Consider the following 461,373-nt stretch of genomic DNA (forward strand, 5'->3'; position numbering starts at 1 on the left):
GAACCGCAGCTGGGGTACGACCCTCAGCTTCATCGCGCGACCTACCTGGCCCCGCAAAAAGCCCGAGGCCTTGTTCAGCACCGCAATCGATTCCTTGACCTCCGGAGACTCCTCCGTCAGTTCCTCGGTGGAAAGCAGGGACACATAAATATCGGCGTAGCCAAGGTCACGACTGACCTTGACCGCGTTTACCGTGACCATGCCCACCCGCGGGTCTTTGACCTCCCGCTGGATGAGCTGGGCCAGTTCCCGTTGCATCTGATCGCCGATGCGATCAATACGACTGAACTCTCTTGGCATCAGGTTTCCTTCAAAATCGGGCGCATCAGGCGCCGGTGGACTCAAGCTTGCGCTCGACCCGGACGCGATCGAAGACCTCGATCTGGTCGCCGACTTTTACGTCGTAACCCTTAACGCCAATACCGCATTCCATGCCGTTACGGACTTCAGGCACGTCGTCCTTGAAGCGACGCAGGGATTCCAGCTCGCCTTCAAAGATAACCACGTTGTCCCGAAGAACCCGGATCGGCTTGTTACGGTAAACGGTACCTTCAGTAACCATACAACCGGCCACCTGACCGAACTTCGGCGAACGGAACACGTCACGGACATCGGCAATACCAACGATGTCTTCGCGGAATTCCGGAGCCAGCATACCGGTCAGAGCTGCTTTCACATCATCAATCAGGTTGTAGATGATGCTGTAGTAGCGCAGATCCAGACCTTCCTGCTCGACCAGGCGCTTGGAAGCACTGTCGGCACGCACGTTGAAGCCGAAGATAACCGCGTTGGTTGCCATGGCCAGGCTGACGTCGGTCTCGGCAATACCACCCACACCGGACGATACGATCTTCACCTGAACCTCGTCGTTACCGAGATCCTGCAGGGCTTTGGTGATGGCTTCCAGAGAACCACGAACGTCGGTCTTGAGCACCACATTGAGGGTTTTGACCTCGTCTTTGCCCATGTTCTCGAACAGGTTCTCAAGTTTGGCCGCCTGCTGACGCTGCAACCGCTGCTCCCGCTCGCGGCTCTGACGGAATTCAGCCAGCTCTTTGGCCTTCTTCTCGTCGGCAACGGCGAAGAACTCGTCACCGGCATCCGGTGTACCGTTCAAACCAAGGATCTCGACCGGAATCGACGGGCCTGCTTCCTTGACCTGCTTGCCAGCTTCATCGGTCATCGCCCGGACCTTACCGAAGTAGGAGCCGGCCACAACCATGTCGCCCTGACGCAGGGTACCGTTCTGAACCAGTACGGTTGCCACGGAACCACGTCCACGCTCGAGACTGGATTCAACAACCACACCCTTGGCAGGCGCATCAGTGGCTGCCTCAAGTTCCAGTACTTCCGCCTGGAGCAACAGTGCTTCAAGCAGGTCTTCGATACCCTCACCGGTGTGCGCGGAAACTGGCACGAACTGGACATCACCGCCCCAGTCTTCCGGAATCACTTCCATACCGGCCAGTTCGGTCTTGACGCGATCGGGATCGGCTTCTTCCTTGTCCATCTTGTTGATGGCGACGACGATCGGAACGCCGGCAGATCGCGCGTGATCAACCGCTTCTTTGGTCTGGGGCATGACACCATCATCGGCGGCAACCACCAGAACCACGATGTCAGTACACTGCGCGCCGCGGGCACGCATGGCAGTAAAGGCCGCGTGGCCCGGGGTATCCAGGAAGGACACCATGCCGTGATCGGTCTCTACGTGGTAGGCACCAATATGCTGGGTAATGCCACCAGACTCCCCGGAGGCCACCTTGGTACGGCGGATGTAATCCAGCAGGGAGGTCTTACCGTGGTCAACGTGACCCATCACGCTCACAACCGGAGCACGCTTGGTTTTTTCGCCACCTTCGAAGGAGAACTCGCTCAGAACCTCTTCCTCGAACGCGTCTTCACTGACGGTCTTGGCTTTATGGCCCAGCTCCTCGGTCACCAGAACCGCAGTTTCCTGGTCCAATGCCTGGTTGATGGTGGCCATGACGCCCATGCCCATCAGGGTCTTGATGACATCCGCCGACTTGACCGCCATACGCTGGGCAAGGTCACCGACAGAAATCGTTTCTGGAATCTCTACTTCTCTGACCATTGGTTTGGTCGGCCTCTCGAAGCCATGACGCTTCTCTTTGGGTTTCTTTTTCGCACGCAGCGGCTTACGCAGCGTGGTCTCTTCCTCGTCCTCGGAGATAACCAGCGGCTCTTCCACCGGGCGGCTGCGAGGACCACGATGGCCAGCCTGCTTCTTCTTCGGCTTGCCCTCTTCAATCTCGTCGCCGCGCTCGCGAACTTTCTCTTTCTTTTTCTTCGGTTTGCGATCCTTGCCTTCGCCCTCAGGCGGCGGCATCGGCATGTCTTCCGGAGCGGGAACCGGCTCGGGCTCAGGCTCGGGCTCTTTCTTCGGCTCTGGTTTTTCTGCCTGTTCCGGCTGCTCGGATGTTGCTGCCTCGGCCGGCTTCTCTGCCTCAGGCTGCGGCGCCTGCTCGGCTGCTACCTTTGGCGCTTCTTCAACCGGTGGTTGCTCCGGCTGCTGCTCTGCTACCGGCTCTTCCGGTTTCGGTGCTTCAGCCTCAGGCTGCAATTCAGCCCGTTTGATGTAGGTACGGCGCTTGCGAACCTCAACATTGACGGTCTTTGCCTTGCCGGCCTTGAGCGTGGTGGTGGTCTTACGCTTAAGGGTGATCTTGCGCGGTTCGGCGTCTGCCTCACCGTGAGTTTTTCTCAAATAGGCCAGCAACTGCTGCTTCTCATCGCTGGAGACAGAATCATTCTCGGAGCGGGCTTTCAGGCCAGCCTCCACAATCTGCTTCAGCAAACGATCCACGGGAGCGCCTACATCTTCGGCCAGTTGTTTTACCGTTACTTCAGCCATACTGGTCCTCCTCCCGAATTAGGCCTGGTCTTCAAACCAGGGGGCACGTGCGGTCATGATAAGCTGACCAGCACGCTCTTCATCCATACCTTCAATCTCGAGCAAGTCGTCTACCGACTGCTCTGCCAGATCCTCCATGGTGCGCACACCCATACCGGCCAGCTTAAAGGCCAGGCTACGGTCCATGCCGTCCATTCCCAGAAGATCTTCGGCCGGCTCGGCACCCTCGAGCGCTTCCTCGCTTGCCAGGGCCTGGTTCAGCAGAACGTCCTTGGCACGACGGCGCAGCTCGGTGACGGTCTCTTCGTCAAAGCCTTCGATCGCCAGCATCTCTTCCATTGGCACATAGGCCACCTCTTCAATGGAGGTAAACCCTTCCTCGATCAGCACTCCGGCAAATTCTTCATCAACGTCCAGATTGCCAGTGAAATGCTCGACAAGCCGGCTGTATTCCTGCTCCTGACGCTCACCGGCTTCTTCCTCGGTCATCACGTTCAGGGTCCAGCCTGTCAGGTCCGTGGCCAGGCGAACGTTCTGGCCGTTCCGGCCGATTGCCTGTGCCAGGTTGTCCTCCGCCACAGCCACTTCCATGGTGTGCCGGTCTTCATCCATAACGATGGACGCAACTTCTGCCGGCGCCATGGCATTGATTACCAGTTGGGCCGGGTTGTCGTCCCACAGCACGATATCAACACGCTCACCGCCCAGCTCATTGGACACTGCCTGAACCCGGGAGCCTCGCATACCAACGCAGGCGCCAACGGGATCGATACGCCGATCGTTGGTCTTCACCGCAATCTTGGCCCGGGAACCGGGGTCACGGGCGGCACCACGGATCTCGATCAGCTCTTCAGCAATCTCCGGCACTTCAATGCGGAACAGTTCGATCAGCATCTGCGGAGAGGTGCGGCTCAGAATCAGCTGAGGGCCGCGATGATCGGTGCGAATTTCCAGCAGCAGGGAGCGCACACGGTCGCCCATGCGGAACGTCTCGCGCGGGATCAGGTATTCACGGGGCAACAGCGCCTCTGCGTTGGCACCCAGATCAACAATGACATTGTCCCGGGTCACCTTCTTTACAGTACCCGAAACCAGCTCACCAACGCGGTCGCGGTAGCTGTCCACGATTTTGGTGCGCTCTGCCTCACGAACCTTCTGGAAGATAATCTGCTTGGCGGCCTGGGCTCCGATGCGGCCAAAGGCTTCAGACTCGATCTTCTCCTCGTGGATATCACCGGGCTTCAGGGCCGGGTCGATCTCTTCGGCTTCCTGCAGGGTAAGCTCAGTGCCAAGCGCAGGAACGGCATCGTTATCGACCACGAGCCAGCGGCGGAAGGTTTCGTATTCGCCGGTTTTCCGGTCGATTGCTACGCGGATATCCGCCTCTTCGTCTTCAAAGCGCTTTTTGGCAGCGGTGGCCAGTGCCAGCTCGATCGCCTCGAAAATCACATCCTTCTCGACACCTTTCTCGTTCGAGACGGATTCAACCACCAGCAAGATCTCTTTACTCATTGGATTGCCCTGCCCTTTAAATCAACTGTGCGTCCACGGACTTCGTTCAGTTTGTTCATTCAAATACCGGCACGATGTGGGCTTTTTCAATGCTGTCGAATGGCAGCAGGTATTCGTGATCATCAACGACCACAACCACATCATCACCTTCCACGCCTTTGATCAGCCCCTGAAACTTCCGGCGACCTTCAAACGCCATCCGGAGACGAATCTGAACCTGGTGACCAACAAAGGCCTCGTATTGCTCAAGACGAAACAGCGGGCGATCCATCCCCGGGGATGAGACCTCAAGCGTGTATTCGGTCTGGATGGGATCTTCCACATCCATCACACCGCTGATCTGACGACTGACTTTTTCGCAGTCGTCGATGCCGATGCCGTTCTCGGCATCGTCAATAAACACCCGTAACAGGGAATGATGGCCCTGCGAGCGGAATTCAATGCCCCAGAACTCATACCCCAGACCTTCCACGACGGGCTGAAGAATGTCTTCCAGTTGCTTAAGCTTGGCTGACAAGTTGTGCCTTCTCCGTTATCAATTTACCGGCCCCAAAAACAAAAAAAGGGCTGTTTTATCAGCCCTTTTTATGCACCAGGGCCCGTTGCGCCAGGCCCCTTAATCAAAAAGCCCCGAACAATGGGGCCTTTTGTTGCAAGAACTCGCAGGAAACAAACCGGTGTACCGTTTCCTGCTGACAGACACCTGGCCTGCCAGAAACCCGCCAGCACCACGCGGCAGGTCCCAATATCCGCCGGAGTATAGAGACGCCGGACAGACTGGTCAAGGACTGACCAAAAAAAACGGCCTGGAAACTCCAAGCCGTTTTTCTTCTAATATGGTGCCCGGGGCCGGACTCGAACCGGCACGGCTTTCGCCACTACCCCCTCAAGATAGCGTGTCTACCAGTTTCACCACCCGGGCAACATTCTTACTCGAGCTCAGGGAGATCAGACTCCCCACCCTCGGCTTCGCTGGCTGCGGCTTCGCCGTTATCGGCAGCGGTGTCAGCCGGGGCGGCACTGCTGGACTCCTGAACAACAGGAATACCCGCTTCCCCTGCCACTTCGGCACGCTGCTTGGCAAAAATCGCCAGCGAGAAACTTGTTACAAAAAATACCACTGCGAGCAGGGTCGTAAAGCGGGTCAAAAAGCTGCCGCTGCCCTGGCTACCAAAAACCGTCTGGGAAGCACCACCACCAAAAGCAGCACCAGCGTCGGCGCCTTTGCCCTGCTGGATCAGCACCAGACCCACCAGCGCCACCGCGATAACCACGTGCACAACGACTACCAGTGTTTCTACCCAATCCATAACGACTCTCGCGAACCTTTAAATTCAGGTACCCGCCGGAACACTCCGGCAAATACTCACAAAATCTTCTGCTACAAGCGACGCTCCGCCGATCAAACCGCCGTCAATATCCGGCTCGGCAAAAAGAGCGGCTGCATTATCCGCTTTTACGCTGCCCCCGTAAAGCAGGGATATCTCATTTGCCGGCGCGCCCATCTCTGAAAGCACCTGCCGGAGCGACGCATGCATTGCCTGGGCATCTTGCGCCGTCGCGGTTTTGCCTGTGCCAATTGCCCAGACCGGCTCGTAAGCAACAATCACGCGCTGCCACTGACCCTTTGCTACGCCTGCCAGCCCGGCCTTCACCTGGGAAGCGACCACAGACTCGGCTTTTCCCGCCTCGCGCTCTTCCAGAGTCTCACCGACACAGAGCACTGCATGAAGCCCAGCGCCGATGACGCGGCCAACCTTTTCCGCGACCACATCGTCTGACTCACCAAAGAGCTGACGACGCTCGGAGTGTCCGACCAGCGCATACTGACAACCCTGATCCACCGCCATTTCCGCAGAAATCTCGCCGGTGTAGGCACCGGAACTCCACTGCCCCACGTTCTGAACGCCAACTGACAGACTACCACCTGCGTTCGCGACTACGTCTCCGACATAAATTGCGGGAGGAATAATAACAACCTCGACGCCATTATCAAGAGAGGCCGCCTGGGATTGCACATCGCTTACCAGCGTCTGCGCCAGGCCTTTCGACCCGTTCATTTTCCAGTTTCCGGCTACGATCTTTCGACGCATAACAGTTCCCGAACGTGAGGGAGGGCGAACTATACAGCACTCCCTCCCGGCAGACAACCGCCTGAAAACACAAAATTAAGCGGTGGATTTCTCCACGACTTTTGCCAACTCCTCGACCACTCGCAAAATTTCGTTGGCATCCTGGCCTTCCGCCATCACCCTGATCAGCGGCTCGGTTCCGGAGGCCCTGAGCAGAATTCGGCCGGAGCCGCCCAACTCTGTTTCGAATTTACGAACCGCAGCTACGATATCGTCACGACTGAACGGATCGAAACGCTGTTCTACCCGGACATTGATCATTTTCTGGGGCAGCTTGCTCATACCCTGGCGCAGCTCGGAAAGCGTTTTCCCGGACTTCCAGACAGAGAGCAGAACCTGCAGCGCCGAAACAATACCGTCGCCGGTGCTGGTGCAGTCGCGGATAACCATGTGGCCAGAGCCCTCGCCACCCAAAACCCAGTTGTTCGCCAGCAGCCGCTCCATCACGTAACGATCGCCAACTTTCGCGCGCTCGAATTCGATTCCGATTTCATTCAGCGCAAGCTCAACGCCCAGGTTGGTCATCAGCGTACCCACGACGCCGCCTTTAAGGCGATCTTCCGCAAACCGCTGGGAGGCGATCACGTAGAGCAGCTCATCGCCGTCCACTTCAGAGCCGTCACGGTCCACCATCAAAACCCGGTCGCCATCACCATCGAACGCAATGCCCAGGTCAGCGCCTTTTTCGACCACTGCGGCCTTGAGTGCGTCCAGATGCGTGGAGCCGACGTTCAGATTGATGTTAAGGCCATCCGGATCAGCGCCAATCACCGACACTTTGGCGCCAAGCTCACGAAACACCTTGGGCGCCACGTGGTAAGTCGCCCCATGGGCACAATCCAGCACGATGTTCATCCCGTCGAGGGTAAATTCGTTGGGCACGGTGCTCTTGCAGAATTCCACATAACGGCCGGGGGCATCATCCACCCGGGAGGCCTTGCCCAGCTCGGTTGGCCCGCAGACTTCAATGGGCCTATCCAGCCAGCGCTCAATCTCTGCCTCCAGGGCGTCATCAAGCTTGGTACCGGCCGCCGAGAAGAACTTGATACCGTTATCATGATGAGGGTTGTGGGAGGCACTGATCACAATACCCGCCGAGGCACGGAAAGTGCGGGTCAGATAGGCAATTGCGGGCGTCGGCATCGGGCCGAGAAGCTTTACATCGACGCCTGCAGCCGCAAGGCCGGCTTCAAGGGCGGACTCGAACATGTAACCGGAAAGCCGGGTATCCTTGCCGATCAGCACGCTGTTGCGCTGACCATCCCGCTTGAAGGCCTGGCCCGCGGCCCAACCCAGTTTGAGCATGAATTCCGGCGTTATCGGAAACTCACCCACGCGTCCGCGAATACCGTCCGTACCAAAGTACTTTCTCTCGGACATTAACCTGCCTCCTTCACTGCCGCCACCACACGGACGGCGTCTACTGTTTCCCTTACATCGTGCACGCGAATAATGCTCGCACCCTTCATGGCCGCTATTGTCGCGGCCGCAACGCTTGCAGGCAACCTTTCGTTCACGTCCCGGCCGGTGATATGCCCCAGCATGGACTTCCTGGAAACGCCAACCAGTAACGGATGCCCAAGGATATGCATCTGCTCAAGACAGGCAAGCAGCTGCAGATTGTGCTCAAGGCTCTTGCCGAAACCGAAGCCGGGATCGAGAAGGATATTTTCGGGGCGAATACCGGCAAGCTCTGCAACACGCATACGCTCCGTGAGAAAGGCACTCACCTCGCGCCGCACGTTACGGTATTCGGGGCGATCCTGCATGGTATCCGGCTCCCCCTGGATATGCATGATGCAAACGGGGATACTCGCCTGTGCAGCAACTTCCGGAGCACCGTCACGCTGAAGCGCGCGAACATCATTAATAAGCCCGGCGCCGAGTTTTGCTGTCTCGGCCATGACTTCCGGTGCACTGGTGTCTACCGAAATCACCGCATCCAGCTCCCGGGCAGCGGCTTCCACCACCGGGCATACCCGATCCAGCTCCTCCTGGACGGAGACCGGCGTCGCTCCCGGCCTCGTGGATTCGCCGCCGATATCGATGAAAGTGGCGCCATCGGCAACCATCTGCCTTGCTCTGGCGAGGGCCGCATCAGGCCGGTTGAATTGCCCGCCATCGGAAAACGAATCCGGTGTTACATTCAAGATGCCCATCACATGGCAGCGGGACATATCCAGTTCCCGGCCGGCAAAATTCATTTTCATGGCAAACCTTTTTTCAATGACAAAAACAAACGCCGCCCGGAATCCGGGCGGCGCAGGGAACTACACTATTTCTAACCGGAAGCCACTGACTGTCAGTGCTCTCCAGCCGGTCGACCAACACCGGGATGACGGCCGTCATCCGAGGACTTCGGCTCCGGCGCCGCTTCAGGCTCATCGGCCTTCACGCCTCCAGTGGGGCCACTACCATCCCAACCTTTGGGCGGACGCGGTTCGCGACCTTCCATGATGTCGTCGATCTGGTAACGGTCGATAGTCTCGTATTTCATCAAGGCTTCGGCCATCAGATCGAGCTTTTCCCGGTTGTCGATCAGGATCTGCTTGGCTTTCTCGTAGCAGCTGTCGATGATATTCCGGACTTCTTCATCAATGCGCTGGGCCGTCTCCGGCGAATACACCGTCTGGGACTGGCCCGCAGAGCGGCCGAGGAACGGCTCTTCACTGTCGGTATCGTACTGCAAAGGCCCAAGCTTCTCAGACAGCCCCCAGCGAGTCACCATGTTCCGCGCCAGGCTGGTCGCCCGCTCAATGTCGTTGGACGCACCGGTGGTAACGCCATCAAAGCCGAGTGTCAGCTCTTCGGCGATACGACCACCAAACAAACTGCAGATGGAGCTGATCAGGAAGCGCTTGCTGTGGCTGTACTTGTCCTCTTCAGGAAGGAACATGGTGACACCCAGAGCACGACCGCGAGGAATAATACTCACCTTATAGACCGGATCGTGTTCCGGCATCAGCCGGCCGACAATCGCGTGCCCGGACTCGTGGTACGCCGTGTTGCGCTTTTCTTTCTCGCTCATCACCATGGACTTGCGCTCGGCGCCCATCATGATTTTATCTTTGGCGAGTTCGAATTCTTCCATGGACACCAGACGCTGGTTGCGACGGGCCGCAAACAGAGCTGCCTCATTGACCAGGTTAGCGAGGTCCGCACCGGAGAACCCGGGCGTGCCGCGAGCAATCAGAACCGGCTCCACGCCGTCAGCCAGGGGTACTTTCTTCATGTGCACCTTGAGGATCTGCTCACGACCAATGATGTCTGGCAGGCCAACAACAACCTGACGGTCAAAACGGCCCGGACGCAACAGTGCCGGGTCAAGAACGTCCGGACGGTTGGTTGCAGCAATGACGATAACGCCTTCGTTACCCTCAAAACCGTCCATCTCAACCAGCAACTGGTTCAGGGTCTGCTCACGCTCGTCGTGACCACCGCCCATGCCGGCACCACGATGGCGGCCGACGGCATCGATCTCGTCGATAAAGATAATGCAGGGGCTCTGCTTCTTGGCCTGCTCGAACATGTCGCGAACCCGGGACGCGCCCACACCCACGAACATCTCGACAAAGTCAGAACCGGAGATGGAGAAGAACGGCACCTTCGCTTCGCCGGCAATGGCCTTGGCAAGCAGGGTCTTACCCGTACCAGGCTGGCCGACCATCAGAACGCCCTTCGGAATACTGCCACCGAGTCGCTGGAACTTGCTCGGATCCCGCAGGAAATCCACCAGCTCTTTCACGTCTTCCTTGGCCTCATCAACACCGGCCACATCCGCAAAGGTGGTCTTGATCTGATCTTCGCTCATCAGGCGCGCCTTGCTCTTGCCGAACGACATGGGGCCTTTGCCGCCACCGCCGCCCTGCATCTGGCGCATGAAGAACACAAACAGTGCGATGATGATCAGTATCGGGAACGCAGCGACCAGCAGCTGAGTCCACAGGCTCTGGCGCTCAGGCTCCTTACCAATGACCTCGACGTTGTTTGCGAGCAGATCGTCCATCAGCTTGTTGTCAGACACCTGGGGACGGATTGTCTGGAACTGGGAGCCGTCACCACGGGTACCCTGAACCTGCAACCCATCAATTGTGACCTGACGGACCTGTCCTTGCTGGACCATCTCCACAAACTGGGAATAGTTGACTTGTTGGCCGGTGGTGGTGGGAGAGAAATTCTGAAACACCATCAGCAGCACAGCGGCTATGATTAGCCAGAGAACCAGATTTTTTGCCATATCGTTCAAGGATCATCACCTGTGAATTGAAGGGAATGCCTTTCGCAAAGCACCCTTTTCCGACACCTTACACCAATTGTACGCCCGTCCACCAGAAACGGCCCATCCGTATCGGCCACAAACCACGCACAACTACCTTCGATGAAAAGTACCCTTTAACCCTCATATTGGGTGCCATATCTGAAATTACAACAGCAACCCAGGATATGGCTCAGTTCGTTCAAGCATTTTGACCCGTCGCCCCTGGGTTGGTTCCTTCAGCCTGCAGCAACCACGTTGGTACGTGTTAACGGCCATTTTTACAGCAGGGCGATCTGGTACAATTCTCCGATTATACGTTTGAGTCAGCACTTTCGCCGCTGACCTTTTGTTAATTGCACCGATAAAGAGATTACATCATGAGTCTTTCACCGGAACAGCGCCGGGAATACCGGGCCATTGCCCACAACCTCAAGCCCGTCATTATCGTAGGCGACAAAGGCCTGTCCGAAGGACTCCAGGAAGAACTGGAGCGCGCACTGAACGACCACGAACTGATCAAGATCAAGGTGGCCAGCCAAGACCGTGAAGCGAGGCAGGAAGCTATTACGGCCCTGTGCGAGTCCTCCGGCGCCGAGTTGGTCCAGACCATCGGAAAGATCGCGGTTATTTTGCGTCGGGCCAAGCAGCCCAACCCCAAGCTTTCCAACCTGTTGCGCCACAAACACTGACCTGACGCCAGGGGAAGCAGGAACAAAAAAAGCCGGCTGGGGAAACCCGAGCCGGCTTTTTTGTTACCTGCAGATCGGATCAGACGTATTCGACCTGTTCGATCTCGTATTCCACGGTACCGGAAGGCACGCGAATCGCAACCACATCGCCTTCGCTCTTGCCCACCAGTGCCCGGGCAATGGGAGAGGAGATCGACAGCTTACCCGCCTTGATATCCGCCTCATCCTCACCAACGATCTTGTAGGTTACCTGCTCGTCGGTGTCCATGTTCAGCAGATGTACCGTGGTACCGAAGATCACCTTGCCGGTGTTCTCCATGGTGGTCACGTCGATAACCTGAGCAGCTGAGAGCTTGCCTTCGATTTCCTGAATCCGGCCTTCAATAAAGCTCTGTTGCTCTCGGGCAGCGTGGTATTCGGCGTTCTCTTTCAGGTCGCCGTGTTCACGGGCATCGGCAATCGCCGCAATAACCCGCGGACGGTCCTCGGACTTCAGCTTCTGAAGCTCCTCGCGGAGGCGGGTTTCGCCCGCCTTTGTCATCGGTACTCTGTCAGCCATAGTCTCACTTTCCTGCGTGAAGATCCTGGAGGCGGCGTACAGTGCGCTCCGGGCCAAACTTGATGGCCCGGCAGAAGGCTTCGCCGCCCGCCAGTGTTGTTGTGTAGGTCACCTTGGTCTGCAAGGCCGACTGGCGGATCTGCGCTGAGTCGGAAATCGCCTTGCGACCTTCAGTGGTATTGATGATCAGTTGAACCTGACCGTTCTTGATGGCATCCACAATATGCGGACGCCCCTCACGGACCTTGTTCACCCGATCCACCTCGATTCCGGCCTCTTTCAGGGCCTTGGCGGTGCCGGTGGTGGCAATCAGCTTGAATCCGGCTTCCACCAGGTCCCGCGCCACCTTGGCGGCGCCCGGCTTGTCCACATCCCGTACGGACATGAAGGCGGTGCCTTTGGCAGGCAGACGCTCGCCCACCGCCAGGGCTGCCTTGGCAAAGGCCTCATCAAAGCTGTCACCCAGGCCCATGACCTCACCGGTAGACTTCATTTCCGGCCCCAGGATCGGATCCACTGCCGGGAACTTGTTGAACGGGAATACCGATTCTTTCACCGCGTAGTAACGCGGAATGATTTCCTGGGTGAAGCCCAGTTCGGCCAGGGTCTTGCCGGCCATTACCCGGGCGGCGACTTTGGCCAGGGACACACCGATGGCCTTGGAGACGAACGGCACGGTCCGGGAGGCTCGCGGGTTTACCTCGATCACGTAGATCTCACCGTCCTGCCAGGCCAGCTGCACGTTCATCAGGCCGATCACGTCCAGCTCGATGGCCATCTTCTTGACCGCATCGCGCATCTCGTCCTGAACCTGCTGGGACAGGGTGTACGGCGGCAGTGAACAGGCGGAATCGCCGGAGTGCACGCCAGCCTGCTCGATGTGCTGCATGATGCCACCAATCACCACATCTTTACCGTCGGAGATGGCGTCGATGTCTACCTCGATGGCGGCGTTCAGGAAGTGGTCCAGCAGTACGGGGCTGTCGTTGGAGACCAGCACCGCGTTGCGCATGTAGCGCACCAGCTCTTCCTCGTCATAGACGATTTCCATGGCCCGGCCGCCCAGCACGTAGGACGGGCGAACCACCAGTGGGTAACCGATTTCCCGGGCCGCCAAGATGCCTTCCTCGTGGCTGCGCACGGTGGCGTTCTCCGGCTGCTTCAGCCCCAGGCGCTGGATCATCTGCTGGAACCGTTCCCGGTCCTCGGCACGGTCAATGGCGTCCGGGCTGGTGCCGATGATGGGCACACCGGCCGCTTCCAGGCCACGGGCCAGTTTCAGCGGAGTCTGGCCGCCGTACTGGACGATCACACCCTTGGGCTTCTCGACGTGGATGATTTCCAGCACGTCTTCCAGGGTGATCGGCTCGAAGTACAACCGGTCGGAGGTGTCGTAGTCAGTGGACACGGTCTCCGGGTTGCAGTTGATCATGATGGTTTCGTAGCCGTCCTCACGCATGGCCAGGGCTGCGTGGACACAGCAGTAGTCAAATTCGATGCCCTGCCCGATCCGGTTGGGGCCGCCACCGATGACCACGATCTTCTCGCGGTCGCTGGCGTCGGCCTCGCACTCTTCCTCATAGGTGGAGTACATGTAGGCGGTGTCGGAGGCGAACTCGGCGGCGCAGGTATCCACGCGCTTGTACACCGGGCGGATGCCCAGGTCGTGTCGCAGTTTGCGCAGGCTTACCTCGGAGATGCCCAGCAGTTTGGCCAGGCGGGCATCGGAGAAGCCCTTGCGCTTGAGGCGGAACAGGGTGGCCTGATCGATGTCGGCCTTGCCGGCGCTCTTCAGGGCCTGCTCTTCTTTGATCAAGTCTTCAATCTGCACCAGATACCAGGGGTCCACCTTGGTGTGGGCGAATACGTCCTCGACACTCATGCCTGCGCGGAAGGCGTCACCGATGTTCCAGACACGATCGGCTCCCGGCACGTTGAGTTCCCGGGTCAGGGTTTCCCGGGCGTTTTCCGAGGTCAGTTCTTCCAGCTTTTCATCAAAGCCTTCGGAGCCTACTTCCAGGCCGCGCAGGGCTTTCTGCAGGGACTCCTGGAAGGTGCGGCCGATGGCCATGACCTCACCCACGGATTTCATCTGGGTGGTCAGGCGGGCGTCGGCCTGGGGGAACTTCTCGAAGGTGAACCGCGGGATCTTGGTGACCACGTAGTCGATGGACGGCTCGAACGAGGCCGGGGTGACGCCGCCGGTGATTTCGTTGCGCAGCTCATCCAGGGTGTAGCCCACGGCCAGTTTGGCGGCGACCTTGGCGATCGGGAAGCCGGTGGCCTTGGAGGCCAGCGCCGAGGAACGGGACACCCGCGGGTTCATCTCGATGACCACCATACGGCCGGTGTCCGGGTTGATGCCGAACTGAACATTGGAGCCGCCGGTTTCCACACCGATCTCACGCAGGACCGCCAGGGAGGCGTTCCGCATGATCTGGTATTCCTTGTCGGTGAGGGTCTGGGCCGGGGCCACGGTGATGGAATCCCCGGTGTGCACGCCCATGGCGTCGAAGTTCTCGATGGCGCAGACGATGATGCAGTTGTCGTTCTTGTCGCGAACAACTTCCATCTCGTACTCTTTCCAGCCGATCAGGGACTCGTCGATCAGCAGTTCGTTGGTCGGTGACAGGTCCAGGCCACGGGTACAGATTTCCTCGAACTCGTCGCGGTTGTAGGCGATGCCACCGCCGGAGCCACCCATGGTGAAGGAGGGGCGGATGATGCACGGGAAGCCGATGTCGTCGGCCACTTTCCAGGCTTCTTCCATGGAATGGGCGATGGTGGCCCGGGGGCATTCCAGGCCGATCTTCTTCATGGCCTTGTCGAAGCGGTCGCGGTCTTCGGCCTTGTCGATGGTGTCGGCGTTGGCGCCGATCATTTCCACGCCGTGCTTTTCCAAGATGCCGTGGCGCTCAAGATCCAGGGCGCAGTTCAGTGCGGTCTGGCCGCCCATGGTCGGCAGCAGAGCATCCGGCTGTTCTTTCTCGATGATCTTCTCGACGGTCTTCCAGGTGATCGGCTCGATGTAGGTGGCATCGGCCATGACCGGGTCGGTCATGATGGTGGCCGGGTTGGAGTTCACCAGGATAACCCGGTAGCCCTCTTCGCGCAGTGCCTTACAGGCCTGGGCTCCGGAGTAATCAAACTCGCACGCCTGCCCGATCACGATGGGGCCGGCGCCCAGGATCAGGATGCTTTGGATGTCGGTACGTTTTGGCATGTCTTGGTAAACCTGTCAGCAACTTTTGAATTCTTGCAGCGCTACATATGGCGCCCGTGAGCTTTCCGTGGCGATCGACCTCAGGCCGATCGCGCTTCCATCAGGCGGATAAACTCGTCAAACAGCGGGGCCACATCATGGGGACCGGGGCTGGCTTCCGGGTGCCCCTGGAAGCTGTAGGCCGGCTTGTCGGTCCGGCGGATGCCCTGCAGGGTACCGTCAAACAGGGACTTGTGAGTCGCCTCGACGTTGGCCGGAAGTGTTGCCTCATCCACGGCAAACCCGTGGTTCTGGCTGGTGATCATCACGGTACCCTTGGCGATATCCTGCACCGGATGGTTGGCGCCGTGGTGGCCATGGCCCATCTTCATGGTTTTCGCACCGCTGGCCAGGGCCAGCAGCTGGTGCCCAAGGCAGATACCAAACACCGGGATCTCGGTTTCCAGTACTTCCTTGATGGCGGTGATGGCGTAATCGCAGGGCTCGGGGTCACCGGGGCCGTTGGAGAGGAAGATCCCGTCCGGATTCATCGCCAGCACCTCGGAGGCCGGGGTCTGGGCCGGCACCACGGTAATGTCACAGCCGCGGGAGGCGAGCATGCGCAGGATGTTGAGCTTTACACCATAATCCCAGGCAACCACTTTGAACCGGGATTCCTTACGTTCACCGTAGCCCTCGCCCAGGGACCACTCGGTCTCGCTCCAGGACCAGATCTTGTCGGAGGTAACTTCTTTCGCCAGATCCATGCCTTTCAGGCCGGGGAAGGCTTTGGCCAGCTCCAGCGCGCGCTCGGCGGTGGCGTTTTCTCCGGCCACGATGGCACCGTTCTGGGAACCTTTGTCCCGGAGGATGCGAGTAAGGCGACGGGTATCAATGTCAGCGATACCAACAATGTTGTTGCTTCGCAGGTAGTCGTCCAGGCTTCCCTTGCTGCGCCAGTTGCTGGCCAGCAGCGGCAGATCGCGAATAATCAGGCCGGCGGCCTGGATGCGGTCTGACTCGATGTCTTCTTCGTTCACACCGGTGTTACCAATGTGCGGGTAAGTCAGGGTTACGATCTGGCGGGAGTAGGACGGGTCGGTCAGGATTTCCTGGTAGCCGGTCATGGCGGTGTTGAACACCACTTCACCGCTGGTTTCTCCGTCGGCGCCAATGGCGCTGCCGTAGAACAGGCTTCCGTCTGCGAGTGCAAGGATTGCGGGTGTGCTCAAGGCTTGTATCCTCATCGAGTGGCGTATCGGTTCGTCACGAACAGGAACGCAAGCGCAAATTCAGGTTGCAAAAAAGCGAGACGGAGTCTTAACTCGGTCCCGCTTTTTCAGAAACTTTGTGCAAAGGTACGCTTGGTGCAGTCAAACCGCCTTATTGTAAAAAATATGGCGGTTTGTGTCCATGAGAAATGGACTCACTTCAGATCAAGCACATCCTGCATATCATAAAGCCCCGCCGACTTGTCCTTTAGCCACAATGCCGCCCGCATGGCGCCCTTGGCAAAAGTCATCCGGCTGCTGGCCTTGTGGGTCACTTCGATTCGCTCACCCTCGGTGGCGAACAGAACGGTGTGGTCGCCCACCACGTCACCGGCACGAATGGTCTCGAAACCGATTTCCTTGCGGGTGCGCTCACCGGTAAAGCCTTCACGGCCATAGACGGCGCATTCTTTCAGGTCGCGACCCAGTGCGTCGGCGACAACTTCACCCATGCGCAGGGCCGTTCCGGAGGGCGCGTCTTTCTTGTGGCGGTGATGGGCTTCGATGATTTCCACGTCGTAGTCGTCACCCAGGGTTGCAGCGGCGGTGCGCAGCAGGTTGAGGACTACGTTGACACCCACGCTCATGTTCGGGGCGAACACCACTGGCGTTGCTTCGGCGGCCAGAGCCAGCTGCTGTTTTTCGGCGTCAGACATGCCGGTGGTGCCGATGACGAGCATCTTGCCGTTGGCCTTGCAGAATTCAGCATTCTCCAGGGTCAGGTCCGGGAAGGTGAAGTCGATGAGGACATCGAAATCGTCCTTCACATCGGCCAGGCTTCCGGCCATTTTTATGCCGGTTTTGCCGATACCGGTCATCTCGCCCGCATCGGCGCCGATCAGGCTACTGCCCGGCTCGACGACCGCAGCGCCTAGCTCAAGGCCTTCGGTTCCGTCAACGGCTTCGATCAGGACTTTTCCCATGCGCCCGGCGGCGCCGATGATTGCTACCCTCATGCTCGCGTTCCTTTTTGTCGGGCCGATCAGAATTTCATTTCGTCGAAGAAGCTTTTAACGCCTTCAAACCAGGAGCTCTTCTTCGGGCCATGCTCGGTGCCGTTGCTGCCATCCAGGGTTTTCTGGAACTCTTCCAGCAGTTCTTTCTGGCGCTTGGTGAGGTTCACCGGCGTTTCCACGATCACGCGACACAGCAAATCACCGGCCGGACCACCCCGAACCGGGCTGACGCCCTTGTTACGCAGACGGAACAGTTTGCCGGTCTGGGTTTCCGCCGGAATCTTCAGCTTCACCCGGCCATCCAGTGTCGGCACTTCGAGCTCTCCACCCAGGGAAGCATCAACGATGCTGATGGGCACTTCGCAGTACAGGTTCCGGCCATCGCGCGTAAAGATGGAGTGTTCGCGCACTGCGATCTGTACATACAGGTCGCCCGGCGGCCCACCATCGACGCCCATCTCGCCTTCGCCAGAAAGGCGAATGCGGTCGCCGGTGTCCACGCCGGGGGGCACTTTAACCGACAGTGTTTTCTCTTCCTGAACCCGACCCTGGCCATGACAGGCTTTGCACGGGTTCTTGATGATCTGGCCCGAGCCTCGACAGGTCGGACATGCCTGCTGCACCGTGAAGAAACCCTGTTGCATGCGCACCTGACCCATACCCTTACAGGTACTGCAGGTTTCCGGCTGGGAGCCTTTCTCGGCACCGCTACCGTCGCACACTTCGCATTCACGATGCCCCGGAATCTTGATCTGGACCGTCTTGCCTTTTACAGCTTCCTCCAGATCCAACTCCAGGGTGTAGCGCAGGTCGGCGCCACGGGTGTTGCGGCCACGACCACCGCCACCACCGAAGATATCACCGAACACATCGCCGAAAATATCCGAGAAGCTGGCACCGCCGCCTCCGAATCCGCCACCGCCGGCCTGGCCGTCCACGCCGGCATGGCCGAACTGGTCATAGGCAGCCCGCTTGGACGGCTCTGCCAGTACTTCGTAGGCTTCGCTGGCCTCTTTGAACTTGTTCTCGGCTTCGGTGTCGTCCGGGTTACGGTCGGGGTGGTACTTCATGGCGAGCTTTCGGTAGGCTCGCTTGATTTCCTTCTCGTCCGCGTCCCGGGAAATCCCGAGAATCTCGTAATAATCGCGTTTGGCCATGCTTTTAAAACCCTGTTTTTAAACGCGGAAAACGCGGGGAGCTCCCCGCGTTTTCCAACTGCCTGATGTACGTCAGATTTACCGCTTGTCGTCGTCTTTGACTTCTTCGAACTCAGCGTCGACGGCGTCGTCAGACTGCTGGCCCTGGGCCTGCTCCTGCCCACCGGCCTGCTGCGCCTGATCAGCCTGATCTGCATACATCTTCTGGGCCAGCTCGGAAGAGACTTCAGTCAGCTTCTGAGTCTTGGCTTCGATGTCTTCCTTGTCGGAACCTTCCAGAGCTTCCTCCAGCTCTTTGATGGAAGCCTCGATAGACTCTTTCTCGCTGTCGCTGACCTTGTCTCCGGCTTCGCTCAGGGTCTTGCGAACGGCGTGAACCATGGCATCACCCTGATTGCGCACCTGAACAAGCTCTTCGAACTTGCGGTCTTCTTCAGCATTCGCTTCGGCATCGCGAACCATCTTCTCGATTTCGTCATCGTTCAAGCCGGAAGAGGCCTTGATCACGATGGACTGCTCCTTGCCGGTAGCCTTGTCCTTGGCGGACACGTTCAGAATACCGTTGGCGTCGATGTCGAAGGTAACTTCGATCTGCGGTACGCCACGCGGTGCCGGCGGAATGTCTGCCAGGTCGAAGCGGCCCAGAGACTTGTTCTGGTTCGCCTGCTTGCGCTCACCCTGAACCACGTGAATGGTAACGGCGGTCTGGTTGTCGTCCGCTGTGGAGAAGGTCTGCGACTTCTTGGTCGGAATCGTGGTGTTCTTCTCGATCAGCGGAGTGGCCACGCCACCCATGGTTTCGATGCCCAGGGTCAGCGGGGTTACGTCCAGCAGCAGCACGTCTTTCACGTCGCCAGACAGAACGGCTGCCTGGATCGCAGCACCCATGGCCACGGCTTCGTCCGGGTTAACGTCCTTGCGGGCTTCTTTGCCGAAGAATTCTTTAACCTTCTCCTGAACCAGCGGCATACGGGTCTGACCGCCGACCAGGATAACCTCGTCGATTTCACCGGCCTTCATGCCTGCGTCTTCCAGAGCCACCTTACAGGGCTCAAGACTGCGCTGGACCAGGTCTTCCACCAGGGATTCCAGCTTGGCACGGGTCAGCTTCACGTTCATGTGCTTGGGACCGGACGCATCGGCCGTAATGTACGGCAGGTTCACGTCGGTCTGCTGGCTGCTGGAAAGCTCGATTTTCGCTTTCTCGCCAGCTTCTTTCAGACGCTGCATCGCCAGGGAGTCGCCACGCAGGTCGATGCCGCTGTCTTTCTTGAACTGGTCTGCCAGGTACTCGATGATTTTCAGGTCGAAGTCTTCACCACCGAGGAAAGTATCACCGTTGGTGGCCAGAACCTCGAACTGGTGCTCGCCGTCAACATCGGCAATTTCGATGATGGACAGGTCGAAAGTACCACCACCCAGGTCGTACACGGCCACGGTGCGGTCGCCGCTCTTCTTGTCCAGGCCATAGGCCAGGGCGGCCGCGGTCGGCTCGTTGATGATCCGCTTTACTTCCAGACCGGCGATCTTGCCTGCATCCTTGGTAGCCTGACGCTGGCTATCGTTGAAGTAGGCCGGCACGGTGATAACCGCTTCGGTCACTTTCTCACCCAGGTAGTCTTCTGCAGTCTTCTTCATTTTCTTGAGAACTTCTGCAGACACCTGCGGCGGCGCCATCTTTTCGCCTTTCACTTCTACCCAGGCGTCACCGTTGTCCGCCTTGGTAATTTTGTAAGGCACCATCTTGATGTCTTTCTGAACAACATCGTCTTCGAAACGACGACCGATCAGACGCTTGATGGCGTACAGGGTATTGTTCGGGTTGGTTACCGCCTGACGCTTGGCTGACTGGCCAACCAGAGTTTCACCATCATCGGTATAGGCAATGATGGACGGGGTGGTGCGATCACCCTCGGCGTTTTCAATTACCTTCACCTTATCGCCATCCATGATGGCAACACAGGAGTTGGTCGTTCCCAGATCGATACCGATAATTTTGCTCATTGAGTCACTCCAATTCTTCTGAATGCTTTCCCGGAGGGGATTAGCCTCCGCTTTCGCTATTTACTGGCTATATTGGCGCTTTAATCGGCTTTTCAAGCCTGCTCATCAATTTTTGGTGCGTCTTCCGACTTGGCGACCATCACCATCGCCGGCCGCACAACCCGACCATTCAGCAGATAGCCTTTCTGAACCACGGCAACCACACTGTTTGGTTCTGCATCAGGCGCGGGCACCATGGACATGGCTTCGTGCTGTTGGGGATCGAACGGTTCGCCCACAGGGTTAAGCTGCTCAACGTTGAACTTCTTCAGGCTGGACATGAACAGGTTCAGTGTCATTTCCACACCTTCACGGATGGACGCCACCAACTCGCCCGATTCCTCGTGCCCTTCGGTGCTCTCGACCGCCTTCTCAAGACTGTCCGCAACCGGCAGCAACTCCTTGACGAACTTTTCAAGGGCAAACTTGTGAGCTTTTTCCACATCAATTTCGGCGCGACGCCGAACGTTCTGCATCTCCGCCTGGGAGCGCAGCATCTGCTCCTGAAACTCCTGAACCTGAGCCTTGAGCGCTTCCACTTCGGAGACTTCGCCGTTTTCTCCAGCCTCGCCTTCGGCAGATTGGGCTTCCTCTTTGGCAGCCTCGAGGGCTTCATTCAGTTCCTCGTGCTCGTTCCGGTTCTCGTCAGTGCTCATGGCTACTCCTGCTTGTTCGAATGCGGCCCGCTGTCAGTGGCCGGTTAAACATGGGCTCCGGCCGCAGCGAGCCGGAAAATGTCGTTGCGAACGGATATGGGGCCCGCTCTTCAGGTTTCAACCACCAATGCCTGCATTCCTGAAGAAAATCCCATCCGCCGATTTGCAAACAACAAAAACCCTGTATATATTCACAGCAACTGTATACATCCACAGTGTTTTGCCGGTCTCAGGAAAAACGCGGAGGTTATCTGCATGCTGACTCAACTTACGGTTTCCAATTACGCCATCGCCGAACGGGTGGAACTCCAGTTCAACAAGGGCATGACGGCGCTCACCGGCGAGACCGGCGCTGGCAAATCTATCGTACTGGACGCCCTGGGCCTGGCCATGGGCGGGCGCGCAGATGCCGGAGCTGTCCGCCATGGCGCCAAGCGCGCTGATATTACCGCCACCTTCGATGTGTCCAATATTCCCGAAGCGGGCGAATGGCTGGCCCAGCACGAACTGGATGACGACAACGACTGCATCCTGCGCCGGGTGATCAGCAAGGATGGCCGCTCCCGGGCCTACATCAATGGCCAGCCCTGCCCACTGAACCATTTGAAGGAACTTGGCGGGCTGTTGATGGACATTCACAGCCAGCATCAACATCAGTCGCTGTTACGCAAGGACACCCACCGCAAACTGGTGGACGAGTTTGCCGGCGTTGAAGCCCTGGCCGCCGACACCCACGAGGCCTGGAAAACCTGGAACCAGATCCGCCAACGGCTGACCGAGCGCCGGCAGAACGCCGACGAAGCGGAGGCCAAGCTGCAACTGCTGCGTTACCAGGTGGAAGAACTGGACCGCCTGGCTCTGGAAGACGGCGAACAGGAACAACTGGAACAAGAGCAGGCGCAACTGAGCCAGGCCGACGCGGTTCTGCACAGCAGCCACCAGGCTGCGCTGCTTTGCACCGAAGATGAGACCAGCGCAGCCGACCTGGTTCGCCAGGCACTGCAACAACTGGAACAGCTTCCCGTGGACGTGCCCGCGCTGGCCGACACCATCCAGATGTTGAACGAAGCCCAGATCCAGATCAGCGAAGCCGGCGACAACCTGCGTCATTTTGTCGAAGATTATGAGGCCGATCCGGCTCGCCTGGCGGAAGTGGAAGAGCGGCTTAGCGCTATTTACCAGATGGCTCGCAAACACCGGATCACACCGGAGGAATTACCGGAATTGCATCAGCGCCTGAGCGCGGAGCTGGCGGAATTGGACGGGGGCGAAGGCAGCCTGGAACAACTGGAAGCAGAGCTGGAAAGCCAACGAGGACGTTTCGACGATCTGGCCGGCAAGCTGTCAGAGGCCCGCGCCAAAGCAGCAGCCGAACTCGATCAGCGGGTCGCAGCCGAACTTGCCCAGCTGAGCATGCCCAACATGCAGTTCATTACCCACCTGAATCGTAACAACGGTGAGGAGCCGGCACCTCATGGGCTGGAAGAAGTAGAATTCCTGGTCAGTGCCAATCCGGGCCAGCCGGCGCGGCCACTGGCCAAAGTGGCCTCCGGCGGCGAGCTTTCACGGATCAGTCTTGCCATCCAGGTGGTGGTCGCCCAGACCTCAACCACACCTACCCTGGTCTTCGATGAGGTGGACGTAGGCATTGGCGGTGGCACGGCCGAAGTGGTTGGCCGACTGCTCCGGACGCTTGGCAGCAATGGCCAGGTATTGTGCGTTACCCACCTGCCGCAGGTAGCAGCCCAGTGCCATCAGCACCTGTTTGTCAGCAAGTTTACCGAGCAGGATGCAACCTTTTCGAAAATCGAGACGCTGGACGATCAGGGCAGAATCAGTGAAGTGGCGAGAATGCTGGGAGGCGTTGACATGACCGAACACACGATCGCTCATGCCCGGGAAATGTTTTCGAAGGGGCAGGCAACTCATCACTGAGCCGCACGCAACGATCCACTACCCCTCTCGATCCTGAGAGCTGTTGGGGCGGGCAAAACCCGCCCCTTTTTTTGTCAGGCTGACTGGATCAGGTTCAGGACTTGATGGGCTTTACGTACAAAATCAGGCTGTGATCGACGATTTCGTAGCCGTGCTCTTCGGCGATCTTCTTCTGGCGCTCTTCAATGATCTCGTCGACGAACTCGACAACTTCACCAGTCTGGGTGCAAACCATGTGGTCGTGGTGATCGTCGCCAGCCATCTCGAAAACGGCGTGGCCGCCTTCGAAGTTGTGGCGGAGAACCAGGCCCGCCGCCTCAAACTGGGTCAGCACCCGGTAGACTGTTGCCAGCCCCACGTCATCGCCTTGATCCAGAAGCTTCTTGTACACATCTTCGGCGCTAAGATGATGCTCCTCCGCAGTCTCCAGGATGTTGAAGATCTTTACGCGTGGCAGCGTCACTTTCAGACCGACTTTTCGTAATTCGGCGTTTTCAGATGACATGTTACTATTCACTCTTTGGTGTGCCTCACGGCTTCCGGTATGATGAAGCCGCCATTGAACGGTCAACCCGTGTCACACCTGCCTCTGGCAGGCGATTTCAAGATAGAGGATTTCCCCCGGCGATGCAAAAGCTCACAGCTCTCATTCTCACTCTCGTTCTATCCGGTTGCGTTTTCCCGGGCGTTTACAAGATCAACGTCCAGCAGGGGAACATCGTTACCGATGAGGAGCTGACGCAGCTGACCGAAGGCCTGCCCCGCAGCCAGGTGCACGCCGTGATGGGAACGCCCCTTATGCTTAACCCGGTGGATCCCTCCCGCGAGTACTACGTGTATACGTTCCAGAGAGAGGGTGGAGACATCCAGGAACAAAGAATTATCGTGTACTACGAAGGCGATCAGTACGCCTATTACGAGGCCCAATTGCTGGAAGAAACGCCGGCTTACTGAGCCCGGTCTTTCTTTTTGGCCCGGTTCAATCGCGCCTGCTTGGGATCGATCTTCAGCGGGCGATACAGTTCCACCCGGTCGCCTTCACGCAACTCGTGGGCGGCCGCGTCTTTGATCACCTTTCCAAAAACACCCATATCGATGCTGTCAGGATCAATTTCCGGAAAAATATCGGTGATTCCTGACAGCTTGGCAGCCTCAAGAGCAGTCGTTCCCTCTGGCACATTCACCGGAATAATTTCCTGCCGGTCAGGCCTCGCATAGGCCACTTCCACCTGAATCATGCGCCCTCCTTCCGGTACAACTCATCGGCACGACGACAGAATGCATCCACCATGGTATTCGCCGCCTGACTAAATACCGGCCCGAAGGTCATCCTTGAAAGCGATCCGGAAAACTCGAATTCCAGCGTAAGGATCACCTTGCAGGCGTTCTCATCCAGGGATTTGAAGTGCCAACGGCCCGTCAGGTTTCGAAAAGGGCCGTCCACCAGATTCATCTCGATTGCCTCGGGCATCAGCAACTGATTTCGGGTCGTCAATTTGTGGCGAACTCCACCCTTGGCGATCTCCAGGGACGCAGTTATCTGCTCTGGCTCCTGCTCGTGAATCTCCGCTCCCGCACACCAGGGCAGAAACTCCGGGTAACGGGCAATATCGTTGACCAGGTGAAACATGCGCTCGGCGGAGTGCATAACCAAAGCTGTTTTATCAATCTGATGGGGCATTGGAACCGGTTGTCCTGCTTGCAAACACGCTGTGAAAAGGTTGCAGACTTCTGGAAATGAAGACAGCCTCAATCACACGCTATGATAAAGGATATCGTCCTGTTTTGGGGCTTTTTCGCCTGGCTTACCACCGCTCTCGTCCTTTTCGGGCGACTTCTGGTCGGCCGCAGGCGTCGCCCTGTCTCCTTCCGCCTGCTCATCGGATTGTGCTGGTGTCCCGGCAGGCGACCGATCGTTCGATGGCGCCTCATCAACCTCTGAGAGCAGGCTTGCAGGCCGCTCGCACCAGGCCGCCGCATTGCCATTGCTGCACAGATTCGCCAGTGAAAAGGCCGTGTACTGCACCCCTATCCAGGCGACGACCAGAGGTAGAACAAGGCGCATCACCCAGAACCAGATGCCAGCGAAGAGCCTTGGCGCTGCGCCCAGCATGGTACCGGAAAGATGCCTGGTCAGGCACCAGCCCGTAAACAGCGCTACCAGGATGGCCACGAGGGGAATCAGCAAACCACCGGTAACCAGTTCGAGCCAGCGGAACAGGGTAGCGCCGCCAACCCGCTGTTCTGCCCAGACATTGAAAGAGAGCAGAGAGGCAAGCCCCGCCAGCCACACGGCCAGGCCAATGAGCAACACCGACAGTTTTCTCGGCGCGCCCGTCCACTCCCGGAACCAGCCAACAATCGGCTCAAGCAAATTCAGGGATGTGGTCCAGACAATCAGCACCACCAGCAAAAATACGGCCGCAATCACAAACTGGCTTGCCGGCAACTGGGCCAGTGTGACCGGCATGGAGACGAACAGCAGGCTGAAGCCTCGCTCACCGTCAAAGCTGTTGCCGTCGGTCGCAATCGCGAAAATCATCAGGCCTGCCAGGATGGCCACCAGGGTATCCATCAGCACCACCGCCAGAATCGAGCGCTTCAGACGGGTGTGGGAGGTGGTGTAGGAACCCAGTATGGCCCAGACGCCCATGCCGAGACCAAGCGTGAAGAAGGCATGAAACAGCGCCGCCTTGAGGCTCTCCCAGGACAGATCCTCAGGATGCATTGCCAGGATGTGATCGATGGCGCCGTCGACCCGCCCGTGCCAGGCTGCCAGGGCAAAGAGCACAAGCATCAGCACCAGGGCGCCCGGCACCACCACTCGCAGGGCCCGCTCCAACCCTTTCACCACCCCCTGGGCCGAGACCCACAACACCAGCAACAGAAAAAAGACATGCCAACCCATGAAAACCCGGTATGCCTTGGGGTCGGATACCAGGCCGGCCAGAATGCCGGTTGCCTCCGGCTCGCCGGCACCGGAAAACCGGCCGAGCGCCCCGAAAAACACGTAAGCCAGGGCAATGGCGCCGAACACAGCGGTGAACGAAAGCACCAGGAACGCCGCCAGTATGCTGAGCCGGCCCACCGCCATCCAGGCACGGGACTGCTTGGCACTGCGGATCAGCCCGTCCATAGCGAGGACAATGCCGTGACGGGCATAGCGGCCAATGGCCGCTTCGGTCACCATCAGCGGCAGGGTAACCAGCAGCAGACAGGCAAGGTAAAGCAGGATGAAGAGGCCGCCACCATGCAGGCTGGCCAGGTAGGGGAACTGCCACAGATTGGCAAGCCCCACGGTAGCGCCCACCGCGGCCCAGAAGAAGGTTGATTTTCGGGTAAAAGACCCGATATGTGTCTGATACGGCTTAGGCATTCGCTTCCCTGAGGCCACTGAACAGGTCGGGGAGAAGGTCTGGGCCAGTATTGTAGCTGAAGGATCCCATCGCACACGAGCCAGAAACCGCCACAACGCTGAATTCGTGACCGGTCTGGCAGTGTTGGGCTACAATGCGCCTTTTTCCGGCTGCAGCAAGGCCGGCCCGTTCATTCGTCCGAACCCGGATTCATTGATTCATGAGCAAGAAAAAACCCGGAACGCCGAGCAACACGATTGCGCTGAACAAGAAGGCGAAGCACGAGTATCACATCGAGGAACGCTTTGAAGCGGGCCTCGCCCTCCTGGGCTGGGAAGTGAAATCCCTCCGCGCGGGCAAGGCCCAACTGGTGGACGCCTATGTGCTGCTCAAGGACGGCGAAGCCTGGCTGCTTGGCTCCCACATTACCCCGCTGATCGCAGCATCCACCCACGTAATCGCGGACCCGACGCGTACCCGCAAACTCCTGCTGCACGCCAAGGAAATTGCCAAGATCGTCGGCAAGGTGAACCAGGCCGGTTATACCTGCATTCCGCTGGCGTTGTACTGGAAAAACAACAAGGTGAAGTGCGAAATTGCCCTGGTTAAAGGCAAGAAGCTGTTCGATAAGCGCGCCACCGAGAAAGAGCGCGACTGGAACCGCCAGAAGCAGCGTATCCTGCGCGAAGCCAACGTTTGATTCCATCCCCCACGAATTAGCAAATACCTGACGCCGGTCATGTCCGGCGTTGGCGGGTATGTCGCATACTCATTCTCTTTGTTCAGAATTCCTACAGGCCTATACTCGGGAACTCTGGTGCAGGGCAAAGGGAGCCGCTTATGTCACCCAAACAGATACCAATGTCTGCCGTGGACCGCGCGTGGCTGCGCATGGACTCACCCCAGAACCCCATGATGATCTGTGGGGTGTGGACTCTGGAGCGTCCGCTTTCAATGAGCCGCTTCCGGCATACGCTGGAGGAGCGATTTCTCTGCTTCGACCGGTTCAGGCAGCGGGTGATAGATACGGGCGACCGGGCCTACTGGCAGGACGACCCGCTGTTCGATCTGGACAACCACCTGCACCGCATCGCCCTGCCGGGCAAGGCCGACAAAGCCGAACTCCAGAAGCTGGTCAGTGACATGAACAGCACCTCGCTGGATTTCCGGCAACCGCTCTGGCAAATGCACTACATCGACAACTACGGCGACGGTGGCGCCCTGCTGATCCGTATTCACCATTGCATTGCCGATGGCATTTCGCTGGTGCGGGTGATGCTGTCACTCACCGACAAAACGCCGGAACCCAGGCTGGAGAAAGTGGCTCGCAAGCGTCGCTCGAAACGCCGCCAGCGATCGACCGTCAAGAACTTCCTGCACCGTGCCGTAGACAGCGCGGAAGCCGCCACCAATCAGGCAAAACTGTTTATCCAGTCTGTTCGGGAAGAGCCCAACTACCCCCTGAAACTGGCGACGACCGCCAGTGGCGTGGCTCTGGACCTTCTCAAACTCGGCCTGGCTCCGGTAGAGCCCAAAACTGGTTTGAAGGAACCACTATCCGGACGCAAGCAGGTAGCCTGGGCGGATCCCCTGGACCTGAACGAAGTGAAAGCGTGTGCCAAGGCCCTGGGCGGCACCATCAACGATGCCCTGCTCTGCACCGTCACCTTGGCTCTGCAGCGACATTTCAAGGCCCACAGAGAAACCATCCCCGAATGCGGAATCCGCGTGGCCGTGCCCTTCAACCTGAGGCCTCTGGATCAACCCATAGAAACCCTCGGCAACAGGTTTGGCCTGGTACTGGTCACGCTGCCGGTGGAGATACAAGACCCGCTCATGTGCTTCCGCCAGGTACAGGAGAACATGAACCGGCTCAAGCGCTCCTATCAGGCACAGGTTACCTATAGCCTGCTTGATATTTTCGGGCGAGGCCCCGATGTTATTGAGCGGCGGGCACTGGATCTGCTGAGCAACAAGGCGTCCGCCGTGCTGACCAACGTGCCCGGCCCCAAAGAGCCTCTGTACCTGGCAGGCAGCAAGGTGACCCAGCCCATGTTCTGGGTGCCCCAGAGCGGCAGTATCGGTATCGGCATGAGTATTCTCAGTTATGCAGGCACCGTGCAATTCGGCATTACCGTGGACAAAGCCATCCATGCCGACCCCGATGCCGTGATGAGCTACTTCCGGGGAAGCTTCGAGGCCCTGAGCCACGCGGCTCTTGCCGGCCGACAGGATGCCATTGAACGCAAGGCAAGCTAGGACTGTAGGTACATCTACAGCCCTGAAAGCACAAAACTGCAACAAACAAACCTTGAAGTCCGGCAAACCGGACACATATACTGATCAGAAGGGGACGACATGGCTTCGACGCCGGTGGCGAACCCTTGAGTGCATGTCGAGATGGCAGCCAATCTCGTTAATCCAAAGCTGCAACGCAATAGTCGCAAACGACGAAAACTACGCACTAGCAGCGTAAGCTGCTAGTCGTCCTGACCGGGTCGCCCGTAGCCCGGAAGCAACATCTCAGGACGTCATCGCTTACGGGATGCTCCGTTACCCAGAGTTCACTGGTTAACGGCTAAGATTTAAAGAACTCGGTTCTTGCACCCTGGCTCTCGGGTCGCTTGAACTTAAATCAATAGAGAGACGCTAAACATGTAGACCTCAAGGCTGAGTACTGGCGGACGCGGGTTCAATTCCCGCCGTCTCCACCAAACAACCAAGAGAAAGCCCCTGATTTCAGGGGCTTTTCTCGTTATGCGTTCTGGAAAACCTGGCCGAACATCAACGAATCGCCAACGGGCATGTGCCCATGTCCGCCTGCGCCTCAGCCAGCCAAGAATCGCCGGTACCGCAAACATACCGATTCACAATGGCCGCATAGGTCCCGTCGTCCAGCATTGCCTGCAGCACACGATCAAAATCCGCCACAAACTCGGAACTGACCGATGCTTTGGAGGAAACGAAGAACGCCGGTTTATTGGACACGACCATCGAGCTGGACGTAATCATGCCTGACAGTCCCAACGCCTGAATTTCGTACAGACCCGTGAGCCTGCTGGCGACCACACCGTCTACCCGGTTGCGGGCCAGCATTTTCCAGAGCGACTCCCGGCGGGAAACATACTGTATGTTTTTTTCGTAGTCCGGATTCTGGATAAGGGCATTGTATTCGTCGCTGTAGGACACGTTGATCTGGGCGCCGAGCCGGAAGCCCGATTTCAGCAATTCTCTCAATCCGACCGGGTCGAACCTGGCCTCATCCGACCGCCGGATAAACAGGATATTGGGGGATACCAGGCCCACCACGTTGGAGTAATAGGCATATTGCTCTCTTTCGGGCGTCCGGTAGGCACCGGAGAGCATATCCACGCGCCCGTCACGCAGCTCCAGAAGCGCTCTCGCCCATGGCAGTTTTTTCAGTGAAAGACCGCACCCAAGCCGCTCCATGGCTTCACGAACCAGATCGGCATCAATGCCAACCACGTCGCCCTCCTGGACCATGAAATAGGGAGGATCATCATCCCAGCGCAAGGAAATATCGCAGTCGGCATAGCTTGAGGCTGAAAAACCCAGAAAAGAAACCAGGACCAAAGCAAATTGACGCATGAACGGTCCGAACGAGGGCGAGGGCAAAAACCGTGAGAACGGAACTCCGTTACTCTTGCCTTGATACATCTTTGGTGCCGCCAACAAAGAGAGTTAGGTTCACTATAGACCACTGAGGCCTGCTCTCAAAACCGTCGACAAGACCGATCCAGGACTAACGCTTCCGTCATCCTGTCGTCATGCAATCAGCATCAAATCAGGGTAGTGTCTGGAGCACACGGTAACGGAGCCCTCACCAACCCCATGAACCAGCCAGACGACCCGGCCAGCCTCACAGAGCTTCTGGAACGCCTCCGCTCGAATACCGCCGGACAGGTACAGGTGTCTGTGGGCGATATACTGGAAGCCGTCGGTGAGCGCTCATTCGGCCCGCTGGTTCTGATTGCTGGCGTGATCACCCTGGCGCCGCTGATCGGTGACATCCCCGGGGTACCCACCCTGCTAGGGCTGATGGTGCTGCTCACGCTGGGACAACTGGTGTTCCAGCGACATTCAATCTGGATTCCGTCGAAGCTGGCCCGCCGGAACATTGAAAGAGAAAAGCTTGCCAGGGGCCTGGACTGGATGGCCAGGCCAGCCCGCTTTATGGATCGCTGGACGAAACAGCGGCTGCTCTGGCTGGTTCGCGGGCCGGGGCAATATCTTATCGCCATCATTTGCATGGCCGTTGCCGCTGCCATGCCACTGATGGAGGTAATCCCATTCAGCGCCAACGGTGCCGGCATTGCCCTGATGGCCTTTGGCCTGGCTATTGTGGCGCGGGATGGCCTGCTCGCCCTGGTGGCGATCCTGGCGACCGGTGGCACTGCCTGGTTCGTTTTAAACAATCTTCCCTGGTGACACCCTGGCAAAGAGGGGGGCTGTCACCATTTGAAACAATCCTTCTGAATCCCGATTTACGGTAAAGCTGCTACTATTGCTACATACCCTTGGCTTGCGGGCTTCAAAGTGCCCGTTATTCAGCCTGCTGAACCCATTTCTTGAAAAGCTCCTGCCTCAGGGGCTTTTGCAGTTGAAAGGATCCGGTTTTATGTCCAGCAAAGCGAAGCAGACCCAGAAACTTCTGCTGTTCCGGCTTTCCGGCGAACGTCTGTTCGGGATCGGTACCCTGAAGATCCGGGAAATCCTGCCTTTCATGCGTCTGACAAAACTGCCTCACAGCCATCATGCGGTCATCGGCACGGCCACCTTCCGGGGATCCGCCGTACCGGTGATTGATATGGCCGCGGCCGTGGGCTACCCACCGCTAAGCAGGGAAGAACAGGAAAAGGCCTCGATTATTATCACGGACATCCAGCGCCAGGAAATTGGCTTTCTGGTGCGCAGCGTTCAGCAGATTATCGAAACCGACTGGAAGCAAGTGATGCCGCCGCCCAAGGCCCTGGGCAACAAGGCCTTTATCACCGGCCTGCTGGACGTGGATGGTGATATCATCCAGTTGCTGGACGTGGAATTGCTGCTGGCCAAGGTGTACCCGGAATCCCTGGACACCCAGGAGGTGGTTCTCACAGATGTGCAGAGTGAGACCCTCAAGGCCCTGAACATACTCATGGTGGACGATTCCCAGGTGGCCCGGAAGCAGCTCTCGGATGTGCTGGACAGCAAGGACATCCCCTACCAGGTAACGTCCAATGGCGATGACGCCCTGCAGATCCTGCTGCGCGATCACGAACTGGGCCGGCCCACGGATATTCTGGTCAGCGATATCGAGATGCCGGGGCTGGACGGGTACGAGCTGGCGTTCAATGTGCGGGACAACTCCGCACTGAAGCAGCCCTACATCATTCTGCATACATCATTGAACAGCGAAATGAGCCTGAGCTACGCCAATCAGGTTGGTGCCAACGAAGCCCTGACGAAGTTCGATGCCGAGGAACTGCTTCAGGCCATGCTCAGAGGCGCCGAACAGGCCCGTTAGGGCCTGAGCTGCTGGATGAATTCCTCGGCATCGGCGCGCATCTCAGCCAACTTTCGCTGCCACTCATCCTGATAACGTTCCTGGGTATCCTCACTCAGGCGGGTGAAGCGTTCGCCGGTTTCCGCCACCGTGCGGCTGGCGTTGGCGAGGGATTCCATGGTCGGGTCGCCCAATTCATCGGCCCTGCGATCCAGGTCCCGGGCAGCCTGCTCCAGAATCACCCGGTCCTCCTCCGGTGTCGGCTCGCTGTCTTTCAGGGCTTCCTCCACCGCCCGCTCAAGTTCCCGCATGGCTTCCTGCAGTTTCTGACCGAATTCATTCATGGCGCTTTCTGCCTGCCGGCCCATTTCATCAGAATAGGCTTCCAGGTCGCGAGCCAACTGCTCCATTTGCTGCTCAAACTCATCAGAAGATGAGGAGAAACGGGCACTGAGCTCCTCGCCAAGCCGGCTGAGCTCACCCATGATGCTGTTGAACGGTGAGGGATTGAGGATGGCCTCTCCGGTGCGATCGTAATCCACCAGCCATTGCTCCTGGAGGCGCACGAGGTAGGTCACCAACTCCAGCCGTTCGCCTTCGGTACCCGCCTCGGCGGGCAGGCGGGTCACGATGGTGGCTTCCCGATCTTCGATGATGACCCGCCCGAACGAGGGCACGGCATCGGTCCAGCTCCGCTTATAACCGTCGAACGCAGCGGTGTCCGACAGGGTGGAGTATTCCATAACGTCGCCAGCGTCATTCTCGGCCATGGCCTGCCAGAACGCCGCCGCCACTTCCTGGGGCGTCTCGGGTTTACTGCAACCGGCGAGAATAGTAAGTGCAAAAGCGGCAATCAGGCCACGAATAAGGAGACGGATCATTGCTGCGCTACCTCGGGTTCAATATCCGCAGAGCATGATACACCCCTTACAACCTGCAGGTCAGTTCCGCCAGTTCCTCATCAAACACCCGGCGGTTTTCACTGTAATCCACAGGCACCTCCACCAGATGGACACCGCCTTCCGCCAGGGCCTTTTCCAGGGTTGGCTGCAAATCCTGCGTGCGGGTTATGCGATGGCCTTTGGCACCATAGGACTCGGCATAGGTGACGAAATCCGGGTTGCGGTAGTCCAGCCCGAAATCGGTATACCCCTCCTGCCCCTGCTTCCACTTGATCATGCCGTAGGCGCTGTCGTTGATAATCAACACAACCAGGTTGAGGTTCAGGCGTACCGCCGTTTCCAGCTCCTGGCTGTTCATCATGAACCCGCCGTCGCCACACACCGCCATCACTTTCAGATTCGGATACAGCATGGAGGCCATCATGCCGCTTGGCAGGCCAGCCCCCATGGAAGCCAGAGCGTTGTCGAGCAGCACGGTGTTGTTGTCGTAGGCCGGGTAATTGCGGGCAAACCAGAGTTTGTACATACCGTTGTCCAGCGTGATGATCCCGTCCTCGGGCATCACCTGCCGGACATCGTGGACAATGCGCTGGGGAATCACCGGGAAGCGGTCGTCCTCGGCCCGTTCCTGCAGGTGGGCGTCCACCGCCTCCTTCACTTCCATCAGGCGAGTGAAGTCGTGGTTGGCGCATTGGCCACAGTTTTCGGCCATGTATTCCACGCTGTTGGCGATATCTCCCACCACTTCGTGCTGGGGGAAATAAACCGGGTCGACATCGGCAGCACTGAAGTTCACATGGATGACTTTCTTGCCACCAGGCGTCATGAAAAAGGGCGGTTTCTCCACGACATCGTGGCCGACATTGATCACCAGATCGGCGCGGTCGATTGCGCAGTGGACGAAGTCGCCGGCCGAGAGGGCCGCGTTACCGAGGTAACGGGGGTGCCGTTCATCTACCACGCCCTTGCCCATCTGGGTGGTGAAGAACGGGATGCCGGTCACATTCACCAGGTGCAGCAGCGCCTGTGAGACCCGCTTCCGGTTGGCGCCGGCGCCAATCATGATCAGCGGGTGCCGGGCTTCGCGCAGCATCTCGCAGGCCATCTCCAGGCTTTTCGGGCTGGCTGAGGGGCGGCGGGCATCGCTGGGCTTGAAGATATGGGTGTCGGACTCAGGCACTTCGTCGGCGATGTCCTCCGGCAATTCCAGATGCACCGCACCCGGACGCTCCTCGGAGGCCAGGCGGAACGCTTCCCGCACCTTGGCGGGAATGGTGTTGGCATTGGTAATCTGTCGGGTGTACTTGGTGAGCGGACGCATCAGGTCCACCACATCCAGAATCTGGAACAGCCCCTGCTTGGAGGATTTGATGGGCTTCTGGCCCGAGATCATCATCATGGGCATACCGCCAAGCTGGGCATAGGCTGCTGCGGTGACGAAGTTGGTGGCACCCGGCCCTAACGTAGACAGGCACACACCCACGCGCCCGGTCAGGCGTCCATAGGTGGCGGCCATGAAGCCGGCGGCCTGTTCATGACGATTGAGCACCAGCTTGATGCTGGAGGTTCTCAGGGCCTCAAGGAAGGCGAGATTTTCCTCGCCGGGCACCGCGAAAATGTATTCAACGCCTTCGTTTTCCAGCGCCCGGATAAACAACTCGGCCCCGTTACGGGCCGGCGAGTGTTCGTTGGCCATGGCCTTCCTCTTGATCTGTGGATTCCGGGTGATCGGCAGGTACCGGGATCAATCGGTTCTGGGCGGCTCCGCCTGAAGCGCTTCTGCCGGTACGCGATCCTTACCCCAGCTGCGATACACACCCTCTGTTACGCGCCGGAGGGCGTCTTCGTTCACTTCCGCAGGCTCGCCCCGCTCCAGGGGATCGTAATGGAAGATGTACAGCCGCGATGTGAACTGCTCGAAAGGCAGCGACGACTCGCCGAAACGCTCGCCGTAACCGGAGGTGCTTACCTTGACGCCGTCGCCCCAGTTCTGGCCGCTGTCGTTGTTGGGGTTGAAGAAGTAAATCCGCATCTCTCCATCCGGGTCGAGCGCGGCCCGGAGAATGGTGATAGCGTGCCAGCCGATAAACCGGGCGGCACTGTCGGTAACGGCGATACCCGCCGGCTGCGGATGAATCAGTGGCTGATTGCCATTGTAGTAGGGGTGATAACTGGCGTAGAAGTGGCGGATAAAGCCTTCCAGATCGTGCAGTTTGCCAGTCGCCACATCGACGTTGATGGCAAAGCCGCGGCCAGCCGACCAGCCGTGGAATTCCGGGTTTACCCATTTATGGGGATCACCCTCGCGCCCGACACACAATCGGCCCATTTCCACATAAATGCGGTCCAGGTGTGGCACCACCACCAGCGAAACCGGATCCAGATCGAGTGTTACCTCGGAAGCCACGCCACCGACACTCCGGGCCGATGACACTGGCTGGCCCTCGAAGTGCATGACGATCTCGTTATCACGGGCGGCCCAGGCCACCATCTGCAACAGATAGTCCGGATCGTTGTAGGCCCACATAGACAAGGCGCGGGCCGACTGGCAAGTGGGGTTATTGCCCTGCCCTACACCCAGGGGCTGCCCGAGCATGTTCAGCACGCCCTGGATCAGCCAGGCACCGGGTTGTGGCTGGTAGCCATAGGCCAGCTCAAGGCGTTCCCGGGCGTGGGGGCAGAGGGACAGACGGGCCTGGCGCCAGAGCGCCGGCGCGACCGGAGGTTGATAGAGAATGCCCCGCTCCAGCAGCAGCGCCAAGCCATAGATGCCCTGGGCCGTTTCCGGATAAATACCTTCCTCGATCAAGGTGTGCACCAGCTCCCGGTAACACAACAGGCAGTCCCGGCCGGTACTGGACAGACCAAGCGCTTCACTTAGGAGGGTGTCCTGGTCGGCCAGAATGAACCGTATGAACGCGGCGTGGTAGGGCGACACCAGCCCGGTGTCGTGCATGGAACGCGCGAATCCGGTGGCCTCGTTCTGCAGGGCCTGGGCATCCATGGTTTCCAGTCTTTGCTGGTACACCACGGTTCCCGGGTCTTCACTGCAGGCGCGGGTGGGCCCGTAGAGGCTTGAGATCAGTCGGTCGGCACCTCGACCTGCGCTACCCAGGTCGGCGTGCGGGTCGGCCCGGCACAGAGCAATCTGCGTGATCATCCTGCGCACGTCCGACACCTGGATTGGTCGCTGTTCGAGGATCCGCCAGATTTCCTCGATCAGACTGTCAATCACATGTTCGTAGCCGATATGGTGGGCCACATACTGAACAACAGCCTGGCTGATCAGTGCCAGCTTGCCCTGCTCCCGCTCGGCCTCACCGGTCATACCGAACAACAGACCCAGGTTGATGGCCAGCACCTGGGTCAGGTAGTGATGGGCCTGTTCGGATGAAACGGAGGGATGGAGGTAACTGCCCCGGGCCACGGCCAGCAGCCTCAGCTCGCTGAAGGCCTCGATGACCACGGTATCGGCATTCTGGCTTTGTAGCGAGTGGGTTGTCAGCGTGGGGAGCAGTATCCCGGGTTCGGCCCAGTCAGTGCCGGCGAACACGCCCGCCAGCTCGAGGCGCTCGGCCCGTTCCTCGATGATCCGGCAACCTTCAGGTTGCAGCAGAACCCTGCGGGCAGTATCCAGTACGCGCGGAAGCTTGCCGGCCCTGGCGAAGGGCCGGCTCTCTTCCATGGCCTGGATCGCGTCATCCAGCCGTTGCACCAGCTTGTCGAAATTCACAGCTGGCGTTGCGCTGCCCGGTTGGTGATCGTTCAAACGATAATCCTCAGGGCCTGGCACCAAACCCGTTTGTTGTTAATGCTTCTCCTGATTATACATAGAAATCGAGGTCTTCCTGATGTTTCAGGAGGTCCCGCATGACGTAAGGATCCTCACCGAAGAAATACACCAGACCCCAGTGGGTACCGAACGCAGTACGCTTGGTAACGGTTTCTTCCAGCGGCGGCGTCAGCTCGTGAGACTCGAAATATTCGTGATTTTCGGTCTCTTCCGGGATCTCCAGTCTGCTGACCACCCGGCGACGCGGATAGACCCCGAAGCAGCCGGCATAACCCTTGGCATCCACCACTTCCTTCGGGAAAAAGGCTTTGATTTCTTCTTCGGTGGTTTTCGGATCGAAGGCCAGAATCAGACCCTGATAGGCGTTGAAGCCATAGGCCTTCTCCAGCAACTCGAACACCTTGAAGCCCGGCGGACGATAGGCAACCTCGCCAAAGTACATGGTCCGGTCGCTGGTTACGAAATACTCGGGATGGATAAATCCGAACTCGATATCAAAGGTCTTGATCAGCTTCTCGATTTCGCCCCGGATCTGGTCCCGGTATTTCTCAAGGTCGGGTGTTGCCGGGACGAACACGGAGTAGCCCAGGGTTACATACTCGGAGATATTCAGGAAGGCGATCTTGCCGTTGTGGATCCAGGCCTCGACCGCAAATTCCCAGCCATCCAGGTGCGACTCCATCAGAACCGGAAATTCTTCTTCCGGGATGGTGTCCACTTCGTCCGGCGTGCGGATCACCCGGTGGCCCAGACAGCCGGCCTTGTCGAACGCCTTGAGGTGGATCGGGTCGTTGGGGTCGCCATCCAGTTTCAGCAGAGTCTGATTTACCCGCTTGAGGAACCGGATAACGTCGCCCTTATCGTGGGCCTCCTCGAAGATACCCACCCGGATGCCACCGAGCTGGGCCCGGCGCTTCATCAGCGCTTTGTCACGCAACAACATGGCCTGACCGAACAGACGCGGCTTGTCCATCAACACCGAGTTGATGGCACCGGCCCACTCCACGGTTTCCTCAAACAACGGGATGGCAACGTCAACGCCCATCTCCTTGAGGGTCTGTGCAATCTCCACAGAGCGGTCGTTCAGACGCTCAAAATTCCAGGGCACGTAGGGGATGTCGTGCTCTTCGCAGTAGGCTTCCGCCCAATCCGGTGCCACGACAACATACCGACGGTCAAACTTGTCGGCCGCTTCTACCGCATTCAGGCTCCAGCCCAACAGCGCAATATACCCTTTCTCAGGATTGTACTTTTGCTCACTCACAGGCTCTCTCCTTTCCTAAGGGTTGCCTTATAACCCTACGCGGTAGCTGTGAAATCGCAAATTTCGCCCCCTTCTAAAACGCGAAAAGCACCGCGATCAGCGGGATAAAACCCAGTGTTCGCAGTGCCTTTCGGTTTCTTAGACCGTTTGGGAATATCAGCCCAGTTTCAGGGTCGACAGGGTCCTCGCGCGGACTTCAGTCAGCAGTGCTTCGTCTTCAACCAGGGAGTGGCCGTAGGACGGCACCAGCTCTTTCATGCGCTCCTGCCACTCCGGCGTCTTGATCTTTTCCGGGAAGCAGCGCTCGATCACATTGATCATGGCATTGGCTGCGGTAGAGGCCCCGGGGGAAGCGCCAAGCAGTGCTGCCAGGGTCCCGTCCTTGGCCGCCACGATTTCGGTGCCGAACTCGAGCTTGCCACCGCCGCCATCAACCTGCTTGATGATCTGCACCCGCTGGCCGGCCATACGCAGCTGCCAGTCTTCTTCCATGGCGTCCGGGAAGAAGTTGCGCAGCGAGGCCACCCGGTCACTGTGGGACTGGAACACTTCCCCGATCAGGTAGCGGGTCAGGTCCATGTTGCTCTTGCTCACCGAGAGCATCGGCTTGAGGTTGGTGGATTTCACCGAGCCGATCAGGTCAAAGATGGAGCCCTGCTTGAGGAAGCGGGTGGTGAAACCGGCAAAGGGGCCAAACAACAGGGCCGGCTCGCCGTTGATGATACGCGTGTCCAGGTGCGGCACCGACATGGGTGGCGCGCCGATCGGCGCCTTGCCGTATACCTTGGAATCGTGCTGCTGGACGATGTCGGGCTTGCCACACACCAGCCACTGACCACTGACCGGGAAGCCGCCATAGCCCCGGGCTTCCTCGATACCGGACTTCTGCAGCAGCGGCAACGCACCACCACCGGCCCCGAGGAACACGAAGCCGGTCTCCAGCTTGGTCAGCTCGCCGGTCTTCTGGTTCTTGACGCGAAGCTTCCAGCGGCCGTTGTCCCGCTGGTCAATGTAGTGCACCGGCGAGCTGAGCATCAGCTCGAAGTTCGGCTGGGTCTCCAGCCAGCTCACCATGCTGCGGGTGAGAGAACCGAAATCCACATCCGAGCCGTGCTTGATCCGGGTCGCGGCAACACGCTGCATCGGGTCCCGGTTATTGACGATCAGGGGCATCCATTCTTCGAGATCCTTCGGGGACTCGGTGTATTCCATATCACGGAACAGATGATGGGCGCTCAGGCGCTCGTAGCGGCGCTTGAGGAAGGCCACGTCCTTTTCACCCCAGACAAAGCTCTGGTGTGGCGTGCGGTTAATAAAGGTGGATGGCTCGGGCAGGATGCCCTGCTCCACCAGATAGGACCAGAGCTGCAGCGACACCTCGAACTGGGCGTTGATCTGCAGGGCACGATCGATGGTCACGTCGCCATCGTCGGTTTCAGGGGTGTAGTTAAGCTCACAGTATCCGGCGTGTCCGGTACCTGCGTTATTCCATCCGTCTGTGCTCTCATGGGCAACGTGGTCGAGACGCTCCACCATGACGATGTCCAGGGACGGATCAAGCTGCCTGAGCATCATGCCGAGAGTGGCGCTCATGACGCCACCACCGACCAGCACTACGTCTGCCTGTCTAACGGCCATTGGTTTTCACCCTAGCTAGTGTTGAGCCTTTTTACCTCCTCACGATCAGCAAGGAGGCCTGTCGAAAGCCGGTCGGGCGCGAGGTAAACGGCGCCGCCGTCTGCTTCCGGTCTGAATGTGCGCGCAATTATCCCGATTTTCGCCGGGATAATAAATTGCGATTGTCAATCGTTGCGGCCTTATCAGGCTTTTACTGGTTCCACCTGCCGATACGTGCACTTGCGAACAGTGGTTTGCTTCGGGCCAAAGGTCTAAAATCCGCCCGCATGATCTGTCTGGCCGGCTTCGGCCTTTACTCTGACAAACCAGGACGGGATTTCCCCAATGTCTGCCCTTGATGCGTTTCTGATTGTTCTCGCGGTTCTGGCGCTGTTGGGCGTCATATTTGAAGAAGTCATCCACATCAACAAAGCCAAGGTAACGCTGTTCTTTGGCACCATGAGCTGGATGCTGCTCTTCCTGTTCAGTGATAGCCCGGATGAAACGTCTGCCATTTCCGCCGGCCTGTCCGAGAGCATTGCCGAAATCGCCGGATTGTGGCTGTTTCTCGTCGCAGCCATGACATTCGTCGCCTACCTGAATAAGAAGGGTATGATCGAAAACGTGATTTACCTGATCATGCCGAAACAGGTAAGCGAGAGGCGGTTACTTTTCCTGACCGGTCTTTTTTGTTTCATTTTCTCCTCTTTGGCAGACAATATCACCGCCACTTTAGTCTCATGCTCCCTGATTCTCTCGCTGGATCTGGAGCTGAAAAAGCGCATCCAGTTTGTCACGCTGGTTGTTTTTGCGGTCAACTCAGGCGGCGTTTCCCTGATCACCGGCGACGTTACCACTCTGATGATTTTCCTCGCGGAAAAGGTGGAAATACTGACTCTGCTGACCCTCGCGATCCCGGCCTCGATTACGGTTTTCATCCTTGCTGTCTTCCTCTCACGGGGCCTGACAGGTACCGTGACACTTCGTTCCAACACCACCCCGGTGCGACGGGTTGATGCGGTCATCAGCGGACTGTTTTTGTTAACAATCCTTAGCACGATCGCTGGCAACGCCCTGTTCGGAATCCCACCGGTTCTGACCTTTCTGTTCGGCCTGTCCATCATGTTCCTGGTATCGCGATTCATGAGTGACGACTCGGACCTGGACCCGATTCTCGAATACATCCGTATCATCGAGTTTGAAACCCTGCTGTTCTTCCTCGGCATCCTTCTGCTGGTGGGCATGCTCAAGGAGATTCATGCGCTGGACTCGCTGGTGGCCATCTACGATGTCCTGCCACCGCTTTACGCAAACTACCTGATGGGTATCTTCTCGGCGGTGATCGATAACGTGCCGTTGACGGCAGCACTGCTGAAGGCCGGCATCGACATGAGTCCCGGCGAATGGATGGGACTGACTTACGCCGTGGGCGTGGGCGGCTCGCTGCTGGTGATCGGTTCGGCCGCCGGCATCGTGGCAATGAGCAAGGTCCCGGGGCTGACCTTTGCGGCTTATATGCGGTATCTTGCACACCTCCTGGCAGCCTACACCCTTGGCTATGCCGGGGTTTTCATGCTCGGACGTTTCATCAACTGAGGTCTATCTATGCTAATGGCATTTGGCGCAATCATCGCCGGCCTGGTACTGCTGGTCTGGAGTGCCGACAAATTTGTCGAGGGCGCTGCGGCGACCGCCAAACATCTGGGCATGCCCACCCTTCTGATCGGCATGGTGATTATCGGTTTCGGCACCTCGGCACCGGAACTGGCGGTCTCCGCCATGGCCGCGTCCGACGGCAACCCTGGCCTGGCCCTGGGTAACGGCTATGGCTCCAACATCACCAACATTGCCCTGATTGTCGGCCTCACGGCGGTTATCGCCCCGATCGCGGTGCACTCCCAGGTCATCCGAAAAGAGTTGCCGCTACTCATCGGACTCACTCTGATTGCCGGGGTCCAACTGTTGGACGGCCAACTCTCGCGCCTGGATGGCTGGGTGCTTCTGGCGGTCTTCGCGGCAGTCATGGGCTGGTCCATCTACCAGGGCCTGAGAGGTAAAGCCGACCCCCTGGCCGGTGATGCCGATGCCGAAATCATCGCCCATCCCATGCCCCTCAAAACCGCTGTTATCTGGCTGGTGATCGGCCTGGTACTACTGATTGTCAGTTCCCGCCTGCTGGTGTGGGGTGCAGTCACGATTGCACAGAGCCTGGGTGTCAGCGACCTGGTGATCGGCCTGACCATTGTTGCCATCGGCACCTCCCTTCCCGAGCTTGCCTCGGCCCTGGCGGCGGTCAAGAAGAACGAGCACGACCTCATCCTGGGCAACATTCTGGGATCCGGCATCTTCAACACCCTGGCCGTGGTGGGGCTTGCCGCCGCTATCGAACCCCTGGCGGTGGATCCGGAAGTGCTTTACCGGGACTGGACCCTGATGCTGGCACTTACGGTGGGCCTGTTCCTGATGGGCTACGGCCTGACTGGCTGGCGCAAGCTGGTAAGCCGTGTGGATGGCGGCATCCTGGTACTGGTCTACGTTGCCTATACCGGTTATCTGTTGTCCACGGTGGTGGCCGCCGGCACCGCCTGATATGACATAACTGTGTGAGGCCTGTGCTAACCGGCTTCACCATCCCCCAGCAACTCAGTCAACCTTGCGCGCACCTCGGTCATAACCTCATCCAGGTCGGCCTTGGTCTTGCCGGCCGTCTCCAGAGGCTCACCCACCCGGACGTCCACCGGTTGGCCAAGGTTGATTTGCCAGGTGCGGGCCGGCAACACCCGATGAATCCCGCGCACGGCCACCGGCACAATCACCGCCTCGGTATCCAGCGCCAGATGAAAGCAGCCTTTCTTGAAGGGCAGAAGCTTGCCATCCGGTGAACGGGTTCCTTCAGGTGCGGCCCAGAGCACGATTCCGCTCTCCATCATGGCACGGGCCTTTTCCAGGTCTCGCACGGCACGTTGTCGGTTGGAACGGTCCACCGAGGGGAATTCAGCTGCACGCATGGCCTGCCCCAGCAGTGGAATACTGAACAGTTCCTTTTTCGCCAGCATTCGAATGGAGCCCGGCAACGACACGAAGGTGACCGGGATGTCGTAGTGGCTGGCATGGGTGCACATGATGATGTAGCGCCGGCCATCACCGAAATCCGGCACCTGCCCTCGCACCGTGAGACTGGCACGAACCAGCCGTAACAGCGACGCCGACCACTCCCGACAGTATTGATCAACGATGGGCCGGTTCAGCCTTCCGAACAGTGCCCGGAGCAACACCAACAGGGAGAAGAGTGCGGTGAGCCCGACACTGCCAAGAACCACACCTGCCCGCCGAAGAAGCGTTGCCGACTCCGTTAGCGGATTCATCTTCAATCGAATCATCACAGCGCCCCTTCTCTGTTTCCCGGTTTCGTTCCCGGCCTTGCCGGGAATTTCAATAGCGGCGAATTATAGCGACTGAAAAACCCGTTGGATAACGCACAAAAGCATTGATTAATTTTTGATCATTATCTATAAGATATAAGGATATAACCCCAAAGAATCGAAAGAGCAGTCCCACCGTCCGACGACAACCCTAAAAAGGAGACGGATCATGAAGCAGGAAACAGCTCTGATGCGCGGCCCGAATGACCCGGGCCTCCAGAACCCTACCCGGCGCACCCTGCTGCTTGGCAGCGCCGGCGCCATGGCGGCGGTTTCCGTGCTGGGGTTTACGCCCCTGGCCAAGGCCGATGAGCCAAAATCACTGCCGGATTACGCGGCCTGGAAAGAACGCAACGCCCTGATCGTTCATAGCACCAACACCATGGAAACCCAACGGGGGGCCATCGGCAACGGCGTCATCACCGCCAGTGACCGTTTGTTCGTACGCAACAACCTGCCGGCACCACCGGCCTCGGTGACCGACAACCCGGATGTCTGGGAGGTGCGGATCGAGGGCGTCAAAAACCCCAGAACCCTGACAGTCGGTGACCTGAAGCAGATGGGCGTAACCACCGTTGCGTCTGTACTGCAGTGTTCCGGTAACGGCCGGGCGTTTTTCCCTCACGGGGCAGGTGGCACCCAGTGGTCTGTTGGCGCCGCTGGCTGCATCATGTGGACCGGAGTGCCATTGAAGGACGTTGTAGAGGCTCTGGGCGGTCCTGTCGAGGGGGCACGCTACATCACCAGTACCGGCGGCGAGACACTGCCTGACGGTCTGGACCCGAAAACCGTGATCGTTGAGCGCTCCGTTCCCACCCGAGCCATGGAAAGCGCCCTGCTGGCCTGGGAAATGAACGACGAGCCTCTGACCCATACCCACGGTGGCCCGCTGCGCATGGTGGTGCCGGGTTACTACGGCGTGAACAACGTGAAGTACGTCAAGAACGTCGCCTTCACCGAAAACCAGACTGACGCCAAGATCCAGGCCTCCGGTTACCGGATCCGTGATGTTGGTGTAAAAGGCGCCCCGGATCAGCCCTCCATGTGGGAAATGAACGTGAAATCCTGGGTGACCGCCCCTCTGGAAAGCGGTCGGACCGGCCGAAACATGATTTACGGTGTGGCCTTTGGTGGCACCGTTGCCCTGGAAAAAGTCGACGTTTCCGTGGATGGCGGCAAAACCTGGAAACAGGCCCGCTTCCTGGGCCCGGATCTGGGTCCCTATGCCTGGCGGCCGTTTGTACTGGCAGCCGATCTAACCGCTGGAGAGCATCGGATTATCAGCCGTGCCACAGACGTGGAGGGCAATACCCAGCCTGAGGGCCGGGTCGAGAATGAACGTGGTTACGGCCACAATGGCTGGAGCGACCACGGAGTTACGGTTGCCATCAGTTGATGACTGGTCGGGTCGGCCGGGAGTAGGTCGACCCCGATCTTTGCGGAAAGCAACAACATGAGAAAAACTGCATTATTTTTCGCGGTAGCCCTGATCGGGCTACCTTCACTGGTTGTCGCCAGTGAGCTGGAGAAAGGAAAGCAGGTCTTCACCCAGGAGGCACAACCCTCTTGCACGATATGCCACACACTCGCCGACGCAGGTTCAGCCGGTGCCGTCGGCCCGAACCTGGACGAACTCAAGCCAACCCTGGAACAGGTGGCCAATGCCGTCACCGGCGGGGTTGGTATTATGCCCGCGTTTAACGAGTCGCTGTCTGAGGAACAGATCCACGCGGTGGCACACTATGTAGCCACTGTGACAGGCGGCAGTAAATAGAATGGGGGCCTGACGGCCCCCATCAGTTCTCAGGCGTTTTCCTCAAACACCATGGCAACCGAGTTCAGGCAGTAACGCTGCCCGGTTGGCGGCGGGCCATCGGGAAAAACATGGCCAAGATGGCTGTCACATCTGGGACAGCGGATTTCGGTGCGGGTCATGCCTAGACTGGTGTCCTCGATGTACCGGATGTGTTCCGGATCAAAGGGCTGGAAGAAGCTCGGCCAGCCGGTTCCCGAGTCAAATTTCGAGTCCGAACTGAACAGAGGCAGATCGCAGAGCCGGCAGTGGTAAACTCCGGCTTTCTTGTTATCCAGCAAGGTCCCGCAGAACGGATGCTCGGTACCATGGTCCAGCAATACACGTCGCTCTTCCGATGTCAGATCTGCGGCCTTTTCCTCAACCTGCGCTTCGGTCAATGGCGTCAGGTCATAGCCTGCCTTGGACACTCCCATGGTCTGTCTCCTCAGGCGGTACTGCCTGTGTCGTTGTCTGTAAATTCCGGCTTCAGGCGGTCAGGATAGCTGTCTACGAGCTTTTCCATTTTCGGCGCGGCCACGGCCATTATGTAGGGCTGATAGGGGTTCCGGGCCGCAAAATTCTGGTGATATTCCTCGGCTGGATAAAACGCTTCGAGCGGTTCCAGGGTGGTCACTATCGGATCCGGATATACCCCGGCCTGATTGAGCTGTTGGATGTAGGCCTCGGCCACTCGCCGCTGTTCCGCCGTTTCATAAAACACCGCCGAGCGGTACTGGGTGCCTCGGTCGTTGCCCTGGCGATTCAGCTGGGTGGGATCATGGGCAACCGAGAAGAATACCTTGAGCAGCTCGCCAAAACTGACCTTGGCAGGATCATAGTGGACATCCACCACTTCGGCGTGGCCGGTAGTACCCGAGCACACGGCCTCGTAATTGGCGGAACTGGCATGACCGCCGGCGTAACCGGATTCGACGCTGGTGACGCCATCCATTGCCAGGAAAACCGCCTCCACACACCAGAAGCAGCCGCCCGCCAGCACAACCCGCTGCTCACCTTCTGCCGCTGGCAGATCCTGCTCGGGGTCGGGAAAACGGCTGCGCGGAACGTTGAGACCCGGAATACTGCACGATGTCGTCATGATGACCTCTGCGTTCAAGTTTTCTGCCTGTAACGGCCCGATTGTGGCTGGAAACCTGCGGATTTGCCAACCCTTGTACCCGCCGGCGTTAGCCGGCTTATATGTACGCTGTTCAAGGCAGCAGGATCACCCCGCCCAGCGCACTAAGCGGCGCCAGCAGCCAGACCGGCACCCGCCATACGGCCAGGCACAACCAGAGAACCAGCACCAATCCCAGGTCCAGGGCGCTATGGACTGCCGAGGTCCATACCGGATCATAAAGCGCCGCCAGCAACAGGCCGACCACGCCAGCGTTGACGCCGGCCAGTGCAGACCTTGCCCGACGGTGCTCGCGAAGCCAGCTCCACAATGGAAGACCGGCGAAGACCAACAGGGTTCCGGGCAGAAAAACTGCGATAACGGCGACAACACCACCGATAGCACCCGCCTGTGAACCACCCAGAAATCCAGAGAAAGAGAACAGCGGCCCCGGCATAGCCTGAGCAACGCCATACCCCGCCAGAAAGGTGTCCGCGGCCATGGCACCGGAAGCCACGAAGCCTTCCTGCAACCAGGGCAGCACAACGTGCCCGCCACCAAACACCAACGCGCCGGCCCGGTACATTTCCGCAGCGATCCAGCCGAGGCTACCTGTCGCCTGTGGCAGGAAAGAAACCAGCAACAGGACCGCAAAAGCCACGGCAAGAAGCGCAGGCTTCCGGGATTGCAAAGGCACCTGCAGCGGTTCGGATGCCGCACTGCTCCCCAACTGCATAACAGAACCGACAGCTCCGGCGATGGCCAGGGCCAATATCTGCATCCAGGTTTCGCCGATTATCAGGAGACTCACGGCAACCAGCAAAGCCATGGCGATTCGGGGACGGTCCGGACACAGGGTTCGCCCCATCTGCCAGACGGCCTGGGCCACCACCGCCACAACAAACAGTTTGAGGCCGTGTATCCAACCGCCACTGCCGGCCTCGGGCCAGGCGCTCAACCCCAGCGCGAAGCTGATCATGATCAGCGCCGATGGCAGGGTAAATCCCAGCCATGCTGCGAAGGCACCGCGGTAATGGCCGCGCAGGAATCCGATGGTCAGACCCACCTGGCTGGACGCCGGACCAGGCAACAGCTGGCACAGGGCCACGACTTCTCCGTAGGCACTGTCCGAGAGCCATCGCCGACGTTTCACGAACTCATCATGGAAGAACCCAAGGTGCGCTGCCGGCCCGCCAAACGAGGTCAGCCCGAGCCGGAGGAACAACAGAAAAATCTGCCACGAGGACAGCTCTTCTTCGCCTGGTGATGCAGTCATAAATACTCTGACTCTGATCGTTGGCCGGTTCGGCCTGCCAATATGTCATCAAACATGAACATTATGTCGTTTTGGTTGCATACCTTCGAGGGCCATCCATAATGAGAGTCAGGGTTTGCCACATTGCATATCGGCCATGCCCCGCTCGGCATACAAAGGAAGAAAAATGACGGCAAGGGCTCGCACACCGGAAAACCAGGATGAACTCCTGGAGTACCGCCTGAGCCTGCGGCTCGGCCCTGTTCACGCCCGCCAGAGGCTCGGCATTGAACGGGAGGCTGAAGCGAAGGTATTCGGGCAGGATCACAGCTCCTTCCATCTGGAAAACTGGGCCACGGCGCCCGGGTTTATACGCACCTGTCTGCGCATGGTTGGTCTCTGGGGCCGCGGCCAGAGCAATAGCCGACGTCTGAATACCGTGCATAATCGCTTCCACCTCCCCGGCCTGCCCGAGGCCTTTGAAGACTTTCGCATTCTGCACCTGACCGATCTTCACGTGGACATGGACGAAGCCAACCTGCAGGCGGTGCTGCGCCAGATTGAGCCACTGGACTATGACCTGTGCGTGTTGACCGGCGATTACCGGAAACTGACCTGGGGGCCCATCGAGGGCGCTCTGGATGGCATGGCAAGGCTGCGGGATGGCATAAAGGGCAAACCCTACGCCGTGCTGGGTAACCACGACAGCGTTCGCATGGTACCGGCGCTGGAAGATATGGGCTACCAGCTGTTAATGAACGAAATGGCACCCATTGAGCGCGACGGCCAGACCCTGTACCTGGCGGGCGTCGACGATGCCCACTTCTTCAAAGTCCACAACCTGCACCAGGCCGGAGACAAGATCCCGGCAGGGGGCACCAGCATTCTGCTCAGCCACACGCCGGAGATCTGGCGCGAGGCCGCCCACGCGGGCTATGACGTCTTTCTTTGTGGTCACACCCACGGCGGGCAGATCTGCCTGCCCGGTGGCATACCGGTGACCCTGGATTCTGACTGCCCGCGAACACTTGGACGAGGCTACTGGCGAATGAACGGTATGCAGGGTTATACCTCCCCCGGTTCGGGCACGTCTGTTGTCAATGTTCGGCTCAACTGCCCACCGGAAGTCACCCTTCACACCCTGACCCGTGGGCCGGATTAATGAGGTTGCCGACGGATCCCGAGGCGGTACAGCAGCGGTGAACCGAAAATGTTGGAAAGGGTAAAAAGCACCACCACAATCAGCACCACCCAGAAACTCACCGGCAGCCACGCCATGGCCAGCAACATGGGCAGGAGTGCTTCAGGAATCTGATCCAGACCGATGGCCCGGGCACTGGAGGCCAGCCCCAGCCGACGCTTGATAAAACTGCTCAGCATATCTCCAGCCAGCCCGAGCAGGCCGAACAGAAGCCCGAAAAGGAACCCCAGACCGGTAAACAGCGCAAACACCGCACAGGCGAGTGCGCCGGAAACCACCCCCCGCCAGGTTTTGCTTTCACCGAAGACAGGCCGGCCATCGGACCAGAGTCTTCCGCCATCAACCGGCGCTGACCAGCGGTTTTTCAACAACCCGGCTGCGACCACCGGTGTACCGTTGGCCAGCACCAGCATCAAAAACAGCTCCAGAACGATCAGCAAGCGTTTGCGCCTCTCTGAAACGGCCGATCAGGCAATCCCGCCCCGGGTCAGCTTGAGCGGGTCCATCAACTCCTCAAGCCGTTCCCGGCTGAGGCCGCTGCGCTCCTCCGCCACATCAATGACCGGACGCCCCGTCTTGTAGGCCTCCTTGGCGATGTCTGCCGCCAGGCTGTATCCGATTTCCGGATTCAGCGCGGTTACCAGCACCGGGTTCTTGCCCACACCTGCATTGAGGTTGTCGGCATTGACCGTAAAGTCCTTGATCGCTTTGTCTGCCAGCATGATGGCTGCATTGGAGAGCAAATCGGTCATATCCAGCAGGTTCCCACCCACCAGGGGCAGCATCACGTTGAGCTGGAAATTACCGGACTGGCCGGCGATGGCCACAGCGCTATCCAGCCCCATCACCTGGGCGCCCACCATGGCAACGGATTCCGGGATCACCGGATTGACCTTGCCCGGCATGATGCTGCTCCCCGGCTGCAATGCCGGAAGACTGATTTCAGCCAGACCGTGAATCGGACCACTGTTCATCCAGCGCAGATCATTGGCGATCTTGGTGAGCACAATGGCTGCACCGCGCAGCTGCGCCGACAGCGCCACCGGGGCGTCCACCGCGCTCTGGCCGGTAAACTTGTGATCGAGCGACGTAAACGGATAACCGGTATTGGCCCGCAGGAACTTGACGAACTGACCGGAAAATTCCGGCAGCGCATTGATTCCGGTACCCACTGCCGTACCGCCCTGGGGTACCGCCAACAGTTCATCAGCGGCGGCCTCTACCCGCTTTTCAACGGCCAGAAGCTGTTCGCGCCAGGTTTTCAGCTCCTGACCCAGCGTCACCGGCATGGCATCCATCAGGTGGGTTCGACCAGTCTTAACCTGACTGGAGAATGCCGCCTCCTGTTCGTAGATTACACCGCACAGATGCGACAGCGCCGGCAGCAGCTTTTCCTTGGCCGCAATCACCGCGCTCACGTGGATGGCCGTCGGAATCACATCGTTCGAGCTCTGGCTCATGTTCACATGATCGTTCGGGTGCACCTCGAAACCTGCATTGCGGGCAATACTGGCGATCACCTCATTCACATTCATGTTGGTGCTGGTGCCGGAGCCGGTCTGGTAGCGGTCCACGGGAAACTGATCGGCGTACTCGCCTTTCACAATATCCTCACAGGCCTGGGCAATGGCATCCCTGAGATCGTTATCGAGCAGACCCAGGCTGGTGTTGGCTTCTGCGGCTGCCCGCTTGATCTGCGCAACTGCGGCAATGAACGCCTGGGGCATTGGCTGACCACTGACCGGGAAATTCTCCACGGCACGCTGGGTTTGTGCGCCCCAGAGCGCATCCGCAGGTACCTGGACGTCTCCGAGGCTGTCCGTTTCCGTTCTGAATTCGCTCATATTCCCTCCTGTCCGTCCATTTGCTCGTGGCTTTGGGCGTGTACGCTCCAGGGCCGGCCCTGGCTCAACCGCCGCCCTGGGACCTGAGCCGAACATGGTCGCAGATGCCCGTAACCTGTTCAAAATTCAGGATCAGGGTATGAACCGTGTTGGTGTAGGTATCATGCAGATGGAATTTGTAGCGGTGCTGCTTTTCACCCTGCAGGAAGGCGTCGTATTCGCGGACCAGTTCACGCACATCGCCCCCGGAATCCTTGCTCCAGGTGGCATTGAACGGCCCCAGAACGGCACCGCCAGCCAAGCAGACTGTCACTTCGTGGTTCGTCAGACCATTTTCCGGAACTGTCATGGTTATCTCCCTTTCGATGAACCTGTGATAAGTGTAGTCGCTCCTGACTTTGAAACAGGCCATAGTGCCAAGGCCGTCACAGAACAACGCTTCCAACATTAGACAGGCCCCATTTGTAGGAATTTCCTACACCACTAATTCTCTGCCGTTGCTAGTCTCTTCCAAAACCCATCAGCAGGCCCCCCGCACAACAATGGCTACCAGCGCAGTGGCGGAGATCCTTCTCCGATATGACGATAACCAGGAACGGCAGCAGTTCGAAAACCTGTTTGGCGAGGATTTCACGATTCAGGCATTCGCCTCTGATCAGACTGCCCTCGATCACCTCGCCTCGGCTTCCACACTACCGGTCGCCATCGTTCTGGTGCCTGACCAGCCTGATAGTCACCTTGAATCGTCGCTGCTATCAGAGGTCCGGGACCGCTACCCCGGGATCCTGAAGATACTGATCGGGGATGCCATTGCCCTGAACCTCCTGGTGACGCTGCTTGATGATCAGTTGATCGATCGCTGCTTTGAACAACCGGTCGATCGGGATGTCATCCGGTCTCACGTGCTGGCCGCCGCCCTTACCCGGGAAGCGCAATCATCCGCTCCGGATACCAGAGAGGCCCCGGAGGGCCCCAGCCCGGCGATTCTGATTGTCGATGACGAACCGACTGCCACCCGTTACCTGTCGAGGCAGCTGGGGCACATGCAGACCGAGTTCCGGGTACTGAGCGCCATCAGTGCCGAAGAAGCCCTGTTGACCCTTCGGGATGACGGCAATGTTGCCGTGGTGATGACCGACCAGAGAATGCCCGGGATGCACGGCAAAGAGCTGCTGGACGAACTCCGACAGTCGCATCCGACCATTGTCCGTATTCTCACGTCGGCCTGGGGCGAAGTGGATGTGGCGATGGATGCGGTGAACGAAGGCCGGATTTTCAGGTACCAGAGAAAACCCTGGCGCGCCGATGAACTATTGAACCTTTTCCGCAAGGCACTGGCCCATCATCGTGCCCTGGTTGCAACACGGGACAGCTCCCGCTCAATGGCCGAGCAACAGTTTGCGGAACTTCGCCAACAACGACATGCCCGGCTGCTCGAACACCTGTCTGACAGAGTGGACAGTGTTACCGGCGAACCGACAACCGCCGATTTTCTGGACGCCCTGACAAGCATCCGCACGCTTCCGGCCCAGCCGCCTCACCTGAGGGCGAGCCGGGAAACCGCCCTGGAACATGATCTGATGCGAGACTTTGTCGGGTTGGTGGGCCGGCAGTTGGACAACCTGGAACCAGACGCACCACCCAACCCCCTGACCAGACGAGCCTTTGAAAAGGCCCTGACCGACGCATTGGACAACCCCGCCGCCGCAAGCGAAACACAAACACCGCTGATGATGCTCTGCCATTCACTGGCAACGCTTCTGAATGCGTCGGGACTGAAGGGCACTGCTTTGGAGATCACTCAGGCCGGGGACCACCTCACTGTAACCAACGCCAATGCGTTTCATATGTACAGCCACCTGCTGGCGCCCATCACCCGGCTTTCACGCCCATTACTGGAGCAGCAAACCGCCCTGCTGATGCTATTCGTAAGTAGCCGGCTGCTGGCAGGCGACATTGATACCGACGGGGGCGACCAGAGTCTCTGGGTCAGCCTGCGACTTCCGGCCAGGGCCGACTGATGGTGGCGGGCCAGCGCAGACTCAGGCTGTACATCACCATCGGGCAACGCCTGCTCCGTGACAGCCTGCTGTTCCAGATCCTGCTGGACAGCGAGGTCGAACTGGTCGGCGAATCCGAGACCGGCGTTGCAACCCTCAATCACCTGCAGGCGGCCAGGCCGACGGTGCTGTTGATTGAAGAAAACCTCCAGGACAACGACGGGCTCACCATCGCCGAGCATGCACTGACGATGAACCCTTCTCTCTCGGTATTGCTGATTTCGGACACACCGGTCAGCAACGGGCGAATGGCAATCTATCTGGAAGCGGGCATCAAGGCCGTAGTGTCCAAGGACCAGCCAATTCAGGAGTTGATCAAGACCCTGTTCTACATTCGAAACGGGCAGGTTTATATCGGCAATTGGAGGCAGCAGCCCGAACCGGCGGCCATGCTCGCATACCAGGCCCTGTCCGGACGGGAACGGGAAGTGGCACAGCTAATGGCCAGCCGGCTTCCGGTACGGGACATTGCCGGTCGGCTTGGCGTGTCCTGCAAAACAGTGCACTCCTACAAGGATCGGATATTCGTGAAGCTCGGCTTCGAACGCCTGCCCGAGCTGATACTGTTCATGCAAAGACACCAACACGGAGCCGCCGAGTGAAACTGCTTTCCGGCATCGATCAGATCCGCCAACTGCCCGCCTGGCGCCAGCGGCGCTTCGAGCGCTTCTACCACACCCAGTATCGCTACCGGGTGCTGCCGCTGTTCGCGGACGTTTACCTGGTCATTGCCTTCATCGGCACCCTGCTGTTCCTGGGCGGGCTGGCGCTGAACCCGGACGCACCGGATATTTTCGGCACCTACCTGATCTACACAGCGATCCTGACCGGCCTGATTGCCGCTCACCGGTTCACGCGCCTGCGCCGGTCCGCGCCGATGATCGTCTACCTGGTATTTTTCAACATGGCCGTGTTCAGCTACCTGGGGTACATCACCACAGGTGCGACTCTCGCTCCCATCGTGGGGCTGTTCTTTTTTATCAGCTCCGTGGGCATCATTACCCTGTCTCTGCTGCACACCAGCCTGATTATCCTGATTAACCTGTCACTGCTGGTACTTTGCACGTTTTTGGCGGTAGACAGCCACGAGGTGGCCGAAACCCTGATCGGCATTCTGACCAACTGGCTGATTCTGATGTGCCTTGTCGTCGCGCCCCTGTCGGCCTGGTTCCTGTCGCAGTTTCTGCGCAATCTGCTGGCTCTCCAGTTCCTGCTGCGCGACCGGAACCGCCAGCTGTCCCGCACCCTGGAGACCCTGAAAATCACGGAAGAGAGACTGGCCCAGGAGCAGAAACAACAGGCTCTGAGCCATATGGCCAAAGGACTTCTGCACGAAATCATGAACCCGCTGAACTGCGCCAGCCAGGCGGTGGATTTTGCAAGTTCGGTAAACCGGGATTCCGAAGTGGCAGATGCCCTGACGGACGCCAGTACGCACCAGAAACGCATCGCCGATATTGTCTCTGACCTGATCGAATTTTCTCGTCCCGTGCCGGAACACAATCTGGAAACAGCCGATCTGCGCAAACTGGTGACCACCGCAACCGGGTTTTGCCGGCATCAACTGAGAGGCGTGGAGCTTCACATAAACATTCCGGACGGGACCCTGCTTCCCTGCTATCCATCGGCGCTGACCCAGGTGTTCGTGAACCTGCTGCTCAACGGTGCCTCAGCCGTCAGCAACAGCCTTGGGCACGGCAAAATCGAGATAACCGCCGAAAGCACCGACACCGCGCATCGCATCCGGATCCGGGACAACGGTCAGGGCATCGCGCCGGAGGATATCAAGCGCCTCGCTGATCCGTTCTATTCCACCAGCGATACACCGGACAACCTGGGGCTGGGCCTGAGCATCTGCCAGACCATCATGCGACATCACAAGGGCAGCATGCGGATTACCAGCGAGCCCGGGCAATGGACAGAGGTAACCCTCACGCTCCCTAAAACCGCAGCACGGCGCGGAGGGTAACGGCGTCTCCGTCCGGCGCGGCCATCAAGGTGTTGCCGCTAACATCCGGTATCAGATAGTTGAGGCGCAGCTGGAAAACCTCGCCCAGATACCAGGCAAAACCCAGTAGCGTTACGCTCGCCTCGGCCCCCAGGTTCCTGTCTCGCAGGTCTACCGCACCGTGCCGGGCGACCAGTTCCAGGGCGCCCGCCCGATGCCGGGGCTCAATCCGGTCAAACTCACCACGGCTGTAATAGCGTTGATCGTCAGTCAGGAACACACCGGCCTGGAGGTAAGCGCCAGCGAACTGCCAGCGTGACCCGTCGGTTCGCCGCACGTTCTGGGCCATGGCTTCCGCCACGAGGGTCAGGCGATGATAAAGCCAGGCGGCTTCAAGGCCCGCCAGCCAGGCATCACGAGCCTCGAATCTCGGGCTGCGGATAACGTTGTCAGCGCTGAACACCTCCCCCTCATCCTTGATCTGGAAACGGCTGTCGCCGAGGTCACGGTAGGAGACCGCCGCGCCAAGATGCACCGTCTGGGTCTCAGAACGAACAGGGGAACGGGTCAGTCTCGCGGTTACGGCGTGAGTGGCGCCGCCATCGGGTTCATCGGTAAACAGACCCAGTGACCAGGTGCCTCGATTGCGATACTGCCCCGCCATAATGCCAGTGGATCGCCCGGGTGCGAACGCCGAACTCACCAGCGAACGCTCGCTGGTGTTCAGGTTGGTGTAGCTTGCGAGGCGCTCCAGGCCGAAAGGTTCTTTGAAGCGCCCCACCTGGGCTTCGAACCGGCTCGGGCCATCGTAAACAAGGTAGGCATCACCAAGATCCAGCTCTTTCTTGTCGCCTTCGATCTTGTAGCTGCCGTCCAGCTCTGCCTCCCAGCGCTTTCCCCAACTCAGTTCCAGTTCAAGCTTCGCATTGCGCAGTACGCCCCGGGTGGTGCTGCGCTCGCCATCCTCGTCATAAAACGCACCGTAATGGTCGACACCGGCGGCAACATAACCACCCAGTTCGGCTTCCAGCGGTGACGCCATAACAAGCAGGGGCTGCAGGCTAAACACCAGGGTCAGACCGATAACCAGAAATGCCCATTTCAGCTCAGCGAACATGATCGGGCTCCTGGCGAAAGTGCATTCGCAACATTGCGGTATCCCGCAGATAGCTGACGGACACCACATCCACCCGGAACACATCCAGACCTGTGCGGTCACGAAGATCCGCAATGAGCAGTTCCCGCCGGTCCCGATGGACGTTCTCGATCTTTTCGTACTCCACCTCCCTCTCGCTATGCCTCGGCAGCAGCACCCGGGTTTCGAGTACCAACGCAAGCACAATAACCAGCAGATTGAGACACACCAGCTCCAGGTGGTGCATGGTGCCAACCGCCGCCAGCAGGGCCATGGCAATCACCAGAAACAGATAGGTCATTTCCTTGATGCCCAGCGCCTCGGTTCGGTACCGAAGCATAGAAAAGACAGCGAAGAGTCCGAAGGCAAAACCCATGGTGACGGTGACCGAATGCAGCAGGGCAGTCACCAGGAAAACGCCGACCCCGAACAGAATGAACGAGGCGGCGTTCTCCCTATGGCGGGAAAAGGCGTAGTAACAACGGATCAGCACGAACACCGAGGCCGTATTGATCAAAAGCCGGATCACAAAATGGAAATCAACTGCCGATTCCATGGAGTCTCCTCAACAGCGGTTTGAAGCGATTGGTTTTGCATTCGTGGCCGAACAACAGGCTGGTGCCAACGCAGTACTTGCTGAACTGCACGGGTCGGCAGCCAAGCTGACCAAGGCGGTCAAGCAGGGGGGAACAGGGGATTTTCCGATCATACTTGACCTCGAAAACCGCAACGTCGGGCAAGCGAATACCGCTCTGGCGGTCGGCCGAATGAAACGCCAGTCCGGTATCCAGGGTGATGCGCTCAGTCCCCCTTGGGCTCATCAGGGTCATCCGACGATAGCTGACAAAAAGAGCCGGCAGCATCCCTGCCACCGGAAGGCCCAATTGCTCTTCCAGAAAATGGCTCACCTGACCGCTCGCAACGGTTTGCGAGGTGAGCGGTAAACGGTTCTTGATGGTTCTCTCCCGATTGCTCTTTTTCTTCACCTCCAGGAAGCTGTCCCCGGTTTCGCGGTAGTGGCGGACGCGGAGCTTGAACCGGTTCAGTTTGCCGTTGTGGTGATCCAGGTACAGCTGACGTCCGGGAGTGTCGAAATACAGGGTGTCGTAGGTGAATCGCCGGTTGCCGTCGATCTCCAACATGGAGTAGTGGTGCTCCAATCCACGCAGGCAAGCATCCAGCCGGTGGGCCGGCACCAGGAACTTGGTGTCGACCCGGTTCATCAAACGGGCCTGCATCTGATCAGCCAGGCTGTGCCCGCGGAATCCTTCCCGCGGGCCGGTGACGGCCATGTTCATTGGATGCCCGAATCGTATTCCAGGGTGGCATCCAGGGTCAGTTCCACGTCGCCCTCACTGGCGCCGGTGCCTGCGCGGGTGATGGTCATCGTGCCCTCGGCGCCCAGGGCCAGGGTACGCACATCGCCGGGCTGGCTCTCATCCACCTCGAACAGCAGAGCGTTGGTGGCAAAGCCGTGGAACTGGTGGTTACCGGGCACGTAATCGGATGCCTCGATAAACAGTTGCAGGACATAGGGCGTGAAGTTGTCGTTAACATCCGCGCCAATCAGCAGCAGGCTGATGACGGCCGGCTTCGACTCACGATCCACCGAGTACACCAGGCTGTCCACCTCAAAGGCAGCAAAAGTCAGGCTCGCATTCACCGACTGACCACCCGGCAGCGTAAAGCGGAAAGATCCTGTGTCGGCACCGCCCTCGGACTTGATGCTGCCGGTCAGGCTGGTTGTCGCCGGGGCACCGCAGTCAGGCTCTGTATCCGCAAGCCGGTATACTTCCCCGGTGGGCGTTTCCTCGGCGATGGCCTGTTCAATGACGGCCCTGCGCGCTGGCCGGTATTCGGCATCGCCGGGCTCACCGCGGCCGTTGATAAAGGTTTTCAGGCTGGCTGCCGCGTCCGCGGTGGTTCCCGTAAGTTCGCGAATCCGCTCCACTTCCGCCAGTAATGCGGTTTCGTCCCACTGGGTGGCCAGCAGGTCTTCGAGCTCGGCCTCATAGCGCGCCCGGTACTCGGGGATATTGAACAACCGGTCGGCCAGCGAGAAATTGCGATAGAGCACCCCCGTCAGGGGCTTGAGGGGATGCGCGCCACGGAATGCCGTGTCGGCACCCCAGGGAATAAAATGGAACAGGCCGTCTCCGGGGTCCCGGTAGATGTGGAAGTTGTTGGCGTTGCCACTGGCAGAATCCCAGGCGCCCAATAGCGTTTCCACCGCCCAGAACCGGATAAATTCATCCACATCCACCAGCTGCGGCAGTACATTCACCATCTGCTCATCGGGCAAAGCCAGAGCATCGGTAACCGCCTGCAGGTCAGTACGGTCGTTCTCTTTTTCGTTGGTTTTCTTCTCGAAACGCTGGCTCAGCCAGGTGCCGAAATCCGCCGTCTGGGCCTCGTACTGGTTGCCATCGTCGTCGCCGAATGCCCGTGCCAGAAACGGCTTCTTGATGGGTTCGACATTGGTAAACACACCCAGATCCTGCCCATTCACCGACACCCTGGCGTAGTTGCATTTCGGCGCCGCGATCCCGGCCTGGCGGAACTGGTCATAGGCCAGGCACTGGCGGGCATTGGATGGGTCCTGACGGTTATTGTTCAGGGTCATCCGGGTCATGTTCTGATAGGTGCGACCTGGCCAGAGATCGTCAAAATCCAGCTTCAGAGAGGGAATACTGGGGCTCAGGGAGCCCATGTAGCCTTTCTTGCGCACAATCACCCGGTCCATGCGGTCACCGTCGATGGTGACACTGGCGGCAAATTCTGTGTAGTCGAACTCGGGGACACATTCCCGGTCGGTGCTGGCCAGGGTGCGGGCTTCCGATTTCAGTTGGCTGAAATCGGCAGGGCTCATGGTGACCGACACGTTTATCAGCCGATCAGGATCGTAAAGTTCGGCATCGCCGCCGATATTCACGGGCTCCGCAGGTGGTTCGAAATCGGAAGGGCTCGAAACCTCGGTGTCTCCACCTCCGCCACCGCAGCCGGCCAGCAGCGCCATGCCGACAAACGCCAGTGACCAAAGCCCGTGTCCATAGCCGGTTTTCCGGCCAAACGTTGTTATTTTCATCTGTTACTCCCTCAGATGTTCTGAAACCTGCCGGTGTCGAAAACCGGTTGAGGGAGTATTTCGCGAAGGGGTTTGTGCTGTATGTAAGAACGTCTTACAGGAGCTGTCAGGCCGGGGCAGACGTCAGCAGGCTGGTCATCAGGGCCCTAAGCCGGTTCGGCTTCACCGGCTTGTTCAGGATCGGCAGGTACTGGGCGCGCAGTATCTTGCGGGTGTCGTCGCTGCGATCTGCGGTGATGATGGCGGCAGGAATATCCTTGCCAAGGAAGCGACGAACACCGTGCACGGCATCGTAGCCGGTTCGCTCATTGTTCAGGTGGTAATCCGCGAGAATGATCGCGGGAATCCGCCCGGTTTGCTCGAGAGTCTGTACAGCTTCAGCCTTGCTGGCGGCCGTCAGTACCTCACAGTCCCACTTCTCAAGCAGCAACTGCATGCTCTCAAGTACCGCCGGCTCGTTGTCGATGACCAGCACCGGCACGCCGTCAAATCCATCGGCGAAATTGTTCAGCGAATCGGCGCGAGCCAGATCCGGTCTGGCCCGGGCGGGTTCCAGTGGCAGGGTCAGTACGAACCGGGAACCGCGGCCGGGCCTTGAGGCTACATCGATATCGTATCCCAGCACCCGGACCATCCGTTCCACAATGGCCAGTCCCAGGCCCACGCCCTGCCGGCCACCGGTGCCCTGGGGCAACAGCTGGTGAAACTCGGTGAAAATGTCCCTCAACTTGTCTTCCTCGATTCCGACACCGGTGTCCCAGACTTCAATTCTCAGACGGTCGCCCTGAGATCTCAAAGCCATCACAACCCCACCCTTGCGGGTGTAGCGGAAGGCATTGCTGAGCAGATTACGGAGGATACGGGTCAGCATGCGCTGATCCGTTCGTACCGTCGCAGGGATCGTGCGCACCCGGAAGCCGAGGCCGGAATTGGCGGCAACAGCCTCGAACTCCTCCCCGAGGGATCTGGCCAGGGCGGCGACATCGGTGTACACCAGGTCCGGCTTCATCGCCTGTTGGTCAAGCTTGGAAATATCAAGCAGGTCTGCAAGCAGGTCTTCGGCGCCCTCCAGAGCCCGATGCACCTGATGAACCATACGGGTTTCCTGGTCCGGAAGCGCACTCTCCTGCAGCGCGGAGATCATCAGCCGGGCGGCGTTCAGGGGCTGGAGCAGGTCATGGCTGGCCGCAGCAAGGTACTTGTCCTTGCTGCGGTTGGCCTCTTTTGCCGCCTCCATGGCAACAAAGAGCTCGCGCTCAACCTTCTCGCGCTCCTCAATCTGGTAGCGAAGACCCACGTTGGCATTCTGCAGCTCTTCAGTCCGCTCTTCGACGCGCCGCTCCAGGGTGGCGTTCAATTGCTCCAGCTTTTGCCGGGCCAACACTCGTTCCGTGATGTCCGCGACGAAAGCTTCCACCACTTCCGGACCAAGGTCCGGGCGTCTCAACAGCGTGACCGCAACGTGGACCGGTGTGCGATCAGCACGCTGGAAGCGGGTTTCCCGGGCACTCAGGCTGCCCTCATCGAGGAGCTCCTGACGTATGGCATCGAACTCACTGGAACTGCAGAACAACTGCTCACGAAGCCGGATGACTTTCTCAGTTAACGCCTCGGGGCTGTCATAACCGCAGATTCTGGCCATGGCGGGATTACAGGCCAGAAATCCGCCCCGCAGGTTGGCCTGGAAGATTCCGTGCAGGGCATTCTCGAACAGCCACTTGTAGCGGTTGCGCTCCTGTTCCAGCTCATCAATGCGCTCCTGCAGAGCGGGGTAATAGTTCTTGCGGACAGACTGGCTGCCCAGCCCGAGAAGATCGCCAATTCCGTAGCCGCCGTCGTTTTCGCCGTCCTGCTTGTCAGAGGGCTTCTTCATAGACAACCTGGACATCCCGCAGCGATGACTTACGGGGGTTGGTGAGAATACAGGGGTCCTGCAGGGCGAATCCGGACAAATGCGGTATGTCGGATACCGAAACACCCAGCTGGGCCAGCCGTGCTTCAAGTCCTACCCGACGTTTGAGTTCCACAATGCGGTTCATAAGTCGCTTCTTGATTTCCGGTTTGGCCATGCCACGGGTATCAATATCCATAGCCTCGGCGACCCGCCGGAAACGGTCCTCGGCAGACTGGAAGTTGTAAGCCACCACGTGCTCCAGGAGTAGCGCGTTACACAGGCCATGGGGCAAATCCAGGAACCCGCCCAGGCTGTGGGACATGGCGTGTACCGCCCCTAGAATGGCATTGGAAAACGCCAGCCCCGCCTGCATCGAAGCCAGCATGATTTGTTCCCGGAGGTAAGGATCGGCGGTGTTCTCCACCAGCAGTTCCAGATTCCGATTGATCAGGCGAATGGCCTCCAGAGCATGGGTATCGGTCAGCGGGCCACTGCCTGTGGACACATAGGCCTCAATGGCATGCACCAGGGCATCAACGCCAGTGCAGGCGGTGAGGTAGGCATCCATGGTCTCGGTGACTTCCGGATCGATCAGGGACACATCCGGCACCACGGCCTTGCTGATGATCGAGAATTTGAACCGGCGGTTGGGGTCCGAAATGATCGCGAACTGGGACACATCCGCGGAGGTGCCCGCGGTGGTGGGAATCAGGATCAGGGGCGGCGACGGATTGGTGATGGTGTCCACGCCCTCGAATTCCAGGATACTGCGGCCATGGGTGGCCACGATACCGATCCCCTTGGCGCAGTCCATGGGGCTGCCGCCACCGATGGCGACAATGACATCACATTCACTGGATTTGTAGAGCTCGGCCCCGGCCATCACCTCCTCCACCTTGGGATTGGGTGAAACACCGGTGTAAACGGTCGAGCGGATATTTGCATCCGTCAGCAGAGTGACTATCTCGTCAACCCAGCCGGCGGAGGCGACACCAGGATCTGACACCAGGAATACGTGCCTGGCACCGAAATTACTGGCGAAATTTGCCACGGACTTCCGGGAGCCGGCACCAAACACAATTTCCGGTGACACAAACTTTCGCAAGGAAGAGATATCGTGACTCATCAGACTGCACCCGACCGCTTATTTTTATAGGAATAGCCGAGAGTTTAACTCAAGTTTTCCGCCTGATCATTGGCCTTTTGGCTATGCTTTCGGTAGAAGCTGAACATCCATTCGAGCATACCGGCCTGGTTGCCCTGGCGCCGGAAACCGTGCCCTTCATCTTCGAACCAGTGCAACTCCGGCGCCCGGCCTGCAGCTTTCATGGCTTCTATCATGGCCCGGGTCTGTTCCGGCACCACCACCTTGTCCTGCCCGCCCTGGAAAAAGATCATGGGCGCGGTGATACGTTCGGCGTGAAACAGGGGCGTTCTATCCCGCCACCGTTCAGGGTATTCGTCTGGCGAGCCCAGAAGCCAATCCAGGTAACCGGACTCGAAGCGATGGGTCATGGCCCGTAAACGCATGGGATCCGTGACACCGAACATGCTGGCCCCTGCGGTGAATCGCCGGCTCCGTATCATTGCCATCAGGGCCGTGTAACCGCCGGAGCTGCGCCCCTGGATAAATACCCTCTGGCCGTCCGCCAGGCCAAAAGAGGCCAGGTGATCCGCTGCGCGCTCCATGTCCTCGACGTCCACTTCGCCCCATCGGCCTTCCAGAGCCATGCGGAAAGCCCGACCGAACCCGCTGCTGCCACGGTAGTTGATTTCGGCCACTGCAAAACCCCGCTGGCACCAATACTGGACCTGGGGATTGAACACCGGGTAGGCCGCCGACGTCGGGCCGCCATGGGCGATCAGAATAAGTGGCGGGAGGTCGGCGGAAGCGAGTTTCGGGGTGTAGAAAAACCCGTGGATGGAGCTTTCACCCGGCTTCAGTGCCGGAACCTCGATATCCAAAGGCAGAGCAGCACGGGCACCTGCCATGGCCTCTTCGCCTCCGGCAATGGTTCGAACCTGCCCGGTCTTTGCATCAATCATCAGAACCGCATCCAGACGGCTTGCGGCTCGCCCGATGCAATAGAGTTGTCCGCCAGCCGACTGCAGGCAGCGAAAGTCACCGAAGTCCCTGGCAACCCGGATTTCTTCTCCGGTATCGCCGGAACTCAACCAGAGCTCGCCCGTGCCATTGCAGTAGCGGACTCTCGCCCAACCACCCTCGCCTATCGGGCAATGATGGGATTCGCCCAGTTGCCAGGGTGCGTTGGCGTGATCCCGCGCCGGCGCAGCGATCGTCTTCCAACCGCCCACGCCCGAGGTCTCGATACGCCAGGGTTGCCACCAGCCTTCATGATCAGACAGGGCCCACAGCTCATCACCATCAAATACCGGCTGCTGAACAGACCCTTCGGTGGGCGTTGGCCAGTCCCGGCATTGGCCCAGAAGACCGTCACTGCCAATATTTGCTGTCCAGAGCAGGGTGCGCACCCAGGGCATATCCGGGAGCTGCCAGCTCGTCCAGGCTATCTCACGGCCGTTGGCAGAAACCGCCGGCGCGCTGTAAAAGTCCTGCCCCGAATGAAGCACCGTTCGTTCACCGGCCATGGAAACAGCCACCAGTTGCTGCTGGCCACCGGCCTCCCGCACGGCGAGAACCCGTTCCCGGGATTCGTCGGCCACCAGACCGCCGTAGGCCGCCTCCGGGTCATCGGTCAAGCTGATGCATTCGTCTCCGGTGTGGTTGATGAACCGTATCTGCTGGTCCTCACCCACCACGAAAACACCCTTGTTTGACGCTGCGACAGCGCCGCCACCGTAGCCATTCACCCGGCTGCGAATTGCAAGATGATCGGGGCCAAGACGGACCGGGCCATGATCAGAGAGATGCCAGAGCGTGTTGCAGCCCCTCGCCGGGTCGGTCTGCAGCCAGAACAGACCGGCCGAAGACACGGCCAATTCCCCACGCTGGATATGCATTGCGCAGGCCTCGTAAGCACTCATCACAGATTTGTTATGAGCAAGGCCTGCAAAAGTAGAAGCTGAAATAGAGCTTTCCAGCCCGGCCAGGGAATCTTCAGCCCCGGAAGAATAACCGTGAATTGTCCGCATTTCGGTAAACCAGTCCAGTCAGGCCGGCCGTGGCGTGCTCCGCAGCTTTCCTGGCTGCCAGTATTCGATCATGATACGACGATTTGTTGCATACTGGATCTGCATTATCCGCATTACCGGTCAAAAGATAGGCCTGGCAGCGACAGCCGCCGAAGTCCCTTTCCTTCTCATCGCAGGAACGACAGGGCTCCGGCATCCAGCTGTCGCCGCGGTAATGGTTGAATCCCGGGCTGTCGTACCAGATGCCCTGAAGATCCATGTCCCGGACATTGGGGAAATCGATGGGCAGAAGCCGTGCGCTGTGGCATGGCAATGCTGTGCCATCCGGCGCCACGGTCAGGAACAGATTGCCCCAGCCGTTCATGCAGGCTTTCGGCCGCTCCTCGTAATAGTCGGGAGTCACAAAGATCAGCTTCATGGCGGAGCCAGATTCCTGAAGCCGCTGCCGGTACTGGTTCACTTCCAGTTCCGCCTGCACCAGCTGGGCTTTCGAGGGCATCAACCCTTCCCGGTTTTCAAACGCCCAGCCGTAATACTGGCAGGTGGCCAGCTCCACGTAGTCCGCACCCAGACGCTCGCAGAGGGACATGATGTCGTTCATCTGGTGGATGTTGTGCCGGTGGATCACAAAGTTGAGCACCATCGGATAGCCCGCTTCCTTCACTGCCCGGGCCATGGCCAGCTTCTGGTCAAAGGCCTTACGGGAGCCAGCCACGGCATTGTTCAGCTCCGGATCCGAAGCCTGGAAACTGACCTGGATATGGTCCAATCCGGCCTCGGCAAAAGCATCCACCTTGGCCTCCGTCAGGCCCAGCCCTGAGGTAATGAGGTTGGTGTAATACCCCAGGTGCCGCGCTTCGGCGATCAGCTCCACCAGATCCTGCCTTACCAGGGGTTCGCCCCCGGAGAAGCCCAGCTGCGCCGCTCCCATTTTCCGCCCCTGTCGAAGCACACTTACCCACTCCTCGGTGGTCAGTTCCCGTTCGGTCTGGGCAAAGTCCAGCGGGTTGGAGCAATAGGGGCATTGCAGCGGGCAGCGGTAGGTCAGTTCTGCCAGCAGCCACAGGGGCGGCCCGGCATCATGCGGGTTATTGGGTTGATTGTGCGCGTGGGAGCAGCTCATGACAGTTCAATCCAGTGTTGTTGCCGGGCGTCCTTCAAGAACTCACTCACGTCCTTGCCGAGCGGGCCCGCGTCCGGGAACTGCTGTTCCAGGCTGGCAACGATGTCGGCCACAGTACGCTGGCCGTCCACCTCGTTGAGAATCGCCCCGGCACTGCCGTTGAGCTTCACCATGCCCTCCGGATAAAGCAGCACATAGCTTTCCTGAGCCGGTTCCCACTGGAACCGGAATCCCCGGCGAAATCTTGGTATCTCCTGCATACCCACCTCCATCACAGACCCCGGTGCCAGACCTGGTCGTCGGTCACGGTGTGGTAAGGCGGGGTACGGTGGCCGTAGGCCATGGTCATGGCATCCAGCATGGTCCAGAGGATGTCCAGCTTGAACTGAAGGATCTCCAGAGCCCGGGCCTGCTGGGCCTCGGTGGTGAAGTGGTCCAGCGTGATGGTCAGACCATGCTCCACGTCTCGTCTGGCTTCCGACAGGCGCTTGCGGAAGTAGCTGTAGCCGCTCTCTTCAATCCAGGGATAGTGGGCAGGCCAGCTGTCCAGTCGGGACTGGTGGATTTCCGGGGCGAACAGTTCGGTCAGGGACGAGCAGGCCGCCTCCTGCCAGGTCGCCCGGCGGGCGAAGTTCAGGTAGGCGTCCACCGCAAAGCGGACACCGGGCAACACGTGGCGCTGGTCAATCACTTCCTCCCGGCTCAGGCCCACCGCTTCGGCCAGGGATAGCCATGCCTCAATGCCGCCGACGTCGCCGTCGTGGCCATCGTGGTCCAGAATCCGCTGCAGCCAGAGCCGGCGCACACCAGCGTCCGGGCAGTTGGCCATGATGGCGGAGTCTTTCTGGGGAATCTTGATCTGGTAGTAGTACCGATTGGCCACCCAGCCGCGGATCTGTTCGGGCGTGCACTGCCCGCCGTACATGGCTTTATGGTACGGGTGGTGGATGTGGTAGTACTGGCCCTTGGCGCGCAGGGCCTGCTCGAAATCCGTCCGGTTCATGGCGGTGTTGGCTTTGGCGTTCATGGCTGCCCCGACAGGTCGATGTGCATTCCGTCCCAGGACACCTCGATACCATGGCGGGTCAGCTCCGCCCGTTCCGGGGAATCCTCATCCAGGATCGGGTTGGTGTTGTTGATGTGTATCAGGATCTTGCGGCTGGCCGGCATGGCATCGAGCACCTCGATCATGCCGCCCGGGCCGCTCTGGGCCAGATGGCCCATGGCCTGTCCGGTCTTGGTGCCCACTTCCTGGCGGATCATCTCGTCGTCGTGCCAGACGGTGCCGTCTACCAGCAGCACGTCGGCCTGGCGCATCCAGCCGAGAATACGGTCGTCCGGCTCGCCGAGGCCCGGGGCATAGAGCACGGTCTGACCGGTGCGGGTGTCTTTCAGGAAAAGGCCAATGTTATCGCCCGGGTGCGGGTTGTCCCGGCGCGGTGAATACGGGGGTGCGTTGCTCAGCAGCGGGATGGCGGTCAGCTCGATGGATGGTGCGCAGGGAATGGTAAAGGGGGTCTGCTCGGACGCCTCGATGCGCTGCCAGTTCAGGCCACCGTTCCAGTGCCTGAGCATGGTGAACAGCGGAAAACCGCCGCTGAGGTCTTCATGCACCTGTTCGGTACACCAGACGTCCATCGGCAGTCCCTCGCGCAGAGACAGCAGGCCGGTGGTGTGGTCCACCTGGCTGTCCATCAGCACAATGGCATCAATACCGGTATCCCGCAGAGCACGGGCCGGCTGCATCGCTTCGAAGGATGCCAACTGAGCGCGAATGTCGGGGGACGCGTTAAACAGAATCCAGTGCTCGCCGTCTTCACTGACGGCAATGGAGGACTGGGTACGGGCCCGGGCGTTCAGGGTGCCCTTGCGGAAACCGTCGCAGTTGGCGCAGTTACAGTTCCACTGGGGAAAGCCACCGCCTGCGGCGGAGCCCAGAACGTGAATAAACATGGTGGGTCACTCCACAAGCAAAACGGCCAGCGCAAGGCTGGCCGCTTCAGCACTCAGCGGTTGGCGAAGTACATGGTGATTTCGAAACCGATGCGGAGATCTTCGTAGGCTGGTTTGGTCCACATAATGCTCACCTCTATTGTCATGATTGTTAGCGCATTGCGGGTGAATCAACGACATTGCCGATAACCCAGTTCCCATCCTATCGGCCGGGGCAAGGGGCCAATATGGTACTTTGGAACTGTTTTGGTGCCTCCCTAGGTCGCAAAATCCGGGCGACGAAAGTGACTCCGGCCTGAAACGAAAAAAGGCCCTGGGAAGGGCCAAAAGAGAGTGACAGAAAAACCCGAACTCTCGTCAGAGAGCCGCCCCGGCCAAGCGCCGGGGAATGAAGGTGCACGTCCAATGTGCTGACTCACAGGCGGGCCCGTGTGGGAGGCCCGCTTACCGCTCACAGATTCAGAAGAAACCCAGCGGGTTGGTGTCGTAGCTGACCAGCATGTTCTTGGTCTGCTGGTAGTGCTCGAGTGCCATCTTGTGGGTTTCACGGCCAACACCGGACTTCTTGTAACCACCGAAGGCGGCGTGGGCCGGGTAGGCGTGGTAGCAGTTCATCCATACACGACCGGCCTGGATGTTGCGGCCCATCCGATACGCCAGGTTGGTGTCGCGGGTCCAGACGCCGGCACCCAGACCAAACTCGGTGTCGTTGGCGATGGCCAGGGCTTCTTCCTCGGTCTTGAAGGTGGTCACACCCACCACCGGTCCGAAGATCTCTTCCTGGAACACACGCATCTTGTTGTCGCCCTTGAACAGTGTGGGCTGGATGTAGAAGCCATTGTTGAACTCTTCATCCAGATGCTCGCGGTCGCCACCGGTCAGTACTACAGCGCCCTCTTCCTTACCAATGGCCAGGTAGGACATGATCTTGTCAAACTGTTCCTTGGACGCCTGGGCGCCAACCTGAACATCGGTGTCCAGCGGGTTGCCGCGCTTGATCGACTTGGTGCGCTGTACCACCTTCTGCATGAACTCTTCGAACATGTCTTCCTGAACCAGCGCACGTGACGGACAGGTGCACACTTCGCCCTGGTTGAAGAACGCCAACACCAGACCTTCCACGCACTTGTCGATGAATTCCGGCTCGGCCTTCATCACATCAGAGAAGTAGATGTTCGGGGATTTGCCACCCAGCTCAACCGTGGACGGGATGATGTTCTCCGCCGCGCATTTGAGGATGTGGGAGCCAACCGGCGTGGAGCCAGTGAAGGCAATTTTGGCAATACGCTTGCTGGTGGCCAGGGCCTGACCGGCCTCGATGCCGTAACCGTTGACGATGTTCAGCACGCCCGGCGGCAGCAGGTCGCCAATAATTTCCATCAGTACCAGGATGCTGGCCGGGGTCTGCTCGGCCGGCTTCAGCACGGTGCAATTACCAGCCGCCAGGCAAGGGCCCAGTTTCCAGGCAGCCATCAGCAGCGGGAAGTTCCAGGGAATGATCTGACCAACAACGCCCAGGGGCTCGTGGAAATGGTACGCCACGGTGTTGTGGTCGATCTCGCCCATATGGCCTTCCTGGGCACGGATACAACCGGCGAAGTACCGGAAGTGGTCGGCGGCCAGGGGAATGTCGGCGTTCAGGGTTTCACGAACCGCTTTGCCGTTATCCCAGGTTTCGGCAACCGCGAGCTTCTCGAGGTTGGCCTCGATGCGATCGGCAATCTTCAGCAGGATGTTGGAACGCTCGGTTGGTGAGGTCTTGCCCCATGCCGGCGCTGCCTTGTGCGCGGCATCGAGTGCGAGTTCGATGTCCTCAGCGCCGGAACGCGGAATTTCGCAAATCACTTCGCCAGTCACCGGGGTGATGTTCTCGAAATACTGGCCTTTTACCGGGGCAACCCACTCGCCACCGATGTAGTTCTCGTAACGGGATTTGAAAGAAACGACGGAGCCATCCTTTCCTGGTTGTGCGTAGATCATGATCTCGACCTCTTGTTGTGTTTGTCGCAGGGCAACGCGGCCTTTCGCGTTTACTCATTCAATGTAGACCTCAATCTTCGAGGTTTGAATGATGCGATGGAGGCGAAAAACTCCTCCCTTGGTAGTAGATGGCTCGAAGGCCACGCCACCAGTGACCCGGCTCCGAAATCAAGCTCCGAAAATAAACGCACGAAAAGCGCACTGATTGATGCACCAAAAAAGTGCACCCGCCCAGGCAGGAAGCACCTATACTCCACGCTCGGACCACGACCTCAATGAAATCAAACAGTTGGCGATTGGCATGGACTCTGCAGTGAACAGCGTACGCAGCGAGACGTCGGTTACTGAAACCACAATCAAAGCGCCACAATCTGACCAATGGTCAACTAGGGTTCCGGTCTGCAACCACCAAACGCAGACGACTGGTCCGAGAGTTGACGACCTTTTCCAAGGTTACACGGCGGGACAAAAGCCCGGGAGGATCGCTCAGTTACTGACGCCTCTCGCTTTTTTAAATGCCCTAACCAGGAGGAAAAGGCCATGTTGCAAACCGCAGCCTCCCCGTATGCAACACCCCTCTACGACGATCTGATTCCCGGCGGATCCCACTGGTCCTTTATCATGCGCCGCGGCCATGTGCTGCGCCTGATTGACGAAACCGGCGGGGCCAACGTCGGCATGTTGATGTACAACCCCGAGAATCCCCTCGAGCGTTACAACATGCCGGATACCCTGAAGAACCAGCACACCTTTCTGCTTACCAAAGGCCATGTCTTGTTATCCGACATGGGCCGGGTCTTTGCCTCCATCATCCGCGATGACCTCGGCTGGCATGACACCGTCGCCGGCACCTGCAATGCCGACCTGGTGGAAAAGCGCTGGGGCCAAAAGACCTACCAGGAAGCCCACAACCACTACCATCGTAATGGCTTCAACAGCTTCCTGAACGAGCTGGCGAAGTACGGCCTGGGCAAGAAAGACCTGACCGCCAACCTGAACTGGTTCAGCAAGGTGAAAACCGATGACGACGGAAACATGACCTTCGCCGAGGGGCACTCCCACGCCGGCGCCACCGTCGACCTGCGCTTCGAGATGGACACCATCGTGGTACTGCACACCTGCCCGCACCCGATGAACACGGCCAGCGAATACCCCCGCCATCCTCTGCGCTACCAGTTGTTCAAGGCAGCCCCAGTGACCGACGCCGATCCGTGCAAGATCTCGTCACCGGAGGCCGCCCGGGCCTTCGCCAACACCGCGCTCTATCACCTGATGCAGTAATGGGAGGCCCGATATGATCAAGCAAAGCAATTTGAAGCCTGAGAACGCTGCCTTCCGCGAAACCGTCCCGGCGGGCGAGTATTTCCTGAAAGTGGTAAAAGCCGGCGAAACCGTCCGCATTCTGGACCTGGAAGGCAACCAGGCCGCCGACACCCTGTTCTACAACGCCCACAACCCGACCGAACGCTATAGCGCCGTCGACACCATCCGCGAGCAGGGCAACGTGTACCTGACCGCCGGTTCGAAGCTGATGTCCTCGGAAAACAACGTGATGCTGGAAATCACCGCCGACACCTGTGGCCGGCACGACACCCTGGGTGGCGCCTGTGCCGCCGAGAGCAACACCACGCGCTACGCCCTCGAGAAAAAGTGCATGCACGCCTGCCGCGACAGCTGGCTGGTGGCCGTCACCGAACACGAAGAACTGGGCATGACCAAGCGGGACATCACCCACAACATCAACTTCTTCATGAACGTGCCAGTGACCGCCGACGGTGGTTTGACCTTCGCAGATGGCATTTCCGATGCCGGTAAATACGTGGAGATGGAAGCGAAGATGGACGTGCTGGTGATGATCTCCAACTGTCCGCAGCTCAACAATCCCTGCAACGGCTGGAACCCGACACCGATTGAGGTGCTGGTATGGAACTGACCGGCGCCCTCAATAACCCCGACAAAGTCCTGATCGCCAACCGCGGCGCCATCGCCTGCCGGGTGATCCGTACCCTGCGTGAGATGGGCCTGACCTCTGTTGCAGTCTACGCGGAAGCGGATTCCGATTCGCTGCATGTGCGTCAGGCGGACGAGGCCTATTCCCTGGGCGAGGGGCCAGCAGCGACCACCTACCTGGATCAGGACAAGCTGTTTGAAGTCATCCGTAAAAGTGGTGCCGGCGCCATTCACCCTGGCTACGGCTTCCTCAGCGAGAATGCCGATTTTGCCCGGCGCTGCGACGCCGAGGGCGTGGTTTTCCTGGGCCCGACACCCGAGCAGATGGAGCAGTTCGGTCTCAAGCATACGGCCCGGTCGCTGGCCCAAAGCGCCGGCGTACCGCTGTTACCAGGCACCGACTTGCTGACCAATCTGGAGGAAGCGCTTAAAGCCGCTGACACCATCGGCTACCCGGTGATGCTGAAAAGCACCGCCGGCGGCGGCGGTATCGGCATGTCCCGCTGCTACGGACCGGACGATCTGAGCAAGAGCTTTGAGTCGGTCCAGCGCCTGAGCCAGAACAACTTCAGCAACAGCGGCGTGTTCCTGGAAAAGTTCGTGGAACATGCCCGCCATGTGGAAGTGCAGCTCTTCGGCAATGGCGAAGGTCAGGTCCTGGCCCTGGGCGAGCGGGATTGCTCCGCCCAACGTCGCAATCAGAAGGTGATTGAAGAAGCTCCGGCACCCGGACTCACCGAGGACGTCCGCTCCCGCATGCACGCAACTGCCCGTCAGCTGGGCGAGAGCATTGCCTACCGCAGCGCTGGCACCGTTGAATTCATCTATGACCCGGACACCACCGAATTCTATTTCCTGGAAGTAAACACCCGCTTACAGGTAGAGCATGGTGTGACCGAGCAGGTGTATGGCGTGGACCTGGTTCGCTGGATGGTGGAACTGGGCGCCGGCACTCTGCCCGACCTTTCCGAACTGGGCAGCAAGCTTGTGCCTTCCGGCCACGCTATCCAGGCCCGGATCTATGCGGAAGACCCCAACAAGGATTTCCAGCCCGGGGCCGGTTTGCTCACCAATGTGGCCTGGCCCAACGAGGGTGGCCTGCGAATCGACACCTGGATCCAACCGGGTACGGACGTATCGCCGCTCTACGATCCCATGCTCGCCAAGGTGATCGTGCATGAGGCCGATCGCGAGTCGGCCCGCCAGCGGCTGATGCAGGCCCTGGACGACAGCCAGCTCTATGGCATCGAGACCAATCTCAAGTATGTGCGCCAGGTGCTGGACGACCCACGCTTCGCCGAAGGGCGACTGTTCACCCGTACTCTAAACGAATTCCATTACCAGCCAGCCACGGTGGATGTGATCAGCGGCGGCACTCTGACCACCATTCAGGACTACCCCGGTCGCATCGGCTACTGGGAAGTCGGCGTGCCGCCGTCCGGCCCTTTCGACAGTTATTCATTCCGGCTTGGGAATCGACTGCTGGGCAATCCCGAAGGGGCTCCGGGCCTGGAAATCACCCTGAAGGGGCCCGTGCTCACGTTCAACCGCGCCACCCAGATTGCGCTGACGGGCGCCCAACTGGACGCCACCCTGGATGATAAGGCCATCGACTTCTGGCAGGTGATCGACGTGCCCGCCGGCGCCACCCTCAAGCTGGGCGCCACCACGGCGGAAGGCGCCCGGGCCTACGTGTTGTTCCGCGGTGGACTGGACTGCCCCGAATACCTGACCTCCTGCAGCACCTTTACGCTCGGGCAGTTTGGTGGCCACTGTGGCCGCGCCCTGCGTGCCGGTGATGTGCTCGCCCTGGCGGATTGCGAGCCAACCGGCCCGACCGCCCTGCCTGCCGAACTGAAACCAACCATCGGCAAGACCTGGAAGCTGCACGTCACCTATGGGCCCCATGGCGCGCCGGATTATTTTACCGACGAAGACATCAACACCTTCTTCGCCAGCGACTGGGAGATCCACTACAACTCCAGCCGCACCGGCGTCCGGCTGATTGGCCCGAAACCGCAGTGGGCGCGCAGCGACGGTGGCGAGGCCGGCATGCACCCGTCCAACATTCACGACAACGCTTACGCCGTGGGCACCGTGGACTTCACCGGCGATATGCCCGTGATTCTCGGTCCCGACGGCCCCAGCCTGGGCGGTTTTGTTTGCCCGGTAACAGTGATCAGTGCCGACCTCTGGAAGCTTGGCCAGCTGAAAGCCGGTGACAAGGTGAAGTTCGTGCCTGTTAGTCAGGATCAGGCCGTGGCCCTGCGGGAAGCGCTGGACGATTCCATCGCCACCCTGACCGCAGCGACCGCCCATATTAAACCGATCACGCCAACCTCGCCGATTCTGGCATCACTCAGTGCCGATGACCACGAGACCGGCGTGGTCTATCGGGCCGCCGGCGACAACTACGTGCTGGTCGAATACGGCCCCATGGAGCTGGATATCCGCCTGCGTTTCCGTGCCCACGCGCTGATGCTCTGGCTTCGGGAGCAGAACCACGACGCCATTCTGGAGCTGACCCCCGGTATCCGATCCCTGCAAGTACATTACGACAGCCAGAAGCTGAATCAGCGCACGCTACTGGATCTTCTGATTGGCGCCGAAAAGGAACTGGAAAAACAGCCCGAGTGGGATGTGCCCGCGCGAATCGTGCATTTGCCCCTGTCCTGGGACGATGAGGCCTGCCAGACCGCCATCGCGAAATACATGCAGTCGGTCCGCAAGGATGCCCCATGGTGCCCGAGCAACCTGGAATTCATTCGCCGCATCAACGGGCTGGACAGCATCGAAGACGTGAAGAAGACGCTTTTCGAGGCGAGCTACCTGGTGATGGGGCTGGGGGACGTTTACCTGGGCGCACCGGTCGCCACCCCGCTGGACCCGCGCCACCGGCTGGTGACCACCAAATACAATCCGGCCCGGACCTGGACCGCAGAAAACTCCGTGGGCATTGGCGGCGCCTATCTGTGCATCTACGGCATGGAAGGCCCGGGCGGCTATCAATTTGTTGGTCGCACCCTGCAGATGTGGAACCGGTACCGCACCACCGAGCTGTTCGAAGCTGGCAAGCCCTGGCTGCTCCGGTTCTTCGATCAGGTGCGCTTCTACGAAGTCAGTGCCGAAGAACTGCAGCAGATCCGCCGGGACTTTCCCAACGGCGATTACCCGATAAAGGTCGAGGAAACCCGCTTCAACCTGAAGGACTACGAGCAGTTTCTGGCGAACAACGACGACGAAATCCAATCCTTCACAGCCAAGCGCAAACAGGCTTTCGATGAGGAACTGCAGCGCTGGATCGAGTCGGGCCAGATCAATTTCAGTTCCGAAGCACCGATCGAGGATACCGGCGAAGACGACATTGCCAACCTGCCAGCAGGCCAGCACGCGGTGGAAAGCCACGTAGCCGGCAACCTCTGGGAGTGCCTGGTGCAACCCGGCGACACCATCGATGCCCAGCGGCCGGTAGCGGTTATTGAATCCATGAAGATGGAAATCGAGTTACTGAGCCCCGTAACCGGACGCGTAGTGGACGTGCGTCGGGAAGCGGGACAGGCGGTCTCGCCCGGAACACCAGTCGTGATCGTCGAAGAGATTACCGAGTAATGCCAGCAACCCAAAAAAACTGAAGAAAGACCAAACCTGCAAACACGGGCAAAGCCCGAGGAGAGACACCATGACTACACGCGACATCACCAAACGCCTGGCGGCCGGTCTGTTCACGGCCTCCCTGGGTCTGGGATCCATGGGCGCAATAGCCCAGGAAAGGGATTCCTTCAGCATCGCCTGGACCATCTACGCCGGGTGGGTGCCCTGGCAGTATGCCGAGGACTACGGAATCATGAAGAAGTGGGCGGACAAGTACGATATCGAGGTGGATATCGTACAGGTGAACGACTACATCGAATCCATCAACCAGTACACCGCCGGCCAGTTTGACGGCGTAGTCGCCACCAGCATGGACGGCCTGTCAATACCGGCTGCCTCCGGCGTGGACACCACCGCGCTGATCGTCGGTGATTACTCCAACGGCAACGACGGTCTCGTATCCAAGGATGCCAAGACCATCGAAGAGCTGGAGGGTGAAACCGTTCACCTGGTTGAGCTCTCCGTATCCCACTACCTGCTGGCACGGGCACTGGCAAGCGTCGGTCTCGAAGAGCGTGATCTGAGCGTGGTGAACATCTCCGATGCCGATCTCGTTTCCGCGTTCCAGACCGACGATGTCCGCCATGTGGCTACCTGGAACCCGCTGCTGGCCGAAGTGGAAGCCTACCCGGGTGCGACCAAACTGTTCGATTCCAGCCAGATTCCTGGCCACATCAAGGATCTGACCCTGGTGAACACCGAAACCCTGGAAGATAACCCCAAACTTGGCAAGGCACTTGTAGGTGCCTGGTTTGAAACCATGAGTATTCTGGCTTCAGATTCAGAAGAAGGCGAGGAAGCCCGGGCGTTTCTGGGTGAGCTGTCCGGTACCGATCAGCTAGGCTATGAGGCACAGCTGGATGGCATGAAAATGTTCTGGAAACCGGGGAATTCTGTAGAGTTTATCCGCAGCGATGAGGCCCGTGAGGCGATGGACAGCGTTCGCCAGTTCTCCTTCGACAAGGGCCTGCTGGGCCAGGGCGCCATGAGCCCGGACTTCGTAGGCATTGAGTTCCCGGATGGCTCCATCATGGGTGACACCGGAAATGTGAAGTTTCGATTTAACGACAGCTACATGCAGATGGCGGCTGACGGAGAGATTTGAGCAAACCCCACCCCAAGGGTGAAGTCCACGGGCACGAACATTCGTGCCCGTTTTTGTTTAAACTTCGCGGGAGGGTTGGTGTGGGGGAGCCTTTCCAAAACTGTGCGGAGCCATGGATGGCGGAGCCCAAGCGTCACATGGATGTGCCGCAAGGAGCGTGTTTTGGAAAGGCTCCCCCACACCAACCCGAAACTCCCAAGCCAGATTGAATAGACGACTCTCATGCGCCGTACCAAGGAAGATGCCGAGAAAACACGCCAGACGGTATTGGAAGCTGCTTTAAAACTCTTCAGCCGAGATGGTTACTCATTGACGACTTTGAGCCGTATCGCCAAAGAGGCCGGCTGCAGTCGGGGGCCGATCTACTGGCATTTCGAGAACAAGGACGACCTTTACGAGGCCGTACTGGCCTACTCCCAGGAACCACTGGAGGCCCTGGTCGCGGAGTGTTCGGGCATGCGGGAAACGCCCATCGAAGCCATGGATCATTTCATAGAGCGCTGGCTGGGCTTGCTGGCCAATGATCGCAAGTACCGTCAGTCGTTTGAAATTCTGCTGAACAAAACCGAACTCACCGATGCCATGAGTCGGACACTGAAACGGGAACGGGCGCTGACCCGGTCGATTATCGCCATGTTTCGGGATCTGGTGAGCCGGGCCATCGAGCGGGGCCTGATTAGCACACGGGAAGAGCCGGAGGACCTGGGACTGCTGAGCTACACCTATCTGATGGGCATTACCCAGACCTGGCTGTTTGCGCCGAAGCTGTTTTCACTGAAACAGGAAACGGCGTTTTTCCAGCGACAATTCTGGCGACTGTTGGGCAAATCCAGCTGAATGGCTCATTCGGACAGACAATCCTTTCACCATTCCGGCACCATAATCTTTTGCATTGTTTTACCCTCTGGCGCCATTGCTCGGCTAAGCTAATTGTGAGCAACCTCGTTTTTCACTGGATTGGCCAGAGACTGTTACCGTCCCACACAGCGCTCACTGCCTGGGTGTTGGCGGTTAATTTAAAAGGAACTTTTCGCTGTGACAAACGCCAGCATTCCCTACCCTTCAGATTCCAACACGGAACTCGCTTTTCCTTTCCCAGCCCTGGGAGGTGAGGACCTTCAAGCGTATAACACGCTTGTCAGTACCCTTTACCGCTGCCTCCATGACAACACCGGCTTCCAGCCTTTCTTTGATGCGTTCAAACATCATTTCAAAGCCCTGCAAGGTGGAATTCTCGGGCTGGCAAGCAACCCACAGCGCATGGTTTATGGCTGGACGTTTGGCTACCCGGAAGGGTTCGAAGAGTGGTATATCAACAGTGATCTGCCGGAACGGGACGAAGCGCTCACCCACTATGTAAAGCTTCCACCACGCCAGTTTGACTCCCTCCTTCGTGGTGACACCAGCCGTAGCATTCTCGATATTCTCAGCCCGGAAAGCCGTGCCTGGGTCGAGGAGGCTGGTATGGTCGATAGTGCCGGCATGTTGGTTACTCGTGAAACCGGTACCAATGTGGTATTCATTGCCAACCGGCACAAGGAGTTCGGCCCTTACACCGAGAATGAACTCCTGCAGATGAATCTGCTGGCTCCCCATATCGAGAATGCCGTCGCCCTGCACCTGAAACTGTATGAGACGCGCAGCGACAATGAAAACCTGGCGACAGCACTCAACCACGTGAAAAAGCCGCTCATTGTCTTCAATGCACTGGGCAATGTTGCCCAGGCAAACGACGCGGCGCAGGCTCTGATGGAAAACAGCAAAAGCCTGTCCATCAACGACTCCGAAAGACTGCAAAGCTCAGACAGTCAGATTACCCGCAAGCTTCAGGATGCCATTACCACCTGCATCGTCCTCTCGCACAAAGGCATTCTCTCACCACAAACGGTATTTACTCGTCGCGGCCAGGAGCGTATCGCGGTCTGTTTGACGCCACTGATTGCTGATAGCGCTGAGAATAACGGCGTATTGGCGGAGCTGTTCAGTTTTGACTCCTCGCTGGAACCGGATCATGACCGATTGCAGGCGCTGTTCCACTGTACACCAACGGAGGCGGCTGTCGCCGCGCTTCTGGCCCAGGGCCTGAGCGCCAGTGATGTCGCCGAGAGAAAACAGATTTCCATCCATACCGCCCGCCAACACATCAAGAGCCTGCTCGCGAAAAACGGCTATCGCAAACAGACGGAGCTGGTGTCCATGCTGGTGCGGGCATTGGCGTAGAGCGCAAGCCGTCACTTGAACCAATAAGTGTTTTGCCGCTTTTACAGTTGCCAGACAAACAGTTACACATTTCAGAAAAGCTATAGGTTCAGAGCACTTAGTCGCTTTTCGGTGCAACATACGTCGCAGAATCGACCTCTCAATCATGCCCATCCCTAAAATGGGTCATGTCTTGATATAAATCCGATGCTAGTTTCCCGATTACCCAATCAATCTGATATTCATCAAAAAGGTGTGGTTATGGGAAAGTTCAAGAAGTTGACTCTGGCGACGGCCATTTCCTCCGCGTTCGTTCTTACCGGTTGTGGTGGTAGCAGCGGCGGTTCTTCCAATGACAGCAACACGGGCGGCACCACTGCCACTGAAACGGGCATCTTCGTTGACGCCGCAGTTGCCGGCATCAATTACACCACCTCACCAAGCGGTACATCCGGCCAAACCAACGCACTGGGCGAGTACAATTACGAAGCCGGCGATACCGTGGTTTTTAGCATCGGCGGTATCGACCTGCCGGCCGTCGAAGCCACCGGCCGCATCTCCCCGGCCGACATGGGTAGCGGTGCTACCGACTGGAGCTCTGACCAGACCGTCGTGAACATCCTGCGCTTACTGCAGACCCTGGATTCCGATGGCGATGCCAGCAATGGCATTACCATTTCCGACGCTGTGCATACCGCTTTGCAGGATATGGATCTCGACCCCTCGCTCAGCGAGGCGGACTTCGAAACCCAGGCCAACACGGCCATCAACGCCACCGGCAAGACCCTGATTGCAACAGCAGATGCGGTTGAACACTTCAAAAGCTCCCAATCCGGCGACCTGGTTGGCAGCTGGGTCTTTGAGGAAGCTAATGGCAACGTCAACGTGCTGACTTTCCTGAATGACAGCGAATACCTGATTGCCCACTCCAAGGCTGATGACGGTGACCAGCGGGCCGCAAGTGCGGAGTACGGCACCTACACCTGGGACAGTGCATCCGGTCAACTCGAGCTGACACTGATTGACGAGTCAGACCTCAGTGGCGGTCTGATCGACAACAATTCCACCGCAGCCTGGACAATGCAACTGAGCGACGGCGCACTCGTGCTGACGTCTGTCGGAGAAAGCGAAGAAGTCAGGTTTGAAGCAGTACGTAATGCCCAGCAAAGCCTGATCGGCAGCTGGTACCTGGGCGAAGGTTTTAACGAAGAGAAGCAAATCGATCGTCACAACGTCCTCACCATTCTCGATGACAGCAGCTACGTCGTTGTCCACAATGACAATAGCGAGGTCTACGACGGCGACGTCGTCGAGCCGGTTTCCTCAGAGTGGGGCACCTACAGCTTCGACGGTTCCACGTTTGCGGTAACCTCCGTATCGGCGGAACTGGACGGCCCGGGAGGCCTGTTTGACGACCCGGCGAAAGACGAAGGCGGAAATGGTTTCGTCGATGGTCCGGCCGAGCTCCACCCGACAGGACAACTGACCCTTTCCGACAACCTTCCGGTTGCCGAGGGAGGCGAACCATTCACCCTGCGTCGCTTGGGCCGTTATGCGGTCACGCTGAAGGACTTCGAGGGCGATACCCAGCAGGTCTACGTCGAGGCCAGCGGCAACGACTTTATCGGTGGCGTTACCCAGACCCTCAGCTTTGCCGATATCGATGGCCGAACGCCAGCCGAGGCCGGCATCTACAACATGGATGCTCCGGATAGCGCGACCATTGATCTGGTGCTGAACCAGGATGGCAGCGGTTACATGGACTTTGATGTCACTGGCGACCAAAACCAGATCGACAGCAACGGTTGGTCCGTCCTGACTTCCGGCTCCCTCACCTACGTGGAGGGCGGCGCGGAATGGACCTACCTGCCGATTGAAGGTGACAGCCCCTACACCACGCTGGTGTACCAGGGCGACATGGATCTCATGTTCATCACGGAAGTGACCGAGGCCCCCCAGTAAAGCAGGAATCTTCTGCTCGATCAGAGCCCGTAACGTGGGCTCTCGAATGACCGAGGAACCCCGGTTTTCCGGGGTTCGCTTTGTTTGGCGTTACGCTCACGATTACGAACCTTGGCATTCTCTTTCAAGTAATTTCCGTTTGCGATCCAGCCCCCAGCGGTAACCGCCCAGGGAGCCGTCACTGCGCAACACACGATGGCAGGGAATCAGCACGGCGATGCGATTGCGGCCGCAAGCGGAGGCCACAGCTCGAACGGCTTTGGGCTCACCCAGTCGTCTTGCCAGTTCCGTATAACTCACGACCTCGCCCTCGCGAACGCTCAAAAGAAGCTTCCAGACCCGTGTCTGGAAAGCAGTGCCACGGATATCCAGAGGAACCTCCGGGCGAGGCGTGTTCTGGCTGAGGTGGTCGTCCAGGGCGACAATCCAGGCATCCAGTTCTGGTGACATCTTTGCCTCGGAGGGGGAGAGTCGTGCCTTCGGGAATTCCTGTTTTAGCTGCTCTCGCAGGGCCACCTCGTCGTCCCCGAATTGGGCAAAACATACACCTTGATCAGTGGCGGCCATCATCAACAAGCCAAGTGAGGTTTGCCGGCAGGCATAGGTAATGGTTTCACCCTCTCCCCCCTTGCCGTAACGGGACGGCGGCATGCCAACCTGTCGGTCAGCCTTGCCATAGACGCGGCTGACGGAACCAAAACCTGCATCGTAGATTGCTTCGGTCACCGTTTGTCCACGCTTGAGGGCCTGCTTGTAGAGGTTCAGGCGCAGCGCGTCCTGATAGGCCTTTGGCGAGACACCGAAGGCTTCCTTGAACACCCGCTGTACCCGCGATGGCGACAACCCAGCGACAGCGCCGAGGTCGGCAAGGCTCAACGATTCATCTGGCCGGCTCTCGATGTATCCGGCCAGAGCGACCATTCGATCGGCAACAGGGATGGATGAGTCCGCCTTGCTATCTCTCTCGTCACGCATCGGGATTCGGGAACTTGCCATACTTTGGCTCCTTCATGTGCACACAACCCAGCATCCCTATGATGCGCGTTTGCCTCGCCCCCTTCCATCCGATTCTTGCGGGCGCTAAATTGACGGTCAATCAACAACAAAACCAGACGATTCCGAGGAGTCAGCATTATGTCCGAGCAATTGGCAATTCCATCCAAGAAGGGTGAAGTAAGTGAGGAGGAGTGGCAGCTTCGCATTGACCTGGCCGCCGCCTATCGCCTGATTGCTCTCTACGGCTGGGACGACCTCATCTTCACCCACCTCTCCGCGCGGATTCCCGGTGAGGAACATCATTTCCTGATCAACCCCTACGGCATGATGTTCGAGGAAATTACGGCTTCCAGCCTGGTGCGCATCGACCAGGACGGCAACAAGATCAATCCGGAAGATTTCGACATCAATCCTGCCGGGTTCACCATTCACAGTGCTATCCATGCGGTTCGCGAGGATGCCGCCTGCGTCATGCATACCCACACCACCGCCGGAGTGGCAGTTTCGGCGCAAAAGGAAGGCCTGCTGCCCCTGTCCCAACAAAGCCTGTTCCCATTATCCGGGCTGGCGTACCACGATTACGAAGGTGTGGCGCTGCGGGAAGACGAGAAAGCGCGCCTGCAGGCAGATCTGGGCCAGGCCCGGTTCATGATCCTGCGCAACCACGGACTGCTGACCACAGGCCCCAGCGTTGCCGACGCCTTCCTTAATATGTACATCCTGCAGCGCGCGTGTGAGGTGCAGATCCAGGCCATGTCTGGTGGGCAGCCACTGGTGCGTATTCCGGACACCATCCTGAGCTCGATTCGTGAGCAGGCAAAGAAGGTCACCAGGGGCATGGGCGGCAACCTTGCCTGGCCCGGACTTCTCCGGAAGCTTGACCGCATCGATCCTGGCTTCCGGAGCTGACCCCCTCCCGGATAGCTATCAGAACATTTTCAGGTAACGATCCACCTCCCAGGAAGAGACGTGGTTCTGATAGCTCTCCCACTCGGCTTTCTTGAAGTCCACGAAGCTTTCGAACATGGCGTCACCGAAGACCTCTTTGGCCAGCGAATCCGCCTCGAATGCTTCCACCGCCTCGCCCAGGTTCCTGGGCAGATACTCAATGCCCTGCTCGGCGATCTCGGCATCGCTGTAGTTGTACATATTCTCGTGGTGGGGTGCGCCCGCATCCAGGCCTTCACGGATGCCTTCCAGGCCTGCGGCCAGTATCAAGGCACTGCCAAGGTACGGGTTGCAGGCAATGTCTGCGGCCCGACACTCGATACGCCCGCCCATGCCGGGAATCCGGATCATGTTGGTGCGGTTATTTGAGCCATAACACATGAACACCGGCGCCCAGGTGGACCCGGACATGCTGCCCTGGCGTACCAGACGCTTGTAACTGTTCACTGTCGGCGCGATCACGGCACTGATCGCCGCGCCGTGTTTCAGCACACCCGCAGTGAAGTGATAGGCAATCTTGCTGATGCCGCAGTTGTGCAGGTCGTCGCCTTTTGGCTCGAACAGGTTCTCGCCAGTTTTCAGATCCGCCAGCGACATGTTGTAGTGGGCACCACTGCCCGTGCGGTCGGCAAAGGGCTTGGGCATGAAGCTGGCGAAAGCGCCGTGTTTGCGGGCAATCTCGTTCGCCATCATCCGGAAGAACACCAGGCGATCGGACATGGTCAGGGCGTCGGCGTATTTGAAGTCGGTCTCGAACTGGCCGTTGGCGTCTTCGTGATCAAACGAGTACACATCCCAGCCCAGCTCGTTCATGGCATCCACCAGCTCATCCATGATGGGCAGGTTGTCCATGAGGGTACGGGGGTCATAACAGGGCTTGCCCAGGTTGTCGCGGTCGCTCAGGGGCGCAAAGCCGCCATCCTCGGTATCCCGGAACAGGAAGAACTCGGTCTCGATACCCAGGTTGAAGCGATACCCCATATCCGCCGCCGCACCCAGCTGACGCCGCAGAATATTCCGGGAACAGGCTTCGAAAGGTTGGCCGTTCAGGAACAGGTTACCCGGGAACCAGGCCAGCTGGCGATTCCAGGGGCAGATGGCCAGGCCGTCAGGATCTGGCATGGAGGCCACTTCGTCGTCGGAGATATCCTGGGGCACGCCATCTAGGGCAGCGCCGGTATACAACTCCGAGCCTTCCATCATTTGCCCCAGATGGGCCAACGGCACGAACTTGCCCTTGGTCACACCGTGGATATCCACATAGCTGGCAATGGCGTATTTCACGCCCGCCTCGCTGAGTTTCTCTTTCAGGGCCTGGGTATTGGTCAATTCCGTCATCCTGTTTTCTCTCCGGCCCGGCATGCGGGCAATCAGTTGGGGTTCTGGCACATTTCTTTCTTGGTTTTTGCCATTCAACATACATGCCAGCGTGTATATATAAGAGCGAAAGCGAGAAACTTCAGGCCACCAGCCAGCCTGAAAGCGAGGACAAAATGACGTCGAAGCAATGGCTTACAGAGGATTTTGAGGCGGGAGACCTGCCCCTGACCTCCGGCGAAACGCTTTACTCAGCAAGATTGCGGTACCACCGGATCGGCGAGCTGAACGCACCAAAAGACAACCTGATCCTACTGCCGACGTACTACGGTGGTGCAGCGGCGGGTAATTACCCGTGGGTCGGGAATAACAGCCCACTGGATCCGGAGCGTTACTGCATCGTCATTCCCTCCCTGTTGGGCGCCGGTGAATCATCCTCTCCCTCGAATACTTCCGGTGAACAGGGCGGCCCCGACTTTCCCGCGGTGTCCTTATACGACAACCTGATGCTGCAAAAGCGATTGGTGGAGGAGACCTTTGACGACGCCGGCATTGCACTGGTGATGGGCTGGTCCATGGGCGGGATGCAGGCGCTGCAATGGGGCTGCCTGTTCCCTGGTCAGGTCCGCGCGGTGCTGGCCACCTGTTGCACCGCCCGATGTCACCCCCATAACCGGGTGTTTCTGGAAGGCGTAAAGGCAGCACTGACCTGCGACCACGCCTTTAAGAATGGCCGCTACCGCACTCCACCCGAATGCGGACTCAGGGCCTTCGGCCGGGTTTACGCCGGCTGGGCCTATTCCCAGGCGTTCTTTCGTCGCGAACTCTGGCGTGGCCTGGGCTTCAATTCCATTGAAGACCTGCTGCAGTTCTGGGAACAGGATCATCTGGGCCAGGACGCCAATGATCTGCTCACCGTGCTGAACACCTGGCAGACGGGCGATATCAGCGACAACCCCGTATTTGGCATGGATTACGAAGCGGCGCTTTCTGCCATTGCCATGCCTACCCGCATGATGCCCTGCACCACCGATCTCTACTTTAGCGAGGAGGACGCCAGTGAGGATGGCCTCCGTATGCCCGGCGCAACCGTGGAATCGTTGGAATCGGACTGGGGCCATATTGCCGGTGGCGCCGGCCGGGAGTCCGCCAGCCATGATCGCATCCTCGCGGCTGCCCGTGCCCTACTTGCGGGAGAGGCATCATGATTGAACACCCGAACCTGCAATGCACCAACCCGGTGCACATTTTTGCTGAGGCCTTTGCAGGAATGACCCGTTTCCGCCCTCTTCCAGAATATGGCATGCCATCTGCACTGTATCGGACTAACGGTTTTCAAAACCCCGATCCGTTTACAGCACTGTTCACAACACCGCAGACCAAGCGGCGAACACGACGGAAACAATGGGTGACTAGGGTTCCGGTCCGGGCATTCAAGATTCCCGGATGGCTGGTCCGAGAGTTACCGACCTCTGGGGAGGTTACACGGCGGGACAAAAGCCCGGGAGACTGAATCGCAAGGGACGCTGTTACCCGCGATGACCTTGCCGTGTTGTGTAACCAGAGGAGACGATTCATGCGAATGATCAACCATCACCCCGGGCGAGTGTCCGCCACGCTGCTGGGTTTGCTTCCCTTCCTGTTGATCATGCTCATCTACAGCCTCGCCTCCCAGGAGCGGCTGGCAGAAAACCCCAATGACAAACTCCTTCCCGGCCTTGAGCAGATGACTGCCGCCGTGGAACGCATGGCGTTCCAGGAAGACCGCCGTAGCGGTGATTACCTGATGATACAGGACACCACTGCCAGCCTGGCACGCCTCGGGATGGGCGTCGGCATCGCCGCCTTGCTGGCGTTGGTGGTCGGCATTCTCAATGGCGTATTGCCACTGGTCAGGGCCAACCTGGCGCCACTGGTTTCGGCACTGTCCATGGTGCCGCCGCTGGCGATATTACCCATCCTTTTCATTGTGTTCGGGCTGGGTGAGCTTTCCAAAGTCATGCTGATCGTAATCGGCACCGCGCCGATCATGATGCGCGATGTGGCCCAGCGGGTTCGCGAACTGCCCGGCGAACAACTGATCAAGATCCAGACGCTGGGGGCAAACTCCTGGCAGGTTATTACCCGAATGGCGCTGCCGCAGGTGTTACCGAGACTGATCGATGCTGTACGCCTGAGCCTGGGCCCGGCCTGGCTGTTTCTGATTGCTGCCGAGGCGATTGCCTCCACCGAAGGCCTGGGCTACCGGATCTTCCTGGTCCGGCGCTACCTGGCCATGGATGTGATCCTGCCGTACGTCATCTGGATCACCATTCTCGCCATCGTCATCGACCAGTGTCTGCGCCTTGCCAATCGCAGACTGTTCCCCTGGTACAACGCAGGAGGCCACTGATGAGCTTTATCACCGTCAACAAACTCTGGAAAGAATACGGCGACCAGGTGGTTCTGGAAAACCTCAGCCTGAGCGTGAAACAGGGGGAGTTCTGCACCCTGGTGGGCGCCTCCGGTTGCGGCAAATCCACCTTTCTGAAAATGCTGCTGGGCCAGGAAACCCAGACCCGTGGCGAACTGCTGCTGGAAGGGGAGGCCTTTCCCGGGGAACCCGACCGCAACCGGGGCATCGTGTTCCAGCGCTACTCGGTATTCCCGCACCTGACGGTGCGCCAGAACGTACTGATGGGTCTGGAACTGGAACAGAAGCCCTGGCTGGGCAAACTGTTCGGAAGCGCCCGCAAGGAGGCGCTGGAAAAGGTGGACGCGATGCTGGAGTCCGTCGGCCTCAGCCCCTCTGCCCACAAGTGGCCCCACGAACTCTCCGGCGGCATGCAACAGCGCCTGGCCATCGCCCAGTCCCTGATCATGCGGCCACGGGTACTCCTGCTAGACGAACCCTTTGGTGCGCTGGATCCCGGTATCAGGGGCGACATGCACGACCTGTTGCTGAAGCTGTGGCAGGAAACCGGCACCACTATCTTCATGGTGACCCACGATCTCAAGGAAGGTTTTTACCTGGGTACCCGGCTGCTGGTGTTCGACAAGGTGCGAAACGACCCCCACGATCCGCAGGCGTTTGGTGCAACCATTACCTACGACTTGCCGATCGGGCAGACGGATCGAAAACTGCTCGAGGACATTCACGAGTCGGTCAGCGAGACAGCCCGGAACCAGGCAGCCTGATGGTGATGCCAGCCAAATAAAAAAAGGTCGCCCGAAGGCGACCTTTTTTGAAGCGTTCGGATCAGTTGCTGGCAACCCGATCCTTCGGCAGCTTGAAGGTCCAGACCATACCGCCCTGGTTGAAGTCCTTCACTACCTTGGCAACTTCGCCACCCCAGAGCGGAACCGCACCGCCCCATCCGGAAGCCACAGAGACGTATTGCTCGCCGTCCATGGTCCAGGTCACGGGCGTGCCCACCACACCAGAACCGGTGTTGAAGCGATAGAGTTCCTCGCCGGTCTTGGCATCGAATGCCTTCAGGTGGCCCTCGGGAGTGCCGGTGAATACCAGGCCACCGGCCGTGGTCATCACGCCACCCCACAGTGGCGCGGTGTTTTCGTAGCGCCAGACTTCCTCACCGGTTTTCGGATCCATGGCCCGAAGCACGCCGATGTAATCATCGTTGGCCGGCTTGATGGTAAAGCCCGCACCCAGGAACGCAGCGCCCTTCTTGTAGGAAACAGGCTCGTTCCAGATATCCATGGCCCACTCGTTGGAAGGCACATAGAACAGGCCGGTCTGCTGGCTGAACGCCATCGGCATCCAGTTCTTGCCACCGAGGAACGCAGGCTGGGCCACAACTGTCTCACCCTTGTTACCGTCCATATCGGCCGGGTTACCAGGGCGACCACCCTCGGTGTAGATTGGGCGACCGGTCTCGGGATCCAGGCCTTCGGCCCAGGTGATCTTGTCCACGAACGGGAAGCCACGGATAAAGTCGCCGTTTTCGCGATTCAGCACGTAGAAGAATCCGTTACGGTCGGCGGTGGCCGCTGCTTTGACGGTCTTGCCGTTCTCTTCGTAGTCGAAGGAGATCAGTTCGTTAACACCGTCATAATCCCAACCATCGTTCGGAGTGGTCTGGAAGTGCCACTTGATGCTGCCGTCGTCCGGATCGATCGCCAGCCGGGATGAGGAGAACAGGTTGTCTCCCGGACGCAGGTGCGAGTTCCAGGGTGCCGGGTTACCGGTACCGAAGAACAGGGAGTCGGTGTCCGGATCGTAGGTGCCGCCCAGCCAGGTTGCTGCGCCGCCGTTTTTCCACATTTCGCCGGGCCAGGTTACGCCTGCTTTGCCGCCGGAAATGCCATTTTCGATTTTCTTGCCGTCTTTGTAGACGTAACCCATATGACCTTCAACGGTAGGACGGGTCCACACCAGGTCACCGGTATTGGCGTCGTAGGCTTCCACCTTGCCGACAATGCCGAATTCACCACCGGAAACGCCGGTAATGACCTTGCCCTTGACGACCATGGGCGCCGCAGTGATTGCATAGCCGGCCTGGTAATCGGCAACCTTTTTGATCCACATCGGCTTCCCGGTGTCCTTGTTCAGGGCAACCAGTTTCGCGTCGAGGGTTCCGAAAATGATCTTGTCGCCGTAGATGGCGGCACCGCGGTTAACAACGTCGCAGCAAGGCATGATGCCGTCCGGCAGGCGGGCATCGTACTGCCAGATCTCTTCGCCGGTTTTGGCATCAATGGCATAGATCCGGGAGTAGGAAGCGGTCACGTACATGACGCCGTCCTTGACCAGCGGCTGGGATTCCTGGCCGCGCATTTTTTCGCTGCCGAAGGAGAAAGCCCAGGCCGGTTGCAGATACTGGACGTTGTTGGTGTTCAGATCTTCCAGGATGCTGTAGCGCTGTCCCTGGGTACCCATGCCGTAGCTGACAATGTCTTCAGGGGTCTTGTGATCGTTGATGATGTCTTCGTCGGTTACCGCATGGGCCCCGTAGGATACTGCCATGGCCAGGGCGCTGGCCGCGATGCGAATCCCGAACTTGTTGGTTCTCATGGTTGCGCTCTCCAAGTCTCTTGTTTTCAGTTCTCTTGAGTTCGTTTCAGGCCGAACCGGGAACTTTTCCCGCCTCTGATACGATTCTTCGCTTTGTGGAAAAAACCAACAATTGCTCCCCGGAACAGGTTTTCTCATCACTTGGTAGTACGACTACTCCAGATCTTCCGGCCCGGATGCGCCAAGCGCGCACTCAAAGGTCGCCCTCAGCCCGGGCGATGGCTTCCTCCTCGAGAAACGCCCGGTAGTAGCCCGGAACGCTGTAACGAAGATTCTGGCTGGCCATGAGCTCATCCATCTCTCCGCTTTTCACCAGTCGGTCGACGATAGCTTCGAGGGCATAGCCCAGCTGGCGATGGGTATGTTTGATTGCCATACCCACATCCCAGACCTGTTTACCGATACCGGGAAACCCGTTGCCAGCAGCTTTGAACGCCGTGTTCTCGGATTTTGCCAGTTCGTGATCAATCTCCGATCGCATCCCCATGACGGCACTTACCTCACCGTTGCGCATGGCCTCGAATGCGTCAGCCACGTTGGTGTAATGCCGCACCTGCTCACGCATGCGCCCGCCGAAAGCGGAGGTCAGGTAGAAATCCGGAAGCGTGTCTATCTCAACGCCAATGCGGTTGTACTGGAACACCGCCACGGTTTCGACGCTGTCGAGTTTTTCCGGGTTGTAGGCAATCTGCCAGGTTTCCTGCTGATAGGGGCCGAACAGCACCACCTGTTCATTGATGTACTCGCCTGTGGAGTCCTGCATGTAGGCGTAGGTCTTGTCGTAGGGCACCCGAAGCATGACGTCGGCAAGCCTTTGTTTGGCCAGGTAGTGCCCTTTCCAGACGTTGTTACGCAGGTCGTCGCCGAGATTCTCGTCGGGTATGATCCAGTGCACCTTGAACTCAACGCCCATTTCCTCCGCAATCCGTCGCCCGAGCTCTATATCGATACCGCGGGCCTCGCCATCAACCTGGTAGGAGTAGGGTGGAAAATCCTTGTAGACGCCGACCTTCAGATAGCCGGAATCCAGAATGATGTCGTAGGTGCGCTCCGCGGGTCGGTTCAGCAATTCATTCCCGTCGTTAACTTCCTGGGCCAGGACCACCTGGGCGAACAGCAGCAGGGCAAGCATTCGAGACAGAATTTTCATTGTTTTCTCCCAACGACGAAGGGCCGGCACGAGGCCGACCCGGATTCAGGCATTCGATCTGACAGTAGCCAGGTTCATCACTCCGGCTTGGGCAGGGATTCCACGTAAGTGCGGATTGCCCACATGGCGTTCTGATCCATACTCTTCTTCCAGGACGGCATGCCCCGATCCGTGCCGTTGCGGACGCGATTGATAAAATACTCGTCGTCCCATTCGGTGAGCTCACGAAGATCAGGCGTGAGGCCTCCGGACATTGCACGGATGCCGTGGCAGGCGGCGCAGTTGCCCGCGTAGGCGCTCTCGCCAATTTTGACCGCCTGAGCGTTGAACTCGCCGAACTCATTGCCTTCGCGGAAGGGGTTTTCGATGCGGACGTCGTCGCCCAGCTCCGGCAGATTGCCCGTATCCACTTCCTGTGGTGTGACATTGCCATGCGCGATAGCGAAGCCGGCCAGGCCAAACATGGCCGAAGCCACGATTGCTTTGAGTGAAAAGGACATTGCCATTGGTCTTACCTCTGTTATTGGATTCCCCGTGGTTGGCTATTGGATTTGTCAGTTGCCAACTTGCTGATTACCAGTCTAGGAACCCCGCTGCCCAATCCGAATGCCACTTTGGGGGTTTTGGTTTAGTTCCTTGGTAGTAGATTTTTGGTCCCCGAGCGGAAATCTCATCCTTTGGTACTGCCTGATTCCTACTTTCTGAATATTTCCGGCCTTCTCACCCTTCCATAAGCTGGAAGCACAACAATAAGCCGGAGAATTCCATGTCTTTTCTATCCCGGACAGCGGCCACTTCATTAATCACCATGGCAGCAGCATGCCCGCTTCAGGCGGAATCCCTGGGAGTGCAGATCGGCTACCTGCAGTGGGTACCAGACCAGGGTCCGGTGCTGTCCAATGTGATTCCGGAACCTGAGGACGCCGGTCTGCGAGGGGCTGAGCTGGCCATCAACGACAACAGCACCACCGGCAGGTTTCTGGGCCAGACTTACTCGTTGCAGACTGATGTAGCGAATTCGGAAGAAGCGGCCATCGCGGCCTTTAATGCCATGCGCGAGCGCGGCCTGGAGCTGTTCGTGGTGAACGCGCCGGCGTCGACCCTGAAAGCGCTCACCGAAAAAGCCGACGACAACTCCCTGATCTTCAATGCCGGCGCCAAGGAAGATGCCCTGCGCACCGGCCAATGCCACGTCAATCTTCTTCACACCATGCCCAGCTATTCGATGCTCACCGACGCCCTTGGCCAGTGGCTGAACCAGCGACGCTGGGATGAGGTGTTCCTGATTACCGGGCCCACCGATGCCGATAAAAGCTGGGCCGATGCCTTCCGCCGCTCCGCCAAACGGTTCGGTCTGGAGATTGTCGAAGACAAGCCCTGGACCTTTGACGCCGACCTGCGCCGAACCGCCTCGAAGGAGCTGCCGCTGTTCACCCAGGCCAGCGATTACGACGCGGTGGTGGTGGCCGACGTGCGCGGCGATTTTGGCGAGTACGTGCCATTCAATACCTGGCTGCCACGCCCGGTGGTAGGGACCCAAGGCATGACTCCGGTCACCTGGCACCGTGTGGTGGAGAGTTGGGGGGCTGCCCAGCTACAGAACCGGTTCCGCGAGCTGGCCAATCGCAACATGAACAGCGAGGACTACGCCGCCTGGGCGGCCATTCGAGCCATAGGGACCGCCGTGACCGACCTGAATTCCGCAAAGCCTGCCGAGATCCGGGATTTCCTGTTCAGCGACGAGTTCCAGCTGGCCGCCTTCAAGGGCCGCAAGGTTACTTTCCGGGACTGGAACGGCCAGATGCGTCAGCCCATTCCGCTGGTGCATCCGAGAGGGCTGGTGGCCACTGCCCCGTTTGAAGGCTTCCTGCACCCGAATACCGAACTCGACACCCTCGGCTTTGACCGGCCCGAGAGCGAGTGCCGAATTAACGGCTGACCCAGTGGCTACGAACGTTTAAACAAGAAGGAGCTAAAAGATGAAAACCCTGTTCAAGCGCACTGCCCTGGCTGCCATGATCGGCCTGTCGACACCGGCTCTGGCCAGCGTGGCCTATGTTTCCAACGAGAAGGACAACACCCTGTCGGTGATCGATACCGAGACCCAGGAAGTGATTGAGACCATCGACGTCGGCCAGCGGCCCCGGGGCATTCTGCTCTCCAAGGATTTTACCAAGCTGTACATCTGCGCCAGTGACGATGACACCGTACAGGTGCTGGACCTGGCCACTCGCAAAGTCGTGGACACTCTGCCCTCCGGTGAAGACCCCGAACAGTTTGCGCTGCATCCGAACAACAAGCATCTGTACATCGCCAACGAGGACGACGCCATCGTGACGGTGGTGGATGTAGACACCAAGGATGTGCTGGCCCAGATCGACGTTGGCATTGAGCCGGAAGGCATGGCCGTGAGCCCGGACGGCAAGTGGGCGGTGAACACTTCCGAGACCACCAGCATGCTGCACTGGATCAACACGGAGACCTTCGAGATCGAGAAGAACATCGTCGTAGGTCAGCGGCCTCGCCATGTGGAGTTCACCAGGGACAGCAAGATTGCCTGGGCCTCTGCCGAAATCGGTGGCACCGTGCACATCATCGACGTCGATAACCTGGAGCAGATCCATGAGATGTCTTTCAAGGTGCCCGGTGTGAACCAGGACCGGGTGCAGCCGGTGGGTATCGAGCTGACCTCAGATGGTAAGTACGCCTTCGTGGCGCTCGGCCCCTCAAATCACGTGGCGGTCGTGAACGCCCAGACCTACGAGGTTCTGGACTACCTGCTGGTTGGCGCCCGGGTGTGGCAGCTGGATCTGGACAAGGACGAGAAGCACCTTTACACCACCAACGGCGTGTCCGGCGATGTCTCCGTGATCGACGTGGAAGACCTGAAGGTGATCAAATCCATCAAGGTAGGCCGCTACCCCTGGGGTGTGGTTATCGACCCGACGTCATGACCATCGAAGCGAGCAACCTCAGCTTTCGTTACGGCGATAAGCCGGTGCTTAGGGAGGTCAGCTTTGCGCTGACCTCTGGCCGCTTTCATGCCCTGCTGGGCCCAAACGGGGCAGGCAAGTCCACGCTGTTTGGGTTGCTGACCCGGCTGCTGGCCGTTCAGCAGGGCGATATTCTATTGGGCGGCCTGTCACTGAAAAAACAGCCCGCGGAAGCAATGCGCCAGATCGGGGTGGTGTTCCAGCAGAACGCACTGGACCTGGACCTGACCGTTCGCCAGAACCTGCAATACCACGCCGCCCTGCACGGGCTGTCCCGCAAGGAAGCCAGAGCCCGGGGTGACAGGGAACTCGAACGCTTCGAGCTACTGGACCGTGCCAACGATGCCGTCCGCCAGCTCAACGGCGGCCATCGCCGGCGAGTGGAAATCGCCCGGGCCCTGCTGCATGAGCCCTCGCTGCTGTTGCTCGACGAACCCACGGTGGGCCTGGACGTTGCAAGCCGCAAGGCGCTCAACGAACACGTTCGGACCCTGTGTGAAGAAGACGGCCTGACCGTACTCTGGGCCACCCACCTGATTGAAGAAGTTCGCGCGGACGACCGGGTACTGATCCTGCACCAGGGCCAACTGCTGGCTGACGGCAATGGCCAGGCCATCTGCGACGCCGAAGGCACCCGCGATCTGGCCGAAACCTTCCACGCCCTGACCGGAGCCGGCTGATATGAAAGCAGCTCACTACTGGCACTGTTTTGTAGGTATCCAGACACGGGAATGGCTCCGGTTCTGGCAGCAGCGCACTCGCTTTGCCAGCGCTCTGGTCCGGCCACTCCTCTGGCTGGTGGTCTTCGCCGCCGGTTTCCGGGCGGTGCTGGGCATTTCCATCATTCCGCCCTACGACACCTACATCACCTATGAAACCTACATCGCCCCGGGTCTGTGCGGCATGATCATCCTGTTCAACAGCATGCAGGGCGCCCTGTCCATGGTGTATGACCGGGAACTGGGCAGCATGCGGGTGCTCCTGATGAGCCCTCTGCCTCGCCCCTTCCTGCTGGTTACCAAACTGCTGGCCATGGGCGTGGTGTCCATCGGCCAGGTATATGTGTTCCTGCTGTTGGCCCTGCTGGTAGATGTCGAGCCACCTCTCTGGGGCTACCTGGCGGTGTTGCCGGCACTGATTCTGACCAGCCTCATGCTGGGCGCGTTGGGACTGCTGATCGCCACCTGGATCAAGCAGCTGGAGAATTTCGCCGGGGTGATGAATTTTGTCATCTTCCCCATGTTCTTCATGTCCTCGGCGCTCTACCCGCTCTGGCGCATGAACGAGGCCAGCCCCTGGCTGTACTGGATCTGCCAGTTCAATCCGTTTACCCATGCGGTGGAGGCGATCCGGTTTTCACTTTACCTGGAGTGGAATCCGATGGCTTATGGGATTACCGCAGGTGTGACTGTTTTCCTGGCGTTATTTGCCACAGCCGGCTTTCGTCCGCAACGCACGAAAATACTGGGCGGGAAGCCCGCATAATGCCCGGAAGCTGACTTACACGGATTCAGGAGCCGGCCAAATCCAGGCCACGAAGCCTGCCAAGCAGCACGTCGACCAACCCGGGTTCGCCTACCGAACTATCCCACTGTAACTGAGCGGGCTTGCCATCGAGATACCACAGACGGTTCGCCAGGATCTCCGCATCCCCGCCATCATGGGTAACGCAAATCATCGCCATATCCGGATGCGAATCCAGAATCCCGGTTATCAGCGCCTTGAGTTCACCCGCCATGACCGGATCCAGTGACGCAAACGGTTCGTCCAGCAGCAGCAAGTCAGGTTTCACGGCCAGGCAACGGGCCAGTGCCGCCCTTCTGGCCATTCCCAGGGAGAGCTGGTCCGGTAGGTAATCGCCGTAACCCGACAATCCCACCTGTTGTAACAAGCCCTTGGCCTCCTCTTCGCTGGCGCCAACCAGCCTCAGATTCGCATCCAGACTTCTCCACGGCAGCAGTCGATGCTCCTGGAACAGATAGCCCACCCGAAGTTTGTCGCGCCCAATAACCGCCTCATGTGGAACCGATTTGTCGAGACCGGCAATGGCGTTCAATAACGTGGTCTTACCGATACCCGAAGGTCCAAGCAGGCAGATGCGGTCGCCTCGGTCGATGGTGGCAAACACCTCGCCAAGCACCGGCTGGCCGAAATCACGGCCGGCGATTCTGAGTTCAAGCATGGGCGGTCTCCGGCTGACGCCAGCGGCTGGATCGACGCTCGAGGGGCTGCAGGATGGCCAGTTCGATCAGCTGAACAACGGCTATGAAGGCCAGGCTATAGGCCAGAATGGCGGCCACGTCGAATACCTGAAACGCCATATGCAGCTGGAAGCCAACACCGCTGGAGCGGCCCAGCAGTTCCACTACAAGAACAATCTTCCAGATCAGGGCGAGACCACCCCGAGTGGCGGCCATGAGGTAGGGAAACAGCTGCGGCACCCACACTTCGCGCAACCGTTGCCAGCGGGTGAACTGGTACACGGTGGCCATTTCCTCAAGCCGGTAGTCGAGGCTGCGGGCGCCTTCGCGAACCGTCACCGCAACGTTGGGCACTTTATTGATCACGACCGCCATCACGGCAGCCACTTCCACCAGGCCGAACCAGACATACATAAGGATGATGGTGACCAGCGCCGGTAGGTTGAGTAACAACACCAGCAAGGGATCGAACAGGGCATTGGTGGTTTGTGAACGGCCCATCACAATGCCGATGGCAGTGCCAATCGCCATGGCCAGAACAAAGGCGACCACCACACGGGCGAGGGTCGCGCCCAGATGATGCCAGAGCTCGCCTGTCGCCGATTCCCGAGCCAGGGTGTCCAGTACACTCAGGGGCGTTGGTAGCAGAGGCGACTGAAGCAGCGAGGCGGTTATCGCCCAGAGCACAACAAAAGAGGGCAGAACTATCCAGTAGCTCCAGAGCGGCGGGCGGCCGACGCGGCCTTTCACGGCTGCCTCCGGTAAAACAGAGAGGCCGGCATTAGGCTGTCCGGGTCGGCACCGGTGAGGATCATCAATCGCTGCAGGTCTGCAATACGCTGGTCTGTTTGCGGCGCAGGCGTGCCGGCGACAAAGCCTTCTCGCAATGCCGTGAAGACGCCATCTTCAGGATTACCCATCAGGGGACGCAAACGCTGCCAGGGTGATTCACTTTCCGCCAGCTCGGCTTTAGCCTCCTGCAGGGAGGCCGCGAAACCATCTATCAGGGGGCCATGCTCTTGCGCCCAACGTTCTGGAAACACATATCCAAGCACCGGCAGGTTGCGATCCAGGTCAAGCTCCGTGAGCAGATCGGCCATGCTGAAGGCCGACCGCCAGCCACCCTCACCCCGGAGCCGGGCTGCGAAATGCCAGTAGGTGACAATCACGTCTACTTGCCCCCGCTTGAGAGCCTGACTGAGCAGCGGCGGCGCAGCGAACTGGATCTCTGCGGATTCGTCCAGGTTGATGCCATGCCGCTGTGCGACTTTCTGAAGCAGTACCCAGCCTTTGCTGTCCGGCCCGCCGGCAACGCCGATGCGTTTGTCCGCCAAATCTACCACCGAGCGGATCGGGGAGGCATCGGCGACAACGATATCGCCGATCTGGGATGAAAAAGGCACATAGAGGTACGGCGCTCCTGCCTGGAACCGGGACTGCGCCCACAGCAGGTCGGCCACGGCGCCATTCACCGAACCGCTGGTGACCGCCAGCCTGGATGCGGGAAGGTTTGCAACCGGTTTCAGCTCCAGACGATAGCCATTCTCCCGATCCAATCCCCGATGCAGGATATGACCAAGCTCCCAATGGGCCGTGCCGAACTGCAACACGCTGACCGACAGAACGGGCAGCTCCGAGGCTCTCGCCACCGCCTGAGCACCACCTGCGAGACTGAAGATAAGGCACACCAGGGCGGCCACTCCCTTTTTGATCCAGCGGTCGGCAAAAAAGGGTAGAGAGACTGGCGTTTTTGTTGGTTGTAGGCACATGGCTTCACGATACGAAGCCCGCAGCCCGGCAAGAATAGTACTTTGGTGCCTGTTTTTTGGTGCGATGGTCGCATTCAACCCGAGACCAAGATGGCGTGTAATGAAACCATCACAATAATAAACAGAGGATCGGACCCGACTCCGGCGATTCTCTGCACAGGAGGCCGCCATGCTGAACGAGCTCGATGCCGCACTCTCTTCCGAAAACCGCTATCATGATTCGGAAGCCATCCCCGATACTGAAAACAAACAGGTAGACCCATCCATGGAGCCGGCTTACAAGATTCTGATTGCCGACGACCGACCACCCGCTGTTCCGCGAGGCCATCAGCAGTGTTATCGCTTCTGGTTTCGAAGGCAGCGAGATCATCGAAACCGACGATCTGGACAGTGCCCTGGAAATTACCCGCGAGAACGACGATCTGGATCTGATCCTTCTGGACCTGAACATGCCCGGCATGCATGGGCTTAACGGCCTGATCACCCTGCGCAACGAAGCCCCGACCATTCCCGTGGTGATTGTCTCTGCCGAGGAAGACAAACAGGTGGTACTGCAGGCTATTACCTATGGCGCCTGCGGCTTCATTACCAAATCCTCGCCCCGGGCCCAGATGACCGAAGCCATCCAGCAGATCCTGAACGGCAACGTTTACCTGCCCTCGGACATCATCCGAACCGGCAAGGAAAGCAATACCCGGCGCAGTCGCAATGAAGACAACCCGATTTCACCGGAGCTGCTCAACTCCCTGACCCGCCGCCAGCTACTGGTGCTCGAGCGCATGTCCAAGGGCGAATCCAACAAGCAGATCGCCTATAACCTGAACATTGCCGAGACCACGGTGAAGGCCCATGTGTCGGCGATACTGCGCAAGCTGGGGGTTCACAACCGGGTGCAGGCGATTCTGTCTGCCAGTGATGTGGATTTCAGTCAGTATCTGAAGCGGTAGGGTGGCGTGTTTGTCGGGTTAGGCGCAGCCGTAACCCGACACCTACCTCCGATCTCAACTTCTCAGCAGATGACTCAACGCACTGCGCAACTTCAGGGGCTTCACCGGCTTGTTCATCAACAGGTGCCCGAGTTCCCGGATATGCTGCTTGAGTTCGTTGGTGTAGTTGGCGGTAATCATCACCACTGGCGCCGGACATCTCCGGCGGCCATTGATCTCTGCAACTACATCCACGCCGTTTTCATCGTTGTTCAAATGGTAGTCCGCCAGAATAAGGTCCACCGCGCTGCTGGCCGGGTCCAACTGGCGCTCGAGGTCCTCCAGGGACACTGCCGTCACTACCTGGCAGTCCCAACCCTCGAGCAGGGTTTGCATGCCCTGGCAGATAGACTGGTCGTTGTCGATCACCCAGATTCGGGCCCCGCCCAGACCGCTATCGAAAGACAGGGCCCGATTCTGGTCGGGCATTGCTTGCCTGGGCTTCAGCTTGCCAACCGGGACCCGGACGCTGAAGACTGACCCCCGGCCCTCGATGGAGTTCACCGTCACCTCGTGTCCGAGCATTCGGGATATCTTGTCGACAATGGCAAGGCCAAGTCCAAGACCTTTATCGGGCTGTGAGCCGGCCGGGCGAATACGCTTGAATTCCTGGAAGATCTCGGTGAGCTTGTCTTCGGGAATACCCGGGCCGGTATCCCAAACCTGCAACAGCACATGATCCTTTTGTCGGCGAACGCCAAGCAGGATCCGGCCGTTGCCCGTGTAGCGAATGGCGTTGGTAAGGAAATTCCGGAGAATCCGCGCCAGCAACTGGGAATCGGACTCCACAATCGCGGAGCTGGCAATAAAGTCCAGTTGCAGGCCCTCGGCCATCGCCATCTGCCGGAATTCCCGGGCAATGTTGTTGAGCAGGTCCCGCAGGTCAAAGGCGGTGACATCCGGTTTGATCACGCCAGCGTCCAGCTTGGAAATATCCACCAGGGTGCCCAGAAGATTTTCAACATCGTCCAGCGAGGTGCTCACAGACCGAACCAGGCCTTCCGCCTTGGGCCCGAAAGACTGTTCCAGCAGAGCACTTGTAAACAGGCGCGCGGCATTCAGAGGCTGCAGCAAGTCGTGGCTGACCGCCGCCAGGAACTTGGTTTTCGAGAGGTTGGCCCGCTCGGCCTCCAACTTGGCGTCCCGAAGCCTGGCCTCCACCGCTGCCCGCTCCGTGATCTCCTGACGTAACTGGCTGTTCAGCCCCGTGAGCGCCGCAGTACGTTCCTTCACCCGTCGCTCCAGGTTGTCATAGGCCTGCTCCAGGGCCAGGGCGGTCTTGCGGCGGTCGGTGATGTCCCGGATCAGCACGAAGAAACCGATGATGTCGCCCTGCTCATCGAAGTTGGGCACATAGGAGCGCAGCATATGGCGCACCTCACCCTGTTCACCGGTCTCCTCGAATTCGAACGTCACGTTGTGGCCGTCCATGACATCTAGAATCTGGGGAAGCAGGCGCTGGTAGAACTCTGGCGAATGGACCTCGTTGAGCCGTTTACCCAGTGGCGACTCGCCTTTGCGCCCGTACCAGGAGGCATAGACCTTGTTGCAGAACTGGATGGTCATGTCGGCCCCGATGTAGGCAATCAGCGCCGGAACATGGTCGGTCACTACCCGGATCCAGCGCTCGCTCTCTTCGAGCGCCTTGATCCGTCGGGCCATTTCGCTGTTCTTCACATCGGTGATGTCGGAGTAAAGCACGACCAACCCGCCTTCCCGGGTCGGTCTCTCGGTCACCTGAACCCAGCGGCCGTTGGCCAGCAGGAACACCACGCCTTCCGAGTCGGGATGGCTGTGCTCCTCGAGAACCAGACCGCAGGCCACTGCCTGCCGCTTCACCTCTGAAATCCGGGTGCCCTGGCCCGGCGCATCAACGCCGGCGTGGCGCCAGTAACTGCGGAACCGGCTGTTGCTCTGAATCAGGCAATGCTGGTTATCGAACAGCACAAAGCCATCGGCAATACTCTCGATGGCGTCGCTCAGTCTCTGACGGGTGGTTTCGGCTTCTTCCCGGGCGCGGTTCAGGGCCTTGTTGCTGCCCTTGAGCTGTTCCATGGCCTGATTCAAAGCCTCGGTACGCTCGCGAACCTGCTCGGCCAGTACCACCGAGTGCTCGAAGGCGGCGTAGGGTTCCGGCTTGTGGGCCGAGCCGGACTCCACCCGGACAATCAGGGCATCACGAATCCGCTTCAGGCGCTCATTCTCTGCCTCAAGCTCGGCAATCCGCTGGTCCCGCACGTCCTCGACGGGTGTTTCAATCTTGTCCGGAACGGACATCAGGCTGGCCAATGACCACCCCCGTAAACGTCTGGTTGATGTGCATACCGTCGAATTGCTCGCCGTAGGTATTAAAGCCAATCACATTGTGGTGGCGGAGGAACTCCGAGACCGCCTCCACCTCGCCGGTCAGCTCTGCCTCCAGGCGCCTCAGAAAGCAGTCGCAGCCGATAGTGACCAGGGGCGGCCCGACGACCTTCTCCGCCGCCTCGATCTGCGTGCGAACGCTGTCCAGCAGGGATTCCGGCTCCATGGCCGTCATTACAATCCCGGTTTCCACCGCACAGTAGAAGGTCAGGCTCTTGTCCGGGTTCACCCGCTGCACCGAGCGGACAAAATAGTGGCCGCCGATCTTCACCCCCATGGGCCGCAGCGCGAACACCTTGCGATCCAGGGCATCCACATCCACACCGACTGCCCGGGCATAGGCATCGGCTGCCGGCTCGGCATTGAGCTCGTACACCGTCCGGCTTTCCGCGCAGGCGTCGGTCACCACCAGCTTTTCACTGCGTTCGACCATGTGGTGCGTGGAAAACACCCGGAAATCCAGTGGTGTGTTCACCAGCAACACCGTGGCGGCTCCGGTGTGAAACTCGCCATCAAAAAACACATGGGTGTTGGCCAGGCGCTCATCGTCGCCGGCGGAACCGCCAAACTGGGGAATGCTGCCAAGGGCCGAGTTGAGCGTTGCCAGCACCAGCTCTTCACGGCTCGACAGGCCGTCCAGCAGCGTGATGGCAAAGGTGTTGCCCTTGACCGGTGCCAGCCTGGCATCCCGGCAAGTCGAAAGCAGGCCGTCGATCACGCCCTGGGCATCCTGCAGGGTGAACCGGTCCAGTTCGCGGATCAGCGCACAGTCGATGGCGAAATAGCGGCGGTCGAATCCGATGGCGGTGATGCATCCACGCCCATAGCCCTCCGGGGTGATCTCCCCGGCGGAGGTGCAGCCGCAGACGCGCACGCCCGGAAAACTGTGTTCAAGGGCACTACCAAGTCGACCCAGGTCGTACTCCGCTGAACAGAAGAACAGCACACAGCCAAGGTGCTCGTGGCTGAGCTGGCTGGCGAGATTGGTGGCGGCCAACATCGGATCGCGAACACTGGAGCTCGCTACCCGGACCGCGGGCAGGGTCGTCGCTGGCTTCATAAACGCAGATCCCGGGAACGGATGACTTTTCACCGATTCTACGGCATCCGTAAACGCAGCCAATGCGACTTCAGTGCTTTTAATGGGCGCGCCAAAATGATCGTAAGCCATTGATTAAACTGCCTCCTGAATCAATGTCTGATGGCGCTGCCGGTTTCCCTTCAGGCAAACCGGCACTTTAGTCTTAGACAAACCGGCGCGGCGAGCAGCCCCCTGCCACCCGCAACGCCGGATAGTGCTTAGAACATCACGATGGCGCCAAGGGCGATGGTGTCCGCCTCAGTGGTGGTTGCACCGGTGGTGCGGTTGTTGTCTTCGTACATGTTGTACTCGGCAACCAGCTTGAAGTTGCTGTTTACATCGTGGAAGAAGCCAAGCGTGGTGCTCTCGGTCTCCAGGTTCAGGATTTCCGCATCGGTCTCGCCGTAGGACAGCACCACCCGATTGGCTCCGAAGGCGTAGGAGCCCTGAACCAGGAAGCCGTCGGCATCGTCTTCGGTCACCGCGCCGTTGCCGATCAGAACCGGGTTGTCACCCTTGGAGGTGAAACCGGAAGCGGCCAGGGTCAGCCCCGCGACCGACGCCTTGACGCCGTAGCCAAGGCCTGTGCTGTCGACGGTGGTGGTGCCGTTTTCGGCAGACTGGTAGCGCCCGTTCACCCACCCGGTAAGAGCCACATCGTTCAGGTTGGCGTTGTAGGTTACCTCGGACTCGAAACGGGGCGCTGAGTTTTCATCGTTGGCACCGGTCACCGTGTCGGCAGGATCCAACACGCCGGCCGCGATTTTGAGGCCACTCATATCCGGCGAGCGGTAGGTAATCTGGGCGGAGGGTGTCGGGTACGGATAGCCAGCGCGGATATTGCCAAAGGAAACGCCACCGGCAACGCCCGGAGAGCCGAAGCCCATCAGGATCTCGTCCAGGAAGATATTGGATCGGGCGTACAGGCCGAAGTCCTTACCGATCAGCACCTGGCCAAAATCGCCGTCCACCGTAGCGTAGAACTGCCGCACATCGATGGCAGTATCAGTGGGCGTGTCGAGGCTGTCATTGATAGTGGTCCAGAACGAAGAACGTCCCCCCAGGGTCAGATCACCCATGTCCTTGCTGAAGTTAAAACCGATAGTGTTCGGCAGGAAGCCCATCTTGATGCGGGAATCCCGAACGTCGTTCTGCTTGTCGTCGCGGTTTACGTAGAACGCGTTGAAGTAGCCATCCACGGAAAAGCTGGTGCCATCCTGGTTATACAGCTCGACAGCGGCATTGGCCCCTGCGCTTGCGCCCATGGCTGCTGCCATGGCGATGGCTAACCCTGACTTTCTGACGTTATTGTTTTTCATAGTTCCCCCGGTTGTTTTTGGAAATCTGGGATCGGAGATCCGGGTTATCCGGACACTCCAGGCGCGGTCTGTCGCCTGAATTCCATGGTCGGTGATGCACGGGAGGGGGAAAATGCTTCCAGGGAGCAGGTTTTCTGCTCATTTGGGAGGCAGTGGAAATGAAACTTTGGGAGTACGACCCGGCGGGTTAATCGCCGGGGAACTGCGCCAGTTCCTGCAGACAGTCGTTGAGGAACTCTTCGGGATCGGCCATTACTGCCTCATCGGCCACGACGCCAAACTGTACCTGGCCGGCGTAGCTGACAATGCTGATGCCCAGGCCGATGTCGCCGGCCTGGGGAACCCAGAACATCTGCTCAGCAATCCGGCAACCGGCAATGTAACGGGCCTCCGGGGTGCCCGGCACATTGGACACCACGGCACTGGCCTTGCGGTAGAACACCTCGGCCAGGGGCTCCCGCCAGGGCTCCGGTACGACAGTCGCACTTGCTGCCAGCCCCCAGGCAATGCCCGGCTGCCAGCTTTTCTTCAGGCGGCGGGTTTCATGCTTGATCCGGTACAGTCTCTCAAGGGGACTTTCGCCATCCACCGGCAGAGGCACAAACACCGTACCGAAGTAGTTGCCCAGGGCACCGGGAGCCGGCTTGAGCTCCTCCGGCAGGCGGCTGCGAATATCAACCGGAACGGCGGCATGCAGCACGGCTTCATCGAGGTCCTCGCCTTCAATGCCCAGGCGGGTTCGCACAGCCGCGGCTACACAACTCAGCAACACATCGTTGATGGTCACGTTGGTGATTCGGGCAATGCTCCGGAAACGTTCCAGAGGCACAGGTTCCGACCAGCGACAATGCCGGCGCCCGAGCAACGGGCGCCGGAGGTCGGTGTCTGAATCCTCCGGCTCCACCAGAAATTCCGAAAATTCATGGACCAGCTTGAGACTGTTCTGGGCAACCCGCTCCACCAGCCGGCCAGCATCCTGCCACTGGTTACCACCGGATTCATCGGCTCCTGCACCGTCATGGAGTTCTTCCCGGGAATCCCCGGAGGCCATCAGTTGACCGAGCCAGACCTTTGCCGCAGCGGTCCAGCGTGACAGCTCCGCGGTCTCGGGTGCGCCGTAGATGGCCGGATGCTGCTGGGGGGAAGGCGGACAGAGGCGATCAAAAATCCCCAGCAAGGACAGGCCATCGGCGTAACAGTGATGAATACGCAACAGGAGCACCGCCCCGCCCTCGGCATTGGGCGCCAGCCAGAATTTCCAGCGTGGGCGATACATGGGCAGAGGCTGGTTCAACCGCACCGACACCCATTCCTGCAGGCTTTCTGGAGTGAAACGATCTACCACCACGTCAAGATGGTGGCGGACATCAAACATGGGGTCTGGCTCCCACCACCAGGCAGGCGAGCGCTTAACCGGCATGTACCGGAAACGCTCCCAGGCCATCCAGTACACACGGAGGAACTCCCGGAAACGGGGTGCGGTAAGACCATCAACCCGCAGCATCACGGTGATGGTCATGGGGTTTTCCGGGCGTTCCAGGGCCAGCCAGGCCGAATCCGCAGGTAGCAGGAGATGCGATTGTTCGTGACTCAAACCCGAACGTCCCTGGAAAAGTGGTGGAGGTAAGTAAAAACCGAACTCCGCATTGTGCCAGACAAGCCCCGTCGGCTCCATATGCGGCACCAGCGCACGCTGTTACAAAAAATTACACGTGAGTAACTGTTCAGTCCTATACTGGTTATAAGCCTTGGTGCCATGGTTATTACACGCTGCCGATCCGTGATCGATTGGCCCTGAGACATCAAAAACTCTGCACTCAGAGCCAGTAACAAAGCGAGTTGATCGGGGTACAAAAGGCTTACCAGCACACCCTAATTCCAATAACAGGCCATTGCCGTGCTGGAAGGGAGAGCAGTTATGAAAGCGAGCCATGTTCGCAAGCTGATAAAACCGATTGAGAGCGCCTACTCGGAAATGTTCTCCGGGCGGGTGTATCGCGTTGGCAAGGGCGCGGTGTCCGTTCGCAACCACAGTGGCAAGGCCGAACAAACCGTGATCGGCGTGCACGGCTTTCTGGAAAACCACTGCTACTTTACCCAGGCCTACGAAGCACCCACCACTGAGCTAATTCTGCTCACCTGCAGCAATTACCACATTCCGGTGAACGGTGTTACGCCGGAGGCCCCGGACTGGGAAGTGCCGATCAAGCACCTGGAAGGCACCATCGAATACGATGCCTGCATTCTCAACCAGGCGCTTTCCAGCCTGCCCACGACTGACAACATCCGGGTACATGGTCACTCCCGGGGCGGGGCGGTGATCCTCGAGGCCATCAAACAATGGCCCGACCTGTATGAAGACGTTGAAGTGGTGCTTGAAGCGCCCGTACTTCCCGACGGCCGACTCTCGGCGCTGGTGACCACCATTCTGGAGCCGGTAAGCCATGGCATGTGGCCCTGGCTGATTCGTCTGATCAACAGCGCGCCCTCGTCTGCTTACGGACAGACCTTCTTTGGCAAGATGAACCCGCGCAAGAAGCAATTGCTCAGCAAACTGTTCTCTGCCACCAAGGATCATCTGACCATTGTTCGTAACATCGAAAACATCATGGACTGGATGGCGCGAACGGATACCAGCGTCTACAGCCACGTGCGCCACGGCACCTTCCTGATTCCAGCGGTAGACCGCATCCTGGATCGCTCATCCATGCTTGCCAGTGCCCGCCAGAGTCCGACCACCATGCGAATCGTCGAAACCGAGGCACCGAGCCACTTCATCACCCTGGACAGCAAGGAATGGGTCCCGGGGTTCGAAACGCTCCCCGCAACCGCACAGGGCTAGCCCGGGCATTGCCCTGCTGCAAGACCACCGCAGCTCCGCTAAACTACGCTCTTTTCCTGAGGTTTAGTGGAGCCATCGCCCATGTACCGTGAGCGCCTTGTCGCTACCGAAGCCCGCACAGAAAGCGCTCGCCGGCTGCAAACACTGCTGTTGGACTACCATGATTTCAGGCGTCTGAAAGCCGAGCACCCACTGGTGGAGAATGCGTTCCACCTCGCCGACTGGCAGGCGGAACGGCTGAAGGCAACCCATGAAGACCTTTACCACCACCCCGGCTACCATCACGGCCTGGAGTTCCTGTTGACCGATCTGTACGCGCCTGCCGGCATGACCCGTCGGGACGACAATATTGATCGAGTATTCCCGAAGATGGTGAAGTGGCTGCCGGATAATCTGCTGGACACGTTTGCCGGGCTGGTGGAGCTGAACCTGATCACCCAACGGCTGGACCTTGAACTTGCCGAGCTGTTAGAGCAACAGGGCATCCGGGCCGACTCAATTAACACTGACGACTATTGTGCCGTCTACCGCCAGAGCCGGATGCTGAGTCAGAGGGAAAGACAGATCTCCCTGGTAGCGGAGGTAGGACAGCAGCTTGATCGCTATGTCCGCAACCACACTCTGGGGTGGCTGCTGTCAATGACCCGGAGCCCGGCGGAAATGGCCGATCTGACCGATCTGCACAGCTTCCTGCACCGGGGTTACTCCGCCTTCCGCAAGATGGACGATGTGGAACTACTGATCGACCGGCTGGTGTCCCGGGAACAGCAGGTAATGCGCAACATTCTGAACCATCACCCGGACCCGTTCAGCCTGCCGGGCGATCTTTAAGCCGACACGCAGCAACGAATCAGGCCTTGATGATCTGATCCAACTGCGAGTGGATTTCCTGCTCGATGCGGGATTTGAAGGGCCGCAACATCAAGCCCAGTTCCAGATGAATGTGCAGATCCGTCGGGGTAATGTTCAGGTGCCCCTTGACGCCACTGCGTTTGAATTTCAGGTGATCGCCCTCCCACTGGTAATGCACGTCGAACTGGCTGGAAAGGTCTTTGGCCAGGGATTCGGCAGCCTCCCTGGCGTGTTCTTTATCCAGGGCATGCGGGCGGTGTACATCAATGACGGACATGAAAACGTTTTCTCTCGGATTTGGACGAATTTACAGTTTAGGGCGCTATTTAACTCACCGCCACCCTTGTAGCAACCCCGTCAGCGGTTAGAATACGGGGTTCAGATTCTGACAGGACATCTCCCATGAGCGAGCAGCAAACGCCAGCCAACCAGGCCGCAAACAATAACGGCCAGGATGACGTCACCCACTTTGGCTTCCGCAATGTACCGAAAAGCCAGAAGGCGAGCCAGGTGGCCGAGGTATTCCACAGTGTGGCGGGCAAATACGACCTCATGAACGACCTGATGTCCATGGGGATCCACCGGCTCTGGAAACGCTTTACCATTGAGCTTTCCGGGGTACGGCCCGGCCATCAGGTACTGGATATTGCCGGCGGCACCGGCGACCTCACCATGAAGTTTTCAGACCTGGTTGGTCCCTCCGGCAAAGTGGTGCTGGCTGACATTAACGCTTCCATGCTCCAGGTGGGCCGCAGCCGACTGACGGATCGTGGTTACGCCGGCAACATTGAGTACGTACAGGCGGATGCCGAGCACCTGCCATTCCCGGACAACAACTTCAATGCGGTCTCCATCGCGTTCGGTCTGCGCAATGTCACCGACAAGGACCAGGCCCTGCGTGACATGACCCGGGTTCTCAAGCCCGGTGGCAAGCTGATGATCCTGGAGTTTTCCAAGCCCACCAATCCGTTGCTGAGCAAAGCCTACGACACCTACTCGTTCTCCGCTCTGCCACTGATGGGTCAGCTGATCGCCGGCGACAGCGAAAGCTACAAGTACCTGGCCGAATCCATCCGCATGCATCCCGACCAGGACACCCTGAAAGGCATGATGGAAGATGCCGGCCTGGTGAACTGCAAGTACTACAACATGACCGGCGGCATTGTTGCCCTGCACGTGGGAATCAAGCCCTGATGTTTCCCGGCCCCACCCTGCTTTCGGCTGTCTCCGCGATCCTGGAAAGTGCCCTGAACCGGGCCCTGGAACTGGATCCAGCGGGGCATCGTGCCCTGATGGAAGCATTGGCGGGCCCGGTGCAGTTTAATGTCACCGATCCGGTTCCCCTGACCTACACGCTGGATAGGGCCGGAGAACGTATCCGGGTGGGCAGCCAACCTGTGGACCAACCGGCTCTTGAGATCACCGGCAAACCCATCGCCTTTGCGGCACTGGCCACCGGTGATGATCGGGTCTTTGCCGACGGCCGCCTGGAAGTGACGGGCGATACAGCGCTGGCTCACCAGCTGCAGCGCGCACTGAACCAGCTTGAGCCGGACTGGGAAGCCGCCATGGCCCAGCACATCGGTGATGTCCCCGCGCACTTTCTGGGCAAACGCATTCGCAGCGCCATCCGGTGGAGCCGGCAGGCCTTTCAGTCGCTGAATGCCAACATCGAAGAATATGTGCATGAAGAAAGTCGTGCCTTGCCCGGGCGACGGGAACTGGAAGCCACGTTCGAGGATATCGACGAACTGAATCTGCGCACCGAAAGACTGGAAGCCCGACTGAACCTGGTTGAGAACCGCGGCAAGACTGACGAACCGGAGAACCTGTGACCCGCCTGCAACGCCTGTTTCGAATTGCCTGGGTATTTTGCCGCTACCGGCTGGACACGTTCCTGCCCATCGCGGAACTGCCAGCGCCCCTGAAGGTGTTCTTCCTGCTTGCGCCATGGCATCTGTTCCCCAAACCCAAACTGGACAGGGGTGATCGACTGCGGCTGGCCCTCGAGGAGCTGGGCCCCGTGTTTGTAAAGTTCGGCCAGATACTCTCGACCCGACGGGATCTGTTGCCGGATGACATGGCCGAATCCCTGAAAAACCTTCAGGACCGTGTGCCGCCGTTTCCGAGCGATGAGGCCCGGGGCATTATCGAAACCTCGCTGGGCGCCCCGGTGTCGGACCTGTTTGCCGAATTCAGCCCGGACCCGCTGGCCTCCGCCTCGGTTGCCCAGGTGCATGCAGCCACCCTGCCCAACGGCCAGAAAGTAGTGGTAAAGGTACTGCGCCCGGGTATCGAAAGGGTGATTCGCCAGGACCTTGCCCTGATGTACCTTATGGCCGGCCTGCTGGAAAAATACTGGTCCGAGGGCAAACGCCTGCACCCGGTGGAAGTGGTTGCCGACTACGATTCCACCATTCACGACGAACTGGACCTGCAGCGTGAAGCCGCCAACGCAAGCCAGCTGCGCCGGAATTTCGAGAACTCCTCCCTGATCTATATCCCGTTTATCGACTGGGACTACACCCGCAAATCCGTGCTGGTGATGGAGCGGATTCACGGCATCCCCATTGCCGATACCGCCGCCCTGAAAGCCGCCGGCGTCGATATGAAGGTGCTGGCCGAAAAAGGCGTGGAGATCTTCTTTACCCAGGTGTTCCGGGACAGCTTCTTTCACGCCGACATGCACCCGGGCAACATCTTCGTGGATACCTCCAACCCCTCGGATCCTCGATATATCGCCATCGATTTCGGCATCGTTGGCACCCTGGCACCGGACGACCAGAGCTATCTCGCCCGCAACCTTCTGGCATTTTTCCGTCGTGACTACCGGCAGGTTGCGCAGTTGCATATCCAGTCTGGCTGGGTACCACCGGATACCCCGGTGAACCAGTTTGAAGCGGCCATTCGTACTGTCTGTGAACCGATTTTCGAGAAGCCGTTGAAGGACATCTCCTTTGGTCACTTCCTTTTGCGCCTGTTCCAGACAGCGAGGCGATTCAACATGGAGGTGCAACCCCAGCTTGTTCTGCTGCAGAAAACCCTGTTGAACGTTGAGGGCCTGGGTCGACAGCTCTATCCGGATCTGGATTTGTGGAGTACCGCACAACCGTACCTTGAAACATGGATGCGCAAACGGATTGGGCCGTCGGGGTTGATCAAGTCGCTGCAGTCCCACCTTCCGTCCTGGCTGGAACAGTCGCCAGAAATGCCGCAACTGGTGCACGACGCCCTCCTCCAGCTGCGGCAGGCCGGGCCCACCGAGCCGCAGAACCAGGCTACACTGGAGTTGCTCCGTGAGCAGCAGGTTCGCACCGAGCGGCGCTGGCGGCGGGTTACACTGGCGGTACTTCTGGTTGCCGGAGGCATTCTGGGCACCCAGCCTGAGGGCCAGCAATGGCTTGAAAGCGTGCCCACCTGGAGCTGGGCCCTGTTTGCAATTGCCGGTGGACTCATGCTCCGCGGCAGCCGATAACCGACAAAGATTTCAGGATTCACAAAAATGCAAAATAGCTCGGATAACGTCGAGACCCCTGACTGGCTGGATGCCATTCGCTGGACAGAGGACGGCTTGGTGCCAGCCATCGCCCAGGATGCCGAAACCGGCGATATCCTGATGATGGCCTGGATGAACCGGGAATCGCTCAGGCTGACCGCCGAAGAAGGCCAGGCCATTTACTGGTCCCGCTCTCGAGGCAAGCTCTGGCGCAAGGGGGAAACCTCAGGACACCAGCAGGTCATTCGGGACATTCGACTGGACTGCGACGAGGACGTCATCCTGCTGAAGGTGGAACAAAAGGGCGGCATCGCTTGCCATACTGGCAGGCGCAGCTGCTTCTACCGGACCCTGGAAGATGGTCAGTGGGTCAGCGTTGACCCGGTGATCAAGGACCCCGGCACTATTTACGGCAGCAACTGAGGAGCACGGACAGTGAGCGATGTACTGGAAAACCTGGCGCGGGTTCTGGAGGCCAGGAAAGAGGCAGACCCGGAAACCTCCTATGTAGCCAGTCTCCACGCCAAGGGTCTGAACAAGATTCTGGAGAAAGTCGGGGAAGAGTGCACCGAAACCCTGCTGGCCGCCAAGGACGCAGAACACTCCGGTGAAACTCGGGATGTGGTTTATGAAACAGCCGACCTGTGGTTCCACAGCTTGGTGATGTTGTCCCGACTGGGCCTTGGCCCGAAGGACATCCTGGATGAGCTGGCCAGCCGGTTCGACCTGTCAGGCCTGGAAGAAAAAGCGTCACGGGAAAAGTGAGCGGTAATACCTCTAAAGGGGTTTCCGCGTAACCGTTCTGGTAACGTACAATGTCATTGAACAGAAACATTAAAACGAGGACCCCGTAATGGGTATCAGCATCTGGCAATTACTTATCGTACTCGGCATTGTCATTCTGTTGTTTGGAACCAAGAAACTGCGCAACATCGGCAGCGATCTGGGTGGCGCCATCCGCGGCTTCAAGAAGTCCATGAACGATGAGGACTCCAAGGCCGAGAACCAGGAATCCCTGGAAGGCAAGGAAAACGAGCAGCCGCAACAACAGGCCGCGGCCGAAGACAAGCCCCGGGACAAGTCCCACAGCTGAGACCAGGCTGAATGTTCGATATCGGCTTTCTTGAGCTGCTGATCTGCGGCGTCATAGCGCTGTTGGTACTCGGCCCCGAGCGCCTGCCCACGGCTGCCCGTGCTGCGGGCCGCTGGGTGGGTGGCGCGCGACGTATGGTCAGCCAGTTCACCTCGGAACTGGACCGGCAATTGAAAGCCGATGAGCTCCGCGAAGAGCTTCGCAAGGCAGGCGATGTTGGTCTGGATGATGTGCAGAAAACCGTGCGTGGCGCCCTCGACGAGGCTAAAAAGTACGAGCACATGATCCTGCCCGATAACGAAACCCAGAAGCCAAGGCCCGCGCCGGCGACACGACGTGTGTCTGGCCAGCCAAAGCCCTCCGAGTCTTCTGACCGGGAGCAGGCTGGTACCAGCGACGCTCCGCAGACGCCGGATACAGGCTCTGCCGGGAACGACCAACCCAAAAACGAAACCCCGCAAAGTCCGCCGGATAACCGTTCATGAATGCAAAACCCGACGGCAACCAGATGCCTCCGGAACACCAGGAAATGCCTCTGATCGAGCACCTGCTCGAACTGCGCAACCGCCTCCTGAAGATGGTTTTAGCGGTGCTGGTGTGCTTCGCTGCCATCTATCCGTTTGCCAACGAGCTCTACCTGTTCCTGTCTGAACCGATCCGCTCCCTGTTGCCGGTTGGCCAGACCATGATCGCAACGGATGTGACCTCGCCCTTCTTCGCGCCGTTGAAGCTGGCGCTGGTACTGGCGGTGTTCGCCGCCATCCCGATCATTCTTTACCAGCTCTGGAGTTTTATTGCACCGGGCCTCTATGCCCACGAGAAGCGGCTGGCCTTTCCTCTGCTGTTTACCTCGGTAATCCTGTTCTATGCCGGCGCGGCATTCGCCTATTTTGTTGTATTCCCCCTGGTGTTCGGCTTCTTTACCGCGATCGGTCCGGAAGGCATCGTCGAATTGCCGGACATCACCAGCTATCTCAATTTCGTGCTCAAGATGTTCTTCGCCTTCGGTGTGGCCTTCGAGATTCCGATCGCCACCGTGCTGTTAATCCTCACCGGGGCCACCACGCCAGCGGATTTGGCGGCCAAGCGCCCCTATGTGGTGGTTGGCTGCTTTATCATCGGCATGCTGCTGACCCCGCCTGACATCATCTCCCAGACGCTGTTGGCTGTTCCCATGTGGATCCTGTTCGAGGTCGGCATCCTGTTCGGGCGACTGGCAAAACGGGAAGTGGCAGACGTGGACAGCGATGAGCCTGCCGGCGAATGAATCTGGCGTTACTGTTTGATGAGGATTTCATAGCGCCTGACCGGGCCGTATTACGCGGCCGGCGTCTGGCTCACCTGCACTCGGTGATCAAAATCGTTGCTGGCGATACAGTGCCGGTGGGCCGCGAGGGCGGCCAAATAGGCACCGGAGTAGTCGTCCGACTAACCGATACCGAGGCGGAACTCCAGGTAACCCTGGACCAGCCTCCCCCTGCACCACTGCCGCTCACCCTGGTTCTGGCGATGCCCCGACCGAAGATGTTCCGCCGGATACTGCAGACCTGCGCCGCACTTGGCGTGAAAGACCTGTGGTTGATCAACAGCTACAAGGTGGAAAAAAGCTTCTGGCAAACACCGTGGCTGTCAGACCAGCAAGTGCGGGAAAACCTCACCCTGGGGCTTGAGCAGTCCAAAGACACCCTGATGCCCCGGGTGCAGATCCGCAAGCTGTTCAAACCCTTTGTGGAAGACGAGCTTCCGTCGCTGGTGGCAGGCAGAAAAGCCCTGGTAGCACACCCCGGCACGAGCACACCCTGCCCGACGCATCTTAATCAGCCGACGGTACTCTGCATTGGCCCCGAGGGTGGTTTTACAGATTACGAAGTAGGCAAACTCGAAGACGCCGGTTGCCAGGGTGTCCACCTCGGCCCCCGCATCCTGAGGGTGGAAACTGCGGTACCAGTGCTGGTTAGCCGGCTGTTCGACGCCTGTCTCTAGCAGCCTGCCACCACCGGGCCAGTGGCGTAATCATGGCCACCAGTAACGCCCCGGCCAACACCCCGAACAGGCCGTTGGCTATCGTCGGCACGAGAGCACCAACCACACCACTGAATCCCTCGGCAAAGTGATGAATGGCGTCGTAGACCGGCGTGAACCCGTGGGTGAGAATGCCACCACCCACCAGGAACATCGCCAGGGTGCCGAGAATGGAGAGCGCCTTCATCAGATAGGGGGCCAGCCATAGAATGCTTGCGCCCAGCTTCTGGAGCACGGGGTTGTCCTGCTGACTGAGGTAGAGACCGCCGTCGTCCAGCTTGACGATCCCTGCCACCAGGCCGTACACAAAGACTGTGATCATGATGGCAACCACCGCCAGCACCATGAACTGCATGCCGATCGTCTGGGTTGTTACGGTGCCCAGCGTGATGGCAATAATCTCCGCAGACAGAATGAAATCGGTACGGATGGCGCCCTTGATCTTGTCTTTCTCGATCGCCCGAAGGTCGGTTTCCGGATTCTTCAGGGCTTCACGCAGCTGCCCTTTGCGCTTCTGATCTTCCTCCCGATGCAGAAACTTGTGGACCAGTTTCTCGAAACCCTCGAAACACAGGAAGGCACCGCCAAGCATCAACAACGGCGTGACCAGCCAGGGCATGAAAAAACTGATCGCAAGGGCCGCCGGCACCAGGATGGCCTTGTTGATCATCGACCCCCTGGCTACAGCCCAGACCACGGGTAACTCCCGCGCAGGTTTCACGCCAGTTACCTGTTGGGCATTGAGTGCCAGATCGTCACCCAGAACACCCGCCGTCTTCTTGGTGGCGGTTTTGGTCATCAGGGCGACATCGTCCAGCACCGTGGCGATGTCGTCGATCAGAACCAGAAGACTGCTTCCTGCCATTACAAAATTCCTTTTCTGTTCAACCGTTAAGCCCCATGGCCTCGGCCGCAATGCGGTTTTTCACCGGGCCCAGCTGATTGAGCCAGCGCAAACCGGTGTTGCGCAGCCAGCGCACCGGCAACTCATCACGACCAAACAGCTGCTTGAACCCCTCCATGGCCGCCATCATGGTCAGGTTTTCACCTTTCCTCCGGCGCTGATAGCGCGCCAGAACCAGTTCATCCGCTGGCCCCAGGCCTGCCTTCCTTGCCCGCGAAAGCTCGTCCAACAGAGTGCGTACATCGCCGAAACCCAGATTGGCACCCTGCCCCGCCAGCGGGTGAATGGTATGGGCTGCGTCGCCGACCAGTGCGAAACCGGGCGCAATGTAGTCTTTCGCGTGGCGCTGGCGAAGCGGAAAAGCAAACCTTTTGGAGACTGCCTGAACCGATCCAAGCTCGCGCTCGATCGCCTGCTCAAGCTCGGCCGCAAATTCTGTGTCCCCCAGTGCCATCAGGCGCCTGGCTTCGTCGGTATCCTGGGACCAGACAATGGAGCAGAAATGCTCACTGCCCGATTCGGGCAGCAAAGGCAGGAACGCCAGCGGCCCAGTCATTGAAAACCGTTGCCAGGCGGTAAAGCGATGGCTCTGACTGGTTTGCACCGTGCACACGATGGCCTGTTGGTCGTAGTCCCATTCGCGGGTTGGCAAACCTACCCACTGACGCAAACGGGAATTGGCACCGTCACACCCCACGACCAATCCGGCCGACAGGGATTGGCCATCCTCCAGCTCAAGGGCGTAACTCCCTGAGGACCGCCTGCAGCCGGTAATCCTTGCGCCCTCGATCAGCTCAACCGGGCTTTGCTCCAGGGCGCCGAACAATGCCCGCACAATACTGCGGTTTTCGAAGATCGTCCCAAGGGCCCGTGCCTGAAGCTCGGCAGCTTCAAACTGTATTCGCCCAGTACCATCACCATCCCAGACTGTCATGGTCTGATAAGGACAGTGTCGACCGGCGGTCACCTCGGACCAGACTCCGAGCTGCTCCAGCAAGCGTTGGCTCGCCACCGAAATGGCACTGACCCGAGGCTCGAAATCGACAACGGTGGCGGCAGGCTCCGGTGCCCTGACCAGGGTTTCGTGATCGGAGCCCTCCACCAGCGCCACCTGCCAGCCCTGCCGCGAAAGCCCGAGAGCCAGGGCGGATCCGATCATGCCACCGCCGGCCACCAGAATATCGAAGGTTTTCACTTCACTCATGGCCAGGCGCCTCCCGGCCCAGATTTCCAGGCCGGTCAATCACCGCCCGGCGCCCTCCCAGGCCCATCGCCTTGCGCGCAAACCAGCGCTTGGCCCCGGGCAACAGATCAAGACCCACCAGACCGGCATCGCGGGCAGCAGTTACCGGCAACATGGAGTGTCCGAACAGGCGTACAAGAGAATCCGAGAAGCGTACCGTCTGTTGCCAATCCTGGCGATGCAGAGCCTGGTAGCGTTTGAGGACCTCGAGATCCCCGATGGACCTGCCCTGCTCTTCCGCCAACCGGAACTGCTCCACCAGAGTCATCAGCCCTCGCAGGGCCAGATTGAATCCCTGGCCTGCGACCGGATGCAGGGCGTGGGCGGCATTGCCCACCAGTGCAACCCCGGGCCGCACCGGCTCGTCCACCGTGGTCAGGGTCAGCGGATAATGGTGACAGGTACCGATGCGGGTAAACCGGCCAAGACGCCAGCCAAACCGGTCCTGGAGCCAGCGACATTTCTCCTGGTCGGGAAGCTCGAGAACCTCCTGCAGGGCTTCATCGGATAAGGTCCAGACCAGTGCCGACTGGTGCCCTGCACGCGTGGGAGAACCATGGGGCAAAAGCGCCATGGGGCCGGCATCGGTGAATCGTTCAAAGGCAGTGAAACCGTGGCTGTCACTTGTGGAGACATTGGCGATCAGGGCATTCTGGCCATAGCTGTGACGATCCGGCCTGAAGCCAAGCTTCTCACGCAGTCCGGAGCGACCGCCATCCGCCACCACCAGGCAGCGAGCCGTCAGTTCCGGGGCATCTTCGCCATCCTCCGACAGCCGGACCCGAACGCCGCCGGGAATGGGCGTCATATCAGTCACCTCTGCCGGCGCGCGCCACTGGACGTTGGTCTCCAGCAACTCACGCATCAGGCACAACCCCATCCAGCGGTTGTCAGCTACATAACCAAGGGCCTGCTGACCATGCTCGGCGGCATGCAACCGGGTGGCGCCGAAATGCCCCCGATCCGACACATGGATATGCTCAATGGGCGTGGCATGCTCGGCGAGACGATGCCACAGCCCAAGCTCTTCAAAAATCAGCCGGGAGCCCCACGCCAGAGCAGTGGAACGTGCGTCGTAGCTGGGCTGGTAACCGTCCGGCAGGGCATCGGGAGATAGCGGAAAGGCCTCGACTACGGTCACGTGCAGCGACGGCACCATCCGGGCCAGCGCCAGGGCGAGGGTTGCTCCGGCAAGGCCACCACCGGCAATGATCAGATCGGTATCGGGCTTGGTCACAGGGTGTCAGTCCGCCATCAGGGCTTCGATTTCGGCAATGGTTTTCGGCACCGCTTCGGTCAGGACCCGACAGCCGTCTTTGGTCACCACAACGTCGTCTTCGATACGAATACCAATGCCACGCCACTTCTCATCCACATCGGTGTTATCCGGCGCAATATACAGCCCGGGTTCAACCGTCAGGACCATGCCCGGCTCCAGCTGGCGCCAGGCATCACCGACCTTGTAATCGCCGACATCATGCACATCCAGGCCCAACCAGTGGCCGGTGCGGTGCATGAAGAAGGGTTTGTAGGCTTCATTGGCAATGGCGTCTTCGAGGGTGCCAGACAACAACCCGAGATCGATCAGGCCCTGGGTCAGCACTTCCAGTGCCGCTTCATGGGGCCGGTTCCAGTGGTTTTCCGGCGACACAGCCTCAATGGCCCGATACTGGGCCGCCAACACCACCTCATACAACGCCCGCTGCTCGTTGCTGAACTTTCCGCTGACCGGGAAAGTGCGGGTAATGTCGGAGGCGTAGCACTGGTATTCACAGCCGGCATCAATCAGCACCAGATCGCCGTCTTTCAGCGGTGCGCTGTTCTCGATGTAATGCAGGATGCAGCCATTGGCGCCTCCGCCCACAATCGACGGGTAGGCCGTTGACCGGGCGCCGTGCTCCATAAACGTGTGGATAAGCTCGGCCTCGAGGTTGTACTCGAAGCCACCCTTGCGGGCCCGCTTCATGGCGCGGCAGTGGGCTTCGGCGCTGATCTGGCCCGCCTTGGCCATAATCTTGATCTCGTTGGCGCTCTTGTAGAGCCGCAGGTCATGAAGCAGGTGCTCCAGGGCCACGAATTCGCCGGGCGGATGGGCGCCGCTGCGAACCTTGCTGCGAATCATCTTTACCCAGTCCATCACCCGGGCGTCAAAATGATCGTCCTTGCCCAGGGGATAATAGACCCGGCTGCGCCCCTCGATCATGCCCGGGAGTATGTCGTCGATGTCGGCGATCGGGAACGCATCGTCCAGGCCGTAGCGTTCAATGGCGCCTTCCGGGCCCACCAGGAAACCGTCCCAGAGTTCCTTCTGAGGATCACGCTCTTTGCAGAACAGAACCGATTCCCCGTGTTCACGGCCGGGGATCAGGGCCAGCACGGCCTCCGGCTCGCCAAAACCGGACAGGTAATGAAAATCACTGTCCTGGCGGAACGGGTGCAGCACATCGCGATTGCGAACGCGCTCCGGGGCGGCCGGAATAATCGCAATGCTGTCTGGCGCCATGCGCTCCATCAGCTTTCGACGGCGCTCGGCAAACTCCTTCACGGGGATCATGGAGTTCATAGTCTCTCCTGCAATCAGGACCCTGCTCAGTGCAGGGTCGGCGAATCAGACTTCGGCGGTTCGGGGGCGTTGAATTCGGTAAAGACGGCAAGCGCCCCCAGCCGGATGTACTCGGTAATCTCCAGCAACTGCTGCTCGCTTTCGTCGTCCGCTTCTTCCTCATCGGACAACTGACTGATGGCGACCATATCCTCGATCAGCTCCCGGATCTCATCCGGTGCCTGGCCCAGCGATTCACCCGCTGACAATGCCATGCCTTCGAGAAACCCACGCACCCAGGAAACCAGGGCCTCAAGGCGCTGCTCAATGGCGTAGTCGTCATCCGGTAACAAAGGATGGAAACTCATGTCTGCTGATTTCAAGAGCTCCAGGGTCTGCTCGTAGGCCCTGTTCATGAACGGAGCGAGATCGTCAGACTCCTCGACTGCGTCTTCAGCCAGGCCCATGTGCTCACATACCATGGCCAGCCACTCCGGCTCATTGATACGGGATCCGGCCGCCAGGCGACCACAAAGCGCACCGTGCAATTCGGATGGGTGGCTGAATGCCTTGTGAGCGGTAAAAACGTTGGCCCAGCGCTCGAATTCTGCGGCGCGGGCAGCACCGGAAGTGTCGGTTTCTGACATGAAACAGGCGAATCCTGTGTTGGTGGATTAGACGCCTACTTTAGCATTCAGGCGCCCTCAAGGCACTGCCTGTTGATTTTTAACCGGCGAGAGAACAATATGTTATAACATATCACTTAACGTGGAACTTCCTGCCATGAAGCGATCAAAACTCAACGCCGTATTTCTGGCTACCAGCAGTGCTTTGATGGCCCTTAGCGCGAATGCCAGCGACAATCCGGGAGCTCACCAACATGGTCATGCCGAACTGCAGGTAGCACTGGATGGCAATCAGATCGATCTGATTTTCACGTCGCCCGCCTACAACCTGCTCGGATTCGAACACCGCGCCCAGACAGACGACCAGAAAGCCCTGGTCAAGGAAACCGAAGAATGGCTCGAGCGCACACCGCTGATCAACACGCCAGATGCCAGCTGCAAGGTGGCGAGCGCTGAGGTTTATCATGAGGCTGGTGATGGGTCTGGCGACCAACACGACCATGGCCATAACAGTAATGGACACGACCACCACGAGCATAACGAACACGAGCATTCGGAAGGATACGGCCACTCGGATTTCGAAGTGACCCAGGTTCTGAATTGCACCGGACTGGCATCCGCAGAAGCGCTGCTGATTCCCCTCACCGAGCGCTTTCCCGAGATTGAAGATCTCGGTGTCCAGTGGGTGTGGTCAGGAGGTCAGGGATCAACGCGCCTCGAACAGCCAGAAAGCAGTTTCAGCCTGAAGGGCCAATAAGGCAGAGGACAGAGTTTTGCGAGCCCTACTCCGTATAGGGCTCAACATTCGTTGCAACCATCGAATAGGACGAGGTGCCAATGTCATTTTCGGTGCGGTCTATCACCAGCTTGCCTTCGATCCAGACCGGATCGTACAGGGCCTCAAGGGTGAAACCTTCCTTGTACTTCACGTGAATGATCTGGTTCGGCGGTGGTGGCGGCACATGAATACAGGCGCCGTAGTAAGGCACCAGGAAGAACTCCAGGATGCGCATGTCCTCGGTTGTTTTCAGGGGCACCACGAAGCCGGGGATGCGCCCCTCCACGTCGCCCATTTCCGGCACAACCCGGCCGGTCATGATCTCGTCCGGCAGCAGCGGCGGGCCATCGCCCTCGTGTTCAATCTCTGGCATATTCTCCAGCAGCGCCAGGTCCTCGGCAGGCATCAGCTCGAGCCAGTCGATTTCCCTGGTTTCGGCCTGACTGGCTGCCGGGAGCAAGAGCGCCAGGACAAGCGCAGTGATAGAGGGCAGCGCAAAGCGCGAACGCGCCGGGGCAAACATCATTGGACCACAAACTCCTGATACGGAAACTGGGAAACCGCCATCATACACCGGGCAGACAGCAACCAACATGACCAGCAAGACAGACTCAACCAGCAACAGTTCCCGAAGTACGTCAACCGCGATTGACGTCAGCGGGCTTGTGTTTTCCTGGGACCCGGCACAGGCACCCCTCAGTTTTCCGGATATCAACCTCAAGCGCGGCGAGCACCTGTTTCTACACGGCCCCAGCGGCAGCGGCAAAAGCACACTCCTGAGTCTCCTGGCGGGCATGCTTCGGCCCCACGCCGGCTCAGTGCGGATACTGGATACCGACATTCACCGGCTCGGCGCCGGCGCCCGGGACCAATTCCGCGCCGACCATCTGGGTGTTATCTTCCAGCAGTTCAATCTGGTGCCTTACCTGACGACCCGAGCCAACGTCACCTTACCCTGCGGATTGTCTGAACTGCGCAAACAGCACACCGAACCGACGGTCGCAGAGGAAGCTGAGAGATTGCTTGCCGCCCTGTCGATCCCCGAAGATCACTGGCAGCGAAAAGTCACCAGGCTGAGCATTGGCCAGCAACAGCGGATCGCAGCCGCCCGGGCACTGATTGGCGCGCCGGGTCTGATTCTCGCGGACGAGCCCACCTCAGCGCTGGATGCTGACAACCGTGACCGGTTTCTGGAACTGCTTCTGCACCTTGCCCACCGGCATAACACCTCCGTGCTGTTCGTCAGTCACGACCAGTCCCTCGCCCGCCATTTCGGTAATCAGCTGGAACTACGGGGTAACCGGACATGAAAGCACGCCTTGCTTTGACACTGGCCCTGGCCAGCCTGTGGCACCGGAAAAAGGTACTGGCCCTGGTGTGCCTGACGCTTACCCTGAGTGTTTCCTTGCTACTGGGCATCCAGTACCTACGTACCGAAGTCAAACAGTCTTTCACCAGCACCATCAGTGGCACCGACCTGATCGTCGGCGCCCGCAGCGGTCAGCTAAACCTGCTGCTGTACACCGTGTTTCATATTGGCGATGCCACCAACAACATTCGCTGGTCTACCTACCAGAGCCTGAAGGATGATTCTCGCCTCGAGTGGCTGATTCCGATTTCCCTGGGAGACAGCTACCGCGGCAATCGAGTGGTCGCTACCGACGAGAACTTTCTGAAGCACTTCCGTTACGGCCGGGATCTGCCGCTTGAACTGGCAGAGGGCCAGTGGTTTGAAGGGGTCTTTGATGTTGTGTTGGGCGCAGGCGTAGCACGGTCGCTGGCTCATCAGGTGGGCGAAGAAATCATACTGTCCCATGGTGGCGGCAGAACCAGCTTCTCCAACCATGAAGACACGCCGTTTACGGTTACCGGCATACTGGCGCCCACCGGCACGCCGGTGGACCAGGCGGTTTACATTGGTCTGGATGGCATCGATGCCATGCACGTGGGCTGGGAATCCGGGGTCGCCATTCCGGGCCGGACAATTACCCGGGAGCAGGCGGAAGGCCGTGATTTCACCCCCGATGCCATTACCGCCGCGTTTATCGGCATCGAAAGACAGGTGCTGACCTTCCGGATACAACGGGAAATCAACCAGTTCGCCGGTGAGCCGCTGTCAGCCATACTACCTGGCGTTGCGCTGAGCGAGCTCTGGCGGCTGATGGGCCAGTTCGAGCGGGCGTTGCTGGGCATCACCGTATTCGTCGTGATTACCAGCCTGATTGGACTCATCGCTGTTCTGTTAACCATACAGGCGCAACGGGCCCACGAAATTGCCGTACTCAGAGCTACCGGTGCCTCTCCAGCGCTGATCGCCTCGCTATATATCATTGAATGTGTCGCCCTTGCTGTCGCGGCCTGCGTGCTGGCCCTTGCCATTGGCATGGCAGGCGTCTCACTGGCAAGCCCATGGCTGCTGGCCAACTATGGCCTGCAGATCGCGCTGCGTCCGCTGACTTCCGAGGAATGGGCATTGCTTGTCTCGGTGCCAATCGCAGCCTTCATCGTGGGGCTGATACCGGCCTTCAGCACCTGGCGCCAGAGCCGACGGCTGGGCTTTGGCGAACCCGCGGATCAGTGATGCGCATCACGCAGGGAACGCAATGACAAGCCTGTAAATTGACCGACTTAGCGTCCACACTTATAGTTAGTTGCAATTACCTCAAACCACTGCTGGGCACGTCATGGAACAGTCCGAAGTACAGGCATTAGCGGACAAGCTGGACAGGCTGATTGAGCGCTGTCAGAAACTTGAGCGGGACAACGCCACATTGCGGGAGCTGCAAGATGACTGGAACCGGGAACGGGCCCAGCTGGTGCAGAAGAACGATCACGCAAAGCACAAGATCGAAGCTATGATCAGCCGCCTTCGGGCCCTGGAGCATCACTGATGGCACAGCAATCCACCACGGTTGAGGTGAAGATCCTCGACAAGGAATACCTGGTCGCGTGCCCGGAAGAAGAGCAGGAAGCACTGCTGCGGGCTGCCCGCCACCTGGACAGCAAAATGCGCGAAATCCGTGCCAGCGGCAAGGTGTTCGGCACCGAGCGCATTGCCGTTATGGCAGCTCTGAACATTACCCACGAACTGCTCGAGCGGGACACCATGTCGGACGCCACCAGCACGCTGCTGCGTGCCATGGACAGTAAACTCGACGGTGCCCTGGGTGACGGCTCGGGCCGTTGAATCGGCAGAGAATCGGAGACAGGTGTTGCAATCGGCCCCGCCACTGCCCGTATAATGGAATCAACTTCCTGGGCTGTTCGGGATAGTCGGATACGTCCTCGAGCCGATGCGCACTACCCAGGTGGCTACTTCAGGGCATTGTGAGCACGTCCCCGACAGGGGAAAGCCTAATATGTCACAGCGGCCACCGACCTTGAACTCTGGGTTCAAGGGCCACATCCGATAACGGCAGCCCGGGAAGCTTTATTTTGAGCCAGTTTATCGAGCCTCAACCGTTCCAGACCCATCCTGACACCTTCTCACGCAGTGAACTTCGCAAGCACCTGCGACATCATCGCCGTGCGCTGAGCTTCGAGCAACAGCAGCAGGCCGCCGAGTATCTCGCACTCAACCTGCTGAGGAATCCGGACCTTCACCGCGCCCGCCATATTGCCATTTACCTGCCCAATGACGGCGAGATTGATCCCCACGTCTACCTGGATATTGCCCGCCGCAAAGGCATCCGTTTCTACCTCCCGGTACTGCATCCGATCCATGAAGGCAGGCTGGTTTTCAGCCCCTATTACCACGGCGTGGAGCTCACTGCGAACCGGTTTGGCATACCCGAGCCGGCGTTCAGCAAAGGCCTGCGACGCCCGGCCTGGGCATTGGATGCCGTGCTGTTTCCGTTAGTGGGATTTGACGAACAGGGCGGAAGACTGGGAATGGGTGGGGGCTTCTATGACAGGACGTTCGCCTTCAGCCGGATACGACCAAGGCTGGCGCCGAAGCTGATTGGCCTCGCCCATGATTTCCAGAAGGTTAAGAAGCTGCCAATAGAGCCCTGGGATGTGCCCCTTCACAGCGTGGTGACCGATAAGCGACGTTACCGGTTCAGCGGCTGATTCATGACCTGAACGGAGCCGACCAGATTGGCCGCTCTTGCGTCTTTGTCTTCAGAGGCGTGGATGGATGTGAAACCAGTAATCACAAGGCCGATGGCAAAAATCAGCACAATGGCTTTGATGATGTCAGGCTTGCCGCCCATGGCTTCAGTTCCTCAAAATGCGCTTTAAAAGTGTCGGGAAATCAGTCAACTATTCTTGACTTCAAGAATCAGAAGAAAGACTAACACCTATCTGCGCTTTTACAATTTTTGACAGATTAAAATTCAGTAAGCTTTGTGTGCGGCGACCGGCCAGGGTCTGGTGGAGCTTTCCAAAACACGCTGTAAATACCTCCATGTACGCTTGGCTCCGCCATCCATGGCTCCGCACAGTTTTGGAAAGCTCCACCAGACCCTGGCCTACTCTGCGTTAATTCGATCGGGCATTTCCTTGCCCAAGAAACAGCTGATAGGCCTCGTTATCCGTCATGTTTTCATAGCGGAAACCGACCTTATCGAGCATCTTCTCGAAGTCCTGAACTTCATCGTCATCTACCTGGGCTCCCAGCAGAACGCGGCTGTAGGCCGCCCCGTGGTTGCGGTAATGGAACATGGAGATATTCCAGCGGGTACCCAGCGACATCAGGAACTTCAGCAACGCCCCCGGGCGCTCCGGGAATTCGAACTGGAACACTTTTTCGTTGGTGATAGTCGGCGCATGACCGCCCACCATGTGGCGAATGTGCTGCTTGGCCAGATCGCTGTCAGTCAGATCGACGACCGAATAGCCGTTCTCCCGCAGATCCTGCACCAGGTCTTCACGGCCGTGGCCGCCCGCTGCGATCTGGATGCCCACGAAAATGGTGGCATTGGTGGCGTCCGCGTAGCGGTAATTAAATTCGGTGATGCTGCGCTTGTGCAGGGCGTTGATAAAGGTTTTGAAGGCACCCGGCTTTTCCGGGATGGTCACTGCCAGGATTGCCTCGCGCTTCTCGCCCACTTCCGTACGCTCGGAAATGTAGCGAAGGCGGTCAAAGTTCATGTTGGCACCGCTGAGGGTGGCAATCAGGTTTTCGCCCTCCACTTTCTCCCGCTCGATGTACTTCTTGATGCCCGCCACACCCAGGGCACCGGCCGGCTCGGCAATGGAGCGGGTGTCCTCGAACACATCCTTGATGGCGGCGCAGATTTCGTCGGTGGATACGGTGATCACCTCGTCCACGTAGTCTTTACAGATTTCCCAGGGATGCTTGCCGATCTGCTTGACCGCCACGCCATCGGCAAAGATGCCCACCTCATCCAGCACTACCCGCTTGCCCGCCTTCATGGCTGCCTGTAGGCAGTTGGAGTCCTCCGGCTCAACGCCGATAACCTTGATTTCCGGACGTAGGTACTTGATGTAAGCAGCCATGCCAGCGATGAGACCGCCGCCACCAACACAAATAAAGATTGCGTGAATCGGCTTGCTGAACTGCCACATGATCTCCATGGCCACGGTCCCCTGGCCGGCAATGACATCCGGATCGTCGTAGGGCGGGATGTAGGTGTAGCCGTGTTTCTCGATCAACTCCTGGGCGTGAGCAGCAGCTTCGTCGAAGGCGTCGCCTTTCAGGACCACTTTGGCGCCATGGTCACGCACCGAACGCACCTTGATCTCCGGCGTGGTCTGGGGCATTACAATCACCGCTTTGATGCCCAGGTTCTTGGCAGCCAGCGCCACACCCTGGGCGTGATTACCGGCGGAGGCACAGATCACGCCCTTGGCCTTCTGCTCCTCGGAAAGCTGCGCAATCCGGTTGTAGGCACCGCGAATCTTGAAGGAAAACACCGGCTGAAGATCTTCACGCTTGAGCAGAATATTGTTGCCAAAGCGCTTGGACAGACTACGGGCTTCAGTCAGGGGTGTTTCGATGGCCACGTCATAGACGCGCGCATCGAGAATCTTCTTGATGTAGCGTTGCGGCATAGCAGTTCCGGCTTTTGGTTGGTGTGTGATGGCTGGCTGAGAAAAACCCACAGTGTAGAAAGTTTGCACGGCAGCCGTCTATAAGCAGAGGGTGCTTAAGCGTTATAATCCGCCTAAATCCAACCTGATTTGCAGCCGGAGCCCCAGATGACCCAGGACGAACTGAAAAAAGCCGTCGCCAAAGCCGCCATTGACTACATCGCCCCCCGCCTGGATAGCGACAGCGTGATCGGCGTGGGCACCGGCAGCACGGCCAATTTCTTCATCGACATGCTCGCGGAACTGAAAAACGAATTTGACGGCGCAGTCGCCAGTTCGGAAGCGACCGCCGAGCGCCTGAAAAGCCACGGCATCCCGGTTTATGATCTCAACAGCGTCAGTGGGCTGGAGTTCTACGTGGATGGCGCTGACGAAACCAACGAACGCCTGGAACTGATCAAGGGTGGTGGCGCCGCACTGACCCGCGAAAAGATCGTGGCAGCGGTGGCCAAGACGTTCATCTGCATTGCCGACGACTCCAAAATGGTTGGTATCCTTGGCGCTTTTCCCCTGCCCGTGGAAGTCATCCCCATGGCCCGAAGCCATGTTGGCAGGGAGATTGTAAGACTGGGCGGCGACCCGGTTTATCGCGAGGGGGTTGTCACCGATAACGGCAATATCATCATCGATGTTCACAACATGGATATTTCCCAGCCGATCCGGGTGGAAGAGCAGCTCAACAACATTGTTGGCGTGGTCACCAACGGCCTGTTCGCCCGCCGGCGCGCAGATCTGTTACTGCTCGGAACCAAAGACGGCGTGAAAAGTATCTCCAGCGAGGGCGCCTGACCGATTTCTATCGCTGCTCAATTGTCGAAGCTGGCCATTCAGGCCAGCTTTTTTATTGCCTGGAAAATCAAAAACCAAGCGCTTGCTTGGTAGCAGTTTTTCGGCGACACTGCTCTGCATTGATTCCGATCAGAGGGAGCTCCACCGTGTCCGACTACTTCAACGAAACCCACCAGCAGGTCCGTGCGACCGCCCGCAAGTTCATCGAAACCCACGTACTGCCCCACATCGACGACTGGGAAGAAGCGGGCGAATTTCCCCGAGAGCTCTACAAAAAAGCCGGGGATGCAGGGCTGCTTGGCATTGGCTTTCCCGAAGCATTGGGCGGCATCGGGGAAGGCGACATTTTCCTCAAAGTGGCTGTATCTGAAGAACTGATGCGCTCTACCTCCGGCGGCCTGGTGGCCGGCCTCGGCTCCCTGGATATCGGCCTGCCGCCGGTCGCCAAATGGGCGAAAAAGGAAGTCCGGGAACAGATCGTGCCGCCGGTTCTTCGCGGCGAAAAAATCGCCGCCCTGGCAGTGACCGAACCCGGCGGCGGTTCCGATGTCGCCAACCTGAAAACCCGTGCAGTCCGCGATGGCGACCATTACATCGTCAACGGCAGCAAAACCTTCATCACCAGCGGCATGCGCGCCGACCACTACACCGTTGCCGTGCGCACCGGCGGCGAGGGCCACGGTGGCATCAGCCTGTTACTGATCGACCGCGACATGCCCGGTTTCTCCACCGGCAAGAAACTGCGCAAAATGGGCTGGTGGGCCAGCGATACCGCGGAGCTGTTTTTCGAGGACTGCCGGGTTCCTGCCGACCGCCTGATCGGCGCCGAAAACGCCGGCTTCATCGCCATCATGAGCAACTTTCTGGCCGAGCGCCTGAGCCTTTCCATCATGGCCTATATGACCGCCCAACTCGCCTACGAGGCAGCACTGGAATACACCCAGCAACGCAAGGCATTCGGCCGCAACATCGCCGGCTTCCAGGTAACCCGCCACAAACTGGTGGACATGGCCACCCAGATCGACGTAGCCCGAGAATACACCTACCGCTGCGCCGCCCTGATGCAGGCGGGCAAGAACCCCATCAAGCAGGTGGCGATGGCCAAGAATTTCTCGGTGGATGTCTGCGAAAAGGTCACCCGGGAAGCGGTGCAGCTGTTCGGCGGCATGGGGTACATGCGTGAAACCGTCGTCGAGCGCCTCTACCGTGACGCCAAGATTCTCTCCATCGGCGGCGGCACCACCGAGATCATGAAGGAGCTCATTGCCAAGCAGATCAAGCTCTAGACCGCTGGCGTCGATCGTGCCTTCAGGTTCTGCCCCAGCCTGCCAGATTGGGGGCGGGCTCCTGTCGGCGGCCTTTCCAAAACACGCTACGAGCACATCCATGTGCGCTTGTTTCGGGCCATCCTTGGCCCTCTACAGTTTTGGAAAGGCCACCGACAGGACCCGTTCAAGCAATGTGCAATCCACCTGTTGTTGGCCTCTATCATCAGGGTTCGCTTTTGAGTGCTGCTCAATGGTTCGGGCAGCTATCTGGAAGGGCCTTCCGAAAACGTGGAGCGCCAAGGATGGCGCGACCGAGCCCTACATGGACGTATTCACGGGCGTTTTTCGGAAGGCCCTTCCAGATAGCTGCGTGCGCCAGAATGAAAGACCTACCAAGACCCGCAACCAAGCCAAAAACCAACGACCAAGGTTTAGTTTCGAACTGCAGGATACTCCCGTATAATTGCGCCCACTTTTTAACCGCAGTTAAACGTACCGTTAACGTACCAGGAAGGATCGCACATGCAATTCGACAACATCCCCGCAGGCAAGAACCCGCCTGAAGACATCTACGTTGCCATCGAAATCCCGGCCAACAGCTCCCCGGTGAAGTACGAACTGGACAAAGACATGGGCGCCCTGCTGGTAGACCGTTTCATGGCCACCCCCATGTTCTACCCGGCCAACTATGGCTTCATCCCGCACACCCTGGCCGACGACGGTGACCCCCTCGACGTACTCGTGGTCACACCCTACCCCGTGCAGGCCGGCTCCGTGATCCGTGCCCGTCCGGTGGGTGTTCTGAACATGGAAGACGAAGCCGGTGGTGATGCCAAGCTGGTAGCGGTACCCCACGACAAGCTGACCACTACCTACCACGATGTGAAGGAAATCACCGATCTGCCGGAGCTGCTGCGCGACCAGATCAAGCACTTCTTCGAGAACTACAAGACTCTCGAGCCGGGCAAATGGGTGAAGGTGCAAGGCTGGGATAACGCAGAAGCCGCCAGGAAAGCCATCGTAGATTCCGTGAACGCCTACAAAGGCTGAGCCGGACTTTTCGTGGCATTAAAAAACCGGGCCTTGTGCCCGGTTTTTTAATGTCTGGCTGAAAGCCCGTTGACCTCAACCCCGGGACAGCAGATCCCGCATATCACTGATTGCCGAGTTCGCCCGTGAAAGGTAAGCGGCCATCGTGAGAGAGTGATTGGCCAGCACGCCGAAGCCACTGCCATTCAGAATAACCGGGCTCCACATTTCGCCCTGGGCACCCTCAAGCTCGATAATGACCTGCCGCACGCTGGCCATGGCGTTCTTGTCCTGGAGAACTTTGCGGAAATCCACTTCGATCGCCCGGAAGATGTGCAGTAGCGCCCAGGAACTGCCTCGGGCTTCATAGAACACATCGTCAATCTGGGTCCATGGCGTTTTGATATCTTCTCCCGTGGTTTCTTCAGCCAGAGGATCTCCCGCATCCATATTCACCACGGCATCAGAAACGGAAGCTTTGCCCACACTTTCCCCCAGAGTCCGGGAGAGGCTGCCCAACCGGGTTTCCAGGTCTGCCAGCCAGTTACTCAGGTTGTCTGCACGCGCGAAAAACTGGGCATCAGCCTGTTCCGGGTTCGACAGACGGTCAAGATAGCGCTTCAAAGCGGTGATACCCCGGCGGTACTCAGCCTCTGTTGAGGGAATGGCCCAGCTCTCGCTGTCGAAGTGGAACTGGGGCTCGGCAATGACCAGATCCTGGTCTTCGGCCGACTGACTCTGGGAGCGGCTGATGTCTTTGCGCATGGCACGCGAAAGGTCACGGAGCTGGACCAGCACGCCATATTCCCAGTTGGGCATGTTGTCCAGCCAAAGCCCGGGAGGGAAAACGTCGTTGGAGATGTAGCCACCAGGCTTGTCCAGCAGGGTTTCGCCAATTCGAATCATGGTCACCGTGGTGGCGAAGCCGGTAATGGGTTCCCTTTCCATGGCGTTGGCCACCGACCGGGTATGCTCGCGCACCGAGAAAGTTTCCGGCTCGCTGCTCCAGAACATGCCAAGCACCAATGCCACCAGCAGGTAGACCACAACCAGCGCAAGAATCAGTTTGCCGATCACGCCGCTGCCACCGGCATAATCCTGAACATCGTCTTTCTTGTCCTTGAAGTACTGTCTGATTTTGCCTGGCATATGACTCTTAATCCCCTGTCTGTTGATTATCAGCGGCAAACGGCCGACCAAGATGGTAACCCATGGCTCCGTCGACACCCAGCTTACAGAGTACCGAGTATTCCGCGGCTGTTTCCACTCCTGTAGCGAACACTTTCACGCCGCGGCTGTGTGCGATGGCCACAACGGACTCTATGTAGAAGCGGTTATCCTCGTGGGTGTCGATGTCATGGATGAAACTGTTATCGATACGCAGGCCCTGAAACCTCAGATTTCTGAGATAACTGAATGGCACGCCACCAACGCCGAAGCGGTCTACCAGTACCGGCACCCCCAGGCGCCCCAGCGCCCTGACCAGCAGGCCCACTGCCGTGCGGTGATGGTGAATGGTCTGTTCGGAGATCCCTATCCAGAGATTTCGGGCCAGCGAACCGGCCTGCCCCAGTTGTTCAAGCAAGTCCGTACGAAAGGCCTCGCTGGCCACGGACGCATTGCCAAGCGAGACGGCCAGTGGCTGATCGGGCAGGTCTTTCAAACGATCCAGTACCCGCTGTACCAACAGTCGATCAATATCGGAAATCAGGCCGAAGCGCTCGGCCATGGGCACAAAGGTACCTGCCTTCAGGGCCCCTTCAACGGAATCAATGCGGGAGAACACCTGGTGATAAACCGGCATGAGACGACCTTCGTGGACCATGGGTTGGAGCCAGAGCGATAGTGTCTGTCGACGGATCGCCTCACTGATGATTACCCGCCAGGTCTCCAGATTGTGATGGCCATCCTTCTCGGGATCCGCCAGGTGACAGCCCGTGCCGTTGCTACTCTGGGCTGTGCGCAGGGCTTCGTCCGCAGCAGCCATGAGATCGCGGGCCCCGCGGCCCTCAAGCGTTCTCGCCAGCCCGGCATGCACGGCTGTATCCATGGGTGAGGCAAGATCCGCATAGACGCCGTCGAGATCATTTACCAGTTGCCGACACCAGACACCGGCGTCGGCCGGCATGACACCGGGCAGGAAAATGGCAAACTCGGCACCGGTTCGTCGACCGGCAAACGATCCGGCATGCTGCCTGACGAACTCTGCAATCACGGTGGCCACCCTCAGCAGCAGCCGATCCGCTTCGCTCCGGCCATAGGTCTGGTTATACCCGGAAAAATCCGCCAGCTGAATCAGCATGACAACCCCGGGCGCGGCCTTTTCCTCGGATTCCACTTCGACTTTCAGGCGCTGGTCAAAGGCACCCCGGCTGGCCAGCCCGGTGACCGAATCCTCGTTATTGACCCGCCGCAGGTGCTGGATGAGTTTGGCCTGGCCCTCAAAAAGCTGGCCCAGATCACCCGCCATCTGGTTCATGGCGTCCGTGACCTGGTTGATTTCACGGGTCGACTTGATCGACACCCGCTTCCTGAAATCCCTCTGGCCCAGGGCCCTGGCCTGATCCTCAAGAGCATGCAGTGGGCGCAGGGTCCGGCGAAGCAGCAGGAAAACCGCAAATAGACCAATACCGCCAATAACCGCAGTACTGGCAGTCAGACCAACGGTGATTCGCCAAAGGTCTTCGTAGGCCCGACCGGGGTGGCTGATTACCTGAACCGTGCCAAGTCGGCTCCAGCCGCGGACCACTTCTGCCTCGGCGATCGGCAGGGGAAGATCCGCAAAAGTGCGGAACCAGGCCGGCACAGCGACCTTGTTCAGAGTCATTGCGCGCCCGGCAACCTGCTCACCCTGATGATTCAGGTAGCTGACGGACAGGTATCGCCCACTGTCGAACACCGCATCAATCAATGAGGCGGAAGCCACCGGGTCACGGCCATCAATGGCGTTGGAGAGTGACAATCCGATGGCCGTAGCCCCGTCACGGGCGTGGCCGGCTAACTGATCGGAGACATAATTCCGGAAGTACCCGAAGCTGGTAATGAAAACCGCAACCAGCAGGGTTACCAGCAAACCTCCGGTCAACACCAGAAGCATTGTTCGCAGAGTAACCGCACCCTGCTGCCTGCGTTTCAAGAGGATTTGCTTCCGTGCCATGGGGAGCTTCTCCGGATTGGCTGTGAGCCAGCCGGCCAGGTGTTTGTGACTTGCGCCGCAGAGTTGACAAACATTTACATAGCGCAACCTACGCCGACAACATTAAACACTATAGACTCTGCAAAAGGACTAAGGTTGAAAAATCGTCCGCACCGGGGAAGGACGACCAATAACGAAAAAGAGACAGGCCCGAGCCACATGAACGACGAAAGCCAGAAAGAAAAACTCAGGCAGCATTTCGCACGCCGTGTAACAACCCAGGCCCGGGTTGTTCTGGACACCTGGCAGAAAATTCACGAAGACCGGGACAAGGCCGCCGCCCATCGCAATGAGTTTGCCGCTGCCACCGACAAGCTGGTGCGTTACGCCCAGCGCTTCGAAATGGAAAGTCACGCCAGGGCCGGGCAAACCACGCTGGAACTGATCAACCAGTGGGAACCGTGTTCGGCACTGGACGAAGGCCTTGAGCGACAGCTCCAGGATGCCATCGAAACCCTCTCCCAGAGCACCCTGCGCAGGACGGACCGCAACAGTTCCGAGGCGCCTCACCAGTTTCGCCGCACCCCGGTCTACATTGCTCTGGCCAACCAGGAAATGGCAAGCCGCCTCATCCGGCAACTGGAGTTTTTCGGGTTTCGGGCTTCGGCCTTTGCCAACGCCGATGAACTGACCGAAGCCTGTGCACTCCACAAGCCCGAGACCATCCTGGTGGACGTAAATTTCGGCGGTTCTCCCAACGCCGGCATTACCACCATCGAACACCTGCAGGAACGTCACGATACGCCCATCCCGATCATCTTCATGAGCGATGAGGATGGCTCCATCGAAACCCGTCTGCAGGCCTCACGGTGCGGCGGGGAAGAGTTCTTCTATCCCGCCGTCGATCCGGGCCAGTTGATCGAGAAGATCGAAACCTATACCCACGGCAATACCGTGGAGCCTTACAAGGTTCTTGTTCTGGACGACTCCCGGGCCCAAGCCAAGTACATGGAAACGGTGTTGAAAAAGGCTGGCATGACCGCCCACATCATCACCGACCCGATGCAGATCATCCACGCGCTGGAAGAGTTCTCCCCGGAGATCATCATCCTCGACATGTATATGCCGGGCTGCACCGGGATGGAGATCGCCCGAGTCATCCGTCAACAGGATCGTTTCCACAGCGTCCCCATTATTTACCTGTCGGCAGAGGAAGACGTCAGCAAACAGCTCCATGCCATGAGCCTGGGGGGCGACGATTTCCTGACCAAGCCAATCGACCCGAAACACCTGATAGCCACCATCCACAACCGTGGCCGCCGCGCCCGCTCTCTACTGGCACTGATGATCCGTGACAGCCTGACTGGCCTGTTCAATCACACTCACACGCTCCACCTGCTGGACCAGGAGATTGTGCGGGCTCGCCAGAAAGAGCAACCACTGTGCTTTGCGATGATCGACATCGATTACTTCAAGAAGGTAAACGACACCTTTGGCCATCCGATCGGCGACCGTGTGTTGCGAAGCCTGTCGATGTTCCTCAAACAGCGCCTGCGCAAAACCGATCACATCGGCCGGTATGGCGGTGAGGAATTCGCCATTATTCTGCCCAACACCCGCCCGAGCGATGCCCGGAACGTTCTCAATGAAATCCGGGAGCGGTTCTCGGAGCTCCAGCAGCCCGCCGGCGACCGGGAATTCAACGTCACCTTCAGTTGCGGAATCGCAGCCTGGGATGACGACACTTCCCAGGCATTGTGCGAGCGGGCAGACCGGGCGCTCTACAGCTCCAAGGAACTGGGCCGCAACTGCGTGACTCTGGCCGACACCTGATTCCGGGCCGTTCCGGCCCGCATCCCCCCCGCGCAGACCTTCCAGAACAAATTTCGGTCGGGCATGGCTGAGTCCCTGCCCGGCTGCTACCTTTTATGAAACCAACGTCGTATAGAAGTTAGATCCTCCGTTCACGACAATGATTGTCATCAGCGGAAAGATCCCGTTTCGATTCATTTGCCGTCTTTTTTACGACCAATGGACAACAGGGAAGATTGTCAAAAAGTGTTGATCTGAACAAAACAAGCACGCACCATTGGGGGAACATGCCGTTAAATTCGGCGATCCTGTAAAAAGACACCAAGGCAGACAGAACCATGTCGACAATTCTCGTACTCCATGGACCCAACCTGAACATGCTCGGCACACGCGAGCCAGAGGTCTATGGCTACGAGACGCTGGCAAACATCGACGACCGGTTGCGTTCACAGGCGGCGGAGCACGGGCACCATCTGCTGCATCTGCAATCGAACGCCGAATACGAACTGATTGAACGGGTTCACGAGGCCCGGGCAGAAGGCGTGGACTTTATTATCATCAATCCAGCCGCTTTCACCCACACCAGCGTTGCCCTTCGGGATGCCATGCTGGCTTCGGGAATTCCTTTTATTGAAGTGCATCTTTCCAACGTGCATGCACGGGAACCGTTCCGGCATCACTCCTATTTCTCGGATATCGCCGAAGGCGTTATCTGTGGGCTGGGTAGCCAGGGGTACGATCTTGCACTCCAGGCGGCCCTGACACGCATTCACCGATAGACCTGACAAAACGGGACTGGACTGACTATGGATATTCGTAAAATCAAGAAACTGATCGAGCTGCTCGAGGAATCCGACGTCGAGGAGCTGGAGATTCACGAGGCGGACGATTCGGTTCGTATCTCCCGCCGCCGTGAGCCGGCCGCCGGCGCCCAGTACGTGAGTCATTACCCGGCCCCGGCACCAGCACAGCAGCCAGCTCCGGCCCCTGCGGCGGCTGCCCCGGAGGCTGAAGAACCATCAGCGCCAGCGGGTCCGTCCGGACACACTGTGAAGTCCCCCATGGTAGGTACGTTCTATCGCTCGCCGTCGCCCACCGCCAAGGCGTTTGTGGAAGTTGGCCAGACGGTCAACGTGGGTGATGTCATCTGCATCGTGGAAGCCATGAAGATGATGAACCAGATTGAGGCCGACAAGAGCGGCACAATCCAGGACATCCTGGTCGAGAATGGCCAGCCGGTTGAGTTTGACCAGCCCCTGGTCGTCATTTCCTGAACGCGGTGATAGCTACTCATGGCCATGTTAGAGAAAGTTCTGATCGCAAACCGGGGTGAAATTGCCCTCCGGATTCTGCGCGCGTGCAAGGAGTTGGGTATCAAGACCGTGGCAGTGCATTCCCAGGTCGATCGCGACCTGATGCATGTGCGCCTCGCTGACGAGTCGGTCTGCATTGGCCCCAACAGCGCCACCGACAGCTACCTGAACATCCCGACCATCATCAGCGCCGCCGAGGTAACCGATTCCGTGGGTATTCACCCTGGCTACGGCTTCCTTGCCGAGAACGCCGATTTTGCCGAACAGGTTGAAAAGAGCGGCTTCCGCTTCATCGGCCCCAAGGCCGATACCATTCGGCTGATGGGCAACAAGGTGTCCGCCATCAACGCCATGATCAAGGCCGGCGTTCCGACTGTGCCGGGATCGGATGGCCCGCTGGATGACGACGAAGAGCGGACCCTGAGAATTGCCCGCGAAATCGGCTATCCAGTGATGATCAAGGCCGCTTCCGGCGGCGGCGGACGCGGCATGCAGGTGGTGCACTCGGAGGCGGCCCTGTTAAAAGGTGTCCAGATCACCCAGAGTGAAGCCAAGAATGCCTTCGGCGACCCGACGGTGTACCTCGAGAAATTCCTGGAAGCGCCCCGGCACGTGGAAGTACAGGTTCTGGCCGACATGCACGGCAACTGCATCCATCTGGGCGACCGCGACTGCTCCATGCAGCGCCGGAATCAGAAGGTCATCGAAGAAGCCCCGGCCCCGAACATCAACCAGGAATCCCGGGAGCGCACCTTGAAGGCCTGCGTCGATGCCTGCAAGGAAATCGGCTACGTGGGCGCTGGCACCTTCGAGTTCCTGTACCAGGACGGCGAGTTCTATTTCATCGAAATGAACACCCGGGTCCAGGTGGAACACCCCGTCTCCGAGATGGTCACCGGCGTGGACATCGTGCGTGAGCAGCTACGCATCGCCAGCGGCCTGCCGCTGCAGTATACCCAGGACGACATCCGGATTTCCGGGCACGCCATGGAGTGCCGGATCAACGCCGAAGATCCGAAAACTTTCATCCCCAGCCCTGGAAAGGTCAAGCATTTCCATGCGCCTGGCGGGAATGGAGTGCGGGTGGATTCCCACCTGTACAGCGGCTACACGGTTCCGCCCTATTACGATTCCCTGGTGGCCAAACTGATCACCTGGGGCGACGACCGAGACATTGCCCGGCGCCGGATGAAGAACGCGCTGGACGAACTGGTGGTCGAGGGAATCAAGACCAACCAGCCTCTGCATCGGAAACTGGTACGCGATGGTGGCTTTAAACAGGTAGACTTCACCATCCACTACCTTGAGAAACTGATGCGGGATTAAACATGCCCTGGATACAACTCCAGATCCCGGCTGATCCGGACAACGCGGATCAGCTGGAAGATCTGCTCATGGAGATGGGCTCCGACGCCGTCTCCATGGAGGATGCCGCCGACCAGCCCCTGTACGAGCCCGACCCGGGTACCACCCCTCTCTGGAGCCAGACCACCGTCACCGGATTATTCGACTCCGATCGGGATATCGAACAGCTATGCGCCGATATCCGGGATGCCTGGCACCAGCGAACCCAGCAGGCGCTTCCCGAAATCGAAGTAACGCTGGTTGAGGACAAGGACTGGGAGCGGGCCTGGATGGACGATTTTCAGCCCCTGAAATTCGGCGAGCGGCTCTGGATCGTGCCCAGCTGGCATGACGCCCCGGACCCGGATGCCGCGAATCTGATGCTGGACCCGGGCCTGGCCTTCGGTACCGGTACCCATCCGACCACAGCGCTCTGTCTGGAATGGCTCGATGGCCAGGACGCCCAGGGTAAGCAGGTCATCGATTATGGCTGCGGCTCCGGCATTCTTGGCCTGGCAGCCCTGCTGCTTGGCGCAGACCATGTTATTGGCGTTGATACCGACCCGCAGGCCCTGGAAGCCAGCCGGGAAAACGCCCGGCGTAATGGTGTCGAAGACAGCAAGCTGGACCTGTTTCTGCCAGAAGACGAACCCGAGACCCAAGCCGACATCATGCTCGCCAATATCCTGGCCCAGCCTCTGATCGGCCTTGCCTCTCATCTGGCTTCCCGGACCAGACCCGGCGGCGACCTCGTGCTATCCGGCATTTTGTCCAGCCAGGCCCGGGAAGTGATGGCCGCCTACGAGCCCTGGTTCGTGATGGACGAGCCCGAACAGCGGGAAGAGTGGATACGCCTCACAGGACGGCGCAACGACAGATGACGAAACCGGTCTTAACGACTAAACTCCGACACTCGTAGCCCAGTCGCTTTCAGGAAGAAGCATGACCCAGAGCAGCCTGCAGACACAGTGCCCCAATTGCCAGACCCGGTTCCGGGTAACCGAAGAACAGCTTGGCATTGCCAAGGGCAAGGTACGCTGCGGGAACTGCATGAAAGTGTTCAACGCCATCGAACACCAGGTTATTCCCGGCGGCGATAAACCACGAACCCAACCCATCCCCGAGCAACCGGCGGGCACCCAATCACCGGCCGGCTCCGGCGTCAGCGAGGAAGATTTTGTCTTTGCTGACAACCCGGAAGAGGATGCGGCGGAAGGCCGGTACGCCGGCACAAAACTGACCTTTTCCGATGACGAGCTCAGCGACAGCTTCCGCAGTTTCGACGAGCGCGACGAAGCAGACTATAAAGACGCTGAGACTGACAGTTCCGACGAGAATGTGGATGAAAGCTGGGCCGAAGCCATTCTGCAGGATGACGAGCCAGCGCAACGGAAACCGTCTGTTACAGAGCGGCCAGAACCGGAGCCCGAACCCGAGCCCGAGCCGGAAGAGCCAGCGTTCGAGCCACAAACCAGACAGGAACCCGACCGCGAGCTAAGCCTCGAGGAAGAACCGGTGTTCGAGCAGACCCAAACACCTGCTTCCCGGGGCGACCGGACCGCCAAAGAGCCTGATCCTTTCGATGACTTTGTGGAGGAATCCGGTTTCGATTTCGATGAGCCGGATCGACCGGCCGACACCTTCCATGCCGACCCACCCTTCCGGGACCTGCGTCGCGACCCCGTTGCCGTCGATTCGGGCGGGAGCGGCATTCGAACCATCGTATGGAGTGTCATTGTGCTGGGCCTGATCGGTGTTCTGATCGCCCAGGTCACCTGGTTCCAGTTCGACCGCCTGTCGGCCATTCCCGAGTTGCGGCCGTTTTATGAAAAAGGGTGTGAACTGGCCGGATGCGAGCTCAAACCGCTGATCAATGTTGAGGCGATACAGAGCCGGAAACTGGTGGTTCGGACCGATCCGGATAACCGCTCGCAACTGGTGGTCGATGCCGTCATCATCAACCGGGCCGACTTCGAGCAGCCGTTCCCCGCCATTGCCCTGACCTTTTCCAACCTGAATGGCGATGTTGTTGCACAAAGCCTGTTCACGCCCGAAGAATACCTGGCCGGCGAGGGTCGAGAGCTGGAAGCCATGCCCACGGATACCCCCGTGCGCATTGCCATCAACATTCGGGATCCAGGCCGTGACGCAGTGAATTACAACATCCTCTTCCGCCCCCACACTCCCTGATCGAGTCAGGAAGTATTCACTCGACAGAGATGGCCGACGGCCATCGCACAGAACAAAAGTCAACCAGAAAGGGCGAAAAATAATCAGTTTTTTCACCGCCCAGCCCCTTCAATCATGGTCCACCCGGCGGTATCATTACCGCCCTTCGGATGCTGGATCGGTTACTTATTGAACAACCGCTCAGCCCGACCTTTGCTTAACCCGCTGTGACACGGACTCAGATCATGCTGCCAACGGCAAAAATCGGGCCGTACACCTTGCCCAACCCCTTGATTGTTGCGCCCATGGCTGGCGTAACAGACCGCCCTTTCCGTCTGCTTTGCCGGAGATTGGGCGCCGGTCTGGCGGTGTCGGAGATGGTCATAGCGGACAGCAAACTCTGGCATACGCGCAAATCCCGGACACGTCTGAATCATCAGGGTGAGCCGGAGCCCCGTTCGGTGCAAATCGCCGGCGGTGATCCGCAGATGCTCGCCGACGCCGCACGTCAGAATGCGGAATTCGGTGCCCAGATCATCGACATCAATATGGGTTGTCCGGCCAAGAAAGTCTGCAACAAGGCCGCCGGCTCCGCCCTGATGAAAGATGAAGCCCTGGTGCGCGACATTCTTGAGGCGGTGGTTCAGGCGGTTGATATTCCCGTCACCCTCAAGATGCGTACCGGATGGGACAGGGACAATCGCAATGCACTGGTCGTTGCCCGAATGGCGGAGGATGCCGGTATTCAGGCGGTTGCCATTCATGGCCGGACCCGTGCGGACAAGTACGAGGGCAACGCCGAGTACGACACCATCGCCGATGTGAAGTCGCGCATCAGCATCCCGGTGTTTGCCAATGGGGATATTACATCACCGGAGAAAGCCCGGGACGTGCTTCGACACACCGGTGCCGATGGCTTGCTGATAGGCCGTGCCGCCCAGGGTAGCCCCTGGATTTTTCGGGAAATCCGGCATTTCCTGGAAACCGGCAGCCACATGGCCGCACCGGAGCTGGACGAGGTCGAAGATATTCTGACCGAGCACCTCCAGGCACTGCACGCCTTCTATGGCGAGACCATGGGTGTGCGCATTGCCAGAAAACACGTGGGCTGGTACCTGCAGTCCCACGATCCGGGTAAACAGTTCCGCAAACGCTTCAACGCCATCGACGATGCGCTGGAGCAGAGAGACACGATTCAACGGTATTTTGCAGGCTTACGAAATGGAGAGGTATTCGCAGCATGAGCGCTGAGACTTTGGCAAACGATAACCTGAGCACCCCGGCCAACGATGATATTCATCAGTTGCAGACGGTGAACAGCAGCGGCAACACCGTCACCCTGCGTGACAGCGTGGAGGTTGCCCTGAAAAACTACTTCGCCCAACTGGACGGCGCTCCGGTGACCGAGGTCTACCAGCTGGTACTGTCCGAGGTGGAAGCTCCGCTGCTGGAGCAGGTGATGAAATACACCCGCAACAACCAGACCAAGGCCTCCACCATGCTGGGCCTGAACCGCGGCACCCTGCGCAAGAAGCTGAAGCAGTACGGTCTGCTATAATCCAGACACCCTGATTTGACGAGGGCCTCCCGGACACCATTCGCGAGGCCCTTATTCGTTCATCTCCAGCGAAGAAAGTGACCCATGGCAAACCAGGCTAACACCTCCGTCCGTCGCGCCCTGATCAGCGTGAGTGATAAAACCGGCATCGTCGATTTCGGACGTGCCCTGACCGAACGCGGCGTTGAGCTGCTCTCCACCGGTGGCACCTTCCGGCTCCTGAAAGAAAACAACATCCCGGTTACCGAAGTCTCCGACTACACCGGTTTTCCCGAGATGATGGATGGCCGGGTAAAAACCCTTCACCCGAAGATTCACGGCGGGATACTTGGCCGTCGGGGCACTGATGATGCGGTCATGTCCGAGCATGGCATCAACCCCATCGACATGGTCGTGGTCAATCTCTATCCCTTCGAGGAGACGGTTGCCAAACCCGACTGTGATCTGGCGACTGCCATTGAGAACATTGATATCGGTGGTCCGACCATGGTTCGCGCTGCGGCCAAGAACCACAACGACGTTGCCATCGTGGTGAACGCCTCTGACTACAGCCGGGTCCTTAAAGAGCTGGACGCCAACGATGGTCAACTGAGCTACAGCACCCGGTTTGATCTTGCGGTCAAGGCATTTGAGCACACTGCGGGCTACGATGGCGCCATTGCCAACTACCTGGGTGGCCGCACGCCGGACAACGACAACGCGGATTTCCCCCGTACCTTTAACGCCCAGTTCGTGAAGGTCCAGGACATGCGCTATGGCGAAAACCCGCATCAGCGCGCCGCCTTCTACGCCGAGCGCAACCCGAAGGAAGCCTGCGTAGCCACGGCCAAACAGCTCCAGGGCAAAGAGCTCAGCTACAACAACGTAGCCGACACCGATGCCGCCCTGGAATGCGTGAAGCCCTTCGCCGACCCGGCCTGCGTGATCGTCAAACACGCCAACCCCTGTGGCGTAGCCATCGGTGCAGATATACGTCAGGCCTACGATCTGGCCTTCGCCACCGACCCCACCTCGGCGTTTGGCGGCATCATTGCCTTCAACCGGGAGCTCGATGCAGAGACGGCCAAAGCCATCATTGACCGCCAGTTTGTGGAAGTGATCATCGCCCCCACCGTCGCTCCGGAAGCGGTGGAACTGGTCGCCGCCAAGAAGAACGTGCGCCTGCTGGCCTGCGGCGAGTTTGATGGTGAACGTGCACGCTCCATGGACTACAAACGGGTAACCGGCGGCCTGTTGGTCCAGGACCGGGATCTGGGCATGGTGGCGATGGAAGACGTCAAAGTGGTCACCGAGCGCCAGCCCTCCGAGCAGGAACTGAACGACCTGCTGTTTGCCTGGGAAGTGGCCAAATACGTTAAATCCAACGCCATTGTCTACGCCAAGGCCGGCCGTACCATTGGCGTGGGCGCTGGCCAGATGAGCCGGGTCTACAGTGCCAAAATTGCCGGCATCAAGGCCGCGGATGAAGGCCTAGAAGTGAAAGGGTCGGTGATGGCCTCTGACGCCTTCTTCCCGTTCCGCGACGGCATTGACGCTGCTGCGGCGGCTGGTATCACCGCTGTCATTCAGCCTGGTGGCTCCATGCGCGACCAGGAAGTGATTGATGCGGCCAACGAGCACGGCATCGCCATGGTCTTCACCGGCATGCGCCACTTCCGGCACTGAGGGATACGCAACATGAATATTCTCGTTATTGGCTCCGGCGGCCGCGAACATGCCCTGGCCTGGAAAGCCGCCCAGTCACCCAAGGCGGACCGTGTTTTAGTGGCGCCCGGCAACGCCGGCACGGCACGGGAAGCCGGCCTGGAAAATGTCGACATCGACGTGATGGACCTGGACGGACTGGCCAACTTCGCCGCCACCAACCACGTTGGACTGACCATCGTCGGCCCGGAAGCACCGCTGGTGGCTGGCATCGTGGACAAGTTCGAACAGCGTGGCCTGCGGGTATTCGGCCCGACTGCTGGCGCCGCGCAGTTGGAAGGCTCCAAGGCCTTTACCAAGGATTTTCTGGCACGCCACAAGATTCCGACGGCCGGCTATGGCAACTTCACCGACGTTGACGAGGCTCTGGCCTATGTCCGTCAGCAGGGCGCCCCTATCGTGGTCAAGGCTGACGGCCTGGCCGCCGGCAAGGGCGTGATCGTGGCCATGACCCTGGAAGAAGCCGAGGACGCCATTCGCGACATGCTGGCCGGCAACGCCTTCGGTGATGCCGGTAGCCGCGTGGTCATCGAGGAATTCCTTGACGGCGAGGAAGCCAGCTTCATCGTGATGGTGGATGGCGAGCATGTACTGGCCATGGCCACCTCCCAGGATCATAAACGGGTGGGCGATGGCGACTCCGGCCCCAATACCGGGGGCATGGGCGCCTACTCACCAGCTCCGGTGGTTACCGCCGACGTGCACCAGCGCATCATGGATGAGGTCATTTACCCGACTGTGCGCGGAATGGCATCTGAGGGCCACCCCTACAAGGGTTTCCTTTACGCTGGCCTGATGATCGACAACAGCGGCGCCCCGAAAGTGATCGAATTCAACTGCCGCTTTGGCGACCCGGAAACCCAGCCGATCATGCTGCGGATGAAGTCCGATCTGGTGGAACTGTGCGATGCCGCTATCGACGGCACGCTGGACCAGTGCCCCTCGGAGTGGGACGACCGGGCCTCCGTCGGTATCGTACTGGCAGCCGGTGGTTACCCGGGCAGCTATAACAAGGGCGATGCCATCTCCGGCCTGCCGGAAACCGAAACCGAGGGCGAGAAGGTGTTTCACGCCGGCACTCGCCTGAACGGAGACCAGGTCGTCACCAACGGTGGCCGTGTACTTTGCGCCACCGCACTGGGCAACACCGTTACCGAGGCTCAGAAACGGGCTTATGAACTGGCCTCACGGATCCAGTGGGACGGCGCTTTCTATCGCAAGGACATCGCTTTTCGGGCCATTGCCCGCGAACAGTCCTGAGCCCTGGCAGAACCAGTCGGCGAAAACACAGCCCGGTCATTGACCGGGCTTTTTTATGGAGTAATGTAAACGCCTCGCAACGGATGCCGACAAGCCAACCGAAAGGAGCCCCTGATGCCACGCCCGCTAACCCTCAATCTGTTCCTGATTCTGACTGTCTCGCTGGTTCTGAGCGCCTGCTCACGCCAGGGCATCTACGAGACGGCCATCGGGCTCGAACGGTCCTCGGCAGGCCTGGAAGCAGATACCGTGACTGTCGATAGCCTGGATATCGCCTACCTGCGGAATCACAAGGCGGTGGATGGCGACACCATCGTTATGATCCACGGGTTCGGGGCCAACAAAGACAACTGGACCCGCCTCGCCGGCCACCTGACCGGCGATTTCAATGTCTACGCGATCGATCTGCCCGGGCATGGTGAGAGCAGCAAACCCCTCGATATCGGCTATCGCCTGGAAGACCAGGCCGGTTACGTCGCACAGATTCTCGACGCGCTTTCCGTCGATGACGCCCACATTATGGGCAACTCCATGGGGGGTGCGATTACGGCTCTCTATGCCGCCAACCATCCCGGTAAAGTAAAATCGGCGGTGCTGTTCGACCCGGCGGGTATTCTGGAGTATGAAAGCGAGCTGGTGGATCTGGTGATGGAGGGAGACAACCCCCTGATTCCCAGGAAACCCGGTGATTTCGAGCGACTCATGGAATTTGCTCTTGAGAAAGAGCCCTTTGTGCCCTGGCCGATCATGGGTGTAATGGAAGAGCGGGCCATTGCCAATCGGGAAGTGAACGAAGTCATTTTTGCGGCCATCCGGGACGCCGGTTTCGAGTCGGACTTCCGCGACGCCATCACAGAGATTCAGGCGCCGGTCCTGATCATCTGGGGCAAAGAGGACCGGGTTATAAACTACCGCAACGGCGAGGTGTTTGCGGAAGCAATACCGGGTAGCCGCCTGGAGCTGATGGAAGGCATTGGTCACGCCCCCATGGTGGAGGCCCCCGCAGAATCGGCAGAACTGTTCCGAACCTTTATCGGGCAACCAGCAGAATGAAGCCTTTGGGGGTTACTTTGCCTGCCTTCCACCTTCTGCGAGTACACGAGCAGAGGAAAACAGGGTAGCCTAGCAACTATTGTGTTTTTGACATCCGAATTGATACCCCATGCCTGAAGCGATCTGGATTACCTTTGCCTTCGGCCTTGGCCTGCTGGTCAAGCTTGTTGGACTCCCTCCGCTTGTTGGCTATCTGGCCGCAGGCTTCGTGCTCAGTGGCATCGCCGAGGCAACCGGTGTTGTGATCGAGGAGACCAACGTTCTCCAACACATCGCGCACCTTGGGGTACTCCTGCTGCTATTCACTGTCGGGCTTAAACTTAAGCTCCGTTCCATCGTCAGCCCGGAAGTGATTGGCGGCAGTTTGCTTCATTTCGGAATTACCTGCGCGGTCTTTACGCCCGGGCTGTACCTGCTCATGGATATCGAATGGTCGACAGCCTTGATGCTGGCCATTGCCCTGTCCTTCTCGAGCACCGTACTGGCGGCGAAGGTGCTTGAATCCAAACGGGAGCTACGGGCATTCCACGGTCGGGTCGCCATCGGCATCCTCATCATGCAGGACCTGATTGCGCTGGTCGTCATGAGTCTCGCGGCCGGGAAGACACCTTCCGAGTGGGCGCTGATTGTGTTCGGGTTGCCGCTACTTCGACCTCTTCTGTTCCGACTGTTGGATGCCAGCGGCCACGACGAACTGCTGGTTCTCTTGGGCTTGCTGCTTGCGCTTGTTGTCGGCGGACTTGGCTTCGAAGCGGTTGGTCTGAGTTCCGAGCTTGGCGCACTTGTTTTCGGCGCCATGCTGGCCAATCACCCTCGCTCCCAGGAGCTTTCCAAATCGCTCTGGAGCGTCAAGGAAGTGTTCCTCGTGGGCTTCTTCCTGCAAATCGGCATTGGCGGGCTGCCCGATGGCGACGCGCTTCTCTTTGCCGTGATTGCCGGCCTGGTCCTTCCGCTGAAAGGCATTCTGTTCTTTTTCCTGCTACTGGCCTTCCGCCTGCGGGCCCGCAGCGGCTTCCTGAGTGCGCTGGCACTGACCAACTACAGCGAATTCGGCCTCATTGTCGCCAGCGTTGCCTTGCCTGAATGGCTGGTACCTCTGGCCATTTCCGTGTCTCTGTCGTTCCTGGTATCAGCCCCCATCAACCGGTTCGCGCACGGCCTTTACGAACGCTACGCCCAGGGGCTCAGCCGGTATGAGGGCAGCAAGCATCATCCGGACGAACAACCGCTGTCATTGGGCGACACCCGGGTGCTGATCATGGGCATGGGGCGGACAGGCACCGCTGCCTACGACTGGCTGATCGATGACCAGCCCAAACTGATGGGGCTCGACTCTGACCCGGCTAAGGCCCAACAACACCAGAAAGAGGGCCGCAACGTGGTCTTTGCTGACGCGGAGGACGCTTCTTTCTGGAATGGTTTGCACATGCCGGCGGTGCAATCGGTGATCCTTGCCATGGGTGATATCGAGGGCAAGCTCATCGCCGCGCGCATGCTTCGCAAGATGGGGTTCAAGGGTTTTATCGTGGCACACACCATGTATGAGGACGAAGCAAAGCAGATCCGGGAAGCTGGCGCCGACGAGGCCTATCTGACCATGAGCGAGACCGGCGTTGCGCTGGCCAGCCACCTGATAGACGAGACACCGGCGAAACCATCCCTGGTGACGGGCAATCCGGAGTAATCGGAGCGGCCCGAGCGCCTACCGTTTACTCTCGCTCAAGTGCACAGGTCCTGAAGCCGGTATAGACATCATTGCGCTGGGGCAGATAAGCCTGACGATAGGTGCCGCGGATCAGACAGGATGATGTCGCGCACCCACCGCCTTTGGTGACCTTGTGATCGCCGAACTGCAAGGTGGACATGAAAGGGTACATGTCCACCTTGAAGCCGTCGTAAGGGAGAAACTGATCACTGGTCCACTCCCAGACCGTTCCGGTCACCTGGCGGCAGCCAAAGGGACTGTCGCCTTCGGGAAAATCAAACACCGGGTTCTGGGCCATGGCTCTCCCGTCCAGATCCGCGAGCTGACTGGTCGGCGCCTCATTCCCCCATGGGAAACGCCGGAACGGCTCGCCCGGACGATTCCCCAGAGCGGCAACTTCCCATTCGTGTTCTGTCGGCAGCCGACGCCCTGCCCAACGACAATACGCCTCTGCTTCCCAGAACGTCACATGGGTAATCGGAGCGTCCGGATTCAGGGGCTGCCACCGGTCGAACACTCGCTCCTGCCACTGCTCATCATGCCAGCGCCAGTACAGCGGGTGACGTGGAGCACGGAACAGGGGTTCCCGACTGCCATGAACAAGGGCCACGTCGGTTTCGGTCTGAAGCCATTTGCGTCCGCCAAATGACCAGAGGTCAGGGCGCCGATAGCCGCCGTCTTCCACGAACTCCAGGAATTGGCGGTTACTGACCAGGCATTTCGAAATGGCGAAAGCATCGAGCTTCACGCTGAAGCGCGGCTTTTCATTGTCAAAGGCGAAGTCGTCAGTGGAATAACTTTGGGATTCGCCCGGCATCCCGATCAGCCACTCTCCTGCCGGAACCAACGCATCTCCGTGATGCGGTTCACCCGGTGCAGGCCGGTACAGATCGGTGTCTGGAGGCGCCGGGTAACCGACGGTCTGACGGCACCAGATCATCGACTCGATGTGCATGTTCTGGTGGTAGATCGCGTAGCGGTAAAGGTAACGGGCCTGATCGGTCAAAGGCTCTTTTTCGATCCGTTCGGCCACGCGGTCATAGATAAGATTGAAGTAGTCTAGGGTCTTCTGGCGCCCGGGAAACAGCTCCCGGTTCCAGCGATCCCGGTGCTCGATATGGAACGAATCCCAGAGATCGTCCATGGATGGATCGTGGCTGGGCGTGCCATCCAGCAGATTGAATACAAACACCTCGTAGAAGAAGGCTGCATGCCCCATCTCCCAGAGCGGTGGATTCACGCCCGGATGGTAGGGAACATCCAGCGCGCTTTCCGGCAGAGAACGTACAAGGGTTTCAGTACGCTTGCGTGTCCATTCAAGCTGATCCAGCAATTCCGCCTTTGCCGCATCGATTTGTTCAATCGCTGTCATCTGGCCAACCACTTATCATCAACGGTTTTGTCAGCATACCAGAGAGTGCCAAACAGCGTTAAACAGACTCACCCCCAGACTGCCAGAATGACAGGGACTGCCACCAGGGCCACCAGTAAAGACAGCGGAAGTCCCAGGCGCCAGTAATCGCCAAACCGGTAGCCACCGGGTTCCATAACGAGCGCGTTGGACTGGTGCCCCACGGGCGTCAGGAAGGCGCAGGAGGCGCCAATAGCCACTGCCATCAACATGGCGTCTGCGGCAATGCCCAACTGGCCCGAAAGACTCAGTGCAATGGGGGCGACCAGAATGGCCGCCGCCGCATTGTTCACGACGTTCGACAGCAGCATGGTCCCCATCAGTACAATCGTAACGACCACCCAGGCCTCGCCCCCGGAGCCAAGCATCAGCATCCAGGACGCTATCAGCTCCGCTCCACCGGTGGTTTCGAGGGCCTGACCCACCGGAATCATAGCCGCCAGCAAAACGATGACCGGCCAGTCGATCGCACGGTAGGCTTCCTGATTGCTGAGCACGCCACTGAGAACCATGGCGACGGCACAGGCAACCAGGGCAACAGGCGACGACAACCAGCCCACAACGATTCCTGCGATGGCAGCCACAAACAGCCCACCGGCCAGTAAGGCGTTGCGTTCGCGGCCGAACCGGAGTCCTCGTTCTGCCAGCGGAAGGCACCCGAGCTCCTGAAGGGTAACGCGCAGGGTGTCCTCCTCACCTTGCACCAGGAGAATATCACCAGCCTGAAAGCGAATGTCCCCCAGGCGGCGCTGCAACCGCTGCCCCTGGCGTGCAACCGCCACAATATTGAGGCCATTCTGCTCGCGAAGATTCAGCCTGTTGGCGGTTTTCCCGATCAGGCCTGATTCCGGCGTGATGACCGCTTCCAGCAATCGGACATCACCCTCGGACAGAGACTTTTCGCGCGGTTTTTCCGGTGCACTCTCCTGCTCGTCAGACTCTTTGGAGGAGGACTCCTCTACATTCGCCAACTCAAGAGCAGTGCTGTCGAGAAATTCCTGCAAAGCATCGGTATCCGCCTCCACCAATAGCAGATCGCCACCACGCAAAACGGAAAACGTCGATGGTGCCAGAGACCGCTTGTCATCCCGGATCAACGCCAGCACCACCACATCCTTGTCGGCGTCAGCCCGGGTCAGCAGGCCATGGAGTGTGGCGCCAACATGCGAGGAATCGTCGGGAACCCGGAGTTCGGTCACATAATCCCCGACACTGAACAGCTTGCCGCCATCATCGGGTTTGCCTCGTCTTGGCGTCAGGCGCCACCCGACCAGCGTGATAAAGGCAATGCCTGCCAGGGTAATCGCCAGGCCCACCGGCGCGAAATCAAACATGCCAAAGGACCCCGTTTCCCGATAACTGGCAATGATGATGTTCGGGGGCGTGCCAATCAGCGTCATGGTTCCCCCCAGCAGAGAACCGAATGCCAGTGGCATGAGCAGCAGCGATGGAGAGCGCCCCGCTTCCCGGGACATCCAGATTGCCACCGGCATAAGAAGCGCAAGCGCACCGACGTTGTTGATGAAGCCCGAGCACAGGGCCACCACCGACGTCAGCATCAGCACCTGCAGGGTCGGCCGGTGCCCCACCTTACCGAGCAGGCGCGCCAGGCGGTCAACCACGCCGCCATTGACCAGCCCCTGGCTGATCACCAGAACCGCAGCCACGGTCACAACAGCCGGATGGCCGAAGCCATCGAATAGCTGATCTGCCGGCACGATCCCGGCGATGGCAACGGCGAGAAGCGCCATCAGGGCGACCAGGTCAAACCGGATTCGATTCCAGACGAACAGCACCAGGGCGATGCCCAGTATCGAAAAAACAATAGCCTGACTGACGCTCACTGTAACTCCATGCTTTCAGTCCCTGCCCGTCTGGTTTGCAGTCTGTGTCGGCAAACTTTACAGGGAGCCAGGAATGACAGAACCCTCTCTCTTTAAGCTCCTGAAAGGCCTACAAGTGTATAAACTGGCATACAAACTGAATGTCCGCCAGCAGGAGTTGTTTGCCTGTTTCCCCCAGCCGTATGCGGTCACAGGGCAGTGATCGGATCGAGCAGTTCCGGTATTACCAACATTTACTGAACGTCCAGCAGTTCGTTTTCCAGGCAAAGTCTCAGGGAGAGTCGCCATGAAGGAAAAACGACCGCTCGTTTGGTTGTCGGCGGTGTACCCGTGCCCTTCTGCCATCGGACCCTTGCTCAGGGACTGGCAGCTTGTTCACATTCCCATTTCAGACAAACCCACGGCAGGCGAGACGCCCGTCGATGGGGCCAGAGTCGGCGTGTTTGATCTTGGCTCGTTGAGCGCCGATCAACTGACCCACCTGCCCGAATGGCTGGACACGATTCCGGTCCAGCACTGGATTGCCACGCTGGAGCCTCACCAGATCCAGAACCCGGACGCCTGTGCCCTCATTAACCGTTACTGCACGGACTATCACACGAGGCCTCTGCAGGCCGAACGCCTCAATGCCATTCTTGGCCACCTTTGGGGTATGTCTGAACTTCAGGCGGAGGCGTCACGGACCAAGCCCGCCTGTTATCACGACGTTGCTCTTGAGGGTGGCTCGGTGGCGATCCGACATGTCAGAGCGTTATTGCAGAAATTTGCCCGCACGGAGGAATCCGTACTGATCTATGGCGAGAACGGGACCGGCAAAGAAGCCGCAGCCCGTTTCATACACGATCATTCACCACGTAAAAACAAGCCACTGATCGCCGTGAACTGTGCAGCCCTGCCCCGCTCACTGACCCAAAACGAGCTCTTCGGCCACGAAAAAGGCGCTTTTACCCATGCCATGAGCGTCCAGAAAGGGCGCATTGAAGCCGCCAATGGCGGCACTTTGCTATTGCTCGGTGTCGACGAGCTTGAATCAGAGCAACAATCCGCCATTCTGCGCTTCCTCCAGGAAGGCCTGATCGAGCGCCTGGGCTCCAACCATCCCATCAGTGTCGACACTCGACTGATTGCAACAAGCACCAAGCCGCTTGAACAGCTGGTCAAGACCGGGGCCTTCCGCAGCGACGTATTTTACCGGCTTGGAAGCCTGCATGTGTTGTTACCACCGTTGCGGGAACGCAAGGAAGACATTCCCATCCTGGCCAGCCGGATACTGTCGGCCACACCCTCAGCCAGAGGCACCAGGCGCCTCACGGACGATGCAATGATTTGCCTGGCCGGGCACCCCTGGCCCGGCAACCTCAGGGAACTGCAGAACCGTTTGCGTCAGGCATTATTGCTGGGAGAAAGCCCACAGATCGGGGCCGAAGACATGGGGTTTTCCACCAACCCGGCGGATAACCACGACCGAAACCGAGACCTCTCACTGGACGCTTTCCGCTCCAGAGCCGATCGGCAGGCGATCTCGGTAAGTCTCGCGCTTGCCCACAACAACGTGTCGGCAGCTGCCCGGCTGCTGAATATTTCACGGGTTTCGTTCTACCGGCTGATGGACAAGCACCACGTGCCCCATGGCCCCTCAACCCGGCTCCAGAAAGACAGCTGAAGGAGTTTCCCATGAACAAAAACACACTATGGCTCATCCCGCTTGTTTCTCTGGGTCCGGCGATGCTGGTTGAAGCCGCTCAGGCAGACCGGGATACCGCCCCCCTGGCCACCGAAATCCGGACAACCTCTGACGCGGGTCACGACCCGGCGACCGATATCGCCTCCATAACCGCCGACCGCGGTATCGTCACCCGGCCGGGCCGGTTTTCCATTGAGCCATCCTTTTCCCATGCCCATAGCAACTCGACGGCAGTCGCGATCGAAGGCTACACCGTCATCCCTGCGCTGTTGATCGGACTGATCAATATTTCAGAAATCCAGCGCGATATTTTCGTCGGCGCCGTGTCACTCAAATACGGATTTACCAGCAAGTTTGAAGCGGCGGTCCGGGTGCCTTACCTGAGCATCAACGAGGACCTGAGAGAGCGTGAGGTGTTCCAGGGCACACCGGTGGATACCCTGCGTGAGTCTTCTGGCGAGGGTCTCGGTGATGTTGAAGTATCAGCTCGCTATCAACTGACTGATGGCCTCGGGGGCTGGCCCTACGTAATCGGCGCGCTGCGTGTCAGGGCGCCAACCGGTGAAGGCCCCTACGATGTTAACCAGCGGGTCATCGAGGATAATCAGGGCAACCCGATTGGCGTCGAGCTGGAGAGCCGGCCAACAGGTTCAGGCTTCTGGGCATTCGAACCCGGACTCTCTTTCATCTACCCCACAGACCCGGCCGTGTTGTTCGGCAATCTGAGCTATGTCTGGACCCTCAAAGAGGAGCAGGGCTTTGAAAATGGCGGCACCGTTGACCCCGGCGACATCGTGCGCTTCGGCTTCGGGATGGGATTCGCGTTTAACGATCGCACATCATTCAGCCTCGGCTACGATCACTCGATCATTCGAAAAACCACATTCGAGAGAGACATTGATCTCTTCGAATCCAATTTCGACCGAATTCAGATCGGGTCTCTTTCATTCGGGCTGTCCCAGCGCCTGTCGCGATCCACATCTCTTAACCTGACGGTAAGCATTGGCGTTACGGAAAACGCGCCCAACAGCGAGATTACACTCAAGCTTCCAATCAGTCTCTAGCATGGGGTCGGGGTTCTTTCAGCGGCCAAGCAACTGAATCAGTTGATCACTGAATCGGGCCGGGAACTGATTTCCCGCACCCAGGTTATTCAGCTCGATATTCAACTGATGCATATTCTGTATGACAGTGCTGTCCAGGCTGTTCTGAACCACCGTCATCCAGCCATTCGGACCTGCCATATGGCTGGCCACCCGTGCTTCACTGCCACGGTTGGCGCTGATCACTTCCAATACTGTTTCCATCTGATGGCCAGGCAAACGGCTATTGACGGGCTGGTTGAGGTTGGGAATGGTCAATCGATTGATCACCAGAGTGTCACCGTTAATACCGACAACCTGTTCCAGACCAATACTGATCTCCAGATTATCCATCAGGAAGCCACCCCGGAACTCCGAAAGCTCTCTGTCACTGATGGGGTCAACTCCGGGGTTCAGTTCCGCGTGAGCCACTGGCGTCAGGGCCAAACAGGCAATAACGAGTAATGCGACCGCAGGCATCCTGCCCTTCATGATCATCACCATTCCCTCGTGGAGGGCCAGTAGGGCAGCGTGTGACCGAGAGATGGCCCCCCGAGCCCTTTTTGCAAAGGGGCCCTGGCCACCTGTGGCCAATGGCCGTCGTCAAGAAAGTGGTCACGCCCCTGATCAAGGTGACTGCGGATAACGAAGGCAGTGCCATCCCAGTATTCGCTGAATGTTTCGTGGGGATAGACTTTCAGCCCCCGGGCAGGATCGCCTATCAGTACCTCGTTATCGCTGATGCCCTTGATCAGCACGAAATGACGGAAACCCTCGATGTTCAGCAAGACAATCATCGGCAGGCGCACCTTCTCCCTTAGCCCTTCCAATGGCAAGCGAAACCCATCGGCCTGATACCCTCTGGACCCCAGGTAACGTTTCATATCCAGCATGGAGAACCCATGCCGGCGCACCTTCTCTTCATCTGCCAAGGCCAACATGTCGATAAAGACTTCGTGCTCGGTGACCTGATCCTCGTAATGAAACGACAATAACGAGGCCACTGCCGCAGAGCCGCAACTGAAGTCGTACTGCTGGCGCAGGACACTGTCGAAGCGACGGCTTTCAAAACTCTTTACGGTAAGACGAAAATCCCCGCCTATCCCGGGAACCATGACCGATCCGGCAAATGCGGTGGACCACAGCAGCCCGGCACTCGCGCAAACCGCGACAAGAACCTTCCTGGTCATGGCCCACCTCCGTCAGTGATTGATCAGTATGTTGATCTGGGTACTGTCCTGAATGACCACCTGATTACCCGTGTTCTGGATAACCGTGGCGACTCCGCTCATGTTGCCGAAGGCGTTGTCGGAAATACTGTTATTGCCAGTGACAACGTTTCCGGACAGCAGGTTATCGGAGACGTTCGCATTCTGCTGGTTATTGTTGATCTGCCATTGCAGCGGGATTCCCTGGCGACCGCTGGCATCTTCCAGTTGATCTTCCGACAGGGAATGGGCGTCCATCCACTCCTCGGCCGAAGCATATCCCGCTCCTGTAACCAATAGCGCCAGCAAGGCAGCCTTCAGTTTCCATCTGATGACGTAACCCATGGCAGTTCTCCCGGAATAACCGGGCCGCACCCGCCAAGGTGCGGCCTGGATTCCTTACTGGCCGCCACCACCGGTGGACAGGTTCGACATTACACTGACATTTGCCTGTGTAACGCTGCCGTTGCCGGCATTCTGGGCAAAGGCACCAACACCGGTGTAGTTCGCTGAACCGCCGGAGATTTCGTTGCGGTTACGAGCCTCGGTGTAGGATGCTCTGCCGTTGGCATCGCCATAGGAGGTTGAAGAGCCCGACACACTGCCATCCAGATCAGCGTTGTTCAGGAACACGTCCAGATCCAGTGCCAATGAGTTATCGGAACTGTCGTTACCGCTGTCGGAGACTGTCGTATTCCCGCTATCGGCAATGTTAGTGGAGTTGTCGGAACTGTCGTTGCCACTATCCGAGACGGTGGTATTACCGCTGTCAGCTACGTTGGTGGAGTTGTCGGAATTGTCGTTTCCGCTATCCGCAACGTTGGTGGAATTATCGGAACTGTCATTCCCGCTGTCTGCCACATTGGTAGAGTTGTCGGAATTATCGTTTCCGCTATCTGCTACTGCGGTATTGCCGCTGTCAGCAACATTGGTGGAGTTGTCGGAATTGTCGTTTCCGCTGTCCGCAACGTTGGTGGAGTTGTCGGAACTGTCATTTCCACTGTCGGCGACATTGGTGGAGTTGTCCGAACTATCATTGCCGCTGTCCGCGACATTGATGGAATTATCGGAACTGTCGTTTGCACTGTCTGCCACATTAGTGGAATTGTCGGAGTTATCATTTCCGCTATCGGCCACAGCCGTATTTCCGCTGTCAGCAACGTTGGTGGAATTGTCCGAATTGTCATTTCCACTGTCGGAAATCTTGAACGAATCGGCCACGTCGGTGCTGTTATCGGAATTGTCGTTGCCACTGTCCGCAACATTGGTTGAGTTATCGGAACTGTCCGTGGAGTTGTCGTTACCACTGTCGGCAATCTTGAACGAATCAGCCACGTTGGTGCTGTTGTCCGAGCTGTCAGTGGAATTGTCGTTACCGGAGTCAGTGTTGCCGGATTGGTCGTTGTTAGCGGTGGAGGTGTTGTCCGCATTGGTATTCGGATCACCGTCCCCGCCCTGATCGGCATAGGCAAAACCGGAAACGCCCATTGCCATCGCGATGGCAGCTGCTAGCAGTGTTTTTTTAGTATTCATGATGTCATTTCCTTTGAGTTGTTGGCTTTTAAGGGATCCGACCCAACCCGCTAGCCTTCGGGTAAGCCAAGGTTCAGACCCGCCAGAACAAAGGAGCAATTCCCGTGCCAATACCGAAAATTCGCATTCATAGCATTGTTTTTAATGGTTTTTCCTTTGAGCGCCTGAAATCCATCCGGTCTTGGTGATGACGAAACTGTTTCAGCGATGAAACAGCGAGTGCAAATGAAAAGGGGGATATGGGAGGTTTATGCGGTCGTTTCAGACACATACAGAAGAAATGAGGTGTCAGAAAAACAAAACCCCGCACAAGGCGGGGTTTTGTGGTTTGAAGCGAACCGGTCAGGCCCGCCTCAGCAACATCCGAACCGTCGATTAACCGAACTGGTTCATGGTGTTGTCTTTACCACCGGCCTTCAGGGCCGCATCACCAGCGAAGAATTCCTTGTGGTCGTCACCGATGTTGGAACCAGCCATGTCCTGGTGCTTAACGGTAGCGATACCCTGACGGATTTCCTTGCGCTGTACACCGGCAACGTAAGCCAGCATGCCTTCGTCACCGAAGTAGCCCTTGGCCAGGTTGTCGGTAGACAGGGCCGCAGTGTGGTAAGTCGGCAGGGTGATCAGGTGGTGGAAGATACCCGCTTCGCGAGACGCGTCACGCTGGAAGTTCTGGCACCACTGGTCAGCCAGCTGACCCAGCTCAGTGTTGTCGTACTCTTCGCTCATCAGCTTGTCACGGTCGTAGGCAGATACGTCCTTGCCTTCTTCCTTCCAGGCGTCGAATACCTGCTGACGGAAGTTCAGGGTCCAGTTGAAGGACGGGCTGTTGTTGTAAACCAGCTTGGCATCGGGCACCACTTCACGGATGCGGTTAACCATGCCGGCGATCTGGCCAACGTGGGGCTTCTCGGTTTCGATCCACAGCAGGTCAGCGCCGTTCTGCAGGCTGGTGATGCAGTCCAGAACAACACGGTCTTCGCCAGTGCCCGGACGGAACTGGAACAGGCCGGAGGCCAGACGCTTGGGCTTCATCAGCTTACCGTCAGACTTGATCACAACGTCGCCGTTGTTGATCTCGGAAGCGTCCTCGATGTAGTCACCGTCGAGGAAGCTGTTGTACTGGTCGCCCAGATCGCCCGGCTCGTCGGTAACAGCCAGCTTCTGGGTCAGGCCAGCGCCCAGGGAGTCGGTACGGGCTACGATTACACCGTCATCCACGCCCAGCTCGAGGAACGCCAGACGAACGGCGTTGATCTTGGACAGGAAGTCAGCATGGGGAACGGTTACTTTGCCGTCCTGGTGGCCACACTGCTTCTCGTCAGACACCTGGTTCTCGATCTGGATGCAGCAGGCACCGGCTTCGATCATCTGCTTGGCCAGCAGGTAAGTGGCTTCGGCGTTACCAAAACCGGCGTCGATGTCGGCAATGATCGGCACAACGTGAGTTTCGTGGTTGTCGATCTGTTTGATCAGCTCTTCAGCCTTGGCGTTGTCACCAGCTTTCTCGGCTTCTTCCAGAGCACGGAACAGGTGGTTCAGTTCCCAGGCATCTGCCTGACGCAGGAAGGTGTACAGCTCTTCGATCAGGCCGGATACAGCCGTCTTCTCGTGCATGGACTGGTCAGGCAGCGGACCAAACTCGGAGCGCAGGGCGGCAACCATCCAGCCGGAGAGGTACAGGTAACGACGCTTGGTGGTACCGAAGTGCTTCTTGATGGAAAGCAGCTTCTGCTGACCGATGAAGCCGTGCCAGCAGCCCAGGGACTGGGTGTACTGGGAAGTGTCCTTGTCGTAGTTCGCCATGTCTTCGCGCATGATCTTGGCGGTGTACTTGGCGATGTCCAGACCAGTCTTGAACTTGTTCTGGGCGCGCATGCGAGCGGCGTGCTTCGGGTTGATAGCGTTCCAGGTCGGGTGCTGCTTCAACAGGGAAGCAATCTGGTCAACGTCTTGTGCGTAGGGCATGGTCTCAATCCTTTCTACGTTGGTTTTCTAAGTCGTTAGGGAGAAGCGTACAGCAACTTCCGAAGCCAACAACCTGCTCACTTTTTGAGCAAAGCGATGACGTTGAGGGTTACTTTAGTGGTTTCAAATTTATAATTGAAATTTATATGATCTATTTTCGGCATTTTCCTGGTGAATGACGAATTGACGCCGGTCTTGAGCTGGATCAACACGGGAACCATGGCTATTGTTACGGTGTCCAACGAGCACTTTTAACCGGAACCCACCAGGCGCAAACAGTGTTCTATCTGCACGCTTTCAGTCATTCCTTGCTGCATGCCCTGAAAAATCTGTTTCCGATCATCGCCGTCGTTGTCTTCTTCCAGCTTCTGATTCTCCAGCAAATACCCGAGAACATCTTCGTGATGGCGGCAGGCCTGCTGATTGTGGCAGTGGGTGTCGCCCTGTTTCTTCAGGGTCTGGAGCTAAGCATTTTCCCGGTCGGGAAAAGCCTGTCCAACCAGTTTGCCCGTAAGGGCTCGGTACCCGTGCTGTTGTCTTTCGGCTTCGCCATGGGTTTTTCCGCCGTGGTCGCCGAGCCGGCGCTTATTGCAGTAGCCCAGCAGGCCGAGGAAATCAGCGAGGGCAAGATCAAGGCCCTGACGCTCAGGATCCTGGTAGCGGTGTCCGTCGGCCTGGTGGTGGCCCTGGGCGTGTTCAGAACCATCTTCGGTTACCCGCTGCAGTGGTTCATGATCATCGGCTACATCGTTGTGGTAATCATCACCTGGTTCGCACCGCCCGAGATCGTGGGCCTGGCCTACGATTCCGGTGGCGTTACCACCAACATCGTTACCGTTCCTCTCATCGCAGCCCTGGGCATCGGGCTGGCAGCCTCAATCCGGGGGCGCAATCCGCTACTGGACGGCTTCGGTCTGGTAGCCCTCGCCGTCATGGTTCCGATGATCACCGTTCAGCTGTACGGGATTGTTGTGTATTCCGGAGCCCCCGCAGACCCGGTAGCTTTGCCAACGGCGGCCCAGACTGGAACAGTCGACCAGACACCCGTTGTGCTGGGCATGCTGCTCGATCTTGCCGGGATGGTCCGCGACGTCCTTCCCATCATCATTACCATCCTGTTTTTCCAGTATCTGGTTCTGCGCCGCGGGCTGACCAATCCCCGCAAGATCCTGTTCGGATTTGCGCTGGTCGTGCTGGGGCTGTATGCCTTCGTGGTCGGGCTCAAGCTTGGCCTGTTTCCCATCGGAACAAGCATGGCTCGACAGTTGCTGGGCATGGAGGGGTATCTGTTCGTCTACCTCTTCGCCTTCATGATCGGCTTTGCCACCACCATGGCCGAACCCGCGTTGATCGCGATCGGACACCAGGCGGAGCAGGCGGCCGCCGGCACCATCAACGGCAACGCCATCAGACTCATTGTGGCAGTCGGCGTCGCGATGGGTATCACCCTTGGCGTTCACCGGATTATCAGCGGCGATTCCATTCACCATTACATCATTGGCGGCTATATTCTGGTCATCGTCCTGACCGCGCTGGCCCCAAGGTACATCATCCCCCTGGCGTACGATCTTGGCGGGGTCACCACCTCAGAGGTGACCGTACCTCTGGTGACCGCGCTGGGTATTGGCCTGGCAAGCAGCATCGAAGGCCGCAACGTGCTCATCGACGGTTTCGGCCTGATCGCCTTCGCCTCCATCTTTCCGATTGTGACGGTGATGAGCTACGCCATCATTGTTGAAATGCTCGCAAAGCAGAGGAAAACAGACCCATGAAATTTTCGGTACTGGTAGCAATCGTTCCCGAGGATCAGGAGCAGGACTGCGTTGATGCCGCAAGGGATCTTGGTGCCGGCGGCATCACGGTGCTTTCTGGTCGCGGTATCAGCAATACCGCCAGGAAAACCTTCTTCGGTCTGACCTACGATGGCAGCCAGAGCATTCTGCTGATGGTCCTGGAAAAGAGCCTTTCGCTCGACATTCTCAAAACCATCCAGAAGATACTCATGCCAGACCATAGCGATTCAAAGGGGCTTGTATTCACACTTCCCCTGGAACATCTGGGTGGGATCGACATGTCACAAGTCGAAAAATTCGAACAACACCTGAAAGATTCACTGTAACCGGAGAACACCCATGAAACTGGTCAAAGATGTGATGGTTCGGGACGTGATCACCATCTCTCCGTTTGCCAGCATCCGCGAGGCGCTATCAAAGATGAAGCAGCATTCCTTGAAGTCGCTGGTGGTGGAAAAGACAAGCGAACACGATGCCTGGGGCCTGATCACCTACACCAATGTACTGAAAACCGTCATCGCCGAAGACGGCGATATCGATCTTCTCAACGTGTATGACGCCTGCGCCAAGCCGGTGATCAGCGTCGGCGAGAACCTGAACGTTCGGCATGCGGCAAGCCTGATGAGCAAGTACCGGGTAAAGCGCCTCCTGGTGCTGGCGGATAACGACCTCAAGGGCTTTGTGGTCATGGACGACATCATGGCGGCCCTGCTCGACAGCATCGACTGAGGACGCTCAGGTCAGGCACAACACCACCAGACGGTCGCCCGGCTGCAACTCCAGGTACTCCTTCCGGGACGGATTCAGTTGCAGGTGACGCCCACGTTCATTGGCCTTTTTGCGAAAGACGCCGAGGGCAAGCTCACCCTCAGCGGCAACCGTCTTCTCCAGCACCTGAAAGGTCGCACTGGCAGGCAAGGGGTAATCCGCCGGGTCCCGGAACTGGATCTCGGCACCACCCACCGTAAACAGTTCATCCAGCACGATCCGAAGCTCCCGCCGCAGGGCCACCTGGGCCAGTACGTGACTCAGAATCATGGGACTGATCAACATTTCACTCTGGTGCCCATACAAGAGGTGGCGGTTGTCCGGGTCACTCAACTCCATGATCAGCTGGGGCCTACGGGCAAAATCGGCCAGGATGTCTTCGAGCTGAAGATACCCCACCATTGCACGGGCATCGGCCTCTTCGCCGGAGGCCAGTCGGTCGCTACTGAGCAGGATCACCGTATCGTAGCCCGCTGGCCCGATCCGGCGCAGTTCTCCCTCCACCATGTAATCCGCCTCGATATGCCGGCAGGTCAGGCGATCGGCATTCTCCACGTACTGGGCAATCGCCTGTTCCCGCTCGGCTTTCGGAACCACGGATACCAGGTCCACCTCGAAGTGACGGTGTCCGTAACTGAGGAATTCCGCAATCAGGCTGGGCACCCGCCGGTTCCAGCCCAGCACCAGAACCCGGTGGTTGGCCTGGTCAGAAGGCCGGTCGACGCGCACCGCCTGCCCCCTTTCCAGCTCCGGCAAAGGTGTCTTTTTGGGATCGGGCTCGGTCTCGGAGTAGTCCCGGGCCATGATGACCACCCGATCGGCCGGATCAATTCGTGAGTCTGAGGGTGCCAGCAGTTGCACGTCCCAGCCTGAACCGCGCTGTTTCAAAAGGCCCAGCACGATAACCTCGGGCCGGGCCGCGGCCAGCTCACCAAGCGTTATTCCGCCCAGCGACTCTCCGCCCCGGATGTAGATCTCGTTGCCCTCACCGGCAGTGAGCAATTCGTTGTATACCTCCGATAGCCCAGGATGAAGAATATTCTGAACCATCAGACGACTGATCGTGGCATCGCCCGCTACCACTTCCACCGCGCCGGGATAGGCCCGCTCAATCACCGGAAGCTTGCGAACGTCCTGGATCTCGGCCACAACGAAAGGCAAGGAAGACTTGAGCTGTCTGGCCTGGGCCGCAATGGAGAGCAGTGCCTTGACGGTTTCCACATCCGAGGTCACCAGGCTTCCGGCCTCATGGGCGGCGCTGGGGACGATAACCGCCGCGGCATCCAGACAGGCCACCCGATGCAGGGCGTCCGGCTGGATCGCCGAGCCAGAACGCAGGATGATCTGCCGGGCCCTGCGACCGATGCCCGGTTCACTCCGCAGCTCGTGAACCTGGGCTGCGGAAGCCTCCTCCGACAGCACAACAAGATTCAGTTTCTGGGCATCGTGCTTTTCCAGAAAGCGGCGCATCCGGCCACTGGAGCCCAGCAATTCAGAAAGCAAGGGCAGGGTCTGGCTGGTCCAGCCCAGCACCACCACATGGTTTTTAAGCGTTACCGGTGTGAGACCGCGTTCCAGGTCCGCCATCTTGGCTATCAGCCATCGGGTCAGGATGGCCACCAGGGTGCCCATAAACACCACGTACCCCAGAACTGTCAGCAGCGTCGAGACGATTCGCTGCCAGGTGCCGACATCATCCCCCAGATATCCGGGATCGGTCAGCCGAAGGAAAGCCCACCAGATGGCCGAGCCCGGCTCCTCGAAGTCTCCGCCCTGGGGGACCACCAGAAGGCCGCCAATCAGGGAAATCAGGCCGATGAACACACCGACCACTAAAAGCTGGAACCCCGCCCCCTTTACCAGTTGGCGTTCCAGTATGAATTTCACTCGGTCGATCAGCCGGAAAGGCAGCATGGCATTCCTTCTTTTGCGCGTAGTCTTATCGCCTAAGGGTAAACCATTCCGGGACTTCGGGAATCAATGTTTTATCCGGCGGGCTGGCCAGGCTCAGCGCCGGGTTCAGCAATCAGCCGCAAGGCTTCGTCCAGGGAGGACGTGTAGCGGCTCACACCAGGCACCGGCATGACACCGGCGCGAGAGAGGGCTCGCAGCGGCTGGAACTGAAGATCGGCGATCACAATTTGCGTACCGTCCCGCTCACAGGTGGCAATCAGTTTGTTCAGGGCAGACAGCCCTCCGGCATCGAGAATGGTGACGCCGTCCATATAGAGGACGAACCCGCGCGCGTTTCTGGCCATCAGCGCCAGCTCGCCGAAAATCCGGTCAGCGGCGGCAAAGAACAAGGGACCATTGATCTTGAAGACCTGCCAGCCCTCGGGCACTCGAGCTTCCGCAATCCGTTTGCTCAGTGTGATATCCGTGACCTTGGTCATCTGGGCCATTTCCCGCATGAACAGGACGGCCGCCAACAAGACTCCGGTGGTGATGGCAATTACCATGTCCAGCAGCACCGTAAGCGAAAAACAGGTGATAAAAACCAGGATATCGCTGCGCGGCGCGGTTTTCAGCAGATGCAGTGACTTGGGCGCCTCACTCATGTTCCAGGCCACCATCACCAGCAGGGCCGCCATGGCCGGCATCGGCAGATAGGCCAGAAGGCCCGCCAGTGAAACCAGGGCAAGCAGCACCACCAGCGAATGCACCATGGCCGATACGGGTGACTCGGCGCCAGCGCGGTAATTGGCGGCAGAGCGGGCAATAGCTGCGGTCGCGGTAATGCCGCCGAAAAACGGCGTGATGATGTTGCCAAGCCCCTGCCCCATCAACTCGCTGTTGGCGCTGTGGCGTTTTCCGGTCATGCCATCCAGTACCACGGCACAGAGCAGGGATTCGATGGCGCCGAGCATCGCAATGGCAAACGCGGCAGGTAGCAGGTCACGAACCAGCAACCATGACAAGCCAATTGGCTCGCCCGATGCCCCCGCCTGCTGCCAGGGCCAGGCAAACTCTGGCAGGAAAGGCGGAATACCCGCCCCCATCGAGCCATCGGGCAGCAGATAGCTGAACCTTGAACCAATGGTTTCGACAGCAGCGCCCTGTGTATTCAACCACAGTGCCAGAAGACTCCCGATCACCACAGCCGGCAGATGCGGAGGCAACGGGGTTTTAAGTCTTGGCCAGAGCAACATTACAGCCAGGGTGACACCGGCCACGAGCGTGCTCATGGCATCAAACTCCGGCAACGCGCTTGCCAGCAACGCCAGTTTATCCCAGTAGTGCTCGGGCATATCGCCAACCGGCAGACCCAGAAAATCCCGGACCTGCAAAGTGGCAATCACCACCGCAATGCCTCCGGTGAACCCCAGGGTGACAGACTCCGGAATGTACTCGATGAATCGCCCCAGCCGCATCAGAGCCATGATCATCAGCAAAACGCCGGACATCAGGGTAGCCAGCAGCAAACCACCCAGACCATAGCTCTGGGCGATCGGATAGAGAATAACAACGAAGGCAGCCGTAGGCCCGGAGATACTGAACCGGCTGCCACCAGTCAGTGCAATTACAAACCCGGCAATAATGGCGGTGTAGAGCCCATACTGTGGCGCAACACCACTGGCAATCGCCAACGCCATGGCCAGAGGTATGGCAATAATGCCCACCGTTACACCGGCCATCAGATCCCGTAGAAAACGCCTTCCGCGATAGGGCTCATCGATGCAGGCTTCTCGGAATGCGTGGGCTATCCGGAGTGAAAACAGGTGGGCGCGATGCGGCATAAAAGACTCGTTAATTGCAACTGATGCCTGTAAATTATATGCTCATAAAATATTCATTCAATGTTAATATGATTAACATACTTAGCAATCACCAAAGGTTATGAACAACTCCATGGAAAAGCGCACTGCCCGTCTGACGTTACTGATCGACCCGGAAAAAAAGGCCGCCTTTGAAGAACTGTGCAAGCAGGAAGACGTAACCCCGTCCCAGAGGGTGCGCCAATTCATCCGGGAATACGTGGAAGAAAGGCTGGGCCCCGACTGGCGAGAAGAACGCGAAAAAAGATCCTGAATGTGATCAAAACGTAAGGACTGTCATGAACGTTTTTGCGCCAGCCCTGCTCATTGCCACACTGTCCGCCCTGAACGGATGTACTGCCATGCCTTCATCAAAAGACCCTGATGCGGTTCTGACAGCACCGCAGACCCAGTACGATGCCCGCATCATTCAGCCTGAAAACAACACCGTTCTGACGCCTGAACAGCTGGCGCAGAAGCTGATCGACACAGATGTGGTCATTGTTGGCGAATACCATGGGCACCACGGCTCACATCTTCTTCAATCCCGGCTTCAGACCACCCTGTTCCAGCAACGGCCAGAGCAGATTCTCAGCATGGAACAGTTCAACCTGGACCGTCAGGACCAGCTGAACCGCTACCTGGAGGGAGAAACCGGCGAAACCGAGATGATTGAGGATGCCGATGCCTGGGATAACTACCGGGCCTCCTACCGGCCACTGGTGGAATTTGCCCGCCGGCATAATCTGCCGGTGATCGCGGCGAATGCGCCGGCAGACGTCGTGCGCTGTGTCGGTCGGAAAGGTCCGGAATACCTCGAGCGTGTCTCGGACAGCCTGAAACAGAAGTTGCCCTCCGCCCCCTTCATGGACACCCCGGCCTACCGGGAAAAGTTCATGGCAGCCATTGGTGCGAGCCATCAGGCAGACGACACCATGAGCGAGCGCATGGAAAACACCTACAAGGCTCAGCTACTTCGCGACAACACCATGGCTGCCCGCATTCTGCAGGCCCGGGCAGAGCATCCGGGGCACCAGGTGCTGCACCTGACCGGCACGTTTCACAGTGAAGACGGCCTGGGAACCGTGGCGCTGTTGAAGCAACGTGCGCCGGAGCTGTCTGTCGCAGTAATCAGTCCGGTGTTCTGGCCATCGGACATCAACCAACCACCACTGGACAGCAATCGCCCGAAAGGTGACTTCGTTTACTTTATCCAGCCCCTGCCCGAGGAATTCCGGGATGCCGAGCGGGAACGCGAAGCCATGAGGGCCCGTTTCAGCCGATCAACCGACAGGTCCTGTGACTAAGGTGACCTCTACCTACCGGAAAGGTCCGGTTCCAGCTTGAGGGCCTCATCGAATATGGAAAGATCCTGATCGCTGAAAAGAACAAACCGGACCAGGCGAACAGAGTTGAGATCTGCCAGGGTGTCGGCGACCGTTTTCATGGCCACAGCCGCTGCGTCTCTCAACGGATAACCGAAAACCCCGGTAGAAATGGCGGGAAAGGCAATGGACGACAGGTCGCGCTGGTCCGCCAGGCGCAGCGCGTTCCGGAAACAGTCCGCCAGCAGACGGTCTGACGGCTCATCCACCCCATAAACCGGGCCCAGGCAATGGATGAGATGCCCGTTAGGCAGGTTGTGGGCGGAGCTGATCACCGCCTCGCCAGGACTGATGGGCGCCAAAGTCCGGCACTCCTCTGCCAGACCGGGGCCTGCGGCACCGTGAATGGCACCGGCCACACCACTGCCGGGCAGAAGTTCGGCATTGGCCGCATTCACGATGACATCGATATCCGGTTGTGCGGCAATATTGCCTTTGACGCACTCAACTTTCACAGCCGTCATGATTCCTCCCTTCCAGCTTTTGGGGTGAAGCGCTAATCTTGTTCCTGACATTCAGGATAGCAGCCATCAGCCGGACGCTTTCCGGGACTTTCCGTAACTCTCAGGTGATGCCAACAGGGACACTCCATGAAGCTTCTTGCCTCGCTGATTCTCGGCATCAGCGCCATCATCTCCGCCGCCCTGATCAGTGACGGCCTGACTGACCTGAAAACCGGCGACCGCTATGTCACCGTCAAGGGTGTGGCTGAACGGCAAGTAACTGCAGATCTTGCCTTGTGGCCCATTCGCTTTGTTGCAACAGGGGCGTCGTTGAGTGAGGCCCAGGACAAGGCCAGAAGCAGCCGGGATGCAATCATTGCCTTCCTGAAACTGCAGGCCATTGACCAGGATGCGGTCGAACTCCAGCGCCTGGATGTCACCGATACCCGGGCCAACCCCTACCAGGCCAATAACGGCGAGCAGAAATTCATCATCAGCCAGACCCTGATGGTCCGTAGCACCGATATTGACCGAATCCGCCAGGCCGCACAGGGGGTCAGTGAACTGGTGGACTCGGGAGTGGTGCTCTCTTCGGACTACGGCCCATCGGGGCCTACCTATCTGTTTAACGGACTCAACGATATCAAGCCCGAGATGATCGCCGAAGCCACGGCATCAGCGCGGGAAGCGGCAGCCCAGTTTGCCCAGGATGCCAAGGCGGAACTCGGGGGTCTGCGACGCGCCAATCAGGGTGTGTTCCAGATTCTGGCCCGGGATCAGGCACCGGGCATCATGGAAGGACAGCAACCCGTCAAAACCGTTCGCGTGGTCTCGACCGTTGAATATTACCTTCGCTAGCCGAGCGGGTTACTGGGTAGCCACCATCTCATCGGTAACCTGATATTCACCCGCCAGCCAGCGCAAAACCTCGTTGGCTGCAGGGTGGTCGAAGGCATCGTAGGTGTGCTGCAGACTCTGCCGCTTTTCAGCACTGATCCGGCCCAGGCCAGCGTCCTGCAGTACCAGCAAATCCGCCTCCAGCTGCGCCGCCAACTCCCGGCCCAGCACCTCCCGGGCCGCGTGGCGGAACGCCTGGCCGTATTGATAGGAGGGTCCCAGACGATAGGATTCTGCCAGCGTGATGGCCGGAACTGCCGTTAACGTCGGCTGCAGTGCCGGATTGATCCCGTGGGCTGCCAGATGCGCGGCATTGGCCGCCGGTCGCCCGGTGAACGCGCGCAGGTGCAGATGCTGCGACATCCGGTCACCGTCATTGACCGGGTAATTGTCCCAGAGTACCGGCTTGCGCCCGAGCAGGTCCCCGACCCTCTTCAGGTGCCCGGGCGATACTTCCCGGGAGCACACCTCTTCCCCGGTCCAGAAGATATTCACCGAATGGTCCAGTTTGCGCCCGAGTGTTTCCAGATAATCTGCCGGACGCTCTCCAAACACCCGATCCAGTACGGGGTCGTCAGAATAGTAACTGGGACAGACGCTCAGAAACTTGATGGCTGTGTGCTCACGAACCCAGTGCACTATGTCAGCCTGAGTACCGGCAAGGTCCGGGGTATCGGAACGCATGTCGTCAAACAGGATCGCCAGTTCATCAATACCGATACGTTCCAGCAGCGCGAGTTTGTCTGCCAACGCCGCGCGGGCCTCGTCGTCGAACCGGTTGAATATCTCGAACGGGCTCAGCCCTATGCCGAAGCGCATCCCCTCATGACGACAGAAACGGGAAAACTCGGCCAGCTCCGAGGCCATGGCTGGCGGGTGTGGCTGCCGCCATTTTCGCCGGAGGAAGGCATCGGCCTTGGGGGCATAGAGATAAAACCCGTAACCGTGGGGGGCCAGGGTACGGACCAGGTGTCGACGTTCCTGCCAGGTCCACATGGGGCCGTAGAATCCTTCAATGATGCCTAATGTCGTTGTCATGACCAATTTCCGTTTCGCTGATGCCGGAGCCCGGCGGGTACCCCATAACCCTCAATTTTGACTAGACTTATCTGTAATGCCAACTACAAACGATCCGCCCCGGTAAGGAGCAAAACAATGGAGATAACAACTTTCGAGGACCTGATTGACTGGACACGTCAGCTGCACGCGCATCTGTCCCGTAGCCTTCATGAATCGGCCAAACTGAACAATGACGAGAGAGCCTCCGCGTTACTCGATTACCTGTCGCGCCATGAATCGCTGCTGGAAAAAGCCGTGCGTGAATTCGAGAACCAGGCCGAACCCAAGGCCATGAACACGCGCCTCTACGATTACCTGAACAACCAGCACAAGCCGATTGGCCCCAGCGCCGACTCCTACACCCATTACGCGTCCATGTCTTTCGAGGACATCGCCCGGGAGGTCTTCCAGTTTCACGACCAGGTCATGGACCTCTACGATTCACTGATCGGCAAGGCGGAAATCCCCGAAGCCAAGTCGCTGCTGGAAGACCTCCTGGCGCTGGAAGAACACGAGGCAATGCGCCTCGCCAGCCAGATTGGCAGGATGCAAGACCTCTGATCCACCTTACGACCAAGGTCGTACATGCACCGGTTTTTGATTTCGTTTGTTAACGATAATTGCTAACGTGAACTAGCATCAAGAGTAGTTTTCCCCCAAAAGGGGGAACGCTCGACCCACAAAAAAGATAAGAGGATAGAAGAGCAATGAAGATCCGTTCTGTTCTTTCCGCGGCTGTGTTGGCTGTGGCAACTACCTTTGCCTCCTCGCAGGCGCTCGCCCAAGACACATTCACCCTCCGCCTTGCGGAAACCTGGGGACCAAACTTTCCAATTTTCGGTGACACCACCAAGCGTTTCGCCGAAACCGTAGAAAAAATGTCTGACGGCCGCCTCAAGGTCCGCATTGATTCATCCAACAAGCACAAGGCGCCCCTCGGCATTTTTGACATGGTCAAGGCCGGCCAATACGACATGGGCCACTCTGCTTCCTACTACTGGAAAGGCAAGGTGCCCGAGACCCTGTTCTTCACCAGCATGCCGTTTGGCATGAACGCCATGGAACAGTACGCCTGGTTCTATCATGGCGGCGGCATGGAGCTGATGCAGGAAGTCTACGAGCCCCATAACATGCTGTCCTTCCCGGGCGGTAACACCGGCGTTCAGATGGGCGGCTGGTTCCGCAAGGAAATCAATTCGCTGGAAGACCTTCAAGGTCTGAAGATGCGTATTCCCGGTTTCGCCGGTGAAGTGTTCGCGGAAGTTGGCGTTAACCCGACCAACATCGCTCCGGGCGAGCTTTACACCGCTCTGGAACGTAACACCATCGATGCCGTTGAGTGGGTGGGTCCGGCACTGGATCTGCGTCTGGGTTTCCAGCAGATTGCCGACTACTACTACACCGGCTGGCATGAGCCTGCGACCGAACTTCAGTTCCTGGTGAACAAGCGCGTCTGGGACAAGCTCCCGGCTGACCTGCAGGAAATCATGCGTGTTGCCATGCGCACCGCTTCCTACGACATGCTGGTTCACTCCCAGCACGCCAATGCCGAAGCCTGGGCCAACATTCGCGAGGAATATCCGAATGTCCAGATCAAACGTTTTCCGGACGAAATCTTTGATGCCATGTATGAAGCCAACAACAAGCTGCTGAAAGAAGCCGCTGCTGAGAGCGACATGGCTGCCAAGATTATCGACTCCCAGGAGAACTACCTTGAGCAGAGCCGCGCTTATACCAACATTTCCGAGCGCGCCTACCTCAACACGATGGCCGAAGTCGAGTAAGATATAGGCTTTAACGGAGCCGGGATCGCTCTCCGAGTGATCCCGGTTTTGTCGTTTATAGCAACGGATAAAAACGCCAGCTCTCCTGGCGGGGGATCATCAATGCGGTGGATCATCAAACTGGACGACGGGCTTGCCCGGCTGTCCATCTTCTGTGGGTGGGTTGCCTGTGTCGCAATGATACTGATGGCAGCCAACGTCTTTTATGACGTAGTGGCCCGCTACGCTTTCAACAACGTTTCAATCGGCATGCAGGAAATGGAGTGGCACCTCTATTCTGTGGTGTTCCTGCTGGGCATTCCCTACGCATTACGCACGGATGGTCATGTTCGGGTCGACGTTTTCTACACCAAATGGGGCAACAAGGCCAAGGCCTGGGTCAACCTGATTGGCGCCCTGATCTTTGTAATTCCATTTGCCTATCTGATTGGCATCTACGGTTACGATTTCGCGCTGGACTCCTACAACATGGGAGAAGGCAGCGGTGATCCTGGCGGCCTCCCACACCGCTGGATCATCAAATCCGTTATCCCTGTCAGTGCCGTATTCATCGGCATTGCCGGACTTAACATGGCCACCTACGCCCTGCGAGTGATGGCAGGAGACAAGGAATACGAAGGTGAGCACAGCGCAGGAGGCCTCGCATGATCGGTATGATTATGTTCGGTGTCGCCCTGCTGATGCTGATGCTGGGCTTCCCCGTCGCTTTCACCTTCGGTGGCGTCGCACTGTTCTTCGGAATCTTCGCCGAGGGCATGGATCTCTTTGCCTTCATGCCCTATCGCATCATGAGCGTGATGCAGAATACCGTTCTGATGGCCGTGCCCCTGTTCATTTTCATGGGCGTTGTGCTTCAGCGCACCCGGTTGGCAGAGCAGCTATTGACCTCCATGGGCCGTCTCTTTGGTGGCCTGCCAGGCGGTCTGGCGATTTCGACCATCCTGGTTGGCGCCCTGTTGGCCGCATCCACCGGTGTCGTGGGCGCCAGTGTGGTGGCCATGGGCCTCATCTCCCTGCCGGTCATGCTGGCCCACAAGTATGACAAGCGGCTTGCCACCGGCACTATCTGCGCCTCCGGTACTCTCGGCCAGATCGTCCCGCCATCGATCATCCTGATCATCCTGGGTGACGTGCTTGGCCTTCCGGTCGGGGACCTGTTCAAGGCAGCGGTCTGGCCCGGCATCGTGCTGGTCGGGCTCTATATCGTGTATATCCTGGTTCTGACCAGACTGAAGCCTGAAACCGCTCCGGCCATGCCGGATGAACCGGGCGTGTCCCGCAAGAAGGAAATCTTCAACGCGCTGCTGGCAATCATTCCGCCGCTGGCATTGATTGTGGTGGTTCTGGGCTCGATCTTTACCGGCATTGCAACACCCACGGAATCGTCCGCACTGGGCGGTGTTGGTGCCATCGTACTGGCGATCATCTACCGACAGTTTTCTTTCAAGATGGTATGGGATGCGTCCAAGGACACGGTGAAGGTGACTGCCATGGTCTTCGCGATCCTGATTGGTGCCACCGCTTTCTCCATGGTGTTCAGCTACACCGGAGGCGACTACCTGCTGGAAGAGTGGCTGCTCCAGCTGCCCGGTGAAAAGTGGGGCTTCATCATCCTGGCCATGGTGGTCATCCTGGTACTGGGTTTCTTCATCGATTTCGTGGAGATTTCCTTCATCATCGTGCCGATCCTTGCGCCGGTGGCCGAGGCTATGGGCATCAACATGCTCTGGTTCGCGATTCTGATTGCAATGAACCTGCAAACCAGCTTCCTGACGCCACCATTCGGGTTTTCGTTGTTCTATCTGAAGGGGGTAGCACCGCCCGAGGTGCGAACAACGGACATCTACAAAGGCGTGCTGCCCTTCATCCTGATACAGATGTTTGTGCTGGCACTGATAGTCATATTCCCAGAATGGTTTGGTATGAGTTCCTCATACTGATTCGAAAAATACCGGGCCTGAGGGCCCGGTATTTTTTTCTGTCCCTCTCATTTCCTGCGACTCTATTCTCACGATAGCTTTCTTCTTCATACGCCTCACCTGACAAAATCTGACTGTTTTCTATACTGAACGGACAAGCGGTGATTCTCAGACTGGTATTCGGGAACCCTGGAACACGCACGTCGGCAAAACATTGATGTTGAGGTTATGAAGGGAGAGTGGAGTCCATGAACCAGAGCACTGCCCAGAAACCCCGTGACCACGGGCAAGAATCCAAAAGCCATGTTCTGACCCTGCCACTGGAAAGCACCCACGTGGACCGGTCACCGCACACGTACGAGCGCTGGCTGATTGCCAAGCTGATGCGCATGGCCGGCTCACCGCCGCTCCGGTTCCGGCTCTGGAACGGCGATGTCATCGAACCGGATGGCCAACAGGCACAGTTCACTCTGCACCTCACCGACCCCAAGGCCCTGTACGCACTGGTGACCAACCCCAACCTGGCGTTCGGCGATCTCTACAGCGCAGGTCGTCTGGAGGTGGAAGGCGACCTGCCCGACCTGATGGAAACCCTCTACCGCTCAGTTCATCAGGCGCGCCAGAAGTGGCCGAAATGGCTGGAAGCACTCTGGCGCAATCACAACCCCCGGTCCACCGGGATCTCCGAAGCCAAAGAAAACATTAACCACCACTATGACCTGGGCAACGAGTTCTACCGGCTCTGGCTGGACAGCTCTGAAATGCAGTACACCTGCGCCTATTACGAGAGCCCCGACCTGACCCTGGAACAGGCTCAACTGGCCAAGCTGGAGCATGTCTGCCGCAAGCTTCGTCTCAAACCCGGCATGACCGTGGTCGAGGCAGGCTGCGGCTGGGGTGGGCTGGCCCGTTACATGGCCCGTAACTACGGCGTCAAGGTGCACTCCTACAACATCTCAAAAGAGCAGCTGGCCTTTGCCCGGGAGGAGGCCCGCAAGCAGGGGCTGGATCATCTGGTGGAATACGTCGAGGACGACTACCGCAACATCAGCGGCCAGTACGATGCCTTTGTCTCCATCGGCATGCTGGAACACGTGGGAAAGGAAAACTACGAGGCCTTGTCCGAACTCATCAAGCGGAGCCTGAAACCCGACGGGATTGCCCTGCTCCACAGTATTGGCCGCAATCGCCCGATGCTGATGAACGCTTGGATCGAAAAACGCATCTTCCCCGGCGCCTATCCGCCCAGCATCGGCGAATTCATGGAAATCTGCGAACACGGCGATTTCTCGGTGCTGGATGTGGAGAACCTGCGCCTGCATTACGCCCAGACCCTGAGCCACTGGATGGATCGTTTCAACGAGAACGAAGACAAGGTAACGGCCATGTACGATGGCCACTTTACCCGGGCCTGGCGCATGTATCTGGCGGGCTCCATCGCTGCGTTCCGCGCCGGCTCACTGCAACTGTTCCAGGTGGTTTTCACCCACGGCGACAACAACAGTCTGCCGCAGAACCGCCGGGACCTGTATGAGTTTCCAGCGGCACCAGAGGAGGCCTGATGGATTATTACGACCTGATCATCGTGGGTGCCGGCCCAGCCGGCTCCACCCTGGCCAGTGCCCTTGAGACCAGCGGCAAAAAAGTACTGATCATCGACAAACAGGATTTTCCCCGGGATAAAACCTGCGCGGGCTGGGTGACTCCTGCCGTCATGGAAACCCTGAAGATTGACCTCGACGAGTACGCCAACGGACGGACACTCCAGCCCATTCGCCGGTTTCGCATCGGCATGATGGGGCAGCCGGCTGTGGAAAACGACCACGGCGATGTGGTCAGCTACGGCATTCGCCGGTGTGAATTCGACGATTATCTGCTCAGCCGCGTCACCGGTCCGAAACAGCTCGCCACGCCGGTCAAGTCCATCGTCCGGAAAGACGGCAACTGGGTCATCAACGACACCTGGGAGGCCCCCCTTGTCGTGGGCGCCGGCGGGCACTTCTGCCCGGTTGCACGGTTGCTTGGCGACGGCCCGGGTAGCCACGAGACCGTTGTCGCCGCCAAGGAGGTGGAATTCGAAATGACACCCGAACAGGCTTCCGCCTGCGAGGCCCGGGGCGACACCCCGGAGCTCTGGTTCTGCCGCGATCTCAAGGGTTATGCCTGGGTGTTTCGCAAGGGCAATTACCTGAATATCGGGCTGGGCCGGGAGGATAACCACAAGCTGAGCGGTCATTTAGAGGCTTTTGTCGATGAGATGAAGTCCGCCGGGCGCATTCCGGAGGACCTGCCCGGGCGCTTCAAAGGCCACGCCTACCTGCTTTATGCCCATGCCGAGAGGCCACTGGTGGACGACGGTATTCTGTTGATTGGCGATTCCGCCGGCCTGGCTTACACCCAGAGCGGCGAAGGCATCCGGCCCGCCATCGAATCGGCGCTGCTGGCGGCAGATGTGATACGGGACGCGCCGGATTATTCGGCCTCCTCATTGCAGATCTACGGCGATGCCATTGCCGAACGCTTTGGCAATCGGGCGGCAGACACGGATCAGGGCTGGCAGGTTCCGGACTGGATCAAGACGCCACTGGCCAGCAGCCTGATGCGCTCGCACTGGTTTACAAGAAAGGTGGTTACGGAGAAGTGGTTCCTCCACCAGGAAGTGCCGCCGCTGAAAGCCGCTGTCTGAGGCGGAAAACAAAAAAACCCGGGAGGATCGATAACGATGCCCCCGGGTTTCTTTCAGGCCCTGAACTCAGTTCGCCGTCAGTTCAATCACGTCAATACCGTACAGGGTGGTGGTTCCGCTGATTTCATTTCCCACTGCCAGCAGGGGCTGCCCATTCGGGCTGTCCTCGGCGGCGATGAAGGCAATGCCCTCCGGCCCAAGATCTCCGGCCATACCGGCTTGCAGATCTGCATCCGACACCGAGAAATCCCGATTGTTCAGATACTGGACGAATTCCGGATTCTGGGGATTGGTCACGTCGTAAACCATGATTCCGCCAATTCGCTCAAGACCGATAAACGCGAAGGTCTGGCCGTTGATTGTGCCAACCGTGACGGCTTCCGGCTCAGGACCTTTGTCATCGGATCGGTTGTCGAAATTGTTCTCGTCGTTGGTGGCATTGAAGTTCTCAGGCAACAGACTGGCGGTGATCCGCTCGAATTCGCTGCCGCTGTCAAAGACCCTCTGGCCATCGGCAGACCAGATAGAGAAGGATCGTGCGCCGTAGGTGTAGATTTCGCTGTATTCGCAGTCTACTTCCGGATCTGTCGCCAGGTCAGAGGGATCGCATCCATTGCTGACACCCAGTGTCGAGGTCACGTTGATGCGCCCCAGGTTCTCCTCCAGCTGAAGATCGGGCGCATTTGGAAAGGCCGTGGCATCCAGGGTCAGATCCCCGAGCCGGAACTCTTCGGAGAAGCCATCATAGTCCCGGGAATCACCCTCGTTGGCGGTGATGTAGTAGGTCTTGCCGTTATAGCCGTAGCTGGTGATAGCGTCCGGCATATACATACCTTTTACCGGCCAGTTGCGAATGTTGATGCCGCTATCCCGGTTGCTGACGTCCAGCTCGTTTCCTATCACGCTGTGGTCCTTGAAACCCAGGGGCAGGATCGCATTGATCACACCGGCCTCGATATCCAGTTCGGCTACGGCGTTGTTCTCCTGCAGGGCGACCCAGGCGGTCTTGTTGTCGAGGGAGACCGCAATGTACTCCGGCTCCATATCCTGGGCGACGGTTGCTCCCGGCCCAAACACCCGCACACCGCTGGCTTTCAGGGCCAACTCATCGGCATTGAAGGCTTCGAATCCTGCGGTGGTTACCGTTGCACCGGCAACGCCCGCTGACAGATCAATAATGCTGACGGATCCCACCGGATCGTTGGTGTAGTCGTCGCTGGGTTCACCCTCGTTGGCGACCAGCACTTTCATGCCGTCCCGGGTAAAGGTAACCATATCGGGCAGCGCCCCTACCGTAACTTCACCAACCTTGCCAAGATCAGTGGTGTTGTAGAAAACGACCTTGCCGTTGTCCTGCTTGACGTCGGCTTCGATGGCCACCGCCACCAGGCTGCCGAAGACAGCCACACTGTTGGCGGAAGCACCCTCGGCGGTCGCATCGATGGTTTGCAAGAGAACCGGTTGGGAGGGGTCCTGGATATCAAGCACGTCTACCGTGGAGGCACCGGCGTTTACAACGAACAATCGCTGGTTGGCAGCATCGTGGGCAACAATTTCGGCGGCTCCCACGTCGAACACATCGCCCGGGGCCTGATAGGTGCCCAGGACATTAAGTTCGATCAGTGCTTTGCTGGTGCCGTTGATACCATCAGCGCCATCGTCACCATCATCGGTACAGGCGCTCAGGCCCAACAGGGAAGACAGGATGGTTGCGGAAAGCAGGGTCTTACGGAACATGACATTGTGCCTCTGGCATTGCTTGGTGTAGGGAATTCCTACACACGCTAGGCCACAGGCGTGACAGTTCAGCGTCAATTCCGAGTCATTACCATGACGAATTGGTGACAGGAACAAAAAAATGGCGACCCGAGGGTCGCCATTCCGTAATGCAATCGACTCAGTGACCGAGGTAACTCCGATACATCCAGACTGTCTTTTCCTGCTGAGAGATGTAGTCACTCATAAGGGCAACTGTGCCCTCATCTTCCGCGTCACCCGCCAGACTGAGCAACGCACGCTGTTTGCCGATCAGTTTGGCAAAGCTTTCCACGATGTTCTCCATCGCTTCCTTGCCGTCTGATACATCTTTGCGCTCCGGCACTTCAGACCGCTCAATATAGGTGCTGTAGGCGTGAGCCGGCCGATGGCCAAGCGTCAGCACGCGCTCTGCGATCTCATCGATCTTGAGCAACAGATCATCGTACAGCTCCTCGAATTTGACGTGCAGCTCGAAGAAGTTGTCGCCCTTGATGTTCCAGTGGTAGCCACGGACATTCATGTAGAAGATCTGATAGTTGGACAAAAGATCATTCAGGGAATCAGCAAGTTGCGCTGTTTTCTCAGTATCAAGACCAATAAAGTTCTTACCCATAACGCATCTCCTTGGCAGTTATGTATGACATTTCGAAAAAGTATACGACCGACCAAACACGGCCGGGAAGTTTAGTTTGCTAATCTCGTTAATAGCGACGCTGAATAATGCTATGAACGGAGCCAAATAAATAGCCCGAAGCTATTCTCATTCTCAATACAATTCATTTAACAATCATTCTCACCCGGTCTTAAATGAGCAATGAACCACGAGCGAAACCGGAGATGACCATGAGCACGTTAAAACTGTTTGTACATAACCATGGCCCGAATGGCGACCAGTCGCTGATCAAAACGGTAACGTTCGCCCTCACCCATTTTACAGTGGCCTTCACCGTGGCTTATCTGCTCACGGGTGACATCCTGATTGGCAGTTTGATCGCCATGGTGGAGCCAGCCATCAATACGGTTGCCTATTTCTTCCATGAAAAGATCTGGGCCCGCCGCCAGCGGAACGCAAGGACAGCAACCGGAACTTTATCCCAGACTCAGCCCCACACCTGTTGATTCTGATCAAGGGCCGGATCAAACACCCGGCCCACAATCGGTGCAGCCCTCTTCTGGCGCCGGTCCGATACTGAGATTCCGGTTGAGGTCTTTCAGGGCCGTCCGCACCCCTTCCTCGATAACCGGATGGTAAAATGGCATCTCCAGCATTTCGCTGACGGTCAGTCGTCGCTGGGCCGACCATGCGAGCAGATGGGCAATATGCTCCGCCGCAGGGCCGAACATCTCGGCTCCCATGAACAGGCCGCTGCCATGCTCACCATAAACCCTCAGTAGCCCCCGGTTTTTGCCAATCACCCGACTGCGCCCCTGATCCTCGAACGATACCTCGCCCACGGCGAAACAACCGCGACACCGCTCGTCCACCTGGTGAATGGTCAGGCCTACGGTCGCAATCTGCGGATCGGTGAATACCACCGCCAACGGGGTACGGCGAAGTCCCGTCCGAACATCCGGGTAAGACGCCGCGTTGTCGCCCGCGATTCGGCCCTCGTCGGCCGCTTCATGCAACAGCGGCAGGCTGTTATTGGCATCACCGGCGATGAATATGTGGCTGTCGCCACATCGCAGGGTATGGGGATCAAACAGGGGTAGGCCCTTGTCATCGAGCTCAATACCGGCGTTCTGGATATCCAGCCCGTCCACATTCGGACGACGGCCGGTAGCTGCTAACAGGTAATCAAAGGTTTCGGTCTTTTCACCGGCATCCCCATCCACAAACGTAATGGCAACACCCTTATCAACCCGCTCAACGTTCTTGACCTCCGCATCGGGATCCAGCGGGAACTCTTCGTTAAAGATTTTAAGGGCGTAGTCCCGGATGGAGTCATCCTGGATGGGACCGACAGACCCGCCAACCCCGAACATTCGCACCCGGACACCAAGCCGGCTCAAGGCTTGCCCGAGCTCCAGGCCAATCACGCCCGGACCAAATACCGCCACCGAGTCCGGCAGATCCTGCCACTCGAAAATATCATCATTCACCACCAGCCGGTCTTTGGCCTCTTTCAGAAACCCGGGAATGTTGGGCCGTGAACCGGTAGCGATGATGATCCGGCCGGCCTCCACCTCAAGGTTGTTGCCAACGACTAGATGATTCGGGCCGACAAACCGGGCATGACCTCTCAACCGGTGCGCCTCCGGAAACTTCTCGACCGAGTTAAACACTCCAGAAACGAAACGGTCCCGCTCGGTTCGCACCCGTTCCATAACCCGTTTGCCATCAACTCTGATCGCTCCGGCAGACACACCAAACAGGTCGCCAAGCTGCATCTGATGGGCATTTTCGGCGGCCGCAATCAAAAGCTTGCTGGGCATACACCCGACCCTGGCGCAGGTGGTTCCGTACTGGTCGCCCTCAATCAGTACTACTCTGTCGGTCGCCTTGCGCACACGCTGATACGCCACCATTCCTGCGGTACCGGCTCCGATAATGGCAACGTCTACGGCTCGCTTTTCCATACAAGGTCTCCTGACAGGCGTTCCCGGCATCGGGGAACACGGAAGGTTGGAACGGGTGAGACCTCAGTATAGAAGTCATGGCAAGTTTCACCCATACCGTGAAAAAAGACCGGATTCGGCCTATGCTGTCAGACTTTTCAGACCTTGGCAGGCTCAGGAGAGGAGTTGGAACTATGCAGAGTTACTGGCCGGAATTTCTGACGGTGGCCCTCGTCCACTTGCTGGCAGTGGCAAGCCCCGGCCCGGATTTTGCCGTGATGCTCAGACAGGCGCTCTGCCAGAGCCGAAGGAACGCGCTGCTGACAGCCATCGGTATCGGCGGGGGCATTCTGGTGCATGTCTGCTATTCCTTGCTCGGAATCGGCCTGCTGATCCAGCAATCGATCATGCTGTTCAATGTTCTCAAGGTGCTGGGGGCACTCTACCTTGCCTGGATTGCCGTTCAGTGTTTGAGGGCCCGGGCCGGTGGCGTTCATGTAGAACAGGCCCCGACGGGAGGGCAATCCGGTCTTGCCGCCCTGCGGCTGGGTTTCCTGACCAATGCCCTGAATCCCAAGGCAACGCTGTTTTTTGTCTCCCTGTTCTCTGTTGTGATCAGCCCGGGCACGCCCATTGCGCTCCAGGCCGGCTACGGCATTTACATGGCTTTGGCCACGGGGCTGTGGTTTGCCATGGTCGCTGTTTTCTTCACCCTGCCCCGGATCCGCCGCGGGTTTAACCGGTTTGGCCACTGGCTGGACCGGCTGATGGGCGGCGTTCTGCTGATACTGGCTGGCCAGCTGCTACTGTCTACAGTGAGCGGATCAGAGCCTCCGTCTGCGCCCATCCCAGACAAGGATCGGTAATCGAGCAGCCGTAGCGCAGGTCTTCACCATCGTCCTGGCGGCCCGGTTCCAGGAAACTTTCCAGCATCAAACCACGGATATGCTGGTTGCCGGCACGGCGCTGGGCCATTACTTCCCGGGCGATATCCAGCTGTCGTTCGGCCTGCTTGCAGGCATTGTCATGGCTGCAGTCCACCATCACCGCAGTCGACAATCCGGCTTCTGCCAGGACCCCAACGGCCTGTTCAATACTTGCAGCATCATAGTTGGTAATACCTCGGCCACCGCGCAACACCAGATGGGTATCAGGGTTGCCCCGGGTGGTAATCATGACCGGCGCCCCGGTCGCGGACACCCCAAGGTGGTGATGAGGATGGGATGCCGACTTCATGGCGTTGGTTGCCACGGCAATACCGCCATCGGTGCCGTTCTTGAAGCCGGTGGGCATCGGCAGGCCACTGACCATTTCACGATGTACCTGGGATTCGGTGGTTCGGGCACCAATGGCAGTCCAACTTACCAGATCACCCAGGTAATCCATGGCGAACGGGCTCAGGGCCTCGGTGGCCAGCGGCAAACCCATGGCCGCCAGATTCAACAGCAGGCGGCGGGAGCGGCGCAGCCCCTCATTCAGATCGCCTTCTCCTGTGCGCTCCGGGTCGTACAGCAGCCCTTTCCAGCCGACCGTGGTCCGGGGCTTCTCCAGATACGCCCGCATAACGATGAGGAAGCGGTCGCTGACGTCGTCCGCCAGGGCCTTCAGCTTCTTCCCGTATTCCAGGGCCGCCACCTCATCGTGTATGGAACACGGCCCCATTACGATCAGGGTTCTGCTGTCCTCGCCCTGTAGAATGTCCCGGATGGCCTGCCTCTGATCTTCTACCTGTTGGACGACAGCGGCACTGGCCGGCATCTCAAGTCTCAGCTCCGCGGGCGTCGGCAGAACCACTTCCTGTCGGTGCCGCGCCTGAGTCTCCGCATCCTGGTGTGTCAGTTCAGTGTTCAAGGGCATGTTCATGTCAGTGTTCCCGTTTCCCTGCGTCAGAATCAAAAAAGCCCCGGCTGGGCTACCAGTCGGGGCTTTTTGAGTCCGGTGGCAGCCTGGGTTTTCTGCCGGGCTGCCTTCCTCGTTATTCGTTCGATGAAGATCCTATGGGCGGCCCCGGCTCTGGCTAAAATAAAAGCCATAACCAAACCACCAGAAAAACACAGCAGCGACGGCAGCCGCCGGCTTGGCGCCGAAAGCTTGCAAAACATTCAATTGACAGGTCGCGTGTGTCGTCTTCATGCTTTTCAATATATACCCCTGGTTTTCACCTTGGCAACCCGTGTGTCGGAGTTTTTTCGACTCCGACAGAAGGATTGGAGCACTGAATGGTCGTTTTTGTCCGAGGATACCCCCTGCAGCTTTTTCTTGTTCTGCTGCTGGGACTTTGTTCCAGCCAGGCTCTGGCCCAGGCGGAATCTCGCGTGTACCAGCTCAATAACCGACCAGGCGACGATGTGGCGGTGCAGATCCGCGAGCTTTACCAGGGCTCGCCGGTAACCGTGACCGCCCGGGGCCAACAACTGGTGGTACGCGGTGAACCCGACCTGCTGGACGAAATCGGACGGCTTGTCGAAACGCTTGATGTAGCGCCCGTTCAGGTCAGGATCACTGTTCGGTCCAGAACGGATAGCGGCGGCAAGCGCTCAGGTGCCGGCATTTCCGCGTCTAACGGCCGCGCCGAACTCTCTGCCGAACGTCGCGTTACCACTACCGGCAGCGCCCAGGAGCGGACCCTGGTGATGCAGGATGGCCAGTCGGCACACATTACGTCAGGCCAGGTCCGGACGATTCCAGTTGCCATTCGCGGCGGTCGTAATCCGGCGGCTTTCCTGCAACAGGTCGAAACCCGCAGCGGGTTTCTGGTCAGTCCCCAGGTCATTTCCGATCAGGCGGTGGAACTGAGCATTGTCTCGTTCGAGGAGGAACCGGCAAACCTGGACGGATATGAAACGGAAGCGGTCGTTACCATTCGACGGGTTGAGCCGGGACAGTGGGTGTCACTGGGTAGCACAGCAACCCGTTCCAGCCAGGAGCACAGTGGAATTACCTATCAGGTGAACAGTAGCCACTCGGACAATCGCAGCTTTGAAGTCCGAGTGGATATTCTGCCCTGAATCAGGCCTGTCGCTTGCCGAGAAGTACCTGTTTGGCTTCGTTCAGTTTGGCTGCCAGGTAATCGTTTCCGCCCCGGTCGGGGTGAAGTTTCTGCATGAGCCGTCGATGCGCCATCACGATTTCCTCTTCAGAGCAGCCGGCTTTGACCCCGAGGATATCGCAGGCCTCTCGTTCTGACATCTGCCCCGCCAGATCCGTGCCCGAGCCAGAGTGATTGCTCGCCTGCTCACGGCTTTCTTGCCCCTGCTTCCTACCCATGAACCGATTGATTTCCGGAGCAAATTTCAATAAGGCGGGAAGCTTGCGCAAGAGGGGAATCACAGCCGCCACCGCCGCCGTGAGCACGTGCACACGTCCGGTCAGGACCATGAACACCAGCAAGGCTCCACCGACCACGAGAATCACCTTCCAGGTCGCCGCCTTTTTCTTTTCGGCGGACAATGCGCCCCACTGTTTCAGAATCACAAACACGGCGGCTGCCAACGCAAGCCCCAGAATCCACTGCATTATTGATCCTCACCCTGAATACCGTCGTAATTCTGTCATCGACGCGAGCCACATTACCAGCACCCTGCAGGGAAAGCCGCCCCTCATGAAAACACCCATACAGCCTTGATGCTTGTCAAATCCGGCAATCCCGGAGTCTAGATAGAAATACTTACAACCCGGTGACAATAGCGACCCTGATTTTGTAGCATGCTATGCTTCCCAAAATCTGACACAGATCCCCAGGACCCGAACCATGCGCACTGCTTCCCGCTTTATAATCGTCATTATTTTTCTCGGCGTAGTGCTCGGAGGCATCTTCGGCTACAAGTTCTACCAGTTTGGCCAGATGCAAGAGCAGATGTCCCAGCCTCAGCCACCCGCCCAGATTTCCGCGGTTGAGGCCCAGAAAGAAGCCTGGACGCCCGCCATCAAGGCTGTCGGCAGTGTTGAAGCCATCAACGGCATTCAGGTAGCCAACGAAGTGCCCGGCGTCATTGAGACCATCAATTTCGAATCCGGTGACCAGGTCAGCCGTGGTGATGTATTGATCCGGATTGATTCAGCAATCGATGAGGCCGCCCTGCGCACACGTCGCGCCGAGGCACAGCTGGCCGAGCAGGAGTTCAAGCGGGTGTCCGACCTGCTCCCCAAGCGCGCAGTATCCCAGTCCCAGTACGATGAAGCCAAGGCCAATTTCGACGCGGCCCGCGCAAGAGTGAATGAAGCCGAGGCACAATTGAGCAAGAAAATCATTCGTGCGCCCTTCGATGGCACGCTGGGTATCCGGATGGTCGACCAGGGTGAGTATATTGCCACCGGCACCCCGATTGTCGAGATCAACATGCTGGATCCGATCTACGTTGACTATACCCTTTCCGAGAAAAACCTGCCGAACGTGAAGACCAGCTATCCGGTAGTCGCCACTGTCGCTGCCGTTCCGGAGCAGGATTTTGAAGGGTCCGTCAGCGCCATTAACACCTCGGTCAACCCGGAAACCCGGACGGTCCGTGTCCGCGCCACGCTCTCCAACCCGGACAACCTGCTGCGCCCCGGCATGTTTGCCACCGTTCTGACACAGCAGCCGGAAGACAACGAGGTTGTGACCGTGCCACGCACTGCAATCTCCTACAACACCTATGGCGATTTCGTGTTTGTGGTTGAGGAGAACGACGAGGGCAATCTGGTCGTTAGCCGCCGCACGGTAACCACCGGCGAAACCCGTAACACCCGTGTTGCCGTTCTGTCCGGCCTGGAAGCCGGCGAAACCGTCGTCGAGAAGGGTTTGCTGCGTCTGCGCGCTGGCCAGCAGGTGGCCATACAGGAAGAAGACCAGAAGCAGGGGGCGTCTGAGTAATGCGCTTCACCGACATATTTATCCACCGTCCCGTCCTGGCGACGGTGGTCAGCCTGCTGATCCTGCTCCTGGGCGCCCGGGCGGCCATGGAGATGGAGATCCGCCAGTACCCCGAGCTCGAAAGCACGACGGTAACCGTCACTACCGCCTATCCCGGTGCCAGCTCAGACCTGATCAAGGGCTTTATCACCACGCCGCTGCAGCAGGCCATCGCTGAAGCCAGTGGCATCGACTATCTGACATCCACCAGTTCCCAGGGCACCTCCACCATCGAAGCAAAGATGGTGCTGAACTATGACGCCAACGCGGCCCTGGCGGAAATTCAGGCCAAGGTGGCAAGCCAGCGAAACGTCCTGCCGGCCGAAGCTCAGGATCCGGTGATCACCTCCACCACCGGTGATTCGACGGCGCTGATGTACATTGCCTTTTACAGTAACGAACTGGCCGTACCCCAGATTACCGATTACCTCACCCGCGTGGTCCAGCCCAGACTCCAGGCGCTCTCCGGAGTGGGCAAAGCGGAACTGCTGGGCCGCAAATTCGCCCTGCGGGTGTGGCTGGATCCGGAACGCCTGGCGGCGGTGGACATGACACCCCAGGAGGTGGTGGCCAGACTCAGGGCCAACAACTACCAGGCTGCCGTCGGTAACACCAAGGGCACCTACACCGAAATCAGTATGACCAGCGACACCGATGTGGGTGATCCGGATGCGTTCCGCAATCTGGTGGTCAAGCAATCCAATGGCACCCAGATCCGCCTGCAGGACATCGCCCGGGTTGAGCTGGGTTCTGAAACCTACGATCAACTGGCCCTGTACAAAGGCCAGCCGGCCACTTACGTCGCCATTGAACTGGCTCCCGGGGCGAACCCGCTGACGGTCGCCGGCCTGGTGAAGGACGAGCTGCCTGATATCGAAAGCCAGTTGCCTTCCGGGCTGGATGTGCGCCTGGCGTACGATGCCTCTGACTTTATCGAGGATTCCATCAACGAGGTTATCCAGACACTGCTGGAAGCCATGATCATCGTTCTGGTGGTGGTGTTCCTCTGTCTTGGTTCGGTTCGGGCCTCTGTGGTGCCATCGGTTGCGGTCCCGCTCTCATTGATCGGCGGCGCCTTCATCATGCTGATGTTCGGTTTCTCGCTGAACCTGCTCACCCTGCTCTCCATGGTACTGGCCATCGGCCTGGTGGTGGATGACGCCATCATCATGGTGGAGAACGTACACCGACACATCGAACAGGGCGAATCGCGCTTCGATGCGGCCATAAACGGTGCCCGTGAGATGGCGGTTCCAATCATCGCCATGACCACCACCCTGGTGGCCGTATACGCCCCCATCGGCTTCATGGGCGGACTGGTCGGCTCGCTCTTCACCGAGTTTGCGTTCACGCTGGCAGGGACTGTGGTTATTTCCGGCATTGTTGCCCTGACGCTTTCGCCCATGCTGTCGGGCAAGGTTCTTAAGCCCCACGGCAACCCCGGCAAATTCGAGCAGGTGGTTGAGAAAACCTTCAACGGCCTGGCGGCAGGCTACAAGTCTGCTTTGAGCTCACTGATGCAGACCAAATCGGTGGTGGTCTTCTTCGCCGTCGTTGTACTCGGCTCCATCTACTTCATGGTCTCCATGAGCCAGAACGAGCTTGCTCCCACGGAAGATCAGGGCATTCTCTTCTATCAGGGGCTTGGTCCCCAGACCTCGACCCTGGACTACCTGCTTGAGCATGGCGATGAAATCCAGGAGCGGATGTCGACGGTCCCGGGCTACAACGAGGACTTCATGATCATCGGTATTACCGGGCCCAATGCGGTCTTCGGTGGCTTCAAGCTGGCGCCCTGGAGTGAGCGGGAGATCAGTCAGTTTGAAGTACAGCCGAAGCTGGATGCCGAGCTCAAGAATGTCACCGGACTGCAGACCGCGGTGTTCCCGCGGCCCTCACTGCCCGGTTCCGGCGGTGGCCTGCCGTTCCAGTTCGTGATTACCACCGGCAGCAGCTATGAGCAGCTGGACCAGGTTGCGGATGAGCTGCTGGGCAAGGCCATGGGCAGCGGCAACTTCATGTTCCTGCAGAAGTCCATCAACTTCGATCGGCCGATCACTCGTATCAACGTTGATCGGGACCGGGTTGCCGACCTGGGCCTGTCCATGCAGGACGTCGGTCAGAGCCTGTCGAGCATGCTTGGGGGCGGTTACATCAACCGGTTCAGCATGGAAGGTCGTTCCTACCAGGTGATTCCACAGGTTGACCAGCAGTTCCGGCTGGACGCCCAGGCGCTCAATGAGTACTACATTCGTGCCGACAATGGTGAACTGGTACCACTGGGCAGCGTGGTGAGCTTCAGCCAGGATGTTGAACCGTCCAACCGAACCCAGTTCAACCAGCAGAACTCTCTGACACTTCAGGGCGTGGTTATGCCGGGGATTGCCGCCGGCACTGCCATGGACTTCATGGAGCAGACCGCAGCTGAGGTTTTCCCCCAGGGCTTCAGCTACGACTACACCGGTCAGAGCCGACAGTTGGCGACCCAGGGTAGCGCCCTGATGGTGACCTTCTTCCTGTCGCTGCTGGTGATTTACCTGGTGCTGGCGGCCCAATTCGAAAGCTGGCGGGATCCGTTCATTATCCTGGTTTCGGTGCCCATGTCGGTTGCCGGCGCCATGGCGTTCATCGTGCTTGGCTTCGCCACCATGAACATCTACACCCAGGTGGGGCTGATAACGCTGATCGGGGTGGTCTCCAAGAACGGCATCCTGATTGTCGAGTTCGCCAACCAGTTGCAGAAGGAACGCGGACTTAACAAGGTGGATGCGGTGATCGAGGCGGCGGCGATTCGCCTGCGGCCAATCATCATGACATCACTGGCGCTGATCTTTGCCATGGTGCCGCTGCTGATCGCCATTGGTCCGGGCGCGGAAAGCCGCTTCGCCATCGGCCTGACGATCAGCGCAGGTCTTGGTATCGGCACCCTGTTCACCATCTTTGTGTTGCCGGCGTTCTACATCCTGCTGGGCCGTGATCATCACGGTTCAGCCTCCGATGAGTACGGCAACGGGTCCGAATCCGAAGGTAAATCGGCCCCCGCCCACTGACCCGGAGTAAGGCATCAGGCCCGGCCACGGCAACGTGAGCCGGGCTTTTTTGTGAATCACCTCAGGACATCAACAGGTCCGGCTCGTCCACGATCTGTTTGCCAGCTCCACCGCCCTGAAGGTTTCGCCGCCATTGAACCGTTTCGCTGGGCAATTCCCCGAAGTGTTCCCGGTACAGGGCCGCGAACCGCCCCAGGTGGGAAAAACCTGCATCGGCGGCATACCATGAGATGTGCGGCACGTCGCACTGGCAGTCCACCAGACGCTGACGCACCCTTAGCAGCCGGTTTCGCTGGTACAACCGGTAAGGTGTCATACCGGTTTCCCGTTTCATCAGATAGTAGAGGTTACGTTCGCTGACGCCGGAATGGCTGGCCAGTTCCTGAAGGTTGAAGTCCCAGCCCGGCTCGTATCTGATTTTTTCGATGGCCCGGAGTAACCGGCGATCGAGTTTCGGGCACTGACAGGCAAAATCCGATTTCACCGGGGGACGTGTCAGGTTGCAGAAAAGCTCATTCGTGAGCCTGATGGCATCCGAATCATCCCGAAAGAAGGGTGCCCGATGAAGATAACAGGTGATGAGCTCTTCGTAGTTTGACAGACAGGCGTCACTTGCATCGGGAAAAACCGGGGCCGAAAAGTCCGGTTCCAGCCTGACAATCAATACCCTCGATCTCGGCGTCAGACGCAATCGAAACCGGTCTTCCGGCCATGCCAGGGCCAGCCCGCTCAGGTATTGCCAGGGTTCATCACGTGTTGCGATCTCAGGGTTGCCGGCCCTCGGTAACAGGAAAACAGGCTCAGTCGCCCGGCAGCCTGTAATTTCCATGCCCTCCGCTGCATACAGACAGATCAGGCGGCCACGCTCGGTGGTCAGCGTCGACAAGGCACCTACCTGGTGGCCACTGCCCTCAAACAGGGAGCAGTCGATGTCATCACACCCGGACAACTCGCGAATCGCGGCCAGCCACTCAGCGATGGAGGCACGATTAAGTCGAAGATAGGCACCGAGTTCCAGTTCTGGCGCAGTATTTGGCATAGAGACCCAGGATGAGAGTTTGCCCCTTATTAAAACAATCGGGGTGTCCGACCTAGCCAAATCTTGCAAAATGCCCCTGGAAAGGCATCGAACTGACCTAATCTTGATTTCGATCAAAAAATAAGGGAATCAGTTTCTGCCAGGGCGCTGGCCTGGCCATCAGGAAACCCTGCCCACGGTGGCAGTTCAACTCCCGCAGTTTGTTGTGCTGCTCCTCGGTCTCGATACCTTCGGCAACCACTTCCAGATCGAGGGCCTCGGCAATTCCCAGGATCGCAGAGACGATTCGGGAATCGCGGGATTTTCCGCCAAGACGCCATATAAACTGACGATCAATCTTCAAGACCTGCACAGGAAGCGCATGCAAATAGGCGAGAGAAGAGTAGCCGGTCCCGAAATCGTCGATCGCAACCACCACGCCCTGCTCGCCGAATTCCTGCAGCCGGTTCAGACATTGTCGCGACAAATTCATCAGATGGGTTTCGGTAATCTCGATTTCCGGTACCCAACCCACACCACGAATGCGTTCAAACAGCGGCGTCAGCAAGGCCTCCAACCGGGAATCGGTAATCTGACGCGCTGAAATATTGATCGCCAGACCGAGCCCTTCAGGTAACCTTGCCGTCTTGTCTGAGAGATCGGCTAACACACACCGCACCAGATGCTCGGTCAGCTCATGGATGTGGCCCCGCTGTTCGGCAATGGCAACAAAATCCCCCGGTGATACCGGGCCGAATTCCGGATGATTCCAGCGCAGCAGCGCCTCCACCACAGCGACCTCACCAGTCGCGAGGTGGTACTGGGGTTGATAGACCACACTGAATTCCTCTGGGGCGGTCTTCACCGATGCGATCAACGCCTCGGAAAGACGCTGCCTGTACCGCCCCCTTTCGGTATCCACAGCACTGTAAATCCGGTAGCAGGACCGCCCCGCCATCTTGGCCGAGTACATTGCCCGATCTGCATTTTGCAACAGCTCAGCACCGGTTCGGCCATGACCCGGGTAGACGGCAGCGCCAACCGATGCCGACAGAAAGTACTCCCGCGCACCTACGATGATCGGCGCCTGGAAAATCTGCGTCATGCGCTGACATACACTCTCCAGGTCCTCATCATTCTGCAGTTCGATGATAACCGCGAACTCATCCCCGGAAAGCCGTGCAACCACATCGCCCTTTCGCAGAACGCTCTTTATACACTGGGCAGCTTGCTGCAGCACCTGATCGCCACATTCATGTCCGTGCAAGTCGTTAATAGACTTGAAGAAATCGAGGTCGACGTACAGCACCGCAAAACATCCGCCGTCACGCTCCCGCTGAGCCACACGAGCTTTTAGAAACTCCTGGAACAGCGAACGGTTGGGCAGCTCCGTCAGCGGATCGTAATAGGCCAGCGAGGCCAGACGTTCATCGCCGGCAGCAATGTCGCCAACATCGGTAAAGACACCGGCAAAGAACTGTCGCCCGTCGCGGATCACAGGATAAATCGTCAACCATTGGGGGTAAGTCTCGCCATTCTTGCGACGATTCCAGATCGCCCCTTCCCAACGCCCGTAATCACTCAGGCTTTTCCACATGGCCTGATAGAACTCCGGCGAATGAAGCCCGGAGCTGAGCATCGACGGCGCCTGACCAACCACCTCCTCCGCCTGGTACCCGGTTACAGACCGGAACATCCGATTCACATAGGCAATTCTGGGCTCCGTCGTCGACAGCATGATTGCCCTGGGGTGGTTATCCACCAGCGCCCTGAAATCTTGTTGTTGTAATACCTGCATGCACTGCTCACTCCCTTCGTGCAGCCTTGAACCTGGTCAGACCAGTTGCAGTCACCAGCATAATCAGTATCTGTCGCCAACCTAGCCACATATTGCAAAAACACAATTGCTACGACCAAAGCAGGAGAAAACATGAAGAAACGTTCAATTTTTGCAATAACCGGATATCGAACAGACAGAAGGCGGCCGATAGTTAGTCAACGTGACAAGAACCGATACCGAGGCAAGAATACTTCATGCGAATCAACGAACCCGTCAGCCAAAAAGAACGGGGATACCCGGACCACTATCACCTGATCACCACCACCGACCTTCGCGGCAAGATCACCGCCGCCAATGAAGAGTTCGCCGAAGTGGCCGGCTACACAGTGGACGAACTGGTCGGCCAGCCCCACAACCTGATACGGCATCCGGACATGCCACCGGGCGCCTTCGAGAATCTCTGGCAGACCATAAAATCCGGTGAATCCTGGCGGGGTATGGTGAAAAACCGCTGCAAGAATGGCGATCATTACTGGGTGGACGCCTTTGTCACCCCGATCCGCAAAGACGGTGAAATTGTTGAATTCCAGTCGGTTCGCACCCGTCCCCGGCCAGACCAGATTGCCCGGGCCGAAAAACTGTACGCAGCCTGGAACCGGGGCAAGGTGCCACGCCGATACCTGGCGATCAGCCCGCCGTTGTCACTGAAAATCGGCAGTCTCTATGGACTGCTCGCTTTCGCGCTTGCCTGGTTTGGCCTGTCCGAGCTGACGCTGCCTCACCTGCTGTTGTTGCAGGGGCTCGTGTTGTCGGTATTCATTGTCTTTTTCTGGCTGGCGCTACCGATGATGCGCAGTGCCAGGGCGGCCTGCTGCGAAGCGCATCCGGCCATGCCCTGGGTCTATACCGGCCGTCGGGATGAAGGCGCATGGATCGAATTCGATCGTCAGAAACGGGACGCGGTACTCAGGGCGGTGTCCGCCCGCATGCATGCCAACGTCGGCAAGCTCCATGGCCGGAAACAGCGCACCGTCGAGTGGGTTGCCAACTCGGTGGCCAGCATTCGCAGCCAGCAGGATGATATCCAGGACATAACCCGGGCCTTCGAGGAACTGGCAGAGAGCGTTCGTCGGGTCAGTGAGCTGACCGCCCGTACTCACGAGGCAACAGACGATGCACGCCAGTCAGCGGGCCAGTGTCGTGGTCAGATGACCTCCATGAACCAGTCATTGTCGGATTTGAAGGAACAGCTCGCCGTCGCCAATGGACGCATGAAGACGCTGTCTGAAAAAAGCGACACCATCGGCATGGTTCTGGACGTCATCTCGGACATCGCCGAGCAAACCAATCTGCTGGCATTGAATGCCGCCATCGAGGCCGCCCGCGCCGGCGAGTCAGGACGCGGCTTTGCCGTCGTTGCGGATGAGGTGCGAGGCCTGGCCCAGAGAACCCACGAATCCACCCGAAAGATCGAAGAGATGATCGGCGCCCTGCAAACCGAAACCCACGAAGTGGTCGAGGTGATCAACAGCGGTACCCACTGCTGCCAGCAGACGGCGGGCATCGCCAGTGAAGCCAGTGAAACCCTGGAGGCAACACTGAAAGATGTCGATGTCATAACCACCTGCACGCACGAAGTGGCGGGTGCCGCCGAGCAACAGGCCGCGTTGAGCGTTCAGGTGGAACGCCAGGCGGCACGACTGCTGGAGCTCGGTAACCGCTCGGTCCAGAGCAGTGAAAACGCCCGGGAAGAATCCGAACACCTGGGCAATAACGTGGATCAGGCCCCGCTACTTACCAGCCATTTCCTGCAGATGCTGGTCGATCGACTGTTACCGGCACCCGTGTCTGGAAGCGGTAAGCGATTCCCCGAGCCGACACAATAGGGTAGGCTGGCGATCAATCCTCAGACCAACCGTGGAAGATCGCTGAAACCGTGACCCTTGGAACCCTGTTCTGGCTGTTCGTGGCCGGATTCGCTGTCTGGTACTGGTGGCGTGCCAAAGCCATCAAGGATTTCGTGCTCCAGGCGGCGCATCGCTACTGCAAAAGCATGGACGTGATGCTGCTGGATGATGCGGTATTCCTCCGTGGTCTCTGGTTCAAGCGCGACGACCAGGGAAAGATCCGCGTGTGGCGCCGTTTCCTGTTCGATTTCACGTCTACCGGCGAGGAACGCTACACCGGACGTATCATCATGCTGGGCCAACGCATCCAGCATATGGAACTGGAACCCCACCGGTTTTCCTGAATACGCAGCCTCCCTGTCCTCACCCATTTGGGCGATTCCTGATCGTTCCTTACACACCAATAATCGACAACGCATCGACGACCGTCGGCTGCCTGACGCAGCCGTCAACAAAAACAACAGGAGTCACACATGCGTATTCGATTTACCACAGCAGTTCTGCTGGGGCTGGCATTGCTGTCCGCCTCATTCTCAAGCTTCGCCGGCTATACCCAGACCCGCCATCCGATCGTTCTGGTTCATGGTGTCACCGGGTTCAACACCATTGGCGGTCTTGTAAACTATTTCCATACCATCCCCTGGAATCTTGAGCGCAGTGGCGCACGGGTCTATTCCGCCAGCGTTTCTTTCGTCAACAGCAGTGAGCAGCGCGGCCAGCAACTGGCGAACTACGTGAACAGCCTCGGGCATTCCAAAGTCAACCTGATGGCCCACAGCCAGGGCGCGCCAACCTCCCGGGTAACCGCAGCCCTGATTCCTCACCGTATTGCCTCGATCACCTCCATCGATGGCGTCAACAAGGGCTCCAAAGTAGCCGATGTGGTTCGGGGCATCCTGCCACCCGGCAGCTACGTCGAGGGCGGCGCCAATGCCATAGCCAACGCCCTGGGGGACCTGGTGAATGCATTGTCCGGTGCGGACAATCCGCAGAACGGGCTGGCAGCTCTGGAAACCCTCACCACACCCGGAACAACCAGCCTCAACGACGCCCTTGGCTGGAAAGGCGTCAACAGGAATAGCTGCGCCGGCACCAGTGAAGATGTCTGGATCAATGGCAACCGCATCAAGTTCTTTTCCTGGACCGGACGGGGCGTGTGGACCAATGTGTTCGACATTACCGACCCCTTCCTGGGCGTGACCGCCCTGGCTTTCGGTAGCGAGCCCAACGACGGTCTTGTGGGCGTCTGCTCCACCATGATGGGCCGGGTGATCGGCACCCACTACGACATGAACCATGTGGATGCCATCAACCACCTCCTGGGTGCGCGTTCTCTGTGGACCAACCCGGTCACCCTTTACCGCACCCAGGCCAACCGGCTTAAAAACCGCGGTCTGTGAGGTAACCATGAAACGAACATCCATCGAAGCCCGTCGATGGCTGTTTCCCGGTGCCCTGTCGGCCATTCTGGCCGGCAGTGGTCTCTGGTACGGCCTCACCGATAACGCACCATCACAAGCCAGCAGCGCGGTTTCAAAGCCAACGCAATCCGCCATCCTGGCCGACTCAACAAGACCTTCGCAGGAGTCTGGCGAGCAACGGGGCTTAGAAAACCTCGCCCAGGAGTCTGAGCCTGCCACGACGCCCGATTCGCTCGGACCGCAACCCTTTGCCGCCTCACTTTCAGGCACGGAAATCGACGGTGCGCTGACCGCCGATGACAACGGTGAGCTTGTCATCAACCTCCAGGTCCGCGACTTCTTCGATTACTTCCTGAGCACAGTCGGCGAAGTCTCTCCGGAGACAGCCATCCAACAGATCGAGGCGATGGCCCGGACTCACTTGCCAGAGCCCGCATCTGCTCAGGCAATGGCGTTGCTGGACGAATACCTAGCCTATAAGCAGGCATCCCTTCAGGTCATGCAGGTGCGCCTCGATCCTGCCCGGGCAGGCGAGCCGGCCTATCAGCTGGCTGCGCTGGGCAACGCCCTGGCACAGCTCAAGCAGCTGCGGTCTGCCACCTTCAGTTCCGAGGCCCACCGGGCTTTCTTCGGGCTCGAAGAGGCCTACAGCGAATACACCCTGGCGACCCTTGCCATTCAGCAACGCACGGACCTCAGCGAGCAGGGCAAACAGGCGCTCGTCCAATGGCACCGCAACCAGCTGCCGGAGCAACTGAGAACGACGGAACAACACCTGCATGCCAGCAGCCAGCAGCAGCAGGCCCGAACCGAGGCCATCGAATCGGCCTCTTCGCCCGAGGAAGCCGGACGGAAACTGGCCGAGCTGGGCGTGAACCAGGACGGAGTCGAAAGTGTCGTGAGTTATCTGCAGCAGCAGAAACAGTTCGACCAGCGTTTTCAGGACTTCCGGGAAGCGATGGACCAAGCAGACTCATCAGGATTGGCAGAGGCCGATCTGGAGAAGCAGCGTCAGGCATTACTGGAGCGACATTTCCCGCAGCAGCAGGACAGAACCTGGGCACGACTGAAACTTCTGGGCAACGGCTGACCAGAATGTGCTCGGGTTCCCGAACACGTGGGCCGTGCCAGATACAATCCGGAGACCCACGCGATACTGGACACGGCCATGACGACCGAGCAGATCGAACAGCAGCAGACCGCCGGATTCCGCAACCTGCGCTTCACGCCAGACCTCGAAGAGGCCTTCCGGCGATCACGGGCCGGCCTGATCAGGCATCGGGCCAGGCCAGTCTCGATCGCCGGGCTGATCCTGTTTTTGATCTACGCGGTGATGGATGCACTGACCCTCCCTGCCGAGCTGGCCCAGGTCACGATATCCATCCGGCTCGCCATTACCTGCCCTGTAATTGCCATTGTGATCTGGCTCGCCTACCGTCCAGTTCCTTCCGACATCAACTTTGAACGCATCTATACCCTCGCCTATCTAATGGGTGGCCTGAGCGTGGTGGCGATCATCGCGGCGGCGCGGCAGGCCGGGTATCCACTGCCCTACGAGGGCATGATCCTGATGCTCATGTTCGGATACTTCGCCATGGGGCTGCCGTTTTTCAGCGCGTCCCTGGTGTCACTGGTGCTGGTGATCAGCTACCTGATGATCGAGCTGTTAAACGGCATGTCCGGCGCCGCCCTCGCCACCAATCTGTTCTTTCTGACCACGGCCAACATCATTGGCATGGTAGGCGCCTGGACCAGCGAGTACCGTCACCGTGCACACTTCCTGGATCGTCAACTGCTGGATCGACTGCACCAGGCAACCAGGGATGAAAGCCGGCGAAAAACCGAACTGATCACCGCGGCCAGCCATGACCTTCGCCAACCCCTGAACGTGATCGACATAACGCTGGAGAACCTTTCGCCTGGCCAGGACGGATCCACCACCCGGCAGTTGAAGGATATGGTCCGACATCTTCGCCGCCTTCTCGGCACCGTCTTTGACAGCGCCAGACTGAATGAAGGCATGGTGCAGGCTGATATCCGGCCCACCTCACTGGCGCCGATTTTCCGGGATCTGAATGACCTGATGGCTGATTCATCGGGCAACAGTGACGTGACAGTGAAAATCGACCAGGGCACTGGCAACCTCAAGGTCATGGCCGATCCGTCCCTGCTGTCCCGGGTGCTCCAGAATCTGCTGTTCAATGCGGTGCAACATAGCGGTGGCAATCGTATTCACCTGTCCGCACGCAGCGTGGGTACGCAAGTCCTTTTGGAGGTCTTGGATAACGGAACCGGCGTGCCCACCGAGCTGAACGATTCCCTGTTCTCACCCTACGTCAGGGGCCAGGGCCAGACAGACTACCCCGGCCTGGGTTTGGGGCTGACCATCGTAAAGGAATTCGTTGTCCTGATGCAGGGAACCTGTGGCGTCGAAACAGGGACCGGACGGGGGTCTGTGTTTTGGGTGCGGCTACCGGCGGCCCTCACAGCCAACCGCGTGTACGAGCCAGATTCACGCACTCCGTCCGGTTATGAACACCAAGCTGGGTGAAGATGGCCTTGAGGTGGGTTTTTACCGTGTGTTCTGTAAGGTTCAGACTCTGGCAGATGCGTTTATTGGGGAAGCCTTGCGCCAGGAGGAGAAGCACATCCATTTGCCGTGGAGTCAATGACAGATCCTGCGCCACGGGTTCCAGACCGCCCGGGAAATAACCCTCACCACGACTCACAGACCGAACCATACTCACCAGAGCCGACCGACCGGCAGATTTCGCCAGAAAACCACTGGCACCGGCCGCCCTTGCTGCCCGCACCGTCGCCTCATCTTCACTGCTTGAAATGATCACCACCGGAGGTGGGTCCCGGTGGACTGCCAGTCTCGGCAGCAAGGCCAGCCCCGTCTCACCCTGGAGTGCAATATCGAGCAGGATAAGCTGAAAATCGTCCTGGTGGGCCAGGAGACTTGAGGCAACCTCAACCGAGCTGGCCGTTATAACAGATTCGGCCAGCCCCTCCTGCCGGATTAAACCGGCCAATCCCTGGGCAAAAAGGGCATGATCATCAACCAGCAACACCTTGTTCAGAGGAAGCGGCTGAGTGGGACAGCCAACAGACTGCCCCGTTTCTGATGTGATGGCATCCATGGATGAGCCTCTGCCCGCTGTGTTTATTTTTGTTACGGCGGATGACTCACTATAGGCCAGCGCGCCCTTGCTCTCCGCGTACTGCTTAACATTTTTTTACAGCCCCCGCCCGGGCACCTCCATTGCGTGGGACTGATGAAACACAACTGTCATATTCCTGAAGCATCCTTCTCGGCTCCAACCAACTGACTGGTAAAGGCTTTTATCAAAATGCCGCGATTTACACGGATGACTTCAAAACTGCCGGGGCTGCTACTGCCAACGATAATGGCGTTCCAGGCCCAGGCCTATGACCTGGAAATTCATGGTTCCAATACTGTCGGCGCCACCCTGGCACCCATGCTGGTCACCGGCTACCTGGAAGAGCACGGCGGCGGGCAGGTTACGTCCAGGGGCACGGGCGTGGAAAACGAAAAGGTTCTGCGCGCACCGGTGAACAACCGGGCGACGGAGGTGCTGGTGGCAGCGCATGGTTCAAGCACCGGCTTCAAGGCCCTGGCCGCCGGCAAAGCCAACATCTGGGCCTCTTCCCGGCCGGTAAAACCACAGGAAGCCGAGCAATTTCGTGCCAGGGCCGACCTCAATGCGCCAGAGAGCGAGCACGTCATTGCCATCGATGGACTGGCGATTCTGGTTCATCCGTCCAACCCCATCAGTAAAATGAGTATCGAGACCCTGGGCCGGGTATTCTCCGGACAGATCCGGAACTGGTCGGAGCTGGGCGGCCCGGATCGCCCCATTCAACTCTATGCCAGGGACGACCGTTCCGGGACCTGGGACACCTTCAAATCCCTGGTACTGGGGAAAGAGTTCGAACTGGACAACACCGCCAGGCGCTACGAATCCAACGACCAGCTATCCGATGACGTTAGCCGGGATCCCTCCGGCATCGGCTTCTCCGGCCTGGCTTCGGTTCGAGACAGCAAACTGCTGGCCATCTCGGAAGGCAATGCGCCAGCTCTGCGCCCCAATCAGCTCACCGTCGCCAGTGAGGACTACCCGCTGTCACGTCGATTGTTCATGTACACGCCGGGAAGTGATGTCCCGCCGCTCTCCGCCGGCCTGATCGGATTCGCCCTCGGCCAGCAGGGGCAGGCACTGGTGGCCGAATCCGGGTTCATTTCACAGAACCCCATCGCGGTGAAGCCGGAGTTCGACGACTCGACGCCCGAGAGCTTTCGCCGACTGACAGGTAACTACCATCGTCTGACCGTCAATTTCCGCTTCTCCGAAGGTCGAACCAAGCTCGATAACAAGGCGCGCCGCGACCTGCTGCGGGTTCAGCAGTATCTGCTCCAGAACGGTCGATCCGCTGATGACCTGTTATTGATCGGGTTTGCCGACACCCAGAGCCACGAGCTGCGAGCCCAGATGATCTCCGAGCTTCGGGCCCTGTCGGTCCGCAAGGCCCTGCAGGAAGTGAACGTGCCGGATGTTGCCTACACGGGTTATGGCCAGTACATGCCAGTGGGCGGCAGCGGCAACTCTCGCAACGGGCGCGTGGAAGTCTGGATCAAATCCCGTTAGCCGCGACCAAAGTCTGATGCCAAACTGCGGCAATCACCTATCCGCTGCGGCATCACACCTATGTTTGGGTTTTCTATACTAACGAGGTCATTTCCAACCAACAGACAGGGACAATGGACATCCAAAACGACCACCGTTACGCGATCAACCTGAACGTTCGGGGCATTCAGCCCTCAGCCACCCTTCGCATCAATGAGCTGAGCAATCACCTCAAATCCGAAGGCAAGGACATTATCAAACTCGGGCTGGGGCAATCCCCCTTCCCGGTGCCCGATCGCGTGGTGGAGGCGCTCAAAGAGCACGCCCACGAAAAGGACTATCTGCCGGTTAAAGGCCTTAAAGGCCTGCGTGAGGCCATTGCCGGTTACATCCGCCGGAGCGAACGCATGCACTGTACCTGGGAGGACGTGCTCATCGGCCCGGGCTCAAAGGAGCTGCTGTTCATGCTTCAACTGGCCTACTACGGGGACCTCCTGATCCCCCGCCCGAGCTGGGTTTCCTATGCGCCGCAAGCCCGGATCATCGGCCGCTCCGTACACTGGCTGCCTACCCATGCCGAAAACAACTGGCAACTGACCGCCGAAGAGCTGGATATCATCTGTCGCGATGATCCCTCGCGGCCCCGGATCCTGATCCTGAACTACCCGTCCAACCCCACGGGTTGCACCTACACCGACGACCAGCTGCTGGCCATCGCCAACGTGGCCCGCAAATACAAGCTGATTCTGCTGTCGGACGAAATCTACGGTGAAGTGCATTTCGAGGGCAAGCACAAATCCATCGCCCGCTATTACCCCGAAGGCACTATCATCAGCACGGGTCTGAGCAAGTGGGCCGGTGCCGGTGGCTGGCGCCTGGGCACATTTATTTTCCCCCGGGAACTGCGGCCGTTGCAGGACGCCATGGCGATCATCGCCAGCGAGACCTATACCGCCACCAGCGCACCAATCCAGCACGCAGCGATAGCGGCGTTCAACGGCGGTGAGGACATTGATGAATACCTGAAACAGTCCCGCCGTGTGTTGAAGGTTGTGGGCGAGTACATGCATCGCCGCCTGACCGAGATGGGCGCCGTGGTCCAGAAACCGGAAGGTGCGTTCTACCTGTTCCCCGACTTCTCCGGGTTCCGGGAGCAACTGGCCAGGAAAGACATCAAAACCAGCCAGGCCTTCTGCCAGGCTCTGCTGGAAAACACCGGCGTCGCCATCCTGCCCGCCAGCGACTTCGGCTTTGTGCCGGATCATCTTGGGGCACGACTGGCCTTTGTTGACTTCGATGGAACCGAATCCCTGCACCTCGCCGGCACTGACTATGCCGAACAGGAGCTGGGCGACGATTTCGTCAAGCAGGCGTGTCCAAGACTGGTTCTGGCCATGGACAAGATGGAGCAGTGGCTGAACAGCCTCTGATTCTGCCGTGTTAGACTGGCGTCCTCATTCCTAGGGGATATCAACGGGGGCGCCATGTCTGATTCTGTTTCTCTGCTCGAGATTACCGACTTTGCCGAAAACCTGGCCCGCGAAGCCGGCGAGCTGATTCGCCGCGAGCGGGACAACAACGCCCTGCGAACCGACTACAAACACCAGACCGAACTGGTCACCCACGCCGACGTGATGGCCGACGAATTCATTACCGGCGCCATCCGCAAGCGTTTCCCAGACCATCGAATCCTCTCCGAAGAAACCATGCCGGACCTGAGCCAGGCGGAAGAACTGGACACTCCGCTCTGGATAGTCGACCCCATCGACGGCACAGTGAACTATGCCTACGGCCACCCTCAAGTGGCGGTGTCCATTGCCTATGCCGAAAAAGGTCGGGTCCAGGCCGGCGTGGTCCACGCGCCCTTCCCCGGCGAAACCTTCCGGGCAACCCGTTCAGAAGGCGCCACTCTCAACGGCCGCCCAATCCGGCACAGTGGCGCCACGGTTCCTCGTGACTCCCTGTTCGCCACCGGTTTCCCCTACACCAAAGACGCCCTGGAGCCGTTGGTCAAACGCCTGGACGCCATGATTCACCAATGCCGCGACCTGCGCCGTATTGGCTCCGCGGCCCTGGATATCTGCTGGGTGGCCTGTGGCCGACTGGATATCTACTACGAGAACGTCAGCCCCTGGGACTTCGCCGCCGCCCGCCTGATTGCCCTGGAAGCAGGTGCCACAGCGGGCCACTTCGGCGAGGTGCCTGAAGGCTATCCTGCTGACCTCTGGGGCCGCGATATCCTGATCTCGGCGCCGGCGGTTTGGGAGCCTGTTCGTTCTATTCTCCGGGCTGCCTCTGGGTACGACTGATTGTGCAGGTAGGTTTAAGGCGATATATCTCAAGAGTCTGAGAGGCTGAGGCAGGAAGGGCTTTCCCGAAATGTCGGCGGCCATGGATGGCCGACGTCAAGCGCACATGGACGTGCTCGTAGCGGTTTCGGGAAAGCCCTTCCTGCCTCCGCCCAACCACCGAACATCCAGGCTACATGAAAGAAGCAAACTCCAAGCTCAGCCCCAAACACCCTCAGCAACCAGCCCCCAACTCTCGTCGAAGTCGGTCGAGGGCAACCGCGAGAACGAAGACCGGATAAATCGCTGGATACGTCCTTCAACGAACACCAAGACAAAATCCGCACCGCGGGCAGACGTGGTTCTGGGGCGAAGCCCCTGGCGGATTTCACCTTCCTTGAGGGTCTGGCGAACCTGGGTTTCCAGGCGCTCGAAGAACTGGGAGGCACGTTTACGAAGGGTGTCGTTCTCGCCCATCAGGGCATCTCCTGTCAGCACACAACACAGGCCAGGATTGCGCTCAGCGAACACCAGGACCAGGTGCACCAGTTGCTGAAGGCGAACCCGCACATCCTCCTGCTCCTGCAGGATCACCTGGCAGCGGGAGAACACCGCCTCCTCAGCAAACTCGATAAGTGCCTCGAACATTTTCCGTTTGCTGGGAAAGTGTCGGTAAAGGGCCGCCTCGGTAACACCCACGGATTTGGCAAGGCCGGCGGTGGTGATTCGGGCTCCCGGATCCGTCTCCAGGAGTTCCACAAGGGCATGAAGAATCGCCTCACGGCGACTGGGTTTCTGATCAGTCATGGCAGGACAGCAGCGCTCTGATTTATCGTTGTCGGGGCCGGTCGTTCAGCGCCGGCCCTCGGTTATCGTTAGTCAGGATTGTGCCCGAGATCAGAAGAAGGTGCCATCAATGGGCGAGGACGCACTGGCATAGAGTTTCTTCGGCATCCGGCCTGCCAGGTAGGCTTCGCGGCCAGCCTCGATGGCGAGGCGCATGGCATTGGCCATCTTGATCGGGTCTTTGGCCTGGGCAATGGCGGTATTCATCAATACGCCGTCGCAACCCAGCTCCATGGCGATGGTAGCGTCTGACGCAGTGCCGACGCCGGCGTCAACCAGTACGGGTACCTTCGCGTTTTCCACGATCAACCGGATGTTGTACCGGTTCTGGATACCCAGTCCGGAACCGATTGGCGCGCCCAGCGGCATGATGGCCACGCAACCCATATCTTCCAGGCGCTTGGCCAGCAGCGGGTCGTCCGAGCAGTAGACCATCACCTTGAAGCCATCCTTGATCAGCTCCTCAGCGGCCACCAGCGTTTCGGTCATGTTCGGGTAGAGGGTCTTCTCCTCGCCGAGGACTTCCAGTTTCACCAGATCATGGCCATCCAGGAGCTCCCGGGCCAGCTTACAGGTGCGCACGGCATCCTTGGCGGTGTAGCAACCGGCGGTGTTCGGCAAAATGGTGTAATGATCCGGGGAAACCACATCCAGCAGGTTCGGCTCATCCGGATTCTGGCCGAGGTTGGTGCGGCGAACGGCAACGGTAACAATTTCTGCACCGCTCGACTCGATGGCATGACCGGTTTCCATCATGTCACGGTATTTGCCGGTGCCAACGAGCAGACGGGACTGGTAAACCCGCCCGGCAATTTCTAGCGGTCTGTCTTCTGGAAGCTGGATTTCGGATGTCTCTGTCATAAAGTTCCTGAATAATTTGAATACGGGAGGACGGAAACCGCTGTGGTTGCCGGGTCGGGCGGACCGGCCAGTTTAACCGCCGCCAATCGCGTGAACGACTTCCACACGGTCGCCATCGCTCAGGGTAAATTCCGGGTGTTGGCTGCGTGGCACGATGTCCTCGTTTACCTCAACCGCCAGCCGCTTGCCCGCGAGAGCCATCTTTTCAATCAGCGTGGCAACGGTTGCGCCTTTCGGTAGCTCCATTGCATCGCCATTTACCTGAACCTGCATCGTGACTCTTGCACCTCTGTATTCATCACTTGTTCCGGCGGAGACCGGAGGTTATTAACAGCGCCCAGCCCACCATGAAAGACATGCCGCCCAGAGGCGTAATCGGGCCGATCCAGCGGATGTCCGTAAGCACCAACAGGTAAAGACTGCCGCTGAATAGCAGAATGCCGGCGAGGAAAAATCCTGCCGACCAACCAAGCCATTTCCGGGGAAGCCCCTGCCCGCTGAGCAAAGCCAACAGAACCAGCGCAATGGAATGATACATCTGGTATGTGACGGCGGTCTGGAAAACTTCAAGTCCCCGGTCACTGACCAGGCCGCGCAGGCCGTGGGCGCCGAAGGCGCCTGACATTACCGCCAGAAGCGCCAGAAAAGCTCCCGCGACCAGGGGCCATACAAGGACCCGCCCCGGGGTTTGATGTACGGGCTCAGCAGTCACAGTGGATCTTTTCTCCGGTATCCAGATTCATCATAGTCAAGGCACCGCCCCAGACACAGCCGGTATCCAGGCCGATAAACCGGTCGCTGCCGGTTTTTCCTTCCAGGGCTGCCCAGTGGCCAAACACCACTCGGACATCGTCATTGCGCGGAAAATAAAACCAGGGCTCGAAGCCTTCCGGGGCACTGTCAACGGTTTCCTTGGCCGCCAGCTCCAGGGTGCCGTCCTCGGCAATGAAGCGCATGCGGGTAAAATAGTTGGTAATAACACGCCAGCGATCCATACCCTGCAACCTATCGTCCCAGCGCTCGGGTTGGTTGCCGTACATATGGGTGAAGTATTCCTCAGCGGCATCGCCATGGATCACAGCTTCCACTTCACGGGCGCAGTCCATGGCCTGACTGACCGACCAGACATGGGGCAAACCGGCGTGGGTCATCACCAGATTCCGGGCCGCATCGTGAACGCAGAGTTTCTGTTGCCTTAGCCAATAAACAAGCCGGTCGTGATCGGGCGCGTCGAGGATATCCGACAGGGTGTCTTTGCGACGGGTCTGGTGGCCGCCCATCGACACCGCAAGCAGATGCAAATCGTGGTTGCCAAGCACCACAACCGCAGAATCCCCGAGGCTCTCGATATACCTGAGAGTTGCCAGTGAGGACGGGCCACGGTTGATCAGGTCGCCGGCCACCCACAAACGGTCTCGGGAGGGGGAGAAATCCACCTTGTCCAGGACGTCTCTCAGGCGTTCGTAACAGCCCTGAATATCGCCAATGGCGTAATCAGTCATCACTTACCTCGTTTGCGGTGCTGGCTGCACCCTTCTCTTCGAAAAGCAGATCCGCGATGGCCACGTAATCGGCCAACCCCAGATTCTCCGGGCGCAGACCGTCATTGATTCCCAGGCTCTGGAGCTGTTCAACCGAGACCATACCGCCCAGGGCCTTGCGCAGGGTTTTACGGCGCGCGTTAAAGGCCGTGCGAACCACTGCCTGGAGCGTCGCCAGATCCTTCGCGGGATGGGGCAATGTTTTATGAGGCACCAGCCGGACGATGGCAGAATCCACTTTCGGCGCCGGGCGGAACGCGCCGGGTCCCACCTCGAACAGCGGCTGCACCCTGCAAAAATACTGGGTCATGATACCAAGGCGACCGTAATTGTTGTCGCCGGGCACCGCGGCCATCCTCTGAACCACTTCTTTTTGCAGCATGAAGTGCATGTCCTGCACCACGCCGGCCTGGGACAGCAGGTGGAAAATCAGGGGCGTGGATATATTGTACGGCAGGTTACCGATGATCCGCAGGGGACGATCCACCATGAGCTGGCTGAAATCGAACTTGAGCGCGTCCGCTTCGTGAATCCGGAACTCGGGATAGTTGAAGAACTTGGTGCGCAGCACCGGAATCAGGTCGCGATCCAGCTCCACTACCTGCAGCCTTGGATTCACGGCCAGTATCTCTTCGGTCAGCGCGCCCAGACCGGGACCAATTTCCACGATGGCGTCATCGGGTTTCGGATTGATCGCGCGGATGATCCGCTCGATGGTCCCTGGATCATGGAGGAAATTCTGGCCAAACCGTTTTCTGGCCTGGTGGCCGGCTTTGTTGCTCACGAACGGGTCTCTTCAATTGCAGATTTACGACAACGAGCCATTTGCTCACCCACCTTCAAGGCCGTATGCAGGCTGCCGGCATCAGCCCGGCCGGTGCCAGCCAGATCCAGGGCCGTGCCATGGTCCACCGAGGTTCGGACAATGGGCAGCCCCAGGGTAATGTTTACGGCGCGCCCGAAGCCCTGAAATTTCAGTACCGGCAGTCCCTGATCATGGTACATGGCCAGAACCGCGTCGGCCTGGTCCAGCCAGTGCGGCGTGAAGAGGGTGTCGGCCGGCAGTGGTCCGGTCAGCGAAAGGCCTTCCGCGCGCAGACTCTCCAGGGTGGGCTCGATGGTGTCGATCTCTTCCCTGCCAAGGTGGCCGCCTTCCCCGGCGTGGGGGTTCAGGCCTGCCACCAGAATTCGGGGCCGTGCAATGCCAAAGAACTTTTTCAGATCGGTATCCAGAATCCGCGTCACCTGAGTCAGGCGCTCGGGGGTAATGGCGGCGGAAACGTCCTTGAGCGGTAAGTGGGTGGTTACCAGCGCAACTCGCAGCTCTTCGGTCGCAAGCATCATAACCACTCGCTCCACGCCGCAGAGCTCCTGCAAAAATTCGGTGTGACCGCTGAACAAAATGCCGGCATCGTTGATCACGCCTTTGTGGACAGGGGCCGTCACCATGCCATCAAACTCGCCGTCCAGGCAGCCATTGGCGGCAACCTCCAGCGTCCTGACCACATAGGCACTGCTGGCGGTATCCAGCGAGCCAGCCTGATCATTGGCGCAACCATCCACGTGCAGCACCGACAGCAGGCCCGCCTCCGTTTCCGGCGCCTCTCCGGGCTGCCAGGGACGCAGTTCAACCGCCAGATTCATTTGCTTCGCACGTGCCTCCAGCAGCGGCCTGCTGGCAACCACCACGACACCACAGGTTCTGGACTCCAGCGCCAGCTGCAGGCACAACTCCGGACCAATTCCAGCAGGCTCGCCGGCGGTGAGAGCCAGAACCACAGGATTACTCATCAGGAGACCGGCTCTTGTTCTGCAGGTTCATCCTTGGCGTACTCGCCTTTGAACTCGATAAAGGCCTCGTCGCGGATCTCCTGAAGCCAGTTTTGCAATTCGGTCTCGAACTTGCGCCGGTAGATGGCCTGACGCGCCTCGGCGTCGCGCACATCACCGCTGATGTCTTTCTGACGGCGCTCCTGAACCTGCAGGATGTGCCAGCCAAACTGGGAGCGGAACGGCCCTTGGAACTCACCGATATCGGCATTCAGCATGGCCTGCTCGAACGCGGGCACCATCTGACCGGGACTCACCCAACCCAGATTGCCGCCATCGGAACCGGACACCGGGTCATCCGAATACTCCTTGGCCAGGGCACTGAAGCTGGCACCGTTCTGCAGTTGCTGATACAGATCCCGGATCATGGTTTCCGCCTGGCTGTCGGTGGTTGCTTCGGAAGGCCGCACCAGAATATGGCGAACGCGATGCTGCTGGATCAATTGCTGCTGCTCGCCCCCGCGTTTATCCATGACCATAACCAGGTGGAAGCCGCTGTTGTTTTCAAGAACTTCCGACGGTTGACCCACCGGCAGCTCCGGCACCACCGGGGCAACGAGAGACGGCAGCTGGCCTTCGGCACGCCAGCCCATATCGCCGCCTTCCAGGGCATTACTGGCATCGGACTCGGCAACAGCCACCTCGCGGAAATCACGGCCGCTGGCAATCTCATTGCGCAGACGCTGGGCCTTTTCCCGGGCCGCATCGACCTCCGCCTCGTCGGACGGATCATCAACGCTGACAAAAATATACGCCAGCCGGTACTGGGCGTTATTGCCACCACGGGCCTCCAGGCTCTCCAGATAGTTTTCCACTTCCCTGTCGGTTACCCGCACCCGGTTGCCAACCTGGCGCTGCTGAACGCGACTGGTCAGCATCTCCCTTCGAATCTGCTCGCGGGCCTGGTTGTAGCTCACGCCTTCGGCCGCCAGCTGGTTTTCAAACTGGGCCAGGCTCATGCCGTTGCGCTCGGCAATGTTGGCCATGGTTTCGTTCAGCTCATTATCGCTGATACGCATACCTGCGCGATCCGCCATCTGCATCTGGATGGATTCGGTGATCAGTTGATCAAGCACCCGCTCTTCCAGGATCTGCCGCGGCGGCAACGCCGTGCCCTGGGCGCTAAGACGACTGGTGATGGTACTGATTCGCGCTTCCAGCTCGGTCTGCAGGATGACATCCTCGTCGACAATGGCCACCACCTGATCCAGCAGCTTGCGCTCGGCCTGAACAGACAGCGGAGCCAGAACGGCAAGAAGAACCAGTAACGCTTGTACACCATGGCGAAGGGTCGCCTTCATAATCACCTCTGCAAATAGAATTTGAGCTTTTCTGGCGTTTTGGGGGCCTTAGTCCGGGATCCACTCAGGGAGTTCCAAAACGACGACGCTCCCTTTCATCGAAACCGTAAATGGCCTCGGAAATACTCGATGAAGCCCCATCACTGCCACCAAGGCCCTTCAGCTGGATCTGGAACAGTATACGGCTATCGAGCTCCCGGTCGTCGGTCAGATAGTTCTGGTGAACAACCTGAACACTCCAGCAGCAGTTATTGTATTCCAGTCCGGCCAGGGATCCGACGGTCCGGTCAAGGTCGGAATCATAGACCCAGCGGCCGATCAGACTAACACGGTCCGATACCGGGAAAACCGCCGCAATGTCCGACTGTTCCAGTTCGTCCCGGCTGTAGGTGTGCCCAACACTGGCCAGGTAGCGATAATCACTGGAGTGAAAGAGCAACTGACTCCGGCCTTCCTCCGTGTTACCCGTATCCGGATCCCACAGCCCGGAAGAACGGATCTCGAGGGTATCCAGCGGGTTTAGCACCACCTCGCCCGCCAGGGGAGAACGACTCCGGGTACCGGCACCCTCACCAAACAGGGTCACCTCCCGATCCTCAAAATACTGAACCTGGCCAATACTGAACCGAGCGCGCTCGGCGCCGGTAAGCAGATCATTGAAACGGCTGGTCAGGGCAACGGTCAACTGATTGGCATCACCGACGCGGTCACCGCCGGTGAAACGGTCCGGACGAAACAACTGCTCGAAGCGAAAGGTCTGGAGGTCGGTGTCGAAATCCGGGATGTCGTTCTGGTCCGGATCGGCATCGGCCCAGGCGTAATAGAGGCGGGGCTCAAGGGTCTGGTTATAGGGCACATCGAACAGGCTGCTCTGCCGGTCGAAATACAACCCGTTATCCCATTCGGCAACTGGCACGGTGCGATCGAAGGCGCCATCGCCCAGGGTGTAGTCATCCAGATCGTAGCGAGTGTAATCCAGGCTCACCGAGGGCCGGCTGAATCCCCACAAGGCCCGCATCGGCAACGCCAGCTCCGGTCGCGCCCGGAAGCGCTGGCCGTTGGCACGATCGAGACCGGTCAGGGCCTCGTTATCCCGATAGAAGACCGTGTACTGGCTTTCCACACTGGCTTCCACAACACCGGCATCGGTCTGCCCCGCATAGATAATTTCAGGCAGCTGGGCATAGGGCTTGTCAACATCGGCGATGCGGTCGCTGATGGTCTGGTAGTCATTGAGGTAGGCGTCAAAGTACTGCTGGTCGCTCCGGAAAGTCACCCCGCCCTTTCTCTGCAGGTGGGTGGCCTGGTTGATCTCCAGGCTGCGGTTGAGGTCGCTGAGATAGTCCTCGTCGCTTACCACGGAAAAATCCCCGTAGCCTCGCCAGCCACCGCCAAAGGCAGCCCGGGTGGTGGCATCCAGGGCCCAGCGCTCTCCGGACTCACCGGGATTCTCCTCCTCGAACGCCGAATCATTGCCGATATATCCAAGCTGCAGGGTGGTTTCCCCGAGCGAACTGAGGTACCGACCTTCAACTTCGTTGAACAGACCCCGGCCATGAATGTACTGGGGCGTCAGGGTTGCATCGTAGTGGGGTGCCAGATTGAAGTAGTAGGGAACAGCGATGAAAGCGCCACTGCCAGCACTGGAGGAGCCGAACTGAGGGTACAGGAAGCCGGATTTGCGGCGATCATCAATGGGGAAGCTGGCCCAGGGCCAGTAAAAAACCGGTACATCCAGGACTTCCAGCCGAACATGCTTGGCAGTGCCAAACCCCTCCGCCCGATCCAGGCGAATGTCCGAGGCGACGATGGCCCAGTCATTCTGTCTGGGGCCGCAGGTGGTGAGCAAACCATCTTGAATGACCACCTGCTCCTCGCTGATACGCGACAGGCTGCCGGCATTGCCACGCATTTCCGGCCCATGCAGCAGAAAGGTCGCCGTATTGATGTCTAGGCGACCGGTTTCCACATCATAATTAGCGTCCTCACCAGTCAGTAAAAAGCCTTTACCTCGACTGACCAGTGGCCCCTGGACCGAGACGGCGCCGCGCTCCTGACTGTAACGGGCTTCCGAACCGGTCACCTGGAAGCCGCCCTGGCGAATCCGGACGTCGCCCTGGAGAAACAGCTCGCGATCGATCTCATACCGCGCATTCAGGCCACTGGCTTCCAGCGGTTGTTCGGCATCGCTGCCATTGGCAAACGCACCGCCAACGCCGTCGGCACCACCAGAAGGCAAGTAGCCCCCTTCGCAGAACAAAGGCAGCGAAGACCGAACCTCATCTGGCAGTTCCGCCCTGGGGCGCCAGTCAATTTCCGCCGCCGACGGCGCTGCCTGGGCATAACCTGCGGAACTTCCACCCCCCAGAAACGCGGCCAGCAGCAAATGGCCATACCGGCTCTGCCACCGGCTTTGCGGTGATTGCAGTGGGCGTTCGGGACATGGCACGGTGGCTGGATCCTGTTCCGGGTGAATTGTAGGACGGGCGATAATAACCGCCGACTAGTTTACACGTGCCCTCCGGGGTTGTTAACGGAAACTCCGCTGCAAAACCGATTTACCCTCTTTATACTCCTCTGCTAACTTTCGCTGTCAGCGACAACTTATTTTCAGGATCGCAACCCGAGTTATGGATACCCGCCTGCAGTTGCTGACCAACTGGGTCAGACAGTTCCCCGGCTTCGAACAGAGCGAAGCCGAACCGGTCTCCGGCGATGCCAGTTTTCGCCGCTATTTTCGGGTCTGGCAGCACGCCGGTCAGGCGAAGACCAACGGTGGCGATGTTCCGTTTATTGTTATGGATGCGCCCCCGGAACACGAAGACTGCGAACCCTTCGTGGCCATCGCACGGCACTGGCATCAGCAGGGCATTGCCGTGCCCGAAATCTTCCAGGCTGATCTGGAACAGGGCTTCCTGTTGCTGGAGGATTTTGGCGACCGACTGATGCTTGGCCAACTGAACGAGAAGTCTGCAGACCGGCTGTACCGGAATGCCCTTGAGGAACTCACTCTCATTGCCCGCCAGCCCTCTCCCGAGGCGTACCCACTGCCTCCCTACGACGCCACCCTCCTGGAGCGAGAGATGGCGCTGTTTCCGGACTGGCTACTGGAACAGCATCTGGGCATGCAGCTGGAAAACAGTGAGCGGGCGCTGCTGGACACCACGTTTTCCATGCTTCGGGAAAGTGCGCTGGCGCAACCGGAAGTAACGGTTCACCGGGACTACCATTCCCGCAACCTGCTGGTCCGCCCCAACGAACCGCGCCCCGGCGTCATCGATTTCCAGGATGCCGTCACCGGTCCGGTCACCTACGACGTCGTGTCCCTGCTGAAAGATTGCTACATCCAGTGGCCGGAGGCACGGATCTGCGACTGGCTGGAGGTGTTTCGACAGGGCAGCCGGGACGCAGGACTGCATCGGGCCGATCCGGAAACCTTCCGTCAGTGGTTTGAACTGATGGGCATGCAGCGCCACCTGAAGGCCGCCGGGATTTTCGCCCGGCTGTCGATCCGCGATGGCAAACACGGTTACCTCAATGACATTCCGCGCACCGTGCAGTACCTGATCGTTGCCAGCAGCCGGCAGCCGGCCCTGCGCCATTTCCACGAATGGCTCAGCGATACGGTTATGCCGCGCATCGAGGCGAGCATTGGCCCGACCCCCGGCCAGGAGCATTCGCACCAGTGAAAGCCATGATTCTCGCCGCCGGCAAAGGTGAACGCATGCGGCCGCTGACCCTGGCCACACCAAAGCCCCTACTCAAGGCCGCCGGCAAGCCTCTGATCAGCTATCACCTGGACCACCTGCGGCGAGCGGGATTCCGCGAGGTGGTCATCAACCACGCGTGGCTGGGCGACCAGATTGAGGAAACGCTGGGCAATGGCGATCAGTTCGGCCTGTCAATTCAATACTCCCGCGAGGGCGAGCCCCTGGAGACTGCCGGCGGCATAGTGCGCGCCCTGCCCCTGCTGGCCGATGATGAATCAGACTGGTTCCTGGTGATCAATGGCGACATCTGGAGCGATTTCGACCTGGCCCAACTGATACCGCCGGCCGACGCCGACGCGCTGCTGGTGGTCACCCACAACCCGCCACACCATCCCGAGGGAGACTTTCACCTGACCGACCAGGGATTGCTCATGGACGATGGGTCGGACAAGTTGACCTTCACCGGCATCAGCCTGCTGCGCAGGTGCCTGTTCGACGGCCTGACAGACCGGGCGGGAAAGCTCGGGCCGGTGCTGCGCAACGCCATGAGCGATGGCCGTGTGAGAGGCCTTTACCATTCGGGACAATGGGTAGACGTGGGCACCCCGGAACGGCTGCAAGCGCTGGACAGCCAACTGGGCAGAACGGAATCCGAAAACCATGGCAGGCAGTAACAGACAACCGGTGTTGCCGGCCCGGATGGAAGCCGAGTTTTCCAGCCTGATGCAGGAACTCTCGGCTTGCGGCCACCAGGCTCCAGCGCTGATCGAGCGCGCCCGCCTGCCCCGCTGGTGCAGGCGCCCCCTGTTTTTCTTTCTGGGCTACATTGCCAAATCAGAGGGTCGTGTGACCGAAGCCGACATCGGCTATGCCGAATCCCTGATCAAGGCCATGAAGCTGTCCAAGCGTCAACGACGACGCGCCATTGGTTGGTTCCAGGACGGCAAGTCAGCCGGGCAACTGCCCTTCATCCGCGGCCTGGCCATGCGCCTGTCCCGCCGCCTGTGGCCAGCACCGGCCCTGAAAACCGCCATCTGCCTGTGCCACGCCAGTCAGCTTAACGGTCGGCCCGGCAAGCCCAGACGCTACCGCTGCGAGGATGCCATTGATCAGATTGGTCTGCCGGTCAGCGTCACCGAGGACATCTTTGACAGCTACGCCAGCAAAGTCTGGACCCGGCACAGCGAGAACCTCTCCAGACCTACCAGTTATCAGCAAGCCTGTGAGATTCTAGGGGTTACCCGACGGGATTCTCTGGAGGTGATAAAACGGGCCTACCGCAAGAAGGTATCCGAGTGCCATCCGGACAAACTGGCCCAGCAGCAGATAAGCGTCCGTGACCAGAACCTCGCCAAAGAACGTCTGCTTCACTATCAGCAGGCCTGGGAGCTGATCAAACGTCACAACACCTAGGCCACCCCTAGCGGGACTCAAGCCAGGCGGCAACGCGGCTGGCAACCGTATCGCCCAGAGTTCCGGGTGCGGGTGTGAGCCAGGGCACCGGCTGTCGCTCAAAGCCACTCATCCCGGCCCGGCGCAACCTCATGCCAACACTCCAACCTGATCGATCATCAACGTCTCCGGAGGGATACAGCTCCAGCAATTCCGTGCCCAGCGACTCGAGACGTTCCGGCAGATCTGGCCTGTCGACCGGGTAAAACTGCGGAGCCACCCAGACAAGCGCAGAAGCATTGCCACCCTCCAACACCTGGTTGGTCACGTGTATGCTGGCCCGCCCGACTCCCAGAACAGCCGGAGCCTCATAGCCCCGCTCCACCAGAAGAGCCAGTCCGGCCGCGAGCATCTGGTTGATTCGACTTCTGTAGCGCGCCTCGAGATCGTCGGCGCTCTCTGAGGCCATGACGTCAATCATGACCGATTCCGATGCTTGCTGCTCCTCTGCATCCGCTTCAGCCGCCGGTTTCTCTGACACCGGCCGCATCAGGATCTCACTCAGTACCGGTGAAGGCGATTCCAGGCCCAGCGTGAGCACGGCCCATCCCCGCGAAGCCAGCCCCGCCGCCAGCGCTCCGGTCACGCCGGAGGCGGCGGTTTCGCCCTCGTCCGACAGAGCCAGCACGGCACCACGGGCCGGCAGCCGGGCTTCCGGATAGAACAGCCCCAGCGCCCGGTCCCCCTCCTCAAGTTCCAGCCATACCGCCGCCTCGGGAAAGCTCTGGTTAAGGGAGCGCTCCCCGGTGCCCGTCCAGACCAGGGCCCGGCTTGCAGAATCGGTAGCCGGCGCCGCCGAATCTCCAGGCTCGGCGGCCTGATCACCCTCTTCCTGGCCGAAGACAGCCGAGGGCACGGCAAACATCAGGGCCAGGATGACAGACCGGAACACGACCGGCCGGTAAAACTCGAATCTCTGCACAGATACTGATCCTTTGACTGCGAAAAAACGCGACTGAGCTGTTAGACTAGCAGCCATCCTGAATGTGCGGCAGGGACCGCTGACCACGCCATTATCCATTGTTGTGAGAGAGCCGTCATGAACCCTTACCTGATTGCCCCATCCATCCTGTCCGCCGATTTTGCCCGCCTTGGCGAGGAAGTCGACAACGTGCTGGCCGCTGGCGCAGATGTCGTGCACTTCGATGTCATGGACAATCACTACGTGCCCAATCTCACCATTGGCCCCATGGTCTGCGAGGCCCTGCGCAAGCATGGCGTGACCGCCCCCATCGATGTCCACCTGATGGTATCGCCGGTGGACGACATGATCCGTATGTTTATCGACGCCGGCGCCAGTTACATTACCTTTCATCCGGAAGCGACCAACCACATTGACCGATCACTGCAACTGATCCGCGATGGTGGCTGCCAGGCCGGCCTGGTGTTCAACCCGGCCACGCCGCTGCATTACATGGATCATGTGATGGACAAGCTGGACATGGTACTGCTGATGTCCGTGAACCCCGGTTTCGGCGGCCAGAAGTTTATACCGGGCACCCTCGACAAGCTCCGGGAAGCCCGCAAACGCATCGATGCCAGCAACTACAACATCCGCCTGGAAATCGACGGCGGCGTGAAGACCGAGAACATTCGGGAAATCGCCGAGGCCGGTGCCGACACCTTCGTGGCCGGTTCCGCCATCTTCAATACGGACGACTACAAGGCCACCATCGACGCCATGCGCGAAGAGCTGGAGCAGGCCCGCAGGGTGATCAGCCAATGAGCCTGGCGGGTTTGTTCAACGCCCGCTGGCCAGGGGTTGCCCTGTTCGATCTGGACGGCACCCTGGTGGACAGCGCGCCGGATCTTGCGGCAGCGATTGATCAGATGCTCGAACATCTTGGTCGCTCTCCGGCCGGCATCGACCGGGTGCGGAATTGGGTCGGCAACGGCGCCAGCGTGCTTGTGCGCCGGGCCCTGGCAGGCCAGGTGGACTGGGAACCGGCGCGGCCGAAAGACGACGCCCTGTTCAACGATGCCCTGGCAATCTTCTATCACGCCTATGGCACCATCAATGGCCGGCATTCGGTGGTCTATGCCGGCGTCGAGGCCTGTCTCACACATCTGAAAAACCAGGGCTGCCGGCTGGGCATTGTCACGAACAAGCCGGAACAGTTTGTGGCGCCGCTGCTTGAACAGATGGGGCTGGACCACTGGTTTGATCTGACCGTGGGTGGTGACACCCTGCCGGTCAAGAAACCAGACCCGACGCCCCTGCTCCATGCCATGGAGACGCTGGGGGGCACCCGGGGAACCACGGTAATGGTGGGCGACTCCGGGGCGGACATTAACGCCGCACTGGCAGCGGGCATTCCCTGCGTGGCGGTCCGCTACGGCTACAATTATGGGCCAGCCGTAGATACCCTGGGCGCCGATGCGGTTGTTGATTCGCTGGCCGAGCTTTTGTAATCTCACAAGGAACTTACATTGAGCACTTCTTTACGGGAGATTCCTGCCGTGCAGGGACTGAATCTGACTGCAGCGCGAGGCATCCTGACAACCCGCGCAACACGATGGTGGCGATGGCGCACCGGCTGAGCAAGCCCGGCGGCCGACCGGCTCCTGCCCGTCGAGCCCGCAGCACCTGATGGAAGCACTGGCTTCCGTCCACAATGCAGATCAGATTTCAGGAAACCGTACCATGAAACCCGAGCAATTCTCCGAGCTCGCCAACGCCGGCTTTAACCGCATCCCTGTGTACCGCGAGGTGCTGGCCGACCTCGATACGCCTCTGAGCACCTACCTCAAGCTCGCCAGCGGGCCGTATTCCTATCTGTTCGAGTCCGTTCAGGGCGGCGAGAAATGGGGCCGTTATTCCATCATCGGCCTGCCCAGTCATGAAGTGCTGAAGGTTTTTGACCACCGGGTGGAGATCAGCCGCGGCGGCGAGATCGTCGAAACCGAAGAAGTCGACGACCCTCTGGCGTTTGTCGAGGCCTACCAGAAGCGCTTCCATGCGCCCGACCTGGGCGAGCTACCCCGGTTCAACGGTGGCCTGGTAGGCTACTTCGGCTACGACACCGTGCGCTACATCGAAAAGCGCCTGCGCCAAAGTTGCCCGCCGGACAAGATCGGCACGCCGGACATCCTGCTGATGGTGTCCAACGAGATCGTCGTGTTCGACAACCTGCGTGGCAAACTGCACCTGATTGTCCATGCTGACCCGGCCGTTGAGGGCGCCTTCGAGAAGGCACACAGCCGCATTGATGAGTTGGAGAAGCACCTGCATCGGCAAACCGCCGACGCGCCGCGCACGCCTCAACACCTTCGCGGCAAAGCCGTGGACGAGAGTGACTTCGTCTCCGGCTTTACCCAGGACAAATTCGAAGCGGCCGTGGACAAAATCAAGGGCTACGTGCTCGACGGCGATGTCATGCAGACGGTGATTTCCCAGCGCATGTCGATTCCCTTCGAGGCACCGCCGCTCAACCTGTACCGCTCACTTCGGGTGCTGAACCCGTCCCCGTACATGTACTTCCTGGATCTGGAGGACTTCCACATCGTTGGCTCCTCCCCGGAAATCCTGGCCCGGGTGGAGGACGAGGAAGTCACCGTGCGCCCCATCGCCGGTACCCGCAAGCGCGGCGCCACCGATGCCGAGGACAAGGCTCTGGAAGCGGAACTGCTTGCCGACCCGAAAGAGATTGCCGAGCACCTGATGCTGATCGACCTGGGCCGCAACGACGCCGGCCGGGTATCGGAAACCGGCACGGTCCGGCTCACCGATAAAATGATTGTCGAGCGCTACTCCCACGTGATGCACATTGTTTCGAACGTCACCGGCCGGCTGAAAGACAACACCAGCTGCCTGGACGTGCTTCGGGCCACCCTGCCCGCCGGCACCCTTAGTGGCGCGCCCAAGATCCGCGCCATGGAAATCATCGATGAACTGGAGCCGGTGAAGCGTGGGGTCTACGGTGGCGCCGTGGGCTATCTGTCGTTCAACGGCAACATGGATACGGCCATTGCCATCCGTACCGCCGTAATCAAGGACAACACCCTGCACATCCAGGCCGGCGCCGGCGTAGTGGCCGATTCGGTGCCCCGCCTCGAGTGGAAGGAAACCATGAACAAGGGCCGCGCCATTTTCCGGGCAGTGGCCATGACCTACAACGATTTCGACCACTGAGGCGGAGGAACGGATTATGTTGCTGATGATCGATAACTACGATTCCTTCACCTACAACGTGGTGCAGTATCTGGCCGAGTTGGGCGCCGATGTGCAGGTGTACCGGAACGATGAAATCACTATCGAACAGATCGAGGAACTGAACCCGGAACGGCTGGTGATTTCCCCTGGCCCCTGTACTCCGAACGAGGCCGGCATCTCCATGGAGGCCATCCGGCATTTCGCCGGCAAGCTGCCGATCCTGGGCATTTGCCTGGGCCACCAGGCTATCGGCCAGGTCTACGGCGGTGACGTTATCCGGGCCGGCCGGGTCATGCACGGGAAGGTGTCCCCGGTCTTCCACAAGGACACCGGCGTATTCCGGGGCCTGAGCAACCCGCTGCAGGCCACCCGCTACCACAGCCTGGTCATCGACAAGACCACCCTGCCGGACTGCCTGGAAGTGACCGCCTGGACCCGCAACGACGACGGCTCCATCGAAGAAATCATGGGGGTTCGCCACAAGACGCTGCCGATTGAAGGCGTGCAGTTCCATCCGGAGTCTATTATGACGGAACAGGGCCACGAACTGCTGCGCAACTTTCTGAGATCACAATAAGAGGCCGACACATGGACATGAAAGAAGCTCTCAACCGCATTGCCTCCAACCTGGACCTGTCCCGGGAAGAGATGAAGGACGTGATGCGTATTGTCATGAATGGCGAGGCCACGGACGCCCAGATTGGCGCGTTTCTCATGGGGTTGCGTCTCAAGAGCGAAACCATCGATGAAATTACCGGCGCCACCGAAGTCATGCGCGAACTGGCCACCAAGGTAACGGTCAAGGCCGAACCTCTGGTGGACATCGTTGGCACCGGCGGCGATGGTGCCAACCTCTTCAACGTGTCTTCCGCTGCCTCGTTTGTGGTAGCCGCTGCCGGCGGCTTTGTGGCCAAGCATGGTAACCGGGCGGTCTCGTCCAAGAGCGGCAGTGCCGACTTGCTGGAGAAGCTGGGTATCAACCTGAGCATGAAACCGGAAGAGGTGGCCCGCTGTGTCGAGGAAATCGGTGTCGGCTTCATGTTCGCTCCGGCTCACCACGGCGCCATGAAACACGCCATCGGCCCCCGCAAAGAGTTGGGTTGCCGGACCATTTTCAACATCCTGGGACCCATGACCAACCCGGCGGGCGTCAAGCGCCAACTGGTGGGCGTGTTCAACCGGGAACTCTGCCGCCCCATGGCGGAGGTGCTGCATCGCCTTGGGGCCGAGCACATCATGGTGGTTTGCTCCAAAGACGGCCTGGATGAGATCAGCCTGGCCAGCGCCACCCACGTGGCGGAACTGAAAGACGGCAAGGTCACCGAATACGACATCACCCCGGAGGATCTTGGCATCAAGAGCCAGGCTCTGGTGGGCCTGACCGTGGACACCGCCGACGATTCCTTAAAGCTGATCAAGGCAGCTTTCGGTCGTGGCCACGATGAAATGGCCGAGAAAGCCCGGGACCTGATTGCCCTGAACGCCGGCGCAGCCATCTACGTCGCTGGTTTGGCCAAGACGCCGAAAGAAGGTGTCGATATGGCCCTGGACGCCATGGGCTCTGGCCTCGCTGCCGGCAAGATGTCGGAGCTGGCTGATTTTTCTCAGTGCTTTTGATCCTGGTCTGCTGACTTCGCAGCCGGACGAGCCGGAGCGGAGGGAGCTTCCAAAACACGCCCGTGAATACGTCCATGTAGGGCTTGGCTGCAGCCATCCATGGCTGCAGACAGTTTTGGAAGCTCCCTCCGCTCCGACTCTCGCTAACTTTGTACAGGCCTGTTATGACTGAACGACATTTGGACAAGACTCCCACCATTCTTCGCAAGATCGTTGACCGTAAGTGGGAAGAAATTGACGAGCGGAAACCAAAAGTTTCGCTTGCTGACCTTAAGGCCATGGCTGGGGATCAACCGGCAGCCAGAGGTTTTGCCAACGCTTTGCGCAGCCGGATTGAACAGCAGACTCCCGCTGTTATCGCCGAGATCAAGAAAGCCTCACCAAGCAAAGGTATTTTGCGGGATCCGTTCGAGCCGGCCGTCATTGCCGAGAGCTACGAGAACGGCGGTGCCGCATGTTTGTCGGTGCTTACCGACCACGATTTCTTTCAGGGTCACGAGGACTATCTGGTCGCCGCGCGCAATGCCTGCAGTCTGCCGGTAATCCGCAAGGATTTCATGGTGGCGCCCTACCAGGTCTACGAAAGCCGGGCCATAGGCGCCGACTGCATCCTCCTGATTGCAGCCTGCCTGACCAAAGACCAGATGCAGGAACTCGAAGGTATTGCCCATGAGATCGGCCTTGATGTGCTGGTAGAAGTCCACGACGGCGAGGAACTGGACGATGCGTTGACGCTGACGACGCCTCTGGTCGGCATCAACAACCGCAATCTGCACACCTTTGATGTGTCTCTGGACACCACGTTTGATCTGCATGAGCGTATCTCCCAGGACCGGCTGACAATTACCGAAAGCGGCATCATGACGCGCAGCGACGTAGAAGCGATGACTGCTCGCGGGATTTACGGTTTCCTTGTGGGGGAATCGTTTATGCGGGCGGAAGAGCCCGGTCAGAAACTCCAAGAATTGTTTTTTCCAGAAGGCTAACTCACAAGTTTGAACAGTTCAGCGGGTACGACCTGCCAAAATCGTGCGGAGCCATGGATGGCGGAGCCGAGCGTACAGGGAGGTATTCACAGCGTATTTTGGCAGGTCGTACCCGCTGGACTGTGCACAAAAGTACGCAGCAGGCAATTGATACTAGGCTTCGGCCAAAGCCTCCTGCAAAAGTTCCAGAAGATGCGCCGGCATGCCCTCGGCCAGCTTGAGTGCCGCCTCGTGCCCACGGGGCGACATCTTGCCCCAGGTCCGGCGGACAATGCGTAACCACTTTTCCCGGTCGTAGTCCGCCTTTTCCTCGTAGAAATCCGCGAAGTACTTCTCCAGGAACACCATGCAGGCCACGTCCTCCAGGAGTTGCGTATCGGCATCCTGCCTTAGCTCCCGCTTGGTAAGAATGGTCTCCACCCGCTCACACTCCTCCTGCGGATAACCGCACTCCGCCATGATCTCAGCCGCCCGCCGGCCATGCATCCGGCCACAGGCCTGGCGCCATTGATAATAGGCTTTACGGCCTTCCGGATAGTACTTCCGGGGCATGGTCCAGCGCTCAATGTGCTGGGCCCGGCAGGCGATCTGCATGCGTTCGGAAGGGTCGGATTCAAGCTCGAACAGCCAGCGGGTCATGTGCAGGCTGTAAGCGTATTCCTTCGGCAGGTGTTCGTCGCCAAAGGGTTCCAGGTTGGGATCGGCCTGGTTCGCTGTATCGATCGCCGCCAGCGCGCACTGGAGTCTTGAATCCATTGTGGTCATTTACGTCTCTCTTTCGCTTACGACCTCAGGCCTGGGCCGAGGGGCGGGCCTTGATTCGGTCGTACCACGCCTGAAGATTGGCCTGCTCGGGCTGGATACGGATACCGACCACGCGGGCAAAGGCCACTGTTGTGAAGGCGTTGATATCAGCTGCTGTAAATCGATCGCAGCAGATGTATTCCTTGCCCTCCAGTTGTTTGTCGAGGAAATGCATGAACTTCTCGACGCTCTTGCCGCACTCCTCGCCCCACTCCTTGATCGGGTTCATCCGGTCCTTGAAGTAGCCGGTGGTGTGCTGGAAGCACATGCCGGTAGGCATGAAGAAGAACAGCTCAATCCACCGCAGCCATTGCTCAAGCTGCGCCTTTTCGAGCAGAGTATCGCCGAGAAGGCTCGGTGTATCCGGGTAGCTTTCCTCGAAATAACGGCAGATGGCCATGGTCTCGGCGATGCAGGTGCCGTCATCGAGCTCCATTACCGGCACTTTCTTCATCGGGTTTCGAGCAACAAACTCCGGAGTCAGGTTTTCACCCTTCTGCAGGTCGATTTCGATGAATTCGGCCTTGTCCAGCAGCCCCTTTTCAGCCATGAACATACGGACACGACGCGGGTTGGGGGCGGTTTTGGTTTCGAAGATTTTCATTATTATGGGCTCCGTTCCTTATCAATGACGGCTTTGGCGGTTCGAAACGAGAAGACTGACGGGAAAGAAGAGTTGCGTCAAGCAACCGGCGTTACCGGGGCAGCCAGTTGCGGAGCTGCTGGATAATCCACTCCGGGTCGTCTAGCGGGAGATCATGCCCGGCATCAGGATGCAGTTTCATGGTCCATTGCCAGCGTTCTTCCAGCGCGGCACTGCAGCGCCAGTGAACAATGCGATCACCCCGACTGGCCAGCAAAAGAGCGTCTGGCATCGGTCGTTTTTCATCAGGCTTGTAGCGGGCGGCCGCCGTCAACTGGTTGAGGGCGTTCCGGGGATTGACAGGGCGTCGTCGCTGAATGCTGTACCACTGCTTTGCCAGTGACAATGGGACCTCTCGATTGGAAGTAAGTCTGAGGATGTCCCGCTCGCGATCAAACAGCTCCCTGCGCCCCAGGAGTCGTAGCACCCGAGGCCAGGCGCCCGGCCGCATGCGCTGCCAGGGTGGACTGAAACCCGAACTGGTATTGATCAGCACCAGGTTCTGAATCTGACCCTCGGGGACATGCTGGGCCCAATCAAGGGCCACCATGCCGCCCATCGAGAGTGCCAGGACGCTGAAGGGTCCGGGAATATGGCTGACCTGCCTGGAGACCTTCTGACGGATAGCGGCCACGGTTGACGGGCTGTTTTCCAGATAGTGCACTCCCGTTCCGGGCAGATCGACCGTATGGAAAAGTTGATCGGGAAACGCCTCACGCAGGCGGGACGGAAAGTTTCCCCAGTGCGCGTGTTCCCGCGTCAGCCCCCGCAACAGAATCCAGTGCATACAAGTGTTCCGTTTGATGAGTGCCCGGGCCTACCGAATCGCTAATTCGCATCGCGATACCAGTGCATGATCGCGGCTTCCCTCAGCATGGACTCCTCTTCCCGAACCGGCAACCAGTTCTCATGGCTGGCCGCGGCGTTAACCAGAAAATCCATCCAGGCCAGGTGGCTGCGTAAAACCCGCTTGTGGCGATGGGGAACCAGGGGGTTGAAAAAGCCATCCAGTCGAAGCAACTGGCGCGGACGCTTGCGGATCCATCGCCAGGACCCCATTTCCAGGGTGAGAGGCAGAAAAACACCGGCATTTTCACGATTGACCTGCTTGTAGAAGTAGTCCCACAAATCACCGTGTGTCAGGTAATGCCGGGATTGGGGCTCAAACCGGTAATCGTGGTTGGGATACGCCTGCTCCCAGATCAGTTTCAGCGCCATAACCGAAGCAATCCGGCGCATCGGTCGCCGCCGGTAGGCATAAGGAAACCAGATCTGATCCTGCATACCGAAACCGGAATGACAGTCCAGCGCCACGCTAAACGGTCGGCCGGGCAATAATTCCTCTATCACGGCCTCCAGCGCCTGGTTTTCAGGCTCCATGCCCTGCTCCGGATCGCCGGTGTACCACGGCAGGCGGGGGGAGATGCGCTGCCCCCCGAGCAGGAACGCACTGCGGTCCTGGGCAGTAATCGGCGCGTTGCGCATCAGATCCACACCATTGGGATTGCTGCGCTGATTCAGGTACATGCCGCCCGGATTGAGAATCGGCAACAGGGTGATGCGTACTTTTTGCAGCAGCCCGGCCAGATGCTCGTCCCAGGTTACCCGGGCGATTAGCGACTTCAGCCACGCCATCACCACCTGACTGCCAATGCGCTCCAGCCCATGCACGCCCCCCACAATCAATACCGCCGGCACATCCGCTCGGGATGAGCCGATATCGACCCGGTAGATGGGTAGCGATAAATCCTTTAGGGCAATGCGCTCAACCACTTGCGTGGTTACGAGTTCCGGTGCTTCTGCCAGCAGACGTTCAAGACCGATCAGCTCCGGGAGAAAGGTTCGTAACAGTCTCCGCTGGCGACCATCACGGCTGCCCTGCTCCTGGGTAATCGACGTGTGAGGCGTCAGGTCGCGCAGCTCTGTCATGGCAATCTCCGGTATCAGTTCCGCGGAGTGTAGCCGCTGATTGCTACAGCTTATTGACAGCTATCGGAACGCATAATCTGTCTAATTTATAGATACATTTGGAATACGCCCTTGTAACTAAGCTGAGGTTCGTTATCCTAATATTAGGTATTAACCGAGATGTTCTGATTTGTTCGAGCATAACAGCGACCATAAAACGGCTGTTCTCCCGATCCGTCCGGATCGCGGCACCCCTGTATCGGAACTAACACCGACCACACCCTTCAAAAATCACAAACCCTGAAGAAGGAGAAGTGACTATGCGAAAGCTAAAGTCTGCTGCACTGCTTTGCGCGCTATCCGTACCCGTCGCCGCCCAGGCTGATTGCGGCGAAGTATCCATCACCGAAATGGGCTGGGCCTCCAACACGGTCGTCACCAACGTGGCCACCTTTATCATGGAGCAGGGTTACGGCTGTGACGTCACCATTGTCCCTTCCGATACCGTCCCTGCTGTCACCTCGGTTGCCGAGAATGGCGAGCCCGACATCGTCACCGAGCTGTGGCTCAACTCCGCGGGCGAGGCCTACCTGCGCCTTGAAGAGCAGGGCAAGGTCGAGCGCCTCGGCAAAGTCCTGGATCCGGGCGGCGTTGAAGGCTGGTGGATTCCGACTTACCTTGCGGAAGAGCACCCGGAACTGAAAACCATCGAAGGCGTGATGGCTAATCCCGAGCTCGTTGGTGGCCGGTTCAACAACTGCCCGGACGGCTGGGGCTGCCGTGTTGTCAGTGACAACCTGATCCGCGCCCTGGATCTGGAAGAGTCCGGCATTGAGGTATTCAACCATGGTTCCGGCGAGACCCTCGCATCCTCCATGGCGTCTGCTGTCCAGAATGAGGAACCCTGGTTCGGCTACTACTGGGGCCCCACCGTTCCTCTCGGCAAGTACGACATGACCCGGGTTGACCTGGGCGAGATCAAACCGGACGTGCACCAGAAAAACCAGACACCGGATGTCGATAACCCGGGTGTTTCAGACTTCCCTGCGGCCACAATCCTGACGTCAGTAACCACTGACTTCAAAGACCGCGAGCCGGAAGTGGCCGAGATGCTCAGCAAGCTGACCTTCAAAACCGAGACCATGAGCGGCATTCTGGCCTGGATGGACGCGAACAATGCCTCCGGCGAAGAAGCTGCGGTTTATTACCTCAGCAACAACAGCGACGAGTGGTCAACCTGGCTGAACGACTCCGCCCGTGAGCGTCTGGCCAACGTTCTCAACTGATTGACCTGCCCCTCCCGGGGCATCCTCAGGGATGCCCCGGGCCGTTTCCCGAAAACCGTTCTGATTACAGACGTGCGCAGGAGAGACTGACCGCCCATGGCAACCTACGACCCCCTTTTTTCATCGCTTGGCCTTGAGCAATGGTGCTCGGAAGGTCAGAGCAGCGGCCCGATGTCGATGGCCGATTTGCTGAACAAAACCAAGGGAGAGAGCGCCGAGCCGGCCTCTGTGTGGGAACTCCCGTTTCCGTCCATGGACGCCCTGAACGAATCCTGTGCCGCTTTCCCCCAGTCCAGGGAGCTTACCAAGGGCCTGGAACAGGGCTTTCTGGCCATCAAGGACAGCCTGAGCCTGGTTCTGGACCCGCTTACCCAACCGCTTAGCTGGTTCCTCGACGGCGCGCTGTACGCCATGCTCAATACCCCCTGGTGGATCGTGATTCCACTGTTATTGGCGGTTGTTTACCTGGTCACCAAATCCTGGAAACTGGTGCTGTTCGTCGGCGGCAGTATCGTGCTGCTGGCATTTATCGACCATTACGATTACGCCATGCAAACCCTTGCGATCATCTTTGTATGCGCCTTCCTGTGCGTTTTACTGGGTGTTCCCATAGGCATTGCCATGGCGCGAAGCAACCCCTTGCAGCGTATGATCGTGCCGATTCTGGACATGCTGCAGACACTGCCACCCTTCGTGTACCTGATCCCGCTGATCTTCCTGTTCAGTGTCACCGAATCGAAGCTGTACGGTATCGCCATCATCCTCTACGCCATCGTTCCGGTGATCCGGCTGACGAATCTGGGCATCCGGCTGGTGGATAAAGACGTGATTGAGGCTGCAGACGCCTTTGGTATGACGCCCCGACAGAAGCTCTACAAGGTGCAGATCCCGTTGGCGCTCCCCAACATCATGGCCGGGGTCAACCAGACCATCATGATGAGTCTTGCCATGGTTGTCATCGCATCCCTGGTATCGGCGCCCGGGCTTGGCGTTCTGGTACTTCGGGGTATCCGCAACCTGGAGCTGGGTGTTGGCCTGGTATCCGGCCTTGGCATCGTTATCCTGGCGGTTATTCTCGACCGGGTAACCAAGGCGTCCCTGGCACGAATCAACGTCTCCCAGAAGCAGTGAGGAACGCCCCATGGCGAAAGACATCAAGATTTCGATCCGAAACCTTTACAAGATCTTCGGCCCGACCCCGGATGTTGCCCTGGAGCACGTTCGCAAGGGCATGGGCAAAGCCGAGTTGCTGGAACAGCAGCGACACGTCCTCGGCCTTCGAGATATCAACGTCGATATGCACGATGGCGAGATCACCGTCATCATGGGCCTGTCCGGCTCCGGAAAATCCACTCTGATCCGCCACCTGAACCGGCTGATCGACCCCACCGCTGGCGAAATCCATGTCGACGGTGAAGACATCATGAGCTACACCGAGGAGCAGCTTCGAAAGCTGCGTCGTGAGCGGATGTCGATGGTATTCCAGAAGTTTGCACTGCTGCCCCACAAAACCGTGCTCGAGAACGCTGGCATGGCCAAGGACATTCGCGGCTACACAACCGCGGATTTTGAGGCCGATGCCCGGAAATGGCTCGCGCGGGTTGGCCTGGAAGGCAATGAATACCAGTATCCGCACCAGTTGTCCGGTGGCATGCAGCAGCGCGTGGGTATCGCCCGGGCCCTGGTGTCCGATGCCCCGATCATGCTGATGGACGAAGCCTTCTCGGCACTGGACCCGCTGATTCGCTCCGACATGCAGGATCTGTTACTGGAGCTGCAGGAAGAGCTGCAGAAAACCATCGTATTTATCACCCACGATCTGGATGAAGCCCTGAAGCTGGCGGACCACCTGGTCATTCTGAAAGACGGTGAGGTGGTACAACAGGGCGATCCCCAGGAGATTCTGCTCAATCCCGGCGACCCCTACATTGTCGACTTCATCAGCGATATCAACCGGGCGCGGGTGCTCAGGGTTCGTTCTGTCATGAGCCCGCCGAACGATGCTGACTCAGAGTTTGCCGGCGATATCTCGGAAAAAGACAATCTTGAGTCGATTCTGCTGAAATCGGATGGTGACATGTCGCTGAATTTCCGGGTTGTGCGGGACGGGCAGCACGTTGGCACCCTGCACATGAAGGATCTGGCCAAGGCGCTCGTGCCAACCGCGGCATCTGCCGAACGGGACAAAACCGCGGCCTAGCATTACAAAACGGCATCCAGGGTCTATGCTTGAGGGAAAGCCGACGGTATCGGCATCCCGGTTTTATTACCATGGCAAAAACCCTGGCTCTTTTCATTGCGTTCTTCCTTGTCGCCTGCTCGCAGCCAGAGGACCCGCCACCACTGGTTCCTGAAACAGCAGCAAAGGCAACGAAGACCGCTCCCGCGGCACCGGCACCCTCAAATCCGCGCCAGCGCGTTGTCATCGCCGCCGATCCGTGGTGCCCCCATAATTGTGAGGCCGGTTCCGAGCACGAAGGCTACATGATCGATATCGCCAGGGAAGCGTTCAGCCTGGCAGGTATCGATGTGGAGTATGTCAACATGAGTTGGGCCCGGGCCCTGCAACAGGCCCGGGACGGCTATATTGATGCTGTTGTCGGGGCCCTTCCGGGGGACGCACCGGACTTTGTATTCCCGGACGCCGCAACCGGCTACTCAACGATTGCGCTTTACACCCACCCGGACAACGATTGGCAGTACGGTGGCATCGAGTCGCTCAGCGAGCTCACACTGCTTGCAATCAATGGCTATGCCTATTCGCCGGTATTGAACCGATATATCGAGCGCTACCAGGATGACCCGGAACGGGTCTGGATACTGTCGGGCCCGGCGCCACTCAGCAGGGCAATAGAACTCCTGCATCAGCAGCGGTCTGACGTATTCCCGGAGGATCGGTACGTGATGAACTGGCAGTTGCAGCAGGGAGGCGACACCGAGAGCCTGAGAATGGCTGCGGTAATCCACGAGTCACCGATCTACGTGGCCTTTTCACCGGTCGGCCGTGATTCCACCCAGCTCGCAGCACTCCTGTCTGAAGGAGCAAGAGCACTGCAAAGGAGCGGGCGGGTATCAGAGATCCTGGCTCGTTACGGCGTATCGTGGTCAGACTGAAACGCCTTGATTGTCTTGCCGTCGGCCGTCGACAGAAGCAGCTCACCATGTTGCCCGATACGCGCTGAACTCACCTGATCCAGCAGGCTGAGGAACCGATCCTCCTGGTTCATCAGCGCGGGTGCGCAGGCCATGCGGGTCGATGCGACGGGTCCGACTGCAATGCCCTCGCCCCTGAGCTGGTAGCTGCCGGTGTACCGGTTGCACGAGGCTCGACCGGCCATCCGGTTGTCCTCAAGAAACTCAATGGTGATCCGCGACCGATCGATGATTCCGGCACCAGCTAGGTCCTCGACAACCCAGACCGCACCGCGCAAGAGCCGTTGCCGATCCCCACCACACCCGGTGTATTCATCATCGCCGACCGTCAGGCGCACCTGTGCCGGGTATTGCGCTCCGGACATACTGTCTTCGCAAAGCTGCCGGGCCACCGTGAGCGTGATGGGCAGGTCATCCAGTGTCGCCGCAAATTCCCGTCCGTGGCGGTTGGCTGTTTTCACTCCAACCGGAACACGACGGGTGCGCTGTTCCTCGAACGGGCGTGTTAACAAGAGCTCGCTGCCCTCAATCGTCGCGTGCCAGAAAGGCTCATTGCCCCGCGCCTCGAATGGCATTTCCAGATCACCTGGCTGCAGGCACTCCGGGTAAGTCTGCCCACGTATGGTCAGGGTCGCTTTTTCACCTTTGTTCCAGAAACGGGTCTGGTCATCACCCGGGGCAACATACAAGGCCCCCGACGCGCTCACTTCCGGCTTGAGCAAAATCCGCCGATCCAGATAGTCCACACTGATCAGATCGCTGTTCTCGCTCCCGGATACCGCGATATCAAGTTGCCCGCAGGCATAGCTTCCGGAAACCGGCTGACTGGTTTCGGGTAGAGAAGAGCAGGCGGAAAGAGCAAGGCCCGAGGCCGTAACGACGGACAACATCAATACTCGTCGTGAGTGCATGGTCAGTTCCCTTGTAGGCATGTTTTCGGGCTACATTCTAGAACCCAACGACTGGCGAGGCCACCGCGAGTATTCGACGAGGCTTCTTCTCGCGCCTCACCGACAGTATGCTAGAACGCTGAACCGAGGAGACAAGCCCATGGCACTGAAACTGTACCAATTTGCCATTTCCCACTACTGCGAGAAAATTCGCTGGGCCCTGGAATACAAGGGGCTGAACTACGAAACGGTAAACCTGCTGCCCGGACAGCATGTAAAAACCATCCGGAAGCTGACCGGCCAGGCTTCTTCGGTCCCGGTGCTGGAGCACGATGGTCAGGTGGTCCAGGGCTCGGCGGCCATCCTGGATTACCTGGATCAGGCCTTTCCCGAGCATTCCCTGACACCGGAGGATCCGGACCTTCGCGAGCAGGCGCTGGCCTGGGAACGGCGACTGGACGAAGAAGCGGGCCCCGCCATTCGCTGCTACTCCTACCACCACTTCCTGCAGCGACCCAAAATCGTAGTGCCCATGCTGGCTGCCGGCACGCCCTTCTATAACAGGATTCTGCTCAGCCTGGCGTTCAGCCGGGTTGATGAAGTGATGCGTCAGTGGATGAAGATCAACGAGAAAACTTCAGAAAAATCCAGGCAGGTCATGGAGGATCTTCTCACTGAGCTGGCAGCGATCTATGCCGAGCGCCCGTTCCTGGTTGGCAATCAGTTCACCCGCGCCGACCTCACGGCCGCCGCCCTGTTTGCACCCATGTTCCAGCCAGCGCAGTACCCGGTTCCCTGGCCGAAACCTGCCCGGATTCCCAAAGACATCAAGACCTGGCTGGACCAGTGGCAAACTCAGATCCGGGCTCTGGAGAAAGTCTACAGTGATAATCGCCGGCCAGACTGAATCGGATCCTGTCGGAAATCGCCAGCCAATCTGGCGTGAACCGACATTCCGTTGGCCCAGCTGCGTGCGAGAATGGTCCTGTTACCAATGGAACCCGGCAGGAATTCGATGGCTCTGACCGACATGATGCTGGCCGTACTGGAAGAAAGCGGCCTGCTTGCCCTCTGGAAGGCGGCCTCTCCCTGGCTGGCGCTGGATGAACGGCAGCTGATCTTTGTGATCGCCACCCCCGTCTTCGTGGCCGTTACACTTTGGGAATACCTGAAGATTCGCCACGATCCGCGGCTGATGGATAGCCGTGAAGCGATTCGGAACTTCGCCCTGGGTGCCGGCTATCAGGTTACCGAGCTGCTCTTCGCCGGGCTGATTGCGTTTCCTGTCTACGCCCTGTGCTATCACTATCGGCTATTTGACCTGGAGCTGAACGGGTTCACGGTCCTGCTGACCTTCCTGGGCGTGGATTTCTGTTTCTACTGGATGCACCGGGCCAGTCACAGGGTACGCTGGTTCTGGGCCGCCCATGTGGTGCACCACTCCTCCGAGCGGATGAACTTCTCCACCGCCATGCGCCAGAATGCCACCAACATTTTCAACGGCATGTGGATTTTCTATCTGCCCCTGGCACTGCTGGGGCTCAACCCTGTCTGGATCGGTGTGGCCTATGCACTGTCACTGGTGTACCAGTTCTTCATTCACACCACACTGGTCGGGAAGCTGCCCCGCTGGCTTGAACTTGTTTTCAACACCCCGAGTCACCACCGGGTTCATCATGGCCGCAATCCCGGCTATATCGACCGTAATTACGGCGGCACCCTGATCCTGTGGGATCGGCTGTTCGGCACCTTTGTTGACGAAGACGCCCAGCATCCGCCCGAGTATGGCATCACTCGGCCCATCCGCTCCAACAACCTGATTGTGCTCTGGACCCACGAATACGTGGACCTGTTCCGCGACATGGCACAGCCAGGCGGATTATTGTCTCGCCTCACCCACCTATGGAAACCGCCGGAGTGGCAACGCCCGGCCACAGTGAAAAATAACAAGGAAACGGGCCGTGACAATCAACGAACATCCCCTGACGCTGAACGCCGGTGATGACCACACGATAACCGGGACAGTCTTTACCCCGGCGACACCAAGCGCCATTCTCATCATCAGCCATGGCATGGCCGAACACGGCGACCGTTACCAACCACTGGCCCACTGGCTTGGCGAAAACGGCATTGCGGTCATCACCTACCACCACCGCGGCCATGGTCGGAGTTGCCCTCCCGAGGGCCTTGGACACTATGCCGACCAGGGTGGCTGGGCCTGCGTGCTTGCCGACCTGCACCTGGTGGTTCAACACGCCCGCGCGCAATTCCCACGGCTGCCAGTCAACCTGCTGGGCCACAGCATGGGTTCCTTTATCGCCCAGGCCTATGCCCAGACCCATGGCGACCAGCTGGACGCCCTGATTCTCAGCGCCACCAACCGGATTGACCGGGGCCACCTCCTGGCGTCCAGGACCCTGATAGGCCTGATTCGACTGGTTCGTGGCAAGCGGCACCGCAGCCGCCTGGTGGCCCGAATGACCTTTGAGCAGTTCAACCGCAAGTTCCGCCCGAACCGAACCGGGGCCGACTGGCTCAGCCGCGATCCGGACCAGGTGGACCGATACGTTGCCGACCCTCTGTGCGGTTTCGATTGCACGGTTGGCCTCTGGTGGGACTTTATTGGTGGTATGCTAGCGCTTGCGCCGTCTGCCTTCCGGAAAGATCTTCCCGTGCACCTGTTTTCCGGCACCGCGGATGCGGTTGGTGAGATGGGGCGTGGCGTACGCCGACATTTCCAGACAATCCGCGAAGCGGGGGTGGAGCATGTAACCCTGCGATTGTTTGAAGGCGGGCGTCATGAGATGCTCAACGAAACCAACCGGGAGGAGGTCTGGGAGTATCTCCGGTCCCTGTGCCTGACCTCGGAGTCGCCGTGGACGTCAGAGCAACCAGGGATGTCACTCCCGGACACTTGCCATCAATGATTGAACGAATAAGGATGTTGTGTGGGTTATCCTCGAGGCCGCAGGATCTTCCGTACCCTGATACTGTTTGTGCTGTCCGGCTCCGCAATTGCCGGAGCAGTGGCGGGCGAGGTCAGTCTCGGCGTCGCCGCCAACTTTACCGACACCACCCGGGAACTGGCCAAACGCTTTGAAACCGAAACCGGTCACACCGTTTCAGCAAGCTACGGCTCCACGGGCAAGCTTTACGCCCAGATCAAAAACGGCGCCCCGTTTGATGTTTTCATGGCTGCAGACGCTCTGCGACCGGCACTGATTGAGGAAGAACAGGCGGGCGTTCCTGGCACCCGCTTCACCTACGCCCGGGGCAAACTGGCGCTGTGGAGCCCCACGGTCGCCGCCTTTGACAATGCCGAAGACTATCTTGCCCGCCAGCCGTTTTCGCGGCTGGCCATTGCCAACCCGAAAACCGCTCCCTACGGTCTTGCTGCACAACAGGTTCTGGAGCACCTGAATCACTGGGAGGCCCTGCAACACAAACTGGTCCGGGGGGACTCCATCGCCCAGACTTTCCAGTTTGTGGTCAGCCGCAACGCCCAGGCAGGCTTCGTGGCCCTGTCCCAAATCAAGGCCTGGCACGAAGATGATGGCACACTGTGGCACATACCCCAGGCCTATTATCAGCCCATTGACCAACAGGCCATCCTGTTGCAACACGGTGCAGACAAAGCCGCGGCCAAGGCCTGGATGGATTTCCTGAAATCAGACACCGCAACCACCATCATCCGAAACTACGGGTACGACACGGCCAACTGATGCTTGAAACCTACTGGGACCCGGTCTGGCTGACACTCAAGCTGGCCACGACGACAACCCTGCTGCTTTTACTGATCGGCACCCCCATTGCCTGGTGGCTGGCGCGAACCCGACACTGGCTTCGTCAACCGATTGCGGCCGTCGTAGCACTGCCCCTGGTTCTTCCGCCCACTGTGCTGGGGTTCTATCTGTTACTGGTCATGGGGCCGGAAGGCTGGGTTGGCCAACTGACCCAGTCGTTGGGTATCGGTCTGCTGCCGTTTACCTTCGAGGGTCTGGTGGTCGCGTCGGTCATCTATTCCCTGCCCTTCACCGTCCAGCCCCTTCAGAACGCGTTCGAGGCCGTCGGGGAAGGTTTCCTGGAGGTTGCTTCCACTCTCCGCGCAGCGCCCTGGGACCGGTTTCTGTTCGTTGCCGTGCCCCTGGCCCGGAACGGCTTCCTGACCGCCGCCGTATTAACCTTCGCCCATACCATTGGCGAGTTCGGGGTGATCCTGATGATCGGCGGCAACATTCCGGGTGAAACCAAGGTACTGTCGGTTGCCATCTACGACCATGTGGAGTCGCTGGAATACACCGAGGCCCATTGGCTGTCCGCCGGCATGGTGGTGTTTTCATTCGTGGTTCTGGTAACGCTCTACGCGCTGAACGGCAAAGCCCGCTCCGGAGCGATCAGATGACCGCCTCCAGCACCATCGACGCCCGCTTCCAATGCACCTTCCCCGGCTTCAGCCTGGACGTTGACATAACCCTGCCAGGCACAGGCATCTCCGCGCTGTTCGGGCACTCCGGGTGTGGCAAAACCACCCTGCTACGGTGCATGGCGGGCCTGCAAAGTGCCCCGGGTTCCATGACCGTTCTCGGCGAACCCTGGCAAACCGAGACGTTCGTTCGACCAGTCCATAAACGGCCTCTGGCTTATGTCTTCCAGGAAACCCACCTGTTCCCTCACCTGAACGTGCGCAGGAACCTGGAATTCGGGTACCGGCGCATCCCGGCTGGCGACCGGCAGATCGGGTTCGACGAGGCAGTACGTTGGCTTGGCCTGGAATCACACCTGGACCGCATGCCTGTCGGCCTCTCTGGAGGTGAACGCCAGCGGGTGGCAATCGCCAGGGCTCTGCTGACCAGTCCCCGGCTGTTGCTGATGGATGAGCCGTTGTCCGCCCTGGACCTCAACAGCAAACAGGAAATTCTCCCGTATCTCGAACGACTGCACGATACGCTGGCCATTCCGATCATTTACGTTTCCCATTCAACCGAAGAAGTTGCCCGGTTGGCGGATCATATTGTGATGCTGGAGGAAGGTCGTGTGGTTGCCCAGGGGCCACTGCGGGAAACACTGGCAGGCATCGATAATCCTTTTCGCGTTCAGGACGACGCTGGTGCCTTGCTGGAAGGCCAGATTATCGAACTTGACGATCACTGGCACCTGGCACTGTTCCGGTTCGAGGGCGGCCAGCTCTGGTTACGGTGTGAGCATCGCGTAAAGCCCGGAGACCGCGTTCGGGTTCGAGTGTTGGCCCGGGACGTCAGTCTGGCCCTGAGCGAAAATTCCGACCAGAGCATCCAGAACCTGGTGCCTGCGGTCATCGACCAGATCGACCCGGATATTGCTCCTGGCATCAGCCTGGTGCGACTTCTGGCAGGACCGACGCCAATATTGTCAAGACTGACCTCCAGGGCCGTCGCCCAGCTCGGCCTTGAGCCAGGCATGAACGTCTGGTTGCAGATCAAATCCGTTGCCGTGATAGGGTAGCGCTGGCGGTCACAGCCGGCCAGGATGGTGGCTGCCAAACGCAAAAAGACCGCTGTTGATAGCGGTCTTTTCAAAAACAGGATGAACGGTAATAACGCTCAGCGCGTGCCGTAGACCACCATGGTCTTGCCCTTGACGCGCACCAGTCCCTGATCCTCCAGCGTTTTCAGCACCCGACCAACCATCTCCCGGGAACAGCCGACGATCCGCCCGATTTCCTGGCGCGTGATCTTGATCTGCATTCCATCCGGGTGAGTCATGGCATCTGGTTCCTTGCACAGGTCCAGCAGTGTACGGGCAACACGGCCGGTGACATCCAGGAACGCCAGGTCGCCGACCTTACGGGTAGTCTGGCGCAGTCGCGAGGCCATCTGTTCGCCGATGAAGTACAGGACCCTTGGATCCTGCTGGGCGATTTCCCGGAATTTGGTGTAGCTGATCTCCGCCACCTCGCACTCGGTTTTGGCCTTCACCCAGGCACTGCGGGAATCCATGTTGTCAAACAGGCCCATCTCACCGAAGAAGTCGCCGGCGTTCAGATAGGCCATGATCATCTCGCGACCATCATCATCCTCAATGATGACGGTTACTGATCCCTTGACGATGTAGAACAGTGAATCGCTCTTGTCACCGGCATAGATAATCGTGCTCTTGGCTGGGTAACGACGACGATGACACTGCGAAAGGAAATAGTCGAGATGCTTGGTTTTCTGCTCAACCGGCTTGACGATAGTGGCCATAATGCGAGTCGTGCCTCCTCAGATACTGGCGGGTCCCAATGTTTTTTATGCACCCGGCTTTCCTTGCGGGTTCGTTCTTTTTTACTGCAAAACTGCGCAACTTATAACAAGAAGGTCTGTTGCGGGCAACCGGAAAGAGTATACAACATGTATCCGGGATCAGCCTGCCTGGCGAGGCCGGTTGTGCTAGCATCCCGTCACAGATCATTTTCACCCGGGCCACCGCAAGTGTTGGTCCCGTCTTATTACAACGGAGAGTCGTCCCATGAAAGCAACCATTGACTGGACCGGCAACGCCAGTTTTAAAGCCACTAGCGGCAGCGGCCACAGTGTCCAGCTGGATGGCCCACCGGACCATGGCGGCCAGAACCTGGGTCCGCGCCCGATGGAAATGCTGCTGATGGGTCTGGGAGGCTGCTCTGCGTTTGATGTCATGAGCATCCTGAAGAAAAGCCGCCAGGACGTGACCACCTGCCATGCCGAACTTGAGGCAGAGCGTGCCGACGCGGTGCCCGCCGTGTTTACCCGCATTCACCTGCATTTCGTGGTAACCGGCAAAAACCTCAAGGAGAACCTGGTCAAGCGGGCCGTCAGCCTGTCGGCAGAAAAGTATTGCTCAGCTTCCATCATGCTGGAAAAGGCGGGCGTTGAGATCAGTCACACCTATGAGGTGCATGAGGCAGAATAGCAGGCCTGACAAGGCGCTTCGACACCATCCATGGGCCAGATTCCGTGGGTCGAATGCAGCGGAAATCACGGATGCTAAAATGTCATTGCAAATACTATTCAACGTCACTTGCGGTGTGCATAATACGCACCCTCTCCGCCGGTCTGCGCAAAAGGTGAACAACCCGGTCAGTAGTCGGTGGCGGCCTCGGCAGAGCGCAGCAATGCAGCTCTGCAGTCATTCATCTCCACGATCCGGAGGGGCTGAGCATGGAATCAAAACTCCAGCTGCATGGTTTTAACAACCTGACCAAATCCCTGAGCTTTAACATCTACGACATCTGTTATGCGCAGACCGAAGAGCAACGCAAGGCCTACATTGACTACATCGATGAGATGTACAACGCCGAGCGTCTCACACAGATTCTGACCGACGTGGTCAAAATCATTGGCGCCAACGTCCTGAACATTGCGCGCCAGGATTACGAGCCACACGGCGCTTCGGTCACCATGCTGATTGCCGAGCATGAACTGACCAATGGCGAAGAACCGGACAACGAGGAATCCCCGGGGCCGCTGCCGGATACCATCGTTGCGCACCTGGACAAGAGCCACGTCACCGTGCACACCTACCCGGAAAGCCACCCCCATGATGGCGTAAGCACCTTCCGGGCTGACATCGATGTCTCCACCTGTGGTCTGATCTCACCGCTGAAAGTGCTGAACTACCTGATCCACAGCTTCGATTCTGATGTCGTCACTGTGGACTACCGGGTTCGCGGCTTTACCCGCGATGTGGACGGTACCAAACACTACATTGATCACGACATCAATTCGATCCAGAACTATCTGACCGAGGATACCCAGAACGCGTATCAGATGATCGATGTGAACGTGTACCAGGAAAACCTGTTCCACACCAAGATGATGCTGAAAAACTTCAATCTCGATAACTATGTCTTCGGGGTAAACGCCAGTGATCTCGACCCGGCGGAAGCACAGTCCATCGAAGACCGCCTGCGCCGTGAGATGCTTGAGATTTTCTATTCCCGCAACGTCGAATGATCGCCTCCCGTGACGCTCCGCCCGGGGCGTCACGGGTCCTTCAGTTTTTTTGATGTCACCCGCCAGAATTCTGCGTTTTATTCTCCCCTCGTCTGCCGTTTTAATGGAGTCATGAGCTAACGAGAGGAGGACACCATGACCCTGCGCTCCCTGAAACAGATTATTCCAGCCCTGGAAACTTCCGACGGTGCCGGCGTGCGCATCAAGCGCTCCATCGGCCAGCAACAGAATATCCGCCTGGATCCGTTCCTGATGCTGGACGAGTTCGGCTCCGCCGAGGCCGCCGACTATATCGCCGGTTTTCCATCGCACCCTCACCGGGGTTTCGAGACGGTGACCTATATGATCGAGGGGCACATGCTGCACGAGGATCACCTGGGGAACCGCGGCGACCTGCGCAATGGCGGCGTTCAGTGGATGACCGCCGGCCGTGGGATCATTCACTCGGAAATGCCGCAGCAGGAAGAAGGCGTGATGCGGGGTTTCCAGCTCTGGCTGAATCTGCCCGCGGCAGAGAAAATGACAGAAGCGGGTTACCGCGATATCCAGCCGGAAGAGATCCCTGAGATCGTCTTTGAAGGCGGCAAGGTGAAGCTCATCGCCGGCAACATGGAGATCGAGGGCCAGCTTCACGAGGGCTCAGTAGCGGATCGAAGCACCCAGCCAATCTACGCTGACATCCACCTCGAATCGGGTGCAAGTGTGACGCTGCCGGTTCCGGAGGGTCACAATGCCATGCTGTACCTGTACGAGGGCACCGCCAACCTGGCCGATCGCGCACTTCAACGCAGCGCTGCCAACATTCTGGGTGACAACGGAGACCGGATTGCTCTCACTGCCGGAGAATCTGGGGCGCGCCTGCTGCTGATCGCCGGCAAGCCCATTGGTGAACCTGTGGTCCAGTACGGCCCGTTCGTGATGAATACCCGGGAGGAAATTGAGCAGACGCTTCGGGATTACCGGGACGGCCGACTGACGGCCTGACGGATCAGGCGAATGGCTTTCTTGCCATCAGCCGCTGCACCATGGGCCTGACAATCAGGTCCATGGCCAGCGGCATTTTTGTGCCCGGAATCACGAGGGTGTCGTGTCGGGAAAGGCTGCTGCCAGAGATCACCTGCAGCAGGTAAGGAAAATCCACTTCAGATTGATCGCGGAACCGGATAACCAGCATGCTCTCGTCCTCGGTCGGAACGTCCCGGACAACAAAGGGATTGGACGTGTCCACCAGTGGAATGCGCTGGAAGTTGATGTGGGTATGAGAAAACTGGGGAACGATATCGTGAACATAGTCATCCATGCGGTTGATGATGGTTTCCACCACCGCTTCCTGGCTGTATCCCCGCTTGTGGGTGTCCCGGTGGATCTTCTGGATCCATTCGAGGTTCACAATGGGCACCACTCCGATCAACAGGTCCACGTACTGGGCAATATTGCAGGTTTCGCTGACGACGCCGCCATGCAGCCCCTCGTAAAACAGCAAATCCGTGTCCGGGGGTAAGGGCCCCCAGGGCGTGAAGGTTCCGGGCTTGTGTCCGGCTTCCACCAGCCGTCGGTCCTCGTCGTGGACATATTGCCTGTAACGGCCGTTACCGGTGTGACCGTAATCGTAGAAAAGGGCTTCGAGCTTGTCGATGTGATTGGCCGCCAGCGCAAAGTGGTTACGCTCACCGAACTGGCCCTTCGCAGCGAGCCTGGCCATCTGTTCACGGTTGTAACGGTGGAAGCTGTCCCCGCTGACCATGGCGGCGTTCAGCCCTTCACTGGCGAACATCCGGCTGAAAATCTGGCCGGTGGTGGTGGTTCCCGCACCGGATGAACCGGTTACCGCTATGATCGGATGGCGTTTTGACATAGGGGCAGATTGCCGGAATCAGGTGAGACTGTCGAGTAAACGGGGCTTCTCGACCACGAAGCCCTGGGCATAGTCGACACCCAGCTGCCTGAGCATGTCCAGGACGTCCCGGGACTCAACCTGGGAAGCAATCACTTCCCGACGCATGTAATGGGCCATATCCACCATAGAGCGCACCATTGCCCGATCGGTCTCGCTGGTTGCCAGCTGGCCGGTAAAGGCGCTGTCAATCTTGATCAGATCCACGGGCAGGGAACGCATGAACTCGAACGAGCTTGGGCCACTACCGAAGTTGCCCAGACAGAACCGGCATCCGAGTTCTTTCATCTCGATAATGAAATCCGCGACTGACTGGACGTCGTTGATCGCCGAGGCTTCGGTCAGCTCGAACCACAACCGCTCTATGGGCGCATCCTTCTCACTCAGCTTCTCGTAGATGAACTCCAGCAGCGATTGATCGTTCATGGAGTAACCGGACAGGTTGATGCAGACACCACCAAAATGCCGTGGGTCCGGTGCCTGCTCCCTGAGCCAGTCCAGCATGTGGCCGACCACCCAGCGATCCACCGCCTGCATACGGTCATAACGCTCGGCCATCCGAACAAAGTCCCGACCGGTAATGAGGTTGCCGTCGTCATCGTACATGCTGATCAGCACCTCGTACTGCGCCGCCATGGAGGCTTTGGCGTGCAGAGGTATGATCTTCTGGCAACGCAGCAACATGCGTTCCTCATTCAAATCACTGAGACTGGCAACCTTGGCGGCAATCTGTTCCTGGCGGGCCTGATCCCCGGCATCAAGCGCATACTCCGACACCTTTCCATGACCCTGCTGCCGGGAAGCTGCCAGGGCCTCTTCAGAAGCCCGCAACCAGCGTTCGGCACTGACCAGTGCCGGCAAGGTGGGAACGACGCCGGCGCTGGCAGAAAGCCGGTAATCCCTGCCACCAAATCTGAACTCGGCGGCCTCCACTGCCTTGACCAGATCCCTGGCGGCATCACTGGCACTCTCGGAGGGCACCAGCATGGCAAACTCATTGCCCGCCAGCCTGGCCACAGGCATACCATCCCCCACGTGACTGCGCAGAATATCCGCCACCCGTTTGAGGGTCTCATCGCCGGCCTGGTAGCCGGCAGTATCGTTCAGCAGGCGGAAACGGCGGAGATCCAGACGCACCAGGGAGCGCTCGTCTTCCCGGCGGGCCAGTTGCTGATCCAGCATCCGTTCGAACTCCCGGCGCCCCAGAAGTCCCGTCAGCTCATCATGGGTGGAAGCCCAGGACAGCTGGTCGTAGACCTTGCGAACCATGCGGTCGATGCTCTCATCCACCAGTGGTCGCTCGTACTGACTATCGGGGACGATAATCCCCTTGCGCATCTGACGGGCCAGGGCCTCAAGCTCGAGCTCCACCACCCGCATGCCCTGATGGTTCACAAACACAAACCGGCTGAACCCGCGGGCAATCCAGACCAGACGGATGTACTGGGGCTCCTTGGGGTTTTCCTGGTCCCGCAGCCAGTCACCGGTGCGCAGTTGCTGGGCCCGATTGATCCAGCGCTGAAGGCTGCGCTGTTCACGATCGGACAGTTTTTTCGTGTCCGGCTGCTCCGGCTTGGCCGGCGGCACCTCAACCAGCTCGGGGCTTTTTTCCGGGCTGCGAACCAGGAACTGCTTGAGCTCGTCACGGATCTGGGATGAGGGCATATGGTTACTGGAAATGGAAGCCAGGCCATCCTGAATGACCCGCAGCAATTCAGGCAGGTTAATCGTGCTGTTGGGGTCGTCGGCGAACGACAGCAGGGAATCAATCACCGCCAGGTAATCCTGCCAGAGCTGGCTGTCAGGCCCCTGTCGGATCCAGGTCAGCGAGAGCAGATCACGCCATCCGCCGTCCAACAGGCTCAGCACCGCCCTGGGAATCTTGCGCCCGCCCAGTTTCTGGTCCAGCACGTCGGCCACGGCCTTCTTGGATTCCGCTACCTTCTGGGCGCCTTCTGCTGCGGCCGTCACACGCTCCACATTCCTGCGATAGACAAGATTCTGGCGATCGATCAGGGTGTCCAGCTCTTGGACCGTATGCTCAAATACTCCGGTATCCTGCTCAAAATCCGTGGTGATCCGCTGCACCAGCTCATCAACCCGACGCTGGACCACCGGATTGATCCGGCCACCCTTGACACCCAATTGGGCCAGGCGGTTCATCACCCCACGAACCGGGCTGTCCTGGTCATCAAAGAACGCAGGGTCCCTCATGACCACTTTCAGAACGGGCACTTCCAGCTGCCGCATGCGCTGCTGGGCATATTCACTGAGTTTGGGGCTTTCCACCACCGACTTGAAAAAGCGGTCGACCACATCAACCGTTTCCTGCTGTTCTTCATCCAGCCTGTTGTCACCGCTCGCCTTGACCTTCTCTACCACCCGGTCTTTTAAGGGCGCGAGCTCTTCCCCGGGTTCGACGGTCTGTGACTGCAACTGCTGGAGCTCTCGCTGGAGCTCTCCGGGCGACAGTGGTCTGGCGTTTGGCTGGAACGGCATGGGTTCCGGATCGCCCCGGGCCACTCGGCTCGCACTCAGGGTATTGAGAAGATTGCGTACAGTTGCAAATGCAGTCTGCGCGGCCTGGGCATAGCCCCGGAATTCGCCACCCAGCATTCCGGGTTTGCGGCGAGGTTGCGCCGATCTGGCGCTGTCCTGTTCCGCCTTTGGGGCTGGTTCCGATGCGTCAGGGGCACTCTCCGCCGAAACCGGCTCTGGCTGAACCGTCTCCTTCTTTTGCTCCGGCTTCGCCCCGGCCTGCTCGCTCAGATACTTGCTGAGATCCAGGTCCGGCAAAACGCCGTGTCGGATCAGGATATCGTTGAGTTCCTTGTAAAGAGGCCCCAACTGCTGCAGCACGGTCTGCTCGAAGACCCGCAGGCAAACTTTCTCCACCTCCCGGGAAGCCTTGAGCTGATTGAGTCCATTGTGGAAGGCTTCACAGACCAGGGATGGTCCGAGGGGATTGTGGTGGCCCGTGGCATTGGCGATGCCAAGTTTGTCCAGCCGGAGCTTGAGCTGCAGAAGGTCGCCGCGGTACTGAGTATCCGCTTTGGTCACCATCACCCGGATGGTCAGCCAGTCCTCGAACTCGCCCTTGTCCACCACCGAGAGCTCGGAGCCGGGAAAGCCTTTTGGGGCAGGCTTCAAGGGTGATTCCAGGCTTCTCGCCATCTGGTGCCAGATGACCCGTTGCCGGGCCTGGATCTGCCCCGAGGCGTCCATGTATTCATTCGCCTGTTGATCATTTGAGGCTTTCTGGGCCGCCTGTTTCAGGCCGTCCACCATCTGCACAAAACAGGCGTCCATCAACGGCTCGATGAACTGGATCACCGCCTTGGCGGACTGATGCAGAACAAACTGGATCCGGTCGCTGGGGGCCCGGAGAGAGGAGCGCTCCTGTCGGCGGGAGCCACCGCACTGCTGAAGCATGGCATCAACCGCTTCCGGGTTCGGGCGGCTGAAATTGACCCCCATGGCGCCATCAATCCGCCGGACAATACTGACGTGCAGTTCATGGCGGCGGGCGCCATCCAGTCCACGAAAACGAACCACCAGTTCCGGCGGCGTGCCGGACGCAAACGCCCGATCCAGCTTCTTCGAGGTTTCACTCGAATAGCGAACGAAAAGGCCCTCTGCACAAAAATCGGCGATCTGGCACGGCCACGCCTCACCGGTTCCCAAATCAATCTGAGCGGCAAGCTTGATAGGTTGGCGGGGGCTGCTACGACGTTCTCTCGGATCCATGAACTACCTGATATCTCGCAAAGCCGGAACAGTCACCGGGGACACTGCCCGGTACCGACTCACGTCCCTGAAACGATGGCGGATGCCACCGGCTGCTACTATAGAGACCATGATTGTACTATAGCGGCCTGGCCCCCACAGGCAAACCAATCCACTATAACATCCTGACCCATGAAACAGCTTAGTCAGATCTATCTACTTTTGCTACTGGTAACAATGCTTAACGGCTGTTCGACCATTGGCTACTATTCGCAAGCTGTCAGTGGGCATCTATCGTTGATAATGGCCGGGGAACCGGTGGAGAAGATCCTCACAAATAATGAAACCCCACTGGAGTTGCGAGGAAAACTCTCGCTGACACAGCAGGCCCGGCACTTCGCCGCCCAACGACTGGCCCTGCCGGTGGGAGACGCCTTCAGCGACTACGTGGAGCTCAACAGACCCTGGGTGGTGGTCAATCTGGTGGCCGTGCCCGAATTCTCGCTGGAGCCACACCGCTGGTGCTACCCCGTTCTGGGCTGCCAGGCCTACCGGGGGTACTTCAATCTGGAAGATGCGCGTGCCGAGGAGGCGCAATTCCAGGACAGAGGCTTCGACACCTTCATTGGCGGTGTGACGGCCTATTCCACCCTTGGCTGGTTTGATGACCCGCTGCACACCGGCTTTACCCGATTGGCGGCAGACCGCATGGTCGCGCTGATGTTCCATGAACTGGCCCACCGGGTGGTCTACATTGCCGATGACACGGCCTTTAACGAAAGCTTCGCCACCGCCGTGGAGCTGGAAGGACTGAGACTCTGGCTCTCGGAGCAGGGCACCCCCGGTCAGTTCCGGCAAGCCCTGGACCGTCTCGCCCGCCGCAACCAGACACTGGCCCTGGTGGAGGACTTCAGCGCCCGCCTGCAGGCACTGTACGCCGAACAGGACCGCTTGTCTGATGACCAACTGCGAAACCGGAAAACGGCCATTTTCGAAGACCTGGCGCTAGCCTATCAGGAGCTTTCCGCAGACTGGCCCGAGCCGGGCCCTTTCGGACCCGCACCGGTCAGTCTGAACAATGCCAACGTTGCGCTGTTTCGCCAGTACAACCAGCATGTACCGGCATTCCGGCAGATGCTTCGAAATGCAGACTACGACTTTGCGAGCTTTTACAAGGCCGTCGAGACGCTGTCGGAGCAACCGGAACCCCAGAGGTCTGAACACCTGGCGGCCCTGTCACAGCGGTTTGAAGAACACCTTTGAGTTCCGCTGGGTATTGTAGGAGGCCAGCTTCGGCCCGGGCAGGGCCTGCACGGTGGAAGGCTGGAAGCCCCGCTCCCGGAACCAGTGCTCCGTCTGGGTGGTGAGCACAAACAGCTTCTGGATGCCCTGCCCCCTGGCCAGCTTCTCCACCATCGCCAGAATCTCGTCACCCCGCCCGGCGCGGCGATAGTTTGGATCCACGGCAAAACAGGACAGCTCGCCGGCACCTTCCTCGGGGTAACTGTAAAGAGCGGCACAGCCCACGATGGTCCCGTCTCGCTCTGCCACGACAAACCGGTCAATTTCGGTTTCCAGCATCTCCCGGGAACGGCGCACAAGAATGCCCTGCTCCTCCAATGGCTGAATCAGTTCCAGAATCCCGCCAATATCCTCAACCCTGGCCTGGCGGAACTGTTCGTAGTGATCGCCGCTCACCAGCGTGCCGGCACCGTCCCGAGTGAACAGTTCTTTCAGCAACGCCCCGTCGTCCACATAGCTAATGATGTGAGCACGCCGTACGCCCTTCACACAGGCATCACAGGCCGCCCTGAGCAGATCCGCATCGTGACCGGTTACCGCACCGGAAGCCAGACGTTCGGACGCCTGACGCGCTGACAGCTCCCTGATCAGGCTGCCGTCCTCTTCCTGCAAGCCGGGATCATCAATAAACACCATCAGCTTTTCGGCCTGCAGCGCCGCCGCTACCTGACTACCAACATCCTCGTAGGAGAGGTTGAAGGCATCCCCGGTGGGCGAATAACCCATCGGCGGTAGTAGAACAATGTGACCAAGCTCCAGCAGTTTCTCGATGCCGGCCACATCCACCCGACGCACCTTGCCGGTGTGGCCAAAATCAATGCCATCCAGCACACCCACCGGCTTGGCGGCCACATAATTGCCACCACTTACCCGAATACGGGCATTGTGCATTGGCGAATTCACCAGGCCCATGGAAAGGTGGCTTTCCAGATAGGCTCTCAGGCCACCGATGGCTTCCATCACCATGCCAAGGTGCTCCTGTGGTGTGATCCTCAGACCTTTGGCAAACGACGATTCCACACCGGCGCCATCCAGCCGCGCCTGGATTTGCGGGCGGGCACCAAAGGCAACGACCAGTCGCACGCCAAGGCTGCTCAGCAGCGCGATGTCATGGATGATGTTGATAAAATTCCCGTGTTCAATCGCATCCCCCGGAATGGTCAGCACCACCGTGCGCCCGCGGTGGGCGTTGATGTATGGGGATGAATGGCGGAATCCATGCAGCCAGTCGTTTGATTTCAATTCGAATACTCCAAGCTCTTTTCTTTACGCGGCCTGCAATTCAGTCTGACGAACACTGTCGGGAGCCCTCTCCAAAACCGTGGAGCGCCAGGGATGGCGCGACCGAGCCCTACAGGGACGTATTTACGGGCGTGTTTTGGAGAGGGCTCCCGACAGTGTTCAGTCCCCTATTTGACCCGGACTCCGTCTTAAAGGCAAAACTGTCGGATAAGCCCTCGCAGTACTTTAACGGTTGGCTCCAGCTGGGACAGCTCGATAAATTCATCGGGTTGGTGCGCCTGATCAATGGATCCGGGGCCCATGACCAGGGTTTCCAGGCCGAGTTTCTGCAACCAGGGCGCTTCCGTGGCGAAGGCAACGGCGTGGGCGGTATGGCCCGTCAGTTTCTCACAGGCTTTGACCAGGGCTGCATCGGCCGGGGTTTCGAAAGGCGGCACCCCGTCGAAGAGTGGCTCGAATTCCAGGGACAGTTCCCGCCTTTCCGCAATCGGCTGGACCTTGCTCAGGATGGTCTGACGCAGGGTTTCCATGTCCATGCCCGGTAGTGGGCGCAGATCGAAGTGCAGTTCGCACTGGGCGCAGATGCGGTTGGGGTTGTCACCGCCGTGGATGCAGCCCAGGTTCAGGGTTGGAAACTGCACTTCAAAGTTCGGGTTCCGGTATTTTTCCTGCCAGCCTGACCGGAGTGCCAGCAATTCGGTGAGCGCCTCGTGCATCCCTTCCATGGCGTTGCGGCCGAGGGCCGGGTTGGAGGAATGGCCGGACTGACCCTCGAATTTCAGGCGCTCCATCATGATGCCCTTGTGCATCCGTACGGGCTTCAGGCTGGTGGGTTCGCCGATGACCGCGTAGCGGGCCTTGGGCTTGCCGGCTTCGGCCAGGGCCCGGGCACCATCCATGGAGCTCTCTTCGTCAGCCGTGGCCAGTATGATCAGGGGCTGCTTGAGATCTTCGTTCACAAAGGCCCTGGCCGCTTCGATGGCCAGAGGGAAAAAGCCCTTCATGTCACAGGTACCCAGCCCGTACCAGCGGTTATCCCGCTCGGTCAGGGTAAAGGGGTCGCTCTGCCAGCGTTTGTCATCAAAGGGCACTGTGTCGGTGTGGCCGGACAGCACCAGACCACCCGGGCCGCTGCCGAGGGTTCCGATCAGATTGTACTTTCCGGGCATCCCCGGCACTTCCAGGATTTCCACAGAAAACCCGAGAGCCTCGAGCCATTCGGCCAGCGTTCGCACCACGGGCTCATTGCTGTGATCCCACTTCGCCGACGCGCTGCTGATGGAAGGCAGCGATATCAGGCGGGCAAGCATGTCACGAATGCCCGGCACCGTTGCGGATTTGCTATCGGACTGCGACATAGTTTCCTCTCAGATTCCCACTGGAATCATTGTGCACGGCCACGACGCCAGACTTCAAAGTTGACGATCGCCCTGGTCAACATCGGATAGGCGACTTCACCACCGGCAACCACGCGGGCCACTTCCAGCTCACGCTCGCTGACGCTCACCAGACGACCCTCCACAACATTATCGTTGGACAGGGTTACCCGAACCTGCCGGTCAATCCATTGTTCGGCGCTCTCCAGTTCCGCCGGGTACCAGCTTTCGGTCTCAGGATCTTCTCTTGGCACCACTGGCTCAACCGCCACTTCTGGTGTTTCCTGAACAACAGGCTCGGCCTCGGTCAGAAAGACGTCCGGTACGCCGGCACCATTGTAGCGAACTTGCCAGCTTGGGCCCTGGCCACCGTTGTCATCCACTCTGACAGGAACACCAAACATGGACTGATCCGGTTGCAGGTTCACGGTAAGCTCACCGCCCTCAAGCAGCCACTGCCGGTAAAGCGCCTTCAGCTGATCGCTGGCGGCCAACCCCCGGGCTTCGAGTCCAGCAACCAGCGCGGCCACCGCCCGCCCCGCCCATTCGCCGGTTTCAATGCCAGCTTCGCGGGCACAGTAGGCGGCGATTCGGCGCATCAGGCCGCCATCGCGCAGGGTCAAACGCATAGGCTCGTCACCGTCCAAAACGGACAGTTCGGAATCCTGAACCCGGATTCGGGCATCAGGCCAGTCCAGTTCGAGACTACCGGTGCTGATGGTATTCAGCTCCGCGTGGAGATTGCCTTGGGTCTGGCGCACGAAACCATCGCCGGCCAGCGCAGTGATGCCCATGCGGATCAGATCGCCGCTCCCCAGTTGCTGCCGCGGATCTGGCGCACAGGAAAGGACAAACAGCGCCGGATCTCCCTCACTGTTAACGCCCTCTGCGGTGACCCAGTTCCGGAGCATGGTCGGGTCCAGAGTCAGGCCAAGGCCATCAAGTCTCAGGGTCCACTGGGCCGGCAGACTGGTCGGATCGGCAAGAGCAGACAGCAGGTCAACGGGTGAACCAGTATCAAACTCCGCCCGGGCGATATCCAGCGGCTGGGTAAGCTCGAAATCCTGCCAACTGGCATTGTTGAGAACCAGTCGGCCCTCAATACCGGAACTGATGCTGCCTCGATGCAGCACACCGTACGATTCCAACGCCTGTCTTGCTTCAGCCATGCGCTGGTCTGCCAGCCACCAGACACCTGCCTTGAACGCGGCAAAGCCGATCAGAACCAGTACTACCAGCGTCGCAAGCAGGCGCTTCATCCGGAGACTCCTTGTCGGGTGCCGTCAGTTACGTGAAATCAGGGTGCCGACACCCTCATCGGTGAAGATCTCCAGCAAGCACGCATGAGCGACCCTGCCGTCGATGATATGGGACGTGCGTACACCATTCTCCACCGCACTGAGGGCGCACCGGATCTTGGGCAGCATGCCGCCATGAATCGTACCGTCTTCGATAAGCTCGTTAACCTGCTTGGCCGTGAGCCCGGTAAGCACCTTGTCGTCCTTGCTCTTGAGTCCGGCCACATTGGTCAGCAGGATCAGCTTTTCGGCTTTCATGGCCTCGGCCACCTTGCCTGCCACCAGGTCAGCGTTGATGTTGTAGGAAGCGCCATCGGGCCCCACACCAATCGGTGCGATCACGGGAATCAGGTTGCTGCGGGTAAGCATGTCGATAACATCCACGTTCACACTGGCAACCTCACCAACATGGCCGATGTCGATGATTTCGGGCCGCTCCAGTTCGGGAGAACGGTTGACCACCTCCAGCTTGCGGGCCCGGATCAGGTTCGCATCCTTCCCGGTGAGCCCCACCGCCATGCCACCGTGGGAATTGATCAGGGAAACAATTTCCTTGTTGACCTGGCCGCCCAGCACCATCTCCACCACGTCCATGGTTTCAGAATCGGTGACCCGCATGCCATTGACGAACCGGGACTGGATATTCAATCGTTCCAGCAACTCTCCGATCTGGGGCCCACCACCGTGGACAACGATCGGGTTGATACCTACCAGTTTCATCAACACCACATCACGGGCAAAACTGCTCTTCAGGTCTTCGTTTTCCATGGCGTTACCGCCATATTTGATGACCACGGTCTTGCCGGTAAACCTTTGAATATAGGGCAGGCCCCGGCTCAGTACCGAAGCCACCTGCATTGCTGTTTCACGATCCAGCGCCATGTTTTCGCCTTGTTAATCCTGAGTTGTTATCGATCTGCAAATCGTCAGTGGGCTTTCAAATCAAAACTCTGCCACCAGATCCGGCGCTGCCTTTTGCAGCTGATCCCGGAACACAGACTTGATTCGTTCCAGTGCCTCCTCTGTCTCCGCCTCGAAGCGTAGCACCAGCACTGGCGTGGTATTGGATGCCCGACACAGCCCCCAGCCGTCGGCGTAGTCCACCCGGATGCCATCAATGGTGCTGATGTTGCCGTCACCAAAGTCACCGTCCTCGCCGAGCCGTTTTATGATGTCGAACTTGGAGCTTTCGGTCACTTCGACATTCAGCTCCGGGGTGCTGATATCGTCCGGGAAATCCTCGAAGACCTCATCGCTGTGCCGGTCTTCAATGCCCAGGATTTCTAGCAGGCGGGCGGCGGAATAAAGGCCATCATCAAAACCGTACCACCGCTCACCAAAGAAGATATGACCGCTCATTTCCCCGGCCAGGAGCGCGCCAGTCTCTTTCATTTTTGCTTTCATCAGTGAATGACCGGTTTTCCACATGATGGGCCGGCCGCCCGCTTCAGATATCACACCGGCCAGCCTGCGGCTGCACTTCACGTCATAGAGAACGTCAGCACCCGGATTGCGGGACACCACATCCCGGGCGAACAACATCATCAGGCGATCTGGCCAGATGATCTTGCCGGAATTGGTGACCACGCCGAGTCGATCGCCATCGCCGTCGAAAGCCAGCCCGATGTCAGCACCTTCCGATTCGACACGGGCAATCAGATCCGCAAGGTTTGCCGGTTTGCCGGGATCCGGATGATGGTTCGGGAAGTCACCATCCACCTCGCAGTACAACGGAATCACCTCACAGCCCAATTCTTCAATGAGCATGGGTGCGAGTTCGCCGGCAATGCCATTGCCGGCATCAACGACAACCTTCAGCGGTGCCGCTACCGCAATATCGCCAACAATCCGGTCCAGATAGGCACGGCGGACATCCTCGGTACTCTGACCGCCCCGACCACTGGCAAAATCGCCGGTCTGAATTCGCTGATACAGTTTCTGGATGGCTTCCCCCGAGAGGGTTTCCCCGCCCAGCATGATTTTCAGGCCATTGTAATTGGAGGGGTTATGACTGCCGGTGACCATGACACCAGAGCCAGTCTGGAGTTCGTGGGTGGCAAAATAGAGTACCGGTGTGGGCACGGCGCCCACATGAATCACGTTGCACCCGGTGGCCATCACTCCACGAGCAAGGGCATCCGCAAGATCCGGGCTCGAATGGCGACCGTCATAACCAATGCAGAGGCTGTCGACACCACGCTCCAGGGCTTCGGAACCAATGGCCCGGCCGATCACCTCAACGCCCTCGGCAGTCAGGGTTTCGCCGACAATGCCTCGAATGTCATAGGCCCGGAAAATATCCTGGGACAGCTCTACCTGAGGCAGTGCCACCTCTTCTACATCCGGGGTGTCGCCGGAACCAAAGACGGTATCTTCGCCACTGCCAAAACCGAGAACGTCCTCATCGCCATCAAGCATGTCGATATCGAGCATGTCCTTTTCCTGGAACAGGGGTTCATCGCTGCCCTTGGCGGTACCTGTACCGGCCTTCCCGGCAGCAGCCTGCTTTGGCTTCGCCGCTTCGCCAGCCTTGGCGACCCGCTTATCGACAACCTGTGACAACCGGTACAGCACCTCACCGGTTGACGCTACCATATCCCAGCGGAAGGTCGGCAACTTCACCCGCTCTCCGCCAAATACCTTGTGAGCCCACTGGATCAAAGCGGTCACATCCTGGCGCAGACCTTTCTGGGCTCCGCCCAGCAGGACCCAGACAATGATGGCTGCGATCAGCGCGGGAACCCCAACCAGAATAGCGATCATCACCGTATCCACCGGCGCTGCGGAGGACCTGGCGGGGGTATAGGTTACCGTCCAGTCAGGATTGCCGAGCTTCCGGGATTCGGCGCTTCCGGATCCGTTGCCATTGCTGACTACGGTGCGGGACGAACCTGACACCGTCTGGACCAGCGCCAACTGGCCGCCGAGACTGGAATTGACTACCTGCAGCAACGGCTGGATCTGGGCGGAGTCGAAGATGATCAGCAGGCTTCCGATGACCGCATTGCTTGTCGGGTTGCGCACCGGGGTGGCCATCTGGAAAAACCAGCGATCATCCCTTGGGAAGGCATCCGGGAAGAGCCGCTGGCCGGTTTCAGCGCGCCGGGCCAGTTCAAGGCCCGAGAACCCCAACAGTCCCTCATTGCTTGAAGTACGGGGAATGTCACGGTAGGGAAACAGATGGACTGCCTCTATACCGGGCAGTGAATCCGCCAGCTGCACTTCGGTTGGCGGTATCTCGTTCGGGCTGCCCAGCGCCTGAACCACATGCGGCTGGGTGGCAAGACCATTGACGCTTTTCTGGACCTGGTCGAAATACTGGTTCAGTCGAAGCGCTGCGGCATCGGCCTCCAGCGCTTTCAACGAGCCAAATCGTTCCGTTGCCGAAGGCTGGACCACCAGAAAATGAAGCAATGCAACGGCAATTACGCTCGCCAGAACCACGACCAGTGACTGGTTTACTGCCACGGTATTCAGCCGCTTGAGCTTGGGGCCCGAGGCACTGGCCTTTTCCTTTTTTACCGCCTTCTTCGACGGTTTTTCATCAACGGACGCGTCGGCATCTTTCTTTTTACCCAGCTTCATAGTCCATCCTGCAGTTGTAATTTTATCGTCCTGGACAAGCAGTTACCCGCAAAGTATAGACGCCGGCGCGTGGTTCTGCGTGGCCGGCCTCCTGGTCACCGCGTGCCGGTGGAGCCAAAGCCGCCGTCACCACGGACACTGGCGTCAAATTCCGAAACCACCTCAAAATCCGCCTGGACGACCGGCACCAGTACCAACTGGGCCAGGCGTTCGCCTACATCCACGGTAAAGCTGGTGCGCCCACGGTTCCAGCAGGACACCATCAACTCGCCCTGGTAATCCGAATCGATCAACCCCACCAGATTGCCAAGGACAATGCCGTGTTTGTGGCCGAGCCCGCTTCTGGGCAGGATCATGGCCGCCAGGGAAGGATCTGCAATGTGGATCGACAAGCCGGTCCGGATCAGTTGGGTATCGCCCGGTTCCAGGGTCAGCGGCTCATCCAGGCAGGCTCTCAGATCAAGGCCGGCGGAGCCTTCGGTGGCATATTCGGGAAAGGGAATCTGGTTACCGATACGGTCATCCAGAATACGTACCTGAAGATTTTTCCTGCTCATGAGGTGTCCTGTCGATTGTGGTACCGGAACGCTTCGCTGAATTAGCGGGCGGCCTGGTCGAGATGTTCGCTTATCATTGCCACCAGCTCCCGGGCAATGTTCGTTTTGCTGTTCGGGCCGATAGACGTCTGACCACCTGGCCAGAACACGGTTACCGCATTATTGTCGCTGTTGAAACCAAGGCCCGGCGCCGATACGTCGTTGGCCACGATCATGTTCAGCTTCTTGCGCTGCATTTTGTCGATGGCATAGCTGGCCACGTCAGTGGTCTCCGCTGCGAACCCCACTGTAAAGGGCGCGTCGTCACGCCCGGCAATGGTTGCCAGCGTATCCGGGTTGCGCACCAGCGAGAGTGCCATGGCCTCACTGGATTTCTTGATCTTGTCTCCGGCGCAGGTTTCCGGACGGTAATCCGCCACCGCCGCCGTCGCAATAAAAAGATCGCAACCCTCATCCACGGCATTCGAGGCTTCTCGCAACATGTCCTCGGCCGTTAGAACCTGGCGCACTTCAACACCGATCGGAGGCGCCAGGGCCACCGGTCCGCTGACAAGAATCACCCGGGCGCCCGCCTTGCTCGCTGCACTGGCCAGGGCGTAGCCCATTTTCCCGGAACTGTGGTTACTGATATAGCGAACCGGGTCGATGGGCTCTCGGGTCGGACCTGCCGTAATCACCACGGTCTTACCGGAGAGCACCCCCTCGCTACCCCGATCAATAAGACCGAAAATGGCCTCTGGCTCCAGCATTCTCCCGGGACCGGTATCACCACAGGCCTGGGCGCCCTGGTCGGGCCCCCACAATTCGATTTGGGGATCTTCTTCCAAAAGCCGGATATTTCTCTGGGTACGGGCGTTGCTCCACATGGCCTGATTCATGGCCGGCACCACGGCAATGGGCGCCTCGGTTGCACAGCAGACAGTGGTTAGCAGATCGTCTGCCATCCCCTGGGCCAGACGGGCGATGAAATCCGCCGACGCCGGCGCTATCACCACCTGATCGGCCCATTTGGCCAACTCGATATGCCCCATGCCCGCTTCCGCCTCCGGGTCCAGCAAGGAGGTCCGAACTGGCTCGCCACTCAGAGCCTGAAAGGTCAGTGGTGCCACAAAAGCTTCTGCTCCACGGGTCATCACAACCCGCACCTCATGGCCGGCCTTTTTCAGCTGACGCACAAGTTCGGCGCTTTTATAGGCTGCAATACCACCGGTCACTCCCAACAGGATTCGTCTGGCGGCCATAGGGGCTCCGTTTCCGCATAAAATGAAAGGCTTATAAGATAGCATGCTCAGGCCACAGCGACAGCCTGCCAGGCCAGGCATACGTTTACCGATTGTTACTTTTTGAAGTAACCTTTGTAACCCTGAGAGGCCCGTCGCGGCGCAGGATGCGCCCGGGGCCGGACTTGACCATCGCAAGGAAGCCAAGATGACAGATTCCACCTGGCCCACGGACGAACGTCCGCGGGAACGCCTGCTCGCCCACGGGGCGCCAACCCTCTCCGACGCCGAACTGCTCGCCATATTCCTGCGCACGGGCACCACTGGCATGCCGGTGATGGCACTGGCGCGCCACCTGATTGAGGAATTTTCGGGGCTCCGGGGGCTACTGACCGCCTCCCAGCGCCAGTTCTGCAATGTCAAAGGCCTGGGAACCGCCAAATACGCCCAGGTTCAGGCGGCCATGGAAATGGCACGCCGGGTCATGGAGGAACCACTACGCCAGGGGGACCCCCTGCGATCTCCCGAGGATACTCGGCGTTTCCTCACCAGCCGGCTGGGCACCTATCCCCACGAGGTGTTCGCAGGCCTGTTCCTGGACAATCGTCATCGCGTCATCCAGTACCGTGAGTTGTTCCGGGGCACCATTGACGGCGCGGCCGTCTACCCAAGAGAAGTGGTGCGACAGGCCCTGGAAGACAATGCCGCGGCAGTGATCTTCGCACATAACCATCCCTCGGGCGTGGCAGAGCCCAGCCAGGCCGACATTTCACTGACCCGTCGGCTGAAAGAGGCGCTGGGTCTGGTGGATATCAGGGTTCTTGACCATATGGTTGTTGGCCATGGTGAGGTAATATCCCTCGCTGAACGGGGTCTGCTGTAAAACCGTCTTTACGATGGTGAACGTCAATGCCGGAAAACTGGCCAAATTCCCAACAATTTTTTGCGTTGGGGTGCGAGTTCTGGTATAAAAGCGTCCCTTTCTGGCGGCGTCTGGCGAGCAGCGTTCAGTTTAGAGGCGCGAACGGGGGCGTGATGGCTCCTTTGCAACCAGAGACGCATTAAAAACGAATTCGTATTATTAAGACCATTGCTCAGGTCGGAGGCAAGTATGTCCAGAGTTTGTCAGGTTACCGGTAAGCGTCCGGTATCCGGTAACAACGTTTCCCACGCGATGAACCACACTCGTCGTCGTTTTCTGCCGAATCTGCAGAACCACCGTTTCTGGGTTGAGTCCGAGAAGCGTTTCGTGAAGCTGCGCGTTTCCACCAAGGGCATGCGCATCATCGATAAAAAAGGCATTGACGCTGTGCTGGCCGATCTTCGTGCCCGCGGCGAGAAATTTTAAGGAGCCGCATCATGCGCGAGAAAATCAAGCTGGTTTCATCAGCAGGTACTGGTCACTTCTACACGACCAAGAAGAACAAGCGTAACACTCCGGAAAAAATCGAGATCAAAAAGTACGATCCGGTTGTCCGCAAGCACGTTGCGTACAAGGAAGCCAAGATCAAGTAATTGATCTGGCGACCTGAGAGAAACCCGACCAAGTGTCGGGTTTTTTATTGCTCAAAAAAACCCGGCGCATAGCCGGGCTTTTCGGGTCTAACGTGTGGCTATCAGCTCAGAACTTCAAGAGAGCACCCACAAAGAGTGTGTCCACATTCTCGTAATCGCCTGCATTACGGTCCAGTGAGTTGTTGTTGTAACCGGCGTAGGCGCTGAAGTACTTCACCGGCGTGTAAACATACCCCAGACCAAGGGTTTCCGCGGAGTCACCTTCGGCAACGCGATCCGAGGCTTCCATCATATGGATATCCATTGCGTGACGGCCTGTCTTGTAACCCAGCTTGACCAGGAAGAAGTCTGAATCCGGGTTTGCCGCGTCGTCATCACTGACAGTCGAGTATGCGCCGGTCACGTTAAATCCGCTGTCGTGCAACCACGACACCGAACCACCCAGAGTGTCTACCCTATCTGCCGCACCCCCAACGTCACGACTTGAATAACCAAGCGCGGCAGACACCTTGCCACCCAGCTCACCGTCAAAACGTGCACCAATTTCAGTGACATCCTGATCATCGTTCTTGGTACCCTGACTTAATGCTACTTTGAGCGGTCCGACGCTTGGGAGATCGTATCGCACCCGGGTGTAACGGCTCTCGAAATCCTGGTCACTCATGGCTGCACCGAAACGGACGGTATCCGCAGGGTTGCTCTTTTCGACAAAACTCAGACCGCCACCCATCAAACCAGGGTTGGCATAAGAGATTACCGCGGTACCCGAAAGGTCTCGTTCGATATTTCCATTAGCCGCGCCATCACCCTGACCAACAGAAACCTTGCCAAATGCACCAGCGACATAGACATTCAGGTGTCGCTCCGCGAACTCTCCGGAAATGGTTCGCTCATCCTCAGAAACCGCATTAGATGGGTTAACCTGGTACTCGAGCTCCACATGGGCGCCAACCGTCAGACCGGTATCGGCTACATCACCACTCAGCCTCACACCAGCCCGACTGGCACTGTTATCGTTGTCGGCTGTGTAAGTCTTGGTGCCAGCGGCCGAGTCAGTCACCATCACGCCGTAATTGATCTGGCCGTAGGGATCTACACTGACATTGGAGACCGACGCCTGGGCCAGAACACCTGTGGAAGTAATTCCGCAGGCAATTGCGACAATGGCAGAACGAAGTTTGTTTTGATTGTTCACAGATTTTCTTCCCGTTTTATTTTTAGTTGGACGGCAGGCCGCAAGAGCCTGCGCTTATGCGTGCCAGCCCGACCTGAAAAGCAGGCTGGCACCGGGAAGACATTGGCAAGGTTTGCGCCAATTCTGTTGAATCGCTTACCGCGACGGGAATGGGTCGATTTTTCAATTCTCTAGACGCCAGCGCCCGTTTTTCCGCACGCCGACAACCAGGAGTTTTGGGTGATATTCCACCCAAGTCCGTTTGGAAAGGGGTGCAACGCCACCCATCCGGACATTGGCGTGCCCATCTCGCATACGACTGGTGGCAACGAAAGTCAGAACTTCTCCAGGTAACCCTCGGGTAACGCCACGTCCATGGCAATAGGAAGGTGATCTGACATCGGATAGCTGACCACTTCTGAACGTCGGATCTCCAATGAGGGACTCACCAGAATATGGTCGAGGGCCTTCTCGGGCCGCCAGCTTGGAAAACTGTGGGCTGTGTCTGGCAAGGGCACCAGATCGGTTTCCTTGAGGGGTGTCTGGGTAAGCAGCTGCTCCGCATGAGCGTTCATGTCTCCCATCAGAACCACATGCTGGTAATCAGCGATCAGCTCCCGGATGTAGCCTAACTGGCGTTGCTGGGCCGTTTTGCTCAGAGACAGATGCATCAGCACCAGCACCAGAGGGTCATGCTCGGTGCCATAGCGGGCGATGATCGCCCCCCTGCCCGGGATCAGCCCCGGTAACTTATGCTCGGTAACGTCGAGGGGCCGGTACCGGCTCAACAGACCATTGCTGTGCTGAGCGATCTGGCCAAGATTCCGGTTCAGCTGCTGGTACCAATAGGGAATGCCGGCCGCTTCGGCCAGGTATTGCACCTGGTTGATGTAGCCGCTGCGCAAACTGCCGCCGTCGCACTCCTGCAAGGCCACCACGTCGTAGCTGCGCAGCAGAGAGGCAATCCGGTCCAGATTCTCGATTCGATTGCGATGGGGCAGTATGTGCTGCCAGCTTCGCGTGAGATAGTGACGGTAGGAAGAGGTATTGATACCCACCTGAATGTTGAAGGTGAGCAGGCGAATGTGTCGTTGCGGCTCAAACTCGGGGACATGCTCGGTCCCGGAGCAGGCACCCCTCGGCCCGCCGGCCGGCTTCAGGATGCCATTCAACTGCTTTCTTATATGCTTGTACATAGTGGCGGTCTCAACCGGCCGGCTGCTTGTTGAACTCGGTTCTGGCTCTTTGGCGCTCCCTTACTCCACCTCGCCCCGCTCTTTGGCGACAAGGTAGTCCACCACTTCCAGAACGGCCTCGTGGCTACCGGCCATGGATGCACTGACAGTGTACTTGCCATTAACCAGCATAGTCGGAGTTCCGGTGATCCGCGCGCCACGGATTTTCGACTGGGCTTTCTGCATGCGGGCATTCACACCGAAGCTTTTATAGGTGCTGACAAATTCATCCGGATCCACGCCATAATCTGCAACGAAGTCCGCCAGGGCTTCCGGCGAATTCAGGGGGCGGCGCTCGCCAGCAAGCGCATCGAACAGCGCATCATGGACCTTGTCCAGCTCACCCATGGCTTCCAGGGCGTAAAAGGCGTAGGCATGGGGCTCCCAGTTTCTGCCGAGCGCCGCAGGAATCTTCACATAGTTGACGTAATCCGGTGCATCGGCCGCCCAGGCCTCAACCAGGGGCTTGAAGTTGTAGCAATGGGGACAGCCATACCAGAAGACTTCGGCTACTTCGACACCAGAATCGCTATCGGTTCTTACCGGGTTATCCAGACGATTGTAATGAGTCCCTTCTTTCCACTCTGCGGCGTTGGCCAGGCCAGAAACCGACAGTGCCAACAGGAGCAGGAAAACCATTCTGAAGGATCGAAACATGAAACATCTCCGGTTATTTGAATATCGTTTTGGGAGGATTATGACCCAGCGTACCTGAAAAGTTCCACAGGTCGGCAGTTACAGAAACGAAAGGCAACAAAAAACCCCGCACCAGGCGGGGTTTTCGGTACAGTCCGGCGATTTCAGTTCAGGCCGGAGATGTAGCTGGAAACCGCTTCGATCTCGGCATCGGTCAGCTTCGAGGCGACATCCATCATGATCGATGCGTTCGTGCCGGCATCCCGGGAACCATCGCGATATGCATTCAGCTGCTTGATCAGATACTCTGCGTTCTGACCACCGAGAGCCGGGTAACCGGCCGGCTCGTTGCCAACACCTTGCGGGTTATGACAGCCGGCACAGGCCGGTACGCCCGTTGCCATGTTGCCGCCACGGTAAAGTGCCGCACCCTGATCGACCAGATCCGGATCAGCCTGACCAACCACCATGTCCTGGGCGTTGAAGTAGGCAGCCAGGTCCTGCAGATCCTGGTCGTTCATGTTGTCCAGAATACCGGTCATTTCCGCGATATTCCGCTCTTTGTCCTTGATCAACACCAGTTGGCGATACAGGTATTTTTCGCCCAGACCGGACAGCTTGGGATAAGACCCCATAATGGGCTTGGCACCATTCTGGCCGTGACAACCGGCACATACCGCTGCGTTCTGTTCGCCTGCTTGAGGATCTCCCGCCCCGTGCGCCATCGCCGTGAGGCCAACACCGAGAACTACTCCTGCGATCAGTTTTTTCATGCTCGCTCCGCTTCTCTCATCTTTTAAGGGTATTCTTCGCTATGCAGCCGGTAGGCGCTGACCAGTTCAGGCTCAAAACCGGGGCTGACAGCGGTCGCGCGCAGCGCGCCGCCCGGAATTGGTGTAGCATTATACATTAATCCCTGATAACTGAAATCCAAAGGAAAGCCAACCGCTGTGGACCCTGATCTGACTCAAAAAAGCCTCTCTTTCAACAGCGCCCGATTTCTCATCAGCGCTTCCCGTCTGGATGAGTGCCCGCCGGATTTCGGTGCTGAAGTCGCCTTCGCCGGCCGCTCCAACGCCGGAAAATCCAGCGCCCTGAACGCAATCACGGCCAACGGCAAGCTGGCCCGGACCAGTAAGACTCCCGGGCGTACCCGGCTCATCAACTTCTTCTCTCTCAACCGAGAGAACTGCCGAATGGTCGATCTTCCCGGATACGGCTACGCCAAAGTATCCAGGGACATGAAAGACGACTGGCAGCAACACCTCGGTCACTACCTGAATGACCGGCGCTGTCTGCGTGGCCTGGTTCTGGTGATGGACATTCGTCATCCGCTGACCGATTTCGACCAAATGATGGTGGAATGGTGCGAGCATAACAACCTGCCGTTGATGATTCTGGCCACCAAAGCCGACAAACTGAAGTTCGGCCAGGCCAAAACCGCCATGCTCGGCATCGCAAAGGATCTGAAAGCGTACACCTGCGTGGAACACCTGATCATGTTCTCTGCAACGTCAAAACGGGGCGTGGAGGAGTGCCGGGAGGCGTTGATCGACTGGCTGGAAGGCCATCCCGGGGACGAAGGCGCCAGCCTCTGATGACATAAAAAAAACCGGCCTGCCAGGTAGCAGACCGGTGAAACGTCAGGGTTTGCGACGTGCTAAAACCTGAGATCGCACTCAGGAGACGCAAGGAATGTCCGAATTCCCAACGTCACCCTTGTGACTCTAATCTTCGCGCAAAGTTCCAGGTTAGATCATTTTTTGACCAGATCTTCGGGTTTCACTTACACACTGCGGAACCTGGAACATCTCAGTCGTGCAATGCCGGGCGGTATTTTTCTCTCAGGGCCATCACGCGCTCCCGATACGCCGGTGTCAGATAGGGAATTTCGAGTGTCAGCACCTGATAGATGCCCTGCTTCAACTCGGTGAGGGTAAGGCAGGCGGATTCCTCGGCTGCATGGGCTGTTTTCAGGAACGCCATCCAGTTGGTAATCACCAGCCACACATTGAGCGACATCGCCGACCGCAGGTCCTCCTCCTGGGGCTCAATAATGCCAGCTTCCGCCAGTTTCTCGAAGATCCGACTGATGGATGCCAGGCAGCGGTTTGTAAAATCGCGATAGTCCTGCCGCAACCTCTGATCGCTGTCCAGAAGGTATTCCAGATCCCGGTGGAAGAATCGGTAACTCCAGAGACCGTCAAAGACCGACTCCAGATAAAAGGTCATGTCGTCCAGTGTCATGGCCCTGTCTTCCGGAATATCCAGGTAGAAATCCACCAGCTTTTCGTATTCCAGGAAGATCTCGTAAATGATGTCCGACTTGTTGCGAAAGTGGTAATAGAGGTTGCCCGGCGAAATGGCCAGGTGCGCTGCAATGTGATTGGTGGTGACATTGCGCTCGCCCCGTTCGTTGAACAGCTCCAGGCTGGAGAGCAGTATTTTGTCTCTTGTCTTCATAGACCCGTCGGCGTTTGTTGTTGTACAGCTCACAGATGGCCTGATTCGCCATCCGGCCCCGCTTGACTCACTAGAGTATATACTCTAATAATACCCCCAGACGCAAACTGAACACTTTTTCGCCAATCGTTCAGTATCCGAAATGCCAGGCCGCGAACCAACTCTGGTCGTCGCCACAGAGGAGCAAGCATCATGGGAGCCACTGTCGTTCAGCTCACCGAGAGCAAGAAACAGATCCAGCACACCCACCGGGTGTTCGAAGATCAGAAAAAGGCGTTCCGTAACAACCCCATGCCTTCCCTGGCGGAGCGGCAGGAGAACCTGAAACGCCTTAAACGGGTCCTGCTGAGCAACCAGGACCGGCTACTGGATGCCATTGACCGGGATTTCAGTTGCCGTTCGAAGGACGAATCCCTGATTGCCGAGGTCATGCCGTCGATCCAGGGCATCAACTACACGCTCAGGAACCTCAGTGGCTGGATGAAGCCATCCAAACGCCATGTATCCGTGCTGTTCCAGCCTGCCAGCAACAAGGTCCACTACCAGCCAAAAGGCGTGGTGGGTGTGATCGTGCCCTGGAACTATCCCCTGTATCTGGCGGTGGGTCCTCTGGTCGCATCCCTGGCCGCAGGTAACCGGACCATGATCAAGATGTCGGAATACACACCCCATACCTCGGCCCTGTTCAAGGAACTGATCGAAGCCAGCTTCCCGGAAGACCTGGTCTCGGTGATTACCGGCGAGGCTGACGTGGCTGCGGACTTCTCGGCGCGCCCGTTTGACCATCTGCTGTTCACCGGCTCTACGTCAGTAGGCAAGCTGGTCATGAAGGCAGCGGCTGAGAACCTGACGCCGGTCACCCTGGAGCTGGGTGGCAAATCCCCGGCCGTGGTCTCGCCGGATGTACCGATGGAAGACGCTGCGCAGCGGATTACCTTTGGCAAGGCGTTCAACGCAGGCCAGACCTGCGTGGCGCCAGACTACGTGCTTTGCCCCGCCGACCGGGTGCAGTCGTTTGTCGACGAATTCCGGGCCCGCTTTTCCGAGATGTATCCGAGCCTGCGGGACAACGACGATTTCACCGCCATCATCAATGAGCGGCAGTACGATCGCCTGCAAAGCTACCTGGAGGACGCCCGGGAGAAAGGCGCCGAGCTGGTGGAAATCAATCCGGCCCGGGAAAATCTCAAGGATGGCACCCGCAAAATCCCTCTGACACTGGTCCTGAAAACCACGCCGGACATGAAGGTGATGCAGGATGAGATCTTTGGTCCGATTCTGCCGGTCGTCAGCTATGGTGGGCTGGACGAAGCCATCCATTACATCAATGACCGCCCGCGGCCCCTTGCCCTGTACTTCTTCGGATACGACAAGACCCAGCAGCAGCATGTGGTAGACAACACCCACTCTGGTGGCATGTGCATCAACGATTCACTGATGCACGTTGCCCAGGACGATCTGCCGTTTGGTGGCATCGGCGATTCCGGCATGGGGCACTACCATGGCCGCGAAGGGTTCCTGACCTTCTCCCATCACCGCGCCATTTTCACCAAGCAGAAATTCAACAGCGGCAAGTTTGTCTATGCGCCCCACGGGACGACGGCGCACAAGATGGTTTACAAGTTCTTTATCCGCTAGGGCCCATTTGTGGGAGTCTGTCGAGGGCCGGTTCTGCCTTCCGAAACACGCCGTTAATACGTCCGTGTAGGCTTGAGCAAAACATCCCTGTTTTGCACAGTTTCGGAAGGCAGAACTGGCCCCCGACGATCAGGCAACGTCAGTGCCTTCAATAGAACAATAACGAGAATACACCCATGCAGAAACAGACCCCTGATCCGTCAGGACACCCTCAATTTAACGATCTCAACCGCCGAAGCTTTCTCAAAACCGGACTGGGCGGCGCTCTTTTTCTTGGTACCGTCAGTGTCACCGCCGGGCTGAGCGGTTGCGCGACGCAGCCAGCGGGCAGACTCAGTGCCGTTGGCACCCGTATGGATGCCAGTTACCAGTTCCGGTTTTTGACCGAGGATGACATAGCGCTGTTCGAGGCCCTGCTGCCCGCCATGGTTGGTCCGGGTTTGCCAGAGCAGCCCCAGGCCAGAAACATGGCAATTGCCGGGACGATCGAGCGAATTGATGCCGGCATCCACAAGTTCGGACCGGCCAACCAGAAGGAACTGCGGCGGTTGTTTGACCTGTTGAACTTCGGGCTCACCCGGGTGACCGTTGCCCGGGTCTGGTCAAGCTGGCCGAATGTAACCACAGAGGAAGCGGATGCGTTTCTGGAACGCTGGCGCACCAGCCGTATCGGGCTGTTCAACAATGGCTACATAGCGCTGACCAAGATCAGCAACGTGGCGTTTTATGGCTATCGCGATTTCTGGCACCTGTCCGGCTACCCCGGACCGCCCCAGTATGCTGTCGACGCACTGCCACAGTTCCAAAATGCCTGATTACCAGCTGATCTGACGGAGCCAAAAGCATGTCATTAACCGATCGTATTGCCCGGGGCCTGGAATCGGGCTGGAAAGTCACCGATGGTGCTCGACTGACGGAAAGCCTGACCACGGAAGCCGACGTTGTTGTTATCGGAACCGGCGCCGGTGGTGGGACCACTGCAGAGATTCTCGCTCGCAGCGGATTGTCCGTCATCCTCGTTGAAGAAGGCCGGCTGTATTACCAGAAAGACTTCAAGATGGACGAGCAGACCTCCTATGCCAACCTCTATCAGGAAGGCATGAGCCGGGTTACCCGGGACGGAGCGATCGCCATTCTTCAGGGCCGCTGTGTTGGCGGTTCCACCACGGTGAACTGGACCAGCAGTTTCCGTACACCAGAGCCGACCCTGAACTATTGGGCCGACCAGTTTGGACTGGAAGACCTCCGCCCGGAGGCCATGGCGCCCTGGTTCGACGGCCGGGAAGAACGGCATTCCATGTCGCCCTGGCAGGTAGACCCCAACGTCAACAATGACATCCTGCGCCAGGGCTGTGAGAAACTGGGCTACAGCTGGCAGATCATTCCTCGCAACGTCAAAGGTTGCTGGAACCTGGGTTATTGCGGCGTCGGCTGCCCGACCAACGCCAAGCAGGGCGCCCTCATGACCACCATCCCCGGTGCACTCGACAACAACGCCCGCCTGTTCCACAGCCTGCGCGCCGACCGCCTGGTCATGAACCAGGACAAGATCGACCACCTGGAAGCCTCTGCCTTTGCGGATGATGGCGTCACCCCAACCGGGATCAAGGTCACGCTCAAAGCCCGACACTTCGTGGTCGCCGCCAGCGCCATCGGCAGCCCCGGCCTGCTGCTCCGCTCCGACATCCCGGACCCGAACCAGCGCATCGGCAAGCGCTCATTCATCCATCCGGTCAACGCCACCGTCGCCCAGATGCCTCAGCGCGTCGATCCGTTCTACGGCGCGCCCCAATCCATCTACTCCGACGAATTCAACTTCCGCGACGGCGTCGACGGACCCGTTGGCTACAAGCTCGAAGTACCGCCCTTGCATCCTGGCATGTCCAGCGGCGTCATCCCCGGCCACGGCGAAACCCAGATCAACAACATGGCCGGTCTGCCCCACATGCAGTCCGTCATCGCCCTGCTCCGGGACGGCTTCCACCCCGAAACCCCCGGCGGCACAGTATCCCTACGCGACGACGGCAGCCCGGTACTGGATTACCCGGTGACCGACTACCTCTGGGACGGCCTTCGCAAGGCCTTCCACACCATGGCCGAAATCCAGTTCGCCGCCGGCGCCGAAAAAGTCCGCCTCATGCACCTGGATTCCGACTGGTACACCAACTGGACCGACGCAAAAGCCGCCATCGACCAACTCCCCATGGCACCCCACCGCGTCCGCCTGTTCACCGCCCACCAGATGGGCGGCTGCGCCATGGGCACGGACCCGGCAACCTCGGTTGTCAACGGCTTCGGCGAGCAACACCACGTCAGCAACCTCAGTGTCCACGATGCCTCGATCTTCCCGACCAGCATTGGGGCAAACCCGCAGCTGTCGGTCTATGCGCTGGCAGCGAGGAACAGTACGAGGTTGGCGCAAAAACTGAGTGAGACTTAATGAAGCTGACGGGGAGGTAAAACCCATGGTCAGCTCGCGCCTGTGGCTGACCTCCTCCCGGGAATGTCGAAGGCCAGGGATGGCCTGAGCCAAGCGCACATGGATGTGCTCGGAGCGTTTCCCGGGAGGAGGCCAGCCACAGGCGCATGGCACGAGCCCTGGAACGCATGCACAGGGATGCCCGGACTACAGCACCAAAGGTGATCCTGATATCCTGTTGGCCTCAAACAAAAGGAGCTGTGCATGTCCAAAGTCATCTACCCGGGCACCTTCGATCCCATCACCAACGGCCACACCGACCTGATCGAACGTGCCGGCCGAATGTTTGATGAAATCGTCGTCGCCATTGCCTACAACCCCAAGAAACAGCCACTTCTCGACCTCGAAGAACGCTGCGAACTGGTCCGCCAGGCAACTGCGCATCTCCCAAATGTCAGCGTCACCGGCTTCAGCAACCTGCTGGCCGATTTTGTCCGTGAACAGGGCGCCACCGTGATCCTCCGGGGACTCCGGGCGGTATCTGATTTCGAATACGAATTCCAGCTGGCCGACATGAACCGCCGACTCGCACCGGAAGTGGAAAGCGTGTTCCTGACACCGGCCAATCACCTGTCCTACATCTCCTCCACCCTGATCCGGGAAATTGCCTCCCTGGGCGGCGATGTATCGGAATTTGTCGATCCGGCGGTAGAGGCTGCACTCAAAAAGAAATTCAGCTGAATTTGAAGCCGTAAAAAAGCCCCGATCAACGGGGCTTTTTTACGACAGGGAACCAGGCCTCAGAGCAACGGCGGCAAAGGGATCTCCACCCCGTTCACCTCGAGCATGAGGTCTCTCATACTGGCATCAAGCACCAGTCGATCGTCTTGCTGGACCAGCAACCCTTGTTTGATAAGGGGTGCCAGTTGCAACCGGAACTCCGGATATTCCTCCGCGAGCGCAACCGGCAGACTCAGATCCATTTCCCCGGTCAGTTTCTGCATCACCATCAGCATCTCGCCTTTCTTATCGGCTGTCAGCTCCGGATGGGAAATACTGGCGCTGCCCTCCACCACACCTTCCGGCGTGGTTACGGTCAGTTCCGGAAAACCAACGGAGAAGCCGGCAGCTGCAAGGTCACGCAGGGCTGTGTTTACCTCCTGCATGGCATTCATCTGCTGCTCGAACTGCTGAGGACCACCGGAAGCCTGGTTAAGCGCAAGGGCCTGCAGTGATGACAGGCTTTCCGTCAGCCCGCTCCAGGCCGCCACGTCCAGCCCTGACAGTTCGAACACCAGCCGCTGGGGGCCATACGTCTCATCGGCCGTTGCAACTCTGGCAACCTCGAAAGCCATCCGCGAATCCAGGCGCTCGCCATCACTCACCGGCTCACTGCTGCTGCGGATCGAAATCTCCTCGAGCCTGACGGGCGCTTCCGCAACCGGTGTCACCGCAACCGAGTCCACCATCACTTCGCCAGAGCCGGTCCAGACCTCACCAGACAGATGGGTCATTGTCTGTTCCAGGTGGAAGTCGCTGACCCGAATATCCAGGTCCGGGCCAGACAGAGTCAGAGCCGGCCAGACCATCAAGGCATCCGCCTGCGAGCCCGAATCGCTGATTTCGATTCTTGCCAACCCGCCGCTGGAGGCAACGGTCTCGCCGGTACTCGCATCAGTTACGCTCATCTGGGGCGCTTCGAGCTCAATCACTGCGGTGCCCCAGAGCCGGGTTTCCAGCGTCAGCCTTGGCTCCTCGCCAGAAAACCAGTCCGTCCCTCCTGATGACCAGCCTCCTTCGGGCTCGAAATCCATCAGGCTGCCGGTTACCCCGTGAGTTACGTCGGCACGATAGGAAAACTGCTGGGACTCTCCGGTTTCCGGGTTCGTGAGGTTGATCGAACCAGTGAACCGGGCACCGAGAATACCTCGGTCGTAGTTATCGGTTTCCATGCGAAGGAACGGTTGGGCACTGTTCACCTCCGCCGTTGCCTGCTGCCACTGCTGTTCAGTCAAGTACCCCACGACCCAGGGCAGGCCACCGGCCACAGCCAGTACACCGGCACCAGCAATCATCCATTTTGCATTCAAAGGTTTTCTCCAGTTCGGGAATCAGGTTTTTCCGGTCAGCCGTTCCAGCAGTACCAGTTGGGAGGCCAGGCGCTCTTCGTCCTCGCCAGGCTGGTTCTGGATATAGCTGCCGTCCGGTTGCAGCACCCAGGACTGGCAATTGTCGGCGAGGTAGGTGTCCAGATCTTCCCTGACTCTGGCGACCAGCTCGGGATCATCCAGCGGGAAGGCGGTTTCCACCCGGCTGAGCAGATTGCGCTCCATGCCGTCGGCGCTGGAACAATAGACATCCGGGCGGCCGTTGTTGCCGAAGTAGTACACCCGGGTATGCTCAAGGAAACGTCCAATGATGGACCTGACCCGAATATTCTCGGAAAGCCCTGGCACCTCTGGGCGCAGGCAGCAGATACCGCGGATAATCAGGTCGATCTTCACACCGGCCTGGGAGGCGCGGTAAAGCGCCTTGATCAGCTGGATTTCCGTGAGCGCATTGAACTTGAAGATAATCCGGCCTTTCTCGCCATAGCCGGCTTCGCGCTCGATCAGGCTGAGCAGGCGCGAGTGCAGTGTGAATGGCGAGTGGAACAGCTTCTTGATCTTCAGGGCCTTGCCCATGCCCGTGAGCTGCTGGAACAGCTTGTTGACGTCGTCACCGATAGACTCATCGCAGGTCATGAAGCTGTAATCGGTATACAGGCGGGCATTGCCGGCGTGATAGTTACCGGTGCCCAGGTGAACATAACGACGCAGGCGCCCCTCTTCGCGACGGACAATCAGGATCATCTTGGCGTGGGTCTTGTAGCCGACCACACCGTACACCACGATCACCCCGGCCTCCTGCAGCCGGCTGGCCAGCTCCAGGTTCTCCGCCTCACTGAAACGGGCCCGCAGCTCGATAACAGCGGTAACCTCTTTGCCACGGCGCGCGGCGTCCGCCAGGGCTTCAACAATTTCTGAATCGGCGCCGGTGCGGTAGAGGGTTTGTCGAATCGCCAGAACCTGGGGGTCCTTGGCGGCCTGGCGCAGCAGATCCACTACCGGGCTGAAATTCTCATAGGGATGCAGCAGCAGGATTGGACGCTTGCGGATGGCGTCGAACATTGATTCCTTGCTGCGAATCTGCCTGGGAATGGACGGTGAAAACCCGGAATAGGTCAGATCCTGACGGTCTACCAGCCCACCGACTGCCATGAGCCGCGTCAGGTTGACCGGGCCATGCACCTGATACAGATCCCGCTCGGTCAGACCAAACTCCTTGAGCAGGAACTGAACCAGCTCTTCCGGGCAGTTGTCGGCAACCTCAAGGCGCACACCATCACCGAACCGGCGGCTGAGCAGTTCACCACGAAGGGCCGAGGCCAGGTCTTCCAGGTCATCCTCCAGCTCAAGGTCAGCGTTTCGGGTCAGCCGGAACTGATAGCAGCCTTTCACCTCCATTCCGGGAAAGAGCTCATCGGCATGGGCGTGGATCATGGACGACAGGAACACCAGGTTGTCGCCACCGTTACAGACATCATCAGGAAGCCGAACCAGACGTGGAAGCGAACGGGGTGCAGGCACGATCGCCATACCGGTTTCCCGGCCGAAGGCATCCTTGCCGTCCAGTTCCACAATAAAGTTCAGGCTTTTGTTGACCAGGCGTGGAAACGGGTGCGACGGATCCAGCCCGATGGGGCTGACCACCGGAAGGATCTCCTCTTCGAAGTAAGTGCGCACCCACTCCGCCTGCTCCGGCGTCCACTCCCGGCGACGGACAAAATGAATGTTCTCCTGTTCCATTTCCGGAATCAGAACATTGTTGAGGATGTCGTACTGTTCGCGAATGTACTCGTGGGCAACACGGCTGATTTCCGCCAGCGCCTGCTCGGGCATCATGCCGTCGGCACCAACGGTTTCCCGGCCGTACTTCATCTGCTGCCGCAGGCCGGCAACACGGATCTCGAAGAACTCGTCCATGTTGCTGCTGAAGATGCAGCAGAAAATCAGACGGTTGATCAGTGGGTGGGTCGTATCCAGTGCCTGCTTGAGAACCCGGTAATTAAACTGGAGCTGGCTCAGTTCACGGTTGAAGTAGTTTTCGTTGGCGTCCAGGTTGATTTCCTCACCAACCGGGGGCACGTTCACCGGAGCAGGCACACTCCGCTCATCCCCTGCCGTCTGATTCTTCGCCGTATCCGTTGTCATGATTCCTCGATTCCAGTTTGCTCGCCGCTACCGGCGAATGACTTGCTTGACCTATCCGTGTTTTCGATCCCGCATCAGTCGGGCCGCGCGCACCGCAAAGTAGGTCAGGATTCCGTCGGCCCCTGCCCTTCGCATGGCCATCAGGCTCTCCATCATTACCGCATCGCCATCCAGCCAGCCGTTCTGGGCTGCCGCCATGTGCATGGCATACTCACCGCTGACCTGATAGACAAATGTCGGCACCCGCAATTCCGCCTTCACCCGATGCACGATATCGAGATACGGCATGCCGGGCTTGATCATCACCATATCCGCGCCTTCGGCCAAATCCATGGCAACCTCATGCAATGCCTCATCGCCGTTGGCAGGATCCATCTGATAGGTGGACTTGTTGCCCTTGCCGAGATTGGCCGCAGACCCCACCGCATCCCGGAAAGGTCCGTAATAACTCGAGGCGTATTTGGCAGAATAGGCCAGGATTTTCGTATTCACATGACCGCCGTTTTCCAGGGCTTCGCGAATGGCACCTATCCGCCCATCCATCATGTCTGACGGTGCCACCACATCGGCACCGGCGTCGGCATGGGAAAGCGCCTGATTGACCAGCGCCTCGACGGTGACGTCATTCAGCACATAGCCGTCGTTGTCGATGATGCCGTCCTGGCCATGGGTGGTGAAAGGGTCCAAGGCTACATCGGTAATCACACCGAGTTCCGGATGCGCTGCCTTCAGGGCGCGAACCGCCCTCTGCGCCAGACCCTCAGAATCCCAGGCCCCGGAGCCGGACAGATTCTTGTTTTCGGACGGAACAACAGGGAACAGCGCAATCGCCGGGATGCCCAATTCCACCAGCTCCGCCGCCTGCTCAACTAGCAGATCAATACTCAGGCGCTCCACCCCTGGCATGGAAGGTACCTGTTCCCGCTGTCCCTCGCCCTCCAGCACAAACACCGGATAGATCAGGTTGTCCGGCGTGAGCTGGTTTTCCCGAACCAGGCGACGGGAAAAGTCGCTGGCCCGGTTACGGCGCAGGCGGGTGGCGGGAAACGCACGGGGAGTCGGAATCGGCACTGACAACCTCCTGAATGGCTGAACGAATAATCTGATGGGCCAGCGCGGCATCGGCCGGGCGCCCTTTGCGTCATCATACACGGCCAGCGCCGCCGGTTGCAGACTCCCTCAGCAGGATAAGGCGATTAAATGACAGGCTGATTACCGGATCGAATCCAACGCCCGGGCACGGATCCGTTCGGTTTCATTGAAGTGGCTGGCTCTGAGTCGCTCCAGCGCTTCCCTGCGTTCCGGTTCGGCCAGCCCGGAGGACAACAACCGGTCCCGCTCCCCGGCATAGGCCTGCCAGCGGCGGTCCCAGTCCTGTTGTTCCGCCTCAAGCCGGGCGAGCCTTTCGGCTGCTGCATCACCAAAAGCTTCCCGGCGCCAGGCCTCAAGAGCCCTCGGGTCATCCGACAGTTCCTGACGAACCTGCTCATAGTCCTCAAACCGGCGTGTTTCCTCCCGGGCCTTGCGGAGGGGTTCCGGAAGGGAGGACTCAGCCTGGCGCAGGGCTTCGGCTTTCTGCTCGTCGGTCAGACTGTCATCGCTTGCAATCCTGAGTTTCTCGACCTGGAAACGATCCACCGCTTCATCGTCGGCAAAAAAAGCGTTGGCCGTGTCGGCGTCCAACCAGGTACGGCGCAGAGCCTGGATCTCTGCCATCCTGCGCTGCAGCTCCCCGGCCCCGAGCCCGGAAACCTCTCCGTAGCTCTGCTCCAGTTCCGAAACTGCCAGCTTGTAGTCCAGATAGGCGCCAAGGGTTACCAGGGCCTGGGCTCTCGCCGGCTCATCGAGAACCGACAGGGCCCTCTGTATGCGAGCCGCCAACTGCGGCAGGGATTCCTCGCCCAGGGCAGAGAGAAAATACTCAAACAGCTGTCGCAGTTGCGGGGTTGGTATGAGATTGCCCAGCCCGTCCGTTCGGGCCCAACCGTCCGGCACTGACGTACCCGCCAGCGAGGCTGGTAGCTGCTCAGGAACAGGAACCGAGGACGCGTTGTTCACCAACTTCGATGGTGCGGCAGCAACATCCTTCCGGGCCACTGATATCGGCGGTTCCCCGGTGGTCTGCGGCGCATTCGAGTCGCCATGGCTGGCAAGATCTGCTCTCATCAACCAGAAGCTGACAACAGCTGCTATTATCAGTAGCAAAACAAGCAAAAGACGGAAATGGGACTTCATTGCCACAGGAATTCCGGGTCTTCGGGTGACTGACGGCTTGCCCAGGTTACCGGCGCAAAACCACAGAGAATGAGGATAAACGAGGCTGGCCAGTCATACCGAGACAGGGATCAAAAATGGAGCCGGGGCGGAGCGCCCCGGACTGCCGCGCCAGCGTTCAGAGGGAGCGGTTGTTAAAACCCACATCCACCTTTCGCGGCGTGTCAGAGCGGAAGGAGGTATCCACCTCCTGAATTTTTCCGCCCTGGCTCAGGAAGGCTTCGATGTCTGCCTGCAACTGTGCACGAACACGTGCACGGCCGGCTATGGAATGGTTGTCGTCACTGTCGCTGGTCCAGCCTCCGGACTGCTCCAGGTTGCTTTCGTCGAATTCACTCATGATCTTTTCTCCATCAACGAAAACAGATGGTCGAGTGCTGCGACCCCGCAGGGGACCTCACTCCGTATCGACGAAGTCCGCCTGCGGCCTCGCCTTGGCGTCTTTATAATCTGCTTTTGGTGACCACGCTATTTCTTGGCAACGTCTTTTTTGTAATTTTTTGTAAACATTGACAACCAATTGAATTGCATGCGGAAATTTTACATTCGTCAGTAGGTCAAAAAAATTGACACAAAGAATGAATAATGATTCACTACTTGTAGGGAGCCGGAATGGCCTATCGAGAAACGGAAAAAATGCGCCAGCGTAAAGCCGAGGCGCGAAAACGAATCGTGGAGTGCACTTATCAGTGCGTGGCCGAGGGCGGCTTCAGAAGCGCCCGCATCACCCGGATAGCCGGTTTGGCCGGCGTTGCCACAGGAACTATTTACCGGCATTTCGAGTCCAGAGAGGACCTGTTCGCGGAAATTTTCCGGTTGGCAACCCAGCGGGAAGTCGACAAGGTTGCCGAGGCCCTTGGCTCCCCCGGGAACGCAGCTGAACGACTGGAACGGGCACTCAGACAGTTCGCCGAACGGGCACTGAAAGGCCCGCAAATGGCCTGGTCGCTGATCGCCGAGCCGGTAGACCCGAAAGTTGAGGAAGAAAGGCTGGCGTATCGCAAGGCCTACGCCAACCTGTTTGAGAAAGCGATCCGCGAAGGCATTGAAGAAGGATGCATCCCGGATCAGGACGCTCTCCAGAGCAGTACATGCCTGGTCGGCGCCATCGCGGAAAGCCTGGTTGGCCCACTGTCACCCACACAGACCAGCCAGGCGAACAGCGCAAAAGAAGACAACAATGACCCGCTGGTCAATTCCATCATTCGCTTTTGCATGCAGGGGTTGACCGGCACCAGGAGGTAGCTATGAACGCGCGGCAGCCCCAGCCAGAGATGCCACTAAAAGACCAGGAAGATCGCTACCTGGCCAGCACCCACGAGGTCTTCAACCAGCCTCCGGCTCTGGAGAACTACAACCTGTTCGAGCAGGATATCGCCCTGCAGGAAGCAGCCCTCCGGGAAGGTGCCGGCAAGGCAGCCGAGGATCTCAAGGCATTCGGAGCTCTGGCCGGAGCAGCGGAAACCATCGACCTGGGGTTTCACGCCAACGCCAACAAACCGGTGTTCAATACCCACGACCGCTACGGCCACCGGATTGATGAAGTGGACTTCCATCCGGCCTACCACGAGCTGATGCGCATCGCCTTCGACAACGGCCTGCACAGCAGCCCCTGGAGCCATCCAGGACAGGGTGCACATGTTGCCCGCGCCGCCAAGTACTACATGCACTCCCAGGTGGAGGCCGCCCACTGCTGCCCCGTGACCATGACCTTCGCCGCCATCCCGTCGATCCGGAAACAACCTGAGCTGGCGGCGGACTGGGAAGCCCGGATACTGGCCGACAGCTACGATCCCCGCAACCTGCCGGACAACCAGAAAACCTCGGTTACCATCGGCATGGCTATGACCGAGAAGCAGGGCGGCAGCGACGTTCGCGCCAACAGCACCAGAGCCTATCCGATCGGCACTGGCGGCCCCGGCCAGGCCTATGAGCTGGTGGGCCACAAATGGTTCGTTTCTGCCCCGATGTGCGACGCCTTTCTGGTGCTGGCCCAGACACAGGGAGGCCTGTCCTGCTTCCTGATGCCCCGCTGGCGCCCGGACGGCACCAAGAATCCCTGGCAGGTCCAGCGTCTGAAGAACAAGATGGGCAACGTCGCCAACGCCTCCAGCGAAGCCGAACTGCGGGGCGCACTGGCCTGGATGGTTGGCGAGGAAGGCCGTGGTGTCCCCACCATCATTGAAATGGTTGCCATGACCCGCTTCGACTGCATGATCGGCAGCTCCGCCGGCATGCGCCAGGCCATCGCCCAGGCCAGCCACCACTGCCGACACCGCAGCGCCTTTGGCGCCCGCCTGGTCGACCAGCCCCTGATGCAGAACGTCCTGGCCGACCTGGCCCTGGAAAGCGAAGCGGCGCTGGCCTACACCATGCGCATCGCCCGCGCCCTGGACAACCAGGATAAGGAACACGAACGTCTGCTGGCACGCCTGGCCACCCCCGTCGGCAAATACTGGATCTGCAAGCGCACACCGAACCATGCCTACGAGGCCATGGAATGCATCGGCGGCAGCGGCGTGATGGAAGACTGCATCATGCCCCGGCTGTTCCGGGAATCGCCGGTCAACGCCATCTGGGAAGGCAGCGGCAACGTCCAGTGCCTCGACACCCTGCGCGCCCTGCAAAAAGAGCCCGACACCCTCGACGCCTTCTTCAAGGAAGCCGCCGAAGCCAAAGGCGCCGACCGCCGCTTCGACCAGTTCCTGGCCCAGCTACAACACGACTTCGCCGACATCAGCGATTTCCAGTACCGCGCCCGAAACCTCGTCGACCGCATGGCCCTGGCCCTGCAGGGCTCCCTGCTGCTGCGACACTCGGATGCCGCCGTCGCCGACGCCTTCTGCGCCTCTCGCCTGCAGTCCAATGGCGGGATGAACTACGGCAACCTGCCCTCGGGCACCGATCCGGCAGCCATTATCAAACGGGCGACGCCTGTAGTAGGCTAGACACAACAGAATCCAACTGAGAGATCGAGAACCGGCGGGGAACTCCTTTCCAAAACCTTGCGGAGCCATGGATGGCGGAGCAGAGCGTACAAGGACGTATTCACAGCGTGTTTTGGAAAGGAGTTCCCCGCCGGTTCCTGCACCCAAGTCTATGTCTGAAGCACTCAGAAAACTCCTGCGGGAAGGCCACGCTCTCCAGCAGCCAGTCATCACCCCCCACGTGGGCGTGCTGACCCTGCACTTCCAGCTTTACGGCTGCGACGACCTCAAAGCCAAGCGCAAAGTCTTCACCGCCCTGAAGGCCGTCTGGGGCAAAGAGCCCGACCTGGCCGTCGCCGAAACCGCCGACCAGGAGGCCCTCGACTGCGCCACCTGGACCATTGCGGCCCTTGGCACCTCATCCCAACAGATCACCCAACGCCTCGACCAGATCGAAAAAGCCATCGAAGAACGCGTGGATGCTGCCATACTGGATATACACCGGGAGATACTCTGACCGGAAAATCCCGGGCAGCAGCCGTGTGGCGTAACCCGTTGTCAGGCCGTATACTACGCCCCCTCAGGGATGCCAGTGCGCCTGCCAGCGGCGGGTGACCAGAAACCAATGCCGGACATGAATGCCGGCCGTATCCGCAGGGCATCCGGAACCGGCCCTTCGGATGACCACTGAGTGTGAGTGGCACCTATGACCGGAAAGAAAAAATCCGCCCAGGCTTCGGTAGAGGCCATGTATCGCGTATTCACGGTGCCTGAGGCGCCGGAATCGACGCTGAGCCGGATTGACCAGAACATCTCCAGCAATCTTGCAGGCTTTCTGCAGGAGCACATCGTAGCGGTTGAGCGGGATCTCTCGGATGTGGAGAAAGACTTCTCCGATTACAGCATCCCCGAGAAGCCTGTCTTCGTGTCTGAGCAGGCCCAGTTCCTGCTCGACAAACTGGTGGCCAACTCCGTTCACACTGCGTCGCCGGCCTTTATCGGGCACATGACCTCAGCGCTGCCGTACTTCATGCTGCCGCTGTCAAAGATCATGATTGCCCTGAACCAGAACCTGGTCAAAACCGAAACCTCCAAGGCCTTCACGCCCATGGAACGCCAGGTACTGGGCATGATCCACCGCCTGGTATACCAGGAAGACGGCGCCTTCTACCGCAAGTGGATGCACGACCCCCGTTACGCCCTGGGGGCCATGTGCTCCGGCGGCACGGTCGCAAACCTCACCGCCCTGTGGGTTGCCCGCAACCGGGCGTTCCCCGCGGAAGGCAGCTTCCGGGGTCTGCACCAGGAAGGCCTGTTCCGCGCGCTGAAATACTACGGCTACGAAGGCGCCGCCATCGTTGTCTCGCGCCGCGGCCATTATTCCCTGCGCAAAGCCGCCGACGTACTCGGCCTGGGCCGCGAGTCCCTGATACCGGTGGATACCGACGACGAAAACCGCATCAACACCGATGCCCTGCGGGACAAATGCCTGGAACTGCAGCGTCAGAAGATCAAAGTCATGGCCATCTGCGGCGTGGCCGGCACCACCGAAACCGGCAACGTCGACCCCCTGGATGCCATGGCCGACATCGCCCGGGAATTCGGCGCCCACTTCCACGTGGACGCCGCCTGGGGCGGGCCGACCCTGTTCTCCCGCACCTACAAACACCTGCTGCGCGGTATCGAGAAGGCAGACTCCGTCACTTTCGACGCCCACAAACAGCTCTACGTCCCCATGGGCGTTGGCTTGGTGGTATTCCGCGACCCGAGCCTCGCCAGTGCCGTTGAACACCACGCCCAGTACATCATCCGGAAAGGCTCCCGGGATCTCGGCAGCACCACCCTTGAGGGCTCGCGGCCGGGCATGTCCATGCTGATCCACTCCGGCCTGAAAATCCTGGCCCGGGAAGGCTACGAGATCCTGATCGACCAGGGCATCGACAAAGCCAAGACCTTCGCGGACATGATCGAAGCCGAATCGGATTTCGAACTGGTCACCAGGCCCGAACTGAACATCCTGACCTACCGCTACTGCCCGGAAAACGTCCAGGAAGCCCTGGCGATTGCCGACCCCCTACAGGCGGAAAAGCTCAACACCTGCCTGAACCGGATCACCAAGTTCATTCAGAAAACCCAGCGGGAACGGGGCAAGGCATTCGTGTCACGGACGCGCCTGGAACCGGCCCGTTACTTCAACTTCCCGTGCATCGTGTTCCGGGTGGTACTGGCCAACCCGCTGACCACCAAAGAAATCCTGGCGGACATCCTTTCGGAACAGAGAGAGTTGTCCCGGGATGAGGGTATCGAGGATGAGATCAGCATCCTGCACCAGATGGCGGATGCGGTATTGAAGCAGGCAACGCCAAACGCCAAACAGGCTTGAGTACGGCGGGAAACACTGGAGCCTGAAGAGTCGGCTGGGGGGACGTTTCAAAAACTGTGCGGAGCCAGGGATGGCGGAGCCAAGCGTACAGGGGTGAAACAGAGCGCTGATGAAGCGAAGCTTCATGCGATAGCTGAACGACAGCAATCTAGGATTGCTGGCTGGACCCCGGAGGGGGATTCACAGCGTGTTTTTGAAACGTCCCGCCAGCCAACTCCTCCCCGAGCTTTCAGGCCAAGAGCCTGGATTAGATCAGTAAAGCGCCTCTTCATCATCCAGCACATCGTGGATGATATCCAGGAACATCTTGTCCGCTTCACTCCAGTTCTCCGGAATCCGGATGTTGGTGCTGGCACTGATCTCCTGTGCAATCAGCTCCTCGGCATTCGGCTGACCGCGATGCTTGCGAGCGATCTCCATGGATTTTACGGCAATAGTCGGATCGCTCAGAACCTTCTTGATAAAGGTCCTCAGCTCATCAATCATCTTCGCCTGACGGCTCTCAACGGATGAACTCATACTTCACTCCATGGACAAATAGGCTTGCGGGGTGAAACACCCCTTTTGAAAGATAGTATGACCAAACTCGGTTTATACAACCAGCCCGGTCAGATCAACAAGCCCCGGAGCGTAAAGAACAGCGTCGCCGCCATGATGGCAGATGCAGGCACCGTAATGATCCAGGCCGCAGCAATTCGCACAAGGTGCGAACGCTTGACCATCTCTTCGCGGTAAATCTTCTTCAGGCGCTTGCGCTCCGACTTGGACAGGGGTACCTGCTTTTTCTTCTTGGCCTGCTTGAGCAGATTCTCCATCTCCTCAACCGAGGCATTGCGGAAATCATCCAGGAAAGGCTTGAGACGCTCCTGCTCTGCCGGATCATGGTGCTCCATGATCTTGTGCAACTGGGTTGCATAGTTGGACTTCAGGTACTCACGGAGGAAGCCAACGCCGAACACGCCACCTATGGCAATATGGGTGGAGCTGACCGGCAAGCCCAACTGGGACGCAAGAATCACCGTGAGTGCTGCCGACAGGGCAATACAGAAGGCCCGGGTCTTATCCAGTTCGGTGATCTCACTGCCAACGGTCTTGATCAATCGCGGCCCAAACAGCATCAGGCCAACAGCCAGGCCCAACGCACCCACCATCATCACCCACATCGGGATACTGGCGGAAGTCACCACAGAATTCGCGGACAGGGCATCGTTGATCGCCGCCAGCGGACCAATGGCATTGGCGACGTCGTTAGCTCCGTGAGCAAAGCTCAGCAGAGCTGCAGCAAAGATCAAAGGCCAGGTGAACAGGGTATTCACGCCCGCCGAACTGTTCTCCATGGTCGATGCCATGCGCCCCACCAGGGTACGCATGATGAAAAAGACCACGGCAGCCGTGGCAAGGCCGATGAGCGTAGCCTCAAGAAAATCGACTTTCACGATCTTCTTGACGCCCTTGATCATGAGATAGGTGCCAAAGGCCCAGGCCATGATCGCCACCAGCCAGGGCACAAAGGTTCTGGCCGCCGGAATGACCTCCCTCCTGTAGAGCACCGTTTTCTTGATCGCAAACAGGAACAGGGCGGCCAGAGCACCACCGAGGACAGGCGAAATCACCCAGCTTGCGGCGATCTTGCCCATGACCGCCCAGTCGGCGATCCCCCAGCCACCGGCAGCAATACCGGCGCCCAGAACGCCGCCAACGATGGAGTGGGTGGTGGACACCGGCGCACCCATCCAGGTGGCCAGGTTCAGCCAGAGGGCGCCCGCCAGCAAGGCGGCTGTCATCAGCCAGACAAAAGCCCGACCGTCTTCCAGATTGGAGGGATCGATGATGCCGCCCTTGATGGTGGACACCACGTCACCGCCCGCAATAATCGCACCACCGGCTTCAAAAATTGCGGCGATAACGACAGCCGCACCCAGGGACAAGGCCCCGGAGCCCACGGCAGGGCCCACGTTATTGGCAACGTCATTGGCGCCAATATTGATCGCCATGTATCCGCCAATCACCGCAGCGGCCATCAGCAGCATACTGTTGGGCATTCCCTGACTGAATGATCCGACAGTCAACCATACGCCAAGTAAAAAAAGCAGGCTGATGCCGACCCTGTATCGTTCCGTGGTAGGGCTGGTAAGAAGGGTATCCAGGTATCCGCTCGAACGGGCCATAACAGATCAGGTCTCGTTTAGTCTGTGAGGATTGGGGGCGACCTCAGTCGCGCGGCAACTATAAAATTTTTGACATGAAAATGAAATAAAACGGTCACAATTCACACAGACTAAACACATCACAGACTGGAGTGCAAAAACCCATTAAATTGACTCATAATTCCAAAAATAAGCGTCAAAATTACAAAAACAGCAAAAAAAGGTCCCCATGCCCCATTCACCCTCCTCCGGACAGCTGGCTGCCGGCGAGCGGGAAGACGGCCAGGTTTCGCGACTGCTTACCTGGCTCTCGGCAACCGCTATCGTTTTTCTTATTGGCATCGGAACCAAGGCCTGGTTTGCCGGGCACTTGACCCATGCCTGGGTGCTCTGGTCATTCATCGGCCTGATCGCGCTGAATATGCTGTACTTCGCCAGCACCGGAAACCGTGCGCGCCAGAAAGCCGGGATGATCGTAATTGTCGGCCTGCTGTTTACCTACCTGATTGCCTCCGGCGGCGAGAGCAACACCGGGCCACTCTGGTTTTATGTCTTCCCCCCTCTGCTGTTTTACCTGACCGATCTCAAAACCGGCACGGCCGTCCTGCTGTTCTGTTACCTGATTGCCGTCGTGGTATTCCAGTTTCCGGGGTTGCCCCTGGTCTCAGCGGAATACAGCATGGATTTCAAGATCCGTTTTTTTGCGGCCCTGACCTTCGAATCGATTTTCTGTTTCGTCCTTGAGGCCAGCCGACTGAAAGCACGCAACGAGCTTCTGATCCTTGCCGAAACCCACGAGCACGCCGCCCGCACCGATGACCTCACCGGGCTGGCCAATCGCCGTGAAATGCAGAACCGCCTCAGCATGGAGTTTTCCCGTTACCAACGTTCCGGCCACCATTTTTCCATTGCCCTCATCGATCTGGACCTTTTCAAACAGATCAACGATCGGTTCGGACACGACGCTGGCGACCATGTACTCCGGGAGTTCGCCGAATTGATGCGAACCGTGATTCGCCAGGCGGATGTCGCGGCCCGATGGGGTGGTGAAGAGTTTCTGGTCTTGTTGCCGGACACTTCCCTGCTCCAGGCCCTGACGCTGGCTGAACGCTTACGGTCCCAGGTTGCCCGCCATCCGTTCCGGTTCCGGGACCAGGCCTTGCCTGTGACCATCAGTGCCGGTGTCTGCTCCATTGCCAAGGCCCGCTCCCTCGACGATCTGCTAAAACAGGCCGACCTGAACCTTTACAACGCCAAGGAAGCCGGGCGCAACCAGATAGCACCGCGGGTTCGAAGCCAGGAAAGCGGGACTTCCGCCAGCCTCTCGCCTTGAGGCAGCATATTACTCCCGCTATGATCGAGCGCCACTGAACAACCGTAACGTCATTTCCATGGCAGCGAACAGGTAACCTATGACATCACTCAGAATCCTGGTGGGCAGCGTCTACGGTGGCGCACTCCTGACGGCCAGAACCATCAAAAAGGAACTGGAAAAAGAGGGACACCACGTGACGGTGCTGGAGAATCCGGCGCTGGATGACATCACCTCGAACGATGATCCACTTCTGGTGTGCACCTCTACAACCGGGCAGGGCGAACTGCCGGCGAACCTGTTGCCCTTCTACCTGGACCTTCGGGATCAACTGCCCCAGCAGCCGGGCCGGCCATTTGGCATTATTGTGCTGGGCGACAGTTCCTACGGTGATACCTTCTGTGGCGCCGGCGACCTGATTGAGGAAGCTCTGTACGAGACTGCCGCCCGCAAGGTTGGAGACACGCTTCGGATTGATGCACTCGAAACCATGGAGCCGGAAACCGAAGCACTGCCCTGGGTCCAGTCATGGCTGCAGCAGGTATGAGCCACGGCTACAAAAATTTGCCAAACAGGGCCCACCGGTGACTTGAGCCGCCAAAGGCGACACGCCATACTCGTCTGGACAACGACAATTAAACGGTACGACGTGGCATCCATTTACTGGCTTCGTTTACTGATAACGCTTCTGCTGTTATCGGGTCTGGCCGCCCCATCCCTCGGGGCTGAGGTTTCCTATGTTCCGCAGATCGAGTATCTGCGTACCGCCACCGATAACAAGCTGACAGCCAGTGAAGCGCTGGCTTCCGACGACTGGCAAACGCTCGAGGAAGAAAGTCCGAATTTTGGCTATATCCAGGACATCGTCTGGCTGCGGTTTCCGGTGGGCCAACCTGCGACCATCAATCTGCTGGAAGTTCGTTACTCACAACTGGACGAGCTGACCTTTTTCCTGCTTGAGAACGGTCGGATCGCACAGCGCGTGGAAACCGGCGATCACGTTCCCTTTAACCAGCGCCCGATACTACACCGTCATTTCCTGTTCCCTTTCGAACAGAGCATTGCCAGCGAGTATGAGATATTGCTTGAGGTACGCACAGACGGTGCCATGCAGATTCCGGTTCGACTCTGGAACGCCCAGGCGTTTTTCGAGCATTCATCCACGGAAGACCAGATGCATGCGGTCTACTATGGCATCCTGATCACCGTCATTTTCTTCAATCTGTTTATTTTTGCCGCGCTGCGAGAGCCGGTATACCTTCTCTACGTTCTGTCGACACTGGGCTATCTCCTGCTGATTGGCAGCTTGAACGGGACTACATTTCAGTTTCTCTGGCCCCAGAGTCCCGCACTACAGAATCAGATCATGTTGCTGGCGGTACCCTTCTCTCTGCTGTTCACGCTCATTTTTTCCCGTTCGTTCCTGAAGCTTGAAGCCACCGGCCCCGTTCTGAACCGGCTCGTGGTGTTCATGGTTTCCGTGAATGCAGTGGTCGGGCTTATGACATTCTTCCTGGACTACAGCACTGGCAGTCGCCTGACCGTGGCCCTGGCAATACCCAGTTGTCTGCTGCTCACTGTGCTGGGGCCGGTGCAATGGTGGAAGGGAAACCCGCAGGCCGGCTATTACACCGTGGCCTGGGCCGCATTGACTCTGGGCAGCGCGATTACGGCGGCTAACAAGTACGGTTTGCTGCCCAACAATTTTGTGACCACTTACGGTATGCAGATCGGATCGGCACTGGAAGCCATTCTGCTAACCCTGGCCCTGGCGGCACGGCTTTATCAGGAACGGCAGGACAAGGTCGAGGCGCGGGAAGCGGAACTGAAGGCTCTGGCGGCACGGCGGTCAGCAGAGCTGAAGCTGATGGATCATGCATTGCACAACCCCCTCACCGGCCTTCCCAACCGGGGCAGTCTAGAGATGATGCTGAATGATCTGATGATTCGCAGCCCTGAGCGACGCTATGGCATTGCGGTCATCCACCTGAACAATTTGCAATCGGTCACCAAAACCCTGGGGCATCGCAACAGTGACCGGATTCTGGAGCTGGCATCCAAGCATTACAATGCCGTTGCGCGTGAGCTTCCGGGCACCCTGCCGGTGGAACAGAGTGACCAGCGCAATTTTTACCTGGCATCACTGGATCCTCAGACCTTTGCATTCATTGTCGACGCCGATGCCACAGGCGCCGTGCCCAGGGCCATTCTCAAGGCACTGGAAGGCATACGTTACCCGATAGACTATCTGGGTATGCAGATTCCCCTGGACCCAAGGCTTGGGGTGGCCATCTTTCCGGAACACGGCACGGATGCCAACACCCTGATACGCCGTGCCGTGATCGCCGAAGGTTCGGATTCCGCGCGAGAGCGGGGTATTGCCTATTACAAATCCAAAAAAGACTCTTACAGTGCCGACCGGCTGACCATGGTGTCGGAGCTGCGACACGCCCTGAACACCAACGAGCTTGTCCTGTTCATGCAGCCCAAGCAGAGCCTGAAGACAGGTCGGATTGTCGGAGTTGAGGTTCTGATTCGCTGGCCTGGCCGGGCGAAACCGATCCGCGCCGATGAGATAATTACCCTTGCGGAACAGACGGGCCTGATCAAACCGCTGACCCGGTGGGTACTCGAGCAATCACTGGAGCTGCGTTCACGGTTGCTGGATCGTGGCTGGCCTATGAACATATCCATCAACATCTCGCCCAACAACCTGCGGGAACCGGACTTTCCCATTTTCGTTCAACGTTTGATGAACAGCTATCACAGCCATCAGGGCGCCATTATTTTCGAAGTAACCGAAACCTCCATGATGCAGGACCCGGGCAACTCTCTGAAAGCCCTCAACTCTCTGAGCGCCACGGGTATCCCGGTATCAATCGATGACTTCGGCTCCGGGTATTCCTCCCTGTCCTATATCAAGCAGTTGCCCGCAAGCGAGATCAAGATCGATCGTTCACTGGTTACCGAGCTCACCACCGAGGCGGAAGACCGTGTGATTGTCCAGACCACCATTGAAATGTGCCACAGCCTGGGCTACCAGGTGGTGGCAGAAGGCGTGGAGGATGACGTCACAGCCAATCTGCTCCGGGACATGGGCTGCGACATGATCCAGGGCTATCTGCTGACGCCGCCGCTGCCGTTTGATGAACTGTTGGAGTGGCTGGAGCGCAGTCAACAACAGCCCGAGCGGCGCAAGCTGGGGTGACTGGCTAGGACCTCTGTCGGATCAGCGCTTCCTGGGTGGTGGATGCCACCAGCACCCCCTCCTGATTGAAGAAATTACCGCGATTGAAACCCCGCCCGGCCGACGCGCTGGGGCTGTCCTTGTCGTACAGCAGCCATTCGTCCATGCGGAAATCCCGGTGGAACCAGATCGCGTGATCCAGGCTGGCCACCTGCAGCCCCTTACTCATGAAGGTCAGGCCGTGTGGGTTCAGTGAAGTGCCGAGAAACTGGAAATCCGATGCATAGGTCAGCAGGCAGCGGTGCAGCACGGGATCGTCGGGAAGATGCCCCTGTGCGCGGAACCAGCTCTGTTTATGGGGCGGGCGCTTCTCCGGCTTCAGGGGGTTGACCGGGTTCACCGGCCGAATCTCGATTGGGCGGTCGCGGGTCAGGATCGGCCGCATTTTTTCCGGCACCTGGGGGGCCAGCAGTTCGCCCCACTCCTGTTCCGAGCGCAGTGTTTCCGGGTCCGGCGCATCCGGCATGGTCAGCTGATGCTCGAAACCCTCCTCGGCCACCTGAAACGACATCGACCCGGTCAGGATTTCCTTGCCATCCTGACGGGCAATCACCCGACGTACCGAGAAACTGCCACCATCGCGGACGCGCTGGACCTCGTAGTCGATGGGCATGCTCTGGTTACCAGGGCGCAGAAAATAGGCATGGAGGGAGTGACACAGGCGACCTTCGACCGTCCGGCTGGCCGCCATCAACGCCTGGCCGAGCACCTGGCCGCCAAACACGTTGGGAAAGCCCAGATCCTCACTGTCACCCTGGAAATGATCGTCACCGATGGGCGAGAGATCCAGCAACTCCACCAGTCTCTTGGTTACCTCAAGCATGCCTGCTCCTGTGATTTCGTTAGCACACGAAGGAGTTTTCTACCGCAAGCGGCGAAATTTCGCAACGGAAAGCCGTGATCGGTCATTATAAAACAGCCCCGTGGGAACGGGGCTGTCGCATGGAACGGGAGAGTCAGCTGTGTATCGGTGGCACTTCCTTCGAGAGGGCCTGCTTTTCCATGGCAAAGCTGCCGGTCACCGCAAATCCAAGGACATCGCCACCGGGGCTCTTGAACAGTGCCTTGACGCTGGTGCCATCCTGCTCCACCTCCCAGCTGCCCTCGGCCTCCGAGGGTGGCGGGCAAACCGCCGTGGGACAACAGGGGGTTTTGATCATCACCGGCATGGTGCCGTAGCTCACTTCAGTGCGCTCACCCAGCAGCGTTTTGGCAAGCGCCCGGGAACAGGCCATCAGCGGCAACACATACAGCAGGACGTGTCCGTCCACTTCGGCGCAGTCGCCGAGTGCGTAGACATCCGGTGCCGAGGTCTCCAGAGCGCGATTGACGACGATGCCACGGGACGTCTCGAGCCCGGCAGCCCGGGCCAGATCGGTCCTGGGACGCAGGCCGACGGCGGACAGTACCAGATCTGCCTCGAGAACTTCGCCATTGGCCAGGGTAAGACTGACACCATTACCCTGGCGGTCCACCCGTTCAACCACGGTACCCAGGTGAAAGCCAACCCCCAGATTCTCCAGCTCCTGCTGGACAGCGCTGGCCGCAGCCTCCGGTAGCAATCCGGGCATCACCTCCTCGGAGGGTGCAATTACCTCAACGTCATAACCGCCGTTGCGAAGGTCGTTGGCAAACTCACAACCGATCAGACCGGCCCCCATGATCGCCACCCGCTTACCCTCGCCCAGGGCTTCCCGGAAGGCGCGATAATCCATCAGGTCATTGATAGAGAACACATGCTCCTGAGCATCCCCGTCGAGGCTAAGCCGGATTACATCGGCACCCCAGGCGAGGACCAGCTTGCTGTAGGCAAGGCGTTCATCACCGAGAATCAGTTCGTGGGCGTCGGTATCAATGCCGGTAACCGTGGCAAAGGTGCGGATCCGGACGTTCAACTGCTCTGCCATGGCGTCGGTCGCGCCCTGGGCCAGCCCGTCGGCATCCTTCCCCTTGGTAAAGCCGGTGGACAACATGGGCTTTGAATAACTCACGCCATCGTCGGCGGTCACCATCAGAACCGGTGACTCCTTGTCCTGCTTGCGGATTTCCCGTGCCAGCGAATAGCCGGACAACCCGGTACCAACGATGATGATGGGGGCCTGTTCAGTCATAACCGCATTCCTGTATTTAACGAACCCTGGCAGATTTCACCTGCCGCGCGCCGGTCAAGATCAGCCGATCTCGATCATCTCGAAGTCTTCCTTACCGACACCGCAATCGGGACAGACCCAGTCTTCCGGTACATCTTCCCACTTGGTACCAGGCTCAATGCCGTCCTCGGGCCAGCCCTCGGCCTCATCGTAAATCAGGCCACAAACCACGCACTGCCACTTCTTCATAGGTTTTCTCCAAAAAATCAGTCGGGCGCAATAATAATTGTCGGACAATCATGCACGCAAGTGTTTAGTTCGCATAACAGATACGAACAACTGTCGAATCAGGCCATCATACCCATCGCTCCGGAATTGACCAATGCCAATACCGACGGCCCCGCCGGGGGTTTTCTGCCAATAGCCACAATTACAGATCTGACAACAGAAGCCGCCCCTCCCTTCTGCCGCCCCTCTCCGGTATAATCGCCGGTTTTACGACAGGACCGACCGATATGACCGATACCGTCGCCGAAATGAACCAGGTAATGGCCGAGGCCGACTGCCTGGTCGATGAACAGCAGGTACAGACTGCAATCGGCAACCTGGCCGACGATATTACCGCCCGCCTGAAAGACAGCAACCCCCTGCTATTCTGTGTGATGAATGGCGGACTTATCCTTACCGGACAACTGCTTCCCAGACTCCGGTTTCCGGTCCAGGCCGAATACCTGCACGCCACCCGTTATCGTCAGGAAACCACAGGCGGCATCCTTGAGTGGAAGTTACAGCCCGAGGCCGACATGAACGGCCGTACCATCCTGATTGTCGATGACATTCTTGATGAGGGCACCACCCTGTGCGCCATCGCCGACTACTGCCGCGCCCACGGCGCCCGTGAAGTACTCACGGCGGTCCTTGTCGACAAGCAACACGACCGCAAAGCCCGCCCGGATCTGAAAGCCGATTTCACCGGCCTGGAAGTGGAAGACCGCTTCCTGTTCGGCTACGGCATGGACTACAAGGGCTACTGGCGTAACGCGCCTGGCATCTATGCTGTCAAGGGACTCTGACATCGACAGCCGCCTGACCATACCTCCGACGGACTGGTACCAATCGCTGACGGCTGCCGGCCTCCGAAATCCGAAAGTGCATGGGCCCGCCCGGTACTGGCTGCAGGTTGAGGGCTCATTTACCCGGGCCCTGCAGAAACAATGCAGCCGCTCCTTTCACGTTGAGGTCCGCCGCGAGGGTTTTGCAACGCCCACACAGGAAGAGGCCCGACATCTTGGCATTCCACACCGGCAGTTCGCGTGGATACGGGAAGTCAGCCTGTGTGGTGATAACCAGCCCTGGGTTTTGGCCAGAACGGTCATTCCCCTGAACTGCCTGGAAGGTGAGGGCCGACGACTGCTGCACCTGGGAAACCGGCCGTTGGGCGCCTACCTGTTCACAAGCCCCCATTGGCAACGGGGACCACTGGAAACCGGGCTCTGCAACCCGGCACTGCCCGGCCAGCCGGAACTGGCCCGTCGCTCCCTGTTCAGCGGCCACAACAGCTCCCTGCTGGTTGGTGAATACCTGCTGCCAGCCCTGTTTCAGCGAAGCACGCTTTAACCGGCCTCCTGCGACTGGCTATAATCGCTGTTCTCATTCAATTCCCAGAACACCAGACGGACGCCCGCCATGCTGCCTGATGTTGTGCCAGAACCTATCCAGCGCCGGTTGGCCGATTATGCCAGCCTGCTGAGAATCGACCGCCCGATCGGCACCCTGCTCCTGCTGTGGCCAACCTACTGGGCGCTCTGGCTGGCCGGTGATGGTAGCCCTGGGCTTGGCAACGTTATTGTGTTCACCCTGGGCGTCTTCTTCATGCGTGCGGCCGGCTGCGCCATCAACGATTTCGCCGACCGGGACTGGGACAAGCACGTCAAACGCACCAAGGATCGCCCCCTGACCGCCGGCCGGGTCAAACCCTGGGAAGCGGTGGCGCTGTTCGCCGGCTTGTGCCTGGTTTCCTTCCTGATGGTGGTTCTGTTCACCAACCCGCTGACTCTGTATCTCTCCTTCGGCGGTGCGCTGCTGGCGTTTATCTACCCGTTCATGAAGCGCTACACCCATTTACCCCAGCTGTTCCTCGGCGCAGCTTTTTCCTGGGCCATTCCCATGGCCTGGGCGGCGGAAGCGGGGGAGCTGAGCCAGCTCACGTGGCTGCTCTTCACCGCGAACGTGCTCTGGACCGTGGCCTACGACACGCTCTATGCCATGGTGGACCGTGACGACGACCTGAAAGTGGGCATCAAATCTACGGCCATCCTGTTTGGCGATGCCGATAAAGCGATCATTGCCATGCTGCAGGGCATGGTGGTGCTGATACTGATCATGGTAGGGCACCGCGCTGAACTGGGCACTTTCTATTACCTGGGTGTTGTGGCCATGGCCTGCCTGTTCGTGTACCACCAGTACCTGGCGCGGGAACGGGAACGTGAGGGTTGCTTCAAGGCGTTTCTCAATAATAACTGGGCCGGCTTTGCGGTTTTTGTGGGCCTGGTGATTGATCTCATGGTCAACTGAACCTGTCATATACTTGTAACACTTGAGCGTTGTAATGAGGCAGCAACAAATCAAGGTCTGACACAGGTTAACGCCCATGAATGGAAAAACTGTCCTGATCGTCGATGACGAGGCACCGATTCGCGAGATGATCGCCGTGGCCCTCGAAATGGCAGATTATGACTATCTGGAGGCAGAGGATGCCCGGGAAGCCCATGCCCTGATTGTCGACAAACAACCGGATCTCGTGCTCCTCGACTGGATGCTACCCGGCACCAGTGGCGTGGAACTGGCACGTCGCCTGAAGAAAGAGGAAGCGACGGCCGATATTCCCATTATCATGCTCACCGCCAAGGTTGAGGAAGACAACAAGATCCAGGGTCTGGAGGTGGGTGCCGACGATTACATCACCAAACCCTTCAGCCCCCGGGAGCTGGTTGCCCGTCTGAAAGCGGTCCTGCGTCGTGCAACGCCACCGGGCGTAGACAGCCCGATTGAAGTGGAAGGCCTGACCCTGGACCCGGTCGGTCATCGCGTCACCACCCAGGAGGGTGCCCTTACCATGGGCCCCACCGAATACAGACTGCTACAGTTCTTCATGACCCACCAGGAACGGGTATATACTCGCTCCCAGCTTCTGGACCAGGTTTGGGGTGGCAACGTCTACGTTGAGGAACGGACAGTCGATGTTCACATCCGCCGGCTCCGCAAGGCGCTCGGCGACAAGTACGACCACCTGATCCAGACGGTACGGGGAACCGGCTATCGTTTCTCGACCAGAGCCGCGTAAGTAACTCCGGCCAGCTGAGCATCGGCCCCGGAACGGACACAAGGCAGTTTTTGATGCAGCACAACTGGTCGCGATACCTGCGCTACATTATCGGTGGCCTGATTGGCTCCACCCTGGTTGGCCTTTACTTCGGAGAGCCTGTCTACGGCCTGACCTTTGGTCTGATTGTCTACCTGTGGTGGACGCTGCTTCAGGCCCGGCGCCTTTACCAGTGGCTGACCAACCCCAGCGCCACCGACGAAGCACCCCAGAGTATCGGGCTCTGGGGCGACATCTTCGACAATCTCCACAAACTGCATCAGACCCACCTGAGAACCCAGGACCGGTTGAGAGCCCAGATAAACCGGGTGCAGGAGTCCACCAACGCCATGCGCGATGGTGTGATCATGACTGACTCCCGGGGAGCCATGGAATGGTGGAACGGCTCCGCGGAATACCTGCTGGGCTTTAGGCGAAATACCGACCAGGGGCAGTACATCCATAATCTGATCCGCACGCCAGCGTTCAAAACCTACTTCGATTCGCGCGATTACCGGGACCCCCTGGAAATACATTCGCCGGCCAAGCCTCACATCCACCTGCAGATTCAGATCAGCCTGTTCGGTGATGACGATCGCCTGATCGTCGCCAAGGATGTAACCCGCCTGTACCAGCTCGAACAGATGCGCCGGGACTTCGTCGGTAACGTTTCCCACGAGATGCGCACGCCTCTGACCGTCATCAGCGGTTACCTGGAAACCCTGGTGGACAACGCTGAAGACCTGCCCCCGAAGTGGCGCCGCGCCATCAACACCATGGCCGCCCAGTCATCCCGGATGGAAGCCCTGATAACCGACCTGATCCTGCTATCGCGGATCGAAACCGGGGAACAGACGGTGAACGACACGCTCACGGACGTGGACCAACTGCTGACTCAGATCTGCCATGACGCCCGGGCACTCAGTGGCGAAAAACAGCACGAGATTTCCGTGCATATCGGCGACCACCGGTTGCTCAAAGGCGATGAAAGCCAGCTACGCAGTGCGTTTTCGAATCTGATTTTCAATGCCGTGAAGTACACGCCTGCAAACGGCCAGATCAGCGTATCCTGGTCGACAAACCGGGAAGGCGCTCACCTGTCCGTGAAGGACACCGGCATCGGCATTGATCCGGTTCACATACCTCGCCTGACGGAACGCTTCTACCGGGCCGATCCCAGTCGCCATAAGGATACCGGCGGCACTGGCCTTGGCCTGGCAATCGTCAAACACGTATTGCTCAACCACGATGGCAACCTGGAAATTCGCAGCCGGATTGGCGAGGGCAGTGAATTTATCTGCCATTTCCCCCGGGAACGACTGGTCGAACGCATCCCGGAGAGTGCGGAAGGCTAGCGCATACCCGCACGGAAACGGGCGACAAACCTCGATAAGTCCTCAAGCTTTTTCGGGTCTTCATCGACAAAACGGATGGTGACGCTGACAAAATCCGTGTCCTGGCGTTTATCCACCGCCTGCAACTGGTGCACGTAACCATTGAGGCGGGCCATCTGGCCTTCGCCGGTATCGATATCGACCACCGCCTGATCGAGAATGCCCGGAAACACCTGATCCCGCTTGGCAATCACCCGCACCTCGGTCAGGTTGATATCCTTGACCACCGATTTCAGGGTGCTTTCCGCAAAGCGTACCGAAGCCATGCTCATGGAACCGCGGGACGGGGTCTGTTTGGGCGTTGCGGCAGGGGCTGCCTGCGCAGGTGACGAAGGAGATGCAGCAGCTTGGCTATCCGCCACGGTGTCCGGCTTGCGGGTGAGCAGATTGGCCGACTCCTTGAACGCATCGGCCGGACTGGCCATGGACTTGCCACTGCGATCCATGGCGTCTTTCAGTTTGCGGCCCATCACCTTGATGATCTTTTTGCTCAAGCCCTCGGGACTGAACGGCTTGCCCAGGTATTCGGAAACGCCCCCCTTGACCGCTTCAATCACATGATCCTTGTCGCCGCGACTGGTGATCATGATAAACGGGACGTTTTCATATTGCGGCTGCTGGCGCATCCACTGCAACAACTCCAGTCCCGACATTTCCGGCATCTCCCAATCGCACAGGATCAGGTCAAACGCCGTCCGCGACATCAGCGACTGGGCCCGACGGCCATTCTGGGCATCGGTTGTCTCAATCACCGGAAAACGCTGGCGCACGGTTCGTTTAACCAGATCACGTACAAAGCTGGCATCATCAACGACCAGCGCTTTCAGCATTGCCATGGTTCAGACCTTCCCCTAGCTACAACCCGAATCTATGGTCCAACTATAGAACAAAGACTCGCGCCAGAAACCTGCCGGCAACAAAAAGACGACAATCAACAGAGTCCGGGAACCCGCAGGTTAAAGAATTGTCACTCCACCGGGCCCCGGACAGTGTTTCTCCGGCTGGAAAACGCGCTAACATGGGCTCAGGATCATTCCACCATCAGCCTGATAGAGGTTTTGTGTGCTGACCAGACCTGCAAGGATTCTTCGCCAGGGCTGCCTGACCAGCGGCTTGTTGTTTTCCGGTTTTCTCTCTTTCCTGTCACTGCCTGTTCTCGCCCAGGACGGCGCTTATTCCGAGCCGGCAGGCTTTGCTGAATGCAAAGCACGGCTTCAGGAGCAGGCCATTACTGCCGGCGTCAGCAGCAAGACCGCCAGCGAGGTGATGTCCGAGGTCAGGCACCTGGCCCGGGTGATCGAGCTGGATCGGCGTCAACCGGAGTTCACCACCACATTTGCCGATTACCTGAACCGGCGCGTGAACGACGCCCGGGTCAGCAAAGGCCGTGAGCTTCTGAAGGAACACCAGGAGCTGCTGGCCAGAGTCACGCGGGAAACCGGCGTGCCTGCGCCCTATCTGGTAGCCTTCTGGGGCCTGGAAACCAATTTTGGCAGCTATTTCGGCAAGATGCCGGTGCCCAGCTCCCTGACAACACTGGCCTGCGATCCGCGCCGCAGCACCTTCTTCACCGAGCAGCTGATCGCCGCCCTGCGCATTATCGACGAGGGCGCCATTCCGGCCGACCAGATGGAAGGCTCCTGGGCCGGCGCCATGGGCCATGTCCAGTTCATGCCCACCGTCTTCCTGAAACACGCGGTGGATGCCGACGGCGATGGCCGGAGGGATCTCTGGAACAGCCTGCCGGACGCCATGATGTCGGCCGGCAGGTTCCTGGAATCCATGAACTGGAATGGCGACTATCGTTGGGGGCGTGAGGTGTTGCTGCCAGCGAATTTCGACTATTCCCTGGCAGATGGGCGTCGCCTGCCACTGAAAGAATGGCGAGAAATGGGGATCACCGATGCCTTTGGCAATGCCCTGGCCCGTGAACCGATTGATGCCGCCCTGGTGGTACCCGCAGGACATCGCGGCCCGGCGTTCCTTGCCTATGACAACTTCCGCGTGATCATGGGCTGGAACCGCTCCGAGTTCTACGCCATAGCCGTTGGTCATCTGGCGGACCGGATTGCCGGTGCCGGCAAGTTGCAGAACCCTCCGCCCGTGGATGCTCCAGCGCTGTCCCGCGACAACATCATCAGCCTGCAGAAAGCCCTTCAGCAAAAGGGCTATGAGCCCGGCAAGCCCGATGGGATCATGGGCCCGGCAACCAGGTCTGCGATCCGGCAGTTTCAGGCCGCTAACAACCTGGTGGCCGATGGCTATCCGGGAGAAGCGGTTCTGGCGCAGCTGGGAATACCGGCAGGCCAGTGATCCACGGGAGAGCCTTGGGCCTACTACTGCAGGTACCTTTCTTGACGCGAGACTGATCTGATATGGACTCCATAACGCAGGCTGCCCTGGGCGCCTCCCTGGCCGGCGCCGTAGCCGGCAAGACCCTTGGCCGCTCGGTTTTGCTGACGGGCGCCGTGCTGGGCACCCTGCCGGATCTGGATGTGGTCATCGACTACGGAACAGCGGTGGCTAACTTCACCCAGCATCGGGGGTTCAGCCACTCTCTCTTCATTCTCGCCCCTCTGGCGGTGGTGCTTGCCTGGCTGCTCTGGCGCTGGAAACCGCAACTGAGTTTCCAGCGATGGCTAGCGCTGACTGGCCTGATCCTGATCACGCACCCACTGCTGGACTCCTTTACCACCTACGGCACCCAGCTGTTCTGGCCCATCGGCCCTCCGGTGGCCATCAGCAGCATTTTCATCATCGACCCGCTCTATACCCTGCCCCTGCTGGCCGGCTGTCTGTTATTCCTGGCCCGGCCGCCTGCCAAATCGGCGGTCATCGCGGGGCTGGCCGTCTCCACTCTCTACCTTGGCTGGAGCCTGATTGCGCAACAGGTCATTACCCAAAGGGTGCAACCCGCGCTCGCGGAAGCCGGGCTGGACGACCCCGACCTGCTTGTTCAACCCATGCCTTTCAACACCCTGTTGTGGCGCGCCACGGCTCTGCAGGGTGACCAGCGGGTAGAGATTGTTACCGGCTTTCTGGACGGCGATACCCCTCTGAATCTTGAATATTTTCCGCGCCGCACGGATCTGCAGGAGGCAGTGTCGGATCTGCCCGAGGCCCAGCGCCTGGAATGGTTCACCCGTGGCTTCCTGGATTACGACCAGGTTGGTGACCGCATCATGGCCACCGACATCCGGCTGGGAATTCCCGGCGCGCACCCCTTTACCTTTGTTCTGGCAACCCGGAATGGCAGCGGTATCGACCCGACGGCAAGCTTCCGGACTCCCCGACCCGATGTGAACACCGAAGCCCTGGGGCTGCTCTGGTCCCGGATGACGGGAGAAACCCCGGTGCTTTGCCTGGCCAGCCTGAGCTCGCCAGCACCGGGACAGCGCTGTTGAATCGCATGCGACTCGACCAGTTTATTGCCACCAGTACCGAACTCTCCCGAAAAGACGCCAAACGGGCTATTAGCCGAGGTGAGGTAACTGTCAATGAACAGATCTGTAAGGGCGCCAATACCCGGTTGGCGGGCCATGAACGGGTGGCATTGTCCGGCAAACTCCTGAACCTGCCGGGAGAGCGCTACCTGATGATGAACAAGCCAGCAGGGGTGGTGAGCGCAACAACCGACAGTGACCACCCAACGGCACTCGACCTGTTGCCTTCAGATGTCACCCGGAACCTGCACATCGCCGGCCGCCTGGACGCAGACACCACCGGCTTGCTGCTGCTGACCACTGATGGCAAGTGGTCCCATCGGGTCACCTCACCACGAACCGATTGCCCCAAAACCTACCGGGTAACGCTGAGCGAACCGCTGACCGACGCAGCGGCACAACAACTGGAGCGTGGGGTGGAGTTGCACAACGACCCGAAGCCAACGCTACCGGCCGGGGTAAAGGTTCTGGAAGAACGAATCATCGAGCTCACGATTTCGGAAGGGCGCTACCATCAGGTCAAGCGTATGCTGGCAGCGGTTGGCAACCACGTCGACGCGCTGCATCGACTGAGGATCGGGAAGGTTGAACTGGATACAGCGTTAGGACCGGGTGAATACCGGGAACTGACCCCAGAGGAAAAAGACAGCCTGGCGTGACATTCAGGTGCGCTCGAAACGCTGCGCCTTCAGGTTCTTGCGCACGGCTCCGGCCTCGAACACCTCGCCATTCATCGCGATATAGACTCCCGGTGGCAACAACTGCACTGCGGCCCAGGCAAAGCCGATATTGAATACGGCATCGGTTCGACGCATGCGGGCCGGCTGCATGGCGCCGGTCAATACAATGGTCTTGTCCTTGAGGCGGGCCAATACTGCGGCCGTATCGGCCATGGTATCAGTGCCGTGGGTGATGACGATCCGGTCACAATCACATTCCGTCGCCGCCGCCAGCACCAGTTGGCGGTCCTCATCGGTCATTTCCAGGCTGTCCTTGCGCAGCAGTTCCCGCAGGCGATAGCCCTCGTGGATGTTGGATTCCGACAGCAGCTCCGGCAGCATGCTGTGCCCCACCTCGAACTCGCTGTTGGCATCGAAGTACACCTTGTCGATGGTGCCACCGGTCGTGAAGATCTGGATCATGGCGGAGTTCCTTTCAGGATCAGTTCACACTGACCGTGCTGTTACCTGCGGTCGCATAGGCCGCGTTCTTTTCCTGTTCATAGCGTCTGGCTGCCGCAGCCACCGAACCCCGGGCTCCGGTATCGAGCCAGCGCTTGATACGCCCGGCATCGCCCATGGGCGAGCGCGTACCCAACGAATCCAGCAAAACGGTCACAACCTCTTTACCGTTCATCTTCGAGATCATCACCAGACAACGCCCGGCCTCGGAGAGGTAGCCGGTCTTGCTCAATCCCACACCCCAGCTGTCGCGATGAACCAGGGCGTTGGTGTTACCAAACGACAGGCTGTAACGGGGCTGGCGGAACTGGCCACGGAAGTAACCGGTGGTGGAGTATTCCCGGATTTCCGGATATTCAGCCGCGGCGTTTACCAGCTTCACAAGGTCCGCAGCGGTGGAAAGATTCTCGGACGACAGTCCGGTCGGATCGACAAACCGGGTACCGGTCATGCCCAGGGCCACGGCCTTGGCGTTCATCGCCTCGATAAAGGCATCGAATCCACCGGGGTGGCTTCGGGCCAGGGTGTAGGCGGCAAAATTTTCAGAGGACATCAGTGCTATGCGCAATACATCTTTACGACGCATCTCCGAGTCGATACGGATCCGACTGTAAGCATTCGCGGCGGCGGGCGTGTGCCGCTCCCGGAAAACCAGCCACTCATCCAGCGGCTCTCCGGATTCCAGGACAACCAGGGCGGTCATGACCTTGGTGACCGAGGCAATGGGTACGGATCGGTCCGCATTCTTGCCGAAAATGAGTTCGTTATCGCCTGCCACCGCGACCGCCGCATTCACCGAAGCGAGCCTGGGGCCATTTTCTGTTTCCGCCTCCCGCTCCTGGGATTCGCCCCCCGTTTGATGTGCCACAAGCACCCCGGGCAGCCAGAGCAGCATCAAGATCACGTTAGGAGAAAAGCCGGCAAGTCTCATTTGTACAGATCCTGTGATTTATTCATGCGTAACACTATCGGTCCGGAAACAGACTTCTACAGATATGGCAGTCAGGTCTAACTATAACAGCGAATACCTTGTTTGATCAGGTGAAAAGTTTCTTGCGCCAATTTCACACAGCGAATGCACGTGCGTTTAGAATCCATTAAAATTCTGCCTGATTCATTGAGTTAGAAAACACACTCAGCGGGAATTGCACTTCATATGGACGACGGCACACAACAGACTGAAAAGGCCGTGCTGTCAGAACTCCGAGCCCAATCAGGGCTGACACCATTCCGACGCTGGCTACCCTTTCTGTTTCTTTTCGCTTCTATGGCCTACGGCCTTCTGGCAGCCTTGCTCCATCAACCTGCAAACCCGCTTTCGCCGCTGCCGCATGTTGACGCTCCCGCCTCAGCACCTCAGTCCCCTCGCATTGTGCAGATCGACTATCTGGTTGCACCTCTGGAGCAGGTTATCGACAACGAAAACTGGCGCCGGCAAAACTGGCAGGCAGCCCCTTCAGAGAACTCCGGCATTGGCTACTACGACGGCCCCGTCACCTTCAAGGTGACCGTGGAAAACCCCGGAACCGCAGACGTCGAACAGTGGGCACTGGTATCCGCACCTTACATCGACCGGCTCAGGCCCGCCATTCTCGATGAAAACGGCGTTTTCCAGAGGCTTCGCGAAATGGGAGACATCTACCCGTTCGGTAACCGGCTGGTCTCGCTACCACCATGGATCTGGCCAGTTTCATTACCAACGGGCACGTCCACACTCCTGTTCGAGGTTCAGAATACAGGCCCCACGTTGCTGCCCATTACCATTATGGAACCGAACAACGTCGTGAGCAGCATCGCAGGCACCATGGCCTGGAAGGCATTCATTACCGGCCTCCTCGTCTTTGCATTTTTGCTGAACCTCAGTTTCATGATGAAGTTCAGGCTTCCGGGACTGGCCTGGCTGGGCGTTCTCACGCTATCCGTTATTCACGTGCAGCTGGTCATGGAGGGCTTTGGACTCTGGTTAATCTGGCCAAACTTACCGGAAGTAAACGCACTACTGAACATCAGCTTGTGTCTTTGCCTCATCTCACTTTGCCAAATCACGCCAAACTTCATCCAGGTCTCTAGACTCCCGAGGCTGCTACTGAATGCGACGAGTGTGCTCGGCCTGTTGCACCTACTGGCCATGCCATTGCAGCTACCGTTGCTCGGGCAGGACTCCTTTCTGATACTGGCCCTCGCCGGTGGTTCAATGATTCTGGCCCTGGCTCTCAAACAGGCCCGGCACGAGGTGTATGCCCGCTACTTTGCTCTATCACTGCTCTGTATTCTCCTGGGCACAGTGATATCGGCAGCCCGGACTGTCGGCTGGGTCCCGGTGAACAGTTTTACCGACTCGGCATTCTTTATCGGCGCGGCGGCCGCGTCTCTCATTCTGACCAGTGGCATTGGCCGTCAAATACTGGAAGAGCGTAAAAAAAGGCTGAATTCCGATATTCGCGCCCGCCAGGAACGAAAGCTGCGATCTCACGTTGAGCAGAATTATAAAAAACTCCTCAAAACCCATAGCGTAACCGGCAAACCCAATCGGGCCATGCTCGAGGAGTCATTGGACCAGTTTGATAGCCAACAGCGGCCCTACACCGTCGCCATGATTCAATTGACCCGCTTTAACGAAATCGAGCAGGCGCTTGGCTATCGGACGGCAGAGGATCTGCTCAGAAGCTATCTGTGGGAGCTGGACGGATTTCTCAAACGGATCATGGGGGATCGGCTGATCATGGTTGACGGCTATGCGCTTGCCAGCATTGATACCAGCAACCATGCCTTCGCCTTTTACCAGAGCGATACTGCAGGCACTGATACGGAAAAACTGAAAACCATCGTGAACTGGTTGGGAGAGAACTTCCGCGAGGGCCGATTTTCGCTATCCTGGAGCCCTTCCGTGGGTATTGCTCATGCGCCGGAACATGGAGTCGACGCGTCAGCAATCCTGTCATCTGCCGGCTTTGCTGCCCTGAACACGCATCAGTCCCTGACGGTTTACGACCCGGCTATCGCAGACTTGCAGTACCAGCAGCAAATGCTGATGCTGGATATCGAAGAGGCGCTGGGCAACGGCTGCATATGGCTGGAATACCAACCGACAGTGCGTATAGAGGATGCAAGTATCGCGTCATTGGAAGCCCTGATCCGCTGGCAACATCCGGATTTCGGGACAGTTGCCCCGGATCGATGGATCCCGTTAGCCGAACAGGTCGGGATGATTCACCATGTTACGCTCTGGGTGGTCGACCGTGTCTGTGAAGAAATGAGCGCCCTGAAGTCTCGACACGGAGACCACATTGCAGTCGCGGTCAATATTTCTGCAAACGATCTCACCTATCCAGACTTTCTTGAAAAGGTGAAGGGGATTGTTCAGCGCCATGGAGCACAGCCCTCCGACCTGATTCTGGAGATTACCGAAACAGCGATGATGGCCGACACAGCCCTGGCACAGGAAGTCATTCGGACACTCAGCCACAGCGGGTTCAGAATTGCCGTCGATGATTTTGGAACGGGGCACTCTTCGCTGGGAACCCTTGCCACATTCGAGCTGGACGAGTTGAAAATCGATCGTAGTTTTCTCAGCGGCATACTCACCCAACCGGCCCGACAGCGAATATTCCGGGCGGCGCTGGACCTGGGCGAGGCCCTGGAGCTGGATGTCGTAATCGAAGGCGTGGAGGAGGAAGCTATCGCCGCCTGGCTGCAGCAGTTCCCCGGCCTTTACGGCCAGGGATACTACTGGGGTAAGCCAGAACCGTTGAAGAGCTGAGCTCCAGCTATATCACGGCAGATCGGTCACCGCCCCTTTTGAGGCCGAACTTACTGTTCGCGAATACTTCGCCAGTGTGCCTCGAGTAAATCGCGGAGGCGGCGCCTGCCAGGCCTGGCGCCGGCGTTCCAGCTCTTCACCGGAGACGTCCAGCTCAATCCGGTTGCTGACGGCATCAATGGTAACGGTGTCGCCATCCTCAACCAGTGCAATGGGGCCGCCTTCGGCCGCTTCCGGCGTAATATGACCAACCACAAAGCCATGGCTGCCGCCGGAGAAACGGCCATCGGTTATCAACGCCACGTCGCTACCCAGGCCCTTGCCCATGATGGCGGAGGTTGGGCTCAGCATCTCCCGCATGCCCGGTCCACCTTTGGGGCCTTCATAACGGATAACCAACACATCGCCGGCCACCACCGTGCCGTCGAGAATCCGCTCCTGGGCCTCTTCTTCCGAATGGAATACCCGGGCACGGCCAGTAAAGTGAGTACCTTCCTTGCCGGTAATCTTCGCCACTGCCCCGGTTGGCGCCAGGTTCCCGAACAGGATCCGTAAATGGCTGTCCGCCTTGATCGGATTATCAAAGGCATGAATGATGTCCTGTCCCTCCGGATAGGGCGCCACGTCGGCCAGGTTTTCCGCAATGGTCTGGCCGGTTACAGTCAGGCAGTCCCCATGCAGCAGCCCATGATCGAGCAGCATCTTCATAAGCGGCTGAATGCCGCCAATGGCCACCAACTCCGACATCATGTAGTGGCCACTCGGGCGAAGATCCGCCAGCACCGGCACCCGCTTGCCAATCTCGACAAAATCCTCCAGTTCCAGATCCACACCGATCGTGCTGGCCATGGCCAGCAGGTGCAGCACCGCATTGGTGGAACCGCCCAGGGCAATCACCACGGTGATGGCGTTTTCGAAGGCTTTGCGGGTCATGATGTCGCTGGGTTTGATGTCTTTCTCCAGCAGATTCAGCACTGCGGCACCGGCACCACGACAATCCGCCGCCTTTGTATCTGATACGGCATTCTGCGCGGAACTTCCCGGCAGGCTCATGCCCATGGCCTCGATGGCCGACGCCATGGTGTTGGCGGTGTACATGCCACCACAGGAGCCTGGCCCCGGTATCGCGGTTTCCTCGATCTGCTTGACCTCGATCAGATCCAGGTCGCCACGGGCATGGGCACCCACGGCCTCAAACACGGAGATGATATCGGTATGGTTCTCGCCGGGCATGATCGTGCCGCCGTAGACAAACACCGATGGCCGGTTCAGGCGCGCCAACCCCATCATGCAACCGGGCATGTTCTTGTCACATCCACCGATCGCCACCAGGCCATCGAAGCCCTCGCAACCTGCCACCGTCTCAATGGAATCGGCGATCACCTCCCGGGACACCAGGGAATACTTCATACCCTCGGTACCGTTGGCAATGCCGTCCGATATCGTGATGGTATTGAAGATCAGCGACTTGCCGCCTGCCTCATCGGCGCCGGCAGCAGACTCTTCCGCCAGCTGATTGATGTGCATGTTGCAGGGCGTGAGGTTACTCCACGTAGACGCAATACCGATCTGGGGCTTTTTGAAATCCTCATCGGTAAACCCGACGGCCCGAAGCATGGCTCGGCTGGCGGATTTGCCAATGCCATCAACCACCGGAGCCGAATATTTACGGCGCTTGTCCTGGTTCTTGTCTTGCGTCATGGGAGTCTCCTTTTCAGATGCCTTGTCCGACCAGACTCTCAGAAACCATCGCATTCGGCAACGGGCGGGCGAACAAGCCTGCCCGCAGAAAGATGCAGTTTCGACTGACCTGCATCAATGGCAGTTAACAGCGGTGGTTTTAAAATCCACTGACATACTGACGCCATGGAGGCATCTCATGCCATCGCCAATTCACTCAGCACCGGCGGATCACACCGCTACCGACTGCCCGGATTACCGGCGCTGGTGCGATGGCTATGGCGTCATCGAGCACAACGAAACCACGCGACATCAGGTCAGGTTGCTGGCAGAGCATCTGGTTGTCGCCGGCCACCAGCCGGACGCCGCCACCGTTTATCGCAGGCTTGCCGATCTGGACCGGCTGACCAGTGCCGGGCTGTGGCTGGTGGTGCATATGACCTATGCCCGCCGGGTCGATGTCTCCGGTCAACCCCTGGCACCCCAGGATTTCAAAACCAATCCGGAAGGTCACACTGGCGGTGCACTGAATATGGTACCGGCCTATGCCGGCTATCTCGCCCTGAACAACCTGACCGGACGGACGCGGAGCTGGTTGATGGGCCAGGGACATTGCGTGGCCGCGGTGGATGCCCTGAATGTCCTCACCGGAAACCTGCATCCGGAACAGGCAGAACGTTATCGCGGGCCCGACGGGCTTTCCACCCTGGTGGCCGATTTCTACAGCTACCGGCAGAAGCCGGATGGCAGCATGGCAGCCCCTCTTGGCAGCCATGTCAATCCGCACACCGCCGGTGGCATTCTCGAAGGTGGTTACCTGGGTTTTGCCGAACTCCAGTATGCCCACATGCCCTTGCCGGGAGAGTCCCTGGTGGCCTTCCTCTCGGACGGCGCTGCCGAGGAACAGCGCGGTAGTGACTGGATCCCCCGCTGGTGGCGCGCCGAGGACTGTGGCGCCGTGATGCCGGTCTTGATTGCCAACGGCCGGCGCATCGAACAGCGCACCGAACTGGGTACCCGCGAGGGCCTCGAACGTTTTGAAGCACACCTTGAGCACCGGGGCTTCGTGCCCTTCCGTTTCGATGGCCGGGATCCTGCCGCGTTTGTCTGTGCCCTGTATGAGATGGAGCAGGCTCTGGCTACCAATGGCGAGGCCGCTCTGAGGGGCGAAAGCAGCTATCCCGTGCGGGTGCCCTATGGCATAGCGGAAACCAACAAGGGTTACGGGTTCTATGGTGCCAGCAGCAACGCTGCGCACAACCTGCCGTTGCCCGGCAACCCGCGCATGGACGCCCGGGCCAGAGAGCTGTTTAACGAACATGCAGCCAGATTGTGGGTGGCTCCTGACGAACTGCTCAGCTGTATTGCTCAGCTGAACCAGCACGCCGGGCAATCACGTGCCCTGGAACGGGACCATGCCCTCGCAGTGCGCAATCCACCGGATCCCGTGATCCCGAGACTGCCGGCCAATCCCGCCCCCACCTCGCCCATGAAGGCCGTGGATGATTTTTTCCGGGCTCTGGTGGCCAACAACCCGGGGCTCAGGGCTCGAGTGGGCAATCCGGACGAACTGGCAAGCAACCGGCTTGAGGGTGTCCTTGAAGATCTGAAACACCGGGTAAACGAACCCGAGAACGATCAGGAATCGGTCCATGGCAAGATCATCACGGCCCTGAACGAAGAAGCCGTGGTATCTGCTTGCCTGGCCAACAAGGCCGGCTTGAACCTGGTGGCCAGCTATGAGGCGTTCTGCGTGAAGATGCTCGGCGCCATCCGCCAGGAGCTGATCTTTGCCCGGCACCAGAAGGAAGTGGGTCGACCGGCACGCTGGCTCGGACTGCCGGTTATTGCCACCTCACATACCTGGGAAAACGGCAAGAACGAGCAATCCCACCAGGACACCACCTTCTGCGAGAGCATGCTCGCGGAGATGAATGACGTGTCCCGGGTCCTGTTTCCGGCAGACTACAACAGCACCCTGGCGACGCTGCCCTCGGTGTTCAGTGAAAGAGGCAGGATCACGTGCATGGTCATCCCGAAACGTGAACGCCCCTGTGTGTTTGACAGACGGGAAGCGGAACTGCTGGCCAGACATGGTGCCCTGGTGGTCGATGAGGATACCGCCGGTGGCGAACCGTTGCTGCTCATGGCCAATGGTGCCTATCAGTTGTCCGAGGCCATCCGGGCGTGTGAACGATTGCGTGAAACCGGCACCCCATTCCGGCTGGTCTATATCCAGGAGCCGGGCAGGTTCCGCCAGCCAAGGGACACGATGGAAGCAGAGGTATGCCTGTCGGAATTCGAGAGGGAGCGACTGTTCCCCCATCGCATTCACCGGCGGGTAGCCCTGACTCACATGCGGCCTGAGGTGTTCCGGGGCCACCTCTACCCGTTGTTCCCTGACCCGTCCCAATCCCGGGTTCTGGGCTACATCAACCGCGGGGGCACACTGAACGAGGCCGGCATGCTGTTTGCCAACGGCTGCTCCTGGGGCCATGCCCTGGCTGCCTGCGCGGGTGTTATGGACAAGCCACCGGGGGAGTGGCTGTCCAGCGCCGAGTTGGCAGCGGTTGAGGGCCGGGGCGACCCGGCCGTTATTACACGGGGTCTGCCATGAGTACGCCCTGACCCGCCAATACCCGTCGAGAAGCTGTTCGGCCCGCATCGATCTGGTACTCCCGGGACTTGATGGTGTCCACGAAGTACCAGTCCGCTTTTGCTTCTTCCGGAGTGAAGGTAACCAGCATGTATCCCCGCTGATTCACATTCAGGTAATCCAGATCATCGACCAGCAGACTGATCGCCTGTTCCGCACCCTGAATCATCTCATCCGGAATGCCCAGGTACTCCTCCAGACCGGGTGATGTCACCGAGGCCGTGGCGAATTCCACGCCAATCTGGCCCCCATTGATGTCCTTCAGATTGTTGGCCCAGGCATTGTGGGTATCTCCGGCCAGCACGACCAGATTCTTGTTCAGCGCCTTGGCGGTCCCCAGAACCACCTCCCGCTCGTACTGGTAGCCATCCCAGGCGTCCAGATTGTAGGGGGCAACGGTGTTGATGCGAGCCAATTCCTCTTGCGTCAGAGACGGATCCCCCTGGAGGGCGCGACCTTTGAGCTGCGCCAGTTCGGCCAGGTTTTGTGGCAGGCCTTCAAACTGCTCGGTAGCAATTGCTACCAGCAGTTCCGCGGGCAGATTCATACGGCCCATCAGTACCTGTTGCCCCAACACCTGCCACGTGGCCGTGGAATAGTTCAGGGAAGACTGCAGCCACAGCAACTGCTCCGCGCCCAGCAGGGTGCGGTTCTGACTGCCGACATCCGCAGTAAAACGGGCCGCATCCAGCCCTTCGCCTGTGAAGTAGTCCATATAGTCCAGTTGCTGGTCGCGCCCGATAATGCGGGTATCCAGCATGTGAAGATCCACCAGATTGCCGAACCGGAAGGTCCGGAAGATAGCTTCGTCGCTGCCTTCGATCACCGGCCGGATCGGCATCCACTCGAAATAGGCCTTGAGGGCATTGAGTTTGCGTTCGGTGAAATCCCCTTCTCCGTCATTATGGTTTTCGGCGCCCTCCTCCCAGGTGTCGTTGGCCACTTCATGGTCGTCCCACACCACGATAAACGGCACTCTGGCATGGAGAGACTGAAGATCCGGGTCTGACCGGTACGCAGCGTAACGCCTGCGATAATCCGCCAGTTCAATCAGCTCAAGGTTGTTGTTCTCGGGGAAGGTCCGGCCCAGGTCCTGGGCATCCTGAGCCGCATAGCTGCTGCTGTCAGAGCTGTATTCGTAGATGTAATCGCCCAGATGCACCACGGCATCCAGATCAGTCTGTTTACTGATTTCCCGGTAGACGTTGAAGTAACCGGCCGGGTAATTCGAACAGGACACCACGGCCAGACGCACCGAGTCGATACTGCCCTCCGGCAATGTCCGGGTTACGCCCACCGGTGACTGACGATCGGTCGTCTGGAAGCGATAATAGTAGGTTTGCCCGGGCACAAGACCGCGCACATCCACCTTGACGGTGAAATCATGGGCTGCAGCAGCCTCCGCTGTACCCGAATGCACCAGGTTCTCGAAATCCTCGTCCGTGGACACCTCCCAGGCCACGCCCACCGGGGCGCCGCCATTCGCAGGCGCTGCCCGGGTCCAGAGCATGACACCGTCAGCAAGCGGATCGCCACTGGCCACACCGTGAGTGAAGGTGATTGTGCGCTCATCCGAGCTGTCCAGCACACAGCCTGCCAGGCCGGTAGAGACCACCACGGCCCCCATACCCATGGCTGATGCCTTCAGAAAATCCCGTCGTGTCAATCGTTTCATTGTTATGTCTTCCCCTGCATTCATCCTTCATAGCCCGGCATCCTGCGATCCTTGCCGGTACTACTCCAACTGAAGAACCTAGTCGGGCTTCGTTAAGAACGCATTGCCAAATTGCGACAGGGGGATGGCAAATCACGACAGGCCTGCGCTAACTGCCAGAATTCATAAAAAAGGGGAGCTCGATGCTCCCCCTTGGCATTCCGTTCAGATCCGGCCTATCCGCTGACGAATACCGGCCCTACGCCAAAGTTCCAGAGGATGACCGAGCCGACCCGTGTCGATACCAGAATCACCAGGGCAACAGTCAACAACGCACCGGCATACATGACGGCCCGTTCCTTCTCGATACCCATGACAATCGGCAGCCCGTCGTACATGAGGTAAGCCCCATAGCAGGCCGCAACCAGGAAAACGATGGCGTTGAACCAGGGCACCGGATACAGCAGGGCAAAACCCGCCAGGAACAGGGGCGTGCAGGAGTATGCTGCCAGGGCAATGCCGTTGGAGGGCACGTGTTCCTCCTTGGCACCATAGGTTTTCGCCATCCAGTTAATGGCATAGCCGAGTGCGAAAACGCCGACCAGCATCGCCAGATAGGTGAGCACACTGAGCTGCATCGCACTGATCTCGGTTAACTTGATCAGCCGCTCGTTGCCGACCGTCCAGCCAAAATAGGCCGTCGAAATGTAGGCGCAAACCGGTGCAATGGCCGCAAGAATCAGGACATAGGCCACGTAGACCCGGCGCGGTGTTTCATGTTCTTTTCGTATGGAAGCCCACTCTTCATCAGGATGGGTGAAGAGACCGAACGCATGTGACAGGAGCATGGACAACCCCCTTCTTCGCTGTTGTTGGTATTGTGAAATACGGGATGCGGAAACTGTCAGATCAGCAACCACTCCTTACTCTTAACTATAGTCAAGAATGGCGGATGGGAAAGGCAGAGTGCTCAAAAAATGCCCTGACATGGGCTGAGGGGCGGCCGGCAGTGGCCGGCCGCCTGAAATCAGGCGTTGCGGGGATCAGTTTCTGCAACCCAGGGGTAATCCCTGCGGCTGTCACGGTAGGACAACAGGCTTTCCACGCCCGAGAAGTCCACCAGGTCCCTGAATTCGAGCCAGTCCACCAGGCAGTAAAGGCAGATAGCTGGGTAATTCCAGGTTTCGAACTGACCGTCCTCCACCATCGCCGCCAGCGTACGTAAGGTGGTCATGATCCTCTCACGCTGGAGGTTGTAGAACATCAGATCTGCGCCAGTGTCGATACCGGATTTTTCCGAAAGCAGCATGGTGACCGCAGAATCATTGGCGCCGTCAATCATGGTGAGCTGGTTTTCCTGGTCCCAGGTCAGCGGATCACGGCCCTGCTTGGCACTGATGTAACGGGCGATAATCCGGGAATCATAGATTTCCTGACCGCCGTCTTCGAGCACCGGAATTTTCAGTGTCGGATTGTTGCGCCGCAGTTCATCCCGACCTTCACCATAGATATTGAGATTGACGAATTCATAGGGCTCTTCATCCAGCAGGATACGAATGCGCCGAACGTAGGGTGAAGTAGTGGATCCGATCAGTTTCATGGTTTCTCCGAGGGTTTCACACTCAGGATCCCAACAGGGATTCAGGGTTTGTGTATGGGTGCCCGGTCGCCTCTGCCACTTCCCTGTAAGTCACCTTGCCAGCGGCCACGTTCAGCCCGGCCCTGAGATGCGGATCTTCCTTCATCGCCCGGTCCGGGCCCTTGTTAGCCAGGGCTGCCACAAAGGGCAAGGTGACGTTATTCAGCGCCAGTGTGGACGTGCGCGCCACGGCACCCGGCATATTCGCCACGCAGTAATGTACCACACCGTCGACAATATACGTGGGATCGTCGTGGGTGGTTGCCCGCGAGGTTTCAGTACAGCCGCCCTGATCAATGGCGACATCCACGATAACGCTACCCTCCGGCATGCGACGGATCATGTCACGGGTAATCAGCTTGGGCGCAGAAGCGCCGGGAATGAGCACACTGCCAACGACCAGATCCGATTCCGTTACCGCCTGATCAAGAGTCTGGGCCGTGGAAAACAGTGTGGTGATGCGGTTGCCATACAGGTGGTCCAGTTGTCGGAGCACATCCATATTCCGGTCCAGCACCGTCACCTGCGCGCCGAGACCGACCGCCATGGCAACGGCGTTCTGGCCGACAACACCACCGCCAATCACCGCGACCCGAGCCGGGCTGACACCGGGCACACCGCCCAGGAGGACACCGCGCCCACCCATGGCCTTCTCAAGACAATGGGCGCCTGCCTGAATCGACATACGCCCCGCCACTTCCGACATCGGCGCCAACAGGGGCAAATGGCCCGCACGGTCGGTGACAGTTTCGTAGGCTATACAGGTGGCGCCAGACTGCACCAGGTCATCGGTCTGTGCCTTGTCCGGAGCGAGATGCAGATAGGTGAAGAGTGTATGTTCCGGTTTCAGCAGTGCCCGTTCCTCGGCCTGTGGCTCCTTGACCTTGACGATAAGCTCGGCAGTGTCGAAAACCTCCCTCGCGGTATCAACAATACCGGCCCCCGCCTGACGATAATCATCATCGGAAAACCCGATGGCAACGCCTGCCCCGGTTTCCACAAACACCTCATGATTGTGGCCACACAGCTCGTGAACGGCCGCCGGCGTCATGCCTACACGGTATTCGCGGTTCTTGATCTCCCTCGGCACGCCGATTTTCATACACAACCTCCAAAACAATCGGGATTCACCAGTGTCTGAATGTAGTGTAGTCAAAAGGTCCTATACTGGGTTGGCAACTGATTGCATCGGTTTACCCGTTCCGGGCGTAGATCTCCGGACAAAAAGACAATCCGACCCAAAAGGAGCAGGACTGATCATGAGAACCCTGAAAGCAACAGCGGCAGTGGCAACCCTCTCACTTACTCTGGCAAGCACGCAGGTACTGGCAGAAATGCAAACCAAGACCGTCGAATACAAGATCGGTGAGACCACCTTCACCGGCTACATGGCCTGGGATGACGAGTTCGAGGAGAAGCGCCCGGGCGTTCTGGTGGTTCACGAGTGGTGGGGCCACAATGAATTCGCCCGGGACCAGGCAGAGCGGCTTGCAGCATCTGGCTACACGGCGTTTGCCCTGGATATGTATGGCTCCGGCAAGCTGGCAGACCATCCCGATACCGCCCAGAAGTTCATGCAGGAAGCGACCAAGGATATAGACCAGGTAAAGGCGCGTTTCCTGAAGGCGATGGAAATCCTGCAGAATCATGAAAGCGTTGATGCTTCCCGCATTGCCGCACAAGGCTACTGCTTTGGCGGGGCGGTGGTCCTGAACATGGCCCGTATGGGCGTGGACCTGGACGGCGTCGTCAGCTACCACGGCGCCCTTGGAAGTCCAATCACCGCGGAAGCTGGAACCGTGACAGCCAGGGTTCAGGTATATACCGGTGGCGCCGACAAGATGGTTCCTTCAGAGCAGGTCGCCGGTCTGGTAAAAGAGATGCAGGACGCAGAAGTCGACCTCACGCTGGTCAGTTTCCCGGGAGTGCTGCACTCATTTACCAATCCCGGCGCTGACAAGGTCGCCGAGGAGTTCGGTATGCCGATTGGCTATGACGAAGAAGCCGCGAACCGCTCCTGGAACGGCACCATGCGTTTCTATGAGGAGATTTTCGCCCGGTAACACAGTGGGCTCTGAAAAACCGGAACCCGGCCTGACCGCCGGGTTTTGGTTTTTAAAGGGAAGACGCAATGCTGTTGCGAACGTCCGTCATAAGGTCATCCAGCGGCAACGCCCCGGAGGCCATCGGGGGATGGATGACAATCTCAATCTCACCGCTGCTGAACGCCGCAGAGCCCTTGGGTAAACGCTGGTGAGAGCCGCAGATGGTGATCGGAAGGATCGGAAGCTGGCCGTCCTGGGCAATGACAAAGCCACCTTTCTTGAAGGGCAGCAATTTGCCATCCCACGAACGGGTACCTTCCGGAAAGATCAGTATGCTGGTGCCATCCGGAAGCTGGCCAACCCCACGCTTGATGCTCTCCAATGCATCGCTGCCTTTGGAGCGGTCGATAAACAGGTTGCGTGAAGTTTCCAGGGCCAATCCGAACAGGGGTACCTTGCGCAGCTCCTTCTTGATCACCCATCGGTACTGCAGGCCGAGCGCAAGCACCAGCGCGGGCGGGTCAAAGTAGGATGCATGATTGCTTAGAATCACGTAGCGCTGGCCCGGCTCAATGTTTTCCTTGCCACGCACTCTGAGCCGAATACCGCAGACTTTCAGGATGATCCAGGCATAAACCTGGGTGCCATGGAAGGCTGCATCCCCCCGCTTTCCCACCAGGGCTGCAATCACAATCGGAAAAAACAGAATCAGGGTCAGCAGTATGGCCCAGAACAGGATCCAGGCAGCTTTTAGCACTCGGAGCATGTAACGATTCCTGGAGATCTCGACTTCCGCTTAAACGAGCAGCAGGCCCGTAAAGATTACACAAAGAAGGGATAATGACAAAAGCGAGGCATGACCCAATGTCCTTTTTCAGACATTAAAAAAGGCAGCCGAAGCTGCCTTTTTGGCGGTTATTGCCGAATCCGTCAGGGATTACAGGGCAACAACGTTCTCCGCCTGAGGACCTTTCTGGCCCTGGGTAACGGTGAACTCAACCTGCTGGCCTTCTGCCAGGGTCTTGAAACCGCTGCCCTGAATAGCGCTGTAGTGAACAAAAACGTCCGGGCCGCCTTCACGAGTGATAAAGCCAAAGCCTTTTGCTTCGTTGAAGAACTTAACAGTACCGGTAGTAGTAGACATACTTAAACTTCCTGAAATCAATCATATTATCTGCCGCCTCGCACCTGCATGGTGTCAGGTCGGCGTTTTGCGGAAATACAGAACTCGCGGAATCAAAAACAGGACGGTCACTACTAACTGCGGAGGTACGTCTTATTCATGAAATGCTTTGCTGAATCTTTCCTACGCCCTTCACTGTACTCCTGAATCAGAAGCTTGCCAAGGGTATTTTCGAGAATTTATGTAGGTAGTGGTACCCATCATCCCTTCAACAGACCGAAGGTGTAAATTCCCAACGCTGTCATGAGGATGGAGCCGATCACGTGCGCCAGGATGCCGGTAATCGCCATCGCCCATTTGCCCTCCTGGATGGCGGCAAACATCTCGAGCGAGAAGGTGGAAAAAGTGGTCAATGCGCCACACAGGCCGGTGATTGCAAACAGTCGCCATTCCGGTGCGAGCGCGCTGCCATGGCTAAAGTAGCCAATCAGCAAGCCGATCAGCCAGCCGCCGCTGAGATTGGCAACCAGGGTTCCGTAAGGCACGGCATGGTAGGTGGTGTTAAGCCACAAACCGAGGGCCCAACGCAGGTTGGCGCCGATCACGGCGCCAACGCTGACTGCTACAAAAGACAACCACATTTCAGGACAGATCCCTGTCAGGCGGGGTTGTGATCAATCACAGACTCCTTGTTCTGGGCAAAGGCATCAAAGGCAAAGTCATCGACCGTCAGCATTTCCAGTACCACAGTCTCGTACTGGCGCATGAAATCGGCTTCTTCCTTGGTGTAAACACCGGCCTCAAGCGCGGCCTCGAAACGTTCTTCCGGATGCAATGCCGTCATCGGCAGCTCGCCCTTGGCGTAGGCCTTGGTCACCTTCCGGTAAAGCTGCTCCGCCTTGTCGTAATCCTTCAGCAACCCGTTATAGCGGGCGACCGGATTCTCCACGGTTCCTTCGCTGTCGGTCGTCCACACACTGGCAATCAGCTTGTTGCGGATCGGTGTGTCAGTGGAGATCGCACGGGCAAGCTTGCGGGCCAAATCGTCATGGGGGCTGTCCCAACGGCGACCCAGAGGCATGGTCACACCTCGCAGTACCATCGCAACAGCGCGGTTCGGCAGATTTTGCAGGAACTCATCCAGTGCGTTTTCGGTGCGATGCAGCAGCAGGCTCATGCTGTATTCCATCACTTCCTTTTCACCTTCCACCGGCTGGGTCTCGTGCCAGTTCTTCAGCACCATGGAGGCAAGGTAGAGGTTAGACAGCATATCCCCCAAACGCGCGGAGATCAGTTCACGCATCTTCAGCTCGCTGCCGAGAGTGGTCATCGCCGCATCCGAACACAGACCAAAGGCGGCACTGAAACGGGCAACCGCCTGGGCGTACCTGCGGCTGGCGCTGTCAAACGGCACATCGGCCCGGCCAAGCCCCAGAGCCTGGGTAAAGGCGCGGGCCGCATTGCCGAAGATCAGGCCGGCATGGCCGAAGAAGGCATCGTCAAACGCCTTGATATCGTCGTTATCCTTGGCCGCCAGCTCTTTCAGCACGTATGGATGGCAGCGAATTGCACCCTGACCGAAGATCATCAGGCTTCGGGTCATGATGTTGGCGCCCTCAACAGTGATCGAAACGGCCGCACCGCTGTAGCCAATGCCCAGGTAGTTGCGCGGGCCAAGGGTCACTGTCTTGCCACCGTGAACATCCATCGCATCGGTCAGGACACCACGCTGGAACTCGGTGAGATGGTATTTAAGGATGGCCGACGGCACAGCCGGCTTTTCGCCCTTGTCGATCATGTTAGCGGTGTGATTAACAGCCGCCTGGGCGATATAGGTCTTGGCGCCAATCCGGGCCAGCGGCTCCTGCACGCCCTCCATGTCTGCAACCGGGGTGTTGAACTGGCGACGAATACGGGTAAACCCGCCGGCGGTGCCGACCGAGTAGGCGGCTGCCCCAGCAGCGCCTGAGGGCAGCGTGATGCAACGGCCAACAGACAGGCATTCAACCAGCATGCGCCAACCCTGGCCGGCCATATCCACACCACCGATGATGTAATCCAGGGGAATAAAGACGTCTTTACCCTTGATCGGGCCGTTCAGGAACGGACTGCCAATCGGGCAGTGGCGACGGCCGATTTCCATGCCCTTGGTATCCCGGGGAATCAGCGCGCAGGTAATGCCGTAGTCTTCGGTGTCACCCAGCAGCCCGTCCGGATCGAACATACGGAAGGCCAGGCCGACGACGCTGGCGATGGGTGCCAGGGTAATCCAGCGCTTCTCGAAGTTGAGTCGGATACCGACCACTTCCTTGCCATCCACTTTCTGTTTACACACGATACCGGTGTCCGGCAGCGACGTTGCATCAGAGCCTGCGCGAGGACCGGTCAGGCCGAAGCAGGGAATCTCGCGGCCATCCGCCAACCGGGGCAGATAGTGGTCTTTCTGTTCTTCGGTACCATATTTGACCAGCAACTCACCCGGGCCGAGCGAGTTGGGCACACCGACAGATACCATCAATGATTCATTGGCAGCCAGTTTCTGCAGCACCGCAGTCTGGGCCTTGGCGGAAAACTCCAGGCCGCCGTATTCCTTCGGGATAATCATGCCGAAGAACTTCTCTTTCTTCAGGAAATCCCATAGCTCTTTCGGCAGGTCCGCCCGCTCGACGGCGACATCCCAGGCGTTGCACATGGAGATTGCCTGGGTGCATTGGTTGTCCACGAAGGCCTGTTCTTCCTCGCTCAGGCCTGTGTTGCGATTAATCAACAGGTTGTGCCAGTCGGGGCGACCGGTAAACAGCTCGCCATCCCAGCCTACGGTACCGGCTTCCAGGGCCACTTTCTCGGTATCGGAAACTTTCGGTGCGACTTTCTTGAACATCGCGAAAATGCGGGGTGTCAGCCAGCCCTGGCGGAACCCGGGCAGGCCGGTGGCAGCGGTGACGGCGGCACCAATAAACAGAACAAGGGCCAGCCAACCAGAGGCAAAAATCAGCGACAGCAGGCCGGTGATAGCCATGACGCCAATCGCGGACATTGCACCGGACTCGCGCCGCATCACTATCAGCAGGCCAGCCAGCGCCACAATAAACAGTATGAAAGTCATCATAGGTTCTCTCTGTCATCCATGGTTCGGGAATGTCGAAGACTATAAACCGTTACGTTTACGGTACCGCATCAGATGAGGGCTGACCAGCAAATGCCGCTCAGTCAGCCAGTTACAGCCGTCCCACCCCGATTTATGAGGTCACGATCACACGAATACCTTCCAGAGCAAGGCTGGCATGGCCTATGGCATCCCTCGCCGCTTCGAACTGGTTCCGGAAAAAGTCGATCTCCTCCTCGCGGATGGCAGGGTTCACTTTCTGCAACGCTTCCAGTCGCCGGATTTCCGGCTCGAAACTGGCAGCGAGCTGTTCAAGCGCCCGGGCTTTCAGGGGCTCCAGATGAGGCTCTGACAGGCGCTCGACGTGATCCACCATGGTTTCGACCTGGGGCCGAATCTGGGGCACGATAGCCTGGGCCGTGCGCCGGCGGATGTTCGAGCACATCTCGTTCAGCCGGTTGTGGGGCAAAGCCGCCGACAGCTCCTTGCCATTCACGTCCACCAGCAGGCGCAACGGCGAAACCGGCAGGTAGCGGGTCAGTTGCAGAGCGTCTGGCGCCGGGCAGTGCACGGTAAACAGCGCTTCCATCAGCAACGTTCCCGGAGGCAGGGCCTTGACCGACAGGCTGGCGAGCGCCGCTTTGCCCAGACCGGAGCTGGTGACCGAGTCCATCACCCCGGTGACCATCGGGTGCTCCCAGCTCATAAACGCCAGATCTTCCCGCTCCAGGGCATTCCTGCGATCCCAGGTCACGGTCATGCCATCTTCGGGCAATTCGGCGACATGGCCGGCCCGGTACTGTTCTCCCGGCCGCAGGATATCGGAGTGTTCGGCATGGTCTTCGACATCGACCCCGAGAATATCGAAGGCTTCCATCATGTAGTCCCGAACCTGCTCCTCAGATTCCTCTTCTTCAATGGCGGCAATCAGGTTCTCCGCCACGTTCGGGCGACAGGAATTCAGTTCAATCAGGGCATCCCGACCGTTTTGCAGCAGGGTTTTCAGGCGCTCCGCCTCTTCGGCGGAGGCTTTAACCAGCTCGTTCGCAATGCTGGCATCGCCATCAATGGCCTGCTGCCATAGGGAATGGACCGCTTCCTGAACCGCAACGCCGACGGCGCAACTTTCGGCAAAAGCGTTCAGCCCTTCATGGAACCATCGGAACTGGACCTCCTGGCTGGTATCACGCAGGTAAGGAAGATGAATATCGATGGTTTCGGTCTGACCAATCCGGTCCAGCCGACCGATACGCTGTTCAAGCAGATCCGGGTTGCCCGGCAGATCGAACAGCACCAGGTGGTGGGCAAACTGGAAGTTGCGGCCTTCGCTGCCGATCTCAGAACAGATCAGCGCCTGGGCTCCCTGTTCGGTGTCGGCGAAGTAGGCGGCAGCCCGGTCTCGCTCGATCAGGCTCAGGTGTTCATGAAACGCCGCACTGCGGATACCGGCGCGCAGCTGGAGATAGTGCTCCAGGGCCATGGCGGTCTCAGCGCTGGCGCAGATAACGACGACCTTTGCGGGACGCAGGCTGACCAGCTTTTTCTCGAGCCACGCCACCCGGGGATCGTCCGACAGCCATTGCTCCTCGGGCACCAGTTGCTCGGGGGTCAGCCCCTGAAGACCTGAAGCCTGCCCTTCGTACATGGCCGGGCATGGCAGAGGCTCCGGGTTGGGACGGCGTTCGGGGAATCCCTGGATGGCCGCCCGGGTGTTCCGGAACAGCACCCGCCCGGTACCATGGCGATCCAGCAGGGCATCAATGACCGCTTGCCGTGGATGGTCTCCAGTCAGCAGTTGGTCCAGCTCTTCTCCCAGCCATTCCCGTAGCAACTTCTGGTCTTCGGCGCTGATTGCGGATTCTTCGTTCAGAAGCCGGCGGACCACCGCGTTGATCGTCTCGTACTGCTGCTCCTCTTTCCGAAAGGCTTCCAGATCATGGAAACGGGCCGGATCCAGCAGCCGCAACCGGGCGAAATGACTGGCGACACCCACCTGCTCCGGCGTTGCCGTCAGCAACAGCAAGCCCCGGCTGATCGCCGACAACTCCTCAACAATCCGGTATTCCGGGCTGACTTCATCCGGGCTCCATGCCAGGTGATGAGCCTCGTCCACGATCATCAGATCCCACTCAGCCTTGCGGGCATCGTCCTGCGCCTTCTGGCTTTGCTTCAGGAAATCGAGACTGCAGAGCACCAGTTGCTCGCTCTCGAAGGGATTGACCGCGTCTTCGTCGCCAAAAATGTGGTTAACCAGGGCGTCGACATCGCTTTCCTGCTCTTTCAGGGCATCGTAGCGACCCTGATCCACGATCGAGAACCGCAGATTGAAGCGCCGAAGCATTTCAACCAGCCATTGATGGGTGAGGGAATCCGGCACCACGATAAGGGCGCGTTTCGCCCGCCCGGTGTGCAGCTGATAATGCAGGATAAGCCCCGCCTCGATGGTTTTGCCAAGGCCGACTTCATCGGCCAGAAGCACCCGTGGCGCATGGCGCCGGGCAACCTCATGGGCAATATAGATCTGGTGCGGCAGGTGCTGGGTGCGTGCACCAATCAGCCCCTGGGCAGCAGACGCCCTCAGGCGGTTCATATGTTGAAGGGTCGCATACCTCAGACGAAAAGCGCCGTTGCGATCGAACTGGCCCGCGAAAAGCCGCTGGTGTGGCGCTGAAAAGTTCACCGAGCCCGCAAGTTTGACCTCTGAAATCTCATGCAGGTCAGTGCCATCGTCGGCGTGGTACATGAGCACGCCACCAATATCCTCGACCGCTCGAACGATGTACCGCTCGCCGTCAAAGGTCTCAATCTCCTCGCCCAGCTGATAGATGATGCGGGACAAAGGTGCGTTATCAATCGCGTAGGTGCGTTCCTCATCGGCAGCAGGAAACCCCAGGGTTACCCGACGCCCGGAGATATCCGTGACAATGCCCAACCCCAGGCCGGTATCACTGTGGCTGACCCAACGCTGACCAATAACAAATTCCGATGTATCCAAGAAACCTCCAGACCAATTACGTTCTTGTGGCGCCGTTCTCACGCACCCAGTAAGCCGTTGCCCCGCACACCGCCGCCGGTACCACAACCAGGTTCAGCACGGGCACCATCGCGGCCAATGCCACCGGCAGGCCAAAGCCAAAAGCGGACAACCGAGTGTCACCAAGCAACCGACGCAGGACGGGAAAACTGACCTTGTGGTTGTCTGCCGGGTAGTCCACGTATTGCAGCGCCATCATCCAGCTGTTGAAGAGAAACCATAGAACAGCCGCAACCAGATTGACGACGGGTATCAGGCCGATAGCCCTCGGCAGGTAATACAGGATTTTCTGAACCTCACGCCAGAGCGCACGGGGAATATCCTTGATGATGGCCGCCCAGCTGTCGTCGGTATTCACTTCCTGACCGGTCAGGTGCTTTTCCGTCAGCTCGGCCAGATAGCCGTAGAAAGGGGAGCCAATCAGGTTGGCAACAATCACAAAGCCGTAGGCGAGCATAAGCACGATGACTGCGCCGTAAAGAATCCAGAACAGCCAGTCCAGCGCCTGTAGCCACGCCCAGTCCGGCAGCCAGGCCATGGCGGCGGCAATCAGCCCGGCAAAAAGCTCTCCCATAAAGAAGAAGAGCAATCCGAAGAGCAGAATATTAATAACCAGTGGAATAATGACGAACAGCCGCAGACCGGGCTGACGAATCAGGCGGAAACCTTCCCCCAGGTAGCCCAGTCCACGAAAAAAATTACCCTTGAGCATCGCTGGCAGGACCTCCGCTTCCATGACAATGACGGGCCGCAAAGCATATCATGTTGACAACATTCCCACAGCCCGAGAGCACTCAGGGACTTCCGCGATGGATACACTGAAACAACAAGTGACCAGCCTACTGCAGTATCGCCCACTTTGGCGGGCAGCCTTTGTGATTTCCGTGCTCGCCATCGGGTTTCTTGCAACAACCGACAACCCTTACCCCATTCCCTCCTCTTCAAGCGACAAGATAAACCACTTGGTCGCCTTCCTTGAGCTGACCATCCTGACCCGTCTGGCCTGGCCGGAACTGCGGGCAATCTGGTTTGTACCGGCGCTCCTCGGCTTTGGTCTGGGCATCGAAATCATCCAGGCAAATCTGCCCTACCGCGAATTTTCTCTGGCAGACCTCGCTGCCGACGGCGCAGGCATCGCACTGGGACTCCTCCCCTGGCCGGGCGTTCGAAAACTGGGAAAACCGGATTTGCGAAATTCGCCAGAATCTTTGTAAGAGATTTCTTACAAAGGCGTGAGATCTTGCAGTGATATCACGTGCGCAGTGGTGCGAATACGCCCTTAGCAAAAACCTAACCCCTTGATAACCATATTTTATTGGATACGACCTCGCTGAGAACACCTGCGCCCCGTGCAGAGTTCACGCGTTTGTAAGAATTCAATTGGTATAGTGTTTACATCAAGGACGACAGGGAAAAGGACGACGCACTGGATGCACCCCGGCACGGAATGCAGGGAGAGGCAGGGACTCAAGGACGCCTCGCTTAAGGGATAACTATTCGGATAGCCGGCTCGGATGCCGGCACCACGGAGTGGCTCAAGGATCTCGCAACACGGCTGTTGCCCAATGCGCACGGATGCGCCGACCTGTTCCGAGAAAGGGTAACCGGGTGGTTGCCCTTTATTTTTTCTACGCTTCCTGCTGCTCTCCCATTATCTGCCGACGCCTTCGGCCATGTAGATTCGCACCTTATTGAACTCCTCGAATTCGTGAAGATCCGGCCAGGTCCGGGCCTCAATCGTTGTCTGCCTGTGATAGGCAGTGTCACCCAACACTTTCATTCGTGAATCCGCCAGAAGCACTCTGTGTGCCGCCTCTCGAAAAACGCCGAGCAACGGCCGGTTTTCCGGATCGTAGAGCACATCCGCCGCTGTCACGACATCCAGCTCCTCCGGGCGATCCGCCCAGTCCTGGCAGAGGACAATGGAAACGCCGTTAAGAGCCGCATTGGCACTGGCTGCGTCCAGCGCTGCCGGATCAATATCACAGGCGATGGCTTCCCGGGCGCCAGCCATCGCCGCAGCCACGGCCACTATCCCGGAACCGGAACCAAAATCTAGAACCCGCTTGCCCTCGACCCAGCCGGGGTTGTCCAGAATCCAGCTGGCGAGCACCTGACCGCTGGCCCAGCAGAACGACCAGTAGGCAGGTTCGGCAACCACCGCCTGCGCTTCTTCGTGGGACAGGGGCCCCTCAAGAACGGTCGGGTCAAAAAGATAAAGCGCGATGCGCTCACAGCCAGCGGGACGGGACACGGCAACCCGGCCACGGGCCAGCGTTTTGCGAAGATGCGCATTCAGACTGTAGGCTGCCATGGGCTATCCAACCTCAGGTTTCAAGAAGGCGACATTGTACCCATGACAGGGACGGGAAACAGGTCGCGACAAGCAGAAAACCCCCATTTCCGCTATACTGCCGCCTCCATCTGACAACTGGTTTACCGCTGAAATGGCAAGCAGACCCGACACCGACGACTACCTTTCCCTGTTCCTGAATGACGTACCACTGATGGACGTCCGGGCACCGGTGGAGTTCAGCCGTGGCAGCTTTCCGAACACGGAGAACGCGCCCCTGATGAACGATGAGGAGCGCCACCGGGTCGGCATCTGTTACAAGGAAAAAGGCCAGGACAAGGCCATTGAGCTGGGCCATCAGTTGGTGTCCGGTGACATCAAGGCCCAGCGCATCGAAGCCTGGAAGCGCTTTGTTGCCCGGCATCCCGAAGGTTATCTGTTCTGTTTCCGGGGCGGCCTGCGTTCCCGGCTTACCCAACAGTGGATACGGGACGCTGGCATTGACTACCCGCTGGTCAAAGGCGGCTACAAGGCGCTGCGCCGGTTTCTGATTGACAGCCTGGAAGCGCAGGTCAAATCTGGTGAATTCCGGATTCTCAGTGGTCGCACCGGCACCGGCAAGACGCGGGTTCTACAACAGCTGCCAAATCCCGTGGATCTTGAAGGCCTGGCCAACCACCGGGGCTCCAGTTTCGGGCGCCAGGTGACCCCCCAACCTTCACAGATCGATTTCGAGAACCGGCTGGCCGTGGCCATGCTCAAGGCCCATCACTTCAAGGGCGGCCCGATCTATCTGGAAGATGAGAGCCGACTGGTGGGACGATGCGCCCTGCCCGAATCCCTTAAAAACCGCATGGCGGAGTCGCCACTACTGATTCTCGAACAACCCATGGAAGAGCGTATTGGCATCATCCGGGAGGACTATGTCGAGGGCATGTTTGCAGATTACGTAAACCGCGACGGAACCGAAGCGGGCTGGCTGAACTTCCGGGACTATCTGCTGAGCGCCATCGACCGCATCCGCAAGCGCCTGGGCGGTGAACGTCACAAGCAACTGCGAGGCCTGATGGAAGAGGCACTGCTGCATCAGGAAACCACTGGACAGACTGGCGCCCATGACGCCTGGATTGAGGCACTGCTGACGGACTATTACGACCCCATGTACGACTACCAGTTGAGCCAGAAGGAAGGCCGGATTCTGGTCCGCGGGGGCCCGAAAACCATTCTCGAGTGGGCCAGCGAGCGCTCAATTGCGTAAGCGACTGACTGAACATTTTTTCCTGCGACACACATCCCTGACATTTGTCTGCTATATACAGAAGTAGACGAATCACGTTGTTGCAGGATTTTGTCCGTTAATCCGACACTTATGAAAAATACCAACGAACAAGGAGTCCATTATGGAAGATCTCTTCGGCGCTGAGGGAGGCGCCTCGGAACTCATGAATCAAGCCGTCTCCCTGGTGATGACTTACGCACCAAAAGTCGTGCTGGCCATTGTCACATTGATCGTGGGCATGTGGCTGATCAACCGCTTTGTCGGAGTTCTCGACAACAAGCTGGGCAAGAAAGACCCCACCCTGAACAAGTTTCTCTGCGGACTGATCGGCGCAATTCTCAAGATTCTACTGCTGATCTCTGTCGCCTCCATGGTTGGCATTGCCACAACATCGTTCATTGCCATCATTGGTGCTGCCGGTCTGGCCGTCGGCCTGGCGCTGCAGGGCAGCCTGGCCAATTTCGCTGGCGGCGTGCTGATCCTTATCTTCAAGCCTTTCAAGGTTGGCGATACGATTGATGCTCAGGGCTACCTTGGCTCCGTCCGGGAAATCTCCATCCTTTACACCATTGTCGATACCTTCGATAACCGCCGGATCGTGATCCCGAATGGGCAACTGGCCAACGCCAGCCTGACCAACCTGAGCGCCTATGAAACCCGTCGTTGCGACATGAGCTTCGGCATTGGCTACGGCGATGACATCGACAAGGCCAAGGCCGTCTGCAAGCGCCTCATCGAAGAAGACGAGCGGGCACTGAAAGACCCAGCACCCCTCATCGTGGTGGGCGCCCTTGGCGAAAGCTCCGTCGACCTGACGGTTCGGGCCTGGACCAAGTCCGCTGATCTGTGGCCCTTCTACTGGGACATGCACGAGAAAGTGAAGAAAGCGTTCGACGCCGAGGGCATCAGCATTCCGTTCCCTCAGCGCGATGTGCATATGATCAAATCCGACTGAGATTCGCGATCGGTTTCTCATTGATACATCCGGTTACTCGCAAACTGCGTAACCTCGACTAAGCTGACCATTAATGGCGGGGTTTAGCGACCCCGCCAAGCCATCGGGGCCAGGCAATCTGATCCACACGGGCTCCGGAACGCTGTCATTGCTGGTAGGAGGTTGTCACTATGCCGGTACAGCAGTTGAAGGAATTCCTCGATGAGGCAGGTGTCGAGTACATGTGCCTCTCTCACCCTCCTGCGTATACCGCCCAGGAACTGGCCCACCACGTAAAAATCGCCGGCGACCGCGTCGTTAAAACGGTCATCATCGAGCTTGATGGCAAAATGGCGATGCTGGTGATGCCGGCGACCTGGCGAATCCGCTGGGACAGGCTATCCCGTATTCTGGACACCGACTTTATTGATCTTGCGGACGAACAGGAATTCAAAGACCGCTTCCCGGATTGCGAAGTGGGCGCCATGCCGCCCTTTGGCAACCTGTTCGGTATGACCGTGTACTGCGCGGAAGCCCTGACCGAACAGCCGGAACTGGCCTTTGCCGCTGGCAGCCACAGCGAATCGGTCCACATGAAAACTGCCGATTTTATTAACCTTGTGCAACCGATGGTACTGAACCAGGGCTTCAATAAACCGGGGGCCCAGAAGCCCGCCTGGCTGGTCAAAGGCCGTCGCCGGCCAGAGGAGGCTGACAAGCAGCGGGTATCAGGCATGGTCGGGTATTGAGGCTTTTTCTGCCGGCTTGATCCCGGTCTCTTGTCTGGCTGCCGCCATCGCGTAAACTTGGGGCATCAGACAGGAAACCTATATGACTCAAGCCTTTGATATTGTGGTAGTTGGCGCCGGTATGGTCGGTGCCGCACTGGCCACTGGCCTCGGCCAGAATGGTTTCAGTGTTGCACTCATTGATCGGTCTCCGCCGCCCGCCTTTAGTCCAGACACCGCCCCGGACATCCGGGTTTCTGCGCTTAGCGCCGGCAGCGAGCGCTATCTTCAGAGCCTCGGCGCCTGGGACCACATCCTTGGAATGCGCGCAACGCCTTACAAGCGACTGGCCGTCTGGGATGAAACCCGCTTTCCGCTACAGAATCTCGTGCCCCGGAAACTGGCCGAAGTCCAATTCGACGCCACCGAACTGGGCGCACACCACCTGGGACACATCGTCGAGAACTCGGTCACCCAGCAGGCACTCTGGCAAACCGCCGACGCTTGCCCCCATGTGACGTTGTTCCACGGCCATGGTGTTGCCTCCCTCGCACAGTCCGGTGATACGGCGACTGTTACTCTGGACGATGGCCGCGAGCTACTCGCAAGTCTGGTAGTCGGTTGCGATGGCGCCCAATCCCGAATCCGAGACCTCGCCGGCATCGGGACCACCCGGAACCAGTATGACCAGCAGGCAATGGTCATCTCTGTGCGTTATCAGGGGCCGGTTGAAGACATTACCTGGCAGGGCTTCCATCCTTCCGGACCCCGGGCCTTCCTACCCCTGCACAGCGCCGGGCCGGAACATCCCGGCGAAAGCTGGGGTTCCCTGGTCTGGTACGATTCACCCGAGGAACTCGCTCGCCTGAAATCGCTGGACGACAGCACCCTGATGAGCGAAATCCAGTCATCATTTCCCGCGAGCCTGCCACTGCTGACCCACATCGACAGCAAGGCCTCGTTCCCCATCGCCCGGCAACATGCCAAACAATACCATTCCGGGCGCGTGGTTCTGGCCGGCGATTCCGCCCACACCATCAACCCCCTGGCCGGCCAGGGCGTGAACCTGGGCTTCCAGGATGCCCAATCCCTGCAATCCGCGCTCAAGGAAGCCAAGCGGGCCGGCGATGATCTGGCGGACCCGAAGTGGCTTACCCTGTATGAACAAGAACGCAGGCCGGCGAACCGCCGAATGATGCTGACCATGGATCTGTTCTACCATCTGTTCAGCAACCGGATTCCGCCGGTCCATCTGCTGCGCAACCTCGGCCTGGGCGCCGCCCGCGCCCTGCCCTTCGCCCGCAACCGCGTGGCCCGTTACGCCATGGGCATCGACGAGGAACTGCCGGCCGTAGTCAGGCAGATAACATCCCGAATTCCGGGCCTGAATCAGCTTTAACACCGAACAACAATCCCAAGGAAAATCCAGAAGGAGCCACCATGTCAGAGACGATTTTCACCAAGATCATCAACCGGGAAATTCCCGCAGACATTCTCTACGAAGACGACCTCGCCCTGGCGTTCAGTGACATCAACCCTCAGGCGCCGGTGCATTTCCTGGTCATCCCGAAAAAGGCCATTGCCACGATCAACGACATCACCGAAGACGATAGGGAGTTGGTGGGGCATCTGTATCTGGTGGCGGCGAAGATTGCCAAGGAGAAGGGGTTTGCCGACGACGGCTACCGGGTTGTCATGAACTGCGGGGAAAACTCCGGGCAGACGGTTTTCCACATCCATCTGCACGTTCTTGCCGGAAAGCCGCTGGGCTGGCCGCCGTATACCGACAAAATGAAGCAGGCCTGATTTTTTTAGACTTGGGTGGAGGGACGGCATGTGGTGGGGCTTTCCGTGACCCGCTCGAGCCGTCCCTGGTCGCTTGACTTTCGCCATCCTTGGCGAAAGACAGTCCCGGAAAGCCCCACCACACGCCGTCCGGCCAGACTCTCACTACGCCTGCAAGCAAACACCAAAGATAATTGAAGCGAACTGGAGAGCAGCACCCAGCTTCGGGCGAGTGGGCTGGTAGTGCTGTTTGGGACTATCTTTCGCCAGGGATGGCGAAAGCTAAGCGCGCATGGATGCCTTGAGCGTGTCCCAAACAGCACTACCAGCCCGCTTGCTTCCTCCCAAGCAAAAAATCAGCGGCCGACGACTTTCTCAGCTTCCTCCACAGGCGTATGACGAACGTCCTCGCCTTTGACCATGAAAATCACGTTCTCGGCGATGTTGCACGCGTGGTCACCTACCCGCTCCAGGGCACGGAGCACCCACATCACGGACATGCACCGTGAAATGTTGCGGGTATCTTCCATCATGAACGTCAGCAAGGTGCGGGCCGCAGCCTGATATTCCTCGTCAACGCGCTTGTCTTCCTTCATGATCCGCAGGGCCTGCTCAGAATCCAGGCGAGCAAAGGCGTCAAGGGCATCGTGCAGCATGCTGAGCACGTGGGTGCCGATGTGGCGCACTTCCACGTAGCCGCGCGGCGCCTGGCCTTCTTCCTGCAGCTTGATGGCCAGCTTGGCGATCTTCTTGGCCTCATCGCCAACGCGCTCGAGATCGGCAACCATCTTGATGACCGAGATCACCAGACGCAGGTCCCGTGCCGTCGGCTGCCGACGGGCGATGATCAGGGTGGCTTCCTCGTCGATCTCCACTTCCATTTTGTCGACTTTCTTGTCGTTGGCGCGGATTTCGTCGGCCATGTGACCGTCACCATCCACCAATGCCTGAATGGCATTCTCGACCTGGGCTTCTACCATGCCGCCCATTTTCAGGAACTCGGTCTTGAGCTCCATCAGTTCGTCATTGAACTTGTGGGAAATGTGATCCCCGTAAACGTCGTCCTTCTTAGTAGGCATACTGTTCTTCTCCAAAATTCCTCAGGTCCGGAATCAGCCGAAACGGCCGGTGATGTAGGACTCAGTCAGTTCATGTTCCGGCGAGGTGAATACCTTGTTGGTCTCATTCACTTCCACCAAATGCCCCAGATGGAAATAGGCCGTACGGTGGGATACCCGGGCCGCCTGCTGCATCGAGTGGGTGACGATAACAATCGTGTAACTCTCGGACAGTTCGGCAATCAGTTCTTCCACTTTCGCCGTGGCAATAGGGTCCAGCGCCGAGCAGGGCTCATCCATCAGCACCACTTCCGGGCTGACAGCAATGGCGCGGGCAATACACAGACGCTGCTGCTGACCACCGGACATGCCGGTTGCATTGGCGTCCAGGCGGTCCTTGACCTCATCCCAGAGACCGGCCTTACGCAGGCTATTTTCCACGATTTCATCCAGGTCGGATTTGCGATTGGCCAAACCGTGGATGCGCGGGCCGTAAGCCACGTTGTCGTAGATGGACTTGGGGAACGGGTTGGGCTTCTGGAAAACCATTCCGACCCGGGCCCGCAATTCAACGACATCCCGTTTGGGATCATAGATGTCGTGATCGTCCAGATGCAGGGAACCCTTCACACGGCAGATATCAATACTGTCGTTCATGCGATTCAGGCAACGCAGGAAGGTGGACTTACCGCAACCGGATGGCCCGATAAAGGCAATAACTTCGTTGCGGGCAATATCCAGGCTGATTTTCTTGATAGCACGGGTATCGCCGTAGAACACGTCGACATCGCGAAGCTTGAACTTCGGATCATCGGCGAACGGCTTACCAACGGTTTTGCCCTCTTCAATCACGGTTTCAGCGGGCTTTGATTCCTGAACAGGCACGGCGACCTCGTCCGGTTGGGAAACTTCACTGGCAATGGTTGTGTTCACGGTATTCATCTTGATTCTCCTTACCACCGGCGCTCGAGACGTTTGCGCATCCAGATGGCCAATGCATTCATGCTGATCAGGAAGGTCAACAGCACCATAATGGCTGCCGACGCACGTTCAATAAAGGCCAGTTCAGGGCTGCCGGCCCACAGGAAGACTTGTACCGGCAGCACCGTGGCCGAATCAAAGAAGCCGTCGGGCACATCCACAATAAACGCCACCATACCGATCAGCAGCAACGGCGCGGTTTCACCCAGTGCCTGGGCCATCCCGATGATGGAACCTGTGAGCATGCCAGGCATGGCCAGCGGCAGAACATGGTGCAGAACCACCTGCATCTTGGAGGCGCCGATCCCCTCAGCGGCCTCGCGGATCGAAGGCGGCACGCTTTTAATTGCGGCCCGGCTGGAGATGATGATGGTTGGCAGAGTCATCAGTGTCAGTACCAGACCACCAACCACTGGAACCGAGCGCGGCATACCAAAGAGGTTGATGAACACCGCCAGACCAAGCAAACCGAAGATAATGGAGGGCACCGCCGCCAGGTTATTGATATTGACCTCAATAAAGTCGGTGAACTTGTTCTGGGGTGCAAACTCCTCGAGATAGATCGCAGCGGCCACACCAATCGGAAACGACAGAATCAGGGTGACAAACATCGTAAGCAACGAACCAACGATAGCCCCAAGAATACCGGCCTTGGATGGATCACGGGAATCGCCACCACTGAAAAACACATCATTGAACGATGTTTCGATGACATCCCGCTCCAAAAGCTCATCCACCCAGGCTTTTTGCTGATCATTCAGTTTGATCGAGTAGGCGTCATCCCCTGCGTGCTTCACGTAGACATCCACGTCGGTGTGCGTGAGGAATGTCATGGACTGGGTGGTACCCAGCCATTCCGGATTGGCCTTCAGTGCATCCCGGAGCGTCACCGAGGCGTAGGGGTTGATCAGTTCGCGAACGTTTTTCCGGTCATCCTCCGTTGCACCGGGTATCTCCTTGATCAACGCCTGAACCAGCGGCTCGACAAAATCGGCCATCTTGATCTGACGCTCGTCCGTGGGATCATCCAGGTACATCATTTCACCATCCAGATTGACATCCATGGTGATGGTGGTTTTGACGAAGCCGGTATAACCCTTGCCGATGATATCGGTGAACAGGATTAGCAGGGCTCCCAGGGCAATGGCGATGGCCATGATGCCGTAGGCCCGAAAACGGCGTTCCTTACGGTAGCGGCGCTTGAGCGACTGGCGGACAATCTCCGCCTGTGAACGTTGGTCAGTCATACTGTTCCCGATATTTGCGTACGATTTTCAGTGCAATGACGTTGAGCAACAGGGTTGCCAGGAAGAGCATGGCGCCCAATGCGAAGGCAGCCAGCGTCTTGGCGCTGTCGAATTCCTGGTCACCGGTGAGCAGGGTCACGATCTGGACAGTAACGGTGGTGACTGTTTCCAGCGGATTGGCGGTCAGGTTGGCCGCCAGTCCTGCCGCCATGACCACAATCATGGTCTCGCCGATGGCCCGGGAGACTGCCAGCAGAATGCCACCCATGATGCCCGGAAGTGCGGCAGGGAAGATCACCTTCTTCATGGTTTCCGACTGCGTTGCGCCCAGCGCGAGGGAACCATCCCTCATGGCCTGGGGCACCGCATTGATGACGTCATCCGACAGGGACGAAACGAACGGAATAATCATAATGCCCATCACGGCGCCTGCGGCGAGGGCGCTCTGGGACGAAGCTTCGATACCAATGGAGGCGGCAACGTCACTGATAAACGGTGCCACGGTCAAGGCGGCAAAGAAGCCGTAAACCACGGTCGGGATACCCGCCAGCATTTCCAGCAAAGGCTTGACCACGCCACGAACCTTCTTGCCGGCGTACTCGGACAGATAAATCGCCGAAAGCAGTCCAACCGGCACCGCCACGATCATGGCGATGGCGGAGATCAACAAGGTGCCGGTGAACAGGGGGATCATGCCAAAGGCGCCCTGGGACGCCACCTGATCAGCTCGGAGGGCGGTCTGGGGACTCCAGTGGCTACCAAAGAAGAATTCGGTAAACGGCACCTTACCGAAGAATCGGAACGTCTCGAACGCCACCGAGAAGATGATTCCAATGGTGGTCAGGATCGCCAATGCCGCGCAGGCAAAAAACACCCATTTGAGAATGGATTCAACCTGGGCACGGGCGTTCAGGCGTGGCCGGATTCTCAGCCAGCCAAGGAAACCCGCCAACACAGCAACCGAGATGACCAGCGCAGACATCAGGAACCGGCTCTGCGTCCGCAACGCCTGCAAACGCTCTGCGGCCTCGGCAATAGGCGCCTCCACAAAACCCGGGGGCAAGGAACCGCTGGCAACGTTACTGATTTTACTCAGCAGCAGACTCGCTTCACCCTCGGTCGCCGGCATCATCCCGTCCGGCAGGCCACCAATCACAATCAGCTGAATGACTTTGCCTTGAAAGGCCGCCCACAAACCGAGCACGATCAGAGCGGGAATACCACTCCACAACGCCGCGCGGGCCCCGTAGTAAAAAGGTAGGGATTTCAGGTGACGGATCCCACCCAGCGGCATCGCCAGTGACCGGGAGCGGGCGTAACCGAGCCAATAGGCCACGATCGCCAGCACCAGGGTCAGTAAGAGAAGATTAGCCGGTTGCATGAAAATTCCTGTTATCGACTTCAAATAGATGCACAGTGTACAGATTCAACCGAACGCTGGCATCGGATCGTCCAAACGTGCAAAAGGTGCGGACCCCATTCGGGATCCACACCTCTGTTTTCTCTAGACCTCTGACTTACTTGAGCTCGTCCAGGGTCAGGTTCGGCATGTTCTCTGCCTTTTCCATCAGATCCATCAGCGCAGCGCGGGGCGGAACGATCAGACCAACATCCTTCAGGTAACCGTTTTGACCCATGGCCGCGTTGCTGGTGAACTCACTTACGTACTCTGCGATGCCCGGAACCACACCAACGTGTGCCTTCTTCACGTAGAAGAACAGGGAACGGGCAACCGGGTATTCGTCAGCGGCGATGCCTTCTGCAGTCGGAACCATGCCATTCAAAGTAGCGGCCTGGAGACGGTCAGCATTTTCTTCCAGGAAGCTGTAACCAAATACGCCGTACATGCCAGTGTCGCCAATCAGCTTCTGAACGATCAGGTTGTCGTTCTCGCCGGCCTCAATGAAGGCACCGTCTTCACGAACGCTTTCACAGATGGAAGCGTGCTCGTCCTTGCTCAGGTTGGCGGCTTCCGGCAGCTCATCGCAACCAGCAGCCAGGGCCAGCTCGTTAAACGAGTCACGGGTACCGGAAGTCGGGGGAGGACCCATCACACGGATCGGCTTGTTTGGCAGACTGGAATCAACGTCGCTCCAGTTCTTGTTCGGGTTGGCAACCCACTCGCCGTTAACGGGAACCTTGGAACCCAGCGCCAGGAACAGCTGCTCCAGGGTGATGTCCAGGTTCTCGGCTTCCTTGGAGCTGGCGATCACGATGCCGTCAGAACCGATGCGGAATTCAGTGATGTCCGTTACACCGTTGCTCTGGCACAGCTCGAACTCGGACGTCTTCATGCGGCGTGAAGCGTTGGTGATGTCCGGGTGCTGGGTGCCGATGCCCTGACAGAACAGCTTGAGACCGCCGCCAGAACCGGTGGATTCCAGCTTGGGTGTGCTGAAGTCGGTCTTGGTGCCGAAACGCTCGGCAACAACGGTAGCGAACGGATAAACGGTAGAGGAACCCACGATGCTGATAGTGTCACGGGCCATGGCCGGTGCAGACACGGCGGCTACAGAGCCTGCCAGCGCTACAGTTGCGAGTGCTTTGTTCAGTTTCATCACGTCAAGTCTCCATTATTCGGTTTTGGACGTTGTGTCGGATGTGCTTTACCGATGGGTGCAGACTAATGACACTCTATGACAACTTTGTTACAGCCCCTGAAATATAGTCGGGAATGTTCAAATTTGCTTGCAGCGGCGCTCCAGCCCGTTACCATGCGGGGTAAAACAATTCCAGGCTCGCAAGAAGGCAGTACTATGACAGCGTTAGACGACGACAAACCCACGCCCCGTGGTGATCTTACCCTCCAGGTCATTCCTCTCCCCGCCGATACCAATGCCAATGGCGATGTCTTCGCCGGATGGCTGGTGAAACAGATGGATCTCGCCGCCGCCACCATGGCCGGGCGTATTTCCCAGGGTCGCAATGCCACGGTGGCTATGGATCGGATGGAGTTTTTGTCACCGTTGCGGGTCGGATCACAGGTAGGTTGCTACTGCGAGCTTGTCGATATTGGCCGCAGCTCCATGAAGATCAGCGTGGAAGTGTGGACCCTGGACCGGACGGCCAAGAACCCGCGCAAGGTGACCGAGGGTCTGTTTGTCTATGTCGCCATCGATGAGCATGGACGGATCCGGGAAGTCCCCGAACAGAACCTCTAGGCTGTCACTTCCAGCCGTGCAGCAAGCGGGCATAGTTGAGGCGCTCCCAGGTGCGACTGTTGGGCGCCTTGTCCATTGACAGCGCACCTCGCGCCTCGGCCAGATCACGATAGCCCATATCGGACAAGCGCCGGCTCAAACCGTGGTGTATTCGCCCCAGGGCATCGGGACCGTCCGCCAGGATCGCTGATACCACCTGAACAGCGGCTGCACCGGACAGGATTGCCTTGGCCGCATCATCTCCGGTGTGAACCCCACCCGATATAGCCATCTCCAGGGACGTCTGTCCATAAAGCATGGCCGACGCGTGTAGCCGCAATGGCAGCTCGGCACTGGAAGACAGCACCACTTCCCGGCTCAATTCCAGCTCATCAAGGTCCATCTCCGGCTGATAGAAGCGGTTGAACAACACCAGTCCCCGGGCTCCTGCCGCTTCAACACCGGCGACAAAGGCCGGCAAGGCCGAATAGAACGGCGACAGTTTGACGCTGACGGGAATGGTGACCTGTTCGGCCACCGAGCGCACCACCGCCAACTGGCGCTGTTCCAGACTGGCGGCTGTCTCGGAGGGATCGGTGGCCGGGTCATAGAGGTTGAGCTCAATGGCATGGGCACCGGCGGCCTCCAGCTCAAGGGCGTGTCCGGTCCAGCCTCCCGTCGAAATGCCGTTGAGCGAGGCAATCACTGGCACATCCAGTGATCGGCGCAACAGCTCCAGCCGTTGGAGATAGCTGCCCGATCCCATTTCGAAAAGCTCCGACTCCGGGAAAAACGAGCGGGCTTCGGCGTCCGTATTGATCCGGGAATCGATAAATCGATGAGCCGCCATCTGCTCCTCGACCAGTTGCTCCTCGAACAGCGAGTGCATGACAACCGCACCGGCACCGGCCTTGACGCAGGCCTTCAGTGCATCCAGGTCGTCGGTCAGCGGACTGGCGCCTACCACCAGGGGCGAGCGGAGTTCGAGGCCCAGCCAACGGGTTGCCAGGTCAGTCATGACGTTCACCCTCTTGGTTATCTGCGCCGGAAGCTTCGTGGGGCTCAAAGTGGATCCCGGCCAGCTGTTTGTAGAGCTCGCGCTGTTCGGTGGCCGCCTCCGACGCCGCAGCCACCAGCTGTTCGTAGCGTTGGGGATCCCTCAGCTCCAGCATCCGGAAACGGGCCTCTTCCTGCATGTAGGCTTTCATGGTGATTTTCTGGCGCGGGGAATCCAGTTGCAGTGGCGGCAGCCCCTCGTGGGTGCGACGGGGATCAAACCGGTACAACGGCCAGGCCCAGCTGTCCACTGCCCGCTTCTGGTGTGACGGCGAGTGCACCAGATCGTAGCCGTGGGCAATGCAGGGGCTGTGGGCAATGATCAGTGCCGGGCCCTCGAAGCTCTCGGCTTCCTGCAGGGCCTTGGTGGTGTGGTTACTGTGGGACTGCATGGCGATCTGGGCCACGTAGACATGGCCGTAGCTCATGGCCAGCAGGCCCAGGTCCTTCTTGCGGGTCGCCTTGCCGGCGGCGGCAAACTTGGCAATGGCACCCATGGGCGTGGCCTTGGACTGCTGCCCGCCGGTGTTGGAATAGACCTCGGTGTCGAGCACCAGCAATTTCAGGTTCTGGCCCGAGGCCAGGGCGTGGTCCAGGCCGCCATAGCCAATATCGTAGGCCCAGCCGTCACCGCCAATCACCCAGACGCTCTTCGGGCAGAGCTCGTCGGCCAGGCTGTCGAGTTCCCGGGCCTCCGGTCCCTCCTGGTCCGTCAGCCAGCTACGGAGCTGCTCGATGGCTGCGCGCCGGGACGCCATGGCGGCTTCATCGATTGTCATGCAGGGAGAGGTCAGGTCCGCATAAAGCCCCCCGGGCAACTGACCCTGCACTGCGTCCAGCAACTGCCGGGCCCGGCCGGCAAGCTTGTCCAGCCCCAGGCGCATGCCCAGACCCAGTTCCGCCGCGTCTTCAAACAACGAATTGTTCCAGGTGGGCCCCCGGCCGTCAGCATTCACCGTGTAGGGCGTGGTGGGCAGATTGCCACCGTAGATCGAGGAACAACCGGTGGCGTTTGCAATCAGCAGCCGATCGCCCACTAGCTGAGTCAGCAGACGGATATAGGGTGTTTCACCGCAACCGGAACAGGCGCCCGAGTATTCGAACAGCGGAATCAGCAGCGGCAGGGCTTTGAAGTCGCGGGGGATGCGGTCTCTGGGCACATCCGGAATACTCCGGAAGAACGCCAGGTTCTCCGCTTCCACCTCACGGTGCTGCTCGATGGGCTGCATGTTGATGGCTTTGCGCTTTGGCTGGGCCCGGTCCTTGGCGGGACAGACTTCCACGCACAGACCACAACCGGTGCAGTCATCCGGCGCCACCTGAATCCGGTAATCCAGGCCTTCCAGTTCAGAGGTCTGGGTTTCCGGCACGGCTTCGAAGCTCTCGGGGGCCCCCTTGGCCGCCTCGGGCTCGAACACCTTGCTGGTGATCGCGGTGTGCGGGCAGATCATTGCGCAGAAGTTGCACTGAACGCAGAGGTCGGACTCCCAGATCGGAATTTCCAGGGCGATGGTTCGCTTCTCGTACTGGCTGGTGCCGGTTGGCCAGGTTCCGTCAGGAGGAAAGGCGCTGACCGGCAGCTTGTCCCCCTGCCCTTCCAGTAGCAGGCGAGTGACTTTCTGCACAAAGTCCGGCGCACCCTCTGGCACTCTCGGTGGTCGGTTGCGGGTGGCCGTTACCTCATCCGGCACCATTACTTCATGCAGGTTGTCCAGTGCCGAGTCCACCGCCTCAACATTTCGGCGCACCACTTCGGGACCGCGCCGGCCCCAGGTCTTGCGGATGGACTCCTTGATCTGGGCAATGGCCTCATCCCGGGGCAGGATATCCGCCAGGGCGAAGAAGCAGACCTGCATCACCGTGTTGATCCGCCGCTCCAGTCCCGCTTTTTCTGCCACCTCGGCGGCATCGATCACATACAGGCGGGCCTTGCGCTCGACCAGCACACGCTGAACCTCCACCGAGAGCCGATCCCAGACCTCGTTTTCTGGCCAGGGCACGTTCAGCAGCACCGTTGCGCCCTCGGCGGCGTGTTCCAGCACTTCAAACCGTTCCAGGAACTGGGGCGCATGAATGGCCACAAACTGGGCCTTGTTGATCTGGTAGCTGGAGCGGATGGGCAACGGGCCGAATCGCAGGTGGGATACCGTGGTCGCGCCGCTTTTCTTGGAATCATAGACGAAATGGCCCTGGGCGAAGAGGTCCGTGCCCTCGCCCAGAATCTTGATGCTGGCTTTGTTACTGCTGACAGTGCCATCGGCGCCGAGACCGAAGAACAGGGCCCGACGGGTTTTCGGAGACTCGATATCCAGCTCACTGTCCACGTTCAGCGAAAGATGGCTGACATCGTCCCGCACGCCCACGGTAAATCGGGTTTTTGGCGCCTCGGCCTTCAGTTCGTCAAAAATGGCGCACACCATGGCCGGAGTGAATTCCCGGGAAGACAGACCATAGCGACCGCCGATCACCCGGGGCAGCACCTTGCGCTCGCCCCGGCTCCAGGCTTCCATCAGGGCGCCACTGACTTCCAACAGCAGTGGCTCGCCCTGGGCACCGGGTTCCTTGGTTCGGTCCAGCACGGCCAAGTGCTCGACGGTGTCCGGCAGAGCATTCAGGAAACGGTCGGTCGCAAAGGGCCGGAACAGGCGCACCTTGAGCACACCGACTTTCTCGCCCTGCTCCAGCAGCCATTCGACCGTCTCGTGGGCGCATTCGGCGCCGGATCCCATAAGGATAATCACACGGTCAGCGTCGGGGTGGCCGACATAATCAAACAACCGGTACTGACGGCCGGTAATACCGGCAAACCGGTCCATCACGGCTTCCAGCTTGTCCGGAAATGCCTGATAGAACGGGTTGATGGCCTCCCGGGCCTGGAAGAAGGCGTCGGGGTTCTGGGATGTGCCCCGAACCACCGGCCGGTCCGGCGTCATTCGGCGGCTCCGGTGTGCCTCCAGTCCTTCATGGGGTACCAGAGCCCTCAGATCGTCATCGCTCAGGGCGGCGATCTTGGAAATCTCATGGGAGGTACGGAAGCCGTCGAAAAAGTGCATCACCGGGACACGGCTTTCCAGAGTGACGGCGTGGCCGATCGCCGCCATATCCTGGGCTTCCTGGACCGAACCGGACGCCAAGAGGGCAAACCCGGTACCGCGGGAACTCATCACATCGGAATGATCGCAGAAGATCGACAGGGCATGGGTGGCGATGCTGCGTGCGGCAATATGCATGCAGAAGGGCGACAGTTCACCGGCAATCTTGTACAGATTGGGCAGCATCAACAGCAGGCCCTGGGACGCGGTAAAGGTGGTCACCAGGGAGCCGGCCTGCAGCGCCCCGTGCATGGCCCCGGCGGCACCGGCCTCGGACTGCATTTCCACCACGCTGGGCACCTGCCCCCAGAGATTGGGTTTGCCCAGGGCCGCCCAGTCATCAGCGTGTTCGCCCATCACCGAGGCGGGCGTAATCGGATAGATGGCAATGGTCTCGCTCAGGCGATAAGCCACCAAGGACACCGCTTCATTGCCGTCGAGGGTATGGAACTCCATGGCCACGACTCCCTGTGGTGAGGCCGACAGACAGTTCTGAGTCTAGTATCGACGGTGACAACCGCAAGAGGACGGGTTTGATCTGAGACAGGTTTGGAGCAGAAACAGGATCAGGGCTTGCCTGCTCAGGTTTTAATCAGCTCATCAAACAAAGTCTGGTAGTCTCCAGCCAGTCTTGATGCCCGCCAACCCTCGGGCGGACAGGCTGGCACGTCTGTTTTGAGCAGTGCTTCGAGGCAGTCGGCGGCTGCTTCCGCCTCTCGCCTGGCATCCTGTTCATGGCTAACATAACGACACTGCTCCGGGACATATTCCTGATAGGCCAGTCGATTGGGGGCTAGCGGAACGCAACCTGAGGCCATGGCCTCCAGCATCGCCAGCCCCTGGAAATCGTGAAGTGCCGTGGAGACGACCAGGTCCGCCTGACGCAGCAAATGATCGTAGTCGTCACGGCTGTCCAGGAAGCCCCAGTGTTCGATTCGATGACTGAACTGTTCACGAATCCGGTCAAATGCCTCTGGATAGCTGCGAAACCGCTCCCCTACCACGCTCAGCCGGAAAGGCACCGAGCGTTGTTCCAGTACCTGCAGCAAATTCAGCAGCCGATCAGGCCCCTTGTCGTATTCCCACCGATGGTTCCAGAGCAGATGCGGACAGGCCCGGCCCGAAAGTGGCGGGCGCTCGAAAAACAACCGATCCTCAATCGGAACCGGGATGACACGGGACCGGTCGCGCAAGGTTTCGATCAGGCCTTCCGGTACCTCATCGGGCAGTTTCTGAAGGAACGCCCGGGCTCCGGCCAGAAAACTGTCCCGATTCCAGCCACTGTTGAAGACCACGCAGTCGGCACAGAGGGCGCTGTAGAGGTTGACCATTTGCGGATCGGCACTGGCGTTCTGGCCGCTGGAGATCGGGAACGCAAACTGGTTTTCGTGCATGTACAGCAGGCAGGGCGTGCGGACGAGGCGCGGGTTCAGACCCCGCAGGGTAGCCAGATCCACCATGGATGTGGCGACTATCAGATCCCAGGGTTCCTGCAGGAGTGGCTCCTTCAGCCAGCTCAGCGGGTTGCCGCGGATGCGCCAGCGGAAGAATCTGGGAGGCAGTGCCAGTGTGTGCCAATGGAACTCGGGTAACAGGGCCGCCAGGTGCTCGCGCCAGCGGCGGTGACTGGCGGCATCGTAGCCGGACAGCAAAAGAACCCGTGCGCCAGGTTTCTCGGACTTCGTCATGCTCACAACCATTAGCCGGGCTGAACCTCAGGCCGGGCCCTGGACAGTGACCACAACCCAAGCACCGGCCCCGGGAACAGAAGCAGAACCACCCAGACATCCAGCTGCCCCCATAAGCCACTGGTCAGCCAGATGGCCGGAAGAGTCAGCCCAAACCCGACCGCATTCATCACCGCCAGCGAGGAGCCCACTGATTCCCTGGGTGCCGCTGCCGAGGCCAGCGCGGAAAACTGAGGGGAGTCTGCCACTACAGCAACACCCCAGACAATCAGCAACATAATCAACACGTCCGGCGGGAGCCCATTCAGCCAGGGATACACAAGACAGAAAGCACCGGAAATCATCAGTGCTCGGCGGGCTACCCACTCGCTGCCCAGGGTGCGACTGAGCCTGCCGCCACCGACACAGCCCGCCGCGCCAATCCCGATAACGGCAAACGACAACCAGGGAATGAGCGCGTCACTCTGACCTAATCGCTGCAGCTCCCGACCGATGAGCAGCGGCGTGAGTGTCCAGAATGCATAGAGCTCCCACATATGGCCGAAGTAACCTCCGGCCACGGACCGGAATCTGGGGATACGCAGCGCCGCCAGCCCCTGGCTCAGAGGCAAACGCCCGCTGCTTTTGGGCAAGTGCGGGCCGTCCCCCAACAGATACACCAGAAGGCCCCCAGCCACTGCTAGGCAGGAGGCCGCCATCAACGGCCACTCCCAGGGCATGCCCAGAGTTGCTCCTCGCATCAAGTGTGGCAAGGCCGTGCCGAGGGTGAGCATGCCCACTAGCCAGGCCAGGGCAGCGCCGGCGTATTTCGGGGTCCAGGCGATCACCATTTTCATGCCCAGCGGGTAGATTCCAGCCAGACACAGACCCGTGGCAAACCGCAGAAGAAAATCGAGCGGCGGTGCTCCGGCTGCGAAAATAAATCCGCCATTAACCAATGCACCAACCAGACTCGACAGCGCAAAGATACGGCTGGCGCCGAACCGGTCAGCCAGACCGGTCACTGCAATGGTCAGGGTACCGGCGATAAACCCGGCCTGCACCGCCAGCGTCAGCCGTCCCAGATCGGTTTCCGACAGGCCCAGTTCCGCGGACAGCGACAGCCAGACACCGTTGATACTGAACCAGAGCGAGGTGCCAAAAAGCTGGGCCAGCACAATCACCGGCAAGGGATAACGTCTTAGCAGGTCGATCATTGTTGTTGTCTTCTTCCACGCGATGGACCAAGCCTAGCCCCGGGAGACTTGCTTCGCCCATGCTACTTTGGTGTTTTGTTGACGTAAGGCTGCGGTTTCACCAATCGATCCAGCCGCAAGCGCTCCCGCTCATCGAACAGTCTTCGACCACCCCACGAAACCGCCATCAGCGCACCGAAACCGGTGCCGACGGTAATAATCAGCATCACCAGAATCTGGTATTTGACCGCCACCGCCGGCGGGCTACCCGCAAGAATCTGGCCAGTCATCATACCCGGAAGACTGACAATACCAGCGGCGGCCATCGCGTTGATGGAAGGCATCATACCGCTGCGCATGGCGTCCCGACGGATATCCTCCAGCGCCTGCTGCGAGGTTTGGCCCAGCATTAGCCGGTTTTCGATAACCGCCCGCTGCCGCCAGACCGATTCATTCAGACGGTCCAGCGCGAGACTGACGCCGGTCATGGTGTTACCGAGCATCATGCCCAGGAGCGGAATAGCGTATTGCGGGGCGTACCAGGGCTCAGGGCCGATGACCACTGTCAGGGCCAGAACGGTAACCGCAAAGGACGACACAAACATCGCCCCCGTGCCAATACTGAATGCCCACCAGCCCCGAAGCCGGCGCCCCTGGCGCGCGACAACCTCACGGCCTGCAACCAGGAGCATGATCAGTGCCAGCAGGGCAATCCAGTAGAACGCAGAGGACGCGAACAGGGCCTCCAGCACCAGCCCGATCAGGGCCAGCTGAATGATCGTGCGCAGGGCCGCAATCAGCAGGCTTCGGGTAATGCCGAGTCGGGCCAGATACCCGGTGCCGGCCAGCGCCAGAACCAACAGGGCCGCGAGCCCCAGCTTCCACCAGGCGAGATCAATGACCTCCATCGACGCGCTCCAGCGTGGTGCCATGAATCCGGTAGTGGGCATTCGCCACCCGATGGATCTGCGCCGGGTCATGGGCGACCCAGAGCACAGCAATCTGCCGCCTCCGGATCTCGTCAAGCAGCCAGGTTTCAAGGGCTTCGGTGCTGTCGTTGTCCAGATTGGCGGTAGGTTCGTCCAACAGCAGAGCCTCTGGTTCAAGGGCCAGGGCACGCCAGAGTGCAAGCCGCTGCCGTTCTCCGGAGGACAGCCGACTCACCGACCAGCCCATGACCTCTGGAGTAAAACTCAGCGCTGACGGCAATCCTGCCTTCGCCTCATCGGGAAAGTGACCACCCACGTCATCAAACCACCATTGACTGTCTGCCGGAACCATGACAACCCGACTTCGCCACTGGTGTGCCGGAACGTCCAACTGACCGGTATCACCCAGAGAAACCCTGCCATCATGGGGTTCCAGGTCTGCCACAGCCCTGAGCAAACGACTCTTGCCGCTGCCCGAAGGCCCGGACACGCAGACAACCTCGCCACCGGGGACCCGTAATGACACGTTACTCAAAGTGCCAACGCTGAGATTTTCCAGCACCAGATCTGTCAAGATAGCATCACCAGGTTTAGCCCAAGTTCGTAACGGCTATACCATTACACAGTGTTCCGCCAACAACCAGTCGACATTCGCTCAGGCCAGGTAGGTATGAAGCTTCGATCTCTTGTCACGTTCACACTGGCATCTGCACTGATCGCCGCTCCGGTCGCAGCGGAAGTCAGCCTGGCGCCCTTTGCAGGATATCGGATGAGCAGTTCGGTGGATATCAGGACCGCCGGGGCCAGCACCTCAGACCAGATCGACTTCCGGGATACCCTCAGCCAGGGGCTGGTGTTCAATTTCGATCTGCCGGATCCCGGCAAGCAGGGAGAACTGTATTTCGGGCGGCAGACCACTTCGGCCAGACTGGACAATGGCCTGTTCGCTCCGGGTGTGGAATCCATCGATCTGACCATCTACCAACTCCAGTTTGGCGGACTGTATTTCCCTGGCGGCCAGAATCACGGCGGCTTTGTCTCGGGTGTTTTCGGGGTTACTCGTCTGGAACCGGACGATTCGAGATATGAAACCCACCACCGGGCCGCCCTGTCCATTGGCGGCGGCTACCAGTTTTTCCTGACTGAACAACTGCGCCTGAGGCTGGATCTGCGAGGTGTTTACACCGCCCTGAATTCGGGGGGTTCGGCCTTCTGCTCAGGGGGATGCGAACTCCGGTTCGACAGCAGCGGCTACCTGCAGGTAGAAGCCGCAGCCGGGCTGGCCATTCGGTTCTGAGGCCCGGTCAGGCTGTTACTGGCCGACGCTCGGGCAACATCAGCGACAGCAGCGCAGCGGTGGCCACCAGTCCGGACGATATCCACAGGCAGGCCTCCAATCCGTAGGCCTGATAGACCCACCCCGACAGAATGGTGCCGAGCAAACGCCCGGCCGCGTTCGACATGTAATAGAAACCAACGTCCAGCGACACGCCATCCCCACGGGCATAGCTGACGATGAGATAGCTGTGCAGCGACGAGTTGACGGCAAACAGCACGCCAAACAAAAGCAGACCGCCAACGACCACGAACTGGGGTGACCAGCCTGCCGTCAGGCCAATGGCAATTCCTGCCGGAACCAGCGCCAGGGCCGCCGCCCAGATTACCGCAGGCTGTTTGCCTTCCATGTCGCCGGTGATGCGTGGCGCCATAGTCTGGATAAAGCCATAGCCGATGATCCAGGTGGCCATAAAGCCGCCCACTTTCCAGAAATCCCAGCCAAAGACCGTGTGCAGGTAGACCGGCAAAGCCACCACAAACCAGACATCCCGGGCACCGAACAGAAACATCCGCGCCGCCGAGAGCACATTGATAGCCCGGCTTTTGGAGAGGATCTCGCGGAATTTAGGCTTGGCCTTGCTCTTGCCCAGATCCTGCCCCAACAGAAACAGGCTGGCCAGCCAGACCAGTCCCAAAGCCACGACCATGATGATCACGGCGCCTGTGAAGCCGGCAGCCATCAACAGCACACCACCAAGGAAGAAGCCAACGCCTTTCAGAGTGTTCTTCGAACCGGTGAGAATCGCCACCCACTTGTACAGCGTGCCCTGCTGCTCATCCGGCACCAATAACTTGATGCCGCTTTTGGCAGACATCTTGTTCAGATCCTTGGCAATACCAGACAGCGCCTGTGCTGCCATCACCCAGGGAACCGTGAGCATGGCCGCCGGTACGGCCAGCATGGCCAGCGCCACAATCTGCAGGAACAGCCCGATGTTCATGGTGCGGTTCAGCCCCATGCGGGCGCCCAGGTAACCGCCCACCAGGTTGGTCACCACCCCGAAGAACTCGTAGAAGATGAACAGCAGGGCGATTTCCAGGGGCGAGTTACCCAGCTGGTGGAAATGCAGTACCACCAGCATCCGTAGGGCACCATCAGTAAGCGTGAAGGCCCAGTAGTTACCTGTAATGACCAGATACTGTCGTATAGCCGCCGTCATATCAGGCCAGACCCACCCTGCGCGCCAGTTCTGCGGTGCGGTTGGCATAGCCCCATTCGTTGTCGTACCAGGCGTAGATTTTCACCTGGGTGCCGTTGACCACCATGGTGGAAAGCGCATCGACGATGGACGAACGCGGGTCGGTCTTGTAGTCAATTGAGACCAGCGGGCGCTCTTCATAGCCCAGGATGCCTTTCAGCTCGGCTTCGGCCGCTTCTTTGAGCAGTTCGTTTACAGTTTCACGATCCGTGGCCTTCTCCACTTCAAAGACACAATCGGTCAGTGACGCGTTAGTAAGCGGAATTCGCACCGCATGGCCGTCCAGACGGCCTTTCAATTCCGGGAAGATCTCGATAATCGCCGTTGCCGAGCCGGTGCTGGTGGGGATCAGTGAGCTGCCGCAGGCCCTGGCCCGACGCAAATCCTTGTGGGGCGCATCAATAATGGTCTGGGTGTTGGTCAGGCTGTGAATGGTGGTGATGGAGCCGTGCTTGATGCCCAGCTTCTCGTGAATCACCTTGACCACCGGCGCCAGACAGTTGGTGGTACAGGAGGCGGCGGTGACAATGCGGTCGTTGGCCGGGTCGAAAATATCATCGTTCACGCCTACAACAATGTTTTTGGCACCCGACTCTTTCACCGGTGCGGTCACCAACACCCGCTTCACGCCCTGATCCAGATAGGCCTGCAGCACGTTGACCTTCCGATTTACACCGCTGGCCTCGATCACCAGATCGCAGCCGGACCAGTCGGTTTCACCGATGGTTTTGTTGTGAGTCACGCGGATGCGCTTCCCGTCGATTTCAATCTCAGTTCCGTCGGCAATGGCTTCCTGACTCCAGCGACCATGGATGCTGTCAAAGTTAAGCAGGTGGGCCAGCGTGGCGGCATCGGCGCCCGGGTCGTTGATGGCCACAAACTCCATATCTGGCCAGCCCCAGGCGGCCCGCAAGGCCAGACGACCGATTCGGCCGAATCCATTAATGCCTACTTTGATCTTGCTCATGGTGTGCTCCTGATGAAACTGTTCAAACATTAAACCGCGCGAGGATTACAGGCATTGGACAGACGGGCGGTCTGCCATGGCCTGCAATCGTGCCAGCGGGTTCTCTATCAATCGGTTGTTATGGCTGGCGGTTTCATCCAGCACCCGTGCCAGCCACTGAGGAATGCCCGGGTTCAGGGAATAGTAGATCCACTGGCCCCGACGCTCCGTGGCCAGCAGGCCGACATCCCGCAACGTGGCCAGATGCCGGCTTACTTTCGGCTGAGGCGCTTCAAAGGCTTCAGTAAGCTCGCAGACGCAGAGTTGCTCTTGGCTTCGAATTAGCAGAAGGGCTGCCAGGCGGAAATCATCGGCCAGAGCCTTGAACACCGCGACCGGCTCATAGCTGGCGGGTTTCGCTCCGGTTTCTTTCTGGTGGACCAGCGCGAACAGCGCAATGCGCTCCCTGATTTCCTTGAGAGTAAGGGCAAAAGTGGAATGGCGGTTTGCCGGCACCGGATCGGCAAAATCCCAGGCAATCTGCTGAGCGGGCTGGCAGACCGTACCGCACTCGTTCGAGGCTTTCTCGCACAGGGTGATCACATAATCCCAGTATTGCCCCTGCACTTCGGCCAACTGCTTGCTCTGCAGACCTTCAGTCGATATTCCGGCTTCTTCCAGCACCTGCAGTGCCGTCGGGTGAGGACTGGTAGGCTCGGTACCGGCGCTGGCCACTTCGAACCGGTCTCCAGCCATATCCCTAAGCAAGGCTTCTGCCATCAGGGAACGGGCACTGTTGGCGGTACAGACAAATAAAACACGGCGTTTCATATCTGAAATCCCATATATTCGTTTTCACGCATATCTATATTTGTGCATAATAGTCACCGCATCTTCACGAGTAAAGGAATCCGGGCAACATGACGACCAACCCAGACATAGCCCAGAAGGAAGGCTCCGGCGAAGGCATGGACCTGTTCGGCAGGTACCTGTCGGTGTGGGTGGCCCTGGCCATCATCGCCGGTGTAGCTCTGGGCCAGATCGCACCGGTGGTGCCGGAAACCCTGTCCCGTTTCGAATACGCGCAGGTCTCCATCCCCATCGCCATTCTGATCTGGGCGATGATTTTCCCGATGATGGCGCAGATTGATTTCAGTGCGGTGGTCGGGGTACGCAAAGAACCGAAGGGCCTGGCGATCACTACCATAGTGAACTGGCTGATCAAGCCCTTCACCATGTTTGCCATTGCCTGGTTCTTTCTGATGGTGGTGTTCGAACCATGGATCGCGCCGGGACTGGCCAGCGAGTACCTGGCCGGAGCGATCCTGTTGGGTGCGGCGCCCTGCACCGCCATGGTGTTCGTGTGGAGTTACCTGACCAAAGGCGATGCCGCCTATACCCTGGTGCAGGTATCCCTGAACGACATCATCATGCTGTTCGCTTTCGCCCCGATTGTTGTGTTCCTGCTGGGCATTTCCGACATCCAGGTACCTTGGGATACCGTGCTGCTGTCCGTCGTCCTGTACATCGTGATTCCGCTGACGGCCGGCTACTTGACCCGCCGCGCCCTGATCTCTCGCCACGGTCAGCAGTGGTACGACGATGTGTTTATGAAGCGGCTCAGCCCGGTCACTCCGGCGGCGCTGATCGTCACCCTGGTGCTGCTGTTTGCCTTCCAGGGCGAAGTAATCCTGAACAACCCCCTGCACATTGCGCTGATTGCCGTGCCACTGATTGTTCAGACCTTCCTGATTTTCTTCCTGGCCTATGGCTGGGCAAGGCTCTGGAAAGTACGCCACTGCATCGCAGCGCCGGGCGCCATGATTGGTGCCAGCAACTTCTTCGAACTGGCCGTGGCCGCGGCCATCGCCCTGTTCGGCCTGCAATCCGGAGCCGCGCTGGCTACTTTGGTTGGCGTGCTCGTGGAAGTACCGCTCATGCTGATGCTGGTAAAAATAGCCAATCGCACCCGGGACCGGTTTCCCGCCTGAATCCCGGTGGTCAGCACCGGGGTTTCAGTCACGGTGCTGACCTTACCCGCTACCTGTTCAGCTCACGCCCACCCTGCTAATATCCCGCCCACATTTCTGACGCACCGAACCTGACGGAATCCACGCAATGGACGTTTTCCAGGCCCTATTCCTTGGCCTTCTCCAGGGACTGACCGAATTCCTGCCGATCTCCAGCTCCGCCCACCTGATCCTGACCCCTGCATTGTTCGGCTGGACCGATCAGGGCGTAGGTTTTGATCTGTCCGTGCACGTCGGGACCTTGCTGGCGGTTGTGCTCTATTTCCGGCGGGACGTCTTTGGCATCGCCCGGGACGGACTGATCTCGATTGGCCAGCGCAAAATCGTCGGCCAGGGTGCCCTGGCCTGGTACCTGGTGATCGGCACCATCCCGGCAGGCCTGGCCGGCCTGGCCTTGCTGGACATGATCGACAACGAATTGCGGGCGGTGGAAGTCATCTTCTTCACCACCCTGTTCTTCGGCCTGCTACTGGGCGTTGCCGACTGGCTGCCAAAACGCCAGCGCACCCTGGACAAGCTCAACTGGAAAGACGCCGTCCTCGTCGGCATCGCCCAGGCCATGGCATTGGTCCCGGGCACCTCCCGTTCCGGCGTTACCATCACCGCCGGCCTGTTCCTCGGCATGACCCGGGAAACCGCCTCACGGTTCTCGTTTCTGCTGGCAATTCCCATTATCGTGCTGGCATCAGCCGTGAAACTGCTGGAAGTGGCAACCTCGGACGTGATCGTCGACTGGGGTGGCTTCCTGATTGGCGGGGTAACTTCGTTCCTGATGGCCATCACCGCGATCCACTTCTTCCTGAAGTGGCTGAACAAGGTGGGGATGTGGCCGTATGTCATCTACCGGATTGTTCTGGCAGGTGTGATCTATGCGGTTCTGATGTAAGACCGGTAGCGCGAGAAAGGCGCGCGGAACGTCAGGAATTTTCAGACGCACAGGGACGGGTAGCGCTCTCCAAAACTGTGCGGAGCCATGGATGGCGGAGCCCAAGCGTCACAGGGATGTGCCGCAAGGAGCGTGTTTTGGAGAGCGCTACCCGTTCCTGGGCATAACTCCAAAAACTCAAGCCACGCCATAATCGCGCGGAATCTAGCAGGCCTCCAAAGGCGCATAAGCCAAAACCAGCCACTTCGCGCCCTCATCAAAGTTCACCTGCACCCGCGTATGGTGCCCGGTACCCTCAGAGTTCATCACAATCCCCTCACCAAACTTCGGATGACGAACCCGCTGCCCGAGGCTGAAGCCGGATTGCTGCGCCGAATCCTGAGCGAAAAGACTCTCATTAGGGCGCTCAACCATCGCCGGTCGAGTCACGGTATTGCGTAGCCGCACTTCCTGCAGACAATCGCCCGGAATTTCCCGCACAAACCGGGACAGAGCGTTAAACTTCTCCTGCCCGTACAACCGGCGGGATTCGGCGTAAGTAAGCACCAGCTTTTTCATGGCCCGGGTAATACCCACGTAGGCCAGACGACGTTCCTCTTCCATGCGACCCGGCTCTTCCAGGGACATGCCGTGAGGGAACAAACCTTCCTCCACACCGGCCAGGAACACCATCGGAAACTCCAGCCCTTTGGCAGAATGCAGGGTCATCAGCTGCACGCTGTCCTCATGGGCTTCGGCCTGGGATTCGCCGGCGTCCAGCGCGGCCTGGGCAATAAATTCCGCCAGCGGGTCCACGCCGTCTTCCACTTCATAGTCAGACAGGGCGTTGACCAGTTCCTCCAGGTTCTCCACCCGCGCCTGACCTTTCTCGCCCTTTTCGCTGGCGTGATAGTCCTTCAGCCCGCTGTCCTCAATGGTCTGCTTCATCAACCCGTGCAGGGTTGCATCCCCCACCATGCCGGACAGTTTTTCGATAATCGCAATAAACGACTGCAGCCCGGTTTTGGCGCGGCCTTTCACCTGCCCGGCTTCCAGCAGGCGCTCGGCGGATTCCCACAACGAGATGCTCTGCTCGGTGGCGTATTCCCGCAGCTCCGCCAGGCTCTTGGCGCCAATGCCACGGGGCGGCACGTTCACCACCCGCTCAAACGCCGCATCGTCGCGGCGATACTGAACCAGCCGCAGGTACGCCAGGGCGTTGCGTATTTCCTGGCGATCATAGAAGCGCAGGCCGCCGTAGACCCGATAGGGAATCCCCTGGCGCATCAGCGCCTCTTCCAGCACACGGGACTGGGCATTGGAGCGGTATAGAATCGCGCACTCACTGCGAAGATTGCCGTCCTGAACCCAGGCGGAAATGCTGTCGGCGATGTAGTTCGCTTCATCCTGTTCGTTGAACGCCGCGTACAGACTGATCGGCTCGCCTTCCGGGCCGTCGGTCCAGAGCTCTTTGCCAAGCCGACCCTGGTTATTGGCGATCACAGCGTTGGCCGCCTTCAGAATCATCTGGGTGGAACGATAGTTTTGCTCCAGGCGCACCAGCCGAGAATTGGGAAAATCCCGCTGGTATTGCTGGATGTTCTCGATCTTGGCGCCTCGCCAGCCGTAGATGGACTGATCGTCGTCACCCACCACCGTCAGCGGCACCCGGTTGCTGGCCAGCACCTGCAGCCAGGCGTATTGAATGGTGTTGGTGTCCTGGAACTCGTCAACCAGAATGTGCTGGAACCGGCCCTGGTAGTGGGCCAGCAGCTCTGGCCGGTGCAGCCAGAGCTCGTGGGAGCGCAGAAGCAACTCGCCAAAATCCACCAGACCACCCTGCTGGCAGAGCTTCTCGTACTGGCGGTAAATCTTCAGCATGATCGACAGAAACTGATCGCCCGGATTCTCCTGGATATGATCCGCCCGCAGCCCCTCGTCCTTCTGGCTGTTGATAAACCACTGGGCCTGCTTCGGCGGCCACTTGCTCTCGTCGATCTGGTTTTCGCGCATCACCCGTTTGATCAGCCGCAGCTGGTCGTCGCTGTCCAGCACCTGGAAGTTCTCGGGCAGTCCGGCGTCTTTCCAGTGCGAACGCAGTAGGCGGTGAGCGATGCCATGAAACGTGCCGAACCAGAGTCCACGGGCCGGAATCTGCATCATCTGCTCGATGCGATAACGCATTTCCTTGGCGGCCTTGTTGGTGAAGGTCACCGCCAGGATGCCAGTGGGCGGAACCCGATCCACAGTCATCAACCAGGCGATCCGGTGCACCAGAACACGGGTTTTGCCACTACCGGCACCGGCCAGAACCAGAAGGTGATCGTTCTGTGCGGTAACAGCTTCACGCTGGGCATCGTTCAAAGGATCGATGATGTGGGAGACGTCCATAAAGAATCGGTTCGCTACTGGTTAAATAAACAGGTCTGAGAGTATAACAGGAGAAATGCGGGATTTCTTTTGGGCTTGGGTTAGCCCTTTTCTTGAGGGGAATAGCACGAGGGCGGGGCTCTGTTCAGGACACGCTACGAGCACATCCATGTGCGCTTGGCTGTGGCCATCCCTGGCCACAGACAGTCCTGAACAGAGCCCCGCCCCCGCGCTTATCTCGCTTTGGAGATGGCTTCTCTCTTAAAAACCTCTCGGCACCGTCTGAGCTTCCACAAACTCGAACAGACCTTCCAGACCACCTTCACGGCCTATACCAGAGGCCTTCATGCCACCAAACGGCGCTTCCGGCGTCGGGCCGGTGCCGGTGTTCCAGCCACAATGGCCGAAGCGAAGGCCGGCAGCCACGCGCTGGGCTCGCTCGGCGTCGTTGGTGAACACGTACGAGGCCAGGCCGAACTCGGTGTCGTTGCCGGCTTCGATCACTTCCTCTTCGGTGCGGAACAGCGCCATGGGCACCAGCGGGCCGAAGGTTTCCTCCTGGTAGCAGCACATATCGCGGTTTACACCGTGTACCACCGTGGGCGGGAAGAACAGATCGTTGCCCAGCTCCTCCGGCTTCTTGCCGGCGACCAGGGTCGCGCCTTTCTCAAGGGCGTCCTGCACGTGGCGTTTGACCTTGTCGTAGCCAGCCTGGTTGATCAGCGGGCCAATATCCACGTCGCCATTGATGCCGTCACCGACGGTCATTTTGTTGACCCGCTCGGCAAGCTTTTCACCAAAGGCATCGGCCACTTTCTCATGCACGAAGATCCGGTTGGCACAGACACAGGTCTGGCCACCACCACGGAACTTGTTGGCGATGAGGTTGTCCGCCGCGGCGTCCAGATCGGCGTCGTCGAAGACGATGAACGGCGCGTTGCCGCCCAGTTCCAGGGCCAGTTTCTTGACCTGCTCGGCGGTGTCGACGATCAGCTTGCGGCCCACTTCTGTGGAGCCCGTAAAGCTGAGCATGGGTACATCCGGGCTTTCGCAGAGTACCTTCCCGATCACACTGGCCTTGCCCATCACCAGGTTCACCATGCCGTCGGGCATGTCCGTGTGCTTGTCCATCAGGCTGAACAGGGCAATCATGGTCAGCGGGGTTTCACTGGCGGGCTTGATCACGGACGGACAGCCCGCGGCCAGAGCCGCCGACAGCTTTTTGGCAATCATGCCAATGGGGAAGTTCCAGGGCGTGATCAGGCCGGCGACACCGATGGGCCGGTAGTGAACCGTCCAGGTGCAGTCTTTCGGTTTCTCGGGAATGGTGTGCGCGTCCAGGGCCTGGATGTGCTTGGAGCAGTAATCGAAGAACCCGGCGGCATAATCTACCTCGCCCTGGGCCTCTTGCAGCGGTTTGCCATGTTCCATGCACAAAATCCGACCGACTTCTTCCTTGTTGGCCTTGAGCGCGTCCCGTATGTCTTCCAGCCACTTGCGGCGGGTCTCGATGCTGTAAGGACTTGTAAGCCGAAGCGCCGACTTGCCGGATGCGATGGCAGCGTTCACTTCCTCTTCCGACATGGATGCGACCTGGGCGATCACCTTGCCCGTTGCCGGGTTATAAACATCGAAGGTGTTGCCATGCTCATTGTCAGTCCAGCGACCACCGATATAGCCGGTCAGCTTTTCCAGCAGGGGTGACTCGATCATCTCGGCTCCTCTTCTGTGATTGGCTCCGCCCCCGTGTGGAGCGCAGTATAGGTAATCTGGTTGCGTCAGTGTTTTATGTCTTCCATAGTGGATGTTGTATCCCGACCTGTAAAGTCAAGGGCAGGCTTTTGATCATCCCCTGAGTGTGCCTATACTCGGGGAATCAGACACTCAGGAGACCGGACAATGAAGGCATTTTTCCATCACGCACAGGATGAGCATATTCCACAGACGTACTTTACCCGTGGACAGATGCGCCAGCCCCAGGAGATCCCTGCTCGTACCGGTGAAATGTTGGGCGGACTGAAGGAAATGGGCATTTCCGTGCTGCAGCCAGCGGACCAGGGTGCGGGGCCCATCTCGAAGGTTCACGATCTGGGTTACCTGCGTTTTCTGGAATCCGCCCATCGGCGCTGGAAACAGATGGATGACTGGGGTGATGAAGTCATCTCCAATATCTTTGTCCGTTCCCCCAACCACCTGACAGGCATCCTGGCCGAAGCAGCCCGCTACCAGGCCGACGGCAGTTGCCCGATCGGCGAGAACACCTGGCACGCGGCCTACTGGTCGGCCCAGAGCGCGCTCGGTGCTGCCGATGCGCTGATAGCTGGCGATCGCACCTCCTACGCTGTGTGCCGCCCGCCGGGCCACCATGCCCGCCGGGATGCGGCCGGCGGGTTCTGCTACCTGAACAATGCCGCGATCGCCGCCGAGCACATGAAAACCCGGTTCCCCCGGATCGTGATCCTGGATACCGACATGCACCATGGCCAGGGCATTCAGGAGATCTTCTACGACCGCAGCGACGTGCTCTACATCTCAATCCATGGCGATCCCACCAACTTCTACCCGGTGGTCACCGGCTTCGAGAACGAGCGTGGCGAAGGGGAAGGCTTTGGCTACAACATCAACATGCCGATACCTCACGGTTCAACGGAAGACGATTTCTTTGCAAAACTGGACGACGCCCTGGCGGCCATAAAGCTTTACCAGCCGGACGCCCTGATCCTCGCCCTCGGTTTCGATATCTACAAGAACGATCCACAGGCCAAGGTATCAGTCTCTTCCGAAGGCTTCTGCAGGCTCAGCACCCACGTGCGTCAATTGGGGCTACCAACCTTGGTGGTTCAGGAAGGCGGGTACGATCTGGACGCCCTGAGCGAGAACGTCCAGCAGTTCTTCAAAGGCCTGGCGGGCTGAAGCTTCAGGCGGCGGGCACGTAGACTTTCACGTTCGCGTGCCCTTCGGCCTTGAGGTGGCCCGCGTGCATCCGGCTCATGGTACCCCGATCGCAGTACAGCAGGTATTGCCGGTTGGCCGGCAACTCCGGCAACTGCTGGTTCAGCTCGTAAAACGGGATCTGAAGAATCTCGTTATTGGTGAGCTTGAGCGGTGACTGTTCGCCCTCCGAAGGGTGGCGCACGTCGATGATCACATCATCCACCGATGGCGTCTGCACCAATTCCACTTCTTCAGGTGTCACGGTCGTCTCCAACAACCGGTTCACGGGTGTTTCCTCACGGGCCTCAATCGCACTGGCGAGCACCGAGGCGTCCATCTGGGCCTCGTCTTCCTCCACCCGGTGCAGCTTGGCTCTGGTAGCCGGCTTCTGGGAGATCACACCGCAATACTCGGGCATGTTGCGGGCATAGACTTCAGTGCCAATTTCACGGGCGATACGGATAATGGATTCCTTGTCCATGGACACCAACGGGCGAAGAACCACTTCGTCACTGGCGCGATCCACCACGTTAAGGTTGCTCAGAGTCTGACTCGACACCTGGGCTACCGCGTCGCCGGTCACCACCCCGGAGGCGTTGTTCTTTTTGGCAATCTCGGCAGCCGCCATCAGCATCTGGCGCTTCAGCACCACACCCCAGTGACGGTGACTAACCGAACGCATGATTTCGGCAACCACGCCCTCGAAGGGCACGGAGATAAATTTGGCGCTGTGGGAGGCGCCGTAGCGGTCCCACAGGTAATGCACCACCTGGCGTACACCCACCTCATGGGCGGCGCCCCCCAGATTGAAAAACAGGAAATGGTTGCGCAGGCCCCGGCGCATCATCAGATAGGCGGCTACCGAAGAATCGTACCCCCCGGAAATCAGAGTCAGGACATTTTCGACACTGCCCAGCGGATAGCCGCCTAATCCGCGATGTTTGCGGTGGGCGATGTGGAACTGGTCGTCATGCACTTCAATTCGCACTTCAACCTGCGGCGATTTCAGATCGACACCTCTGGCCTCCGATGCCTGCATCAGGGCGCCGCCGACTGTCCGCTCCAGATCGATGGAGCGGAAATTGTGCTCGCCATGGCGCCGGGCCCTGACGGCGAAGGTTTTGCCTTTCAACCGGTCAGCAAACGCTTCAACGGCTTTATCGGCCACATCGTCAAGGCTGACAAACGGAAATGCCCCGATTTCCTGAATCGTGGAAATACCCGGTATGCGCAAAAGCGCCTCCAGGACAGGGCCGGAGAGTCCGCGGCCATCAGGCACTTCCACATCCACCCGGTCCCAGCTACCGTCCACCCGAATCTCGGGATCCAGCCGTGCCAGCAGTTTTCGGATGTTCTGCCGCAGGTGACGCATCTGCTGACGACGGACGGGTTTACTCTTGATCGCAACTTCCGGAGCGGGACGAATAAGCAGTTTCATAAATCGGAATTTTGTCGGGTGGCGTATTGTATGGAAAGGCCTTAGTCTACCCTTTTGACCCGATGCCTCAAAATCGGGCATTTCCGCAACATTCAGGAGTTTCACCGTTAATGCAGGAATCGACCATCAATGCTCTGGTGTCACCCGAGGGCAGTCTCGAGATTCTCTCCAACCACGAGGTCAACCGCCTCAAGGACCGCAGCGAAGGGGGCCTGTACCGGCTATTTCGCCAGTGCGCCCTGGCGGTCCTGAATACCGGGGTGGAAACCGACGACTGCAAGGCATTGATGGAATCTCATGCCGACTTCGATGTCCGCCTGGTACCTCAGCCCCGGGGGCTGAAACTGGAACTGATCAATGCGCCTGCGCATGCGTTCGTTGATGGACAGATGCTTAGGGCAATCCGTGAGCACCTGTTCTCTGTCCTGAGGGATATCATCTACTCCCATTCGATTCCCCAGTCTGCCGCCGGTTTCCGGCGGGACGACCCGGAAGACCTGACCAACTACGTTTTTCACATCCTCCGCAATGCCCGGGTGCTGCAGGCCGGGCGGCAGCCAGATCTGGTGGTCTGCTGGGGAGGCCACTCGATCGGGCATGACGAATACCAGTACAGCAAGGATGTGGGCCATCAACTAGGGTTGAGAGCCCTGAGTATCTGTACCGGATGTGGCCCGGGCGCCATGAAGGGGCCCATGAAAGGCGCCACCATCGGTCACGCCAAGCAACGGGTTAAAGACGGCCGCTACATTGGCATCACCGAGCCCGGCATCATTGGCGCGGAAGCCCCCAACCCCATCGTCAATGAACTGGTGATCATGCCGGACATCGAGAAACGCCTGGAGGCCTTCGTCCGCTGTGGTCACGGCGTGATTGTGTTCCCGGGCGGGGTCGGCACCGCCGAGGAGATTCTGTACCTGTTGGGCATCCTGCTGCATCCGGACAATGCTGATCTGCCTTTCCCGGTGGTGTTTACCGGTCAGCAGGAGAATGCGGAATACTTCGAAATGATCGACAAGTTCATTCGGAACGCCCTTGGGGACGAAGCCGCGAGCAAGTACGAGATCATCATTGATGATCCAGTGCGCGTGGCGCAGACCATGAAAAAGGGCATGAAGGAGGTGGAGACTTTCCGGCGCGCCATGCAGGATGCCTACTACTTCAACTGGATGCTGAAGATCGACCCGGTGTTTCAGCTACCGTTCGAGCCAAATCACGACAATATGCGAGCCCTGGAGCTTCACCGGGACCAGCCCGTGCACCTGATAGCCGCGAATCTGCGCAAGGCATTCAGTGGCATTGTGGCCGGGAATGTCAAAGAAGGTGGTATTCGACAGGTTCAGGAGAAGGGGCCATTTGAAATTGCCGGTGATCCCAGCCTGATCAAACCGCTTGAGGCCATGCTTGAACAGTTTGTAGCCCAGAATCGGATGAAACTGCCGGGTTCCTCGGCCTACAAACCCAGCTACCGTATCGTCAGCGGAGCGGCCTGAGCCGCCTCGCTGACCTTTACGCGTTTACTTACCGCCGTCTGCCGGCAGGCTGGCGTAATAAGCTGCCAGATTTGCGATATCTGTATCACTCAAGGCAGCAGCCTGACCCTGCATGATGGCCGCCTGGCCGCCGGAGCGCTGCTTGTTCTTGTACGCCTTCAGAGCCGATACCAGATATTGCTCATTCTGGCCCGCCAGGTTCGGATAGGTCGGGATCTGCGCAAGACCATTCTGACCATGACACGCAGCGCAGACGGCCGCCTTGGCCTTACCAGCTTCCGCGTCGCCGGCAGAAACTACTGCAGGCACAGCAGCGCCAAGCGCAAAAATTCCCGCAACAGCGTAGTGTTTCAGATTCATTGTCATTACCCTCTCATCATCGTTTTCAAGATTTTCAGGCCGGTTCGGACGCCGGACGGTAAACTGATTAGCACTTATAGCACAGAGCCGGGGAACCTCAAATGCGATAGGTCAAGGACGGCTTTTCGACGTTCGTCCTCTTTCCTGGCCGGGCTATTAAGGTGAAAGTACGTTCAATTCCGAATCCAAGATCGATTTAATTCTCCGGAGATAACGTCAATGTCTGTAGAGGCCCAGGAACTTGCCTGTCGCGAAGGCCACATCGGTGTTCTGACGCTCAACTCCCCAGGCACGCTCAATGCGCTTTCCGAGCACATGATCCAGCAGACCCAGGAAATCCTCGATCGGTGGGCCGAGGACGATCGGATCTGCATTGTGGTTATACGGGGAGCGGGCGACAAAGCCTTCTGCGCCGGCGGCGACATCCGTGAACTTTACGACGCGATTCAGAGCCCGGAAGAGCCAGAGAAACCGGTACGCTTTTTCACCCGGGAATATCGGATGGACTACAACATTCACCGTTTTCCCAAGCCGGTATTGGGTATCGCCCACGGCGTGGTGATGGGCGGTGGTCTTGGTGTGTTTTCCGGCTGCCGATACCGGCTGGTAACGCCGGATGTCACGCTTGCGATGCCCGAGATCACCATCGGCCTGTTTCCGGATGTTGGCGCCAGCTGGTTCCTCAAAAGGCTACCCGGCCGGCTGGGCCTGTTCATGGGCCTGACCGGTGCTCGCCTGAACGTGAGCGATGCACTTCGGGTCGGCCTTGCGGACATGGCCATCCTGCCGGAAGACCGGGACCGTTTGCTGGATCGCCTGGCCTCTGAACGGTGGACCGGGCAGACCGCCGCGGACGACAACCGCCTTTTCCGCCTGCTCAATCAGATCCAGACACCGGATTACCGGTCGCTGCCGCCCAGCCATTTGGCAAAACACGAACAGCGGATTGCCCGGCTGAGCGCGGGCGATGAACTGCCCGAAATCGTCGATCAGTTGCTCACGGCGGAGGTGGACTGCGACTGGTGGCATGCCTGCATGAACACACTGAGGATGGGATGCCCGGTGTCGGCCTGGCTGGTCTGGACCCAGTTGCAAAAGGCCCAGCAGATGTCCCTGAAGGACGCCTTCCGGATGGAGCTGGCGATGGTCTCGGAATGCATCCGCCGGCCGGACCTGGCCGAGGGCATTCGAGCCCTGGCCATCGATAAGGATCGGCAGCCAAAGTGGAGTTACCTGAGCGTTGCTGAGGTACCGGAAGAAGTGGTTGCGGCCCATTTCACCGCGGAGTGGGATGACGAAACCGATCCGATGGGGCTGGAATAGCGTCCGGGAACTACAGCTGCGCGCCCGCCTGCACCAGCAGCATTTCCAGATCCCGGTTATTGGTGGCCCGGGCGATGTCCAGCGCGGTCTGGCCGTCGCTGGCCCGGTAATTCACATCAGCCCCGGCAGCCACCAGCCTCTCCGCGGTCAGCAAGTCGCCATTGGCCACTATCTTCATGAGCAGGGATTCCCCACCCTGGCTGACATTGACGTTGGCACCGGCCGCCAGTAACACCTTGACCACCGAGAGATGGCCGTTTTCGGCGGCGCGCATCACCGGGGTATAGCCGTTGCGGTCGCTGGTGTTCACATCGGCGCCGGCGGAAAGCAACAGCTGCACGCGTCTTTTTTCACCATTGCCTGCTGCTGTAATCAGCAGCGCGTCGGCCTCGGCCAGGGCCTCGGGGCTGAGCGTAACCGGCTGGCTCTGGGAAGCGCAGGCAGACAGGAAAGCAAGAAGCGGAAGCAAAATCAGCAAAAAACGGGGGGCGCCGGTTCCCTTGGCCATAGCAAACAGTCTCTGTGGGGCTTTGTAGAAGGATACGAGGCCCTATTCTGGGCAGACACCATCGGAAATTAAATCGAGCGAGTCACAAACCCGGACCGTCCTTGAGAAGATCGCGAACCAGCTGCCGCAAGCGATCTTCGCCGTCTCTCTGCCCCAGGCACAGCTTCTCGGCCTGAAGCGAGGACCATGGCGCACCCTGAAGTACACAGCGGCACCAGAGGGCGCGGTCTGCATGGCCACGCAACCCTGCCATGGCACCGGGCGTCTGACTCAGCTTCCGCAGCACCGGAACCGTTATCTGAAACCCCCGGTGGCCGTTGGCGAAATTCCGAAGCTCCCTAAAATCGTCGGCATCCAACGCCAACCCGGGTGGCAATTCTGCGGTTATCTCCGCCAGCGTATCCGTGTCCAGCCCCGACCAGTTGTCCGGCACCAGGGTTAGCCAATGGCCAGCGAGCCGCTTGCGGATACGCCCCTCCAGTTCCCGGCCTGGCCGCGAGATACCCTGGATCATCTGCAGCGGGTACTCACCACTGGACGCCTCCTGTTGCAGCCCCACTCTCACCACACGAAGACCACAGTTTTGCCAGAACGCCAGCAGGTCGGCGCTGCCACCAAAACTGGTTCCCAGGTAATCAACGCCCTGTTCAGCACTGTAGGCTCGTGCGGCCTCCACCAGGCTTCGGCCAATACCCGACCGCCTGGCGTCGTCTGACACTGCAATCCGGACCACCCGGAGCGCTTTCAGGGCAGCGGCTTCAGGATAGCCGCTGTGGCTGGCCAGTGACTGCGGCAGTAAATGGCCGCGAATTCGACGGGTCCCCAGACTGACCTGCTCCGCCAGCCCGGCCGAAAGCCCACCTTCGAGGGCACACCAGAGTATTCCAACCGTGCGTTCGCCAATTCTCGCCCGCCAGCTTCGGGCGGCAATATCATCCAGCCATTGCCGCAGATCAGCGGGACTGGTCCGGTAATGGGCATCCACCAGCAAGCCAAAGGCGTTCGACAACGCCTCGTCACTGGCGGTTGCCGGCTGCCAGGGCTCGATCACCAGTTCCCCGGCGCTGTTTTCGGTTTCCACGGCTGAACCACTGCCATCTGCCGCCAGCAGGAAGAGCTGGGTGATCAGGGTCTCCAGTGTATCCCCACTGGCCCAGCGCACCGGTTCGGTCAGCGTTGCCGCCTGCCAGTGAGGCGTTGATTGCTCAAGGACCTGTCGAAAGCGTATGGCAAAGCCACGGCCGGCGCCCTCGTAACCATGCACCGTGGTGGCAAACGCTACCCTGGGCCAGCCCAGAAGGATCGATTTCAACAGAGGCGCGGGAAGAGCCGCTGCCTCATCCACCAGAACCACCTCGGCCTCCGGCCGCGATGCCAGGAGTTCCTGAACCGGAACATACCTCAGGCGCGCGCCCGACCGGGTTGTCAGCGTACCAGCGCTGGCCTGCTCCAGTTGATCGGCCAGAGCCTCGCGCGCGTGACGGAACAGGGTGTCCACATTCTGTTTTGACGGCGCAGTAACAACAATTTCCTGCCTGCCTTTCTTCAGCAATTCCGCGGCCGCCATACCCAGAGCGGCGGACTTACCCCGCCCCCGGTCTGCCGTGACAACCAGTGGCCGGCGTCTTCGGCCCTGGCCAAACCGAACCAGGCGCTGGATCAATTGTTCCTGGTCCGGGGTTGTTTCAATCCGGAAGCTTTGCTCCGGTATCTGCGGAATGGTCAGCGAGGGCGTTTCGGCACGGCCCGGGGATATGCGGATCACAGCCTCATGGTCGGCAAGAATGTCGGCCATGCGGGCGGCGAAAGGATGCTCGCCACCATGGTCCAGGCCGGTTCTCGGGTAATCCGGGTCGGCAAAACGGCGCCATTCATCCAGCGGTGGCATCAGCCAGAACAGCATGCCGCCGGCGGTCAATGCTCCGGAGAGCGCCGCGAAGGCATCCGGAGGGTTTCCCTGCCAGCCGTCCCAGACAATCACGGAAACCTCACTGCCGAGCCATTTCCTGGCCTCAGTGGGAATAATCCCCGTCAGACGAGAATCAGGGCTCTGGTCTGCCGGGCCGGTCCAGACGCCGGTTTGAATGTCGAGCTCAGGTAGCAGGCCAGAAAGCCACCTGAGGTTGCTCTCCCGATTGCCCTCCAGCAGGACCAGACGGCGTTCGCCTCTGGCGGCAAGACTGGCCTGCAGGGCACGCCAGATTGCATGATCTGGGGCGGCATCGGGTTCAGGGTGGCTCATCAGCTGAGGTCGGCACCGTGGGCTTTGAGGTCATCCAGGGCGCATTTTTCCAGAGCGGCCTGGTGGGTGGCGCGCAGGCGCACTCTTGGTGCGCAACCAGCCTCAAAGGCTTCCTGCCAGCGGCCGGCGCACAGGCACCAGCTGTCGCCTGCTTTCAGGCCTTCGAAGCCAAACTCGGGCCTGGGGGTGCTGAGGTCGTTACCCCGGGCTTTGGAGAATTCCAAGAAGTCGTCGGTGACTACGGCGCAGACGGCATGCAGGCCAAAGTCATCGGGGCCGACGTTGCAGCAGCCATCGCGGTAGAAGCCGGTCATCGGGTCTTTGCCGCAGGTTTCCAATTTTTCGCCGAGTACGTTGATCGATTCTGCTATTTCCATCTTGCATAAACCTTCTGACATTGGAGTTAGCGGTGTTTGGATAGACTTTCAAAAACACGCTCCTTACGGCACATCCCTGTGACGCTTGGGCTCCGCCATCCCTGGCTCCGCACAGTTTTTGAAAGTCTATCCAAACACCGCAGTCAAGCTGAGAGTTATAGTCCTTGCTTAAGTCCATTTCAGGAAGACCAATTATGCGGCAGCGGTATCCGCTCTACCAGCGGGCCGTTACAATACCGGCCATGCCGACCGAACCCCAAATTTCTGATACCACCAACCTGCCGGATTACCTTACCGATGAACAGCGGGCGATTATTACCGCCGGCTATGAACATGCGGTGATTACCGCCGTGGCCGGCAGTGGCAAGACGTCGACGCTGGCGTGGCGGATTCGGTATCTGCTGGAGCAGGGGCATGATCCGGACCGGATGCTGGTGCTGATGTTCAACCGCAGTGCCCGGGTGGATTTCGAGCGCAAGCTGCAAGAGGTTTGCGCCCAGCGCGGGCTGGCGCTGCCGGAGATTCGGACCTATCACGCCATGGGCCTTCGGCTGTACAAACGGTTTGTTCGGGAGGGCTATCTGCCGGGGTTTTCGGAGAAGATCCTGACCGAGCAGGAGATCAGTTTTCAGGCCTGGCAGTTAACGCGTCGGTTGGCGCCGGAGGATCTGGCGGATGAGATTCGGCGCAACAAGAAGGATTTCGTCGAGACGGCGACGGGGTTTATTGATCTGGTGAAGACGACGCTGTCGCCGGCAGAGATTGTGTTTGAGGAGTTGGGGTACTCGGACAAGCACAAATACCTCATTGATTTGTTCCACAGTTTTGAACAGTGGCGCAAGAGCCAGGGTCGGATCAGTTATGCCGACATGCTGTATGAGCCGGTGATGGCTATTCACCAGAATCCTCCGTTGCAGCGACTTGTTGGCAACAAGATGGATCTGATCCTGGTGGATGAGTACCAGGACACCAATGAGATACAGCATTTGCTGTTGCGCTACGTGGCCGGGGACCGGGCCCGGGTGACGGTGGTCGGTGACCCGGATCAGACGATCTACGAGTTCCGGGGCGCGAAGCCGGAGTTTATCCTCAAACGGTTCAGCGATGAGTTCGAAAGCCCGCTGGAGCAGACTCTCAGCTACACCTTCCGGTATGGCCACCGGGTGGCACTGCTGGCAAACCATCTGATCTGCCACAACACGGGGCGCAAGGATGTGCTTTGCCACTCCCACCCTTCCACTCCGGGCACGAAGATCACCCTCCATCGGGCGGAGAGCGATGCCGATACCGTTTTGCAGATTCTGCAGGGTCAGTCGGAACCGGCCCTAGCCGGAACGGCGATTCTGTTCCGGGTCTGGAGTCAGAGTGTCCCTATTGAGCTGAAGCTGCTGGCCCGGCAGATTCCCTACCGGATTGATGCCGGCAAGGGCGCGCTGTTCAGCCGGGAAGTGCAGGCGATCACCGCCCTGCTGATGGTGGTGACCGGCAAGCTGGAAAACCTGCCGGACGAGGATCGGCTTGAGCTGGCACGGCAGTTGTTGCGTTTCCCCCACGTTGGCTTGAAAGAGCCCGAATTGGAGCAACTGGCACGGTTCCTGTCAGGGTTTTCCGGTGGCTGGCACGAGCGGTTGCTGGCCATGGATTTTGACGCTCTGGCACCGATGGCGGCCCGTAAGCTGCGAAAGCTTGGCGAGGTGCTTGCCCAGCTTCGCAGTTATGGGGGGCCGGTTGCAGGACTGATCAGTGTCTATGCCGAGCATACAGACCTCTATGAAGGCATCCGGAGCCTGGCCCTGACCCACGAAAGCGCTGAAGAGCGGATTGATACCGTTCAAGGATTCCGACAGTACCTGAAAAGCCTGGATGTCACCGCCGAAGGCGCCCTGGAGCACCTGAAAGCCCTGAAGCAACAGGCGGGCGAAAAGCGTCAGGGGGGCGTTTTGCTCTCGACCATTCATCGCACCAAGGGGCTGGAATGGCCAACCGTGATCATTCCCGGCCTGCAGGAAAAATACCTGCCGTACAGCCCGCGCCCGCAGGACGACGCCAGAGGATTTCTGGAGAGTGAACGGCGGCTACTCTATGTGGCCATGACGCGAACCCGCCAGCGGCTGCATCTGATTACCCGCCCCGCCAGCAAGCAACCCCATCTGGACGGCGATCTGGGCCCGAGCCGGTTTGTGGAGGAATTCTGCTTCGAACTGGCCGAGGAGTTCGGACGCTGGTTGGATGAACGAAGTCCAGCCCAGTCCTCAACCATCCGGTTGACCGCCCCTCTCACGCCGGTTAGCCAACGCTATGCCAACCGGGAAAATGTCGCCATCGAAGGCAATGCGGCAACGTCTGCCAACTCGATGGAACCACTCTGGCATCAGAAACGTCTTAGCCACGCGATTTTTGGCCCGGGCTCGGTGGTTACCGAGGATGAAGGCTCCTTCGAAGTGCGCTTCGATAACGGCGAAATCCTCAACTTCAGCAAAAAGAGCGCGCATCTGTACTTCACTGCTCTGGCCTGAAACGACTTCCGGCTCGTAACGGTCAACTGGGTAAAATTGCGGACGTAACAATCCGTATCATTTTTTTGTCTTTTTTGGCCTACTAGCCTAAATTCCGGGTATACAAGCACTTTTCATATAGAAGTGCGGTACCACAACGACAATGAACAGGAGGTTCTGCATGAACGTCATGCGTCCGATTTCCGCGGCTGTTCTCGCCGCCACCCTTGCAACTCCAGCCATCGCCGACCGTCAGGAAACCATCTATATCAACCCGTTTGCGGGTTTCCAGCTGTTTGACGACAAGCGCGACCTGAGCGAGACCGGCACGTTCGGGGTTGGCGTGGAATACCGTTTCCGTCCCCATTGGTCCGTTGAGGCGCTATACTCGCGCGCCGATGCCGATCGCAAGTACGTGCCCGGTGAGTCCGAGTTCGACGAAGTCAGGGTCGATGGCACCTACTACTTTGCAGGCCCGGACGAAGCCTGGAATCCGTATGTTTCCCTGGGTGCCGGCCATGCAGACTTCGGTTCTGACAATAGCGGTGTTCGCACCGCCGGCAGTAACCACGATGAGACGCGGGTGAACGTCGGCACCGGCTTCCGCTATAACATCAGTGATTCCGTATCGCTGCGCGGCGATCTCCGTGAATTCCATGGCATTGATGAAAGCACCTTCGACACCCAGGTCTCTCTGGGCATCAGTTTTGCCTTTACCCGCACTGTGGCCCAGGCAGCCGCAGAGCCTGCACGTCCTACAGATGCTGATGGCGATGGCGTCCCGGACTCACGTGACCAGTGCCCCGGCACGCCGGCAGGCGCAACCGTTGACGGCAATGGCTGCGAACCGGATTCGGATCGCGACGGCGTTGCCGACAGCCGAGACCAGTGTCCCGACACCCCGCGCGGTGCGGAAGTAAACAGTCGTGGCTGTGAACTGGACAGCGATAACGACGGCGTAGTCAACAGCCAGGATCTGTGCCCGAACACCACCGCCGGCGCAGAAGTGGATGACACAGGCTGTGAGGGTGTCACCGAAACCATCCAGACCTTCACCATCGAAGTGAAGTTCCCGACCAACAGCTCCGTGATTGGCAACGCCTACGATGAGGAAATCCGTCGCGTGGCTGATTTCATGCAGGAAAACCCGGAAACCATCGTGGAGATTGCCGGTCACACCGACAGCGCCGGTGCCGCCGACTACAATCAGTTCCTGTCCCAGCGCCGTGCCGAAGCAGTTGCCGGCCGTCTGACAGGTCCTCTGGGCGTTGATCCGGCGCGGGTGGAAGCCGTAGGTTATGGTGAGGAGCAGCCAATTGCCTCTAACGAGACAGCAGCTGGCCGCGCAGAGAACCGCCGGGTCGAAGCTCGCATTCAGGTTCGCCGTTGAGTTACGGGCTTTCGCTGAGTGGATTGAAAAGGCGCCTCCGGGCGCCTTTTTTGCGTCTGGAAACACGCGAGGAACTGATGCCGCTTCTCAGTCCGGGTTTACAGACCCGCTATTACGGTGCACTTTATGAGCTGACCTATGTGTATTTCAGGGATGGCTGTGTTGAACGGGTGGAGTACCGGAAACCCTGACCGCATCGATCAGCAGGTTACGGGGCGTCAGAGCCCGATCGCAGAAGTGACCAAGACGTACCTGGTAGCCCTGCTCTTCCAGGAAGAGCGCATAGTCGAGCACCATCCAGAGTTCCAGTGGGCGCCGGAACAGGTGCCGGACCAGCTCATGACGGCGAACCTCTGCCAGCCGACGCTCGCCAAACGCCAACCAGTGATCAAACTCGACCCTGTCGGGTAACTCAAGGTGCTTTTTCGCTGCGGCCCATCGACAAAAAGCTGGAAAGCCTTCCCTCAGCAGTCGCGCCGGATGGGAAGGTACAGGAAGGTATTCGTCCTGCCCCCGCAAGAACCGTTGCAGGCCATCGAACGCCAGGCGCCACTGGCTGATCAAACGCGTCTGTTCCCGAACCCGGGCAGGCGCCGTCACCGTTTCCTGGACCGCCAGCCGCAGATCATTTCGGCCCGGTTGCAGCACCCCCTGATAGCCCGACGCCCGCCGGGAAAGGGGGCGGTAAATGTCCTGGTCGGTCAGGTGGTAGCAGCAGGGTGAAATACTCAGCCGGGGCAATCCAGTCTCGCTGCCGCGTTTGAGCAGCTGCCGGTGCAGATCGCCGCAGGCATGGAGTGCAACGCCATGGTAATCGTCTGGAAGCTTCAGTCCCGGGGCCATTACGTCCTGGCAGCCGATCGACACCCGATCCCCGAAGTGCTCGGCCAGACGGTTTCCATCATGAACCAGCTCCGGATTCCACTCGAAACCCTGGATCTCACCGGGGCACAACGGCGCCAGCGTCCGCGCAAGATGGCCCTTGCCGCAGCACCAGTCCAGGGCGGGGTGGTCCAGTGGCGCCAGTGCGGCGGCAAAGGCACCCGACTGTAGACGCTTTCGGCCGGGCATATCCGTAGCCCGGATTTCCGGCAGGGTCGCCTTTGATGCCTCATCGTCCGAGGGCAAAAGCGCCGGCAGTTGCACGATGTCCGCATACCCTTCCAGGGACGGCAGCCACCGTGCTGCCCGAGCCGCCAATTCAACGGGCCTGTCATCCAGGTACTGGCATTCTGCATCGCTTAGCTCTGCCAGCATCGCTGCCAGTTCCGGATAAGCTTTTGTCCAGGCCGGCTGCGGTGTCATGAACGGCACCGGCTGCCAGAACGCCTGGTGCTGCACCAGCCAGTCGTTCAGCTGCTGCCATCGCTGGTAAAAAGATTCCGCGCCGTGGTGTAAACTCGCCGCCGGAGGTAACGTCATGAAACTGGCCTTTGTACTTGTTGAGCCCAAGGTTCCCGAAAATGTCGGTGCGGCCGCCCGTGCCCTGTGCACCATGGGCTTCGGCGAGCTCTGGCTGGTCAACTCGGACCTGCACACCCGCTCCGACGCCCACTGGCTGGCTCACGGCAGCGACCACATCCTGGACAATGCGCGCATTTTCCCCGATCTGGCAGCGGTAAGAAACTCCGTAGACCTGCTAATGGGAACCTCCGCCAAGACCCGGCATCAGCGCCAGGATTGGCACGGCCCCTCTGATCTGCGGAAGCTTCTGGCTACGAAGGGGGCGTCCGTCGCAACCGCAGCGCTGGTGTTTGGCCGGGAAGATCGTGGGCTTTCCAATGACGAACTGGCACTCTGCGATCTGCTGACCGGCATTCCCATGAAGGTCGCCTACCCCTCCCTGAATCTGGCCCAGTCGGTGATGCTCTATGCCTGGGAAATGTCCGGGCTTTCAGATTCTATGGATGATGAACCTGAGCCTGCCGATGAACATCGGCTTGGCGCCCTCCGCAACCGGCTCGAAACCCTGCTACCCGAACTCGATACGCCGCCTGAAGGGAAGCTGTCCCAGTGGGTTTTCGAGCGGCTGCCATTGCTGTCTGATCGGGATATCGGGTTTGTTCATACGCTGTGTTCGAATATTGAGCGTAGACTTGGGCCTCATTCGCGCTCCGATTCCGAGTAGTCACAGGACGGATAGCCCTTCCCGGGATACGCTGTGAATACGTCCATGTACGCTCGACGAAAACATCCATGTTTTCGACGATCCCGGGAAGGGCTATCCGTCCTCCTCCCAAGCCTTTTGCGCGCACCGGTTTGTTGAGACTATTCCTGGAATCTTCCGGGTCGGAAGGCATCCAAAGATATGGCTGGCTCCTCGCCTTCGATTATCTGGGCGATGACATCGGCACTGCCGGCTGACAGGGTCCAGCCGAAGGTGCCGTGGCCGGTATTCAAATAGAGATTTTCTCTGGGACCGCGGCCAATAATCGCAGGGCCGTCGGGGGTCATGGGGCGAAAACCTGTCCAGGTTTCAGCGACATCGAGGTCGGCACAGCCGGGGAACCGGGATTCGACCGACTTCTTGATAGTTGCCAGTCGGGCTTCGGGAATCTCCCGATTAAAATCGGCCAGTTCAACGAAGCCGGTGGCCCGTAAACGGTTGCCCAGACGGGTAGAGACGACTTTGTAGTTGTCGTCGTGTATGGTCGATGACGGACCGCGCTCCGGGTCTTTCATCGGAACCGTCAGGCTGTAGCCTTTCACCGGATAGATGGGCAGTTCCAGGCCCAACGGCTGCACCAGATGATTGGACCAGCACCCGGCGCTGATTACGAAGGCATCCGCCTCCAGGGTTTCCATCACCCCTTCGCCGGTTCTGAGTGAAATTGCACTGACCTTCTGCTCATCGGCAATCAGCTTTTCCGCTTCCACGTTGTAACGAACGACAACCCCCTTTTCCTCGCAGGCTTTCGCTAGCTCCCGGGAGAACTTGTGACAGTCACCGGTGCCATCGCTGTCGTAGCTGAGGGCCCCGTATAGCGGGCCGTTGCCGACCATGCCGGGTTCGGCCTCGCGCACCTGTTCGGGGGTGAGCAGACGGGAAGGGATGCCGAGCTCCTTCAGAAGTTCATGGGTTGTCCGGTAGCCTTCCAGCGCCTCCGGGGTGCTGGCCAGGTGCAGCAGGCCCTGATGGTCGCCATCAAAGGCAAGATCCAACTCCTTTTCCAGCGCGAGAAACCGTTCCCGGCTGTGGATGCCCAGGCGCAACATGGCGCGACGATTCAGGCCGAACAGGCCAGGCGACCAGGCGTAACGGAGGGTGGCGAACATGAATTTCAGGGTTTCCACCGACGGCGGGAAGCGAAGCTTCAAGGGGCCGTCCTGCTTGAGGATCCAGGGGATGGCCTTGAACACAATCGAGGGATCGGCCCAGGGGTAGACCACGCCGTAGGAGCGCTGGGCCGCGTTGGCCTTGCTGGTTTCGTTGCCGGCAATTGCGTGACGCTCCAGCACAGTCACCTGGTGGCCCCGGCGATTCAGTTCGTAGGCCGTGGTCATTCCCACCACGCCGCCACCGACTACAACAATGTGCATGCATTCCTCCGCTGTGTTTATTTCACGCCATTTTTTGCCAACAGGCGTCGGTATTCTTTCAGGACAGTCTCATCTTCTTTCGGATAATCCGGCGCCAGATTCTGCAGTTGCTCTGCCAGTATCGCCGCAACAATGGCACGGGCCTGGGGTTTCCGGTCACCCGGCACAATGAACCAGGGAGACTGCTCCGTATGGGTCTCGGCCAGGGCCTCTTCGGCGAAGGCTTCGTACTGGCGACGTTTCTCCCACCCGTCGATATCCGACTTGTCGAATTTCCAGCGCTTGCGCGGTTTGTCGAGGCGCTTCAACAGGCGCTGTCGATGCTCGTCTTCAGACAGGTTGAGCCAGATCTTGATGATTGTGGTGCCCTCTTCCACCAGGTGGGTCTCGAAGTTCCGGATGGAGCAGTAACGATTCTGCCAGTTGTAGCTGTCGGGCTCATGGACCGGCCATACCCGCTCGGCGATCACAGCTTCGTGATGGCTGCGATTGAAGGCCACCATCTCGCCAAAGCCGGGCAAGAAGGGCGTGACCCGCCATAGAAAGTCATGGCGGGTTTCGGCACCCTTGGGCCGGCTGAATGACCATGCGTGAAAGCCGGCGGGATCTGCAAAGGTGGCCAGTGTGCGGATCAGGCTGTCCTTACCGCTGGTATCCGGTCCGTGTGTGACCAGCAGCACCGCCCTTGCCTGATTTGCCCAGAGTCGGCGCTGGTATTCACCAATCTGTTCCAGGTTGGCCTCAAGGCCGGGCAGCTCCGTTTCATCGCTGTCCAGCAATGTCGGGTAGTCCCGGAATCTGGGTTTTCCGGGGTCGAAAAGAAAAGAGCTGGCAAACGCCGACAGCTTCATCAAAGTGCTCCGTGCAACTCCCTATGGATGTAATACAGGTCAACAATCGAACAAGCTGGTAAACTTGTGAGAATGAATTCACAGAATAGCAGCCTGGACGCAGGTTGCGATGGAGTGTAGTACCCGGCAATGAGTAAGAAACGTCGCGAGATTCCCGTATTCGATCACCCGATCATCGAGACCCACTGTCACCTGGATTACCTCAAGGACCGCCCGCTTGAGGAAACACTGGAACAGGCACAGGGGGTCAATATCGAGAAGGTGATCACCATTGCGGTGTCCCCGGACAACCTTGCAAGGGTACGCGAACTCAGCCAGGTGGCACCCTGGGTTTACGGTACCCAGGGAATCCACCCGCACGATGCCGAAAGTTATTCCGACGACGTGGAAGCGGAAATCCGCGCCCATGCCCGGGACGAAAAGATCGTTGCCGTGGGCGAGATTGGGCTGGACTACTTCTACGACAACGCCGATCGGAACGTACAGCGCGAGGTGTTCCGGCGTCAGTTGCAGATTGCCTGTGACACGGACCGGCCTGTCGTTATTCACAGCCGGGAAGCAGACGACGATACCATCGAGATTCTTGGCGAGTTTGAGGCCACCCTGAAGCGCCGCGGTGTCATCCATAGCTTCACGTCCGGCCCCGGGCTTGCGCGGTATGCCCTGGATCAGGGCTGGTGCCTGGGCTTCAACGGCATCACCACGTTCAACAAGGCGGAGAACGTCAGGGACATCGTGCGCATGGCACCGATCGACCAGATCCTGCTGGAAACCGATTCACCCTTCCTCACCCCGGTACCCTACCGCGGCAAGGAAAATGCACCGTTTTACCTGCCCTTCGTCGCCGAGAAAATCGCCGAGGTGAAAGAGCTGCCCCTGGACGAGGTGATTGGTAAGACTTATCAGAACAGCCTGAGGACGTTTTTCCCCGGCGAATGATAAAACGCGTCCCCATCTCCGCACTCAAGGTCGGCATGTACATAACCGACCTGAACAACGACTGGATTCCCCATAACACCCAGCGCAAGCGCGGTGTGATCAAAAAAGAGGAAACCATCGAGAAAATCCGCCGTATGGGGGTGGAGTTCGTTTATATAGATGCGTCGAAGGGTCTGGACACCCAGGACTCGGAAACGGCCGCCGAAGTGGATCGCCGGAACGAGTCGGCCCTGCAAAAGGCGGGTGCATTAGCCCCGGCGCTGCAGCCACATGTTCCGCTCGCGGAAGAAATCGTGATCGCTCAGCAGATCCACAGCCAGGCCCAGAGCCTGGTGGGCGATTTCATGAACCACGCCAAAGTGGGTGGCGCCATTGATGTGGCACCCATCCACGAGCTGGCGGATGAGCTCCAGCATTCGGTGCTCCGGAATGCCAATGCCCTCAGCTGCCTTGGACGAATCCGGGAGAAAGACAACTACCTGCTGGAACACTCGGTCAATCTCAGTGTGTTGATGTCCCTGTTCGGGAATCATCGGGGTCTGTCTGCGGATGTGCTGCACCAGACTATCGTGGGCGCGCTGCTGCACGATCTGGGTAAGATCCTCACTCCCGACGAGATACTCCACAAGCCCGGCCGTCTGACGCCGGAAGAGTTTGAAGTAATGAAGCTTCATGCTCGCCATTCACGAGACATTCTGGCTACCACCGAGGGCATCGGAGAGCTCACCGTCATCACAGCAGCCCAGCACCACGAGCGCCTGGACGGTACCGGTTATCCGGAAGGCCTGAAGGGCGACGAGATTTCGGAGTATGGTCGCATGGTCGCGATCAGCGATGTTTACGATGCCATCACGGCAGACCGGGTCTATCACAAGGGCATGACACCAACCCAGGGCCTGAAGAAGCTCCTGGAATGGAGCGGCAGTCATCTGGATCCAGTTCTGGTCAAACAGTTTATCCGCTGCCTTGGGCTTTATCCGGTGGGCTCGCTGGTGCTGCTGGAAAGCGGTCGTCTCGGCGTGGTGGTCGAAGCCAACGAGAGCGATCAGAGACTGCCGACTGTGCGCGTTATGTATCACACCAAATTCCGTATGCCGATCACGGTGGACACCATTGATCTCTCGAAGCCGGGCACCCAGGACCGGATCCTCCGGGCCGTGGATCCGGAAACCTACAAGATCGATGTCCGGAAATTCCTCGCCTGAGTATTCGCCTCGTCCACCCCGGGCTCTGCTAATCTGAAAGCAACCCAGCTTCGAGTAACAAGTTCCGACATGACTGCAACTGTCTTTCAGATTCTCGGTGGCCTTGCCCTGTTTCTGCTCGCCATGGAGATGATGACCAATGGCCTGAAAAGCGCTGCAGGGCATCAATTACGCCATATGCTCGGACACTGGACCCGCAGCCCTCTAAGGGGATTTGGGGCCGGTGTATTGATCACCGGCATCGTCCAGTCTTCAAGCGCGGTCACCGTCGCTACCATCGGCTTTGTGAATGCGGGCCTGCTCAGCCTCAGTCATTCACTCGGGGTGGTTTTCGGCGCGAACGTAGGCACCACCATGACCGGCTGGCTGGTCAGTTTTGTCGGCTTCGGATTCAAGATCGAGGCGTTCGCCATGCCTCTGCTGGCAGCCGGTGTGGCCCTGAAGCTGCTGGCCCGGAGCCAGCGGAACCAGTCACTTGGTGAGGCCCTTGCCGGGTTTGCTCTGTTTTTCCTCGGGCTCTCGGTTCTCAAGGACTCCCTTGGGCAACTGACCGTCGGCCTTGATAGTTCTGAATTTCTCGACCAGGCCATCGCATTACCCCTCTTCGTTCTATTCGGGTTTCTGGCGACGGTGCTGACTCAATCATCCAGCGCGGCCCTGGCCATCATCCTCAGCGCCGCCGCCAACAGTCTTCTTTCGCTTGAAGATGCCGCAGCGGCAGTCATCGGCGCCAACCTGGGCACCACCTCCACCGCCGCCATTGCCGTACTCAAGGCCACCGCGAATGCCAGACGCCTCGCCCTTGGTCATGTCATGTTCAATCTTGTCACGGGCGCCATCGCCATTCTGATCCTGCCTTTGATGCTCTGGCTCATTGCCTGGTTAACCGACTGGCTGGACCTGGACACCAATGCCGCCCTGTCGCTCGCCATATTCCATACACTGTTCAACCTGCTTGGCGCAGCGATCATGCTGCCGCTGTTGAAGCCATTCGCACGTATCCTCGGTCGAATGTTCCGAAGCAAGGAGGAGGACAACGCAGAACCCCGATTTCTGGATGACACCCTGATCAACACGCCGGAACTTGCGGTGGGCGCCGTTGATCAGGAAATGAAGCGACTGATTGGCCTGACTCGGGGGCTGCTGAGAGTCTGCCTTGACCGGGAGGATCTGGCTCCGGAAAAGATCAGGGCCACCATGGAAGCTGCGCAGAGTCTCAATAGTGCGATAACGGAGTACATCTCTCGCCTTCGTGCCGAGAAGATGCTGCCTGCCACGGTCGATACCCTGACCCTGTCCATTCGCACCTGCCGATACCTTGCGGAAGCAACAGAGCTGGCTCCTGCGCTCCTGCGGCTCCGACAGTCAGGGAAACTCGTGCAAACGGCACCACTGAAAGGTGAGATGGACGCCTATACCAATTTATTACGCGAGTTGGTGGCGTCGGAAGTGGGATTGCCGGAAATCTTCGGGGAAACCGAGAAGATCTACCATATTCTGAAGTCGCGAATGCTGGCCATGATTGTCAAACGCGAGCTGCCAGCAGTTATGGGGGAACGAACGCTGGATGACCTGAGTTCAGTTCGCCGGCTCTGTGACCAATGGACCAAATCCCTGGATTGGCGCCCCTCTTCAGAACTGCTCAATGGAGAGACTCAGGCCGAAGGCTCAGCGAACCGCACATAACGATTACGGCCTTCGTGTTTTGCCTGATACATTGCCTGATCCGACTGCCGCAGGAGCTGATCCCCGTCGAGATCCGCAGTTTGCGGGAACAGCGTGTATCCGATACTGGCTGAGACTTCCACACTGTGGTCAGCCACCCAGATCGGTTCAGCCACGCGGGCCAGCAGACGTACCAACAGGCTTTCGAGGGATGCGTCATCCTGAACATTCATGACAATAGCCGCGAACTCATCTCCCCCAAGCCGCGCCAGAGTGTCCTCCTCCCTGAGTTCGGCACGCATTCGGTTAGCGATCTCGACCAGCAACTGGTCCCCCGCCTCATGGCCGAAGGCATCGTTTACCGGCTTGAACTCGTCCAGATCAATGTAAACCACCGCCAGTTTCCCACTCTGTCGCCGGGTCAAGGCCATGGCCTGCTGCAATCGGTCGGCAAAGAGAACCCGGTTCGGCATTCCGGTCAGGGCATCGTAATGGGCCATGATCCTGAGCCTTCTTTCCTGCTCCTTGAGCCGAGTGACGTCACTGAAAATGCCGACAAAATGCGAGACGTCGCCCTGATCACTGCGGACACTGCTGAGCGTCACCGACAGGGTAATCTTCTCACCATCGTTTCTTGTACTCGGGAATTCACCCGACCAGAACCCATGGCCACGGGCGCTGGCGAAGATGCCACTGCCTTCCTCCATCGGTAAGGGAGGCAGTCGCCCGATCGCCCGATTGCGAGGCCGACCGGTAATTGCAAGGTACGCATCGTTGGCATCAATGACGATACCGTGATTGTCGGTAATAAAAATGGCCTCGCGGGCGTATTCAAACACGCTGGCCGCCAGACGCTGGCGCTGCTCCGCCTTTTTCCGCAAGGTGATGTCGTACAGGGAGCAGAGAATCAACGGTTCCGGGTCATCCTCGGTGTGGACCGGCGCCATGGTGAGCTCAACCCAGACTTCGGTGCCGTCAGAACGGTTAAGCACCCACTCGCATTGCTGTACCTGCCCACCGGATACCTGGGCAAGCATGGGCGCCAGTTTCTGCCGGGAAATCTGGCCATCCGGCTGGTATTCTGGTGAAAACGCCGCCAGCTCCTTGCCAATCAGCGATTCGCTTGAGGAATACCTGAGTAGATCGACAGAAGCCCGGTTGGTGTCGCTGAAAAGCCCACCGCGGATCAATAGCGCCGCTTGTGGCCAACTCCGAATCAGCTGTCGCAGACGCCTCTGCTCCGAAGCCAGTTGCCGCTTGCTTCGGCCCAGCCAGAGCGACGATGCCACCAGCAGCATGACCAGTACCAGAATGGTAAAAACCCATAACCGATACTGGTGCAGAGCATCTACCCAGGTGAGTCGGGGCATCTGATCGTAAGGCGGCTCCCTCAGCGTTTGCGCAAGAAACTCAACAGACTGGTAATCGGCGGGAGGTGAGAACCCGGCAATGCCAATCGCAAGCGCAACCTCATCTTCTGGTTCGATAGCAAAAAGCGCCGACGCGATCCGGCGCACAGACCGTTCGTTCACGTGGGGCAAAGCCACCAGGGGCCATTCCGGGTAGAGCCGGGTGGAGACAACGTAGGGAAAACCGGCCAGCCGTTGACGATTCAGAACCTTCACCCGGGTAAAAAGATCAGGGTCCGTTTGCGCCATCTGTTCCAGAATACTGGTGCGGACAAAACCCACGTCCGCATCACCGGAGAGTACCGAGCGAACCACCCGGTCATGAGTGCCCAGGAATCGAATCAGGTTCACTCTCCGGATATCAATACCCGCGTCCAACAGCTCGAGCAGCTGGGTCTGGTAACCCCCCAGAAAATGAACGCCGGGCGAGGCAATCGTCTTGTCATGGAGATCAGCAAGATCTTCAATATCGTCACGCCCGGCCTTGGTAAAGATAACGCCGCCAAGACTCGCGGTCGAGGACTCACCGGAGCGTCTGACCAGCGTAGCCAGCACACCAGTCAGACTTCTTTCACTGCGAATCAACAGAAAATGGCTCGGGTTAGTGAGAAAAAAATCCAGCCGGTTCGCGGCGATCGCCCGGCTCATGTTCTCCTGGTTAAGAATCTCCAGTTCTATCCGAATACCGGTTTCTCGGGACAGATATTCAGTCAGAGGTTGATAGCGTTGCTGCAGCACATGATCGGGACGATAGGCGAAGATCCCGAAAGTTAATGTCTCCTCGGCACTGGCGGGTGCAACCGCCACAAATTCCGTAGCGAACAGAAAGACAAGAGCAACAGCAAATCGGCGAATATTCAATAGACCCTCGCTGGCAGAAACGAAGCATCCGACAACTGCTGGATTTCCGGATTCTGTTCAATCATCCCTTCTGCCATCATCAGACCGGACAGGGATCTGGCCATGGTTTCGATGGATCCCTCTGTTCTGAGATAACGCTGATTGGCCGCCAGATCCGGCAGCATGACAGTGGCCAGCGCTGTCCGGACCTCATCCGGGCTGATCCCCTGACGGGTCGCAATGCGGTATACCGAGTCGTGCATGCTGCGCACCAGGTGCTGCAGGCCCCTGAAGTGCCCTGACACCAGGTCGCGAACCGCACGGGGATTTCTGTCTGCCGCTTCCCGGGTCACCACCAGCACATCAAATATGGTTTCCGGGATATCGCTGCTATCGAACAGCCTGACGCCACCAGCGTTCTCGATCATCGACGCTGTTGGCTCATAGCATACGCATGCATCCACTTCACCCCGCGACCAGGCTTGTGCATGCTCGCTTACCGGCAAATCGACTTTAATCACGTCGTTCGGAGAAAGGCCCGCAACCTCTAGAATCTTGAACAGCATAATGCCCGAGACGCCGTTCAACTCCACCGCAATTCGCTGCTTCTTCAACCCGGCCAGATCGGTAATCGAGGGCCGCACCATGAGTACATCAGCGCCGGCGGAAACATCAACAACAGCCACCACAAGCAGCTCTAACCCCCTGGACGATAGCCGTATGGTTTCATCCAGAGTCAGTGCCGCGCCATCAATGGCCCCCGAAAGGAGTCCATCCATAGAGTCTTTTGCAGAGGTACCGGGCACCAGCACAATCGTTTCCGGTAGCCAGTTGAAATCATCGGCGAGGTAAAGCGGTTCATAGCCGACCCAGGGGTGGATACCGAATCTCAGCGGGCCGGAACCGCTGCAACCGGCCAATCCCGCGACGGACAGCCCGGCTGCGATCGATAAACCAAGGAATTCACGGCGTTGCATCAGGATCCGGACCGGGCTAGGACATTAACAATTGTCAATAAACGCTAGTTTACTGTTTCCCATACTACCCGTAAAACCGCAACTTGCATTGCACCGTGTCAATTTATCCCAAAGACAGGAACACCCCCATCAGCACCGGGGACAGAAAAGACAGCAGAAATCCGGAGGCAATCGCCACCGGCACACAGGGTAGCCCACCGCTACTGCGGATCACCGGCAGCGTGAAGTCCATGGCGGTCGCGCCGCCGTATCCGATGGCCATGGCCGGCCGGCTGGCGATCAGCAGAGGGATGATGGCCAGCGCAACAATCTCCCTGAGTACATCATTCAGGAAGGCAACTCCTCCCCAGGCAGGCCCGAGGGCTTCACCAATCACAATGCCGGACAGCGAATACCAGCCAAACCCGGAGGCGACCGCCAGGGCGTCGTGCCAGGGCAGCCCCAGCCACGGAATCAGAACGGCGCCGGCAGCCAGGGAGCTGACCGTCAGGGCCAGGGCGATCCCCAGGCCCTGACGGTTCATCAGCAGCTTACGCAACGACAGACCGGCATTGCGCAACTGGAGTCCAATCAGGAACAGGAGGAACATCAGGGCCCAGGTAGCCAGCTGTTCAGCCATCGGCATATCAGGCAGCAGGTAGTATCCGGCGAGCAGCCCGGCAATAACCGCTATCAAGGGTTTCAGGCCGGCCAGGAACAATCTGCGGTAACCCGGGCTGACACTGCCTTCAACACGCTCAACCGACATTGGCTGCCAGCGGTGGAACAGCCACAGCCCCATCATGTTGGCGACGAACAGCACCAGTACCAGCGTTATGACCTGGGTAGCCATACCGCCCAGTTGCGCCGCAAGCCCCTCCATCTGGCCAAGCCCCAGGCCAAGCAGCAGCAATATGAAATAAACCAGGCCTTCCACGGTGTAGTGAATAACAGTCATGGCCCTGCGACTCTCCAGGGCGATAGCAAAACCCAGGAACAGGGGCGCAAGAATGAGCAGGGCTCCAGTCAGCATGGTGTCCTCAGAAAAAGAAAGGAAGGTTATCAGATCAGGGGTTTGAACTGGTCGGGCTCGGCGTCAGCGTTTGACTGTTCAGGCTCTGGCGTTCCGATAGCCCGTGCAAGACGCTGTGCGGTCACGGACCACACCACATAGTCGCCGGGCATTGGATCGAAACCTTTTCCCATCATGGTGCCGGCAACGCTTCTGAGAACGGATTCGGCACGGGCCTGGGTGGGCCAGGGACCCCGGCAAAACTGGCCATCCGGTCGCCCCTGATCCGGCCCAGACAAAGCCACCAGCCCCCAGCGACCCTCGCTGACGGGCCTGATGTGCAGTTCAATCCGCTGCCCCTCTTTCACCATCACGAGGTCCCGAAGCGGGCTGCGGCCGTGAAAATAGTGAAGTTTCATGAAATCAGGGTGTCAGTGCAGAACATGACCGGACCTGTCCTGGACCAGAACCCAGGGTGCGATGACGACCGCCCAGAGCTCGGCATTGCGGTTGTACCAGTCTTGCGCGGTATCCGGCGCAACCTCGCCAACCCGACCATCCTGCATCCACTGCTCGAAACGGTGTTTGTTATCTGCCGCCAGCTCGGTGGCCACTTCGAGCAGATCAAGCTCCGGCGCCACCCTGACCACCTGCCCCCGGGCGAAGTAGGTCTGCAATTCATGCCAGCGGATGCGGGAAGTCTCAAGATTCAGTTTGGCTTTCAGTTCGTCCCGGGACGGGGAAGATGACATGGGAACCTCAACAATATAAACACAGCTCAGGCTGGCCAGACTACCTGAAATCACCCATGGTCGCACCTTTCCAGGCCCAACGAGGCTACGCTGTTCTAGCTTCCGGCATGCTCCAGAATCTCGTAGATCTTGTCCGATAAGGTCATCGGATCAAAGGGCTTCGGGATTACGCCCAATGCACCCAGCTCCCGGTACTCCCGAATTTCCGAGCTCTGAAGCCGTGCGGTCATAAAAATGACAGGAACATCGGCCATGCCATCGAGCTGCCTCAGGGCTTTGAGCGTTGTGGGACCATCCATGCCGGGCATCATGACATCCAGCAGAATCAGCTCAGGATCGAAATCAAGGGTCTTTTTCAAAGCCATATCACCCGATTCGCAGAGCAAAGCTTCGAAACCGCCAACATCCTGAAGCGCAATTTCAGCAATTGCGCGAATATCCGGGTCGTCTTCTACATACATAACTCGCGAGATTGGTGCATTTGCTGAAGTCATACCATCAATCCTTGACTGATTCTTCTGTCTGCATCCCCAGCCGCCGGAGAAGACGCTTACACTCCTCCGTTTCCTGTCTGCCGGCCGCGAGCATGGCCGCCGCCCGCATGGTAATTCTATCCTCACGGGTGCAGTCACTGGGCAAATGATGCACTGACCCGATAAGCTCGCGCATGCTCAGAGGCAGGTGCCACTGCACCTTGAGCCGATTGCCGTATTCCTGTGCCCACTGTTTAAGCAGTTGCTCAGCCTCGGCGGCCTGTAGTTCGCCCCCCAAACTCACATATTGGTTCAGGACTTTAAGCACCGCGAGCTCACCCAGCCGGCTGAGCAACCCGGCTTTCTGCAGCAACACAGGTTGCTTTTTCAAGCGGATGGCCAGTCTCTGCGCCTCCTTCCCGACATCGACCGCCTCCTGATAATGTTTCCTGGCAAGATCACGAAGCATGTCGTTTTTCAACTTGCTGGAGACATCCAGCGAGAGAGCCAGCGCCTGATTCAGGGTCAACGCGACCCCCATCGACGAAATGGCGTCCCGGAGCGTTTCCACCGGCTTGCCGGTGCGGCGGAACGAGGTGCTGTTGGCCACATCCAACAATCGCGCCGTCAGGCTTGCCTCGTCTCGCCACCGCTCTGCCAGTTGAGCCGGCGACAGATCTTGCTGACGGCTCATGAGCTCGAGAACCTCGGATGGATCCATGTCAGAGGGTAGTTGGATTACCTCATTGAGGGATTCCTTGAGTAGAACGGCAATCTCGGGAGTTTGGGAGTCTGAGGTCTGTAAAAGCTTTACAAGCCTTGCGTGCAGCTGTTGCACATCGAAGGGTTTGGTCATGTACCCGTTGATGCCGAAGTGTGCTGCCTTGAGCACAGATTCACGGTCTGAACGACCGGAAACCATGACAATCGGCACCTCGGCATCGGTTTTCCGCACCTTTTTGACGAGATCAAGTCCAGAGCCATCCGGCAGACTCCAGTCGGTTACAACGAGATCGAAAGCGGTTGCACTTACAAGCCCGTAAGCCTCCCCAAGGGTTTCTGCGATTTTCACCTGAGCGCCCGGGTATATCCCGGCAACCACAGTCTCAAGCAGCTCGGAAACCAGATCATCGTCTTCCAGGATTAGCGCTTTCAAACAACCACCTCATCATAGAAAACACCGTTATGACTTCGCCTCGTGAATCGTCACTCCGGCGCGACCACCACGCTTGCGGCGATAGAGAGCCTGATCCGCTGCTTCCAGTGCCGCCTCTCCACTCTCGAACTCGTTGATGCCTGCGATCCCGGCACTGAGCGTGACATGGAAGCTTTTCTCACCAACAGGAAATGACAGCTCTGAAAAGCTCTCGCCTATGCCTCTCACCAGTTTTTCCGCAGACTGGACCTGGCAATCGGGCAAAACCAGCATGAACTCCTCCCCACCGTAGCGGCCGATCATATCCGTTTCCCTGAGGCGATTCCTTAACAGATTTGCAAGCGCTCTTATCACCATATCGCCACAACGATGGCCCCAGGTATCGTTGACCTGTTTGAAATGGTCCAGATCAATCATGACAACACTGGAATGGTGACCAAGACGGCGGCAGCGGGCCACTTCCTGTTCCAGCTCCTGTTTGATTAACGAGTGCTTGAGTAGTCCCGTCAGGCTGTCACGATTCATCAGATCCGAGAGCTGCCGGGCGCGATAGCAACGGATACGTACAGAGCGCACGAGGTAATCATCAGAGACAGGCTTTACCAGAAACTCATCAGCCCCTTTGGACAGGGCTTCCAGCTGATCGTCCCGATCGTCTTCGGATGAGAGGTAAATGATTGGCAGGCTTAACCAGCGAGCCTCGAAACGAATGAGGCGAGCAAGAGTGACACCGGAGTAATCACCAATCTGAACGTCCATCAGAACGATGTCCGGTTGAAACGCAGAGAGCTCGGACATCAGACGTTCAGGATTGGTCAGGGCACGTGCTTCAATGCCGGCAGCACGGAGCACCAGACAATAGTGCTCCGCCAGCTCAACGTCATCCTCCACGATCAGTACCCGACCATTGACGCCGGCACTGCGTTCCGTGGCCGACGACTCAATACGCTCAGCCAGTTCAGTCACATCAATCGGTGCGGCGAAATAGGCGGAGGCGCCGGCCCTCGCGACGCGATAGCTGTTGTCAAAAGAATCATCGTTGCCGATAGCAACAACGGGAAGTCGACGTCGTGGCCCCTCGCCGCGACAACTTTTTATATGACGCATAACGGCGGGCAAAGCGGTATCACGACACAGAAGTGAGACGGCACCGTCGCACGCACGAAAAGACGCCTGTAGCGCCTGGTCGTCCTGTTCGTCTACAAATTGACAAACAAAGCCGTAGCGGGCCAGATCGGAGGACAATGCGCCAACAGCGCCATCCATGTCGGTATCCACGAGCAGAACCCGCACCTGCACACCATGGCTGCCGTCACTATGCTGTCGCTGCGGTGCGACGGCAGTATCACCGGGAGATGCGGCTAAATGATCGGCATCGCCCTGCAGCAGTACCGCCAGGGCATCAATACCATCGGCAAAGCCATCGGAAATCTCGATCGACTGCTGATGGACACCGGAAGACTCACTCAGATTCTCAGCCTGGCTTTTCAGTTCCTTTTCAAGCGAACGAGCATGCTGGCCCAGTTCAGGCAGCCCGAACGTTCCTGCGGATCCTGCGAGCCGGTGCAAAGACTGGTAACAACGAATCAGCCCCTCTGCAGAGAGCGTGCCGTTACGAGTCTGCTCCGCGTAAACACTTAATTCCCGGATATCGTCTCGGGCCCTCTCAAGAAATTTACTTCTCAGAGCCTTCAACTTCTCGGAAACATGGTTATCGGACTGCACAGCCACAGACTCCCTCCCGGCAATGACAGTTTGCCGCGCTCAACAAATCCACTATTCTCGCTTGTTATGAAATCACGTTAGGGGCCGCAAGGCTATTACTCCAAGGAATTACTTTGAAAAGCTTGTCCCTCGGTACCCGGATTGCCCTGATAACCATTCTTACCAGCGCTGTTACGGTTCTGATATTGCTGGGAACCGCCTACAACGAATTGCTTCGGGATTTCGAGCGGGTTCTTAGCCAGAAGCAGCTTATTGAAACCCGCAGCCTTGCGGACGACGTCAATCGTTCTCTCGAGACACGAATGTCAGCCTTACAGGCTTTTGCATCCACGCTCACAGATGGTGAAAAGCTGGTATCTCAACGCCAGATGGGCAATCTGATGGGGCGCCAACCCTCTCTCAGCAACTACTTCCAGGCAGGTCTCACCGTGATGGACGCAAACGCCGTCGCCATCGCGGAAAATATTTTCGTCCCGGGCCGGATTGGCACTTCCTACGCCGATCGAAGTCACTTTCGAAGAGCCATCGCCAGTCGGGAACCGGTGATCAGCAGCCCGATCATCGGACGCAAGACGGGTCTGCCGCTCCTGTCATTTCTGGCACCAATTGAAAGCGACGAGGGCGACCTTCTGGGCTTTGCCAGCGGCATTGTCAATCTGGAAGAGTCTGACCTGATCCCGCACCCCGCCGGCACTGATCAAAATGTAATATTCAAGGTCCTCGATACCGAACGCTTTATTCAGGTTGATTCGCTGAAATCCAATGCGCCCATGCCCGAGCTACCCGCTCCTGGAGAGAACCTTATTGTCGACGCTGCGCTTTCCGGGGTTACCTCCGGTGTTGTCACCGACCGTGATGGCCAAAAGTGGATCTATGCAACAGAGCATCTTCAGCGGGTCGGATGGATGTTCCTGCGCGCCGTACCCTATGAAACGGCGACCCGCCCAGCCTGGGCCTCGTTCCGGAAATTCCTGCTGGTGAGCGTTTTCGCCACCCTGCTCCTCGCAGCAGCCGCACTGGCGCTGACCCGGGCCGCAACCCGTCCTCTCGAGCTGATGTCGAGAAAAATACGGAGCATGACCCGGGATGGCTCAGCCTCGGGCCGGCTTGCCGAATTCGGCCCCCCGGAAGTCCGCAACCTGGCTACGGCGTTCAATACGTTGATGACAGAGCGGGAGGGTCTCGACCGCCTGAAAGACGAATTCGTCTCCACAGTCAGCCATGAACTGCGAACCCCGCTCACCTCAGTGAACGGCTCGCTGAAGCTACTGCGCTCCGGCGCGGCCGGCGAACTGCCCACCAAGGCCCAGGCTATGGTCGACGTGGCCTTCCGCAACAGCGAGCAGCTACAAAACCTGATATCCGACCTGCTGGACTTCAACAAAGCGGTCGCCGGCCGAATGCAGGTTTATCCAGAGACAGTGAGCGCCCAGAAAGCCATAGCTGATGCCTGTGAAGGCAACAGCTCCATGGCGAAACACTACCGTGTTCCACTCAGGGCGGACGATTCCGGGGACCTGCACCTGGTCGCTGACCCGGTGAGACTGCGCCAGGTACTGGATAACTTTGTAAGCAACGCCATCAAGTTTTCACCGGTGGGCGGGTTGGTGCGTATCTGGTCCGCCAAATCACAGGATGGGCAGATAAGAATCACGGTTTCGGATCAGGGTGACGGAGTTCCCCAAACCTTCGAGGACCGGCTGTTCCAACGCTTCGAGCAGGCGGAATCCGGAACGGACCGTGCGAAAGCAGGTACCGGCCTGGGGCTCGCGATTACACGGGAACTGGCCAGACTCATGGGTGGCGAAGTGGGTTACTATTACGATGGAGGAGCGAATTTCTGGATAGAGCTCCCCGCGTCAATGTCGATGCATTCAGCTGGAGGCGAACATGAGAACGCCTGAATTCCCGCCCGATGAGTCTCACCGCCTGTCAGCCCTGGATGAGCTGGCACTTCTGGACACCCCGCCGGAGGAAAGATATGACCGGCTGACCCGGCTGGCTGCATGCGCACTGAACGCCCCGATTGCGCTCGTTTCCCTGATAGACAGGGATCGGCAGTGGTTCAAATCCCGACATGGCCTGGACGCCCCAGAGACAGCACGTGACATCTCGTTTTGCGGGCACGCCATTCTGCGCGAGGAAACGTTTGTCATCGAGAACGCACTGAATGACGAGCGATTCCATGATAATCCCCTGGTCACCGGAGACCCCAGCATTCGGTTTTATGCCGGCGCCCCCCTGCACGACCGCCACGGATACAGGGTTGGAACCCTGTGCATCATTGACCGAAAGCCCCGTTCATTTTCCGAGGAAGAAGAAAGAATTCTCAGGGATCTGGCCAATCTGGTGGAGCGGGAGTTCTCGATCGGTGAACTCCGGGATTATTACGATGACCGCAATCGGGCCCTGAATGTGCTGACTGAAATCGCCATGGATTCCAGTGGCGATGCGAATCAGAGAGCGACCCGAGCCCTGGAGATCGCCTGCGAATATCTGGGCCTTGAAACCGGCATCGTCAGCCGCATCACCGAGCACGCCTACACCATCCACTGGCATCACACGCGCCAGGCTGAGCCAATCGAAAATGGCACCACTCTGCCGGTAGACCAAACGTATTGCTCACTGCTCCTTGAGTCCGGCGATAAGTTGCTCGCCATTCAACACATAGAAAAATCCGGCATGAGCAACCACCCGTGTTACGGGAATTTTGGACTTGAGACTTATCTGGCAGCGCCCATCTGGATCGATGGCGAAATCTTCGGAACGGTGAACTTCTCTTCGCGCGAACCCCGAAGCCGCCCATTTACCGCGACCGAGGAAATGTTTGTCACTCTTTTTGCTGACTGGGTAGCCGATACCCTCTACCGTATCCAACACACAGAGACCCTGAACAAACTGGTCACCCAGGCCCCCGGGATGCTCTACCAGTATCGCCTGTGGCCCGATGGCCACAGCAGTTTTCCCTACACCAGCCCCGGCATCCAGGATATCTATGGCATTGACCCGGAGGAGGCAGCAGCCGACGCAACCGGGGCGATCGATCGCGTGCACCCCGATGATTTGCCCGGGTTGCTCGATTCGATCGAGGCGTCGGCAGAATCATTATCTCAATGGCAGCATCGTTATCGAGTAAGACTTGAGCCCGACGGCTGGCGCTGGGTGGAAGGGCTCGCACAGCCTGAGTCGCTACCCGATGGCAGCACTCTGTGGCACGGGTACATTACCAACGTTGATGAGCGCCAGAAAATCGATGAAATGAAAAACCAGTTCATCTCCACTGTCAGTCACGAGCTCCGAACACCCCTGACCTCCATTTCGGGCTCTCTGGGGCTGATCTTGGGCGGCGCGACCGGCCCGATCAACGAGAAAACCGAGCAAATGCTTGATATTGCGCGACGCAACAGCAAACAACTGCGACGCCTAATCGACGACCTGCTCGATATTGAAAAACTGATCAGCGGTAACGTCAGCTTCGATCTATCGGTGGAAAAACTCGACCGTGCTGTAATCGCAGCTATTGAAGAAATTGAGCCAATGGCAGACAAACGCGGTGTCAAAATCAGGTTAAACCAGGTAGCTCAGAATCTTTACGCAGAGTACGACAGCGGCAAGCTCATACAAGCCCTGACGAACCTGCTTTCAAATGCCATTAAATTTTCTCCTGAGAGCGGTGTAGTGGACGTTTGCCTCGTTCGAGCAGGCTCCAAAGCAAGGCTGGAAGTCACTGATCGAGGGCCTGGTGTACCCAACAGTTTCCGGGATCGAATCTTTCAGAAATTCGCGCAGGCAAATTCCACTTCCTCACGATCAAAGGAAGGCACAGGCCTCGGGTTATCCATCACGAAAGAAATCATGTCTCAGATGGGCGGCAACGTTGGATTTGAATCCCATGAAGGCAAGGGAGCAACCTTCTGGTTGGAGCTCGCGCTGGTGCAGGCGCCGGATTAAATGGCCATAAAATCAGCGGATCGAACATTTTTCTTCATTATCCTGGCTGCTCGTGCGGTCGTCTTGTCGTTACTGCTCCTGGTCGCCTTTGTGTTGGACAATGCTGCCACTCAGAGTCACCGCCTCGATATCCGCCAAGAATGGCAATCCAGGCTCAACAACCTGAATCTGAGGCTACAAGGCTCCATTCTCCAGAACGTTCAGACGGTTTGGGGGCTGGCAGCCAATGTTGCGGTGCAGCCGGACATCACCGAAACCCGATTCCGACAGCTTGCGTCGGTTATCTTCGAGCTGGGGCCGCAACTCCGCAACATAGGCCTGGCCCCCGACCTGGTCATTCGCAACGTCTACCCGCTAGCAGGAAATGAATCCGCACTCGGTCTCGACCTCACCACACAGGGACTGGATTCCGCGCAGCTATTGGAGCTACAAACCTCGAGAAGACCGCTTTTCAGCGGCCCCATTACGCTGGTTCAGGGTGGCCAGGGTTTGGCAGCCAGGATTCCGATTGTGGAGAAAGAATCCGGTCGTTTCTGGGGTGTCATTTCCGTGATTCTGGATCTCGATCGCCTATACGATACTGTTGATCTGCAATCATTCATGGAAAACGGTCAGCTTGCGTTGCTCAAAACGTCAGCAATGGGGACCGACTCCGCTCTTTTTTTCGGCGAAGCGGACGTTGAGTGGCAACAACCGGTCGAAACAGAGCTTGAATTGCCAGGCACCCGATGGACTTTGCTTGCCCAGCCCGAACATGGATGGCCCAATTCACCTGAATCACCACTGCTGACTCGCTCTCTTTTGGGCTTTACCGTGTTGCTCATCGCAGCCTTCGTGTACTGGTTCACCAGACTTCTGCTTCGCGATCACAGAATGCAACGCCGGTTCTGGGGGTTATTTCAATTGGCACCCTTTGGCATCGGGCTTTATAACGCCCGTAACAAAGAGCTTATTCGCGCCAATAATAGTTTTGAGAATACCTTTGGAGACAAAGCCAGGAACCTGACTTTCTTCAATACTGCTCAAAAACAGACTGGATCGGCAAGCCTGCCCGAACGTGATATTGAGGCCATTCTGGAGCGTGACACTCGTTTCAGCGGGTTAGAGGGTTACTACCCCAACAAAAGCGGAGAACTGACCCCCATACTCTTGCAGGGCCTCACACTCGATAAACAGAACGGGGAGCCCGTGATCTGGCTGGTCACCGAGGACATCTCCGAACAGAAAGAGGCGGATCGCCTGAAGAACGAGTTCATTTCGATTGTGAGTCACGAGCTTCGTACACCGTTGACATCCATTGCCGGCTCCATGGGCTTGTTATCCAATAATGCGGTCGGCGAGCTGCCACCCAAAGCTTCGAGACTGGCGCAAATTGCCTACAGAAATGCCCAGCAGCTAACCATTCTTATTAACGACCTGCTGGATATCGAAAAGCTGATTGCCGGGAAGATGGCTTTCGAAATGGCAAGATGTAAGGTGACCGAGGTCGTGCATGAGTGCCTCGAAAGCCTCGAAAACTTCTCTGTCGAGAAGCGGGTTACACTGAAAGCGAAACATATCCATGATGTGCAGGTAAACGCAGATCGCGGTCGGCTTTGCCAGGCACTCAACAATCTTCTTTCCAACGCCATCAAGTTTTCGCCTGAAGACTCTGAAGTTACGGTTGCTAGCGAAAAATCGGAAAACGAACTACGAATTTACGTGTCCGATCAAGGACAGGGCATACCCACAGAATTCAGAGAGAGGATCTTCCAGAAATTTTCGCAGGCAGACTCATCTGATCAAAGAGCAAAAGGTGGTACCGGACTCGGGCTGGCTATCACACGCGAACTCATGCATGCCATGGGCGGGGACGTCGGCTTTGAATCCGAGGAAGGTAAGGGCGCCAGCTTCTGGCTCAGCCTGCCGTTAACCGAACCGGCAATCGAGAGCGCTACCTCAACGGCAGCGCCCTGACTAAATCCATGTCGGTTCGACAGGCTCAGCTATCCAGCCCTTCAAGCAAGCCGGCCATATCGTCGGCGTGCTCCTCTTCCTGGGCCAGGATTTCCTCGATAATACGCCGGGAAGTGGGGTCCTGATCGCCCAGATAGCGGGCAATTTCCCGGTAGCTGTCGATCGCGATGCGCTCGGCTACCAGATCCTCAACCACCATGTCCCGGAGCGTTTCACCCTCAACGAACTCGGCGTGCGATCGGGTCAACAGGCCTTCCGGTGAAAAGTTGGGCTTGCCACCCAGCTGCACGATGCGTTCAGCCAGCCAGTCGGCATGCTGCTGCTCCTGGTCTGCGTGCTCCAGGAATTCCTGGGCAGCAACATTGGCGTTGATGCCATCGGCACGGAAGTAGTGGCTTTTGTAACGCAGGGTGCAGACAATCTCGGTGGCCAGCGCCTCGTTCAGAATCTTCACGACATTGTCGCGGTTGGCGCCATAGCCTTCCGTCAGAGCCCCCTCTTCAATGTGTTTGCGGGCTCTTTCGCGGAGGGTTTTAACGTCCGTCAGAAACGGTTGATCGGTCATAAGGTCTCTCTCGTTTCTCTCATGTATTTCTTGAATTCGGCATGGCGGAAGCCCGCCATGCCATGTTCGCCCTGTCCATTCAGGCAGTGCGCAACATTTCCCGCACCACGTAATGGAGAATGCCACCGTGCTTGAAGTAAACGGCTTCATTGGCGGTATCGATCCGTGATTTCAGCTCACAGGTCTCGGTGGAACCGTCCTTGTATTTCACCGTCATGGTCAGCGTCTGGCCCGGCTTGATCTCGCCAGACAGGCCTTCGATGCTGATGGTTTCTTCACCGGTGAGTTTCAGGCTCTTGCGATCGGTGCCTTCCGGGAACTGCAGCGGCATCACGCCCATGCCGATCAGGTTGGAGCGGTGGATACGCTCGTAGGATTCGGCAACCACGGCTTTCACACCCAGCAAGCGGGTGCCCTTGGCCGCCCAGTCCCGGCTGGAGCCAGTGCCGTATTCCTTGCCGGCAATGACCACCAGCGGCGTGCCTTTCTCCTGGTATTTCATGGCAGCATCGTAAATGGCCATCTGTTCACCCGTGGGCACGAACTTGGTGAAGCCGCCTTCCACGCCGTCGAGCATCTCGTTCCTGATACGCACGTTGGCAAAAGTGCCGCGCATCATCACTTCGTGGTTACCCCGGCGAGAGCCATAGGAGTTGAAGTCTTTCGGCTCAACCCCGTGCTCCTGTAGATATTTACCGGCAGGGGTATCCGGCTTGAAGGAGCCCGCCGGGGAGATATGGTCCGTAGTAACCGAGTCACCCAGCATCGCCAGGATGTTGGCATCCTGGATGTCTTCAATCGCATCCGGCTCCTCCTTGAGTCCTTCAAAGAACGGCGGGTGCTGGATGTAGGTGGACTTGTCGGACCACTCGTACACCTTGCTTTCCGGCACCTTGATGGACTTCCAGGTGTCATCACCGTCGAAGACCTCCGCGTACTCCTTGCGGAACATGTCGGTTTTCACCTTCTCCACGGCTTCGGCGATTTCCTGCTGGCTCGGCCAGAGGTCTTTCAGGTACACGGGATTACCATCCTTGTCGGCGCCGAGGGCCTCTTTCTCCAGGTCCAGGCGAACGTTGCCCGCCAGCGCGTAGGCTACGACCAGGGGCGGCGATGCCAGCCAGTTGGTTTTCACCAGCGGATGCACCCGGCCTTCAAAGTTCCGGTTACCCGAAAGCACTGAGGCAACGGTCAGATCACCATCGGTGATGGCCTGCTCCACCTCTTCAGGCAGCGGCCCCGAGTTACCGATACAGGTGGTGCAACCGTAACCCACCAGGTTGAAGCCAAGCTTGTCTAGATCGTCCTGGAAACCACCGACCCGGAGATAATCCGTGACTACTTTGGAACCCGGGGCCAGGGAGGTCTTGACCCAGGGCTTGGTGTTCAGCCCCTTCTCGACGGCTTTCTGGGCGATCAGGCCGGCGGCCATCATCACGCTCGGGTTGGAGGTATTGGTGCATGATGTAATGGCGGCAATCACCACCGCGCCAGGATCCAGCCGGGACTTCTCGCCGTTCATGTGCAGCGGTTGGCTGGAGGGGTGTTCGAAGTAAGCGTCCTGCGCACCAACGGCGGTGCCACCTCCTTCGGACTCGAGATTCGCTTTGCGGGTCTCCGCAGGCCCTTCGGCGGTTTCCATCAACAGCTCGAAAGACGACTTCATGTTTTTCAGGGCAACCCGGTCCTGTGGCCGCTTGGGCCCGGCAAGGCTGGCTTCGACATCCCCCATATCGAGCTCCAGGTTGTCGGTATACACCGGCTCATGGCCAGGCTCCCGCCAGAGTCCCTGGGCCTTGGCATAGGCTTCCACCAGCTCCAGCTGCGCCTCCTCCCGGCCGGTCAGACGCATATAGTTGATGGTCTGCTCGTCAACCGGGAAGAAACCACAGGTGGCACCATATTCCGGCGCCATGTTGGCAATGGTGGCCCGATCAGCCACTGGCATATCTTTCAGGCCATCACCGTAGAATTCCACGAACTTGCCGACCACGCCTTTCTTGCGCAGCATTTCGGTGACCGTAAGCACCAGGTCCGTCGCGGTAATGCCTTCACGGAGCTTGCCGGTAATCTTGAAGCCCACCACCTCGGGGATCAGCATCGAGACCGGCTGGCCCAGCATGGCGGCTTCCGCTTCAATACCGCCAACGCCCCAGCCAAGAATGCCCAGGCCGTTGATCATGGTGGTGTGAGAGTCGGTACCGACCAGGGTGTCCGGATAGGCGATGGTCTTGCCGTCCTGATCCTTCTGCCAGACGGTCTTGCCCAGATACTCCAGGTTCACCTGATGGCAGATACCGGTGCCCGGCGGCACCACACGGAAATTGTCGAACGCCTGCTGACCCCAGCGCAGGAATTCGTAGCGCTCCTGGTTGCGCTCCATCTCGATGGTGACGTTGTCTTTGAACGCTGATGGATCACCAAACTTGTCCACCATCACCGAGTGGTCGATGACCAGATCCACGGGCGACAGCGGATTGATCATGGCCGGATCCTTTCCGGCGGACTTGACCGCCTCTCGCATGGCCGCCAGATCAACCACCCCCGGTACACCGGTGAAATCCTGCATCAACACACGGGCGGGCCGGAACTGGATTTCGGTATCGGAGCGGCGGTCTTTCAGCCATTGCACCATGGCATCAATGTGGCTGCGATCAACGGTGGAGTCGTCCTCATTGCGCAGCAGGTTCTCCATTAACACTTTCAGCGAGAACGGCAAACGATTGAGGTCCCCGAGGGTGTCTGCAGCCTTGGGCAGGCTGTAGTAATGAAAGGTTTTACCGCCAGCATTAAGGCTGGAAAGGGTATTCAGGCTGTCTTTGCTGAGACTTTCGTTCGACATGTGGTGCCTCCTTTTTCGTCGTTATCCGCGTATTCCGGAAGGCTCTTTCGAAGCCCTTTCAGCAACGCATCGACCGGGAAAACGATCAAGAACCCGTCCATAGCCTGATGAAAGGACTCCACAGCGTGAAGTCACCTTTAACTATTGCAGCAATTAACGAGAGTTCAACCGCGAGCCAATGAATGTTCGGCATCATTACGGTGAATATCAGACCAACGTCGGAGAGCCCGGGGACTCTCCAACGTCAGCCTTTGGAAAGGTTAGATGCGATAAAGCTTGACCAGTTCATCGAGTTTTTCGGTGACTGACTCAAGCTCCGTGGCCATGGTCCTGACCCGCTCGGCCTCGGACACCACATCGTTGTTGCGGGTAGCAACGGAATGAATACTCTCGTTGATCTGGAGTGACGTGGCCGCCTGTTCTTCCGAGGCCGAGGCAATCTGGTAATTCATTCGGGACACTTCGCTGATGGCAGCTTCCACCTCGCGCATGGCCTCGCCCGTTTCCCGCATGGCCCGGGTGGATTCTGCAGAACGGGTGCGCCCCATCTGCATGGAAGCCTTGGTGGCTTCGGAGATGTCGCTCAGCTCGCCGATGGTTGCCCGAATCTGGTCCGTAAATTCCTGGGTGCGGAGAGACAGCGCCCTCACCTCATCCGCCACCACGGAAAAACCACGTCCATGCTCGCCGGCCCGCGCTGCCTCAATGGCGGCGTTCAGCGCCAGCAGGTTGGTCTGCTCGGAGATCGCATTGATGGAGCCGACGACAGAGGAAATGGACTCGATCTTCTCGCTCAGCTCATCCACCCGGTTTGCGCTGCTCTCAAGGGCCTCATCGGTGGACTCCGTGAGTTTCGACGCATTGGCCATGGCCTCGCCGCCCCTGGTGGCTGCCCCTGACGCATTACTGGCCGCGTCGGACGCCAGCTGCGCATTACTGGCCACTTCCTGGATACTGGCCGACATCTCGTTGGTCGCTGTGGCCGCCTGGTCAGTCTGGACCTGCTGCTCACTGGCAATCGTGGTGGTGGTGTCGCTCACGCTGGTCAGATCATCCGCGTTTGAACGGAGTTGGCCAGACAGCTCCCTGAGCTTGACGATCAACTCAACAAACCGCTCCAGCATGTTGTTGAAGGACGTGGCAGTTACACTCTTGTCCCCCTCATCGAGTCGGGCCGTCAGATCATGGTTGCTGTCAAATCCCCGGACAATCTCGATGATCTGTATCGACTGTTTTTGCTCCGCACCCATCCGAATCGCAAAGAACACAAGGATCGACGCCTCAAATACCACGAAGGCGGCGTGAAGGAACGCAATTGACCAGCTGCAATCGTAGTTAAAGATCATCAATGCCATGTCGCCGAGGGAGGCACCGCCGAGCTGAAGCGCGGTCAGCAAAAGGTGGTGAACGGCGATGGTACCGGCTGCAACAATCACCGGGAGCCAGTCCCTGTAGATAATCACCAGGGCAAGGGCAGCAAAAATATGGAAATGCATTTCGATTCGACCCATCTGGGCCTGGATCATGATGGCGGAGAACAACATCAGGCAGACCGCATACAGGCAGGACAAAGCCCGCGTACCCCGCATGGTCCCGTAGCCCGCAGCTGCGAGCCCTCCGACCAGCAGAGACGCCACCAGTGCAAAGGTTGTTGTGCCATAGCCCATGGGCACGAACAGACCCACCACAGGAATATGTGCCAGAAGAAGAACCAGCATCTGAAGGTCGGTGCGTTCCCGGATTTGAGTTTCATAGGACTGACTGCGTGCCGCTGTCGTCATGTCGAGCTCTCACTTTTATTGTTAAGCAAACGGCGAAGGTCCTGTTCAACCCGTTCAAGATTCAGATCCGGTGTGGTGTACACCAGTCTCCTGCGAAAATCGGCTGTCACCACGTGCAGGGCTGCACTGTGGGTAATCGGGTTTTCCAGACCATGGCTCTTGGCAGCAAAGCCGTTATAAGCTGAAGCCAGTTTCTGGGCAGCGTTGAAGCTCTCGGGCCGGTAAGCCCTGAACGCCTCCCCCATACTTTTAACCATGTGTCGCAACGCATCCTCAGTGTCGGTTTCGGGATCCAGAGTGACGAACAGGAACTCGACTTTCTCGCCTTTCAGACGCTCACCAAGCTCCATCAGATTGACGCTTTGAACCGGGCAAACGGTTCCACACTTTCGGTAGCCGAAAAAGACGATGGCGAGCCCGTCCTCGGGAGGCCGGTAGTCACCAATGGCGGTTCCGGACTCATCGATCGCCATGCCATAAAAACCACTGTTATCAAGCAAAGACGGCATGACATGAAGTGCCGCTACCAGGAGAAACGCCGCACTGAAAAGCAGAATGGTTGAGGTTTTTTTGCGCACAAAGATTGCTCGTCGAAAACCGGATCAGATTCCGTTAGAAACCTTTACCCCGAATTTAGTTGCATTACTCAGACTATTAGCAGAGACAGCCTGACGTTGCTAACCAATACGGTCGCCGAATGCGACAGATCAATTTTTGTTGTAAGAGAGAGTAACGTTTGGAGGGTAAGCCTACATTTGCCGTTCGCCATACAGCTGCGCATACAGCCCTTCTCTGGCAATGAGCTCATCGTGATGCCCTTCCTCGATGATACGGCCGTCCTCGAAAACACAGGCACGATCTGCCTGTTTAACGGCGCTCAGTCGATGGGCAATGATCAGGGTAGTGCGCTGCTTCAGGAACGCTTCCAGATCGCGATGGAGCTGGAATTCGGTTTCCGCATCCAGTGCCGAGGTGGCTTCATCCAGTATGACCACCGAAGGTTCCGAAAGGATCATCCGCGCAATGGCCAAACGCTGACGCTGGCCGCCAGAGAGGCGAACCCCCTGGCGGCCGATCACCGTATCAAGCTGATCATGCATGGCCGCAACCGTGGCATCCAATTGGGCAATGCGCAGGGCTTCCCACAGCTCGGCGTCGGGCTTCTCCCGCCCCAGGGTCAGATTCTGGCGAACGGTATCGTTGAACAGCGCCGGGTGCTGGAGCACCGTCGCCACATGCTCACGAAGGCACGGCAGGCCGATACGCTGAACCGGCACGCCATCAATCAGCACCTCACCCTGTTGGGGCGTATACATGCCGAGGATCACCTGGATCAGGGTCGATTTGCCGCCGCCACTGGCTCCCACCAGCGCCACCTTTTCGCCCGGTGCCAACTCCAGATTAATGCCCCGCAGGACCTCTTCCTCGCCGTAGGCAAAGTGGATATTGCGCAGGGTCAGTCCTACTGTGTGACGATCGCGGAAGGGGTTCTCAAGCGCCGGATAGCGTGGCTCTTCTTTCAGATCCAGCAATCGGTTAATCCGTGCCAGGGCCGCATTGGCGGCAAACCAGGCATACTGCATGTTCAGCATCTCCTGAACTGGCGTCAGCATGAACCAGAGATAGCCGAAAATAGCGAACATCATGCCGATGCTCAGGTCGCTGAACAGCACGGTGATCATGGCCGCGGCCCGAAAGGCATCGACACCGAACTGGAACAGGGCAAAACTGGCCCGGCTGGCGGCGTCGCTGCGCCACTCAAACTGAATCGCGTGGTCACGTACGTTGCGGGCGCGATCAATCAGCTGGCGCAGGTAATGTTTTTCCCGGTTGGCCGCCCGCAACTGGTGAATGGCGTCCAGGGTTTCCGTAAGGTCACCCTGGAACTCCTCGTAAGCACTGTTCTCCCGACGCTTCAGTTCCTTGACCCGCTTGCCAATCAGAATCGTGGCGAAGATCACCAGCGGGTTGAACAGCAGAATCAGAAGGGCCAGCTGCCAGTGCACCCAGAGAAGCACAAGGGCGGTACCGAATACCGTAAGGCTGGCCACCAGAAACCGGCTGATGGTGGTCCCCAGAAACTGGTCGACGGTATCCAGATCGGTAATGAAGTGGCTGCTGATCCCGCCGGAGCCACGGGTTTCGTACTCCGACATGGCCACGCGCTGCAAACGCCCGAGCAACCGGGAGCGGATACGGAACACCACATCCTTGGAGACCTTGGAAAACTCCCGGGACTGCAAGACATTGAACGACAGTGCCGCCACCCGGAGGAGAAACGCGGCCAGAACCATCAGCCCGATATAAACCACCGGTGTTTCCCAGCCGCCCGGCAGTATCGAATCCATCACCGGTAACACCGGGCCAGGCTCGTCCAGCAACACTTCATCCACCAGAACCGGAAGCAGCAGGGGCACCGGCACACTCATGACGGTGGCCATGATCGCCAGCAGATTGGCGCGCACCAGCCGGGGCTTGTGCTTGAGCGCAAGCCCGAAGATATCCCGCCAGGTATACGGCTGTCGGGCTTCACGGGTGTCGATACCGGTTACGCTGCTTTGGGGGTGTTCCAAATAACCTCCGGAAAATGAAATCTGCCCGGTTGGATACGCCCGGGAACTGACAATAGTCTACCTGTTAACTGGTTTGCTGCGATCAAAACCGACATCTGTCATCATGAGCCAACGATTTTCTGATGGACCAGGACACAAGCACCTGTGAAACACGATTGCCACTACCATCCCGGCGACCCCGCAAAATGGCACTGCGGCGAGTGCCAGATCCACTACTGCAGCCGCTGCATGCCCGACGCCGACACTCGCCAGCGCCGCGCGCTGTGCCCGCACTGCAGCAAGGCCATGCGATACCTGGGCGCTGCCACCGAAGTGGTCCCGTTCTGGCAGCGACTCGGCGCGTTCTTCCGCTATCCATTCCATACCGATCCGCTGATCGTCATCGCCATTTGTACCCTGGTGCCGGTGGTTGCACCTGCCAACCTCATAGGCATCCTGATCTGGCTGGTGCTGGCGCTTGCGCTCTTCAAATACACCTATGCGGTGATTAACCACACCGCCGAAGGTCACCTGAAACCGCCCGCCGTGTCCGTGGCCTTCACCGGCAGCGGGTTTGATATTGTCATCCTGCAGCTACTGGTGTTCGTGTTGATGGGCGGGCTGGTCGGCGCTGCCGCCATGCTCGGCGGCCCGATCCTGATGCTGTTGGCGCTGGCGTTTGTCATTCTGGCATTGCCGGCCAGCATCATGGTGCTGGCCATGGAGCGCTCAGTGGGCGCGGCGGTAAACCCAATGAATCTGGCGGTGCTGATCTCGCGAATCGGCACCCCCTATTTCCTGCTCTATGGCTATCTGATCCTGCTTACCCTCGCCTCTGGCGCGGCCCAGGACTTCGCCGTCAATCACTTTCCTTTCTGGGTGGCCCAGCCCCTCGCCGGTTTCCTGAACAGTACCTTCACCCTGATCCTGTTCCACATGCTGGGCTACCTGTTGTTCCAGTACCAGGAAGAGCTGGGATTTGCCTCGGACATTCAAGACGAAATTTCTGGGCAGGACACCCACCAGCGTGACCGAACTGCCCGTTTCGATGCCGATATCGACATGAACCTGAAAGACGGCAACTACGACCGGGTGCAGAGCATGTTGAAGGAAGCACTGAAGCGGGATCGGGACAACGCCCTGAGAATCGGCCAGTTGTACCAACTACTGACGGCCCGCCAGGACACCGACGAACTCTACCGGTACCACCCACGAATTCTGAGCTGGCTGGCAGACCGCAATGACGGAGAAGGCATCGCCGGTGTGCTGAACACGCTGCAGCAAGCAGAACCCGGCTTCAAACTGGAGGATCCGGATCTCTCGGTACGCTGCGCCCGGGCCCTGTACCACCGGGGCCAGTTCAAGCCGGCCTTGCGGGTACTGCAGGATTTCCACAAGCGATTCCCGGACAGCGAACAACTGGCTCCCGCCTACCTCCTGGTGGCCCAGACCCTGGCCAACGGATTATCCCAGTGGGAAAAGGCGACGGCCTTCCTGACGTTTATCCAGAAGAAGTGCGTGAACCATCCGCTGCATGAGCAGATTACGGTGTATCTGGAGCAGGCTAAAAATCAAGAGCCATTGAAGGGACCGAAAGCAACGTTTTCTGTCCAGGACTGACGCAGGGTATGGGAGGGGCTTCCCAAAACCGTGCGGAGCCAGGGATGGCGGAGCCGAGCGTACAGGGACGTATTCACAGCGTGTTTTGGGAAGCCCCTCCCATACCCTGCTCCCCCGAGGCTAGCCGGCCTGAAGAAGTTGGCGATAATGACGAGCTTTGGGCGCCATCTGCCGCTTTTCGAACTCTTCCGCCAGCAACCGACAGGCCTCGGTGGTCAACATATCATCGCCGGTGCTTTTCAGCCGCTCGAAGGCTTTCTCGGCAGCTTTCAAATCGTGCTGTCTCAGGCTGGTGAACAACACCCGATTGTGATCCTCCGCCGCTAAAGGCTGATAGCTCTCACCCTTGCCCAGGTATTCCTGCCAGATGGCAATCATTTGCTCTGGCTGTCGGCGGCTGAGGGCATCGTTCATCAGCTCTTTGGTCCGATCCCGGTACTCTGGCAGATCCGGCCGGAGCTTGGCCAAGTGGTAAAGATGTTCCAGCAGAATATGGCGTTCCGGGTAATGCTCGCGCAGGGCCTCGAATTGCCGTCTCGCCAGATCGAACTCCATCCGGCCCAGGCTGGCCATGGCTTGGGCGTAACCACTGGTAAACCGGGCGTCCTGCTCTTCCTCTTCCGGCTCGAAGAACTCTTCGCGCACCTGCAACCAGCTCTTGCCGAGCAGCCAGACGAGTCCTGCGCCAGCAATAAGGCCGCCGGCATGCGCCATGTAGGCGATACCGGTGGCACCCGCGTACCAGTAATCGTAGATTTCCTTGCCTACCCATACGGGCAGCAGGGCGATGGCGGGCGCCCGGAAGTAGTTGAAATAGACACCCAGAAAATAGAAGAAACGGATTTTCTGTAGCCCGTAGATGGCCACATACATACCCATGAGGCCAGAGATCGAACCGGACGCGCCCACCAAGGGCACGTAACTGCCCGCCGAGAATGCAGTAAACATCAGACCGGAAAGGGCGCCGCACACCAGATAGGCAATCAGGTACCGACCGGGCCCCAGCGCCTTCTCGACGGTAAAACCGAGCAGGAACAGGAAGATCAGGTTACCAATGATATGGCCCCAGCCGCCGTGCAGAAACTGGTAGGTAATCAGGGTGTACAGCGACAGATCCGCCGGCACCAGACCGAGCTGGTTGGCACTGAGTTTCTGGAGGTAGTCCTGCTCGATGATGCTGCGTTGTTCCTGCCAGTGCGCCCGCTCCGCCGGTGCCCAGATGACATCGCGATTCTGCAGCAGGTACTGGTAGAACTCCCGATCCATCATCAGGTTGATGGCCAGCCAGAAATTTTCGTTCTCTTCCCGGAGTTGCTGGAACTGCTGGAGCTCGTAGACCCGGCTCTCCTCGCCCTGGAACTGGATTTGCCGCTGCAGGTAGTCCTCGTACGCAGGTGCCTCCAGCTCGTGAAGATCGGCGGACAGGTATTGTTCAACGGCCTGTTCGAGTTTGCGGCTGTCACCGCCCTGATAGAACAGGAAAACCAGCAGGCAGGCCATGATCAGGCCAAGGGTCACCCACGGCGGGCGTTTCCAGTTGATGGCGTTTTCAGCGGGAATAATCAGCATGGGCGGTCACAATTCATCACAATCTGTCCCTGAAACTCTGCTTTTTACCACAGCCCGGCCTTCTTTTCGCGCTCAAATGGAATCCAGCGCGAAGGTCGTAACGGGTCAATCCCGGAAATGTGGCACACCCCACAGAGTCGGCAAAGCCCATGACACTGGCCCGGCTGTCATTCGGATGTCACACAAATGACATTCAATCGGTTTCATCGAGAGAGTGGACCGGGCCACATATCGACCTTTCGCCAATTGCCGTTGTTCCTGCTCCAGCCAATAGTGATCAGGAATAACAAGAAAAACCGGACACCGAACCAAGGATTTTTCAGATGACCGTACTCGTATTGGATAACCCGGAGCTGATAGCCAATGCCGCGATAGCTGCCGGCTTTACCACGGCCAACTTCGAAGCCGGAACCAGGCGCCCGCACCGCATGAAGTTCCATTACGGCTTCAACAAACACGCCCTGGGCAGCGACGACGTTGCTTTCCTGCGACAGCACGCAAGCTACCTCAGGAACCATCCTGCCATCTCCGTCAGAATTCACGGCCACTCCGACAACTTCGGTTCGGAAGACTACAATCGGTTTCTTTCACGACTGCGCGCCAACGCGGTCGCCCGGTTCCTGATGCAGGAAGGTGTGGCCGAATCCCGGATTTTCATGAGTCACTGGGGCTCAGATCGACCTCTGGCAACGCCGGAGGACCGGGCAGCCAATCGCCGCGTGGAACTCGAATACCTGACCATGGATGTGGCCCGGGCGCTCTGAGCGAAAGCACCACCCAGAACTCGCCCCCGATCCTGCTTTTTTTCGGGGGCCAAATCCTTTCCGCGCGTCAGGGACGTTTTGCCCTACAGTGCCGACGCTGCTCTTTCCATAATGTTAATTGTTGCGATTTATATAACGTTAAACGGAACATCCCCATAAAGTTTAAGAATTTTTATTCAATAAAATCAGAAAGTTAAATTACAAAAAAGAGAGCAAACTTACCTTTATTTAACGAACCTTTTGGCCGAATCTTCGTCTTAGTGATGTATCCCGGGTTTAACCATTACCTGACTTGAGAGGTCACTATGAACGCAAAACCCTTCATCACTGCCACACTCATTGGTTCAATGCTTCTTGCCAGCACTGCATTCGCTGCAGGCGGCCCCCGCAACGGCGACGGCGGCGGTCGATCGGCAGACACTGCCAGTTCGGGCGACCTGACCACCATTGAAGTCAGCGATCTCCAGTTCATGCGGGAAGAGGAAAAGCTGGCCCGTGACGTTTACCTCACCATGGATCAGTACTGGGGTGACAGGACACAGGTCTTCGCTCAAATCGCGCTTTCGGAAGAAAGCCATACCAGTACCGTGGATTACCTGCTCAACAAATTTGGTGTTGAGGATCCGGTAGTGAATGACACCATTGGTGTCTTCACCAATGAAGAGCTTCAGGCCCTGTTCGACGAACTGGTTGCCAAGGGCAAGAATTCCTTTGTTGATGGCCTGTTCGTGGGTGGCCTGATCGAAGAGAAGGATATGAGAGATATTCTGGCCGCTATCAACCAGACTGACGAACGCGCCATTATTCTGGCCTATTCCAACCTGCTGGATGGCTCCAAAAGCCACCTCAACGCCTTCGTAAAGGTCATCGAGGCGCAGGGACTGACTTACGAGGCTCAGGTTCTGGATCCCGAAGAGGTGGAACTGATTCTTCACGACGAGAGCCAGATTGAGGACTGAACGTCCTTGAAGTAGGGGGCCCGAAAGCAAAACGGGGCGGCCGATGGCCGCCCCGCTCTTTTACTGCCTTAACCGTAGACCTGCCAGACATTCCATAGCAGTAACAAAGCAGCCATCAGAATCGACAACCAGGTCAGCAGTATGCCGATCATCCGGGCCCAATGGGTGCCGCCCCGCCCGTTGATCATGCCGAAGGCATGAAGAATACGGCCAACCACCAGAGCCATGCCGGTCCAGTAAATAAGTCCGCTGGCAACGCCATTGAGTTCTGCAATAGCGAGCATGATCAGACCAATCGGGGCATACTCCACCAGGTTGGCGTGGGCCCTTACCGCCGCCTCGAAATCCCTGTCATCGGTTACACCCAGGCCCTTCTTGTACTTCAGACGAAACTTGACGACCTGGGCCGACAACACCAGCAAAAGAATGCCGATAACGGCGGCAAACACTCCGGTTACGGGTACGATCATGCTCAGGCCTTCTTGATTGCACTAACAATAGCGAGAAGTAACACTGCGCCGACCGTCGCCGTTACCAGCTCACCGACAGCACCCTGGGCCGCCAGACCCAGAAGACGGAAAACAAAACCGCCGACAAACGAGCCAACAATACCAATACCGATGTTGGCCAGAACGCCGAAGCCACGGCCTTTCATGATCAGACCAGCCAACCAACCGGCTACACCGCCAATAATCAGAAACAGAATCAGATTCATCTCTTGCCTCTCCCTGAGGGTCGTTGAACGAAACGATCAGTCCCGCAAGACTGCCCTGTTTCCCATGGTGCTTCAAGCACTTCCAGATCCGACAATTACAGTGTGGCAATCGTCTCTGACATTTTTCGGTGGCAACGTTCGATCAGCTCCGGAATATCGTCAACCGTGAGACCCTCGGTTTCGATGGGTGGCAGGACCCGAATGGCGACCGATTCACGGCGGCCAGTCCAACCGACGGCCTCATCGGCATATTCCTGAACACAGACCATCGTGATCGGCGCACCCGATGCCACCGCTGCATGAAATGCGCCTTTCTTGAATTTCTGCAATCCTCGCCCCCTGCTACGAGTGCCTTCGGGGAACACCCAAAGACTTTTGCGATCCCGAGCAATGGCACTGCTGGTGGCCTTCATAACCGCAATGGCCTTGTGGGAACGCCCGCGGTTGAGGATAACGTTGCCGCCGAGCCAGAACACCTGGCCAAAGAAAGGCACCCAAACCAATGACGATTTACCAACCGTGACGGTGCGCGGCGGCAACAGGTCGCCCAAAACAAACAGATCGTCATTGTGCTGGTGATTGGCAATGACGACGGTGGGCCGATCCTGCGGCATATTTTCCCAGCCTTCCAAAGGCCGCTCCATACCCAGGACTGCACGCCCGAAACGAGCCACAACCCACGCAAGATAACGGTTGTTATCCGGATTGAAGGGCCTTGCCGCGTAGAACACCAGCGCGAACAGGCAGATGATCGGCACGCTCAGCCAAGCCAGCAGTTTTCTGATAATACCCATGCAACCAAACTCTGCAGCACAATTTTGGCGCACAAGTGTACGCCAACTCTATATTCCGGCAACAGTGTCAATTTGTTCCGTTTGTTTACCCCTTGCCGAGGCCCTGACGACGTACCGCAGTGGCCCCCCGGCGTCGACACTGTCGAACGGGTAACAGGTCACCAGTAGAAGCGTCCCCTCCGGCAATCTTTGGGTATCGATAAGCTCTGAACGGCTGTCGACCACCCGGGCCCCTTCCACCAGGTAGCTTTGCCAACGACCATCCCGGGCCTGCAGACGCACTTCATTGCCGGTTTCCAGCGCTTTCAGACTCCGAAAATGGGTATCCCGGTGCCCGGCAATGATCACGGCTCCCCCGGTGCCTTCGCCTCCGGTCAACCGGCCTGGCCCGAAGGCCAGGCTTTCGCCATGGGTATCGGCCAGCACAATCATGGAATCGTTCAGCTCCGGAATAGCCAGTCGACCGACCGGCCAGGTGTCTGCCCAGGGCCAGGGCCGCGATTCCGTTTGCCGGGCCTGGCTTTCCGCCCAGGCAACCTCCAGCAATTCCTGGGCAATCACCGCCTTTAGGGGAATCCATAACCCGAATACCAACAAGGTAGCAGAGCTGGTCAACAACAGGAGTAGGAGCCTGGTCATGCGAATGCCCTCCTCTGCAGCAGCACGAGCGCCAGGGAAAACATCAGACCGACCACACCAAGCGCGATCAGTAACAGCGCCGACGTTGCCGTCTGCGGGTAGCGCAGCATGCCGGCCTGGCTACCTGCTGGCAGGAGGGTGGGCAGATTATCCGAGACCATCGGCGTTTCTGTGCTGCGGGCCGGTGTGGAATCCACGGCGACAAAACTGGTGTAGGCGGACATCAGTCCGTGCTTGACCGCCAGCCCGGTAATGCCGGCCCTGTCTGGCTCCCGGCCCACCACCTTCGCCTCATCCTCCAGACTGTCGATCTTCTCTCTGGCCCAATGCCGATGAAGCCCGGTTGCGGAGGCAGCCTGTTGCAGATCCAGTGTCCTGTCCCAGTCCTTGCCACCTGGCAGGCGCCCCGACACCTTCAATTCCCCCATTGCCGGGACGCCTCGGACCACATGAATCAGGGGTTCGCCCTGGAACAGATCCCCCGGGCGTGCAGGGAAGGCCTCCCTGCCGGTTTCCTGGCCGGGCCAATTGACCCGGATATCCGTCAGAGCCGGCGACTCCATGGCTGAAAACAGGGCCTGCAGAGGTCCGTCTACATCGGAAGGCGACTGGATCGCTGTATAGGTCCCCCGGCCCCAGCGGGCGGCCTCACGCATGAAATGCCGGTTGGGCGCAGAGCCAATAGCCACGGTAAACAACCGCTGGCTGCCCAGCTGCTCGCGAATCTGCCGAAACAGCGCAGCCTCATTGCCCACTGCGCCATCGGTGATGAAAATCACCTGACGCACGCGCGCTCCCGCTTCAGTCTCCACCCCAGTGTCCAGCGCCCTGGACAGGGCCGGCGCCATTTCCGTTCCGCCATCAGCCCGAAGGCGATCCACGTACTGACGGGCTCGGGCAAGATTATTGCCGGTGGCTACTTCCGGCTGCATGAACAGGGAGTGCGTCTGGCTGTTGAACTGGATCACGTTGAAACGGTCCCGTGGTGTCAGTGTGTCCAGCCCCGCCTGAAGCGCACTTCGAGCCTGTCGGATCGACTCCCCCGCCATGGAACCGGAGGTGTCGATTACAAACACCAGATCCCGCGGCAGCACCATTGAACCGTTATCACCCGGCACCAGCATGGCCATCAAATAGTCCTCCCCCTGCCAGGACTGATGAAAGACCGCTGCGGAGGGTTCCAGCCCGGCAACCGGGCGCCACCGCACCACAAAATCGCGGTTCATCAGGATTTCGCCACCCTCGGGACTAACACTGAACGTCTGGCCATCCTGACGGCTAGCGAGACGGTGCGACGGACTGGAAACGCTCTCCAGCGGCAGCCCGGAATCAATCACCAGTTCAATGGAGGCACGATGGCTGTCTGTCGCCACATCGGTCGGGTTAACGGTAAACGGGCTGATCGCACTGGCATCCGGCACCTGAGTCGTGGGCAGCGCCCACCCACCTTGCCACTGATCCGGTGCCTTGCTGACCGGCCGTCCCGGCATGTAGCGGGGCGTCAGCGTGGTGGGAACCGTGAGTTCGAACACCCCGGCCTGATACTGCACCGGCTGCTGGTATTTCAGCTCCACCGACACCGTCTCCCCCGGCGGGATATTGGCTACCCGGGCGGTAAACAGGTTCGGACGCTGCTGCTCCACATTCGCCGCATGCTGCCCGGCCTGTTTTGCCTTCTCATAGGTCTTACGCGCCGTTTCCTTCGGCTGCACCTTGCCCTCGATGGTCCGCTCCCCCACTTTCATGGTCAAACCGTAGACACTGGCCTTCTCCGGCAACGGGAACACGAACACGCCTTCCCGCCACTGGTCGCTGGTATTGCGGAAACTTCTCAACAGCCGGGAGTCGGCAATCAGTCCGCTGACCCGAATGTCGAATTCACTGTCCAGCACCAGCGCCGGTTCCTGCCACTGCCCCTGACCATCAACAAAGTGCAGCTCGCCGACATTGTCTGCCTCGTTCGCCTCTGCATACAGTGGATGAACAAAAAGCATCAGCAAAACTGCCAGCCAGAGGCTAATGCCCTCACCGAGTCGCTTAAATCGTAGTCGTCGAGAGCCAGCAAAATCAGAGGCAGCTCCGCGGTGGTTTCCAAAACCGTGCGGAGCCATGGATGGCGGAGCCGAGCGTACAGGGACGTATTCACAGCGTGTTTTGGAGGCCACCGCGGAGCTGCCGGGCGTCGAACTCCTGTCTAAAACAGGGGAGTAAAGCCGTAAATAAGTGAGCATCATGAGAGAATCCTTGTGACTGCATGACTGTGCGAAACACCGCCATTCCAGCAATCCGGAAAGGAACTCCCATGGTAGATTGCGACAAACCGCCCTCAAAAAATGATGAATTGTGGCAACAATGCCCTTCGAACTTGTTATCACCCTCTGCCGTGTTTAAATAGGCACACATCGGCAACGGGAAGCAGCCGCCACCATGAAAAAACACGTTGTACTGATCGAAGACGAACCCGCCATCCGCGACAACTACCGCGCCGCGTTCGAGCGCCGTGGCTACCGTGTAAGCGCCCACGGCGACCGGTCGTCTGCCTGGCAGGTTCTGCGTCAGTCGTTGCCCGATCTGGCGATTATCGACGTCGGTCTGGGCGATGAACCGGAAGGTGGGTTCGCCCTGTGCCAGGATCTGCGGTCACTGTCCCAGACCCTGCCCATCATCTTCCTCACTGCCAGGGACAGCGACATCGACTCTGTCCACGGCCTGCGTCTTGGCGCCGACGACTATGTCACCAAAGACATGAGCCTGGACCACCTGCTGGCACGGGTGACCGCCCTGCTCAGACGGGCCGATGCCTGGGCCGAAGCCCTGCAGAAGCCGGATGAAGTACTCCAGCGAGGCAAACTCACGCTCAACGTGGATCGCATGACCGTCGCCTGGAATGAGACGCCCATCGATTTGACCGTCACCGAATTCTGGATGCTGCACTCCCTGGTACAGCACCCGGGCCATGTGCGCAGTCGCGAGCAGTTGATGGAAGCCGCCAGCACAGTACTGGACGACAATACCGTCACCTCTCACATCAAACGTATCCGCCGCAAGTTCCTGCAACTGGATGAGACCTTCGATGGCATCCAGACCGCCTACGGCATGGGTTATCGCTGGAATGCCCGTGAGGTCTGAACCTTGAGTCTCAAACGACAGCTGTTCGTCGCCAGCCTGCTGATGCTGCTAATCCCCTGGGCAGGTCTGCAGTTCGTTCTGGAATTGGACGACGCGCTCCGGCAGCAGGCCCGGCTGCAATTGCAGGCCCAGGCCGAGAGGCTGGCGGAAACCGCCGGCGATCAAATCATTGGTGCAACCGTCATCACACCCGAGGAGTCAGCCATCTATGTTGAGCCGCTAACGGGTAGCCTGAATCTGGATGGTTATGGTGCTGACTGGCCGGGCTTTGACGAAGAAAATCAGGACAGAAACTGGCAAGGCCAAACCCGCAGCCAAACCGGAGAGCACTCTCTTCAATGGCAGGCCATGACCGACCGGCGGCACCTGTTCCTGCTGATCCGCGTTAACCAGCGACAACCGGTGTTCTTCAACCCGGGCAGCCCAGACCAGGCCCATGATCGTCTCAGGCTGTGGCTGGAGCCAGCTCCGGGCAACCTGACTCCCGGTGCGCAACTGACATCCTGGCTGCTGCGCACGCCGGCTCCGGGTCAGCTGTATGGTCTGGAAGAAGCCAGCCAACAGCCGGACTACCGTATTTCCGGATTCATGCAACAAACCGGCAGCGGCTGGCAACTAGAGCTGAAGTTACCCATGCCTGCAAACCGCAGCCGCCTGGGTTTTGCGGCATTGTGGGGAAATGGCCAGGAAGCCGGCGTTTCTACGCCGGTCGATCCGCTGCCGATTCTGGTCAGTCGCAATCTGGCCCTTGAGCGCCAACTGGAACCGCAGTTAAACCAGGGCCAGCGGGTACGCCTGGTTGAACCGGCGGGCTGGGTGATCGCACGGCAGCATTCGGACACTGCGTCGCAAGCGCCGGATTTCGACAGCCTGAGCCCGTTGCAGGTGGTCGAGCAGATCAGCCTCAACGCCCTCCGGGGCCTGGTGCGCCTCTACCAGCCGGAGCCCACCGCCATTGAAACCGGCACAAACCGTGTGGCTATCGAGGCTCTCCCGGAGGAAGGCCTCGTTCGACACGAGGATGACAGCGTCTGGCTGCTAACCACGAGGGAGGTTTTCGGTGGTCGCACACTGATCCTCGAGCAGTCACTGGACCAGCTCCTGACTCTTTCCGGCTCTGCCCTGGGCTCGGTCATTGCCCGAAGCACACTCATCATTGTCGCACTGACCCTGGTTCTGCTCGGCTACGCCAGCTGGCTGTCATGGCGAATTACTCGCCTGCAGCGCGCTGTCAGCGCAAGCATTGACGAAGATGGCCGGATTACCGGCCGGGTGCCGGATGCCCGAAGCAACGATGAACTGGGCCAACTGCAGCGGCACTTCAGCCTGATGGTGGACCGGCTCCACGGCTACAACCGCTACCTGGAGAGCTTCTCGAGGCGACTGTCCCATGAGCTGAAAACCCCTGTCGCGGTGGTTCGTTCCTCGCTGGAAAACCTGAACCACAGCGACTCGGAAGAAGAGCAAAGGCAGTACATTGAACGGGCTGCTTCAGCCACGGAACGTCTCCGGCAGATACTCCATGGCATGAGCGAAGCAGCGCGGCTTGAACAGAGCCTCGACCATGCGGATAAAGAACAGTTTGATCTGGCCGCAGTGGCCGCCGAAGCCACGGCCGCCTACCAGGCACTTGATCCCAGCCATCAGATTCGCTATTCGGGGCCCGATGCGGGCTGCATGATCACCGGCTCTCCGGAGCTCATGGTGCAGCTTCTCGACAAACTGGTGGACAACGCCCGTGATTTCACACCACAGGAAGGCCTGATCGAGATAGCCCTGGACTCAAGTTCAGAAGGCCTGTGCCTATCCGTTTTCAACCAGGGCTCGGCGCTGCCAGAAGACACCACAACGGACATTTTCAGCCCGTTTGTCTCGATGCGGGACGGCCAGGAACAGGGCCACCTGGGGCAGGGTTTGCTGATCGTCAGCCTGATTGCCGACTACCATGGTGCCCGGGTGGAAGCCCGCAACCGCACCCAAGGTGGCATTGACGGCGTGAGCTTCCGGGTTATTATCCCGGCCATCCATTCTTGAAAACAGGAACTGCCCGCCGTGAGCGCACGCCTGGACTCCCTTGATATCCACCCGCTTCGGAACGATCTCTACAACGAGCTCCATTCACGACCGTTCCAGGTGTTGCCGACACCGGCGCGGGTCACCCAGATGGCGGTGTTGACCACGCCCGAGCAGCGGGAACAGCAATTCCGGCATCTGCAGGAGCTCCATCGGCTGATGGGGCACCCGGTGCCCGAAAAAGAAGTGGGCTGCTTCGAGCACACCTTTGGTTCTTTGCGGGTTCGGCGCGAGATGCACATGGAGTTTGCGTCCTACACCTTCATCAATCTGGACGCGGGCGATGAAGCACCATTTACCGAGACGGGTATTACGCCGCTGCCGGCAGGTTGGCTGGAACAGCTGACCGGCACAGTGATTGCTGCCTTCCATCTGGAAGTCCGGCCCGCCGCTGATGGCACCGAAGGCGACCTGGATTATGTCCGCAAGCACTTCGAAGGCATGCGACTGGTCGGCTCCAGCCCCCAGGAAGGCGCCGCCCGCGTGTGGGGCACCTTTCGGCTGCATAGTGACGGTTTTGGCCGCTTTATGGTGATGAACCACCACATGTCAGACAGCCAGCTGGGACGCCTGACCCAGCGCCTGATGGAAATTGAAACTTACCGCCTGATGTCACTGCTGGCGCTACCGGTTGCCCGGGAAATCACGCCCTCCCTGAACGATATGGACGAGAAACTGGCAGTGATTACCCGATCACTGGCCGAAAACGAAACGGTGGATGAAGAAAAGCTCCTGGCCCAGCTGACCAACATTGCGGCCCGTATCGAGGCCTTCCGGGCCCACTCCACGTTCCGGTTTTCCGCCACCAGAGCTTACCATCAACTGGTCCTGACCCGCCTGGAAGAACTGCGGGAAGACGAACTTTCAGGCCACCTGACCCTGACCGAATTCATGACCCGCCGGCTGACACCGGCGGTGAAAACCTGCGAGGCGGTCAGTGAGCGGCTGGAAGATCTGTCACGCCGGATCGACCGGGCGTCAGACATGATGCGCACCCGGGTGGAACTGGCCATCCAGAGCCAGAACCAGCAACTGCTCAGCTCCATGGACCGGCGCTCCAAAATTCAGCTGATGATGCAGCACACGGTGGAAGGTTTCTCCGTGGTGGCCATTACCTATTACCTGATTGGCCTGCTGAAATTCGGGCTGGATTCGGTTTATGAAGCTGGCGTGGCCTTCAACAAAACCTTAGTTCTCGGCATCGCCATTCCGGTGGTGATGACCCTGGTGTTTCTCGGGGTTCGTGTGGTCCACCACCACTTCATCAAGATGGCAAAACGGCAGTAGCTACTTCAGTTTGCCCAGCTCCCGCTCGCCGGCAAACTGCCGGTAGAACTGCTGGGCCGTTCGGCCGTTGCGCACGCCCTTGGCGGTGGCGAAGCGAATGGCCTCCCGGTGCAGGCCTTCACGGTCATCAAATTGCGGGAAAAGTGCATCCACGGCCTGTAGGAAGACGTCCTGCGAGAAGGCATAGAATGATAGCTGCAGACCGAAGCGGTCCGCCAGCGAGACCTGCTCTTCGATGGCCTCCGCCGGGTGCAGCTCCCCGTCCCGCATCTCGCTCTTGAGGTTGTCAGACATGAACTCCGGCATCAGGTGCCGGCGGTTGGAGGTGGCATATACCCGCACGTTCTCCGGCGGCAGTTCCAGGGAACCCTCAAGCACACTTTTCAGGGCCTTATAGCTGGACTCGCCCACGTCGAACGACAGATCGTCGCAGAAAATCACGAATCGGAGCGGCAGATCGCAAATGTCGTCAACAATCTCTGGCAGATTGACCAGATCGTCCTTGTCCACCTCAATCATCCGGAGCCCGCGCTCCTTATATCGATTCAGCAATGCCTTGATCAGGGACGACTTACCCGTGCCCCGGGAGCCCCAGAGCAAGGCGTTGTTGGAGGGTTCACCAGCAAGAAAGCGCTCGGTATTGCGGGCCAGGGCTTGTTGTTGCCGGTCGATACCCTTCAGGTCCTGCCATTGCACCGGATCGAGTCGGCGGATGGCACGAAGCCCTGAACGATGGCGACGCCAGACCGCCGCCGGAGTGGATTGCCAGTCAAAGGGTGCAGTCGCAGACATAAACCTCTTTCCTATTCCGTCGCGGGTCAGGCTGTGAAACACTGACCCTGAAAAAACCTTGATAACAGGAGACTTTACCCCAAATGGCCGTAAAATCCGTCGCTTTGGTGGCACACGACAACAAGAAAAAGGAGCTGGTGGACTGGGTTGCCGAAAACCGCACCCGCTTTGCCCCACTAAAACTCTACGCCACCGGCACCACCGGACGGCTGCTACGGGACAACCTGGAGCGGGATGACATCCATTGCCTGCTCAGTGGACCCCTGGGCGGCGACCAGCAAATCGGCGCAAAAATTGCCGAGGGCGAAATCGACCTGCTGGTGTTCTTCTGGGATCCACTCGAACCCCAACCCCACGACCCGGATATCAAGGCCCTGCTGCGGATTGCCGCGCTGTGGAACATCCCGGTGGCCTGCAACCGGGCAACGGCCGAATTCATTCTGACCTCAGCCTACATGACCGACGACCAGCACCAGCCGAAAAAGCCCGACTTCTCCGATTACACCGGTCGCTCGGTCAGCGCCTGAATAATGTTCAATCGGGCCGCTTACAGCTACACTAAAATAGAAGCTGTAAAGGAACGCCGGCCTGCCGATGAAAACTCGCGCGACTCACAAAAATAGCGGATGCTGGAGGGTGGCCGCTGCATTTCTCTGGGGCTTTTATCTTTTGCTGACAGCCCCATTGGCGTTTTCCGAGCAGCCCGACGAGACCATTACCGTCGGTATCGTTGGCGACAACAAACCCTACTCGTTCGATGATGGCCCCGGCGCCTCCGGCTTTTCTGTGGATGTTCTCAGGGAGGTGGCCCGACAGTCGGGCCTGAACTTCCGGTTCCGGGCCGGCAGCTGGCCGGAAATCTACGATGCGTTTCTACGCAGTGAGCTGGATGTTATTGATGGCATTTCTTTCAGTGCCGAACGCTCGGAAAAAATCCTGTTCACCGAGCCCTATCATCTGCGCCAGACCTATCTGATGCATAACAGCCAGGAGCCGATGGGGCAGATAAGCTCGCTGGCGGACCTCGAAAACAGGCGTGTAGGCGTCGTACGCGATGTCTATTACCGTGACGCTCTTGAGGAACACGGGCTGTCCATTACCAGCTACGATTCTGTTCACAGCATGATTCGTGCCCTCGCGTTTGGCTGGGTTGATGTCATTATCGGCCCAAGACTGACCCTTCAATATTATGCCAACCAGGCCGGCTTTGGTTTTCTTGAAATCGCTGGGACCGCCCCCCTTGGAGATCTGGCAACCGAGGATTTTCGCATTGGCGTACTCAAATCCAATGAGGGCCTTTACCAGAGAATCACTGAGGGCCTGGGGCAGATTCCAGTCGAGCGCATCAACGAGCTGCTCAACCGTTGGCAGGAACTGGGCGGTAATAACCTTTCCAACGGCGTCAGCTTTACCCTGACGCCAAGGCAACGCGAGTTTATCGCCGAGACCGGCCCCGTTCGCGTTGGCCTGATGCGGGACTACGCGCCCTACAGCTTCGAGAGCGCAACCCGGATTCACGGGTTGAGCGTTGATGTGCTCGGCCGAATATCAGACCTGACCGGGTTGCAGATCATCCCTGTGGAAGGCCAATGGATCGAACTGCTCCCGCTGTTCAGAGACGGGGAAATCGATGTATTGGCCAACATGTCATACCGACCCGAGCGCGAGGCATTTACCCGATTTACCCAGCCCTACCATACGATTCCCAACGTGGCGTTTACCCGGGACCCTGCCCTGAGAATCAACAGCCTTGAAGACCTGAAGAGCCAGCGCGTGGCTCTGGGCTCTGGCATCTACTACGAAGAACCGGTGCGCAATGCACTCGGTGAGAATGCGAGGATCTTTACCACCCAGGACACCATGTTCCAGGCACTTGCGAGAGATGAGGTGGATGTGGTGCTCGCGGCCCTGCCCAACGGCAACTTCTGGGTGCGTGAGATGGGCATAACAGGCGTGAGAATCGCCGGCGAGCTAATCATCGACGGCCAGAGCGGGGAGGATCTGAGGTTCGGTGTCAGACCTGGTCTGGCACCGTTGGTGGACATCCTGAATCAGGCATTGTCAGCAATCACCCCGGAAGAGATGCACGCCATTGAAACCCGCTGGCTGGGTGCCAGTGTCGACCTGGAAGTGCAGGCAACGGGAGAAGTGACCCTGAATGCTGCAGAGCTGGCCTGGCTCGAGTCCCACAACCACCAGATCAACACCTGCATCGATCCGGATTGGTTTCCACTTGAAGGCCTTGATGCAGAGGGTAAGCATGCCGGGTTATCGGCGGAAGTAGTCCGCTTGTTTTCAAAACGGACGCCCATTCAATTCGAACTGGTTCGCACCGACACCTGGACAGAATCCATTCTCAGCATGAAGAGGGGCGAGTGCGATATCTTCACGATGGCGATGCAAACGCCAGAGCGGCTGGATTACCTGAACTTTACCGACCCCTATCTTGAGGTGCCCACGGTTGTCCTTGGCCGGATTGAGGCTCCGTTTATCGAACGTGTTGGCGATCTGCGAGGCCAGCGAATCGGCATTGTTGAGGGTTACGCCTTTGAAGAACTTCTGCGAAGCCGCTACCCCTCAATGAACCTGGTTGAAGTCGCCAACGAGCAGGCAGGTCTGCGTAAATTACAGAGCAACGAGTTGGATGGGTACATTACAACACTGGCAACCGCCAGCTATTACATGCAGGAACTCGGGCTTGCCGACGTGAAAGTCATCGGCCGTATTCCGGCAGACTGGTCACTGTCGGTGGCTACTCGCAAAGAGGAGCCCGTGGTTTTTGGCATCATGCAAAAGCTGGTATCCAGCCTGACTTCTGAAGAGCGGAAAAATCTCGAACGGCAATGGCGCAATATTCAGATTGAGGAATCCGTGGACTACACGCTGATCTGGCGCTTATCCATCGCCGCGATATTCATAGCCGGCCTTCTTGTCTTCTGGAACCGAAAACTAGGTCGGCTAAACAGGGATCTGTCCCACGCCAACGAAACCCTCGCCCGGCTGAGCGTTACCGACGACTTGACCAAGCTGGGCAACCGAAGCTATTTCGACCAGGAATTCCGCAAGAGTTTCCAATGGTGCCAGCGCCACGGTTCGGGCTTTGCCGTCGCGATGGTGGACGCCGACCATTTCAAGATGATCAACGATAATTACGGCCACGAGGCGGGGGATGTCTGCCTGCAAACACTGGCTGGCCTGATGCGTGAACACTTCCGCCGGGAAACCGACAGGCTCTCCCGCTTCGGTGGTGAAGAGTTTGTTATTTTTGCCAGCTACGAAGACAGGAACGAGATCAGGAATCGCCTCGAGACTTTCCGCAAGGCCGTACAGAAAAGCTGCTCGGTGTGCGGCGAACACGAAGTCAACCTGACCATCAGCATTGGCCTCGCCACGGGCATTCCCGGACCCGACGACTCGCCAGCGGAATTTCTGCGGCAGGCTGACCAGGCGCTCTATCAGGCCAAACAGAATGGCCGCAACCGCCTCGAAGCTCGTTCGGTGGGCTCCTGAGTGGTGCTAGACTAGAATAAAAACAAAGCTACAAGGAGAACACCATGGCACGCATCTACGAGGACAACTCCCTGTCCATCGGCAACACCCCGTTAGTCAGACTGAACCGCGTCAACGATGGCGCCACCATCTGGGCCAAGATCGAGGGCCGCAACCCGGCCTATTCGGTCAAATGCCGGATTGGCTCAGCCATGATCTGGGACGCCGAAAAACGCGGCACCCTGAAACCCGGTATGACCATCGTGGAGCCCACCAGTGGGAACACGGGCATCGCCCTGGCCTATGTGGCAGCCGCCAGGGGCTATAAACTGATCCTGACCATGCCCGCTTCCATGAGCCTGGAGCGTCGCAAGGTGCTGAAAGCGCTCGGTGCAGAGCTGGTACTGACCGAACCAGCCAAAGGTATGCCGGGCGCCATCGCCAAGGCTGAAGAAATCTTTGCCAGCGATCCAGACAATCATTTTCTGCCTCAGCAGTTCCAGAACCCGGCCAATCCCCGAATTCACGAGGACACCACCGGCCCGGAAATCTGGAACGACACGGATGGTGAGGTCGATGTCTTTGTGGCCGGGGTTGGCACCGGCGGCACACTGACCGGTGTTTCCCGCTACATCAAAGGCACCAAGGGCAAGAAAATTGCCACCATTGCCGTCGAACCCGCCGACTCGCCCGTGATTACGCAGGTGATGAACGGTGAGGACCCCAAACCATCCCCTCACAAGATTCAGGGCATCGGGGCTGGCTTCGTACCCAAGAACCTGGACCTGGAAATGGTCGATCAGGTGGAGACTGTCACCAATGAAGACGCCATGGACATGGCCCATCGACTGATGCAGGAAGAGGGCATTCTCTGCGGCATTTCCTGCGGCGCGGCGGTGGTGGCTGCAGTTCGAATCAGCAAGCAGCCGGAATACCAGGGTAAGAATATTGTGGTGGTGCTGCCGGATACGGCGGAGCGTTACCTGTCTTCGGCACTGTTCGCCGACCGGTTTGGTGAACTGGAAAACGTTCAATAGTTGTGAAAAGGCGCAGCATGTTGCTGCGCCTTGCACTCATCAGAACTGATACTTCAGGCCGACCCGACCGGTATCAAACTCCGGCCCGCTGTTGGTAACCTGGCCGTTGAAATCTTCTTTATCAATGTCGACGTTGTAGCGATTGTATTCCGCGAATGCCGTCAAATGAGGTGTCACCCGGAAATCCACACCGGCACCCACGAAGGGCGATACCTCATCGTAGGTCTCACTTTCGTTGAATGCATCAACATCGAAAGCGGACGCAAACGCCCCGGCCTTGCCATACACGCCGAAGCTCTCAGTCAGGGGCAGTCGGCCAACCGCGCCCAGGCCAAAGCCTTTCAGCTTGCCTTCAACATCGTCCTCGCCAAAGTTGCCGAAATCAATGTACTCCGCCTCCAGGGCAAAAAACGGGCTGAACTGGTAGCCAACAGCGGCGCCAAGCAGATCGTTTTCATCCTCGAACTCGCCGCCGTGTGATTTGTAGCCGCCGTAGCTGCCACTAACATAAGGACCCGACCGGTCCCGCTCCACGCTGCCCTGAGCCAGAACGGCGGGCGCAGCGGCGAAAGACGCTATGAACAGTGCGGCAGTGGTAAAACGGATTGCGGAATTCATAGGGCGTTCCTCCTGATGAGTTCAAATGTCCTTTCATTCCATGGGAATCGAAAGTTGCCTTCCAATTTCCTGAACTCACCCTACAGAGGATTCCCTCAGATTTGGGTTAAAACCCAACTACGATTCATTCATATTCCCTTAATTCTTCAAGACAGGCGCCCCCAAAGGGAGCACCTGTTCGGATCAGCGACGTTGGTCCAGCCCCATGCAGTTGGCATAGAAAGTAGTGGTTGCTGGCCAGTCCGAGAAGATACCAATCACCCCCACCTCACGGGCCAGAACATCAATCACGGTCAGCATATCGCCGTCGTTGTTAATGGCATCAGTCACTGTCTGGTAATACCAGCCACCTCCGTTTTCCAGTGGGCCGCTGCGCTCAACCGTCCAGGCGATTAGGTCCAGACCCGCGGTACGGGCATTTTCGGCGTACTCTGACGGAACAATCGCACCATAGCTATCAAGCGTCAGCATCTTCCAGAGGGCCGGAGCCAGGATATTCACGCCCTGTGCCTTCAGGCTTTCCATGTAGGCTAGCGAGGTGTTTTCCGGCGTAGGGGCCGACTGATCGAGGAACACCGCCTGCCGGCCAAAGCGGGGTGTCTCGTCTACCCAGAACAGCACATCGTCCAGATTGAATGACTGGGGCCATACATCCCTCGGCCTGACGCCCGCATCGATGTAATCCTGGATCATCTGGCGGGCATAGTCCTGCTGGCTATAGTCGCCCTCAAACGGCATATCCACCACCGGGGATTTCAGCTCCGGGGTGAACTTGACGCCCAGAGCCTTGAAAAGCTCGATGCTCTCTTTATGGGTCATCAACGTGCCACGACTGGCATAGAGGTCTGTACGCCAGTCGGCCGTGCCAGCCAGATACTCCTCCGGCGTGGTTGCCATGGGGTTATAGGCGTCCATCTTGCCCTTCAGGGACTTGAACTCTGCGAGGGTAATATCACTGGTTCGGCACTCGGCACGGGCCGGTGTGCCCGATGCCGGATCGGCCGGTACAAACGGCTGGGTGCACTTGGCGTTCAGCTCCGGGACCGCGACGATGTTCGTTGTGGTGTGCAGGTCGTTCTGGGCGTGCCGGCAAACCAGTTCACGGTCCTTGGTGAATGCCACATCACACTCCACAATGCCTGCGCCCATCTGCGCTGCGGCAACGTAAGACTCCTTGGTGTGCTCGGGAAACTGCAGAGGGGCGCCACGGTGGCCGATAGAAAAATCCGAGCGCTTTAGATGGCGGGTATTGCAGGACTGCAGGCGCTCCTTCAAGGGGCCCTCATCCATATTATCGACCAGCCAGAACGGCCGAGGCCCCAGGTGGATCGGCTGCTTGTCCGCCGCGCGCTTATGCCAGGATTGGGCAGGCACATCTTTCCAGTCGTCCAGACCGGGCGGCACCCAGGATTCAGGATGGGACTTACCCGGCGCGGCCTGCGCCACAGAGAGGGCTGCCGTGCAGAGTGACAACCCGAAGATCGTGCGTAACTTCATAACCAGCTCCTTGTGAAATGAATGATACTGCATCACCAGTGTTCACAAGGAGGGTTACGACGGTAAGACGTTTCCGTGAAGGCGGCGTGATACTCAGCTGGCCGTTGAGGCCTCGTATTCACGTATCATTGAGAACAACTGATCCTTGTGGTTCAGCCGTTTCTTCTTGAGCGTTTCCAGATAGTCGTCGGACGTGTTCTCAGCGCCCGTTTCGATGCGATGCACCTCATGATCCAGCTCATGATATTCATCAAACAGCTTGGCGAAGTGAGCGCTGTTGGTTTTCAGAAGGTGGATGGCCTCTTTGTATTCCGGCAGTTCGTGAATCAGATCGTGCTTTTCCAGGGACATTCGTGCAGTCTCCATGACTGTGGGGGATGAGATTAAATTCACTGATCCCAGTGTATGGCTCGCTGGTGTGGTCGGTCTTGATCCCCGTCAAGCGGCCGAACGCCTGCACACCCAATTACCGCACAGGTTCATCGTTCCGTATACGAAGGAAGCTGGCAAAGCGAGGCAAACCGGTGGCTGTGAGGCCATAGTACTTGAACGTGATCGTGGTTCCGGGGTCAGGAGGCGAGGCTCTCTCTCCATCGGTAAACCCCGAACCGATCCGGAATTGCCTGCCATCTTCCAGTTCCACCAGCAGTGACCCCATCAGCCCCTCGAATTTGCCCTGGCCCGGTAGGTGACGGACCACTAATGCTTCGGCATCCTGATACTGTTTCACTTTCAGCAGATCGTTCGAGCGCCCGCTGCGGTAACCACTGCCCCCCAGCCTCAGCATTAACCCCTCTGCTCCGCCGTCGACCGCCTCATCCAGCCGCTGCATCAGCTTCTCATGGGTGCTTGCCCGTTGTTGATCGACCAGCGCCATGTACGGTGATCCAACCTCCTCAACTAATACACGTAGCCGTGTCAGGCGTTGATCGAAGGTTGCCTCCTTATCCGGAAGATCAAACACCATGAACCGAATCCGCTGCCAATCGTCGTCATCTGGCACTTCCTGACGCACCGCCCCCGACAACTCGGCAAAACGGCCACGCCCCATCCAGAGCTCGCCGTCCAGAGGGTGATCCGGAAACCCTTTGGTGAACCATTCGGGCGCGCGGTAATCATGCCCGCCTCGGGAGAGAAAACGTTCGCCAGTCCAGTAAGCGCGAACCCCGTCAAGCTTTTCACTGACCCAGTAGCCGTCCAGCGACATGCCTTTTTGATACACGTTGGCAAGTGTCAGCTCGGGCGGTTTGCCTACCGACACTGGAGAAAACAGAAGGGAAAGCAGCACCGGCAGCACGACGCTGAACAATCGAAGAGACATGGCAATTCCTTTGCTCTCAGTTGCGTTTATACAGAGGCCTGATTTCCCTTCCGCCCCTGGTCATCAACAGCGGATTAGTTGTTTCCGCAGGTGCTCCTCACCTTTTCCCGGAAATCTTCGCGAATGCGGGTGTTCTCAGCCTCGCTCACGAATACCCGCTCCCCCTGATCGTTTACGTTGTAAAAGGTAGAGACGCTAGCCAGATACTTGAGGCGCGCCCGAAGCTTCCTGCACAGCTCAGCTTGCGTCTCCGCTTTCTCTTCTGCCTTGGCACTAGCGGCCTGCCGGGCCTCACGCTCTTCCTGCTGCTGCTCCAGAAACTCGGTCATCTTCTGATGCCGTTCCCGCACTCCCGCATCCACACTGGCCGGAGCGGCCTTCACCGAGACTTCACTTGATGCCGCCTTGGCCGGGGGACGGTCCCCGAAATGGGTCTGGCCGTTGGCATCGACCCATTTGTAGACGCCGGCGTTTGCGGAGAGGGGGAGAAGGCAGAGGAGCGTTAGAGCAATTTTTACAGACACTGCGAATTCCTTTTCAAAGGCTAGTAGTAGTTGGCTTTACCGAAAATGGCTTCAATCGCCTTCGGCCACTTGTACTTAAAGGGTGTATACTTCGACCATATTATGGTCGGCATAAAGAAGAAAAATAATACATTCCCAAAAATACGACGACCGATTTGGCCAGCCACGTGCTGATTATATGAGTCATAATTTGCTCCGTAGAGATTCTCCTTATCCTCTTCAATAACTCCCTCGTTGTAATACCTGACAATAAAATTCCATTTCCGATACATATTCTCTTCTTTAAACCCAGAATAGATCTTCTTGCGCTGCAGGGGCATCTTAGGGGGCTTCCCGCAAAAGTAATGCTTCTCCCGCATGAACAGGTGGGCGTAGTACTGCCGCTCCCACACAACACCAGAGCCCAGATACTGCCAGTTGTAGGAAAAGGTCACTTCCAGCTCGTCCCAGGGAATCCTGTAGAAGGTACCGCGGTGCCCTATGTAAACGACCCCCTCCTTACGGTCGATCCGGACCGGCAGCGTGTACGGAAAGAAAATCTCGAACAGGTAGACGGCTACCCATACAGGACCAAAAGCGATCAATACTCCAAGCAACGCCTTTGAGTAGAACAAGCTAACAACCCAACCCAACGCCAGGACAATTATCATGAACATACTTACGATGACTGGCATGGCCCTTCGAAGAGACAAGAAGGCAGTTCTAATGTCTATGAACCGTTCACTAATGTAAGCGACACCCTGATCCATATCTTCCGAGGAATCGGACACTCCCGACACCTTCCTGCCCGGCGGGCTGGCGAGCCGCCCACCATGAGTACGGTACAGCTTCTTTTCCAGCTGTTGCTCCAGGCCCGTCTCCGGAAAATCACACTTCAAAGGCGAGTCTTTCATCGACACCCAGTTCCTCTACATCGTTACCGTCTAGAATAAAACGAAGCCCGTTTTCACCCGTGACTTTGCGGCCGTCCTTCTCGTACTCAATCAGCATTTCAAGCTGATCACACTTGTTGTGGTTGTAGTGGTCAAACCGAAATAAAACACCCCCAGTAGACGCGTCTAACTGCTTCCTCCTATGAAACAAGTCTGAGATATCCTTCGGTTCATCTTTCCCAAACCAGTTGGTGTCCACCTCAAACAGCCTGATGTAATACGTGCAACTCCCATCACTGTAACCCGGCAAATACACCACAAAAGAGGTCATTTCCGACATGACCTGATGCTCACCCCGGTTTATATCCCAATGTCGACCGATGTGCTCGGTTATCCGAACAATGGGAGAAAACAGCATGTAATAAAACGAATCCAATTCCGCTTCAAAATAACGCCTGACATCGACGCCTTCATCCTGAGAAAAAACGGTTCGGCTTTCCTCCAGCAGTTCCGCGCTCGATGGCCTGGACTTCTCATCCCAGTAACGCAACGTGGGCGCATTGCCCCAGAATGACATAGAAAGGAAGTCCTCGATCCGGGACCGGGCGATGTATAGCTGTACCATGCTGATAACGAAGGAGATGGCAATCAGAACCGCGCCGACCACGAGCACAACGGCCACGCCTACCCCGGTGGTAACCGCACCCGCCACCGACAGAGTAGCCAGGTAGGTGATACCGATGCTCAGCCCTATCTGGAGCCCAGACAGGGCCACCATAGCGTGATGGCCTGTGTCCAAGGCCTTGAGGCCCAGCCTTCCTTCCAGACCTATCGACAGTAAAACACCTACGTAGGGAAGGGTCTTTGTGGTGATTGTCACGAAGCTCTTTGCAGCAACAGACAAAATTTTCACATCCTTTAAGATACGTAGAGCCACCGACACCCTCGCCCCAGCTGCCGACAGGTTTGCCCCGAGAGCTTTCGCGTACTCCTCCTTGATCAGCAACCCGCTGAGGTTAACCACACCTTCGCCGATGCTCCACAGGCCAGATACAAAATACCCCCACCGGTCGATGACGGATCGATCGCCCAGCATTACATCCTGCTGGGTCTTGTCCAGGCCGGAGAAAAGGCTTGCCACATTAATCGCGTGAAAGAAGGTCACAGCCCCAATGAACTTGCCCCGGTTCTGTTTAATGCTTTCAACCACCGGGTCCAACCGGGTATGAAGCCAGCCAAAGGGATTGTCCTTAAAGTCCGGGGTCAGGTGGAACACGTCGATCATGGTGCCTCGCAGGTAATTCCTGATCCTGGCATCCGCCATGCCGGCAGCCAGCGGCGTCATTGTCAGCTCAGACTGGTTATGGCCAGCGGCTTCCAGTGACGTGCGGTGGACCGCCATGAGCAGGTCCGTTGCGGTATTCAGGGTTATTCCCTGCCGGTGAACATCAATCCCATAGCGTTTCTGGACAGCCTTGGTCCATTTTTTCCACTGCGGCCAAGTCTGAGGGTCTTTCGCCCAGGCTCCCAACTTTGCGGCGGGCGCGGCAAATTCCAGCATCAAGACGTCGGTGGCGGTGCTCACGCGCACATACGCCGGCATGTCGAAGATATTGTTCACAATCTTCAGGCGACCAAAATCAAAACCGGGGAGGTCTTTCAGTTTCTGGGCAATACCGTTGGTGGCAGATGCCAGGAACAACACGGTGTTGAGCATGTTACCGACAGTGCCGGCTTCGCCTTCGTCTGCTTCCAACCACCGCTCGGCGTCTTCCTTGCCCTTTTCCGCACCGACATATCCGTCCAGTATATCCGCCAGTTCCTGCTCAACCGCCTCAAACCCTTCCGCGCAATAACAGTCGTTGAACTCCAGCTTCCCGGCCAACTGGTCGGAGTCGATCCACCGCTTCCAGTCATCGAACACCAGTGCACGGGCCTGGTCATACTCTTCAATCTGTGTGTGGTAGCTTTCAACGAACGCGTCTTTTTCCCCTGAACGAATTCTTTCTTTTAGTTCCTCGGTCACTACTTGCCGGTCTTCTTCCGTTTCCTTCTTGCTGGCCTCACGGGCGATGAGCGCATCCACCATCTGGGAGATGGTGTAGGCGTAGGCGTTCTCCTCCGCATAATTCGTAATCAGGTTTACATGAAGGGCATGGAGTTGGCCCAGCTCAGAGGCGATACCTATTTCATCGGCAAGGGCGACGCAGTAAGAGAATTCAGTTTCTTTTTTGCACTGCCCCTGCAAATCCGACTCACTGATTCCTTGTGCAAAATCCGTCAAGCTCCACTCGAAATCCACTGGCTCTGGCCGAAAATCTTCAACCACTTCGTTTATGGCTTCGGTTTCACTGATATTTATGTCTTCACGATTTTCCGGAAGCCCGCTCAGGTCGAACGACTGCATGTGCTCTTCACGAACTTGTGCGTCCGTTCGTACTAGTTCCTGCAAACGCACAGTCCACCGATGCTGCACGAATTTCAGAAGCACCTTGCCTTCTGCAGGGTGGTGTATGGCGGGCAAAGCCCTTTGTGCGTCGGCACCTGGAAGCAGTACCGAGTTCACACCGGGCTGTACTTCGGTTATCAGGCCCTGCTCATTGACCCGGTATTCATGCAGCGCTCCGAAAACTTCGGAGAACATGTAGACCCAACCAGGTGTCAGTTTTCGAACACAGTAATGAGTAGTTCCAAGCGCCACGGAAGGTGGACGGAAGTTGGAGGGTAAAGCAACCTCTTCCTGACTGATCGCCCAACGTACCGGATACAACGCAACGGTTTTGAGCGGAAGCGGGCACATCTGCGCCGCTGAGTCGATATCATCAGCACCCTGTAAAAACGCTGAGCTGTTTGCACTACCCATGAACCAGTCCCTCCGTTGACTTTTTCTCGGCGAATTCTGCAATTCGCGCTATGGCTCTGCCTGGCGCTGCGGAATGCTCTTTCCACAGATTCTGTACTTCACTGTTGTCGAATGCCTGGTGTCCAAGCCAGCCAATCGTATTGATAAACAGCGCAATATCTCGGGTACTGCAGAGCCCCCGCGCTTTCGCAGCGTCGACTAAAGCAGAGACCGTCCCCCAATCCTGCCCATCGGTATCCGTTTTCTGAAGCAAATGGGGAAAGTAGTCTGCAACGTGAAGTTCTAGCTTTCTGAGGGCTGTCTTTTCGGCCGCTCTTTCCATGGCAACCTGGTGTTCCTCAAGGATGCTGAACCTCTCAGCCTGCTGCTCGATACTGGGCTGATCATTATGAAAATAGTCCCACTCACCAGTTCGGCGCCCCTGAATGGCGAACAGGCTACAAGGCCCCATCAATCGCCTCACATTTTCACCTGATGCATCCAGCTTCAACAGGTGCCGCGCGATTTCAGGATCATAAAACCGGAAAACAACCTCATCTCCTGTGACCAGCCTCGCCAAAAGCAATCCACGCAAGTGGTGCATGACCTCTTCGAAGTGACAGTCAGCCCGCAATACAATGGCAACACCCTGATGTTTCCAATCGTCGAAGCATTTCAGTGCCAGGGAGCTATCTATTCCCGCTTCAACCAGCCACGGTGAAATTTCCAATAAGTCGACAAGCTCAGTTTCCCTGTAGAGCGCATCACAATGAGGTGTTTCGATCTCACGAAAAATAACCTGGGGCAAATTATTTACTTTGGCGCCATCAATAAGAATGAACGTCTTACCCTTACCGGGAAGTCCAGCAAGATACCCCATCAGATCGCACCTTGTGATTCTGATGAGCAGACCTGGCAAATTCCCTTCCCCTGATTCGCGGCATTCTTGATGGCACGTATCTGGTCGGACTTGGCCATCAGTCTTTGGGGTGCCTCCGGGAGGGCCACCGGCGCAACAGCCCCCCCATTCTTCTCCACCAGGGCGGGCATCTCCGGCATCTGAACCTCCTGCCCGCTCCCCTTACCCGGCGAACCTCCAGCATTAAGTTTGATCGCCGCGCCTCCCATGGCCACGCCACTGGGATCAATCTTCACAAAGCTGCCACCAGCTTTGAGGGTGATTTCCGCACCCGCCTCGATAACGGTTTTCTGCCCGGCTTTGATGTGCAGTTCGGTGCCGGCTTCACTGAGCCAGGCGGTGCCGACCTTGACGTGAAGTGTGCCGGTGACGTTCAAACTGCGATCCTTGCCCGTTTTTTCCCGTTTCTCACGCTCGACCTTGGCGTGTTCATTGCCTTTGATGTGGGCCCTCTGTTCGTTTGCCACGGTCAGATGGCTATCGTTCTTGATGACTTCAGTGCGGTTGTTTCTCGTGAGCAGTGCAAGGTCTTTCTGGGCGTGAACGTAGATCTGTTCTTCGCCGGCTTCGTCTTCAAACCGCAGCTCGTTGCTGCCCTCGCCCTTGTGGGTTTTGGATTTCAGGGTGGTGCGGGTTTTATGCTCCGGCAGCGCATACGGTGGCGTGTTGGTGGCGTGCCAGGTTCGGCCGGTGATGATGGGCTGGTCCGGGTCTCCGTCCAGGAAGGAGACGATTACTTCATGACCGATCCTCGGCAATGCGGTGAATCCATACTGGCCGCCGGCCCACTCCTGGCTGACCCGAAGCCAGGCACTGCTGTGTTCATCGTTGGCCCCATAGCGATCCCAGGGAAACCTCACTTTCACCCGTCCGTACTGGTCACAATGGATTTCTTCGCCTTCCGGGCCGGTAACCATGGCCATCTGGGGCCCGTCCATCAGGGGTTTGTGCTCACACAGCGGCCGCCAGCTTCGGTCTGCGGGGATGGCGCTAAAGTGGTTGCCGTAGCGTGTCGGTTCGCTGCCACCCTCTTCTTCCAGGGCCTGGGGTTGAGAGCCGGTGTGGGTGAGCGCCGTAAGCAGCCAGTCGCGATTCAGGGTTTCGTTGTTGTGGTCGGTCAGTGCCACCCGGGCACCAGGTGCGAAATCCGGGCGATTGCTTTCGCCAAAGGCTGTGCTGGCGTCACTGCGCAGGGCCTGCAGCCTGGTTTCAGTGAACGGCTGACCACTGGCGTCCTGTTTAAAGCGGCCAGGGTAGTCATAGTGCTGGTAGTCCGTCCGGTGGAGGATCTGGTCGCCAGCTTGTTCATGCATCAGGGCGTAAGCCGGGTTTTTGAAGGTGTAATCCTTCATGACGACCGAAGTGGGGCGCACCCGCTCCCGGTACGCAAACCGGAACACACAGGGCGTTCGGGCACTCCCTCCTGCTTTTTCGTTGTATGGGGCAGCCTCAAGCCTGGGCGAATCGCGATGATGATCGGCAAAAATCAGTGCAGGTGGCTCCTGGCCATCCAGGCCGCCATGCTGGTAGCGGTAGTGCCAGCCTTCCTCCGCAGCCAGGCGTTCGACAAAGGCCAGATCGCTTTCCCGGTGCTGGACGCAGTATTCCCGCTCCTCAGGACCGCGTTTAAGGTCGAAGACGGTATCGACGATCCCACGCTCCTCCAGCAGGGTACGCACAATCTCATCCGTGCCCCGGTTCTGGAAAATACGGCTGTTGTGCATCAGCGACAGGCGCCAGGGCGGTGGCCGAAACACCAGCTCATAGCGGGTACGTCGATGGCCGGAATCTCCACGGGCGAATTCGCTGACTACACCGGTAAAACGACGCAGTGGTGCCCCATCCTGCCAGACCACCAGGTCCACCGGTTGCTCCAGCACATTCGAGGCGACAACAGATGGATCGGTACTGGCCAGGTCAATACGTCCCTGAAACAGCTCGGACAGTCGTTCTGTCAGCGCAAAGCCAACAACGGAAAAGTGATCAGAGGGGAATTCGCCTATGGTGGCGGTGAATTGCAGTCCGCTTGCCTGGGGCATGTCTTCGGTCCCTGAAGAAGAAAAAAGTCCGGGCTTTCGCACCATCCTGTGCGAAGGCCCGGCCCTGATGAAAACGTCCTGCTCTCATCAGGGCGGTCCTGATTTAATGCGAGAGTTTAATACAAGCTAAGGGGTATGCGGTACCCCGCCAGTAGTTGCTGTGTGAACGGGTTGGTATTGCTGGCCGCATGCAGGCGATAACGCATATCCCCATCATCAACCCGGAACCGTACGTCCACCGCGCTGCTGCTCACGCCGGTAATGTCGGCTTTATCGAGCAGTCGGAACAGAGCCCAGGGGCCGCTTTCCGACAGGCTTCGGGGTGAACGGTTCACCTGGACAGGCACCAGAGTAATACGGCTCTCAACAGAGTCTCGCAGGGTGTTGGGCCAGACCAGGGGAATGCTCTGGCGCGGCCCGTGGCTGAATTCCACCAACTGGCCGTCCACGTTAACCACGCTGCGGCGCTTGTTGGCTGAGAGGTTGAGCGGTTCCAACGAGAACTCCACATCCAGGGAGCCACCCCGGGTAAAGTAGGCCCTTCTGATTCGGTCGGCATTTTCCAATGACGTCAGTACCGCACCGCGCACCAGTCCCGCTCGTCGGGCATCGCCTACCTGTTCGGGATGATCCTCGAGGAACAGTTTCAGGTTGTCTTGATAGAAGGCGTCCAATACGCCGCCCGGGGCGAAGAACCGTTCAAAGTCCTGCAGTGCAACATCCCGCCCGGAGTCCGGATTAAACGGATAATGGCGGGCCAGATTCTGCTGGAAGGGCTGATACACTTCTCGATACCACTCACGCTCCAGCTGCGCCACCGCCTGGTCCAGAACCACTCGCCAGCTTTCCGTGGCCAACCGGGTCAAAAGCCGATTGAGGGGCTCGGGCTGGTTATCGGCCATACGCTGCAGTGTGAAGATCGGGTCCGCACCCTGCAGGCCCATACGGGCCCGGGCAGCGACCAATGCAGCCTTGCCCTTGTCTGGCGCTTCCTGGATGTTACGTATGTACTCGTGAAGCTCGCCGACCACCAGCATGATCTGTTCAAGTCCGGTTGGCTGATCCCCATTATCCCGGGTCAAATCGTTGAGCTCCGCAAACTGGCGTTCAATATCCTGCAGCATGCGGAAATGGGGCGACTGCTCCAGAAGCTCCCGGGCTGCGGCACTCTCCACTTCGGCGGAAGGCACAAGACGCGTGTTATGGCGAACCTGCCCGAGCAGGCTTGCCAGAGGCTCGTGGCCACTGGTCAGGCTCTCGAGAATGCGTACGCCGTGGTTCAGGTCCTCAAACCGCTGGATATCGATGCGGCTCAAGGCAGTACGCCAGGCCTCGGCGTAGTGCTCAGCATAGAGGGTCTGCAAACTGGCCAGCAGTCTGGCTTCATCCGCCTTGCTGAATTCAACGTTGTCCCTGCGACCCAAAACCCAGGCGTCCACAAGGGCCAGCTCCGTAACCGAGCCGGATTTACGCAGGAACCATTTTTCCAGCCCCTCCCGGGTCAGCAACGCGGGGATGGTCAATGGATCTTCCTCCCCCGATCCGTAAGATACGACCGGCTCGCCATAGCCATCTACCCGGCTGAATACCGTGCTGAATGCTGGCCCGGCTGCACGTGCCAGCTCCAACGGAGTGCGGAACTCCTGCTCTGCTTCTATTTCCAGATCCCGGTAGACCCGGTCTGGTGTGGCAACCCGTCCAAGTTCATGCTGCGCCCATTGGACACTGCTGCGGAACGGCGCCAGGGTCATAACTGCAACCGCATCTCCCTCTTGAGTGAGACGCGCCAGATCGGTATGGGCCATGGCATAGTCCAAATGACCCATGAGCCTCTGCTGCAGGTCGCTCTGGCCGGGAAACGCCTGCTGCCAGTAGTTCTGCATGTAGCGGGTCACAATATCGTTCCGACGACCGCTGGCGTCATACAGCATCCGCAACACCCGCAGGTGCTCCAGGCGCTCGGTGCTATCGTCCGGCGCCCGGCCCATCTCGGCCATCACACCGAACATCAGCGCTGGCAGGTACTGGTAAGCGAGCATGTCGAGGTAGGATTCCTCCACTTCCGGGCCAACCTCATGGCCACGGTATAGGCCCATATCACTGAGCAACGGCCAGTTCCGGCGATGGTCGCCAAAAGCCAGAGTCGCCTCACGGAGCTCATCCAGCGGGCCGAGCAGATTCCGGCCGGTGTTGTCCGGTTCGAAACCAACAGGCTGCCAGTTTTCAATAAAGCCCTGAACACGAGCTTCCACGGCGGCAGCGGCCTCTGCATTCCTGATAAAAAAATGCTGCCAGCCGGCAGTCAGACCCGCACCAGCGCAAATAGCCACCACGGCGGCCACGGCCAGCCGGCGTTGCCGGGACTGAATCACCCGCCGGTTATCACCGGCCAGGCCGGCCTCCGGGTAGATGATCTTGGGAAACAGTTCACGGGTAAACAGATTGGCGGACTGCCCTGACCGTTGAGCCGGCTGAATGGGCTCGGCAATCTGATAGTTGGCGGCGGCGGCTGAGACAAAGGCATCCTCCGGCACGCCTTCCTGCAACACCGACGTGAAGAAGGTGCCACGCACCATCGCTGGCGTCGAAAACACATCTGCCGACAGCAGGTCAGTCAGGAACTGCTCCAGAACAGGCTTCAGGCCGGCAAGCTGGCGAGTAAAGGAATAGGCCGCTGCCCGCTCCTCGGCGTCCCGGGTATTGGCCAGAACATCCGGCAATCGATCTGTAAGCCGCTCAACCATGGCGGTGTATCGGTCCGCGAACTGGTGCAGCCAATCGTCGTTATCCATCTGGCCTTCGAGGCTGAAGGTAAAGCCAAGGGCCTGTTCCTTCTCCTGCTTGCTCAGGGTCCGCACGAGCGGGCCAAAACCGTAGAGCAGGTCCATCTTGGTGAAGGTGACATACACGGGCAGGCGGGAGCCGATTTGCTCCATCAGTTCCCGCAGGCGCGTGCGCAAAAGGATGGCCCGATCCCGCCTCTGGTCAGGATCTGCCACGCTCAATCTGGCCAGATCGATCGTCAACACCACACCATTCAGGGGACGTTGCGGGCGATTTCGCTCAAGCCAGGCAATGAAATGATTCCAAAGACGCTGCTGGATCTCAGCGCCAGCGCCCTCACCCTGACTCTGGCTCAGCAGTTCACCATCCGGATCAATAAGCACGCCTTCATCGCCGATCCACCAGTCAAAACCGAAGGCATTGCGATCGCCCCGATTGTTGCGGGTGACATTGGTGAGCGTGTAGGTCTGTCCGGAGCGTTGAATCAGGCTGGTCTTGCCGGCATCTTCAAGCCCCATCACCAGATACCAGGGCAGCCGGTAAATGCCTTTGCGGCCCGGAAGGTTGCTCTTCAGGGCCGCCAGTTGTCGATCCAGCAGGCGCTGCTGCTTGCGCTCCATGGGCAGTATCGGATCTTCCTGTTCCTTCTGCGCCTCGGACTGTTTGACATTCACCTTGCGCAGACGGCGCGCCAGCACCATGCCCCACACCATCGCGACCACAAGGACAACGCCCAGGGTAACGAGGGCCCGCATCTGCCAGGCCGCCAATGGAAACTCACCATTCACCTGCCAGCGCGGCCCCAGCCACCAGGTGGCAGCCAGCAAGGCAATAACGCCCAGTGTCAGGGTGACCGGGGCTGCGTTTTTTAGGTATGGCAGAAGCCAGCGACCGATGAGTAAAGCTTTTCTCCACATGGTGTCCATTCCTGCTGTGATTCCTTGGTGTGTTCTGGGGATCAGCCCAGCTTTTCAAGCTGTCTGATCAGGGCGGGCTCCCAGTCCTCGAGAGCCAGCCCGCGAACCTGCGTTTGCAGATCCTGAACCTGCTGCGTGGCCAGTGATTTCAGGCCCGCGTCTTTCATTAATCGGGCGCTGGCAAGGCGCCAGTAAAAGCGGTCTCTTGGCTCTCTCGCTTCCGCCAGCCCGTCTTCCAGGAGTTGCATCGCGGCAGCCAGTCCCTTTTGCGCGACCAGCTCCCGGGCCTTCTCGTAAGTCTGCTCCCAGGCGTTGGCGCCGCAGGCGGAACCACCGGTCGCTGGCACGGACCAGAGCCACTCTTCCGCCTCCCGGGAAAGGAACGGGGTGCCATTGTTGAAGGTGATTTCCGGCAACTGGGCAAGGCGCTCAACAAACTCCTTTGTAGACACACGGATGGCTTCAGCACAGGCATGGTGGCCCAGGGCCCCGGCTACCCGGGCACTTAACCAATGGCCGTCGAGCCAGAACGGACTGACCGACAGGCTCTGCTCGATTTTCTGCCACAACGCCAGATCTGCTGATTTTTCCAGGGCTTCCCGATAATCGGCCACACGATCGGCACTTACGGCGGCAAGATCGGTCCGCTTTCCGTCCCGTGTCGGTGGCACCGTAGTGATGTTCTGCCAGATAGCGTAACGGCGAATCTGGTATCCCAGAGGCTGATCCGGCTCTGCCTCGGTAAGCATGTCCGCAACCTTCAGAAGACTCTGTCGGGTTGCCCTTTCGTCACCGGGATCCAGGGTGAGCGATCCCAGGGAAGGCTTTGGCTGTGCGGGTTTCTGCTCAGGCGTTTCCGTTCCGGAATCCTGGTTGGCCTGCTGCCCTGCCGATGGACGGGGTTCGGGGGCTGACGTGGCGTCGTTCACCCTGGGCAGCTTTTCAACCGCCCGTCTGAGATCCTGCAGCGACTCGCCCGGCAATTCCAGGCTATCGGCCTGGTCCACCAGTCTGGCAAGAAGTTCAAGGCAAAAAGCCCGACCATCGCCAACACTGCCATCGAACGCCAGGGAATCTATACCCTTGCTAGCGCGCTGGAGCATCTGGGTGAACATCATCTTGCGGGCCCGCTTGCCCTTGTCCCCGGGGTACGGCCAGGTCTGCTCCCACCACCCGTCGAGAACCCGGTGCAGCAGGTACAGGGACAGGGCGAAGCGTTCACCGTCGCCACCACGTTGCAGGGCGATCAGCAAAAAACCCAAAACTTTCAGATCCTTGCTTCGGTCTGAAAGAATTGTCAGCGCATCGCTTTCCACCTTGCTCCAATCGATATCGTTATGGGCCAGCGAGCCCACCTTCATGATCTCGTTTTCCAGAAACTCGAGCGTTGCATCGTCTCCGAGTGCCTCGCCGACACCGGAATCGCCGGGCAATGGTGAGACGACCTGTTCAACGTAGGGATGTTGCTCAATGATCTGCATGTTGCTGTCCTGAATCACTGTGTTCACCCGGGATCTACCAACCACAGGCCTCGCGTAGCGGTTCGATCGCCCGGCGGTATCCCGAGAGATCAAACAGCAGGCCGTCAATGCGGCTGTTGGGCGAGTCGATGCGGGCTTCTGTGCCGTTGATCATGGCTTTCACGGTACGAATGGCTGGCAGTCCCCGGCCGCCGCTGAGTACGAAACCGTTGTCCCGCACCCGCCAGACAGTCTGTTCCCGGCCAAATCCCAGTTGAACCCGCTCCTGGTCCATTGCCTTGGGCAGCATCAGCGTCAGTTCCGTGATGTTGTTGTGGCACTGAAGAGCCAGCAGCGGCCTGGGAGGTTGAACCCCCAAAGCCGGAACCGTCACCAGTTGGCCAGCCGCTTTTCCGGTATCCCGGTAGAGCACGCCAGCACCGGCATTCTTGCCATCAAGGCTGGCGTAAGCCTGCCGCCATCGCTCAGATCGCCGGGCGTCCGGGGCCACATGTTTCTCGCTGGATACCGCCAGGGGAGTGCCGAAGACCTCGTCAAAGCAGGCTAACCGTTCAAGTCGCTGGGGCTCACTGGTACAGGCCCGGGCATCTTCAAGCTGGCCAGCGCAGGCATGGGAGACCAGAAAAGCCAGAGCCCATGCCCCGACAACTCGACCGGTTAATCGCAGCTTGCGGTGACTCATGACTCTGCCACCTGATACTTCAGACACTTATGGGCAAGGGTCCGCTTTGGCAGACCGAGGCTTTCCGCCGCCTGGGCCCGGTTGCCACCATACTGGCGCAAACGCTCACGAATAATTGCCGCCTCAAAGGCCTGTGCTGCGGCTTTAAGATCCCGGATGTCTTCCACTGCGGGCAGATCAACGGGATTTCTGTCTCCGACATCCCATGGTGCGCTGGTCCAACCATCTGATGACTCTTCAAACAGGTCATTTATCCTCAGAACTTCAGGCTGGATATCATCTCCGCCCGGGGTCTGCAGACAGGCCAGTTCAATGATGTTGCGCAGCTCACGGACATTGCCCGGAAAATCGTATCCAGCCAGCAGGTGCAGGGCGTGGCTGGAAATTCCCATGGGCCCGCTACCCTCACGCTCGGTATACAGCCGAATGAAATGACGGCTCAGGGCTTCGAGGTCGTCGGGGCGTTCCCGCAAGGGCGTCACCCTCAGTGGAAACTGGCTCAGGCGGTAAAACAGATCCCGCCGGAAGCGACCGTCTTCGATACGTGTCTGGAGCGGCTGGTGAGTGGCCGCTACCAGGCGAAAATCCGAATGCTGTTCCTTGCGGGCCCCGAGCGGGCGAAACTGACGGCTCTCCAACACCCGGAGCAGCTTCGACTGCAGGGCCATGGGCATGTCGCCGATCTCATCCAGGAACAGGGTGCCGCCGTTGGCCTGCGCCAGAAGCCCCTGTTTGTCCCGGTCGGCACCTGAAAACGCACCTCGGGTATGCCCGAACAGTTCGCTTTCCAGAAGGGTATCCGGAATGGCGGCGCAGTTGACCACCACCATCGGGCCCTCGGCCCGATTGGACAATTCATGGATACCGCGGGCGACCACATCCTTGCCACATCCGGTTTCACCCTGCACCAGGACGGATAGCTGACTGCCGGCGGCCCGGACGATCTGGGCCCGAAGGCTGGTCATGGCCTGTGAGTTGCCGACCAGGGTTCGGGCCAGTTGTTCGCAGCGGGTGCGAACGCTTTCGGCGTCGTGCAGATGATCCAGTGACCGCTTGAGCAGGCGGCGTTGCCAGACCTGATCGCGGCTCTGAAGCTGGGTAATCCATTGATGAACAAGCAGTTGCCGCAAGCCTCCATACAGAGGTTGGCCGGTAATACCGTCCCAGTCGGGTTCGTCTCGACACAGAACAAGTATTCCCAGGGTTCGGCCATCATTGCCGGTGAGGGGCTCGAGCCACAGGGAGCGCGGTCGATCGCTGGCCTCGAACAGGGCCTGGAAGCCGACGTGGTCCAGGCGGTAACTGGCGGCACGGGTAAGTTCACGGGCTTTGCCGGTTTGCAGTACGTGGGCAAAGGGGTGGCTGAAGTCGCCGCAGTCGAATTCGCCGTGTTCTGCCAAATCACTGCAGTGCAGGGTTCGGCCACTGAGGTCGAGTTCGAGCGCCCAGCAGCGGGTCAGCCCGAAAGCGTTTTCCAGCTGCTTTGTGGCGGTTTTCAGCAGGTCCGGCAGGTTGTCCTGCTGGATCAGGGCCACCGCCAGGTCAATGCCGGTGTGCAGTTCCATCTGCATCCGTCCCATTCTTGTTCCCTTTATTGAGTTCTCGCCGACCGCGCACCCTGTGGTTCGGCTTTCCAAAACACGCTGTGAATACATCCTTGTACGCTCCGCTCCGCCATCCATGGCTCCGCAGGGTATTTGGAAAGCCGAACCACAGGGTCCGCTACCTCCAGTTACCTCAAACGACAGTTCCCACAAACTGTTGCTCATTAACACCGAGAGTCACTTTTCTTACCGGCTCCCGCGCCGCCAATTTCTCCAGCAACGCCAGTGAAACAGGCGGCAACAATTCACCCTCTATGATCGACTCAAGCATCCTTGCGCCGTTTTCACTTCTTGTCGCACGGCTTCGAATAGCCTCGATAAGTCCTTCTTCCAGTTCCACGTCGGCGTGGTAACGGGCCTTGATCTGGCCCGCCAGGCGCTGGAGTTTGTAGCCAACGATGCGGTTCAGGGTTTCCTCGTCCAGGGGTAAATAAGGCACCACTTCCATCCTTGCCAACAAAGCGGGCTTGAAGAAGTTGGCCAATTCCGGGTACAGGGCCTCTTCCAGACTGGCCGGGGACTCGGCGTGGTTGACGATGGTCTGGTAGCCGAGGTTGGAGGTGAGGAAGAAGACGACGTTTTTGCAGTCGATCAATCGGCCTTCACCGTCGGCCAGTTCGCCTTTGTCGAACGCCTGGTAGAACAGGTTGAGGACTTCCGGATGGGCTTTTTCGACTTCGTCGAGCAAGACCACTGAGTAGGGTTTCTGTCTGATGGCTTCAGTGAGGATGCCGCCTTCACCGAAGCCAACGTACCCCGGAGGTGAACCGATTAGCCGAGAGACGGTATGTTTCTCCTGGTACTCGGACATGTTGATGGTGGTCAGGAACTGGCGGCCGCCGTAAAACAGCTCGGCCAGTTGCACCACTGTTTCGGTTTTGCCAACGCCACTCGGGCCCACCAGCAGGAACGCGCCCATAGGGCGACCGGGCCGGCGCAGGTCGGCGCGGGCGGTGAGCAGGTGCTGGTGCAGGCAGTCGATGGCGGTGTCCTGGCCTTTGATGTGCTCCTGCAGATACGCCGGCAAATGGGTGATTTTTTCCAGCTCGTCGGTGGTCATGCGGTTGACCGGGATGCCGGTCCAGTCGGCGATGACTTCGGCTACCTGGCGCGCGTCGACGCGAGCGTGGACCAGCGGTTCGTCGGCCTGGAGTTCCAACAGCTCCTGCTCGATCGCCGCGGCTTCGCTCTTCAAATCCGGGCGTTCTTCGTGGTCGGCCTCCGCCAGCTCTGCGGCCTCAGTCGTTTCCACCTCGGAGTCTGCCTTTAGCAGGTGCTCACGAATGTCGACCAGTTGGGCGACCAGTTCCCGCTGGTCGTTCCAGCTCCGATCCAGGGCTTCGGCTTCGGCGGTCAGATCGTTCATCTTTTGTTGCAGTGCGCGCTCGTGCTCGTTATCCACGCTCTGACCGAGGGCATGCTCCCGGTTCATCAGGTTCTGCTCCATCGCCAACTGGTGCAGCTGGCTGCGCACGTGGCTCAGGCGCCGGGGCGGCATACTCAGATTCAGGCTGACTCGGGCGCAGGCGGTATCGAGAACATCGATGGCCTTGTCTGGCAGTTGTCGGCCGGCAAGATAACGGGCGGACATCTCCGAGGCGGCTCTCAGGGCGCTGTCGGTGATCAATACCTGATGGGCTTTTTCGTAGACCGTGCGAAGGCCACGGAGGATATGCACGGCCTCGCCTGGTGTGGGCTCGTCCAGGGCCACGGGCTGGAAACGTCTGCTCAGGGCGGGGTCTTTTTCGAAGTATTTCTTGTACTCGCGCCAGGTGGTGGCAGCGATGGTGCGCAGCTCGCCCCGGGCCAGAGCCGGTTTAAGCAGGTTGGCGGCGTCTGAGCCACCTTCGCTGTTACCAGCGCCGATCAGGGTGTGGGCTTCGTCGATGAACAGGATGATCGGCGTGGCAGAGCCTTTGACCGCTTCAATCACGCCTTTCAGGCGTTTCTCGAACTCGCCTTTCACCGAGGCACCAGCCTGCAGGGCGCCCATGTCCAGGGTCCAGAGCTCAACGTTTTTCAGGCTGTCGGGCACGTCGCCATTGACGATGCGTAGGGCGAGGCCTTCCACCACGGCACTTTTGCCCACGCCGGCGTCGCCCACCACAATGGGATTGTTCTTGCGGCGGCGGCAGAGGATGTCGATCATCTGGTCGATCTCGGCGTCACGGCAAACCACGGGGTCCAGTTTGACCTCCCGGGCCAGTCTGGTGAAATCGTTGGCGTAGCGGGTGAGCGGGTCCATATCGGACTGCACGGTCGGCTTGTCCGCGCCGTTTTCCGCCAGCTGCGGGCGTTCGACGGATCCGCTCGTCAGCCGGTCAAATTGCTTGCGCAACTGCTCACGGTTGATGTCCACCAGTGCCTTTGCCACCCGGGGCATCAGGTATCGGTCGGCATTCATCAGCAGGGCGAGGAATACCGCGCCGGAACGCAATTCGGTGTGGCCCAGTTCGGTGGAAGCCAGTAGCCAGGCATCCTGCATCAGCTCTACTAACAGCGGCGAGAAGGATGGATAGGGCTCAGCGCTTTGCGCCTCGCCGTGCAGGCTGTCGCCCACCAGCGGTTTCAGTTGCTGATGCTCAATGCCGGTATGCTCCAGTATCTGGCGCACGTCGGAGAACGGCGTTTCCAGCAGTTTGAACAGCAAATGCGCCGGGGTAATCTCGGCGCCCTGGCGGCTGATGCACAGGGCGGCTGAGGCTTCCAGGGCCTGGCGTGAAATGTCGTTGAGGCGCCCGATCAGCGCCGGCAGTTCTACCCGAATCACGTGAATATCCTTATTTCGGTAGTTGGTCGAGTACGCGCAGTACGTCCGTGATGCGCTCGTTCAGTGCCGTGTTGTAGAGGGAGTAGATTCCGGCCATGGCCGCCACAAACAGACCAGCGATGCCCCAGACGGGCATGCCGCTGCGCAACCGGTTCCGGGTTGGTGTCACGTTCGCCATGGCATCCGATAGAAGCTCCAGGTCCTGCTCCTCCCGTAAAGCTTTCAGTTGTTCGTGCAGGCCCCGGACAATCTGGTCGTATTCATCCCGACCGTTTTCCATCACCTTGTACCGCCCTTCAAAACCCAGACAGAGACACAGGTAGATGAACGACAGCATGTCACGATAACGGGCCGGTTCCTGCTCCATCCGGGCAAGAATGGCAAACACCTTTTCCCCACCCCAGGTCTCGTTGTGAAAGCGGGACAGCAGCGAGTGCTGTGACCAGACGCTGTGGGCGCCCCAGTCAGTTCCCAGCACTGCCTCGTCGATGAAGGCGCAGAGGACATACCGGTAGGCGACAACAACCGGCCGATCGTAACCCTCTTCCACCAGTTCCCGATCGATGGCGCCAATCTCATCCACCACCTGCTGGTAGAGGGTTTCCACCGCGCGATACTCTGCCAACCTGCGTATCCTGATGACCAGCCCAAGCAGTGGTGTGGCCGCGTCAATCAGACGGTTATTTTCCAACCCTCTGAGCTGGAACTGCTGGTCGACCTGGCCGTCCCTGTTGCCCTCACCTCCTCTCTGGCTGTCGGCAAAAATCAGATCACTGAACGCACGGCTGCCGGAATTCCTGCTGCCATTGGGTAAGTCCATTACCTGTGCATCTGCCATGATTTAGCTCCTGATTGCCCAGAACTGCATTTCCATGCCCGGGAAACTGCCGGCTACGTGGAACGCGAAGCCGCTAGCGTTGTCGAGCATTTGCCAGGCCTGGCTCTGGTCGTCCAGGCGGAAGTAGACGAAGCCGGCGTGGTACGGTAACTGCCGGGGTGCGACCGGTAACGGGGCGAGCGGTATACCCGGCAGTTGCAGGCTGATGAGGTCGCGGATTTTTTCCACGGAGGCCACCTTGCACTGCTGGGTGAACTGTTTGCGCAGATCGTCCAACGGCATGTCGGCTTTGACCGCAAGAATGAATTCCGCATCCCGGACCAGCTGGGCATCCTGAACCGGAGCAACGGTCAGGCCGTACTGGCGCTGCTGGAGCTGGATTGCCAGGGCCCTCGGTTCCAGCACCGTACTCAGGGACTGCCGCAGAACCTGCATGAGCGGGCTAAAACAATCCTCAGGCAGATCGTGGTCATAGGCCGGATACTCCCTCGGCAAGCGCCCTTCATCGGTGAAGGTCACCAGCTCACCACAAAGTTCAAGCAGGGCTTCGAACAGCCGCTCGGGATGCAACTGGCGCAGGCGGGCCAGATGCATGAACCTGGGATGAGCCCGGTTCAGCATCTGCAGCAACATAAAGTCCGCCACGTCGGCAACGCCGCCTTGCCCTGGGGCTCCGACACGCTCGGCGATATTGCGTGCCCGCTCCCGCATCAAGCCTGCCATTTCACCGACGAATCGCTGCAGCCTGGGTGCGGCTCGCACACTCAGCATGGTAGGGAGGAAGTTCGGATCCATCACCAGGCTTCCGTCCGGGCGCTTTTCGAGGATCCGGCCAATCGCCAGGGCCGCATAGGCGCTGCGATCTTCCCGCTCCAGCATCAGGCGGGGCGCCACTCGGCCCACATCAATGGTGTGGGCATCGCCGTCGATCGAATGCAGGTCCCGGATTTCCCGGGAGTCGGCACGGAACCGACCGGCTACAGGCGCGTCTGGCCATTCCACTTCCGCCAGGCTTTCACTGCCCAGAGGCAAAGCCAGATAGACGACCTGATTGGCCACTGAGGCATCGGTGATTTCCATCGGCTCCGGCATCACATCGTCCTGCGGAAGGCTGAAACGAGTGCCATCCGGGAATAGCCCGGATGCCCGAACCAGGCCAACCCGGCCGAAACTCAGGTACTCCGAGTTCAGTTCCAAGTCGCTGAAGCCGTACAGATAATCGGAGACCGCGAGCGCCCGCTCATTGATCTGGTGTTCCAGGTATCGCTGCTGTTGCTGGAAGTGTTGGGGCTTGATAAACAGGCCGTCACTCCAGACGACTCGATTGGTTACCGCCATCAGGTATCATCCGAATGCTTGAGTTGAACTTCCCGCTCCCGCAGGTTCACCAGCAGGTTGTAGCGGCCCCCGATCGGATCCACCTTCACCACCTTTTTCCACTGGGACAGGTTGGGGTAGGCGTAAAAGGCAATGACGCCGATAAATCGGGTGTCCTCGCCAATTTCGAAGGGTTCGATGAATTTGAACTGGCCCGGCACAAGAGAATAATCGCTGTGGTCCACATAGTTCTGGCCGAGGGACGACTCCAAGTCGCTTAATAGCTGGTCGAAATCCCCGGCCATCAACAGTGAGCTGTCGCGCATCTCGATGATCTGAAACGCAACGGGCGTGGGTGCCAGGGATTCATTCGGATTTACATCCGGTTCAGCCACCATGGTCAGACCGACCCGGCTGGGAAGATCCTCAGGGTATCCGACCGGGATATCAGGGTCCCAGAGCACTTTTGCGGTTTTGGTAACCGCGTTATAGGGTGTGCTGCATCCGGCAATCACGAATACGATGGCCAGCAAACTCCATTTGCAGGTCTTCACAACGGGTTCTCCCTCTGTAGTTGGCGCAAGTTCTGGTCGTAAGCCTGTTCGAACACTTCCTGGAACAAACGCTCGAATCCCTGCTGACGACTGGATTTCAACTCTCGGTAATAGTGCTGGTACATATCCCAGGCCCAGCTTCCCTCGTCCTCGTTCTGGCGTAGTCCCCGACGGTAACCATGGAAACGACGCAGCAAAGCCTCGGGAGAAAAGGCGTGCAGGATGGCCTCCAGCGCCTCGCTGATGGCGTCACGGGTTGCCTGCTGGTGCTGATTCAGGCTCTGCAGACTCTCCCGGACCGCTGCCGGCGCCGACAGGTGAACCGGGCTGCGGTGGCTGGCGAACAGGGTCTGCACTGTATCTTCATAACCCTCACCCAACCGAAGCGGGTTATCCTCAATGGGTTGCAGGCGGGTTCTCAGCGCCTGATGCCGGCTGTCTTCCCCCTGGTGCAGCGCCAACAACCCTTCTACGGTCGCCTTCAGGGTCTGCCCCGCTTCCTCCAGGAAAAGGCGCATTTCATCGCTATCAGCAAATTCCAGCCCGGCGTCCATACCACGCAACAGGGGGGCACCACTGATGTGTTTACTGCTCTGATCTGAAGGCTCCTGGCGACCAGCGTTCTTTGCAATCTCAGACATCCTGTCTTTTTCTCCTTTGCGAACAGGCAGGCCCATCGCTACGTCTCGGTTTTCACGGTACTCATCCGAAACCTCCCTTTCAGCAGCTCGCCAGGAGGTTTCATTCGCCATCAGTGCGTCAGGATCCGACGTCTGTTCGTCCGGCTGATCGTTCCAGGGTGCCAATGGGTCATCACTGACTGCCTCCGCGGCTACCCGGCCAAAATTCTGCAGCGGCTCCGGGTTTGGGGTTGGTCCGGTTGAGCTCTCAGCTCGCAGCAACGGTCCTTCATCGACATTAACCAGTTGCCCGGCCCGCTCTGCTTCACCTCTCTCCAGCAAAGTTTCACCAAAACCCTCGGCCATCTCCGCACGAAGTTGATAGCGGCCAATGCTGACGGTATCACCAGGATTCAGTCGTGCCCGACGGCCCCGGCCGACAGGCTGACTGGCGCTATTGATGTAGGTCCGGCCACTGCGATCGATCAGGCAGAAACCGCCATCCAGAAACCGGATTTCCGCGTGGCCGGGAACCGCACCCGTTCGATGAGAAGATAACCGCCAGGTATCACTGGCTGCGGTGCCGATGGAGCCGCCTCGAACGCTGAAACAGTGCTCTGCGGTAACCCCACCGCCGGCAACGGTCGGATTGGTGACGGTCAGTTTCAGGCCCTCGGCCTTTGGTTCATCCATGAATACCTTCCTTGCAGGAATTACCGGCGAATCTGAATCCGGACTGCCGGTCGGCGCCGGGCCTTCTCCGGTGTCACGAAAGAATTCCAGCCCAGCCGCACATCCTCGCCCAGCTCCATGGGGCGAACGTCCTTCGGACGCATCTGAAGCTCCAGGTCGTAAGCCAGTTGCTCCCGTGTGGCGAACTCCACGAGTTTGACCAGGCGCTGGTGGTCCTGGCCATTGGGCAGGAAATCCGCAAAGCGCTTTCGGCTGAGATTCCTCAACCGGAGCACGAATTTGCCACTGCGATCCCGGATGGCCGATCCCACCAATGTGTTGCTGCCCAGACAGGCGTTGGCCTGGCCCAGTCGGGTCTGTTGATCATCGGCGATGGCCACCTTGCGCAGGACCCACTGTTCAACACTGACATCGTCCAGATCGAAGCAATGGGCGACGATGCCGCTCACCACCTCCGGCGACCGGCTGCGACCGGCCATCAAGCCTGAATAGGCCAGCATCTTTGACCAGTTAACCGGTGTCGCCTCCCGCAACCGGCTGTCGCCGAGCCCGATCAGGGCAAAGATCAGCTCTGAAAAGCCATCCGAGGCACCCGGTTGAAACCGAACGTAGTAGCGATATTTGCGCCACGCCCGATGGAACAGCGTGACCAGGCGATGATTGAAAAAATCAAGAAAATGCCGCCGGATGCCCAGATTCTGCCCCGCCTCCCAGGCCAGATCTTCAAGGTAATAGCCCGGCAACGGCGACTGTGAGCCGTGTAATCCCAGAAAGCTGACTTCCATCTGATACGGCGCGTGCTCGTGCTCCGGCGAAAGCGCCGAAACCACATCGCTGCCGGGAAACCCCAGACCCGCAGAGGCAGAAAACCGGATCCGCTCCTGGCGGGGTTGGTCTTCGCTGTTTCGCTCCAGATCGTCCCCGTGGTGCCGGTGAATCAGATCCACCAGCTGAAAAAAACTATAGCGTCGCGCATTGCCCAGGACGGGTTGCAGCTCGGCTACATCAGCGGCTGCTGACCTTGCTGTAACGTCCATGTGTACCGTTCCTGATTATCAGTGTTCACCACTTCCAGTTGGTGAAATGCGTTGATGCTGGCGTACAGGGCGAAGAACTGGCTGAGAACTGTGCCGAACAGATAGAGATCGCCCTCTGATGCAAAAGCCTGCTGATCCAGCTTCAGCACAGAGCGAATGCCACGCACCGGCAGGCCCCTGACCATCCGGTCAACTGGAGCTGTCTCGATCCCGATAATGCCAGCCAGTCGTTTCTGGGACACCCGTTCTGCCTGGCGGTCTACCAGGGCCCGAAAATCATAGACTCGAAGGACCGTGCGCAGGGCGTCCACATCCAGCATTGACAGATAGTTAAGGGACAGGTTCGAGATCAGCGTCCACAACAGGCTGCCGTCCAAGGTTGGCCGCAGCGTCGCGGTGGGCCTCGTGATGTTGCTGAAAGTGGCGAAAGCAGGCGTGCTCTCGGTGGCCATGCAGATTTCGCCCACAGCCAACTGGCTGGGCAACTGGCGGTTGGTGCAGGTAAGCGTCAGGGAGATCGCTTCCTGCCGGCTCAGGCACTCGGACTCGTCGCCCCGAACGAAAGCCATGTAGTGGTCAAAGCCGTCACCGCGCACACTGTCCCGTGCCCGAACCCGGTAGTACAGGGCGTTGCGGCCGCGATCCCGCTCCACCTCGTGCTGGAAGCTCTCGAATGCGGTGTAGATGCGCGGTTCACCGCGCCCGGACCGGCCCTCCAGCCAGCCTTCGACCTGCTCGATGCTGAACACCTCGTAGTGGTCCGGGGAGCGGCTGGACGGCGAGATGCGGTACTCCGTCTGGCGGCCGTTAAGATCCACCGGTTCGCCCTCGTGGGTAAACAGGTTGACCGCCGGCGTGCAGTAGAGCTGGAAATTCTCCTCCCGCACTTTCACATCCGGTGGCAATATCCGGCTGAAATGGAAACGCAGGCTGATTTCGTCCGCCTGTACTGCCGGAAGCCGTTTGGAAAAGCCATGGATGTCCACGAAACGGAAGGCCTCAGGGAAGCTGAGGTATTCCTGCAAAATGCGGTAGCCGGGGTATGCGTTCTTTGGGTACGGCAGCAACGCTTCGTCATTGCCGAAGCCTACCGGCTGCAACAGTGAGGCAGGCAGGCGATAAACAGCGTCACCCACCACCAGATCAATGCGTTCCAGATAGTGGTTCAACCAGAGAAAAAGGGTTTCGGCGATATGACTCTCGCCGCCCAGATAAAAGCGCAGGCTGTCCATGCCCAGTGACGACAGAGGCTGATCAGTGTGCAGTGCCAGGTCCACGGTCACTGAGGACACTTCCCGTGAGTGCTCTGCATGGGCCGCGGCAACGCTCACAGGAAATACATCCACCGCCCGGCAAGTGCGGAACCGACACTGGGTCTGACGATTCGCATCGCCCAGCGGACGGCTCTTGATCTCGGTATGACGCTCTACCCTCTGGCGTTCACTGATTGCATGCAACTGCGGATCAAAGCGCATAATCGTACAACTGGGTACCGGCCGCAGATAGTTCGGCCACAGCATGTTCAGCAGGGAGTGGGTAATCTCAGGGAATTCGTCCTCCACCTTTTCCCGCAGCTTGCCGGTCAGGAAGGCAAAACCCTCCAGCAGTCGTTCCACATCCGGATCGGTGCTCTGCTCGGAGAGAAAGCGGGTGAGCTGCGGGTGGGCGTCCGCGAATTCCCGGCCCTGAAGCCTGAGAAAGCTTAATTCGTCTCTATAAAAGCGATTCAACTTCATACAACTACCCAATCCTTGGGAGTATGAGCCGGTCGGTATACTTTTCTTCCGGGAAAAAACAACTCGCTGCGCTCAGACATCTTTTTTCCCTGCAGAAAAGCATCCCCACCGACTCTCGCCATCCTTGGTGTTTACTGATCGTTTCCGTTACACCACCTGGTAGTAACGTTTGTCATCCAGAACCAAATCTATGGTTGTTTTGTCGTCTTTCGAACCGACCTTGAGATAGACCGTCACCTGAAACCGCAATTGCAACGGGTCCGGTCCCTGCGGCAGATTGACCACATCCACACGCTTCACCCTGGGTTCGAACTTTTCAATGCACTGCCGGATCGCGCCTCGGATCTGGACGCTCAGATCGTGGGTGCCGAGCGTGGCGTCGTTGAAGTCCAGCAAGCCCAGGTCCGGTACGCTGGCACTGTTCCCCGGGTGGGCGTTCAGCAGCCGAACCAGGTGGCGCTTGATGGATTCCACAACGTGGGTGACGTCTCCCATACTCTGGCCGGCCGGTTCGGCTGCCTGTTCCAGTCGTTCGAACAGGCTGCCGCTGCCGGCCTGCGATCCGTCGCTGGCCGGGTGCCTGAACACGGATCAGTCCTTGTCCAGCCGGCCAACCAGTGACAGTTCGAAGTTGGCACCCATGTACTTGAAGTGGGGACGCACGGCCAGGGACACCTGGTACCAACCCGGATCGCCTTCCACGTCAGAGACGGTGACCTGTGCCGCGCGCAGGGGGCGGCGGCTGCGGACTTCCGCGGGCGGATTTTCCTGATCGGCCACGTACTGGCGAATCCATGTGTTCAACTCCCGCTCCAGGTCCTGGCGCTCTTTCCATGAGCCGATCTGCTCCCGCTGCAGCACTTTGATGTAGTGGGCCAAACGGTTCACGATCATCATGTACGGCAGCTGGGTGCCCAGCTTGTAGTTGGTCTCCGCCTCCTTGCCTTCCTTGGTGTTCGGGAACTGCTTGGGTTTCTGCACCGAGTTGGCCGAGAAGAAGGCTGCGTTGTCGCTGCCCTTGCGCATGGTCAGGGCGATGAAACCCTCGTCGGCCATTTCGTATTCGCGACGGTCGGTGATCAGCACCTCCGTCGGGATCTTGGCCTCAAGCTGGCCGAACGACTCGAACAGGTGCACCGGCAGGTCCTCGACGGCGCCGCCGCTCTGAGGACCGATGATGTTCGGGCACCAGCGGTACTTGGCGAAGCTTTCGGTCAGGCGGGTGGCCAGCAGATAGGCGGTGTTACCCCACAGGTAGTGCTCGTGATCGCCCGAGACGTCTTCCTTGTAGTTGAAGCTGCGCACCGGGTTTTCTGTAGGATCGTACGGCACCCGCAACAGGAAGCGCGGCGAAGTGAGGCCCAGATAGCGGGCGTCTTCAGATTCACGCAGGGAGCGCCACTTGGCGTATTTCGGGCCCTCGAACACGGCGTTCAGTTCCTTGATGGCCGGCAGTTCCTGGTAGCTGTCGACGCCGAAGAACGACGGAGCTACGGAGGACAGAAACGGCGCATGGGCCATGGCACCAACCGAGGACACGTACTGAAGCAGCTTCATGTCCGGCGTCGACGGGGTAAACGCGTAGTTGCCCACCACGGCGCCCACCGGCTCACCACCGAACTGGCCATATTCCGTGGAATAGATGTGCTTGTAGAAACCGGTCTGGGTAACGTCCGGCGCGAATTCGAAGTCTTCAAGTAACTCGGTCTTGGTGGCGTGAAGGATGTCCACCTTGATGTTCTCGCGGAAGTCGGTGCGATCGACCATCAGCTTCAGGCCGCGCCAGGAGGATTCGAGCTCCTGCAGCTTGGGCGCGTGCAGGATCTCATCCATCTGGGCGCTGATCTTGCGATCCAGCTCCACCACCATCTGGTCCACCAGGGCCTTGTTGACCGGCTGGCCTTTTTCGTCGCTTTTCAGCAGGTTGGCAATAAACGTTGCCACGCCCTTGCGGGCAACATCGTAACCCTCATCCGCCGGCGCCATGCGGCTGTTGGCCATGACCTGGTCCAGCAAGGACCCTTCGGCAACGGATTCGGAGGCAGCAGAGTGCTGCACGGCAGTATCAGACATACCACGTCCCTTTAGTACGTTTTGAATTCAATCGAACGTTATGAGTGTACGTTCGCTTACTCGTTGCTGTCGGTAGCCAGTTCCAGTTCGGCCAGCAGCTTGTCCCGTGCGTCGTCGTTGTCCAGCAGTTCCTGCAGCTTGGAACGGAACGACGGTACGTTACCCAGTGGGCCTTTCAGGGCCACGAGGGCTTCCCGCAGCTCTATCAACTTATTCAGCTCAGGCACCTGACGGGCGACACTGTCGGGGGAAAAATCATCGAGGGTCTGGAATTCCAGGTTTACCGGTAGTTCGTCGGTTTCCTCATCCAGTTTGTTGGTCACAGTGGTAGAAAGGGTCAGGCCGGCTTCTTTCATGACAGAACGGAAATTGTTCTTGTCGACGGAAATGGCCTTGCGATCTTCGATGGGGGTTTCTTCGGCGTGTCCCTTGAAATCGCCAACCACGAACATTTTCAGCGGCAATTCCGTTTCGGCCTGCTGATCTCCGGTGGCGGGGACATATTTGATATTGATGCGCTCTTTAGGCGCGACGGAACCGTCTTTTGAAGACATGCGCTTGCTCCCTGTGCAAATCATTTGCAGTTGTTCAATCCCTTGTACGCACCTTCCTGGCACGCAACGCCAAAAACTGTACACAGATCATTTGTCTTTCTCAAGCAAAAACTGGCCAGCATTATTCCGGAATGTGCACCCGGGCAAGCTTTTGCCAGAACCCCGGCATTTCCCCTTCCGACAATGCCCTGGAAAGATTCAGTCAATGACGGAGCCGGCGGCTGTGGCTATACTCGGCCAACAAACAGGACCAAAGTAGAACCATACGGAGATCAACATGAGTGACCTGAAAACCCGCTTCGACGAAGCCGTCAACTACATCCAGACCGCCGAAGGCGACTTCAAGCCCTCCAACGAGATGAAACTGGAATTCTATGCGCTGTACAAGCAGGCCACCGAGGGCGATGTGTCCGGCAAGCGCCCGGGCATGATGGATTTCGTGGGCCGCGCCAAATTCGATGCCTGGGAGAAACTCAAAGGCATGTCCAGCGATGACGCCATGCAGAAGTACATCGACAAGCTCGAAGCCCTGAAGTAATCGGCCTTCCAGCCCAGACTCTGGTCAGAAAATGACCAGAGTCAATCTTCCTGAATAAAGCTTTGCGCTCGTAAATCTCTTGTCATAAGATGCGCCCAAAATAACAATACCAATTCATCAGCAAGAGTTATTTATGGACATCACAGAAGCGCTGGAACAGTCCCAGCCAGGCTTGGTGGCACGGGTCAAGGACGCCATTCATCAGCACAAGCTCAATCAACGCTCAGAGCAGACCTACCTGCACTGGATCACCCGATTCGTGCTGTTCAGCGATATGAAAGATCCCGATGCACTGGCAAATGAAGACCGCCAGAAGTTTCTGGACTACCTGAACGAACGCATGCGGGTATCCCGGGCGCGATTCAATCAGGCCAGCCAGGCGCTGACATTTTTCTACGAAGATGTCCTGGGTAAGACGCCCGCGGGGGACAACGGCTGCGCCGCAGCCTGAACGCCTGTCTCAACGCTCGTTCATATTGATGTTCAGCGCGTCGTAGGTGCGGTTCTCGGGTGGGCGGATCACGTAGTTGTTGCTGTGAGTCTGCCCGGGAATGGATTTTGGATTGCTGAAACGGAACTCCACCGGGATCTGTGAGCGGCCAAGGTCCGTGCGGCTGTCACCGGGGCGAAGACCAAGCGGATCCAGGTAAAAGTCGTCTTCGACCCTTGGCTTGAGCGGTACGCCCGCAGCCGGAGCTGTCAGACCACCTTCAATGACCGTATTGGCCAGAGTTTCCTCCTCCATGGAATTCAGCTGGATGGTGTGAATGGTAGATCGCTCTTCGTACTGGAAAGCGCTTTCCTGATTGTCGCTCTGGGCAAACACCCCACCTGCAACGGCCCACGCCGCGACAAGCCCCACCAACACCAGCGGACTGCTTATCCTGCGCTGAACGATTCCGACTTTTCCACGCTTACCCATGGCATTTCCCCGGCAGACAATCCTGTCTGCGACCAGTTGTGACAAATTTTGATCAGTTTATCGACAAATCCGTCAAACTGCCCGGGCACTCGCCAATTTTGTGACATCATTCACTAGTCGTCTTCAGGCGCCTGGTAGCGAATACCCACCACGAACACCGACTTCCAGCCTTCGGGGGTGCGAACGCTCACCTCGTCGTCCAGGCGTTTGCCAATCAGCGCCCGGGCCAGGGGGGAGTTGATGCTGAGATAACCTTTGGTCAGATCGAACTCATCCGCGCCGACCAAACGATAGGTCTGTTCTTCGCCCTCCTCGTCTTCCACCGTCACCCAGGCGCCGAAAAACACCTTGTTACGGTCATCCGGTAATCGGTCAACAACCGTCAACTCTTCCAGGCGTTTGCTCAGGAAGCGGACCCGGCGATCGATTTCCCGCAACTGCTTCTTGCCGTAGATGTATTCCGCGTTCTCGGACCGGTCGCCAAGGGCAGCAGCTTCACGTACGGCCTGGGTGACCTCGGGGCGTTTCACCTTCCAGAGATGCTGCAATTCTTCCCGCAGGGCCTGTTCGCCCTCGGGCGTGATGTATCTGGGGCGCGGGCCACCAATACCGGGAACCTGACTCATTGGTCTCGCAACGTCCTCTGCAGCTGGAAATCAGAAAAATTCAGGGCATAAAAAAACCCCGTAAAAACGGGGTAAGGCTAGCGCTGTGCTGGAGGGAGAAGCAAGCAACAAATCTGCAGGCTTCCAAAGCTACAGTTTCAATTATGCACACCGTTGGTTACACCATCGTGGCCGAGGAATTACCTTTTAGTCAGGGTATCGATGAACGCTGGCACCCGGAATTAGGTTGCAGACTCTAGGAACGAAGCATAGCGTTGGCGTTATACGTTTTTGCAGATTCCACTTTTGGAGAAATCAACATGAATACCGAAACGCTGCTGAATATGGCTCTCAATGGCGTGGATGCCCTTGGCTATCGTCTGGATCAGTACGGAATCACCGGCAAGGTCAACCGGCACAACATCGCGGCTTTCCTGGCGGCAGAACAGAAGCATCTGGAAGGCGAATGGGACAGCATTCAGGTACGGGTAAATCGTCGCCGTTCGCAATTTGAGAAGATTACCCACGAGATCGAATCCCGCAAAGATGCGCTGATCGGCCCGGTGCTTTCGAAGATCAACCGGTTCCGCGCCAGTCAGTGAGTCTTCACGCCGGTGGATTGAGAGGCGGCTTGGGTTTCCCCGGCCGCTGAATCTGCCGACTGCTCTGCCTGGGTCGCTCGAATGCGTTTTCGGGCCTCGCTAAAGGCAGGGATCTTTACAGCCACAGTCAGCCCCGGCGACTCTTCTCCCGGATGAGTATCGCTCAAAACGATCCGGCCCTGGTGGATTTCCGCAACAGCGCTCACCAAGCTCAGGCCCAGCCCGTTCCCCGGTAACGAACGGCTCTTGCCCACCCTGTAGAAGCGCTGGAAAACCTGGTCTTTCTCCGCATCGGGAATACCGATGCCACTGTCGCGAACTTCGAAGACAGCTTCTGAATCTTCCCGCCGAACCGAGACGCCGATAACGCCGTGTTCAGGCGTGTATTTGATGGCATTATCAATCAGGTTGCTGACCATCTGGAACAGGAGGTCCCGGTCACCCTCGATCTTCACACCGCTTTGCAGATCCTGTTCAAACGATTGGTCTTTGTCCTCGGCCAGGGCTTCATAGAGTTCGCAGGCATCCGCAACCAGCTCGTCCAGAGGCACAGGTTTCATGTCTGCGGTATTGCCGCGGGTTTCCAAACGTGCGATGCGCAACAGAGCGTTGAAGGTGGCCAGCAACTGGTCGGCTTCCGCCACTGCGCGGCCCGCCTGCTCCCTTGCTTCATCGTTATCCACCGACATCAGTGTGTTTTCCAGCTGGTTGCGCAGTCGGGTCAGGGGGGTACGCAAATCGTGGGCAATGCTGTCGGAGACGTGCCGGATGCCTTCCATCAGGTACACAATCCGGTCCAGCATCTGGTTCAGGTTTTCCGCCAGCTGGTCAAAATCATCGTCGGTGCCACGAGTTGGAATTCTCAGGGACAGATGGCCGTTCATGATCCGGCGGGAGGTGTTGTTGATAACCTCGATGCGCCGGGTCGTACTTCGGCTCATCAAGAAACCACCGAGTAACGCCAAGGCAAGGGTGATTCCCATTCCCCAGTTGATGGCGGTTTCGATCACCCGCTTCAGGTTGGTAAGTTCGTCGACATCGCGCCCCACAAGCAGGCGCATGCCACCCTGCACCTCGAAGATGCGGGCTCGGGCCAGACGCTCGGGCCCGTTCCAGCCCACCGATTCGTTCAGGGTGAAATTGATCCAGCCACTTTCGGAACGACTGCCTTCCGGCCAGGTTTCAATATTTCCGGCCAGCTTGAGGAAATCGTCGGTCGTCAGCAGGTAGATGGATTTGGCGTTGGGGTCGCGGGCAACACGCTCACGGATAATAGTGATCAGGCCGTTCACACCACGGCCACGATACTGCTCCGCCAGACCGGCGATTTCCGCCTCGATGGTTTCGTCGGTCTGGGCGGTCATGAAGCCCGCCGTACGCCAGTAGATAAAGGCCAGTAACAGGAATACCGAGGTGGCAAACACCACCATGTACAGCAGGGCTAGCTGGAAGGATGATGTCCTGAGCTGGCTAAGCAGTTTCACGTAACATGTACCCTGCACCCCGGATGGTCTGCAGCAAGGGTGTATCGAATTCCTTGTCGATCTTGGCTCTCAGCCGGCTGATGTGCACATCAATCACGTTGGTCTGGGGATCAAAATGATAATCCCAGACCTTCTCCAACAGCATGGTCCTGGTCACCACCTGACCGGCATTACGCATCAGGTACTCCAGCAAACGGAATTCCCGGGGCTGGACATCGATATTCTGTCCGGCCCGCTTGACAGTCCGCGCCAGAAGATCCATTTCCAGATCCGCCACCCGCAATACCGTTTCGGTCTCTGCGGACTGGCGATTACGACGAACCAGGGATTCGATCCGAGCCAACAGTTCGGTGAACGAAAACGGCTTGGTCAGGTAATCGTCGCCACCGCCTCGCAAACCTTCAACACGGTCGTCTACATCACCCAGGGCACTGAGAATCAAAACCGGCACCTGGTTTCCAGTCGCCCGCACGGTCTTGATAATGGAGAGACCGTCCATGCCGGGAAGCATGCGATCTACAATCATGATGTCGTAATCTTCGCTGGCCGCCATCATCATGCCTTCCTTGCCATCGGCCGCGTGGTCGACCACGAAGTCGGATTCCTTCAGCCCTTTGACAAGATAATTTGCAACGTCCTGATCGTCTTCGATTACCAGCGCTTTCACCGGTTCTCCTCCCGATAGCGGATTACAGATAGGACAAGGGTACGAAGAAGTTGGCAACCCGGCCAGTTACGATCTTGTAAGAGGGTGTCGCCAATGGCGACGGTCAGAGCTTGCCTGAAAACCAGCCAAGACTGTCGCCCGTTGCCCCGGTAGGCCGGTATTCCGCGCTTACCCAGCCGTCATACCCCATGGCATCGATGGCCGCAAAAACATTCGAAAAGTTAATCTCCCCGGTACCGGGCTCGTGTCGGCCGGGGTTGTCGGCAAACTGAATGTGGCCGATCCAGGGCAACAGGCACTCCATGGAGCGCACCAGATCCCCTTCCATAATCTGCATGTGGTAAAGGTCGTACTGCAGGCGCACGTTGTCCGCATCCACTTCCTCAATCAACGCAAGTACCTTGCCGGAGGTATCCAGAACAAAGCCTGGCATGTCCACGCGCGAATTGATGGCTTCCAGACACAGGGTGATACCCTCCTCCGCAAGCCTGGGGGCTGCCCAGGCGACATTGTTCGCCAGCGTGTTCCAGGCAATCTCATCTGAGACATGATCGGGTTTCAGGCCCGCCAGGCAGTTTAGCCGCCGACAGCCCAGGGCTTTGGCATAGTCGATCGCCTGATCCACGCCGGCCTGGAACTCCTCAACCCGGTCCGGCAGGCAGGCGATACCCCTCTCCCCAGCATCCCAGTCGCCGGGCGGCAGGTTGAACAACACCTGGGACAGTTTGTTGTCGTTCAGAAGATCCTTGAGCAGGTCTTTGGGGTAGGCGTAAGGGAACAGATACTCCACCCCCTCAAAACCGGCGGCCCGGGCCATGGCGAAGCGCTCGGGGAAATCCACTTCCGTAAACAGCATCGACAGGTTGGCAGCAAAACGGGGCATGGCGTGATTACTCCTTCGGGCCGCGGCCAAGGGAGCCAAGCAGGGCACCGTTCAGATGCTCCAGCTCCAGCAACAGGCCGCTATGGTCGACATCACTGTGGCCATTCGCCACCAGCGACAGGTACTCGTTGTGAGTCTGCTGGGCCAGGGGCAGGGTCAGCCCTTCCGCCCGGGCCTCATCCAGGATCATCCGCATGTCCTTGAGCTGAATCCGTGCTGGCGCACCGGGGGCAAAGTCACGGTCGATCATCCGCTGCCCATGCAGCTCCAGAATCCGGCTACCGGCGAACCCACCCAGCAAGGCCTCCCGGACGGCCGATGGATCCGCACCGCCTTTCGCCGCAAGCAACAGCGCCTCGGACACGGCACCAATGGTGATTCCAACGATAGCCTGATTGGCCAACTTCGCCAATTGCCCTGAACCCACAGGCCCGATAGGGGTGCATTTGCCGAGCGCCTCAAACACCGGCCTAGCACGATCGACATCGGTTTCGGAACCACCCGCCATGATACTCAGGCGAGCTTCCGCAGCACCTACAGTACCTCCGGACACCGGCGCATCCACATAGCCGGCACCCCGCTCCGCCGCCAACTCAGCATGCCTTCGGGCCACAGAAGGCTGGATCGAGCTCATATCAATCACCAGCGCCCCCGGCTTCAGGGCCTCAAGAGCCCCCTGCTTCACCAGCACCTGCTCCACCACATCGCTGTTCTCCAGCATGGTGATCACCACATCGGCATTGGCAACCGCCTCCGCCGGGGATTTGGCAATGGCTGCTTCAGAAGCAAAGGGCTCGCACTTGCTGGCCGTTCGGTTCCAAAGGGTCATCGGAAAGCCCGCGTTCAGGAGGTTACGGGTCATGGGCGCACCCATCAGGCCGATGCCGAGAAATGTGATATGAGGAAGTTTATTAGTCATTCTTTGGGCCTCTGCACAAAGGTTCGAGAAGGGATTGGGTGGGCCTTTCCAAAACCGTGCGGAGCCATGGATGGCGGAGCCGAGCGTACATGGACGTATTCACAGCGTGTTTTGGAAAGGCCCACCCAATCGCTTCTGCCCCCAGGGTAAAGTTTCCGATTATACAAACAAAAACGCCACCAACCGGAACCGGTGGTGGCGTTTTAACGACTCAGTCGCGGGATTGGGCCGCCTAGTCAGGCCGCCTCAACCATCTGCATGCGAATCTTCTTCATCGCATTTTTCTCAAGCTGCCGGATGCGCTCCGCCGACACGCCGTATTTGTCCGCCAACTCATGCAACGTCGACTTGCTTTCGGACAACCAGCGCTCCCGAAGAATATCCTGGCTGCGCTCATCCAGCTGCTCCAGAGCCTGCATCAGCCTGCCGTTGGAATCGTCGGACCAATCGGCGTTCTCCAGTTGAGTGGCCGGATTGCTGCGAGCATCTTCCAGATAATACGCCGGTGCCTGATAAGCGTTATCGTCATCGTCGTCCTGCGGACCATCGAACGCCGTATCCTGGGAAGCCAGTCGGCCTTCCATTTCACGGACCACCCGTGGCTCAACACCCAGATCTTCTGCAACCGCGTTCAGCTCATCATGGCTGAGCCAGGCAAGCTTCTTCTTCTGGCTGCGCAGATTGAAGAACAACTTGCGCTGGGCCTTTGTAGTGGCCACTTTCACAATCCGCCAGTTGCGCAGAATAAACTCGTGAATCTCTGCCTTGATCCAGTGAACGGCAAAGGACACCAGGCGCACACCGTATTCCGGATTGAACCGTTTGACCGCCTTCATCAGGCCAACGTTACCTTCCTGAATCAGATCCGCCTGAGCCAGACCATAACCCGAATAGCTCCGGGCAATGTGAATCACAAAGCGCAGGTGAGACATAACCAGCTGACGGGCGGCCTCTACGTCGCCCTCATAATGGAGCCTTTCAGCCAGCTCCCGTTCTTCGTCCACTGTGAGCACCGGGATGCGGCTCGCAGCCTGAATGTAAGACTCGAGATTCTGACCCGGAACCAGTCTGTCAACCAGTTGTAAACTCGTACCCATGCTCTAACCTCCGAACCCGACGGCCCTTAAATATACCAACTACTTTTTGGACCGCCAAGAACTCTGAAAGTTCCCGAAATCTCCAGTAAAACGTTCTAAATCAACTACCTGAAAATTTCACCTTGGCTTTGCTGGCTTCGAAATTACGCCAGCAGAAGCTGTTTCTTCAATACGGTTTTCCCGCTATCCGGATCATCCGCCTCCGGCAATATCACCCGGCTCCATGTCATCCAGATGACGTTTCACAGCGACCCAGGCGCCCAGCCAGCCTAGCAGCATCGCAACAATTATCAACGCCAGTGCCCCATCAAACTGCAAACCGTCGAGGGAAAAATCACTCCGATACAGACCTGCCAGCCGCTCTATGGGCCCGCTGAGCCACCACAGAGACAACTGCAACAGAATCAGCGCCACAATCCCGCCACCGAGCCCAAACCATGCGCCGGTGTACAGAAAGGGCCTGCGGACAAAGCTGTCCGTTCCGCCCACCAGTCTCGCAACCAGAATTTCGTCCCGGCGACTCTCAATCGAAAGACGGACCGTGTTGCCGATCACCAGTACAACCGCAGCAGCCAGCAGAATCGCCAGTGCCCAGACCGCACGGGCCAGAAGATCCGTCATGGCGTTCAGACGCTGCAACCAGCCGAGGTCCACCTGAACCCGCTCGACGCCTTCCATACCTTCGATAAACCGAACAAGGCCTTCCACCCCTTCGGTGGAACGGGCGCCTTCCTCAGGGGTAATCAGCAGGGTATGTGGCAGAGGGTTGTCTTCGAGATAATCCAGGGCATCTTCCAGGCCCGATGAGGCCCGAAATTCTTCCAGGGCCTGGTCCCGATCAACCAGCTCGACACCGGCCACCCGGCCGTCGCTGGCAATGTCACTGCTCAACACCCGTGCCCGCTCAAGCGGCACAGTCAGCTCAATGTAAGCGGTCACCCGGGCACTGCTCTCCCAGCCCGCACTTACGCCCTGGAGACTGGTGAGCAGCAACAGCAGCGCCACCGGCAAGGCCAGGGCAACGCCCATCACGGTCCAGGTCATCAAACTGGCCACCGGATTGCGCCAGAGACGCCGGGCACTATCCTCGGCAACCTTGCGATGATGGGTGAAATAGCTCTCAGCCTGCTCACGCCAGGGCGACCGGGCCTTGTTGGCGCCTCGTGCAGGTTGCGGCTTTTTACGCGGATCAGCGGCCACTGACACCTCCGCCAATAACCGAGGTGCCGCCAGCAACCAGGCGACCATGATCCAGCTTCAATGTTCGCCGCCCCATCTCATTGATCAGGGCAATATCGTGGGTTGCGATCAACACGGTAACGCCCACCTGGCTGAACTGCCCAAACAAATTCATGATGTCGGCGGACAGCGCCGGGTCCAGGTTACCTGTCGGCTCATCCGCCAGCAGTACCGGGGGTTTGTTGACCACCGCCCGGGCAATACCGACGCGCTGCTGCTCACCGCCGGAGAGCTGCATCGGGTTCATTTTTTCCTTCTGGAGAAGCCCCACCTTGTCCAGGGCAGCACGTACACGCCGGCCCGTGTCTCTCGGCGAGGCACCCATGACTTCCAGCGGCATGGCAACGTTGTCGAACACGGTACGGTCAAAGAGCAGCTGGTGGTTTTGGAAGACCACACCAATGTGGCGGCGAATGTAGGGGATCTGGCGACGGGGCAAGCGGTTCAGAACCTGTCCACCTACCACCACCTCACCGGCGCTGGGGCGCTCCATCACCATGATCAGTTTCAGCAGGGTACTCTTACCCGCACCGGAATGGCCGGTCAGAAACGCCAGCTCGCCTCGCTCCAGGCCAAAGTTGACCTGACGCAGGGCGGTATGATCACTGTCATAACGCTTGGTGACCTGGCGAAACTCAATCATGGGCGGTTTCCGCGCGGCTGGATTCCGGGCTATTCGTCAAACAGGGCATCCACAAAGGTTTCGGCATCGAAGCTGCGCAGATCATCCACCTGCTCACCAACACCGATAAACCGGATCGGCAACTGCAACTGACGGGCAATGGCAAACACAATACCGCCTTTGGCCGTGCCGTCCAGTTTCGTCAATGTAATGCCACTCACGCCCACAGCCTGCTGGAACACCTGCGCCTGGCTCAGCGCGTTCTGGCCGGTGCCCGCATCCAGCACCAGCATGACTTCGTGGGGCGCAGATTCGTCCAGTTTCTTCATCACACGGACCACCTTCTCCAGCTCCTGCATCAGGTTATCCTTGTTCTGCAGACGACCGGCGGTATCGGCGATCACGACATCAACGCCACGGGATTTGGCTGACTGGATGGCATCGAAAATCACCGAGGCGCTGTCAGCACCGGTGTGTTGTGCCACCACCGGCACATTGTTGCGCTCACCCCAGACCTGCAACTGCTCGACCGCCGCAGCACGGAAGGTATCGCCGGCGGCCAGCATGACCGATTTGCCTTCGTTCTGGAATTTCTTGGTGAGCTTGCCGATGGTGGTGGTCTTGCCCACGCCGTTCACGCCCACCATGAGGATGACGTAGGGGGTCTTGCCGGAATCGATTTCCAGGGGCTTGGTCACATCCTTCAGCAGCCCGTGCAATTCATCCCGTAACGCCTGTCGCAGGGCCTCACCGTCCTTGAGCTGATTGCGCTCAAGTTTTTCGGTGAGCGATTCAATGATCTTAGAAGTGGCGGTAACGCCAACATCCGCCATTAACAGCGTGGTTTCGATTTCCTCGAGCAGGTCCTCATCAATTTTCTTGCTCAGGGAGAACAGGTCTGACAGACCACCGGTCAGGCTCGCCCGGGTCTTACCCAATCCCTTTTTGATGCGTTCGAAAACGCTGACCTGAGGCTCGGGTTCCGGTGCTTTCTGGGGCTCTTCTGCGGGCTGAGGCTCCAGGGCCGGCTCTGGTTCAGCCACCGACTCTGGTTGCGGCTCGGGAGTGGCAGGCGTTTCGCTCTCGGCTTTTTCCGGCTCCGGTGCCGCCCCTCTGGCAACCTCTGGCTTGCGCTGCGGCACCGGCTTCGGGCGCGGTGCCCGGCTGCGGTTTCCGGCGATATCCAGAACAAATACAAACACAAGAAGGGCCAGAAGGCCGATTGAAATCCACTCTGCCGTCATAAAAGTCAATCCATCAGTCTGAATGGGCGGGACAAAGAAAGCCGACATTCTAGCAGACTGTCCCGATGAAGTGAGGGCCACCCGGATTATCGCGCGGGGCCCGGTTTCCGGTAAGATGCGCGCAGATACCCAGAACCCCGCACAGTCCCGGAGCTGCGACGATGGCGCGCCGAAAATCCACTAGCCACAGCATTTCGAAAAGAAACCCGACCGGTCGCGGTACCGGGGCCGCACCCGCTAATAACAGCACCGGCGAACTGCGCATTATCGGCGGTGACTGGCGCAGCCGGAAACTGCGTTTTCCGGATGCCGGTGGTGTGCGACCAACCCCCGCCCGCACCCGGGAAACCCTGTTCAACTGGCTTAACTTTCACCTGGCAGGCAGTGATTGTCTCGACCTGTTCGCCGGCTCCGGCGCGCTTGGCCTGGAAGCACTGTCCAGAGGTGCCGCAGGCGCGACACTAGTGGATCATACGCCTGCCCTGGCCAAGGCACTCAGGGACAACCTCAGGTTATTGAAGTCTGACACCGGAGACGTGGTGTGCGCAGATGTCGAGAGCTACCTGCGTCAGAGAAACCGGCCGCCGTTCGACATCGTTTTCATGGACCCACCGTTCCGACAGGGCTGGCTGGAGAAACTGTTTCCATTACTGGATGAGCAGGGCTGGATTAAATCCGGCGGCTGGGTTTACGTGGAACACGAGAGCGAATTGCCAACACCGGCAGTGCCTGGGTCATGGCATCTGCATCGGCAAAAAAGCGCGGGGCAGGTCACCTACTGCCTTTTCCGAAAAGCCATAGACCCGGAATAGCAAGGGGCCTGAAAGAAAAAAGGGCCAGGTGAACGCGCTCACCCAACCCCTTGTTCAGCGACCTGACTGTCTCAGACAGCAGGGCGCAGCGAGTATGCCCGAAGGTGCTCGGCGAACTCCTCAAGATACCGGATACCGCTGGCTTCCGCCTCCCGGCACCACTCCATCAACGCGTTGAGCTTGTCCTGGGGCTTGAGCCCACGCTGACGCCAGAGCGCCTGCAGTTCATGGCTCTTCTCGTAGATCTGGCGCAGCACCGCGTTGCGCTCCAGTACCGATTCAAGGGTTTCTTTTTCCTTGGGGTGGATCAGCGTAATCTCACGAGAAAGCAACTGCTTGAGCTTCCGATACCGCGGCCGAATCTCGTCGTCCATCAGAGACTTCTGCTGACGCAACACCGGCTCCATGACGCGCTTGCGGTACTGACGCATGATGTCGAACCGGTTGTTGGCAATCGCCTGAACGGTTTCTACGTCAACCTCGAGTTTACCCGGCACATGATGAGCAATGGGACGATAGCCCTTGGGCTTGGCCATGCCGAACAACTGGAACAGACGGATGTAGCCCCAGCCAATATCCACCTCGAACCAGCGACGGGACAGCTTGGAAGAGTTCGGGTAGGTGTGGTGGTTGTTGTGCAGCTCTTCGCCGCCAATCAGCAGGCCCAGCGGACTGATGTTGCGGGCGTTGTCGGCGCACTCGTAGTTCCGGTAACCCATCCAGTGACCAATTCCGTTCACAACGCCGGCCGCCCAAACCGGGATCCACATCATCTGTACTGCCCAGATCCAGATGCCGTGAACACCGAACAGCGCAAGGTTGATGACCGCCATCAAAGCGATGCCCAGCATTTTATGGCGGCTGTACACGTTCCGCTCCACCCAGTCTTCCGGGGTCCGCTGGCCGTAGCGTTCGAGCGTTTCCGGGGTCGCGGATTCGGCGTAGAGCTCTGCACCCTGGAACAGAACCTTGCGAATACCCAACACCACCGGGCTATGGGGATCTTCTTCGGTTTCGCATTTGGCGTGGTGTTTGCGGTGGATAGCCGTCCACTCCTTGGTGTTCTGGGCGGTGGTCAACCACAGCCAGAACCGGAAGAAGTGCTTCAATACCGGGTGCAGGTCCAGCGAGTTATGCGCCGAATGGCGATGCAGATAGAGCGTTACACTGACAATCGTGACGTGTGTCATTCCGAGGGTGACCAGAATGAGCTGCATCACCGACAGGTCAAGAAGACCATTAAACCACATAGCTAATCCTCAAAATCATTATCTTTGGCCCATGGCCAACTCAGCCACTTTAGCTTACAGCTGTAAGCCACAACAACAGCATTTGGATGCAAAATTGTTACTGATTACACTTATGCGTTTTCCACCGGAGATTCCCGTCCGTGCCAGAATTGCCAGAAGTAGAAACCACCCGTCGCGGCATTGCACCCTATTGCGAGGGCGAGACCATCACCCGGGTTACCGTGCGCAATGGCAGCCTGCGCTGGCCTGTTCCTGCCGATCTGGCAGAACGCCTGGAAGGCCAGCGCATAGAGAATGTTGATCGGCGTGCCAAATATTTGTTCCTTAATATGATGCAGGGCACGGTCATTGTTCACCTCGGCATGTCGGGCAGCCTGCGCATCATCACCGACAACACACCACCGCTGACCCATGATCATATCGATCTGGCATTACAATCCGGGGTAATCCTGCGATTCAATGATCCCCGAAGGTTTGGCTGCTGGCTCTGGGCCGACTCTGCCGAAGAGCACCCGCTGATCAGCCATCTCGGCCCCGAACCCCTGGCTCCCGAATTCAATGGTGCGCACCTGTTCCGCCTCTCCCGCGGCAAGAACACGCCAGTCAAGTCTTTCATCATGGATAATCAGGTCGTGGTTGGCGCAGGCAACATCTACGCCAATGAAGCCCTGTTCAAATCCGGCATCCATCCCCGCCGAAAAGCAGGAAGAATCAGCCTCGACCGCTATCACAGGCTGGCCGAAGCCATCCGGGAAACGCTCAGTGCCGCTATCCTGATGGGCGGAACCACCCTGCGGGACTTTGTGAACAGCGACGGCAAGCCCGGCTACTTTGCCCAATCTTTGTTGGTCTACGGTCGCGGCGGACAGCCCTGCAAAGAGTGCGGGACGACGTTGAAAGAAATCCGAATGAACAACCGATCCACTGTTTACTGCCCACGTTGCCAGCGCTGAACGCTTACGAGAAGGCACATTCAGCAACGAAAAATCGTTTGAAAATGCGCAAATATGATTCATAGTTAACAGAGGATTTACGCCCAAGGTATACAATGGGGCGGTATTTAGGGCCAAAAAGCTCAGGAGACAGTACGATGACCCGCAAGATTTCACGCACTCTGGTGGCCACTGTGGCGGCCTGCCTGATGGCATTCTCTTCTCTCGGACACGCCCAGGCCGTGGATGAAACCCCGTCAGCGCTGGCCATGACCGGCGATGCGATTTTTGTTCGTCCGGCCCTGCTGGCAACCACCATTGTGGGCGGCGCTGTCTACCTGGTATCCCTGCCCTTCTCCCTGCTGGGCGGCAACGCCGACGAAGCCGGTGAGGTTCTGGTCATGGGGCCTGCCAAGGCGACATTCGTGCGCTGCCTGGGATGTACCCGCACCGGTAAGAAACCCGAAACGGTACAGACCAGCAACTGATCCGACTCCATCGGGCGCGCCTCCGTACTATCACGGCTTGCCCCGACGAGAGAACTGCGGCAGCCTGAAGCAAATTCTTCAGGCTGTTTTTGTTTATGGTTGACTGGTCCTCGCTTAACACCGTGTTCCTGGATATGGACGGGACACTTCTGGATCTGCATTTCGATAACCACTTCTGGCTCGAGCATCTACCAGCTCGGTACGCCGAGCACTATGACCTTCATCCCCAGGAAGCGAAAGACCGACTGATCCCGATGATCATGGCCGAGCGCGGCTCACTGAACTGGTATTGCACCGATTACTGGAGCGAGCGCCTGTCCCTGGACATTACCGGGCTGAAAGCAGAGGTGGGCGACCGGATCGGATACCGTCCTCACGTAACGGATTTTCTCGATGCCCTGAGGCAATCCGGGCTTCACTCGGTGATTGTCACCAACTGTCACCCCGACCCTCTGGCCCTGAAGCTGAAACGAACCGGCCTGGACACACGGGTGGATGCCATAGTCTCCAGCCATCAGCTAGGCAAGCCCAAGGAAGACCCATCATTCTGGCAGGATCTCCAGAAGGTAACGCCCTATGAGGCCGACAGCACCCTGATGGTCGACGACAGTTTCCCGGTATTGGAAAGTGCCCTGGCAGCCGGCATTGCCCAGTGCCTTGCGGTACTGGCGCCGGACAGTCAGCAGGAGGCTCGCCAACGGCACCCGGAAATCCCCTGCATCCATCACTTCGACGAAGTTCTCCCGGCCCTTCGCCAGCGGTCACCCCTGCCATCCGGCCGATGACAGGGTTATAATTGGCGTATAAGCCCATCAGGTGAGGAGACATGACGGCATCAACTGCTGACGACCAAAGGGTAAGACTGGATAAATGGCTCTGGGCCGCCCGCTTCTACAAAACCCGCTCCCTGGCCAAGGAAGCGATCGAAGGAGGCAAGGTCCACTACAACAGCCAGCGCTGCAAACCCGGCAAGCTGGTGGAAGCCGGCGCGAAACTCACGCTGCGTCTGGGTTGGCAGGAGAAGGTTGTCATTGTCGATGACATCAGCGACCGCCGCCGTGGCGCGCCCGAAGCCCAGAAGCTCTACCACGAGACGGAAGAGAGCGCCAAGAAACGCGAAGAAATGGCCTGGCAACGAAAAACCATGCAGGCAGCGCAACTCCCTCCGGCCAGACGCCCTTCAAAGAAAGACCGAAGGGATATCCAGCGCTTCCGCGAACAGAACGGCCTCTGAACACTTTTTAACACCCCCGCCCTCAGTCAACTTGCAACGACCGGCATTCAGCATTCAGGAGAGACAACATGGCATCCCGCGACCAGTTCCAGCGCTTTATTTTTGAACATAGCCAGGTGCGGGGAGCCTGGGTGCGGCTGGCCGACAGCTACCAGGAAATCGGCAGCCAGGCGCCCTATCCGGACACGGTCCGCGAGCTCCTCGGCGAAGCCCTGGTGGCGAGCATCCTGATGAGCAGCACCCTGAAATTTGAGGGCACGCTGTCCGTTCAGGCGCAGGGAGAAGGCCCGTTACGCACTCTGATGGCAGAATGCAGCCACGACCGGCACATCCGTGGTCTGGCCCGTTTTGACGAGCACGCCGTCAGCGAAGACAGTTTTCATAATCTGCTCGGTGAAGGCCGGATGGCCATTACCATTACGCCGAACCGGGGTAATCGCTACCAGGGCGTCGTGCCCCGGGATCAAGAGACACTTGGCGGCTGCCTTGAGGAATACTTCGAACGCTCGGAACAGATTCCCACCAGCCTGTTCCTTTTTGCCGATGAAAACGGCGCCGCTGGCCTGATGCTCCAGCGCCTGCCGGGCGCCTCCGAGGAAGACGAAGATCTCTGGGATCGGGTTAACCACCTGGCGCGGACCGTGGAAGCCGCCGAGTTGCTGGAACTGGATAGTGAAACCCTGCTCCATCGACTGTTCCACGAGGAAACCGTTCGATTGTTCGACGCCGAACCGGTCGCCTTCCGCTGCAGCTGCTCAAGGGAGCGCACCCTCGGCGCCCTGGAGGCCATTGGCCGCGAAGAATGCTACAGCATTCTGGAAGAACAGGGATCCATCGAGATGGACTGCCAGTTTTGCCACGCTCACTATCGCTTCGATAGAAATGATATTGATCATCTTTTCACCGGTCATACGCTACACTAGAAGCACGTTCGATTGGCCGGGAAACCGCTGATAGCAAGGGGTTCAGGGCAGTCGTTTTTTACCGGCGTCTCTGGCATAATAGCGCGCCTGAATTGACTCGATTGCTCAGATTTCCGTCAATTTTGGGGGGCGGCCTGAGCAATCACTAAGACATCCCGAGGGCGAGGTCGAAGTGAGCAGCACTTATAATGATCTGAGTACAGCACGACTGGTTGAGGTTGCACTGGCACGTGAAGAAGGCCAGCTGGCATCCAACGGTTCCCTGGTTGTAAAGACCGGTGACCGTACAGGCCGGTCTCCCATGGACCGCTATATTGTCGAGGAGCCCAGCACCTCGGACGATATCCACTGGGGTCCGATCAACCGTCCCTTCGACGCCGAAAAGTTCGACGCCCTCTGGGACCGTGTTGAAGCCTACATCGCCGAAAAAGACCAGTTCGTGTCTCACGTTCATGTCGGCTCCGACCCCGAGCACTACCTGCCGGTCAAAATGACCACCGAGACCGCGTGGCAGAACCTGTTCGGCCGCAACCTGTTTATCCGACCGGAAAGCTATAACCCGGCCGACAAGCAGGAGTGGCAGATCCTGAACGCCGCCAACTTCGAGTGCGTGCCCGAGCGCGACGGCACCAACAGCAATGGCTGCGTGATGATCAACTTTGCCAAGCGCAAGGTTCTGCTGGCCGGCATGCACTACGCCGGTGAAATGAAGAAGGCCATGTTCTCGGTGCAGAACTTCCTGCTGCCAGAGAAGGACGTGCTGCCCATGCACTGTTCCGCGAACGTGGGTGAAGACGGCGAGACCTGCCTGTTCTTCGGTCTTTCCGGCACCGGCAAGACCACTCTCTCTGCCGATCCGCACCGCTACCTGATCGGCGATGACGAGCACGGCTGGGGCCCGGGCACCGTGTTCAACGTCGAGGGCGGTTGCTACGCCAAGTGCATCGACCTGTCCCGCAAGAACGAGCCGATCATCTGGGATGCCATCCGTTTTGGCGCCATTGTCGAAAACGTGGTGATCGACCCGGAAACCCGCGAGCCAGATTACACCGATGTATCGCTGACCGAAAACTCCCGTTGCGCCTACCCGCTGGACCACGTTGAAAAGCGCGTGCTCGAGAACCGTGCCGGAGAGCCCTCTCACATCGTATTCCTGACCTGCGACATGACTGGCGTGCTGCCACCTGTGTCCATCCTCAGCCGCGAAGGTGCCGCTTATCACTTCCTGAGTGGCTACACCGCACTGGTTGGCTCCACCGAGATGGGTTCTTCCTCGAAGCTGAAGTCCACCTTCTCCACCTGCTTTGGTGCGCCCTTTTTCCCGCGCCCGGCCGGCGTTTACGCCGAGCTGCTGATGAAGCGCATGGACGAGTTTGGCAGCAAGGTCTTTCTGGTGAACACCGGCTGGACCGGTGGTCCTTACGGCGAAGGACAGCGTTTCAGCATTCCGACCACCCGCGCCATCATCGCCGCGATCCAGAACGGTGACCTGGACGATGTGGAAACCGAGCACCTGCCAACCCTGAACCTGGATGTGCCCAAGCATGTGCCAGGCGTGGATACCGAGCTGCTGAACCCGCGCAACACCTGGGTGAGCCCGGACTACTACGATGGCAAGGCCCAGGAACTGATCGCGCAGTTCGTCGAAAACTTCAAGAAGTTCGACGTGGCGGATTCCATCGTCGAGGCCGGCCCGAAGCTGAGCTAAGTCGATTCCTGAACGTAAAAAAGCGCCCTGCGAAAGCACGGCGCTTTTTTTGTATGATGGGGCAACACATTCAAGGAAACGGCTTCATGAAACAGCGTCTGCGCCAGCTCTTCTCGTTTATTCTCAAACCACTGGAATCCGGACAGGTTGGGCCCAGCTACAAGGAATCACACCGCACCGTGCTTAACGTGGTGGGCGCTCTGTTCCTCGTTCTGGCGACGGTGTCAGCAACCGCGCTGGTTTACACCGGTAAGCTGGGTGCCCTGATTCCGGTGCTTGTTTTCTTCGGGATTGGTGGTGTTTCGTTGATCGTTGGAACCCTGGGATCCGATGCCGCGGTTTCAAAAATGTGGGGCAATCGGTGATCTGAACTGCTTCCGACAAAAAGAATGTTTCGAGGGGGAAACTCTCATGGAGCTGAAGCGCAGTCTTCTCGATCAAGCCGCAAGCAAGCAGATCATCACGGACGAACAGGCTGAGCGGCTCTGGACGTTCTTATCGGAGCAGCAGCAACAAACCCCTTCTTTCCGCTTCACCCACATCCTCTATTACTTCGGCGGCCTGATTGCCATCGGGGCCATGAGCCTGTTCATGACCCTCTCGTGGGAAAGCCTTGGGGGATGGGGTCTGCTACTGATTGCCCTGGTCTACGCCGGTGCCGGCCTGTGGCTCACCGAGTTTTTTCTGAAGCGGCTGGACCAGAAGATTCCCGCGGGGATCACGGCAACCTTTGTGGTTGTCCTCACACCCCTTGCCGTTTTCGGGTTTCAGGCCGGCATGGGCTGGTGGTCGGGCGGCCATGAATACCGGGACTACCACCGCTACATCGACTGGAGCTGGTTATTCATGGAACTGGCCACTCTGGCTTCAGGCGCAGTCATGCTCTGGCGTTACCGGTTGCCCTTCCTGGTCATGCCGGTGGCCGTCACGCTCTGGTACATGAGTATGGATCTGGCTCCCTTCCTGTTTGGCGCGGAGTACGTTTCCTGGGAACTTAGGAAATGGGTTTCGCTGTGGTTCGGTCTCCTGATCGTCCTACTGGCTTTCTGGGTGGATATCCGAAACCAGAGCAGCCGCGATTTTGCGTTCTGGTTATACATTTTTGGTGTCACGGCGTTCTGGAGCGGACTTTCATTGATGGAGTCTGATAACGAATGGAGCAAGCTGTTCTACTGCCTGATAAATCTGGTGATGATCATGGCCGGCGCCATTCTGGGCCGGCGGGTATTCGTTGTGTTCGGCGGCCTGGGCATCGCGGGTTACCTTGGCCATCTTGCTTATGAGGTCTTCGAGGACAGCCTTTTATTCCCAATCGCGCTTACGTTGATCGGGCTCGCGATCGTGTGGCTGGGTATTCTCTGGCAGCGGCACGAGCAGCGGGTTTCAGAACGGTTGCGAAGCCTGTTGCCCGCACCGCTCAGGGAACTGATCGAGCGCCGCCATTAGTCTGAGGGATTTCACCAAAAACCTCAGGCGTAAAACATCAGAGGCACAAAGGCCACCAGCAACAAAGAGATCCCCATGGCAATCAGCGGCATAATGATACGCTCGTGGCGCTGATAAAAGGTCCCCGTTTCCTGCTGCGCCGCGAGCACCTCTGCCTCTCCGACTACCTGGCGGGTCAACAGATGGTTCAGGGCGACCGGCGGACTCAGGTAGCCCAGTTCAAAGGCCACCAGGGTCACCATCCAGAAATGGATGGGGTGTATGCCGCTGGAGTAGGCAATCGTGGCAACGGTGGCTGTCACCAGGATCACGGCACCGAACGCGTCCATGATCATGCCCAAAATCACCAGAATCACCACCATCAAAAGCATGGCCGACCAGGCACTTTCAAACGATTGCGGGAAAGCCTCCATCAGGTGAGCCCGCTCGATTACCCCACCGATACTGACCGACAGACCAAGCAACAGCAGTAATGCGCCAATTTCCGCCGTTGTGTCGTTGGTGGCGCCACGGAGACTTCGTTCGAGCCCCTGATGGTTGATCTCTCCAGAGGCTTTGCCCTTCCGGTTTTTCAGGCTGACATGTTCATAGACGAGGATGGCCAGCATGATCACCGGCAACAGTCTTGGCGCCGAGAATTCGTCCATCCCGACATCCAGTGCCAGACGGTAGAACAGGACCACGGCAGCAATTACCAGGACATAGGGAATCAAAGGTTTGAGCGCCTGTGTCATGGCCGGGAAGGCCTCGGCAGAGGGCGCCAGGTTGAACTGGCTCTGGCGGTTCACACTCAGGGCCACAATCGCAAACATGGTGGCAGTGAGCACAAACACCCAGATACCCCAGCCGAACAGTTCGTCGGTTGTGACTTCCCGATTCAGGTAGGCGATTACCACTACCAGCAGACAGGGCCGCAACACCACCCCCAAAGAGCCGGACATAGCGGTGGCTGCCAGGGCCAGATGCCGTCGGGCACCGGCCGCGCGCAGCTCGCTGTAGATAACCGCGCCCGCCGCGATCACAAAGATGCCGGACGCTCCGGTGTAGGCCGTGGGCACGGCGGCAACCAGAACCGCTACAACCGCCAGCATTTCCGGCGGCATGCGCCAGGGCCGGAAGACATTGAACACCAGGGTGGCAAGACGGGTCTGCTTCAGCATCATGCCCACCCAGACGTACAGGCCGACATTCAGGAACATGTCGGACAGTTCCATCATCTTGCCGAGATAGATACCAATCCCGGAGGCGTGTCCAATCAGAGCGAAATAGGTGCCAGAGATCAGGCACATCACGGTATACAGGGGAACAGCCAGGAAAGCCTTGTTCAGGCTGCCGCCCTCCTGAAGGTCATCGGGAACCCGGAACAGCCGGTACAGGCTGGCCAGGGTCAGGCAGGCGAAACCGATAATCCAGAAATTGTGCAGCAACAGCTCTTCCGATGAGACCGCCGTGTCCGAGCTAAGGCTGGATTGTCGGAAGATCGCACTCGAGCCCAACAACATGGCGTTGGCAATGGTTTGCAGGGTATGAGAGACGGTGTAATCCAGCCGTGTCTCCATGGCGCGCATGGCGATATGATGCCGGGTCAGGGTGGCTGTTACCGCACACAACATGACCAGGATGACCAGAATGAAGCGCTGGGACTCCAGACCGAAGGCAATCAGGTCGGCAATAAAGAGTTCAACGGCCCGATAGGCTTTCACTCCCGGTGTCAGTTGGTCCCTGAGGTTCTCAAAATTCCGGTGTGCTTCACGGCAATCCGCAACCGCCCGTTCGATGGCGATCCGGACATCGTCCGGATCTTTCTCCTCGGCCCCCAGCAACGCTGCCATGGGGTCGTCCGCGGAATCATCGGCGGCCATTTCGGCCGCGACCGCTGCCTCAATATCACGGTTTGGGTCACAGGTCGGTTGAACCGGGTCCATCCGCAACTTGTAGTAGCCACTCCAGAGCTGCTCGCCTCCGCGCAACATCTGGTTATGGATATCACTGCTTGTGGAGAAGATGACCACCGCAAGCAACAGCAGACAGGCCGGTAGCGATGAAAACCACTCCAGCCCGCTCCGATGAAAACCGCCCTTCGACATAACTGATTACTCTGGGTAGGAAGTGATTACAGCAGATCGTCCAGATCCATGGTTTCAACCTCTTCCTGCTGGTCATCCCAGAAGGTACCGAGCTGACCCATAGGCGTGCGATGCCCGGTATTCTCAACCCACAAACGATCAGACACCGCGACGATCATATCGGTGGCCATCGCATCCACGAATCGCCAGTCGTCGTTGGACGGAGTATTCTCGACGGATTCTGCGTGTTCCCTGATTACCTCCCGAACCATCGCCTCGTCCCCCTTGTTCAGGGCCGCGATAGCATGGAAAACATGAGGCAGGCGAACGCCCGCAGCTTCACCCTGCTCGTCGGCAATGGCCAGCCGTTCAAAGGCATCCTCACCGTCTGGCTGGGCACCGGGAATCATGGCCCAGACCGTTGCCCTCAGAGCCATGGGCGCACCCCACCATTTCTCGTTATCAAGGCAGCTGGTAGCACGGGCAGCAATGGAACCCACGTTTGCCGGCACGCCGATGGAGGAGGTGGACTGAATCTGGGCGTTGAGAGCCTGAAGACCGGAAAGCAGGCCGGCCATGTAGATAAACTCATCCATGTCGTCATCGAAATCCGGGCATTCGCCATCTGCAGGATTTCCGTAATGGGCATTGTGGTGTTGCCAGGCCGTGTAATAGCGCCGGGCGGCGAGGGTATGGGCCCGCTTCTGACGGATCATGGCATCTTCCGCGGCATTCCCGTTCATGGCGTGCAGAGCCGCAAGGGCAGCAAGCTCATGTTCCCGGGCCTCTTCCTCGGCACAGCCGCCGGCAGAGAGGTAGAGCATCACCGCAAGCTGGTCCGGCTCATTGGTGACTCGGCCAAAGGACATCAACAATGGCGCTGTCGCCTCGCTCATGGCGCACCCCATGGCCAGGTCGTTACTCTCCATCAGGAAGGGTACCGTGTGACTCCGCGAGAAGCCCTGCATCACATCACCGGTGGTCTTGTACATCATGTGATTGACCATACTACAGCCGCTCAGAACCACGCTGGCCGTGAACGCTGCCACGAGATTGCGAACACGGCGCGCCGTCAAAAGCGCCTTTTGGGAGGGATTCCGGAAATGGGTCATGCCTTCTTCACCTTTTGCGTTTTTGTTCTGATGCAGTTCTGCGCCGATCCCGCGGGCCAGACTCCGTCGGATGAACCGGTTTGTTACAGACTGTAACCAGGTGGGCATTATGGCCCAGGAGTCCCGGCTTTTATGCGACCGATGCCGCAAATGACGCTAAATTAAACACACCGATGCCGCCCGGAGGTTTGCACAATGGGACGGAAGCCACTATAGATTGCAGCAACCGTGAATCGTTGTGATTCCGGCCAGGACAGAGACTGAAACAGCAGAAATACAATAAAAGGAGTATCCGATGCGCAAACCTGAACTCGCCGCGGCCATTGCCGACCGAACCGGCCTCACCCGGGACAAGGCCAGCGAAGTGATTACCGCGTTCACCGACCAGGTGTCGGCCGCTGCCTCCCGGGGCGAAGATGTCACCCTGATCGGCTTTGGCACCTTCAATATCCGCAGTCGTGAGGCGCGGGACGGACGCAACCCTCAAACCGGCGAGACCATTCGCATCCCTGCCAGTAAAACCGTGGGCTTCAAGGCCGGGAAGGCACTGAAAGACGAAATCCGCTAGTCAGCCGCAGGCCCGCTCATGCGGGCCTGATTCACTCCAGTGTCAGGTACCGGCGACGGAGGCACACTCGGAACGGGTGGCATCTACCCGGCACCGAATCGCCTTCATCAGCTTGATGGCCCGCTCATCGTAAACACCGTCTTCCAGTAACGACAGCCGCACCTTGCGCAGCATCTTGTCGTATTCGGCGGTATCTTCCCGCGGCAACTCCATCCACACGTCTTCAGGAATCTCCGCCTCTGCCTGGGCAATGATTTCATACGCCTCATCAATGCGCTTGATCGCCTGGTCACGGACCATCTGGCCGGCGGAATCGGGGAACCGGTCGCGGTGGATGATCACCTGGAAATTCATGTAGCCCAAGGCATATTTGACCACGGCCCCGTTGGGCTGGACGCCCTTGTATAACTCCAGCGGGGTATAGGCGACGGCCGGGGCGTAAGCCAGGTCAACGCTGCCGTTATTGAACTTACCGGCAAAGTTCGCGGAATTGGACCCCACCACGGAGGCGCCGACATGGCGAACCATCCGGACCGATGCCTGATCGTAGTCCAGGGTGGCAATCCGTTTGCCCTGAAGCTTTTCGACCGAATCGATACTGCGGTCCCGGGTGTGAAGGTAAATGGCGCCGCCAGGGAACACGCCTGCCACTTCGTAGGGGCCGTCAATCAGGAACGGCCGGGCCTTGGGCTGGCTCAGGGTGTTGTACAGCAGGCGCATTTCCTCTTCGCCAGGCACGGCGCCCATGGCTTCAAGGCTGCCGGTGAACTTGTTGAATTCACGGGCACGGGTGCCGGTAAGCAGAACAGCATCGCACTGCCCCGCCTTGAAGTCCTCGGCAGCCACCTTTTCATCGGTATAGGCGCGAAGATCCAGCTTGATGCCATTTTTCAGGGCAACCGGCTGAAAGGTCTTGGTGATGGCAAACAGGGGGCCATTGGCACCAACCGGGTCAAAAACGCAAAAACTGCGTTCCAGAGGCTCATTCTGTGCCTGCGCCTGGCCCATTGAGGGAAAGACCAGACTGGCACAGAGGGCAGCCGCCATGGCTACCCGCTGGGGGAAGTTTGCTGATTTCACGGGATGACTCCTGGTTATTATTGTCGGGCGCCGGTCTGGGTTTCTGGACCGGCCAGGCCACGCTTTCCTTGGTCGACCATAGGGCGACGGCTACAAGAATACGTTGGCACAGGTGCCTGCCATCAAGGGTTTTTCAGCAACAGGGGGAGATTCTGTGATGGTGTCGACAGAGGTTTCGCAACCTCTGCCGCACTTTCAGACAGTTCGCCGGGATCAGATCACCGGCTGGGGCCAGGCCTTTCGACCCTCACTCAAAGTGAGCCTGATCACACCTGGCAGTTCGCGGTCCGTCACCGGCGCGTGACGACCGGCCGAAACCAGTGTTTTCGCGCTAGGGGTCCAGAAGGCATCGGGATCGAACAGACAAATATCGGCGACTTCGCCCTCCGCCAGACGCGCGGTCCGGCCAAGCACGGAGGCCGGACCGGCAGTCAGAGCCCGGATCAGGTCGGGCAACGCCAGCTCGTTCATTTCCACCAGCTCCAGACCCAGCGAGAGCACACTCTCGATGCTGGACAGGCCCGGCTCGGTAGCAGCCATGGGCGCCTGCTTGGCGGCGGTATCATGAGGCTGATGCTGGCTGACGATGGCATCAATCACCCCTTCCCGGACACCGGCTATCAGCGCCTTGCGATCGCTCTCGCCACGCAGTGGCGGGCGGACGTGGAAGCGACTGTCAAAGCCCGCAAGCGCCTCCTCCGTGAACACCAGTTGATGCATGGCTACATCGGCGGTGACCGCAATACCCCGGCGGCGGGCATCGGCCAGCATTTCAACACTGCGACCGCAGGAGAGCTGGCTGAGGTGCAAACGTACCCCGGTTTCCTCGGCCAGTAACAGCATCTCCATCACCGCAGCGGTTTCCGCCACTTCCGGAATACCAAGCAGGCCCAAACGCGAGGTCACCAGGCCATCATGGGCGTATCCGTCGGCGGCCAGGGCCTGGTTCTCGGGGCTGAACATCACCGTCAAACCAAACGTCTGGGCGTAGGCCATACACCGGCGCAATATGCGGGCATTGCGCACGCCCCGGGAACCATTACCCACGGCAACACAGCCGGCTGCGGCCAGGCCAGCCATATCACTGAGCAGATCGCCCTCAAGGCCCCGGGTGATAGCGCCAATGGGCAAAACCCGGATGGGCGAACGGCTGGCAGCACCATCACGGATCAGGTGGGTGACGGCACTGGAATCGTTTACCGGCGAGGTTTCCGGCGAGGCGCACACGGTGGTAAATCCGCCGTGGGCCGCGGCAAGGGTCTCCGAAGCGATGTTACCTTTCTGACCGTTGCCCGGCTCACGGACATTACAGCAAAGATCGACAAACCCCGGTGTGATTATGCCGTTGTCTGCGCTGATGGTCTCGTCGGCTGTCTCCCGGGCGGCGGCTTCGCCCATCGCAACAATACGGCCATCCCTTATCAACAGTGCGGTATTCTCCTGCTCTGCGCCCTGGCCATCGAACAGGCGGCCTCCGGTGATTTTCAGACTGCTTCCGGATGTATTGACACTGCTCATGCCTGGCCCCTCTCACTCAGTTTCTGCTGGCGCTCGGCGACCTGACCGCCCATGGCCATGGACATGACCGCCATCCGTATGGCAATGCCGTTAGTGACCTGGTTCAGAATCACCGATTGCGGCCCGTCGGCCACCGCCGACTCAATTTCAACGCCGCGGTTGATGGGCCCCGGATGCATGACGATGCATTCCGGATGCGCCAGAGCCAGTTTCTGCTGGTTCAGTCCGTACAGCCGGTAAAACTCCCGCTCGCTGGGCAGCAAAGCGCCTTCCATCCGCTCTTTCTGAAGCCGCAGCATGATCACCACATCCAGGTCCCTCATGCCCCGGTTCATATCGTATTCAACCGTGCAGCCAAGACTTTCCACGTCTTTGGGAAGCAGCGTCCCGGGAGCAATGACCCGTACCTCTTCGGCACCCAGCTCGTTGAGGGCCCTGATCTGGGAACGGGCCACCCGGGAGTGCAAGACGTCTCCGACGATAGCGACTTTCAGTCCCTCGAACCGTCCCTTGTGCTGGCGGATCGTCAGCATATCCAGCATGGCCTGGGTCGGGTGGGCGTGACGGCCATCACCGGCGTTGATAATGGCGACGCCGGGGGTCACGCTCTCGGCGATAAAATGCGGCGCACCACTCTGGGAGTGGCGGACCACGAACATGTCGCTGGCCATGGCTTCCAGATTCAGCAGCGTGTCAGACAGGGATTCGCCCTTCGAGGTGGCCGAGGTACTGATGTCCAGGTTAAGCACATCCGCAGACAGTCGCTTGGCCGCCAGCTCAAAGGTACTGCGGGTGCGGGTACTGGATTCAAAAAACAGGTTCACCACGGTCCGGCCCCGGAGCAGCGGCACTTTCTTGATGGTGCGCTCCCCCACCTCGATAAAGGAATCCGCCGTGTCGAGGATGTCGGTCAGCAAGGCTTGATCCAGGCCGTCGAGGGTAAGGAAATGCCGCAACTGACCATCCCGGGTCAGCTGCAAGTGGTGCGGGGAAGAGTCGTTCGCGGTCATGGGTCGCCTGTTATCTGATTCGGAGGTTTATTGTCCGGCTTCCTGGAGCTCGATGCGGAGCGGGTCGGGGCCACGCAGTTTGACTCGCTGATGGGATTCCAGCGCCATCGTCTTGCCAGCCACGTCGGGCTGGATGGGCAGTTCCCTGGCGCCGAGGTCAATCAGGGTGGCCAATATGATACTGGCTGGGCGGCCATAATCGAAGATCTCATTCATCGCGGCGCGGATGGTCCGGCCGCTCATGATGACATCGTCAATCAGGATGATGTCCCGACCCTCGGTATCGAAGGGCAGGCTTGAGGGTTTGACCCGGGGATTGAGGCCAATGCGGCTGAAATCGTCGCGGTAGAAGGAAATGTCCAGTTCGCCGAACGGCTCATCGATACCCAGGCGCTTGCTGAGCACATCCGCCAGCCAGACACCACCGGTACGGATACCGATCAGAACCGGCGATTCCACGCCCCTTTGCTCCAGCGTCTGACGCAGCCCTGACTCCATCTGGTCAAGCAACTGATCAATATCAAGCAATGCCGTCATTCGGTCCTCACTGTTGAAAAAAGGTTTCCAGGATCAGCACCGCGGCCCGGTCGTCGACTCCGTGACGTCCAAAATCACGACTGCCCCCGGCGGCCATCACTTCGCCCTTGGCTTCGAAGCTGGTGAGCCGCTCGTCCACCATCTCGACCGGCACGTGGTAACGCCCGTGCAGGC

At 58.7% G+C, this 461,373-nt stretch carries 410 protein-coding genes, 1 tRNA gene, 2 other RNA genes, 1 pseudogene and 2 riboswitches (2 of these 416 cut by a window edge); of the genes and pseudogenes, 185 read left to right on the forward strand and 229 right to left on the reverse strand.

The annotated features are described in order from the left end of the window. The 10 genes from rbfA to ftsH all read right to left on the reverse strand — a co-directional run. Window positions 1-300: the 5' portion of a 30S ribosome-binding factor RbfA gene (rbfA, locus tag NUW46_RS16765; protein WP_069181908.1), read on the reverse strand. Its footprint begins 126 nt before the window's first position; 300 of the gene's 426 nt are visible here — the first part of the coding sequence; the start codon lies at window positions 298-300; its stop codon lies off the left edge, out of view. Between the two features lie 25 nt (window positions 301-325). Continuing rightward, window positions 326-2,875: a translation initiation factor IF-2 gene (infB, locus tag NUW46_RS16770; RefSeq protein ID WP_222465377.1), complete on the reverse strand. Its 2,550-nt coding sequence runs from the start codon at window positions 2,873-2,875 to the stop codon at window positions 326-328. 18 nt (window positions 2,876-2,893) lie between these two features. After that, a complete protein-coding gene (nusA, locus tag NUW46_RS16775) occupies window positions 2,894-4,387 on the reverse strand; it encodes a transcription termination factor NusA (protein WP_136630326.1) in 1,494 nt (497 codons plus the stop codon). Between the two features lie 55 nt (window positions 4,388-4,442). Further along, window positions 4,443-4,904, reverse strand: coding sequence for a ribosome maturation factor RimP (gene rimP / locus NUW46_RS16780; RefSeq protein WP_064230003.1), 462 nt, complete (start codon window positions 4,902-4,904; stop codon window positions 4,443-4,445). 320 nt (window positions 4,905-5,224) lie between these two features. Then, window positions 5,225-5,309 (reverse strand) — tRNA-Leu (locus tag NUW46_RS16785). Window positions 5,310-5,316: 7 nt separating this feature from the next. Next, window positions 5,317-5,697: a preprotein translocase subunit SecG gene (gene secG, locus NUW46_RS16790; protein ID WP_008171532.1), complete on the reverse strand. Its 381-nt coding sequence runs from the start codon at window positions 5,695-5,697 to the stop codon at window positions 5,317-5,319. A 24-nt stretch (window positions 5,698-5,721) separates the two neighbouring features. Then, window positions 5,722-6,480: a triose-phosphate isomerase gene (tpiA, locus tag NUW46_RS16795; protein ID WP_305965728.1), complete on the reverse strand. Its 759-nt coding sequence runs from the start codon at window positions 6,478-6,480 to the stop codon at window positions 5,722-5,724. Window positions 6,481-6,555: 75 nt separating this feature from the next. Next, window positions 6,556-7,899: a phosphoglucosamine mutase gene (gene glmM / locus NUW46_RS16800; protein WP_305965727.1), complete on the reverse strand. Its 1,344-nt coding sequence runs from the start codon at window positions 7,897-7,899 to the stop codon at window positions 6,556-6,558. Further along, on the reverse strand, window positions 7,899-8,729 hold the full coding sequence (gene folP, locus NUW46_RS16805; RefSeq protein WP_069181915.1) for a dihydropteroate synthase: 831 nt from the start codon (window positions 8,727-8,729) through the stop codon (window positions 7,899-7,901). Before folP ends, glmM begins: the two co-directional genes overlap by 1 nt. A gap of 92 nt (window positions 8,730-8,821) precedes the next feature. Further along, window positions 8,822-10,765, reverse strand: a complete 1,944-nt coding sequence (gene ftsH, locus NUW46_RS16810; protein ID WP_194839041.1) for an ATP-dependent zinc metalloprotease FtsH — start codon at window positions 10,763-10,765, stop codon at window positions 8,822-8,824. 389 nt (window positions 10,766-11,154) lie between these two features. On the opposite strand from ftsH, the gene yhbY reads away from it, so the two are divergent. Next, window positions 11,155-11,466, forward strand: coding sequence for a ribosome assembly RNA-binding protein YhbY (gene yhbY, locus NUW46_RS16815; RefSeq protein WP_069181917.1), 312 nt, complete (start codon window positions 11,155-11,157; stop codon window positions 11,464-11,466). Window positions 11,467-11,545: 79 nt separating this feature from the next. Here yhbY and greA read toward each other — a convergent pair whose 3' ends face one another. The 7 genes from greA to grpE form a co-directional block, all read right to left on the reverse strand. Then, window positions 11,546-12,007, reverse strand: coding sequence for a transcription elongation factor GreA (greA, locus tag NUW46_RS16820; RefSeq protein WP_064230136.1), 462 nt, complete (start codon window positions 12,005-12,007; stop codon window positions 11,546-11,548). A gap of 22 nt (window positions 12,008-12,029) precedes the next feature. Continuing rightward, window positions 12,030-15,248: a carbamoyl-phosphate synthase large subunit gene (gene carB, locus NUW46_RS16825; RefSeq protein WP_418140737.1), complete on the reverse strand. Its 3,219-nt coding sequence runs from the start codon at window positions 15,246-15,248 to the stop codon at window positions 12,030-12,032. Between the two features lie 80 nt (window positions 15,249-15,328). Next, window positions 15,329-16,459 (reverse strand): glutamine-hydrolyzing carbamoyl-phosphate synthase small subunit, encoded by a 1,131-nt coding sequence (gene carA / locus NUW46_RS16830; RefSeq protein WP_194839040.1) that lies wholly within the window; start codon window positions 16,457-16,459, stop codon window positions 15,329-15,331. 194 nt (window positions 16,460-16,653) lie between these two features. After that, window positions 16,654-17,454, reverse strand: coding sequence for a 4-hydroxy-tetrahydrodipicolinate reductase (gene dapB / locus NUW46_RS16835; RefSeq protein ID WP_349342446.1), 801 nt, complete (start codon window positions 17,452-17,454; stop codon window positions 16,654-16,656). 26 nt (window positions 17,455-17,480) lie between these two features. Continuing rightward, window positions 17,481-18,611 (reverse strand): molecular chaperone DnaJ, encoded by a 1,131-nt coding sequence (gene dnaJ, locus NUW46_RS16840; RefSeq protein ID WP_153637481.1) that lies wholly within the window; start codon window positions 18,609-18,611, stop codon window positions 17,481-17,483. Window positions 18,612-18,689: 78 nt separating this feature from the next. Beyond that, window positions 18,690-20,615: a molecular chaperone DnaK gene (gene dnaK / locus NUW46_RS16845; protein WP_136631393.1), complete on the reverse strand. Its 1,926-nt coding sequence runs from the start codon at window positions 20,613-20,615 to the stop codon at window positions 18,690-18,692. A 92-nt stretch (window positions 20,616-20,707) separates the two neighbouring features. Next, the gene (gene grpE / locus NUW46_RS16850; RefSeq protein ID WP_418140738.1) at window positions 20,708-21,310 is read right to left on the reverse strand and encodes a nucleotide exchange factor GrpE; all 603 of its coding nucleotides are present in this window, start codon (window positions 21,308-21,310) and stop codon (window positions 20,708-20,710) included. Window positions 21,311-21,565: 255 nt separating this feature from the next. Between grpE and recN the strand changes: the two genes are divergently transcribed. Further along, window positions 21,566-23,245 carry a DNA repair protein RecN gene (gene recN / locus NUW46_RS16855; protein WP_418140739.1) on the forward strand — a complete coding sequence of 560 codons (1,680 nt, stop codon included), beginning with the start codon at window positions 21,566-21,568 and terminating at the stop codon, window positions 23,243-23,245. Between the two features lie 94 nt (window positions 23,246-23,339). Here the strand turns inward: recN and fur are convergent, their stop codons facing one another. Beyond that, window positions 23,340-23,750 carry a ferric iron uptake transcriptional regulator gene (gene fur / locus NUW46_RS16860; protein ID WP_069181924.1) on the reverse strand — a complete coding sequence of 137 codons (411 nt, stop codon included), beginning with the start codon at window positions 23,748-23,750 and terminating at the stop codon, window positions 23,340-23,342. A 122-nt stretch (window positions 23,751-23,872) separates the two neighbouring features. Here fur and NUW46_RS16865 point away from each other — a divergent pair, with 122 nt between their 5' ends. Then, window positions 23,873-24,199 (forward strand): outer membrane protein assembly factor BamE, encoded by a 327-nt coding sequence (locus NUW46_RS16865; RefSeq protein ID WP_418140740.1) that lies wholly within the window; start codon window positions 23,873-23,875, stop codon window positions 24,197-24,199. Here NUW46_RS16865 and NUW46_RS16870 read toward each other — a convergent pair. The 3 genes from NUW46_RS16870 to NUW46_RS16880 all read right to left on the reverse strand — a co-directional run bounded on the left by NUW46_RS16870 (window position 24,193) and on the right by NUW46_RS16880 (window position 26,621). After that, window positions 24,193-24,483, reverse strand: a complete 291-nt coding sequence (locus NUW46_RS16870) for an RnfH family protein (RefSeq protein WP_418140741.1) — start codon at window positions 24,481-24,483, stop codon at window positions 24,193-24,195. The two genes, NUW46_RS16865 and NUW46_RS16870, sit on opposite strands and share 7 nt — an antisense overlap. After that, window positions 24,480-24,926: a type II toxin-antitoxin system RatA family toxin gene (locus NUW46_RS16875; protein WP_209400075.1), complete on the reverse strand. Its 447-nt coding sequence runs from the start codon at window positions 24,924-24,926 to the stop codon at window positions 24,480-24,482. Before NUW46_RS16875 ends, NUW46_RS16870 begins: the two co-directional genes overlap by 4 nt. Before the next feature lie 72 nt (window positions 24,927-24,998). Then, window positions 24,999-26,621 (reverse strand): sodium-dependent transporter, encoded by a 1,623-nt coding sequence (locus NUW46_RS16880; RefSeq protein ID WP_418140742.1) that lies wholly within the window; start codon window positions 26,619-26,621, stop codon window positions 24,999-25,001. Between the two features lie 200 nt (window positions 26,622-26,821). Between NUW46_RS16880 and smpB the strand changes: the two genes are divergently transcribed. The 3 genes from smpB to ssrA all read left to right on the forward strand — a co-directional run bounded on the left by smpB (window position 26,822) and on the right by ssrA (window position 29,315). Further along, the gene (smpB, locus tag NUW46_RS16885; protein ID WP_064229984.1) at window positions 26,822-27,301 is read left to right on the forward strand and encodes an SsrA-binding protein SmpB; all 480 of its coding nucleotides are present in this window, start codon (window positions 26,822-26,824) and stop codon (window positions 27,299-27,301) included. Window positions 27,302-27,441: 140 nt separating this feature from the next. Then, window positions 27,442-28,860, forward strand: coding sequence for a wax ester/triacylglycerol synthase family O-acyltransferase (locus NUW46_RS16890; protein WP_418140743.1), 1,419 nt, complete (start codon window positions 27,442-27,444; stop codon window positions 28,858-28,860). Window positions 28,861-28,950: 90 nt separating this feature from the next. Then, window positions 28,951-29,315: a transfer-messenger RNA gene (gene ssrA, locus NUW46_RS16895) on the forward strand. A gap of 70 nt (window positions 29,316-29,385) precedes the next feature. Here the strand turns inward: ssrA and NUW46_RS16900 are convergent. Beyond that, on the reverse strand, window positions 29,386-30,210 hold the full coding sequence (locus NUW46_RS16900; protein WP_418140744.1) for a substrate-binding periplasmic protein: 825 nt from the start codon (window positions 30,208-30,210) through the stop codon (window positions 29,386-29,388). A 243-nt stretch (window positions 30,211-30,453) separates the two neighbouring features. Here NUW46_RS16900 and NUW46_RS16905 point away from each other — a divergent pair, with 243 nt between their 5' ends. Next, window positions 30,454-31,050 (forward strand): exopolysaccharide biosynthesis protein, encoded by a 597-nt coding sequence (locus NUW46_RS16905; RefSeq protein ID WP_418140745.1) that lies wholly within the window; start codon window positions 30,454-30,456, stop codon window positions 31,048-31,050. A gap of 190 nt (window positions 31,051-31,240) precedes the next feature. After that, window positions 31,241-32,128 (forward strand): chemotaxis protein, encoded by an 888-nt coding sequence (locus NUW46_RS16910; protein ID WP_136629248.1) that lies wholly within the window; start codon window positions 31,241-31,243, stop codon window positions 32,126-32,128. Here NUW46_RS16910 and NUW46_RS16915 read toward each other — a convergent pair. The 5 genes from NUW46_RS16915 to mqo all read right to left on the reverse strand — a co-directional run bounded on the left by NUW46_RS16915 (window position 32,125) and on the right by mqo (window position 39,704). After that, entirely contained in the window at window positions 32,125-32,988 is an 864-nt protein-coding gene (locus NUW46_RS16915) for a hypothetical protein (RefSeq protein ID WP_418140746.1), read from the reverse strand. The genes NUW46_RS16910 and NUW46_RS16915 overlap by 4 nt on opposite strands. A 46-nt stretch (window positions 32,989-33,034) precedes the next feature. Continuing rightward, window positions 33,035-34,705 (reverse strand): acetolactate synthase large subunit, encoded by a 1,671-nt coding sequence (locus tag NUW46_RS16920; RefSeq protein WP_069181934.1) that lies wholly within the window; start codon window positions 34,703-34,705, stop codon window positions 33,035-33,037. Window positions 34,706-34,753: 48 nt separating this feature from the next. Next, window positions 34,754-36,778 carry a hypothetical protein gene (locus NUW46_RS16925; RefSeq protein WP_418140747.1) on the reverse strand — a complete coding sequence of 675 codons (2,025 nt, stop codon included), beginning with the start codon at window positions 36,776-36,778 and terminating at the stop codon, window positions 34,754-34,756. Between the two features lie 55 nt (window positions 36,779-36,833). After that, the gene (locus NUW46_RS16930) at window positions 36,834-38,066 is read right to left on the reverse strand and encodes an ATP-grasp domain-containing protein (protein WP_136629244.1); all 1,233 of its coding nucleotides are present in this window, start codon (window positions 38,064-38,066) and stop codon (window positions 36,834-36,836) included. A 156-nt stretch (window positions 38,067-38,222) separates the two neighbouring features. Beyond that, on the reverse strand, window positions 38,223-39,704 hold the full coding sequence (mqo, locus tag NUW46_RS16935; RefSeq protein ID WP_069181936.1) for a malate dehydrogenase (quinone): 1,482 nt from the start codon (window positions 39,702-39,704) through the stop codon (window positions 38,223-38,225). Between the two features lie 324 nt (window positions 39,705-40,028). Between mqo and nhaD the strand changes: the two genes are divergently transcribed. Beyond that, on the forward strand, window positions 40,029-41,279 hold the full coding sequence (gene nhaD, locus NUW46_RS16940; protein WP_222465394.1) for a sodium:proton antiporter NhaD: 1,251 nt from the start codon (window positions 40,029-40,031) through the stop codon (window positions 41,277-41,279). Window positions 41,280-41,288: 9 nt separating this feature from the next. Next, window positions 41,289-42,272, forward strand: coding sequence for a calcium/sodium antiporter (locus tag NUW46_RS16945; protein ID WP_174805015.1), 984 nt, complete (start codon window positions 41,289-41,291; stop codon window positions 42,270-42,272). Window positions 42,273-42,298: 26 nt separating this feature from the next. On the opposite strand, the gene NUW46_RS16950 is transcribed toward NUW46_RS16945, so the two are convergent. After that, window positions 42,299-43,063, reverse strand: coding sequence for a lysophospholipid acyltransferase family protein (locus tag NUW46_RS16950; protein WP_209400039.1), 765 nt, complete (start codon window positions 43,061-43,063; stop codon window positions 42,299-42,301). A gap of 211 nt (window positions 43,064-43,274) precedes the next feature. Here NUW46_RS16950 and NUW46_RS16955 point away from each other — a divergent pair, with 211 nt between their 5' ends. Both NUW46_RS16955 and NUW46_RS16960 read left to right on the forward strand, forming a co-directional pair. Beyond that, a complete protein-coding gene (locus tag NUW46_RS16955; RefSeq protein WP_418140748.1) occupies window positions 43,275-44,501 on the forward strand; it encodes a sulfite oxidase in 1,227 nt (408 codons plus the stop codon). A gap of 57 nt (window positions 44,502-44,558) precedes the next feature. Then, complete coding sequence (locus tag NUW46_RS16960; protein ID WP_349342433.1) at window positions 44,559-44,879, forward strand: cytochrome c; 321 nt, start codon at window positions 44,559-44,561, stop codon at window positions 44,877-44,879. A gap of 29 nt (window positions 44,880-44,908) precedes the next feature. Here NUW46_RS16960 and msrB read toward each other — a convergent pair whose 3' ends face one another. From msrB to chrA, 3 genes are all read right to left on the reverse strand, one after another. Further along, complete coding sequence (msrB, locus tag NUW46_RS16965; protein ID WP_069181941.1) at window positions 44,909-45,334, reverse strand: peptide-methionine (R)-S-oxide reductase MsrB; 426 nt, start codon at window positions 45,332-45,334, stop codon at window positions 44,909-44,911. Window positions 45,335-45,345: 11 nt separating this feature from the next. Continuing rightward, window positions 45,346-45,999 carry a peptide-methionine (S)-S-oxide reductase MsrA gene (msrA, locus tag NUW46_RS16970; RefSeq protein WP_222465398.1) on the reverse strand — a complete coding sequence of 218 codons (654 nt, stop codon included), beginning with the start codon at window positions 45,997-45,999 and terminating at the stop codon, window positions 45,346-45,348. 112 nt (window positions 46,000-46,111) lie between these two features. After that, window positions 46,112-47,293, reverse strand: coding sequence for a chromate efflux transporter (gene chrA, locus NUW46_RS16975; protein WP_291908264.1), 1,182 nt, complete (start codon window positions 47,291-47,293; stop codon window positions 46,112-46,114). Window positions 47,294-47,459: 166 nt separating this feature from the next. Here chrA and NUW46_RS16980 point away from each other — a divergent pair, with 166 nt between their 5' ends. After that, a complete protein-coding gene (locus NUW46_RS16980; protein WP_418140749.1) occupies window positions 47,460-48,434 on the forward strand; it encodes a metallophosphoesterase in 975 nt (324 codons plus the stop codon). Here the strand turns inward: NUW46_RS16980 and NUW46_RS16985 are convergent. From NUW46_RS16985 to NUW46_RS16995, 3 genes are all read right to left on the reverse strand, one after another. Continuing rightward, window positions 48,431-48,913: a CDP-archaeol synthase gene (locus NUW46_RS16985; RefSeq protein WP_222465401.1), complete on the reverse strand. Its 483-nt coding sequence runs from the start codon at window positions 48,911-48,913 to the stop codon at window positions 48,431-48,433. The two genes, NUW46_RS16980 and NUW46_RS16985, sit on opposite strands and share 4 nt — an antisense overlap. 27 nt (window positions 48,914-48,940) lie before the next feature. After that, on the reverse strand, window positions 48,941-50,317 hold the full coding sequence (locus tag NUW46_RS16990) for a class II fumarate hydratase (RefSeq protein WP_418140750.1): 1,377 nt from the start codon (window positions 50,315-50,317) through the stop codon (window positions 48,941-48,943). 64 nt (window positions 50,318-50,381) lie between these two features. Continuing rightward, window positions 50,382-50,666, reverse strand: a complete 285-nt coding sequence (locus NUW46_RS16995) for a hypothetical protein (protein WP_069182785.1) — start codon at window positions 50,664-50,666, stop codon at window positions 50,382-50,384. 193 nt (window positions 50,667-50,859) lie between these two features. On the opposite strand from NUW46_RS16995, the gene NUW46_RS17000 reads away from it, so the two are divergent. From NUW46_RS17000 to NUW46_RS17010, 3 genes are read left to right on the forward strand one after another with little or no spacing between them, the layout of a single operon-like run. Then, the gene (locus NUW46_RS17000; protein WP_418140751.1) at window positions 50,860-52,338 is read left to right on the forward strand and encodes a response regulator; all 1,479 of its coding nucleotides are present in this window, start codon (window positions 50,860-50,862) and stop codon (window positions 52,336-52,338) included. Then, window positions 52,338-52,979 carry a LuxR C-terminal-related transcriptional regulator gene (locus NUW46_RS17005; protein WP_418140752.1) on the forward strand — a complete coding sequence of 214 codons (642 nt, stop codon included), beginning with the start codon at window positions 52,338-52,340 and terminating at the stop codon, window positions 52,977-52,979. The genes NUW46_RS17000 and NUW46_RS17005 overlap by 1 nt, the downstream gene beginning before the upstream one ends. After that, window positions 52,976-54,346, forward strand: coding sequence for a sensor histidine kinase (locus NUW46_RS17010; RefSeq protein WP_418140753.1), 1,371 nt, complete (start codon window positions 52,976-52,978; stop codon window positions 54,344-54,346). Before NUW46_RS17005 ends, NUW46_RS17010 begins: the two co-directional genes overlap by 4 nt. Here NUW46_RS17010 and NUW46_RS17015 read toward each other — a convergent pair. From NUW46_RS17015 to NUW46_RS17075, 13 genes are all read right to left on the reverse strand, one after another. Further along, window positions 54,318-55,442, reverse strand: coding sequence for an OprO/OprP family phosphate-selective porin (locus NUW46_RS17015; protein ID WP_418140754.1), 1,125 nt, complete (start codon window positions 55,440-55,442; stop codon window positions 54,318-54,320). The genes NUW46_RS17010 and NUW46_RS17015 overlap by 29 nt on opposite strands. Continuing rightward, complete coding sequence (locus NUW46_RS17020; protein WP_305966508.1) at window positions 55,432-56,016, reverse strand: DUF4956 domain-containing protein; 585 nt, start codon at window positions 56,014-56,016, stop codon at window positions 55,432-55,434. The genes NUW46_RS17015 and NUW46_RS17020 overlap by 11 nt, the downstream gene beginning before the upstream one ends. After that, complete coding sequence (locus NUW46_RS17025) at window positions 56,000-56,758, reverse strand: polyphosphate polymerase domain-containing protein (protein WP_418140755.1); 759 nt, start codon at window positions 56,756-56,758, stop codon at window positions 56,000-56,002. Before NUW46_RS17025 ends, NUW46_RS17020 begins: the two co-directional genes overlap by 17 nt. Next, entirely contained in the window at window positions 56,755-58,545 is a 1,791-nt protein-coding gene (locus NUW46_RS17030) for a CotH kinase family protein (RefSeq protein ID WP_418140756.1), read from the reverse strand. Before NUW46_RS17030 ends, NUW46_RS17025 begins: the two co-directional genes overlap by 4 nt. A gap of 106 nt (window positions 58,546-58,651) precedes the next feature. Then, window positions 58,652-60,418: a NahK/ErcS family hybrid sensor histidine kinase/response regulator gene (locus tag NUW46_RS17035; protein ID WP_418140757.1), complete on the reverse strand. Its 1,767-nt coding sequence runs from the start codon at window positions 60,416-60,418 to the stop codon at window positions 58,652-58,654. Further along, entirely contained in the window at window positions 60,402-61,565 is a 1,164-nt protein-coding gene (gene ercA / locus NUW46_RS17040; RefSeq protein ID WP_222465408.1) for an alcohol dehydrogenase-like regulatory protein ErcA, read from the reverse strand. The genes NUW46_RS17035 and ercA overlap by 17 nt, the downstream gene beginning before the upstream one ends. A gap of 44 nt (window positions 61,566-61,609) precedes the next feature. Beyond that, window positions 61,610-63,421: an alpha/beta hydrolase family protein gene (locus NUW46_RS17045; protein WP_418140758.1), complete on the reverse strand. Its 1,812-nt coding sequence runs from the start codon at window positions 63,419-63,421 to the stop codon at window positions 61,610-61,612. Window positions 63,422-63,518: 97 nt separating this feature from the next. Next, on the reverse strand, window positions 63,519-64,676 hold the full coding sequence (pqqE, locus tag NUW46_RS17050) for a pyrroloquinoline quinone biosynthesis protein PqqE (protein ID WP_418140759.1): 1,158 nt from the start codon (window positions 64,674-64,676) through the stop codon (window positions 63,519-63,521). Beyond that, a complete protein-coding gene (pqqD, locus tag NUW46_RS17055; RefSeq protein ID WP_418140760.1) occupies window positions 64,673-64,951 on the reverse strand; it encodes a pyrroloquinoline quinone biosynthesis peptide chaperone PqqD in 279 nt (92 codons plus the stop codon). The genes pqqE and pqqD overlap by 4 nt, the downstream gene beginning before the upstream one ends. After that, window positions 64,948-65,703 carry a pyrroloquinoline-quinone synthase PqqC gene (pqqC, locus tag NUW46_RS17060; RefSeq protein ID WP_418140761.1) on the reverse strand — a complete coding sequence of 252 codons (756 nt, stop codon included), beginning with the start codon at window positions 65,701-65,703 and terminating at the stop codon, window positions 64,948-64,950. The genes pqqD and pqqC overlap by 4 nt, the downstream gene beginning before the upstream one ends. Then, on the reverse strand, window positions 65,700-66,629 hold the full coding sequence (pqqB, locus tag NUW46_RS17065; RefSeq protein WP_418140762.1) for a pyrroloquinoline quinone biosynthesis protein PqqB: 930 nt from the start codon (window positions 66,627-66,629) through the stop codon (window positions 65,700-65,702). The genes pqqC and pqqB overlap by 4 nt, the downstream gene beginning before the upstream one ends. Window positions 66,630-66,682: 53 nt before the next feature. Continuing rightward, window positions 66,683-66,754: a pyrroloquinoline quinone precursor peptide PqqA gene (pqqA, locus tag NUW46_RS17070; protein WP_418142054.1), complete on the reverse strand. Its 72-nt coding sequence runs from the start codon at window positions 66,752-66,754 to the stop codon at window positions 66,683-66,685. Between the two features lie 334 nt (window positions 66,755-67,088). Beyond that, window positions 67,089-68,609, reverse strand: coding sequence for an aldehyde dehydrogenase family protein (locus tag NUW46_RS17075; RefSeq protein ID WP_069181959.1), 1,521 nt, complete (start codon window positions 68,607-68,609; stop codon window positions 67,089-67,091). A 375-nt stretch (window positions 68,610-68,984) separates the two neighbouring features. Next, window positions 68,985-69,091, forward strand: a riboswitch (guanidine-I (ykkC/yxkD leader). A 58-nt stretch (window positions 69,092-69,149) separates the two neighbouring features. Between NUW46_RS17075 and NUW46_RS17080 the strand changes: the two genes are divergently transcribed. The 7 genes from NUW46_RS17080 (at window position 69,150) to NUW46_RS17110 (ending at window position 79,476) form a co-directional block, all read left to right on the forward strand. Further along, window positions 69,150-69,890, forward strand: coding sequence for an urea amidolyase associated protein UAAP1 (locus NUW46_RS17080; protein ID WP_291908234.1), 741 nt, complete (start codon window positions 69,150-69,152; stop codon window positions 69,888-69,890). Between the two features lie 13 nt (window positions 69,891-69,903). Beyond that, entirely contained in the window at window positions 69,904-70,542 is a 639-nt protein-coding gene (locus NUW46_RS17085; protein WP_418140763.1) for an urea amidolyase associated protein UAAP2, read from the forward strand. Then, a complete protein-coding gene (uca, locus tag NUW46_RS17090) occupies window positions 70,533-74,168 on the forward strand; it encodes an urea carboxylase (protein WP_418140764.1) in 3,636 nt (1,211 codons plus the stop codon). The genes NUW46_RS17085 and uca overlap by 10 nt, the downstream gene beginning before the upstream one ends. A 70-nt stretch (window positions 74,169-74,238) precedes the next feature. After that, window positions 74,239-75,315: a putative urea ABC transporter substrate-binding protein gene (locus NUW46_RS17095; RefSeq protein WP_418140765.1), complete on the forward strand. Its 1,077-nt coding sequence runs from the start codon at window positions 74,239-74,241 to the stop codon at window positions 75,313-75,315. 222 nt (window positions 75,316-75,537) lie between these two features. Beyond that, the gene (locus tag NUW46_RS17100) at window positions 75,538-76,152 is read left to right on the forward strand and encodes a TetR family transcriptional regulator (protein ID WP_209399987.1); all 615 of its coding nucleotides are present in this window, start codon (window positions 75,538-75,540) and stop codon (window positions 76,150-76,152) included. A 198-nt stretch (window positions 76,153-76,350) separates the two neighbouring features. Then, window positions 76,351-77,535, forward strand: coding sequence for a helix-turn-helix transcriptional regulator (locus NUW46_RS17105; protein WP_418140766.1), 1,185 nt, complete (start codon window positions 76,351-76,353; stop codon window positions 77,533-77,535). Window positions 77,536-77,775: 240 nt separating this feature from the next. Beyond that, the gene (locus NUW46_RS17110) at window positions 77,776-79,476 is read left to right on the forward strand and encodes a hypothetical protein (protein WP_418140767.1); all 1,701 of its coding nucleotides are present in this window, start codon (window positions 77,776-77,778) and stop codon (window positions 79,474-79,476) included. Between the two features lie 102 nt (window positions 79,477-79,578). Here the strand turns inward: NUW46_RS17110 and NUW46_RS17115 are convergent, their stop codons facing one another. After that, a complete protein-coding gene (locus NUW46_RS17115; protein WP_418140768.1) occupies window positions 79,579-80,472 on the reverse strand; it encodes a bifunctional transcriptional activator/DNA repair enzyme AdaA in 894 nt (297 codons plus the stop codon). 138 nt (window positions 80,473-80,610) lie between these two features. Between NUW46_RS17115 and NUW46_RS17120 the strand changes: the two genes are divergently transcribed. After that, a complete protein-coding gene (locus NUW46_RS17120; protein WP_222465421.1) occupies window positions 80,611-81,381 on the forward strand; it encodes a class II aldolase/adducin family protein in 771 nt (256 codons plus the stop codon). An 18-nt stretch (window positions 81,382-81,399) separates the two neighbouring features. Here NUW46_RS17120 and glnT read toward each other — a convergent pair whose 3' ends face one another. Continuing rightward, window positions 81,400-82,758: a type III glutamate--ammonia ligase gene (gene glnT, locus NUW46_RS17125; protein ID WP_418140769.1), complete on the reverse strand. Its 1,359-nt coding sequence runs from the start codon at window positions 82,756-82,758 to the stop codon at window positions 81,400-81,402. A gap of 155 nt (window positions 82,759-82,913) precedes the next feature. Between glnT and NUW46_RS17130 the strand changes: the two genes are divergently transcribed. From NUW46_RS17130 to NUW46_RS17140, 3 genes are all read left to right on the forward strand, one after another. After that, window positions 82,914-83,945: an alpha/beta fold hydrolase gene (locus tag NUW46_RS17130; RefSeq protein ID WP_418140770.1), complete on the forward strand. Its 1,032-nt coding sequence runs from the start codon at window positions 82,914-82,916 to the stop codon at window positions 83,943-83,945. A 193-nt stretch (window positions 83,946-84,138) separates the two neighbouring features. Beyond that, window positions 84,139-84,247, forward strand: a riboswitch (guanidine-I (ykkC/yxkD leader). Window positions 84,248-84,313: 66 nt separating this feature from the next. After that, complete coding sequence (locus NUW46_RS17135) at window positions 84,314-85,129, forward strand: ABC transporter permease (protein WP_418140771.1); 816 nt, start codon at window positions 84,314-84,316, stop codon at window positions 85,127-85,129. Further along, window positions 85,129-85,914 (forward strand): ABC transporter ATP-binding protein, encoded by a 786-nt coding sequence (locus NUW46_RS17140; protein WP_222465426.1) that lies wholly within the window; start codon window positions 85,129-85,131, stop codon window positions 85,912-85,914. The genes NUW46_RS17135 and NUW46_RS17140 overlap by 1 nt, the downstream gene beginning before the upstream one ends. 61 nt (window positions 85,915-85,975) lie before the next feature. Here the strand turns inward: NUW46_RS17140 and NUW46_RS17145 are convergent, their stop codons facing one another. The 3 genes from NUW46_RS17145 to pedF all read right to left on the reverse strand — a co-directional run bounded on the left by NUW46_RS17145 (window position 85,976) and on the right by pedF (window position 89,407). Next, a complete protein-coding gene (locus NUW46_RS17145) occupies window positions 85,976-87,751 on the reverse strand; it encodes a PQQ-dependent methanol/ethanol family dehydrogenase (RefSeq protein ID WP_418140772.1) in 1,776 nt (591 codons plus the stop codon). A gap of 193 nt (window positions 87,752-87,944) precedes the next feature. After that, a complete protein-coding gene (locus NUW46_RS17150; RefSeq protein WP_418140773.1) occupies window positions 87,945-88,901 on the reverse strand; it encodes a substrate-binding periplasmic protein in 957 nt (318 codons plus the stop codon). Between the two features lie 77 nt (window positions 88,902-88,978). After that, window positions 88,979-89,407 (reverse strand): cytochrome c-550 PedF, encoded by a 429-nt coding sequence (gene pedF / locus NUW46_RS17155; protein WP_222465429.1) that lies wholly within the window; start codon window positions 89,405-89,407, stop codon window positions 88,979-88,981. Between the two features lie 260 nt (window positions 89,408-89,667). Between pedF and NUW46_RS17160 the strand changes: the two genes are divergently transcribed. Genes NUW46_RS17160 through NUW46_RS17175 form a run of 4 tightly spaced genes read left to right on the forward strand, consistent with a single transcriptional unit; the run spans window position 89,668 to window position 93,379 of the window. Next, window positions 89,668-90,840: an ABC transporter substrate-binding protein gene (locus tag NUW46_RS17160; protein WP_418140774.1), complete on the forward strand. Its 1,173-nt coding sequence runs from the start codon at window positions 89,668-89,670 to the stop codon at window positions 90,838-90,840. Window positions 90,841-90,880: 40 nt separating this feature from the next. Then, on the forward strand, window positions 90,881-91,855 hold the full coding sequence (locus NUW46_RS17165; RefSeq protein ID WP_418140775.1) for a YVTN family beta-propeller repeat protein: 975 nt from the start codon (window positions 90,881-90,883) through the stop codon (window positions 91,853-91,855). Continuing rightward, a complete protein-coding gene (locus NUW46_RS17170) occupies window positions 91,852-92,574 on the forward strand; it encodes an ABC transporter ATP-binding protein (protein WP_418140776.1) in 723 nt (240 codons plus the stop codon). Before NUW46_RS17165 ends, NUW46_RS17170 begins: the two co-directional genes overlap by 4 nt. A gap of 1 nt (window position 92,575) precedes the next feature. After that, entirely contained in the window at window positions 92,576-93,379 is an 804-nt protein-coding gene (locus tag NUW46_RS17175) for an ABC transporter permease (protein WP_418140777.1), read from the forward strand. Window positions 93,380-93,404: 25 nt separating this feature from the next. Here the strand turns inward: NUW46_RS17175 and NUW46_RS17180 are convergent, their stop codons facing one another. The 3 genes from NUW46_RS17180 to NUW46_RS17190 are packed head-to-tail and all read right to left on the reverse strand — an operon-like array spanning window position 93,405 to window position 95,795. Then, window positions 93,405-94,076: an ATP-binding cassette domain-containing protein gene (locus tag NUW46_RS17180; RefSeq protein ID WP_418140778.1), complete on the reverse strand. Its 672-nt coding sequence runs from the start codon at window positions 94,074-94,076 to the stop codon at window positions 93,405-93,407. Beyond that, the gene (locus tag NUW46_RS17185) at window positions 94,069-94,845 is read right to left on the reverse strand and encodes an ABC transporter permease (protein WP_418140779.1); all 777 of its coding nucleotides are present in this window, start codon (window positions 94,843-94,845) and stop codon (window positions 94,069-94,071) included. The genes NUW46_RS17180 and NUW46_RS17185 overlap by 8 nt, the downstream gene beginning before the upstream one ends. Continuing rightward, the gene (locus tag NUW46_RS17190) at window positions 94,842-95,795 is read right to left on the reverse strand and encodes an ABC transporter substrate-binding protein (RefSeq protein WP_418140780.1); all 954 of its coding nucleotides are present in this window, start codon (window positions 95,793-95,795) and stop codon (window positions 94,842-94,844) included. Before NUW46_RS17190 ends, NUW46_RS17185 begins: the two co-directional genes overlap by 4 nt. A gap of 334 nt (window positions 95,796-96,129) precedes the next feature. Between NUW46_RS17190 and NUW46_RS17195 the strand changes: the two are divergent. Next, a pseudogene (locus NUW46_RS17195) lies at window positions 96,130-96,811 on the forward strand (response regulator). 54 nt (window positions 96,812-96,865) lie between these two features. Here the strand turns inward: NUW46_RS17195 and NUW46_RS17200 are convergent. The 4 genes from NUW46_RS17200 to NUW46_RS17215 all read right to left on the reverse strand — a co-directional run bounded on the left by NUW46_RS17200 (window position 96,866) and on the right by NUW46_RS17215 (window position 103,208). Further along, a complete protein-coding gene (locus tag NUW46_RS17200; protein WP_418142055.1) occupies window positions 96,866-99,127 on the reverse strand; it encodes a NahK/ErcS family hybrid sensor histidine kinase/response regulator in 2,262 nt (753 codons plus the stop codon). Then, complete coding sequence (gene nosP / locus NUW46_RS17205) at window positions 99,105-100,274, reverse strand: nitric oxide-sensing protein NosP (protein WP_418142056.1); 1,170 nt, start codon at window positions 100,272-100,274, stop codon at window positions 99,105-99,107. The genes NUW46_RS17200 and nosP overlap by 23 nt, the downstream gene beginning before the upstream one ends. A gap of 239 nt (window positions 100,275-100,513) precedes the next feature. Then, window positions 100,514-101,614 (reverse strand): porin, encoded by a 1,101-nt coding sequence (locus tag NUW46_RS17210; RefSeq protein WP_418140781.1) that lies wholly within the window; start codon window positions 101,612-101,614, stop codon window positions 100,514-100,516. A 187-nt stretch (window positions 101,615-101,801) separates the two neighbouring features. Next, the gene (locus NUW46_RS17215; protein WP_069182791.1) at window positions 101,802-103,208 is read right to left on the reverse strand and encodes a WS/DGAT domain-containing protein; all 1,407 of its coding nucleotides are present in this window, start codon (window positions 103,206-103,208) and stop codon (window positions 101,802-101,804) included. A gap of 324 nt (window positions 103,209-103,532) precedes the next feature. On the opposite strand from NUW46_RS17215, the gene NUW46_RS17220 reads away from it, so the two are divergent. Further along, the gene (locus tag NUW46_RS17220; protein ID WP_209399932.1) at window positions 103,533-104,456 is read left to right on the forward strand and encodes an alpha/beta hydrolase; all 924 of its coding nucleotides are present in this window, start codon (window positions 103,533-103,535) and stop codon (window positions 104,454-104,456) included. Window positions 104,457-104,537: 81 nt separating this feature from the next. Next, entirely contained in the window at window positions 104,538-105,287 is a 750-nt protein-coding gene (locus NUW46_RS17225; protein WP_418140782.1) for an FFLEELY motif protein, read from the forward strand. 19 nt (window positions 105,288-105,306) lie between these two features. Here the strand turns inward: NUW46_RS17225 and NUW46_RS17230 are convergent, their stop codons facing one another. After that, a complete protein-coding gene (locus tag NUW46_RS17230) occupies window positions 105,307-105,585 on the reverse strand; it encodes a polyhydroxyalkanoic acid system family protein (RefSeq protein WP_069181988.1) in 279 nt (92 codons plus the stop codon). 125 nt (window positions 105,586-105,710) lie between these two features. Between NUW46_RS17230 and ubiE the strand changes: the two genes are divergently transcribed. The 9 genes from ubiE (at window position 105,711) to NUW46_RS17275 (ending at window position 111,880) form a co-directional block, all read left to right on the forward strand. Next, window positions 105,711-106,502, forward strand: a complete 792-nt coding sequence (gene ubiE / locus NUW46_RS17235) for a bifunctional demethylmenaquinone methyltransferase/2-methoxy-6-polyprenyl-1,4-benzoquinol methylase UbiE (RefSeq protein ID WP_069181989.1) — start codon at window positions 105,711-105,713, stop codon at window positions 106,500-106,502. Next, window positions 106,502-107,143: a ubiquinone biosynthesis accessory factor UbiJ gene (locus NUW46_RS17240; protein WP_069181990.1), complete on the forward strand. Its 642-nt coding sequence runs from the start codon at window positions 106,502-106,504 to the stop codon at window positions 107,141-107,143. Before ubiE ends, NUW46_RS17240 begins: the two co-directional genes overlap by 1 nt. Further along, window positions 107,140-108,783 (forward strand): ubiquinone biosynthesis regulatory protein kinase UbiB, encoded by a 1,644-nt coding sequence (ubiB, locus tag NUW46_RS17245; RefSeq protein WP_069181991.1) that lies wholly within the window; start codon window positions 107,140-107,142, stop codon window positions 108,781-108,783. The genes NUW46_RS17240 and ubiB overlap by 4 nt, the downstream gene beginning before the upstream one ends. Before the next feature lie 27 nt (window positions 108,784-108,810). Continuing rightward, on the forward strand, window positions 108,811-109,227 hold the full coding sequence (gene hisI, locus NUW46_RS17250; RefSeq protein ID WP_069181992.1) for a phosphoribosyl-AMP cyclohydrolase: 417 nt from the start codon (window positions 108,811-108,813) through the stop codon (window positions 109,225-109,227). A 12-nt stretch (window positions 109,228-109,239) separates the two neighbouring features. Next, window positions 109,240-109,569: a phosphoribosyl-ATP diphosphatase gene (locus NUW46_RS17255; RefSeq protein WP_069181993.1), complete on the forward strand. Its 330-nt coding sequence runs from the start codon at window positions 109,240-109,242 to the stop codon at window positions 109,567-109,569. Window positions 109,570-109,657: 88 nt separating this feature from the next. Further along, window positions 109,658-109,897, forward strand: a complete 240-nt coding sequence (tatA, locus tag NUW46_RS17260) for a Sec-independent protein translocase subunit TatA (RefSeq protein WP_069181994.1) — start codon at window positions 109,658-109,660, stop codon at window positions 109,895-109,897. A gap of 11 nt (window positions 109,898-109,908) precedes the next feature. Next, entirely contained in the window at window positions 109,909-110,382 is a 474-nt protein-coding gene (gene tatB, locus NUW46_RS17265; RefSeq protein ID WP_069181995.1) for a Sec-independent protein translocase protein TatB, read from the forward strand. Beyond that, window positions 110,379-111,164 (forward strand): twin-arginine translocase subunit TatC, encoded by a 786-nt coding sequence (gene tatC, locus NUW46_RS17270; protein ID WP_418140783.1) that lies wholly within the window; start codon window positions 110,379-110,381, stop codon window positions 111,162-111,164. Before tatB ends, tatC begins: the two co-directional genes overlap by 4 nt. Next, window positions 111,161-111,880, forward strand: a complete 720-nt coding sequence (locus tag NUW46_RS17275) for a 16S rRNA (uracil(1498)-N(3))-methyltransferase (RefSeq protein ID WP_418140784.1) — start codon at window positions 111,161-111,163, stop codon at window positions 111,878-111,880. The genes tatC and NUW46_RS17275 overlap by 4 nt, the downstream gene beginning before the upstream one ends. Here NUW46_RS17275 and NUW46_RS17280 read toward each other — a convergent pair. Genes NUW46_RS17280 through NUW46_RS17300 form a run of 5 tightly spaced genes read right to left on the reverse strand, consistent with a single transcriptional unit; the run spans window position 111,852 to window position 117,255 of the window. Next, on the reverse strand, window positions 111,852-112,784 hold the full coding sequence (locus NUW46_RS17280) for a DUF808 domain-containing protein (protein ID WP_418140785.1): 933 nt from the start codon (window positions 112,782-112,784) through the stop codon (window positions 111,852-111,854). The genes NUW46_RS17275 and NUW46_RS17280 overlap by 29 nt on opposite strands. A gap of 19 nt (window positions 112,785-112,803) precedes the next feature. Next, window positions 112,804-114,027, reverse strand: a complete 1,224-nt coding sequence (locus NUW46_RS17285) for a UbiH/UbiF/VisC/COQ6 family ubiquinone biosynthesis hydroxylase (RefSeq protein WP_418140786.1) — start codon at window positions 114,025-114,027, stop codon at window positions 112,804-112,806. Next, on the reverse strand, window positions 114,020-115,303 hold the full coding sequence (ubiH, locus tag NUW46_RS17290; protein ID WP_418140787.1) for a 2-octaprenyl-6-methoxyphenyl hydroxylase: 1,284 nt from the start codon (window positions 115,301-115,303) through the stop codon (window positions 114,020-114,022). The genes NUW46_RS17285 and ubiH overlap by 8 nt, the downstream gene beginning before the upstream one ends. A gap of 6 nt (window positions 115,304-115,309) precedes the next feature. Beyond that, the gene (gene pepP / locus NUW46_RS17295; RefSeq protein ID WP_418140788.1) at window positions 115,310-116,629 is read right to left on the reverse strand and encodes a Xaa-Pro aminopeptidase; all 1,320 of its coding nucleotides are present in this window, start codon (window positions 116,627-116,629) and stop codon (window positions 115,310-115,312) included. A 26-nt stretch (window positions 116,630-116,655) separates the two neighbouring features. After that, complete coding sequence (locus NUW46_RS17300) at window positions 116,656-117,255, reverse strand: UPF0149 family protein (protein ID WP_069182002.1); 600 nt, start codon at window positions 117,253-117,255, stop codon at window positions 116,656-116,658. Between the two features lie 136 nt (window positions 117,256-117,391). Here NUW46_RS17300 and NUW46_RS17305 point away from each other — a divergent pair, with 136 nt between their 5' ends. Then, window positions 117,392-117,991, forward strand: coding sequence for a ZrgA family zinc uptake protein (locus NUW46_RS17305; protein ID WP_418140789.1), 600 nt, complete (start codon window positions 117,392-117,394; stop codon window positions 117,989-117,991). A gap of 25 nt (window positions 117,992-118,016) precedes the next feature. On the opposite strand, the gene NUW46_RS17310 is transcribed toward NUW46_RS17305, so the two are convergent. Continuing rightward, window positions 118,017-118,538, reverse strand: coding sequence for a DUF3299 domain-containing protein (locus tag NUW46_RS17310; RefSeq protein ID WP_136629832.1), 522 nt, complete (start codon window positions 118,536-118,538; stop codon window positions 118,017-118,019). A gap of 67 nt (window positions 118,539-118,605) precedes the next feature. On the opposite strand from NUW46_RS17310, the gene NUW46_RS17315 reads away from it, so the two are divergent. The 6 genes from NUW46_RS17315 (at window position 118,606) to NUW46_RS17340 (ending at window position 122,083) form a co-directional block, all read left to right on the forward strand. Continuing rightward, window positions 118,606-119,322: an ABC transporter ATP-binding protein gene (locus tag NUW46_RS17315; RefSeq protein WP_069182004.1), complete on the forward strand. Its 717-nt coding sequence runs from the start codon at window positions 118,606-118,608 to the stop codon at window positions 119,320-119,322. Beyond that, entirely contained in the window at window positions 119,319-120,593 is a 1,275-nt protein-coding gene (locus tag NUW46_RS17320) for an ABC transporter permease (protein ID WP_418140790.1), read from the forward strand. Before NUW46_RS17315 ends, NUW46_RS17320 begins: the two co-directional genes overlap by 4 nt. A gap of 103 nt (window positions 120,594-120,696) precedes the next feature. Further along, window positions 120,697-120,903, forward strand: a complete 207-nt coding sequence (locus NUW46_RS17325; protein ID WP_008170964.1) for a TIGR02449 family protein — start codon at window positions 120,697-120,699, stop codon at window positions 120,901-120,903. Then, window positions 120,903-121,199 (forward strand): cell division protein ZapA, encoded by a 297-nt coding sequence (locus NUW46_RS17330; RefSeq protein WP_069182006.1) that lies wholly within the window; start codon window positions 120,903-120,905, stop codon window positions 121,197-121,199. Before NUW46_RS17325 ends, NUW46_RS17330 begins: the two co-directional genes overlap by 1 nt. A 62-nt stretch (window positions 121,200-121,261) precedes the next feature. Next, window positions 121,262-121,443, forward strand: a non-coding RNA gene (gene ssrS / locus NUW46_RS17335) — 6S RNA. A 4-nt stretch (window positions 121,444-121,447) separates the two neighbouring features. After that, complete coding sequence (locus tag NUW46_RS17340) at window positions 121,448-122,083, forward strand: 5-formyltetrahydrofolate cyclo-ligase (protein WP_418140791.1); 636 nt, start codon at window positions 121,448-121,450, stop codon at window positions 122,081-122,083. Here the strand turns inward: NUW46_RS17340 and NUW46_RS17345 are convergent. Together NUW46_RS17345 and ilvA are read right to left on the reverse strand one after the other, a co-directional pair. Next, window positions 122,065-122,226: a hypothetical protein gene (locus tag NUW46_RS17345; protein WP_008170953.1), complete on the reverse strand. Its 162-nt coding sequence runs from the start codon at window positions 122,224-122,226 to the stop codon at window positions 122,065-122,067. The two genes, NUW46_RS17340 and NUW46_RS17345, sit on opposite strands and share 19 nt — an antisense overlap. A gap of 268 nt (window positions 122,227-122,494) precedes the next feature. Next, complete coding sequence (gene ilvA / locus NUW46_RS17350; RefSeq protein WP_222465442.1) at window positions 122,495-124,030, reverse strand: threonine ammonia-lyase, biosynthetic; 1,536 nt, start codon at window positions 124,028-124,030, stop codon at window positions 122,495-122,497. Between the two features lie 147 nt (window positions 124,031-124,177). Here ilvA and rpiA point away from each other — a divergent pair, with 147 nt between their 5' ends. The 3 genes from rpiA to ppa all read left to right on the forward strand — a co-directional run bounded on the left by rpiA (window position 124,178) and on the right by ppa (window position 127,176). After that, entirely contained in the window at window positions 124,178-124,858 is a 681-nt protein-coding gene (rpiA, locus tag NUW46_RS17355; protein WP_305966471.1) for a ribose-5-phosphate isomerase RpiA, read from the forward strand. Window positions 124,859-125,004: 146 nt separating this feature from the next. Beyond that, on the forward strand, window positions 125,005-126,144 hold the full coding sequence (locus NUW46_RS17360; protein ID WP_418140792.1) for an acyl-CoA dehydrogenase family protein: 1,140 nt from the start codon (window positions 125,005-125,007) through the stop codon (window positions 126,142-126,144). 504 nt (window positions 126,145-126,648) lie between these two features. Then, entirely contained in the window at window positions 126,649-127,176 is a 528-nt protein-coding gene (gene ppa / locus NUW46_RS17365) for an inorganic diphosphatase (RefSeq protein ID WP_069182011.1), read from the forward strand. A gap of 75 nt (window positions 127,177-127,251) precedes the next feature. Here ppa and NUW46_RS17370 read toward each other — a convergent pair whose 3' ends face one another. Continuing rightward, window positions 127,252-128,304, reverse strand: a complete 1,053-nt coding sequence (locus NUW46_RS17370) for a DUF2333 family protein (RefSeq protein ID WP_418140793.1) — start codon at window positions 128,302-128,304, stop codon at window positions 127,252-127,254. A gap of 7 nt (window positions 128,305-128,311) precedes the next feature. Continuing rightward, complete coding sequence (locus NUW46_RS17375) at window positions 128,312-130,312, reverse strand: EAL domain-containing protein (RefSeq protein ID WP_418140794.1); 2,001 nt, start codon at window positions 130,310-130,312, stop codon at window positions 128,312-128,314. 198 nt (window positions 130,313-130,510) lie between these two features. Between NUW46_RS17375 and NUW46_RS17380 the strand changes: the two genes are divergently transcribed. The 12 genes from NUW46_RS17380 (at window position 130,511) to NUW46_RS17435 (ending at window position 144,188) form a co-directional block, all read left to right on the forward strand. Next, a complete protein-coding gene (locus tag NUW46_RS17380) occupies window positions 130,511-132,124 on the forward strand; it encodes a diguanylate cyclase (RefSeq protein ID WP_418140795.1) in 1,614 nt (537 codons plus the stop codon). A gap of 317 nt (window positions 132,125-132,441) precedes the next feature. Beyond that, window positions 132,442-132,882: a type II 3-dehydroquinate dehydratase gene (gene aroQ, locus NUW46_RS17385; protein ID WP_069182015.1), complete on the forward strand. Its 441-nt coding sequence runs from the start codon at window positions 132,442-132,444 to the stop codon at window positions 132,880-132,882. A gap of 27 nt (window positions 132,883-132,909) precedes the next feature. After that, a complete protein-coding gene (accB, locus tag NUW46_RS17390; RefSeq protein ID WP_222465447.1) occupies window positions 132,910-133,377 on the forward strand; it encodes an acetyl-CoA carboxylase biotin carboxyl carrier protein in 468 nt (155 codons plus the stop codon). 18 nt (window positions 133,378-133,395) lie between these two features. Then, window positions 133,396-134,742 (forward strand): acetyl-CoA carboxylase biotin carboxylase subunit, encoded by a 1,347-nt coding sequence (gene accC, locus NUW46_RS17395; protein WP_069182017.1) that lies wholly within the window; start codon window positions 133,396-133,398, stop codon window positions 134,740-134,742. Between the two features lie 2 nt (window positions 134,743-134,744). After that, window positions 134,745-135,641, forward strand: coding sequence for a 50S ribosomal protein L11 methyltransferase (prmA, locus tag NUW46_RS17400; protein ID WP_069182018.1), 897 nt, complete (start codon window positions 134,745-134,747; stop codon window positions 135,639-135,641). Between the two features lie 61 nt (window positions 135,642-135,702). After that, window positions 135,703-136,950 (forward strand): DUF3426 domain-containing protein, encoded by a 1,248-nt coding sequence (locus NUW46_RS17405; RefSeq protein WP_418140796.1) that lies wholly within the window; start codon window positions 135,703-135,705, stop codon window positions 136,948-136,950. Between the two features lie 224 nt (window positions 136,951-137,174). Next, the gene (gene dusB, locus NUW46_RS17410; RefSeq protein WP_069182020.1) at window positions 137,175-138,173 is read left to right on the forward strand and encodes a tRNA dihydrouridine synthase DusB; all 999 of its coding nucleotides are present in this window, start codon (window positions 137,175-137,177) and stop codon (window positions 138,171-138,173) included. Then, window positions 138,170-138,487 carry a DNA-binding transcriptional regulator Fis gene (gene fis, locus NUW46_RS17415; RefSeq protein WP_008170934.1) on the forward strand — a complete coding sequence of 106 codons (318 nt, stop codon included), beginning with the start codon at window positions 138,170-138,172 and terminating at the stop codon, window positions 138,485-138,487. The genes dusB and fis overlap by 4 nt, the downstream gene beginning before the upstream one ends. 84 nt (window positions 138,488-138,571) lie before the next feature. Beyond that, the gene (gene purH / locus NUW46_RS17420; protein WP_136631362.1) at window positions 138,572-140,152 is read left to right on the forward strand and encodes a bifunctional phosphoribosylaminoimidazolecarboxamide formyltransferase/IMP cyclohydrolase; all 1,581 of its coding nucleotides are present in this window, start codon (window positions 138,572-138,574) and stop codon (window positions 140,150-140,152) included. A 12-nt stretch (window positions 140,153-140,164) separates the two neighbouring features. After that, window positions 140,165-141,451 carry a phosphoribosylamine--glycine ligase gene (gene purD / locus NUW46_RS17425; protein ID WP_418140797.1) on the forward strand — a complete coding sequence of 429 codons (1,287 nt, stop codon included), beginning with the start codon at window positions 140,165-140,167 and terminating at the stop codon, window positions 141,449-141,451. A 114-nt stretch (window positions 141,452-141,565) separates the two neighbouring features. Continuing rightward, window positions 141,566-142,504 carry an alpha/beta fold hydrolase gene (locus NUW46_RS17430; RefSeq protein WP_418140798.1) on the forward strand — a complete coding sequence of 313 codons (939 nt, stop codon included), beginning with the start codon at window positions 141,566-141,568 and terminating at the stop codon, window positions 142,502-142,504. A gap of 109 nt (window positions 142,505-142,613) precedes the next feature. Continuing rightward, a complete protein-coding gene (locus NUW46_RS17435) occupies window positions 142,614-144,188 on the forward strand; it encodes a cation:proton antiporter family protein (RefSeq protein WP_305966464.1) in 1,575 nt (524 codons plus the stop codon). A 25-nt stretch (window positions 144,189-144,213) separates the two neighbouring features. Here NUW46_RS17435 and senA read toward each other — a convergent pair whose 3' ends face one another. Both senA and NUW46_RS17445 read right to left on the reverse strand, forming a co-directional pair. Continuing rightward, complete coding sequence (gene senA, locus NUW46_RS17440; RefSeq protein WP_418140799.1) at window positions 144,214-145,581, reverse strand: selenoneine synthase SenA; 1,368 nt, start codon at window positions 145,579-145,581, stop codon at window positions 144,214-144,216. A gap of 68 nt (window positions 145,582-145,649) precedes the next feature. Beyond that, window positions 145,650-147,464, reverse strand: coding sequence for an SLC13 family permease (locus NUW46_RS17445; RefSeq protein ID WP_418140800.1), 1,815 nt, complete (start codon window positions 147,462-147,464; stop codon window positions 145,650-145,652). Between the two features lie 286 nt (window positions 147,465-147,750). Here NUW46_RS17445 and NUW46_RS17450 point away from each other — a divergent pair, with 286 nt between their 5' ends. Both NUW46_RS17450 and NUW46_RS17455 read left to right on the forward strand, forming a co-directional pair. Continuing rightward, window positions 147,751-149,127: a sigma 54-interacting transcriptional regulator gene (locus NUW46_RS17450; protein ID WP_418140801.1), complete on the forward strand. Its 1,377-nt coding sequence runs from the start codon at window positions 147,751-147,753 to the stop codon at window positions 149,125-149,127. 11 nt (window positions 149,128-149,138) lie between these two features. Then, the gene (locus NUW46_RS17455) at window positions 149,139-150,212 is read left to right on the forward strand and encodes a transporter (RefSeq protein ID WP_209399878.1); all 1,074 of its coding nucleotides are present in this window, start codon (window positions 149,139-149,141) and stop codon (window positions 150,210-150,212) included. An 18-nt stretch (window positions 150,213-150,230) separates the two neighbouring features. Here NUW46_RS17455 and NUW46_RS17460 read toward each other — a convergent pair whose 3' ends face one another. The 5 genes from NUW46_RS17460 to NUW46_RS17480 all read right to left on the reverse strand — a co-directional run bounded on the left by NUW46_RS17460 (window position 150,231) and on the right by NUW46_RS17480 (window position 154,939). Next, window positions 150,231-150,722 (reverse strand): hypothetical protein, encoded by a 492-nt coding sequence (locus tag NUW46_RS17460; RefSeq protein ID WP_418140802.1) that lies wholly within the window; start codon window positions 150,720-150,722, stop codon window positions 150,231-150,233. Window positions 150,723-150,727: 5 nt separating this feature from the next. After that, the gene (locus NUW46_RS17465) at window positions 150,728-151,420 is read right to left on the reverse strand and encodes a C39 family peptidase (RefSeq protein WP_418140803.1); all 693 of its coding nucleotides are present in this window, start codon (window positions 151,418-151,420) and stop codon (window positions 150,728-150,730) included. Between the two features lie 12 nt (window positions 151,421-151,432). Beyond that, the gene (locus NUW46_RS17470; RefSeq protein ID WP_069182029.1) at window positions 151,433-151,783 is read right to left on the reverse strand and encodes a hypothetical protein; all 351 of its coding nucleotides are present in this window, start codon (window positions 151,781-151,783) and stop codon (window positions 151,433-151,435) included. A gap of 54 nt (window positions 151,784-151,837) precedes the next feature. Continuing rightward, a complete protein-coding gene (locus tag NUW46_RS17475; protein ID WP_222465456.1) occupies window positions 151,838-152,971 on the reverse strand; it encodes a hypothetical protein in 1,134 nt (377 codons plus the stop codon). Between the two features lie 375 nt (window positions 152,972-153,346). Beyond that, entirely contained in the window at window positions 153,347-154,939 is a 1,593-nt protein-coding gene (locus NUW46_RS17480; protein WP_069182031.1) for an isocitrate lyase, read from the reverse strand. 278 nt (window positions 154,940-155,217) lie between these two features. Between NUW46_RS17480 and NUW46_RS17485 the strand changes: the two genes are divergently transcribed. The 3 genes from NUW46_RS17485 to NUW46_RS17495 are packed head-to-tail and all read left to right on the forward strand — an operon-like array spanning window position 155,218 to window position 157,461. Further along, complete coding sequence (locus NUW46_RS17485) at window positions 155,218-156,711, forward strand: DUF1538 domain-containing protein (protein WP_418140804.1); 1,494 nt, start codon at window positions 155,218-155,220, stop codon at window positions 156,709-156,711. After that, window positions 156,708-157,058, forward strand: a complete 351-nt coding sequence (locus NUW46_RS17490) for a P-II family nitrogen regulator (protein ID WP_418140805.1) — start codon at window positions 156,708-156,710, stop codon at window positions 157,056-157,058. The genes NUW46_RS17485 and NUW46_RS17490 overlap by 4 nt, the downstream gene beginning before the upstream one ends. Window positions 157,059-157,071: 13 nt before the next feature. Next, window positions 157,072-157,461 carry a CBS domain-containing protein gene (locus NUW46_RS17495; protein ID WP_069182034.1) on the forward strand — a complete coding sequence of 130 codons (390 nt, stop codon included), beginning with the start codon at window positions 157,072-157,074 and terminating at the stop codon, window positions 157,459-157,461. 6 nt (window positions 157,462-157,467) lie between these two features. Here the strand turns inward: NUW46_RS17495 and NUW46_RS17500 are convergent, their stop codons facing one another. Together NUW46_RS17500 and dauA are read right to left on the reverse strand one after the other, a co-directional pair. Beyond that, window positions 157,468-159,414, reverse strand: coding sequence for a CASTOR/POLLUX-related putative ion channel (locus NUW46_RS17500; protein ID WP_069182035.1), 1,947 nt, complete (start codon window positions 159,412-159,414; stop codon window positions 157,468-157,470). Window positions 159,415-159,485: 71 nt separating this feature from the next. Continuing rightward, complete coding sequence (gene dauA, locus NUW46_RS17505) at window positions 159,486-161,237, reverse strand: C4-dicarboxylic acid transporter DauA (protein ID WP_418140806.1); 1,752 nt, start codon at window positions 161,235-161,237, stop codon at window positions 159,486-159,488. Window positions 161,238-161,349: 112 nt separating this feature from the next. On the opposite strand from dauA, the gene NUW46_RS17510 reads away from it, so the two are divergent. Then, window positions 161,350-161,529, forward strand: coding sequence for a CopG family transcriptional regulator (locus NUW46_RS17510; RefSeq protein WP_069182795.1), 180 nt, complete (start codon window positions 161,350-161,352; stop codon window positions 161,527-161,529). Window positions 161,530-161,554: 25 nt separating this feature from the next. Continuing rightward, window positions 161,555-162,562 (forward strand): ChaN family lipoprotein, encoded by a 1,008-nt coding sequence (locus tag NUW46_RS17515; RefSeq protein WP_418140807.1) that lies wholly within the window; start codon window positions 161,555-161,557, stop codon window positions 162,560-162,562. A gap of 8 nt (window positions 162,563-162,570) precedes the next feature. Here NUW46_RS17515 and NUW46_RS17520 read toward each other — a convergent pair whose 3' ends face one another. Continuing rightward, window positions 162,571-163,104 (reverse strand): macro domain-containing protein, encoded by a 534-nt coding sequence (locus NUW46_RS17520; protein ID WP_418140808.1) that lies wholly within the window; start codon window positions 163,102-163,104, stop codon window positions 162,571-162,573. 126 nt (window positions 163,105-163,230) lie between these two features. On the opposite strand from NUW46_RS17520, the gene NUW46_RS17525 reads away from it, so the two are divergent. Further along, entirely contained in the window at window positions 163,231-163,941 is a 711-nt protein-coding gene (locus tag NUW46_RS17525; RefSeq protein ID WP_418140809.1) for an SIMPL domain-containing protein, read from the forward strand. A 9-nt stretch (window positions 163,942-163,950) separates the two neighbouring features. Here the strand turns inward: NUW46_RS17525 and NUW46_RS17530 are convergent, their stop codons facing one another. After that, window positions 163,951-165,018, reverse strand: coding sequence for a beta-N-acetylglucosaminidase domain-containing protein (locus NUW46_RS17530; RefSeq protein ID WP_418140810.1), 1,068 nt, complete (start codon window positions 165,016-165,018; stop codon window positions 163,951-163,953). Window positions 165,019-165,135: 117 nt separating this feature from the next. Between NUW46_RS17530 and NUW46_RS17535 the strand changes: the two genes are divergently transcribed. The 6 genes from NUW46_RS17535 to NUW46_RS17560 all read left to right on the forward strand — a co-directional run bounded on the left by NUW46_RS17535 (window position 165,136) and on the right by NUW46_RS17560 (window position 171,428). Continuing rightward, window positions 165,136-165,600: an ATPase gene (locus NUW46_RS17535; RefSeq protein ID WP_418140811.1), complete on the forward strand. Its 465-nt coding sequence runs from the start codon at window positions 165,136-165,138 to the stop codon at window positions 165,598-165,600. A gap of 146 nt (window positions 165,601-165,746) precedes the next feature. After that, complete coding sequence (locus tag NUW46_RS17540) at window positions 165,747-166,823, forward strand: TRAP transporter substrate-binding protein (protein ID WP_153637167.1); 1,077 nt, start codon at window positions 165,747-165,749, stop codon at window positions 166,821-166,823. Between the two features lie 102 nt (window positions 166,824-166,925). Continuing rightward, window positions 166,926-167,471, forward strand: a complete 546-nt coding sequence (locus tag NUW46_RS17545; protein WP_136631371.1) for a TRAP transporter small permease subunit — start codon at window positions 166,926-166,928, stop codon at window positions 167,469-167,471. After that, window positions 167,468-168,763, forward strand: coding sequence for a TRAP transporter large permease (locus NUW46_RS17550; protein ID WP_136631372.1), 1,296 nt, complete (start codon window positions 167,468-167,470; stop codon window positions 168,761-168,763). Before NUW46_RS17545 ends, NUW46_RS17550 begins: the two co-directional genes overlap by 4 nt. A 227-nt stretch (window positions 168,764-168,990) precedes the next feature. Beyond that, complete coding sequence (locus NUW46_RS17555; RefSeq protein ID WP_418140812.1) at window positions 168,991-170,304, forward strand: class I SAM-dependent methyltransferase; 1,314 nt, start codon at window positions 168,991-168,993, stop codon at window positions 170,302-170,304. After that, entirely contained in the window at window positions 170,304-171,428 is a 1,125-nt protein-coding gene (locus NUW46_RS17560; RefSeq protein WP_418140813.1) for an NAD(P)/FAD-dependent oxidoreductase, read from the forward strand. Before NUW46_RS17555 ends, NUW46_RS17560 begins: the two co-directional genes overlap by 1 nt. Window positions 171,429-171,494: 66 nt before the next feature. On the opposite strand, the gene NUW46_RS17565 is transcribed toward NUW46_RS17560, so the two are convergent. Both NUW46_RS17565 and NUW46_RS17570 read right to left on the reverse strand, forming a co-directional pair. Then, complete coding sequence (locus tag NUW46_RS17565; protein WP_418140814.1) at window positions 171,495-173,165, reverse strand: choice-of-anchor I family protein; 1,671 nt, start codon at window positions 173,163-173,165, stop codon at window positions 171,495-171,497. 160 nt (window positions 173,166-173,325) lie between these two features. Continuing rightward, window positions 173,326-173,799 carry a Dps family protein gene (locus tag NUW46_RS17570; RefSeq protein WP_069182047.1) on the reverse strand — a complete coding sequence of 158 codons (474 nt, stop codon included), beginning with the start codon at window positions 173,797-173,799 and terminating at the stop codon, window positions 173,326-173,328. Window positions 173,800-174,029: 230 nt separating this feature from the next. Between NUW46_RS17570 and NUW46_RS17575 the strand changes: the two genes are divergently transcribed. Beyond that, complete coding sequence (locus tag NUW46_RS17575) at window positions 174,030-174,305, forward strand: DUF2061 domain-containing protein (RefSeq protein ID WP_305966448.1); 276 nt, start codon at window positions 174,030-174,032, stop codon at window positions 174,303-174,305. Between the two features lie 18 nt (window positions 174,306-174,323). Here the strand turns inward: NUW46_RS17575 and NUW46_RS17580 are convergent, their stop codons facing one another. Beyond that, complete coding sequence (locus NUW46_RS17580) at window positions 174,324-175,766, reverse strand: dihydrolipoyl dehydrogenase (protein ID WP_418140815.1); 1,443 nt, start codon at window positions 175,764-175,766, stop codon at window positions 174,324-174,326. Between the two features lie 173 nt (window positions 175,767-175,939). Here NUW46_RS17580 and NUW46_RS17585 point away from each other — a divergent pair, with 173 nt between their 5' ends. Next, entirely contained in the window at window positions 175,940-176,611 is a 672-nt protein-coding gene (locus NUW46_RS17585) for a LysE family translocator (protein WP_418140816.1), read from the forward strand. Here the strand turns inward: NUW46_RS17585 and NUW46_RS17590 are convergent. Then, complete coding sequence (locus tag NUW46_RS17590; RefSeq protein ID WP_418140817.1) at window positions 176,556-177,608, reverse strand: 3-deoxy-7-phosphoheptulonate synthase; 1,053 nt, start codon at window positions 177,606-177,608, stop codon at window positions 176,556-176,558. The genes NUW46_RS17585 and NUW46_RS17590 overlap by 56 nt on opposite strands. Window positions 177,609-177,964: 356 nt before the next feature. Between NUW46_RS17590 and NUW46_RS17595 the strand changes: the two genes are divergently transcribed. Then, a complete protein-coding gene (locus NUW46_RS17595; protein ID WP_418140818.1) occupies window positions 177,965-178,753 on the forward strand; it encodes a secretin N-terminal domain-containing protein in 789 nt (262 codons plus the stop codon). 1 nt (window position 178,754) lies between these two features. Here the strand turns inward: NUW46_RS17595 and NUW46_RS17600 are convergent, their stop codons facing one another. Next, window positions 178,755-179,261: a DnaJ domain-containing protein gene (locus NUW46_RS17600; RefSeq protein ID WP_136630057.1), complete on the reverse strand. Its 507-nt coding sequence runs from the start codon at window positions 179,259-179,261 to the stop codon at window positions 178,755-178,757. A gap of 235 nt (window positions 179,262-179,496) precedes the next feature. Between NUW46_RS17600 and NUW46_RS17605 the strand changes: the two genes are divergently transcribed. Both NUW46_RS17605 and NUW46_RS17610 read left to right on the forward strand, forming a co-directional pair. Next, complete coding sequence (locus tag NUW46_RS17605; protein WP_069182054.1) at window positions 179,497-180,597, forward strand: efflux RND transporter periplasmic adaptor subunit; 1,101 nt, start codon at window positions 179,497-179,499, stop codon at window positions 180,595-180,597. After that, window positions 180,597-183,686 carry an efflux RND transporter permease subunit gene (locus tag NUW46_RS17610; RefSeq protein WP_418140819.1) on the forward strand — a complete coding sequence of 1,030 codons (3,090 nt, stop codon included), beginning with the start codon at window positions 180,597-180,599 and terminating at the stop codon, window positions 183,684-183,686. The genes NUW46_RS17605 and NUW46_RS17610 overlap by 1 nt, the downstream gene beginning before the upstream one ends. Before the next feature lie 61 nt (window positions 183,687-183,747). Here the strand turns inward: NUW46_RS17610 and NUW46_RS17615 are convergent, their stop codons facing one another. Next, window positions 183,748-184,725: a helix-turn-helix domain-containing protein gene (locus NUW46_RS17615; protein ID WP_418140820.1), complete on the reverse strand. Its 978-nt coding sequence runs from the start codon at window positions 184,723-184,725 to the stop codon at window positions 183,748-183,750. Between the two features lie 97 nt (window positions 184,726-184,822). Further along, window positions 184,823-186,502 (reverse strand): putative bifunctional diguanylate cyclase/phosphodiesterase, encoded by a 1,680-nt coding sequence (locus NUW46_RS17620; protein ID WP_418140821.1) that lies wholly within the window; start codon window positions 186,500-186,502, stop codon window positions 184,823-184,825. Between the two features lie 236 nt (window positions 186,503-186,738). On the opposite strand from NUW46_RS17620, the gene NUW46_RS17625 reads away from it, so the two are divergent. The 5 genes from NUW46_RS17625 (at window position 186,739) to NUW46_RS17645 (ending at window position 192,363) form a co-directional block, all read left to right on the forward strand. Beyond that, window positions 186,739-188,370, forward strand: a complete 1,632-nt coding sequence (locus tag NUW46_RS17625; RefSeq protein ID WP_418140822.1) for a PAS domain-containing methyl-accepting chemotaxis protein — start codon at window positions 186,739-186,741, stop codon at window positions 188,368-188,370. Between the two features lie 50 nt (window positions 188,371-188,420). After that, window positions 188,421-188,735: a DUF3301 domain-containing protein gene (locus NUW46_RS17630; protein ID WP_069182059.1), complete on the forward strand. Its 315-nt coding sequence runs from the start codon at window positions 188,421-188,423 to the stop codon at window positions 188,733-188,735. A 129-nt stretch (window positions 188,736-188,864) separates the two neighbouring features. Then, entirely contained in the window at window positions 188,865-189,791 is a 927-nt protein-coding gene (locus NUW46_RS17635) for an esterase/lipase family protein (protein WP_291904399.1), read from the forward strand. 7 nt (window positions 189,792-189,798) lie between these two features. Beyond that, window positions 189,799-190,902, forward strand: a complete 1,104-nt coding sequence (locus NUW46_RS17640) for a lipase secretion chaperone (RefSeq protein WP_418140823.1) — start codon at window positions 189,799-189,801, stop codon at window positions 190,900-190,902. 78 nt (window positions 190,903-190,980) lie between these two features. Then, window positions 190,981-192,363: a sensor histidine kinase gene (locus NUW46_RS17645; protein WP_418140824.1), complete on the forward strand. Its 1,383-nt coding sequence runs from the start codon at window positions 190,981-190,983 to the stop codon at window positions 192,361-192,363. Here NUW46_RS17645 and NUW46_RS17650 read toward each other — a convergent pair. Next, window positions 192,296-192,955: a response regulator transcription factor gene (locus NUW46_RS17650; protein ID WP_418140825.1), complete on the reverse strand. Its 660-nt coding sequence runs from the start codon at window positions 192,953-192,955 to the stop codon at window positions 192,296-192,298. The two genes, NUW46_RS17645 and NUW46_RS17650, sit on opposite strands and share 68 nt — an antisense overlap. 228 nt (window positions 192,956-193,183) lie before the next feature. Here NUW46_RS17650 and NUW46_RS17655 point away from each other — a divergent pair, with 228 nt between their 5' ends. The 3 genes from NUW46_RS17655 (at window position 193,184) to NUW46_RS17665 (ending at window position 196,770) form a co-directional block, all read left to right on the forward strand. Continuing rightward, entirely contained in the window at window positions 193,184-194,482 is a 1,299-nt protein-coding gene (locus tag NUW46_RS17655) for a substrate-binding domain-containing protein (RefSeq protein WP_418140826.1), read from the forward strand. A 113-nt stretch (window positions 194,483-194,595) separates the two neighbouring features. Further along, the gene (locus NUW46_RS17660; protein WP_209399811.1) at window positions 194,596-195,891 is read left to right on the forward strand and encodes a pyridoxal phosphate-dependent aminotransferase; all 1,296 of its coding nucleotides are present in this window, start codon (window positions 194,596-194,598) and stop codon (window positions 195,889-195,891) included. A gap of 54 nt (window positions 195,892-195,945) precedes the next feature. Continuing rightward, window positions 195,946-196,770 (forward strand): inositol monophosphatase family protein, encoded by an 825-nt coding sequence (locus NUW46_RS17665; protein ID WP_418140827.1) that lies wholly within the window; start codon window positions 195,946-195,948, stop codon window positions 196,768-196,770. A gap of 198 nt (window positions 196,771-196,968) precedes the next feature. On the opposite strand, the gene slmA is transcribed toward NUW46_RS17665, so the two are convergent. The 9 genes from slmA to NUW46_RS17710 all read right to left on the reverse strand — a co-directional run bounded on the left by slmA (window position 196,969) and on the right by NUW46_RS17710 (window position 205,514). Further along, window positions 196,969-197,556 (reverse strand): nucleoid occlusion factor SlmA, encoded by a 588-nt coding sequence (gene slmA, locus NUW46_RS17670; protein ID WP_008173360.1) that lies wholly within the window; start codon window positions 197,554-197,556, stop codon window positions 196,969-196,971. A 90-nt stretch (window positions 197,557-197,646) separates the two neighbouring features. Beyond that, window positions 197,647-198,456, reverse strand: coding sequence for a thiazole synthase (locus NUW46_RS17675; protein ID WP_069182068.1), 810 nt, complete (start codon window positions 198,454-198,456; stop codon window positions 197,647-197,649). Window positions 198,457-198,528: 72 nt separating this feature from the next. Beyond that, a complete protein-coding gene (gene thiS, locus NUW46_RS17680; protein ID WP_069182069.1) occupies window positions 198,529-198,729 on the reverse strand; it encodes a sulfur carrier protein ThiS in 201 nt (66 codons plus the stop codon). A gap of 25 nt (window positions 198,730-198,754) precedes the next feature. Beyond that, window positions 198,755-199,081 carry a DUF423 domain-containing protein gene (locus NUW46_RS17685; RefSeq protein ID WP_418142057.1) on the reverse strand — a complete coding sequence of 109 codons (327 nt, stop codon included), beginning with the start codon at window positions 199,079-199,081 and terminating at the stop codon, window positions 198,755-198,757. Window positions 199,082-199,157: 76 nt separating this feature from the next. Beyond that, window positions 199,158-199,958 (reverse strand): symmetrical bis(5'-nucleosyl)-tetraphosphatase, encoded by an 801-nt coding sequence (locus tag NUW46_RS17690; protein ID WP_418140828.1) that lies wholly within the window; start codon window positions 199,956-199,958, stop codon window positions 199,158-199,160. Beyond that, window positions 199,951-200,781 (reverse strand): 16S rRNA (adenine(1518)-N(6)/adenine(1519)-N(6))-dimethyltransferase RsmA, encoded by an 831-nt coding sequence (gene rsmA, locus NUW46_RS17695; protein WP_418140829.1) that lies wholly within the window; start codon window positions 200,779-200,781, stop codon window positions 199,951-199,953. The genes NUW46_RS17690 and rsmA overlap by 8 nt, the downstream gene beginning before the upstream one ends. Beyond that, the gene (pdxA, locus tag NUW46_RS17700) at window positions 200,778-201,788 is read right to left on the reverse strand and encodes a 4-hydroxythreonine-4-phosphate dehydrogenase PdxA (RefSeq protein WP_418140830.1); all 1,011 of its coding nucleotides are present in this window, start codon (window positions 201,786-201,788) and stop codon (window positions 200,778-200,780) included. The genes rsmA and pdxA overlap by 4 nt, the downstream gene beginning before the upstream one ends. Further along, window positions 201,788-203,128: a peptidylprolyl isomerase gene (locus tag NUW46_RS17705; protein ID WP_136630043.1), complete on the reverse strand. Its 1,341-nt coding sequence runs from the start codon at window positions 203,126-203,128 to the stop codon at window positions 201,788-201,790. Before NUW46_RS17705 ends, pdxA begins: the two co-directional genes overlap by 1 nt. 64 nt (window positions 203,129-203,192) lie before the next feature. Continuing rightward, window positions 203,193-205,514: an LPS-assembly protein LptD gene (locus NUW46_RS17710; RefSeq protein WP_418142058.1), complete on the reverse strand. Its 2,322-nt coding sequence runs from the start codon at window positions 205,512-205,514 to the stop codon at window positions 203,193-203,195. A 244-nt stretch (window positions 205,515-205,758) separates the two neighbouring features. On the opposite strand from NUW46_RS17710, the gene NUW46_RS17715 reads away from it, so the two are divergent. From NUW46_RS17715 to NUW46_RS17725, 3 genes are read left to right on the forward strand one after another with little or no spacing between them, the layout of a single operon-like run. After that, window positions 205,759-206,817 (forward strand): aminoglycoside phosphotransferase family protein, encoded by a 1,059-nt coding sequence (locus NUW46_RS17715; RefSeq protein WP_222465485.1) that lies wholly within the window; start codon window positions 205,759-205,761, stop codon window positions 206,815-206,817. Continuing rightward, window positions 206,814-207,512, forward strand: a complete 699-nt coding sequence (gene murU / locus NUW46_RS17720) for an N-acetylmuramate alpha-1-phosphate uridylyltransferase MurU (protein WP_305966430.1) — start codon at window positions 206,814-206,816, stop codon at window positions 207,510-207,512. Before NUW46_RS17715 ends, murU begins: the two co-directional genes overlap by 4 nt. Continuing rightward, window positions 207,499-208,251 carry a DnaJ domain-containing protein gene (locus NUW46_RS17725; RefSeq protein WP_069182077.1) on the forward strand — a complete coding sequence of 251 codons (753 nt, stop codon included), beginning with the start codon at window positions 207,499-207,501 and terminating at the stop codon, window positions 208,249-208,251. The genes murU and NUW46_RS17725 overlap by 14 nt, the downstream gene beginning before the upstream one ends. Before the next feature lie 7 nt (window positions 208,252-208,258). Here the strand turns inward: NUW46_RS17725 and NUW46_RS17730 are convergent, their stop codons facing one another. Continuing rightward, on the reverse strand, window positions 208,259-209,212 hold the full coding sequence (locus tag NUW46_RS17730; RefSeq protein WP_349342334.1) for a DUF3530 family protein: 954 nt from the start codon (window positions 209,210-209,212) through the stop codon (window positions 208,259-208,261). 117 nt (window positions 209,213-209,329) lie between these two features. Here NUW46_RS17730 and rpe point away from each other — a divergent pair, with 117 nt between their 5' ends. The 6 genes from rpe (at window position 209,330) to trpC (ending at window position 215,046) form a co-directional block, all read left to right on the forward strand. Further along, window positions 209,330-210,016, forward strand: coding sequence for a ribulose-phosphate 3-epimerase (gene rpe / locus NUW46_RS17735; protein ID WP_418140831.1), 687 nt, complete (start codon window positions 209,330-209,332; stop codon window positions 210,014-210,016). Beyond that, a complete protein-coding gene (locus tag NUW46_RS17740; protein ID WP_069182080.1) occupies window positions 210,013-210,702 on the forward strand; it encodes a phosphoglycolate phosphatase in 690 nt (229 codons plus the stop codon). The genes rpe and NUW46_RS17740 overlap by 4 nt, the downstream gene beginning before the upstream one ends. Window positions 210,703-210,934: 232 nt before the next feature. Then, entirely contained in the window at window positions 210,935-212,422 is a 1,488-nt protein-coding gene (trpE, locus tag NUW46_RS17745; RefSeq protein ID WP_209399788.1) for an anthranilate synthase component I, read from the forward strand. A gap of 16 nt (window positions 212,423-212,438) precedes the next feature. After that, the gene (locus NUW46_RS17750; protein WP_136630036.1) at window positions 212,439-213,020 is read left to right on the forward strand and encodes an aminodeoxychorismate/anthranilate synthase component II; all 582 of its coding nucleotides are present in this window, start codon (window positions 212,439-212,441) and stop codon (window positions 213,018-213,020) included. 11 nt (window positions 213,021-213,031) lie between these two features. After that, window positions 213,032-214,060: an anthranilate phosphoribosyltransferase gene (gene trpD / locus NUW46_RS17755; protein WP_108018454.1), complete on the forward strand. Its 1,029-nt coding sequence runs from the start codon at window positions 213,032-213,034 to the stop codon at window positions 214,058-214,060. A 164-nt stretch (window positions 214,061-214,224) separates the two neighbouring features. Next, on the forward strand, window positions 214,225-215,046 hold the full coding sequence (gene trpC / locus NUW46_RS17760) for an indole-3-glycerol phosphate synthase TrpC (RefSeq protein WP_136630034.1): 822 nt from the start codon (window positions 214,225-214,227) through the stop codon (window positions 215,044-215,046). Window positions 215,047-215,199: 153 nt separating this feature from the next. Here the strand turns inward: trpC and NUW46_RS17765 are convergent, their stop codons facing one another. From NUW46_RS17765 to NUW46_RS17780, 4 genes are all read right to left on the reverse strand, one after another. Continuing rightward, window positions 215,200-215,811, reverse strand: coding sequence for a DUF4202 domain-containing protein (locus tag NUW46_RS17765; RefSeq protein WP_418140832.1), 612 nt, complete (start codon window positions 215,809-215,811; stop codon window positions 215,200-215,202). Window positions 215,812-215,836: 25 nt separating this feature from the next. Next, on the reverse strand, window positions 215,837-216,454 hold the full coding sequence (locus tag NUW46_RS17770) for a glutathione S-transferase family protein (protein ID WP_418140833.1): 618 nt from the start codon (window positions 216,452-216,454) through the stop codon (window positions 215,837-215,839). 91 nt (window positions 216,455-216,545) lie between these two features. Then, window positions 216,546-217,280, reverse strand: a complete 735-nt coding sequence (locus NUW46_RS17775; protein ID WP_136630031.1) for an alpha/beta fold hydrolase — start codon at window positions 217,278-217,280, stop codon at window positions 216,546-216,548. Between the two features lie 41 nt (window positions 217,281-217,321). Next, window positions 217,322-218,422, reverse strand: a complete 1,101-nt coding sequence (locus NUW46_RS17780) for a M14 family zinc carboxypeptidase (RefSeq protein WP_418140834.1) — start codon at window positions 218,420-218,422, stop codon at window positions 217,322-217,324. A gap of 299 nt (window positions 218,423-218,721) precedes the next feature. Here NUW46_RS17780 and NUW46_RS17785 point away from each other — a divergent pair, with 299 nt between their 5' ends. The 4 genes from NUW46_RS17785 to NUW46_RS17800 all read left to right on the forward strand — a co-directional run bounded on the left by NUW46_RS17785 (window position 218,722) and on the right by NUW46_RS17800 (window position 222,801). After that, a complete protein-coding gene (locus NUW46_RS17785; protein ID WP_305966424.1) occupies window positions 218,722-219,687 on the forward strand; it encodes an ABC transporter substrate-binding protein in 966 nt (321 codons plus the stop codon). Window positions 219,688-219,783: 96 nt separating this feature from the next. Then, a complete protein-coding gene (locus NUW46_RS17790) occupies window positions 219,784-220,818 on the forward strand; it encodes an ABC transporter permease (protein ID WP_222465497.1) in 1,035 nt (344 codons plus the stop codon). Window positions 220,819-220,828: 10 nt separating this feature from the next. Next, on the forward strand, window positions 220,829-221,887 hold the full coding sequence (locus tag NUW46_RS17795; protein ID WP_222465498.1) for a quaternary amine ABC transporter ATP-binding protein: 1,059 nt from the start codon (window positions 220,829-220,831) through the stop codon (window positions 221,885-221,887). 71 nt (window positions 221,888-221,958) lie between these two features. Then, window positions 221,959-222,801, forward strand: a complete 843-nt coding sequence (locus NUW46_RS17800; protein WP_418140835.1) for a substrate-binding periplasmic protein — start codon at window positions 221,959-221,961, stop codon at window positions 222,799-222,801. Here NUW46_RS17800 and NUW46_RS17805 read toward each other — a convergent pair. Beyond that, on the reverse strand, window positions 222,777-223,751 hold the full coding sequence (locus NUW46_RS17805) for an META domain-containing protein (protein WP_418140836.1): 975 nt from the start codon (window positions 223,749-223,751) through the stop codon (window positions 222,777-222,779). The genes NUW46_RS17800 and NUW46_RS17805 overlap by 25 nt on opposite strands. A gap of 139 nt (window positions 223,752-223,890) precedes the next feature. Here NUW46_RS17805 and NUW46_RS17810 point away from each other — a divergent pair, with 139 nt between their 5' ends. The 6 genes from NUW46_RS17810 (at window position 223,891) to modC (ending at window position 229,211) form a co-directional block, all read left to right on the forward strand. Further along, the gene (locus NUW46_RS17810) at window positions 223,891-224,637 is read left to right on the forward strand and encodes a glutathione S-transferase family protein (protein ID WP_418140837.1); all 747 of its coding nucleotides are present in this window, start codon (window positions 223,891-223,893) and stop codon (window positions 224,635-224,637) included. A gap of 108 nt (window positions 224,638-224,745) precedes the next feature. Beyond that, window positions 224,746-225,732, forward strand: a complete 987-nt coding sequence (locus tag NUW46_RS17815) for a sterol desaturase family protein (RefSeq protein WP_418140838.1) — start codon at window positions 224,746-224,748, stop codon at window positions 225,730-225,732. After that, window positions 225,692-226,657, forward strand: coding sequence for a lysophospholipase (locus NUW46_RS17820; RefSeq protein ID WP_418140839.1), 966 nt, complete (start codon window positions 225,692-225,694; stop codon window positions 226,655-226,657). The genes NUW46_RS17815 and NUW46_RS17820 overlap by 41 nt, the downstream gene beginning before the upstream one ends. 21 nt (window positions 226,658-226,678) lie before the next feature. Continuing rightward, window positions 226,679-227,452, forward strand: a complete 774-nt coding sequence (gene modA, locus NUW46_RS17825; protein WP_418140840.1) for a molybdate ABC transporter substrate-binding protein — start codon at window positions 226,679-226,681, stop codon at window positions 227,450-227,452. Continuing rightward, complete coding sequence (modB, locus tag NUW46_RS17830) at window positions 227,452-228,132, forward strand: molybdate ABC transporter permease subunit (protein WP_209399750.1); 681 nt, start codon at window positions 227,452-227,454, stop codon at window positions 228,130-228,132. The genes modA and modB overlap by 1 nt, the downstream gene beginning before the upstream one ends. After that, window positions 228,129-229,211 (forward strand): molybdenum ABC transporter ATP-binding protein, encoded by a 1,083-nt coding sequence (gene modC, locus NUW46_RS17835; RefSeq protein WP_069182109.1) that lies wholly within the window; start codon window positions 228,129-228,131, stop codon window positions 229,209-229,211. The genes modB and modC overlap by 4 nt, the downstream gene beginning before the upstream one ends. A gap of 98 nt (window positions 229,212-229,309) precedes the next feature. On the opposite strand, the gene crp is transcribed toward modC, so the two are convergent. After that, on the reverse strand, window positions 229,310-229,951 hold the full coding sequence (crp, locus tag NUW46_RS17840; protein ID WP_007153756.1) for a cAMP-activated global transcriptional regulator CRP: 642 nt from the start codon (window positions 229,949-229,951) through the stop codon (window positions 229,310-229,312). Window positions 229,952-230,216: 265 nt separating this feature from the next. On the opposite strand from crp, the gene NUW46_RS17845 reads away from it, so the two are divergent. The 3 genes from NUW46_RS17845 to NUW46_RS17855 all read left to right on the forward strand — a co-directional run bounded on the left by NUW46_RS17845 (window position 230,217) and on the right by NUW46_RS17855 (window position 232,666). Next, window positions 230,217-230,639 carry an OsmC family protein gene (locus tag NUW46_RS17845; protein WP_069182110.1) on the forward strand — a complete coding sequence of 141 codons (423 nt, stop codon included), beginning with the start codon at window positions 230,217-230,219 and terminating at the stop codon, window positions 230,637-230,639. A gap of 248 nt (window positions 230,640-230,887) precedes the next feature. Then, a complete protein-coding gene (gene speD, locus NUW46_RS17850) occupies window positions 230,888-231,682 on the forward strand; it encodes an adenosylmethionine decarboxylase (RefSeq protein ID WP_069182111.1) in 795 nt (264 codons plus the stop codon). Between the two features lie 135 nt (window positions 231,683-231,817). After that, on the forward strand, window positions 231,818-232,666 hold the full coding sequence (locus tag NUW46_RS17855; RefSeq protein ID WP_291904463.1) for a pirin family protein: 849 nt from the start codon (window positions 231,818-231,820) through the stop codon (window positions 232,664-232,666). 4 nt (window positions 232,667-232,670) lie between these two features. Here the strand turns inward: NUW46_RS17855 and NUW46_RS17860 are convergent, their stop codons facing one another. After that, a complete protein-coding gene (locus NUW46_RS17860) occupies window positions 232,671-233,537 on the reverse strand; it encodes a phosphoribulokinase (protein WP_069182113.1) in 867 nt (288 codons plus the stop codon). A gap of 18 nt (window positions 233,538-233,555) precedes the next feature. After that, window positions 233,556-237,323 carry a DUF1631 family protein gene (locus tag NUW46_RS17865; RefSeq protein ID WP_418140841.1) on the reverse strand — a complete coding sequence of 1,256 codons (3,768 nt, stop codon included), beginning with the start codon at window positions 237,321-237,323 and terminating at the stop codon, window positions 233,556-233,558. Window positions 237,324-237,494: 171 nt separating this feature from the next. Here NUW46_RS17865 and NUW46_RS17870 point away from each other — a divergent pair, with 171 nt between their 5' ends. Next, entirely contained in the window at window positions 237,495-238,565 is a 1,071-nt protein-coding gene (locus tag NUW46_RS17870; RefSeq protein ID WP_418140842.1) for an aminopeptidase, read from the forward strand. Here the strand turns inward: NUW46_RS17870 and argA are convergent. The 7 genes from argA to coaBC form a co-directional block, all read right to left on the reverse strand. Next, window positions 238,539-239,846, reverse strand: a complete 1,308-nt coding sequence (argA, locus tag NUW46_RS17875; RefSeq protein WP_069182116.1) for an amino-acid N-acetyltransferase — start codon at window positions 239,844-239,846, stop codon at window positions 238,539-238,541. The two genes, NUW46_RS17870 and argA, sit on opposite strands and share 27 nt — an antisense overlap. A 188-nt stretch (window positions 239,847-240,034) precedes the next feature. Continuing rightward, window positions 240,035-241,204: an acetylornithine deacetylase gene (argE, locus tag NUW46_RS17880; RefSeq protein ID WP_418140843.1), complete on the reverse strand. Its 1,170-nt coding sequence runs from the start codon at window positions 241,202-241,204 to the stop codon at window positions 240,035-240,037. A 26-nt stretch (window positions 241,205-241,230) separates the two neighbouring features. Beyond that, window positions 241,231-242,481 (reverse strand): acetylornithine deacetylase, encoded by a 1,251-nt coding sequence (locus tag NUW46_RS17885; RefSeq protein WP_418140844.1) that lies wholly within the window; start codon window positions 242,479-242,481, stop codon window positions 241,231-241,233. 24 nt (window positions 242,482-242,505) lie between these two features. After that, complete coding sequence (argB, locus tag NUW46_RS17890; protein WP_209399722.1) at window positions 242,506-243,402, reverse strand: acetylglutamate kinase; 897 nt, start codon at window positions 243,400-243,402, stop codon at window positions 242,506-242,508. Window positions 243,403-243,462: 60 nt separating this feature from the next. Beyond that, complete coding sequence (locus NUW46_RS17895; RefSeq protein WP_418140845.1) at window positions 243,463-246,105, reverse strand: phosphomannomutase/phosphoglucomutase; 2,643 nt, start codon at window positions 246,103-246,105, stop codon at window positions 243,463-243,465. A gap of 95 nt (window positions 246,106-246,200) precedes the next feature. Beyond that, window positions 246,201-246,662 carry a dUTP diphosphatase gene (gene dut / locus NUW46_RS17900; RefSeq protein WP_069182121.1) on the reverse strand — a complete coding sequence of 154 codons (462 nt, stop codon included), beginning with the start codon at window positions 246,660-246,662 and terminating at the stop codon, window positions 246,201-246,203. 41 nt (window positions 246,663-246,703) lie between these two features. Then, window positions 246,704-247,903, reverse strand: a complete 1,200-nt coding sequence (coaBC, locus tag NUW46_RS17905) for a bifunctional phosphopantothenoylcysteine decarboxylase/phosphopantothenate--cysteine ligase CoaBC (protein WP_209399720.1) — start codon at window positions 247,901-247,903, stop codon at window positions 246,704-246,706. Between the two features lie 187 nt (window positions 247,904-248,090). Here coaBC and radC point away from each other — a divergent pair, with 187 nt between their 5' ends. From radC to rpmG, 3 genes are all read left to right on the forward strand, one after another. Beyond that, window positions 248,091-248,765: a RadC family protein gene (gene radC, locus NUW46_RS17910; RefSeq protein ID WP_069182123.1), complete on the forward strand. Its 675-nt coding sequence runs from the start codon at window positions 248,091-248,093 to the stop codon at window positions 248,763-248,765. Between the two features lie 228 nt (window positions 248,766-248,993). Next, window positions 248,994-249,230 (forward strand): 50S ribosomal protein L28, encoded by a 237-nt coding sequence (gene rpmB / locus NUW46_RS17915; protein ID WP_008173462.1) that lies wholly within the window; start codon window positions 248,994-248,996, stop codon window positions 249,228-249,230. 11 nt (window positions 249,231-249,241) lie between these two features. Beyond that, the gene (gene rpmG / locus NUW46_RS17920; RefSeq protein WP_008173465.1) at window positions 249,242-249,397 is read left to right on the forward strand and encodes a 50S ribosomal protein L33; all 156 of its coding nucleotides are present in this window, start codon (window positions 249,242-249,244) and stop codon (window positions 249,395-249,397) included. A 106-nt stretch (window positions 249,398-249,503) separates the two neighbouring features. On the opposite strand, the gene NUW46_RS17925 is transcribed toward rpmG, so the two are convergent. The 4 genes from NUW46_RS17925 to NUW46_RS17940 all read right to left on the reverse strand — a co-directional run bounded on the left by NUW46_RS17925 (window position 249,504) and on the right by NUW46_RS17940 (window position 253,215). Next, complete coding sequence (locus tag NUW46_RS17925) at window positions 249,504-250,592, reverse strand: porin (RefSeq protein ID WP_418140846.1); 1,089 nt, start codon at window positions 250,590-250,592, stop codon at window positions 249,504-249,506. 314 nt (window positions 250,593-250,906) lie between these two features. After that, window positions 250,907-251,767 (reverse strand): endonuclease/exonuclease/phosphatase family protein, encoded by an 861-nt coding sequence (locus NUW46_RS17930; RefSeq protein WP_069182124.1) that lies wholly within the window; start codon window positions 251,765-251,767, stop codon window positions 250,907-250,909. Window positions 251,768-251,827: 60 nt separating this feature from the next. Continuing rightward, window positions 251,828-252,463: a thiol:disulfide interchange protein DsbA/DsbL gene (locus tag NUW46_RS17935; RefSeq protein WP_136631154.1), complete on the reverse strand. Its 636-nt coding sequence runs from the start codon at window positions 252,461-252,463 to the stop codon at window positions 251,828-251,830. Window positions 252,464-252,606: 143 nt separating this feature from the next. After that, window positions 252,607-253,215, reverse strand: coding sequence for a c-type cytochrome (locus NUW46_RS17940; protein ID WP_069182126.1), 609 nt, complete (start codon window positions 253,213-253,215; stop codon window positions 252,607-252,609). A gap of 177 nt (window positions 253,216-253,392) precedes the next feature. On the opposite strand from NUW46_RS17940, the gene yihA reads away from it, so the two are divergent. Next, window positions 253,393-254,040, forward strand: a complete 648-nt coding sequence (gene yihA / locus NUW46_RS17945) for a ribosome biogenesis GTP-binding protein YihA/YsxC (RefSeq protein ID WP_136631494.1) — start codon at window positions 253,393-253,395, stop codon at window positions 254,038-254,040. Between the two features lie 214 nt (window positions 254,041-254,254). Here the strand turns inward: yihA and NUW46_RS17950 are convergent, their stop codons facing one another. Beyond that, a complete protein-coding gene (locus tag NUW46_RS17950) occupies window positions 254,255-254,905 on the reverse strand; it encodes a TetR/AcrR family transcriptional regulator (RefSeq protein ID WP_069182131.1) in 651 nt (216 codons plus the stop codon). Between the two features lie 192 nt (window positions 254,906-255,097). Between NUW46_RS17950 and NUW46_RS17955 the strand changes: the two genes are divergently transcribed. From NUW46_RS17955 to coaD, 4 genes are all read left to right on the forward strand, one after another. Next, the gene (locus NUW46_RS17955) at window positions 255,098-256,543 is read left to right on the forward strand and encodes a coniferyl aldehyde dehydrogenase (RefSeq protein WP_418140847.1); all 1,446 of its coding nucleotides are present in this window, start codon (window positions 255,098-255,100) and stop codon (window positions 256,541-256,543) included. 176 nt (window positions 256,544-256,719) lie between these two features. Continuing rightward, window positions 256,720-257,358, forward strand: coding sequence for a hypothetical protein (locus NUW46_RS17960; protein ID WP_069182133.1), 639 nt, complete (start codon window positions 256,720-256,722; stop codon window positions 257,356-257,358). A gap of 29 nt (window positions 257,359-257,387) precedes the next feature. Continuing rightward, on the forward strand, window positions 257,388-258,983 hold the full coding sequence (locus NUW46_RS17965; RefSeq protein ID WP_418140848.1) for a GMC family oxidoreductase N-terminal domain-containing protein: 1,596 nt from the start codon (window positions 257,388-257,390) through the stop codon (window positions 258,981-258,983). 243 nt (window positions 258,984-259,226) lie between these two features. Further along, the gene (gene coaD, locus NUW46_RS17970; RefSeq protein ID WP_008173494.1) at window positions 259,227-259,703 is read left to right on the forward strand and encodes a pantetheine-phosphate adenylyltransferase; all 477 of its coding nucleotides are present in this window, start codon (window positions 259,227-259,229) and stop codon (window positions 259,701-259,703) included. 59 nt (window positions 259,704-259,762) lie between these two features. Here the strand turns inward: coaD and NUW46_RS17975 are convergent, their stop codons facing one another. The 5 genes from NUW46_RS17975 to NUW46_RS17995 all read right to left on the reverse strand — a co-directional run bounded on the left by NUW46_RS17975 (window position 259,763) and on the right by NUW46_RS17995 (window position 265,829). Next, entirely contained in the window at window positions 259,763-261,052 is a 1,290-nt protein-coding gene (locus NUW46_RS17975) for a DUF945 family protein (protein ID WP_418140849.1), read from the reverse strand. A gap of 21 nt (window positions 261,053-261,073) precedes the next feature. After that, window positions 261,074-263,215, reverse strand: coding sequence for a polyphosphate kinase 1 (gene ppk1 / locus NUW46_RS17980; RefSeq protein ID WP_153633990.1), 2,142 nt, complete (start codon window positions 263,213-263,215; stop codon window positions 261,074-261,076). A 51-nt stretch (window positions 263,216-263,266) separates the two neighbouring features. Further along, complete coding sequence (gene hemB, locus NUW46_RS17985) at window positions 263,267-264,286, reverse strand: porphobilinogen synthase (protein WP_418140850.1); 1,020 nt, start codon at window positions 264,284-264,286, stop codon at window positions 263,267-263,269. Window positions 264,287-264,427: 141 nt separating this feature from the next. Then, the gene (locus NUW46_RS17990) at window positions 264,428-265,381 is read right to left on the reverse strand and encodes a lipase secretion chaperone (protein ID WP_418140851.1); all 954 of its coding nucleotides are present in this window, start codon (window positions 265,379-265,381) and stop codon (window positions 264,428-264,430) included. A 226-nt stretch (window positions 265,382-265,607) separates the two neighbouring features. Then, window positions 265,608-265,829, reverse strand: a complete 222-nt coding sequence (locus NUW46_RS17995; RefSeq protein WP_069182139.1) for a hypothetical protein — start codon at window positions 265,827-265,829, stop codon at window positions 265,608-265,610. A gap of 272 nt (window positions 265,830-266,101) precedes the next feature. Between NUW46_RS17995 and NUW46_RS18000 the strand changes: the two genes are divergently transcribed. The 4 genes from NUW46_RS18000 to panP all read left to right on the forward strand — a co-directional run bounded on the left by NUW46_RS18000 (window position 266,102) and on the right by panP (window position 270,799). Further along, entirely contained in the window at window positions 266,102-266,734 is a 633-nt protein-coding gene (locus NUW46_RS18000; protein WP_136629886.1) for a TetR/AcrR family transcriptional regulator, read from the forward strand. A gap of 2 nt (window positions 266,735-266,736) precedes the next feature. Beyond that, window positions 266,737-268,437, forward strand: a complete 1,701-nt coding sequence (locus NUW46_RS18005; protein ID WP_209399711.1) for an isovaleryl-CoA dehydrogenase — start codon at window positions 266,737-266,739, stop codon at window positions 268,435-268,437. Window positions 268,438-268,588: 151 nt separating this feature from the next. Further along, window positions 268,589-268,933 (forward strand): DUF503 domain-containing protein, encoded by a 345-nt coding sequence (locus tag NUW46_RS18010; RefSeq protein ID WP_418140852.1) that lies wholly within the window; start codon window positions 268,589-268,591, stop codon window positions 268,931-268,933. 189 nt (window positions 268,934-269,122) lie between these two features. Further along, window positions 269,123-270,799, forward strand: coding sequence for a pyridoxal-dependent aspartate 1-decarboxylase PanP (gene panP / locus NUW46_RS18015; protein ID WP_069182142.1), 1,677 nt, complete (start codon window positions 269,123-269,125; stop codon window positions 270,797-270,799). Window positions 270,800-271,051: 252 nt separating this feature from the next. Here the strand turns inward: panP and NUW46_RS18020 are convergent, their stop codons facing one another. Next, the gene (locus tag NUW46_RS18020) at window positions 271,052-271,318 is read right to left on the reverse strand and encodes a hypothetical protein (protein WP_069182143.1); all 267 of its coding nucleotides are present in this window, start codon (window positions 271,316-271,318) and stop codon (window positions 271,052-271,054) included. A gap of 89 nt (window positions 271,319-271,407) precedes the next feature. Continuing rightward, a complete protein-coding gene (locus NUW46_RS18025) occupies window positions 271,408-272,967 on the reverse strand; it encodes an inorganic phosphate transporter (RefSeq protein WP_418140853.1) in 1,560 nt (519 codons plus the stop codon). Window positions 272,968-273,175: 208 nt separating this feature from the next. On the opposite strand from NUW46_RS18025, the gene NUW46_RS18030 reads away from it, so the two are divergent. The 3 genes from NUW46_RS18030 to NUW46_RS18040 all read left to right on the forward strand — a co-directional run bounded on the left by NUW46_RS18030 (window position 273,176) and on the right by NUW46_RS18040 (window position 277,466). Next, complete coding sequence (locus NUW46_RS18030; RefSeq protein WP_418140854.1) at window positions 273,176-274,279, forward strand: GGDEF domain-containing protein; 1,104 nt, start codon at window positions 273,176-273,178, stop codon at window positions 274,277-274,279. A 79-nt stretch (window positions 274,280-274,358) separates the two neighbouring features. Then, window positions 274,359-274,805 carry a flavodoxin gene (locus NUW46_RS18035; RefSeq protein ID WP_418140855.1) on the forward strand — a complete coding sequence of 149 codons (447 nt, stop codon included), beginning with the start codon at window positions 274,359-274,361 and terminating at the stop codon, window positions 274,803-274,805. Window positions 274,806-274,907: 102 nt separating this feature from the next. Beyond that, window positions 274,908-277,466, forward strand: a complete 2,559-nt coding sequence (locus NUW46_RS18040; protein ID WP_418140856.1) for an EAL domain-containing protein — start codon at window positions 274,908-274,910, stop codon at window positions 277,464-277,466. Window positions 277,467-277,470: 4 nt separating this feature from the next. Here NUW46_RS18040 and NUW46_RS18045 read toward each other — a convergent pair whose 3' ends face one another. The 3 genes from NUW46_RS18045 to NUW46_RS18055 form a co-directional block, all read right to left on the reverse strand. Next, on the reverse strand, window positions 277,471-278,328 hold the full coding sequence (locus tag NUW46_RS18045) for an acyl-CoA thioesterase (protein ID WP_069182148.1): 858 nt from the start codon (window positions 278,326-278,328) through the stop codon (window positions 277,471-277,473). Window positions 278,329-278,461: 133 nt separating this feature from the next. After that, window positions 278,462-279,616, reverse strand: a complete 1,155-nt coding sequence (locus tag NUW46_RS18050; RefSeq protein ID WP_418140857.1) for an NAD(P)/FAD-dependent oxidoreductase — start codon at window positions 279,614-279,616, stop codon at window positions 278,462-278,464. Window positions 279,617-279,676: 60 nt separating this feature from the next. Beyond that, the gene (locus tag NUW46_RS18055) at window positions 279,677-279,844 is read right to left on the reverse strand and encodes a rubredoxin (RefSeq protein WP_008173532.1); all 168 of its coding nucleotides are present in this window, start codon (window positions 279,842-279,844) and stop codon (window positions 279,677-279,679) included. Window positions 279,845-280,110: 266 nt separating this feature from the next. Here NUW46_RS18055 and NUW46_RS18060 point away from each other — a divergent pair, with 266 nt between their 5' ends. From NUW46_RS18060 to phoR, 5 genes are all read left to right on the forward strand, one after another. Further along, a complete protein-coding gene (locus NUW46_RS18060; RefSeq protein ID WP_069182150.1) occupies window positions 280,111-280,668 on the forward strand; it encodes a hypoxanthine-guanine phosphoribosyltransferase in 558 nt (185 codons plus the stop codon). Next, window positions 280,649-281,212, forward strand: coding sequence for a chorismate--pyruvate lyase family protein (locus NUW46_RS18065; protein ID WP_209399701.1), 564 nt, complete (start codon window positions 280,649-280,651; stop codon window positions 281,210-281,212). The genes NUW46_RS18060 and NUW46_RS18065 overlap by 20 nt, the downstream gene beginning before the upstream one ends. A 69-nt stretch (window positions 281,213-281,281) precedes the next feature. After that, window positions 281,282-282,169, forward strand: coding sequence for a 4-hydroxybenzoate octaprenyltransferase (ubiA, locus tag NUW46_RS18070; protein ID WP_136629879.1), 888 nt, complete (start codon window positions 281,282-281,284; stop codon window positions 282,167-282,169). A gap of 76 nt (window positions 282,170-282,245) precedes the next feature. Further along, window positions 282,246-282,938 (forward strand): phosphate regulon transcriptional regulator PhoB, encoded by a 693-nt coding sequence (gene phoB / locus NUW46_RS18075; RefSeq protein WP_069182153.1) that lies wholly within the window; start codon window positions 282,246-282,248, stop codon window positions 282,936-282,938. A 53-nt stretch (window positions 282,939-282,991) separates the two neighbouring features. Further along, window positions 282,992-284,311 carry a phosphate regulon sensor histidine kinase PhoR gene (gene phoR, locus NUW46_RS18080; protein ID WP_069182154.1) on the forward strand — a complete coding sequence of 440 codons (1,320 nt, stop codon included), beginning with the start codon at window positions 282,992-282,994 and terminating at the stop codon, window positions 284,309-284,311. Here the strand turns inward: phoR and NUW46_RS18085 are convergent. Further along, on the reverse strand, window positions 284,308-285,186 hold the full coding sequence (locus tag NUW46_RS18085) for a response regulator (protein WP_418140858.1): 879 nt from the start codon (window positions 285,184-285,186) through the stop codon (window positions 284,308-284,310). The two genes, phoR and NUW46_RS18085, sit on opposite strands and share 4 nt — an antisense overlap. A 226-nt stretch (window positions 285,187-285,412) precedes the next feature. On the opposite strand from NUW46_RS18085, the gene NUW46_RS18090 reads away from it, so the two are divergent. The 3 genes from NUW46_RS18090 (at window position 285,413) to NUW46_RS18100 (ending at window position 288,452) form a co-directional block, all read left to right on the forward strand. After that, on the forward strand, window positions 285,413-286,663 hold the full coding sequence (locus tag NUW46_RS18090) for a lytic murein transglycosylase (RefSeq protein ID WP_291904493.1): 1,251 nt from the start codon (window positions 285,413-285,415) through the stop codon (window positions 286,661-286,663). 62 nt (window positions 286,664-286,725) lie between these two features. After that, a complete protein-coding gene (locus NUW46_RS18095; protein ID WP_418140859.1) occupies window positions 286,726-287,754 on the forward strand; it encodes a metal-dependent hydrolase in 1,029 nt (342 codons plus the stop codon). 5 nt (window positions 287,755-287,759) lie between these two features. Continuing rightward, complete coding sequence (locus tag NUW46_RS18100; RefSeq protein ID WP_418142059.1) at window positions 287,760-288,452, forward strand: pseudouridine synthase; 693 nt, start codon at window positions 287,760-287,762, stop codon at window positions 288,450-288,452. Window positions 288,453-288,455: 3 nt separating this feature from the next. Here the strand turns inward: NUW46_RS18100 and NUW46_RS18105 are convergent, their stop codons facing one another. Both NUW46_RS18105 and pbpG read right to left on the reverse strand, forming a co-directional pair. Beyond that, window positions 288,456-288,935, reverse strand: a complete 480-nt coding sequence (locus tag NUW46_RS18105; protein ID WP_136629875.1) for an asparaginase domain-containing protein — start codon at window positions 288,933-288,935, stop codon at window positions 288,456-288,458. Between the two features lie 19 nt (window positions 288,936-288,954). After that, window positions 288,955-289,905 (reverse strand): D-alanyl-D-alanine endopeptidase, encoded by a 951-nt coding sequence (gene pbpG, locus NUW46_RS18110; protein WP_418140860.1) that lies wholly within the window; start codon window positions 289,903-289,905, stop codon window positions 288,955-288,957. Window positions 289,906-290,130: 225 nt separating this feature from the next. On the opposite strand from pbpG, the gene NUW46_RS18115 reads away from it, so the two are divergent. Beyond that, window positions 290,131-292,734, forward strand: coding sequence for an EAL domain-containing protein (locus tag NUW46_RS18115; protein ID WP_418140861.1), 2,604 nt, complete (start codon window positions 290,131-290,133; stop codon window positions 292,732-292,734). Between the two features lie 12 nt (window positions 292,735-292,746). Here NUW46_RS18115 and ilvD read toward each other — a convergent pair whose 3' ends face one another. Further along, window positions 292,747-294,435 carry a dihydroxy-acid dehydratase gene (gene ilvD / locus NUW46_RS18120; RefSeq protein WP_069182160.1) on the reverse strand — a complete coding sequence of 563 codons (1,689 nt, stop codon included), beginning with the start codon at window positions 294,433-294,435 and terminating at the stop codon, window positions 292,747-292,749. A 178-nt stretch (window positions 294,436-294,613) separates the two neighbouring features. Here ilvD and NUW46_RS18125 point away from each other — a divergent pair, with 178 nt between their 5' ends. Beyond that, on the forward strand, window positions 294,614-297,031 hold the full coding sequence (locus NUW46_RS18125) for a xylulose 5-phosphate 3-epimerase (RefSeq protein WP_418140862.1): 2,418 nt from the start codon (window positions 294,614-294,616) through the stop codon (window positions 297,029-297,031). On the opposite strand, the gene NUW46_RS18130 is transcribed toward NUW46_RS18125, so the two are convergent. The 4 genes from NUW46_RS18130 to ald all read right to left on the reverse strand — a co-directional run bounded on the left by NUW46_RS18130 (window position 297,012) and on the right by ald (window position 301,465). Then, window positions 297,012-298,745, reverse strand: coding sequence for an alkaline phosphatase D family protein (locus tag NUW46_RS18130; protein ID WP_418140863.1), 1,734 nt, complete (start codon window positions 298,743-298,745; stop codon window positions 297,012-297,014). The genes NUW46_RS18125 and NUW46_RS18130 overlap by 20 nt on opposite strands. 215 nt (window positions 298,746-298,960) lie before the next feature. Continuing rightward, on the reverse strand, window positions 298,961-299,572 hold the full coding sequence (locus tag NUW46_RS18135; RefSeq protein ID WP_222465536.1) for a Yip1 family protein: 612 nt from the start codon (window positions 299,570-299,572) through the stop codon (window positions 298,961-298,963). Between the two features lie 179 nt (window positions 299,573-299,751). After that, window positions 299,752-300,324, reverse strand: a complete 573-nt coding sequence (locus tag NUW46_RS18140; protein WP_418140864.1) for a glutathione S-transferase family protein — start codon at window positions 300,322-300,324, stop codon at window positions 299,752-299,754. 22 nt (window positions 300,325-300,346) lie between these two features. Beyond that, window positions 300,347-301,465, reverse strand: a complete 1,119-nt coding sequence (gene ald, locus NUW46_RS18145) for an alanine dehydrogenase (RefSeq protein WP_418140865.1) — start codon at window positions 301,463-301,465, stop codon at window positions 300,347-300,349. A 157-nt stretch (window positions 301,466-301,622) separates the two neighbouring features. Here ald and NUW46_RS18150 point away from each other — a divergent pair, with 157 nt between their 5' ends. Continuing rightward, the gene (locus tag NUW46_RS18150; RefSeq protein ID WP_412536646.1) at window positions 301,623-302,426 is read left to right on the forward strand and encodes a dienelactone hydrolase family protein; all 804 of its coding nucleotides are present in this window, start codon (window positions 301,623-301,625) and stop codon (window positions 302,424-302,426) included. Window positions 302,427-302,478: 52 nt separating this feature from the next. Here the strand turns inward: NUW46_RS18150 and NUW46_RS18155 are convergent, their stop codons facing one another. The 6 genes from NUW46_RS18155 to cysZ form a co-directional block, all read right to left on the reverse strand. After that, entirely contained in the window at window positions 302,479-303,174 is a 696-nt protein-coding gene (locus NUW46_RS18155; RefSeq protein ID WP_136629868.1) for a lysophospholipid acyltransferase family protein, read from the reverse strand. 171 nt (window positions 303,175-303,345) lie between these two features. Next, window positions 303,346-303,552: a cold-shock protein gene (locus NUW46_RS18160; RefSeq protein WP_008172950.1), complete on the reverse strand. Its 207-nt coding sequence runs from the start codon at window positions 303,550-303,552 to the stop codon at window positions 303,346-303,348. A gap of 239 nt (window positions 303,553-303,791) precedes the next feature. After that, entirely contained in the window at window positions 303,792-304,172 is a 381-nt protein-coding gene (gene crcB / locus NUW46_RS18165) for a fluoride efflux transporter CrcB (RefSeq protein WP_069182168.1), read from the reverse strand. A 17-nt stretch (window positions 304,173-304,189) separates the two neighbouring features. Next, window positions 304,190-306,640, reverse strand: a complete 2,451-nt coding sequence (locus NUW46_RS18170) for an acyl-CoA dehydrogenase (protein ID WP_418140866.1) — start codon at window positions 306,638-306,640, stop codon at window positions 304,190-304,192. 130 nt (window positions 306,641-306,770) lie between these two features. Further along, entirely contained in the window at window positions 306,771-309,632 is a 2,862-nt protein-coding gene (rapA, locus tag NUW46_RS18175; protein WP_418140867.1) for an RNA polymerase-associated protein RapA, read from the reverse strand. A 16-nt stretch (window positions 309,633-309,648) separates the two neighbouring features. Further along, the gene (gene cysZ / locus NUW46_RS18180; protein ID WP_418142060.1) at window positions 309,649-310,383 is read right to left on the reverse strand and encodes a sulfate transporter CysZ; all 735 of its coding nucleotides are present in this window, start codon (window positions 310,381-310,383) and stop codon (window positions 309,649-309,651) included. A gap of 97 nt (window positions 310,384-310,480) precedes the next feature. Here cysZ and NUW46_RS18185 point away from each other — a divergent pair, with 97 nt between their 5' ends. After that, window positions 310,481-310,885, forward strand: a complete 405-nt coding sequence (locus NUW46_RS18185) for a VanZ family protein (protein WP_418140868.1) — start codon at window positions 310,481-310,483, stop codon at window positions 310,883-310,885. A gap of 437 nt (window positions 310,886-311,322) precedes the next feature. Here the strand turns inward: NUW46_RS18185 and NUW46_RS18190 are convergent, their stop codons facing one another. After that, window positions 311,323-311,985 carry a class I SAM-dependent methyltransferase gene (locus tag NUW46_RS18190; RefSeq protein WP_418140869.1) on the reverse strand — a complete coding sequence of 221 codons (663 nt, stop codon included), beginning with the start codon at window positions 311,983-311,985 and terminating at the stop codon, window positions 311,323-311,325. Between the two features lie 133 nt (window positions 311,986-312,118). Between NUW46_RS18190 and mnmH the strand changes: the two genes are divergently transcribed. The 5 genes from mnmH to NUW46_RS18215 all read left to right on the forward strand — a co-directional run bounded on the left by mnmH (window position 312,119) and on the right by NUW46_RS18215 (window position 316,711). After that, window positions 312,119-313,222, forward strand: a complete 1,104-nt coding sequence (gene mnmH / locus NUW46_RS18195) for a tRNA 2-selenouridine(34) synthase MnmH (protein ID WP_418140870.1) — start codon at window positions 312,119-312,121, stop codon at window positions 313,220-313,222. Window positions 313,223-313,364: 142 nt separating this feature from the next. Beyond that, window positions 313,365-314,198 carry a mechanosensitive ion channel family protein gene (locus tag NUW46_RS18200; protein ID WP_069182174.1) on the forward strand — a complete coding sequence of 278 codons (834 nt, stop codon included), beginning with the start codon at window positions 313,365-313,367 and terminating at the stop codon, window positions 314,196-314,198. Window positions 314,199-314,368: 170 nt separating this feature from the next. Continuing rightward, a complete protein-coding gene (locus NUW46_RS18205) occupies window positions 314,369-314,926 on the forward strand; it encodes an aminoacyl-tRNA deacylase (protein ID WP_136629862.1) in 558 nt (185 codons plus the stop codon). Between the two features lie 82 nt (window positions 314,927-315,008). Next, window positions 315,009-316,304 carry an FAD-dependent monooxygenase gene (locus tag NUW46_RS18210; RefSeq protein WP_418140871.1) on the forward strand — a complete coding sequence of 432 codons (1,296 nt, stop codon included), beginning with the start codon at window positions 315,009-315,011 and terminating at the stop codon, window positions 316,302-316,304. Between the two features lie 41 nt (window positions 316,305-316,345). Next, the gene (locus NUW46_RS18215; RefSeq protein ID WP_069182177.1) at window positions 316,346-316,711 is read left to right on the forward strand and encodes a histidine triad nucleotide-binding protein; all 366 of its coding nucleotides are present in this window, start codon (window positions 316,346-316,348) and stop codon (window positions 316,709-316,711) included. A 335-nt stretch (window positions 316,712-317,046) separates the two neighbouring features. Here the strand turns inward: NUW46_RS18215 and phoU are convergent, their stop codons facing one another. The 5 genes from phoU to NUW46_RS18240 all read right to left on the reverse strand — a co-directional run bounded on the left by phoU (window position 317,047) and on the right by NUW46_RS18240 (window position 322,534). Next, window positions 317,047-317,769 carry a phosphate signaling complex protein PhoU gene (gene phoU, locus NUW46_RS18220; RefSeq protein ID WP_209399664.1) on the reverse strand — a complete coding sequence of 241 codons (723 nt, stop codon included), beginning with the start codon at window positions 317,767-317,769 and terminating at the stop codon, window positions 317,047-317,049. A 33-nt stretch (window positions 317,770-317,802) separates the two neighbouring features. Further along, window positions 317,803-318,690, reverse strand: a complete 888-nt coding sequence (gene pstB, locus NUW46_RS18225; protein ID WP_222465547.1) for a phosphate ABC transporter ATP-binding protein PstB — start codon at window positions 318,688-318,690, stop codon at window positions 317,803-317,805. An 11-nt stretch (window positions 318,691-318,701) separates the two neighbouring features. Further along, window positions 318,702-319,976 carry a phosphate ABC transporter permease PstA gene (gene pstA, locus NUW46_RS18230; RefSeq protein ID WP_222465548.1) on the reverse strand — a complete coding sequence of 425 codons (1,275 nt, stop codon included), beginning with the start codon at window positions 319,974-319,976 and terminating at the stop codon, window positions 318,702-318,704. Next, entirely contained in the window at window positions 319,969-321,357 is a 1,389-nt protein-coding gene (gene pstC / locus NUW46_RS18235; protein ID WP_418140872.1) for a phosphate ABC transporter permease subunit PstC, read from the reverse strand. The genes pstA and pstC overlap by 8 nt, the downstream gene beginning before the upstream one ends. Window positions 321,358-321,493: 136 nt before the next feature. Further along, on the reverse strand, window positions 321,494-322,534 hold the full coding sequence (locus NUW46_RS18240) for a substrate-binding domain-containing protein (protein ID WP_418140873.1): 1,041 nt from the start codon (window positions 322,532-322,534) through the stop codon (window positions 321,494-321,496). A 198-nt stretch (window positions 322,535-322,732) separates the two neighbouring features. Here NUW46_RS18240 and NUW46_RS18245 point away from each other — a divergent pair, with 198 nt between their 5' ends. Next, on the forward strand, window positions 322,733-323,137 hold the full coding sequence (locus NUW46_RS18245; protein WP_069182183.1) for an acyl-CoA thioesterase: 405 nt from the start codon (window positions 322,733-322,735) through the stop codon (window positions 323,135-323,137). Between the two features lie 4 nt (window positions 323,138-323,141). Here NUW46_RS18245 and NUW46_RS18250 read toward each other — a convergent pair whose 3' ends face one another. The 6 genes from NUW46_RS18250 to NUW46_RS18275 all read right to left on the reverse strand — a co-directional run bounded on the left by NUW46_RS18250 (window position 323,142) and on the right by NUW46_RS18275 (window position 331,630). Further along, window positions 323,142-324,134 carry a dihydroorotate dehydrogenase-like protein gene (locus NUW46_RS18250; RefSeq protein ID WP_418140874.1) on the reverse strand — a complete coding sequence of 331 codons (993 nt, stop codon included), beginning with the start codon at window positions 324,132-324,134 and terminating at the stop codon, window positions 323,142-323,144. Next, a complete protein-coding gene (gene nifJ, locus NUW46_RS18255; protein WP_418140875.1) occupies window positions 324,127-327,720 on the reverse strand; it encodes a pyruvate:ferredoxin (flavodoxin) oxidoreductase in 3,594 nt (1,197 codons plus the stop codon). Before nifJ ends, NUW46_RS18250 begins: the two co-directional genes overlap by 8 nt. A 125-nt stretch (window positions 327,721-327,845) precedes the next feature. Beyond that, entirely contained in the window at window positions 327,846-328,952 is a 1,107-nt protein-coding gene (locus NUW46_RS18260) for a tRNA-queuosine alpha-mannosyltransferase domain-containing protein (protein ID WP_418140876.1), read from the reverse strand. A gap of 11 nt (window positions 328,953-328,963) precedes the next feature. Continuing rightward, window positions 328,964-330,148, reverse strand: a complete 1,185-nt coding sequence (locus NUW46_RS18265; protein ID WP_418140877.1) for an MFS transporter — start codon at window positions 330,146-330,148, stop codon at window positions 328,964-328,966. Window positions 330,149-330,210: 62 nt separating this feature from the next. Beyond that, window positions 330,211-331,035 carry an ABC transporter permease gene (locus NUW46_RS18270; RefSeq protein WP_418140878.1) on the reverse strand — a complete coding sequence of 275 codons (825 nt, stop codon included), beginning with the start codon at window positions 331,033-331,035 and terminating at the stop codon, window positions 330,211-330,213. Further along, on the reverse strand, window positions 331,022-331,630 hold the full coding sequence (locus NUW46_RS18275) for an ABC transporter ATP-binding protein (RefSeq protein WP_418140879.1): 609 nt from the start codon (window positions 331,628-331,630) through the stop codon (window positions 331,022-331,024). The genes NUW46_RS18270 and NUW46_RS18275 overlap by 14 nt, the downstream gene beginning before the upstream one ends. Before the next feature lie 96 nt (window positions 331,631-331,726). On the opposite strand from NUW46_RS18275, the gene NUW46_RS18280 reads away from it, so the two are divergent. Next, window positions 331,727-332,353 (forward strand): hypothetical protein, encoded by a 627-nt coding sequence (locus NUW46_RS18280; protein WP_305966382.1) that lies wholly within the window; start codon window positions 331,727-331,729, stop codon window positions 332,351-332,353. 7 nt (window positions 332,354-332,360) lie between these two features. Here NUW46_RS18280 and arsJ read toward each other — a convergent pair whose 3' ends face one another. Genes arsJ through NUW46_RS18295 form a run of 3 tightly spaced genes read right to left on the reverse strand, consistent with a single transcriptional unit; the run spans window position 332,361 to window position 335,370 of the window. Continuing rightward, the gene (gene arsJ / locus NUW46_RS18285) at window positions 332,361-333,554 is read right to left on the reverse strand and encodes an organoarsenical effux MFS transporter ArsJ (RefSeq protein ID WP_418142061.1); all 1,194 of its coding nucleotides are present in this window, start codon (window positions 333,552-333,554) and stop codon (window positions 332,361-332,363) included. 1 nt (window position 333,555) lies between these two features. After that, window positions 333,556-334,560: an ArsJ-associated glyceraldehyde-3-phosphate dehydrogenase gene (locus NUW46_RS18290; RefSeq protein WP_418140880.1), complete on the reverse strand. Its 1,005-nt coding sequence runs from the start codon at window positions 334,558-334,560 to the stop codon at window positions 333,556-333,558. A gap of 45 nt (window positions 334,561-334,605) precedes the next feature. Then, entirely contained in the window at window positions 334,606-335,370 is a 765-nt protein-coding gene (locus NUW46_RS18295; RefSeq protein ID WP_291904531.1) for a metalloregulator ArsR/SmtB family transcription factor, read from the reverse strand. Window positions 335,371-335,459: 89 nt separating this feature from the next. On the opposite strand from NUW46_RS18295, the gene arsB reads away from it, so the two are divergent. Together arsB and NUW46_RS18305 are read left to right on the forward strand one after the other, a co-directional pair. Further along, window positions 335,460-336,530 (forward strand): ACR3 family arsenite efflux transporter, encoded by a 1,071-nt coding sequence (gene arsB / locus NUW46_RS18300; RefSeq protein ID WP_418140881.1) that lies wholly within the window; start codon window positions 335,460-335,462, stop codon window positions 336,528-336,530. Between the two features lie 127 nt (window positions 336,531-336,657). Then, window positions 336,658-337,455 (forward strand): undecaprenyl-diphosphate phosphatase, encoded by a 798-nt coding sequence (locus NUW46_RS18305; RefSeq protein WP_418140882.1) that lies wholly within the window; start codon window positions 336,658-336,660, stop codon window positions 337,453-337,455. Window positions 337,456-337,659: 204 nt separating this feature from the next. Here NUW46_RS18305 and uvrD read toward each other — a convergent pair whose 3' ends face one another. Together uvrD and NUW46_RS18315 are read right to left on the reverse strand one after the other, a co-directional pair. After that, entirely contained in the window at window positions 337,660-339,825 is a 2,166-nt protein-coding gene (gene uvrD / locus NUW46_RS18310; protein WP_069182197.1) for a DNA helicase II, read from the reverse strand. A gap of 240 nt (window positions 339,826-340,065) precedes the next feature. Next, on the reverse strand, window positions 340,066-341,517 hold the full coding sequence (locus tag NUW46_RS18315; RefSeq protein ID WP_069182198.1) for an NAD-dependent succinate-semialdehyde dehydrogenase: 1,452 nt from the start codon (window positions 341,515-341,517) through the stop codon (window positions 340,066-340,068). A 186-nt stretch (window positions 341,518-341,703) separates the two neighbouring features. Between NUW46_RS18315 and NUW46_RS18320 the strand changes: the two genes are divergently transcribed. Then, window positions 341,704-342,717: a histone deacetylase family protein gene (locus tag NUW46_RS18320; RefSeq protein ID WP_418140883.1), complete on the forward strand. Its 1,014-nt coding sequence runs from the start codon at window positions 341,704-341,706 to the stop codon at window positions 342,715-342,717. 4 nt (window positions 342,718-342,721) lie between these two features. Here the strand turns inward: NUW46_RS18320 and thiI are convergent, their stop codons facing one another. Then, complete coding sequence (gene thiI, locus NUW46_RS18325; protein WP_412536664.1) at window positions 342,722-344,176, reverse strand: tRNA uracil 4-sulfurtransferase ThiI; 1,455 nt, start codon at window positions 344,174-344,176, stop codon at window positions 342,722-342,724. A gap of 110 nt (window positions 344,177-344,286) precedes the next feature. Here thiI and ppnN point away from each other — a divergent pair, with 110 nt between their 5' ends. After that, window positions 344,287-345,669 carry a nucleotide 5'-monophosphate nucleosidase PpnN gene (gene ppnN / locus NUW46_RS18330; RefSeq protein WP_418140884.1) on the forward strand — a complete coding sequence of 461 codons (1,383 nt, stop codon included), beginning with the start codon at window positions 344,287-344,289 and terminating at the stop codon, window positions 345,667-345,669. 24 nt (window positions 345,670-345,693) lie between these two features. Here ppnN and NUW46_RS18335 read toward each other — a convergent pair whose 3' ends face one another. Further along, window positions 345,694-346,029 (reverse strand): c-type cytochrome, encoded by a 336-nt coding sequence (locus NUW46_RS18335; protein WP_153634420.1) that lies wholly within the window; start codon window positions 346,027-346,029, stop codon window positions 345,694-345,696. Between the two features lie 219 nt (window positions 346,030-346,248). Here NUW46_RS18335 and NUW46_RS18340 point away from each other — a divergent pair, with 219 nt between their 5' ends. Continuing rightward, a complete protein-coding gene (locus NUW46_RS18340) occupies window positions 346,249-347,352 on the forward strand; it encodes an enoyl-CoA hydratase/isomerase family protein (RefSeq protein WP_418140885.1) in 1,104 nt (367 codons plus the stop codon). A gap of 10 nt (window positions 347,353-347,362) precedes the next feature. Here the strand turns inward: NUW46_RS18340 and NUW46_RS18345 are convergent, their stop codons facing one another. The 3 genes from NUW46_RS18345 to NUW46_RS18355 form a co-directional block, all read right to left on the reverse strand. Then, window positions 347,363-347,860 (reverse strand): ankyrin repeat domain-containing protein, encoded by a 498-nt coding sequence (locus NUW46_RS18345; RefSeq protein ID WP_136631166.1) that lies wholly within the window; start codon window positions 347,858-347,860, stop codon window positions 347,363-347,365. Window positions 347,861-347,942: 82 nt separating this feature from the next. After that, complete coding sequence (locus NUW46_RS18350; RefSeq protein ID WP_418140886.1) at window positions 347,943-350,102, reverse strand: tRNA(Met) cytidine acetyltransferase TmcA; 2,160 nt, start codon at window positions 350,100-350,102, stop codon at window positions 347,943-347,945. After that, on the reverse strand, window positions 350,102-350,479 hold the full coding sequence (locus NUW46_RS18355; protein ID WP_418140887.1) for a DUF2237 family protein: 378 nt from the start codon (window positions 350,477-350,479) through the stop codon (window positions 350,102-350,104). Before NUW46_RS18355 ends, NUW46_RS18350 begins: the two co-directional genes overlap by 1 nt. 194 nt (window positions 350,480-350,673) lie before the next feature. Here NUW46_RS18355 and NUW46_RS18360 point away from each other — a divergent pair, with 194 nt between their 5' ends. Beyond that, window positions 350,674-352,995, forward strand: a complete 2,322-nt coding sequence (locus tag NUW46_RS18360) for an ATP-dependent helicase (protein WP_418140888.1) — start codon at window positions 350,674-350,676, stop codon at window positions 352,993-352,995. Window positions 352,996-353,155: 160 nt separating this feature from the next. Next, on the forward strand, window positions 353,156-354,364 hold the full coding sequence (locus tag NUW46_RS18365; RefSeq protein ID WP_418140889.1) for an OmpA family protein: 1,209 nt from the start codon (window positions 353,156-353,158) through the stop codon (window positions 354,362-354,364). 147 nt (window positions 354,365-354,511) lie between these two features. Here NUW46_RS18365 and NUW46_RS18370 read toward each other — a convergent pair whose 3' ends face one another. Continuing rightward, window positions 354,512-355,786, reverse strand: a complete 1,275-nt coding sequence (locus NUW46_RS18370; RefSeq protein ID WP_418140890.1) for a methyltransferase — start codon at window positions 355,784-355,786, stop codon at window positions 354,512-354,514. On the opposite strand from NUW46_RS18370, the gene NUW46_RS18375 reads away from it, so the two are divergent. After that, complete coding sequence (locus tag NUW46_RS18375) at window positions 355,785-356,492, forward strand: tRNA/rRNA methyltransferase (RefSeq protein WP_418140891.1); 708 nt, start codon at window positions 355,785-355,787, stop codon at window positions 356,490-356,492. The genes NUW46_RS18370 and NUW46_RS18375 overlap by 2 nt on opposite strands. Window positions 356,493-356,632: 140 nt before the next feature. Here NUW46_RS18375 and NUW46_RS18380 read toward each other — a convergent pair whose 3' ends face one another. Both NUW46_RS18380 and NUW46_RS18385 read right to left on the reverse strand, forming a co-directional pair. Next, window positions 356,633-357,904, reverse strand: a complete 1,272-nt coding sequence (locus NUW46_RS18380) for a D-amino acid dehydrogenase (RefSeq protein WP_418140892.1) — start codon at window positions 357,902-357,904, stop codon at window positions 356,633-356,635. Between the two features lie 17 nt (window positions 357,905-357,921). Beyond that, on the reverse strand, window positions 357,922-358,755 hold the full coding sequence (locus tag NUW46_RS18385) for a polyphosphate kinase (protein ID WP_418140893.1): 834 nt from the start codon (window positions 358,753-358,755) through the stop codon (window positions 357,922-357,924). Window positions 358,756-358,884: 129 nt separating this feature from the next. Between NUW46_RS18385 and NUW46_RS18390 the strand changes: the two genes are divergently transcribed. The 3 genes from NUW46_RS18390 to NUW46_RS18400 all read left to right on the forward strand — a co-directional run bounded on the left by NUW46_RS18390 (window position 358,885) and on the right by NUW46_RS18400 (window position 362,585). Next, on the forward strand, window positions 358,885-359,694 hold the full coding sequence (locus NUW46_RS18390) for a TatD family hydrolase (RefSeq protein ID WP_418140894.1): 810 nt from the start codon (window positions 358,885-358,887) through the stop codon (window positions 359,692-359,694). Beyond that, window positions 359,691-360,899, forward strand: a complete 1,209-nt coding sequence (locus tag NUW46_RS18395; RefSeq protein WP_136631174.1) for an HD-GYP domain-containing protein — start codon at window positions 359,691-359,693, stop codon at window positions 360,897-360,899. The genes NUW46_RS18390 and NUW46_RS18395 overlap by 4 nt, the downstream gene beginning before the upstream one ends. 69 nt (window positions 360,900-360,968) lie before the next feature. Further along, on the forward strand, window positions 360,969-362,585 hold the full coding sequence (locus NUW46_RS18400) for a Na/Pi cotransporter family protein (RefSeq protein WP_418140895.1): 1,617 nt from the start codon (window positions 360,969-360,971) through the stop codon (window positions 362,583-362,585). Here NUW46_RS18400 and NUW46_RS18405 read toward each other — a convergent pair. From NUW46_RS18405 to NUW46_RS18440, 8 genes are all read right to left on the reverse strand, one after another. Continuing rightward, window positions 362,555-364,780, reverse strand: a complete 2,226-nt coding sequence (locus NUW46_RS18405; RefSeq protein WP_418140896.1) for a PhnD/SsuA/transferrin family substrate-binding protein — start codon at window positions 364,778-364,780, stop codon at window positions 362,555-362,557. The two genes, NUW46_RS18400 and NUW46_RS18405, sit on opposite strands and share 31 nt — an antisense overlap. Window positions 364,781-364,830: 50 nt before the next feature. Further along, a complete protein-coding gene (locus NUW46_RS18410; protein ID WP_418140897.1) occupies window positions 364,831-365,790 on the reverse strand; it encodes an ABC transporter substrate-binding protein in 960 nt (319 codons plus the stop codon). A 103-nt stretch (window positions 365,791-365,893) separates the two neighbouring features. Beyond that, window positions 365,894-366,802, reverse strand: a complete 909-nt coding sequence (locus NUW46_RS18415) for a lysine exporter LysO family protein (RefSeq protein WP_418140898.1) — start codon at window positions 366,800-366,802, stop codon at window positions 365,894-365,896. A gap of 29 nt (window positions 366,803-366,831) precedes the next feature. Further along, window positions 366,832-367,200, reverse strand: coding sequence for a hypothetical protein (locus NUW46_RS18420; RefSeq protein WP_222465580.1), 369 nt, complete (start codon window positions 367,198-367,200; stop codon window positions 366,832-366,834). Window positions 367,201-367,212: 12 nt separating this feature from the next. Then, a complete protein-coding gene (locus tag NUW46_RS18425) occupies window positions 367,213-367,533 on the reverse strand; it encodes a DUF2288 domain-containing protein (RefSeq protein ID WP_418140899.1) in 321 nt (106 codons plus the stop codon). Window positions 367,534-367,628: 95 nt separating this feature from the next. After that, window positions 367,629-368,027, reverse strand: coding sequence for a response regulator (locus tag NUW46_RS18430; protein ID WP_305966358.1), 399 nt, complete (start codon window positions 368,025-368,027; stop codon window positions 367,629-367,631). 4 nt (window positions 368,028-368,031) lie between these two features. After that, window positions 368,032-369,162 (reverse strand): response regulator, encoded by a 1,131-nt coding sequence (locus tag NUW46_RS18435; RefSeq protein ID WP_418140900.1) that lies wholly within the window; start codon window positions 369,160-369,162, stop codon window positions 368,032-368,034. Window positions 369,163-369,189: 27 nt separating this feature from the next. Further along, entirely contained in the window at window positions 369,190-370,893 is a 1,704-nt protein-coding gene (locus NUW46_RS18440; RefSeq protein ID WP_418140901.1) for a diguanylate cyclase, read from the reverse strand. A gap of 107 nt (window positions 370,894-371,000) precedes the next feature. On the opposite strand from NUW46_RS18440, the gene NUW46_RS18445 reads away from it, so the two are divergent. The 3 genes from NUW46_RS18445 to NUW46_RS18455 are packed head-to-tail and all read left to right on the forward strand — an operon-like array spanning window position 371,001 to window position 376,794. Continuing rightward, window positions 371,001-372,791 (forward strand): ATP-binding protein, encoded by a 1,791-nt coding sequence (locus NUW46_RS18445; RefSeq protein WP_418140902.1) that lies wholly within the window; start codon window positions 371,001-371,003, stop codon window positions 372,789-372,791. After that, the gene (locus tag NUW46_RS18450) at window positions 372,778-374,838 is read left to right on the forward strand and encodes a GAF domain-containing protein (RefSeq protein ID WP_418140903.1); all 2,061 of its coding nucleotides are present in this window, start codon (window positions 372,778-372,780) and stop codon (window positions 374,836-374,838) included. The genes NUW46_RS18445 and NUW46_RS18450 overlap by 14 nt, the downstream gene beginning before the upstream one ends. Beyond that, window positions 374,839-376,794: an ATP-binding protein gene (locus tag NUW46_RS18455; RefSeq protein ID WP_418140904.1), complete on the forward strand. Its 1,956-nt coding sequence runs from the start codon at window positions 374,839-374,841 to the stop codon at window positions 376,792-376,794. 25 nt (window positions 376,795-376,819) lie between these two features. On the opposite strand, the gene NUW46_RS18460 is transcribed toward NUW46_RS18455, so the two are convergent. The 5 genes from NUW46_RS18460 to NUW46_RS18480 all read right to left on the reverse strand — a co-directional run bounded on the left by NUW46_RS18460 (window position 376,820) and on the right by NUW46_RS18480 (window position 384,555). After that, complete coding sequence (locus tag NUW46_RS18460) at window positions 376,820-377,359, reverse strand: ferritin-like domain-containing protein (RefSeq protein WP_069182226.1); 540 nt, start codon at window positions 377,357-377,359, stop codon at window positions 376,820-376,822. A 79-nt stretch (window positions 377,360-377,438) separates the two neighbouring features. Further along, window positions 377,439-380,201, reverse strand: a complete 2,763-nt coding sequence (acnA, locus tag NUW46_RS18465) for an aconitate hydratase AcnA (RefSeq protein WP_418140905.1) — start codon at window positions 380,199-380,201, stop codon at window positions 377,439-377,441. 260 nt (window positions 380,202-380,461) lie between these two features. Then, window positions 380,462-381,982, reverse strand: a complete 1,521-nt coding sequence (locus NUW46_RS18470; protein ID WP_418140906.1) for a methyl-accepting chemotaxis protein — start codon at window positions 381,980-381,982, stop codon at window positions 380,462-380,464. Next, window positions 381,979-382,560, reverse strand: coding sequence for an SCO family protein (locus NUW46_RS18475; RefSeq protein WP_418140907.1), 582 nt, complete (start codon window positions 382,558-382,560; stop codon window positions 381,979-381,981). The genes NUW46_RS18470 and NUW46_RS18475 overlap by 4 nt, the downstream gene beginning before the upstream one ends. A 171-nt stretch (window positions 382,561-382,731) precedes the next feature. After that, the gene (locus tag NUW46_RS18480) at window positions 382,732-384,555 is read right to left on the reverse strand and encodes an ABC transporter ATP-binding protein (RefSeq protein ID WP_418140908.1); all 1,824 of its coding nucleotides are present in this window, start codon (window positions 384,553-384,555) and stop codon (window positions 382,732-382,734) included. Window positions 384,556-384,699: 144 nt separating this feature from the next. Here NUW46_RS18480 and NUW46_RS18485 point away from each other — a divergent pair, with 144 nt between their 5' ends. After that, window positions 384,700-386,154 carry a hypothetical protein gene (locus NUW46_RS18485; RefSeq protein ID WP_418140909.1) on the forward strand — a complete coding sequence of 485 codons (1,455 nt, stop codon included), beginning with the start codon at window positions 384,700-384,702 and terminating at the stop codon, window positions 386,152-386,154. Window positions 386,155-386,274: 120 nt separating this feature from the next. Here the strand turns inward: NUW46_RS18485 and NUW46_RS18490 are convergent, their stop codons facing one another. Further along, window positions 386,275-387,723: a rhomboid family intramembrane serine protease gene (locus NUW46_RS18490; RefSeq protein WP_418140910.1), complete on the reverse strand. Its 1,449-nt coding sequence runs from the start codon at window positions 387,721-387,723 to the stop codon at window positions 386,275-386,277. Window positions 387,724-388,046: 323 nt separating this feature from the next. Between NUW46_RS18490 and NUW46_RS18495 the strand changes: the two genes are divergently transcribed. Then, the gene (locus tag NUW46_RS18495; protein ID WP_418140911.1) at window positions 388,047-388,487 is read left to right on the forward strand and encodes an OmpA family protein; all 441 of its coding nucleotides are present in this window, start codon (window positions 388,047-388,049) and stop codon (window positions 388,485-388,487) included. Window positions 388,488-388,792: 305 nt separating this feature from the next. After that, a complete protein-coding gene (locus tag NUW46_RS18500; RefSeq protein WP_418140912.1) occupies window positions 388,793-389,446 on the forward strand; it encodes a DUF2202 domain-containing protein in 654 nt (217 codons plus the stop codon). 68 nt (window positions 389,447-389,514) lie between these two features. On the opposite strand, the gene NUW46_RS18505 is transcribed toward NUW46_RS18500, so the two are convergent. The 5 genes from NUW46_RS18505 to NUW46_RS18525 all read right to left on the reverse strand — a co-directional run bounded on the left by NUW46_RS18505 (window position 389,515) and on the right by NUW46_RS18525 (window position 393,588). Next, window positions 389,515-389,916: an MAPEG family protein gene (locus tag NUW46_RS18505; RefSeq protein ID WP_418140913.1), complete on the reverse strand. Its 402-nt coding sequence runs from the start codon at window positions 389,914-389,916 to the stop codon at window positions 389,515-389,517. Between the two features lie 2 nt (window positions 389,917-389,918). Beyond that, a complete protein-coding gene (locus tag NUW46_RS18510; protein ID WP_069182235.1) occupies window positions 389,919-390,161 on the reverse strand; it encodes a GlsB/YeaQ/YmgE family stress response membrane protein in 243 nt (80 codons plus the stop codon). 95 nt (window positions 390,162-390,256) lie between these two features. After that, complete coding sequence (locus tag NUW46_RS18515) at window positions 390,257-390,955, reverse strand: lysophospholipid acyltransferase family protein (protein WP_418140914.1); 699 nt, start codon at window positions 390,953-390,955, stop codon at window positions 390,257-390,259. Between the two features lie 48 nt (window positions 390,956-391,003). Next, a complete protein-coding gene (locus NUW46_RS18520; protein WP_418140915.1) occupies window positions 391,004-391,594 on the reverse strand; it encodes a class GN sortase in 591 nt (196 codons plus the stop codon). Then, window positions 391,591-393,588: a marine proteobacterial sortase target protein gene (locus NUW46_RS18525; protein ID WP_418140916.1), complete on the reverse strand. Its 1,998-nt coding sequence runs from the start codon at window positions 393,586-393,588 to the stop codon at window positions 391,591-391,593. The genes NUW46_RS18520 and NUW46_RS18525 overlap by 4 nt, the downstream gene beginning before the upstream one ends. A 433-nt stretch (window positions 393,589-394,021) precedes the next feature. On the opposite strand from NUW46_RS18525, the gene pdsR reads away from it, so the two are divergent. From pdsR to NUW46_RS18540, 3 genes are read left to right on the forward strand one after another with little or no spacing between them, the layout of a single operon-like run. After that, complete coding sequence (gene pdsR / locus NUW46_RS18530) at window positions 394,022-394,723, forward strand: proteobacterial dedicated sortase system response regulator (protein ID WP_069182239.1); 702 nt, start codon at window positions 394,022-394,024, stop codon at window positions 394,721-394,723. A 3-nt stretch (window positions 394,724-394,726) separates the two neighbouring features. Continuing rightward, window positions 394,727-396,757, forward strand: coding sequence for an ATP-binding protein (locus NUW46_RS18535; RefSeq protein ID WP_418140917.1), 2,031 nt, complete (start codon window positions 394,727-394,729; stop codon window positions 396,755-396,757). Window positions 396,758-396,775: 18 nt separating this feature from the next. After that, a complete protein-coding gene (locus NUW46_RS18540) occupies window positions 396,776-398,083 on the forward strand; it encodes a DUF3422 family protein (RefSeq protein ID WP_069182241.1) in 1,308 nt (435 codons plus the stop codon). Here the strand turns inward: NUW46_RS18540 and NUW46_RS18545 are convergent, their stop codons facing one another. After that, window positions 398,084-398,875 (reverse strand): ATP-binding protein, encoded by a 792-nt coding sequence (locus tag NUW46_RS18545; protein ID WP_418140918.1) that lies wholly within the window; start codon window positions 398,873-398,875, stop codon window positions 398,084-398,086. An 83-nt stretch (window positions 398,876-398,958) separates the two neighbouring features. Between NUW46_RS18545 and NUW46_RS18550 the strand changes: the two genes are divergently transcribed. The 3 genes from NUW46_RS18550 (at window position 398,959) to cysK (ending at window position 403,401) form a co-directional block, all read left to right on the forward strand. Further along, window positions 398,959-399,402, forward strand: coding sequence for a methylglyoxal synthase (locus NUW46_RS18550; RefSeq protein WP_104321209.1), 444 nt, complete (start codon window positions 398,959-398,961; stop codon window positions 399,400-399,402). Between the two features lie 109 nt (window positions 399,403-399,511). Beyond that, window positions 399,512-402,385, forward strand: coding sequence for a transporter substrate-binding domain-containing protein (locus NUW46_RS18555; protein WP_418140919.1), 2,874 nt, complete (start codon window positions 399,512-399,514; stop codon window positions 402,383-402,385). 44 nt (window positions 402,386-402,429) lie between these two features. Then, window positions 402,430-403,401, forward strand: coding sequence for a cysteine synthase A (cysK, locus tag NUW46_RS18560; protein ID WP_069182244.1), 972 nt, complete (start codon window positions 402,430-402,432; stop codon window positions 403,399-403,401). A gap of 39 nt (window positions 403,402-403,440) precedes the next feature. Here cysK and NUW46_RS18565 read toward each other — a convergent pair whose 3' ends face one another. The 23 genes from NUW46_RS18565 to tssB form a co-directional block, all read right to left on the reverse strand. After that, window positions 403,441-404,019 (reverse strand): porin family protein, encoded by a 579-nt coding sequence (locus NUW46_RS18565; protein ID WP_418140920.1) that lies wholly within the window; start codon window positions 404,017-404,019, stop codon window positions 403,441-403,443. A gap of 183 nt (window positions 404,020-404,202) precedes the next feature. After that, the gene (locus NUW46_RS18570) at window positions 404,203-405,516 is read right to left on the reverse strand and encodes a glycerophosphodiester phosphodiesterase family protein (protein ID WP_418140921.1); all 1,314 of its coding nucleotides are present in this window, start codon (window positions 405,514-405,516) and stop codon (window positions 404,203-404,205) included. A gap of 93 nt (window positions 405,517-405,609) precedes the next feature. Continuing rightward, a complete protein-coding gene (locus NUW46_RS18575) occupies window positions 405,610-405,867 on the reverse strand; it encodes a YdcH family protein (protein WP_305966338.1) in 258 nt (85 codons plus the stop codon). Between the two features lie 115 nt (window positions 405,868-405,982). Beyond that, window positions 405,983-406,837 (reverse strand): DNA ligase, encoded by an 855-nt coding sequence (locus NUW46_RS18580; RefSeq protein ID WP_418140922.1) that lies wholly within the window; start codon window positions 406,835-406,837, stop codon window positions 405,983-405,985. Window positions 406,838-406,911: 74 nt separating this feature from the next. Continuing rightward, window positions 406,912-407,361, reverse strand: coding sequence for a DUF4124 domain-containing protein (locus NUW46_RS18585; RefSeq protein ID WP_222465608.1), 450 nt, complete (start codon window positions 407,359-407,361; stop codon window positions 406,912-406,914). A gap of 20 nt (window positions 407,362-407,381) precedes the next feature. Next, window positions 407,382-408,254 (reverse strand): hypothetical protein, encoded by an 873-nt coding sequence (locus NUW46_RS18590; RefSeq protein WP_418140923.1) that lies wholly within the window; start codon window positions 408,252-408,254, stop codon window positions 407,382-407,384. Beyond that, window positions 408,229-411,096 carry a toxin VasX gene (locus tag NUW46_RS18595; protein ID WP_418140924.1) on the reverse strand — a complete coding sequence of 956 codons (2,868 nt, stop codon included), beginning with the start codon at window positions 411,094-411,096 and terminating at the stop codon, window positions 408,229-408,231. The genes NUW46_RS18590 and NUW46_RS18595 overlap by 26 nt, the downstream gene beginning before the upstream one ends. Continuing rightward, window positions 411,089-411,955, reverse strand: a complete 867-nt coding sequence (locus NUW46_RS18600; RefSeq protein ID WP_418140925.1) for a DUF4123 domain-containing protein — start codon at window positions 411,953-411,955, stop codon at window positions 411,089-411,091. The genes NUW46_RS18595 and NUW46_RS18600 overlap by 8 nt, the downstream gene beginning before the upstream one ends. Beyond that, complete coding sequence (locus NUW46_RS18605; protein WP_418140926.1) at window positions 411,955-414,033, reverse strand: type VI secretion system Vgr family protein; 2,079 nt, start codon at window positions 414,031-414,033, stop codon at window positions 411,955-411,957. The genes NUW46_RS18600 and NUW46_RS18605 overlap by 1 nt, the downstream gene beginning before the upstream one ends. 116 nt (window positions 414,034-414,149) lie before the next feature. Next, entirely contained in the window at window positions 414,150-417,743 is a 3,594-nt protein-coding gene (tssM, locus tag NUW46_RS18610) for a type VI secretion system membrane subunit TssM (protein WP_418140927.1), read from the reverse strand. Window positions 417,744-417,775: 32 nt separating this feature from the next. Then, window positions 417,776-419,215 (reverse strand): type VI secretion system protein TssA, encoded by a 1,440-nt coding sequence (gene tssA, locus NUW46_RS18615; RefSeq protein ID WP_418140928.1) that lies wholly within the window; start codon window positions 419,213-419,215, stop codon window positions 417,776-417,778. Between the two features lie 34 nt (window positions 419,216-419,249). Next, a complete protein-coding gene (vasI, locus tag NUW46_RS18620; RefSeq protein ID WP_418140929.1) occupies window positions 419,250-419,897 on the reverse strand; it encodes a type VI secretion system-associated protein VasI in 648 nt (215 codons plus the stop codon). Beyond that, window positions 419,894-421,468 (reverse strand): sigma 54-interacting transcriptional regulator, encoded by a 1,575-nt coding sequence (locus tag NUW46_RS18625; protein ID WP_418142062.1) that lies wholly within the window; start codon window positions 421,466-421,468, stop codon window positions 419,894-419,896. Before NUW46_RS18625 ends, vasI begins: the two co-directional genes overlap by 4 nt. A 166-nt stretch (window positions 421,469-421,634) precedes the next feature. Further along, on the reverse strand, window positions 421,635-424,271 hold the full coding sequence (gene tssH / locus NUW46_RS18630) for a type VI secretion system ATPase TssH (protein ID WP_418140930.1): 2,637 nt from the start codon (window positions 424,269-424,271) through the stop codon (window positions 421,635-421,637). Between the two features lie 10 nt (window positions 424,272-424,281). Continuing rightward, the gene (gene icmH, locus NUW46_RS18635) at window positions 424,282-425,109 is read right to left on the reverse strand and encodes a type IVB secretion system protein IcmH/DotU (protein WP_418140931.1); all 828 of its coding nucleotides are present in this window, start codon (window positions 425,107-425,109) and stop codon (window positions 424,282-424,284) included. Between the two features lie 3 nt (window positions 425,110-425,112). After that, complete coding sequence (gene tssK / locus NUW46_RS18640) at window positions 425,113-426,447, reverse strand: type VI secretion system baseplate subunit TssK (RefSeq protein ID WP_418140932.1); 1,335 nt, start codon at window positions 426,445-426,447, stop codon at window positions 425,113-425,115. Beyond that, window positions 426,447-426,980, reverse strand: coding sequence for a type VI secretion system lipoprotein TssJ (gene tssJ / locus NUW46_RS18645; RefSeq protein WP_418140933.1), 534 nt, complete (start codon window positions 426,978-426,980; stop codon window positions 426,447-426,449). Before tssJ ends, tssK begins: the two co-directional genes overlap by 1 nt. Next, window positions 426,977-428,293: a type VI secretion system-associated FHA domain protein TagH gene (tagH, locus tag NUW46_RS18650; RefSeq protein ID WP_418140934.1), complete on the reverse strand. Its 1,317-nt coding sequence runs from the start codon at window positions 428,291-428,293 to the stop codon at window positions 426,977-426,979. Before tagH ends, tssJ begins: the two co-directional genes overlap by 4 nt. A gap of 20 nt (window positions 428,294-428,313) precedes the next feature. After that, window positions 428,314-429,330, reverse strand: a complete 1,017-nt coding sequence (tssG, locus tag NUW46_RS18655; RefSeq protein WP_418140935.1) for a type VI secretion system baseplate subunit TssG — start codon at window positions 429,328-429,330, stop codon at window positions 428,314-428,316. Next, on the reverse strand, window positions 429,294-431,066 hold the full coding sequence (gene tssF, locus NUW46_RS18660; RefSeq protein ID WP_418140936.1) for a type VI secretion system baseplate subunit TssF: 1,773 nt from the start codon (window positions 431,064-431,066) through the stop codon (window positions 429,294-429,296). The genes tssG and tssF overlap by 37 nt, the downstream gene beginning before the upstream one ends. Before the next feature lie 147 nt (window positions 431,067-431,213). Further along, the gene (tssE, locus tag NUW46_RS18665; RefSeq protein ID WP_418140937.1) at window positions 431,214-431,654 is read right to left on the reverse strand and encodes a type VI secretion system baseplate subunit TssE; all 441 of its coding nucleotides are present in this window, start codon (window positions 431,652-431,654) and stop codon (window positions 431,214-431,216) included. A 3-nt stretch (window positions 431,655-431,657) separates the two neighbouring features. Beyond that, entirely contained in the window at window positions 431,658-433,139 is a 1,482-nt protein-coding gene (tssC, locus tag NUW46_RS18670; RefSeq protein ID WP_418140938.1) for a type VI secretion system contractile sheath large subunit, read from the reverse strand. A gap of 56 nt (window positions 433,140-433,195) precedes the next feature. Continuing rightward, window positions 433,196-433,693, reverse strand: a complete 498-nt coding sequence (gene tssB, locus NUW46_RS18675) for a type VI secretion system contractile sheath small subunit (protein ID WP_209399532.1) — start codon at window positions 433,691-433,693, stop codon at window positions 433,196-433,198. A gap of 277 nt (window positions 433,694-433,970) precedes the next feature. Between tssB and NUW46_RS18680 the strand changes: the two genes are divergently transcribed. Both NUW46_RS18680 and NUW46_RS18685 read left to right on the forward strand, forming a co-directional pair. Then, window positions 433,971-434,231, forward strand: coding sequence for an acyl-CoA-binding protein (locus tag NUW46_RS18680; RefSeq protein WP_069182250.1), 261 nt, complete (start codon window positions 433,971-433,973; stop codon window positions 434,229-434,231). Window positions 434,232-434,364: 133 nt separating this feature from the next. After that, window positions 434,365-434,682, forward strand: a complete 318-nt coding sequence (locus NUW46_RS18685) for a site-specific integrase (protein WP_153634070.1) — start codon at window positions 434,365-434,367, stop codon at window positions 434,680-434,682. 9 nt (window positions 434,683-434,691) lie between these two features. Here NUW46_RS18685 and NUW46_RS18690 read toward each other — a convergent pair whose 3' ends face one another. Further along, a complete protein-coding gene (locus NUW46_RS18690) occupies window positions 434,692-435,153 on the reverse strand; it encodes a hypothetical protein (protein WP_069182252.1) in 462 nt (153 codons plus the stop codon). A 113-nt stretch (window positions 435,154-435,266) separates the two neighbouring features. Further along, a complete protein-coding gene (gene greB / locus NUW46_RS18695; RefSeq protein WP_418140939.1) occupies window positions 435,267-435,779 on the reverse strand; it encodes a transcription elongation factor GreB in 513 nt (170 codons plus the stop codon). A 299-nt stretch (window positions 435,780-436,078) separates the two neighbouring features. Between greB and NUW46_RS18700 the strand changes: the two genes are divergently transcribed. Next, window positions 436,079-436,360: a hypothetical protein gene (locus NUW46_RS18700; RefSeq protein ID WP_136630881.1), complete on the forward strand. Its 282-nt coding sequence runs from the start codon at window positions 436,079-436,081 to the stop codon at window positions 436,358-436,360. On the opposite strand, the gene NUW46_RS18705 is transcribed toward NUW46_RS18700, so the two are convergent. The 8 genes from NUW46_RS18705 to ftsY all read right to left on the reverse strand — a co-directional run bounded on the left by NUW46_RS18705 (window position 436,354) and on the right by ftsY (window position 444,515). Then, window positions 436,354-437,844, reverse strand: coding sequence for a HAMP domain-containing sensor histidine kinase (locus tag NUW46_RS18705; protein ID WP_153634074.1), 1,491 nt, complete (start codon window positions 437,842-437,844; stop codon window positions 436,354-436,356). The two genes, NUW46_RS18700 and NUW46_RS18705, sit on opposite strands and share 7 nt — an antisense overlap. After that, window positions 437,831-438,511, reverse strand: a complete 681-nt coding sequence (locus NUW46_RS18710; RefSeq protein ID WP_008175694.1) for a response regulator transcription factor — start codon at window positions 438,509-438,511, stop codon at window positions 437,831-437,833. Before NUW46_RS18710 ends, NUW46_RS18705 begins: the two co-directional genes overlap by 14 nt. 103 nt (window positions 438,512-438,614) lie before the next feature. Further along, a complete protein-coding gene (hyi, locus tag NUW46_RS18715) occupies window positions 438,615-439,394 on the reverse strand; it encodes a hydroxypyruvate isomerase (RefSeq protein ID WP_418140940.1) in 780 nt (259 codons plus the stop codon). A 7-nt stretch (window positions 439,395-439,401) separates the two neighbouring features. Beyond that, window positions 439,402-440,313, reverse strand: coding sequence for an NAD(P)-dependent oxidoreductase (locus tag NUW46_RS18720; RefSeq protein ID WP_418140941.1), 912 nt, complete (start codon window positions 440,311-440,313; stop codon window positions 439,402-439,404). Window positions 440,314-440,549: 236 nt separating this feature from the next. Then, complete coding sequence (rpoH, locus tag NUW46_RS18725) at window positions 440,550-441,410, reverse strand: RNA polymerase sigma factor RpoH (RefSeq protein WP_069182258.1); 861 nt, start codon at window positions 441,408-441,410, stop codon at window positions 440,550-440,552. A gap of 192 nt (window positions 441,411-441,602) precedes the next feature. After that, entirely contained in the window at window positions 441,603-442,610 is a 1,008-nt protein-coding gene (gene ftsX / locus NUW46_RS18730; protein WP_418140942.1) for a permease-like cell division protein FtsX, read from the reverse strand. After that, window positions 442,600-443,292, reverse strand: a complete 693-nt coding sequence (gene ftsE, locus NUW46_RS18735) for a cell division ATP-binding protein FtsE (protein WP_136630885.1) — start codon at window positions 443,290-443,292, stop codon at window positions 442,600-442,602. The genes ftsX and ftsE overlap by 11 nt, the downstream gene beginning before the upstream one ends. Before the next feature lie 29 nt (window positions 443,293-443,321). Beyond that, complete coding sequence (gene ftsY / locus NUW46_RS18740) at window positions 443,322-444,515, reverse strand: signal recognition particle-docking protein FtsY (protein ID WP_418140943.1); 1,194 nt, start codon at window positions 444,513-444,515, stop codon at window positions 443,322-443,324. A gap of 161 nt (window positions 444,516-444,676) precedes the next feature. Between ftsY and rsmD the strand changes: the two genes are divergently transcribed. After that, complete coding sequence (gene rsmD / locus NUW46_RS18745) at window positions 444,677-445,327, forward strand: 16S rRNA (guanine(966)-N(2))-methyltransferase RsmD (RefSeq protein WP_141697176.1); 651 nt, start codon at window positions 444,677-444,679, stop codon at window positions 445,325-445,327. A 71-nt stretch (window positions 445,328-445,398) separates the two neighbouring features. On the opposite strand, the gene NUW46_RS18750 is transcribed toward rsmD, so the two are convergent. Then, entirely contained in the window at window positions 445,399-446,577 is a 1,179-nt protein-coding gene (locus NUW46_RS18750; RefSeq protein ID WP_069182262.1) for a fatty acid desaturase, read from the reverse strand. Between the two features lie 140 nt (window positions 446,578-446,717). Here NUW46_RS18750 and mutM point away from each other — a divergent pair, with 140 nt between their 5' ends. The 8 genes from mutM (at window position 446,718) to NUW46_RS18790 (ending at window position 453,308) form a co-directional block, all read left to right on the forward strand. Beyond that, window positions 446,718-447,530, forward strand: a complete 813-nt coding sequence (gene mutM, locus NUW46_RS18755) for a bifunctional DNA-formamidopyrimidine glycosylase/DNA-(apurinic or apyrimidinic site) lyase (RefSeq protein ID WP_412536715.1) — start codon at window positions 446,718-446,720, stop codon at window positions 447,528-447,530. A 137-nt stretch (window positions 447,531-447,667) separates the two neighbouring features. Next, a complete protein-coding gene (locus NUW46_RS18760; RefSeq protein ID WP_069182264.1) occupies window positions 447,668-447,997 on the forward strand; it encodes a hypothetical protein in 330 nt (109 codons plus the stop codon). Window positions 447,998-448,092: 95 nt separating this feature from the next. Beyond that, entirely contained in the window at window positions 448,093-448,782 is a 690-nt protein-coding gene (gene yrfG / locus NUW46_RS18765) for a GMP/IMP nucleotidase (protein ID WP_069182265.1), read from the forward strand. A gap of 41 nt (window positions 448,783-448,823) precedes the next feature. Next, entirely contained in the window at window positions 448,824-449,231 is a 408-nt protein-coding gene (gene hslR, locus NUW46_RS18770) for a ribosome-associated heat shock protein Hsp15 (RefSeq protein WP_136630890.1), read from the forward strand. A gap of 68 nt (window positions 449,232-449,299) precedes the next feature. Then, complete coding sequence (gene hslO, locus NUW46_RS18775) at window positions 449,300-450,154, forward strand: Hsp33 family molecular chaperone HslO (RefSeq protein ID WP_069182267.1); 855 nt, start codon at window positions 449,300-449,302, stop codon at window positions 450,152-450,154. Window positions 450,155-450,326: 172 nt separating this feature from the next. Next, entirely contained in the window at window positions 450,327-451,862 is a 1,536-nt protein-coding gene (locus NUW46_RS18780) for a phosphoenolpyruvate carboxykinase (protein ID WP_069182268.1), read from the forward strand. Window positions 451,863-451,948: 86 nt separating this feature from the next. Further along, the gene (locus NUW46_RS18785; protein ID WP_291904653.1) at window positions 451,949-452,227 is read left to right on the forward strand and encodes a hypothetical protein; all 279 of its coding nucleotides are present in this window, start codon (window positions 451,949-451,951) and stop codon (window positions 452,225-452,227) included. Between the two features lie 46 nt (window positions 452,228-452,273). Beyond that, on the forward strand, window positions 452,274-453,308 hold the full coding sequence (locus NUW46_RS18790; protein ID WP_418140944.1) for a DUF2157 domain-containing protein: 1,035 nt from the start codon (window positions 452,274-452,276) through the stop codon (window positions 453,306-453,308). A 23-nt stretch (window positions 453,309-453,331) separates the two neighbouring features. Here NUW46_RS18790 and NUW46_RS18795 read toward each other — a convergent pair whose 3' ends face one another. Both NUW46_RS18795 and NUW46_RS18800 read right to left on the reverse strand, forming a co-directional pair. Beyond that, window positions 453,332-455,395, reverse strand: a complete 2,064-nt coding sequence (locus tag NUW46_RS18795; RefSeq protein WP_418140945.1) for a TRAP transporter large permease subunit — start codon at window positions 455,393-455,395, stop codon at window positions 453,332-453,334. Window positions 455,396-455,421: 26 nt separating this feature from the next. Then, window positions 455,422-456,486, reverse strand: a complete 1,065-nt coding sequence (locus NUW46_RS18800; protein ID WP_305966317.1) for a hypothetical protein — start codon at window positions 456,484-456,486, stop codon at window positions 455,422-455,424. Between the two features lie 295 nt (window positions 456,487-456,781). Here NUW46_RS18800 and NUW46_RS18805 point away from each other — a divergent pair, with 295 nt between their 5' ends. Further along, on the forward strand, window positions 456,782-457,054 hold the full coding sequence (locus NUW46_RS18805; protein WP_064229608.1) for an HU family DNA-binding protein: 273 nt from the start codon (window positions 456,782-456,784) through the stop codon (window positions 457,052-457,054). Window positions 457,055-457,096: 42 nt separating this feature from the next. Here the strand turns inward: NUW46_RS18805 and NUW46_RS18810 are convergent, their stop codons facing one another. From NUW46_RS18810 to ruvX, 5 genes are all read right to left on the reverse strand, one after another. Then, window positions 457,097-458,062: a putative solute-binding protein gene (locus NUW46_RS18810; RefSeq protein ID WP_370686081.1), complete on the reverse strand. Its 966-nt coding sequence runs from the start codon at window positions 458,060-458,062 to the stop codon at window positions 457,097-457,099. A gap of 285 nt (window positions 458,063-458,347) precedes the next feature. Continuing rightward, a complete protein-coding gene (locus NUW46_RS18815; RefSeq protein ID WP_069182273.1) occupies window positions 458,348-459,652 on the reverse strand; it encodes a dihydroorotase in 1,305 nt (434 codons plus the stop codon). Continuing rightward, on the reverse strand, window positions 459,649-460,662 hold the full coding sequence (locus NUW46_RS18820) for an aspartate carbamoyltransferase catalytic subunit (RefSeq protein WP_418140946.1): 1,014 nt from the start codon (window positions 460,660-460,662) through the stop codon (window positions 459,649-459,651). Before NUW46_RS18820 ends, NUW46_RS18815 begins: the two co-directional genes overlap by 4 nt. 27 nt (window positions 460,663-460,689) lie before the next feature. Next, the gene (pyrR, locus tag NUW46_RS18825; protein WP_136630896.1) at window positions 460,690-461,199 is read right to left on the reverse strand and encodes a bifunctional pyr operon transcriptional regulator/uracil phosphoribosyltransferase PyrR; all 510 of its coding nucleotides are present in this window, start codon (window positions 461,197-461,199) and stop codon (window positions 460,690-460,692) included. 7 nt (window positions 461,200-461,206) lie between these two features. Further along, window positions 461,207-461,373: the final stretch of a Holliday junction resolvase RuvX gene (ruvX, locus tag NUW46_RS18830; RefSeq protein ID WP_222465636.1), read on the reverse strand. It continues 256 nt past the right edge of the window; only the last 167 of its 423 coding nucleotides appear in the window; the start codon falls outside the window, past its right edge; the stop codon is at window positions 461,207-461,209.

It is taken from the genome of Marinobacter sp. MA (genome assembly GCF_048298425.1).
Classification (GTDB): domain Bacteria; phylum Pseudomonadota; class Gammaproteobacteria; order Pseudomonadales; family Oleiphilaceae; genus Marinobacter; species Marinobacter salsuginis.

Coding starts and splice junctions, on each gene's coding strand:
- greA (WP_064230136.1), bottom strand. CDS start 12,007: ATGACAAAGGCGGGCGAAACCCGCCTCCGCGAGGAGCTTCAGAAGCTG.
- NUW46_RS17660 (WP_209399811.1), top strand. CDS start 194,596: ATGGACATCCAAAACGACCACCGTTACGCGATCAACCTGAACGTTCGG.
- NUW46_RS17870 (WP_418140842.1), top strand. CDS start 237,495: ATGAAACAGCTTAGTCAGATCTATCTACTTTTGCTACTGGTAACAATG.
- chrA (WP_291908264.1), bottom strand. CDS start 47,293: ATGACTGCATCACCAGGCGAAGAAGAGCTGTCCTCGTGGCAGATTTTT.
- NUW46_RS17780 (WP_418140834.1), bottom strand. CDS start 218,422: ATGACAGAGCTGCGCGACCTGACGCCTCACACGTCGATTACCCAGGAG.
- NUW46_RS16870 (WP_418140741.1), bottom strand. CDS start 24,483: ATGATTCAGGTGGAAGTGGCCTATGCGAGGCCTGACCGGCAGGAAATT.
- tssG (WP_418140935.1), bottom strand. CDS start 429,330: ATGGACGTTACAGCAAGGTCAGCAGCCGCTGATGTAGCCGAGCTGCAA.
- NUW46_RS18060 (WP_069182150.1), top strand. CDS start 280,111: ATGACCGATACCGTCGCCGAAATGAACCAGGTAATGGCCGAGGCCGAC.
- NUW46_RS18095 (WP_418140859.1), top strand. CDS start 286,726: ATGGACTCCATAACGCAGGCTGCCCTGGGCGCCTCCCTGGCCGGCGCC.
- NUW46_RS18430 (WP_305966358.1), bottom strand. CDS start 368,027: ATGACTTCAGCAAATGCACCAATCTCGCGAGTTATGTATGTAGAAGAC.
- radC (WP_069182123.1), top strand. CDS start 248,091: ATGACAGATTCCACCTGGCCCACGGACGAACGTCCGCGGGAACGCCTG.
- NUW46_RS17435 (WP_305966464.1), top strand. CDS start 142,614: ATGCCTGAAGCGATCTGGATTACCTTTGCCTTCGGCCTTGGCCTGCTG.
- NUW46_RS17550 (WP_136631372.1), top strand. CDS start 167,468: ATGATCGGTATGATTATGTTCGGTGTCGCCCTGCTGATGCTGATGCTG.
- NUW46_RS18025 (WP_418140853.1), bottom strand. CDS start 272,967: ATGGCCCGTTCGAGCGGATACCTGGATACCCTTCTTACCAGCCCTACC.
- mnmH (WP_418140870.1), top strand. CDS start 312,119: ATGGCAAGCAGACCCGACACCGACGACTACCTTTCCCTGTTCCTGAAT.
- fur (WP_069181924.1), bottom strand. CDS start 23,750: ATGTCATCTGAAAACGCCGAATTACGAAAAGTCGGTCTGAAAGTGACG.
- NUW46_RS17650 (WP_418140825.1), bottom strand. CDS start 192,955: ATGGATGCCATCACATCAGAAACGGGGCAGTCTGTTGGCTGTCCCACT.
- NUW46_RS17375 (WP_418140794.1), bottom strand. CDS start 130,312: ATGGCACGGAAGCAAATCCTCTTGAAACGCAGGCAGCAGGGTGCGGTT.
- NUW46_RS17625 (WP_418140822.1), top strand. CDS start 186,739: ATGCGAATCAACGAACCCGTCAGCCAAAAAGAACGGGGATACCCGGAC.
- NUW46_RS18795 (WP_418140945.1), bottom strand. CDS start 455,395: ATGTCGAAGGGCGGTTTTCATCGGAGCGGGCTGGAGTGGTTTTCATCG.
- NUW46_RS18340 (WP_418140885.1), top strand. CDS start 346,249: ATGTCTGTAGAGGCCCAGGAACTTGCCTGTCGCGAAGGCCACATCGGT.
- purD (WP_418140797.1), top strand. CDS start 140,165: ATGAATATTCTCGTTATTGGCTCCGGCGGCCGCGAACATGCCCTGGCC.
- rpoH (WP_069182258.1), bottom strand. CDS start 441,410: ATGGGTACGAGTTTACAACTGGTTGACAGACTGGTTCCGGGTCAGAAT.
- NUW46_RS17020 (WP_305966508.1), bottom strand. CDS start 56,016: ATGGAATCGGCAGTTGATTTCCATTTTGTGATCCGGCTTTTGATCAAT.
- NUW46_RS18045 (WP_069182148.1), bottom strand. CDS start 278,328: ATGCTTGAGGTAACCAAGAGACTGGTGGAGTTGCTGGATCTCTCGCCC.
- pbpG (WP_418140860.1), bottom strand. CDS start 289,905: ATGAGACTTGCCGGCTTTTCTCCTAACGTGATCTTGATGCTGCTCTGG.
- NUW46_RS16880 (WP_418140742.1), bottom strand. CDS start 26,621: ATGCCTAAGCCGTATCAGACACATATCGGGTCTTTTACCCGAAAATCA.
- NUW46_RS18205 (WP_136629862.1), top strand. CDS start 314,369: ATGCCGGTACAGCAGTTGAAGGAATTCCTCGATGAGGCAGGTGTCGAG.
- NUW46_RS17525 (WP_418140809.1), top strand. CDS start 163,231: ATGAAGCTTCTTGCCTCGCTGATTCTCGGCATCAGCGCCATCATCTCC.
- NUW46_RS17545 (WP_136631371.1), top strand. CDS start 166,926: ATGCGGTGGATCATCAAACTGGACGACGGGCTTGCCCGGCTGTCCATC.
- NUW46_RS17895 (WP_418140845.1), bottom strand. CDS start 246,105: ATGAAGCTGGGTAAAAAGAAAGATGCCGACGCGTCCGTTGATGAAAAA.
- NUW46_RS17430 (WP_418140798.1), top strand. CDS start 141,566: ATGCCACGCCCGCTAACCCTCAATCTGTTCCTGATTCTGACTGTCTCG.
- NUW46_RS17930 (WP_069182124.1), bottom strand. CDS start 251,767: ATGTACAAGCATATAAGAAAGCAGTTGAATGGCATCCTGAAGCCGGCC.
- glmM (WP_305965727.1), bottom strand. CDS start 7,899: ATGTCCGAGAGAAAGTACTTTGGTACGGACGGTATTCGCGGACGCGTG.
- NUW46_RS18140 (WP_418140864.1), bottom strand. CDS start 300,324: ATGAAACTGATCGGATCCACTACTTCACCCTACGTTCGGCGCATTCGT.
- trpC (WP_136630034.1), top strand. CDS start 214,225: ATGACTGAACGACATTTGGACAAGACTCCCACCATTCTTCGCAAGATC.
- NUW46_RS17025 (WP_418140755.1), bottom strand. CDS start 56,758: ATGAACATGGCCGTCACCGGCCCGCGGGAAGGATTCCGCGGGCACAGC.
- NUW46_RS17035 (WP_418140757.1), bottom strand. CDS start 60,418: ATGAAGAAGCCCTCTGACAAGCAGGACGGCGAAAACGACGGCGGCTAC.
- NUW46_RS18600 (WP_418140925.1), bottom strand. CDS start 411,955: ATGGGGTATCTTGCTGGACTTCCCGGTAAGGGTAAGACGTTCATTCTT.
- NUW46_RS18360 (WP_418140888.1), top strand. CDS start 350,674: ATGCGGCAGCGGTATCCGCTCTACCAGCGGGCCGTTACAATACCGGCC.
- NUW46_RS18510 (WP_069182235.1), bottom strand. CDS start 390,161: ATGAATCTGATTCTGTTTCTGATTATTGGCGGTGTAGCCGGTTGGTTG.
- NUW46_RS17645 (WP_418140824.1), top strand. CDS start 190,981: ATGACGACCGAGCAGATCGAACAGCAGCAGACCGCCGGATTCCGCAAC.
- NUW46_RS16980 (WP_418140749.1), top strand. CDS start 47,460: ATGACGGCAAGGGCTCGCACACCGGAAAACCAGGATGAACTCCTGGAG.
- tssM (WP_418140927.1), bottom strand. CDS start 417,743: ATGGACACCATGTGGAGAAAAGCTTTACTCATCGGTCGCTGGCTTCTG.
- NUW46_RS16905 (WP_418140745.1), top strand. CDS start 30,454: ATGAACCAGCCAGACGACCCGGCCAGCCTCACAGAGCTTCTGGAACGC.
- NUW46_RS18320 (WP_418140883.1), top strand. CDS start 341,704: ATGAAGGCATTTTTCCATCACGCACAGGATGAGCATATTCCACAGACG.
- NUW46_RS18810 (WP_370686081.1), bottom strand. CDS start 458,062: ATGGGCCAGGCGCAGGCACAGAATGAGCCTCTGGAACGCAGTTTTTGC.
- NUW46_RS16945 (WP_174805015.1), top strand. CDS start 41,289: ATGCTAATGGCATTTGGCGCAATCATCGCCGGCCTGGTACTGCTGGTC.
- accC (WP_069182017.1), top strand. CDS start 133,396: ATGGCCATGTTAGAGAAAGTTCTGATCGCAAACCGGGGTGAAATTGCC.
- NUW46_RS17315 (WP_069182004.1), top strand. CDS start 118,606: ATGACCAGCAAGACAGACTCAACCAGCAACAGTTCCCGAAGTACGTCA.
- NUW46_RS17115 (WP_418140768.1), bottom strand. CDS start 80,472: ATGGCAAGTTCCCGAATCCCGATGCGTGACGAGAGAGATAGCAAGGCG.
- NUW46_RS18520 (WP_418140915.1), bottom strand. CDS start 391,594: ATGACCAGGCTCCTACTCCTGTTGTTGACCAGCTCTGCTACCTTGTTG.
- NUW46_RS18400 (WP_418140895.1), top strand. CDS start 360,969: ATGACTGCAACTGTCTTTCAGATTCTCGGTGGCCTTGCCCTGTTTCTG.
- dnaJ (WP_153637481.1), bottom strand. CDS start 18,611: ATGGCCAAACGCGATTATTACGAGATTCTCGGGATTTCCCGGGACGCG.
- NUW46_RS18415 (WP_418140898.1), bottom strand. CDS start 366,802: ATGCTGACTGGAGCCCTGCTCATTCTTGCGCCCCTGTTCCTGGGTTTT.
- dauA (WP_418140806.1), bottom strand. CDS start 161,237: ATGCCGCATCGCGCCCACCTGTTTTCACTCCGGATAGCCCACGCATTC.
- dusB (WP_069182020.1), top strand. CDS start 137,175: ATGCTGCCAACGGCAAAAATCGGGCCGTACACCTTGCCCAACCCCTTG.
- accB (WP_222465447.1), top strand. CDS start 132,910: ATGGATATTCGTAAAATCAAGAAACTGATCGAGCTGCTCGAGGAATCC.
- ilvD (WP_069182160.1), bottom strand. CDS start 294,435: ATGACGCAAGACAAGAACCAGGACAAGCGCCGTAAATATTCGGCTCCG.
- hyi (WP_418140940.1), bottom strand. CDS start 439,394: ATGCCCCGTTTTGCTGCCAACCTGTCGATGCTGTTTACGGAAGTGGAT.
- NUW46_RS17305 (WP_418140789.1), top strand. CDS start 117,392: ATGAAGCGATCAAAACTCAACGCCGTATTTCTGGCTACCAGCAGTGCT.
- ftsY (WP_418140943.1), bottom strand. CDS start 444,515: ATGACGGCAGAGTGGATTTCAATCGGCCTTCTGGCCCTTCTTGTGTTT.
- NUW46_RS18515 (WP_418140914.1), bottom strand. CDS start 390,955: ATGGGTATTATCAGAAAACTGCTGGCTTGGCTGAGCGTGCCGATCATC.
- NUW46_RS17145 (WP_418140772.1), bottom strand. CDS start 87,751: ATGAGAACCAACAAGTTCGGGATTCGCATCGCGGCCAGCGCCCTGGCC.
- NUW46_RS17785 (WP_305966424.1), top strand. CDS start 218,722: ATGCGAAAGCTAAAGTCTGCTGCACTGCTTTGCGCGCTATCCGTACCC.
- NUW46_RS16995 (WP_069182785.1), bottom strand. CDS start 50,666: ATGACAGTTCCGGAAAATGGTCTGACGAACCACGAAGTGACAGTCTGC.
- nifJ (WP_418140875.1), bottom strand. CDS start 327,720: ATGGAGTTCCATACCCTCGACGGCAATGAAGCGGTGTCCTTGGTGGCT.
- NUW46_RS17855 (WP_291904463.1), top strand. CDS start 231,818: ATGACCCTGCGCTCCCTGAAACAGATTATTCCAGCCCTGGAAACTTCC.
- NUW46_RS17465 (WP_418140803.1), bottom strand. CDS start 151,420: ATGACCAGGAAGGTTCTTGTCGCGGTTTGCGCGAGTGCCGGGCTGCTG.
- NUW46_RS17165 (WP_418140775.1), top strand. CDS start 90,881: ATGAAAACCCTGTTCAAGCGCACTGCCCTGGCTGCCATGATCGGCCTG.
- NUW46_RS18375 (WP_418140891.1), top strand. CDS start 355,785: ATGAAACTGGCCTTTGTACTTGTTGAGCCCAAGGTTCCCGAAAATGTC.
- trpE (WP_209399788.1), top strand. CDS start 210,935: ATGAAACCCGAGCAATTCTCCGAGCTCGCCAACGCCGGCTTTAACCGC.
- NUW46_RS17690 (WP_418140828.1), bottom strand. CDS start 199,958: ATGACTGATTACGCCATTGGCGATATTCAGGGCTGTTACGAACGCCTG.
- trpD (WP_108018454.1), top strand. CDS start 213,032: ATGGACATGAAAGAAGCTCTCAACCGCATTGCCTCCAACCTGGACCTG.
- NUW46_RS18580 (WP_418140922.1), bottom strand. CDS start 406,837: ATGTCTCTTCGATTGTTCAGCGTCGTGCTGCCGGTGCTGCTTTCCCTT.
- NUW46_RS18470 (WP_418140906.1), bottom strand. CDS start 381,982: ATGACGACAGCGGCACGCAGTCAGTCCTATGAAACTCAAATCCGGGAA.
- NUW46_RS17240 (WP_069181990.1), top strand. CDS start 106,502: ATGTTTCCCGGCCCCACCCTGCTTTCGGCTGTCTCCGCGATCCTGGAA.
- greB (WP_418140939.1), bottom strand. CDS start 435,779: ATGAGTCAGGTTCCCGGTATTGGTGGCCCGCGCCCCAGATACATCACG.
- ercA (WP_222465408.1), bottom strand. CDS start 61,565: ATGAGTCACGATATCTCTTCCTTGCGAAAGTTTGTGTCACCGGAAATT.
- NUW46_RS18815 (WP_069182273.1), bottom strand. CDS start 459,652: ATGAGCAGTGTCAATACATCCGGAAGCAGTCTGAAAATCACCGGAGGC.
- NUW46_RS18290 (WP_418140880.1), bottom strand. CDS start 334,560: ATGAGCAAGATCAAAGTAGGCATTAATGGATTCGGCCGAATCGGTCGT.
- fis (WP_008170934.1), top strand. CDS start 138,170: ATGAGCGCTGAGACTTTGGCAAACGATAACCTGAGCACCCCGGCCAAC.
- rpmG (WP_008173465.1), top strand. CDS start 249,242: ATGCGCGAGAAAATCAAGCTGGTTTCATCAGCAGGTACTGGTCACTTC.
- NUW46_RS18450 (WP_418140903.1), top strand. CDS start 372,778: ATGAGAACGCCTGAATTCCCGCCCGATGAGTCTCACCGCCTGTCAGCC.
- pepP (WP_418140788.1), bottom strand. CDS start 116,629: ATGAACTCCATGATCCCCGTGAAGGAGTTTGCCGAGCGCCGTCGAAAG.
- glnT (WP_418140769.1), bottom strand. CDS start 82,758: ATGACGGAATTGACCAATACCCAGGCCCTGAAAGAGAAACTCAGCGAG.
- NUW46_RS18265 (WP_418140877.1), bottom strand. CDS start 330,148: ATGATCGACCTGCTAAGACGTTATCCCTTGCCGGTGATTGTGCTGGCC.
- NUW46_RS16960 (WP_349342433.1), top strand. CDS start 44,559: ATGAGAAAAACTGCATTATTTTTCGCGGTAGCCCTGATCGGGCTACCT.
- NUW46_RS17665 (WP_418140827.1), top strand. CDS start 195,946: ATGTCTGATTCTGTTTCTCTGCTCGAGATTACCGACTTTGCCGAAAAC.
- NUW46_RS16950 (WP_209400039.1), bottom strand. CDS start 43,063: ATGATTCGATTGAAGATGAATCCGCTAACGGAGTCGGCAACGCTTCTT.
- NUW46_RS18260 (WP_418140876.1), bottom strand. CDS start 328,952: ATGACGAAGTCCGAGAAACCTGGCGCACGGGTTCTTTTGCTGTCCGGC.
- coaD (WP_008173494.1), top strand. CDS start 259,227: ATGTCCAAAGTCATCTACCCGGGCACCTTCGATCCCATCACCAACGGC.
- infB (WP_222465377.1), bottom strand. CDS start 2,875: ATGGCTGAAGTAACGGTAAAACAACTGGCCGAAGATGTAGGCGCTCCC.
- NUW46_RS17795 (WP_222465498.1), top strand. CDS start 220,829: ATGGCGAAAGACATCAAGATTTCGATCCGAAACCTTTACAAGATCTTC.
- NUW46_RS18050 (WP_418140857.1), bottom strand. CDS start 279,616: ATGACTGAACAGGCCCCCATCATCATCGTTGGTACCGGGTTGTCCGGC.
- NUW46_RS17095 (WP_418140765.1), top strand. CDS start 74,239: ATGACTACACGCGACATCACCAAACGCCTGGCGGCCGGTCTGTTCACG.
- NUW46_RS17000 (WP_418140751.1), top strand. CDS start 50,860: ATGGCTACCAGCGCAGTGGCGGAGATCCTTCTCCGATATGACGATAAC.
- NUW46_RS17150 (WP_418140773.1), bottom strand. CDS start 88,901: ATGAAAATTCTGTCTCGAATGCTTGCCCTGCTGCTGTTCGCCCAGGTG.
- NUW46_RS17225 (WP_418140782.1), top strand. CDS start 104,538: ATGTACCGTGAGCGCCTTGTCGCTACCGAAGCCCGCACAGAAAGCGCT.
- panP (WP_069182142.1), top strand. CDS start 269,123: ATGACCGGAAAGAAAAAATCCGCCCAGGCTTCGGTAGAGGCCATGTAT.
- nusA (WP_136630326.1), bottom strand. CDS start 4,387: ATGAGTAAAGAGATCTTGCTGGTGGTTGAATCCGTCTCGAACGAGAAA.
- NUW46_RS18790 (WP_418140944.1), top strand. CDS start 452,274: ATGGAGCTGAAGCGCAGTCTTCTCGATCAAGCCGCAAGCAAGCAGATC.
- NUW46_RS18030 (WP_418140854.1), top strand. CDS start 273,176: ATGCCCCATTCACCCTCCTCCGGACAGCTGGCTGCCGGCGAGCGGGAA.
- NUW46_RS16920 (WP_069181934.1), bottom strand. CDS start 34,705: ATGGCCAACGAACACTCGCCGGCCCGTAACGGGGCCGAGTTGTTTATC.
- phoB (WP_069182153.1), top strand. CDS start 282,246: ATGAATGGAAAAACTGTCCTGATCGTCGATGACGAGGCACCGATTCGC.
- NUW46_RS17935 (WP_136631154.1), bottom strand. CDS start 252,463: ATGTTTCGATCCTTCAGAATGGTTTTCCTGCTCCTGTTGGCACTGTCG.
- pqqE (WP_418140759.1), bottom strand. CDS start 64,676: ATGAGCTGCTCCCACGCGCACAATCAACCCAATAACCCGCATGATGCC.
- speD (WP_069182111.1), top strand. CDS start 230,888: ATGGAATCAAAACTCCAGCTGCATGGTTTTAACAACCTGACCAAATCC.
- NUW46_RS18150 (WP_412536646.1), top strand. CDS start 301,623: ATGAGAACCCTGAAAGCAACAGCGGCAGTGGCAACCCTCTCACTTACT.
- NUW46_RS18170 (WP_418140866.1), bottom strand. CDS start 306,640: ATGATGACTTTCATACTGTTTATTGTGGCGCTGGCTGGCCTGCTGATA.
- cysZ (WP_418142060.1), bottom strand. CDS start 310,383: ATGCTCAAGGGTAATTTTTTTCGTGGACTGGGCTACCTGGGGGAAGGT.
- pstA (WP_222465548.1), bottom strand. CDS start 319,976: ATGACTGACCAACGTTCACAGGCGGAGATTGTCCGCCAGTCGCTCAAG.
- NUW46_RS18590 (WP_418140923.1), bottom strand. CDS start 408,254: ATGAAAGACTCGCCTTTGAAGTGTGATTTTCCGGAGACGGGCCTGGAG.
- NUW46_RS17950 (WP_069182131.1), bottom strand. CDS start 254,905: ATGAAGACAAGAGACAAAATACTGCTCTCCAGCCTGGAGCTGTTCAAC.
- NUW46_RS18160 (WP_008172950.1), bottom strand. CDS start 303,552: ATGTCTACTACTACCGGTACTGTTAAGTTCTTCAACGAAGCAAAAGGC.
- NUW46_RS18135 (WP_222465536.1), bottom strand. CDS start 299,572: ATGCTCCTGTCACATGCGTTCGGTCTCTTCACCCATCCTGATGAAGAG.
- dnaK (WP_136631393.1), bottom strand. CDS start 20,615: ATGAGCAAAATTATCGGTATCGATCTGGGAACGACCAACTCCTGTGTT.
- NUW46_RS17810 (WP_418140837.1), top strand. CDS start 223,891: ATGGCACTGAAACTGTACCAATTTGCCATTTCCCACTACTGCGAGAAA.
- NUW46_RS18495 (WP_418140911.1), top strand. CDS start 388,047: ATGACCGTACTCGTATTGGATAACCCGGAGCTGATAGCCAATGCCGCG.
- NUW46_RS18210 (WP_418140871.1), top strand. CDS start 315,009: ATGACTCAAGCCTTTGATATTGTGGTAGTTGGCGCCGGTATGGTCGGT.
- rpiA (WP_305966471.1), top strand. CDS start 124,178: ATGACCCAGGACGAACTGAAAAAAGCCGTCGCCAAAGCCGCCATTGAC.
- NUW46_RS18270 (WP_418140878.1), bottom strand. CDS start 331,035: ATGGAGGTCATTGATCTCGCCTGGTGGAAGCTGGGGCTCGCGGCCCTG.
- NUW46_RS17100 (WP_209399987.1), top strand. CDS start 75,538: ATGCGCCGTACCAAGGAAGATGCCGAGAAAACACGCCAGACGGTATTG.
- NUW46_RS17740 (WP_069182080.1), top strand. CDS start 210,013: ATGAGCCTGGCGGGTTTGTTCAACGCCCGCTGGCCAGGGGTTGCCCTG.
- NUW46_RS18335 (WP_153634420.1), bottom strand. CDS start 346,029: ATGAATCTGAAACACTACGCTGTTGCGGGAATTTTTGCGCTTGGCGCT.
- NUW46_RS17765 (WP_418140832.1), bottom strand. CDS start 215,811: ATGACCACAATGGATTCAAGACTCCAGTGCGCGCTGGCGGCGATCGAT.
- tatB (WP_069181995.1), top strand. CDS start 109,909: ATGTTCGATATCGGCTTTCTTGAGCTGCTGATCTGCGGCGTCATAGCG.
- NUW46_RS18565 (WP_418140920.1), bottom strand. CDS start 404,019: ATGAATTCCGCAATCCGTTTTACCACTGCCGCACTGTTCATAGCGTCT.
- NUW46_RS17230 (WP_069181988.1), bottom strand. CDS start 105,585: ATGTCCGTCATTGATGTACACCGCCCGCATGCCCTGGATAAAGAACAC.
- rpe (WP_418140831.1), top strand. CDS start 209,330: ATGAACCCTTACCTGATTGCCCCATCCATCCTGTCCGCCGATTTTGCC.
- yrfG (WP_069182265.1), top strand. CDS start 448,093: ATGGTTGACTGGTCCTCGCTTAACACCGTGTTCCTGGATATGGACGGG.
- tatC (WP_418140783.1), top strand. CDS start 110,379: ATGAATGCAAAACCCGACGGCAACCAGATGCCTCCGGAACACCAGGAA.
- phoU (WP_209399664.1), bottom strand. CDS start 317,769: ATGCCTACTAAGAAGGACGACGTTTACGGGGATCACATTTCCCACAAG.
- cysK (WP_069182244.1), top strand. CDS start 402,430: ATGGCACGCATCTACGAGGACAACTCCCTGTCCATCGGCAACACCCCG.
- NUW46_RS18190 (WP_418140869.1), bottom strand. CDS start 311,985: ATGGCAGCCTACAGTCTGAATGCGCATCTTCGCAAAACGCTGGCCCGT.
- crcB (WP_069182168.1), bottom strand. CDS start 304,172: ATGTGGTTGTCTTTTGTAGCAGTCAGCGTTGGCGCCGTGATCGGCGCC.
- NUW46_RS17490 (WP_418140805.1), top strand. CDS start 156,708: ATGAAATTTTCGGTACTGGTAGCAATCGTTCCCGAGGATCAGGAGCAG.
- NUW46_RS17320 (WP_418140790.1), top strand. CDS start 119,319: ATGAAAGCACGCCTTGCTTTGACACTGGCCCTGGCCAGCCTGTGGCAC.
- NUW46_RS16875 (WP_209400075.1), bottom strand. CDS start 24,926: ATGCCCCATCAGATTGATAAAACAGCTTTGGTTATGCACTCCGCCGAG.
- NUW46_RS17610 (WP_418140819.1), top strand. CDS start 180,597: ATGCGCTTCACCGACATATTTATCCACCGTCCCGTCCTGGCGACGGTG.
- NUW46_RS17535 (WP_418140811.1), top strand. CDS start 165,136: ATGGAGATAACAACTTTCGAGGACCTGATTGACTGGACACGTCAGCTG.
- NUW46_RS18295 (WP_291904531.1), bottom strand. CDS start 335,370: ATGAAACGCCGTGTTTTATTTGTCTGTACCGCCAACAGTGCCCGTTCC.
- NUW46_RS18250 (WP_418140874.1), bottom strand. CDS start 324,134: ATGACTGACCTGGCAACCCGTTGGCTGGGCCTCGAACTCCGCTCGCCC.
- NUW46_RS17790 (WP_222465497.1), top strand. CDS start 219,784: ATGGCAACCTACGACCCCCTTTTTTCATCGCTTGGCCTTGAGCAATGG.
- NUW46_RS17815 (WP_418140838.1), top strand. CDS start 224,746: ATGGCTCTGACCGACATGATGCTGGCCGTACTGGAAGAAAGCGGCCTG.
- NUW46_RS18380 (WP_418140892.1), bottom strand. CDS start 357,904: ATGCACATTGTTGTAGTCGGTGGCGGCGTGGTGGGAATGACCACGGCC.
- NUW46_RS17330 (WP_069182006.1), top strand. CDS start 120,903: ATGGCACAGCAATCCACCACGGTTGAGGTGAAGATCCTCGACAAGGAA.
- argB (WP_209399722.1), bottom strand. CDS start 243,402: ATGGCGCTGGATCGTGAAACAGCAATGCAGGTGGCTTCGGTACTGAGC.
- NUW46_RS18240 (WP_418140873.1), bottom strand. CDS start 322,534: ATGAAACTGAACAAAGCACTCGCAACTGTAGCGCTGGCAGGCTCTGTA.
- hslO (WP_069182267.1), top strand. CDS start 449,300: ATGGCATCCCGCGACCAGTTCCAGCGCTTTATTTTTGAACATAGCCAG.
- NUW46_RS17885 (WP_418140844.1), bottom strand. CDS start 242,481: ATGAAGCGCCTGCTTGCGACGCTGGTAGTACTGGTTCTGATCGGCTTT.
- NUW46_RS17940 (WP_069182126.1), bottom strand. CDS start 253,215: ATGAAAAAACTGATCGCAGGAGTAGTTCTCGGTGTTGGCCTCACGGCG.
- NUW46_RS17495 (WP_069182034.1), top strand. CDS start 157,072: ATGAAACTGGTCAAAGATGTGATGGTTCGGGACGTGATCACCATCTCT.
- NUW46_RS17005 (WP_418140752.1), top strand. CDS start 52,338: ATGGTGGCGGGCCAGCGCAGACTCAGGCTGTACATCACCATCGGGCAA.
- grpE (WP_418140738.1), bottom strand. CDS start 21,310: ATGAGCACTGACGAGAACCGGAACGAGCACGAGGAACTGAATGAAGCC.
- NUW46_RS18455 (WP_418140904.1), top strand. CDS start 374,839: ATGGCCATAAAATCAGCGGATCGAACATTTTTCTTCATTATCCTGGCT.
- NUW46_RS18200 (WP_069182174.1), top strand. CDS start 313,365: ATGGAAGATCTCTTCGGCGCTGAGGGAGGCGCCTCGGAACTCATGAAT.
- NUW46_RS17220 (WP_209399932.1), top strand. CDS start 103,533: ATGAAAGCGAGCCATGTTCGCAAGCTGATAAAACCGATTGAGAGCGCC.
- NUW46_RS17370 (WP_418140793.1), bottom strand. CDS start 128,304: ATGCCAGGCAAAATCAGACAGTACTTCAAGGACAAGAAAGACGATGTT.
- NUW46_RS18010 (WP_418140852.1), top strand. CDS start 268,589: ATGTCTGAAGCACTCAGAAAACTCCTGCGGGAAGGCCACGCTCTCCAG.
- NUW46_RS17210 (WP_418140781.1), bottom strand. CDS start 101,614: ATGAAAAACAATAACGTCAGAAAGTCAGGGTTAGCCATCGCCATGGCA.
- NUW46_RS17570 (WP_069182047.1), bottom strand. CDS start 173,799: ATGGGTAAGAACTTTATTGGTCTTGATACTGAGAAAACAGCGCAACTT.
- uvrD (WP_069182197.1), bottom strand. CDS start 339,825: ATGGACGTCTCCCACATCATCGATCCTTTGAACGATGCCCAGCGTGAA.
- NUW46_RS17575 (WP_305966448.1), top strand. CDS start 174,030: ATGAGCACGTTAAAACTGTTTGTACATAACCATGGCCCGAATGGCGAC.
- NUW46_RS17120 (WP_222465421.1), top strand. CDS start 80,611: ATGTCCGAGCAATTGGCAATTCCATCCAAGAAGGGTGAAGTAAGTGAG.
- tatA (WP_069181994.1), top strand. CDS start 109,658: ATGGGTATCAGCATCTGGCAATTACTTATCGTACTCGGCATTGTCATT.
- ilvA (WP_222465442.1), bottom strand. CDS start 124,030: ATGCCGCAACGCTACATCAAGAAGATTCTCGATGCGCGCGTCTATGAC.
- NUW46_RS16865 (WP_418140740.1), top strand. CDS start 23,873: ATGCAAAAGCTCACAGCTCTCATTCTCACTCTCGTTCTATCCGGTTGC.
- NUW46_RS17990 (WP_418140851.1), bottom strand. CDS start 265,381: ATGAGAGCAGATCTTGCCAGCCATGGCGACTCGAATGCGCCGCAGACC.
- rsmD (WP_141697176.1), top strand. CDS start 444,677: ATGGCGCGCCGAAAATCCACTAGCCACAGCATTTCGAAAAGAAACCCG.
- NUW46_RS17845 (WP_069182110.1), top strand. CDS start 230,217: ATGAAAGCAACCATTGACTGGACCGGCAACGCCAGTTTTAAAGCCACT.
- NUW46_RS17380 (WP_418140795.1), top strand. CDS start 130,511: ATGAACGACGAAAGCCAGAAAGAAAAACTCAGGCAGCATTTCGCACGC.
- pqqB (WP_418140762.1), bottom strand. CDS start 66,629: ATGTTTATTCACGTTCTGGGCTCCGCCGCAGGCGGTGGCTTTCCCCAG.
- hisI (WP_069181992.1), top strand. CDS start 108,811: ATGCAAAATAGCTCGGATAACGTCGAGACCCCTGACTGGCTGGATGCC.
- pyrR (WP_136630896.1), bottom strand. CDS start 461,199: ATGACGGCATTGCTTGATATTGATCAGTTGCTTGACCAGATGGAGTCA.
- NUW46_RS18605 (WP_418140926.1), bottom strand. CDS start 414,033: ATGCCCCAGGCAAGCGGACTGCAATTCACCGCCACCATAGGCGAATTC.
- senA (WP_418140799.1), bottom strand. CDS start 145,581: ATGACAGCGATTGAACAAATCGATGCGGCAAAGGCGGAATTGCTGGAT.
- pedF (WP_222465429.1), bottom strand. CDS start 89,407: ATGGCAATGTCCTTTTCACTCAAAGCAATCGTGGCTTCGGCCATGTTT.
- NUW46_RS18280 (WP_305966382.1), top strand. CDS start 331,727: ATGAAGCTTCGATCTCTTGTCACGTTCACACTGGCATCTGCACTGATC.
- NUW46_RS18570 (WP_418140921.1), bottom strand. CDS start 405,516: ATGAAGTTACGCACGATCTTCGGGTTGTCACTCTGCACGGCAGCCCTC.
- NUW46_RS17555 (WP_418140812.1), top strand. CDS start 168,991: ATGAACCAGAGCACTGCCCAGAAACCCCGTGACCACGGGCAAGAATCC.
- NUW46_RS18130 (WP_418140863.1), bottom strand. CDS start 298,745: ATGAAACGATTGACACGACGGGATTTTCTGAAGGCATCAGCCATGGGT.
- NUW46_RS17590 (WP_418140817.1), bottom strand. CDS start 177,608: ATGAACATGCCCTTGAACACTGAACTGACACACCAGGATGCGGAGACT.
- NUW46_RS18505 (WP_418140913.1), bottom strand. CDS start 389,916: ATGATCGTACCCGTAACCGGAGTGTTTGCCGCCGTTATCGGCATTCTT.
- NUW46_RS18800 (WP_305966317.1), bottom strand. CDS start 456,486: ATGACCCATTTCCGGAATCCCTCCCAAAAGGCGCTTTTGACGGCGCGC.
- NUW46_RS17160 (WP_418140774.1), top strand. CDS start 89,668: ATGTCTTTTCTATCCCGGACAGCGGCCACTTCATTAATCACCATGGCA.
- NUW46_RS17130 (WP_418140770.1), top strand. CDS start 82,914: ATGACGTCGAAGCAATGGCTTACAGAGGATTTTGAGGCGGGAGACCTG.
- pqqC (WP_418140761.1), bottom strand. CDS start 65,703: ATGAACGCCAAAGCCAACACCGCCATGAACCGGACGGATTTCGAGCAG.
- NUW46_RS18525 (WP_418140916.1), bottom strand. CDS start 393,588: ATGCTTTTTGTTCATCCACTGTATGCAGAGGCGAACGAGGCAGACAAT.
- pdxA (WP_418140830.1), bottom strand. CDS start 201,788: ATGAGTAATCCTGTGGTTCTGGCTCTCACCGCCGGCGAGCCTGCTGGA.
- NUW46_RS18020 (WP_069182143.1), bottom strand. CDS start 271,318: ATGAGTTCATCCGTTGAGAGCCGTCAGGCGAAGATGATTGATGAGCTG.
- ftsE (WP_136630885.1), bottom strand. CDS start 443,292: ATGATTGAGTTTCGCCAGGTCACCAAGCGTTATGACAGTGATCATACC.
- secG (WP_008171532.1), bottom strand. CDS start 5,697: ATGGATTGGGTAGAAACACTGGTAGTCGTTGTGCACGTGGTTATCGCG.
- phoR (WP_069182154.1), top strand. CDS start 282,992: ATGCAGCACAACTGGTCGCGATACCTGCGCTACATTATCGGTGGCCTG.
- NUW46_RS17470 (WP_069182029.1), bottom strand. CDS start 151,783: ATGGGTTACGTCATCAGATGGAAACTGAAGGCTGCCTTGCTGGCGCTA.
- NUW46_RS17275 (WP_418140784.1), top strand. CDS start 111,161: ATGAATCTGGCGTTACTGTTTGATGAGGATTTCATAGCGCCTGACCGG.
- NUW46_RS17640 (WP_418140823.1), top strand. CDS start 189,799: ATGAAACGAACATCCATCGAAGCCCGTCGATGGCTGTTTCCCGGTGCC.
- NUW46_RS18065 (WP_209399701.1), top strand. CDS start 280,649: ATGCTGTCAAGGGACTCTGACATCGACAGCCGCCTGACCATACCTCCG.
- NUW46_RS17045 (WP_418140758.1), bottom strand. CDS start 63,421: ATGCATATCCAGCGTGGGGAATTGGCCGTGTCTTCGGCCGGTCTGTTC.
- slmA (WP_008173360.1), bottom strand. CDS start 197,556: ATGACTGATCAGAAACCCAGTCGCCGTGAGGCGATTCTTCATGCCCTT.
- NUW46_RS17480 (WP_069182031.1), bottom strand. CDS start 154,939: ATGCCCTACGCACAAGACGTTGACCAGATTGCTTCCCTGTTGAAGCAG.
- acnA (WP_418140905.1), bottom strand. CDS start 380,201: ATGTCGAACGAAAGTCTCAGCAAAGACAGCCTGAATACCCTTTCCAGC.
- NUW46_RS17080 (WP_291908234.1), top strand. CDS start 69,150: ATGTTGCAAACCGCAGCCTCCCCGTATGCAACACCCCTCTACGACGAT.
- NUW46_RS18185 (WP_418140868.1), top strand. CDS start 310,481: ATGGATACACTGAAACAACAAGTGACCAGCCTACTGCAGTATCGCCCA.
- NUW46_RS18085 (WP_418140858.1), bottom strand. CDS start 285,186: ATGGCAATGCTGAAAGCGCTGGTCGTTGATGATGCCAGCTTTGTACGT.
- NUW46_RS17450 (WP_418140801.1), top strand. CDS start 147,751: ATGAAGGAAAAACGACCGCTCGTTTGGTTGTCGGCGGTGTACCCGTGC.
- NUW46_RS18685 (WP_153634070.1), top strand. CDS start 434,365: ATGGACATCACAGAAGCGCTGGAACAGTCCCAGCCAGGCTTGGTGGCA.
- coaBC (WP_209399720.1), bottom strand. CDS start 247,903: ATGGCCGCCAGACGAATCCTGTTGGGAGTGACCGGTGGTATTGCAGCC.
- NUW46_RS17865 (WP_418140841.1), bottom strand. CDS start 237,323: ATGGATCCGAGAGAACGTCGTAGCAGCCCCCGCCAACCTATCAAGCTT.
- ppa (WP_069182011.1), top strand. CDS start 126,649: ATGCAATTCGACAACATCCCCGCAGGCAAGAACCCGCCTGAAGACATC.
- hslR (WP_136630890.1), top strand. CDS start 448,824: ATGACGGCATCAACTGCTGACGACCAAAGGGTAAGACTGGATAAATGG.
- NUW46_RS17300 (WP_069182002.1), bottom strand. CDS start 117,255: ATGTCAGAAACCGACACTTCCGGTGCTGCCCGCGCCGCAGAATTCGAG.
- NUW46_RS18625 (WP_418142062.1), bottom strand. CDS start 421,468: ATGCAGATGGAACTGCACACCGGCATTGACCTGGCGGTGGCCCTGATC.
- thiI (WP_412536664.1), bottom strand. CDS start 344,176: ATGAAACTGCTTATTCGTCCCGCTCCGGAAGTTGCGATCAAGAGTAAA.
- NUW46_RS17725 (WP_069182077.1), top strand. CDS start 207,499: ATGGCAGGCAGTAACAGACAACCGGTGTTGCCGGCCCGGATGGAAGCC.
- NUW46_RS17515 (WP_418140807.1), top strand. CDS start 161,555: ATGAACGTTTTTGCGCCAGCCCTGCTCATTGCCACACTGTCCGCCCTG.
- NUW46_RS18215 (WP_069182177.1), top strand. CDS start 316,346: ATGTCAGAGACGATTTTCACCAAGATCATCAACCGGGAAATTCCCGCA.
- NUW46_RS17140 (WP_222465426.1), top strand. CDS start 85,129: ATGAGCTTTATCACCGTCAACAAACTCTGGAAAGAATACGGCGACCAG.
- NUW46_RS18035 (WP_418140855.1), top strand. CDS start 274,359: ATGACATCACTCAGAATCCTGGTGGGCAGCGTCTACGGTGGCGCACTC.
- aroQ (WP_069182015.1), top strand. CDS start 132,442: ATGTCGACAATTCTCGTACTCCATGGACCCAACCTGAACATGCTCGGC.
- NUW46_RS17510 (WP_069182795.1), top strand. CDS start 161,350: ATGGAAAAGCGCACTGCCCGTCTGACGTTACTGATCGACCCGGAAAAA.
- NUW46_RS17605 (WP_069182054.1), top strand. CDS start 179,497: ATGCGCACTGCTTCCCGCTTTATAATCGTCATTATTTTTCTCGGCGTA.
- NUW46_RS17110 (WP_418140767.1), top strand. CDS start 77,776: ATGGGAAAGTTCAAGAAGTTGACTCTGGCGACGGCCATTTCCTCCGCG.
- nhaD (WP_222465394.1), top strand. CDS start 40,029: ATGTCTGCCCTTGATGCGTTTCTGATTGTTCTCGCGGTTCTGGCGCTG.
- NUW46_RS18395 (WP_136631174.1), top strand. CDS start 359,691: ATGATAAAACGCGTCCCCATCTCCGCACTCAAGGTCGGCATGTACATA.
- NUW46_RS17030 (WP_418140756.1), bottom strand. CDS start 58,545: ATGAAAATAACAACGTTTGGCCGGAAAACCGGCTATGGACACGGGCTT.
- vasI (WP_418140929.1), bottom strand. CDS start 419,897: ATGAGTCACCGCAAGCTGCGATTAACCGGTCGAGTTGTCGGGGCATGG.
- NUW46_RS17580 (WP_418140815.1), bottom strand. CDS start 175,766: ATGGAAAAGCGAGCCGTAGACGTTGCCATTATCGGAGCCGGTACCGCA.
- NUW46_RS18550 (WP_104321209.1), top strand. CDS start 398,959: ATGGCCGTAAAATCCGTCGCTTTGGTGGCACACGACAACAAGAAAAAG.
- NUW46_RS17965 (WP_418140848.1), top strand. CDS start 257,388: ATGTCATTAACCGATCGTATTGCCCGGGGCCTGGAATCGGGCTGGAAA.
- dapB (WP_349342446.1), bottom strand. CDS start 17,454: ATGAGGGTAGCAATCATCGGCGCCGCCGGGCGCATGGGAAAAGTCCTG.
- tssA (WP_418140928.1), bottom strand. CDS start 419,215: ATGCAGATCATTGAGCAACATCCCTACGTTGAACAGGTCGTCTCACCA.
- NUW46_RS18000 (WP_136629886.1), top strand. CDS start 266,102: ATGGCCTATCGAGAAACGGAAAAAATGCGCCAGCGTAAAGCCGAGGCG.
- tpiA (WP_305965728.1), bottom strand. CDS start 6,480: ATGCGTCGAAAGATCGTAGCCGGAAACTGGAAAATGAACGGGTCGAAA.
- tagH (WP_418140934.1), bottom strand. CDS start 428,293: ATGGATGAACCAAAGGCCGAGGGCCTGAAACTGACCGTCACCAATCCG.
- argE (WP_418140843.1), bottom strand. CDS start 241,204: ATGTCGCAGTCCGATAGCAAATCCGCAACGGTGCCGGGCATTCGTGAC.
- pdsR (WP_069182239.1), top strand. CDS start 394,022: ATGAAAAAACACGTTGTACTGATCGAAGACGAACCCGCCATCCGCGAC.
- NUW46_RS17705 (WP_136630043.1), bottom strand. CDS start 203,128: ATGAAGGCGACCCTTCGCCATGGTGTACAAGCGTTACTGGTTCTTCTT.
- NUW46_RS17800 (WP_418140835.1), top strand. CDS start 221,959: ATGGCAAAAACCCTGGCTCTTTTCATTGCGTTCTTCCTTGTCGCCTGC.
- purH (WP_136631362.1), top strand. CDS start 138,572: ATGGCAAACCAGGCTAACACCTCCGTCCGTCGCGCCCTGATCAGCGTG.
- pstB (WP_222465547.1), bottom strand. CDS start 318,690: ATGAATACCGTGAACACAACCATTGCCAGTGAAGTTTCCCAACCGGAC.
- NUW46_RS18545 (WP_418140918.1), bottom strand. CDS start 398,875: ATGTCTGCGACTGCACCCTTTGACTGGCAATCCACTCCGGCGGCGGTC.
- NUW46_RS18410 (WP_418140897.1), bottom strand. CDS start 365,790: ATGCAACGCCGTGAATTCCTTGGTTTATCGATCGCAGCCGGGCTGTCC.
- NUW46_RS18425 (WP_418140899.1), bottom strand. CDS start 367,533: ATGTCATCTTCCCCGTCCCGGGACGAACTGAAAGCCAAACTGAATCTT.
- icmH (WP_418140931.1), bottom strand. CDS start 425,109: ATGGCAGATGCACAGGTAATGGACTTACCCAATGGCAGCAGGAATTCC.
- NUW46_RS18245 (WP_069182183.1), top strand. CDS start 322,733: ATGACAGCGTTAGACGACGACAAACCCACGCCCCGTGGTGATCTTACC.
- NUW46_RS18100 (WP_418142059.1), top strand. CDS start 287,760: ATGCGACTCGACCAGTTTATTGCCACCAGTACCGAACTCTCCCGAAAA.
- NUW46_RS17540 (WP_153637167.1), top strand. CDS start 165,747: ATGAAGATCCGTTCTGTTCTTTCCGCGGCTGTGTTGGCTGTGGCAACT.
- NUW46_RS18820 (WP_418140946.1), bottom strand. CDS start 460,662: ATGACCGCGAACGACTCTTCCCCGCACCACTTGCAGCTGACCCGGGAT.
- modB (WP_209399750.1), top strand. CDS start 227,452: ATGCTTGAAACCTACTGGGACCCGGTCTGGCTGACACTCAAGCTGGCC.
- recN (WP_418140739.1), top strand. CDS start 21,566: ATGCTGACTCAACTTACGGTTTCCAATTACGCCATCGCCGAACGGGTG.
- nosP (WP_418142056.1), bottom strand. CDS start 100,274: ATGAAGCCAGCGACGACCCTGCCCGCGGTCCGGGTAGCGAGCTCCAGT.
- smpB (WP_064229984.1), top strand. CDS start 26,822: ATGAGCAAGAAAAAACCCGGAACGCCGAGCAACACGATTGCGCTGAAC.
- crp (WP_007153756.1), bottom strand. CDS start 229,951: ATGGCCACTATCGTCAAGCCGGTTGAGCAGAAAACCAAGCATCTCGAC.
- NUW46_RS18805 (WP_064229608.1), top strand. CDS start 456,782: ATGCGCAAACCTGAACTCGCCGCGGCCATTGCCGACCGAACCGGCCTC.
- NUW46_RS18005 (WP_209399711.1), top strand. CDS start 266,737: ATGAACGCGCGGCAGCCCCAGCCAGAGATGCCACTAAAAGACCAGGAA.
- thiS (WP_069182069.1), bottom strand. CDS start 198,729: ATGCAGGTTCAGGTAAATGGCGATGCAATGGAGCTACCGAAAGGCGCA.
- yhbY (WP_069181917.1), top strand. CDS start 11,155: ATGAGTCTTTCACCGGAACAGCGCCGGGAATACCGGGCCATTGCCCAC.
- mqo (WP_069181936.1), bottom strand. CDS start 39,704: ATGGCCGTTAGACAGGCAGACGTAGTGCTGGTCGGTGGTGGCGTCATG.
- NUW46_RS17805 (WP_418140836.1), bottom strand. CDS start 223,751: ATGCACTCACGACGAGTATTGATGTTGTCCGTCGTTACGGCCTCGGGC.
- NUW46_RS17770 (WP_418140833.1), bottom strand. CDS start 216,454: ATGAAAATCTTCGAAACCAAAACCGCCCCCAACCCGCGTCGTGTCCGT.
- NUW46_RS17405 (WP_418140796.1), top strand. CDS start 135,703: ATGACCCAGAGCAGCCTGCAGACACAGTGCCCCAATTGCCAGACCCGG.
- ppk1 (WP_153633990.1), bottom strand. CDS start 263,215: ATGACAACGGATACGGCGAAGAATCAGACGGCAGGGGATGAGCGGAGT.
- ald (WP_418140865.1), bottom strand. CDS start 301,465: ATGAAAATCGGCGTGCCGAGGGAGATCAAGAACCGCGAATACCGTGTA.
- NUW46_RS18490 (WP_418140910.1), bottom strand. CDS start 387,723: ATGCTGATTATTCCCGCTGAAAACGCCATCAACTGGAAACGCCCGCCG.
- NUW46_RS17345 (WP_008170953.1), bottom strand. CDS start 122,226: ATGGGCGGCAAGCCTGACATCATCAAAGCCATTGTGCTGATTTTTGCC.
- NUW46_RS18760 (WP_069182264.1), top strand. CDS start 447,668: ATGACCCGCAAGATTTCACGCACTCTGGTGGCCACTGTGGCGGCCTGC.
- NUW46_RS17085 (WP_418140763.1), top strand. CDS start 69,904: ATGATCAAGCAAAGCAATTTGAAGCCTGAGAACGCTGCCTTCCGCGAA.
- NUW46_RS17955 (WP_418140847.1), top strand. CDS start 255,098: ATGGGAGCCACTGTCGTTCAGCTCACCGAGAGCAAGAAACAGATCCAG.
- NUW46_RS17860 (WP_069182113.1), bottom strand. CDS start 233,537: ATGTCAAAACGCCATCCGATCATAGCGGTAACCGGTTCATCCGGTGCG.
- tssB (WP_209399532.1), bottom strand. CDS start 433,693: ATGTCTTCAAAAGACGGTTCCGTCGCGCCTAAAGAGCGCATCAATATC.
- uca (WP_418140764.1), top strand. CDS start 70,533: ATGGAACTGACCGGCGCCCTCAATAACCCCGACAAAGTCCTGATCGCC.
- pstC (WP_418140872.1), bottom strand. CDS start 321,357: ATGCAACCGGCTAATCTTCTCTTACTGACCCTGGTGCTGGCGATCGTG.
- NUW46_RS18680 (WP_069182250.1), top strand. CDS start 433,971: ATGAGTGACCTGAAAACCCGCTTCGACGAAGCCGTCAACTACATCCAG.
- prmA (WP_069182018.1), top strand. CDS start 134,745: ATGCCCTGGATACAACTCCAGATCCCGGCTGATCCGGACAACGCGGAT.
- NUW46_RS17135 (WP_418140771.1), top strand. CDS start 84,314: ATGCGAATGATCAACCATCACCCCGGGCGAGTGTCCGCCACGCTGCTG.
- NUW46_RS18355 (WP_418140887.1), bottom strand. CDS start 350,479: ATGGAAATAGCAGAATCGATCAACGTACTCGGCGAAAAATTGGAAACC.
- NUW46_RS17635 (WP_291904399.1), top strand. CDS start 188,865: ATGCGTATTCGATTTACCACAGCAGTTCTGCTGGGGCTGGCATTGCTG.
- NUW46_RS17995 (WP_069182139.1), bottom strand. CDS start 265,829: ATGAGTGAATTCGACGAAAGCAACCTGGAGCAGTCCGGAGGCTGGACC.
- NUW46_RS18125 (WP_418140862.1), top strand. CDS start 294,614: ATGCCATCGCCAATTCACTCAGCACCGGCGGATCACACCGCTACCGAC.
- modC (WP_069182109.1), top strand. CDS start 228,129: ATGACCGCCTCCAGCACCATCGACGCCCGCTTCCAATGCACCTTCCCC.
- NUW46_RS17775 (WP_136630031.1), bottom strand. CDS start 217,280: ATGCACTGGATTCTGTTGCGGGGGCTGACGCGGGAACACGCGCACTGG.
- NUW46_RS18345 (WP_136631166.1), bottom strand. CDS start 347,860: ATGGCCAAGGGAACCGGCGCCCCCCGTTTTTTGCTGATTTTGCTTCCG.
- NUW46_RS18385 (WP_418140893.1), bottom strand. CDS start 358,755: ATGAAGCTGTCGGCGTTTGCCAGCTCTTTTCTTTTCGACCCCGGAAAA.
- NUW46_RS18390 (WP_418140894.1), top strand. CDS start 358,885: ATGAGTAAGAAACGTCGCGAGATTCCCGTATTCGATCACCCGATCATC.
- NUW46_RS18420 (WP_222465580.1), bottom strand. CDS start 367,200: ATGAAACTTCACTATTTTCACGGCCGCAGCCCGCTTCGGGACCTCGTG.
- NUW46_RS18370 (WP_418140890.1), bottom strand. CDS start 355,786: ATGACGTTACCTCCGGCGGCGAGTTTACACCACGGCGCGGAATCTTTT.
- NUW46_RS18575 (WP_305966338.1), bottom strand. CDS start 405,867: ATGTCCCTGGAAAAGCACGATCTGATTCACGAACTGCCGGAATACAAA.
- NUW46_RS18690 (WP_069182252.1), bottom strand. CDS start 435,153: ATGGGTAAGCGTGGAAAAGTCGGAATCGTTCAGCGCAGGATAAGCAGT.
- NUW46_RS17455 (WP_209399878.1), top strand. CDS start 149,139: ATGAACAAAAACACACTATGGCTCATCCCGCTTGTTTCTCTGGGTCCG.
- NUW46_RS17600 (WP_136630057.1), bottom strand. CDS start 179,261: ATGCAGTGGATTCTGGGGCTTGCGTTGGCAGCCGCCGTGTTTGTGATT.
- NUW46_RS17685 (WP_418142057.1), bottom strand. CDS start 199,081: ATGTCAGGCGCCTTCGGCGCCCACGGCCTGCGCGGCCTGGTCAGTGAC.
- NUW46_RS17475 (WP_222465456.1), bottom strand. CDS start 152,971: ATGAATACTAAAAAAACACTGCTAGCAGCTGCCATCGCGATGGCAATG.
- tssK (WP_418140932.1), bottom strand. CDS start 426,447: ATGGCGGTAACCAATCGAGTCGTCTGGAGTGACGGCCTGTTTATCAAG.
- ubiE (WP_069181989.1), top strand. CDS start 105,711: ATGAGCGAGCAGCAAACGCCAGCCAACCAGGCCGCAAACAATAACGGC.
- NUW46_RS17285 (WP_418140786.1), bottom strand. CDS start 114,027: ATGAGTGAAGTGAAAACCTTCGATATTCTGGTGGCCGGCGGTGGCATG.
- NUW46_RS17500 (WP_069182035.1), bottom strand. CDS start 159,414: ATGCTGCCTTTCCGGCTGATCGACCGAGTGAAATTCATACTGGAACGC.
- NUW46_RS18750 (WP_069182262.1), bottom strand. CDS start 446,577: ATGTGGTTTAATGGTCTTCTTGACCTGTCGGTGATGCAGCTCATTCTG.
- NUW46_RS17750 (WP_136630036.1), top strand. CDS start 212,439: ATGTTGCTGATGATCGATAACTACGATTCCTTCACCTACAACGTGGTG.
- NUW46_RS16910 (WP_136629248.1), top strand. CDS start 31,241: ATGTCCAGCAAAGCGAAGCAGACCCAGAAACTTCTGCTGTTCCGGCTT.
- NUW46_RS18055 (WP_008173532.1), bottom strand. CDS start 279,844: ATGAAGAAGTGGCAGTGCGTGGTTTGTGGCCTGATTTACGATGAGGCC.
- NUW46_RS18700 (WP_136630881.1), top strand. CDS start 436,079: ATGAATACCGAAACGCTGCTGAATATGGCTCTCAATGGCGTGGATGCC.
- NUW46_RS18460 (WP_069182226.1), bottom strand. CDS start 377,359: ATGACCGATCAACCGTTTCTGACGGACGTTAAAACCCTCCGCGAAAGA.
- rpmB (WP_008173462.1), top strand. CDS start 248,994: ATGTCCAGAGTTTGTCAGGTTACCGGTAAGCGTCCGGTATCCGGTAAC.
- NUW46_RS18500 (WP_418140912.1), top strand. CDS start 388,793: ATGAACGCAAAACCCTTCATCACTGCCACACTCATTGGTTCAATGCTT.
- NUW46_RS18305 (WP_418140882.1), top strand. CDS start 336,658: ATGGACGTTTTCCAGGCCCTATTCCTTGGCCTTCTCCAGGGACTGACC.
- NUW46_RS16915 (WP_418140746.1), bottom strand. CDS start 32,988: ATGATCCGTCTCCTTATTCGTGGCCTGATTGCCGCTTTTGCACTTACT.
- NUW46_RS17595 (WP_418140818.1), top strand. CDS start 177,965: ATGGTCGTTTTTGTCCGAGGATACCCCCTGCAGCTTTTTCTTGTTCTG.
- NUW46_RS17620 (WP_418140821.1), bottom strand. CDS start 186,502: ATGCAGGTATTACAACAACAAGATTTCAGGGCGCTGGTGGATAACCAC.
- NUW46_RS17675 (WP_069182068.1), bottom strand. CDS start 198,456: ATGACAGAGACATCCGAAATCCAGCTTCCAGAAGACAGACCGCTAGAA.
- arsJ (WP_418142061.1), bottom strand. CDS start 333,554: ATGACGGCGGCTATACGACAGTATCTGGTCATTACAGGTAACTACTGG.
- NUW46_RS17075 (WP_069181959.1), bottom strand. CDS start 68,609: ATGATCTACGCACAACCAGGAAAGGATGGCTCCGTCGTTTCTTTCAAA.
- ubiA (WP_136629879.1), top strand. CDS start 281,282: ATGCTGCCTGATGTTGTGCCAGAACCTATCCAGCGCCGGTTGGCCGAT.
- NUW46_RS17520 (WP_418140808.1), bottom strand. CDS start 163,104: ATGACGGCTGTGAAAGTTGAGTGCGTCAAAGGCAATATTGCCGCACAA.
- NUW46_RS16990 (WP_418140750.1), bottom strand. CDS start 50,317: ATGAGCGAATTCAGAACGGAAACGGACAGCCTCGGAGACGTCCAGGTA.
- NUW46_RS16955 (WP_418140748.1), top strand. CDS start 43,275: ATGAAGCAGGAAACAGCTCTGATGCGCGGCCCGAATGACCCGGGCCTC.
- dut (WP_069182121.1), bottom strand. CDS start 246,662: ATGAGCAGGAAAAATCTTCAGGTACGTATTCTGGATGACCGTATCGGT.
- NUW46_RS16900 (WP_418140744.1), bottom strand. CDS start 30,210: ATGCGTCAATTTGCTTTGGTCCTGGTTTCTTTTCTGGGTTTTTCAGCC.
- NUW46_RS17460 (WP_418140802.1), bottom strand. CDS start 150,722: ATGAAGGGCAGGATGCCTGCGGTCGCATTACTCGTTATTGCCTGTTTG.
- NUW46_RS18115 (WP_418140861.1), top strand. CDS start 290,131: ATGGACGACGGCACACAACAGACTGAAAAGGCCGTGCTGTCAGAACTC.
- NUW46_RS17560 (WP_418140813.1), top strand. CDS start 170,304: ATGGATTATTACGACCTGATCATCGTGGGTGCCGGCCCAGCCGGCTCC.
- tssC (WP_418140938.1), bottom strand. CDS start 433,139: ATGTCTGATACTGCCGTGCAGCACTCTGCTGCCTCCGAATCCGTTGCC.
- NUW46_RS17565 (WP_418140814.1), bottom strand. CDS start 173,165: ATGTTCCGTAAGACCCTGCTTTCCGCAACCATCCTGTCTTCCCTGTTG.
- NUW46_RS18720 (WP_418140941.1), bottom strand. CDS start 440,313: ATGACTAATAAACTTCCTCATATCACATTTCTCGGCATCGGCCTGATG.
- arsB (WP_418140881.1), top strand. CDS start 335,460: ATGACGACCAACCCAGACATAGCCCAGAAGGAAGGCTCCGGCGAAGGC.
- NUW46_RS17200 (WP_418142055.1), bottom strand. CDS start 99,127: ATGTCCGTTCCGGACAAGATTGAAACACCCGTCGAGGACGTGCGGGAC.
- NUW46_RS18785 (WP_291904653.1), top strand. CDS start 451,949: ATGAAACAGCGTCTGCGCCAGCTCTTCTCGTTTATTCTCAAACCACTG.
- NUW46_RS18350 (WP_418140886.1), bottom strand. CDS start 350,102: ATGAGCCACCCTGAACCCGATGCCGCCCCAGATCATGCAATCTGGCGT.
- NUW46_RS16890 (WP_418140743.1), top strand. CDS start 27,442: ATGTCACCCAAACAGATACCAATGTCTGCCGTGGACCGCGCGTGGCTG.
- NUW46_RS17175 (WP_418140777.1), top strand. CDS start 92,576: ATGAAAGCAGCTCACTACTGGCACTGTTTTGTAGGTATCCAGACACGG.
- NUW46_RS18155 (WP_136629868.1), bottom strand. CDS start 303,174: ATGCTCCGAGTGCTAAAAGCTGCCTGGATCCTGTTCTGGGCCATACTG.
- ppnN (WP_418140884.1), top strand. CDS start 344,287: ATGCAGGAATCGACCATCAATGCTCTGGTGTCACCCGAGGGCAGTCTC.
- tssF (WP_418140936.1), bottom strand. CDS start 431,066: ATGAAGTTGAATCGCTTTTATAGAGACGAATTAAGCTTTCTCAGGCTT.
- NUW46_RS17015 (WP_418140754.1), bottom strand. CDS start 55,442: ATGTTCGCTGAGCTGAAATGGGCATTTCTGGTTATCGGTCTGACCCTG.
- NUW46_RS17960 (WP_069182133.1), top strand. CDS start 256,720: ATGCAGAAACAGACCCCTGATCCGTCAGGACACCCTCAATTTAACGAT.
- NUW46_RS18315 (WP_069182198.1), bottom strand. CDS start 341,517: ATGATCGAGTCACCCCTGCTGGAAAAGCTGACCGGCTATATCGGTGGT.
- NUW46_RS17310 (WP_136629832.1), bottom strand. CDS start 118,538: ATGATGTTTGCCCCGGCGCGTTCGCGCTTTGCGCTGCCCTCTATCACT.
- NUW46_RS17170 (WP_418140776.1), top strand. CDS start 91,852: ATGACCATCGAAGCGAGCAACCTCAGCTTTCGTTACGGCGATAAGCCG.
- NUW46_RS17615 (WP_418140820.1), bottom strand. CDS start 184,725: ATGCCAAATACTGCGCCAGAACTGGAACTCGGTGCCTATCTTCGACTT.
- carB (WP_418140737.1), bottom strand. CDS start 15,248: ATGCCAAAACGTACCGACATCCAAAGCATCCTGATCCTGGGCGCCGGC.
- NUW46_RS17530 (WP_418140810.1), bottom strand. CDS start 165,018: ATGACAACGACATTAGGCATCATTGAAGGATTCTACGGCCCCATGTGG.
- NUW46_RS17585 (WP_418140816.1), top strand. CDS start 175,940: ATGCAGAGTTACTGGCCGGAATTTCTGACGGTGGCCCTCGTCCACTTG.
- NUW46_RS17655 (WP_418140826.1), top strand. CDS start 193,184: ATGACTTCAAAACTGCCGGGGCTGCTACTGCCAACGATAATGGCGTTC.
- NUW46_RS18365 (WP_418140889.1), top strand. CDS start 353,156: ATGAACGTCATGCGTCCGATTTCCGCGGCTGTTCTCGCCGCCACCCTT.
- NUW46_RS17280 (WP_418140785.1), bottom strand. CDS start 112,784: ATGGCAGGAAGCAGTCTTCTGGTTCTGATCGACGACATCGCCACGGTG.
- NUW46_RS18105 (WP_136629875.1), bottom strand. CDS start 288,935: ATGATCCAGATCTTCACGACCGGTGGCACCATCGACAAGGTGTACTTC.
- msrA (WP_222465398.1), bottom strand. CDS start 45,999: ATGACGACATCGTGCAGTATTCCGGGTCTCAACGTTCCGCGCAGCCGT.
- NUW46_RS17715 (WP_222465485.1), top strand. CDS start 205,759: ATGGATACCCGCCTGCAGTTGCTGACCAACTGGGTCAGACAGTTCCCC.
- folP (WP_069181915.1), bottom strand. CDS start 8,729: ATGAAAATGAATTTTGCCGGCCGGGAACTGGATATGTCCCGCTGCCAT.
- NUW46_RS17325 (WP_008170964.1), top strand. CDS start 120,697: ATGGAACAGTCCGAAGTACAGGCATTAGCGGACAAGCTGGACAGGCTG.
- NUW46_RS18595 (WP_418140924.1), bottom strand. CDS start 411,096: ATGGGTAGTGCAAACAGCTCAGCGTTTTTACAGGGTGCTGATGATATC.
- msrB (WP_069181941.1), bottom strand. CDS start 45,334: ATGGGAGTGTCCAAGGCAGGCTATGACCTGACGCCATTGACCGAAGCG.
- NUW46_RS17180 (WP_418140778.1), bottom strand. CDS start 94,076: ATGCTTGAACTCAGAATCGCCGGCCGTGATTTCGGCCAGCCGGTGCTT.